The organism is Marinactinospora rubrisoli (assembly GCF_042664915.1).
GTDB lineage: Bacteria > Actinomycetota > Actinomycetes > Streptosporangiales > Streptosporangiaceae > Marinitenerispora > Marinitenerispora rubrisoli.
This window is the reverse complement of record NZ_JBHTBH010000007.1, coordinates 1-395,573: the sequence shown is the minus strand read 5'-3', so window position 1 is coordinate 395,573 and position 395,573 is coordinate 1. Positions and strand designations below refer to the sequence as shown.

Here is a 395,573-nt window from a genome sequence, read left to right as displayed (position 1 = left end):
AAACTTTGGCACAAAGAAAACAAACACGCGCTGTTGAGTTCTCAAGAAACAACCGCTTCACTCGTATACAAGCCACCGGAACAACCCGGAACCAGCTCTTCTATCGAGGCGGCGAATCCGCTTTGTTTTTCAGGTCTTTCCCGTCCGTCACTCTACCAGAGCTTCCGGACTAGGGCCAACCCTTCTACCTTACTCCCGAGATGCCCCCTGTCAAGATCAGAGGCGCTCTCTGGAGTGGTTCCACTCTACCGCCTGTCCGTCGGTGCTCTGACCGACGCGCCGGGGTGGAGTGCACCGGACGTCCGCGACGATGTCGCGTGCGTTTCCCGGTTTCTTTCAGCCTACCCGCTCCGCGCACTGCTCCGGACCGCGTGGCCGAAAAGCGTCACCGATCGCGTTGACCTGGCCTTCCGGCCCTCCGGTCCGCGCTCCTCGGCGACGTCGAAGACTCTAGCGGAGGTTCACGGTCTTGACGAACCGGAGCGGCCGCACATCCCGCGCGACACCGGCTTCCGAACGCGCCGCGCCGAGAACCGCCGCCACCCGTGAGCGGCTCCCGTGGCCGGTGTCCCTGCCGTTGGCCACGGGAGCCGCGAGCTCGCCCGTTACAGCTTCTCGATCGGTGCGAACTTCACCAGGAAGTCCTTCTCGCCGATGTCCGCGCCGAAGTCGATCCGTGCCTTGGTCCGGTCGCCGGCGCCGTCCACGAGCAGGACCGTGCCCATCCCGAACGAGTCATGGGTGACCTTGTCACCCGGGCTCAGCGTCGGAACATCCCGCGGCCTGCCCCTGGACGGGACCGACGGCATCCGCGGACGGCTGGACACGGCCGCGATGGTCGACTCTGCGCGCCGCCAGTCGATGAGTTCCTTGGGGACCTCGTCCAGGAAGCGGGATGCCGGGTTGTACGCCGGCGTCCCCCAAGCGCTGCGCACGGCCGAGCGGGTGAGGAACAGCCGCTCCTGGGCGCGGGTGATGCCCACATAGGCGAGCCGCCGCTCCTCCTCCAGGGCGGTGCGGTCGCCCAGCGTCCGGGCGTGCGGGAACACGCCGTCCTCCAGACCGGTGAGGAAGACCACGGGGAACTCCAGCCCCTTGGCCGAGTGCAGGGTCATCAGGGTGACGACCCCGCCGTGTTCGTCGGCGTCCGGGATCTGGTCGGCGTCGGCGACCAGCGAGATCTGTTCCAGGAAGTCGACCAGGGTCGGCTCGCCGGCCTCCTCCTCCGGCCCGGCCTCCTCCTGATCCTCGGCAAGCGGGGCGGTGAAGGTGTTCTCGAACTCCCGGGCGACCTGGACGAACTCCTCCAGGTTCTCCATCCGGCTCTCGTCCTGCAGGTCCTTGGAGTTGGCCAGCTCGGAGAGGTAGCCGGTGCGCTGGAGCACCGCCTCGACGATCTCGGCGGGGGTGCTGTCGGGGACCAGCCCGGCCAGCTCGTCCAGCAGCGCGACGAACTCACGGATCGCCTTCAGCGACCGCGTCGCGATCCCCGGCGCGTCCTCGGCCCGGCGCAACGCCTGGGCGAACGAGATGCGCTCACGGGCGGCGAAGAGCTCGATCATGGCCTCGGCCCGGTCGCCGATGCCGCGCTTGGGAACGTTGAGGATGCGGCGCAGACTCACCGTGTCCTCCGGGTTGGCCAGCACCCGGAGGTAGGCGAGGATGTCGCGGATCTCCCGGCGCTCATAGAAGCGCACGCCGCCGACGATCTTGTACGGCAGCCCGGTCCGGATGAACACGTCCTCGAAGACGCGGGACTGCGCGTTCGTCCGGTAGAAGACGGCGACCTCGCCCGGAGCGCAGACGCCGTCGTCGGTGAGCTGGTCGATCTCGCCCACGACGAACGCCGCTTCGTCGTGCTCGTTGTCGGCGACGTAGCCGACGATCGCCGGGCCGTCGCCCTGCTCCGACCACAGGTTCTTCGGCCGGCGCTCGGCGTTGCGGGCGATGACGGCGTTCGCCGCGGTGAGGATGTTCTGACTGGACCGGTAGTTCTGCTCCAGCAGGATCGTCCGCGCGTCGGGATAGTCGCGCTCGAACTCCAGGATGTTGCGGATCGTCGCGCCGCGGAACGCGTAGATCGACTGGTCGGCGTCGCCGACCACGCACAGTTCGGCCGGCGGGACCACCGCGTCGGGGCCGCCCTCGCCGACCAGTGCGCGAACCAGCTCGTACTGGGCGTGGTTGGTGTCCTGGTACTCGTCGACGAGAACGTGCCGGAATCGCCGCCGGTAGTGCTCGGCCACCTCGGGGAAGGCGTGCAGCAGGTTGACCGTGACCATGATGAGGTCGTCGAAGTCCATGGCGCCGGCCTCGTGCAGCCGTCGCTGGTACAGCGTGTAGGCCTCGGCGAGCTTGCGCTCCTGGTCGCTCTGCGCCTGACCGGCGAAAGTGTCGTAGTCGACCAGCTCGTTCTTGAGGTTGGACACCTGCGCGGAGAACGACTTGGGCGGGTAGCGCTTGGGGTCCAGGTCCAGTTCCCGGCAGACGAGCTGCATGAGGCGCTGGGAGTCGGCCGAGTCGTAGATGGTGAAGCTGCTCGGGTAGCCCAGCCGGTTCCCCTCCCGGCGCAGGATCCGCACGCACGCCGAGTGGAAGGTCATCACCCACATGGCGTTGGCGACCCGGGCGCCGGTGATGTTCTCGATGCGCTCCTTCATCTCGGCCGCGGCCTTGTTCGTGAAGGTGATCGCGAGCACCTCACCCGGGCGAACGCCCCGTTCCGCCAACAGGTAGGCGATGCGGTGGGTGAGCACGCGGGTCTTGCCGGACCCCGCGCCGGCGACGATCAGCAGCGGGCCGCCGGAGTGCGTCACCGCGCTCCGCTGGGGTTCGTTCAGGCCGTCGAGTAGCGACTGTTGGGAGGACACCTCATCAAGACTACGGCGATCCGCCCCTGGTCGTGGTGTCCCCCGTTCACTCGCCACGGGAGCCCCGTCCCCCCGTTCACTCGCCACGGGAGCCCCGTCCCCCCGTTCACTCGCCACGGGAGCCCCGTCCCCCCGTTCACTCGCCACGGGAGGCTCCTCCAGCACCACTCGGCTGATCGCCGAAAGGTGCCCTCTAAGCTCGGGGTGGCCTACAGGCCGGAACACGACGCGGAGAGAACGAATTAGAACGGGGTGGACCGTGCAGGTCTTCGTTGACTGCGACCCGGGCATCGACGACGCGCTGGCGCTCGCCTACCTGGCCGCGCAGCCCGAGGTGCGGCTGGTGGGGGTGGGGACGGTGTACGGCAACAACGCGGTCGACGTCACCACCAACAACGCGCTGCGGCTGCTGGAGCTGTACGGCCTGCAGGACGTTCCGGTGGCGGCCGGCGCCGGCCGGCCGCTGGTGCAGCCGCCGCACCTCGCCAAGGGCGTGCACGGCGGCAACGGCCTGGGCGACGTCAGCACCCCGGAGCCGCAGGGCGTCCCCGTCGCCGAGTCGGCCGCCGAGCTGCTGGTGCGCTCGGCGCGTTCGGCCCCCGGCGAGCTGGACGTGCTGGCGCTGGGTCCGCTGACGAACCTGGCGGTGGCGCTGAGCCTGGAGCCGGAGCTGCCGCGGCTGGTGCGCCGCCTGGTGGTCATGGGTGGCGCGGTCCAGGCGCCGGGCAACGTCACGCCATGGGCGGAGGCCAACATCAACAACGACCCGGAGGCCGCCGAGACGGTACTCGGCGCCGGGTTCGACCTGACCCTGGTGGCGCTGGACGTGACCATGCGGACGCTGGCCGACGCCGTGTGGCTGGACGAGCTGGCCGCGGTCCCCGGCGAGCGGGCCGCCGTCTCCGCGCGGTTCCTCGACTTCTACGCCGGGTGGTACGGCCGCGTCCTCGGTGAGCGTGCCTGCGCGATGCACGACCCGCTCGCGGCGGCCATCCTCGTCGACCCGGCGCTGGTCACCTCGTCGGTGGACGTTCCGGTGCGGGTGGAGCTGCGGGGCCAGTACACCCGTGGCCTCACGGTGGCCGACCTGCGGGGGTGGCCGGCGGACGAGACCGACGGCCGGCCGGCGGTCACGCTGGCGACCGAGGTGAACTCCGCGGAGTTCCTCAAGCGCATGCTGAACGCGCTCCGGTAGGAACCCGCCGACGGCGGCGACCCGGTACCGCCCGTGTGGCGGCCGCGGCGCGGCGGATCAGACGAGTTTGCGGGCGGTGGCCCAGCGGCTCAGCTCGTGGCGGTTGGACAACTGGAGCTTGCGCAGCACGGACGACACGTGGGTCTCGACCGTCTTCACCGAGATGAACAGCTCCTTGGCGACCTCCTTGTAGGCGTAGCCGCGGGCGATCAGCCGCAGGACCTCGCGTTCGCGCTGGGTGAGCCGGTCGAGTTCGGGGTCCATGGGCGGCGCGTCCGTGGCGGCGAAGGCGTCGAGCACGAACCCGGCCAGCCGCGGCGAGAACACGGCGTCGCCGTCGGCGACCCGCACGATGGCGCTGGCGAGTTCCTTACCGGAGATCGTCTTGGTGACGTAGCCGCGCGCGCCACCGCGCACCACACCGATGACGTCCTCGGCGGCGTCGGACACCGAAAGGGCGAGGAACCGGATCTCGGGGTGCCGGGCGAGGACTCGGCGCAGCACCTCCACCCCGCCGCCGCCGGGCAGGTGCACGTCGAGCAGCACCAGGTCGGGCCGCTGCTCACTGATGACGCGGACCGCGCTGTCGACATCGCCGGCCTCGCCCACGACGTCGACGGCGTCGCCGAGCTCCCCGCGCACGCCGCTGCGGAACAGCCGATGATCGTCGACGATGACGACACGCGGGACGGCGCCGCCGCTGGCAAAACTGTTCTCTTCTCCCACGTTCTTCCCTGTTCACTCGCCACGGGAGTTTCCCCGTTCACTTGTGACGGGAGATTCCCGTTCACTCGCCACGGCAGCCCCATCCCCCGTTCACTCGCCACGGGAGGCTCCTGTGGACTCTACCGACCGGCGGGCGGCTTCGGGTGTCCGGTGTCGGCCCCGCCGGTCAGCCGGCCGGGTCGGGGACGCGCGGCATGCGCAGCTGGACCTCGGTGCCCTCACCCGGGGCGGTGCGGATGCGGGCGGTGCCGCCGTGCCGTTCCATCCGCCCGATGATCGAGCCGCGCACGCCCATGCGGTCCTCCGGCATCTGGTCGAGGTCGAATCCGGCGCCGCGGTCGCGGATGAAGATGAGGACCTCGTCCGGCTCGACCTCGCCGAACACCGAGACCTGGTCGACGCCGGCGTACTTGGAGGCGTTGACCATGGCCTCGCGGGCGGCGCGCAGCGCGGCGCGGATGCCGTCGTCGATGGGGCAGTCGCCCACGCACACGACCTCGATGGGGACGCCGTGCGCCTCCTCGACCTCGGCGGCGACCCGTTCGAGGGCGGGGGTGACGGTGGTCTCGGCGTCGGCGGGCCGCTGGTACAGCCAGCTACGGAGAGCGCGTTCCTGGACGCGTGCGAGGCGCTGCACCTCGCGCGGGTCGTCGGCGCGGCGCTGGATCAGGGTGAGCGTGTGCAGTACCGAGTCGTGGATGTGCGCGGCGAGTTCGGCCCGCTCCTGGTTGCGGATGCGTTCGCGCCGCTCCCGGTCGCGTTCACGGACCAGCCCGATGATCCAGGGCGCCGCGATGACCCCGATGCCGGTGAGGATGGCGAACGCGAAGGTGAGCCCGGCGCGGGCCTCGTGCAGTTGTTGCTGGAACGCGAGGAAGCCGATGGCGCCGATGACGACCAGCAGGACGCCGGCGCCGGTGCGGAGCAGGCTCTTGCGTTCGCGGACGACGCTGGCGCTGACCCACTGGCTGCGTTCGGCCGGGTTGGCCTGCTGCCACAGGATGGCGGCGCCGATGGTCGCGAAGACGAGGAACCACAGCAGGGGGTCGAAGACGCCGCCGAAGAGGAGGAAGAGCACGCCGAACCCGGCGGCGAGCGCGACGTAGGCGACGAGCTGGCTGATGTCGCGTCCCCGGCGGCGGATGCGGGTTCCGCTGTCGGGGGCGGGCCGGTCCTCGGTCTCGGGTTCGACCGGGACGAGGAAGACCATCATGAGGTAGACGGCGATCCCGATGCCGCCGATGCCCAGGGCGAGCAGCGCCAGCCGGGTGACCACGGGGTCGATGCCCAGGTGGCGGGCCAGGCCGGAGCCGACTCCGGCGACCAGCCGGTCGTGGCGGCCGCGGTAGAGCCGCGGTGGCCCGCTGTTCTGGCTCGCCGTCTCCGTCAACGCCTCTCCTCGTATTCGTCCGCTGCTGTCCAGGATGCCTGCTATCGGAGGTGCCGGCATCAGGGGTACCGCCGGGCAGGTCCCGCGCTCGCGGGCCGGATGGATCAGGGTGGGCTCAGGGTCGTCCCGGATGGGAAGCGCGGCGGGTGGCGGCGACGATGGATGACATGCAGCAGGACGACAACCCGGGTGGCGGGGCGCGGCAGGGAACACCGCGGCCCGCTGCCGGGAGTGCGTCGGACCGGGGCGTGGAGCGGGAGTTGCGCCGGGACGACGCGGACGGCGTGCTCACGGGGGTGTGCGCCGGCCTCGGCACCTACACGGGCACCGACCCGATCCTCTGGCGAGTGGGGTTCACGACGACGGCCCTGGCCGGGGGTACCGGCCTGTGGCTGTACATCGCGGCCTGGATCATGATGCGAGACGCCGGGGGCGGTCCGGCGATGATCGAGCAATTGCTGAACCGCCGGCTGGTGGCGAAGGCGGTGCTGGCCGTGCTGGGCGTCGGCCTGGCGGCGGCCACCGCGCTCAGCCTGGTCGGCGGGTTCAGCTGGGGGACGCTGGTACTGGCGACCCCGCTGATCCTCGGCCTGCTGGCCGCGCACAACCGCGGGGTGGACCTGCGATCGGCGCTGCGCGACCTGCCGGCATGGCTGCGCTCCAGGGAGCCGGCGCCCACCGCCCCCGCGCCGCCGCCCTCGCCCACGTACTACAACCCGGCGCAGCCGTGGGCTACCGCGCCGAGCGGGCCGATCGACCTCGCCGTCGTGGCGCGCGCGCCCGGCACCGGCGCGGATCGGGAGGCCGACGGGCGCGGCACCGATGAGGGGGACGGTGAGGAGCCGGGGCCCGGTGGCCCGCCGGCGCCGGGATCGGATGCCGGCGGGCGGAACCGGAACTCCCGGAAACGGTCCGGCCGTCGCCGGGGCTTCCCGCTGCTGGTGGTGGTGCTGTGGGCAGCGGCGGCGGGCCTGGTGACGCTGCTCGCGCTGGAGGGCGGAGACGCCTGGGCGGCGCTGCTGGCCCCGCGGAGTGGAGCGGTGTACCTGGGCGGGACGTTGCTGCTCATCGGGGCCCTGCTGGTCGTAGGCGCCTGGGCCGGCCGAGTCGGCGGGCTGATCGCCGTCGGCACGCTGGTGGTGCTCGCGCTGGTGGTGATCGTGTCGGTGGACGTTTCGGCGCTGCGTCTCGGGGCGGCATCGTGGCGGCCGACTTCGGCGGCGGAGGCCGCGCGGCCGTACCACCTGCCGGTGGGCTCGGCGGAGCTTGACCTCACGGAGCTGCCGCTGCGGCAGGGCGACGAAGTGTCGGTACGTGCGAACGTGGGCCTCGGAGAGCTGCGGGTGCTGGCTCCGGCGACCGCGCGGGTGAGCGTGAACGGATGGGCGGGCGTGGGCGAGGTCGAGGTCGGCACGGTGCGTCGCTCCGGCGTCCGGGTGGCGGTGCACGAGATCCTGGAGGCGGTGCCGCCGGAGGGCGGCCGGGCGGGTGGCGTCACGGCGTCTCCGCGACCGGGGCCGGCCGGGGATCCGCCCGTGCTGGTGCTCACGCTGACGTCCCACGGCGGTGAAGTGGAGGTGCGGCATGTCTCGGCGTAGGACCGACTGGGGGTCGCTGATCGCGGGGCTGCTGTTCATCCTGCTCGGCGTCGGCTTCGTAGTCCAGGGGACGACGGGGTGGCGCTTCGACGCGATGTGGGTGCTGCCGGTTCTGGCCGTCGGTCTGGGGCTCGTCGGCGTGGCGCGCGCGCTGACGCGGGCCCGCGACCGGCGGCAGCCGTAGGAGGGTCCGGGCGCGGGCCCGAAGGAGCGATCCGGGGCCGGATTTCCGGACGGGCGCCGGCCACGGAACCGCGCGCCTATTCGATCTTTCTAGTAGGAATTGTGGTTAACTTGTTCCCATGCACGTCACCGCTGTGATCGCGACGGCATGGCATCGAGGAGAGGTCTTCGACGAGAACTGTCGGCACGCCCGCCCGGCCCCGTCGTCAGCACTCACCACCGACCGAAGATCGAGATGACATGACCATCACCGAATCACCCGCGCGCTCCTACGGGCCGACGCCGCTCACCCTGGACGAGCTGGTCGAGCTGACCAGGGAGACGGCGCGGGAGGTGCGCGCCGGACTGCACGAGATCCACTTCGACGCCGAGCACCGCTGGTCGGTGCGGCTGCGCAGTGACACCTACGCCGACGTCTGGCTGATCACCTGGACGCGGGACCAGTCGACCACGCTGCACGACCACGCCGGGTCCCTCGGCGCGCTCACCGTCGTCGACGGTGCGCTGACCGAACGGGTGTGGCGGGTCACCCCCGAGGGCGCCGGGCTGCGGGACCGCAGGCTGGAAGCCGGACGCGGGGTGGCCTTCCCGGTGGGATACGTGCACGACGTCGTCAACACCTCCGCCACCCCGGCGGTGAGCGTGCACGCCTACTCGCCGCCGCTGACCGCCATGTCGTACTACCGGGTGGACGAGGCGGGCGCGCTGCGGCGGACGCACAGCGTGCTGACGCACGACCCCGAGCCGGATGTGCCGACGCTCACGGAGGTGCCCACGGGACCGCGGCGTACGGACGCACCGGGCGAGGCGGTGGACCGGTGAGCGCCATCGAGGACCTGCTGGAGCGGCGGCGCCGCGGCCTGGACCGGCTCACCCCCGCCGAGGCGCACGCCGCCGTCGCGCGCGGGGCGCTGCTGGTGGACACCCGGCCGGAGAGCTACCGCGTCGCCGAGGGCGCCATCCCGGGCGCGGTGGTGATCGAGCGCAACGTGCTGGAGTGGCGGCTCGATCCGACCAGCCCGGACCGTATCCCCGAGGCGGACGCCCCCGACCGGCAGATCATCGTGTTCTGCAACGAGGGGTACGCCTCCAGCCTCGCGGCGGCCGGCCTCCGGGAGCTGGGGCTGACGCGGGCCACCGACCTGGTGGGCGGCTTCCGGGCGTGGGCGGCGGCCGGGCTGCCGGTCGAGCCGGGTGCCGGGGACGGTGCCCGACCGGCCGGCTGACGCTCCACACTTCCGCGGTGCCGCCGTACCCGAGCCGACCGGCCGACCGGCCGTCCGGCCCCGTACGCCGGGTGCGTCCGGGCCGGTCCCCGCCCGAAGGTTCGCACCGCCCCCGAGTTCGCGCTCCTCGCTCGCCGTGCTATACGTCACAGGCGATATTCGGCGTGCGCCCCCGAGCCCGATGCTCGGCGCGTGCGGTACGCCCTCCCCGCGCCCTGACGTCCGCCGCCGGACGCAGCGGCACGGGCCGCGAGCGGAACGGATGTGACATGACAGCGGAATCCGGCAGCCTGGACCGGTCCGGCGATTTACCGCCCGAGCTGCGACCACTGCGGGACGGCGACCCCGCCAGGATCGGTCCCTATCGGGTGGTGGGCCGGCTCGGCGAGGGCGGCATGGGCACGGTGTTCGGCGCGCTGGACGCCGGCGACCGGTGCATCGCGGTCAAGGTGATCCACCGCCGTTTCGCCGCCGACCCCCGCTTCCGGGCCCGGTTCGCCGAGGAGGCGGAGCTGATGCGGCGCGTCGGCGGGCTGTGCACCGCGGCCGTGCACGCCTGCGACACCGAGGCCGAGCAGCCGTGGCTGGCCACCGACTTCGTGCCGGGCCCGACCCTGCGCCGGCACGTCCAGGAGAACGGGCCGCTGACGGGCGCCATGCTGCTGGCGTTCGCCGCCGGTACCGCCGAGGCGCTGCAGGCCGTGCACGCGGCGGGCGTGGTCCACTGTGACCTCAAGCCGGCCAACGTGATCCTCAGCCCGGACGGCCCCAAGGTGCTCGACTTCGGCATCGCGCACCCCGCCTCGGCCGTCCCGCAGGACGAGGTCTTCGGGTCCCCGGGCTGGATCAGCCCGGAGCGGCTGGCCGGTGCGCCGGGCAGGCCGTCCGCCGACATGTTCGCGTGGGGCGGGATGGTGGCGTTCGCCGCGACCGGGCGCGCCCCGTTCGGTTCCGGAACCGGTGCGGAACCGCTGCGGCGCACCCGGGAGGAGACTCCCGACCTCGACGGCGTGCCCGCCGGACTGCTCCCGCTCGTCACCCGCGCACTGGCCAAGGACCCCGCCGAGCGGCCGACCGCCGAGGCCGCCTTCCACGCGGTCCTGGAGTTGGCCGAACCGGAGACGGCGGCCGGGGCCGACGCGGCCACGGATCCGCGGACGGACCCTGGGCAACGGCTCCGAGACCTGCTCGCGCACCGGTGGACCGGAATCGACGTCAGCTGGCACCGGCCGGCGCGATGGGTCGCCGCCGCCGCGGCCGTCGGCGCGGTCGCCGCGCAGTCGGGAGCCGGAGCGCTCGGCGGAGCGGCGGCCACCGGGGCCACGACCGCGGCCGGGTCCGCGGGGATCGGCACGACCGGAGCCGCGGCGGCCGGAGGCGGGCTGGCCGGCGGCGGTCTCGCGAAGGGGCTCGCCATCGCGGCCGCCGCCGTGGTGACGGCCGGGGCCGTGGCCACCGGCGGTTACTTCGCCGCGGGAGCGCTGGCCGCCCGGGACGGCAACGGCACGGAGCCGTCCCCCGGCCCGACGTCCCCCCAGGAGACGGTGGCGCACGCGGTGGACCTGGCGCTCGCCGCCGACGGCTTCGAGATCACCGAGGTCGCCCGGCTCACCGCCGAAGCCGCCACCGCGCAGGCGCCGCCCGGAATCGCGGCGGCGGACTACATCGCGTTGACCGAAGTGACCTGGCGGTACCGCTACGACGCGACCGCGGCCGAGCCGACGTTCGAAACCCTCGTGACCGGCGACGAGTTCGGCGACCACTACGTCCGCGTCGGCGACGACGTGATGTACCGCGACGAGTTCCTGCAGAGCGCGTGGCAGCGCAACCCCGGGCAGGTCGGCGGCGTGCCCGTCGACCCGGACGACCACACCCCCGAGGCGGCGCTCGCCGGCCTGCGGGCGATCGCGGAGTCCGGCGACGTGACCGCACACGGCGCGGCGCGGCAGGACGGAGTGGCCGCCACCCGCTACTCCGGTACCTTCGCGCTCACCGAGGTGGTGGACCCGGGCAGTGGCGAAGAGGGCGAGACGCAGGCTCCCTTCGAGCTGTGGCTCACCGAGGAGGGCTTCCCGCTGCGGCTGGAGTACACGGGATCGGACACCGAGCACGTGGTGGACTACCTGGGGTTCGGCCCGATCGAGATCGACGCCCCCGGCCTCGGCGCGGCCCCGGCCGGCGATTGCGGCACGGCGACGACCCCGGACGGCCGGGTCGTCGAGGTCGACTCCCAGGCCCGGGAGCTGCCGTGCGACGAGGCGGTCGGCATCGTGAACGCCTACTTCAACGGCGACGCGGTGTCCCCACCGGGTGGCGGCGGCAGCGGCGGTTTCGCGACGGTGAACGGCGAGTGGACCTGCGGCTGGGCGAGCGTGGGCGCGATCGAGACGATGGCGCCGGGCGAGCGGATCGGCGGCTGCACGTTCGACGCCGACCCGTCCCGGGGCGGCATCGCGTTCCTCAAGACCGGCTGAGGCGTGGCCGCCGGACCGGCCCGCGGCCGACGAGGGCCGGGACGCGCGGCACGCCACCGGGAGTCCCCGCCCCGGGGCAGCGACGCGGCCGGGTTTCGGTGTCCGTTTTGACGGTCGTGCCGGTTTCGCCGTCTCCCCGCCGCTTCCGGGGCCTCAGCCGCGAATCCGTCCGCAGTCGAGCGCACCCGCCGTTCCGGACCGGGCACGGGGAAGCCGCAACGACGTGGGGCCGCCCTTGGGCGGCCCCACACGCGTCACTCCCACTCGATGGTGCCCGGCGGCTTGCTCGTGACGTCCAGGACGACACGGTTGATCTCCCGCACCTCGTTGGTGATGCGGTTGGAGATCGTGGCGAGCACGTCGTAGGGCACCCGTGACCAGTCGGCGGTCATGGCGTCCTCGCTGGTCACCGGGCGCAGCACCACCGGGTGGCCGTAGGTGCGCCCGTCGCCCTGGACGCCCACGGAGCGGACGTCGGCGAGCAGCACGACCGGGCACTGCCAGATGTCGCGGTCCAGCCCGGCGCGGGACAGTTCCTCGCGGGCGATGGCGTCGGCCTCGCGGAGCACGTCGAGGTGGTCCCGGGTGACCTCGCCGATGACACGGATGCCGAGGCCGGGGCCGGGGAACGGCTGCCGCCACACGATCTCCGCGGGCAGGCCGAGCTCCTCGCCCACCCGGCGGACCTCGTCCTTGAACAGCTCGCGCAGCGGTTCCACCAGGGTGAACTGGAGGTCGTCGGGGAGACCGCCGACGTTGTGGTGCGACTTGATGTTGGCCGTGCCGGTGCCGCCGCCGGACTCCACGACGTCGGGGTAGAGCGTGCCCTGGACCAGGAACTCCACCTCCTCGCCGGCCGCGCCCGCCTCCTCGACGACCTCGCGGGCCGCCTGCTCGAAGACGCGGATGAACTCGCGGCCGATGATCTTGCGCTTCTCCTCGGGGTCGCGCACCCCCGACAGCGCGGACAGGAACCGGTCCTGGGCGTCGACGACCTTGAGGGAGACCCCGGTGGCGGCCACGAAGTCCTTCTCGACCTGCTCGGCCTCGCCCTTGCGGAGCAGCCCGTGGTCGACGAACACGCAGGTGAGCTGGTCGCCGACGGCGCGCTGGACGAGGGCGCCGGCGACGGCGGAGTCGACCCCGCCGCTCAGCCCGCAGATGACGCGCTTGGCGCCGACCTGGGCGCGCACGCGCTCCACCTGCTCGTCGACGATGTTGACCATGGTCCAGGTGGGCCGGCACCCGGCGCCCTCGTAGAGGAACTTCCGGAGCACCGCCTGGCCGTGCTCGCTGTGCAGGACCTCGGGGTGGAACTGCACGCCGAACAGCCCGCGCTCGGTGTGCTCCATGGCGGCCACGGGCGCGCCGTCGCTGCTTCCGGTGACGCGGAACCCGGCGGGGGCGTCGGTCACGGAGTCGCCGTGCGACATCCACACGCTCTGCTCGGCGGGCAGTCCGGCGAAGAGCAGTCCTTCGGTCTCGGCCCGGAACACGGTGCGGCCGAACTCCGACAGCCCGGTCCTGGCGACCGTTCCGCCGAGGGCCTGGGCCATGGCCTGGAAGCCGTAGCAGATGCCGAACGTGGGGACGCCAGTCTCGAAGAGCCCTACGGGGGTCTGCGGGGCGTCGGGGGCGTAGACGGAGGACGGCCCGCCGGACAGGATGATGGCCTTGGGGTTCTTGGCGAGCATCTCCTCCACCGGCATCGTGGAGGGGACGATCTCGCTGTACACGTGGCATTCCCGCACCCGCCGCGCGATCAGCTGCGCGTACTGCGCGCCGAAGTCCACGACGAGGACGGTGTCGAACGTGCTGTCGGCAGCACCGGCAACGGACACGTAACGGCCTTCCCGCAGGTAGAGATGGATCGGTTCCAGTCTAGGACCCGCGGGCGGGCGCCGTGGCAGCCCCCGGAGATGGCGGCGCGGGCGGCGCTGCTGTCCTCGGCCGCCGGGATCAGCGGATGCGCAGCCGCTTCAGCAGCCGGGATCCGGCCGTCATCAGCCGGGCGACGGCCGCGCCGTCCATGCCGGGCGGGCCGGTGATGGGGACGACGTGCTGGCTGGCGATGGCCTGCGGTTCGGTGAAGCGGAGCAGGCCCTCGGCGCCGTGCCGGCGGCCCAGCCCGGACCGTTTCATGCCGCCGCTGGGGGCTCCGTAGCTGGCGAACGCGGCACCGTAGCCGTCGTTGACGCCGACGCTGCCGGCCTGGACGCGTTCGGCGATCCGGCGGCCCCGCGCGACGTCGCGGGTCCACACGCTGGCGTTGAGCCCGTAGTCGGTGTCGTTGGCCCGCCGGACGGCCTCGTTCTCGTCGGCGAACGGGTAGAGGGCGACGACGGGGCCGAACGTCTCCTCGGTGCAGGCGGCCATCTCCTCGGTGACGCCGGTGAGCACGGTGGGCTCGTAGAAGAGCGGGCCGATGTCGGGGCGCGGCCGGCCGCCGGTGAGCACCTCGGCGCCCTTGGCGCGCGCCTCGTCGACGTGCTCGGTGACCCGGTCGAGCTGGCGCTGGAGGGTGAGAGAGCCCATGTCGGCGCCGAAGTCGAATCCGGCGCCGAGCCGCATCCCGCGCGCGGCGGCGGTGAAACGTTCGGCGAACGCGTCGAAGAGCGACCGGTGCACGTACACGCGCTCCATGGAGACGCAGAGCTGGCCGGCGTTGCTGAAGCAGGCGTGCAGGGCGCCGGCGACGGAGCGGTCGAGGTCGGCGTCCTCGCAGACGATCATCGGGTTCTTGCCGCCGAGTTCGGCCGAGCAGCCGATCAGCCGCGCGGCGGCGCGCTGGGCGACCCGGGCGCCGGCGGCGGAGGAGCCGGTGAAGGCGACGTGGTCGGCCTCGTCCACGAGCACGTCGCCGATTTCGGCGGGTTCACCCAGCACCGGGAGCCACAGGCCCTCGGGAAGTCCGGCCTCGACGAGCAGGTCGATGGCCCACAGCGCGCTCAGCGCGGTCTGGGTGTCGGGTTTGGCGACCACGGCGTTGCCGGCGAGCAGGGCCGGAACGGCGTCGGCTACCGGGAGGCTGAGCGGGTAGTTCCAGGGTGTGATGACACTGACGACGCCCTTGGCCTGCCGGTGCACGTAGGTGCGGGTGGCGGCGGGGATGGCGCCCGCGGTGCGCCGCCGGCGCAGCAGGCCCGGAGCGTGCCGGGCGTGGTGCAGCGTGCAGGCGGCGGCGTCGTAGACCTCCTCGAAGGCGTGCCGGCGGGCCTTGCCGGTCTCCCACTGCAGGATGTCGAGGATCTCCCGCTGGCGGTCGAGGACGAGGTCGTGGAAGCGCAGGAACGGCTCGACGCGGTCGCGCGCGGACATGGCGGCCCAGGACCGCTGGGCCACGCGCGCGCGGGCGAACGCGGCCGCAGCGTCCTCGGCGGAGCAGACGGGCAGCTCGGCCAGTGGTTTGCCGGTGAAGGGGGCGGCGGTCGTGGCGGTGACGCCGGAGGCGCTGACGACGTGCCGCGTCAGCCGCGCGATGAGCGCGGGGTCGAGCGTCGCGGAGTCGGCGGTTCTGGTCGTCGCGTGGCCCATGTCGAAAGCTTAGTTCGTGGCCCTGCCCGTGACTACCCAACGGTAACCGTTGCGATACACCGCTTTTCGGTCTCCGAGGCGCCCTGCCCCGGGACCTGCGCGGAGTTCCGGTGGGGTCCCACGGTGACGGCCGACAGCGGCCGGATGGAACTTCGCACTGGACGGATCGGGCCGGGAGGGGTTGAATTTCATTAGGTGTTGAATTAATCGCCGGTACGCACGTTGGGAGTCCGCAATGACCGCGAACACCGAATCCACGACCTGCGCCATCGCCGGAGGCGGCCCCGCCGGCGTCTTCCTGGGCCTGCTCCTGGCCCGCGCCGGAGTCGAGACGGTGGTACTGGAGAAGCACGCCGACTTCCTGCGCGACTTCCGCGGGGACACGGTGCACCCCTCCACGCTGCAGGTACTGGACGAGCTCGGCCTCATCGAAGGCTTCCTGCGGATGCCGCACCGCAAGGTCGACCGTCTGGCGTTCACCACCACCGACGGCAGGTCCGCGTCGTTCACCCTGGACGGTGTCCATCCGCGCTACCCCTACATCGCGATGGTCCCGCAATGGGACCTGCTCAACCTGCTCACCGAACACGCGCGTCGCCGCCCGAACTTCCGGCTCCTCATGGAGTCGAAGGTCACCGGTCTCATCCGCGAGGTCGGGGCCGTGCGCGGTCTGCGTTACCGCGACGCCGACGGGGAGCACGAACTGCGCGCCGATCTGACCGTCGCGGCCGACGGCCGGCACTCCCTGCTCCGCGAGGCGGCGGGACTCACGCCGATCGAGTTCGGTGCGCCGATGGACGTCCTGTGGCTGCGCGTCTCGCGGGACTCCGAGGGGCCCGAGGGCCTGCAGGGACGGCTCGGCCAGGGCAAGATGGCCGTGGCCATCGACAGGGGCGACAACTGGCAGGTCGCCTACCTGGTGCCCAAAGGCGGGTACGAGCAGGTACGGGAGAGGGGGATCGCCGACGTACGCGCCGACCTGCGGGAACTGCTCCCCTACCTGGGCGACCGCATCGAGGAGTTCGACGGCTGGGACCGCGGCGCCGTGCTCCAGGTCGCCGTGAACCGGCTGACGCGCTGGTACCGTCCCGGCCTGCTGTTCATCGGCGACGCCGCGCACGCCATGAGCCCGGTGGGCGGGGTCGGCATCAACCTCGCCGTTCAGGACGCCGTCGCGGCCGCCAACATCCTCACCGACGACCTGCTGCGGGCGCAGGAGAGCGGCCGGCACCGGCCGCTCCCGGAGGTGCTGCTCGCCAGGGTGCAACGGCGTCGCTGGACGCCGACCGTGGCCACACAGACCATCCAGCGTCTACTGCAGACCCAGATCATCGGCCGCTCGCTGAACTCCCGGACGCCACGGCTGCACCTGCTGCGCGCCGTGGCGGAGTCCCCGTTCCTGCGGCGGATTCCGCCGAAGATGCTGGCGGTGGGGCTGCTCCCCGAGCACGTGCGCACGGAGCCGGCCCGGCAGGAGCCCACCTCCGCCTGAGGGCCGGGGCCGCCGGATCAGTCCCGGAACCCGCGCGGGTTGGCCGACTGCCAGCGCCAGGCGTCCGCGCTCGCCTCTTCCACGGTCCGCGCGGCCCGCCAGCCCAGCTCGCGGTTGGCCAGCGCGGGGTCCGCGTAGCAGACCGCGACGTCACCGGGACGGCGGCCGACCACCCGGTGCGGAATCGTCCGGCCGGACGCCCGCTCGAAGGCGGCGATCGCCTCCAGCACGGACACGCCCCGGCCGCTCCCCAGGTTGTAGGCGCGGCAGCCCGGTGCGTCGCCGAGGTGCTCGATGGCGGCGACATGGCCGCGCGCGAGGTCGACCACGTGCAGGTAGTCCCGCACGCCGGTGCCGTCCGGGGTGTCGTAGTCGTCGCCGAACACCAGCAGCTCGTCCCGGCGGCCCGCCGCCACCTGGGCGAGGTATGGGAAGAGATTGTTCGGCACACCGTCGGGATCCTCGCCGATCAGCCCGCTCTCGTGGGCGCCGACCGGGTTGAAGTACCGCAGCATCACCACGTGCCAGTCCGGGGAGGCGGTGGCGAGGTCGGCCAGGATCCGCTCGGCGAAGAGCTTGGTGGCACCGTAGGGGTTGGTCACCCGAAGCGGCGCGGACTCCGGCACCGGGACGGTGGCGGGATCGCCGTAGACGGTGGCCGACGAGCTGAACACCATCCGGCGCACCTGGTGGGCGTCCATCACCTCGCACAGCGTCAGCAGCGCGTCGAGGTTCGTGCGGTAGTAGCGCAGCGGCTCCCGGACGGACTCGCCCACAGCCTTCAGGCCGGCGCAGTGCACCACCGCGTCGATCGGGTGCTCGGCGAAGACCTTGTCGACCAGCGTCGCGTCCCCGCAGTCGCCGACGTGGACGGGCACGCTCCGCCCGGTGATGCGCTCGACCCGCCGGATCGCCTCGACCGCGCCGTTGTACAGGGCGTCGAGGACGACGACGTCATGGCCGTGCTGGAGCAGTTCCACGGCGACGTGGCTGCCGATGTAGCCGGCGCCTCCGGTGAGCAGTACGTTCATGGTCCACCCTGGGGATCGGCTCGGCCGCACGGTGGTGCCGCCGCCCCAAGGATAGGCGGGAGCCGACGCGGGACGCCGGTGCCCGCCGCCGAAGCGGGGCGCAGGCGAGTGCGCAGACAGGAGATCGGGCGGAGTCGGGGGTGGGGCCGAGCGGACGGCGCATCGCGCCTCGGCCGTCGGCGCACGCCGTTCTCACCCGGCCGGAGTCGAGCCGAGCAACGGTGCCGTGCTGCCGGAGAGGAGCCCGGCGCGGCGGGCCACGTCCAGGGCGGCGTCCTGCCGCTTGGGATCGGCGGCGGCCTCCGGGTCGACGGCGGTCAGCAGGGCGGTCACGTCGGCGGGCTGAAGGCTGCGGGTCCGGGCTCCGGTGAGGAAGCGGGTGACGGTGCGGTCGGCGTCCGGAGAACCGGAGCCCTCCGCCAGGAGCAGTTCGACCACCCGCTCGTCGCCGGCGAGGAAGTCGAAGGACATGGCGAGACCGTCATCGACCACATCATCGGGGTAGCCGACCCGGTGCCAGGCGCCGCCGGTGTACCAGTAGACGTAACCGAGAACGCGGTCGCGCAGGTCGGCACGCAACTGCGGCCAGCTCAGCCGGTCCGGCAGTCCGGACAGCAGATCCACGGGGTCGTCCCGTAGGTGCGTGTGGCTGCCGTCGGAGTCCTGACCGCTGAAGACGGCCTCACCGTCGGGCGCCAGCGTGATGCGCCACCACCAGGAGAATCCGCCGCCCTCGAAGTACAGGCCCTCCTCATCGAGGATGTGCTCGTTGTAGGGGGCGGCGACGGCCACCGTCGCCGCGCGGGCCCACAGTACGTGCGGGGGCTCCAGGTCCTCGGGAACGCCAGGGCGGTGCATCCGGTCACCTCCAGGTGAGAGGGCAGCCGGCGCCAAGTCGGCCGGATCGTGGGTGGCCGGGCCCGGCCACCCACGATCTGCGACGCGCCGCGCCCCCGGCCGGTTCCGCCGCCGCAGCCGGTACGGTCCCCGCAAGGCTCCGGCGCCGCCCGGACAGCGTCTGCGGCGCGTTCGGGCCCGGAGTCTCGCCGCTGACCCGCTGCCCGCGCCTGCACGGGGCGGTCACTGGCCGGCGTCACAGCCGGGGATCCACCGGCTCCGACTCCAGCGCGAGCACGCCGAAGACCGGCTGGTGCACCCGCCACAACGGCTCACCGTGGGCGTGGCGGGCCAGCGACTCCAGGCCGAGCCGGTGTTCGCGCAGCGCGAGGCCGCTCTTGCGGCCCAGCCTGCGGTCGCGCAGCCGGTGGAGGCGGTCGGGCTCCAGGTAGTCGGGGCCGTAGATGATCCGCAGGTACTCCGGACCGCGCACCTTCAGACCCGGCTGGGCCAGGCCGCGCCGGCCACGGGTCAGCGCGCCGGACAGCGGCTTGACGACCATCCCCTCGCCGCCGCCGTCCACCAGCTCCCGCCACCAGGCGCCGGCCGCCTCCACAGCGGCCGGGTCCGTGACGTCCACGACCCGGTATCGCGTGGTGAGGACGCGCGGCGTGTGGCCGGCGAGCCGCTCGGCGACGCTCATGTGCCACAGGTGGTCGCGGTCGGCGAAGGACCGGCCCTCGCCCGCCAGCACCGCGAACGGGGCGTAACGCAGCCCGGCGGTGCCCTCCGTCGGCCAGGTGTAGCGGCGGTAGACCGCGCTGAACGCTTCGATGTCGGCGGCGCGCCGCGCCACCTTGCCGGCGAGTTCGGCGACGTCGAGCCCGCGCGCGGCCACGGCGCCGAGCACGTCGGCGACGGCGGGCAGCGCGGCCCGGCCGGCGGCGCCGACGGCGGCGTACTGCTCGCGGATGAGCCCGGCGGCCTTGGCCGACCACGGGAGCAGTTCGCCGTCGAGGGCCAGCCAGTCGGTGTCCAGCTCCGCCCACAGCCCGGCGGCCCCGATGGCGTCGCGCATCTCGGCGAGCAGGGCCGCCTCCGTCTCCGCGTCCGCGAAGAACGGCCGGCCGGTCCGAGTGTGGATCACCCCCGGCGCACCCGGCACGAAACGGCGCTCGGCGGCGGCTCCGTCGCGGCAGATCACCATCACCGCGCGCGACCCCATGTGCTTCTCCTCGCAGATGACGCGTTCGACGCCGTCGGCCAGGTAGTGGGCGAACGCCTCCGCGGGCCGCTCCAGCAGGCCGGGGTCGGCGGAGGTGGGCGCGGGCGCCATGGTCGGCGGCAGGTGCAGCAGCCACCGGGGGTCGACCGCGAACCGGGTCATGACCTCCAGCGCGGCCAGTGCGTTGGGCCGCTGCACGCTCACCGGGCCGTGCGCGGTCTCGACCCGTACGTCCGGGCCGGAGTCGTCGCCCAGGACGTCCCGGATGTCGAGCATCCCGGACTCGCGCTCCGGGTGCGCGGCCGGTGCGGCGCCGCCGGACGCGGGGAACGGCCGGGCGGGCCGGTACCAGACGCGCTGCGCGGGGACCTGCGCCAGCTCGCGCTCCGGGTAGCGGAGCGCGGTGAGCCGGCCGCCGAAGACGCAGCCGGTGTCGATGCAGATGGTGTTGTTGACCCACTCGGGCTCCGGCGTGGGCACGTGCCCGTACACGACGGTGGCCGAGCCCCGGTAGTCGCGGGCCCACGGGTGCCGGACCGGCAGCCCGTATTCGTCGGTCTCGCCGGTGGTCTCGCCGTACAGCGCGAAGGAGCGCACGCGACCCGAGGACCGGCCGTGGTACTCCTCCTTCAGCCCGGCGTGCGCGACCACCAGTCGGCCGCCGTCGAGGACGTAGTGGCTGACCAGGCCGTCGCAGAACTCCAGCACGGCGGCCCGGAACTGCGCGGTCTCGGCGTCGAGCTGCGCCAGCGACTCGGCGAGGCCGTGGGCGACGGTGACCTTGCGGCCGCGCAGCGCGCGCACCAGCTTGTTCTCGTGGTTGCCCGAGACGCACAGGGCGCTGCCGGCCGCGACCATGCCCATGGCGAGCCGGAGCACGCCGGGGGTGTCGGGGCCGCGGTCGACCAGGTCGCCGACGAAGACGGCGGTGCGGCCGTGCGGGTGGCGGGCGCCGATCGCGCGGCCGGCCGGGTCGCGCTCGATCCGGTAGCCGAGCCGGGCGAGCAGGTCCTCCAGCTCCGCCCGGCACCCGTGCACGTCGCCGATGACGTCGAACGGGCCGGTGAGGTGGCGGCGGTCGTTCCAGGCCTTCTCCAGCTCGATGGTGGCCGCGTCGATCTCCTCCGCGCCGTGCAGCACGTGGACCTTGCGGAACCCCTCCTTGTCGAGCCTGCCGAGGCCGCGCCGCAGGTCGCGGCGCTGCCGGGAGATGACGTGGTCGCCGAAGTCGCGGTCGGCGCGCGCCCGGTTGCGGTCCCGGGCGAGGCTCTCGGGCACGTCGAGGACGACGGCGGTGGCGAGCATGTCGTGTTCTTTGGCGAGCCGCAGCAGTGGCGCGCGGGTCTGCTGGCGCACGTTGGTGGCGTCGACCACGGTGAGCAGGCCGCGCCGCAGCCGGGTGCCGACGATGTGGTGCAGCAACTCGAAGGCGTCGGCGCTGGCGCTCTGGTCGTTCTCGTCGTCGCTGACCAGTCCGCGGCAGAAGTCGGAGCCGATCACCTGGGTCGGCCGGAAGTGCCGGGCGGCGAAGGTCGACTTGCCCGAGCCGGAGACTCCGACGAGCACCACCAGCCCGGTCTCGGGGATGTTCAGGACCCGCCCGGCGGGCGCCGGCGGGCGCGGCTCGTCCGCCCGGAATGGCGAGTGGTCGTCTGGGGCGGTCATCTGGTGAACACTCCCATCTGGGTCGGCGGTCCGAGTTGGGGGTCGACGTCGCCGACGGGAAGGTGCCGGACCCGGTAGCCGTACCGTTCGGCGACGGAGCCGGTCCAGGCGGCGAACTCCGCGCGGGTCCACTCGAAGCGGTGGTCGGCGTGCCGGAGCCGTCCGGGAGCCTCCGGCGGTGCGTCGGCGGAAGCCGCGAGGCCCGCGTAGCGGACGTTGTACTCGATATTGGGCGTGGTGACCACCACGGTGCGCGGCGCGGCGTGCCCGAACACGGCCTGTTCCAGCGCGGGCAGCCGGGACGGGTCGACGTGCTCGACCACCTCCATGAGCACGGCGGCGTCGTGGCCGGTGAAGCGGCGGTCGCGGTACAGCGCCGAGCCCACGAACAGGTCGAGCCGCCGTGCCCGCTGCTCCGGCATGCGGTCGGTCCGCAACCGGCGCCGCGCCCAGTCGACGGCGGCGGTGCTCACGTCGACTCCGGTGACGCGCTCGAACCGGGCGTCGTCCAGCAGCCGGGCGACCAGCTTGCCGGACCCGCACCCGATGTCGATGACGCGGCACGCCCGCTCGGCCCGCAGCACGGCGAGCACGGCGCCGGCCCGCTGCTCGGCGAGCGAGGCCCCGGCCTCGCGGTCGTCGGGCTCCTCGACCACCGGGTCGGCATCGCCGCCGGTCTCGGCGGTGTCCACCGTGTCGTCGACCTCGGCGAGCCGAGCGATGGCCTCCCGGACCAGCCGCTGCCGCCGCGCCAGGTAGCGGCGGGCGATGCCGCCCCGTTCGGGGTGGTCGGCGAGCCAGCCCTCGCCCGCCCGCAGCAGTTTGTCGACCTCGTCGCCGCTCACCCAGTAGTGCTTGGCGCCGTCGAGTACGGGGAGCAGCACGTAGAGGTGGCTGAGCGCGTCGGCGAGCCGGGCCGTCCCCGTGAGGGTCAGGTTCACGTAGTGGGAGTCTCCCCATCCGGGCAACCCGGGGTCGAGGGGGACCGCCGTGGCCTCGACCTGCCAGCCGAGCGGTTCGAACATCCGGCGCGCCTCGTCGGGGCCGCCCCGGCAGGCGACGGCCGGCAGCCGCAGGGTGAGCGGGATCGCGGTGCCCGCCAGCTCCGGGCGCGCCGCGCACCGGCCTTTGAGCGCGCTGCGGAAGACGTCACCCAGCGCGACGGCGAACAGCGACGACGCGGCGTACGGCCGGTCGTTGACGTACTGCGCGAGCGCGAAGTCCGGGCCGCGCGCGGACCCTCGGGACCGCAGGAGGGCCTGCGGATCCACGTCGAGCACCAGCGCGGCGGTGCACCGCTCCTCTCCCGCCTCGGGGTAGCAGACGTGCGCGGTCCCGTAGGACTGCGGGAACGACTGCACCCGGTCGGGATGCTTGTGCAGCAGGAACCCGAGGTCGGTGGCGGCTCGATGGGTGGTGGAGATCGTCAGCAGCACAGCGCCAGTGTGCGGCAGCGAGGGGCGGAAGATCGAGGGGTTTTCCGCTCACCGGCGTCTGGGCGAGGTCCCGATACCCCGTAAATCCCCATAATCTCCATGAAACAGAATCAGGGAACATATAACTCCAAAAGGCCACAACTCTGACAATTGTGGCCTAAATCATATTTCACGCGCAGTCACTCCCTGGGAAATTCATGAGCGCTTTCGAACAGTGACTATGAGAATTCGCTGGGAATGGCGCATCGCGAGAGTCACGATCTTTGGCCGATTCCGGACAGGCCGCGCCGCGTGGCGGGTTCGCACCGGGTGCGCTCTCCCGCGTTGTGTCCTACCTTCGTCTCTCGGCGATCACGCGGCGTGCACACGGAGGGAGATCTTGTGGTGCCAGGAACCCGCCCGGCCACGTCGGAGGGCGCGCCCGCACCGACCCGCACGATCCGGATAACCGCTGGTGACAGGCGAACACCCGGCTCCCCGCCGCCGACACCGGCCGCGCCGGCAGGGCGCTGAGCGGCCGGGACCACCGCCGGAAACGCCCTCGTCCGGGCACCGAACGTCACGGTCCGTCCGCGGACGACCCGCTTCGAGGACCGGCCACGTCGCCTTCCACCCACCAGGGCGCGCCCCCGGCCCTGGCCCCACTCCGTGTCCCGGCCGGGGCTCGTCCCCCACCCGGCCGGGCCGCGGGGCCTGCGGGGGCCGGACCGCCGTCCGGTCCCCGCGTCGTCAGGACGCCGGCACCCGCTGAGCCTGCGGGACGATGTCCGGCGCGCCGTGCTGGACGGCGTCGGCCTCGTGGTCGTTCTCCTGCTCCTGGGCGGCGCGTTCGGCCTCGATGCGCTTGCGGTAGTACTCCACCTCGCGCTTGACCTGCTCCTCCGTCCAGCCGAGCGGCTCGGCCATCAGGGCGGCGGCCTCCTCGGCGACGGCGATGCCGCGGTCCCAGGTCTCGATGGAGATGCGGGTGCGCCGGGACAGCACGTCGTCGAGGTGGCGGGCGCTCTCGTAGCGCGCCGCGTAGACCACTTCGGCGCGCAGATAGTCGTCGGCGCCGGTGAGCGGGTCGCGCAGGTCGGGACGCTCGGCCATCAGGGCCAGCACCTCGTGGATCAGCGAGCCGTAACGGCGCAGCAGATGCGCCACCCGGGACACGTGCAGGCCCGACTGGCGGGCGATGGTGCGGCGCTGGTTCCACAGCGCCGCGTAACCGTCGGCGCCGACCAGCGGGACGCGGTCGGTGACCGACTCCGGGACGCCCCCACCCAGGCCGTGGGCGACCGCGTCCACCGCGTCCTTGGCCATGACGCGGTAGGTGGTGTACTTGCCCCCGGCGATGAGCACCAGCCCCGGCACCGGGTGCGCCACGGTGTGTTCGCGCGACAGCTTGGAGGTGTCGTCGGACTCCCCGGACAGCAGCGGCCGCAGTCCCGCGTACACGCCCTCGACGTCGTCCCGGGTGAGCGGCACCCGGAGCACCTGGTTGACGTGGTCGAGGATGTAGTCGATGTCGGTGCGGCTGGCCGCCGGGTGCGCCTTGTCCAGGTCCCAGTCGGTATCGGTGGTGCCGATGATCCAGTGCCGGCCCCACGGAATGACGAACAGCACGCTCTTCTCGGTGCGCAGGATCAGCCCGGACGACGCCTGGATCCGGTCGCGGGGCACCACGAGGTGGATGCCCTTGGACGCGCGCACGTGGATCTGGCCGCGGCCGCCCACCATCTCCTGGATGTCGTCGGTCCACACGCCGGTGGCGTTGACCACCTGCTTGGCGCGCACCGCGATCTCCTCGCCGGTCTCCAGGTCCACCACCTGGGCACCGGTGACGTGCTCGCCCTCGCGGAGGAACCCGACCGCCTGGGCCCGCGATGCGATCCGGGCGCCGTAGGTCGCGGCGGTGCGCAGGACGGTCACCACATAGCGGGCGTCGTCCACCTGGGCGTCCCAGTACTGGACCGCGCCGACCAGGGCATCGCGGCGCAGCGCCGGGAACAGCCGCATGGCGCCACCGCGGGTGACGTGCCGGTGGTGCGGCAGTCCCCGGGCCGAACCCATGGACAGCGCGAGCGTGTCGTACAGCGTGACGCCGGCGCCCACGTACCCCCGCTCCCACACGTGGTTGCGCAGCGGGTACAGGAACGGCACCGGCCGCACGAGGTGCGGGGCGATCCGCTGCAGCAGCAGTCCGCGCTCGGTCAGCGCCTCGCGCACGAGTTCGAAGTCGAGCTGCTCCAGGTAGCGCAGCCCGCCGTGGATCAGCTTGCTCGACCTGCTGGAGGTGCCGGAGGCGAAGTCGCGCGCCTCGACCAGGCCGACGCTCAGCCCCCGGGAGACCGCGTCCAACGCGACTCCGGCGCCGACGATCCCACCTCCGATGACGAGGAGGTCGAGTTCGTTGCCGGCCATGTGCGCGAGCGCCGCGGCGCGCTCCTCTGGACCCAGCCGCGCTGCTGTCATGTCCTGCCCCTCCAAGACGGGTACCTGTCAGGCGATTACCCACGATCTACCCGGGCCATCAGGCTATAACGCCGTTTCGCGCCGTTCGGGAACCCCCACGCCGGTGTGCTCAGCCGGCGGCCGCCGCGTAGCCGTTGGCCGCGGCCAGCACGTCGGCGGCGTAGGCGTCCGACCGGTTGTAGGACAGGACGGCCGCCTGCCAGTCGGCGGCGTCGGTCAGCACGCGGCCGTCCGCGCACAGGTAGCGGCCCGCGGTCAGCGCGGCGTCGTCGATGTCGTGCGGGTCGGCGCGGCCGTCACCGTCGCCGTCGGCGCCCCACCGCGCCCAGGTGGCGGGGATGAACTGCATGGGCCCGACCGCGCGGTCCCACTCGGGGTCGCCGTCCAGCCGGCCCTCGTCGGTGTCGGGGATGGCCGCGGTGCCGTTCGTGCCATCGAGCGGGATGCCGATGACGTCGACCGTGGTGCGCCCGTCCGCGCCGATCTCGCCTCCGGCGTAGCCGCCGTGCCACGACTCGATGTGCCCGATGGCGGCCAGGGTCGGCCAGGAGACCTGGCAGTCGGGCTCCTCCTCCACCAACCGCAACTGCGCCGCGGCGTACCCCTGCAGCGCCCGGGACGGAATCCCCGCGGCCTCCGCGACGCGGTCCAGCCACTCGGGGCTGATCCGGGCGGCAGGGTCGCCGGGACCGGGGAAGGGGCGGTCGTCGGGGCCTTCGCCGGTGGAGCGCGCGCCGTCCTCGGTGCCGGTGGGCTCGGCGTGGGCGCCGGGCCCACCGGGGAGGGTGTCGACCTGCCCACCGGCCTCCCGGGAGCCGGGCGGCGGGGCGGTGGGCGCGGCGGAGCGGGTGACGCCGGAGACCGCGCCGAGGATGCCGGCGGTGACCCCGAGCGACGTGAGCACCGCGGCCGCCGCCACGAGAGCGGACCGCCGCACGGACGGCGCCGCGCGGTCGGGTGGCTCCTCCAGCCGGGGCGGTGAGCCGGGGTCGGGGGTGCGAGAGGGGGTGGTCACGGATGCCTCGCTCGATGCCGGGACGGGCGAAATGCGGTCGGTCATCGAGAAACTACTCGACCCCGTCTCGGTGCGGCCAGCGGGAAGTCACCCTGTGGACGGAGGGTGGCCGTCTCCACCATCGTCTCCGGCGCCGGACGGTCCCGTCCCGGCCGCGGCAGGGACGGCCTACGGGCCGGGCGGCACGGTGGCGGCCGGAGGCGGGGCGGCCTCGCCGCGGCGGGGACGCCGGCCGCTCAGCGCCATCAGGGCGACCCCGCCGGCCAGCACCGCCACCGTGAGCCACCCCAGGCCGCCGGCGTCGTCGCCGTAGGAGAGGCGGAAGAGCGCACCGAGCCCGACGTGCAGCAGCGCCCACAGGGCGCTGCCGAGGGCCGCCCAGGGCAGGAAACGCCGGTACGGCATGCCGACCGTCCCCGCGAGAATCGGGACCAGGGCGTGCACCACGGCGACGAACCGTGATCCGACGATCGCCAGCCCACCGCGCGGCCGTGCCAGGATCTCCTCGGCGTGCGCCCACCGGTCCTCGCCGATCCACCGCCCCATACGGCTGTGGCGGAACCGGTCGCCGAACCGGCGGCCGACGAGGTACCCGCCGCTCTCGCCGAGCAGCGCCCCCACCAGCGTCCCCGACGTGACCAGTGCGAACTCGCCGGCGCTCGTCACGCCAGTTCCGGCCGCGAGCACCACCGGGTCACCGGGGGCGACCAAGCCGACGAGCGCGGTCGTCTCCAGCGCCATGAACACGAGGACCGCCCCGGCCACCAGCAACGGCGGGAGGTCGGAGAGGGCGGTCAACAGTGCGTCCAGCGAGAAGGGCATACGCACGATTCTCCCGTGCGCGCGCCGCGCCCGCCGCGCCGCCTGGGTCCGACGGCCGCCCCCGGGCCGCCCGGTTCGGGGACCGCCGCTTCCCCGCGCCGGCCGGCGCGGACCGCCGCTGCTTCCGGACTCGCGGGCGCGCATCCGCTCCGGACCCGTGCGCGCCGGGCCGTCCCCGCTGTGCGCCGCCACGCCGACGCATTCCATGACCGCTTCGGATCGCGCGGCCGCACACCGCCCGGCGGTGACGACAACGGCCAGTGACTTCTGACCTGTAAAGGCGGGCGTAGGCGCATTCCTCGGCCAGGATCCGGTTGAACCGCTCGGCCTTGCCGTTGGTCTGGGGCCGGTACGGCCGGGTGCGCGGATGCCGTGGTCATGGGGGCGTCGCAGTGCCCGGTGGCCGCCGCCGGAGGGGATGTTTCGGCTCTTCTTGATGTCCACGTGCACCGGTTCGCCGGGCCGTTCGCGCTCGTAACGGCGCACGGTGCGGACGGTGGCGTGGTCCAGGCTGAGTTCGGCGGTGTGGTGGGTAACGTCGGGGCCTTCCGGCTGGTGGGACGTCAGACATCCACACCGGCACCGGAGGCCCTCTTGCGTTGTTCAGTCGGGGTGGGTGTGACCGACCTCAGTGATCAGTACACCTAGTGCGGGTTGACGACGACCTCGACCCGCTGGAACTCCTTGAGGTCGGTGTAGCCGGAGGTGGCCATGGTGCGCCGCAGCGCGCCCATGAGGTTCATCGAACCGTCGCTGGTGGAGGCCGGGCCGTGCAGGATGGTCTCCAGGGTGCCGATGGTGCCGACGTTCAGCCGCTGCCCGCGCGGCAGCTCGTGGTGGTGCGCCTCGCTCCCCCAGTGGTAACCGCGGCCGGGCGCCTCCGCGGCGCGGGCCAGCGGCGAGCCGACCATGACGGCGTCGGCGCCGCACGCCAGCGCCTTGGCGATGTCGCCGCTGTGCGTCATGCCGCCGTCGGCGATGACGTGCACGTACCGGCCGCCGGACTCGTCGAGGTAGTCGCGCCGGGCGGCGGCCACGTCGCCGACGGCGCTCGCCATGGGGACGGCGACCCCCAGCACGCTGCGGGTGGTGTGGCCCGAGCCGCCGCCGAAGCCGACCAGCACGCCGGCGGCTCCGGTGCGCATGAGGTGCAGCGCCGCGGTGTAGGTGGCGCACCCGCCGACGACGACGGGGACGTCGAGCTCGTAGATGAACTGCTTGAGGTTGAGCGGCTCGGCGCGGCCGGAGACGTGCTCGGCGGAGACCGTGGTGCCGCGGATGACGAAGATGTCCACTCCGGCGTCGATGACGGCCTTGTGGTACTGGGCGGTGCGCTGCGGCGACAGCCGCGCGGCGGTGATGACGCCCGCCTCGCGGATCTCCTCGATGCGCCGCCCGATCAGGTCCTCCTGGATGGGCGCGGCGTAGATCTCCTGCAGCCGTCTGGTGGCCGCGGCGTCATCGAGTTCGGGGATCTCGGCCAGCAGCGGCTCGGGGTCCTCGTACCGGGTCCACAACCCTTCGAGGTCCAGCACGCCCAGGCCGCCGAGACGGCCGACGGCCACGGCGGTCTTCGGCGAGACGACGCTGTCCATAGGGCTGACCACCAGCGGGGTCTCGAACCGGTAGGCATCGATCTGCCAGGCGATGGAGACCTCTTCGGGGTCGCGCGTACGCCGGGCGGGCACGATTCCGATCTCGTCGAGCTCGTAGGCGCGACGCCCGCTCTTGCCCAGCCCGATCTCAACCTGCGCCACCGCTTCGATCCCCTCTCATGCCTTCCGCCGGCGGAGACCCGCCGGCGGCCCTGCCGCGGTGAGTTTACCCGCCGGCACCGCCGCGGTCCCGGATCCACCCCCGTGCCTGTGGACGGCGGCTGACCAGAGCCGATCGGCACGGCCACCGGCCGCCGGCGCACCGCGGGCGCGGCCGGCGGCGGACTCCCCGGCGCGCTAGCGGCGGCCGTGGTAGTTCGGCGCCTCGACCGTCATCTGGATGTCGTGGGGGTGGCTCTCTTTCAGCCCGGCCGACGTGATCTGCATGAGCTGTCCGCGATCGCGGAGGTCGGACACCGCGCGCACGCCCGCGTACCACATGGACTGCCGGAGTCCGCCGACCAGCTGGTGCGCCACCGCCGAGAGCGGACCGCGGTACGGAACCTGGCCCTCGATCCCCTCGGGGATGAGCTTCTCCTCGGTGGCGACGTCGGCCTGGGAGTAGCGGTCCTTGGAGAAGGAGCGCCCGCGCATCGCGCCGAGCGACCCCATGCCCCGGTAAGACTTGAACTGCTTGCCGTTGATGAAGATCAGCTCGCCCGGGCTCTCCTCCACACCCGCCAGCAGGCTGCCGAGCATCACCGTGCTGGCTCCGGCCACGATGGCCTTGGCGATGTCGCCGGAGTACTGCAGCCCGCCGTCGGCGATGACCGGGATGCCCGCCGGAACGGCCGCCTTGGCCGCCTCCAGCACCGCGGTGACCTGCGGTGCGCCGACCCCGGCGACGACGCGGGTGGTGCAGATGGAGCCCGGCCCGACCCCGACCTTGACGGCGTCGGCGCCGGCGTCGACCAGTGCCTGCGCTCCGGCGCGCGTGGCGATGTTGCCGGCGACGATGTCGGCGCGGGTGTTGGCCTTGAGCTTGGCGACCATCTCCAGCACCCCGGACGAGTGCCCGTGCGCGGTGTCCACGACGAGGAAGTCCGCGCCCGACTCGACCAGCGCGTGCGCCCGGCGCTCCGCCTCCGGGCCGACGCCGACCGCGGCCCCCACGACCAGGCGGCCGTCGGCGTCCTTGGTGGCGTTCGGGTACTGCTCGCTCTTGGTGAAGTCCTTGACGGTGATGAGGCCGCGCAGCCGCCCGCCGGAGTCGACCAGCGGGAGCTTCTCGACCTTGTTGTCCCGCAGGAGCCGGAACGCCTCCTCGCGGGACACGCCCACCGGCGCGGTGATCAGCGGCATCGGGGTCATGACCTCGTGCACCTTGCGGGTGCGGTCGTCCTCGAAGCGCATGTCGCGGTTGGTGACGATGCCGACCAGCCGGCCCTCGTCGTCGGTGACCGGCGCGCCGGAGATGCGGTAGTGCGCGCTGAGCGCCTCGACGTCGGCGAGCGTGTCGTCGGGGCGGCAGGTCACCGGCGAGGTGATCATGCCGGCCTCCGAGCGCTTCACCAGGTCGACCTGGGCGGCCTGGTCCTCGACGGAGAGGTTGCGGTGCAGCACGCCGACCCCGCCCTCGCGGGCCATGGCCACGGCCATGCGCGCCTCGGTGACGGTGTCCATGGCGGCGGAGACCAGCGGGATGCGCAGCCGGATGTTGCGCGACAGCCGGGTGCTGGTGTCGGCCTCACCCGGCTGCAGGTCCGAGTACGCCGGGACCAGCAGGACGTCGTCGTAGGTGAGTCCGGGCGGCAACACCTTCGCGTCGGCCCCCGTCAGATGCTGCGTCATGACACCCTTCCCAGCACTTCTCGCGTGTCGTCTCATCCTAGGACCTCGCAGGGTCCGGACGTCGCACAACGCCCGAATCGGGTGCCTTGTTCCCCGCTGGATCGGCGGCGGGAGACTCCGGACGCCCCGCCGCCGATCCGTCGCTCACGGGCGGTCGGTGGACGCCGCCGGGCCCGTCGTGGGCGCGCCGGCGGGAGTCGCGCGCGGGGGATCGCCGACGGGAGCGGAGGCCGTACCGGACCGCACCGGCAGCACGGTGCCGGTGGTGCCGTCGATCGTGATGAGATCACCGTCACTGATCCGGCGGGTGGCGTCGCGCAGGCAGATCACCGCGGGGATGCCGTACTCGCGGGCCACCGTGGGGCCGTGCGCGATGGGCGACCCCGTCTCGGTGACCAGTCCGGCGGCCGTCATGAACAGCGGCGTCCACCCGGGGTCGGTGGTGGGTGCCACCAGGATCTCCCCCGGCTCCAGGTGCGCGCCGACCGGGTCGCGCACCACCCGGGCGCGGCCGGTGGCCCGGCCCGGCGCCGCCGGCCTGCCGGCCATGGCCCCGGCCACGGGCGGCGGCGCCGGCAGCAGCGCTTCGACGTCAGTGCCGTCGGAGAGCAGCAGCCCCGGCACCTCCGGGCGCCGCAGCTCCCGCCGGTGGAAGGCCCGGCGCTCGGCCACCAGGGCGCGGTGGTCGGCTCCCTCGGCCACCGCCGAGCGCACGTCCTCGATCCGGAGGAACATGACGTCCTCGGCGCTGCCGAGGAGGCCCCGGTCCGCCAGTTCCCGGCCGATCAGCAGCAACTGACGGCGCATTTCATGGAACGGGACGAGCCAGGCGAACTTGGCGAGTTCCCGCAGTCCGGTGAGCTCTCGTGACCGGCGCATCAGGAACACCGCCAGCAGGCCGCGGACCGGCCGCCGGCGGCGCACCCGGCGCGCCAGTTCGTCGATCATCGCCTCCGCCCTCTCCGCGGCACGGGCGAACCGCCGGTCCGGAGCCTGGTCGGGGTCGGTCACCCGCAGGTAGTTGACGATCGTCCCGAACAGCGGGGTGGGGTCGTCCGCCCATCGCGGCACGCCGATGTCGACCTCCCCCGCGGCGCGGTGCCCGTAGACGGCCAGGAATCCGGCCATCCCGATGTCCGGCAGGGTCCCGGCGCGGTGGCGTTCGGCGAGTTCCGCGGGCGTGGCCGCGAGGAACACGTCACGGTGTTCGGCCGCCCGGACCGCCATGCGCCATAGCGCCAGATCCATTTCGGTGGTGACGTTGTGCGGCATACCGCCGAGCACCGTGTCGGTCTCCTCGCGGGTGGCCACGCCCTTGAGCAGGGCCGCGGGCAACCCGGTCAGCATGACGCCGGCGATCATGGGCCACAGCATCTCCGTGAGCCCCGTGAACAGCGCGTCGTTCACGTTCCCCTGCTCGACGAAGCGCAGGCGCTCGGCCGCGGGCGCTCCGGCGGGCGGCGGTGCCGCGGCCTCCTCCCGGATGCGGCGGAGGCCACGGAACGCCCGCTCACGTGCCGCGGCGGGCCGCGCCAGGGCGTGCACGACTCCCGCCACCGCCGAGGGCCCCCAGCGCAGGGCCAGGCGGACCGTGGGCCCGAGGCTGAACGGCAGTCCGGGCCGGGGGGCGAAACGCGGGTCCGCCAGGACGTGCTCCAGCGCGGCCTTGACACGGGGGCCATAGACCTCCATCGCCGCGGGGAGCCGCGGCCGCACCCGTGCGCTGCGCACGAAGTCGGTCAAATCAACGTAGAGGCGCCCGCCCACGCCGAGCATGAGCGCGGACGCTCCGCCGCCGGACGAGCGGCTGCTGATGAACGATCCCATCCACTGGTCCCACACCTGGTCCAGCATGGACAGGCCCATGGGGGTGGCCGCGCGCAGCAGGCCCTGCATGTGGCCGACTTCCAGGTAGACGCGTGGACCGGGCAGGCCGCGGTCGTCCGGCAGGGGGAACAGCGTGGTGATGGCACGCGACTGCAGCAGCCACAGCACGCCGTCGGCGTCGTAGGCCCACTCGACGTCCTGCGGGACGCCGGCCCGCCGTTGCAGGCGCTCGCCCACGGCGCGCAGCTCCGCGATCTGCGCGGGGGTGAGGCAGCCGTCCTCCGGGCCGTTCGCGCCGTCGGGCCCCATCGTGTAGTGGTCGGGCTCGGTGCTGCCGTCGACCACCGCGGTGCCCAGACCGCGGACGGCGTCGGCGACCATGGTGGACCGGCTGCCGCTGAGCGGGTCGGCGGTGAAGAGCACGCCGGCGGTGCTCGCCTCGACCATGCGCTGCACCACGACCGCCATGTGCGCGTCGGCCCGGTCGATCTCGTTGGCCTCCCGGTAGGCGGTGGCGCGATCGGAGTCCAGCGACTCCCAGCAGCGGCGCACTGCGGCGACCAGCGCGTCGATCCCCTCGACGCCGAGCACCGTGTCCTGCTGCCCGGCGAAGCTGGCGTCGGGCAGGTCCTCGGCGGTGGCGCTGGAGCGCACGGCCACCCGTCCACCGCCCAGGCGCTCGTAGGCGGCCGCCAGTTCCGCTTCGGGAACGACCCCCGAGCGGTGCGCCTCGGTGGTCAGGCAGAAACCCGGTGGAACGCGCTCACCGGCGGCGACCATCGCGCCGAGTCCGGCGGCCTTGCCGCCGACCAGGCCGATCATCCCGGCGTCGATGTCACCCAGGCCGACCACGTTCATCGCGCTCACTCCTCATCCGATGCGCGGCCGCGGCGAGCAGCTCCATGGCCGCCACCACGGTCTCCATCTCGTCGTGGGTCAGCTGGGCCCACAGTGTGGTCTGCGCTTCGACCCGGACCTCGGCGATGCGGCGGACCACCGCGCCACCGGCCTCGGCCAGGCGGACCCGCCGGACCCGGCGGTCGGCGCCGTCCTCGTAGCGTTCGAGGAGCCCGCGCCGCACCATGCGGTCGACCAGGCGGCTGGTCCGCGAGTCGGAACGGCCGATGAGCGTGGCCAGCTCTTTCAAGGTGGGATCGCCCCGGATCGCGCCGCGGCCGTGGTCGAGCACCTGGAGCACCGCCACCTCGGTGAGCGAGAAGTCTCCGCCCTCCTGCATACGCAGCAGGCTGGGCAGCGTGTCGCGCTGCATCGAGCGGACGACCGCCAGCAGGCGCTCGCGCAGAATTTCCTGCGGGTCAGCATTGGTTGCCATTGCGCATGTAAATTTACGCGCGTCCGGCCCGGGAGTCCAGAGCGCGACGCTCTCGCGGCCGACGGCTATCGCGCGCGGCGCCAGCCGGTGCCGCGGGGCAGCGAGCAGTGGTGCCGCTGGCGGATCCGGGACGGGCAGCGTGGTCCGCGCGGGCGCGGGAAGGTGGGGGCGTGCCGGCGGCCGTCAGAAGAGGCGGTTCGCCACGGCCACTTCCCGAAGCCGAGCCAGAGCTCGGTGCTGGGCAACCCGTACCGCTCCGGGCGACATTCCCAGTACATGTCCCGTCTCATCAGCAGAAAGACCCGCAATCACGCGCATGACCAGCAGCCGCCGCTGCTGCTCGGGGAGTTCACTCAGCAGCGCCCGCGCCCGCTCGGCCTCCACGGTGCGCACCGCGGCCTCCTCGGGACCGGGACCGTCGTCGGGGCGATCCGGCACCGTTTCGGTCGGGACGTCGGCGCGGGTGCTGCCGCGCAGCGCGTCCGCGACCTTGTGGGCGGCGATCCCGAAGACGAACGAGGCGAACGGCCGCCCCATGTCCCGGTAGCGCGGCAGCGCCGCGAGCAGCGCGATGCAGACCTCCTGCGCGACGTCGTCGGAGTAGTGGACGTAGCCGGAGACGCGGGCCAGTCGGGCTCGACAGTAGCGGACCACCATCGGACGGACCTCCCGAATGAGCGAGTCCACCGCCCCGTGGTCCCCTTGGACCGCCAGCGAGGTCAGGTGGTTCAGCTCCGTGTCGTCCGCTCTGCGCTGGATACTCGGTCGGTGCGCGAGCATGCCCCCCGCGACGCGTAGATCCGTCACGTATCGAATGATGCCCGCACGCACGGACTTACACGTCACGAATGTTGGCAACAGAATGATCACATTTAGGGTGATTGTGCCCAAAATGCACGCGTGTCCCGGGCCTCCGCCCGGGACACGCGTGGTAATGCGGCGGTTCTCACACCCGTGGTCGCGCCCTAGTGGCCGTGACCGTGGCCGTGACCGGCCTCCGGCTCCTCCTCCTCGGGCTTGTCCACGACGAGCGCCTCGGTGGTGAGCAGCAGACCGGCGATGGAGGCGGCGTTGAGCACCGCGGAGCGGGTGACCTTGACGGGGTCGATGATCCCCTGGGCCACCAGGTCGCCGTACTCGCCCTTGGCCGCGTTGTAGCCCTGGCCCTTCTCCAGCTCGGCGATCTTGGCGGTCACCACGTAGCCCTCGGCGCCCGCGTTGACCGCGATCCACCGGGCCGGCTCGACCAGCGCGCGGCGCACGATGCCCACACCGGTGGCCTCGTCGCCCGAGAGGCCGAGGTCGTCCAGCTCCGCCGCGGCGTGCACCAGCGAGGCGCCGCCACCGGCGATGATGCCCTCCTCGACGGCCGCGCGGGTCGCGGAGATGGCGTCCTCAAGGCGGTGCTTCTTCTCCTTGAGCTCCACCTCGGTGGCCGCGCCGACGCGCAGCACGCTGACGCCGCCGGCCAGCTTGGCCAGCCGCTCCTGCAGCTTCTCGCGGTCCCAGTCGGAGTCGCTCGCCTCGATCTCCTTGCGGATCTGGCGGATGCGGTCGTCGACCTCGGACTGGGCCCCGGCGCCGTCCACGATCGTGGTGGCGTCCTTGGTCACCGTGATGCGGCGAGCGCTGCCCAGCGCGTCGAGCTCGGCGTTCTCCAGGGTGAGGCCGACCTCCTCGGCGATGACCTGACCGCCGGTGAGGATCGCGATGTCCTGCAGCATGGCCTTGCGGCGCTCGCCGAAGCCGGGCGCCTTGACCGCGGCGACGTTGAGGGCGCCGCGCATCTTGTTGAGGACCAGCGCACCGAGGGCGTCGCCCTCGATGTCCTCGGCGATGATCAGCAGCGGCTTCTTGGTCTGGACGACCTTCTCCAGCAGCGGGAGGAGCTCGTTCAGGTTGGAGATCTTGCCCTGGTTGATCAGGATGATCGCGTCTTCGAGCACCGCCTCCTGGCGGTCGCCGTCGGTCACGAAGTACGGCGAGGTGTAGCCCTTGTCGAACTGCAGGCCCTCGGTGAAGTCGAGGGACAGGCCGAAGGTCGGGGCCTCCTCGACGGTGATGACACCGTCCTTGCCGACCTTGTCGAACGCCTCGGCGATCAGGTCGCCGATCTGCTGGTCCTGCGCGGAGTTGGTGGCCACGTAGGCGATGTCGCCGCGCTCCTCCACCTCGCGCGCGCCGGCGAGCAGGATCTCCGAGACCCGCTGCGCGGCCGCGTCGATGCCCTTCTTCAGGGAGGTGGGGGACGCACCGGCGGCCACGCTGCGCAGGCCCTCGCGCACCAGCGCCTGGGCGAGCACGGTGGCGGTCGTGGTGCCGTCACCGGCGGCGTCGTTGGTCTTGGTGGCGACCTCCTTGACGAGCTGGGCGCCCAGGTTCTCGTACGGGTCGTCCAGCTCGACCTCACGGGCGACGGTCACACCGTCGTTGGTGATGGTCGGCGCACCGAACTTCTTGTCGATGACGACGTTGCGGCCGCGCGGGCCGAGCGTGACCTTGACGGCGTCGGCGAGGCGGTCGACGCCGCGCTCCAGCGAGCGCCGCGCGTCGTCCTTGAATTCCAGGATCTTCGGCATCGGTTGGGTCCTCAGTCCTTGCAAGTACGTCCGAAATCGAACCGCCCCGTCCGGCGATCGGCCGGCCGGGGCGGGCTGTCAGCTCACTGACGTCGGGGAGTCCCGAGACGTTACTTCTCGACGACCGCGAGCAGGTCGCGGGCGGAGAGGACGAGGTAGTCCTCGTTGTTGTACTTGACCTCGGTGCCGCCGTACTTGCTGTAGAGAACGACGTCGCCGACCTTGACGTCGAGCGGGATGCGGTTCTCGCCCTCGTCGTCCCAGCGGCCCGGGCCCACCGCGAGGACCTCGCCCTCCTGCGGCTTCTCCTTGGCGGTGTCCGGGATGACCAGGCCGGAGGCGGTGGTCTGCTCGGCTTCGAGCGGCTTGACGACGACGCGGTCCTCAAGCGGCTTGAGCACGGTCTTGCTAGCGGTGGCGGTCGACACGGTTGTGACCTCCCCCTTCATGATTCGATGTTTCGAAACGGCATGCTGGCAAAGGGGCGACCACGGCGGCCTGTCGTCGCGGGTGCCCAGACCGGCCTCGTCGCGATTAGCACTCTACCGCTGAGAGTGCCAATATGGGAACATAGCCGGGCCCACCCAGCCCGTCAAACAACAGGTCACGGGGGAACAGCAGGGTGACAAGCGGGCAAATCTCGGCTGCCGCGGCCTTTCAAGCGCTGCTCACTCCGGCCGGCCAGTGGCTGCTCGCCCAGGCCGACGCCGCCGAGATCGAGGCCGACCCGCTGGCCGCCGCGACCCGGTTGCGGCGCGCGGCCGAAACCGACGGTGCCTTCCCCGCCGGCCCCGGCGGGGAAACGGCCGGAACCGCCGAGCTGGTCAACGCCGCGATGACCCAGGCACGGCTGCGCGGGCGCGCCCGGGAGAAGTTCGGTGCGGCGGCGGATCGGATGTACTTCACCCCCGCGGGCCTGGAGCAGGCCACCCGCGGCGTGGTCGCGCGCTACCGCGCCCACCGGTTCGCCCTCGGCGTAACCGTGCCGGAGGGGTCGATGGTCGGCGACCTGTGCTGTGGGATCGGCGCCGACCTCACGGCGCTGGCGCGCGCCGGGGTCCCGGTGGAGGGAGTCGACCTCGACCCGGTCACCGCCGCGGTCGCCGCCGCGAACGTCGAGGCGCTGGGGCTGGGCGATCTGGCCCGCGTGCGCGAGGGCGACGTCACGCACACCCCGCCCGGGCGGTACGCGGCCGTCCTGTGTGATCCCGCACGGCGCGGGCGGCGTGGCCGCATCTTCGACCCCGACTCCTACGCGCCGCCGTGGCGGACCGTTCTCGACCTCGCTCGCGGCGCGCCGGCCGCCTGCGTCAAGGCGGCCCCGGGACTGCCGCACGAACTGGTGCCGCCGGACGCCACCGCCGAGTGGATCTCGGTCGACGGCGAGGTGAAGGAGGCGGCGCTGTGGTTCGGCCCGCTGCGCGGCGCGCCGCGGCAGGCCACGCTGCTGCGCGACACCCGCCCTGGGCCCGGCGCGTCCGGGGACGGCCCGGCCGCACCGGCCGTCCTCGTGGCCGATCCCGGCCTCGGCGACCCGCCGGTGGCCGCACCCCGGCGTTATCTCTACGAGCCGGACGGCGCCGTGGTGCGCGCCCACCTGGTGGCCGAGGCGGCGGCGCGGGTGGACGGTGCGCTGCTGGATCCGCACATCGCCTACATCACCGCCGACCGGCTGGTGCCGACCCCGTTCTGCCGGGCCTACGAGGTGCTGGAGGTGCTGCCGTTCTCCCTGAAGCGACTGCGGGCGGTGCTGCGGGAGCGACGGGTCGGGATCGTAACGATTAAGAAACGCGGATCGGCGGTGGACGTCGAGCGGCTGCGGCGCGATCTGCGTCCGTCGGGCCCCAACTCGGTCGTCGTGGTGCTCACCCGGGTGGGCGATCGCCCGATCTGCCTGCTGTGTGCCGAGGTCAGCGCCACATGATCGACAAACCGGACAAAACACACCTACTCCCGACATGGTGACGAACTCCGGAAAAAGCGCCAGCTCTCCCATAGTCGGGTGAAGCAGAAAACTCTGTCCTTTACGCCACCGCCCAGGCAGCGGAGTTCCGTGTCGTTAGACTGATCTCCGCTGAATCCTTCTCCCTTCTCGTGGATTCCTCTGGCGGCGTATCACGTCCGACCGACGGGACATCGGCCGAAAAGGCAGTCTCGTCATCACCTGCACCCCCTACAACCAGTAGGCAGGGCACTGCCGTCGGTGACTCTGTGGGCGCCTCGTGTGCCCTGTACGCCCCTTTCCGCGGACCGCACGGCCTGCCAGACTCCGACGAGAACACCGCCCATCCGAGGTCGAAGCGGATGGGAGGCGCCACATCAAAAGGAGCACCTCGGTGGAACAGAGCAACCAGAACTTCCTCAACGGGGGAGGTCAGACCGGGATCTCCGACCGTATGCGGGAACTCCTCTCGCGAGCCGCGCAGGACCAGATCTCGGAGCAGAAATCGCAGGGCGCGGTCACCGAGGAGATGCGCCAGCGACTGGAGGGCATGGAATGGCTGCTCCGTGAGTTCCGAGAGCGCGAGTTCACCACGCTGGCCGAGGCGGTCGCCGCCGTCCAGTCCCGGGTCGACGAGCTGACCAGCCGGCCCCCGGAGTGGGCCGAGACCCTCGCCGAGCACATCGAGCAGGTCGGAGAGCGGGTCAAGCCGGTCGGTGAACTCCCCGCCCTGCGCGCCGACGTCACCGGCATCGCGGGGGAACTCGACACCGCGCTGAGCCGCCTGCAGGGGCTGACCGAGACGGCGGTGCGGACCGCCGGCCAGGTCGACGCCCTCAGCGAGCGCGTGACGCAGCTCGCCGCGGCGGTGGAGGCCCGGTTCACCCTGATCGACGGTTCACTGGAGACGCTGACCTCCCGGTCGGCGGAACTGTCCGAGGCGGTCGCCGGTGTCCGGGACCGCGTGGACGAGCGGCACGAGGCGGCGCTGGGCCGGGCGGACGAGCGGCACACGGAGGTCACCGCCGCCATCGCCCAGGGACGCGAGGCGCTGGAGCGGGTGGTCGAGGAGGGCCGGGAGGCCCTGACCCGGACGTTCACCGAGCACCACGAGGCCCTTGGTGCGACGCTGCGCGAACAGCACGAGGCCGTGATCAGCCGCGGCGAGGAGCAGCAGACCGCCATCACCGGCCGGCTGGACGAGGGCGTCCGGACGCTCGCGAGCAAGGCCGACGAGCAGCACGACGCCGTCACCGCCAAGCTCACCGAGAACACCACGACCCTCACCGAGCGGCTCCGCGAAGGCGTCGACACCCTCGCCACCAAGAGCGACGACCACCACGACGCCGTCACCACCAAGCTGGCGGAAGGCGTCGCGACCCTCAGCGGCAAGGCCGACCAGCAGCACGACGCCGTCACCAGCAAGCTCGAAGAGACCGCCCAGGCCCTCGCGAGCAAGGCCGACGAGCAGCACGAGGCCGTCACCGCCAAGCTCACCGAGAACACCACGACCCTCACCGAGCGATTCCGCGAAGGCGTCGACACCCTCGCCACCAAGAGCGACGACCACCACGACGCCGTCACCAGCAAGCTCGAAGAGACCGCCCAGGCGCTCACCAGCAAGGCCGACGAGCAGCACGACGCCGTCACCAGCAAGCTGGCGGAGGGCGTCGCGACCCTCAGCGGCAAGAGCGACGAGCACCGCGCCGCGCTCGCCACGGCGCTGTCCGAGAGCGTCGAGCTGCTCAGCACGCAGGCCGAGGAGAACCACGCGGAGGCCACCGCCGCCGTTGCGGACGCCAACAGCGCGGTCCTCAAGCTCGCGAGCGAGACCGAGGAGCGGCTGGGCGAACTGCGCGGCCAGCTGCGCCAGCAGCGCACCGACCTCCACGAGCAGCTGGAGCGGCAGGCCGCGGAACTGCGCGAGCGTGACGAGCAGCAGCACGAGCAGCTGCGCGGTGCCCTCACCGAGACCGCCGAGGGACTGCGGGCCAAGGTCGAGGGGCATCACGCGGAGGCCACCGCCGCCGTGACCGAACTGCGCGGCACGGTGACCGAGACCAACGCCGCCCTCGCCGCGCTAGCGGAGCGGAGCGAGGCCAGCAGTGCCGAGCTGCGCGGCGCGCTGGACGAGAGCGTCCAGTCGCTGACCGCCCGCGCCGCCGAGCAGCACGAGGCGCTCGCGGGCCAGTTCGCCGAGCACCGCGAGTCCGTGGAGAGCCGCTTGCAGCAGCAGGACCGCGAGCTGACCGCACGGATCGACGGGCACCTGAACTCGATCACCGGCAAGGTGGAGAGCCAGCACACGTCGCTCACCGGCCGGTTCGAGCACGGCCTCGGGCGGCTGGCCGACCGCTTCGACACCTTCGAGGGTCACTTCGAGGGCAGCTTCGAGGGCGTCGAAGGCAAGATCGACGGGCTGGACGGCCGCATCGACGGCGTCAACGGCCGCCTGGACGGCATCGAGGGCCGGGTCACCGGCGTCGAGGGCAAGTTCGAGGGCGTGCACGGCCAGTTCGACGGCGTCGATGGCCGGCTGGAGGCGATCGACGATCGTCTGGAGGCGGTCAACCAGCGTCTCGGGCAGTTGCCCGCCGCCCTGGAGGTCAGCGAGGTGCACCGTCGGCTGTCCGAGCTGGTGGACCGGCCGGTCGTGGACCACACCGACCGGTTCGAGGAGATCAGCCGCAAACTCGGTGACTCCCTCGACCCGCTGCTCAGCGAGGTCCGTGCCCGGCCGGACCGGCACGAGTTCGAGGAGACCATCAGCGAGGCCGTGGAGACGTCGCACGACGACGTCACCAAGCGGCTGGCCACGCTGGAGGAGACGATGCTCGCGCTGGCCGAGGCGCTGCTGCGCCCGGGCCGCGACGGTAAGAAGAAGCGCCGGGTGATCGAGGACGACGAGGACGACGAGTGAGCCCTCGGGTCCCGTGACGCCAGCGGGGGCCGGCCCGGTGGGGCCGGCCCCCGTTCTCGTGCGCGCGTCCCGGCCGACGGGGTCTCCGGCCGCTCCGCCACCGAGTGGCGACCGCGGCCCGCTACGCGGCGCCGCCTTCGGCGGCGCCGTCGGCCGGCACGGTCCGCTCGGCACGGCCGGTGAGCCTCTCGTACCGCTGCCGCGCCGCCTGCGGGCTGCCCAGGCCCAGTCCGAACGCGATCTCCTGCCACGTCATGCCGCGGCCGCGCGCCATCTGCAGCAGGCCGCTCTCCAGGGCGTCGACGTCGGCCCGGACCCGAGGCAGCAGGCTGAGCGCCGCGGTGAGGTCGGCGGTGTCCACCGCGGGCTCGGCCGCTCCGGAGCGCCGCGACCCGGCCGCGAGGTCGGCCACCCGGCGGACCGCGTCCAGCGGCTCCAGGGGGATCCGGCGGTCCTCGCCGCCGTGGCGTTCGGTGATGCGGAACAGTGCCGCGTACTCGCGACGACGGCGGGCGTCGTCGGGGTCGGGCGGGGCGAAAGCGGAGTCAGGGGTGTCCGGGGAACCGTTCATGTCTCCACTCTCCTCCTTCAACGATCAATTTTCAACCTAATATTTTGAACGAAACGTTCACATTGGTTCGTCGCCGTCAGCCCACCCGGGACGCCAGCAGGTCCTCCGTCGCCGCCGCGAGCCGCGCCGCCGCCGCGGAGGAGAAGAGTTCGTTCCGCACGTCGATGCGGCCGTCCATGCCGAAAGCGCTGAGCGGTTCGGCGGGCGGGTGGTCCAGGAGCCGGAGGATCGGCGGGGCCACCACCGCGGCGGGTTTCGCCTGGGCCCGCTGCCGTTCGACGAACCGCCGGGTCGGCGGGTCGTAGTCGCCCGCGAAACCGGTGGCCGTCGTTCCGGGCTGGAACAGCACGTACCGCACCGGCCCCGCGCCGTGGCGCTCGGCGAAGGTGACGCCGAGCAGGTCGTTGAACCGTCCCGTGACGAACATCGCGCGGACGCCGTCGTACTCGCGCGCGCTCTGCAGGTCGTCCCAGTCGATCGGGGTGTCGCCGCCGGGCCCGGCGACGTTGACGATCACCGGACCGTCCGCCCGCTCCAGCGAGCCGAGCAGCCCGTAGCCGAGGACGAGCCGGCTCAGGTAGAAGAGCGCGAAGTTGTGCTCGAACCCTTCCGAGGTCACCCGGCGGCGCGTCTGGAAGAACCGGGCGCACAGGAGGAGTCCGTCGACCGCCGCGTGCGCCCCGGCGACCTCGCGCGCCACCCGCCGGGTCTCCGACACCAGGCTGAGATCCGCCGACAGGAAGGACGCGCTCCCCCTGGCATCGCCCGCCTCGCGGACCAGCCGGTCCCCCTTCACCGGATCGGTCCCGACCAGCACCACGTGGTCGCCCCGCCGGAACAGCGCGCGGGCCACCGCCGCCCCGATGCCGTCGGTCCCGCCGGTGATCACGTATGTCTTCGGCATGTTCGTCTCCCGCGGGCTCCGGAACGCCGGTCGGCACACCATGTCAACTCGGTCATTCTTATTGAACGCGTCGGTTCAACATAGTCGTCCGGAAGGTATAGCCGCAACGCCACGTATTCTCCCGCGCGGTGACGCTACCGGCGGGTCCCGGCCGCGTCGCGGTACGTGCCTGGCGTGATGCCGTAGTACCGGGTGAACCACCGGGTCAGGTGGCTCTGGTCGGCGAATCCCGCCCGTGCCGCGGCGTCGGTGATGCCGGTCCCGGAGCCGATCATCCGGCGCGCCGCGCGGAGGCGCAGCAGCCGCTGGTAGTCGCTGGGCGCCATACCGTGCACCGCGCGGAACGCCCGGTAGACGGTGAACCTGCTGCACCCGGCACCGGCGGCGAGGTCCGCGGCTGCGACGTCCTCACTACCGGCCTCGGCGAGCAGCTCGCGGACCCGGCGCGCGACGCGCTCGTTCTCCCGGCCACGGGCCGGTGGCGGGGCGCCCGGCGCACGGGTGGCGCCTCGGCGGACCATCGCGAGCACCGCGGCGGCCAGTGACTCGTCCCGGCGCAGTGTTCCGGCCCCGCCGAGCAGGTCCGCGTGCAGCCAGCGCAAGGCCCGGGCCAGCACGGGGTCGTGCACCACCGGCTCGGCGAACAGCGGCGGGGACTCCCGCCCGCCCCTGAGGTCGGCGAGCACATCGGCGACCACCTCGGGGCCGATGTGCACGATCCGGTAGGTGAATCCGATCACGTCGGCGGCGTGCCCGTCGTGCGGGTCGTCCGGGTTGAAGGCCATCACCATGCCGGCGGTACTGGTGCGCAGGGCGCCACGGCAGCGGAACGCCTGGGCACCGCGCTCGGTGACGCCGAACGAGTAGCCGTCGTGGCTGTGCCGGTGGTACACGTGCCGCTCGAAGTGCGCGTGCATGGCCTCCAGTGGCCGGTCCGGCGACCGCCAGTAGCGGGCCCAGTCCTCCGTCATGTTCCCCATTGTCACAGCACCAGCGTTCAAGACCGTGTGGGCGCCCCTCGGCCACGATGCCGGCATGCGTTTCGACACCAAGATGGCGATCGCCGTCCGGGAGGACCTGGCGATGTGGCAGAAGCTCAACGTGACCGCGTTCTTGGCGGGCGGGGCCGGTTTCGGCGTCGACTCCCTCGTCGGCAAGCCGTACGAGGACGGTTCCGGGAACCGCTACCTGCCCATGATCGGCCAGCCGGTGGTGGTGCACTCCGCCGATGCCGAGGGGCTGGCCCGGGCCCGGGACCGCGCCGTGGCGCGCGGACTGCAGGTGGGCGTCTACACCGAGGAGTTGTTCGCCACCGACAACGACGAGGACAACCGCGCGGCCGTCCGCGCGGTGCCCGCCGAGGAGCTGCACCTGGTGGGCGTCGCGGTGTACGGTCCACGGAACGCGGTCGCGGCGGCGCTGAAGCGGCTGCCGCTGCACGGGTGAGCGCGGGCGGCAGGGTTCGTCCCCGTGGCGCTGGTGCTCCGGGAACGGGGCGTCGGCCGCACGGCGGTGGGGAGCGGGGCGGTCGCGGCGTGGGCCGAGCGGGTCCGCGCGGCCGCGCGGTCGATGCCGCACGGCTGACGGCGTCGCGCCTCCCGGCACGGCCGCGCTTCCGGCGGATCCGGCCGGCGTGCCGCCGCCGGCCGGCCCGGGGGTCAGCCCGCCAGCACCTGGCCGACCGGCAGCGCCGTGTCGGTGGCGAGGTCCAGCGTCGAGGGGGGCAGTCCGGCGGCGACGACCTCGGCGCCCAGGGCGGCGATCATCGCGCCGTTGTCCGTGCACAGCCGCGGCCGGGGGACCCGCAGCTTGATCCCGGCCGCGGCGCAGCGCTCCTCTGCGAGAGCGCGCAGCCGGGAGTTCGCGGCGACGCCGCCGCTGATGACGAGGTGCTCGACCCCGTGCGCCCGGCAGGCGTCCACCGCCTTCCGGGTGAGCACGTCCACCACGGCCTCCTGGAAAGCCGCCGCGATGTTCGGAACCGGCAGCTCCGCGCCGGTGCGCTCGCGTTCCTCGACCCACCGCGCCACCGCGGTCTTCAGGCCCGAGAAGGAGAAGTCGAAGGTACCGTCCCCCCACTTGCCGCGCGGGAACCAGATCCCGGACGGGTCGCCTTCGCGTGCCGCGCGGTCGATGGGCGGGCCGCCGGGATAGGGCAGGTCGAGCAGCCGGGCCACCTTGTCGTACGCCTCGCCGGCCGCATCGTCGACGGTGTCGCCGAGCAGTTCGACGTCGGTGGCGAGGTCGCGGACCAGCAGCAGCGACGTGTGCCCGCCCGACACCAGCAGCGCCACGGCGGGCTTGGGCAGCGGACCGTGTTCGAGCTGGTCCACGGCGACGTGCCCCACCAGGTGGTTGACGCCGTACAGCGGCTTGTCCAGTGCCAACGCGTACGCCTTGGCCGCCGACACTCCCACCAGCAGCGCGCCGGCGAGGCCCGGTCCGGCCGTCACCGCGATGGCGTCGACGTCGGCCAGTGCGACTCCGGCGCCGTCCAGCGCCCGGTGCAGGGTGGGCGTCATGGCCTCAAGGTGGGCGCGGCTGGCGACCTCCGGCACCACGCCGCCGTACCGCGCGTGCTCCTCGACGCTGGAGGCGACCTGGTCGGACAGCAGCTCGCAGCCCCGGACCAGGCCGACGCCGGTCTCGTCGCAGGACGACTCGATGCCCAGGATCAGCGGCAGATCGGTGGTGCTCATGATGTTCTCTCCTCGTCGGCCGGGGGAGCGGGCGCAGCCTCCGTGGCGGTGAACGGAGATTCGGCCTCCGTGGCGGTGAACGGAGATTCGGCCTCCGTGGCGGTGAACGGAGAACCCTCCTCCGTGGCGGGGGCCGTACGGCGCATGACGATGGCGTCGGCTCCCGCGTAGTAGCCGCGGCGGACGCCCAGCTCCACGAAGCCGAACCGTTTGTACAGGTCCTGGGCGCGCGGGTTGTCCGAGCGCACTTCCAGGAAGACGTCGCGCACGCCGCGGCGTGCGGCCTCCGCGAGCAGGTGGGTCAGTAGCGCGGTGCCGATGCCGCGCCCCCACGACGCCCGGGCCACCGCGATGGTCTGCACGTCCCCCTCGGGTGGCACGGCCCGCAGTCCGGCGTACCCGGCGATCCGGGGGCCGGGTCCGCCGTCCTCCTCGGCGACCAGGTAGTGCCGGTCGGGCGAGGTCAGTTCCTCCTGGAACATCTTCCGGCTCCACGCGTCACCGGGGAACAGCGCGAGTTCGAGTTCGATGACGGCGTCGAGGTCGGCGGCCGTCATGGGCCGCAGCCGGAATCGGGGTGTCACGGGTGTCACGCCGGCTCCCTCACGCTCGTGCGACGGGACCGCGCGCGGGCGAGACGCGTTTGGGCGCGCCCGGGACCTGGGCGTCGGGGCGGCGCAGGTAGAGCGGCCGGGGCTCGGGCAGCTCGGCACCGGCGAGCAGCCGCCGGACGGCGAACTCCCCGAGGGCCGCCGCTGAGGGGTACAGCGGCTCGGCGGCCTCCGGAGACCGGCCGAACACGTCGGCGTACAGCCGGGCGCCGTGGCCGATCACCGGAAGGCCGCCGGTGGGCACGTCGGCGGGCCGGTCCACGGCGATCTCGCCGATGCGGGTCGCGGAGTCGGCGTAGCGCGCCCAGAACACCTCCTTGCGCCGCGCGTCGGTGGCGGCGATGAAGGGGGTGTCGCGTCCAGAGGCGTGCGCGATGGCGTCGAGGGTGGCGACCCCGTGACAGGCGATGCCGAGCGCCTCGGCGAGCGCGTGCGCGGTGGCCAGGCCGACGCGCAGGCCGGTGTAGGGCCCGGGGCCGATGCCGACCGCGATGTGGGTGAGGTCGGCCGGGGTCGCGTCGGCGCGGGCGAGGACGTCGCGGATGCCGGGGGTGAGCAGTTCACCGTGCCGGCGGGCGTCCACCGTGGAGGTGCGGGCGCGGACCCGGACGGCGGCACCGTCGGGCTCGCAGACGGCGGCGGTGACCGCCGGGGTCGCGGTGTCGAAAGCCAGGAGAAGCACGGTCAACCAGCCTATTCCTCGACGGGGAGTCGGTCGGCCCACCGGCGGCCGACTCCGGTCACGCGCACGGTGCGGGTGTCGTCCGGACGCCGGTCGATGGCGATCTCCAGGCGGTCCTCGGAGAGGCCCTCGACCACGCCCTCGCCCCACTCCACGGCGGTGACGGAGTCTTCGAGCGCCGCCTCAAGGTCGAGGTCCTCGATCTCCTCCGGGCCGCCGAGCCGGTAGGCGTCGGCGTGCACGAGCGCGGGGCCGCCCACGAGCGAAGGGTGCACACGGGCGATGATGAAGGTGGGCGAGGTGATGGGGCCGCGCACTCCCAGGCCCTCGCCGAGGCCCTGGGCGAACGTGGTCTTGCCCGCGCCGAGCGGTCCGGACAGGATCAGCAGGTCACCGGCGCGCAGACCGGCGGCGATCCGGCGGGCGAGCGCGCGCATGTCGGCGTCGGTCGCGGCCGTGACGGCGACGGTGTTCGCGACGGTGGTCTCGGTGGAATCGGTCATGGGCTCGCAGCGTCGATGGTCGGCGGGGTGCCGCCTCCGGCCGACGGGGCCGGCGGCGTCTCCCGGACGCCCGCACGGGCGAGCAGGGTCCGCAGCGCCTCGTTGACGACTGCCGGCCGCTCCATCATCACCATGTGTCCGGCGTCCGGGACGCGGACGAAGTCGGCGTCGGGGAGCGCCGCGGCGATGTGCTCGCTGTGCTCGATGGGCGTCATGCGGTCTCGGTCACCGCACACCACCAGGGTAGGCACATCCCGGAGCACCGCGTACGCCTCCTGCTTGTCGTGGTCGCTGAGCGCGGGCCAGAACTCGGTGAGCACGTCGGTGGGGGTGCGCCGGATCATCTCGTCCAGGTGGTCCACGAGCGCCGGGGAGACCTCTCCGGCGCCGAAGCCGAGCATGCGGGAGGTCAGGAAGGAGAGCTCGGCGCCGACCCGCCGTCCCTGGTCGACGATGGCGGGCTGCCAGGCGAGCGTGCGCATCACCGGCTCGGCCGCGGCGTCGACCGCGCGGCCGAGGAAGGCCGGCAGCCCCAGCGTCACCTGATTCAGCCGTCCGGATGTGGCGATGAGGGCCACGGCGCGCACCCGGCCACGGAAAAGTTCGGGGTGCTGCTGGGCCAGGGCCAGGATCGACATGCCGCCCATGGAGTGGCCGAACAGCACGATCGGGCCGCCGGGCGGCACGGTCGCCTCGATGATCCGGTGGAGGTCGGCACCGAGCTGGTCGATGGTGCTGTCAGCGGGCCGGCCGCGCCGGGAGCGGCCGTGCGACCGCTGGTCGTAGAAGACCCGGCGGCCGATCCCGGTGAGGTCGCGCCGCTGGTAGTGCCAGCAGTCCTGGTCGAGGGCGTAACCGTGGCAGAACACGATGGTCACCGGCGCGTCCTCGGGGCCGTCCACCTCGACGTGCAGCGGGACGCCGTCGTCGGTCACGACGGTGCACGGCGTGCCGCGCAGGGTGCCGAACCCCTCGCCGATTTCGGGGTCCTGCCGACCGCGCATGCGCGCGACGAGCAGCTTCTCGGCGGCGACCACCGCCGCGGCGCCGCCCGCGACGAGTCCGGCACCGCCGAGCACCACGCCCGCGACCGTGCGGCCGAAGCGTCTCACCCGCTTCGCCGCGGAGCGGGCCACTCCCCGTCTCCTTCCGGACGTCCCACGTAGTGGCGCGGGACGCGCTGTCCCACGCGGCAGACGATCTCGTAGGCGATGGTGTCCAGCACATCGGCCCAGTCCTGCGCGGTCGGCTCGCCGCCGTCGCCGGCGCCGAACAGCACGGCGGGCTCGCCGGCGCGCGCCTCGTCGTCGCCGATGTCGACGACGAACTGGTCCATGCAGACCGTCCCGGCGATGCGCCGTCGCCGGCCGGCGACGAGCACCGGGCCGATGTTGGTGGCGGCCCGTGGCACGCCGTCGGCGTAGCCGAGCGGCACCAGAGCCAGCGTGGTGGGGCGGTCGGTGACGTAGCGGTGGCCGTAGGAGACGCCGGTGCCGCGCGGCACCCGTTTGACGGCGACGAGCGGCGCGCTGAGGGTCATGGCCGGCCGCAGCCCGGTCCCGGCGAGGTCGGGGATGGGGCTCAGTCCGTAACCGGCGATGCCGGGGCGGACGAGGTCGAAGTGCGTCTCGGGGAGGGTGAGCGTGGCCGCCGAGTTCGCCATGTGCCGCACCTCGGGCCGCAGCCCGGCCTTCTCCGCGAGCGCGAGCGCGTCGTGGAAGGCGGTCAGCTGGGCGGCGATCGACGGATGGCCCGGCTCGTCGGCACGGGCGAAGTGGGAGAACACCCCGGTGACCCGGAGCAGTCCGGCGGCCTCGGCGCGGGCGGCGCCCTCGACCACCTCCGGCCAGTCCTCCGGGGTGACCCCGCCCCTGGCGAGGCCGGTGTCGGCCTTGAGGTGCACGCGCGCGGGGCGGCCGGCCGCCCGGGCGGCCTCGGCGATCTCGTCGAGCCCCCACCGGGTGCTGACTCCGAGGTCGATGTCGGCGGTGATCGCCTCGCGGATCGGGGCGCCCGGCGGGAGGATCCAGGCGAGGGTGCGGGTCCGGATGCCGGCGCGGCGGAGCTGCAGCGCCTCCTCGACGAGCGCCGTGCCGAGCCAGGCGGCGCCGGCCGCCACCATGGCGCGGGCGACCGGCACCATTCCGTGCCCGTATGCGTCGGCCTTGACAACGCCCATGACGTCGGCATTGCGGGCGCGGTCCCGGAGCACCTCGATGTTGGTGCGGATCGCGTCCAGATCGACCCGGGCTTCTGCGAATGGCGGCATGATCTCCAGTTTGACATGCGCCGGGCGAGGTTCGCTTGGGTGCGGCCGCGCCGCGGGCCGTCGGCCGGGGCTCACCGGCCGTTGCGGAGCAGCCGGTCGGCGCTCCGGGGCACCGCCAGTCCGACGAGGGCGGCCACGGCGTAGGGGAGCTGGCCGGGCGCCAGCGCGCCGAGGAGCCCGCTGACGTTGCCGCCGGGGTCGCGCAGGAAGTTCTGCGCGCTGGGGTGCGACCGCGGGACGCCCCACCCGGTGAGCAGCAGTCCGAGCAGCGACGCCAGCGCGGCCCAGACCCACGGCCGGACGTCGGCGGGAAGGTCGGCCAGCCACGCGGCGGCGGCGCGCAGCGACATCAGCGCGTAGCCGGCCACCGGCTCGGCTCCGGCGGCGAGCCCCGGCGGGGCGGCGGCCAGGGCGGTGGTGACGGCCACGGCGAGTCCGGCGGCCGTCGCCGCGGCCTTGGGCCCGACCCCCAGGTCGGTGGCGATGCGGACCTCCGCGGCGCTCAGGTCCTCCCGGGAGCCGCCGCGGCGCCACGGCCGGCCGGCGGCGCGGACGGCGCCCATCGCGTACTCACGCCGTCGGCGCAGGAACCGCCAGGTGCGGCAGAGCGCCGCCGGTCCGCGGCTCGCGGCGACCACCATGATCGCGAACTCGTGCGCGGCGGCGGACAGCGCCTCGGCGAGAGTGACCGGGAAACGCGCCCACGCGAGCCCGAGCTTGCGGAAGACCGGGGCGATGTCGCCGGGGATCCGCACCCGGATGCGCACCGCACGGCCGCGGGCCCGGCGCTGCAGGTCGGCCAGTGGGGCGAGGCCGGGCAGCCGCGGCGTGACATCGGCGGCGAGCCGGGCGAGCCGGTAGTCCATGATCACGGCGCAGAGCAGCAGGAGCAGCAGCAGCCACCGGGTCGCGTGGCCCTGACCGTAGAGCCGGAACATCAGCGAGGTGACCGTGGTGGGTTCCAGCCCGGCCAGCAGCGCGTTGAAGCTGAGGTGCTCCAGCGCCGCGGCGCCCAGGGCGAGCGGCGGCAGGAGCCACAGCCAGGCGCCGTAGCGCCGCCGGCCGACGGCCGCCAGGCCCAGTGCCGCGCCGACCAGGCCGGTCGTCACCCCGTGCCCGGAGAAGCGCACCCCGGTCTCCGGCAGGACGGTCCCGCCGGGCAGGAGCTGGAACAGCGCGAAGCCGGTCCCCGCCAGGTCTCCCGGCCAGGCGAGCGCGGTGGCGCGTACGGCCGTCTCGGCGAGGTGGAAGCCCGCACCGGCCGCGGCGGCCAGCAGCAGGTAGTCCACGGCGGCCATACGGGCGAACCTGCGGCGCGCCACGAGCCAGAAGAGCGCCACCGGCGCCAGCTTGCCGGCCTCCTCCACCGGAACGGCGACGTAGGCGTAGGCGTACGGGTCCTCGGGGGGCAGGCCGAGTACCCCGGCGACCGCCCGTTCGGCCAGCGCGATCGGCCAGACGAACAGCGCGCCCAGGGCGAGCATGCGCACCAGCGCCGCGAAGCCGACCGTGCGCGACCGGGCGAGCCAGGCGAGCTGGGCGAGCAGCCAGAGCATGCCCAGCACGGCGGCGGTCACGGCGGACAGGGCGGGCACGAACACGGTCGCGACGAGCAGGACGCCGACCATGGCCCAGCCGAGCACGGCGCGCAGCGAGCGGAGCACGTTCACCAGCCGGGGCGCGTCGGCGCGGATGGTGTCGATCTGGGTGGCGACGCGCTCGGCGAGGTCCGGGCCGGGACCACGGGAGCCCCGGGCGTGCCGGGCGCCCTGTTCGAGGCAGCCGTAACGGTGCGCGGCGCGCAGCAGGTCGCCGTCGCGCTCGCTGCGCGCCTCCTCGGCGAAGGCGGCCCGGGCCGCCGCGATGTCCGGGCCGGCGAGGGCGCGCACGAAGTCGTCGGGGCCGGCCGCGACCGTCAGTGTGCTCGCGGTGACCAGGACGGCGGCCGAGGTGTCCTCGACCACGACGAGGAAGTCGGTGGGGTCGTTCCCCCAGCCGCGGATCAGGTCGACGAGCGCGGCGCGGTCCGCGGGGACGAGGGTCACCGGTTCGTAGGCGTACTCGGCGCGGGTCCGGCAGACCAGCAGCCGGTCGACGCCCACCGCGTGCCCGGCGCGGATGATCGCGTCGATGAGCGCCTTGTCCCGGGACGCGGTGAACGGTGCGGTGATCTTGCCGTCCGCCCGGATCCATCCCTCGTCGAACTCGGTCGCGTTGGCGCAGACCCGCAAGACGAGGTCGCGGGTGAGCATGGCCTGTTCGTCCATAGCCCTCGGCTTCCCGTGGCAGGTTCCGGCAGAGCTGTGGCGCTCCGGTGTGGGCGGTCGAGGCGGGTCGCCCCGGGAAGCGCCTACGCTATCGGCGATCCCCCGCCGGAGCACCCGTTCCCGGCATCCCGGGCGGAGCCGGGGACGCCCCGGATTACCGTAACGGGTCGCCCGATCCACCGGGAGGTGTTCCCCCGGTCGCCGTGGGCGAGGCGGCGGTAGGGTCGGTCGGGGCCGATGCCGGAAGGTGAGGTGGCGGATGTACCCGGACGTGCGCGTGGCGGCGGGAGTCGACGTTCCCCGGATCGACACCGCCACCCGGTGGGTCGTCGGCGCGGTCATCCTGGACGAGCGCGGCCGTGCCTTCGCGCAGCGCCGGTCGCCCTCGCGCCGGCTGTTCCCGGGGTGCTGGGACATCGTCGGCGGCCATGTGGAGCCGGGCGAGACCGTTCTCGGCGCGCTCGCCCGTGAGATCCGTGAGGAGACCGGGTGGCGGCTCGCCGAGGTCCTCGCCGATCTGGGCCGGCTGGTCTGGACGCCGGACGACGGGATCGAGCGGCATGAGGTCGACTATCTGGTGCGGGTGTCCGGGGATCTCGCCTCCCCTGCTCTGGAACCGGAAAAGCACACCGAGTTCGCGTGGGTGACCGAGGCCGACCTCGCCATGCTGACCGTGCCGGACGATCCGGGCGCGTCCTTCGTGGCCGACACTGTGGGGCGCGGCCTGCGCCGCGCGCGGAGGCTCGCCGGCTGAACCGGCGCCGCGGGCCGTCGCCCGCCGCCGGGCGGCCCGGGTGCCGGGCGGCGCCCGAGCCGGATCGGAAGATCAGCAGGGAGATCATCCACGGTTTTGCGGCGCCGTAGGCGGGGGGTTGCGCGCGTTCCGCCCTCGGTACCTCCAGACATTCCTTTACCCGGCCGCCGAGTGCGCGTCTAGGGTCCCCGTCGGCCGTCCGGCGGCGGTGCGCACATCGGGATGCCGCACGCCGTCGGGGAAACCGAGTGCGGTGTCCCAAACCTCCGACTACCAAACAGGGCATTTCGTGTCGTTCTACCTGGTCAACGGTCGTTTAAGGACGAACCCTCATCTTTAGCGATCGAACGACTGCGCACTGTTTCTATTTGAGGTGCCCGGAGCGAGCATGGGTGTGGCTCAAGGGAAGCGCACCGACCAGCGGAAACGGCGGGACGCGGCCCGGCGAACGAGCCGGATCTGGCAGAGCGCCAGGTCTCTTTTCCGGAGGGGAAACACGTCACATGTACCAGACTCTGCGCCGTCTCGCTGTCGCCGGTGTCATCGCTCCGGCCCTGATCCTGGGGGCCCCGGCCATGGCCATGGCCGACGAGTCCCGCTTCGACGCCGCCAAGACGTTCGCCGGCCCGCGGGGCGCCGGTACCTGCCACGTCAAGTCGAAGGCCAAGACCGGGCACGAGCGCGAGCACGGCAAGCACGGCCACCACGGGCACCACGGCGACCGCCACGGCCACGACGGTGACAGCTCCACGTTCGACGAGCGCTTCACCTTCACCGGCTTCAAGGGCGCCAAGTCCGGCCACATCCACAGCCACGCCGACACCCACAACCGGCACCACAAGAAGTGATGCCGGGGCTGTGACCCCGGCGACTGGGAGCAGTACGCGAGGCCGTGCAGGTCTCGGGCCGGGGAAGGGGCTCCGAGACCGGCCGGCTCAGCCGGCCGGACCGTCGCCGACCACCACCCAGTCGCCACCCGTCAGGTGCCGCCACCGGACCCCGTCCGGTGGCGGCACCGTCATGTCCGGCGGCCGGCCCCACGTTCGCGCACCGAGCGCACCGCGGCCGGCAGGGCGCCCGGAAGGTCCGACGCCGAGATCGGCGCGCCCCGCCCGGCGAGACGGGCGGCGCGGCCGTGCAGGTAGGCGCCGCACGCCGCGGCCGAACGCGGAGCCAGCCCGCCGGCCAGAAGCGCGCCGATGAGACCCGAGAGCACGTCCCCCGTCCCCGCCGTCGCCAGCAGCGGCGTCCCCGTCGGGTTGACGACGGCCGGCCCGTCGGGGTCGGCGACCACCGTGGTCGACCCCTTGAGCAGGACGGTGCAGCCGTACTCGCCGGCCGCCCGGCGGGCGTACTCCAGGCGGCGGGCCGCGATGTCGGCGGGCTCGCTGCCCGGGAGCAGCCGGGACAGTTCGGCCGCGTGCGGGGTGAGGACGGTGGGCCCCTTCCGGTTCCGCACCAGGTCCGGCCGACGGGAGACCAGGGTGAGCGCGTCGGCGTCGACCAGCACCGGCCGTTCGCTCTCCAGCACCGCCGCCAGCTCCGCCTCGGCCGGCGCGTCCAGCCCGCGCCCGGGACCGATCACCCACGCCGCCACCCGGCCGGGCAGCCCCGCGACCGGGTCGGCAGGGTCCTGCACGGCGGTGACGACCTCCGGCCAGCGGCGGACCACGTCGGCGGCGACGCCCTCCTGGCCCACGTAGCGGACCATGCCCGCCCCGCCGCGCACGGCGCCGCCGACCGCCAGAACCGCGGCCCCGCGGTAGCGGTCGCTGCCCGCCGCCACCGCCAGCAGCCCGCGCCGGTACTTGTCCGACTCGGCGCCCGGGCGCGGCAGCAGCGCGGCGATGTCGGCGTCCTGCGGCGCCTCGGCCAGGGGGCCGGGCAGCCACGGTGCCAGCCCGATGTCGACGAACTCCACCACCCCGGCGTGCTCGGCCCCGGGGTCGACGAGCAGGCCGGGCTTGTGGGTGCCGAAGGTCACCGTGACGTCGGCGCGCACCGCCGGTCCGGTCACCGCACCGGTGTCGGCGTCGATGCCGCTCGGCAGGTCCACCGCGACCACCGGAGCCGCGATCCGGGCGGCCTGGCGGGCGAGCGTGGCGTGCGGTTCGCGCAGCCCGCCGCGACCGCCGATGCCCACGAGCCCGTCCACCACCACGTCGGCGGCGGCCAGCTCCTCCTCGGCTCCGCCGGGGTCCACCGCCCGGCCACCGGCCGCGCGCAGCGCCGCGAGCCCGGCGGCGTGCACCCGCGAGCCGGCGAGGACCGCGCGCACGCCGGCGCCCCGTCGAGCGAGCCGGGCCCCGGCGTACAGGGCGTCGCCGCCGTTGTCTCCGCTGCCGACGAGCAGCACCACGCGGGAGCCGGACACCCGGGGAAGCACGCGGGCGACCACCGACGCCAGCCCGGCAGCGGCCCGCGCCATGAGGGCCCCTTCCGGGAGCCGCGCCATGAGCGTTCCCTCGGCCCTGCGTACCGTCTCCACGTCGTGTGCCTGGCGCACGGCGGCTCCCCTCGCAGCTCGTTCCCGGGCGGCGGCCCGTCCCGGTTCCCTCGGCCACCGGGACATCCCGGCCCGCGCGGTGCGGGCGCGGTCCGCCGCCTCTCGCAGCATGCCGCACCTCCCGCCGTGCGGCCACCGGGCCGCGCCCGGGACGGCCACGAGGTCCCGGAAAACCGCGCGAACGGCGCGGCTCGGTGGGCGCGCGGGGTCGCGCCGTCCGCACGGACCGGGGTCCGGCCTGTTCAGCGGCATGCCGCACCGCCGTCCGCGGACCCGGGCGGCGGTCGCGTACGGTCGGAGACGGAGTATCGCCCCGCGTCCGCGCTCGGGGCACGCGTTCGATCCTGATTTACTTTCTCCAGCCCAAAAAGTCAGGTTTTTCAGGCACCGAAGAGCAGCACGGGACTCGCCCCATGACCTATACCGACGACCGCATCGCGGCCGAGGCCGGACTCACCGACCGGGTAGCCCTCCTGCAGAACGCCATGCACAAGCTCGGCGCGGACGTCATCCGGCTGCAGACACAACTCACCGACCTCGCCTCGGCGCCCGCGCAGCGGGCCGAGGAGGAGCCCCCGGCCGCGGCGCCGTTCATCTTCAACCTGTCCCGTGACGCCTACCGGGGCGAGCTCGCCGCCCTGGTCGCCTGGGTGGACGATTTCCTGGTGCCCGTCTACGCCGGCCCGGAGGGCTGGTGCCCGGTGTGGTGGGAGCACCACGAGGCGGTCGGCCGCCTGCACGCGCTGCGCCTGGCCTATGAGGAGCTCACCGACACCTCCGTCTCCGGCGGCTCCGGACCGGGCCGGTGGCACCGCGACCACCTCGACCCCACTCTGGACCGGCTGCGCGGCGCGGGCGGCCCGTTCGCGGCCTGCCTGTCCCCGGCCGGGCACCGGCCGGAGCGCCCCCGGTCCAGGTTCGCCTAGCGGCGGCCTCCCGCACCGCCCGGCGCTCAGGGCCGGATCAGGTGCGGGACGAAGGAGGAGGTGTCGTCGGTGATCAGCCCGGACGTCTCGCGAATGCCCAGCCCGGCGGCCTCGTCCCCCACGACCCAGGTGCCGAGGGTCGGATGCTGCCCGTCGAAGTCCGGCAGCGGGTGGAACTCCTGGAAGACGTACCCCTCGGCGCCATAGCCGCCCGGTGTCCGGGCGAGTTCCCCGTCGGGCGTCACGATCCGCATGCTCGCCCCTTCACGGCCGAGCAGCGGCTTGGCGACGTAGGAGGTGAGCGAGCCGGGATCGCCGAGCCGGGCCGGCAGCAGGTTGGGGTGGTTCGGGTACAGCTCCCACAGGACCGCCAGGAGCGCCTTGTTCGACAGCACCATCTTCCAGACCGGCTCGATCCACGGAAGCGTCTGGAGGTGCTGCAGGATGAGCGGCCCGAACCGGTCGTGCACCAGCCACTCCCACGGGTACAGCTTGAAGACGGCGCTGATGGCGTACTCGCGCAGGTCCACGAACTCCCGGGCGACGTGGTCCCAGCCGACGTCCTCCAGCGCGATGCCCACCACGGGCAGCCCGGCCTGCTCCGCCGTCTCCTGCAGGTAGGCGGTGGTCAGCGCCTCCTCTCCGGTCACGTCCTCGTTGGTCCAGGCGAAGTGCACCGTGCCGTCGCCGGGCAGCCGCGAGCGCAGCTCGGCCCAGCGGTCCACCAGCCGCTCGTGCAGCGAGTTCCACTGGTCGCCGCCGGGGAACCGGTCCTGCAGCCAGTGCCACTGGACGATGGCGGACTCGACGAGGCAGGTGGGGGTGTCGGCGTTGTACTCCAGGAGTTTCGGCGGGCCGGCGCCGTCGTAGCAGAGATCGAACCGGCCGTAGACGTGGGGGTCGCGGCGCCGCCAGGACGCCCGGATCCACGGAGCCACCCACTCCGGGATGCCGAAGTCGGCGAACCGGTCCTCCGCGACGACGTGCTCCACCGCCGCCAGGCACATCTCGTGCAGTTCCTCGACCACCTGCTCCAGCCGCAGCACCTCGGCGAGCTCGAACTCGTAGTGCACCGACTCGTCCCAGTACGGGCGGTCAAGGTGCTCCGGATGCACGGTCCGGTGGAAACCGAGGCCCTGCGCCTCGACGATCTCCGCCCAGCCGGGGCGGACCGGGTTGCCACTGCGGCGGATCACGCGGTCAGCCCCCGATTCCGCCGCTGCCGTCGCGGCCGCCCGCGCCGCCGCGCTGGATGGTGACGCCCCGCTGGGTCTGGATGGTGACGTCGCGCGGGCGGGTCAGGCTACCGCCGCTGACGTAGCCGCTGCGCGGGGTGCCGCCGTAGTAATAGTGGTAGCCACCGTAGTACCCACCGCCGGAGCCACCGGAGTCCGAGTCGCGGTGGTCGCAGCGGTCCTCGTCCACGACCTGGTAGGCCCCGCTGGAGTTCCGTTCGTCCCGGTCCACGCAGTAGGCGGTGACGGACCGGTCGTCCTGGCCGCTGCACCCGGCCACCGCCAGGGAGAGCGCGCCCACCGCTCCGATCACCACCACCGAGGAACTCCGCCGTCGCGATGCGTCGGCTGCTGCCATCCCGGCCTCCCCCCGCTTCGTCCGCTCCCGCGACCGGCGGGCCGGGCGGTTCGAAAGACGCCCGTCCGGACGGCCGGCCGACGGTGTTGTGCGCCGTTGGACGCACCCCGGAACCGCCGCGTTCCCGACATGACGCCATGAAGTGCCGGACGGCCGGAGGCTGCCGCGGCGGGCCGCCCGGCGCGCGGGGTCCGGGGTCAGGTCTTGCGCAGCCGTACGCGCTGCACGCGGTGGTCGGCCCCCTTGTACAGCACCAGGGTGGCCCGGCCCCGGGTCGGGGCGATGTTCTCCACCAGGTTGACCTCGTTGATGGTCCGCCAGGTGTTCAGCGCGAACTCACGGGCCTCGGCGTCCTCGACCGTGGTGGCGATGGCGTGGAAGTAGGACCGCGGGTCCTCGAAGCGGGTCCGGCGCAACTCCAGGAACCGGTCCAGGTACCAGGAGCGGATGTGCTCGACCTTGGCGTCCACGTAGATGGAGAAGTCGAAGAAGTCCGCGACCGCGAGGTGCCCGGGTGAAGGCGGCTGGAGCACGTTGATGCCCTCGACGATGAGGATGTCCGGCCGGTGGACGGTCTGCACCGCGCCCGGCACGATGTCGTAGGCGAGGTGGGAGTAGACCGGCAGCTCGGACTGCGGGGCGCCGGCCTTCATGTCCGAGACGAAGCGCACCAGCGCCCGCCGGTTGTAGCTCTCGGGGAAGCCCTTGCGGTTCATGATGCCGCGCTCCTGCAGCACCGCGTTGGGGTACAGGAAGTTGTCGGTGCTCACCAGTTCCACGTTCGGGTGGTCCGGCCACTGGGCGAGCAGCGCCCGCAGCAGGCGGGCGGCCGTGGACTTTCCGACGGCGACGCTGCCGGCCACGCCTATGAGGAACGGCATGGGACGGTCGTCCTCACCGAGGAAACTGCGCACCGCGGCGTGCCGCTGCCGGGTGGCCTCGACGTAGAGGTTGAGCAGCCGGGAGAGCGGCAGGTAGATGTCGCGCACCTCATCCAGCGACGTGGGGTCGGCCGTCCCGCGGAGCGCGTCCAGCTCCGGCTCGGTCAGGGACAGCGGGGTCGCCGCGCGCAACGCCGCCCAGGCCGGACGGTCCAGTTCGACGTACGGCGTCGAGAATCCGTTCTTCGTCGCATGAGACACGGTTGCCCACCCTAGACGGTGCGCACCGGCGGTCCCCCCACCGGCCTGCGCGATCCGGCGGCCGAGACCTCCGCGCCGGATGTGACCAGAACTTTTTTCGGTCCCCGCTCGGCCGCCGCGCGACCGGGGCAGCGGCGACCCGAGGCCGGGCGTGACGTGCGGGAGCAGGCCGCACCTTCCCCTGTGGTCTATACCGCCACCTGCGAAAATCCCGAATGGACTAGTCCCGGAGAGGGCCGGAGGACCCCTCGTGATTGGTTACTCTGGCGCTCATGTGCGGAATCGTTGGCTACGTCGGGCCAAAACCGGCGCTTGAGGTCGTCGTGGACGGTCTCGCCAGGCTGGAGTACCGGGGGTACGACTCCGCGGGGGTCGCCGTCCTCGCCGACGGCAGGCTGGAGACCGAGAAGCGGGCCGGCAAGCTCGCCAACCTGCGGGCGGCGCTGGAGCGGACTCCGCGCTCGGCCGACGGGATCGGGATCGGGCACACCCGCTGGGCCACGCACGGTGGACCCACCGACGTCAACGCCCACCCCCACGTCGACAACGACGCGCGGGTGGCCGTGATCCACAACGGCATCATCGAGAACTTCGCCTCGCTGCGCCTCGAACTGGAGGAGAGCGGCTGCAAGTTCAGCTCCGAGACCGACACCGAGGTGGCCGCGCACCTGCTCAGCCAGGAACTCAAGGCCCGCGGCGACAACGACCTCGCCGCCGCCATGCGCGCGGTCTGCCGGCGGCTTGAGGGCGCGTTCACGCTGGTCGCGCTGAGCGTGGACGACCCCGACCTGGTGGTCGCGGCACGCCGCAACTCCCCGCTGGTGGTCGGCCGGGGCGAGGGCGAGAACTTCCTGGCCAGCGACGTGGCCGCCTTCATCGCGCACACCCGCGACGCCGTCGAGCTCGGGCAGGACCAGGTGGTCGAGCTGCGCCGCGACTCGGTGACCGTCACCGACTACGACGGCAACCCGGCGCCGGTGCGCGAGTACCACGTCGACTGGGACGCCTCCGCCGCGGAGAAGGGCGGCTACGACTACTTCATGCTCAAGGAGATCGTCGAGCAGCCGCGCGCGCTGGCCGACACCCTCCTGGGCCGGGTGGGCGTGGACGGGACCCTCACGCTGGACGAGATGCGGCTCACCCCCGCCGACCTGCGGGACATCGAGAAGATCGTCATCATCGCGTGCGGCACCTCCTACCACGCGGGCCTGATCGCCAAGTACGCGATCGAGCACTGGTGCCGGATCCCGTGCGAGGTCGAAGTGGCCAGCGAGTTCCGCTACCGCGACCCGATCCTGGACCGGCAGACCCTGGTCATCGCCATCTCGCAGTCCGGCGAGAGCATGGACACCCTGATGGCCGTGCGCTACGCGCGTGAGCAGCGCGCCCGGGTGCTGGCCATCTGCAACGTGAACGGCTCCACGATCCCGCGCGAGTCGGACGGGGTGCTGTACACGCACGCCGGGCCCGAGGTCGGCGTCGCCGCGACCAAGACCTTCCTCACCCAGCTGGTGGCCTGCTACCTGATCGGCCTCTACCTGGCGCAGGTGCGCAACCTGAAGTTCGGCGACGAGATCAACGCCATCATCGAGCAGCTGGCCAACATGCCGGACCAGGTGGAACGCGTGCTCGCCACCGTTGAGCCGGTCCGCGCGCTGGCCCGCTCGCTGGCCGACTGCGACACCGTGCTCTTCCTCGGGCGGCACGTCGGCTACCCCGTGGCCATGGAGGGCGCGCTCAAGCTCAAGGAGCTGGCCTACATGCACGCCGAGGCGTTCGCCGCCGGCGAGCTCAAGCACGGCCCGATCGCGCTCATCGAGAAGGGCCTGCCCGTGGTCGTCGTGGTGCCGTCCCGCGAGGGGCGCGGGGTGCTGCACGACAAGATCGTGTCCAACATCCAGGAGATCCGCGCCCGTGGCGCCCGCACCATCGTGATCGCCGAGGAGGGCGATGAGGCGGTGCGGCCGTTCGCCGACCAGCTCATCGAGATTCCGGCGGTGCCCACCCTGCTGCAGCCGGTCGTAGCCACGGTGCCGCTGCAGGTGTTCGCCTGCGAGCTGGCCCTCGCGAAGGGCAATGACGTGGACCAGCCGCGCAACCTGGCCAAGAGCGTCACCGTGGAGTGACGGCGACGGGCGGTCCCGGCCGGGCCGCGCGATGGGGGCGGTTCCGCGAGGGGCCGCCCCCATCGTCGTTGCCGGGCCACGCGGCCGGCGGTGTACCCGTAGCCGGCAGTCCGACCACGTATCGTGTCCATATCGCTACTCATCGCACCCGGCGAGGGGGCAGGTCATGGACCGGACGCGGCTCCGGCGCGGCGGCGGGATCGCCGCCGGTGCGCTGCTGCTCAGCACCACGCTCGCCGCCTCCACGGCGGCGACGCCCGCGGCCGGGATCGGCGACCGCTACTTTCCCGACTACGGGAATCCGGGCTACGACGTCGCGCACTACGACCTGCGGCTGGACTACGAACCCGCGACCGACCTGCTGGCCGGTACCGCCACCATCGACGCCACCGCGACGCAGGACCTCCCCCACTTCTCGCTGGACTTCCTGCTCGACGTGGAGTCGGTGCGGGTCAACGGCGAACCGGCCACCCACCGCTCGAACGACCACAAGCTCACCGTCGTCCCGGCGCGCCCGGTGGCCGCGGGCCGGCGGCTCACCGCCGTGGTGCGGTACGCCGACACCCCATCGCAGATCACCCGGCACGGCACCACGGCCTGGTGGCGCACCCGCGAGGGCGCGGTCGTCGTGGGCGAGCCCGAGTCCGCGTGGTGGTGGTTCCCCAGCAACGATCACCCGCGCGACAAGGCCACCTTCGACGTACGCGTGACCGTCCCCGAAGGTCTCCAGGTGGTGAGCAACGGCGTTCTCACCGACACCACGGTCCACAACGGCCGGGTCCGCTACACCTGGCGGGAAACCGCCCCGCAGGCCACCTACCTCGCCACGATGGCCATCGGCCGGTACCAGGTGCGGACCGCCCGCATGTCGGACGGCCTGCCGGTCGTCACCGCCTACGACACGGACCTCGGCGACGACCTCGCCGCGGCCCGGGCCAGCCTGGAGCGCACCGGCGAGATCGTGGAGTGGGAGAGCGAGCTCTTCGGCCGCTACCCGTTCACCTCCACCGGCGGCATCGCCACGGCCGCCGGCATTCGCTTCGCCCTGGAGACCCAGACCCGGCCGGTCTACTCGCCCCGGTTCTTCCGCCGCGGCCCCAACACCTACATCGTGGCGCACGAGATCGCCCACCAGTGGTTCGGTAACAGCGTCTCGGTCGCCGACTGGTCCGACATCTGGCTGAACGAGGGCTTCGCCACCTACACCGAGTGGATGTGGTCCGAGGACGAGGGCGAAGGCACCGTCCGGGAGCTGGCCGACTGGGTCTACCACCTGCATCCCGCCGACGACGAGTTCTGGCAGGTCCCCCCGGGCGACCTGGGCGCCGGCCGCCTGTTCGCACCGGCGGTCTACCAGCGCGGCGCGCTCGCCGTGCACGCGCTGCGGGCCGAGGTCGGCGACGCCGCGTTCTTCGAGATCCTGCGCACCTGGCTGGCCGAACACCGGTACGGCAACGCGAGCATCGCCGAGTTCATCGCGCACGCCGAGGCCGTCTCCGGGGCCGAGCTCAAGCCGCTCTTCGATGCCTGGCTGTTCACGAAGGGCCGCCCGGAGGCGGCCGTCGCCGAGGAGGCGGGCATCAACCCCCGTACCGTGCCGGAGGAACCCGCCTCCTGGCGAAAGATCCAGCCGCGCCGCCACTCCACCGGCGGACCTTGAGGGCGGCGCGACCGGCGCGGCCACCTCGGGCCGCCGGTGCGGCCCGGCGGCCGGACACCGCTGTGGCGCGGCCACCGGCCGCCCACGGACGATCACCTTCCGCCGCGGGTCACCCCAGCGCCGAGCGGACCACCCCGGCCAGCCGGTCCGCCACCTCCTGCGCGTGCGGTTGCGCCGCCGCCTCCACCATCACACGGATCATGGGTTCGGTCCCGCTCGGGCGGATGAGCACCCGCCCCTGGTCGCCCAGTTCCGTCTCCGCCTCGGCCACGGCCGCGGCGATCTCCGGGGACGTCGCGGCGCGGCTCTTGTCGACCCCACGGACGTTGACCAGGACCTGGGGGAGGCGGGTCATCACCTTGGCGAGTTCGGCCAGCGACAATCCCCGGCGGCTCATCGCGCCCAGCAGGTGCAGGCCGGTCAGCAGGCCGTCGCCGGTGCTCGCGTGGTCGAGCAGCACCACGTGGCCGGACTGCTCGCCGCCGAGGGAGTGCCCACCGGCGCGCATCGCCTCCAGGACGTAGCGGTCGCCCACCGGGGTCTCCACCACGTTGACGCCGGCCGTGCGCATCGCCAGCTTCAGGCCCAGGTTCGACATCACCGTGACGACGAGGGTGTCCCCGGCCAGCCGCCCGGCCTCCTGGAGCTCCAGGGCGAGGATGGCGAGGATCTGGTCGCCGTCCACCACGCTGCCGTCCGCGGCGACCGCCAGGCAGCGGTCGGCGTCCCCGTCATGGGCTATGCCGGCGTCGGCGCCGTGCTCCAGCACGGCGGCGCGCAGCGTGTCGAGGTGGGTCGAGCCGCAGCCCTCGTTGATGTTGAGGCCGTTGGGCTGGTCGCCGATGGTGATCACCTCGGCCCCGGCGCGCCGCAGCGCCTCGGGGCCCACCTGGTGGGAGGCTCCGTTGGCGCAGTCGAGCACGACCTTCAGGCCCTCCAGGCCGTGCGGCAGGCTCGCCACGACGTGCCGGATGTAGCGCTCCGCGCCGTCGGCGGCGTCGGTGACCCGGCCGACGTCGGCGCCGACCGCGGAGGTCACCGGCTGGCCGAGCCGCGCCTCGATCGCGTCCTCGACCGCGTCCGGGAGCTTGTGGCCACCGCGGGCGAAGAACTTGATGCCGTTGTCCGGGGCCGGGTTGTGGCTCGCGGAGAGCATGACCCCGAAGTCGGCTCCCAGCTCGTCGGTGAGGTGGGCCACGGCCGGGGTGGGCAGTACCCCGAGCCGGACGACGTCCACGCCCGCACTCGCCAGCCCGGCGACGACGGCCGCCTCCAGGAACTCCCCGGACGCCCGGGGATCACGGCCGACGACGGCGAGCGGCCGCGGCCCCTCCCGTTCCCCGTCGGTCAGCACCTGCGCGGCGGCGGTGGCCAGATCCAGCGCCAGCGACGCTGTCAGGTCGCGCCCGGCGACCCCCCGGACTCCGTCAGTACCAAACAGCCGAGCCACCAACGAATCGCCCCTTAACTCAACGAACCGGACTGTCAACCGGCATGTAATGGAGAACGACGAACACCGGCGGGCGGACGTCGGCCGCGCCCACCGGCGCCGGAAAACGGCTACGGCCCGCTCGGACCGCCCGTTCGCGATGACGGGCGGCCGACGGGCCGTAGCTGCGAGCCGATGAACATCGGCGGGGAGGACCAGGCGGTCCGGTTACCGCTTGGAGTACTGCGGAGCCTTGCGGGCCTTCTTGAGACCGGCCTTCTTCCGCTCGACCTTGCGGTCGTCACGGGTGAGGTGGCCGGCCTTCTTCAGGACCGGGCGGTTGTTCTCGCGGTCCTGGTCGGCGAGCGCGCGGGCGAGACCGTGCCGCAGGGCACCGGCCTGACCGCTGGTGCCGCCACCGGTGAGGCGGGCGACGACGTCGTAGGCGTCCTCAAGTCCCAGGGCGGCCAGCGGCTCCTTGATCAGCTGCTGGTGGACCTTGTCCGGGAAGTAGACCTCAAGCGGCTTGCCGTTGATCTTCCACTCGCCGGACCCCGGCGCGATGCGGACGCGCGCGATGGCCCGCTTGCGACGCCCGGTGCCCGCGGCGGGACCCGCCGCGACGGGCGCCACCCCGTAGCCGGGGGCGTCCGGAGTCTCGCTGGTGTACTCAGCGGGGAACTCCTCGGGGTTGTCCTCGTAGGACACGTCCTGGTTGGCGACGTCTTCGGTACCGGTGGGCTCGACCACGGTTCTCCTCGTACTTCCTTCAGTCTCGCGAACGCCTAGGCCGGCTGCTCGATCTTCGTGATTTCGAACGGCACCGGCTTCTGGGCCTGGTGCGGGTGCTCCGCGCCGGCGTACACCTTCAGCTTCTTGGCCATCTGGCGGCCCAGGGAGTTCTTCGGCAGCATGCCCTTCACGGCCTTCTCGATGGCGCGCTCGGGGTGCTTGGCGAGGAGCTCGCTGTAGGCGACGGAACGCAGACCGCCGGGGTAACCGGAGTGCCGGTAGGCCCGCTTCTGCTCCAGCTTGTTGCCGGTCAGCGCCACCTTCTCGGCGTTCACGACGATCACGAAGTCGCCGGTGTCGATGTGCGGAGCGTAGTACGGCTTGTGCTTGCCTCGGAGCAGCGTGGCGACGTGGCTGGCCAGCCGCCCGAGCACGACATCGCTGGCGTCGATGACGTGCCACTGACGCTGGACATCGCTGGGCTTAGGGCTGTATGTGCGCACGATCGTAAGCCTTCGTCTCAGTCGGCGGGCGCCATCCCCGCGGACGGAGATGGAGATACTCGTAATTGCTGGTCCGGACCGCCCGCTGCGGCGGACCAGCCCGGTGGTCGGATGCGTGGACGATGAAGCGTGATCGGCACCCAACAAGAAGGTGTGGGAACCCACGGCAACTCAACGCACAACGACGGAACATCGTACCGATCAGATGCGCCACAGGTCAAAACGGCCCATGATCATATTGCATGTGGCCCATGGGCCGACATGTGGTCGCACCGCGATCCGTGATGACTCCACACTCATTATGCCTTGTCGGATGAGTGCTTCGGCCACGCCGGGAACGCCCGTCGCCGCGCGGCGCGCGGACCGCCCGGAGGCCGCGTCCGTGGTGGTGGGCGGCGTCATGGCGGCGGGAGGACGGGACGCCTATCATCGCGAAGGAGCACGCGCGCCGGACCGCCCGAGGCCGGCTCCGTGCGAGCATAGCGGGTCCACGGTGGCTCACGTCCGCCCCGGCGCGGACGGCTCGCCCGGAGAACGGCTATCCTCAGCCCACACGGCCGGTTCCACCGGCCCCGCCCCGCCTGATCCCGAGAAGCCGGTCAGCCGCCGTTCTCCCGTCCCCCGCCGCCGCAGCCGGCGGCCTCAGCGTCGCAAGGTCGATCACGGGGAAGCCGGGCAGCGCCCCGATCGATCGCCTCATCCGCCTCCCCGGTCGCCCGGGCGGCCCGCCGCAACCGGCCGGGTCCGCGCCCGGCCCGCACGACCGGCCGGCCGCCGCGGTCCGTCCGCTCGCGCCGGAGGCGGGAGCATCAGCCGCCGCCCATGGACAGTCTCCGGAGTTCTCCCATCGCACCGCATCCGAATGAGCCGCAGGACGGCCGTCCCGGTCACCCCGGACGACCGCCGTCCCCGCCCGTGACCGCCGACCAGGCCGGCCGGCAGCAGAGCGCCCCCTGGGACGACCTGTTCTCCGCCGACCCGCCCCCGGCCGCCCAGCCGCCGGACGACCCCCGAACCGCGCCGCCCGGCGGCCCGGCGCCGCAGCCGCCGCCCGGCTGGCCCGCGCACCTGCCTCCGCCCGGCCACCAGGGCCCTTGGGGCGCGCCGGGACGCCAGGGACCGCAGACCGGCGGCCAGCGCCCGCCCACCGGCCCGCAGGCGCCGTACGCCACTCCCTACGGCCAGCAGCCCCCCGCCGCTCCGTCATGGGGCGACCCGGCCGGCCAGCCCCCGCACGCGGCCCCGCCGCGCCCGCTCCCGGACGGTGGCCCGGCGGCGCTGCCGCCCGCCGGACCCGGGTCCGGGCCGCAGCGGCCGTACGGGTGGCCGGGCCCGCCGGTGGACGCGCCGAGCGGCGGCCAGCGTCCGCCCACGGGGCCGCAGCCGCCCTACCCCGGCGGCCAGCAGCCCCCGTGGCCCGGCCAGTCGCCGACAGGGGGCCAGCATCCGCTGCAGGGACGGGTCATCCCGCCCGGCGCCTCGGGCCCACAGGTCCCGCCCGGCGGTCCCCGCCATCCCGAGCCCGGCCCACCGAACCCGTACCCCGGCGCGGGACCGGACGACGGCGCCACCCAGTTCATCCCGCCGGTGACCGACGACGGCGCCACCCAGACCATCCCCCCGGTGCGCGACGAACCTCCGCCCAGCCGGCCGGCCGACGACGTGTTCGGCGGCCGGCCGATGTTCCGCGACGAGGCTCCCCCACGCGACACCGGTTCCACCACCGCCCAGTTCGACATGTCCGGCTTCACCGCCGATCCGGGCGGTGACGCCCGCGGCGGCCGGCCACGCGGCGGCGGTTCGGGCACCGGCCGCCGGGGCGGGCCGTCGCCGAAGATCCTCATCGGCGCCGGGTTCGGCGCCCTGGTGCTGCTCGGCGGCATCGGCGCCTTCGTCCTCGCCACCCAGGGTTCCTCCGGCCCCGGCGAGTACGAGGTCAGCCAGGTCGCCGACGAGAGCGTCGACCCCGACCCGCTCCAGGTGGACGACGTGTTCGGCGCCGAGAGCATCGAGGTGGACGGGCAGACCTTCACCCGGGTGCAGACCGACGACACCGAACGGTGCGAGACCGTGACGCACGGCGACTACGGCCAGGTGCTCGTCGACAACGAGTGCCGCCAGGTCGTGCGGGCGTCCTACGTCAACGAGGACCGCACCCGCGCGGTGACGGTCGGGGTGGCGGCGATGGCCGACCAGGACGGGGCCCAGGCCGCGCAGGAGGGCCAGGACCTCGCCTCGTCCCAGTGGTTCGCCGGTCTGGCCGGCCAGAACGGCAGCGGTGCGGAGCGCATGGACGTCGCCGGCGGCCACGGCTCCGGCGCCACGTGGGGCCGGTACGTCGTGTTCGCGCTGGCCGCGAACGCGGACGGCCGCACCCCCGGGGGCGACGCCGCCGACCTCGCCGAGCTGAGCGGCCAGTTCGTCAACCTCCCGCTCGTCCCGCTGGGCGACCGCGCCGCCTAGATCGTCGCTGGGAAATGCCCTGGTCAGTGGTCGTACGCGATCAATGACCGCTCGACCGGGGCGCCCACCGGCCAGTCGCGCCGGACCGCCGCGTTCAGCGCGCGGACGCGCCGGCCGGTACGACCCCACCGCCCCTCGGTGATACGCGCGGCGTGGCGCTCCGGGAGGCGCCGCAGCGGACGGGGGCGCCGTCCATCAGCCTGAGCTTCGAGGTGCTCGGAATCGCACCGGAGCAGGACCTGGGTCACGGTTACGCACACCGGTTCGGCGTCAGTGAGCAGGCAGGGGCGCCCCGGCGGGCTCATTGCGCGAAGGGGGCACATGGTCGTCCAGTCGGACGTCGAGTGCGCTCAGAAGGGCGTCGACCGCAGTCTTCACACACCGATCCTCGACCCCCTTCGTCATGGGCGCGGCAGCTTCAGAGATCCCCCATCAACGATCCAACGGACCAGGTCCGCAGGACGCGGCGCCGGGTGCCGCCCGGCACCCGGCGCCTCCCCGGGACGGATGCCCGGCGTGGCGGCGGAACCGTCCGTTCGGGGAACGGTCCGCCGCTGCCTGTTCCGGCCGACGCCGACGGGAACCGGCGACGCTCGCGTCCGGACCGCACGGCGGCACGTCCGGGAGTCCACGCGGACGTCCCGTCCGACCGTCTGCGGGGTACGCGGCGCATCGCCCCGGATCACGGTGTGCGAGAGCCGGTGTCGCGGAGCGGCACGCCGCACCCGGACCCGTAGCTCGGCCGTCCCGAGACTCACCGACATACTCGAAGGCCGCTCGGCGGCGCGCCTCGGATATCGAGCTCCCCACCACCGGCGAACACGACCACACCGACGGCCTGCGGGAATGGTGCACCTGTCCCGAGCGATTCACTCCAACGCGCGGCCACGTGACCCGGCCGTGTCACTCCCCCGGCAGGGTCCGGACCCGCCGGGTGGCGCGCGCCCGCTCCGCCAGTTCGGCCTCGGGCGGGTAGCGGACCTCCTCCAGGCTCAGGCCGTGCGGCGGCACCACGTGCACCGCGGAGTCGCGGACGCCCGCGGCCAGCACCCGGCGCGGCCACTCGATCTCCCGGCGGCCGTCGCCCACCGCCAGCAGCGCGCCGATCAGCGCCCGCACCATGTTGTGGCAGAAGGCGTCGGCCTGCACGGTCGCGGCGTACAGGTGTTCCTCCTCACGGACCCAGTGCAGCCGGAGCAGCTCGCGGATGGTGGTCGCGCCCTCCCTGCGGCGGCAGAACGCGGCGAAGTCGTGCTCGCCCACCAGCCGGGCGGCGGCCGCGTTCATCCGGTCGAGGTCCAGCGGGCGCTTGTGCCAGAGCACGTCCCGCCGACGCAGTGGCGGCACTCCGGCCGGGGCGTCGCTGACCCGGTAGACGTAGCGGCGGAACAGCGGGGAGAACCGTGCGTCGAACCCCTCGGGTGCCGGGCGGACCGCGCCGACCCGCACGTCGGACGGCAGCACGCCGGCCAGCCGCCGGAGCAGCCGGTCCCCCTCGGCGGCCCACACGTCCGCGGGCACGCTGACCTCCGCCACCTGGCCGCGGGCGTGCACCCCGGCGTCGGTGCGCCCCGCGCAGGTGATGGCGGGCTCCTCTGGCAACCGCAGCACGCGCCCGACGGCCTCCTGCAGCGTGCCCTGCACCGTGCGCCGGCCCGGCTGGGCGGCCCAGCCGGAGAAGTCGGTGCCGTCGTAGGCGATGTCCAGCCGCAACTTGACCGGCCGCACGGCGCCGTCGCGGTCCTCCGTCATCCTGCTCCTTCTCCCCAGCAGTGCGAGAGCCCGCCACCGAGCGGTGGCGGGCTCTCACGGTCGGGTGACCGAGGACGCGTCGCGTCCTCAGCGGGTCACTCCTTGCCGTCCTCGGCCTTCTCCTCGGACTTGTCCTCGGCCGCCGCCTCCGGAGCGGTCTCCGCCGCCGGAGCGGTGGTCTCGGCGGTCTCCTCGGCGGGCTGCGCGCCCGTCTCCGGAGCGGCCGCCGGGGCCTCCTGCGTGGACTGGGCCGTGCCGGCCGTGGCCGGCAGCGCCTCCACCAGTTCGATCACGGCCATGGGGGCGTTGTCGCCCTTGCGCGGCCCGATCTTGGTGATGCGCGTGTAGCCGCCGTTGCGGTTCTCGTACCGCGGGCCGATCTCGGTGAACAGCTCGTGGACCACGCTCTTGTCGTGGATCTTCGTCAGCACCTGCCGACGCGCGTGCAGGTCACCGCGCTTGCCCAGGGTGATGAGCTTCTCCGCGTACGGACGCAGGCGCTTGGCCTTGGCCTCCGTGGTCTTGATACGACCGTGCTGGAACAGCGAGGTCGCCAGGTTCGCCAGCATGAGCCGCTCATGAGCCGGGCCGGAACCCAGGCGCGGCCCCTTCGTTGGCGTGGGCATGGTGTCGTTCTCCTAGTGGTGCGATCCTCGACCAGCACTCGGTCGTGGACCATGGGCGACGTCTTCTAGTACTGCTCGGTCTCGACGTAGGACTGGTCGTCCTCCTCGGACCCGTAGGAGTCGGCCGCGCTGGTGGGGTCGAATCCGGGCGGGGAGTCCTTCAGCGACAGGCCCATGTCGATGAGCTTCTGCTTGACCTCCTCGATGGACTTCGCACCGAAGTTCCGGATGTCGAGAAGGTCCTGCTCGGAGCGGGCCACGAGCTCACCCACGCTGTGGATGCCCTCGCGCTTCAGGCAGTTGTAGGAGCGAACCGTGAGGTTCAGGTCCTCGATCGGCAGCGCCAGGTCCGCCGCCAGGGCGGCGTCCGTCGGCGACGGGCCCATGTCGATGCCCTCGGCGTCGACGTTCAGCTCGCGCGCCAGGCCGAACAGTTCGACCAGCGTCTTTCCGGCGCTCGCGACGGCGTCGCGCGCCCGGATGGACGGCTTGGTCTCGACGTCCAGCACGAGACGGTCGAAGTCGGTCCGCTGCTCGACACGGGTCGCCTCCACCTTGTAGGTGACCCGCAGCACCGGCGAGTAGATGGAGTCGATCGGAATCCGGCCGATCTCCTGGCCGGGCTGCTTGTTCTGCGTCGCCGAGACGTAGCCGCGGCCGCGCTCGACCGTCAGCTCCATCTCCAGCTTGCCCTTGCCGTTCAGGGTCGCGATGTGCAGGTCGGGGTTGTGCACCTCGACCCCCGCCGGCGGCGCGATGTCGGCCGCCGTGACGACCCCGGGGCCCTGCTTGCGCAGGTACATCAGAACCGGCTCGTCGTGCTCGGAACTGACCACCAGGCCCTTGAGGTTCAGGATGACCTCGGTGACGTCCTCCTTGACGCCGGGCACGGTGGTGAACTCGTGCTCGACGCCCTCGATGCGGATGCTGGTGACAGCGGCACCGGGGATGGACGACAGCAGGGTCCGGCGCAGAGAGTTGCCGATGGTGTAGCCGAAGCCCGGCTCCAGGGGTTCGATGACGAACTTGGAGCGGAACTCGGAGACCGACTCCTCGGTCAGGGTGGGACGCTGAGCGATCAGCATGGTCCGTCTTCCTTTCCCACGACCGCCCGCTATATGACGGTCACTGGTCAGCCCCGCGGTTGCGGAGCCTGGTGCCCGGCCCCGGGACCCTCAGGCCCCGGGCCGACACGGCGTGTTGTACGGAACCGGGTCAGACCCGGCGCCGCTTCGGCGGACGGCAGCCGTTGTGCGGAACCGGCGTGACGTCCTGGATGGAGCCCACTTCCAGGCCGGTGGCCTGCAGCGAACGGATGGCGGTCTCGCGGCCGGACCCGGGGCCCTTGACGAAAACGTCCACCTTGCGCACCCCGTGCTCCTGGGCGCGGCGCGCGGCGGCCTCGGCGGCCATCTGCGCGGCGAACGGGGTGGACTTGCGCGACCCCTTGAAACCGACCTGTCCCGAGCTGGCCCACGAGATCACCGCACCGCTCGGGTCGGTGATGCTCACGATCGTGTTGTTGAACGTGCTCTTGATGTGAGCGTGCCCGTGGACGATGTTCTTCTTTTCCTTGCGACGCACCTTGCGCGCGGCGCCCTGCTGACGGCCCTTAGGCGGCATTCTGCATAACTCCCAAGATCATCGATCCGTTGACGGTCCGGACGAATTGCGCTCGTCCGGGCCCGGGGCGGACTACTTCTTCCCGGCCTTCTTCTTGCCGGCCACGGTCTTCTTCTTGCCCTTGCGCGTGCGCGCGTTGGTCTGCGTGCGCTGACCGTGGACCGGGAGGCCGCGGCGGTGCCGGATGCCCTGGTAGCAGCCGATCTCGATCTTGCGGCGAATGTCGGCCTGGACCTCGCGGCGCAGGTCGCCCTCGACCTTGTAGTTGGCGCTGATCCACTCGCGCAGCTTGACCAGCTCTTCCTCGGTCAGCTGGTGGACGCGCGTGTCGGGGTTGACCCCGGTGTTCTGGAGGGTCTCGGCGGCGCGGGCGCGACCGATCCCGAAAACGTAGGTGAGAGCGATCTCCACCCGCTTGTCGCGGGGAAGGTCGACGCCTTCGAGGCGTGCCATCTGGGCGAACTCCTTCAGTGCTGTAGCGGAGGTCTGTCCCGTTCGCCGTCCTCTCGTCGCCCAATCGACGAGGCCCCGGCCTCCGACCAGGGGTTCTTCCCGGGCGCCGTGCGGCGCGCGCGGGAACCGGAACGGGTCTTGCGGTTCTGCTGTGCCTACGGACCGGCGGTCCGCGAGGCGGATGGTGCGTTCAGGAAGCGGGGCTCGCTCAGCCCTGCCGCTGCTTGTGGCGCGGGTCCGCGCAAATGACCATGATCCGGCCGTTGCGGCGGATCACCCGGCACTTCGCGCAGATCTTCTTGACGCTCGGCTTGACCTTCATGGTGGCTCCGGACTCGATGCACCTCGCGCGCCGCCTGCGCTCAGGCCGGGCGGCGACGGTGCGGCTACTTGTAGCGGTAAACGATGCGCCCGCGCGTGAGGTCGTAGGGGCTCAGCTCCACGACGACCCGGTCGTCGGGGAGGATACGGATGTAGTGCATCCGCATCTTGCCGCTGATGTGGGCAAGCACCTTGTGCCCGTTGTCGAGCTCCACTCGGAACATAGCGTTGGGTAGGGACTCGATAACGGAGCCCTCGATCTCGATGGCGCCGTCTTTCTTGGCCATGTCCTCCACGCTTCGTTCATCGACTTTGTTGACGTATGTAACCCGACGGGACTCCTGCCGGGTGACCGGCACGCGTTCACGCGGGGCCGTCTCGGTTCGGAGTCGGCTCCGCTTCGAAAGAACGCTGGAAGATCAGGTCAACTGCAATAGCATACGCCAACGCGACGGATGTTGATGAACCAAGCAGAGTGACCCAACACTGACCCAACAGCCCGCGTGTGGGCACGACAAGTCTACCCGCTCCTGACAGCGCCGACGTCGCCGGCCGCCGCCGCTAGCCGTCGCCGTCCTCCGGCTCGACCGACCTGCGCACCGCCGCGATCCCCAGGGTGACGAACAGCATGACGACGCCCCACGGCGCGGCCACCCAGATCCACCACGGGTAGCCGTCGTGGGCGCCCGTGGCCACGGTGATGAGCCAGATGGTGAAGCACAGCGTGTTGACCCCGCCCCAGATGAGCCAGGGGATCAGCACCGTGGGCTCGCGCAGCACGCCACGACGCCGCGGGGGGCGTGCCGAGGTGCGCCGCGGCGCGGGCCGCAGGTCGGCGAGGTCGCGCTCGGGCAGGTCCGCGGTGATCAGGTCCAGCTCCGCCTCGGTACGGGCGCGATACACCCGCGTCAGGCGCTCGGTGAAGTCCTCGTTCTCCAGCCGCCCCTGGGCGAAGTGCTCCTGAAGCCGCCGTGCGACGCGGTCGCGGTCGGCGTCGGAGGCCCTGGTCTCCGGGGAGATCTCGGACACGGTCATCCACCCATTCCTGCTTCGGACCGCCCCGCCCGCTCCCACGCGCGAGGCCCGTCACCGCCATCGTAGTGGCGACGGGCCTCGGGCTCCGGGGTGCTGCTCCTCCCACCCCGGCCGGTGCGTCAGAAACCAGGGTCCGGCAGCCCTAGGGCGGCGATCCGCTCGCGGTTCTCCTCCCGGGCCGTCAGCACCACCGGGCCGTCCTCGGTGACCGCGACGGAGTGCTCGAAGTGCGCGGACCGCTTGCCGTCACGGGTGACCACGGTCCACCCGTCCTCCAGTTGCAGCACCTGCCGGGTGCCCCGGTTGACCATCGGCTCGATGGCCAGGCACATGCCCGCCACCAGGGCGAGCCCGCGGCCGGGCCGGCCGTGGTTGAGGACGTGCGGCTCCATGTGCATCTCGGTGCCGATCCCGTGGCCGCCGTACTCCTGCACGTTGCCATAGCGCCCACGCCGGGAGATGGCGGAGTCGATGGCGTGGCCGATGTCGCCGAGCCGGGCGCCGACGCGCATGGCCGCGACGCCGGCCCACATGGCGTCCTCGCAGACCCGCATGACCTCGGCATCGGCCGGATCCGCCTCGCCGACCGCGACCGTGATGGCGGAGTCGCCGTGCCAGCCGTCGAGGATGGCCCCGCAGTCGATGGAGATGATGTCGCCCTCGCGCAGCACCTTGTCCGCCCGGGGGATGCCGTGCACGACCTCCTCGTTGACCGAGGCGCAGATGGAGCCCGGGAAGCCGTGGTAGCCCTTGAAGGACGGCACGGCGCCCGCCGCGCGGATGCCGCGCTCGGCGATGGTGTCGAGGTCCAGCGTGCTGATCCCCGGCCGCACCGCCGCGCGCAGCGTGTCGAGCGTGTCCGCGACCACCCGGCCGGCCGCCCGCATCTTCGCGATCTCGGCCGGGCTCTTCAGCTGGATCTCCGGCTGTGCCTTGCGGAACATCACGCCCGGGCTCTCAGCGCGGCCAGGGCGCGACCGGTGACCTCGTCCACCGTTCCGGTGGCCTCGATCCCCACCAGCACCCCGGCGTTGGCGTAGAAGGTCACCAGGGGCTCGGTCTGCTCCCGGTAGACGTCCAGCCGGTGCCGGATGGTCTCCTCGCGGTCGTCATCGCGCTGGAAGAGCTCGCCTCCGCACACGTCGCACACGCCCGCCCGCTTCGGCGGGTCGTAGGCCATGTGCTGAACGTGCCCGCACGCACGGCAGGTGCGCCGCCCGGAGAGCCGCTTGACGACCTCCTCCTCGTCGACCTTCAGCTCAAGGACGACGTCGAGGCCGCGGCCGGCGTCGTCGAGCGTCTTGTTCAGCCACTCTGCCTGGGCGACGTTGCGGGGGAAGCCGTCGAGCAGGAAGCCCTCCCGGGCGTCCGGCTCGGCGAGCCTGTCCCGCACCATCGCGTTGGTCACCTCGTCAGGGACCAGGTCCCCTCGGTCCATGTAGGACTTGGCGAGGTTACCCAGCTCTGTGCCGCCGCTGACGTTGGCACGGAAGATGTCTCCGGTCGACACCTTCGGAATAGACAATTCGGACGCCAAGATTTGGGCCTGGGTGCCCTTTCCGGCTCCCGGGGGTCCCACCAATACGGCACGCACTATCGCAGAAAACCTTCGTAGTTCCTCTGCTGGAGGTGACTCTCGATCTGCTTCACCGTGTCCAGCCCGACACCGACCATGATCAGGATGCTGGTGCCACCGAACGGGAAGTTCGCGCTGGCCCCGGACGCCCCGAGCGCCAGCATCGGCAACAGCGCGATCACACCCAGGTAGAGCGCACCGGGAGTCGTCAGCCGGGTCAGGACGTAGTCCAGGTACTCGGCGGTCGGACGCCCGGGGCGGATGCCCGGGATGAACCCACCGTACTTCTTCATGTTGTCGGCCACTTCAGCGGGGTTGAAGGTAATCGCGACGTAGAAGAACGCGAAGCCGACGATCAGCGCGAAGAAGGTGGCCATGTAGACCGGGTGGGTGCCGGTCGGGCCGAAGTAGGTCGAGAGGAAGTCCACGACCGGACTGTCACTGTCCTGGCCGATCAGCCCGATGGCGAGCTGCGGCAGGTACAGCAGCGAGGACGCGAAGATGACCGGGATGACACCGGCCTGGTTGACCTTCAGCGGGATGTAGGTGGAGCTGCCGCCGTACATCCGCCGGCCGACCATCCGCTTGGCGTACTGCACCGGAATCCGGCGCTGCGCCTGCTCCATGAAGACCACACCGGCGATCAGCACCAGTCCGGCGACACAGATGATGGCGAAGATCCACGGGCTCTGCTCGCTCCAGATCCGCGCCATCGACGACGGGAACACCGCGATCACCGTGGTGAAGATCAGCAGCGACATGCCGTTGCCCACGCCGCGCTCGGTGATGAGCTCGCCGAACCACATGATGACGCAGGTGCCCGCGGTCATCACGAACACGATCGTGATCAGCGTGAGCAGGTCCTGGTTCGGCATGTAGCTGGAGGGCAGGCACGCGCCCTGGAAGAGCTGGCCGGTTCGGGCCATCGCGATGATGCTGGTCGACTGCAGCAGCGCCAGCGCCACGGTCAGGTACCGCGTGTACTGCGTGATCTTGGCCTGCCCGGCCTGGCCCTCCTTCTTGAGGGCCTCCAGCCGCGGGATCACCACCGTGAGCAGGTTCAGGATGATGCTCGCGGTGATGTAGGGCATGATGCCCAGCGCGAAGATGGCCAGCTGCAGCAGCGCGCCGCCACTGAACAGGTTGACCAGGGAGTACAGCCCGGTGGTGTCCTCGGTCTGCGCCCCCTGGAGACACTGCCGGATCGCGTCCGGGTTGATGCCCGGGGCGGGGATCACCGACCCCAGCCGGTAGATGGTCAGGATGAAAAGGGTGAACAGCAGCTTGTTACGCAGGTCAGGCGTGCGGAACGCACGGACGAACGCACCTAGCACGTCTCCTCCTGCGAGGCTTCGGCGGCGGCGGAGCCGGTTCGAGACATCGCGGCCGATCCTGAGTGGTCGTTGGACATCAGCTCGGAGCCGGCGCCCCGAGCCCGGGAGTTCTCTTCGTAAGCAGATGGCACTTTAACAGCCGTTCGACAGGTGACGCGTGACGGCGACCTCACTACGCGTGCGACAAGGCCGATCGCCAGGTAACCCGCCGCTCTCCCTAAAAGATAACGGGGCGCCGGCCGGTTTCCCCAACCTTATGGGAGTACCCGGCAGACGCCCCGTGGACTCAACTATACGAGTCTCCGCTACAGCTCGGTGGTAGAACCACCGGCAGCGGCGATCTTCTCCTTCGCCGACGTGGAGAACGCGTGCGCGCTCACCCGCACGGCGACCGAGATCTCGCCGGTGCCGAGCACCTTCACCGGCTGGTTCTTGCGAACCGCGCCCTTGGCGACCAGGCTGTCGACGGTGACCTCGCCGCCCTCGGGGTACAGCTCGCCCAGGCGGTCCAGGTTGACGACCTGGTAGGTCGTCTTGAACCGGGCGTTGCTGAAGCCCTTGAGCTTGGGGACCCGGCGGATGAGCGGCATCTGGCCGCCCTCGAAGCCGGCCGGCACGGTGGAACGAGCCTTCGTGCCCTTGGTGCCACGACCTGCGGTCTTGCCCTTGGACGCCTCGCCGCGACCCTTGCGGATCTTGGCCTTGTTGGCGCCCGGAGCGGGCCGCAGGTGGTGGATCTTGAGCAGCTCGTCGGGAGAATAGTCGTTCATTCGGCGACCTCCTCGACGGTGACGAGGTGCGCGACCACGTTGATCTGGCCGCGAACCTCGGGACGGTCCTCACGCACGACCGACCGGCCGATTCGCCCGAGTCCGAGCGACCGGAGGCTGTCGCGCTGGTTCTGCTTGCCGCCGATCTTGGAGCGGACCTGCGTGATCTTCAGCTTCGCCATGACCTAGGCCCCCGCCTTCGCTTCCGCACGGGCCCGCAGCATGGCGGCCGGAGCGACGTCCTCGATGGGCAGGCCGCGGCGCGCCGCGATCTCCTCGGGACGGTTCAGGCCCTTCAGCGCGGTCACCGTCGCGTGCACGATGTTGATCGGGTTGGACGAACCGAGCGACTTGCTCAGCACGTCGTGGATGCCGGCGCACTCCAGCACGGCGCGCACCGGGCCACCCGCGATGACACCGGTACCGGGAGCGGCCGGGCGCAGCAGCACCACACCGGCCGCGTCCTCGCCCTGCACCTGGTGCGTGATCGTGCCCTGGATGCGCGGGACGCGGAAGAAGTTCTTCTTCGCCTCCTCCACACCCTTGGCGATCGCGGCGGGGACCTCCTTGGCCTTGCCGTAGCCCACACCGACCATGCCGTTGCCGTCGCCGACGACGACCAGGGCGGTGAAGCTGAAGCGCCGGCCGCCCTTGACGACCTTGGCGACCCGGTTGATGGTCACCACACGCTCGATGTAGGAGACACCCTTGTCTGCGGCGCCGCCGCGGCGATCGTCACGGCGGTCACGCCGCTCGCCACCGGCGCCGCGCCGCGGAGCTGCAGCCATCAGTGGTTCCTCTTCTCGTAGACGTTAATGCCCTTGGCCGGAGTCATTTCTAGAACTCCAGCCCGCCGGCACGCGCGCCGTCGGCCAGCGCGGCGATACGGCCGTGGTACTTGTGGCCGCCACGGTCGAACACGACCGCGGAGACGCCGGCGTCCTTCGCCCGCTTGGCGAGCAGCTCGCCCACCTTGCGGGACTTCTCGGTCTTCGTCCCCTCGAAGGCACGCAGGTCCTTCTCCAGCGTGGACGCCGACACCAGCGTGATGCCCTTGGTGTCGTCCACGACCTGGACGAACATGTGCTTGGAGGAGCGCGTCACGACCATGCGCGGACGCTCGGGGGTGCCCGAAACCTTCTTGCGGATCCGCAGGTGCCGCCGCGCACGGGAAGCCGCGCGCGAGGCCGTGCCCTTGCGGACCAGCGTCGTGCTCTTCGCCATGCTTACCTACCAGCCTTTCCGGCCTTGCGGCGGATCTGCTCGCCCTTGTACCGCACGCCCTTCGCCTTGTACGGGTCGGGCCTGCGCAGCTTGCGGATGTTGGCGGCGACCTCGCCGACCTTCTGCTTGTCGATGCCCTCGACGTGCAGCAGGGTCGGCTTCTCCACGCGGAACGTGATGCCATCGGGCGGCTCGACCACGACGGGGTGGCTGTAGCCGAGCGAGAACTCCAGGTTCGAGCCCTTGGCCTGCACCCGGTAGCCGACGCCGTGGATCTCCAGCGTCTTGCTGAAGCCCTTGGAGACGCCCTCGATGTTGTTGGCGATCAGCGCGCGGACCAGCCCGTGCAGCGCGCGGTTGTCCGGCTTGTCGTCGGGACGCCCCACCTTGATCTGGCCGTCCTCCAGGACGACGGTGATCGGCTCGACGACGGTGTGCGTCAGTTCGCCCTTCGGCCCCTTGACTTTGACGTCTTGCCCGTCAATCGTGACTTCGACGCCCTTCGGGACCGAGATCGGCAGTCGACCGATACGCGACATGCTGAAATCTCTCCCTCTACCAGACGTAGGCGAGGACTTCGCCGCCCACGCCACGCTTCTTGGCCTGCTTGTCGGTCATCAGGCCGCCGGACGTCGAAATGATGGCCACGCCGAGGCCACCCAGGACCCGCGGAAGGTTGTCCTTCTTCGCGTAGACCCGCAGGCCGGGCTTGGAGACGCGGCGGACGCCGGCGATCGAACGCTCCCGGGTGGGCCCGTACTTCAGCTGCACCACGAGGTTCTTGCCGACGGGCGCGTCCTCGGTGTTCCAGCCCTGGACGTAGCCCTCCTGCTGGAGGATCTCGGCGATGTGCGCCTTGATCTTGGAATACGGCATCGTCACGGTGTCGTGGTACGCCGAATTCGCGTTGCGCAGACGCGTCAGCATGTCTGCGATCGGGTCGGTCATCGTCATGGCCGATTGGCCCTTCCTCGCCGCGGTTTCCGCTGAGGTCAGGTCGGTCCCTCACCGCCTGCTCCCCTGCTCCCGCAGGGGATCCTCACGGACCTACGGCGTGGTCATGGGCACCGTGGCGGACCCGCCTCTTCGGGTCGGTCCGAGCACCGTGCCTGGTCGGTTATCTGTGCAATCGTGCGGCGGATCGCCAGTCACACTGGCTCCGGGGGCCGCCGCGGGCGCCGCCGGACCGGTACACACCGGGGCCGGCCCTCGCGGGCCGGCCGACCGGTCACTACCAGCTGGACTTGGTGATGCCCGGGAGCTCACCCCGGTGCGCCATCTCGCGGAAGCAGATGCGGCAGAGGCCGAACTTCCGGTAGACGGCGCGCGGGCGGCCGCACCGCGAGCATCGAGTATACGCGCGAACCTCGAACTTCGGCTTCCTGTTCGCCTTGGCGATCAGTGCCTTCTTAGCCATGTGTGGTTACCCCTCGGGCTTCCTGGTCGTCGTCCCCGGCCGCTTCGGCCGCCCTGGACGAACTACGCTTCCTTGAAGGGGAAACCCAGCCGCCTGAGCAGGCTCCGCCCCTCGTCGTCGGTGGTCGCCGTGGTGACGACCGTGATGTCCATGCCGCGCTGGCGGTCGACCTTGTCCGGGTCCACCTCGTGGAACATCACCTGCTCGGTGAGACCGAAGGTGTAGTTGCCGCGGCCGTCGAACTGCTTCGGGGAGAGCCCGCGGAAGTCCCGGATGCGCGGCAGCGCCAGGGAGAGCAGCCGGTCGAGGAACTCCCACATCCGGTCGCCGCGCAGCGTGACGCTCGCGCCGATCGGCTGGCCCTCACGCAGCTTGAACTGCGCGATCGACTTCTTCGCCCGGTTGATCTTCGGCTTCTGGCCGGTGATGGCCGAGAGGTCGGAGATCGCGCCCTGGATCAGCTTCGCGTCCCGGGCCGCCTCGCCGACACCCATGTTGACCACGATCTTGGTCAGCCCGGGCACCTGCATGATGTTGCCGTATCCGAACTCCTCGCGGAGCCCCTGCACGATCTCGGAGCGGTACTTCTCCTTGAGGCGCGGCAGCGCGGGAGCGGCGGTGTCACTGGTGACCGTCATCAGATGTCCTTACCGGTACGGCGGGAGATCCGAACCTTGGTGCCGTCTTCGGTGAAGCGGTACCCGACACGGGTGGGCTTGCCGTCCTCGACGATCGCCACGTTGCTCACGTGGATCGGCGCCTCCTGGGTGACGACCTCACCCTGCTGGCCACCCGCCTGGTTGGCCTTCTTGTGCTTCTTGATGAGGTTGACGCCCTCGACGACGACACGCTGCTCCTTGGGAATGGCCCGCAGGACCTTCCCGGTGGCACCCTTGTCCTTGCCGGCGATGACGATGACCTCGTCGTCCTTCTTGATCTTCATCGCCTACAGCACCTCCGGCGCTAGCGAGATGATGCGCATGAACTTCTTGTCCCGCAGCTCGCGGCCGACCGGGCCGAAGATACGGGTGCCTCGCGGGTCCCCACCGTCCTTGATGAGCACCGCGGCGTTCTCATCGAAGCGGATGTAGGAGCCGTCGGGCCGGCGGCGCTCCTTGGTGGTGCGCACGACAACGGCCTTGACGACATCGCCCTTCTTCACGCCGGCGCCGGGAAGGGCGTCCTTCACCGTCGCCACGATGATGTCGCCGATGCCCGCGTATCGCCGACCCGAACCGCCGAGGACACGGATGGTCAGGATCTCCTTCGCCCCCGTGTTGTCGGCGACCTTGAGTCGCGACTCCTGCTGAATCACGTCTGCTCCTGATATTTCGCGCGGGAATGCGTCCCGCGCTGCTAGGTGGTCTCACCCCAGCGGCGGCCGATCTCCACCAACCGGCCGCCGATGCAGGGGTCTACTTAGCCTTCTCCAGGATCTCCACGACGCGCCAGCGCTTGGTCGCCGACAGCGGACGGGTCTCCATCAGGCGGACCCGGTCGCCGACACCGGCGGTGTTCGCCTCGTCGTGGGCCTTGTACTTCGTGGTGCGGCGGATGACCTTGCCGTACAGCGCGTGCTTGACGCGGTCCTCCACCTCGACAACGACGGTCTTGTCCATCTTGTCGCTGACAACGTAGCCCTCACGGACCTTGCGGTAGTTCCGCTGGGTCACGGCCTTGTCCTCGCTCATTCGGCTGCTTCCTTCGTCTTGTCAGCCGACGCGCCGGCCAGCGGCATGATGCCCAGCTCGTGCTCCCGCAGGACGGTGTAGATCCGGGCGATCTCCCGCTTGACGGTACGCAGCCGAGCGTGGTTGTCCAGCTGCCCGGTGGCGGCCTGGAAGCGGAGGTTGAACAGCTCCTCCTTCGCCTCCTTGAGCTTGCCGACCAGGTCCTCGACGGACTGGTCCCGCAGCTCCTGGGCGGTCAGGGACTTCGCCATCACGCCTCCACTTCGCGCTTCACGAACTTGCACTTCATCGGGAGCTTGTGCATCGCCCGGCGCATGGCCTCCTTGGCCACCGCCTCCGGCACACCCGACAGCTCGAACATCACGCGCCCGGGCTTGACCGGGGCGACCCACCACTCGGGGGAACCCTTACCGGAACCCATGCGGGTCTCGGCGGGCTTCTTGGTGAGCGGCCGGTCCGGGAAGATGTTGATCCACACCTTGCCGCCACGGCGGATGTGCCGGGTCATCGCGATACGCGCCGACTCGATCTGCCGGTTGGTGACGTAGGCCGATTCCAGGGCCTGGATGCCGTACTCACCGAAGTTGACCGTCGTGCCGCCCTTGGCCCGGCCCGAGAGGCTCGGGTGGTGCTGCTTGCGGTACTTGACCTTGCGGGGAATCAGCATCGGTCAGCTCCCCTCGTTCCCGGACTTCGCGCCCGCCTCGGCGCCCTGAGGCGTCTCGGCCGGCTTGCTGTCGGCCTGCTGTCCCTGGCCGCCGCCCTGCTGGCCGCCGCGACGGCGACGCTGCGGACGCTCGCGGCGCTGGCCGCCGCCCGGAGCGCGCTGCGCGGCCTGGGCGGCCTCGCGCTCGGCGCGGGTGGCCGGCGCGTCGCCCTTGTAGATCCAGACCTTCACACCGATGCGGCCGAACGTCGTGCGGGCCTCGAAGAAGCCGTAGTCGATGTCGGCGCGCAGCGTGTGCAGCGGCACCCGGCCCTCGCGGTAGAACTCCGAGCGGGACATCTCGGCGCCGCCGAGACGGCCACCGCACTGCACCCGGATGCCCTTGGCGCCGCTCTTCATGGCGCTCTGCATCGCCTTGCGCATCGCCCGCCGGAACGCGACCCGGCTGGAGAGCTGCTCGGCGACGCCCTGTGCCACGAGCTGGGCGTCGATCTCGGGGTTCTTCACCTCAAGGATGTTCAGCTGGACCTGCTTGCCGGTCAGCTTCTCAAGGTCGCCGCGGATGCGGTCGGCCTCGGAACCACGCCGGCCGATGACGATGCCCGGCCGGGCGGTGTGGATGTCGACGCGGACCCGGTCGCGGGTGCGCTCGATCTCGACCTTGGAGATCCCGGCACGCTCCATACCGCGGTTCAGCATCCGGCGGATGGCCACGTCTTCCTTGACGTAGTCCTTGTAGAGCTTGTCGGCGTACCAGCGGCTCTTGAAGTCGGTGGTCACGCCCAGCCGGAACCCGTGCGGGTTGACCTTCTGCCCCACTATCGGGTCCTTTCCTTCGTCTTGGTGGACGAGGCGCCCGCGGTCTCCCGCGGCTCGACGACCACGGTGATGTGACTCGTCCGCTTCGTGACCCGGAAGGCGCGGCCGAAGCCCCGCGGCCGAATCCGCTTCAGCGTCGGGCCCTCGTCCACCCAGGCGCGGCTGACCACGAGCGTCTCGCGGTCCAGTTTGTCGTTGTGCTCGGCATTGGCGATGGCGCTCGCGAGCACCTTGCCCACCGGCTCACTCGCCGCCTGGGGCGCGAACCGCAGCACCGCCTGTGCCTCGTCAGCGGGCAACCCGCGAATAAGGTCCACCACCCGGCGGGCCTTTCGGGGCGTAACACGGACGAACCGTGCCTGTGCCCTCGTTCCCATCGCTCTTCCCTCGCTCACGGAACTCACCCCCACGCACCGTGGGGAACATTGCTCTTACTCTGCGTGCAACCGCTAACGGCGGCTACGGCGGTCTTCCTTGACGTGGCTGCGGAAAGTGCGCGTGGGAGCGAACTCGCCGAGCTTGTGACCGACCATCGACTCCGTCACGAACACGGGGATGTGGGTCTTCCCGTTGTGGACGGCGATCGTGTGCCCGATCATCGCGGGGATGATCATGGAACGGCGGGACCACGTCTTGATGACGTTCTTGGTGCCCTTCTCGTTCTGCGTCTCCACCTTCTTGAGCAGGTGGTCGTCGATGAAGGGGCCCTTCTTAAGGCTACGTGGCATCAGACGTGCTCCTTACCGCTTCTTCTTGCTACGCCGACGCACGATGAGCCGGTCACTGGCCTTGTTCGGCTTACGGGTACGACCCTCGGGCTTGCCCCACGGGCTGACCGGGTGGCGACCACCCGAGCTCTTGCCCTCACCACCGCCGAGCGGGTGGTCGACCGGGTTCATGGCGACACCGCGGACGGTCGGGCGCTTGCCCTTCCACCGCATACGGCCGGCCTTGCCCCAGTTGATGTTTGACTGCTCGGCGTTGCCGACCTGTCCGACCGTCGCCCGGCAGGTCACCTCGACCTGCCGCATCTCGCCGGAGGGCATCCGCAGCGTGGCGTACGCGCCCTCCTTGGCGAGCAGCTGGATCTGCGAACCCGCGGAGCGGCCCAGCTTGGCGCCACCGCCCGGCTTCAGCTCGACCGCGTGCACGAACGTACCCGTGGGGATGTTCCGCAGCGGGAGGCAGTTGCCCGGCTTGATGTCGGCCTGGGGGCCGTTCTCGACGCGGTCGCCCTGCTTGAGGCCGGCCGGCGCCAGGATGTAACGCTTCTCGCCGTCCACATAGTGGAGCAGCGCGATGCGCGCGGTGCGGTTCGGGTCGTACTCGATGTGCGCGACCTTGGCCGGGATGCCGTCCTTGTCGTGGCGGCGGAAGTCGATGACCCGGTAGGCCCGCTTGTGCCCGCCACCCTGGTGGCGGGCGGTGATGCGGCCGTGGCCGTTACGTCCGCCCTTGGAGTGCAGCGGACGCACCAGGGACTTCTCCGGCTTCGAGCGCGTGATCTCGACGAAGTCGCTCACGCTGGAGCCGCGACGACCCGGTGTCGTCGGCTTGTACTTGCGAATGCCCATCTTCTTCGCGCATTCCTTTACGTGGTGCTGGAGATGAAGCGGTCAGGCTGGCGGATCAGACGCCGAAGATGTCGATCCGGTCGCCGTCCCGCAGGCTCACGATCGCGCGCTTGGTGTCGGGGCGCTTGCCGTACCCGAACCTCGTGCGCTTGCGCTTGCCCTGACGGTTGATCGTGTTCACGCTGGTGACCTTCACGTCGAAGATCTTCTCCACCGCGATCTTGATCTGCGTCTTGTTCGCGTCCGGCCGGACGATGAACGTGTACTTGTTCTGGTCCATCAGGCCGTAGCTCTTCTCAGAGATCACCGGCTCGATGATGATGTCCCGAGGGTCGGGGATCCTCACTGGTCCTCCTCCTGAGACGTCGCGGCCCCGGCGCCACTGGCCTGTGCCACGAACGCTTCGTAGCCGCGCTCGGTGAACACGATGTCGTCGGCGACCAGGACGTCGTAGGTGTTGACCTGGCCGGCGTCGAGGATGTGCACCTCGGGCAGGTTCCGCAGCGCCAGGCGGTTGTGCTCGTCCTCACGGCCGAGCACCACGAGCACCTTGTCGGAGTCGGTGACCTGACGCAGCGCCTGCAGCGCGGTCTGGGTGCGCTTGGTGGTGACGTCCGCCGCGACGAAGTCGCTGATGACGTGCACGCGGTCGTGCCGGGCCCGGTCGCTGAGGGCGCCGCGCAGTGCGGCGGCCTTCATCTTCTTGGGCGTGCGCTGGGAGTAGTCGCGCGGCTTGGGGCCGTGCACCACGCCACCGCCGGTGAACTGCGGAGCGCGGATGGAGCCCTGCCGGGCGCGGCCGGTGCCCTTCTGGCGGTACGGCTTCTTGCCGCCGCCGCGGACCTCGCCGCGGGTCTTGGTCGAGTGCGTGCCCTGCCGGCCCGCGGCCTCCTGCGCGACGACGACCTGGTGGATCAGCGGGATGTTGACCTGCTGATCGAAGATCTCGCCGGGGAGCTCAACGCTCCGGCCGGCCGCGCCGTCGGGGTTCCTGACCTCGATCGTCGCCATGGCTTACTTCTCCCCCTTCGCGGCGGTGCGGACGAGCACCAGCCCGCCGTTGGGGCCGGGGACCGCACCCTTGACCAGGATGAGACCCTTCTCGGCGTCAACCGCGTGCACGGTGAGGTTCTGGACGGTCGTGCGCACGTTGCCCATGCGGCCGGCCATCCGGAGGCCCTTGAAGACCCGGCCGGGGGTGGCGCAGCCGCCGATGGAACCCGGCGAGCGGTGCTTGCGCTGGGTGCCGTGCGTGGCGCTCAGGCCGCGGAAACCGTGCCGCTTCATGACACCCGCGTAGCCCTTGCCCTTGCTCTTGCCCGTGACGTCCACGAGCTGGCCGGCCTCGAACGTGTCGGCGGTCAGCTCCTGGCCGAGCGTGTACTCGGTGGCGTCGAGGGTGCGGACCTCGACGTAGTGGCGGCGCGGGGTCAGGTCGTGCTTGCGCAGGTAGTCGCCGAGCGGCTTGTTGACCTTGCGCGGGTTGATCTTCCCGTAGCCGAGCTGGATGGCGGAGTAGCCATCGGTCTCCGGGGTGCGGACGCGCGTCACGACACACGGACCGGCCTTCAGGACGGTCACCGGCACGATCCTGCCGGCGTCGTCGAAGACCTGGGTCATGCCGAGCTTCTCGCCCAGGACTCCCTTGATCTGCTTGGTGGCCATCTCTGTGCGTCCCTTAAAGCTTGATCTCGATGTCAACGCCGGCCGGGAGGTCGAGCCGCATGAGCGAGTCGACGGTCTTCGGCGTCGGGTCGATGATGTCGATCAGCCGCTTGTGCGTGCGCATCTCGAAGTGCTCGCGCGAGTCCTTGTACTTGTGCGGCGAACGGATGACGCAGTACACGTTCTTTTCCGTCGGCAACGGCACCGGGCCAGCGACCTGCGCGCCGGTCCTCGTCACAGTCTCGACGATCTTGCGCGCCGAGCTGTCGATGACCTCGTGGTCATAGGCCTTCAGCCGAATGCGGATCTTCTGTCCCGCCATGGTGGCCTTTTCGTCCTTCGCTTCAGTGTCCGTAGAGGCGCGGTGCCGTGATCCGGCCCGGTGCCCTCCGGGGCTGCCCTTGTGTTCGTGGCTCTATTCACCTGAGAAACCGCTGCAGGGCTGTCCCCTGAGTGAGGTGGCATCACCGCTACAGAGCCCGATGACGTCGTTCATGGTGGTGGCGGCCGAGCCGACCAGTGGCTCGACCGCCACCACCGGGGCGGGCCGGCGTTCTGACGCCCGCCGGCACCGCCCCGTGCGGTCGTCCTACTTGATGACCTTGGTCACCCGGCCGGCGCCCACGGTCCGGCCACCCTCGCGGATGGCGAACTTCAGGCCCTCCTCCATGGCGACCGGCTGGATCAGCTCCACCTTCATCTCGGTGTTGTCACCGGGCATGACCATCTCGGTGCCCTCGGGCAGCGTGACGACGCCGGTGACGTCCGTGGTGCGGAAGTAGAACTGCGGCCGGTAGTTGTTGAAGAACGGCGTGTGGCGGCCACCCTCGTCCTTGGACAGGATGACGACCTGAGCCTCGAACTCGGTGTGCGGGGTGGTCGTGCCCGGCTTGATGACGACCTGGCCGCGCTCGACGTCCTCGCGCTTGGTGCCGCGCAGCAGCAGACCGACGTTGTCACCGGCCTGGCCCTGGTCGAGCAGCTTGCGGAACATCTCGACACCGGTGACCGTGGTGGTCTGCTTCTCCGCCTTGATACCGACGATGTCGACGGTCTCGTTGACGTTGATGACACCGCGCTCGATGCGGCCGGTGACCACGGTGCCGCGGCCGGTGATCGAGAAGACGTCCTCGATCGGCATCAGGAACGGCTTCTCGACGTCGCGGACCGGCTCCGGGATGTTCTCGTCCACGGCGCTCATGAGCTCCAGGATCGACTGGCCCCACTCGGCGTCGCCCTCCAGCGCCTTGAGCGCGGAGACCTTGACGACCGGGACGTCGTCGCCCGGGAACTCGTACTCGTTGAGGAGCTCACGCACCTCGAGCTCGACGAGCTCGAAGATCTCCTCGTCGTCCACCATGTCGGCCTTGTTCAGGGCGACGACGATGTAGGGCACGCCGACCTGACGGGCCAGGAGCACGTGCTCCTTGGTCTGCGGCATCGGGCCGTCCGTGGCGGCGACCACCAGGATCGCGCCGTCCATCTGGGCGGCACCGGTGATCATGTTCTTCACGTAGTCCGCGTGACCCGGGCAGTCGACGTGGGCGTAGTGGCGCGCCTCGGTCTGGTACTCGACGTGCGCGATCGAGATGGTGATACCGCGCTCGCGCTCCTCCGGCGCCTTGTCGATGTCCTCGAACGGCGTGAAGGGGTTGAGCTCGGGGTACTGGTCGTGCAGGACCTTGGTGATCGCCGCGGTGAGCGTGGTCTTGCCGTGGTCGATGTGACCGATGGTCCCGATGTTTACGTGCGGCTTGGTCCGCTCGAACTTGGCCTTCGCCACTGGATTTCTCCTACTGGATCTAACGCCGTGTGACGTACGAGGTTGCTAGCTGTCTGGTTACGTGGCGCGGTTACTCGCCGCGGGCCTTCGCCACGATCTCGGTGGCGACGTTGGACGGGACCTCCGCGTAGGAGTCGAACACCATGGTGTAGTTCGCCCTCCCCTGCGTGCGGCTGCGAAGGTCGCCCACGTAGCCGAACATCTCCGACAGCGGCACGAGTGCCTTGACGACGCGCGCACCCGCACGCTCGTCCATCGACTGGATCTGTCCGCGTCGGCTGTTCAGGTCGCCGATCACGTCGCCCATGTAGTCCTCGGGCGTGGTGACCTCGACCGCCATGACCGGCTCCAGAAGAACCGGCTTGGCTTGCCGCGCCGCTTCCTTGAAGGCCATGGAACCGGCGATCTTGAAGGCGAGTTCGGAGGAGTCGACGTCGTGGTACGCGCCGTCCTGCAGCGTCACCTTGACACCCACGAGCGGGTACCCCGCCAGGATGCCGAACTCCGCGGCCTCCTGGCAGCCGGCGTCCACCGACGGGATGTACTCCCGCGGAACGCGGCCGCCCGTGATGTTGTTGACGAACTCGTACCCGGCGCCGTCGGTGTCGCCGTCGGCCTCCAGCGGTTCGAGGTCGATGATGACGCGGCCGAACTGGCCGGAGCCACCCGTCTGCTTCTTGTGGGTGTACTCGACCTTCTCGACCTTCCGGCGGATGGTCTCGCGGTAGGAGACCTGCGGCTTGCCGATGTTCGCCTCGACCTTGAACTCGTCCCGCATGCGGTTGACGAAGACCTCGAGGTGCAGCTCGCCCATACCGGCGATGACCGTCTGGCCGGTCTCCTCGTCGGTGTTCACCTGGAAGGTGGGGTCCTCCTCGACGAGCCGCTGGATCGCGATGCCGAGCTTCTCCTGGTCGCTCTTGGTCTTCGGCTCGATGGCGACCCGGATGACCGGCGCCGGGAAGGTCATGGACTCCAGCACGATCGGCGAGGCCGCGTCGCAGAGCGTCTCACCGGTGGTGGTGTCCTTGAGCCCCATGACGGCCACGATGTCACCGGCGCCCACCCGCGCGATCTCGGTGCGCTTGTTGGCGTGCATCCGGTAGATCTTGCCGATGCGCTCCTTGCGGCCCTTCACGCTGTTCAGGACCTGCGAGCCGGCCTCCAGCACACCGGAGTAGATGCGCAGGTAGGTGAGCTTGCCCAGGTGCGGGTCGCTCATGATCTTGAAGGCCAGGGCCGCGAGCGGCTCCTCCTCGCTCGGCTTGCGGGAGAGCGACGCCTCCTCGGTCTCGTCCTTCGGGTCGTGACCGGTGATCTCGTCGATGTCCAGCGGCGAGGGCAGGTAGGCGACGACCGCGTCGAGCAGCGGCTGCACGCCCTTGTTCTTGAACGCGGTTCCGCAGAGGACCGGGACGGCGGTGCCGGCGATGGTGGCGCGCCGGATGGCGGGCACCAGCTGCTCGATCGTGGGCTCCTGACCCTCCAGGTACAGCTCCATGATCTCGTCGTCGGCCTCGGCCAGGGTCTCGACGAGCTTGTCGTGAGCCTCGCGCGCGGCGTCGGCGTGGGAGTCCGGGATCTCGATGGTGTCGTACATCTCGCCCTTGGCGGCCTCGTCCGACCAGACGTAGGCCTTCATGCGGACGAGGTCGATGACGCCCTTGAAGCCGGCCTCCGCGCCGATGGGCAGCTGGATCGCCAGCGGGTTGGCCCCGAGGCGGTCCGAGATCATGTCGACGCAGCGCTGGAACTCGGCGCCGATCTTGTCCATCTTGTTGACGAAGCAGATCCGCGGCACGTTGTACTTGTCCGCCTGCCGCCACACCTGCTCGGACTGGGGCTCCACGCCCTCCTTGGCGTCGAACACGGCCACCGCACCGTCGAGGACACGCAGGTTCCGCTCCACCTCGACCGTGAAGTCGACGTGGCCGGGCGTGTCGATGAGGTTGATGGTGTGGTCGTCCCAGTGAGTGGTGGTCGCGGCCGACGTGATCGTGATGCCGCGCTCCTGCTCCTCCTTCATCCAGTCCATGGTGGCTGCGCCCTCATGGACCTCACCGATCTTGTAGGTCACACCGGTGTAGAAGAGGATCCGCTCGGTCGTGGTGGTCTTGCCCGCGTCGATGTGCGCCATGATCCCGATGTTGCGGACCTTGGCAAGGTCAAGAGCAGTGGTAGCCATGTGGCTCGTCTTCTCTCGGTCTCTCGTCTCGATAGGCCGCGGGGATTACCAGCGGTAGTGGGCGAAAGCCTTGTTGGACTCCGCCATCTTGTGGGTGTCCTCGCGACGCTTGACGCTGGCGCCCAGGCCGTTGCTGGCGTCCACCAGCTCGTTCAGCAGGCGCTCGGTCATGGTCTTCTCCCGGCGCTGACGGGCGTACTGCACCAGCCAGCGCAGAGCGAGCGTCGTGCTGCGGGACGAACGGACCTCGACCGGCACCTGGTAGGTGGCGCCACCGACGCGGCGGCTGCGCACCTCAAGAGCGGGCTTCACGTTGTCCAGCGCACGCTTCAGGACCACGAGCGGGTCCTGACCGGTCTTCTCACGGGCTCCTTCGAGGGCGTCGTACACGATGCCCTGCGCGATGGAGCGCTTGCCGTCGAGCAGCACCTTGTTGATCAGTGCGGTGACCAGCGGCGAGCCGTAGACCGGGTCGGTGATCAGCTGGCGCTTTGGCGCCGGGCCCTTGCGCGGCATGCTTACTTCTCCTTCTTAGCGCCGTAACGGCTACGCGCCTGCTTGCGGTTACGGACGCCCTGGGTGTCCAGAGAACCGCGGATGACCTTGTACCGGACACCCGGCAGGTCCTTCACACGGCCACCGCGCACGAGCACGATGGAGTGCTCCTGCAGATTGTGTCCGACACCGGGGATGTAGGCCGTGACCTCGATCCCGCTGCTGAGGCGGACACGGGCGACCTTGCGCAGCGCGGAGTTCGGCTTCTTCGGCGTAGTGGTGTAGACACGCGTGCACACACCACGACGCTGCGGACTCCCCTTCAGCGCCGGGGTCTTGTTCTTCGAGACCTTGTCCTGTCGGCCCTTACGGACCAGCTGCTGGATGGTGGGCACCGCGTCTCCGTCTTTCTCGTGACCTACGCCGGTTCTGTTAGCCGATTGCGCTATTGACCTGCTGGATTTCCGACCTCCCCCGACCCCCGCATCCGGGCGTGTCGCGCACTCTCCCGTGCATGACGACGTGGTTGCACCCGGCCTCGCGGCCGACTGTCGTGGGAGGAGGTGTCACGCGCCGCTCTCGGAACGCCACCTCAAGGCGACCAGGAGTGCCCCGGAGGGCCAGGAGGCACAGTCTCCAAAGCGCACACGTGTGACCCGCTGACTCACGGGCACGAAGTTGAAGAGTACCGAACAGCGTCTACCTGGTCAAAACAGCGGTGTCCGCGCTCGGTACCCGTGGCTTCGCAGCCTCATGCTGCCGTAGGTCACCCTCTAGTGTACGGGCAGTCAGGAGTGCCGCGTGCGGTGATGTGGTTCCGTTGTCGCGCGCCCGTGCCGCGGACGGCCGCTTCCGCCGCCGCGATGGCGCGTCGCCCCTCCGCCTACCCCGCGCGAGCCTCCGCACACCTGCCGATCGCGGCAGGGGCTGACCGGCCCGCCCCCGCCGAAGCCGGAGCGGGCCGTGCATCCAGCCGGGAGTCCTCAGAACAGCAGGGACGTCCCGACCACGATGATCTCCAGTCCCGAGAGCCCGATGCCGATCCAGGCGGTGATGACGCCGCCCCGCACCAGGTGTTCCCCCTCCAGTTCCCCGTGCGAGGACCGGATCGCCCGCCGCACGCCGGGGGCGATCACCAGCGCGGCGATCGCGGTGGCCAGGCCGATCACCGGGATCAGGCCGAGGATGCCCAGCCAGAGCGTGGCCCCGGCCCGGGGCGCGGTCTCCGGCCAGTCTTCGAGGTTGTCGTACCCTGGGTACTCCTCGCCCGCGGGCCGGTCGTCGAAGCCGGGGAACTCCTCGGCCACCCGGTCCCGGCCGCCACGGGACCGCCGGCCGCGCGCCCCGGCCCCGGAGTCGCCGGGTGCGTCGTCCCCGTAGCGGTCGTCCCGGTGGTCCTCGTCGTCGCGGTAGTCGTCGTCCCGGTACCGGTCCTCCCGGTACTCGGCGTCCCGGTAGCCGTCATCGCGGTAGCCGTCCGGCGCCCCGTACTCGTCCGGGCGGCCGGGGTGGCCGTCGTACCCGCCGCGGTCCGAACCGTGGTCCCGGTAGGCCGGGTCGTCGCCCGGTCCGTCGTCGTACGGCCGGTCGTAGGGGCGGTCGCCGTACCCGTGCTCGCGGGGGCCGAGTTCGTCATGGCCGAACCCGCCCTCGTCGTCGCGGGAGTACCCGCGCTCGTACGCCGCCGGGCGTGCGTCGAAGCGGTCGTCGAGCACCGGCATCGCCTGGGTGCCCTCGCCCGGGTCGGGGCGGGACGGTTCGGCGCGCCGGTCCTCGGCGCTCGCCGGTGGGGAGCCGAGGCCGGCCTGCAGGTCCTTCGGGCGGAGCGCCTGTGTGGTGTGCGTGGGATTGCCGTCGCGGCGCCGGTCCTGTGCCTCGGCGCCGATCCGCCGCACCTCTTCGGGCAGCCGCGGGTCGTCGCGGCTGAACGCCCAGGTGTTGCCGCTACCGGTTCCGAGACCGCCGCTCAGCGGGTCGACCGCGGGCTCGGGCTGCGGACGCGGGTCGGCCGGCTGCTGCCACGCCGTGGAGTCGTAGGGATCGGCGAGCGGATCGTCGGCACGCGCCGCCGGGCGGTCCGGCCCGGCGTCCGTGGGCGCCGGGTCCCGCCAGTCGAGCGGGCCGAGCTCGTCGGACGGCGCGGCCCCGGACGGCGACCGCCGGCCACCGGTGCGCGGTTCCGCGCCGAGCGGGTCGGCGTCGGGGCGCCGGTGCGCGGCGGGCTCGGCTTCGGGGGTGTCGCCGCGTGGCGGCCAGGCGGTGTCGGCGGACAGCGGATCCGGCGCCGTGGCGCCGCCCGTCTCACGCCGCGGCTCCCACTGCCCCGAACCCACCGGACCGGGGAACGGATCGGTCAGCGGATCCCGCAACGGATCCGCCAGTGGGTCACGCTCCGCCCGCTCCACCGACGGCTCCACGCCCGGGTACCTGCCCGAGCCCAGCGGATCCGCGCCCGGAACGTCCACATCCGAACGATCGGCCGTGCCCGGTGTCCGGTACGGCGTGCCGAGCGGATCGGCGTCGCCGTAGCGCGGTACGGCACCACGGGACGGGGCGTCCAGCGGGTCGGCGTCCGCCGGAGCCGTGCCCCGGTCCTCGGAACGCGGCGGCCAGGCGGTGTCGGCCGACAGCGGATCCGGCGCCGTCGCGCCGCCCGTCTCACGCCGCGGCTCCCACTGCCCCGAACCCGGCGAACCCACCGGACCGGGGAACGGATCGGTCAACGGATCCCGCAACGGATCCCGCTCTGCCCGCTCCGACGGCTCCACGCCCGAGTACCTGCCCGAGCCCAGCGGATCCGCGCCCGGGACACCCACATCCGCACGATCGGCCGTGCCGCCGTCCCAGCCGGGGTAGCCGGTACCGGACGCGCCCAACGAGGACGCCGCGGGCTGTTCGCCGGTGGGGACCCGGTAGACGCCGGGCCCACCGGACGGCGAGCCGCCCAGTGGGTCGCCGGACCGCTCGCCGCCCGGGGCGGTGCTCCAGTCGGTGCCCGGACGCCCGTCGCCGGCGGCTCCGGGAGCGGGCCGGTCCAGCGCGGGGTCGGGCGGCAGCGGCTCACCGAAGCCGGACCCGCCGGACGGGCGGCCGGCGTCGTTGCGGTACCCGCCCCAGTCGTCCGTCTCGTCGGCCGGCCGGCCGGCGTCGGTGCGGGGGGAGGCCGCCCCGGCCCGCGGGTAGCCGTCGGCCAGCGGATCGCCGCCGGTGTCGCTCTCGCCGTGCGGGTATCCACCGGACCCGGGGTAGCCGCCGGCCCGCAGCGGCTCGCCGCCGTAGGGCCGCTCGGGCCACCCGGACGCCGTCTCCTCGGGCTCGCGGGCCGGCCGGTAGCCGTCGCCGAGCGGATCGTCGTGGCCGCCCGGCCGGTCTCGCCGGGCCGCCGGGGAGCCGGGGTAGCCGGTATCGCCCCCGGGGGCCGGAGTGCCCAGCCCGCCCAGGGCGGACGGGTACGGCTCGGCCATGCCGGGCCGCCGGGCGGCGTCGCCGTAGCCGAGTCCCGGATATCCGCCGGTGGCCGGCGCGGCCGCCTCTCCGTGCCGCCGCAGGTAGGGGTTGGAGCTGTCGGCCAAGGGTGCGGGACCGTCGGGCCGGTCGCCGCCGGGCGCGGCACCGGGGCCGTCCTGAGACCGCCGCTCGTCGCCGTTGGGCTCCTCATGCCGCGCCTGGGCCCGGTACCGGTCGCCGCTCGGCGTGAACCACGAGCCCGGAGCGTGTTCCGGCTGCTCGGATCCGTCCTCCGGCGACCCGTACGGTACTCCCCCGTTTTCGGTCACTGTGTTCGATCTCCCGACCGCGCGTGAGCGCTCTTCCGACTCTCCGCCCGAGTATGGCGGGCGGCAACGACGAACGGCGGTAGTACCACTCCTCCGGAGTGGACCACCGCCGTCGCCAGTTCAACCAATCGATCTCACCGGTTGGTTATCAGGTCACCTGTTATAGGGACCGAAGTCGTACTCCTCCAGCGGGACGGCCTCGCCGGATCCCTGCCCGAAGGTGTACTCGCTGGGCTCCTCGTAGGCCGACACGGAGTACATCGACGCCTTGGCCTCCTCGGTCGGCTCGACCCGGACGTTGCGGTACTGCGGCATGCCGGTACCCGCCGGGATGAGCTTACCGATGATGACGTTCTCCTTGAGCCCGAGCAGCGGGTCGCTCTTGCCGTGGATGGCGTTCTCGGTGAGGACCCGGGTGGTCTCCTGGAACGAGGCGGCGGACAGCCACGACTCCGTCGCCAGCGACGCCTTGGTGATGCCGAGCAGCACCGGCCGGCCGGACGCCGGCTGGCCGCCCTCGGCCACGACCTGACGGTTGATCGCCTCGAACTTCGGACGCTCCACCATCTCGCCCGGCAGCAGCTCGGTGTCGCCGGACTCCAGGATGTTCACCCGCTTGAGCATCTGCCGCACGATGATCTCGATGTGCTTGTCGTGGATCGAGACACCCTGCGACTTGTAGACCTCCTGCACCTCCGACACCAGGTGCTGCTGGACCGCGCGCGGCCCCTGGATGCGCAGCACCTCGTGCGGGTTGATGGCGCCCTGGATCAGCTGCTGGCCGACCGTGACGTGGTCGCCCTCGCCCACCAGCAGGCGGGCCCGCATCGGAACCGGGTAGGCGATCTCGTCCGAGCCGTCGTCCGGAATCAGGACGATCTTACGGCTCTTCTCGGTCTCCTCGATCCGGATCCGGCCCTCGACCTCGCTGATCGGTGCCACACCCTTGGGGATGCGGGCCTCGAACAGCTCCTGGACACGCGGCAGACCGTGCGTGATGTCCTGACCGGCGGAACCACCCATGTGGAAGGTCCGCATGGTCAGCTGAGTGCCGGGCTCACCGATGGACTGTGCCGCGATGATGCCGATGGCCTCGCCCACGTCGACCGGCTTGCCGGTGGCCAGCGACCGGCCGTAGCAGGTGCTGCACACGCCGATCTTGGCCTCACAGGTCAGCGAGCTGCGCACCCGCACCCGCGTGACGCCGGCGGCGATCAGCTTGTCGATGACCCCCTCGGTGGTGTCGGTCAGCGCCGGGGCGATGACCTTACCGTCCACCACGACGTCCTCGGCCAGGGTGCGGCCGAACCCGGTGTTCTCGACGTTGTGCTTGCGCACGACGACGCCGGCGGCGTTCTGCTCACCGATCTCGTGCCAGAGCGAGCGGTCGGTGCCGCAGTCGACCTCGCGGACGATGACGTCCTGCGCCACGTCCACCAGGCGCCGCGTGAGGTAGCCGGAGTCGGCCGTCCGCAGCGCGGTGTCGGCCAGACCCTTGCGCTGGCCGTGCGTGGAGATGAAGTACTCCAGCACCGACAGGCCCTCGCGGTAGGAGGACTTGATCGGCCGCGGGATGGTCTCGCCCTTGGTGTTGGAGACCAGTCCGCGGATACCGGCGATCTGGCGCACCTGCATGGGGTTGCCACGGGCGCCGGAGTTGACCATCATCCACACCGGGTTGTCGGCCGGGAAGTTCTCCTCCATCTCCTTGGCGACCTCGTTGGTGGCCTTGGTCCAGATCTCCGTGAGCTCCTGACGGCGCTCGTCGTCGGTGATCAGACCGCGGTCGTACTCGCGCTGGATCTTGTCGGCCTGCCGCTCGTAGCCGTCCAGGATGGCCTGCTTGCGCGGCGGGGCGACGACGTCGCCGATGCCGATGGTCAGGCCGGACCGGGTGGCCCAGTGGTAGCCGGCGTCCTTCAGCGCGTCCAGCGTGGTGGCCACCTGGACCTTCGGGTAGTTCTCCGCCAGCTCGTTCACCAGGGCGGACACCTGCTTCTTGCCCACCTGGTAGTTGACGAACGGGTAGTCCTCCGGGGTGGTCTCGTTGAAGAGGTACCGCCCCAGCGTGGTCTCCAGCGTGTAGGGCTCGCCCGGCTGGTAGTCCTCCGGCGCCACCCAGTCGCGCGGCGGCGGAACCTCGCCCTCCAGACGCAGCCTGATGCGCGCCTGCAGGTCGAGGTCGCCCAGGTCGTAGGCCATGATGGCCTCACCCGGCGTGCGGAACGCCCGGCCCTCGCCCTTCGCGCCCTCCTTGAGGGTGGTCAGGTAGTAGAGCCCGATGATCATGTCCTGGGTGGGCATGGTCACCGGCTTGCCGTCGGACGGCTTCAGGATGTTGTTCGTGGCGAGCATCAGGATGCGCGCCTCGGCCTGGGCCTCCGCCGACAGCGGCAGGTGCACCGCCATCTGGTCGCCGTCGAAGTCCGCGTTGAACGCGGTGCAGACCAGCGGGTGGATCTGGATCGCCTTGCCCTCGACCAGCTGCGGCTCGAACGCCTGGATGCCCAGCCGGTGCAGGGTGGGCGCCCGGTTCAGCAGCACGGGGTGCTCGGTGATGACCTCTTCGAGCACGTCCCACACCACGGGGCGGGAGCGCTCGACCATCCGCTTGGCGCTCTTGATGTTCTGCGCGTGGTTCAGGTCCACCAGGCGCTTCATCACGAACGGCTTGAACAGCTCCAGGGCCATCTGCTTGGGCAGACCGCACTGGTGCAGCTTCAGCTGCGGACCGACGACGATCACCGAACGGCCGGAGTAGTCGACGCGCTTGCCGAGCAGGTTCTGCCGGAACCGGCCCTGCTTGCCCTTGAGCATGTCGGACAGCGACTTCAGCGGCCGGTTGCCCGGACCGGTGACGGGACGGCCGCGGCGGCCGTTGTCGAACAGCGCGTCGACGGCCTCCTGCAGCATCCGCTTCTCGTTGTTGACGATGATCTCGGGCGCGCCGAGGTCGAGCAGCCGCTTGAGGCGGTTGTTCCGGTTGATGACCCGGCGGTACAGGTCGTTCAGGTCGGAGGTGGCGAACCGGCCACCGTCGAGCTGAACCATGGGCCGCAGGTCCGGCGGGATCACCGGGATGCAGTCCAGGACCATGCCGTTCGGGCTGTTGCGGGTGTTCAGGAACGCCGAGACAACCTTGAGCCGCTTGAGGGCGCGGGCCTTCTTCTGGCCCTTGCCGGTGCGGATGGTCTCGCGCAGCCGCTCGGCCTCGGCGTCGAGGTCGAAGTTGGCGAGGCGTTCCTGGATCGCCTGGGCGCCCATGCCGCCGCGGAAGTACTTGCCGAAGCGGTCCCGCATGTCGCGGTAGAGCAGCTCGTCGCCTTCGAGGTCCTGGACCTTGAGGTTCTTGAAGCGGTTCCAGACCTCTTCCAGCCGGTCGATCTCGCGCTGGGCGCGGTCGCGGATCTGCCGCATCTCGCGCTCGGCGCTCTCACGCACCTTGCGGCGCGCGTCGCCCTTGGCGCCCTGCTCCTCCAGCTCGGCGAGGTCGGCCTCCAGCTTGCGGTGCCGCTCCTCGACGGCGGAGTCGCGCCGCTGCTCAAGGTGCTGCCGCTGCACGGAGATCTGCGCCTCCAGCGACTGCAGGTCGCGCTCGCGGGCCTCGGTGTCCACCCACGTGACCATGTAGGCCGCGAAGTAGATGATCTTTTCGAGGTCCTTGGGCGCGAGGTCGAGCAGGTAGCCCAGACGGCTGGGCACGCCCTTGAAGTACCAGATGTGGGTCACGGGCGCGGCGAGCTCGATGTGGCCCATGCGCTCACGCCGGACCTTGGCACGGGTGACCTCCACGCCGCACCGCTCGCAGATGATGCCCTTGAAGCGGACCCGCTTGTACTTGCCGCAGTAGCACTCCCAGTCGCGGGTCGGACCGAAGATCTTCTCGCAGAAGAGTCCGTCCTTCTCCGGCTTGAGGGTGCGGTAGTTGATGGTTTCCGGCTTCTTGACCTCGCCGTGCGACCACTGACGGATGTCCTCGGCCGTCGCAAGGCCAATTCGCAGCTCGTCGAAGAAGTTGACGTCGAGCACTTAATTCGTCCCCTGCTCTTGGATCGCGGAATTAGACCTCTTCGACGCTGCTCGGCTCGCGCCGACCCAGGTCGATTCCCAGTTCTTCCGCTGCGCGGAAAACGTCCTCATCGCTGTCCCGCATCTCGATGGACATACCGTCGCTGGACAGCACTTCCACGTTCAGACAGAGCGACTGCATCTCCTTGATGAGCACCTTGAAGGATTCGGGGATCCCCGGCTCGGGGATGTTCTCGCCCTTGACGATGGCCTCGTAGACCTTGACGCGGCCCACGACGTCGTCGGACTTGATGGTGAGCAGCTCCTGGAGGGCGTAGGCGGCGCCGTACGCCTCCAGCGCCCACACCTCCATCTCGCCGAACCGCTGGCCGCCGAACTGCGCCTTACCGCCCAGCGGCTGCTGGGTGATCATCGAGTACGGGCCGGTGGAACGCGCGTGGATCTTGTCGTCCACCAGGTGGTGCAGCTTCAGGAAGTAGGTGTAGCCGACCGCGATCGGCTCCTTGAACGGCTCACCGGTGCGGCCGTCGAACAGCCGCGCCTTGCCGTGCTCGTTCACCAGACGGTCGCCGTCGGCGTTGGGCAGGCTGGACGCGAGCAGGCCACCGATCTCGTTCTCCTGCAGACCGTCGAAGACCGGCGTGGCGACCTTGGTTCCGGGGCTGATGTCGTCGGCCCCGATGGCCCGCATCGCCTGCTTCCAGCCCTCGTCGTCGCCCTCGATCTTCCAGCCGCTCTTGGCCAGCCACCCCAGGTGGATCTCCAGGATCTGGCCGACGTTCATGCGGCCGGGCACGCCCAGCGGGTTCAGCACGATGTCGACCGGCGTGCCGTCCTCCAGGAACGGCATGTCCTCCTGCGGGAGGATCTTGGAGATCACGCCCTTGTTGCCGTGCCGGCCGGCGAGCTTGTCGCCGTCGGTGATCTTGCGCTTCTGGGCCACGTAGACCCGGACCAGCTCGTTGACGCCGGGCGGGAGTTCGTCGCCCTCCTCGCGGCTGAACACGCGCACGCCGATGACCTTGCCGGACTCGCCGTGCGGCACCTTCAGCGAGGTGTCGCGGACCTCACGCGCCTTCTCACCGAAGATGGCGCGCAGCAGCCGCTCCTCCGGGGTCAGCTCGGTCTCGCCCTTCGGGGTGACCTTGCCGACGAGGATGTCGCCGTCGACGACCTCCGCGCCGATCCGGATGATGCCGCGGTCGTCCAGGTCGGCGAGGACCTCCTCGCTGACGTTGGGGATCTCGCGGGTGATCTCCTCCGGGCCGAGCTTGGTGTCGCGCGCGTCGACCTCGTGCTCCTCGATGTGGATCGAGGACAGCACGTCGTCCTGCACGATGCGCTGGGAGAGGACGATGGCGTCCTCGTAGTTGTGGCCTTCCCAGGACATGTAGGCGACGAGCAGGTTCCGGCCGAGCGACATCTCACCGTTGTCGGTCGACGGGCCGTCGGCGAGCACCTGCTGCTCCTCGACCCGCTGCCCCTCTTCGACGATGGGGCGCTGGTTGAAGCAGGTTCCCTGGTTGGTCCGCTTGAACTTGGCGACCCGGTAGGTCTTGCGGGTGCCGTCGTCGGCCATGACGGTGATGTAGTCGGCGGTGACGTCCTCGACGACACCGGCCTTCTCGGCCAGGATGACGTCGCCGGCATCGGTGGCCGCGCGGTACTCCATGCCGGTGCCGACCAGCGGCGCCTCGGAGCGCAGCAGCGGCACCGCCTGGCGCTGCATGTTGGACCCCATGAGCGCGCGGTTGGCGTCGTCGTGCTCAAGGAACGGGATCAGGGCCGTCGCGACCGACACCATCTGGCGCGGCGAGACGTCCATGTAGTCGACTTCGCTCTTGTGGACGGCCTCGAACTCCTCGCCCTTGCGGCGGACGAGCACGCGGTCCTCGGCGAAGGTGCCGTCGGCGTTGACCGGCGTGTTCGCCTGGGCGATGACGTACCGGTCCTCCTCATCGGCGGTGAGGTAGGAGATCTCGTCGGTCAGCCGGCCGTCGACGACCTTGCGGTACGGGGTCTCGACGAAGCCGAACGAGTTGACCCGGCCGTAGGCGGCCAGCGAGCCGATCAGGCCGATGTTCGGGCCTTCCGGAGTCTCGATCGGGCACATGCGGCCGTAGTGCGACGGGTGCACGTCGCGCACCTCGAAGCCCGCGCGCTCACGGGACAGACCGCCCGGGCCCAGCGCCGAGAGACGGCGCTTGTGGGTGAGGCCCGCCAGCGGGTTGTTCTGGTCCATGAACTGCGAGAGCTGGCTGGTGCCGAAGAACTCCTTGATGGAGGCGACGACCGGCCGGATGTTGATCAGCGTCTGCGGCGTGATGGCCTCGACGTCCTGCGTGGTCATCCGCTCGCGGACGACGCGCTCCATCCGGGCCAGGCCCAGGCGGACCTGGTTCTGGATCAGCTCGCCGACGGTGCGCAGGCGGCGGTTGCCGAAGTGGTCGATGTCGTCGACCTCGATCGGGAAGTTGCCGTGCTCACGCACGAGCTCCTCCTCGCCGGCGTGCAGCCGCACGAGGTAGTCGATCGTGGCGACGATGTCCTCTTCGGTGAGCGTGCCCTGGGTGTACTCGGCCTGCAGCCCCAGCTTCTTGTTGAGCTTGTAGCGGCCGACCTTGGCGAGGTCGTAGCGCTTGGGGTTGAAGTACAGGTTCTCCAGGAGCGTCTGCGCGGACTCCTTCGTGGGCGGCTCGCCCGGGCGCAGCTTCCGGTAGATGTCCAGCAGCGCGTCGTCGGTCCCGGCGGTGGGGTCCTTCTCCAGCGTGTTGCGGATGGACTCGTACTGGCCGAAGCGCTCCAGGATCTGGTCCGTGGTCCAGCCCAGCGCCTTCAGCAGCACGGTGACGCCCTGCTTGCGCTTGCGGTCGATGCGCACGCCGACGAAGTCGCGCTTGTCGACCTCGAACTCCAGCCAGGCGCCGCGCGACGGGATGACCTTGCACCCGTACAGGTCCTTGTCGGAGGTCTTGTCGACCTGGCGGTCGAAGTACACACCGGGCGAGCGGACCAGCTGCGACACGACGACACGCTCGGTGCCGTTGATGATGAAGGTGCCCTTGGCGGTCATGAGCGGGAAGTCGCCCATGAACACCGTCTGGCTCTTGATCTCACCGGTGTCGTTGTTGATGAACTCCGCCGTGACGAACATCGGGGCGGAGTAGGTCATGTCCTTGTCCTTGCACTCCTCTTCGGAGTACTTGGGCGGCTCGAACCGGTGGTCGCGGAACGAGAGCGACATCGTGCCCGAGAAGTCCTCGATCGGACTGATCTCCTCGAAGATCTCCTCAAGGCCGGACTGCTCCGGGACATCCTTGCGTCCGGCGTTACGAGCCGCCTCGACTCGGGTACGCCACTTCTCGTTACCGAGCAGCCAGTCGAACGACTCGGTCTGCAGGGCGAGAAGGTTCGGGACCTCAAGGGGTTCCTGGATACGGGCGAAGGAAACGCGGTTCGGACCAAGGGCGTTAGCGGAGGCGTTGCGCGAGGCTGCCAACAGGGGTCCTTCCGAAGGCTTGTGGCGGTTGATGCGCGCGCACGCCGGACGACCCGAATGTCGAGGGACCGCCGGACAGGGGCGGCTCCCATCTAGAGAACGTACACACCAGCCCAATCCCGTAAGAATTGGACACTACGTACGGACTCCGGCACAGGATTCGTCAATGGGCAGCGCAAAAGGGCAGTGTAGCCGAATACTACACCGCTGTCCAACAACATCCCCCGGAGTCAGTCACGACACCACGCAGCATCGCCGCAACCGGCGGATCCGTCAACCCCAGATCCGACAGAACAGGCCATTCCGCCTCCGTGAGAGGTCCCACAAGCCCCGGAAGGTGTGAGCGAGCATACATCCGGGAAGAACAAAAGGTTCCAGCCGCTCCCTGTCCGCGGCCGTCGTCATCGCACCATGGCGGTGCGGATACCGGTCCGCGATGAGCCGCGGACGGGTTCGAGGGGCGGCTCCCCGCCCGCCGGGCGATGCCTCCGGCAGGGGTGCCACCGAGATTATTCCAGCCCGCGGCGCCGTGCGCCGCCGATACGGCCGGAGTGGCGCGCCGCGCTCCGCGAAGCGCCGCGAACGGCGAACGGGCGGCCGTCCCGTGGGGACGGCCGCCCGCGGCGGTAGCCGGGTGTTCCGGACTACTTGAGGGTGACGGTGGCGCCGGCGCCCTCCAGGGCGGCCTTGGCCTTCTCCGCGGTCTCCTTGTTGACGCCCTCCAGCAGCGGCTTCGGGGCGTTGTCGACCAGGTCCTTGGCCTCCTTCAGGCCCAGGCTGGTGAGGCTGCGGACCTCCTTGATGACCTGGATCTTCTTGTCGCCGGCGGCCTCAAGGACGACGTCGAACTCGTCCTTCTCCTCCTCGGCGGCACCCTCACCGGCACCGGCGCCCGGGGCGGCGGCGACCACGGCGGCCGGGGCGGCGGCGGTGACGTCGAACTTCTCCTCGAAGAGCTTCACGAACTCCGCGAGCTCCAGGAGGGTCATCTCCTCGAAGGAGGCGAGCAGTTCCTCGTTGCTGAGCTTCGCCATGATTGCGGTCTCTCTTTCTCTTCCGGCCCGGGCGCCGGACGGCGCCGTGCCGAGCCTGTACCTCCGGTGCGCGGCGCGCCGGAGGCGGGATGGTCGGGGTGGTCAGGCTTCCGCGCGCTTGTCGTGCAGCGCCTGGGCCAGCCGTACGGTCTTGGACGGGAGCGCCTGGAACAGGGCGGCGGCCTGCCCCTGCTTGGCCTTGAGCGCTCCGGCCAGCTTCGCGAGGAGGACCTCGCGGGACTCAAGATCGGCCAGCCTGGTGATCTCGTCGGGGGTCATCGCCTTGCCGTCGATGACACCGCCCTTGATCACCAGCGGCGGGTTCGCCTTGGAGAAGTCACGCAGACCCTTGGCGGCCTCGACGACGTCGCCCTTGACGAAGGCGATGGCGGAGGGACCCTGGAACAGGTCGAGGACCTGCTTGTCCAGGCCGGCCTCGGAGGCCGCGATCTTGGTGAGCGTGTTCTTCACGACGCGGAACCGCGCGTTCTGGCCGAGGCTGCGGCGCAGTTCGGTGACCTGCGCGACAGTGAGCCCACGGTACTCGGTCAGCACGGCGCCCGACGAACTCTGGAATTCCTCCGTGAGTTCGGCGACGGCGGCTGCCTTGTCCGGCTTCGCCATGGGACTCCTTCCAACAGTGAACACCGGCCAAGGAACCATCGGAACGAGCGGCAGCGGGCATGAAAAAAGCCCCGGCGCGGGCGCACGGGGCGATGGCCGGCGGGCATCCCGCCACGGCTCCGCGGAGACGAGGTCTCCGGGGCGGCGGGCCTGTCCGGCCACTGCTCACATCACGCCTGCGCTGGCCGCCCATTCGCATGGGACCTTGGGTCACCCGTCGGGTGACGACCGGCGGTCTTCGGCTCCCCTCATACTAGGCGACGTTTCCGGGTGGGTGGAACGGAGCGGCGGGTCCGGCTCCGTGACCTGCGCCGCGTCGCCTGTGCGGCTCACCGTGACGCGAAAAAGCCGGGCGCCCCGGCTCCGCACACGGGGTGCGGGGCCGGAGCGCCCGGTCGGGGTTCGCCGCCGGCACGCGGGCCGGCCCGCCGTCAGACGGAGGCGGCGAGGTTGCGCGTGACGTTCGGGTCGACCGGGATGCCGGGGCCCATGGTGGTGGTCAGCGTGGCCTTCTTGATGTAGCGCCCCTTGGCCGCCGACGGCTTGAGCCGCAGCACCTCGTCGAGCGCGGCGCCGTAGTTCTCGACCAGCTTCTGCTCGTCGAAGGACACCTTGCCGATGATGAAGTGCAGGTTGCCGTGCCGGTCCACCCGGAACTCGATCTTGCCGCCCTTGATGTCGGTGACGGCCTTGGCGACGTCCGGGGTGACGGTGCCGGTCTTGGGGTTCGGCATCAGGCCGCGCGGGCCGAGCACCCGGCCCAGCCGGCCGACCTTGCCCATCAGGTCGGGGGTGGCGACCACGGCGTCGAAGTCGAGGAAGCCCTTCTGGATCTCCTCGACCAGGTCGTCGTCACCGACGAAGTCGGCGCCCGCGGCGCGGGCCTGCTCGGCACGCTCACCGGTGGCGAAGACCAGGACCCGAGCGGTCTTGCCGGTGCCGTGCGGCAGGTTGACGGTGCCGCGCACCATCTGGTCGGCCTTGCGGGGGTCGACCCCCAGGCGCAGGGCGACCTCGACGGTGGCGTCGAACTTGACGCTGGTGGTCTCCTTCGCGAGCTTGACAGCCTCGGCCGGCGGGTAGAGCCGGCTGCGGTCGACCAGCTCGCTGGCCTTGCGGTAATTCTTGCTGCGCTTCACGGAACACTCCTGTCAAGGGGCTGTGGTGTGCGGGCCAGCGCGTGGCCCTGCCACGGTGGACGGACCGGAACGGGTGTCAGCCCGTCACCTGGATGCCCATGGAACGGGCGGTGCCGGCGACGATCTTCTCGGCGGCGTCGAGGTCGGTGGTGTTGAGGTCGGGCAGCTTGGTCTGCGCGATCTCCCGCACCTGCTCGCGGCTGATGGAACCGGCGGTGCTGCGGTTCGGGTCGGAGCTGCCCTTGTCAAGGCCGGCGGCCTTGAGGATCAGCTTCGGCGCCGGCGGCGTCTTGGTGACGAAGGTGAACGTCCGGTCCTCGTAGATGGTGATCTCCACGGGGATGACGCTGCCGCGCTGGGCTTCCGTCGCAGCGTTGTACTGCTTGCAGAAGTCCATGATGTTGACGCCGTGCGGACCGAGGGCGGTACCGACCGGCGGCGCCGGCGTGGCCTGTCCGGCCGGGAGCTGCACCTTGACGAGTGCCGCGATCTTCTTCTTCGGAGGCATTTCGGGTCCTTTGCCGGATCTGCTGCGTGATGAGGTCCCTGCCGGTCCCACGCGTGGTGGGACCGCGGCCGTCCGCGGCCCGGGCCGCCGGGAAGGCGGCACGGAGCACCGTCGACCCGCGACGGGCGGGGGTGGACGCGCGTCCGCCGGGACCCTGGCGGGCGCGAACGAGCCCCGCCGAGGCGGGGCACGGTGGGTCCGCCGAAGGCGGACCCACCAAGTGTAGGCGATCGGCTAGATCTTGGAGACCTGGTTGAACGCCAGCTCCACGGGCGTCTCACGCCCGAAGATCGACACCAGCACCTTGAGCTTCTGGGTGTCGGGGTTGATCTCGCTCACCGTGGCGGGCAGCGTCGCGAACGGCCCCTCCATCACGGTGACGGACTCGCCCACCTCGTAGGCGACGTCGGAGCGGGTCTCGGTCTCCTTCTTCTTGGCCTGCTCGGCCTCCTCCTCCGGCTCCGGCGCGAGGAGGTCGGCGACCTCCTGCAGGCTGAGCGGGGCGGGGCGGTTGGACAGGCCGACGAAACCGGTGACACCCGGGGTGTTGCGGACCGCGGCCCAGGACTCGTCGACGAGGTCCATGCGGACCAGGACGTAGCCCGGGAGGACCTTCTCGGTCACCTGCTGGCGCTTGCCGCTCTTGACCTCGGTGACCTCCTGCGTGGGCACCTCGACCTGGAAGATGTAGTCCTCCATGTTGAGCGACTGGGTGCGGCTCTCGATGTTGGCCTTCACCCGGTTCTCGTAGCCCGCGTAGGTGTGCACGACGTACCAGTCGCCCGGGAGCAGCAGGAGCTGCTCCTTGAACTCCTCGACGGGGTCGATCCGGGGCGCCTCCTCCTCGGCGACGGCCTCGTCGGTGGCCGCGGCCTCGCCCGCGTCAGCAGCATCCGTCTGCTCGGTCCGCGGACCGGTCTCGTCCGCCGACGACTGATCCCGCTCCTCGGTGCGAAGATCGTCAGAGGTCAGTGGGGACTCGGACACGGCTGCTCTTTCTCTCGTCGGGTACGCGCTCCCAGCCGTGGTGGCGGCCGAGAGAGTCGACAACTGTCGACACATGTCGACAACGTCAGCTTACGGTCTCGGCCGGTGGGATGGGACCAACAGCCCGCCAAGGCGCGGCACGACCGGCGGCGCGGCGGGGTTCGGGGTGCGGCCCGGGGCCGCCCGGATCAGGCCGGAGCGCCGAGGGTCCCGAAGAGCCAGGTGACGCCCTCACCGAAGAGGTAGTCGAGCCCGGACACGTAACCGACCATGATCAGGACGAACACGATGACCACGATCGTGTAGGTGATGAGTTCACGGCGGGTGGGCCAGCGGACCTTGCGCAGCTCGCCGACGACCTGCTTGGTGAAGGTCACCGGACCGGTGCGACGCTTGCGGTCCTTCTCCGGCTTGGCGTCGGCGTCAGTCTGTGTCACCTTGCGGTCCTTCGGAGTCGTCGGTTCACCTGGCACCTCCGGGCGGCCGGCCGGTCCGCCCGGCGCTCGTTACCACTGCGCTCTCAGGTCGCTCTTACTTGCAGGGCAGGAGGGACTCGAACCCCCAACCGCCGGTTTTGGAGACCGGTGCTCTACCAATTGAGCCACTGCCCTTCGGGGAACCCGCGTCCCCAACGATAGCCGCTGCGGCGAGCGGACGCGCGTTGATTTCACGGTGCGCGCCGAGCAGCCATCGGTCGCCTGAGTCTATGCCCATTCCGCACACAGGACCAACCCGGCACGTCACGGTGCGCGGCTGCGCGGCGCCCGGCCCCTCCCGCCCCGCACCCGTACGCGGCGCCCGGCGCCTTCGCGTGCGAGCATGGCCTCATGACTGACCGACCTCGTATCTCCGCACGTATCGGCGGCATCTCCGAGTCAGCGACCCTGGCGGTGGACGCGAAGGCCAAGGCCATGAAGGCCGCCGGCCGTCCCGTCATCGGGTTCGGGGCCGGGGAGCCCGACTTCCCCACTCCCGACTACATCGTCGAGGCCGCCGTCCAGGCGTGCCGCGAACCCCGCTTCCACCGCTACACCCCGGCCGGCGGCCTGCCCGAGCTCAAGGAGGCCCTGGCCGCCAAGACGCTGCGCGACTCCGGGTACCAGGTGGAGCCGAGCCAGATCCTGGTGACCAACGGCGGCAAGCAGGCCATCTACGAGGCGTTCGCCACGCTGCTCGACCCGGGCGACGAGGTCATCGTCATCGCGCCGTACTGGACGACCTACCCGGAGTCGATCCGGCTCGCCGGGGGCGTCCCCGTCTACGTCGTCACCGACGAGACCAGCGGCTACCTGGCCTCGGTCGAGCAGCTGGAGGCCGCGCGCACCGAGCGGACCAAGGTGCTGCTGTTCGTTTCGCCGTCCAACCCCACCGGCGCGGTGTACTCCCCGGACCAGGTCCGCGCGATCGGCCAGTGGGCGGCCGGGCACGGCCTGTGGGTCCTCACCGACGAGATCTATGAGCACCTGGTGTACGGCGACGCCGAGTTCAGCTCGCTGCCGGTGCAGGTGCCGGAACTGGCCGACCGCACGCTGGTCGTGAACGGCGTCGCCAAGACCTACGCCATGACGGGCTGGCGGGTGGGGTGGGTCATCGGCCCCAAGGACGTGGTGAAGGCCGCGAGCAACCTGCAGTCGCACGCCACCTCCAACGTCGCCAACGTCTCGCAGGTGGCCGCCCTGGCCGCCGTCTCGGGCGACCTGGCGGCCGTGGCCGAGATGCGCACGGCGTTCGACCGGCGCCGGCGGACCATCGTCCGGCTGCTCAATGAGATCCCGGGCGTGTTCTGCCCCGAGCCGCAGGGCGCCTTCTACGCCTACCCGTCGGTCAAGGAGGTGCTGGGCAAGGACATCCGCGGCCGCCGCCCGCAGACCTCCGCCGAACTCGCCGAGCTGATCCTGGAGCAGGCCGAGGTGGCCGTGGTCCCGGGCGAGGCGTTCGGCACGCCGGGCTACCTGCGGCTGTCCTACGCGCTGGGCGACGGCGACCTGGCCGAAGGGGTCGGCCGCATCGCCAAGCTGCTGGGCGAGGCCGCCTGAGACGGCGCTCCGCGCTCCGGCGCAACGCGGCCGCTCCGGTCCCGGCGGGGACCGGAGCGGCCGCGTTTTTCCGGGTACCGGACGACGGCTCGACCGCTTTGCGGCACCCTTGTGTCATGGAACGCCCGATCACTCGACTCCCCAAGGCCCACCTGCACCTGCACTTCACCGGCTCCATGCGGCACAGCACCCTCGTGGAGCTGGCCGAGCTGCGCGGGGTGCACCTTCCGCAGGCGCTCGTCGAGGAGTGGCCGCCCAAGCTGCGAGCCACCGACGAGCGAGGGTGGTTCCGGTTCCAGCGGCTGTACGACATCGCCCGATCGGTCCTGCAGCGGCCGGAGGACGTGTACCGGCTGCTCGCCGAGGCGGCCGAGGACGAGCGCGCCGCCGGGTCCGGGTGGCTGGAGATCCAGGTGGACCCGAGCGGCTACGCCGCACGGTTCGACGGCCTCACCGCCACCATGGAGCTCATCCTGGACGCGGCGCGCGCCGCCGAGCGCGAGACCGGAGTGGGGATCGGGCTGGTGGTGGCGGCCAACCGCACCAAGCACCCGCTGGACGCCAAGGCGCTGGCCCGGCTGGCGCGGCAGTACGCCGGGCACGGGGTGGTCGGCTTCGGGCTCAACAACGACGAGCGCCGCGGCCGGGCCCGGGAGTTCGAGGGCGCGTTCCGGATCGCCCGGCGCGCCGGGCTGCTGTCGGTGCCGCACGGCGGGGAGCTCCAGGGTGCCCGCAGCGTGCGGGAGTGCCTGGACGAGCTGGAGGCCGACCGGATCGGGCACGGCGTTCGCGCCATCGAGGACCCCTACCTCGTGGAACGGATCGCCACCCAGGAGGTCACCCTGGAGGTCTGCCCCAGTTCGAACGTCGGGCTGGGCGTGGTCGAGGAACTGGCGCACGTCCCGTTGCGGCGGCTGTTCGACTCCGGCGCGCCCATCGCGCTCGGCACGGACGACCCGTTGCTGTTCGGTCCGCGGCTGGCCGAGCAGTACGAAACCGCCCGGCGCACGTTCGGCTTCTCCGACGCCGAGCTGGCCGAGCTGGCCCGGATGTCGATCCGCGGCTCCGGCGCGCCCGAGAGCCGCCGTAAGGAACTGCTGGCCGGCGTCGACGCCTGGCTGAGCGCCGGGCCGCCCGCGCCCTGACCGGACGCGGACGGCCCGGCGGGGCCGGTCAGAACCACAGCCGGCGGACGCCCTCGAACACCATCACCGCGCCGGCGACGAAGAACAGCACGGCCGCGGCGATCTGGATGGCGCGCTCCGGCAGCTTCTTGCCGAGCATCGCCCCGACGGCGATGGCGATCGCGTCGGCGGCCACCATTCCGGCCGTGGAGCCGATCCACACCGGCAGCCACGGGTACTGGGTGCCCACGGTGATGGTGGCGAGCATGGTCTTGTCGCCCAGCTCTGCTAGGAAGAACACCGCGCACACGGTGAGGAAGCCCGACCTGATGCGCCGGGAGGCCGCGCGCTCCTCGTCCTTGTCGGTCATCTCGTCCCCGCGCAGCGTCCAGGCGCCGAAGCCGAGGAAGGCGATGCCGGCGATGAGGGTGACCCAGTCGGTGGGGATGGCGAGTCCGAGCACCTCGGCGATGAGGACGCTGAGGCCGTGCACCGCGATGGTGGCGGCGGTGATGCCCAGGAGGACGGTCCGGGCGCGGTAGCGCGTCGCCAGCGACATGGCGACGAGTTGCGTTTTGTCGCCCATTTCGGCGGCGAAAATGGCGGCGCCGCTGACGCCCAGTGCGGTGAGAAAGCCCACGGAGATCTCTGCCCTTCAGTCGTGGACCGGGCAGAAACGGCGGCGAGTACACCACTTCGGCCCGGAACTGGCTACCGGGCCGAAGGTCTCGTCCGCCTGAACACAGGACAGGCTCGCGCGGCCGGGCCCACCAGGGAGGACGGCGGGCCAGTCTGTCGACCACGTGATTGGGGACTACTCCCCTTCGACGAATTCCACGTTAGCAGAGAATTGGATGTTCGCAATTTCGTGGAACGCCGATGAATTGTCGGCCGCATTCCGAATAAAAGAGTTCGGCGCGCCGAAATGAATTGCTGTCACCCGTCAAGTGTGACGCCGACCATCACGGGTTCGTTCACCAGGGTGACGCCGAACGCCTCCGCCACCCCGGCGCGCACCTCCCGGGCCAGCGCGAGCAGGTCGGCGGTGCTGGCCCCGCCCCGGTTGGTGAGGGCGAGGGGGTGCTTGCCGGAGATGCGCGCCGGACCGGTGCCGTGGCCCTTGGCGAAACCGGCACGGTCGATCAGCCAGGCGGCGGAGGTCTTCACCCGGCCATCGGGCTCGGGGTAGGCCGGGGGCTCCACATCGGGGCCCAACCGCTCGGCGACCCGCTTGCGCAGTTCCGTGAAGGCGTCCTGATCCAGGAGCGGGTTGGTGAAGAACGACCCGGCGCTGCGGGTGTCCGGGTCATCGGGGTCCAGCACCATGCCCTTGCCGCGCCGCAGCCGCAGGACCGCCTCGCGGGCGTCCGCGAGCGGCACCCGCTCCCCCGGCCGCACGCCGAGCGTGCGCGCGAGTTCGGCGTAGCGGATCGGACGGCTGAGCGGGGAGCGGGTCAGCTCGAAGACCACCTCGCACACGACGTACCGGTCGGTGCCCTTGAAGACGCTGTCCCGATAGGAGAACGCGCAGTCGGCATTGCTCAGGGTGCGCGACACGCCCGCCGCGCGGTCGTGGACCAGGACCTCGGTCACGGTCTCGCTGACGTCCTGGCCGTAGGCGCCCACGTTCTGAATCGGCGTGGAGCCCACCCGGCCGGGGATCCCGGACAGGCACTCGACCCCGCTCAGCCCCTCGGCGACGCACCGGGCGACGAGCGTGTCCCAGTCCACCCCCGCGCTCGCGCGCACGCGCACGGTGCCGTCCGCGCCCGCCCGCAGGTCGATCCCCTGGGACGCGACGTGCACCACCGTGCCGGGGAACCCGGCGTCGGAGATCACCAGGTTGCTGCCGCCGCCGAGAACGAGCAGCGCGTCACCGGCGGCGTCGGCCGCGGTCACGGCCGCGACCAGTTCCGTGGTGTCACGGGCCGTGACGAACGCGGCGGCCGGGCCGCCGAGGCCGAGCGTGGTGTAGCGGGCCAGGGGCACGTTGCGGGCGGGGACAGCGGACACGGGCACCTCTGCGTCGGGACGGGCGCGCCGGCGGCGGGCCGGCGGGGGTCGGTCGCGGCGGCCGGGCCGCTCCGGGCGAAAGGGGCCCGGAGGGGGCCGAACCGCCGGCTAGGCGAGCCGGACGACGGCGCTGGAGCGGGCCAGCACCTTGACTCCGCCGCTGCGGGCGGTGAGCTTCACGACGACCTGGTTGCCATCGCGTTTCTCGCTGACCACGCCGCTCACGGCGATCTCGGCGCCGGTGTCGTCGTCGGGGACGACGACGGGCGCGGTGAACCGGACGGTGTACTCGACGACGGCGGCGGGATCGCCGGCCCAGTCGGTGACCAGCCGGCCGGCTTCGGCCATCGTCAGCATGCCGTGCGCGATGACGTTCGGCAGGCCGACGGACTTCGCCACGCGCTCGTTCCAGTGGATGGGGTTGAAGTCCCCGGAGGCGCCGGCGTAACGAACGAGGTCGGCGCGGCGCACCGGGAAGGTCCGCTCCGGGAGTTCGGTGCCGACCTCGACGTCGGCGTATCGGACGGGGGCGGTGGTGGCGGGCATACGGGGTCTCTTCTCCCTTGTGACGATCCGGCTCGGGCTACGACGCGGCCTGTTCGACGCCGCCGCGCACCACCAGCATCATGACGGCGGTGACGACGTGCTCTCCCTCGACCGTGCTGATCTCGCTCTCCAGCGTGAGCATCTCGTTGCCCGCCAGCGCCTTGATGCCGGCGATCCGGGTGCTGGTGTGGACCACGTCACCGGCGCGCAGCGGCCGGCTGTACCGGAACGACTGGTCGCCGTGCACGACCATCGAGTAGTCCAGGCCGAGCTCGGGGTCGTCGGCGGCGTCGGCCATGCCCGCCATGTTCATGATGACCGGGAACGTCGGAGGGGCGACGACGTCGGTGTGCCCGACGGCCTTGGCGGCCGCGACGTCGCGGTACACCGGGTTGGGGTCCCCGATGGCGTCGGCGAACTCCCGGATCTTTCCGCGGGTCACCTCGTACGGTTCCGGTGACGGGTACACCCGTCCCAGGTAGTCGCGGTTGATCGGCATGGGATCCCTCTCAGACAGGTTCTCGGCGTCCGCACCGCGCGGAGCACCCTTCGCTTTGATCCTGCCAGCAGCGGGTCGCGCGCGCCGGGCTTCCACACAGTAGTAGCCCAGCGAGCGCGTGCGCTCACTGGGCTACCAGGTCAGAACGGCCCATCCACCGCCGGGCGGACGGCCTAGCGGGTCTCGCGGTGCTCCGAGTGCTGCCGGCAGTTGGGGCAGTACTTCTTGAGCGAGAGCCGGTCGGGGTTGTTCCGCCGGTTCTTGCGCGTGATGTAGTTACGGTGCTTGCACTCCTGGCAGGCCAGGGTGATCTTCGGCCTCACGTCAGTGGCAGCCACGTTGGAGTGCCTTTCTCGCTGAACAACACTACGAACACTGAAAAAGACCCGCAGTGACCCCTGAGCTGGTCAGGGGTCGCGCAGGTGGTAGCGGAGGCCGGACTTGAACCGACGACACAGCGATTATGAGCCGCTTGCTCTACCGACTGAGCTACTCCGCCTAGAGCCGGGCTTCCGGCGCTCTTCCGAGCCTACCGGAACCCGATCAGACCGGCGAACATGATTTCCACCGGTCACCCACAGATGTGGACCGGACCTCATCAAGTGGTGGAGCCCCTTTACGGAATCGAACCGTAGACCTTCTCCTTACCATGGAGACGCTCTGCCGACTGAGCTAAAGGGGCGCGCTCCTGGGGTTTCTCCCCTTGTGGGGTTCCGCCCTTCGCGTCGATGACGACTATACAGGGGTTGCCGGGTGCTCTGCCAACTCGGAACACGTCGCGGGGGGGCATCGGGCTTCTGGTCGCGCTCACCACCTCGCTCCCCTCCACCGCCAACGCGAAAGGCGCTACGCACAAGGGCGTTGACGCCTCCGGACGCTCGGCGGCTCGCGCTCCGTGCTCCCGGTCGCACTCACCACCTCACTACCCTCCACCGCCAACGGGGTGGGCCTCCGGAGTCAGTCCACCCACACGTTGGACATCGAGTCCCGGTGGATCATGCGGATCGTGGCCGGCAGCCCGAGGCGGTGCAGCGAGTCGGGCAGCCGGGTGTCGTGGGTGAACACGATGAGCTGGCGGTGCCGGCCGACCTCCGCCAGCACCGCGGCGAGACCCTCCACCGTCTCGGTGTCCATGGCCTGTACCGGGTCGTCGAGCACCAGGAAGCCGAACGGGTTGCCCGGGACCATCGTGCGCGGCAGGCAGATGGACAGCGCGAGCGCCTGGAACTCCCCCTGGCTCAGCAGGCCCGGGGCGTGTCCGGCGCTGTCGGTGCCGTCGACGCTGACGTCCACGGCCACCCGGCGCTGCGCGCCCCGCCCGACCAGGCGCAGCGCCTCCAGGTCGATGTGCCGCTCCTGACGGAGCCGCTGCCAGACCTGTTCGGCGTGCGACGCGAGCGGGCGCAGCCGCTCGGCGCGGATCTCGCGGGCGGCGGTCGTGAACCACTGGAGCGCCTGCTCGGCCGGACGCAGCGTCTCCCGGGCGCGCAACGCCGCCCGGGCATCGTCCACCCAGGCGGTGAGCTGCTCCGCGAGTTCCGCCCAGCCGTCGGTGGGGTCGGCCAGCCGCTCGGTCGCCGCCTTGCGGGCCGCGACCGCGCAGGACCGCAGCCGCCGCCCCATGGTCTCGATGTGCTCGGCCAGCTTTCCGAGGTCGGTGAGTTCGGCGCCGGCGGCCCACTGCGCCCAGACCTGCCCCAGCTCACTGCCGGGGGGCAGCCATGACGGCGGCGGAGCCATCAGGAACCTCGCCTGGTCGCGGGCCCGCTCCGCGCGCTCGTAGGCCGCGGCCGCGCTCGCCGCCACCGGCTCCAGCGCGGCGATCTCGGTGCGGGCGCGGGTCACCCAGTCGGCGTCGAGGGCGCCCGCCGAGCCGCAGGCCGGGCAGTCCGTGTCGCCCGGGTGGCGCTGATGGTGTTCCAGGGCCTGGCGGAGCAGCTGGACGACGCCGCGCGCCCGGTCCCCCTTGGTGCCGGCCGCCATCGCCAGTTCCATGGCGGCACCGCGCAGCTCGCTGACGACATCGCCCATCAGCGCGCGCTCGGGGACGGAGAGGCGGCGCAGCCGGCGCAGCACCACCTGCTGGGCGGGGTCGCTGGGACCGTCGTCGGCGGCGACGGCGGCCACCCGGTCCAGGTCGATCGAGGCGGCGGTCAGCAGTTCGAGGGCGCGGGCGGCCCGCGGGTCGGCGCTGCCCCGGAGCTGTTCCACCAGGTAGCCGAGGTCGCGTGCCGGGCGGTTCTGCTGCTTGTCCAGCCGGTCGCAGACCTTGGCCAGCCGGCGTTCGCTCTCGGCGAGCTCGGTCAGGCCGAGCAGCGTGGTCAGCGTGTCGTACAGTTCGGCCGCGCGGCCGGTGACGGTGCGCCCGAGCTCGTCGTAGGAGAGGAACGGCCGGAAGCGGAGGAGTTCGTCGCCCCAGCCCAGCTCGCCCAGGGGACCGGTCTCGCCGGTGGGGAAGACGACCTCGCCGTGTGCGGACCGGACGCTGGCGCCGGCCCAGGTGCGGGTCACCCGGGTGCGCTGAGTGTCGCCGGCCATCTGGAGCTCGACGGTGATCTCGGTGCGATCGTCGAAGTGCAGGTTGCGCCAGCCGTCCCGCCAGGCGGTGGGCATGCCGTCCCAGCGCAGGTTCCGGCCGGTGAGCGCCGCCTCGATCGCCTCGGCGAAGCTCGACTTGCCGGAGCCGTTGCGGCCGACGATCACGGTCAGCCCCGGGCCGGGCGGGAACTCCAGCACCGCGGCCCGGCCGATGCCGCGGAAGCCCTGCACCTCGATCCGGCCCAGGTAGCTACGGCGCGATCGGCGCACGGGCCGGCCCGGCTCGGCCGGCTCGGGGAGGTCGGGGGTCTCCCCCCGGAGACAGGCGGCCACGGCGTCGTCGCCGTGCAGGGCGGCGACGACCCACCGGCGGGCGGTGGGGTCCAGGGGTGCGGCCGACAGCCGGGCGGTGAGGGACCGTCCCGTCTCTTCGGGCGCGGCCTCGTCGTTCCGTCGTCGTGGAGCCTCATTGGCGGACGTCGTCGGGGCTGTCGTCACTGTCGTCACCACACCCGCTCCATTCTGCACTTCGCTCCTGCAGACTAGGACAGGACGGGTGAAACCAGTAGAGCGTTTCTCGCATCCGCGCGCGGACGGGCCAAGTGTGGCCGGAGTCATAGCGGGCGCGCGGGGGCGGCGCGGCCCGCCCCGTGGCGGCTATACCCCCACCATGCGACGCCGGTTGCCGTCCCAGCTGAAGTGCAGGGTGGCGATTCCCGGGGTGGCGGGGTCGCGCAGGCACTCGTAGATGTGCAGGCTGGGCACGGACGGGAAACAGCCCCAGACGCGCTCCGAGGTCAGCACGAAGTCCAGGTCGAGTTCGACCAGCAGGCCGAGCAGCCGGCCGTGCGTGGGTTCATCGACCTTGGCGAAGGCGTCGTCGAGCAGGATCAGCCGCGGCGCATGCGGCGCGCCCGTGGCAAGGGCGTCGAACTGGGCGGCCGCGGTGGCGAACAGCACCAGGTAGGCGATCACCCGCTGCTCGCCCTGGCTGAGCGCGGTGCGGTGGCCGAGCCGCCGCTCACGCTCCGGCCGCGCGGCGTCGGTGACATAGACGGTGAAGGCGAACCAGGAGCGGTAGTCCAGCGCCATGCGCAACTGCGCGCCGTTGGTGGCGGTCGGGTCGAGCCTGCGGATGGCCTCAATGCAGCGGCGCAGCGCGTCGCGCAGCCGGGTCGTCTCCACCCGGGTCCGCTCCTCGGCGGGGCGCTCCAGCAGCGGGACCACGGCGCTGACGTCCTCATCGGCGTCCGGGGCGAGCCGCCAGTCCAGCCGCACCCCGAGCCCCTGGGAGGTGGTGACGTCGCGCAGCACCGCGTTCATGGTGGCGATGAGCGAGCGCGCCTCGGTGATCTGCCGCGACAGGTGGGCGGCCAGCTCGCCGAGGAGGTGCCGCTCGAACGCCTCCTCCTCGCGGAGCCGGACGGTCTCCTCCGCCTCGGCGATGGCCTCTCCCAGGCGCTCGGCGTAACCGGTGACGTCGTAGGTGCCGGTGTCATCGTGGACGGTGAGCCGCTTCACCCCGGCCGGTTCGGTCAGCTCGGTGCGCGCCCCGACGACGTCGCCGGAGGCCAGGACCCGGTGCAGGTCCTCCCGGTGCCGGAGGATGCCGTTGTCGTCCACGTCGGTGGCCGGGTCGGGGCCGAGACGGTCGGCGAGCGCGGCCACCAGCGCCGTCAGCGCCGGGATGCGCTCGTCGGCCTCCGCCGGCCGTACTTCGCCGTACGCGGTGAGGGCACCATCGGGTGCCGCGAGATCGCCGAGTCCGGCGGCGGCCAGGAGCGTCGGGTCGAGCGCGCCGTCGGCGTCCTGGAGCATCGACACCAGCGCGTCGCCGGCCGCGAGCGCCCGGCGGGCCTGCCCGGCGCGTTCGCGGCGGGCGGTCTCCAGCCGGGTCTCGGCGGCCACCCGGTCGTCGCGGGCACGCTGGGCGGTGCGCTCCAGCTCCGGCAGCTGGTCCGCGGCGCCGCGCATCCGGGTGCGCACCTCCTGCACGGCGGCCTCGATCTGCGCGGGGTCGGCGGTGCGCGCGCGGTCGGTCAGCTCGGTCTGCCGGCGCACGGTGATCATGTCGCCGATCGCGGTCGCCCGCACGTCCTCGGCCACGACACGGTCGGCGCGCGTCCGCTGCCACTCCTCGACGTGCGCCCGGTAGTCCTCCAGCCCGTACGCGAGCTGTTCCAGCTCGCGGTGAGCGGCCCAGATCCGCACCCGCAGCCGGCCGAGTGCGGCGCGGGCGGCGGCGAGCTCGTCGCGGTCGGACGGCAGCGCGTGCTCACGCGCGAGGGCGGCGAGTTCGCCGCGCGACTCCAGGGCGGTGCGCCGGGCGGCCTCGGCGGTCTCACCGGCCGTGGCGAGGTCGCGGGTGGCGGCGGCCAGCCAGGCGCGGGCGTCGTCCAGGGCCGCCCATGCCGCGATGAGCCGGCCGCCGGACGGCAGTGCACGCGCGGTGGCGATGAGTTCGTCGTGCTGACGCTCGACGTCGCCGCGGCGCTCCTGCGCCTCGGCCAGCAGTGCCTCGGCGATCGCGATGCGCCGGTCGAGCTCGGCCAGGTGCCGCGCCCGGGCGCCCTCGCGGGCGGCCGAGCCGATGTACTCGGGGACCGCCTTGCGGTGCGCCCCCGCGGCGGCGCCCAGCCGCCAGCGGCCGGCCACGGACACGGCGCTGGCCGCGGGGCCGACATCGCCGGACGGGTACAGCGGGCCGAGCTCGTCGGCCGGCTCGGTGCCGTCGGGCTCCAGCCGGATCGAGCGGAGCACCGCGGCCACGGCGGTGGGTGCGACTCCGGATCCGGGCACGTCGACGGGGACCAGGACGTCGGCCAGGGTGCGGCCGGCGAGCGGGCCGGTCGTGCCGAGCAGCAGGTCGCGGGTGGCCGGATCGACGAGCGTGCCGTCGGCGATGATCCATCCCGAGAGCAGGCCGGCCGCCTCCAGGGCGGCCTCCAGTCCGGCACGCTCGGCGTGGCCGAGGTCGGGGGCGAAGTCCACGGCGAGGTACAGCGGCGTGCCGGCCGCCTCGCGGGCGGCGGTGGCCCACGCCGGGCGCGGCGGCGGGAGGTGCTCGCCGACCGCCGAGCGCCGCTCGGACAGGTCGTCGAGTTCGGTGGCGAGTTCGCGCTCCTCCTCCACGGCCGTGTCGCGCCGGGCGCGCAGCTCGGCGAGCGGCGGGTCGATGATCTCGTTGGCGCGTTCCGCCACCTCGCCTGGTACGTCGGCGTCCAGGACCCGGAGCGCGTCGTCCAGCGGCATCTCGACGCGCTCCTCCAGCGCGGTCAGCGCCGCCTCCAGGTCGCTGTCCGGAGCCGCCGCGCGGACCGCGCCGATCCAGCCGCGCACCTCTGCGGCGTACTCGGCGCTCGCGGCGCGCACGGCCGCGATGCCGGCGGCCTCACGCTCCCGGGCGCGCTCCACCGCGGCGTCGGCCCACTCGGCCTCGTCGGCGAGCGCCTCGGCGCGGCGCTCGGCCGCCGCGAGGCCGGTGGCGCGTTCGAACAGCTCGGCCGCGGCCGTCTCACGCTCGGCGGCGTGCTCGGCGACGCGGGACAGCCGGTCGTGCAGTTCGGCCAGCCGGCCGCGCAGGGCGGCCAGATCGATGCCGTGCACCGGGTCGCGCTCGACGGCCTGTTCCAGCCCCTCCAGGTTGACCTGCGTGGTGCTCTCGCGGGGCGCGAGCACGACACGGGCCGCCTGCGGCACCTCGCCCAGCGTCGCGGGGTCCACGCCCGCCTCCCGGGCGGTGTCGGTGAGCGGCGCGTGCGCCTGGCGCAGGCCGGCCAGCCGCCGGTCGATGGCGGTCACGTCGGCGGCGAGCCGGTCTTCGGCGTGCCGTTCCGCGGTGAGCGCGTGCCCGGCGGCCGCCCAGGTGGCCTCGGCGGCCCGGATGTAGGCGGTGACGGCGGCGTAGCGGGCCTGCCGCTCCCCCTCGCCCGGTGGCGGTGCGCCGGGGGTTCCGGCGGACAGGGTGGCGGCGTCGGCGGCGGCGGTGTCCCGGGACCGCCGGGTCTGGTCGCGTTCCTCCTGGACCGCGCCCTCGGCCGAGGTCAGCTCGTCCAGTTCCTCGGCGAGCCGGGTCACCTCGGCGTCGCGCTCGGCGTACTCGTCCAGTTGCCGCCGGACGGCCTGCGTCCGGCCGCGCAGCCGGCCGTGCAGGTAGCGCCGGTAGTCGACCAGGAAGGCGTCGACCCGGTCCCGGGCCGAACGCAGGCCGGCGAGCCGGGCGCGGGCGTCGTCGAGGTCGGAGATGTTGCGCGCCACCTCGTCGAGCACCGTCTCGTCCATCGGCGGGAGCGCCTCGGACAGCACCTCGACGAGTTCGCCCGCCTCCAGGCGCTCGCCCACCGTGGGGCGGCGCAGGCGGTAGAGCAGGTGGATCAGGTTGCGGTACCGCATGGGGTCGTCGAGCCCGAACAGCTCCCGCATGACCCGCGCGCGGTAGGAGGTGGCGGTGTCGTAGCAGTTCTCCGGCCCGACCTCGGTCCGGAGCCGGTCGATCGCGAGCGGCCGCTCCCCCGTGACCAGGGCGAGGTCGTCTCCGATCCTGCGGTCGGTGACGAAGAACACCGCACGCGCGTCGCCGGTGCCCGGTGCGGCGGTGATGGCGGCACCGAGCGTCCGCCACCGGGGCTCGCCGGCGTCGTCCCGGCCGGCGAACTCCACCCACAGGTACCCCAGCGTGCTGGCGGTCCCGGCCGCCTCCTCGTCGCCGTCCGCGGCCGTCCGGCTGTCCAGGAGCAGCCAGCGCAGGCTGGTCCGGCTGGTGCCGGTGGTGTCGAGCCGCCGCGCGTCGCCGTCGAGCAGGAACGGCAGCAGCATCTCCAGCGCCTTGGACTTGCCGGCACCGTTGCGTCCGCGCAGCAGGAGCCGCCCGTCGGCGAACCGGAAGACGTGGTCGTCGTACTGCCAGACGTTGTGGATTCCGGCCCGGTTCAGCCGGTAGCGACCGGGGAGGACCGTCTCCTCATCCGCCACCGTGGCGGAGTGTCCGGCGTCACTCATCGACCACCCTCCGCTCCGTACCGCGCCGCGCCGCGCGGTCTGGGTCCGCTGCCGACGGTCGTGTCATTCTCCCGGATCCGCGGGGTGAACGCGTCCCGGCGGCCCGCGGCCGGGGATGCCCGCCGGACGCACCGGTCCCGCGGACCTGCGCCGACCCCGAATTCCGCCGCCGGGCGGCAGCGGAATGCGGGCGTCCGCCCGGGTGGCCGGGGACCGCCGCCGCGCTGGTGGTCCGGCGGCGGCACATCGCGCGCCGCCCGGTGCACGGAAGCGCCCGTGCCGTGCCGCCCATGAGAAACGCCGCCTCCGAACCCCGGCGTGCCGGAGTCGACCCCGGACAGGCTCCGGCGACGGGCGCGGCCGGGGAGACGACTGCGCGGCCTCCGCTGCCGCTGCCGGCACCCGGTGGACGCTCCGCGCCCGCCGGTCCACGGCACGGGCCCGGGACCGCTGCCGGCCCGACGCCGCGGTGCACCCGGTCCCGGACGGGTTCGCGACCGGAGCCCCCTCGCGTCCGGCGCGGTTCCGCAACGCGTCGGGCGGATGGCCGCGGGCCGCTGCGGTGATCGCGGCCGAGGCAAGGCCGCCGCTCCGGTGGCCCTGCCTCCGTCTCGTGCCACCCCGCGCGTCCACCTTCCGCGGCCACCGGTCCGCTGCGCGCGAGGGTCGGAGCGGTACGGCCCGGCCGGGCCGCCCGGACGCCACCGGACGCCGGACCGGCGGCGCGGAGGGGTCCGGCGGGCGAGGGCGGCGCCGTCGGCGCGACCGCGCGTTGCCGGGCGGCGCTCGCGCGTCCGGCGCGCGGTTCCGGCGGCGCTGAGCCCGCTGCCGCGGCGACGCCCCGCGACAGGGGACGGCCCCCGGGCTCGGCCGGGGCGCGGGTCACTGCGCGACCTCCGCGGCGGGCTCCGGGCGGACGGCGGGTGGCGGGGCGGTTTCCGCCCCGGACACGAGGTCCCCTTCGTCCGCCGCTCCCGTCCCGTACCGTCCCGCGGCGGCCAGCAGCCGCCACCCGGCTCCGGGCGGCCGCCCGGTCTCGTGCGCCATCAGCCGGGCGTCGGTGAGCACGCGGAGGACCCGGCCGGTGAAGTCGGCCGGGTCGGGGACGTGGCTCACGGCGGCGCGCGTCCAGGCGCGGACGACGGCCGTCTCGGAGGCGGTCAGCCGGCCGAGTTCGGACCGGAGCAGGTCGTCGGGGACCGGGACGGACGGCGCGGGGCCGGCCGGACGGAGGCGGCCGACCAGGCGGCCGACGAGCAGCAGCGCGGCCTGGCCGACGGGGTCGGAGCTGGGGAAGGCCGCCGGGCGGTCGGTGCCGCGAGCGTCGGAGCCGCCGTCGTCGGGCATGATCAGCGCGACGCCCTCGGCGCGGATCTCGGCGTCGCAGCCGAGCAGGGCGGACAGTTCGGCCACGGCCCGCCACTGGTGGTGCGCGAACCGGTCGCGGTGGCCCGCGGCCAGGTCCTCCCGGTACAGGACCGCGGTCTCGGCCAGCCTGCGGCGGATCATGAGCTCGACGCCGCGCGCGTCCCCGGGTGCGCTCTCCGCCGCGGCGAGGAACCCGCCGGGGCCCTCCGCGGTGTGCGGCGGGTGCGCGAGGACCAGCCGGGCCACCTCGGGCCGCACGTCGAGGACGGCGTCGGTGCCGTCGGTGCCGTACCCGGCCAGCGTTCCCTCGTGCTCCTCGACCACGCCCCACTCGGCCAGCACGCGCAGCGCGGCGGCGAAGGCCCGGCGCTCACCGGCGCGGTCGGCCGGATCCAGGCGCAGTCCGGCCTCGACGGCGGCGGAGCGGACCTCCGCCGCGAGCCGGGCGACCGTGAGCCGCGGCGGAGCGTCCAGCAGGGCGGCGACGGCGAGCGCCAGATAGCTGTAGGTGCGGGGCGTGAAGTAGGCACCGCTGCCCCGGACCAGCGGGCGGCGCACCGCGTCGACCAGCCCCGTCTTGACGAGGCGGGCGTGGTCGGCCGCCACGGTGAGCCGGTAGTCCAGCACCCGGCGGAAACGCTGCACCAGCCACTCGGTGTGCGCGCGGATCAGGGCGAAGTCCTCGGGGTGCGTGCGCGCGGTGACGAGGGGCTCGGCGAGCAGCCGCCGGGCGGCGGTCTGCCGCTCCACGGTGAGGGCCACGTCCTCCCTGGACGCCATCGGTGCGGTCACCTCCCTGCGGGCCGGTCGGGGAGCCGGGTACTCGCGGCGAGCCCGGCCGCGTCACGGCACCCCGCGCCGCACGGCCGGCCGGTTCGCGCGGCCGGACTCCCATCGTGCCGTGCCGGGGCGGGGGCATCGGTATCCATGCGGCGAGGGTGACCCGTCTCTCATCCGTGCCGCGCCAGCCGGTGCGCGACCCGGTGCCGGGCCGGCCGCCCGCTCACGGGCGGCGGCGCCGTCGGGTCGCCGGGCTCCTCACCCGCGTAGCCGGTGGCGCGCAGCCGGAGGCGCTCCAGGACGAGGTCGCCCCCGGCCTCCCGCAAGGTGAGCACGGCGTCGGGATCGTGCCGGACGTGCAGGCGCACGTCGAGTTCGAGGTCGCCCGCGGAGACGGGGGCGGACGTGGCGTCGCCGGAGCCGAGGGCGGCCGTGAGGAGTTCCATGAGCACGTCCTTGGCCGCGGAGGACAGCCGCACCGGTGTGCCGTCGGCGGGTGCCTCGGCGAGCGCCCGGCGCACCTCCTGGGCGGCCGAGCGCCGCCAGTGGGCGGCGGCCTCCGCGGCGTCGCGCAGCCGGGCCTGCTGCTCGGAATGGTCCTCGACCCGCGCGGCCGGCCCACGTGCCGCCATGCGGTCCGGGACGGCCACGGCGGGTGCGTCCCACCAACTGGTGGTCGCGGCGACCGACTCGTCGTGGCCGCCGCCCAGATGCCGGGCGGGATGAAGGGCGAACGCGGCGGTGCACAGGGCGTGCGCCATCTCACTGTCGGCGGCTTCGAACCAGGTCGCGAGGCGCAGCAGCCCGGCCCGGTCGCGCCGCGAGTTCCGGCCGGCCGGCCCGCCGCCGTCCGGAGTCGCGGGACCGGTCGTCGTCGCCTGGTTCGCTGAGTCACCCACAACTCAGCAGACTAAAGACCCCACGCCACCGCCGCGCCCCGAACCCGGTCTCCGCGGGCTCACGGCACCGCGTTGACCTCCGGTTCCACCACGTTGTTTTTCGTCGGAGTTCCCGTGCCCGTCTCCGGGCGGCGGGTCAGGACGTGGCCGCCGACGGCTCGGCCTCGTCCGCAGGCAGCATCAGCCGGCCGCCGTCGACCTGTTCCAGCAGTTCCAGCTGGTGATCGGGCATCCCGGGGGCGTCGGTCACCTCGTACCTGGTGAAGAACACGGTGCCGTGGACCGTGCGGGGCTCGCTGAGGACGACGGTGACCTGGTACGGGTTCTCCTGGCAGTCGGGGAGGCACCAGGTGCCCCGCACCTCCCCGCTGGCGGTCGCGGCATCGGCGCTCCACGACGCCCATTCGAGGCCGGTGAAGGTGGTGAACTCCGAAGCGGTGAGCCCTTCCGGCTCACGGTCCTCGCGTCCCCGCTCGCCGCGGTAGAGGTTGTACACGAACGGCTCGCTCCCGCCCGCGGTGGGCGGGGTCGGCCGCCCGTGCGGTCCGGAGTCGGGCGGTGCCGATGCGGACGGTGCCTCCGGCGAGGCGGAGGCGTGGTGTCCGGACCCGGGGGAACGGGGTTCGACCGACTGCCCTCCGCAGCCCGTGATCAGGGCCAGGCAGAATGCCGCCACAGCGGCAGCGCGTGCTGTGCTCATGGGTTCCTTTCCGGATGACCGATCACCCAAGTGGCAATTGGCGTCTCCTCGCGAACCACACTAAGCGCGCGTACCACGCGCTATCCGGAACGACGCGCTGAACGTTTTACCGTCTCTCCCGCGATAAACCACCATTTTCGGCAAGAATCCGGTTTTCGAGACGTGCTCCGCGGTCCCGAAACCGGAACTCCGGGGTAAGCGAATACGCCGCCGGAGGCCAGGACGCAGCAAGATCCCCCGGCGGCCACGCACTGCGTGGACACGCCGGGGGATCCGGGTCATCGGCCGAAGGGACGCGGTCGCGATGTGGAACCGCCGGTCAGGTGGTTCCCCCGCGTCCCGGTCGGCAGGCGACCGTTGCCCTAGCCGCGGGCGCCGTCCTTCGTCGGGATGGCGTCCCAGGCGGCGTCAGAACTGAGATTCCCGCTGATCGGACCGTTGGAGCAGTCGCCCGCTGTCTGCGGCGACAGCACCACGACGTTCGCTCCGAGTACGGCCACGTTGGCGTCGCACACCGTGATCGGCAGGATCTGCAGGTTCTGGTTGAACTTCTGGCGTGCCTCCTCGACTCCGGCCTGGGCCGGGGCGGCCATGAGGACCGCCCCGAGCACCGCACCGGCGAGCAGACCCGCGATTGCCGGTTGACGAGGCATGAACGTCGGTCCTGTTACAGGCTGACGTTGGTGCCCTTGCCGCCGCTGGCGCAGTCGCCGGAGGTCTGCGGCGACAGGACCGGCACGTTGACACCGATCAGCGCGGCGATGTTGTTGTTGCAGACGCCGATCGGGATGGCCTGCAGGTTCTGGTTGTACTGCTGCTCGGAGGCGTTGATGTCGGCCTGCGCCGGCGCGGCGGCGAGGACGGAACCGAGCGCGATGCCGGCGACGGCGCCGGCGATTCCCAGCTTGCGCAGCATGGCAAGTCCTTTCTGGAAAATCTGAAGAAGTGGAAGTTCTGGATCGGCGAAGGACGCGGGACGGACCCGGCCTACTTGCCGACGTTCGTCTGGGTCGGCCCGTTGCTGCAGTCGCCCGAGGTCTGCGGCGACAGGATCGGCACGTTGGCGCCGAGAACCGCGATGTTGGCGTTGCAGATCGTGATCGGCAGGATCTGCAGGTTCTGGTTGAACTGCTGATCCGAGACGTTCTTCGCCTGGGCCGGAGCGGCCATCAGAACGGTGCTCAGGGCGGCCGCGGCCACCAGTCCGACGGCGCTCAGTTTGCGCAGCATGTGCGTGGTACCCCCGTCTACAGGTCGACGTTGGTACCGGTGGCACCGGTGGCGCAGTCGCCGGAGGTCTGCGGCGACAGGATCGGCACGTTGACACCGATCAGCGCGCCGATGTTGTTGTTGGCCACGCAGACCGGGATGACCTGCAGGTCCTGGTTGTACTGCTGCTCGGAGGCGTTGATGTCCCAGCCGTGCGCCTGAGCCGGCGTGGCGGACAGCAGCGCGCCCATCGCGGCGCCAGCGACGAGACCGAAAGCGGTCAGCTTCTTGAGCATCTTTTCCCCATCAAATTCGGCGAGGATTGAATAAGACGCCGAGCGGCGCCCGACGTTGCGGTGGACTGCCGCAATCATTGACCGCTCCCCCGGTTTTTGTCAACGCCGAAATCAGAGAATTCAATATGTCCGCTTCGCCCAGCTCGCCCCATTTCAGGGGAGACATAATGAATGGCGGCAAATAAGTTTGCCGAACTTTCCCAGCCGTTTACCGTGTCGCACATGACAACGGCGAGTACGGTAAAGTCCGGGACGCGAAAAGCGGCGGGAAATCGCGGGCGGCGCGGCTCCGGCAGGCCGCATAGCGCCACCGACCGCCGAGAATCCACCCAGAAACGACGGCACGCCGCTCGGCGCGTCCAGCACCCCTCCACACCCCTGTGGACAACCCGTGCATACCGACAGACGACCCGATTACGGGCATGCCCTAATTCGGGGCCGCGGGCAACCTCCCACGCTCCGCACGCCGACAATGACCTGGGATTACGGCGCCCCCACGGTCGGCCGGGGCCGGACCGTAACGCGGAACGGTCAGCGGCGGGAGACGAGACGGCCGGTCCGCAACGTGCGGTGGAAGGCTTTCCGGACAGAGGGCCAGGGGACCGGGGGATATGAGAAGACCCCCGACCACCCAGCGCTGTCGCTGGCCGACGGGGGTTTCATCCGGGTGGCAGGTGCAGGGTTCGAACCTGCGTAGGCTGAGCCGGCGGTTTTACAGACCGCTCCCTTTGGCCACTCGGGCAACCTGCCTGGGACGCGGCGACCTGGTGGTCGCTGCGGGAACCACGATAGCGGAGATGGCTGGCGGACGGGAAATCGGTTACGGGGCACCGGCTCGCCGCGCCCCGGGCGTGCGGAGCCATAGGGGCGGTGGCCGCGCGGCTAAGCTCTGTCACTGCCGTAGCCGGACGGCGCCCCAGCGGCGGCCGGCGGGCTGACAGAGCAACCGGCCGTCCCTGCGGGGGCGGCCCTGGAACGTCTCGGGGGTGCCAGCGTTCGTGGCAGCGGAATCCAGTTTCGACGTCGTCTCCAAGCTCGACCGTCAGGAGGTCGACAACGCGGTGAACCAGACGGCCAGGGAGCTCTCCCAGCGCTTCGACTTCAAGGGCACCGGCGCCTCGATCGCCTGGGCCGGTGAACGCAGCGTGGAGATCAGGGCCAACGCCGAGAAACGCGCCCTGGCGGTCCTGGACGTCTTCAAGGAGAAGCTGGTGAAGCGCGGCGTCTCCCTGAAGGTGCTGGACACCACCGGGGAGCCCAAGCCCTCCGGCAAGGAGTACCGCCTGCCGATCGACCTCAAGGAAGGCATCTCCACCGAGGACGGCAAGAAGATCTCCAAGATCGTCCGCGACGAGGGCCCCAAGGGAGTCCGCGCGCAGATCCAGGGCGACGAGCTCCGGGTGAGCTCCAAGAAGAAGGACGACCTCCAGGCCGTCATCGCCCTGCTCAAGGAGAAGGAGTTCGACATCGCGCTGCAGTTCGTCAACTTCCGCTGACGTCTGAGGGCCGGGGCCGGAGTCGGTGACTCCGGCCCCGGCCGCTGTCTGGTCCCGGGGTCGCTGGCGCCGCCGCCCGCCCGGCCCGGTCAGCCGAGGTCGAGGCCGTCGGCCATCGCGCGCAGCCGCCGGATGCGCTCGGTCGTGGGCGGGTGCGCGGAGAACAGCCGGCCCATGCCCCGGTTGGGGAACGGGTGCGCGATCATCATGTGGCCGGCGGCCAGCAGTCCGCGCTCGGCCGGCAGCGGGTGGGTACGGCCGCCGATCTCCACCTTGCGCAGCGCACTGGCCAGGCCGAGCGGATCCCCGGTGAGCCGGGCCGCGGCGAGGTCGGCGCGGTACTCACGCGACCGGCTCACCGCGAGGTGGATCACCAGGGCCGCGGCCGGGCCGAGCACGAGGAGGAGCAGCCCGCCGAGCAGGCTGGGAACGTCCTCGTCCTCGGAGTCGCCGAGCGGGAGCAGCAGCGCCAGGGCCGTCAGCGAGACGACGAAGGTCGCCAGCGTGGCGGCCACCGAGCACACGAGCGTGTCGCGCTCGCGGATGTGCGCGAGTTCGTGCGCGACGACGGCCCGCAGCTCCCGCTCGTTGAGCAGCCGGAGCAGTCCGGTGGTGCAGCAGATGGCGGCGCGACGTGGGCTCCGGCCGGTGGCGAACGCGTTGGGCGCCGCCGTGGGCGAGAGGTAGATGCGCGGCATGGGCTGCCGCGCCTCGGTGGCGAGCTCCCGGACGATGCGGTACAGCTCCGGCCGCTCGATCTCGCTGATGGGGCGGGCGTGCATGGCGCGCAGCGCCATGGTGTCGCCGAAGAAGTAGAGCAGGCCGTTCACCGCGATGGCCGCGACCAGGCCGAGCTGCAGGCCGCCCGGGCCGCCGCCCAGCCAGCCGCCCAGGATCACCGCGCCGGAGATGCCGGTGAGGAGGGCGGTCACGCGGATCGTGTTGCGGTGCACGACGTCTCACAGCCTCCCTCGACAGTTGCCCCCTTCGGGCGGTCCATCGAGTCAAACGTCCGAATCGGTGCCCGGCGTTCCCGGGTCCGGGCAGCGGAGTCCGGTTCGCGGTGGTCAGCCCGAGCGGAACCGGCTTCGGCGCCGGGTGCGGGGCCGGCCCCCACCTGCCCGCATATGCGCCCGGCCCCCCGCAAATCCCCCGGTGATCAGCGGTCCGGGCCCTTCGAAATCGCGTGACATCGGCCACCCCACCTGAGCGGTACCGCCGGTGACGACCTATAGTCGACAGAGTGACCGCTATCACCCTCCGCAGCGCTCCCGGCGTCCGGCTGGCCGGCCGCCCGCACGTGGACCTCCTGCGGGTCGCCAGCGCGCTGTGTCGCGGCTGATCCGCGCCGCTCCGGTCCCATCGTCCGCCGGCGCCCCCGGTGTCGCGGCGCCGGGAGGTGCCGGAACCCGCGCCCACCGGCGGCCGGCCGGTCGCGTTCCCTTCCGCTCCGCAGCCGCTCGGGCCGGCCGGGACCCGGACGCCTCCGCCCTCCCATGCCACGCGCGCCCGGCGCCCGTCCGCCCACCCGGGCTCCCTCTCCAGGCGAGACCACTGCGACCCCGGGCCGCCGCACGGTGCCCGGCGGCTCTTCGAGGAGGTTGGCGATCCCCGTGACCAAACAGGTCCAACGACTCGATCGCGTCATCATCAGGTTCGCCGGCGACTCCGGCGACGGCATGCAGCTGACCGGCGACAGGTTCACCCAGGAGACCGCGTCCTTCGGCAACGACCTGTCCACGCTGCCGAACTTCCCCGCCGAGATCCGGGCACCCGCCGGCACGCTGCCGGGCGTGTCCAGCTTCCAGCTCCACTTCGCCGACCACGACATCATGACCCCGGGCGACGCCCCGGACGTCCTCGTGGCCATGAATCCGGCGGCGCTGCGGGCCAACGTCGAGGATCTGCCGCAGGGCGCGACGATCATCGTCAACACCGACGAGTTCACCCGGCGCAACCTGGCCAAGGTCGGCTACCACGCGAACCCACTGGAGGACGGGTCGCTGGCCGCCTACAAGGTCAGCGCCGTGCCGCTCACGTCGATGACGGTGCGGGCGCTCGCCGACTTGGACGTCTCCAAGAAGGACGCCGAGCGCGCGAAGAACATGTTCGCCCTCGGCCTGCTGTCCTGGATGTACAACCGGCCGACCGAGGGCACGCTCGGGTTCCTCAAGGCCAAGTTCGCGCACCGGCCCGAGATCATGGCGGCCAACCGGGCCGCGTTCCAGGCGGGATGGAACTTCGGCGAGACCACGGAGGACTTCGCGGTCTCCTATGAGGTCCGGCCGGCCGCGCTGCCGCCCGGTACCTACCGGAACATCACCGGCAACCTGGCGATCGCGTACGGCCTGATCACCGCGTCCGAGCTGACGGGCCTGCCGCTGTTCCTCGGCAGCTACCCGATCACGCCGGCCTCCGACATCCTGCACGAGCTGTCCCGGCACAAGCGGTTCGGCGTGCGCACGTTCCAGGCCGAGGACGAGATCGCCGGCGTCGGCGCCGCCCTGGGCGCCGCGTTCGGCGGCGCGCTCGGTGTGACCACGACCTCGGGGCCGGGCATGGTGCTCAAGGCGGAGACCATCGGCCTCGCGGTCATGACCGAGCTGCCGCTGATCGTGATCGACGTGCAGCGCGGCGGCCCGTCCACCGGGTTGCCCACCAAGACCGAGCAGGCCGACCTGCTCATGGCGCTGTACGGCCGCAACGGCGAGTCGCCGGTGCCGGTGCTCGCGCCGAGGTCCCCCGCCGACTGCTTCGACATCGCCGTCGAGGCCGCGCGGATCGCCACCACCTACCGCACCCCGGTGATCGTGCTCTCGGACGGCTACCTGGCCAACGGGTCGGAGCCGTGGCGCATCCCCGACGTGGCCGCGCTGCCCGATCTCACGGTGCGGCACGCCACCGAGCCCAACGGCCCTGACGGCTCCTTCCTGCCGTACCTGCGCGATGCCGAGACCCTGGCCCGGCCCTGGGCGGTACCGGGCACCCCCGGCCTGGAACACCGCATCGGGGGCATCGAGAAGAGCGACGGCACCGGGAACATCTCCTACAGTCCGGCCAACCACGACCTGATGGTGCGGTCCCGCCAGGCCAAGGTGGACGGGATCGCGCGCGACATCCCGCCGCTGGAGGTCGACGATCCCGACGGCGCCGCCGACGTGCTCGTCCTCGGCTGGGGCGGCACGTACGGCTCGATCGGCGCCGCGGTGCGCCGGGTCCGCCGGGCCGGCGGCCGGGTCGCCCAGGCGCACCTGCGGCACCTGGCCCCGTTCCCGGAGAACCTGGGCGAGGTGCTGCACCGCTACGACCGGGTGCTGGTGCCCGAGATCAACCTCGGCCAGCTCGCGCTGCTGCTGCGGGGCAGGTTCCTGGTCGACGTCATCGGCTACACCAAGGTCCGCGGCCTGCCGTTCAAGGCCGAAGAACTGGCGGGCGTACTCCAGGAGGTCATCGACCGTGTCGACTGAGAACGGATCCGGCCCCGGCTTCCGCGGTCTGCGGCTGGTACCGCGCGCCGAGACCGCGTTCACCATGAAGGACGCCAAATCGGACCAGGAGGTCCGGTGGTGCCCCGGCTGCGGCGACTACGCGATCCTGGCGGCCTTCCAGGGCTTCCTCCCGGAGCTGGGGGTACCGCGCGAGAACATCGTGATCATCTCCGGTATCGGGTGCTCCTCCCGGTTCCCCTACTACCTGAACACCTACGGCATGCACTCGATCCACGGCCGCGCGCCGGCGATCGCCACCGGGCTGGCGGCCAGCCGTCCGGACCTGTCGGTGTGGGTCATCACCGGCGACGGCGACGGCCTGTCGATCGGCGGCAACCACCTGATGCACGCGCTGCGCCGCAACGTCAACATCAACGTGCTGCTGTTCAACAACCGCATCTACGGGCTGACCAAGGGCCAGTACTCGCCCACATCGGAGCGCGGCAAGATCACCAAGTCGTCCCCGGTGGGCACGGTGGACGCGCCGTTCAACCCCGTCTCGCTGGCCCTGGGCGCCGAGGCGAGCTTCGTGGCCCGCACGGTCGACTCCGACCGCAAGCACCTCACGAGTGTGCTGCGCGCCGCGGCCGACCACCCGGGGGCGGCGTTCGTGGAGATCTACCAGAACTGCCCGATCTTCAACGACGACGCCTTCGCGCCGCTGAAGGACCCCGGCCAGCGCGACCGGCGGCTGCTCCGCCTGGAGCACGGCGAGCCGCTGCGGGTGGGCCCGGACCGCGGTGTGGTGCTGGGCGAGTACGGCGAGCTCGTGGTGGCCGACGTCGCCGAGGTCGGCGAGGAGCGGCTGCTCCGCCACGACGCGCACCGGCCGGATCCGGGATACGCGTTCGCGCTCTCCCGCCTGGACCAGCCGGCGTTCGAGCACGTGCCGATCGGGGTGTTCCGCGACGTCGAGCGGCCCAGCTACGACGAGCTGATGAACGAGCAGCTGGCCGAGGCCACGTCCGGCCAGGGACGTGGCGACCTGGCGGCGCTGCTCGCGGGTGGTGACACCTGGACCGTGGACTGACGACTCACGTGTGGCGGCCGTCCGCGCAGTGGAACGCGGCCGGCCGCCACCGCCACGTCCGGCAGCGGACGACCGCGTCCGGCGCGGTCGTCCACAGCCTCCGAACTTCTCTGGAACCCGGTGCGGCCCCGGCCTAGGTTGGGGTATGCGACAGGTCACAGCACGGGGTGACCCAGCTCGACCGGGAGGCACGCGGATGGGTGGCGGAGCGCACACGGCGACGACGGCGAGCACGGTGGACGGGGTGCTCCGCCGCACCGCCGCCCGGGTGCCCGACCGGGTGGCACTGCGGTTCGGGGACCGGGAGTGGAGTTACGGCGAGCTCGACCTCGCGGTCAGCCGCACGGCGGCGTGGCTGCTGGGGCTCGGGCTGGAGCACGGCGACCGCGTCGCCGCCTACGGCTACAACTCCGACGCCTACCTGCTCGCCTTCCTCGGCTGTGCCCGTGCCGGGCTGGTGCACGTGCCGGTCAACTACCGGCTGACCGGCGACGAGCTGGCCCACCCCCTGGCGCACTCCGGCAGCGCGGTGGTGCTCACCGATCCGCGGCTGGCGGGCCGGGTCGAGGACATCCGGTCACGGATCCCCGCACGCGAGGTGCTGGGGCTGCGCGGCGCCGAGGAGTCGGTGCTGGAGATCGCGCGCGACCCGCGCGCGCCGGATCAGGTGGGCACGGCGGTGGCCGACACCGACCTCGTCCAGCTCTTGTACACGTCGGGCACCACCGCCCTGCCCAAGGGGGCGATGATGAGCCATCGGGCGCTGGTGCACGAGTACGTCAGTTGCGTGCAGGCGCTCGACATCACCGCGGAGGACCGCCCGCTGCACGCGCTGCCGCTGTACCACGCGGCGCAGCTGCACGTGTTCCTGATGCCGGCGCTGGCGGTGGGCGCCGAGAACGCACTCGTGGAGGTCCCGGAGCCCGGCGAGCTGCTGCACCGTATCCAGGCCGACGGCATCACCTCGTTCTTCGCGGCACCGACGGTCTGGCTGAGCATGGCCGACCATCCGGACTTCGCCACCCGTGACCTGTCGGGGCTGCGCAAGGCGTACTACGGTGCCGCGATCATGCCGGTGCCGGTGCTGGAGCGGATCGCGCGCCGCTATCCGCGCCTGGCGTTCTACAACTGCTTCGGGCAGAGCGAGATCGGTCCGCTGGCCACCGTGCTGCGCCCGGAGGAGCACGTGCCCGGCCGCATGGACGCGTGCGGCCGGCCGGTGCTGTTCGTGGAGGCGCGGCTGGTCGACCGCGACGGCGCCGACGTCCCGCCGGGCGAGGCCGGCGAGATCGTGTACCGGTCGCCGCAACTGTGCGACGGCTACTGGGACGATCCCGAGGGGACCGCGGCGGCGTTCCGCGATGGCTGGTTCCACTCCGGCGATCTCGCCCGCCGCGATGCCGAGGGCTACCTCACCGTCGTCGACCGGTTGAAGGACGTCATCAACACCGGCGGGGTGCTGGTCGCCTCCCGTGAAGTCGAGGACGTCCTCCACCTGCACCCGGCGGTGGCCGAGGCGGCGGTCGTGGCCATGCCCGACCCGGTCTGGGGCGAGGCGGTGACGGCGGTGGTGGCGCTGAGAAGACCGGCCACCGAGGCGGAACTGATCGGGTTCGCCCGCGAGCGGCTGGCCGGGTTCAAGGTGCCCAAGCGGGTGCACGTCACCGGGGAACTGCCGCGCAATGCGAGCGGCAAGCTGCTGAAGCGGGTGCTGCGCGAGGAGCTCACCGCGTTCCGGTAGCCCGGGCGTTCCATGGGGCCACGGGGGGAGGCAGCGATATGCCGGAGATCAGGGATTGGTCGCAGATGAGGGCGCGCTCCGTCCGGCTGCTGGAGGAACGCACCGGGAAGTCCCTGGAGTGGTGGAACCGGCGAGTCGCCGAGCAGGGCCGCACCGACGAGGCGCGGCTGCGCGAATGGCTCACGGGCCAGGGCGTCACGGGATACCCTCAGGCACTCCTCGTGATGGAGCGGTTCGGCTATCCGGACTTCTTCTCGGTGTCCGGAGCGGAGCTGATCGACGCGCAGTACCGTGACCGCCCGCACCTGAGACCGATCCTCGACGCGCTGCTCGATCTGCTGCCGTCGGTGGGCGACGCCGCCGTCCAGGCGCGCAAGACCCTCGTCGCGCTGATGACACCGCGGCGCAAGTTCGCTGTGGTGAAGCCCACGACCCGGTCCCGGGTGGATCTCGGGTTGCGGCTGGCGCGGCCGGTGCTGGGTGGCCGGCTCCTCGATCCCAAGGTGCTCCGCGACGATGCGCTCACCGCCCGGGTCGCCCTCACCTCCGCGGCCGAGGTGGATCACGAGGTCGCGGAGTCGCTGCGGCGCGCCTTCGCCGACAATCTCTGACGGCGGCCACCACGACCGCGCCCTGTGCCCCCGGCTCCGCCGGGGTGCTGAGCCTTGCGCTCTTCACACTCCCCCGTTCCCCGAAACGCCGGAATCCCGCCGTTTCCCGGACATCGGAGCGTCGACCGCCGGTAACCTTCTGCATTTGTGACGACCTTTTCCCCCTCTCGTGACACGTCCGTAAGACCGCCCTCCCGTCGGCGCGAGCCCGAGCCGCCCGAGAACGGGCCGCTCCCGGCGAACCGGGCCGGCCTGGCGGCGGTGGCGGGGATCGCGGCGATGCCCTTCCTCGCGCTGTGCGTGCTGGTGAGCGCCCAATGGTCGCCCCTGATCGCGTTCGACACCGCCGTGGCGGCGACCCTCTACGAGCGGGTGCATCCGGACCCCGCGCTGGCGCACGGCCTGGAGATCTGGACCGAGCTGTTCGGCACCTGGTCGATGCGGATCGTCTCGCTGCTGACCGCCGGCTGGCTGCTGCTGCGACGGCAGTTCAGTACCGCGGTGTGGGCGGGGGCCGCCGTCTTCCTCGCCAACCTGTTCGGCCTCGTCGTCAAGCTCTCGGTGGACCGCGCCCGGCCGGAGTTCGCCGACCCCATCGTCGAGGGCGTGGGCCCGTCGTTCCCGTCCGGCCACGCGCTCATGGCGGCCACCGGCATGGGCATCCTGCTCTTCGCCGCGCTGCCGCTGCTGCGCGGCGCCTGGCGGCACGTGGCGTGGACCGCGGCACTCGGCATCGCGCTGAGCACGGCACTGAGCCGTCCCCTCCTCGGCGTGCACTACGTGACCGACATCGTGGCCGGGCTCTGCCTGGGTGTCTGCACCCTGGCCGCCACCATGCTGCTGTGGACCTACCTGCCGCGGGTCGCGCGCCGCTGGGACCGCCCGGCGTACCGGCGCTGACCGCGTTACCGCGTAGCCTGGCGCCATGCGCATCGTCATCGCCGGAGGACACGGAAAGATCGCACTGCGGCTGGAGCGGCTGCTGGCCGCCCGCGGGGACACTCCCGTCGCCCTCATCCGCAACCCCGACCACGCCGAGGACGTCCGGGCGGCCGGCGCGGAACCGGCCGTCATCGATCTGGAGTCCGCCACGGTCACCCAGCTCACGGAGAAGGTGATGGGCGCCGACGCGGTGGTGTTCGCGGCCGGTGCCGGTCCGGGCAGCGGTGCGCACCGCAAGGACACCGTGGACCGGGCGGCCGCGAAGCTGCTGGCCGATGCCGCGTCCCTGGCCGGTGTCCGCCGCTACCTCATGGTCTCGGCCATCGGCGTGGACCAGGGACCGCCCCCGGACGCCGAACCCGTGTGGGCGGCCTACGTGCGGGCCAAGAAGGCCGCCGACGACGACCTTCGGGACCGCTCTCTGGAGCTGGACTGGACGATCCTGCGGCCGGGGCGGCTCACCGACGACCCGGGCACGGGCACCGTCCGGCTGGCCCCGGAGGTGCCGCGCGGCGCGGTGAGCCGGGACGACGTGGCGGCCGTCCTCGTCGCCCTGCTCGACACCCCCGCCAGCATCGGCCGGGTGCTGGAACTGGTGGGCGGTGACACCCCCGTCCACGAGGCCGTCGCCGTGGCCTCTTCCGGGTGACAAGAGCCGCCCGGTGGCCCGAACAGGGTCATAGGGGGCATCATGGGGGACGATGGCCCGGCGTGACGCGTCCGCGCACCTCTTCCATGGACGGAACCGCTCTCCGGGCACGACAGCTCCGCAAGAGCAGATGGGTAGACAGATGAGCGTCACGCAGGTCGTGAGGGACAGCACCGTCGTCGAGCACGCCAAGGTCGCCGCACAGCAGAAGCGCAAGATGTTCGTCGTGCAGCTGCGCGTCAACACCTACGACGACGCTTCGAGCAGCGTCCGGCCGGGCCTGACCCGCATCCTCGAAGGCATCGAGGAGGCGGGGTGGCGCCTGGAGCAGACCTCGTACAGCCAGGGCAGCAATGGGGAACCGGCGCAGCTCTTCGTCTTCCGCCCGGACCCGCAGGCGGTCCAGGAGGCGGAGCAGCCGGCCGCCGAGGAGCCGCAGCAGCCCCAGCCCGATCAGTCGGGCCAGCAGCAGGCGTTCCAGCAGTACCCCACCGGCGCGCAGCAGCCCCAGGACCCCTACGCCGGCTACCAGTACGGTCAGCAGTACCCGCAGCAACAGCAGCAGTACCCGGGCTACGGACAGCAGCAACAGCAGGGGTACCCGCAGCAACAGCAGCAGTACCCCGGCTACGGGCAGCAGTACCCCGGCTATGGCCAGCAGCAGTGGTGACGTCCCTCTGAGACGCCTCTAACGGCCTCCGCGGATTCCCGCGGAGGCCGTTCGCATGTCCGGGGCCGCTCGGCCGGGTGCCGGCGCGGATGGCGCGTCCGCGGGTGTGGTCCCGGCTTTCGGACCACCGAAACACGCGCGACCTCTCGGTCGAAACCACACACGGGAGGCACGCAACTACGCTACGTTACTGGCGCGGTCGCCTGAGCGACCCGACGCCCACCTGCCTCCGTGACTTCGAAAGGACGCGAATGAAGCGCATCGCAGCGCTCACCGCCCTGATCGCCATGTCGGCGTTCACCTCCGGCGCCCTCGCCGGCCCGGCGCACGCCGACAACAACGCCAAGGTGCAGGACATCACGATCCCGATCTGCATCGACCTCCTGGCGATCACCGGACTCGACGAGGACGGCTGCACCGTCCTGCACTACAACACCGAAACCGGGCTCGGCAACTTCTAGCCGTCGGCGGCGAGGGGCCGGCCTTGGGCCCCGAACGAACCTTCCGGACGAGGCTTTCATCCAGGTTGTCCCAGAACGAGCTTGGGGCCGCTGAAAATCAAGCCGAGATCTTCGCCGAAATTACTACTCGAACGCACTCAACTACGCTACGTTACAAGGGCAGGTCACTCCCTGCCCCGTAGTTTTCACCAGGTACTTGAAAGGTACTGAGATGAAGCGTTTTGCCACGGTCACCGGTCTGATCGCCATGTCCGCGCTCACCTTCGGCGCCCTCGCCGGCCCCGCGCAGGCCGACAACAACGCGCAGGTCCAGAAGATCTCGATCCCGATCTGCGCCAACATCCTCGCGCTGGTCGGCTCGGAGGACCAGAGCTGCAACGTCCCGGACGTCGAGATCAAGAAGGGGATCGGCACCTTCTAGTGGTCGACCAGGCCGGCACGTCTGCCATCTGACAGGTCCCGTGGGTTCGCGATGCCCCGGGACCTGCGGCTTTTCCGGCCGGTCGCGGCATCGGACGCCCGCGCGCCGTCCGATGTGACATAACGAACGTTCCGCGGTACGTGACTGGGCGACTCCGGTGCGCGGCTGCAATCCTGCTATTACCCCTTCTGTCCGATTCTGGGTCATAAGCAGAGATTGCAGGTTTTCATGCCGTTAGTCCGAACCATCGGATCCATCGTCACCACCGCCCTCCTCATCCCACTGACTCCGGCGCCCGCGCACGCCGCCGAGACCGAGCACCGGCCATCGGCCGACGACCCCGCTCCGGTGACACCGCCCGACCCCAGGGACAAGAGCATCGCGTTCTACGTGGGACGGAACCTCACCGAGGACGGCTCCGTGCTGCTCGGCGGCTTCGGGCATGAGCCGTCCAGCCATTGGCTGGAGTCCGTACCTCGGCGGCAGCACCCGGAGGGCGCCACCATCGAGGTCGGAGCCACCGACGAGGCCGACATCCCGGGCGAACTCACCGAGATCCCGCAGGTGCCCGAGACCAACGCCTACATCACCATGAACTACTCGGAATTCGCCGGTTTCCCCGCGCCGCTGACCAATGGCGGGCTGAACGAGCACCAGCTCGCCGCGCGGGACGTCTGGTCGGATTCCCGGCCGGAGCTCGTGGAGATGACTCCGACCCCGCAGACCGGCCCGCAGTACAGCGACCTTTCCCGCATCGCGCTGGAGCGTGCCGGCACGGCGCGCGAGGCCGTGGAGATCGTCGGCGGGCTCATCGACGAGTACGGCTACACCACCTACGGTGGCAACTCCCACCTGTTCGCCGACGCCGAGGAGGGCTGGGTCCTCGTCGAGTTCGCCGGCGGCGAGGGCCTGTGGGCGGCCGAACGGCTCGGGCCGGACGACGTCCGGGTCTCCTACCCCGGCTACATCGGCGACTTCCCCACCGATTTCGAGGACAGCCCCGACCACATGGGATCGCCCAACCTGGTCGACTTCGCCGTGGAGCAGGGATGGTGGGACCCCGACGGCGACGAGCCGTTCAACCTGCAAGAGGTCTACGGCACCCCCTTCCCGGGCCCGCCCGGCGACGACGAGGACGCGCCGTACCGGCACCCGCCGACGCTGGAGGACGAACTCCGCGAGATGGCCGGGGCCGCTCCGCTGACCGTCGAGGACATGATGCGGCTGGTCCGCGACCCGCGCTGGTCCGACGACCGGTCCGGATACGGCCAGGTCGCTCCGCTGCGCCCCGACCTGCCGCACCCCGATCTGGCCACGCTGTGGGTGGCGCCCACGGCGGCGGTGACCGCGCCGTACGTGCCGTGGCACATCGGCGCCACGGAGGTTCCGCCGGAGTACAGCCAGCACCGGTACCTCACGTCCGGCGCCGCGGCGAACTACGTCGACCCCGACTACGCCCCGCTGGAGGCGACCCGCTACGCCGCCCGCACCTTCAAGCGGCTGCTGTACTACACCTGTGACCGCCCGGAGGAGTTCCTCGACGAGGTCACCGGGGTCCTGGAGGGGTTCGAGGCGCAGATGCTGGCGGACATCGACGACGTGGAGGCGGAAGCCCTGGCCGCCTACCAGGCGGGCGATGACGAGGAGGGCCGTCGGCTGCTCACCGAGTGGAGCGGACGCCAGGCCATGGACGCCCTCGACCTGGGCGACTACCTCGTCGACGACATCGAACGGCGCACCAAGGAGGAGTGGGGCATCCGGCTGCCGGACCGTGAGCCGCCCGAAGGGGTGACGGCCCGCGCCGAGAGCCTGGACATGGCGCTGCCAGAGGACGCCGTCACGGCGCGGGACCGCGTCAACTGCGACATGGGCGGCGGCTGGGCCGACGGCAGCGCGGCCGACCGCCAGGGCGAGCGCGGCGACCCGGCCGCGGTCCCGGACTTTCGCGGCGCCGGTACGCCGAGCGAGCCCGGCTGGCTGTGGGGACTCGCCGGCGGGATCGTCGGGCTGGTCGCGGGCCTCGCCGCCATGGCCGTGATCCGGCGCCGGCCGGGCGGCCCTTCCCCCACCGCGAAGTAGGCGTCCGGCCGGTGCGGTGCCCGTGCGGGCACGGGCACCGCACCGGCCGCCGATCGGCTCCCCGCCCCTGGCCGCCGACGACACATTCCGGTGGCGCCTGTCGCGCCGGAGAGCCGGATTGGCTAGCCTGCCCCTCCATGACCGCGCAACGCCGCAAGATCATCACCGTCGTCGGCCTGGTCCTGGCCGGCGTCATCGTGCTGCTCGACTCCGACCTGGCCCAGCGGGGCAGATTCGACCCCGCGGAGATCATCGGGATGCTGGTCTCCGTGATGTGCTTCGCGCTGCTGATCAGCGTCGCGTGCCGCGGCCTGGACGTCCGCCGGGGCGCGGCGGCGCTGTTCGTCTTCGGCTGGGGCTCGCTCGCCCTGGCGACGTTCGCGGGTCACCTCGGCGGCGCGGTCGCGCAGATCGAGTTCGCGCTCTACCCGGAATTCGGCCCCACCGCCGAAGACACCGCCGATGAGAACCAGGTGACGGCCACGGCCGTGCGCACCTGCCCCGACCCCGCCTTCCTGGACGATGAGGGGTGCGCCGCACCGGAGCAGCCCGGTTACCTGTCCGTCCTGCCCACCGGCACCGGTGCCGTGGCGCTCACCCTCGGCTGGCTGCCCGCGCTCGGCATGGCCGGCGCCTACGCCCGGACCCGTCCGGAGGACGACACGCACCGCACGAACCCGCCGGACTAGCCCCGCGGCCGAGGTCAGTCGGTGTCGGCCGGCGGCGCGGCATCGGCGGACTCAGGGGCCCCGGCGGCCACGACGTCCTCGACCGGCGTCGCGAACCTCACGCGCAGCCTCCGCCGCACCGGCGCCGGTTCCGGCCGCGAGAACTCCTCCGATGCCGCCGCCTCGCGACCGCCTCCCTGAGAAGGTTCCATGGTTCTACCCTAGAGCGACGGGTCGGCGACCCGGTGAACCGCCGCGGCATGAGTGGAGCGCCTTGTGAGCGAGGTCCGGGCCAACCAGCGGGCCGAGCATGAGGTGAGCCACATGACGACCGCCCTGTGCTTCGGAGCCGTTCCCGACGGCATGTGGCTGAGCCTGGACGGCACCACCCGGCTGGACCCGGCGACCGGCCTCCGGCTCGTCGGCGGCGCCGGGTTCGAGCTGGAGGCCGAACTCCAGGTCTACGCGATCGCCGCGATGGCCGGCTTCGTCGGCGAGATCGACCTGCTGGGCAGACGCGGGCTGAGCGAGCGACACTATCCGCGACTCTTCTCCCTCGTCCGCGAGGTCCACCCACGGCACGACCACGTCGCCCTCGATGTACTCCAGCGATCGTTCCCGGACGACGTCATCGACCGCGAACAGGCGGCCGCCGACGCGGCCCGCATGCTCCGCACCGAGCGCCTCCGCGCCGCCAATGCGGCCCTGCGCGGACGGCTGCTGCGCCACGGCGACCTCGACCCGGACCAGATCCAACGGGCGGTCGCCCCCTTCGAACTGCACACCTTCCTGGCGGACGAGGGAATCCGCGTCTGGCTCCCTCCGGCGGCCGGCGACGCTCAAAGAGACACCGAGCTGTTCACGAAGGTCGAGGAGATCCGCGCCGACTTCGACGCCCCTCGCCGCCCTGACGTCCTCGACCGCCTGGACGACCTGCGCGCAGACTTCGGCCTCACCTCGCCCGGCCGCGGCCCCGGGGCCCTGGACACCCCACGTGGCCTGCCCACTCGATCGAGGGCCGGGCGGCGCCATCCCCGGCCCCCGGCTCCCGGGCGGCACACCGACCCGCGGGAGGTCCCGCGCCGGTCGGGACCGGGGGTCTGAGCGAGCGGGCGGGTAGCGGTCCTCACACGCCGGGCCTGCCGATGACCTCGCCGCCTGTTCCGTCGAAGGGCTCCATGAGACGGCGCGCCCCGTCGGGATCACTCCACGCCACAGCGGTACTCCGCCAGGCATCCATCGCCCGCACGAACGGTCCGAACTCACGTGTTTCGACCCCCGCGAGCAGATGGTCGAGCAGTTCACCGATGGCTTGTGAGCGTTCCTCAACGGGGAGCCCGACGAGCCAGTGCAACTCCTCGCTCAGCGCCTCTCCTGCGCAAGGGTTTCCGAGCCGACACCGAGATCTCGCCCCTGTACCGGCTCGCTCGAAGTCCGCCACCCGGAACGGGACCATCTCGTCACGTCCCGCCCGGATATCGTCCTTCACACGGTCGATCTCACCGCCATCGATCAGGTCCTCGTACTGCTCCACCCATTCGGCAGGGACGAGCACGTATCCCGCGAGATCACGCCCCGCGAACGGAATCGATTCCCCAGGGCCCACGGGTTCAGAAGTCATCGTTCTCCTCGCCCTCCGGCCTTCGCCGGTCCGCCCGACTGCGGAGTTCTTCAGGTTACGCACCGACGGAGCCGACGCGCAGCAGTTCACACGGACCGTGGGATCAGGGCGACGGAACGAATTCGCTCACGATTCGGTCTTGGCGACGCCGACCGGGCAACTGACGCCCGTGCCGCCCACACCGCAGTAGCCGTTCGGGTTCTTCGCCTCGGACAGGTACTGCTGGTGGTAGTCCTCGGCGAAGTAGAACGGTCCCGCCGGAGCGATCTCCGTGGTGATCGGGCCGTAGCCGGCGCGGGTCAGGGACGGCTGGAATGCGTCACGGGTGGTCTCGGCCGCCGCGCGCTGGGCGTCGGATCGGTAGAAGATCGCCGACCGGTACTGGGTGCCGACGTCGTTGCCCTGGCGCATGCCCTGGGTGGGGTCGTGGCCCTCCCAGAAGACCTTGAGCAGGTCGGCGTAGCCGATCCGTGCCGGGTCGAAGACGACCCGGACCGTCTCGGTGTGGCCGGTGTGGCCGGTGCAGACCTCTTCGTAGCTGGGGTTGGGGGTGTAGCCCCCGGCGTAGCCGACCGCGGTGGTGATGATCCCGCGCTCGGCGCCCAGCCGCCAGAAGGTGCGTTCGACGCCCCAGAAGCAGCCCATGGCGAACTCGGCGATCTCGCTTCCGGCGGGGTAGGGCGGGGCGAGCGGTGTGCCCAGCACCTCGTGGCGGGGCGGGACCGGCACGGGGGTGTCGCGGCCGGGCAGCGCCTCGGCCCGGTCGACCATCGACGTCTTCGTGTACCCGAACATGCCCCCAGGCTATCCCGGACGCTCCGCCCGCCCACGGGCGGCGGGTCCACCCCGCGTCGCGCGCGTTCGGGATCATTCCGGTTCCCGGTGGCCGGTCGGCGGGCGTCTGGGCCGTGGCGTCTCTATGGTCGGTTGTCACATCGGAGCGCCGACGGCGGCGCTCCATCGACCCCTGGAGCCGCGCGGTGCCTCAACGTCCTCCCCCACTCGGGGTCCTGCTGCGCGGACTCCTGGCCGTCGCGCTGCTCCTCCCGGCCGTCATGGGCGCCGACCCGGCGTCCGCCGCGGTCGCGGACGATCTGGGCGGTCAGCCGCTGACCGAGCGGAACGTGCGCGCGTTCCTCGACCGGCGGGTGCCCGAGCTGCTGGCCGCGCAGCGGGTGCCGGGGGCCGCGGTCGTCGTGGTGAGCGGCGGCCGGCAGCTCGTGGCGGAGGGCTACGGCGTCGCCGACGTCGACTCCGCGGTCCCCGTGGACCCGGCCGGCACCGCGTTCCCGCTGGACTCGGTGACGAAGTCGCTGACCGCCACCGCCGTCATGCAGCAGGTCGAGCAGGGCCGCCTGGACCTCGACGCCGACGTCAACGACTACCTCACCGGCTTCCGGATCGCGGACACCTATCCGGGGGAGCCGGTCACGCTGCGGCGGCTCCTCACCCATACCGCCGGGTTCGAGGAGACGCTCACCGGCATGCTCGGCCAAAGCCCGGAGGACCGCCGCAGTCCCGGCGCGTACCTGGCGGAGCACCAGCCGGAGCGTGTCTATCCGCCCGGCCGGGTGGCCGCATATTCCAACTACGGCTACATACTGGCCGGCCACCTGGTCGAGATCGCCTCCGGGCAGCCGTTCGAGGAGTACGTGACCGAGCACGTGCTGCGCCCCCTCGGCATGCGCGACACCGTGGTGGGCCAGCCGGATGAGGCGGCGCGGCGGCTCGACCTGGCCCGGACCTACACACCCGACGGCGACGGGCAGCGGCCGGTCGGCCGCGTCGTCGACAACTCGGTCCCCGCGGGCGGCGGTTACGCCACGGTGACCGACGTCGGGCGGTATCTGCTCGCCCAGCTCGGCGACGGCCGCCTGGGAGACGCCGTCGTGCTGAGCCCGGAGAGCGCCGGGGCCATGCGCAGCGCCCGGTTCCAGGCGCACCCGGCGCTGCCCGGCACCGGGTTCGGCTTCCAGGAGAGCCCTTCCTCCGCGGACGCACCGCGGACCGGCCACGGCGGCGACGGCCCGGGGTCGCACGGCAGGTTCCAGCTCTTCCCGGACGGGGACGCGGGCATCTACGTGGTGGCCAACGGCGACGGCAGGCCGAGCCGCGACGGGCTGCTCCGCGACATCGTCGTCAAGGAATTCGCCGAGCGGTTCTTCCCCGAGGGGCGCAGTGACCCGTCCGCCCTGCCCACCGGGCGCTCGGACCTGGCCGGGGTCGCCGGCAGCTACGTCACTGCGCGGATGAGCCGCTCCGAGTTCATTCGGGCCCTGCTGATGATGGATCACGTCGACGTCGACGTGACCGCCGACGGGTCGCTGACGGTCGACGGCACGGCCTGGGTCCCGCACGGGCCGGATCTGTTCCGGCACGAGCGGCGTCTGCTCGCTCTCATCCGGGGCGACGACGGCCGGGTCATCGGCCTGGCCTACAGCGCGGATCCGGCCACCGCCTACCTCAGGGCGCCGTGGTACGCCGCGCCGGGCGTCCTGGCCGGCGCCGCCGCGGCGGGCCTGCTGCTCCTGCTGTCGACGTTGGTGTGGCCGGCCGCCGCCCTGGCGCGCCGCCTCCGCCGACGGCCGGCCGCGCCGCTCCGGCGTGTGCCGCTGCTGGCCCGGATCCTGGCCGGTCTCACCGCGGCGCTCGCCTGGCTGCTCCTGGTCCTGCTGTGGCACATCCGCACGGACATCAGTGGTTCGCTTCCGGCGCTGGCGGCGGAGTTCCCGTTGCCGTTGCTGCCGCTCACCGCCGCCGCGCCGCTGACCGCGGGCGTGCTGGTGTGCGCGGTCCGGGCGTGGCGGCAGCGGTGGTGGCGACCGGCCGGGCGGGTGCACTACACGGCCGTGGCCGTGGGGGCGGTCCTGGTGCTGGCAGCGGGGTACGCGGCGGGTCTCGGCTGGCCGAACCTGCCGGGCTGGTTCCCGCCGCTGCCGGCCTGAGCACGTGGCGGAACATCCGGGAAGCGGCGGCCGCCGCCCGGGTCTCCGGATGCCGGCGGGCCGGCCACTAAACGCATAAGTTAAGAAAAGCTACACATTATAGCGGCGAAATGTGTCGTATGCTAAACATCGTGTCTGAATCCAACCGAGGTGTACTCTTCGGTGCCAGCGCGTACCTGATGTGGGGTCTTTTCCCCCTCTACTGGCCGCTCCTCGCCCCCTCCGGGGCGGTCGAGATTCTCGCGCACCGCATGATGTGGTCCCTCCTCACCGTCCTCGGCATCCTCGCGCTGCGCCGGCACTGGCGCTGGTTCGCCGCCGTCCTGCGCAACCCCCGGCAGATGCTGCTGCTGACCGGCGCCGCGCTGATGATCACCGCCAACTGGGGGGTGTTCATCTACACCGTGAACAGCGGGCACACCCTCCAGGCCGCCCTCGGCTACTTCATCAATCCGCTGGTGAGCGTGGTGCTCGGCGTCGTCGTCTTCTCAGAGCGGCTGCGGCGCGCCCAGTGGGCCGCCGTGGGCCTCGGCACGGTGGCCGTGGCCGTGCTCACGTTCGACTACGGCGCGCCGCCGTGGATGGCGCTCGCCATGGCGCTGACGTTCGCGGGCTACGGCGTGCTGAAGAAGTTCGTCCGGCTCGACGGGGTGGAGAGCCTCACCGTCGAGACCATCGTGATGTTCCTGCCCGCGCTCGGCTACACGCTCGTGCTCTACGCCACGGGCGACGGGACGTTCGGTCAGGTCTCCGCCGGGCACACGGCGCTGCTGGTCGGTTCCGGCCTCGTCACCGCCATCCCGCTGCTGTGCTTCGGAGCGGCGGCGTTCCGGGTCCCGCTGAGCATGCTGGGCCTGCTGCAGTTCATCGCGCCGGTGCTGCAGTTCCTCATCGGATGGCTGGTGTACGGCGAGGACATGCCGGCCAGCCGCTGGATCGGCTTCGCGTTCGTGTGGGCCGCCCTCACGGTGTTCGCGGTCGACCTGGCGGCCAGTGCCCGGCGGTCCGCGCGCGGAACCCCGCCGGATCCGGCCGGGGCCGCCGCGCAGGCGGTCGCGGCGCCCGGCCGCGGTTGATCGCGGCGCGCGGCCCACGGCCGCCTCGGGGCTATTCTTCCGGGTGGCCGTAGCCGCGTCCGCCCGATTCGCCCCGCTGGTAGGCCCGCGGCCCGGGCTTGCGGTAGGCGCTGCCGTGCGGGGTGACGTCGCGCATCTCCGCGCGGGGCCGCGGCGGCTGCGGGGACTCGGTGGGCGTCGCCCCGGCCGGACGTCCCTCGGGCACCCCTTCGTCGAAGGTCTCGCGAATGGCCTCGTGCGCCAGCGACGACCGCTCCGGGCCCGGTTCCGTCGGCGGCGGTTCGGTCGCGGCGGGCTCCTCGGCGGCCGGGACATCGGTGATGTCGTCCGACTCCGGCATCCCCGGGGGCTCGCTGAGCGGCCCGGCCGGCGCGCCCCAGCTCTCGCGTGTGGCGGACACCTGGCCCGGGCTCTCCGGCTCCAGTCCGTAGTGCTGGTAGACGCGGTCCTCCTGCTCCACCGAGATGTGCTGGTCGATGTCGAAGCTCGGCGCGCGCCGGATGGTGTCCTTGTCGTACGGGACCTGGAGGTCGCTCCGCACGGTCCGCGCGCCCTGCAGCGGCACGAAGTTCTCCCGGGTGCCGAGGAAGCCGGACCGCACCGTGACCCACTTCGGGGCGTCCGTCTGGTCGTCGAAGTAGACCTGGCCGATCTTTCCGACGCTGTTGCCCTGCCGATCGAGCAGTCGGTGGCCGATGAGCCGCTGCGCTCCGAACTGCGCTGCCACGGCGATCACTCCCCCCAAGCCGGTTCCTCGCCGGGCCCGGACGGCGCGGGGCCGGGCCGCACCTGGCCTCCCGCCCGGTTCCAAGTCCGGCCTACCCGGTGTGGGGGGAGCGGAATGCGGGCCTTACCGGTCGTGTACCGAATCCGGGGGGCGTGTTGACCCGGCCTGGAGCCGGGGGAGGAACGCTCAGCCGGAGCGGCGCTCGACGTAGTCGCACAGCGCCGCGAAAGCGTCCCGCGGCGCGCTGGCGGGCAGGGTGGCGAGTTCGGCGCGCGCCCGATCCGCCCACGCCCGCAGGTCGCCGCGCGCGGCCTCCATGGCCGGGTGGGCGCGCAGCAGCCGCAGCGCCTCGTCGGCCTCCGCCTCGTCCAGCGGGCGCCCGAGCAGCGCGCGCAGCCGGGCGTGCTCCGGCTCGGTGCCGCGCAGGGCGTACAGCATCGGCAGGGTGAGCACCCCCTCGCGCAGGTCGGTGCCCGGCGTCTTGCCGGACTCGGCCGTCTCGCTGGCCACGTCGAGGATGTCGTCGGAGAGCTGGAAGGCCATGCCGAGCGCGTCGCCGACCCGGGTGATGGTGTCGACGACCGTCTCGTCGGCACCGCCGAACATGGCGCCGAACCGGGCGGAGGTGGCGATCAGCGAGGCGGTCTTGTCGGCGATCACCTGCAGGTAGTGCTCCAGCGGGTCGGCGCCGGCGGTCGGCCCGGCCGTCTCCAGGACCTGCCCCTGGACCAGCCGCGCGAAGGTGCGGGCCTGCAGCCGGACGGCGTCGGCACCGAGGTCGGCGAGCATCTCCGAGGCGCGCGCCACCACGTAGTCGCCGGTCAGGATCGCGATGGAGTTGCCCCACCGGGTGTTGGCGCTGGGCTCGCCCCGCCGCAGCTCGGCCTCGTCCATGACGTCGTCGTGATACAGGGTGGCGACGTGCGTGAGCTCGACGACCGCCGCTGCCGGGATGATCCCGGCGTTGGCGGGGTCACCGAACCGCGCCGCCAGCAGGACGAGCGTGGCCCGGAACCGCTTCCCCCCGGCGGACAGCAGGTGGCCGGCGGCGTCCGCGAGCAGCGGATTGCTCGCGTCGACGGTGTCCCGCAGCACCTTCTCGACACGGTCCAGTCCGGCCTGGACCTCCCGGGCGAGGGCCTTGTCGATACTCGGCAGAGCGAGGAAACCGCTCGGGACAGCACCGCTCACCAGAAAGCTCCACACGTCAGCAGGGCGCGCGATATCCCCTCACCGGGCATATCGCGCGCTCTCGGGATGAACAAATCCGACTAGCCAAGTTAGCGGACCCGAATTGATCAGCCAAAGCCACTCTCCGGGTCCGCGTGCCTCACCGGATCGCGAACAGTTCGGCCGGCGCCGCGGGGGCACCGCCCGGAGCCTCGGCCGTCTCCGCCGCCCCGGCCCCCGGGGACAGGTGGGCGAGCACCGGCCCGGGGAAGATCCCGAGCACCAGGGTCGCGACGACCCCGAGCCCGATCACGCCGCCGGTGAACCGTCCCGGCCGCAGCACCCGCGGCTGCGTCGAGGCCGGCTCGGCGAAGAACATCAGCACGATGATCCGGACGTAGAAGAACGCCGTCACGGCGCTGCTCAGCACGCCCACCACCACGAGCGGGGTGGCACCGGCCGAGACCGCCGCCTCGAACACCGCGAACTTGCCGATGAACCCGCTCGTCAGCGGGATGCCGGCGAAGGCGAGCAGGAACAGCCCGAGCGAACCCGCGAGCAGCGGCGACGTACGGCCCAGCCCGGCCCACGTCGCGAGGTCGCCGGACTCGGCGCCGCCCTCGTGCACCCGCACCAGGGTGACGACCGCGAACGCGCCCACCGTGGTGAATCCGTAGGCCGCGAGGTAGAACATGGCACCCGCCAGCCCCTCGGGGCTGGCCGCCACGACCGCGGTCAGCACGAACCCGGCGTGCACCACGGAGGAGTAAGCCAGCAGCCGCTTGATGTCGCGCTGGGTGACGGCGACGACGGCGGCCAGCACCATGGTCAGCACCGCGACCACCCACATCATCGGCCGCCACTGCTCCACCGATCCGCCGAAGGCCACGTAGAAGACCCGCAGCAGCGCGCCGAACGCCGCGACCAGGGTGCCCGACGCCATGAGCGCGGTGATCGGGGTGGGCGCCCCCTGGTACACGTCCGGCTTCCAGTTGTGGAACGGGACCGCGCCGACCTTGAACAGCAGGCCGACGCCGACCAGGGCGATCCCGAGCAGCAGCAGCGGGCCGCCGCCAGGCAGCGCCCCGGCACCGCCGGCGTCGACCGTCTCGCGGATGACGGCGAAGTTCACCGAACCGGCGTAGCCGTACACCATCGCGATGCCGAACAGGAAGAACGCCGAGGAGAACGCGCCGAGCAGGAAGTACTTGACCGCCGCCTCCTGCGAGAACAGCCGCCGTCGGCGGGCCAGCCCGCACAGCAGGTACAGCGGCAGGCTCATGACCTCCAGGGCGATGAACATCGTGAGGAAGTCGTTGGACGCCGGGAACAGCAGCATGCCCAGCACCGCGAACAGCACCAGCGGGTAGACCTCGGTGTGCTGGGAACCGGCGATCACGTGCGCCCGCTCCTCTTCGCTGCCGGGCACCGTGGCGGCCTGCGCGGCGAAGGAGCTCTCCCCCCGGTGCTCGGCCACCAGCAGCAGGCTGGCGATGGCCATGACGAGGATGGTGCCCTGGAAGAACAGCGTCGGCCGGTCCACCGCCAGGCTGGCCGAGGCGACCGTCAGGCCGGCGCCGTCGGCGGGCAGCAGTCCCACCCGCAGCACGGTGAGCACGAAGGCCACCACCAGGGCGACCGCCGCCAGCCCGAACTGGACCGCCCGGCGTCGCTGCCGCGGCACGAACGCCTCGACGAGGACGCCGAGGACGCCGGCCGCGAAGACGACCAGCAGCGGCGCGAGCAGCGCGTAGTCGATGTGCGGCGGCTGCGTGGTGATGACCGGCGCGGCGAGCGCGGCGTGGGGCAGCGGGCTCACTCGCTCGCTCCTTCCTGGCTGTTGGCGGCCTGGTCGACGTGCCCGAGCGCCGGGGCGGGGTCGGAGACCCCGACCTGCCGCATGGTGTGCTCGACCGCCGGGTTGATGACGTCCAGCATGGGCTTGGGGTAGACCCCGAAGGCGACGATGACCGCGATCAGCGGCCCGACCGCCCACAGCTCGCGTCCCGACAGGTCCCGCAACCGGGACAGCGCGGACGGCAGCGGGCCCGTCATGGTGCGCTGGTACATCCACAGGATGTAGAGCGCGGCCAGGACCACGCCGACGCTGGCGATGATCGCCGGCACCGGGGAGAAGGCGAACGTGCCGACGAATACCAGGAACTCGCTCACGAACGGCGACAGGCCGGGCAGCGCGAGGCTGGACAGCCCCGCCACCAGGAAGACGCCGGCCAGCAGGGGCGCCTGCTTCTGCACACCCTGGTAGTCGGCGATCGCGCCGGTCCCGTGCCGGGCGATCAGGAACCCGGCCACCAGGAACAGCGCGCCGGTGGAGAACCCGTGGTTGATCATGTACAGCGCCGCGCCGGACTGCCCCTGGGAGGTCATGGCGAAGATGCCCAGCGTGATGAAGCCGAAGTGCGAGATCGACGTGTAGCCGATGAGCCGCATCATGTCGGTCTGCCCGATCGCCAGCACCGCGCCGTAGACGATGCTGACCAGGCTGAGCACCACGACCGGCCAGACGAACCACCGGGCGGCCTCGGGGAACAGCTCCAGGCAGTAGCGCAGCATCCCGTAGGTGCCGACCTTGTCCAGCACGCCGACCAGCAGCACCGCGGTTCCGGGCCGCGAGGAACCGGCGGCGCCGGGCAGCCAGGTGTGCACCGGCCACATCGGCGCCTTGATGGCGAAGGCCACGAAGAAGCCGAGGAACAGCCAGCGGGCGGCCGACGGGTCGAGTCCGGCCAGCCCGCCCCCGGTGCCGACGAGGTCGGACCACAGGAAGGTGCCGCCCAGCGCGTAGACGCCGATGACGGCGACGAGCATGAGCAGACCGCCGAACAGGCTGTACAGCAGGAACTTCACGGCGGCCCGCCGCCGCTCGGCGCCCCGGCCGTACCGGCCGATCATGAAGTAGACCGGAATCAGCATCGCCTCGAACAGGACGTAGAACAGGAAGACGTCCATGGCGGCGAAGACGCCGATCATCATGGCTTCGAGCAGCAGGATCAGCGCGAAGTAGCCGTTGCCGGAACCGGACGCGGCCTGCGCGCCGCTCCCGCCGTTCTCGTCCCGCTCCCGCCACGCGGCCAGCACGACGAGCGGCACCAGCAGCGCCGAGAGGACGATCAGCAGCAGCGCGATACCGTCCACGCCGACGGCGTAGTACACCCCGAACTGCGGGATCCACGGCACGGTCTCCTCGAACTGGAACCGTGGGCCCGAGGGGTCGAAGTTCAGCGCCATCACGAGGACGAGCGCCAGCGTGACCAGCGTGACGCCGAGCGTCAGCCGCCGGCCCAGCTCGGCCCGCTCGCGGGGCAGCAGCGCGACGGCCAGCGCGCCCAGTGCCGGCAGCGCGATGGCGAGTGTCAGCCAGGGGATGGACATTCAGGACCTCACGTGCTGGAAGGGGACTGGCCGGCCGCTCGGGCCGCTGGACCTGCGGTCGGGACCGCCGTGCCGTTGCCTAGACAAGGTTCACCCCCAGCAGGGCGACGACCACCGCCGCGCCGAACAGCATCGTCAGGGCGTAGCTGCGCGCGAAGCCGGTCTGCATGCGGCGCAGCCCCTCCGAACCGTCGCGGACGGTGCGTGCCACGCCGTCGACCGCGCCGTCGACCACCGCCTCGTCGAAGCGCACCGCCGCGGCCGTGACCGCCTGTCCGGGCCGCATGAACAGTCCTTCGTTGATGGCGTTGCCGTACAGCTCGTTGCGGGCGGCCACCGTGACGAAGCCGCCGCGCGGCGCGGTCTGCGGGACCGGGGCCCGGCCGTAACGCAGCCAGGCGAACGCGACACCGGCCACCATGAGGCCGAACGCGGCCAGGCTGCTCCAGCTCGTCAGCATCGTGGCGAGGCTGAACTCGTGGTGCTCGGCCGCGCCCACGACCGGCGCCAGGAACGTCGCGAAGCGGTAGCCGAACACCAGCAGCCCGCCGAGCGCCACCGAGCCGATCGCGAGGACCACCATCGGCACCGTCATGCTGCGCGGCGACTCGTGCGGGTGCGCGCCGGCCGCCCAGCGCCGCTCGCCGAAGAAGGTCATGAACATCACGCGCGACATGTAGAACGCGGTGAGACCGGCGCCCAGGAGGGCGGCCCAGCCCAGGATCTGCCCGGTGACCCCGCCCGAGGCGAACGCGGCCTCGATGATGCCCTCCTTGGTCCACCACCCCGACAGGAAGGGGAACCCGATGATGGCGAGGTAGCCGATCCCGAAGGTGGCGTAGGTGACCGGCATCGCCGTGCGCAGCCCGCCGTAGCGGCGCATGTCCACCTCGTCGTTCATGCCGTGCATGACCGAGCCGGCGCCGAGGAACAGCCCGGCCTTGAAGAAGCCGTGCGTGACGAGGTGGGCGATGGCCGCGGCGTAGCCGAGGGGGCCCAGCCCGGCGGCCAGCGTCATGTAGCCGATCTGGCTCATCGTCGAACCGGCCAGCGCCTTCTTGATGTCGTCCTTGGCGCAGCCGATGATCGCGCCGGCGAGCAGCGTGGCGGCTCCCACGATCGTCACCACGAGCTGCGCGACCGGCGCCGCCTCGAAGATCGGCCCGGACCGCACGATCAGGTAGACGCCCGCGGTGACCATGGTGGCCGCGTGGATCAGCGCCGAGACGGGCGTCGGGCCCTCCATGGCGTCCAGGAGCCACGCCTGCAGCGGCAGCTGGGCGGACTTCCCGCAGGCGCCGAGCAGGAGCAGCAGGCCGATGGCCGTGGTCACGACGGGCCCCGCCTCGCCGGCCGAGGCGAAGACCGGGGTGAAGGCGAACGTCCCGAAGGTGCCGAACATCAGCATGATGGCGATGAGCAGCCCCATGTCGCCGACCCGGTTGATGAGGAACGCCTTCTTGGCCGCCACCGCCGCCGACGGCTTGTGCTGCCAGAACCCGATGAGCAGGTAGGACGCCAGGCCGACGCCCTCCCAGCCGAGGAAGAGCAGCACGAAGTTGTCGGCGAGCACCAGCACCAGCATGGCGGCCAGGAACAGGTTCAGGTAGGCGAAGAACCGCCGCCGGTTCGGGTCCTCGGCCATGTAGCCGACCGAGTAGATGTGGATCAGCGATCCGACGCCCGTGATGAGCAGCGCGAACGTGATCGACAGTGGGTCGATCAGCAGGCTGACGTCGATCGTGAGCGAGCCCGTCGTCAGCCACTCGAAGACGTGCACCGACCTGCTGCGCTCCGCGGCGGGCAGCCCGAGCAACTGGATCAGCGAGAGCACGGCCCACGCGAAGCCCGCCAGTGACGCCGTGACGGCGAGCCAGTGCCCCCAGGAGTCGGTGCGCCGCCCGCCGAGCAGCAGGATCGCGGCGCCGGCGAGCGGGAACGCGATCATGAGCCAGGCGGTGGAGTGGACCACCCCGTCGGCCGCCGCGGTGACCGCGTGCGGCTCCGCGGCTAGGTATGACAGCACGTCCGGCCCGCCTCTCTAGTGCCTGAGCAGGTTGGCGTCATCGACCGACGCCGACCTGCGTGTCCGGAAGACCTGCATGATGATCGCCAGGCCGACGACGACCTCGGCCGCCGCCACGACCATCACGAAGAACGCGATGACCTGGCCCTCGATGTTGCCGTGCATGCGCGCGAAGCTGACGAACGCCAGGTTGCAGGCGTTGAGCATCAGCTCCACGCACATGAAGACGATGATCGCGTTGCGCCGCACCAGGACGCCGACCGCGCCGATCGTGAAGATGATCGCCGCCAGCGCGATGTAGTTCATCGGGTCCACGAGCGCCCCGCTCCCTGTCCGCCTGCCGGGTCGCCGTCACGGTCGGCGCCGTTCGGCGCCGGCACGCCCGGCTCCCCGTCCTCCTCGTCCTCACCCGCACGCACGGCGCGGCCCTCCTTCGAGGTGGCCGAGTCCGAGGCGCCCCCGGGCTCCGGCATGATGCCCAGCCGCACGTCGTCCGGCACCTGCGACTGGTACCGCGGGTCGCGCGCCGCGAGCACCGGGTTCAGGGACAGCTCCGAGACCGAGCCGTCGGGCAGCAGCGCGGGCATGTCGATCGCGTTGTGCCGGGCGTAGGTGCCGGGGCCGGGCAGCGGAGGCATGTGGTCGCTGTGGACGCGCTCGCGTGCCAGGTCCTTCTGGGTGCGCCGGCGCTTCAGGCGCTCGGCGTGCGCCAGCACCAGCCCGCCCAGGACCGCGGTGACCAGCAGCGCACCGGTGGCCTCGAAGGCGATCACGTAGCGGTAGATGATCTCGCCGGCGATCCACGGCACGTTGCCGCCCGCCGCCGCGGTGCCCGCCGCGAGTCCGGCGGGCTCGCCGACCGCGATCCGGGTCAGGCCGAGGCCGAGCGCGCCCAGGAAGCACACCCCGATGACGGCGGTGAGCGCCCGCTGCCCGCGGATGGTCTCCACCAGGGAGTCCGCCGAGCTGACGCCCACGAGCATCAGCACGAACAGGAAGAGCATCAGCACGGCGCCGGTGTAGACGACGATCTGCACGACCATCAGGAAGGGCGCCTGGTTGATGCCGTAGAAGGCGGCCAGCCCGATCATCACCACGGCCATCATCAGCGCGGAGTAGACGGGCTTGCGGCTGCACACGACGCCCATTGCGGCGAGCACGACGATGGTGCCGAGGATCCAGAAGGCCGCGCTCTCGGCGCCCGAGATGGGCGCGGCGAGCGTGGTGACCTGTGCCGCCGCGGTCATCGGACGGCCTCGCCGGTCCGGCCGGCCTCGGCGGGCTCGCCGTTCCCACCGGGTGCGGGATCGCCGGAGCGCCCGAGCCGGTAGTAGTCCTCCTCGGTCTCGCCGAGCCGCATCGGGTGCGGCGGCGGCTCCATCCCCTCGCGCAACGGGGCGAGCAGCTGTTCCTTGGTCCAGATCAGGCTCTCGCGGCTGTCGTCGGCGAGCTCGTACTCGTTGGTCATCGTGAGCGCCCGGGTGGGGCACGCCTCGACGCACAGGCCGCACAGGATGCAGCGCAGGTAGTTGATCTGGTAGACGCGGCCGTACCGTTCACCGGGCGAGAACCGGGCGTCCTCGGTGTTGTCGCCGCCCTCCACGTAGATGGCGTCGGCCGGGCACGCCCAGGCGCACAGCTCGCAGCCGATGCACTTCTCCAGGCCGTCCGGCCAGCGGTTGAGCTGGTGCCGCCCGTGGAAGCGCGGCATCGTGGGCGCCTTCACTTCGGGGTACTCGACGGTGTCGACCTTCTTGAACATGGTGTGGAAGGTGACACCGAACCCCTTCACGGGGTTGAGCCAGTCAAGCACCGGTAACCTCCTCACGCTTGTCGGTCGGGGCGGCCGCGGCCGGCCGCGAGGAGCGGAGCTCCTCGGCCGGGACGCTGCTGCCGTAGTGGGGGGCGTCCAGCGGCGGTACGGGGAACCCGCCGTGCATGGGGTCGTCGCGCAGCGCCCGCATCCGTTCGGCCTGCTCGGCGTCCTCGGCGGCGCGCCGCCGTTCCGCGGCCCGGCTCCAGGCGATCAGGGCCGCCAGGGTCACCACGAAGAAGCCGAGGATGACGGCGCCCAGCGCCACGGGCGGGGCGCCCTCGTTGCGCATCACCCGGATGACGGCGACGGCGGTGATCCACACCAGCTGCACCGGGATGAGGAGCTTCCAGCCGAGCTGCATCAGCTGGTCGTAGCGGACCCGGGGCAGCGAGCCGCGCAGCCAGATGAACACGAACATGACCGCGAGGAACTTCAGCAGCCACCACAGCACCGGCCACCAGCCCTCGTTCGCGCCGGGCCAGAAGGTGGTGATGGGCGGCGGCGCGAGGTAGCCGCCGAGGAACAGCGTCACCGACAGCGCCGCGACCGTCACCATGTTCACGTACTCGGCGAGGAAGAACAGCAGGAACTTCATCGACGAGTACTCGGTCATGAAGCCGCCGACCAGCTCGCCCTCGCCCTCGGCGAGGTCGAACGGCAGCCGGTTGGTCTCGCCCACCATGGTGATCAGGTAGATCACGAACGAGGGGAAGAGCACGACCGCGAACCAGACCGGCCGCTGGGCGTCGACGATCTCCGACGTGCTGAGCGTCCCGGCGTAGATGAACACCGCCACGAAAGACAGGCCCATGGCGATCTCGTAACTGATGACCTGCGCCGAGGCCCGCAGCCCGCCGAGCAGCGGGTAGGGCGACTGCGAGGCCCAGCCGGCGAGCACGATCCCGTAGACGCCGATGGAGGCGGTGGCGAGAACCAGCAGGACCGCGATGGGCAGGTCGGTGAGCTGCAGCGGCGTCTGCACGCCGAACATCGACACCTCGGGCCCGACCGGGATCACGGAGAAGGCCATGAACGCCGGGATCGCGGAGATCATCGGTGCCGCGATGTAGACCAGCCGGTCCACCTTGCGGGGGATCAAATCCTCCTTGAGGGAGAGCTTCACCCCGTCGGCGAGCGACTGCAGCAGGCCCCACGGCCCGAAGCGGTTCGGGCCGTGCCGCTGCTGCATCCGGCCCATGACCTTGCGGTCCGCCATGATCATCAGGATCACGCAGACCATGAGGAAGACGAAGATCACCAGTGCCTTGATCAGGGTGATCCACCACGGGTCGGTGCCGAACGCGGCGAATCCGGGGTCGGCCGCCGCGAGCGCGCCGCCGGCCCGTGGTCCCACCGTCTCGGGAATCATCGCTCGCTCCCCGTGTTCGTCGCCGGCGCCGCCGCGCCGGACCCGCCCTGTCCGTCCGTGCCGTCGTCGACGGCCAGCGTCACCACGTCCCCGGCGCCGGCGCCCAGGTCGGCCCGCACCGAGCAGTCGCGGGCGTCGGTCGGCAGCCAGACGACCCGGTCCGGCATGTCCGTGACCACGGCGGGCGCGCTGACCGAGCCGTACGGCCCGGTGACCCGCACCCGTCCGCCGTCGGCCAGCCCGATCTCGGCCGCGGTGGCGGCCGAGAGCTGGGCGACGGTGGGCCGCGCGGTGCCGGCCAGGTACGGCTCACCGTCCTGCATCCGGCCGCGGCCGAGCAGCCGGCTCCAGGTGGCGAGCACCGCCTGGCCGCGCTCCGGCGCGGCGGCGGGGGCGGAGCGGACCAGCGGGTCGGGCACTCGCTCGCCGGTCCAGGTCCCGAGCCGAGCCAGTTCGCGGCGGGCCGCCGCGGCGTCGGGCAGCCCCAGGTGCACGTCCATCGCGTCGGCGATCGCACCGAGCACCCGGAGGTCGGACAGCGTTCCGGGGATCTTCAGCGCGTCGTCGAAGGGCCGCTCCCGGCCCTCCCAGTCGAGGAAGGTGCCGGACTTCTCGGCCACGGCCGCGACCGGGAGCACCACGTCGGCGCGGTCGGTGACGTTGCCGGCGCGCAGTTCGAGGCTGACCACGAAGGGCACCCGCGCCAGCGCGGCGCGCGCGGCCCGCGGGTCGGGGAGATCGTCGAGGTCCACCCCGGCGATCAGCAGGGCGTCGAGCTCACCGGCCGCCGCCGCGGCGAGGATGCCGGCGGTGTCGCGTCCCTCGGCGGCCGGCAGTTCCCCGGCGGCCCAGAGCCGGGCGACTTCGGCGCGAGCGGTGGCGTCGGCGACGGGGCGGCCGCCGGGCAGCAGGTTCGGCAGCGCCCCGGCCTCCACGGCGCCGCGTTCGCCGGCCCGGCGCGGGATCCAGGCGAGCTGGGCGCCGGTGCGGTCGGCGAGCCGGGCGACCGCCGAGAGCGCCCCGGGCACCTCGCCGAGCCGCTCGCCGGCGAGGATGACCGCCCCTGGTTCGCGCAGCGCCTCCAGGGCGTCGGCGGCGATCTCGCGGAGGCCGTCGAGGGCGCGCGCCTCGTCGCCCGGAGCGGTGCGGACGAGGGTGCCACGTACCTTGGCGAGGCCGCGGCTTACGAACGGGGCGAGCGAGAACACCCGCAGCCGCTTCTTCCGCACGGCCTTGCGCAGCCGGAGGAAGACGACCGGGGACTCCTCTTCCGGCTCGAACCCGGCCAGCAGCACCGCCGGTGCCTGTTCCAGATCCTCGTACCGAACGGCCAGGCCGGTTCCGGCGACCCGGGCGGCCAGGAAGTCGGCCTCCTCGGCGGAGTGCGGGCGGGCCCGCATGTCGATGTCGTTGGTGTGCAGGGCGGCCCGCGCGAACTTGGCGTATGCGTAGGCGTCCTCGACGGTCAGCCGACCGCCGGTCAGGACCCCGACCCGGCCGCGGGCCCGGGCCAGCCCGGCGGCGGCCGTGGCCAGCGCCTCCGGCCATGAGGCGACCTCCAGGGCGCGGCTCTCCTCGTCGCGGACCAGGGGCCGCCGCAGCCGGTCGGGCTGGGTGGCGTAGGTGAAGGCCCAGCGGCCCTTGTCGCAGTTCCACTCCTCGTTGACCTGCGGGTCGTCGCCGGCGAGCCGGCGGGTGACCTTGCCGCGCCGGTGATCGGTGCGCTGGGCGCAGCCGGAGGCGCAGTGTTCGCACACCCCGGCGGTGGAGACCAGGTCGAAGGGGCGGGACCGGAACCGGTAGGCGGCGCCGGTGAGCGCGCCGACCGGGCAGATCTGCACCGTGTTGCCGGAGAAGTAGGACTGGAACGGCTGCCCTTCGGCGATCCCGACCTGCTCCTTCGCGCCGCGCTCCAGCAGCTCGATGAACGGGTCGCCGGCGATCTGCGCGGAGAACCGGGTGCAGCGGGCGCACTGGATGCAGCGCTCCCGGTCGAGCAGCACCTGGGTGGACAGCGCGATCGGCTTGGGGAAGGTGCGCTTGGTCTCGGTGAACCTGGTCTCCCCCTGCCCGGTGGACATGGCCTGGTTCTGCAGCGGGCACTCGCCGCCCTTGTCGCAGACCGGGCAGTCCAGCGGGTGGTTGATGAGCAGGAACTCCATGATCCCGCGCTGCGCCTTCTCCGCCACCGGGGAGGTGAGCTGGGTGCGCACCACCATGCCCTCCATGACGGTGGTGGTGCAGGACGCCTGCGGCTTGGGCATGCCCCGCCCGTTGCCCATGTCGGGGATCTCGACCAGGCACTGCCGGCAGGCGCCGACCGGATCGAGCAGCGGGTGGTCGCAGAACCGCGGGATCTGGATGCCGAGCAGTTCGGCGGCCCGGATGATCAGCGTCCCCTTGGGGACCCGCACCTGGAAGCCGTCGATGGTGACGGTGACCAGATCCTCGGGCGGCACGGCGGGGGTGCCGCCGGAGGTGGTGTTCGTGGTGACGGTCACGGGGTCCGCCCCTCCTTCCGCTCGGTCGTCGCCCACGCCGTGGACCGGCTGTGGTCGAACGGGCAGCCGCCCTGTTCGAGGTGGTCGATGTACTCCTGCCGGAAGTACTTGATGGACGACATCACGGGGCTGGCCGCGCCGTCGCCGAGGGCGCAGAACGAGCGGCCGAGCAGGTTGTCGCAGATGTCCAGCAGCTTGTCCAGGTCGGCCTCGGTGCCGCGGCCGGCCTCCAGCCGGTCCAGGACCTGCACCATCCAGTAGTTGCCCTCGCGGCACGGGGTGCACTTGCCGCAGGACTCGTGCGCGTAGAACTCGATCCACCGGCCGACCGCCCGCACCACGCAGGTGGTCTCGTCGAAGATCTGGAGGGCGCGGGTGCCGAGCATCGACCCGGCCGCGCTCACCGACTCGAAGTCCAGCGGGGTGTCCAGGTGCTCCGCCGTGAAGATCGGCGTGGAGGAACCGCCGGGCGTCCAGAACTTCAGCCGGTGCCCGGCGCGGACGCCACCGGCCATGTCGAGCAGTTCGCGCAGCGTGATCCCGAGCGGGGCCTCGTACTGGCCGGGCCGGGTGACGTGCCCGGACAGCGAGAAGAACCCGAACCCGGCCGACTTCTCGGTGCCCATCGCGGTGAACCAGTCGGCGCCGTTGGCCACGATGCTGGGCACGCTGGCGATCGACTCGACGTTGTTCACCACGGTCGGGGAGGCGTACAGGCCGGCGACCGCGGGGAACGGCGGCTTCAGCCGCGGCTGGCCGCGGTAGCCCTCCAGCGAGTCCAGCAGCGCGGTCTCCTCACCGCAGATGTAGGCGCCCGCTCCGGCGTGCACGACCACGTCCAGGTCGAACCCGCTGCCCAGGATGTCGGTGCCGAGCAGGCCGGCCTCGTACGCCTCGGCGACGGCGTCGCGCAGCCGCCGGATCACGTGCAGCACCTCACCGCGCACGTAGACGAAGGCGAGGTTGCTGCGGATGGCGTAGCTCGCGATGGCGATGCCCTCGACGAGCACGTGCGGGTTGGCCAGCAGCAGCGGGATGTCCTTGCAGGTGCCCGGCTCGGACTCGTCGGCGTTGACGACGAGGTACCGCGGGTTGGGGTTGTCCTTCGGCAGGAAGCCCCACTTCATCCCGGTGGGGAACCCGGCGCCGCCGCGGCCGCGCAGCCCGGAGGACTTGACCAGCTCGACCAGCTCCTCCGGGTCGCGGCCGAGCGCGGTGCGCAGCGCCTGGTAGCCGCCGCCGGCCCGGTAGGCGTCCAGCGTGAACGAGTCGGGCCGGTCCCAGCCGCGGGAGAGCACCGGGGTCAGCCCGGTGGTGGCGTTCGCGGGGCTCATCGGGCCTCCCCCTCGGCGTCGCCGCCGGCGGCGCGGACCGCGGCCGGATCCGGCGCGCTCCACCCGCGTTCGCGGGCCAGCCGGAGTCCGGCCAGCGAGGGCTCACCGGCCTGGACGCCCTCACCGCCGTGCCCGTCGGGGAACCCGGCGAGAACGCGGGACGCCTGCTTCCAGGTGCAGAGCGTGGCGGGTCCGCGGGTCGGCCGCACGTCCCGGCCCAGGCGCAGGTCATCGACCAGGCGTTTGGCGGACTCGGGTGTCTGGTTGTCGAAGAACTCCCAGTTCACCATGACGACCGGCGCGTAGTCGCACGCCGCGTTGCACTCGATGTGCTCCAGCGAGACCCGGCCGTCCTCAGTGGTCTCGTCGTTGCCCACGCCGAGGTGCTCCTTCAGAGCGGCGAAGATCTCGTCACCGCCCATGACGGCGCACAGCGTGTTGGTGCACACGCCGACGTGGTACTCGCCGGTGGGCCGCCGCTTGTACATCGTGTAGAAGGTGACCACGGCCGTGACCTCGGCGGCGGTGATGCCGAGTTGCTCGGCGCAGAACCCGATGCCGGCGGTGCTCACGAAGCCCTCCTCCGCCTGCACCAGGTGCAGAAGCGGCAGCAGGGCCGAGCGCGGCCGTGGGTAGCGCGCGATGATCTCCTTGGCGTCGACCTCCAGCCGGGCGCGCACCTCGTCGGAGAAGCCGCCGGCGGACGCGCTCGCCTGGCCGTCAGTGCTGCTCATGGCTGCCGCTCCTGCCTGTTCGCTGCTGCTGTCGCGGGCCGTCCCGGTCACCGGTCCACCCCGCCCATGACCGGGTCGATGCTGGCCACGGCGGCGACGACGTCGGCCACCGTCCCGCCCTCGCACATGGCCGCCACCGCCTGCAGGTGCGTGAACGACGGGTCCCGGAAGTGCACGCGGTACGGCCTCGGGCCGCCGTCGCTCACGGCGAGGCAGCCCAGTTCGCCCTTGGCGCTCTCGATCGCCGCGTACGCCTGGCCCGGCGGCACCCGGAATCCCTCGGTCACCAGCTTGAAGTGGTGGATGAGCGCCTCCATGGAGGTGCCCATGATGTGGGCGATGTGGTCCGGGGAGTTGCCCAGCCCGTCGGGTCCGATGGCGAGCTGGGCCGGCCAGCCGATCTTGGCGTCGTCGACCATCACCGGGCCGGGCGCGAGCCGGTCCAGGCACTGCTCGACGATCCGCAGGCTCTGCTCCATCTCGGCGATGCGGACCCGGTAACGCGCGTACACGTCGCAGCCGTCGGAGACGGGGATGTCGAACTCGTAGTTCTCGTAGCCGCAGTACGGCTTGGCCTTGCGCAGGTCCCAGGCGAGCCCGGCCGCGCGCAGCATGGGGCCGGTCACCCCCAGCGCCATGCACCCGGCGAGATCGAGGTGGGCGACGTCGCGGGTCCGGCGCAGGTAGATGGGGTTGGCGTCCAGCAGCTTGCGCATGACGGTGAGGCGCTTGGGCATCTCCGCGAGGAACTCCCGGATCTTGCCCACCGCCCCGGCCGGCAGGTCCTGCGCCACGCCGCCCGGCCGGACGTAGGCGTGGTTCATCCGCAGGCCGGTGATCATCTCGAACAGGTCGAGGACGAGCTCCCGTTCCCGGAAGCCGTTCGTCATGATCGTGGTGGCGCCGAGCTCCATGCCGAACGTCGCCATGGCGACGAGGTGGGAGGAGATCCGGTTCAGCTCCATCATCAGCACCCGGATGACGTTGGCGCGCTCCGGAATGCGGTCGGTGATGTCGAGCAGCCGCTCCACCGCGAGGCAGTACGCCGTCTCGTTGAAGATCGGCATGAGGTAGTCCATGCGGGTGACGAACGTGGTGCCCTGCGTCCACGTGCGGTATTCGAGGTTCTTCTCGATACCGGTGTGCAGGTAGCCGATGCCCACGCGGGCCTCGGTCACCGTCTCGCCGTCCAGGGTCAGGATCAACCGCAGGACGCCGTGCGTGGACGGGTGCTGCGGACCCATGTTCACGACGAGGCGCTCGGCACCGCCGCGCTGGGCGGCGGCGACGGCTTCGTCCCAGTCTCCGCCGGAAACATCGACATAGACGTCGCCTGAGGTGGTGCTCACGGTCGCGCTCCCCTCCCCTCTCGAACGTCGCTGGTCACGCGTACGACCTCCGCTCGTCCGGCGGCGGGATCTTCGCGCCGCGGTACTCCACCGGAACCCCGCCCAGCGGGTAGTCCTTGCGCTGCGGGTGTCCCTGCCAGTCGTCCGGCATCTGGATCCGGGTGAGGGCCGGGTGGCCGTCGAAGACGATGCCGAAGAAGTCCCACGCCTCGCGCTCGTGCCAGTTGTTCGTGGGGTACACGTCCACGATCGAGGGGATGTGCGGGTCGGCGTCGGGGCAGCTCACCTCCAGCCGGAGTTCCCGGTTGTGGGTGATCGACCGCATCTCGTAGACGGCGTGCAGTTCCCGGCCGGTGTCGCCGGGGTAGTGCACACCGGCGACGCCGAGGCACAGCTCGTACCGGAGCGCCGGGTCGTCTCGCAGTCGGCGCGCGACGGCGCCCAGGTGCTCACGGCGAATGTGCAGGGTCAGTTCGCCGTGGTGCACCACGACGCGCTCGACCGCGTCGCCGAATGCGAGACCGTCCTCCTTGAGCGCGTGCTCCAGACCGTCGGCGACCTCGTCGAACGCCGCGGTCCGCGGGTCGTCAGAGTCGCTGAAGGGCCGCTCGCCGCCCAGCGGCACCGACCGGCGGACCAGCAGGCCGCCGTACCCCGAGGTGTCGCCACTGGTCTTGGCGCCGAACATCCCGCGGCGGGCCACGGGGGAACTGAGACGTTCCTCACCCGCTCGAACGGGCAGTTCTTCCTTCTCGTCCAGGTTAGGCTTACCTTGGCGGTTGTCGACGGGGCTCATGGGGTCGCCCCCTCGCTCTGCTGGATCAGCGGGAGAGTGCGCAGGCCGCGCCGCTCGTTCTCCTCGATCTCACGCACCCGGTGCGCTCCGAGCTTGGTGTTCTGGACCTTGTCGTGCAGCTTGAGCACGGCATCGAGCAGCATCTCGGGACGCGGCGGGCACCCCGGGAGGTAGATGTCCACAGGAACGATGTGATCGACGCCCTGGACGATGGCGTAGTTGTTGAACATGCCACCGCTGGAGGCGCAGACGCCCATGGCGATCACCCACTTCGGCTCCGACATCTGGTCGTAGATCTGCCGCAGGACGGGCGCCATCTTCTGGCTGACCCGGCCCGCGACGATCATCAGATCGGCCTGGCGCGGAGTGGCCGAGAACCGCTCCATGCCGAAGCGGGCGATGTCGTAGCGCGGTCCGCCGGCCGACATCATCTCGATGGCGCAGCAGGCCAGCCCGAACGTCGCCGGCCACATGGACGTCTTGCGGACCAGACCGACGACCTGCTCCACCGTGGTGAGCAGAAATCCGCTCGGCAGCTTCTCCTCAAGTCCCATGGGGCGTACCCCCTTTCCGGTTGTCCGTGTCCGGTCTCGAAGTCCATGGGCGCGTCCGTGCCGCGCCGTCCGTCACTCCCATTCGAGCCCCCCGCGACGCCACTCGTAGGCGTAGGCGATGGAGACGTTGACGAGGAACAGCACCATCGCGACCAGGCCGAAGACGCCGAGCGCGTCGAGGTGCACCGCCCACGGCACCAGGAAGATCACCTCGATGTCGAAGACGATGAAGAGCATCGCCGTCAGGTAGTACTTGACGGTGAAGCGGCCGCCGCCGACGGGCTGTGGGGTCGGTTCGATGCCGCACTCATAGGACTGCAGCTTGGCGCGGTTATACCGCTTGGGCCCGATCAGCGACCCGACCACCATCGACACGACGACGAACGCCGCGCCGATGCCGCCGAGCACGAATATGGGTGCGTACAGCTCCATCGCTAGCCGTTCCCCTCCTCATCACGGGCGGGCGCGCGCGGCGACGGGGTCGAGTCGCCGTCGGTCACGCCCATGAGCACGGCGATGCCACCCCTTGTGATCGCTTTCACGAGCGGGGTCGGCCGTCTGCGCGGACTCGGTGTGGCTGACATGGTCGGTGTTCCTTGGGGTCTGCGGGGTCTGTGCGGGGTCGTGGGGTCCCGGAACGCGCCTAGGCCGCCGGCGCCATCCTGGACAGACCGTTGATCACCCGGTCCATCGCGTCTCCTCGGCTCGGTTCGGTGAGGTTCGCCAGGAGCTTCAGCGTGAAGCGCATCAGCAGCGGCTGCGGGAGGCCGTACTTGGTGGCGTACTTCATGAAATGCGGATTGCCGATCATCTTCACGAAGTACCTGCCGAGCGTGTAGTACCCGCCGTAGGTGTCGCGCAGGATGCGGGGGTAGGCGAGCAGGGCACGCTCGCGGGCCTGCGCGGTCGGCCGGGCCACCGCCTGGGCGATGACGTCGGCCGCCACCTGGCCGGCCTCCATCGCATAGGCGATGCCCTCGCCGTTGAACGGGTTGACCATGCCCCCGGAGTCGCCGACCAGCAGCAGGCCGCGCGCATAGTGCGGCGTCCGGTTGAAGCCCATGGGCAGCGCGGCCCCACGGATCTGCCCGCGCTGGTTCTCCTCGGTGAAGCCCCACTCCTCGGGCATGCTGCCGGTCCAGCGGCGCAGCAGCCGCCGGTAGTCGACGTCCTGGAACGCCGCGGTGGAGTTGAGGATGCCCAGCCCGACGTTGCTGGTGCCATCGCCCACGCCGAAGACCCAGCCGTATCCGGGCAGCAGCACCTCGCGTCCGGTGCTGGAATCCCACAGCTCCAGCCAGGACTCCAGGTAGTCGTCCTCGTGCCGTGGGCTGGTGAAGTAGGTGCGGACCGCGACGCCCATCGGGCGGTCGTCCCGCTTGCGGATGCCCATGGCCACCGAGAGCCGCGAGGAATTGCCGTCGGCCGCGACGACGAGCGGAGCGCGGAAGCTCACGTGCTCGCCGTCGGAGTTCTTGGCGCGGACGCCGACGATGCGGTTACTGCGCTCGTCGATGATCGGGCCGGTGACGTTGGTGCGCTCCAGCAGCCGGGCTCCGGATTTCACCGCGTGCTCGGCCAGGATCTGGTCGAAGTCCATGCGGGTGCGCACGAGCCCGAAGTCGGGGTACTCCGACAGCTCAGGCCACGGCAGTTCCAGGCGCACCCCGCCGCCGATGATGCGCAGGCCGCGGTTGCGCAGCCAGCGTCCGCCCTGGCCTCCCGGCGACGCCGCCGCGTCGTCCAGGGAGATCCCCATCGCGATGAGCTGACGCACGGCGCGTGGCGTGAGGCCATCACCGCACACCTTCTCGCGCGGGAACGCGGTCTTCTCCAGCAGCAGCACGTCGACGCCCGCCTGGGCGAGGTGGTGGGCCACCGTCGAGCCGGCCGGGCCCGCACCGACGACGATGACGTCGGCCTCGTGCTGGGGGCGTTCTCTGTCGACAGACGTTGCGGTCGGCGCTGTCTCGCTCACGAGTGGTCCTGACTGGCTCGGCGCGGCCGCGCACGGAGTGTGCGCTGTGGTGGCTGTGTCGGGTCTGGGTCCGGTGTCGGCAAACGGCTCGTACGCTTGTGAAGTGCTTCACAAGCCCCTGTGATCCGCAGTGTAGACCTTTCCGCTGCTGCGGGCGACCCCCCACCGCCGCCCGCGGCGAACGCGGCCGTCCGCAACGCCGCGGTGCAACGCCCGTTACGCAGGGGATTCCCGGGACCACCGCCCCGAATGTCCGATTACCACATCGGACAACCTTTCTGGGGGCTCCCCGTCCTGTCCGGGGGCGTCCCGACCGGAAAAGCGCACGTCGCGCCGTTTGCCGGATCCCCCGGCCGCCGTCGAGCCGCGCGGTCCGCGGCACGGCGGCGGCCGGATGTGGTCAGGAGGCCCGGACCCCGCGGTGCAGCGCCACCACGCCGAGCGTGAGATTGCGCCAGGCGACCCGCGACCATCCGGCGTCCTGCAGCATCCGGGCCAGCGTCGCCTGGTCCGGCCAGGCCTCGATGGACTCGGAAAGGTACTCGTAGGCGGCGGACCGGCCGGTGATGCGCCGCGCGATCAGCGGCAGCGCGCCCATGAGGTAGTGGCCGTACAGCCGGTCCAGCGCGGCGACCGGGATGTGGCTGAACTCGCACACCACGAGCCGGCCGCCGGTCTTGGTCACCCGCCGCAGCTCGCGCAGCGCCTGCGCGGTGTCGGCCACGTTGCGCAGCCCGAAGGAGATGGTGACGGCGTCGAACGTCTCGTCGGCGAAGGGCAGCCGCAACGCGTCGCCGGCGACCAGCGTGACGCCCCGGCGGGAAGCTCCACCGCGGCGCTGCGCCCCGACCCGCAGCATCCCCAGGGAGAAGTCACAGGCGATGACCCGCGCACCGCGCGCAGTGAAGGACTCCGAGGAGGTCCCCGTGCCGGCCGCGAGGTCGAGCACCAGCTCTCCGCTGTACGCGTCGACCGCGTTCACCGCCGCCCGCCGCCACAGCCGGTCCTGGCCGAGGGAGAGCACGTCGTTGGCGAGGTCGTAGCGCGCCGCGATGTCGTCGAACATCGCCGCGACGTCACCGGGGTTCTTGTCGAGTTCCGCACGGGTCATGGCGTCCAGCGTAGGGGCTGCCCGGCGGCCGGCGTGCGACGACCCGGCCCTGGTGGGCGCGGACTCTCCAACGCGCCCGGCGCGCAAGATCGTCACGGAACGCGATCATCATTACGATGAGTGACGATCGTTCAGGGGGTCGCGGCCGGGCGCGTCCGGCCGTCCCCGAATCCGTTCTCTGGAGGCCGCACGTGCCCCGCTCCCGCCGCGTCCCAGCCGCCCTCCTGGCGGCCCTCCTGCTGCCCACCGTGCTCTCCGCACCGCCCGCGCGGGCCGCGGACCGGCACCCCTCGGTGGTGAGCGGCCGGCCGGCGCCCTGGACCCCGCACGTACTGGACGGCACGGTGCGCGCCATCGCCGAGGTCGGCGGGACCGTGGTGGTCGGCGGCGACTTCTCCCGGGTGACCGCCGCCGACGGGGGCGCCACCCTGCGGCGCGACAACCTCTTCGCCTTCGAGCGCGGTACCGGGCGGATCAGTTCCGCGTTCGCGCCCGGCCTGGACGGCGAGGTGCTGTCGCTGGCGCCCGGCCCGGACGGCACCGTCTACGTGGGTGGCCGGTTCCGCGCGGTCGACGGCGAGCGGCAGTCCGGCATCACCCGGCTGTCGGTCGCGGACGGCGCGCGGATCCCGGAGTTCACCGCCACCCTGGACGGCGGCTGGGCCGGCCGGGTGGTCGAGCACGCCGGCCGGTTGTACGTGGGCGGCCGGTTCTCCTCCGTCAACGGCGTGCGCCGCACCGCGGTGGCCCGCCTCGACGCCGGCACGGGGGCCGTCGACCCGGATTTCGACATCACCCTCTCCCACGCCAGGTCCGGCCCGGTGCGCCTGCAGGACCTGGCGCTCAGCCCGGACGGCCGCCGGCTGGTCGTGAACGGCACGTTCACCGTCGCCGATGGGCGGCGGCGCTACCAGATCGCCGTGATCGACACCTCGGACCGGGTGGCACGGCTCTCCCCGTGGTCCACCGAGGCCTTCACCGCCGCGTGCGACCACCCCGACATGCACACCTACCTGCGTCAGATGGACTTCGCACCGGACGGTTCGTACTTCGTGGTGGTGACCACCGGCGGGCCCGATCCCGCACGGGGACTGTGCAAGACCGCCACCCGCTGGGAGGCGACCGATCGCCCGGACGCCCGGCCCACGTGGGCCAACCACACCGGGGGCGACTCGCTGTACTCGGTGGCGGTGACCGGCGCGGCGGTCTACGTGGGCGGGCACCAGCGCTGGCTGAACAACGAGCACGCGCACAAGGAGCAAGGGCCCGGCGCGGTCGAGCGCCGCGGTATCGGGGCGCTCGACCCGGTCACCGGCCGGGCGCTGCCCTGGAACCCCGGGCGCGTCCGCGGGATCGGGGTGGAGGCGCTGACGGCCACCGCGGACGGCCTCTACGTCGGCAGCGACACCGAGGACCTCGCCGGCGAGTACCGCGGGCGGCTCGGCATGTTCCCGCTCGCGCCCTGACGGGCCGGCCGCTCTCTCAGAACCGGTCGGTCCGCTCGGACCGGCCCGCCGCCGGCTCCTGCGGCGCGGCACCCTCGGCCGTGCGCGGGGACGCCCCGGACGGCTCGGCCGCCTCCTGGAGGTGGTCCTCCTTACCGGATGCCTCGTCGATCCGCGCGCCCATGTCGCGAATTCGCGCCAGCCCCGCCACGACGGTCTGCGACATCGCGTCGCGCTGTTTCGAGAGCAGCACGTAACTGATCATGCCGCTGACCAGCAACGCCAGGGCGATGGCGAGAAAACCGCGCGCGCCGAGCAGGTACAGCACGCCGAAGGCGACCGCGAACAACAGAAGGCGGGACGCGGTGTAGGCGATGACGCTGCGCATGAAACTGCCTCACAACGGACGACTCGGCGAACTACATTGGACCCCTGGGAGGCGCCGGCGCCCGCGCCGGAGGCTCCCGCGGCCGGCGGCGACGCCATACTCCCCTCACCCCAGGGTACGGGGCGGATCCGGACCCGCCGCACCGGCCCGGCGCTCCCCCGCGCGGCGGGCTGACGACCGGCGGCGCGATCGCCGGACAAGGCGTTATCCGGGCGACCGATTTGCTGATTACGTTCCGATCACATGTGACACGGTCGCCGACCCTCCGGCCTATTTTTACGAAAACTAGGGAGGAAACGGACTAACTCGTGCACACTAGGGGACCAAACGCCCGCTCCTTTTCCATGGCGGGCCCGAAGGGGGATTGTGAAGGTGGAACGAGGAAGCGAACGCTTGCTGACCCCAGGAGAGGTTGCTTCCCTCTTCAGGGTCGATCCCAAGACCGTGACCCGATGGGCCGCCTCGGGGCGGATCAGCAGTATCCGTACCCCCGGCGGACACCGCCGGTTCCGTGAGTCCGAAGTCCGCGCACTACTGCACGGAGAGACCAGCGAACCCACGCGGTGACCGGTTGCGGACAGGCGGCGTGGCGACCCGCCCGACGCGTGTCGGCCGACGTCGATCGCCACGTCGGCCGCAACGGATAGGCTGGCCACATGGTGTGGCTCGGTGCGCTTATCACGCTGGTCTCTATCGTGCTCTGGGTGTACGCGTTCTTCGACGCGCTCACCAGTCCCGCCGAGGAAGTCCGCAACCTGCCCAAAATCCTGTGGCTGATCATCATCGTGGTCTTCATGCTGGTCGGCCCATTGCTCTGGCTGTTTCTCGGCCGCCCGCGTGCCCCGTCCGTGGAAATGTCCGCCGACCCGGCCATGGCGGCCGCGGCCGACGAGACGGAGGCTGACGGCCCGCACCCCTCGGAGACCCAGCGCCCCCTCGGCCCCGACGACGACCCGGAGTTCCTGCGGCGGCTCGACAAGCGCATCAACCCCGAGGAGTAGCGGGCGCCACCGGGAGAACGGCCATGCCGCCGGCGCCCTCCCCCGCCGGCGGGCACGGCGCTACGTCACGGAGACACCCCACGGCGGCTCTCACCGCCCGCCGGCCCACGCGGGCCGGTAGGAACGCGAACGGCCCCTTCCCCGGAAGCGGAGAAGGGGCCGTCGCCGTTCGGACGCGGGCCGTCAGGCGTAGGAGTGCAGCCCGCTGAACAGATAGTTCACCGCAAAGAAGTTGAACATCAGGCAGGCGAAGCCCACGATGCCGATCCACGCGGCCTTGCGGCCACGCCACCCGGCCGTGGCCCGGGCGTGCAGGTAGGCGGCGTACACCACCCAGGTGATGAACGACCACACCTCCTTGGGGTCCCAGCCCCAGAAACGCCCCCACGCCTCGTCGGCCCACACGGCACCGGCGATGATGGCGAAGGTCCACAACGGGAACGACAGCACGATGAAACGGTGCGAGACCCGGTCCAGCAGCTCGGAACTGGGCAGCTTCGCGGCCACCCCGGTGACCGTCTCGCCGCGCGCCCGCCGGTCCTCGGTGTGCTTGGCCACCAGGTAGGTGATGGCGGCCGAACCGGAGACCAGGAAGCCGCCGGTGGCGATGATGGCGGCGGAGACGTGGATCGCGATCCAGTACGAGTGCAGCGCCGGGATGACCGGCCCCGCCTCGGTGTACAGCCACTTGGCCGCGATCCCGAGCAGCAGGATCACCGGCACGAGGACGAACGTGCCGAGGAAGCGGGCCCGGTAGCGGAACGCTGCGTACAGGAACGCGGCCACCGTGCACAGGCAGATGGCGACCACGAACTCGAACATGTTGCCCCAGGGCCACCGGTCCGCGGCGAGCCCACGGGTGACGATCTGCCCCGCGTTCATGAGGAAGCCGAGCACCGTGACACCGATCGCGACGGTGCCGAGAACGTGCCGGGACGCGCTGGTCTCCGGCTGCTCGGTCCGTACGTTCACCGTGATGTCGTCGTCGCCGGCCCCCGCTCCCGCCGCGCCGACCCCGGCCGGCGCCAGGCGGTTCGACCGCAGGGTCTGCCGCCGTCCGTAGGCCGCTTCGATCGCGAAGAAGAACAGCGCGACCGCGTAGGTCACGATCATGGCGATGATCAGCACGTCGCTGATCGAGGCCATCCCCTGGTCGACGGCCGCCTCCGCGGCCAGCGCGTTCACCACCGCTTACCCCTTTTCGGTGCCGGTGTCGGAAGCGGGCCGCGCCCGCAGCTTGTCCCTGAGTCGAAGGCTGAGTTCGTGGAACTCCACGGTCGAGCCCGCCCCCTCGGTCTTGTCCAGGCCGCCGATCTCGACCACGGTACGCCCGTCCTCGCCCGGCCGGGCACGGACCCAGACACGGCGCGGGCGCACGAACAGCGTGCACAGCAGGCCGAGCACCGCCGTGGCCGCCGACACCAGCGCGGGCAGCCGGCCGGGGTCGCTGTTCACCTGCATGCTGATGTAGTCGCGGTAGCCGGTGAAGGTGATCGTGCCCGCGCCGTCGGGCAGCTCCCAGGAGTCGCCCGGCCGCATCTCCTCGGACGCGCCCAGCTCCGTCATCTGGTTCGTGTAGAGCTGGTACACGGACTGCGGGTCGCCGCTGTCCAGCCCGAGGTCACCGGCGTAGGCCCGCAGCGTGACCACCGGGTCGCGGGGCGCCGGGAAGTCGGAGGTGAGCGCGCCGTCGGCGGTGCGGGCCGCCGAGGGCACGAAGACCCCGATGAAGCCCAGCTGCTCGGGCGCCGCGTCGGGGGCCTTGATCACGCCGTCGGAGGTGAACGTGGCCTCCTCGCGGGCCAGGAACGGCACGGCCTGGTCGAAGACCACGTTGCCGTCCCCGTCGGTGACCTCGAACTCGGGTGCGTAGCCGTGCCCGAGCAGGTACACCTGCGCGCCGTCCACCGAGAGCGGGTGATTGACCTCGAGCGTGTGCCGCTGCTCCGGCGCGTCCGGACCGGCACGGTAGGTCAGCTCGGCGGAGAAGGAGGCGGCCTGTCCGCTCAGCGAGCCGCCCTCGATGAAGGTGGCCTCGAAGTCGTCCACCGTGAACGAGAACGGCTGCAGATCGGAGGCGTCCACGGAGGTGCCCGGCGTGAACGCGTCGTAGGACGGCAGCGTGTTGGCGAAGCCGTCGCCCTCGATCACCAGCATGTTCCCGCGGTAGCCGAGGAACGAGCCGACACCGAGTGAGATCAGCAGGGCCAGCAGTGCCAGGTGGAACAGCAGGTTGCCGGACTCGCGCAGGTACCCCTTCTCGGCGGCGACGGAGTCCTCCGCGGTGTCGGTGCGGTAGCCGCGGAGCAGGGTGCGCGCCTCGGCCAGCACGGTCTCGGGCGCGGCGGCGGTGCGGAAGGTCGCCGAGTAGGGCAGCCGGGTGAGATTGCGCGGGGTGCGGGGCGGCCGGGCCCGCATGGCGCGGTAGTGGGCCGCCGCGCGGGGCAGCACGCAGCCGGTCAGCGAGACGAAGAGCAGCAGGTAGATGGCCGCGTACCACGGCGAGGAGTAGACGTCGAACAGGTAGAACCGGTCCAGCCACGGCGCGAGGTCCGGGTGCTCCAGGAAGTAGTTCTGCACCTGCTCGGTGCTGACCGAGTGCTGCGGGAGCACCGACCCGGGGATCGCGCCCACCGCCAGCAGGAACAGCAGGATCAGCGCGGTGCGCATCGACGTCAGGATGCGCCACGCCCAGCGCGCCCAGCCGAGCGGCGAGAGCGCCGGCGGAGCGCTCGTCGGCGGGGTCCCCGGGCTCGTGCCGCCGGAGGCGTCGGGAGCGGTCTGCTTGGGTGCGTTCACTGCTAAATCACCGTCTGGAAGTTGGCGGTCCAGCCCTGCATGACGGCCGTGAGGTCGGTCCAGACGCCGGTCACCAGGAGCAGGCCGATCAGCACGAGCATGGCGCCGCCGACCATGGTGACGGCCCGGTAGTGCCGCTTCACCCAGCCGAAAGCGCCCAGCGCCCGGCGGTAGGCCAGCGCCGCGGCGACGAACGGCAGGCCGAGCCCGGCGCAGTACGCCAGCGAGAGGAGCGCGCCCCGGCCGGCGCTGCCCTCGGTGAACGCCAGCGTCTGCACGGCCCCCAGCGTCGGGCCGATGCACGGCGTCCAGCCGAGACCGAACAGCACGCCCAGCATGGGCGCCCCGGCCAGCCCGGCGACCGGCGTGCGGTGCAGCCGGAACTCCCGGGTGAACCCGGGGATGACGCCCATGAAGGCCAGCCCGAGCACGATGGTGAGCACACCGAGCACCCGGCTGATGACATCGGCGTAGTCGAGGAAGAGCCCGCCGACCCCGCCGACGAACACGCCCACGGAGACGAAGACCAGGCTGAACCCGGCGACGAAGAGCAGGCTGCCGGCCAGCATCGACCAGCGGCGGGTGGCCAGGACGTCGTCCACGGTGGCCGTCCGGGCGGCCGATCCCTCCGGGGCGGCCTGCGCGGCCCGGCGGTGCGCGGCGATGTCGGCGCCGGACATCCCGGTGACGTAGGAGAGGTAACCGGGCACCAGGGGCAGCACGCAGGGCGACAGGAAGGACACCAGGCCGGCCAGGAGCGCGAGCGGCACGGCGAGCAGCAGCGAGCCCGCGGCGATGGTCTCGGCGATCACGACGAACCAGCGTCCTCGCCGGCGCCTTCGGCGAGGACCGGATCGACCAGTTCCGTCAGCCCGTTGTAGTTGGTGGCGCCGATGACGCGGGCCGCGATGCGCCCCTCCCGGTCGATCACCAGGGTGCTCGGGATGGACTGCGGCGGCACGGTGTCGCGGAACGCCTGCGACACCTGGCCAGGCTGGTCGTACAGGCTGGGGTAGCCGACCTCATTGTTCCGCTCGAACGCCTGGGCGGCGGTCAGATTGTCCTTGATGTTGACGCCGAGGAATTCCAGGCCGGCGTCCCGGTTCTCCTGGTACACCTGTTCCAGCACCGGGGTCTCGGCGCGGCACGGCGCGCACCAGCTCGCCCAGAAGTTGAGGACGAGGACGTCGCCGCGGTAGTCGTCGATGCTGACCGGCGTGCCGTCGAGCGTTTCGCCGCTGACCTCGGGCGCCTCCTGCCGCTCGTCGGGCGCGAAGGCGGTGGCCGACCCGTCGCCTTCGACGTAGCGGTTGTCGGAGCTTCCGGTCTGGGCGTCCACGCCGCCCGCGCAGCCGGCGAGCGCGGCGGTCGCCACGAGGGCGGCCGCGGCGCGCAGCAGCAGCGTGCGCGGTCGGGCGCCGGGCGTGGAACTGGGCATCGTGGCCAACCTCGGGACGGCGGTGTGCGGGGCGGACCGTCAGGCACCCAGCCGGACTGGGAACAACCCGGGAACACGGTCATCGACGACACAGTGTAGTAGACGACCCGCGCCACGCCGCAGGCCCCCGCCCTTGCGCATCCCGTTGGCCACCCGCCGTTCCAAGGGGGCCGGCCCGGGCGGCCACGGGCCGAGGCGGCGGGAGCTCCGCCGTCACCGCGTCAGGGGGCGGCGACGCCGTTCCGGCCGGCCGTGCCCCGGCGTTCGGGCCCGCACGACTCGCCGGCACCCGTAGGGCGATGGACGGCTGCACTCGCACCGCCCCGCGGGTGACGCTCCGCTGTGTCTCAGCCGGCCTCCACGAACGCCTCGCGGAGGTAGTCGTGAACGGCGCGTTCCGGCACCCGGTAGGAACGCCCCACGCGGATCGCGGGGAGAACTCCCGAGTGGACCATTCGGTAGACGGTCATCTTGGAGACCCGCATGATCGTCGCGACCTCGGCCACCGTCAGAAACCTGACCTCGTCCAGAGGAGCCTTGCTGCCGCTCATCTTCCGCCGCCCTCATTTCCGGACGTGAACGTTCTCGTCCCTGCCCTGTCGGCCATCGCGCTGGACCCCGCGCGGCCGGGCGCGCCCGGCCGGCACTCCGCCACCGCGCTGGTGTGTCACTCGGTAACTGCTGACACGTCCGGTTTCAGCGTAAATCCGGGTGCAGAGCATTGAAAGGCCGTTTTTGCTGTCTCTGCAGCTACATGAGGGACGCGGGTCGTGTGAGGTTTAGGGGGTGGGTATATACGGACGCGCTCTCAGGTGAGCCCGGCCCGCCACAGCACGTAGTCGACCAGCGGCTGATAGTCGTCGGCGGTGTATCCGTCGTCGAGAGGCACGCTGGCGTGCAGCTTCCCCTCGTGCTCCGCCACGAAGAGCGCCGGGTCGTTGCTGTCGGCGAACCCCAGGGTTGGAATTCCGGCTTCGCCGGCGGCGCCCGCGAAGCCATGATCAGCGATGACCAGCTGCGGCCACGGCTCGCCGGCCGCCCGCAGCTCCGTGAGCACCGCCTGCATCGCGAAGGGGTGGTGGCTGTGCCGCGGGCTCTCGCCGTCCGTCACCAGACCGACGCCGTCCCGCCAGACGAGTTCACGCCGGTGCGGCGGGAACTCGCCGTCCACCTCGTAGGTGTGTCCCCCGGCCGCCGTCACCACGACGCAGCCCCGATCCGCCAGCGCGGCCGCCCAGCGCGCGTAGCTCTCCAGCAGGTTCCGGGGGTGACCGGTCGCGAACATCACCCGCTCCCGCCGGGCCGCGGCCTGCGCCATCCGGTCCGCCACCGCCTCCAGCGCGTCCACCGTGCGATCCGGGTCGATGGTGTCGATGCCCCACTCGTAGCCGGGGTCGGCCACCACTCCGCAGCGCTTGGACATCAGCCCGAGGACGTCATCGAACGTCCAGTCCTGTGCGGGGTCGAGCCCGAGCAGGTAGTAGGGGTCGCCTTCGGCGAGACGCCGGTAGTGCTTGAGGTTGTTCTGACGGGGTGTGTTGACCTGACCGGCGATTCCGGTGTGTACCAGGTGCTCAACGAGTTCCGCGCGGGAGGGCGGCGTCACCGGTGGTTCCCCCTTCTGGGCCGACAAACCGGACGTTCCATGGCATCACACACCGGTGATGTCTGGCCATACCCGGTTCCACGGCGACCGGACCGGGGGCCGCCCGGCCCGAGGTCAGGGGGTCAGAGATTCGGATCGATCCCGTGGCACGGGAACACCGCCTTGCGGGTGGCCTGGATGGCACGGTCGACCGGGTCGTCGGGGTCGAACCCGTCCTCGAAGGGCACGTACTCGGGCCGGCGCCCGTCGGTCATGCTCAGCGGGGGGAGGTCCCCCGTGCGCTCACGGACGAACTCCCGCCACGCCTCCGGAGTCTGCAGCTCCGGATCGAGCGGCGCGCCCGCCACCTCGGCCATCAGGTGGCTCCAGGCGCGCGGTACCACCTGGACGAGCTCGTAGCCGCCCCCGCCGAGCACCACCCAGCGCCCGGCCGCGGTCTCCTTGGCCAGCTGGTGCAGCGCCTGGTAGGTGCGTCGCTGGCCGTCCAGGCTCAGCACGAGGTTGGCGAGCGGGTCGAGCGCGTGGGTGTCGCAGCCGTGCTGGGTGACCAGCACCTCCGGCTGGAACTCACGCAGCAGCGGCGGCACCACCGCGTGGAAGGCGCGCAGCCACATCGGATCGTTGGTGCCCGCGGGCAGCGCCACGTTCACCGCGTAGCCCTCGGCGTGCGGCCCGCCGATCTCGTCGGCGCGGCCGGTGCCGGGGAAGAGCGTCAGCGGCGACTCGTGCAGGCTGATGGTGAGCACCCGCGGGTCGTCGTAGAACATCGTCTGCACGCCGTCGCCGTGGTGCACATCGACGTCGACGTAGGCGACGCGCTTCGCGCCCTGTTCCAGCAGCCACGCGATCGCCAGGGCGGCATCGTTGTACACGCAGAACCCCCAGGCGTGCCCCGGCATGGCGTGGTGCAGCCCGCCGGAGATGTTGACCGCGTGCTCGCTCTCCCCGTTCCACACGGCCCGCGCCGCCGCCACCGACGCCCCCGAGACCAGCGCGGCGGCGTCGTGCATCCGGGGGAACACCGGGTTGTCGGAGGTGCCCAGCGAGTAGGGGTCGTCGGGTTCCAGGGTCGTCCCGGCCCGCTTGACCGCCTCGATGTAGCCGGCGTCGTGGACCAGCTTCAGCAGTTCGTCATCGGCCGGCTCGACCGGGATGAAGGAGACGTTCGGCGCGTCGAACACACCGAGCTCCCGGGAGAGCGCCATGGTGAGCTCCACCCGGACCGGAGCCATGGGATGCTGCGGCCCGAAGTTGTAGGAGGTCAGCTTCTCGTCCCATGCCACTCGAAGCGAGCAGCCCATGCGCCCTCCCGGCTGACGATGACGTGGTCTCCCGCACACAGTAGCCAACGCGCGGTGCCGACACGGCCCGGACGGTGACTTTACCTCTGCAAACGGGTGTATCCCGTCATCCGCCCGAATCCCGACACCGGCGGCGGGGTCCGCCCCGCCGGGCCGAGTACGGCGGGGAGCCGCCCGGCCGGCGCGCACGTCCGCGGACCGGCGGCCCGGCAGGGGTCACCCCTCGGCGAGCTGCCGGCTGCGGTCGTGCGCGGCTTCGACCGCGTCGGTGAAGGCGGCGCGCACCCCGTGACGGTCGAGTTCGCGCAGGGCGGCGGCCGTGGTGCCGCCCGGGGAGGTGACCGCCTCGCGCAGCACCGCGGGGTGCTCGCCCTCCCGCAGCATCGCGGCCGCGCCGGTGGCGGTCTGCACGGCGAGGCGGTGCGCGGTGTCGCGGGGCAGGCCGAGCAGGACACCGGCCTCCACCAGCGACTCCACCACGTAGTAGAAGTACGCCGGGCCGCTGCCGGACAGGGCCGTGACGGCGTCCAGGTGGCGCTCGGGGACCCGCACCACTTCACCGACCGAGCGGAGCAGCTCCTCGGCGCGGTCCAGGTGCTCCGCGGCGGCGTGCCGGCCCCCGGCGACGGCGGTCATACCGGCTCCGACCAGCGCGGGGGCGTTGGGCATGGCCCGGACCACGGCGACGTCACCGGGCAGGTACTTCTCGATGACGGCGGTGGTCACCCCGGCGGCGACCGAGATCACCAGGCGGTCGGCGGCCAGCACCGGGGCCAGGTCGTCGAGCAGCGCCAGCATGTCCTGCGGCTTGATCGCCAGCAGCACGGTGTCGGCCCGGGTGACGGCCTCGGCCGCGTCCACGACCTCGACGCCGTGGCGTCGGCGCAGCTCCTCCGCGTGCCCGGCGCGGGGTTCGGTGACCAGCACCTCGTCCGGGGCGTGCCCGCGGCCGAGCAGTCCCGCCAGCAGCGCCTCGCCCATCCTGCCGGCCCCGATGATCGCGATCATGTCGTCCTTCTCCCGCTCTGCACGCCGTCCACGCTGTTCACAACGGTAGCGGGCCGCCGGACCCCGCACACCGGCGATGGGCGCGGCGCTGTGCGGCCCCCGCTTCAGCCCGCGATCCGGCGCGGCGGCCCGAGGCCCGCACGGCCGATGAGAACGCGGACCCGCACGCGTGCGCCCCGCGCGCGGAGCCGGTACAGGTGGACCGGCCGCACACCGTGCGGCAGCTCGTACTCCAAGCCGCCGGAGGAGCGTTCGTGCAGCACGGCGAGCGTGCCGGCGATCTCGATCAGCCGCGGATCCCGGGTGGCGACCACGAGGGACGCCGGCCCGGGCATCAGCGTCCGCAGGGTCCGCACGAAGGCGAGGTCGGCGGCGTGCCGGCCGGGCACCGGCGGGCGGGGGCGGTCGGCGCCGCGCAGCCGGACGCGGGCGCCCGGCGCCGCCAGGGCGCGCAGGTCGGCCGCGGACGGGCCCGGGTACGGCGGCAAGGTGCCGCCGAGTGCGGGGTGGACGGCACGCACCTCGGCCACCAGACGCGGCGCCGCGGACGCGGGGTTCCCGGGGCCGTCCTCGGCGTCGAGGGTGACCCGCGTCCCCGTCTCGCGGGCGGCCGCGCAGATCCGGGCCAGGTTGTCGGCGGCCAGTGCCCGGCCCTCCGGTCCGAGGCCGAGGCCGAGCGCCCCCGGCCGCAGCAGGACGTCGGCCCGTCCCGCCAGCCCGGCGTCCGCCACCCGGTCCAGCAACCGCAGGCAGTCGCGGGTGTGCTCTTCCGCCTGCTCCGGGTGGCCGGCCGGCGCGGCGATGTACTGCAGTGAACCACCGAACCCCCGCTCGGCGAGCGTGCCGGCCACGCGCACCGCGACGTCGGCCTCGACACCGGCGCCTGACAGCGCCGGAACGCCCCGGGCGTGCGCCCTCAGGGCCCGGACCGCTCCGATCGCGGCCGACGGAGCGCGCAGCGTCACCATGGCGTCCCTCATCCGACCGCGTCCGCCGCGCCGCGCACGCGCCCTCCGCCGGCCGAGGCCAGCACGGCGCGCAGCGCGGGCGCGTACTCGGCCACGATCTCGTCGTGCGCGGCCGAGGCGACCGGCTCGACCGCGATCACGTAGCGCAGCACCAGGAGCCCGATGAGCTGGGACGCGAGCAGTCCGGCCCGCATCGGCGTGACGCCGCCCGACTCCACGGCCCGGTGGGTCACGGCGTCGGTGATGAAGCCGCGCACCATCGTGGCGGCGCGCTCTTGGGTGACGGCGGTCCGGATCAGCGCCAGCATCGCGGCCCGGCTCTCGGGCCGGTCCCACGCCTCCAGCAGCGCCCGGATCGCGTTCTCGGCGCGGGCGCCGTCGTCGGTGGTGTCCGCCATGACCGACCGGAGCAGTTCGCCGGGGTCGTAGGGCAGCCGCATGGCGGCGACGAAGATCTGCTGCTTCGCGCCGAAGTAGTGGTGCACCAGCGCGGGATCGACTCCGGCCTGACGGGCGATGCCCCGGATGGTCGCTCCGTCGTACCCCTTCTCGCCGAACTGTTCCCGGGCCGCCGCCAGGATCGCCTCCCGGGTTCCCGACGCGCCCGGCCGCCGCCCTCGTGCCACCTGCGCTCCGCTCAGTCGTCCTCGACGGTGCCGTCCGTCCCCACCGCGAAGACGCGGGCCGGCTCGTCGCCCGGCCGGCGGCGCATGGCGATGCGCTCGCGGCGGTCCACGCGGGACGTCCCGCCGTGCCCGTCCCCACCGACGCCGACGAAGTGCAGCCGGGTGAAGGCGAGCGCCTCGGCGAGGTCGAGTTCGCGGGCCTGGCGGTCGGCCGCCTTGCGGGTGTTGACCTCCAGCACGATCTGACGGTCGTAGCCGCTGCCGGCCAGGTGCTCCAGCACCTCGGCACAGGGCTGGCCGCCGCGGCCCGGGATCAGGTGCTCGTCGAAGTTCTGACCGCCGACACCGTCGGCCAGGTGCACGTGGGAGAGCCGGTCGCCCAGCCGCTTGGCCATGTCCATGGCGTCGGAGCGGGACATCGCGGTGTGGGACAGATCGAGGGTGACGTCGGGGTAGTCGCGGTCGAGGGGGTTCCAGCTCGGCGAGTACGGGACCACCGTCCTGCCGCGCACGTGCACCGGGTACATGTTCTCGACGGCGAACACGACATCGGTCTCGTCGTGCATGCGCTCGATGCCGATCTCGAAGTCCCGGGCGTAGTCGCGCTGCCAGCGGAACGCCGGGTGCACCACGATCGTCTTGGCGCCCAGTGCCTCGGCCATCGCCTTGGAGCGGACCAGCTTCTCCCACGGGTCCCGGCCCCACACCCGCTGGGTGAAGATCAGGCACGGCGAGTGCACCGCCAGGATGGGGATCTGGTGGTAGTCCGACAGCCGGCGCAGCATGTCGACGTCCTGGCTGACGGGATCGGTCGAGACCAGGACCTCGACGCCGTCGTAGCCGAGCTTCGCGGCGATCTCGAAGGCCGCGGGGGTCTTCTCCGGGTACACCGACGCCGTCGAGAGTACGACGGGCGCGTCCGGAACCTGGATTGCGCTCACTCCATCAACCCTATGCGTTATGGGTGCGAATTGGCTCGCACGGTGCTGACATCGCTAATCTCGCCGAGGTGAACACGGCACTGTCGGGGGCGATTCCCAGCCCGAACATCTGGCGGAACCCGCAGGTTTATGAGTTGGAGAACGCCGCCGTGGATCCGGACGGTGTCATCGAGTCCGCCATGCGCGGCATCCGCGCCTGGGACGGCGCACACGTGCTCGACATCGGGTGCGGGACCGGTTTCCATCTGCCCGGGTTCGCCGCCCGGGCCGCCCGCGTCACGGGGGTCGAGCCGCACCGCGGGCTCGCCGCCGCGGCCCGCGCGCGGACGCGCGAACTCGGCAACGTCACCGTCCACCAGGGCGTCGCCCAGCGGCTTCCGGTGCCGGACGCCTCGGTCGAGGTGGCCCACGCCCGCTGGGCCTACTTCTTCGGGCCCGGCTGCGAACCGGGGCTCGCCGAGCTGCGGCGGGTGCTGCGCCGCGGCGGGGTCGCGTTCGTCATCGACAACGACGCGACGCGCAGCACCTTCGGCGGCTGGTTCCGCCGTTTCCTCCCACAGTACGACCCGGACGCGGTCGAGCGGTTCTGGGCGGCGCACGGTTTCCGCCGGGAGCCGCTGACCATGCGCTGGCTGTTCCGGAGCCGCGCCGATTTCGAGGCGGTGCTGCGGATCGAGTTCCCGGCGGCGCTCGCCGCGGAGATCGGCGCGGGGCATGCCGGTCTGGAGGTGGACTACGCCGTCAACCTCTGGTGGCGCGAGTACTGAGCGCACGGCCGGCCGTCGGGCGGCTCATCGGAGTCCGCGGCGGCCTCGGCCGGCCGGTGTCGCGGGGTTCGGCGACGGCGCGTCGGCGGTCAGGGCGCCGACTGCGGGCGCGCCGCCGACCGTCCGGGTCGGCAGCGCATGGTCGGGGCTGGGCATCGTGGGTTCCTCGTCTCACTGGTGCGGGCGCCGCGGACCGGCGCCCGCGGGTCCGCGACCCGGAACCCTCGATGCGTCCCGGGTCGCCAGTGAGACCCGTGCGGCGAACGTTCGGTTCCCGGAGAACCGGGCGCCGCGCGTTCGAAGGTGCGGCCGGGCCGCCTCAGATGTCCTGCCGCTGGGCGGTGCCACCCCCGAGCGCCGCGACGACGCGCTCGCCGACGGCCGCCATTCCGGCGGCGTTGGGGTGCACCGGCGCGGCGGGCTGGGACGGGAAGATGCCCTCGACCCACTTGGCGCCGCTGCCCGCGCACATGTCGTGTCCCCGCTCGAAGACGTCGACGAAGACGGCGCCGGCGTCGGCCGCCTCCTTGGCCAGCATCGCGTTGAGCTGGGTCTGCGCGCGGTCGATGTAGCCCACGTCCTGCCGCGCGACCGGGACGGTGGGCCAGCACCCGGTGCTCTCCGGCAGGACCTGGAGGTAGCCGACGACCACCACGGTGGCGTTCGGGCTGCGTTCCCGGATGCCGGCGAGGACCCCGTCGACCTTGGCGGCGGTCTCGTCCAGCCGGTCCGCGAGTTCGTCACGGCCGTCGGCGGTGTAGTGGCGGCGGCACGGATCGCCCACGGGGTTGGTGACGCTGAGGGTGGCGCACTTGACGAGGATCTCGCCGTAGCCGAAGTCGTTGCCGCCGATGCCCACGGTCACCAGCGTGGTGTCGGGGGTGAGCGCGTCGAACTGCGGGTCGTTGCGGGTGCCGAGCGCCAGCGACTGGGGGGTGGTCATGTGCTCGGTGGTGGCGCCCGAGCAGCTCACGTCGACGAACTCCCCGGCCCCGATGGCCTCGGCCACGAGGTTGGGGTAGTTCTGGCGGGAGCGCAGGCAGAACACCGGGTTGCCGTACTGGCCGGGGATCAGCGGTCCGGCGGTGAAGGAGTCGCCGAGCGCCACGTAGCGGTCGGCGAGCCCGGGCTCGGCCGCGTGGGCCGGTGCGGCGGTGAGGGCCAGCGCACCGGCGAGCCCGAGAGCGGCGGCGACGGTGGCACGGACGGTCGAGAGAGACGGCACGCGTTCCTCCTGGGGGAGTGCGGGACGAACCGGTGAGACGAAGGTCACCCTTGCGGGTCGGTCACGGCAATGCGGGCGGCCGATAGCGGCCAAACCATCGAAACCCAGCCCCGACACTTGACGCGTCGGTAACCATACGCAGTGTAATCGCCATCATGCGGTCCTGTCCCGGGTGTCCACGGCTTTCTCGGCGTCCTTCCTGTTCCGCGCGCCGGGTCCCCGGCACCGACGCGGCGCCGCGCCCGCCATGACTGCGGACCGTACCCGCCGGTCCCCTCCTCCGCCGCGCCGCCCCGCGAGGTCCGTTCGCGCCACCGGCCCGGCCGACGCGCCCTGTGCACGACGCTCCGCCTGTCCCCGGCGACCGCTAGCGTGCAGGCATGGCGAAGGCTGCGAAGACCACGTTCCGCTGCGCCGAGTGCGGCTGGACCACCCTGAAATGGGTCGGCCGCTGCGGCGAGTGCCAGGCATGGGGCACGGTCGAGGAGGTCGGTGCGGCGGCGCCGGGCGGCATCGCCCCCGCCAAGGTCAGCTCACCGGCCCGCCCCATCGCCGAGATCGACGTCGAGACCGCCCACGCGGTCCCCTCCGGCCTCGACGAGCTCGACCGCGTGCTGGGCGGCGGGCTGGTCCCCGGCGGTGTACTGCTGCTGGCGGGCGAGCCCGGGGTGGGCAAGTCGACCCTGCTGCTGGAGGTCGCCGCCCTATGCGCCGACTCCGCCCCGGTCCTCTACGTCACCGGTGAGGAGTCCGCGGGGCAGGTCCGGCTGCGCGCCGAACGCCTGGGCGCACTGGCGCCGAAGCTGTACCTGGCCGCCGAGACCTCCATCGCGTCGCTGATCAGCCACGTCGACGACGTCGCGCCCCGGCTGCTGATCGTCGACTCCGTGCAGACCATGAGCGCGCCCGACGTCCCCGGCGTCCCCGGCGGCGTCACGCAGGTCCGCGAGGTCGCCGGCGCCCTCATCCGGCTGGCCAAGGAACGGGGCATCGCCACCGTGCTGGTCGGCCACGTCACCAAGGACGGCTCCATCGCCGGCCCGCGCATGCTGGAGCACCTGGTCGACGTCGTGCTGCAGTTCGAGGGCGACCGCCATTCCCGGCTGCGCATGCTGCGCTCGGTGAAGAACCGGTACGGCCCCACCGACGAGATCGGCTGCTTCGAGCTCACCGACTCCGGCATCATCGGGCTGCCCGACCCCAGCGGGCTGTTCCTCACCCGCCGGAATGAACCGGTGCCCGGCACCTGCGTCACCGTCACCGTCGAGGGCCGCCGCCCGCTGATCGCGGAGGTGCAGGCCCTCGTCGCGCCCACGGCGCTGCCGCAGCCCCGGCGCGCCACGTCCGGCCTCGACCACGCGCGGGTCGCCATGCTCATGGCGGTGCTGGAGCGCCGCGCCCAGCTCAAGATCGGCGCCTCGGACGTCTACGCCTCCACGGTCGGCGGCGTCCGGCTGCAGGAGCCCTCGGTGGACCTCGCGCTCGCCCTGGCGCTGGCCAGCTCACACGCCGACCTCGCGCTGCCGCGCGGCCTGGTGGCCCTCGGCGAGGTCGGCCTGGCGGGCGACGTCCGCGCGGTGAGCGGCGTGCAACGGCGGCTGATCGAGGCCCAGCGGCTCGGCTTCACCACAGCCCTCGTCCCCGAGTACAGCGAGGAGCCGGTCGAGGGCATCGAGGCCGTGGGAGTGGCCGACCTGGGCGAGGCGCTCCGGATCGCGCTGCCGGCCAGACGCCGCCAGCGCGGCACCCGGGACGACTGACCGCCCTCGCGGCCCCGGCCGCCCGCTCGGACCGGTGTCGCGTGACCCGGCCCCGGCCTGCCGGGCGGAGCCGGGTCACCCGGTCAGTTCAGCCGGAACACCTGCGGTTCGGCGCCCTCGTCGTAGTCGCTGTGCAGGGTGGCGACGTACGTGCCCGGCCGCGCGTCCACGTCGGCCTCCCGGCAGTCGGTCCACGAGCGCGTGCGGTCCCACTCCACCGTCCGCGTCACGGGGACACCGCGGCGAAGCTGCTCGTTGTCGGCCTCCCGGCCCTCCACGCAGTCGGCGGTGGAGAAGATCCGGTCGTCGCCCGAGGTGATCCGCAGCTCCATGTTCTTCCGCCCGACGTCCACCGTGCAGGTCTGCGCGCCGGTGTTGACCGCCGTGATGGTGAACCTGGGCTCCTCACCGGCGGCGTAGTCGGTCTCGTCCGCCTCGACGGTGACCACGACGTCCTGCGGGCGGCAGGGGTCGCCCGGCTCCTCCGGCGCGGCCACGGTCTGCGCCTCCGATCCGGTGTCGCCCCCGCCACCGTCGCCGCCGGAACCGCTCCCCGGGCCCGCCTCCGGGCCCGGGCCCGCCCCGGCGTCGCCCGAGCCGTCCTGCGCTCCGGGGCCGTCGGCGCCCGGGCTCGGCTCCGCGCCGTCCTCGCCGTCCCCCGCCGGTGGAGTGGCTGGGATACTGGGACTCGACGATGCGTCGGGCGCCGCGCTGGCCTCGGAGCCGGGATTGTCGACGCTGGCCGCCCGCTCGCCGTCGTCCGAGGACGATCCGCTGCAGGCGTAGGCGATCAGCGCCACCACCACGAGTACCCCGGCCAGCACGAAGACACGCCGCTTCCAGTAGGTTTCGGGACTCACGGGTCCTGGGCGTCCGGTGCTTGCAGCCATGCGCCGTAGTATCGCGGCTTTCCTGGAACGCACCTACTCAACCCGCCGACCGACACCGATTGGCAATGAACGAAAACCCTTACAGCACAGCGGTTCTGGCCTGGTACGAGGCGAACGCCCGCGACCTGCCGTGGCGCCGGCCGGACGCCGGTCCCTGGAGCGTCCTGGTGAGCGAGATCATGCTCCAGCAGACGCCGGTCGTCCGGGTGCTGCCCGCCTGGGAGGCGTGGCTGCGGCGGTGGCCGACCCCCGCCGACCTCGCCGCGGAGCCGTCCGGCGAGGCGGTCCGCATGTGGAACCGGCTCGGTTACCCGCGCCGCGCCCTCAACCTGCACGCGTGCGCCCGCGCCATCGTCAGCCGACACGGCGGCCGGGTGCCCGACTCCCACGCGGACCTGCTGGCCCTGCCCGGGGTCGGCCCGTACACGGCGGCGGCCGTGGCGAGCTTCGCGTTCGGCCAGCGGCACGCGATCCTGGACACCAACGTCCGCCGGGTGCTCGCCCGCGCGGTCACCGGAATCGAGTACCCGCCCAAGGCGCAGACGAAGGCCGAGGTCCGTCTCGCCGAGTCCCTGCTGCCGGCGGCACCGCCGGTGGCCGCCCGCTGGGGCGTCGCCGTCATGGAGCTCGGGGCCCTGGTGTGCACCGCTCGCTCCCCGCGCTGCGTGGACTGCCCCATCATCGACCGGTGCGCCTGGCACCAGGCCGGCCGCCCGGCCCACGACGGCCCGCCCCGGCGCGGCCAGACCTACGCCGGCACCGACCGCCAGGTGCGCGGGCGGCTGCTCGCGGTGCTGCGGGACTCCCCCGGCCCGGTGCCCAAGTCGGCGCTGGACGCGGTGTGGGACGAGCCGGTGCAGCGGGAACGCGCCCTGGACGCGCTGGTCGCCGACGGGCTGGTGGACCCGCTGGAGGACGGCCGGTACGCCCTTCCGGGGTGATCGGGCCGCTGCGGTGCGCCGCTGCGGAACTGGCACGACTCGCCCGCGGCCCGCTCCCCTACGTGGAACGCTGAGCCGCGCCGGCCCGGCTGAGGGAGGCGGGGACCCCGCCCATCGGCCCTACGGCTCCAGCAGCACCGCCGGATCGAACTCCACGGCGAAGAGCCCGAGGTCGAGCCGGCACGTCTGCCCCTCGGCCGCCTTCTCCACCAGGGCGTAGCAGGAGCCGGTGAGCGCGTGCAGGAACACCTCGACCCGCCCGGGATCGTCTCCCGGCTCGACTCGCAGGTAGTACGCGATCCCGGCCTCGGCGTACAGGTTCGGCTTGAGCACCCGGTCCTGCGGCCGGCTGCCCGGGGAGACCACTTCCGCCGCCAGCAGGACCTGGCCGGCCTCGCTCACTCCCTTGTGGCCGTCCTGGTCCCGGAAGACCACGACGTCGGGGACGAAGATGCGGTCGCGGGCGAGCCGGACGTCGGACTCGGTCAGCGCCTCGCCGCCGTGCGCACGCGCCTGAGAACGCAGCAGCTCCCGGAGGTTGGCGGTGACGCGCTGGTGCAGCCGGACCGGCCTAGGACTCATGAGCAGCGCCCCGTCCAGCAGCTCGAACCTCGGCCCGTCCGTGGGCAACTCGCGGAACTCCGCCTCGGTCCACGGGCCTTCGTGTCCAAGGAACATGTCGCCTTCGGTACCGCTGGAGATCATCACCGCCACCTCGGTTCCCCTCCTCGTCACGGCCCCAGTGTGACACAGGGTGATTCGAACGCATGACCGAACCGTAACGGAGCGTGTCGCCGCCGCGCGGCGATTCGGCGGAACCGGTCGGCCCCGGCACGCGAAAGGGGGCGGCCGTTCGGCCGCCCCCTCGTCAGTTCTGGCTGACTACTCGCTCTTGCTCGCCGTGGTCTGCTCCACCTGCGGGCTGTCCGGGACCGACTCCGGCTTGGGGACCCCACGGAAGGTGAACTTCGCGTCGGTGCCCTCGCCTTCGACGTCGACGATGACGATCTGGCCGGCCTTGAGGTCGCCGTACAGGATCTTCTCCGACAGCTGGTCCTCGATCTCGCGCTGGATCGTCCGGCGCAGCGGGCGGGCGCCCAGGACCGGGTCGTAGCCCCGCTCGGCCAGCACCTGCTTGGCGGCCGGGCGCAGCTCCAGGCCCATGTCGCGGTCCTTGAGCCGCTCGTCCAGGCGGTCGACCATCAGATCCACGATGCTGATGATCTGCTCCTGGGTCAGCTGGTGGAAGACGATGATGTCGTCCACCCGGTTGAGGAACTCGGGCCGGAAGTGCTGCTTGAGCTCCTCGCCGACCTTCGCCTTCATCCGGTCGTAGTTCGTCTTGACGTCGTCCTCCTTGGCGAAGCCCATGGCCACGCCGCGGGAGATGTCCCGCGTGCCGAGGTTCGTCGTCATGATGATGACGGTGTTCTTGAAGTCGACGTTGCGGCCCTGCGCGTCGGTGAGCCGCCCCTCCTCCAGAACCTGCAGCAGCGAGTTGAAGATGTCGTTGTGCGCCTTCTCGATCTCGTCGAAGAGCACCACGGAGAACGGCTTGCGCCGCACCTTCTCGGTGAGCTGGCCGCCCTCCTCGTACCCGACGTAGCCGGGCGGGGAGCCGAACAGCCGGGAGACGGTGTGCTTCTCCATGAACTCGCTCATGTCGAGCTGGATCAGCGCCTCCTCGTCACCGAACAGGAACTCGGCCAGCGTCTTGGACAGCTCCGTCTTGCCGACACCGGACGGGCCGGCGAAGATGAACGACCCGCCGGGACGCTTGGGGTCCTTCAGGCCGGCGCGGGTGCGCCGGATCGCCTGGGAGAGCGCCTTGATGGCGTCCTCCTGGCCGATGACCCGCTTGTGCAGCTCGTCCTCCATGCGGAGCAGCCGGGAGCTCTCCTCCTCGGTGAGCTTGAAGACCGGGATGCCGGTGGCCGTGGCGAGGACCTCGGCGATGAGCTCCTCGTTGACCTCGGCGACGACGTCCATGTCGCCGGCCTTCCACTCCTTCTCGCGCTGGGCCTTCTTCGCGAGCAGCTGCTTCTCGTCGTCCCGCAGCGACGCGGCCTTCTCGAAGTCCTGCGCGTCGATCGCGGACTCCTTGTCGCGGCGCACCTGGGCGATCTTCTCGTCGTACTCGCGCAGGTCCGGCGGCGCGGTCATGCGGCGGATCCGCATCCGGGAACCGGCCTCGTCGATGAGGTCGATGGCCTTGTCCGGCAGGAACCGGTCGCTGATGTAGCGGTCGGCCAGCTGGGCGGCCGCGACCAGCGCGCTGTCGGTGATGGACACGCGGTGGTGCGCCTCGTAGCGGTCCCGCAGCCCCTTGAGGATCTCGATGGTGTGCGAGATCGTCGGCTCGTCGACCTGGATCGGCTGGAACCGGCGCTCCAGCGCCGCGTCCTTCTCCAGGTACTTGCGGTACTCGTCCAGCGTGGTGGCGCCGATGGTCTGCAGCTCGCCGCGGGCCAGCATCGGCTTGAGGATGGAGGCCGCGTCGATCGCGCCCTCGGCGGCGCCCGCACCGACGAGCGTGTGCAGCTCGTCGATGAACAGGATGATGTCGCCGCGGGTGCGGATCTCCTTGAGGACCTTCTTCAGCCGCTCCTCGAAGTCACCGCGGTAGCGGCTGCCAGCGACCAGCGCGCCCAGATCGAGGGTGTAGAGCTGCTTGTCCTTCAGCGTCTCGGGGATCTCCCCCTTGACGATCTTCTGCGCCAGCCCCTCGACCACGGCGGTCTTACCGACGCCGGGCTCACCGATCAGCACGGGGTTGTTCTTGGTCCGGCGCGACAGCACCTGCATGACGCGCTCGATCTCCTTGTCACGGCCGATGACCGGATCGAGCTTGCTCTCCCGGGCCGCCTGCGTGAGGTTGCGGCCGAACTGGTCGAGCACCAGGGACGTGGACGGCGTCGACTCCGAAGAGGCGCCGGTGGCCTGCGGCTCCTTGCCCTGGTAGCCGTGCAGCAGCTGAATGACCTGCTGGCGCACGCGGTTGAGGTCGGCGCCCAGCTTCACGAGCACCTGGGCGGCCACGCCCTCACCCTCGCGGATGAGACCGAGCAGGATGTGCTCCGTACCGATGTAGTTGTGGCCCAGTTGCAGCGCCTCGCGCAGCGACAGCTCAAGGACCTTCTTCGCGCGCGGGGTGAAGGGGATGTGGCCGGAGGGCGCCTGCTGGCCCTGGCCGATGATCTCCTCCACCTGCTGCCGGACCGCTTCGAGGCTGATGCCCAGGCTCTCCAGGGCCTTCGCAGCGACGCCCTCGCCCTCGTGGATGAGGCCGAGCAGGATGTGCTCCGTACCGATGTAGTTGTGGTTGAGCATCCTGGCCTCTTCCTGGGCCAGGACCACCACGCGCCGTGCGCGGTCGGTAAACCTCTCGAACATGTCTCGTCGCTCCTCACAGAGCGGTCAGGCAGGGACGGAAGTTCCGACCCTCACTCTTCCGCATCTCGGCCCCTGGGGAAAGCCTCTCCCCAGAGGCGCTTTCCGCACCCGTCCACCAAGCCGTCCGCCGTTCGGCCGACCCGACAAACACATCCCACACAGCCGGTGTTCCCACAAGCTGTGCAAGAGACTTTCCCCGACGATAGGGCGTTCACCCTCATCCAACTACCAATCGGGCCTTCGGTGTTCCAAGTACGCCGCAAGCGAACGGCCCGTGTCCCTCCGTGAAGAGGGAACACGGGCCGTTGCCGCCTGCTCGTGATGCGATGTGCTCTAAGCGAACACGCCTGCCCGGCCACCGGGTGCCCGGTGGCCGCGTCGTCCCTGCCCGGAGCCGCAGCCGCGACCGGGTCCTCGCGGACCGCGGAGGAGGCCGGCAGGGCCGGCCGCAGCGCGTCGGCAACGCACGTCCGGCAGCGCGTCAGCGCTGCGCGGCCTCGTACTCGGCGACGATGGAAGCCGGGATGCGGCCCCGCTCGTTCACCTGCTTGCCAGCCGCCTTGGCCCACGCGCGGATCTCCGCGCTGCGCTCGCGGCTCGGCGCGTTGCGCTGCTGGCGGCGGCCGCCGCCGCGCCCGGCCTTGGCCGGAGCCTTGCGGGCGGCGTCGACATACGGCGCGAGCGCGTCACGAAGCTTGGAGGCGTTCTTCTCACTGAGGTCGATCTCGTAGGTGGCGCCGTCGACCGCGAACGAGACCGTCTCCTCCGCCTCGCCACCGTCGAGGTCATCGACGAGAAGCACCTGAACCTTTTGTGCCATGGATACAGACCTTTCGCAGAGCGGTGCGCTAGCACCTAAATATAAAGCTATACCGCGGAGAACGGGAGAGACAATTCTCGGCGCGGCAAAAATCGTCTCTGCTATCCGCACTCCGGGACCGTCGAAAAGACGTGGCCATACGGGACCCGCCGGCCCGCGTGGCGCGGGCCGGCGGCCGATAAGCCGAGGAGGGCATGCCCCATTCCCTATCGCGGCCGGTTAGCGGCCGTCCGAGCCTGCCCCGTCGCCGGACACTTCGGTGGAAGCACCCGGCGTGGTCTTTGCCCCGCCATCCGCCGTAACGTCGTCGGCTCGGGCCGTCGTCGCCGAATCGGCGACGGTGGCACTGCTACTCGACGCGGTGTCAGCCTCGCTGACCAGCCGCCCGTCCGACGTTCTCGGAGCCATCTCCTTGCGGAGCAGCTTGTAGATGAACGTGCAGAAGGCCGTCGCGACAACAGCTGGGGGGATCAGCGCCGACAAAACGTCCCACATCGAACGCAAACCCCTTCCTTGTTGTGACTTTATCCAGTAATTACCCCGGTCAGGGCCCAGATCAGCTTACGCTCACGCTCCGTAGGGTCCGGTGTCGGCCCCGTATAACGCGTCACCGCCATCATAGACACCACGGGATCGTGTTCTCGCCCGCCACCCGGACGGGCTTTAGCGTCATCGCGCTATCACCTGCTCCATAAGGGATCCACGCGTCTCACCGCTGGGCGGGCCGACCTTAAACAGGGCGCCACGCCGACGAAAACGACACCCACGGACCCCGTGGGGGCGCAATCGCGACGGCGCCGCACGTCACGGTGGTACGAGAATATCGAACTGGATCGGGGCCTCCGGCGCTACGTCCGGCGTGAACAAAGATCCGTCGACTTCTTGGTCGGCGCGCACAGATTACCGGCCCCTATACCGGATCAGCGCACCTTGCGGGCATTAGCGGCTTAGCAGCCTCCGAGTTGTGGGATCGTGGCATCGTAACGGAGAAGAGTCAAGCACCCCCGCGTATCCGCGGCGCAAGTGCCGACAAGCCCGTCACTGTGGGCATTGGGGAGGGTCCCTGTCGTGCTGTTCCACGCCGATCTGCATATTCACTCCAAGTACTCACGGGCTTGCAGCCGGGATTGCGACCTTGAGCACCTGGCCTGGTGGGCGGCCCGGAAGGGCATTGCGGTCGTGGGAACCGGTGATTTCACTCACCCCGCGTGGCGGGAGGACCTGCGCACCCTTCTGGTCCCCGCCGAACCCGGCCTGTTCCGGCTGCGGCCGGATATCGAGGACCGGGTCTCGCGGACGCTCCCCCCGATCTGTCGGAAACTTCCACGCTTCATGCTCTCCGTGGAGATCTCCACCATCTACAAGCGGGCGGAGCGCACCCGAAAGGTGCATCATTTGCTGTACGCTCCGACGATGGCCGCGGCCGAGGCCATCACGGCGGATTTGGCGAAGATCGGCAATCTCGCCTCGGACGGGCGTCCCATCCTCGGGCTGGATTCCCGCGACCTGCTGGAGATCACGCTCAACAGCGACCCGGGTTCCTACCTGGTCCCCGCCCACGTGTGGACGCCCTGGTTCTCCGCGCTGGGGTCGAAATCCGGCTTCGACGCCATCGCCGACTGCTACGCCGACCTCGCCGACCACATCTTCGCCGTGGAGACCGGTCTGTCCAGCGATCCGGCGATGAACTGGATGGTCTCCTCCCTGGATTCCTACACACTCGTCAGCAATTCGGACGCGCACTCCCCGCCCATGCTGGCCCGCGAGGCGACCCGGTTCGACACGGAGCTGGACTACTACGCGATCCGCCGCGCGCTGGAAACCGGCGACGGCTTCCGCGGGTCGGTGGAGTTCTTCCCGGAGGAAGGCAAATACCACCTCGACGGGCACCGCAAGTGCGACGTCCGGTTCGACCCGGACACCACTCGCGAGCACAAGGGCCGCTGTCCGGTCTGCGGCAAGCCGTTGACCGTCGGGGTTTTCCACCGCGTGCACGAACTCGCCGACCGTGCCGAAGGCTACCGCGTTCCGGGCGCGGCCGATTTCACCAATCTGGTGCCGCTGCCGGAAATCGTGGGCGAGATCTTCGCGGTGGGCCCCAAGAGCAAGCGCGTACAGGGCGAGGTCGCCCGATTGGTCGCGGCTCTGGGATCGGAACTCGACATCCTCGCGACGACGCCGGTGGACGAAGTGACGCGGGTCGGCGGTGAACGGCTCGGCGAGGCCATCTCCCGGCTGCGGCGCGGCGCGGTCATCCGCGAAGCCGGTTACGACGGCGAATACGGAGTCATCAAACTCTTCGAGCCGGGCGAACTGTCGTCGGCCGGCGGCGGGCCGACCCTGTTCGACGACCACGAGATCGCCCCGACGGCGAAGCCCGTCCGCCGGACGCGCCGCGGCACCGGCGCCACCCCGGCGACCAGGCGGGACCGGCCGGCCGGTCCCGGCGGTCCCGCCGACGCCGGTGCCGCCGCCGACCTCGGCCTCCTCGATCCGGCCGCCGGCTCCTCCGCCGATCCGGGCACCGCCCGACCCTCGTCGGCCACGGCCGACGGCACGAGCGCCGACCCGACGCTGTTCCCGCAGACCCCGGACGGCGACGTGCGCCGTCCCCAGGGCCTGCTCGACGGTCTCGACCCCGACCAGCGGGCGGCGGCCGAGCGCGCCGGCGGCCCGCTCCTCATCGTGGCCGGTCCGGGCACCGGCAAGACCCGCACCGTGACGCACCGGATCGCCCACCTGGTCGCCGAACGCGGTGTCGCCCCCGAGAGCTGCCTCGCCATCACCTTCACCCGCCGGGCCGCCGAGGAACTGTCGGAGCGGCTGACCGCGCTGCTGGGCGAGCGCGCCGGCCGGATGACCGTCACCACCTTCCACGGCCTCGGCGCGCGGATCCTCCGCGAGCAGCACGGCAGGGCCGGGCTCACCGAGCGCTTCCAGATCGCCGACGAGACCCGCCGCGCCGAGATCGCGGTCGAGGTGGCCGGCTCCGACGCCGAGGCGCGCCGGCTGCTGGCGCGGCGCGACTCGGCCGCCACGGCGGCCGACGGCCCGGACGACCCCGCGCTGCGCGACTTCGAGAAGCGGCTGCGCGATCACGACCTCGTCGACTTCGGCGACCTGCTGACCTTGCCGGTGCGGCTGCTCGGCGCCGACCCGGACCTCGCGCGTCACTACCGCGAGCGGTGGCGGTGGATCAGCGTGGACGAGTACCAGGACGTCGACGAGACGCAGTACGCCCTGCTGCGGCTGCTCACCGCCGCGGACGGAAACATCACCGCGATCGGCGACCCGGACCAGGCCATCTACGGCTTCCGTGGCGCCGACGTCGGCTTCTTCCTCCGTTTCGCCGAGGACTTTCCCTCCGCCGAGACCGTGCGGCTGACCCGCAACTACCGGTCGAACGCGACGATCGTCCAGGCCGCCGTGCAGGCCATCGCGCCGAGTTCGCTGGTGCCCGGCCGGGCGCTGCGCGCGGTGGGCGACTTCACCGACCCGCCGCGGATCGGCGTGCACGTGGCGGCCGACGAACGCGCCGAGGCGTCATTCGTGGCCCGCGCCATCGACCGGCTGCTCGGCGGCACGTCCTGGCACTCGCTGGACAGCGGCCGGGTCGCCGAAGACGGCCACGGCGGCCTCTCCTTCGGCGACATCTGCGTGCTGTACCGGACGGACGCGCAGAGCTCGGCGGTCATCAGCGCGTTCAACACCGCCGGGGTGCCGTTCCAGAAGCGTTCGCACGACCGGCTGCTGAAGCGCCCGGGTGTGCGGCTGGTGGCCGACGAGCTGCCGCACCACCCCGAAGGACCGCTCACCGAGCGGGTACGCGCGGCCGTCGCGCTCCTGACCGAGCGGCACGCCGGCGACCCCGAGCTGGTCACGGACCTGCGCTCCGCCGGAGAGCTGGTGCTGCCGCTGGCCGCCCGCTGCGGGGACGACCTGCCCGATTTCCTCTCGGCGCTGGCACTGGGCGCCGAGGTGGACGCCCTGGACCCGCGCGCTGACCGGGTCGCGCTGCTCACCCTGCACGCGGCGAAGGGCCTGGAGTACCCGGTCGTGTTCCTGCTCGGCTGTGAGGACGGGATGCTGCCGTTCCGGTTCCCGGGCACGGCCGGCGACCGGGACCGCAGCGACGAGGACGAGGAGCGCCGCCTCTTCTTCGTCGGCATCACGCGAGCGCAGGAGCGCCTTTACCTGTCCCGCGCCCGCAGGCGCACCCGGCACGGCACGGCGGAGGAGACGCGGCCGTCGCCGTTCCTGGACGCGATCGACGCGGGCCTGACGATGCCGGTGGACGAGGAGTCGGCCGCGCGTCGGCGTCCGAAGGACCGCCAACTGCGGCTGCTGTAAGCCGACGCGCGTCTCCCGAGGGACCGCCGACTGCGGCTGCCGTGTCCGACAGGGAGTGCCCCTCGGGCGCTAGTCGAGATGCAGCAACATGCGGGTGTTGCCCAGCGTGTTGGGCTTCACCCGCTCCAGGCCGAGGAACTCGGCCACGCCCTCGTCGTAGGACCGGAGCAGTTCCTCGTAGACGCGCTGCGAGACCGGGGTCCCCTGGATCGGCTGGAAACCGAGTCGGCCGAAGAACGCGGTTTCGAAGGTGAGGCAGAAAACCCGTCGCACGCCCAGATCGCGTGCGGTGGCGAGCAGCTTGCCGACCAGCCGGTGACCGACTCCGCGGCCCTGCACGACCGGATCGACCGCGACCGTGCGCACCTCCGCCAGGTCCTCCCAGAGGACGTGGAGGGCGCCGCAGCCGACGACGGTGGGCCGGCCCCCGTCGTCGGCCTCGGCGACCCAGAACTCCTGGATGTCCTCGTAGAGGTTCACCGTGCTCTTGGAGAGCACACGCCGCTCGCCGCTGAACGTGTCGATGAGCCGGCGGATGTGGGAGACGTCGTGCGTCCGCGCCCGGCGGACGGTGACCTGCGTGTCGGACATGGCCGGACCAGCCTATCCGGCCGGAAAACGCCGCGGGCGTGCCGGTCGCCCCCTGTTCCCTCCCGGAGGGGTCGGACCGGTACGCCCTGTCGATCGGCTACCGCCGGAACGCCGCGGAGCGGCTGCCGGATCAGATCAGCTGCCGCCGGGCGGCCCACACCACCGCTTCGATCGGGGTGTTGACCCCGAGGCGGTCGCAGATGGAGCGCAACCGACGCCGCAGCGTGCGGGCACTGAGTTCGAGCCGCCGGGCGGCGACGTCGGTGGTGACGCCGGTGGCGATCTCCGCCAGCAGCTGGATCTCGTCCTCGGTCAGGTCAGGTCCGATGACCGGGACACTCTCCCGGGTCGACGCGGGTACCGCTACCAGCGCCTCCCGCACCGGCGAGACCGTGGGCTCCTTGACCGCGTGACGTACGAGTGTGGCCTGTTCCACTCCGTCCTCCCTCATCCGTGGTGAGCGCGGAACATCAACTCGTCGCCGCCGGGACCTCGGGAGAGTGGAGGAGGGGACCTCGTGACGAACGCGCGGGGGCGGAGGGCCGAACCCCGGGCCGAAGGCTCGCGTTCCCCTGGCTCGGAAACGTGAATCCAGGCTCGACAGGGATTCGGCACCCCAGTGACAGCGACCTGGGACGGACAGATCGCACGGGGGCGCACTCGGCAAAGGATGGGCGAAACCGACGGAGCCGTTCTCAGCCATCCTCACTCACCGTCATATAGATCCACTGCGGCAAACATGCGGAATTCTCCGCTCGCTTCGAAACGCTAAGCGGACGGGCACGCAGCGTCAAGGTCTATTCATTGACAGAAAGTAGTCGAACGATCGTTCTCTGTTACGAACTGCAGGTGACAGCGCCCTTCACAACCCCACTGACCTGCGTAAATAATCTACATGGCGGCGGCTGGGAGACAGGCCGGGACGATTCAAAGAGTATTCTCAAACTGGCGTTCCGGACAGTGCCATTGGCCAGGAGATTCGACATTGGCCGCGGTCGGCCAGCACTGAAACGTGGCCTCAGCCACAATTTGGATGATCTTGGGCCGTCCCCTCCCAGCTCGGAGAGGACGGCCCGGCACGCATTAGCTCGGCTTGACGAGCGGGAACAGAATGGTTTCCCGGATGTTCTTTCCGGTGAACGCCATCAGAAGCCGGTCAATGCCCATTCCCACCCCACCGGACGGCGGCATGGCGTATTCGAGCGCCCGAAGGAAATCTTCGTCCAGCTGCATGGCCTCGGGGTCGCCGCCCGCGGCCAGCAGCGACTGCTCGGTCAGCCGACGGCGCTGTTCCACCGGGTCGACCAGCTCGGAGTAGCCGGTGCCCAGCTCCATGCCGAAGCCGATGAGGTCCCACTTCTCGGTGAGCAGCGGGTCCTCGCGGTGCTGCCGGGTCAGCGGGCTGGTCTCCAGCGGGAAGTCGCGCACGAACGTCGGCTGGATGAGGGTGTGCTCGACCAGCTCCTCGAAGAGGTGCTCGACCAGCTTGCCCTGCCCCCACGCCGGGTTCCACTCCACCTCGCGGGAGTCGGCCAGCTTGCGGACGTCCTCGATCGGGGTGCGCGGGGTGATCTCCTCGCCGAGCGCGGCGGACACCGCGCCGAAGAGGGTCACCTGCGGCCACTCGCCGCCGAGGTCGTACTCCACGCCGTCCCGCCGGACCACCGTGTCGCCGAAGACGCTTCGGGTCGCCTCCTGGATCAGCTCCCGGGTGACGTCGGCCATGACGTTGTAGTCGGCGTAGGCCTGGTAGAACTCCAGCATCGTGAACTCGGGGTTGTGCGTGGAGTCGGCGCCCTCGTTGCGGAAGTTCCGGTTGATCTCGAAGACCCGCTCGATCCCGCCGACCACCAGGCGCTTGAGGTACAGCTCCGGCGCGATGCGCAGGTAGAGGTCCAGGTCGTAGGCGTTGATGTGAGTCGTGAACGGCCGCGCCGTGGCGCCGCCGTGCACCTGCTGCAGCATCGGGGTCTCGACCTCGACGAAACCGCGCTCCTGCAGGACGCCGCGCAACGCGCGCACGGCGTCGGCGCGCCGGCGCACCATCTCGCGCGCCTCGGGGTTGACGATCAGGTCCACGTAGCGCTGCCGGACCCGCGCCTCGGGGTCGGTGAGCCCCTTGTGCTTCTCCGGCAGCGGGCGCAGGCACTTGGCGGTCAGCCGCCAGGAGTCCACCATGATGGACAACTCGCCGCGGCGGGAGGTGATGACCTCGCCCTCGACCCCGACCTGGTCGCCCAGGTCGATGTCGCTCTTCCAGGCCGCCAGCGACTCCGCCCCCAGCTTGTCCAGCGACAGCATCACCTGCAGGTCGCCGGAGACGTCGCGGATGGTGGCGAAGCACAGCTTGCCGCCGGTGCGGTACAGCATGACCCGGCCGGTGATCCCGACGCGCTCCCCGGTGCTCTCGTCCGGCCCGAGGTCGCCGTGTTTCGCGCGCACCGCCGAGATGAGGGTGGTCCGGGGGAAGCTGACGGGGTAGGGATCCACCCCGCTCGCCCGGAGCCGCTCCAGTTTCTCGTAGCGGACCCGCATCTGCTCCGGCAGGTCGTCGTAGGAATCGTCCAGCACGTCACTCACGCGCCCGATCCTATCTGCGGTACCCGGCGGACGCGCATTCCATTCCCGAGGACCGGTCACACCATGACAACGACCGAGGCGCCGGAGCATCGGCCCCCTCGCGGAGGCTCACGTGACGTTGCGCTCGAAGACCATGCGCAGGCCGATGAGCGTCAGGGACGGTTCGTGCACGTCGACGGTCTCGCACTCGTCGATCACCGTGGGGGCCAGGCCACCGGTGGCCACCACGGTGACCTCGTCGACGTTCTCGGTGAGTTCCTGCGCCATCCGGTCCACGATGCCGTCGACCTGGCCGGCGAAGCCGTAGACGATGCCCGAGCGCAGCGCCTCCGTCGTGTTCTTGGCGATGACCGAGCGGGGGCGGAAGATCTCGACCATGTGCAGCTGCGCTCCGCGGCGGGACAGTGCCTCGACCGAGATGTCGATGCCCGGCGCGATCGCGCCGCCGACGTACTCTCCACGGCGGCTCACGGCGTCGAAGGTGGTCGCGGTGCCGAAGTCGACGACGACGCACGGCCCGCCGTACAGCTGCACGGCGGCCAGCGCGTTGACGATGCGGTCGCTGCCGACCTCCTTGGGGTTGTCCATCCGGATCGGCACCCCGGTCTTCACGCCCGGCTCCACGATGACCGCCGGAACGTCACCGAAGTGGCGGCGGAACATCACCCGCATCTCGTGCTGAACGTGCGGCACCGTGCAGCACATGGCGATGCCGTCGATGTCGCGGTGCCCCACCAGGCCGCTGCCGCTGAGCAGGCCCTGCAGCACCACCGCCCACTCGTCGGCGGTCCGGCGGGCCTCCGTGGCGACCCGCCACTGCTCACGCAGGCCCTCCCCCTGGAAGATGCCGAACACAGTGTGGGAGTTGCCGACGTCGAGCGCGAGCAGCATCTGGTGCCTTATCCATGGTCGGGGCGGTCGGTCAGGTCGAGTCCCGCAGGTCGAGCGCGATGTCCAGGGCGGGGCTGGAGTGGGTCAAAGCGCCAACGGCAAGATAGTCCACACCGGTGGCCGCCACGTCGGCCGCGACGGAAAGAGTCAGTCCGCCGCTGGATTCCAGCCGGGCCCGGCCGGCGACCAGCCGCACGGCCTCGCGAAGTTCGGCCACGTCGAAGTTGTCGAGCAGCAGTTCCTCCGCACCCGCCTTCAGGGCCGGCTCGATCTGGTCGATCCGGTCGACCTCCACTTCGAGGGGGAGGCCGGGGTGGGCGCGGCGCACCAGGTGCACCGCCTCGGCGACCCCGCCGGCGGCGACCACGTGGTTGTCCTTGATCAGCGCCGCGTCGCTGAGCCCGGCCCGGTGGTTCACGCCGCCGCCGCAGCGGACCGCGTACTTCTCCAGCACCCGCAGGCCCGGGTGGGTCTTGCGGCTGTCCCGGATGCGGGCGCCGGTGCCGGCGACCGCGTCCACCCACTGCCGGGTGTGCGTCGCGATCCCGGAGAGGTGGGTGAGCAGGTTCAGTGCGGTGCGTTCGGCGGTGAGCAGGTCGCGGGTGCGCCCGGTCAGCGTCATGAGCACGTCGCCGGGCCGCACGCGGTCGCCGTCGCGCACCCGGCGCTCGGTCGCCACCACGCCCTCGGAGACCTCCCAGAACACCAGCTCGGCGAGCGGGAGGCCGGCGACCACGCCGGGCCGGCGGGCCACGATGTCGGCGGTGCTGGTGTGCGTCGCGGGGATGGTCGCCGTGGTGGTGACGTCCTCCGGAGTGGCGCCGAACAGGTCCTCCGCCAGGGCCCGGCGCACGAGTTCGACGTGCTGGGCGGGCTCGCCACCGACGTCGCGGAGTTCCGCGGCGAGTTCGGGGGTGGGTGAGCGGTCGATGTCGGTGGGCACGGTGGTCACCTCGTCGGTCAGCCGGATCCGGATCGGGCGGCGGAAGCCCGGGTCGGGCTCGGGGAGATCGGCGCGGCGGTGCGCGCCGCGGCTCTCCCGCCGGGCCTCGGCCGCGGCCACGAGCGCCCGCGCGACGGTCAGCAGGTTGGTCGCCTCCCACGCCTCGACCCCGGGAGTCCCGGAGTCGGACACGGCGAGTTCGGCGAGGCGGTCGCGGGCCGCGGCCAGGCCGGGGGCGTCGCGGACCACCCCGACGTGCCGCGACATGGTGGCCCGCAACTCGCCCACGATGGCCGGGTCCGCCAGGCCCGCGAGGTGTTCGCCCTCCGGCGGGCCGGCCGCCCCGGACAGGGCGGGGACCGGAGTTCCCTCGGCGAGGCGGTCGGCGATCCGGTGGCCGTAGACGACCGCCTCCAGCAGCGAGTTGGACGCGAGCCGGTTGGCGCCGTGCACGCCGGTGCACGCGACCTCGCCCACCGCGAACAGGCCGGGAAGGGTGGTCTGGCCGTCCGGTCCGGTGCAGACGCCGCCGGAGGCGTAATGGGCCGCCGGGGCGACCGGGATCAGGTCGGTGACCGGGTCGATGCCGTGCGCGCGGCAGCTCGCGAGGATGGTGGGGAAACGGGTCCGCCACTTCTCGGCGCCGAAGTGGCGGGCGTCGAGGTGGACGTGGTCGGTGCCGTTGCGCGCCATGGCCCGGGCGATCGCGCTGGCCACCACGTCGCGCGGCGCGAGGTCGGCCAGCTCGTGCTCGCCGAGCATGAACCGTTCTCCGGCGGCGTCCACAAGGAACGCGCCCTCACCGCGCACGGCCTCGGAGATCAGCGGCTGCTGGCCGCGCGCCCCGGAGCCGAGCCACAGCACGGTGGGGTGGAACTGCACGAACTCCAGGTCCTGTACCTCGGCGCCGGCCCGCAACGCGAGCGCCAGGCCGTCGCCGGTGGAGACCGCGGGGTTGGTGGTGGCGGCGAACACCTGGCCGAGCCCGCCGGTGGCCAGCACCACGGCACGGGCGTGCACGGCTCCCACGCCATCGCGCTGTCCCTCGCCCATCACGTGCAGCGTGACCCCGTGAACGGCGGTCCGGCCGTTCTCGACGGTCAGCAGCGCGTCGAGGGTCAGCGCGTGCTCGATGATCTCGACGCGAGGTTCGGCCCGGACCGCGGCGATCAGCGCGCGTTCGATCTCGGCCCCGGTGGCGTCGCCGCCGGCGTGTGCGATGCGGGAGGCACGGTGGCCGCCCTCCCGGGTGAGCGACAGCTCGCCCTCGGGCGTGCGATCGAAGGCGGCGCCCACCTCGACCAGCCAGCGCAGCGCGCCGGGGCCGTCGGTGACGAGCCGGCGGACCGCGTGCGGCGCGCACAGGCCGGCTCCGGCCAGCACGGTGTCGACCATGTGCGCGACGGGGGTGTCGGTGGGGTCGATCGCGGCGGCGATGCCGCCCTGGGCCCATCGGGTGGAGCCGTTGGACAGCTCGTCCTTGGTGACGAGCACGACGCGCCCGCTGGGGCAGGCCGCAAGGTAGCGGAGTGCGGTGCTGAGGCCGGCGATGCCGGAGCCGACGATGACGACGTCGGTCTCGACCGTCCAGCCGGGCTCGGGGGCGGTCAGCCGCCGGGGTAATGCGGGTACACCCGCGCTGCTGTCGCTCACCGAGTTCTCCTTGCTCCCCCGTTGTAGCGCTTCATGGCTCTCGGGGTGTTCTCCTGCTGTTTCCCAGCTTTACAGGCTGATCGGGACGTTATCAATCAGGCGGGTCTCGCCCACCCATGCGGCCACCACGAGCACGGCGTCGCCCCGGTAGTCGCCGGAGACCTCGGTGAACGTCGTCGGCTCGACCAGGGACAGATAGTCGACGGCCACCGGCGGGGTGGCGGTCGCGGCCTCGTCCAGCACCTCGCGGGCGGCGCTGAGGATGCCGATCGCGCCGGTCACCGCCGCGTCGGCGCCGGCCAGCAGCGCGCGGGACAGCGCGAGCGCGCTGCGGCGCTCGGCGGGGCTGAGGTAGACGTTGCGGCTGGACGTGGCCAGGCCGTCGGGGTCGCGCACGGTGGCCGCGCCGACGATCTCGACCCGCAGGCACAGGTCGCGCACCATACGGCGCACCACGGCGAGCTGCTGGGCGTCCTTCTGCCCGAACACCGCGACGTCCGGCCGGACCAGGTGGAACAGCTTGCTGACGACCGTGAGCACCCCTTCGAAGAAGCCCGGCCGGAACTCCCCTTCCAGTACCTGGCCCATGGCGCCCGGGTGCACCGTGACGATCTGCGGGCCGGGGTACATCACGTCCACGCCCGGAGCGAACACCACATCGACACCGGCGTCGGCGCAGACCGCCAGGTCGGCCTCGAAGGGACGCGGGTAGCGGTCGAAGTCCTCGGTCGGCCCGAACTGCAGCGGGTTGACGAAGACGCTGACCACGACGGCGTCGGCGTGCTCACGTGCGGTCGCGATCAGCCGTCGGTGCCCGCTGTGCAGCGCCCCCATCGTCGGTACGAGGGCGGTCCGGCGGCCCCCCAGTGCGGCCCGCGCCCGGTCCAGCTCCTCGACGGTGCGCGCGACGACGGGTCCCGGCCGGCCGGTGGGCGGGGCCGGAGCGGGGTCGGATGCGGTCGGTTCGGTCATACCTGCCTCCGGTGCCTTGATGACGCTCGTGGGGGGTCACGCCTGGAGGACGTCCAGCAGCCGTTCCGCGTCGTGCGGCTTCAGCAGCCCGGCCGCGAGCGCGCGGTCGGCGGTGAGCCGGGCCAGCGCCACGTAGCTGGGCACACTCTCGGGCGAGTGGGTCCGGAGTTCGGCGATGTGCTCGGCCACGGTACCCGCGTCACCGCGCAGCACCGGGCCGCTCAGCCCTTCGATGCCCAGCCGCAGGGCGTTGTCCAGCGCGGCGCCGAGCAGCGGGCCGAGCAGCCGGGCCGGGTCGTCCACCCCGGCCGCGCCGAGCAGGGACGCGCTCTCGGCGACCAGGGTCACGAGGTGGTTGGCCCCGCCGGACAGCGCCGCGTGGTAGAGCGCGCGGCGGTCCTCCTCGATCCAGACCGGCTCGGCGCCCATTTCCACCACGAGGGCCTCGGCGATGGGCCGCAGCCGTTCGGGGGCGGACACCCCGAAGGAGCAGCTGGCCAGCCGGCTGGCGTCCTCGGGACGGCCGGTGAACGCCATGACGGGGTGCAGTGCGAGCGGTAGCGCCCCGGCGGAGGTGGCCGGGTCGAGCACGCGGTAGCCGTGCCGGCCGCTGGCGTGCGCCAGCAGCTTGCCGCGCACGGGCGCGCCGGTCTCGACCAGCCCGCGCACCAGCGGCTCCAGCGCGTCGTCGGGAACGGTGAGCAGCACCAGATCCGCGGCGGCCACCACGTCGGCGGGCTCCCGGAGCCGCGCGTTGGGCAGCCGCTCGGCGACCCGTGCGCGGGACGCCTCGGAGACCGCCGCGGCGGCGACCACGGAGTGCCCGGCCCGCTCCAGGGCGGCCCCCAGCACCGAGCCGACCCGGCCCGGCCCGATGACACCCACCGAGAGCCGCGCCGGGCGCTGTCGCGTCGCTTCCGCCAGTTCCATGTTCCTCGTTCCAGTCCACGCCGGGTACCGGACGTCGTGCGCCCCAGCCTACTCGGCGGCCCGTCGGCGCCACTCCGGTGTGCCCTCGATCCTGCCTCCGCCCGGCGCACGCCGCATCGGGGCGGGAGGCCCGCAACACGAGGCCGGCGCCGCCCCTTCAGGGGCGGCGCCGGCGCTTCGGCTCAGTCAGGCGTGGAGCCGTTCACTACCACAGCCAGACGTGGTTGTCGTCGACCTCGGCGGCGACCGCGTTGGAGTCCTCGCAGTTGGCGCCGGCCTGGCCGAGGACGGCGATGGCGTTGCCGCACACGTTGATCGGGACGTCGAGGTCGACACCGATCTGGTTGCCGCCCAGGATGCTGCCGTTGCCGGAGGTGTTCCAGTCGTCGGCGAAGGCCGGCGAACCCGCGAAGAGCACGCCGGAAGCGGCGGCGACGATGGCGCTGGCGGCGAAGGTCTTCTTCAGCACTGCGTTTCCCCTCTCGGACGGCCGGACAGCGATTGCCGTCACGCCGTCCCGTTGACGTACTGTGGCGCTGCGAACACGCGCCGTGTTCGATACCCATTCAGCCACACATCAACGGCTCTTGGGGGCGATTTTACGAAAGAGTTTGACTCTACGCAGTCGCCCGGGCGCGTAACGTCACCCAGCATGTCGGATTTGCCGGGGCGAACGTCCTCCCCCACACGCCGCATAGCGTGGCACATGTCACACGACTCGCACTGTGCGCGAGTCGCCAGGTCCGGGACGACACGCGCGTTACCTCCGCCGCTGCGGACGGAACGGTGGATAGTGGGGAGCATTGCGCCGCTGTGGGGAGAACAGGCGGGCCCGGCCGGACGTCCGAGCCGGTACACGATGCCGGAAAGGGCGACGTCGGCGACGCGCGGCCCGCGCCCCAGGAACGTCCGGTGGCCGTCGCCAGAGGGCTCGGTGGTGCGCGTTCGCGTCAGCGGTCCTGCGGGGCGCTCCTCGTGGCCCACCGCTCCGGCCCGGCCGTGGAGGAACGGCTGTCGTGCCCGCGCTGCGCGAGACCGTCCACCACCCGCCGCGCCTCGGCGAGGTCCCGGCCGGCCGCCCGCGCCCGCACCGGGCCCGGCGGTGTGTCCACCTCGACCGCGGCCACGCCCCGCCGCCGCGCGAGCGGCCCGGCGGTCAGCCGCACGGTCTGCGTACGCGCGTGCGGCACGATGTCGATGACGGTGCAGAACAGGCCGCTCCGGGTCACGACGACGCTGTCGTCCACCCCGAGAGCGTCATTGCGGGACAGCCCCCGCCGGGCCGGATGCAGCGCCACACGGGTGGCGTCCGTCCCGGGGAAGAGCTCGTCGACCAGCGAGAAGGCGAGCCGCCGGGGGACCACCGGCAGCAGGGTGGAGGAGTCCATCTGGCGCTCGCCGACGTACCCGGCCACGTTCGCCTCGACCCGGACGACACCGAGCGAGCGCCACAGCAGCGGCTCGACGATCCGTACCGCCTGCACCCGCCCGGGGGGCACCGTCTGCATGCGGGCCTGGAAGACGCCGTAGCGCAGCCGGAGCCCGTCCGGCGACAGGGAGGCGTAGAAGTCGGTGTAGCGCAACAGCGGTCCGAGGAAGCTGCGCATCAGCCCCAGGAGCAGCGGGACCATCCCGCCGAGCACGCCCGGTTCGACGAACGCGAAGCCGGCCACGGTCAGCAGCAGGAAGAGCACGAACGCCGCCAGCACCGGGATCCGGAACGCGAGCGCGCCCAGCAACAACCCGAACCGCAGCCGGTAGAACGGCCACTCGGGCGCCTCGGGGGTCCGCCCCGACAGCCCCGCCGCGTGCGCCAGCAGACTGGCCCGCAGCCGGTCGGCGGTGCGCCGGCCGAGGTAACGCAGCCGGATCTCGCCCTGGTCGCCCCCGGCAAGTTCCACACGCAGCTCAGCGAGGCCGAGCACCTGCATGAGCAGCGGGCGCACGACGTCGACCGCCTGCAAGCGGCTCAGCGGGATCTCCCGGGAGAGGCGGCGCACCAGGCCGGTGTGCACGACGAGGTGGTCGCCGTTCAGGCCGAACGTGGTGTTCCACCACGACAGCAGCGAGTACGCCCCCGCCGCGAACCCCACCGACAGCGTGAGGAACAGAACCCACAGCACGCCGAAGTTCAGCAGCACCACGCCCGGCATCGCCAGGAAGACCAGCGCCACGACCGCCGCGCGCAGCGGAACCGTCAGCCAGTGCGGCCGGTGCAGCCCAGTGGTGACGTCCGGCTCGGGCCGGGCGGGCCGGGCCGCCCGCGGGGCCTGCTGCCACACGGGCGCATACCGCCCGGGGGGCGACGGCGGCAGGAACCGCACGGTGCTGCCGGGCTGGGTGAAGTGCGGGCCGTGCGGCGGATGGCCGAATCCTCCCGGGCCCGGAGGTCCCGGAACGGGACCACGCCGCACCGGGTACGGGGGCCGTCCGTGTGCCGGGGACGGCATGCCCGGAACGGGCGCGGACGGTCCCTGCGGCGGACCGCCGGACCCCGTCGGCCCGTGCGGCGGCGGGCCGGATTGCGGACCGGCAGGGCCGTGCGACACACCACCACCGACACCGGTTACCTCATGCGGCGGCACACCACCGCCCGAACCCACAGGTCCGGTCGCCAGCCGACCGTGACCGGTCGCGGGTCCGTACTGCGGCACACCGGAGTCCGAACCGACCGACCCATGCGACTCACCACCACCGCCGACACCGGTGGCCTCATGCGGCGGCACACCACCACCCGAACCCACAGGCCCCGTCGCCAGCCGACCGTGACCGGTGCCGGCCGGTCCGTGCGGCGGCTCTCCGGCATCCGCAGCACCGTACGGCGTTCCCGCGGATTCCGGATCGGCAGGTCCATGTGGCGGCGGACCGTGCTCCGCGCTGGTGGCCTCCTGCGGTGGCCGGCCGGCGGCGTACCCCGGAGGGGTGACCGCTGACGATGGCGGACCACCGGGAACCGCGCCATGGCCGGGTCCGGGCTCGCCCGAAGCCGGATCGGCGGGGCGGCCGGTGCCATTCGGCGGCGCGTCCGGCGAAGGGGTGTACACCGGCATCGCCGGACGGCGCGGAGTTCTGCGGCCGGAACCCGGAGCGGGGTGCGCGCCGCCAGTGGGCGCGGCCCGGAACGGCGGGGCCGGTGGCCGGGCCCACGGCCCCGCGGAATGAGCGGGGTCGGCCGGAGCGGCGTCGGACCGGACCGCGTCACGTCGGGCGTCCGTCGGCCGCCCCACGGTCATCTCCGGTCCACCATGCGGCGCCGGTGTCGGTGGCGGATCGGCGTACGGAACGGCCGTGGCCGGGGGCCCCGCGTCGGCCGGGGCGAATCGCGGCCGCGCACCACCGGACCGCGCCGGTCCGGCCGGGCGCCGTGCCCGGCCGCCGTCGCCGGATTCCTCGTCGGCATCGACGTACGGCCACAGCGGCGTCACCGGCCAGGGCGTGTCGGCCCGGGCTCGGCGGGCACGCTCACTTCCGGCCCGTGGGGCGGCGTGCTCGGCGCGGCCGTCAGAGGCCGACGAAGACGCGTCCGGTCCGCGCGGATCACCCGCCTCGTCCGCGGCGTGGGACACCGGCGTCTCCCACGTCCAGGCGGCCACCCGCCCTTGGTGCCCGGCAAGCCCGGCGGGGGCGGGGGCCGCGCCGTCATCGGCGCCGTCCGCCCGCCCTCGCCACGGAATCCCCGCCTCCGGCGGCGCGAACACCGGGCGCCGCCCCACGGACCGGTCGTGGCTCGCATCGCCACGCCCGGGACCCGGCCGCGGATGCGCGCCGTCCCGGTCGTCGCCGTCGTCAGTCCTGGACACACCTGTAGGTCTAACCGGATGCCGCTCGTCGATACCTCGCGGCACCTCCTCTGCGCGTCCGGCCGCGTCGCCCGCGGGCTCTTGCGAGCCGGGGCGCGAACCGGACGTCGCCGTGATCGTCGGCCTGCGCGCGGCACCGCCCTGAACCGACGGCGTACCCTCCCCGGTTTCCAGGTGCCGTCCGGCCTCGGCGGCGCCGTCCACTCCACCGGTGGACTGCACCGGGTCCGTCGTGCGCTCCCGGTTCAGGTGGTGGCCAGCGGTCCCATCGGCCGCGACGTGGTCAGGGTCCGGCGACTCCCCCGGCCCACCATCCGCCGCCCAACCGGACTCGCCGGGCCCGGTTCCCGCCGGTGGCGTCCCGTCCGCGGCGGGCGTCGTGCGCCCTGCTCCGGGCGTTCGGCCCGCATGACGATCCGATCCCACGGGACCACGGGCGGACGGGCCGTCGGCCTCCTCACGGTCCTCCGCCACCGGCGCCGACCCGGCGGAGTCCGTGTGGCGGCCCTGCGCAGAGTCCGATGCCCCGTCGGCGCGATCCGCCGCGGACGCGTCGCCGCCCGAACCCGTCACCGTCAACGTCCGCGACGCCGGGCCCGCGCCGTCCTTCGGCGACGAGATGCTCTCACCCGCCCCGTCCCGCCCGGCGCCCGCCGCCGACGCCGGGCGTCCGGACTCGCCACCGAGCCCCAACGACGACCGGACCTCTGCTGCGGCCATCTCCCGCTCAGGCGACGCAGGGGCCGCCGCACCCTCCCGCCTTCCGGTGTTCGGCGCGGCGGCTTCGGTACCTCCGGCACCGTCTCCGGAGGCTCCTGACGAGCGGGCGGGATCCGCGGGCTCTCGGGACGCATTACCCGGCTCAGCCCGCACGGCGTCCTCGGGATGCTCCGGCTCGGGCGTATCGGAGTGCGCTCCCGCACCGGCCACCGAGGCCGGCAGGACGGCACCGTCGACGGCCTCGTCCCGGTCGGTCTCGATCGGATCTGCGGGCCCACCGGCGTCCGCAGCCTGCCATGGGGTGCGGTCCGTCTTCGGCGGCGCCTTCTCCCGGCCCCCCGGCTCGCCGCGGCCGTCGCCATCCGACGGCCGCGAGCCGTCCCCGGTGGCCACAGCACCGTCAGCGGCGGCACGGTCCGGCGGTCCCCCGGCCGAGCGTCCGGATTCAGCGACATCGTCCGACGCGCCCTCGCGGGCGTCCTCGGCTATCCCATCCCGCCCCACCGACGAGGCGGCCTCAGACTGCCCGGCCTCCGGACCGGACTCCCCAGCGTCGGCCATGGCCACACGACCCGGCTCGGTGACGCCGTCGGACCCGTGCACGCGGTCCCCGTCGGCCGTGGCGGCACTGGCCGCCAGTGAAGTCGTCGCAGGCTCGCCATCCTCCGGACCGAACCCGTCGGCGGTGCCCCTGGCGACACGAATCGGCTCGGACGGCGGCGTTCTCCCTGGTGAAGCGCCCGCGCCGCCGGAGTCGTCGCTCTGCGGCGCCTCGGCGGGGGCGTGCTCTTTCTTCTCCGCGTGAGCGTCCCCGGTCGTGGCCATGCTCCCGGGGCCGTCCGCGGATCCGGCGCCTGCCGCGGATCTCAGGTCGGCGAAGGACCATCCGGCGATCGGCTGCGGGGCGACGTCCTCCACCCGGTAGGGATCGGTCGGCGCGGTGATCTGGCGGAGCACCGGTAGCCGGTCCGGCCCGGGGCGGGCGGGAGCGTCGAAGATCCAGTCGTTCTCGTCCGCGCCGGGCCGGTCGGCGCTCGCTGCGGGCGGTGTCGCGTTCCCGGGCCGGGAACGTGCGGACGCGCCATCACCGGAGTCCGTCACCGGCCCTTCCGTGGCCGGTCGCTCGTCGCGGCGCGGCCCGGCGTCGCCGGTGTGGTCCGCATCGGGCTCCGTGGCCGGTTCATCGCCGGACGAGTCCGCGGACGGTCCGGTGCGGTCCCCGACGTTCGCGGCGGACGGCTCGGAGCCGGTGGACGGGGTGCGGCGGCGCCAGCCGAACCAGCCGCCGCTGCGGGACGCCGAGCGCTGGCCGGGTGCGGTGTCCTCCGCGGTCCGGCGGTCGGGGTCCCACGGTGTTCCAGGGGTTACCGGGTTCTCGTTCGGTTCGCTCACGCGTCACAGTCCCGTGGAGAACGTCTCGCTGCGCGCCGCGAGGCGGTCGCGCAGCCGGGTGGCCTCGTCCAGGGACAGGCCGGGGATCCGCGCGTCGGCGGTGGTGGCCGCCGTGCGCAGCCGCACCGTGGCGATTCCCAGCGCCTGTTCCAGCAGGTTCGCGGTGACGTCCACCACCTGCATGCGCCCGTAGGGCACGACGACCAGCTGCCGAATGACGACGCCGCAGGTCAGATAGAAGTCGGTACGGCCCTCGGCGTACCCCCAGGAGGCGCGCGCCCGTGGTGCGGTCAGCCAGCCGGCGACGCCGATCGCCAGCAGTGGGACGACGACGGCGACCGCCCACGCGGCGCCCAGCGCGAAGCCCGCGACCGCACCGGCGATGACGGTCGCCGGGAGCAGCACTCCGGCGAGCGCGAGCCGGTTGTACAGGGTCAGGGCCGGCGACACCCGGCTCCATGAGGAGCCGGCCGGCGCCGCGAAGGCCGCCTCCACCGCGGAGGCGGTCTGCGCCGCCCGGACCGCTGTGGTCCGGGCGTCGTCGCTGGTCTCGGTCCCGGGTTCCTCGGGCGACTCATTCGAGGTGGCAAACTCCACGATTCCAGTCAATCATCCCGAAGGCCATCTGGAGCGCATGCCGACACGTCGTCCCCGCATGCCGCCGCGTCCGCGCCCGTCCGCGTGGTCACTCCGGCGCATGCGGGTCACGGTCCCGATCGCCGGTGGGGACCCGGCAGGCGTACTCCAGGAACAGCGCCGCGCCGAGCAGCAGCAGCCCGGCGAGCCCGGTCCCCGCCGCGGTGGCGGCGTCGGCGCGTGGTGCCGCCATCTCCAGCCGGTCGGCGAGCGCCAGCGCCATGCCGCCGAACAGGCCGACCACGAGCGACCCGAAGACCGCGCTCGCCTTGGCCAGCGCGACCAGCCGGGCGACGCTGAGCGGCTCGACGGGTGTAGTGCCCGGTGCCCGGCGGATCCGCCGGCGGATGTGCACCGCGGTGACGATCTCGCCGATTCCGAGCAGGGACAAGGTGGGGATCGCCGTCCATGGCAGTACCGGAAGGCTGCTGTAGAACTGGCGGACGACGAGGAAGCCGACCATTCCGCTGACCACGACCAGGCCCAGGGGCAGCCGCCAGCCGGTCGGCCGCATCCTGCCCTGGGGGCCGTTCTGGTGTTCCTGGTGCATCTAGTCGGGAACCTGCAGCACGAGGTCGTCGCGACGGTGCACTTCCTGGTGACGCACCGCCGTCAGAAGGTCGCGCACCGAGCCGCGCCCGGGGATCCGCGCCTCCGGATCGACGTCCGCCCACGGGCGCAGCACGAACGCGCGCTCGTGCGCGTGGGGGTGCGGCAGGGTGAGGTCGGGGTCGTCGCTCACCTCGTCACCGTAGACGATGATGTCAACGTCGAGCGTCCGCGGCCCCCACCGGACGTCGCGGACCCGTTCGAACGCCTCCTCGACGCTCTGCGCACGCTCCAGCAGCGTCTGCGGGCCGAGGAGGGTGTCGGCCACCACGATGGCGTTGAGGTAGGGCCCCTGCTCCGGACCGCCCACCGGGGCGGTCTCGTACACCGGCGATGCGGCCACGAACCGCAGTCCCCTGGCGTCGAAGAGGGAGTCGAGCGCCCCCTGGAGGTTGTCCATCCGCTGACCGAGATTGCTGCCGAGTGAGAGGACGACCCTGCGAGCGTCATCCCAGCTGTTCATGTCGTCTCCGTAGGATCGTCACGGTCACGTCGTCGAACGGGTGCGGGATGGGGGCGTGCGGCTTGTGCACGGTCACCTCCACCTCCGCCACCCGCGGCTCGGCGAGGCAGACCGCCGCCAGGCGGTCGGCCAGCGTCTCGACGAGGTTCACCGGCTCGCCCTGGACCACGTGGACCAGGCGGTCGGCGAGCTCTCCGTAGTGCACGGTCTGCGTGAGGTCGTCGTCCCGGGCGGCCGCGCGGGTGTCCACGGCCAGAACGACGTCGATCACGAAATCCTGCCCATCGCGACGTTCATGGTCAAATACCCCGTGATACCCCCGGGCACGCAATCCGCGCAGTGCGATCCGGTCCGGCACCGCGGTGGCCCCGCCCTCGACGGATCCGGCCGCCGGCCTCAGCGGGTCCTCGGGCACCTCAGTCCTCGCTCCCGTCCTCATCCAGCATCACCGGCGACGCGTGGTGCGACCACAGCCGCCAGCCCTCCTCCGTGCGGATGAACAGGTTGGTGGTGACCACCTGCCCGCCGGCCACGAACCCCGGGCTGTCGTCCTCGGCCGTCAGCACGTTCTCCTCGCAGGTGACCATGGCGACGTCCCCGCTCACCCCGATGTGGGTGTCGGTCAGCACGTACTGGATGTAGGGCACATTGGCCATGACCAGCGACCACGCGCGCAGGATCTCGGCCCGCCCGCGCAGCAGCGGCCAGCCGGGGTTGACGCAGACGAGGTCGGGCGCCTGGTCCTCCTCGGCCCAGACCCGGCGCATCTGGTCGATGTCGCCGTTCTCGATGGCCTGGTAGAACTCCGCGTTGGCCTCGGCCACGCGCTCCATGATCTCCTGTCGCGACCTCACTGGCGACTCCGGCCGATCGGGTCGGCGCGCCCCTCGTCCAGCGCGGCACCGGCGCTGCCCCACGCGGCGGCGACGCGTACCGCGTCGGCGTTCGGCCGGACGTCGTGCACCCGTACGCACCACGCGCCGTGCGCCGCCGCCAGCGCGGTCAGCGCCACCGTGGCGTCGTCGCAGCCGGTGAAGTCGCGGGGCGCACCCTCGGCGTCGCTCAGCAGCCGGCCGAGGAAGCGTTTCCGGGAGCCGCCGACGAGAATCGGGCGGCCCAGCTCGTGGAACCGGTCGAGGTGGGCGAGCAGCGCCCAGTTGTGACCGAGGTCCGGGCGCTTGGCGAAGCCGAGTCCGGGATCGAGCACGATCCGGTTGGGATCCGCCCCCTCCTCGGCCATGGCCGCCATGCGTACCCGCAGCTCGTCGTGGACCTCTTGGACGACATCGGTGTATTCCGCACGTCGTTGCATGTCATGACTATGCCCACGCCAGTGCATCAACACATACGCGACACCGCTCTTTGCCACCAGCCGGGCCATGGCGGGATCGGCGAGGCCGCCGCTGACGTCGTTGACCAGCCGGGCGCCGGCCTCGACCGCGTAGTCGGCCACCTCCGCCCGCATGGTGTCGACGCTGACCACCACGCCCTGGCGGGCCAGCTCGCGCACCACGGGCCCCACCCGGCGCAGTTCCTCGTCCAGGGAGACGCGCTGCGCGCCGGGCCGGGTGGACTCGCCACCGACATCGACGATGTCCGCGCCTTCCTCGGCCATGCGCAGCCCGTGCTCGATCGCGCGCCCGGGGTCGAACCAGCGGCCACCGTCGGAGAACGAGTCCGGGGTGACGTTGACGACCCCCATCACCAGGCACCGCCCGAGATCGGGCAGTCCGGGAAGCTTCACCATCGACGTCATATTCGCCACCCTATGATTTCCGGTCCGCCACGAGCACCCCGTCCCCCAGCGTGCCCGCCGTCGCGGCGGGCCGCAACGCGCCGGCGCCCGGCCTCCGCTCGCGGAGACCGGGCGCCGGAAGGCGGTGCCGCGGTGGACCCTGTGCCGTCACCGGCCCAGGATCAGGCTCATCGCCTCGGCCCGGGTGCGATCACGGTTGCGGAAGTCGCCGCGCACCGCGGACGTCACCGTCTTGGCTCCGGGCTTGCGCACCCCGCGCATCGTCATGCACAGGTGCTCGGCCTCGATCACCACGATGACGCCGCGCGGATCCAGCAGGTCGTTGACCGCGTCGGCGATCTGCGTGGTCAGCCGCTCCTGCACCTGCGGCCGGCGGGCGAACATGTCGACCAGCCGGGCCAGCTTGGACAGGCCGGTGATCCGCCCGTCGGCGTTGGGGATGTAGCCGACGTGCGCGACCCCGTAGAAGGGCACGAGATGGTGCTCGCACATCGAGTACATCTCGATGTCCTTGACCAGGACGATCTCGTCGTGCCCGGCGTCGAACACCGTGGTCAGCACGTCCTCCGGCCGCTGGTAGAGGCCGGCGAACTGCTCCGCGTAGGCACGGGCCACCCGTGCCGGGGTGTCCCGCAGGCCGTCGCGGTCGGGATCCTCCCCGATGGCGAGGAGGATCTCCCGGACCGCCTTCTCGATCCGCAGCAGATCGACGGTTCCGGCGGCGGGTTCCGCCTCCGGAAACTCGCCGGTCACCTCGGTGGGCTCAGTCACCCTCTGTCCTCGGGTCCGGGGCTCTCCCCGGAGGACTCGGAGTCCCCGGCGGAGCCCGTGGTGTCACCCTCGGTCCGGCTCTCCGAGTCGGGCCGCCAGGCAGAGCGCCCATTGTTGCCGGTCAGCTCCTCGACGTCCTGCGGTCCGAGCAGCGCCAGCTCCTTGGGCGTCTGGACCGGCGGCTTGGTCGACGGCTGCCGTTTGCCGTACCCCTTGTACGAGCCGCGCGACGGGCGCTTCTCGATGGGCGCGAAGATCTCCAGGACCTCCTCCTTGGTGAGGGTCTCCTTGTCCAGCAGCCCCAGCACCAGGTTGTCGAGAACCTCGCGGTACTCGACCAGGACCTCCCATGCCTCATCGTGCGCGGACTCGATGAGGCGGCGGACCTCCTCGTCGATGATGGAGGCGATCTCCTCGGAGTAGTCGCGGCTGTGCGACATCTCGCGCCCGAGGAACGGCTCGGTGTTGCCGTCGCCGAACTTGCGCGCGCCCAGCCGCTCGCTCATGCCGTACTCGGTGATCATGTTGCGGGCCAGCGAGGTGGCCTTCTCGATGTCGTTGGCGGCGCCCGTGGTGGGCTCGTGGAACACGAGCTCCTCGGCGGCGCGTCCGCCCAGCATCATGGCCAGCTGGTCCATCATCTCCGAGCGCGTGGAGAGGAACTTGTCCTCCATGGGCAGGGTCATGGTGTACCCCAGCGCCCGGCCACGCGGCAGGATGGTCACCTTGTGCACGGGGTCGGCGTTCGGCAGCGCGTGCGCCACCAGAGCGTGCCCGCCCTCGTGGTAGGCGATCATCTTCTTCTCGGCGTCGGACATGACCCGGGTCTTGCGCTCGGGGCCGGCCATGACGCGGTCGATGGCCTCCTCCAGCGTGGTCATGTCGATCTGGTTGTGGCCGGCGCGGGCGGTGAGCAGCGCGGCCTCGTTGATGACGTTGGCGAGGTCGGCCCCGGTGAAGCCGGGAGTACGCCGGGCGATGACGTCCATGTCGACCTCGGGGTCGATGGGCTTGCCCTTGGCGTGCACCCGCAGGATGCCCTTACGGCCCTCCAGGTCGGGGCGGTCGACCACGATCTGGCGGTCGAAGCGGCCCGGACGCAGCAGCGCGGGGTCGAGGATGTCCGGCCGGTTGGTCGCGGCGATGAGGATCACGCCGCCCTTGACGTCGAAGCCGTCCATCTCCACGAGCATCTGGTTCAGCGTCTGCTCGCGCTCGTCGTGCCCGCCGCCGAGGCCCGCACCGCGATGCCGGCCGACGGCGTCGATCTCGTCGATGAAGATGATGGCCGGCGCGTTGGCCTTGGCCTGCTCGAAGAGGTCGCGCACCCGGGAGGCGCCGACACCCACGAACATCTCGACGAAGTCGGAGCCGGAGATGGAGTAGAAGGGCACGCCGGCCTCGCCGGCGACCGCGCGGGCCAGCAGCGTCTTACCGGTGCCGGGCGGGCCGTAGAGCAGCACGCCCTTGGGGATCTTCGCCCCCATCGACTGGAACTTGGCCGGGTTCTGCAGGAACTCCTTGATCTCCTGCAGCTCCTCGATGGCCTCGTCGGCACCCGCGACATCGGCGAAGGTGCTCTTCGGGGTGTCCTTGGTGATGAGCTTGGCCTTGGACTTGCCGAAGTTCATCACCCGCGAGCCGCCGCCCTGCATCTGGTTCATGATGAACAGGAAGATGCCGATGATGATCACCAGCGGCAGGAAGCTGAACAGCAGCGACACGAACACGCTGTCTTGGGGGACCTCGACGTCGTAGGCTTCGAGGTGGCCGTCCTGCTGCTGCTCCTGCAGCTGCTGGGCGAGCTCGTACCCCTGACCGTCGACCCAGTAGGCTTCGTAGCTGTCACCCTGGGTCGTGGTCAGCTCGATGCGCTGTTCTTTGTCGATGATCCGGGCATCGCGCACCTGGTCCTGCTGGATCAGGGCGAAGACACGCGAGGTGTCGATCTTCTGATGACCGTCACCGGAGCCCCAACCCGTGAATTGGGTAACAACAATGATCATGAGGGCGATGGCCAGAAGCCAGAGCCATGGCCCACGGTACAAACGCTTCAGATTCATCTATACGGAACCCCGCTGGGTCCGTCCCTCCTGACCAGGCGGCCTGCCCCGAGAACCACAGAGGGGCCGAACCCGGGAAGGCGGGCGGGGCGGCGCGCGGACGGCGCGCCGGCGATCGCCCGGCCAGCCGGAGGGCCTCCTATGGCCGCCGGAAGCGGGACCTATCGGACATGTGCTCCCTACAATGATGCCGGGATAACCGACGGTACACCCCAGCCGTGGCCGACCGCATTCACCCGATGGGCCACCCGCTCACGGTGCGTCCGTCATGACAGCAACGCTTGCGGATGGCCCCATTGTTCCCGTTCACGCGGACTCCGGTCCGGCGGGGCGGCGAATCGGCCCCGCATTTCCCGCCGGGGACGGGGTCCGGCGGCTCAGCTCTGGTACATGTGCGGCGCCAGCGTTCCGATGAACGGCAGGTTGCGGTACTTCTCGGCGTAGTCCAGACCGTAACCGACGATGAACTCGTTCGGCAGGTCGAAGCCCACGTACCTGACGTCCAGGTCGATGTCGAGTGCCAGGGGCTTGCGCACCAGGGTGCAGATCTCCACGGACTCCGGGCCGCGCGAGCGCAGGTTGCCGACCAGCCACGAGAGGGTCAGTCCGGAGTCGATGACGTCCTCGACGATCAGCACGTTGCGGCCGCTGATGTCGGCGTCCAGATCCTTGAGGATGCGCACCACACCGGATGACGTGGTGCCGGCGCCATAGGAGGACACCGCCATCCAGTCCATCTCACAGGGGTGGTGCAGCTCGCGCGCCAGGTCCGCCATCACCATGACCGCGCCCTTGAGGACGCCGACGAGCAGCAGGTCCTTACCGGCGTAGTCGGCGTCGATCTCGGCGGCCAGCTCCCGGGTGCGGGCCCTGATCTGCTCCTCGGTGACCAGGACCTGCTCCAGGGCGTCGGCCATGTCTTTCGCGTCCACGCTTACGTGTCCTCGCTGCTCAGCTAACGGTTGCCGGAACGTCCCCCAGGATAAGGGGATGAATCCGCACCAGGAGGGCGGCCCCGAAGCCGGGAGGCCCGGCCACCCGCCCGGCTCGGGGGCTGAGCGGGGCCAGCCCGAGCGGCTGCGGAGCGGGAAGGGCTGTCCGAGCGGCTGCGGAGCGGGACGGCCAGCCCGAGCGGCTGCGGAGCGGGACAGACCCTCCGAGCGGCTGCGGGCGGGGAGCTCACTGGCCGAGGACGATCCGCGCCCCGACCCGGCGGCCGCGCCGGCCGCCGGGCAGGTCGACGTGCGCCTGACCGCGCCAGTCGGTCACCAGGCGGTCGAGTTCGGCCACGTGGCCGGCGGTCAGTGCCCCGGCCGGGCAGCCGACGGCGAGCGCGGTCCGGCGCAGCACCCGGGTGCGCACGGCGCGCGGCAGGCCGGCGAGCACCACGGCGTCCAGCTCCCCCGGTCCGCGGCCGGCCTCGGCGGCGGCGCGATTCGCCCAGCCGTCCAGCGCGTCCGCGTCGTCGCGGAGCAGGGCTGCGGTCCGGGCGAGCGCCGCCGCGATGCCGGGACCCAGGGCGTCCTCCAGGGCGGGCAGCGCCGCGTTCCGGACGCGGGAGCGCGCGTAGGCGGGGTCGGTGTTGTGCGGGTCCTGCCAGGGACGCAACCCCATGTCCGCCGCCGCCGCGTGCACGGTCGCCCGGTCCAGGTCGAGCAGCGGGCGCAGGTAGCGCCCGCTGCCGGGGGCCATGCCCGCCAGCGAGCGGGCGCCCGAGCCGCGGGCCAGCCGGAGCAGTACGGTCTCGGCCTGGTCGTCGCGGGTATGCCCGAGCAGCACCGCGGCGGCACCGCGTTCGCCGGCCACCCGATCCAGCGCGGCATAGCGGGCGGCACGGGCGGCGCCTTCCGGCCCGCCGGCCGTGCCCACCGCCACCGCGACGGAGTCGACCGGGTCCAGGCCGAGCCCGCACAGCACCCGGACGACCTCCGCCGCCTGGTCGGCCGAGCCGGGTTGCAGTCCATGGTCGACGGTCACCCCGCCGGCACGCAGGCCGAGGCGCGGCGCGACGAAGGCGGTGGCCGCGGCCAACGCGAGCGAGTCCGCCCCGCCGCTGCACGCGACGAGCACGAGGTCGCCGGCGGCGACGCCCGCGAGCGCGCGGCGCACCGCCACCCGCACGGCGGCGACGGACGGCGCCGGACCGCTCATACGCTCCCCCTGGATGGCCATGGTCCGCTCGGCCGCGCGGTGGCTCCCCGGCGGCGCCTCTGAGGCCAACCTACGCCGTCGCGGCGCCCGGATGCGCGCCCGGCGCCGGAACGGCACCGGCCCGTTCCGTCCGCCGCCCGCTTCGGGAAGGATGGCGGCATGACAACGATGGCGATCGTCGCGTTCGTCCGGGCGCGGCTGGACGAGGACGCGGACGTCGCACGGGCCGCTTCCCACCCGGTCAGCGACGTGCATCGGCCGGCGGCCTTCCCGGAGATGGAGCCGAAGCTGCCCGGGGAGCGCTGGCAGTGGGTCGCGCCGTCCGGGTCCCCGCTTCCGCTGGAGGACCCCGGGATCTGGCGGCTGGGCACGACCGGCCTTCCTCCCGGCACGGCCCCGCAACGGGAGCGCACCCGGTACCGGGGACGCGAACGATCGGTCCGCGCCGGCGTCCCGGAGGACGGTCCACTCCATCTGCGCAGCCGCGAGGAGTACCCGCCGCGGCGCCCGGACCTGGACTGGTCCCCGCACTGGATCCTGGCCACCGGACCGGTGACGTTCGGCGCGGCCACGCACATCGCCCGGCACGCGCCCGGCCGCACACTCGCGGAGGTCGAGAGCGGCCACCGGCTGCTGGACCACGCGCTGGAGCTGCTCCGGGAGAGCGAGGACGCCGCGCTGCGGGCCGACCCCGTGATGTCGGCGATCGGCGAAAAGGGGGCTCAGTGGGCGGACCACGTGGTGCGGTGCCTGGCCGCCCCCTACGCCGACCACCCGGACTACCGCCCGGAGTGGCGGCCCTGACGCCCGCCTGAGGCACCGCGGCCCCGCGGCCCGCGGGTCACTCGGCGGGCGGCGCCTGCGGCGGCACGTCGTCAGCGTCGGCGGGCGGAAGTTCGGGGGCGCGCACGACCCGGTCGATCCACTCCTGCGGGTTGCGGATCTCCTGCATGGTGGGGAGGGTCTCGCGTGACTCCCACACACGGTTGAAGTCGGCCATGCCCACCTCGCCGACCACGGTGCGGACGAACGCCGCGCCCTCCTCGTACTGCTTCATCTTCAGGTCGAGGCCGAGCAACTGGCGGATGATCTTGTCGAGCCGGTTGCCGCCCTCGCGGCGGCGCTGGAACTTGCGGCGGATCTCCGCGACCGATGGCACGACCTCGGGGCCGACCGCGTCCATCACGTAGTCGCCGTGCCCTTCGGCGAGCGTCATGACCGCGGTGATGCGGTCGAGGATCTCGCTCTGCACCGGGCTCTGGATGGCGTCGATCAGGTTGGCCTCGCCGCCGCGGACCGCCTCGGCGACGGCTTCTCCGGCCGCGCGCAGCCGGTCGAGGAACGCCGCGGCGTCGACGTCGGAGGCGAGCAGGAACTCCCGCATCTGCTCCTGCACGTAGTCGCGCAGCCAGGTGGTGGAGGTGAACTGGGTGCGGTGCGTCTCCTCGTGCAGGCAGACCCACATGCGGAAGTCGCGGGTGTCGACGTTCAGCTCGCGCTCGGCGTGCACGATGTTGGGCGCCACCAGGGTCAGCCGGCCGGTGGGCGCGCGGCCGTCGGGGTCGGGCGGCAGGAACAGCTCGTACTGCCCGAGGACCCGGCCGGCGAGGTAGGCGAGCACCGCCCCGAGCTGGACGCCGGTGATGCGCGACCCCACGGCGGTGGTGATGGACCCGGCGGTGCTGCCCAGCCGGCCCGAGCTCATGCGGTCCAGCAGCGGCTCCAGGACCACGCGGAATCCGTCGACGTTGGCCTTGATCCACCCGGGACGGTCGACGATGACCGCGGGGCCGGCCGGCTCCAGGCTGTGCATCCCGGTGAACTCGCGGACATGGCCCTGCGCGGTGACGGACAGCTCCCGGAGCTGCGCCACCGCCTCCCGGGCCTCGGCCAGGTCCACCTGCGGACCGGGCCGCACGAGGCGGGCACCGGTATTGACGGCTACGTCCCAGTCGATCAGGCTCACGAATTCACCGTACCCGCTGGCCGGCGTCCACACCGGATCCCGCTTGGATTTCGGGGTTTCCCCAGGGTTACCCGGAGGGGGCGGCGTGCGGATCAGGGGCAGTCGCACTCCACCAGTGCGCTGGCGAAGCCGTCCAGGATGCGTCCCTCGGCGGCCGGGTCATTGGCCATGAACGCGAAGAGCAGCAGCCGGCCCTCGGCGTCGTAGGCGGTGCCGGCGAGCGTGCTCACCCCGTTGAGGGTGCCGGTCTTGGCACGGATGAGACCCGCACCCGCGGCGGAAGGCCCGCTCGCCGCGTAGCGGTCCGAGAGCGTGCCGGTGAAGCGTGCCGTGGGCAGGCCGCTCACCGCGTAGTGCAGGTCGGGGTGGGCGTCGTCGGAGGCGATCCGCAGCAGGTCCACCAGCGCCTTCGGGGTGATCCGGTTGTTGACCGAGAGCCCGCTGCCATCGTCGACCTGCACGTCGGTCACCCCCAGCCCGGAGATGACCCGCTCGACGGCCACCGAGCCGCCCTGGAAGGACATTTCCTCACCTTCGGCCTTGGCGACCTGACGGGCCAGCGCCTCGGCGATGTTGTTGTCGCTCTCCAGCATCATTCTCTCGACCAGTGCCGAGACCGGTGCGGACTCCACGCTGGCCACCGGCGTCGCGTCGGCCGCCGCGGTGGCGGGAGCGGGCGCGCCCTGCACGGTGATCCCGGCGGCGTCGAGCTGCCGCGCGAACGCCTCGGCCGCCACCCGCGGCGGGTCGCCGACCCGCTCGGTGTAGCGCTCCTCGCGATACACGCGTCCGCCGTCCATCATCAGCGCGTGCACGGGGGCGACGCTTCCCTCGGACACGTAGCCGGGCTTCCAGCCCGGCCCCATCTCGGAGCCGGTGTAAGCGGAGTCGTCGTAGCCGAGGCGCACGGACCGCACACCGGCGGCGAGCAGCTCGCCGGCGGTGGAGTCGGCCAGCTCCTCCAGGGTGGCCAGCCGGGGGTACTCGCCGGGGCGCACGACCTCGGTGAGGGTCGGGTCGCCACCGCCGACCAGGATGATCTGGTCGGGCGCGGCGCCTTGGACGACGTCGGTCGTGATGCGCGCGTCGGGGCCGAGCGCCTGCAGGGCGGCCACCGCCGTGACTCCCTTGGTGGTGGACGCCGGGACGGCCGCCTGGCCTTCGCCCTGGGCGAACAGCGTCGCGCCGGTCTCCGCGTCGACCACGTAGGCCGAGAGCCCCTCGCTGATCCCTGACGCTGACATGCGATCATCGAGCGTGTCCGCGAGCCGATGCGGATCGACCGGCTCCGCGGTCGACGCCGCCGGGGCCGGCGCCTCCTCGGCGAGAGCGACCGGATGGGCCACGGTCTCCGGAGGGCGGGACGCGATCACATCCCAGGCGACCACACCTGCCACGAGCACGAAAATGTTGAGCGAGGCCAAGGTGAGGAGAGCCCAGACTCGATCGTGCCGCACCCCCGGTACCTGCCTTCCTCTGGCATCGCGAAAACCTGAAACCGTCGTAGCGACACTAGTCGTAAGGGAAGCCGAGAATCAGCATGGAATTCGACGTAACGATCGAGATCCCCAAGGGCGAGCGCAACAAGTACGAGATGGACCACGAAACCGGCCGGATCCGTCTGGACCGGATGCTGTTCACCTCGACGAGCTATCCCGCCGACTACGGGTTCATCGAAGGCACGCTCGGCGACGACGGCGACCCGCTGGACGCGTTGGTCCTGCTCAAGCACTCTACGTTCCCGGGCTGCCTGATCCGGTGCCGCGCGATCGGCATGTTCCGGATGCGCGACGAGGCCGGGGGCGACGACAAGGTGCTGTGCGTTCCGTCGACCGACCCGCGCATGGAGCACCTGCGTGACATTCACCACGTGAACGAGTTCGAGCGCCTGGAGATCCAGCACTTCTTCACGGTCTACAAGGACCTGGAGCCCGGCAAGTCCGTCGAGGGCGCGACCTGGGTCGGCCGGCACGACGCCGAGCAGGAGATCAAGGCGTCCATCGAGCGCGCCCAGAAGCACGGAGGGCACGGCGACACGACGCACATCAAGATCGACTAGCCGACGATGCGGACCGGTGTGGAGAACACGCCCGCGCCGGTCCCGCACGGAGTGCGAGTCGCTGAGCGTCCGGAGCCGTCGATGCCCCCACCGGAGGCCATCCCGCATCGGCGGCGCAGGAAAGCGAAACGACGAACACGACCAGCAAACACCGGTGCAGCCGACGAGTGAGCGGAGCTGGCGCCGCCCAAGCCGAAGGCCCACCGCGGGGCCGGCACAGCGAACGAGAAGGCGAACACGACCAGCCGACACCAAGTGCGAGTCGCTGAGCGTCCGGAGCCGTCGATGCCCCCACCGAAGGCCATCCCGCATCGACGGCGCAGGAAAGCGAAACGACGAACACGACCAGCAAACACCGGTGCAGCCGACGAGTGAGCGGAGCTGGCGCCGCCCAAGCCGAAGGCCCACCGCGGGGCCGGCACAGCGAACGAGAAGGCGAACACGACCAGCCGACCCCCAGCAGCGACCCGACGAGCGGGACTGGTGACATCCGTCATCTCATCCGCCCGCGAATGTCACGCGCGGGCCGGTGATCCGGCACATGGAGCGGGTGACATCGCCGTCTGCCGCCGGGATCCGGCCGTCGCCATGCTGGCGGCATGACCTCCCCGCACCTTCCTGGTTCCCCCTCGTTCACCCGGCCCGCCGCACCGGAGGCCGCCCGGCGGCACCGCCCGCCGCGCGCGCCCGTACGGGTGTGGGGCGGCGCGCTGGCCGTCGGCGCGGTCGTGGGTGTGACGGCATCGCTCCTGCTGCCCATGGGCGGTTCCGGTCCCGTCGAAGTCGAGGGCGACCCCGCGCTCGCCGACGCGGTCACCGAGGCCCTGGGCGGCCGGGAAGCACAGGTCCAGGGGCTCTCGGTGACCCTCGTCGACGGCGGCACCACGTCGGCCGTGACGGCGGGCACCACCGACGGCACGGCCCCCGTCACCGCCGACACCTCGTTCGAGACCGGGTCGGTGTTCAAGGTGATCACCGCCATGACCCTGGCCGACCTCGCCGAGAACGGCGAGGTGGAACTGGACCGCACGCTCGGCGAGGTCTTCACCGACGTGGACTTCGCCACTCCGGACGTCGCCGACATCACCCTGGAGGAGCTGGCCACCCACCATTCGGGACTGGCGCGGATGCCCATGGAGGGCATGTGGGCGGCCGGGGTCTCGGGCGGCCTCACCCTGAACGACGCCTACGCCTGGCAACCGCCCGTCGCGGATTCACTCGCCGTGGCCGTGCCGGTCACCCCCGGCGAGTGGGCGTACTCCAACTTCGGCTTCGCGGTGCTCGGCGAGGCGCTGGCCCGCGAGACCGGGACCCCGTACCCCGAACTCGTGCGGGACCGGGTGCTGGACCCGCTCGGGATGTCGGACACGGTCATCATCGGCGCCGACCTCGACGGGCCGCCGCCCGGAGCCGCACTGCCGCACTGGGAGGCGGGGGCCCGCGTCGAGCCGTGGCACACCACCTCTTACGCACCGGCCGGTATCGGCACGTGGACCACGGCGGCCGACCTCACCCGCCTGGCGCGCGCGGTGATGGACGGCAGCGCGCCCGGCATGTCGGCGGTGCGGCCGACCCACGACGGCCCGGTCCCCGAGACCCGGCTGGGCCTGGCCTGGATGACCACGGAGTTCGGCGACGGCGTCGAGCTGCTGCAGCACAGTGGGGGCACCTACGGCTCCAGCGCGTTCGTGGCCGTCCAGGACGACCGGGCGGTGGTGGCGGTGTCGAACAGTTTCCAGGTGGACGCCTCGCTGATCGGCGCGCGGGTCATGGGTGCCCCGGACGTCCCGACGGTGGCCGACGGCTCGACCACCATGACGCCCGCGATGACGCTGGCGCTCACGCTTCCGCTCGTGCTGCTGCCTCCGCTGCTCGCGGTGACGCTGATGCTGCGCCGCCGCACGCTGGTCGGGCAGCGCCCGCTCGACCGCCTGCGGATCGTCTCGATGCCACTGGGCGCGCTCGCCGTGCTGCTCGTGGTGCTGCGCACCGGCGGCTGGGTGTACACGCCGATCGCCGTGTGGGGGCTGGCTCTGGGGCTGGTGGTCGCCGCGCTCGTGGTGGGGGTCTGGTACTGGCCGCGGGTCCCGGCCGTGCGCGCCCGGGTGCGCTGGATCAGGATCCCGTTCTTCGCGCTCTCCGTCGTGTGCTCCACCGGGCTGGCCGCGCTGATGCTCTGGGCGTTCTCGGTCGCCTACCTCTGAGCGGTGCCAGCCCCGTGAACGGGCGCGCTGCCCGCCGAGCGGCCGGCCTCGCCGGTCGCCGTCAGCCGTTGCGGCTGGGCAGCGTTCCCACCGTCCAGCCGCTCACGGCGCCGGGTGCCACCTCCAGGAACTCCACGACGACGAGGAGCAGCAGGAGCAGCGCGCAGACGGCCACCAGGAGGCCCGGCAGCACGTACGAGCTGGGCCGGTCCCGGGGGCGGGGCTGGGGATCCGGGAAGCCGTGCCGGTCGAACCGGTCGGCCCGCTCGGCCACGTGCGCCCGGTACCCGGCGAACCCGGGAGAGCTGACACAGCTGAGCACCCGCAGCCGCAGCGACGCCGGCGGCAGGTGCGGTTCCGGACCGTCGGCGCTGCCGGCCGCCTCGCCCACCGGCCGCGCGTCCGGCCCGTCGAGCGCCTCGACGGTCTCCCGGTGCCGCTCGCACTCTGCGCTCGCGATGGCGAACAGCCAGTCCCGCAACCGGGTCGGGTCGGTGAGCTGGTCCACATGTGAGCGCGCCACGATGAGCGTGTCCCGCACCGCGGCCTGCGCGGCGTCGGAGTCGCGGAGCGTGCGCCAGCAGCGCTGGTACAGCTCCGCGCCGTAGGCGTCGTAGAGCTGCGCACAGGAGCTGGCGGCCGGCACGCGGCTGGAGCGGAGTGCTCTGACGAGATCCCGGTCCGTCATGATCACAAAATCTACGGTTCCTCCGGGCCGGGAGTCAGCGCTTTACCCCAAAAATCCCCGCTGGCGCCTGGACGCCGCCCGCCGGATCGCCCGTGCCTGCGGGGCTGTAAGCGCCTTCCAACTCCTGGCGGACGCACACCGGCGTGTCGCGATGCGGTCTGCTGGAACCCCGGTTCCCGGCGATCCGGAACCCGGGCTTCCTGGTCGGCCGGTCCGGATGCGGGAGGAGCACCCGGCTCGCGCGATCCACGGCCGATGGCGCCGCGGCGGGCGCGGGATACCCCGCTTTTGAAGCGGGGGCGGATTGAGAGCGGCTGCAACGTGCGACCGTGGTCCGTCTCCGGAAGCCCGGCGCTCGACCCGAGGGCCACGGCGCCAACCGTCCCGGGTCAGGGAGCGCAGGTGGGCGCGGATTCCCCGACGAGCTGTCCGGTCCGGCCGTGTGGCGCCACGCGGATGCGTTCCTTGACCGTCTCCAGCTGCGGGGCGTCCCCGCGCTGCCCGGCCGTGACCACCACGGCCAGGGGCTTTTGCCCCTGCTCGCACGCCGGGTGGATCTTGGTGGTGAACCCGCCGCGGGAGCGGCCCGATGCCTGGTCGTCGGGCTCGGCCGTTTCGTGATCTCGCCCGGCCCCTTTTGCACCGCACCGGTGGCGTGCTGGTGGGCGCGCACGATGGTGGAGTCGACGGGGACCGCCCGGCAGTCCAGGGCCGCCGCGTCCGCGCGGGACTGCGGCCTGTCGAGGCTGTGGGCCCAGGCGCCGGTTGGGGTCCAGCGGCGGGACAGGTCATTGCCCGTGGCCCAGGGGCCGTAGCGTTCGGGGATGTCGCGCCAGGGCGCGCCGGTGCGGACCCTCCAGCAGACGCCGTTGACGAGGGTCCGTTCGGAGTGATCGGGTCGTCCGGTGGTGGGGGCGGGGAGCAGGGGTTCGAGCGGCGCCCATTGGGCGTCGGCGAAGTCACCGCGCCCGGGGGCCGGGGGGTCGGCACGGAGCCTCCGGCGCACAGGGTCTTCTTGGTCGTTGCCTCCTGTCCGGACGCTTCACTTATGCCCGGAGGCGACACGCGCATGGTTACCGTTCTGACGCCGATTGCCGCATTTTCAAACTGTTTCCGAACACCCGCCTTGCGAAGGGCTCTGGGCGCGCCTTGCCAGCGCATCCGCGCCCTCAACACCGCGATCCAGCCGCCAGGCCCGGTCAGTCCGTCACCACGCCCGGTCCGGTCCACCGGCGACCGCGCGGCGCCCGGGCGCCGCGATCGAAGAGGACCGAGCATTGGGCCCAGGCCAGGCGAACCGCCGGGCGGCGCGGCCGATTGCCGGCGAACACGCGCTGCACGGCGCTGCGGCGTCGGTGTCCACCTTCCGGCTCGGTCCTTGGCGAGCCGGTGCACGGTCACGGACGCCGCCCGGGCGCTCCGCCGGGACGGCTGCACGGCCGGGCACCGTGTTGCGGCGAACCGGCGCGCCCCTCGGCGGCCGTTCGCCTTCACCGGAGCGGCCGCACACCCGCTCAGGCAGGTCGCCGCCGGGTCCGGCGGGCTCTCACGGGCGGACGGTTCCTCCGTCCGCCACGGTGGCGATCTCCGCCGCCCGCCGCGGATCGACGACGGACGGACGGGTGGCGATGTAGCCCACCGCACTGGCCACTCCGGCGATCACCGCACCGCCGGAGCGCATGACCGGCTCGGGCAGCCGGCCGGCCACCATCAGGACCGGGACCACCGGGTGGTCCGCCGCGCCGCCGCGGCGCAGCGTCTCCGCGATGCGCGCGGCCCGGCGGACCAGGCGGTCGACCACCCGGACCGCAGGGACCCCGCCGATCCGCCACTCGTCGTCGATGAGGGTGAGCGGGTCGCGCCAGAACCGGGTCTCCAGCAGGTACACGCCGCCCGGTCCGACGGCCACGTGCCGGGTCGCCCCGTCCGTGAGCAGGTGGTAGCCGTGCCGCCGCAGGACGCGCAGCCACCGGCCGACGCGGTGCGGCTGCGCGGAACGGCCGCGCGGCCGGGCGTGCAGGAGGAGGTAGCCGAGCGCCACGAGGACGGTGACCAGGACGCCGGCCCGCCAGTCCAGGAAGCCGGCCGCCATCACGCCCGCGGCCACGGCGATGACCGCGCGCACCGCGACCCGTGTCGTTCGGGCGGCGACGGAGTCCGGCAGCACACCAGCGCGCCCGGCCGAACCGGGGCGGGCGGACCCGCCATCCCCCACGTGGTCACCTCCCGCACCCGTGCCGGCGGCGGTGGCGCCGCCGTCCACCACCCCGTCGTCCGGGGGCCCGCCACGCAGTTCCGCCCGGGCCGACGGCTCCGTCCCGATACCGGCGGTGCCGCCACGGATCTCGGTACGCGCGCCGCCCGCCGGTCCCCATGCCATCACCGAAGCCCCTGGTACCGCAATGTCTTTCGACGGGAATTCGGGCCGTGGCGGCCACGGGTTCCGGCCGTCGCGAACCGACACGCTGGGCGTTCTCGGCGCGATGGCGGGCGGGGCCGGCCGACGTGACCGAACCGACACGCCGACCCGAGCCCCCGGCTTGACATCGGGTTACCGGGTTGGTGTTCTAACGGGCATGCACCCGCGCATCCGCCTGGTCCAGCTCATGGCTCGCATGGCCCCCGTGGCCGCCCGCCGTGCGGCCGGCGCGCTGTGTTCGCCCGCTTCGTGTTGTCGCTGACCGAAGCCCTCGCCCCGCCGGCGCGTCCGGCGCCGGGCCCGTACGCCGCGGTGTGCTCCGTCCCCGCCCCGGGTGTCCACCACCCTTGGCCGCGACGGCTCTGGCTCGTTCCGTACGTCTGACGAACGACACCGGGTGACCGGCCGCTGTCACACCGCGGTGCCCGATCCGGATCACGCCTGTCGCTTTGGGCATCCGTCCGTCGCGCGCGCTTCCGGCCCGCAGTCTCCCGTTCCGCGTCCGCACCGCCCCGTCTCGCCGGGGCGGTGCCCGCCATCCCGAAGGATCACCACCGGTGTCTTCAGACGTCTCCACGCCCACGCTCGCGCACACCCGTGCCCACCGCCCCACCGCCGCCCCGCCGCCCGCGGCGGCGTCCGCGCTCGATGAGATCGGCGACATCGTGCTGGCGGGACAGCGTTCCGGCTACGCCCACCTGACCGCCCGCGCACGCCCGACCGTCGGCCAGTTGCTGACGACGGCGCGCGGCGCCGCGCGGGCGCTCGCCCGGCCGAGCCTGTGGCCTCGTCGACGCGGTCACTGGCAGCCGGCGCCCCGGACCGTCCGGCGGGGGGCCGCCGGACGGGTGCGGGTGACGGTGGTGGCGCTGGAGCCCGAGGAGTTCGTGCCGCTCGCCACGGCAGCGGGTGGGCGCGGGGCCGGCCTCGGCGCGGACCTGCTCTATCTGGCACACGGCCAGGCGCACATGGTGGCCGCCGCCCCGAACGGCGCGCTGCTCGCCGTGCAGCGGCTCACCGCCGGCCGCGCCCGGGTGCTCGGCGGGGGCGGCGGCCACCAGCTGGTCAACACCGGGGCCGGGACGGCCGTCGTGGTGCGGGTGACCGGCTGACCGAACGAGCGGCGCCGACGTGGAGCCCACCGGGAGCGCGTCAGCCGCTCCCGGACGTCGACGCCCCGTCCCTGTCCTCGGCGCGGCCCGCCCGCAGCGCGGTGGCGCGCAGTGCGTCGTCCACGAGCTCGATGGACCGCAGTGTGGCCGCCATCCGGCGGCCCTCGGCCAGGTAGGCGTTCATCACCTGTTCGATGGCGTGCGGCGGGAGGAAGTCCCGCAGGTCGACCCGGGCGGTGCGGTACCCCTCGCGGGCGCCTTCAAGACACGCGGCGACGTGCTGGCGGGCGAGCCGGGACAGCGCCACCGGGTGCCGGCGGAGTACGCCGTGCAGCCGGTAGTCGGCGGGGACGTTGTCGAACAGCCACACGATGGCCGTCTGCTCGAAGGTCTCCGCCTCGGGCGGATGCACGCTCGCCGGCCAATCCTGGGATAACCGCTGGTCGGACATGGTGCCAGCATATCGAGAACTAGAACAGACGTTCGAGAGCCCAGGGTCACTCTTTCCGCAATCATGAGACGGCATGGGGCCGCGGCGAACGGCGAGGGGGAGGCCGCCCGTCCCCCTGACCGGGCGCGGGCACCGCCGCGGCCCGCCGGCCGGGGATCAGCGATGGTCCGGCGCCGCCCCGTCGCGGTCCCCCGAGTCCTCCCGCTCCCGCAGAGCGACCCGGACCGCGTTCTCCGCGGCGTCCACCGCGGCCCGCGCGGTGATCACGCTCGTGTGCGCCCGTTCCAGTTCGTCAAGGGCGATGCAGTCGAACGCCACGCGGGCGTCGTGAATGGCGGCCTCCAGTTGGCGTGTCGCTTCGTCCAGGCTCATGCTCTCCGCTCCCTCTCCGCTTCAACCGGCCGCAGGATCCGCGGTCCCCGGCCGGCCACTACCCGGCGCGCGCTGGCTCGCGCGCTAGGGGTGTGTACCCGTGCCGGGGGGCCGCCATGTCCGTCACGGAGCTTCGTCCCCCGTGAACAGGCGAGAGTCACGCTCTGTGAGCAGCGGCGACGGCCACCACGGCTCCCGGCCGGCCCCTCGGCACCCGCGCCGGGCGTCCGCCGGGGCGGGTCCGGTCCCCCGAAGCGGCTGGACGCCGGCCCGATCAGCGGCCCCCGTTCTCGGCGCGGCTCCACCGGTACTGTCACACGACGCACTTACGATTTGGCCGTTCACCGCCACCCAGGCGGCCGGTTCGACCGCCACCCGGGGTGTACCGGTCGTCAAGGAGACAGGGGTTGTCCATGCGAAACCGTTATCCCGGGTCATGCCGTACCTGCGGGGCCGAGGTGGCGGCCGAGGCGGGCGTCGTCATCAAAGAGGACGGACGCTGGCGGACCTGCTGCTCCGAGCACGAGCCCCGGCCCGTGCCCCCACCGCGCGGCGACCATTTCGGATGGCACACGGTCGGCCTCGCGGGCTACGACTGCGAGACCTCCTCCAATGACCCCCGGGAGGCGTTCCTGGTCTCCGCCGCCCTGGTGGACTCCGCCGGTACCGCGCGCACCTGGCTGGTGGACCCGGGCGACCGCGAGATCCCCGAGGACGCGGTCGCGATCCACGGCATCACCACGGAACGCGCCCGCGCCGAGGGAGTTCCGGCCCAGAAGGCCCTGGAGGAGATCGCCGGGGCGCTCGTCGAACACCTCGTCGCCGGTCGCGGGCTGGTGATCTTCAACGCCCCGTTCGACCTCGGCGTCCTCGACAACGAACTGCGCCGCCGCGAAATGAAGCCGCTCGCCGACCGCCTGGGGTCGGCCCCGCGCCCGATCATCGACCCGTTGGTGATCGACCGCGGCATCGACCCGTACCGCCGTGGGCCGCGCAACCTGGGCGCGATGTGCGAGTACTACGGAGTGGATCTCACCGACGCGCACACCGCGATCGCCGACGCCGCGGCCTGCCTCGCGCTGTCGCAGGAGATCGCCGCCCGGCACCCCGACCTGGCCGCCCTGTCCCTGCCCGCCCTGCACGACCGGCAGATCGAGTGGGCCGCGGGGTACGCGCGCAGCCGCCAGGAATGGCTGGATCGCCGTCGTCCGGGGCACGGCCGGGTGATCGATGGCACGTGGCCGGCGGCCATCCCGGTCTGAGCTTTCTCCGCCCCGGGGCCGGTGCAGCGCCCGGCCCCTCTTGCGCATGTGGCAAGCCGCACAGCGCCCGGGGCCGGCCGGAGTTCGGCACCGCCAGGGAGCCTTCCTCGCTCCGCAGCCGCTCGGACGGTTCTTCCCGCTCCGCAGCCGCTCGGACGGTTCTTCCCGCTCCGCAGCCGCTCGGGCTGGACCCGCTTCCGGCTCCGCGCTCGCCGGCCGTGTCGAGTCCGCCTTGAGCGGCCCTCCATCGCGCCACAGTGTCGAAGCAGGTAGCGTGGAGTGACCGTTTTGTCCGTATGCCAATGACACGGAACACGTTTCCGCGCCGCCATCTACCTCGCTCACCTGCGATTTTACGGTTTTTTGTTCGAGTCGCCCTTGACGGGGTAGGCAGCGGCGCGTGTGCTCTGAGCGCCGCACCCAGACCTGTGCCCCGCTCACCGCACCGGCACCGCCCGGCAGTGTTCCCCGTAACCGCGACGGTTCGCTGTCCCCCCGTTACCCGAGCGGGGCACCTGCGTCGCCGCAACGGCGCGGTGCACCGCACCCTGCTCGACGGATCGCGGTGTGCGTTCGTGCGCGACGGTGAGTGCGCCACGCAACGGACGCCGCCCTCCGTTTCGGCGGGGACCGGAACGCGGCGGGCGGGCCATGACAGCACCTTGCCTGGAAGGAGGCGGCGCCCACCCAGCGCCGAACATCGTGGCGATAGACGACAAGAAGGTCCGCGCGGTAGATGAGCCGGCGGACGACCAGAACAACGGCTCGGGACAATCCGAGCCCTACACGACCGAAGACCTCCTCTGGGAACCTCCCGAGATATCCACGTCAACGACCACCCCGAAGACCGACTGGATCGTCTTCGGGGTCGCCGCCGCGCTGACCCTCGCCTTCGTCGGCTGGGGTGTCCTCTCGACGGAGTCCCTCGCCGCCACCTCCGAACGGCTGCTCGGCGGCCTCATGCACTTCGGCGGCTGGGGCTTCGTGCTCGCGGCGTCCGCGTTCGTGATCGTCGCCCTCTGGCTGGCCTTCAGCAAGTACGGCAACATCACCCTCGGCCGCGACGACGAGCCGCCGCAGTACAACACGCTCTCCTGGATCTCCATGCTGTTCGCCACCGGCATGGGCATCGGGCTGATGTTCTACGGGGTCAGTGAGCCGCTGGCGCACTTCGTGGAGGCGCCGCCCGGAACCGGTGGCGGCACCCAGGCGGAGGCGGCCAGCACCGCCATGGCCACCACGATGTTCCACTGGTCCCTGCACCCGTGGGCGATCTACGCGGTGGTCGGCCTGGCGATCGCCTACGGCACGTACCGCCGCGGGCGCAGGCAGCTCATCAGCGCCGCGTTCATCCCGCTGATCGGTGAGCGTCACGCCAACGGGCCCGTCGGCAAGGTGATCGACGTACTCGCCATCTTCGCGACGCTGTTCGGTTCGGCCTGCTCCCTCGGGCTGGGCGCGCTGCAGATCGCCGGTGGCTTCCAGCAGCTCGGCTGGGTCGCGACGGTGAGCATCAGCCTGCTGATCGGGATCATCGCGGCCCTGGCCGTGTGCTTCGTGCTCTCGGCCGTGTCCGGCATCGAGCGCGGCATCCAGTGGCTGTCCAACGCCAACATGGCGATGGCCGCCCTGCTGCTGGTGTTCCTGCTCGTCACCGGCCCGACCGTCTACATCCTCAACATGGTCCCGACGACGCTCGGCGGCTACCTGCAGGACTTCTTCGGCATGGCGGCGCGCACCGAGGCGTCCGGCGGTGCCGGCACCGCCGAATGGCTCTCGTCGTGGACGGTCTTCTACTGGGCCTGGTGGATCTCCTGGACGCCGTTCGTCGGCCTGTTCATCGGCAAGATCAGCCGTGGCCGCACCATCCGGCAGTTCGTGGCGGGCGTCATCCTGGTGCCGTCCGCGGTCAGCCTGGTCTGGTTCGCGATCCTCGGGGGGACCGCGATCGACCTGCAGACCTCGGGCATCGACCTGGCCGGCGAGGCCAGCCCCGAGGCGCAGCTGTTCAGCCTGCTGCAGAACTTCCCGTGGGCGACCGTGGTGAGCGTGCTGGTGGCGCTGCTGGTGGCGGTGTTCTTCATCACCGGGGCGGACTCCGCCTCCATCGTCATGGGAACGCTGTCGCAGCGCGGCGCGAACGACCCGCACAAGTCCATGACCGTGCTGTGGGGTGTGCTCATCGCGGCGGTCGCGGCGATCATGCTCGTGGTCGGCGGGACGGACGGCAACGCCCTCGACGGCCTGCAGAACCTCACGATCCTGGTGGCCGCGCCGTGGACGATCGTGATGATCCTGCTCTGCGTCGCGCTGGTCCGGGACCTGCGCCGCGACCCGCTCATCGTCCGCTCGCACAAGGCGAACGAGGTGGTGACGGCCGCGGTGGTGGCCGGCGCCCAGGACTACGACGGCGACTTCCAGATCGAGATCTCGCCCGCCGAGGACGGCAACGGAAACGGCGGCCGGAACGGCGCCGCCACCGCCACCGTCTCCGTCAAGACCGAGCGGCCGGCCGACTAGCCGGCACGCCGCACCCGGCATGTTCCGGCCGGGCGGCCCCGCCGTCGGCGTTCACCCGCCGCGGCGGCCGCCCGGCCGGCCGCGTTCCACGCGCCGCCGAACGTGCTAGTGACGCAGCCCGATGGTGGCGCTCGCCCGGCGCTGGTCGGTGGGCAGCCACGGGCGCGGCACCAGGTCGGCCAGGAAGCCGTAGTCCCTGGCCAGCTGCGGCGCGCCCCCTCCCCCGCCGTTGCTCACGGCGTTCCCTGCGAGTGGCCCCCACCAGGCGGCGATGTCCGCCCAGCCGGGGGCGGACAGCGAGCCGCCCGTGTGCTGCACGGACAGCGCCGCGCACAGGTTGGCGAACCGCAGCCGCTGCTCCAGCGGCCAGCCGGCCAGCGTGCCCACGATGAAGGACGCCCCGAAGACGTCGCCCGCGCCCGTGGTGTCCACCGCGTCCAGGACCAGCCCCTCGACTTCGGCGGACTCCCCCGTGGTCTGGTCCACGGCCAGCGCGCCCCGCGGCCCGTCCGTGACGACGGCCACCGGCACGTGGTCCGCGAGGGCGGCCAGTGCCGAGGCGGGGCTGCCGGTCCGCGTGTAGGACATGGCCTCGATGGCGTTCGGCACGAACGCGTGGCAGTGCTGGAGCTGGTCAAGGACCGAGCCGGACCAGGTCTGGCTGTCGTCCCAGCCCACGTCGGCGAAGATGCGCGCCCCGTTGGCCGCCTGGCGCAGCGCCCACTCCGGGACGCCGGAGTCGGCGCTCAGGCTGACGAACGCGGCGCGGGCCGGCGGCAGCTCGTGGGCCATCAGATCCAGCGGGATCGGCGAGGGGTGCTCGTGCGTCACCATGCTTCGGTCGCCGCGGTAGGCGAGCGACACCGTGAAGGGCGAGTGCCAGTTCGGGATGCGCCGCGACGCCGACAGGTCCACCGATTCCTGACCGGACAGCGTCTCCCAGCAGAAGTCTCCGTACACGTCCTCGCCGAACGCGGCGGCGACCGCCGTGCGCAGTCCGAGCCGCGCCGCGGCGACCGCGAGGTTGGCCACCCCGCCCGGGCAGGAGCCCATCCCCTCGGCGCCGACCTCCGTGCCGCTGGCGGGCGGCGCAGCCAGGCCCGTCAGCACGATGTCGAAGAACACCGTGCCGCTGAGCGCGAGGTCGATGGCCGGGCTGTCGGGTTCGCGCGCGTCCGCCAGCACGTCGTGCGGCTCGCCGACCAGCGGAGTGGATTCCAGCTTGGTGTACTCGGACTCCGGGCGCTGCGCGCCGCCCGCCGCCCGCCCCTGCGTCGCCATGGCGGCTCCCTTCCCCGTTCACTCGCCATCGGAGTCCTGCACACCGTCACCCGCCGTGGGCGCCCCACCTGTCCGTTCACCGGCCGCGGACGGCTCCCCGCCGATTCGGGTCGATCAAGAGTGAAGGGTAGTCAAAACGGGGGCTTCCCCGCGGTGTCTCCGGCACTACTGTTGGTCGCGGTGGACGATCGATCACCGGATCCGCGGAAAGGGGCACGACGTGCGGCTGACCATTCTCGGCGGCGGGGGCTTCCGCGTACCGCTGGTGCACCGCGCGCTCCTGGCCGACGCCGTACGCGGCGACGCGCCCATCTCCGAGGTGGTGCTGTACGACCGTGACGCGGCCCGGCTGCGGGCGATCGGCGCGGTGCTCGGCCGGCAGCGCGACGCGCACCGCGCCGCGCACGGTGAGCCGAAGCTGACCGTGCGCGCGGAGGCCGACCTCGCCGCCGCGCTGGACGGCACCGACATCGTGTTCTCCGCGATCCGTGTCGGCGGGATGGCCGGCCGCGTCCTGGACGAACGCGTCGCGCTGTCCGCCGGCGTGCTCGGCCAGGAGACCGTGGGCGCGGGCGGCATCAGCTACGGGCTGCGCACGGTCCCGGTCGCCGACCGGATCGCGCGCACGGTGGCCGAGCGGGCGCCGGGCGCGTGGGTGGTCAACTTCACCAACCCGGCCGGCCTGGTGACCGAGGCGATGTCGGCGGTGCTCGGCGACCGGGTGATCGGGATCTGCGACTCCCCCGTGGGCCTGGGCCGCCGGGCGGCGCGCGCGCTCGGGCTGGACCCGCGCGAAGTGAGCTTCGACTACGCGGGGCTCAACCACCTGGGATGGCTGCGCGGTCTGCACGCCGGTGGGCGGGACCGGTTGCCCGACCTGCTCGCGGACGAGGCGGCGCTCACGTCCTTCGAGGAGGGGCGGCTGTTCGGCGCCGCCTGGCTGCGTGCGCTCGGTGCGCTGCCGAACGAGTACCTGCACTACTACTACATGGCGCGGGAGGCCCGGGAGGCGGTCGCCGAGACGGTGGCCGGCGGCGGCCCGACCCGCGGCGAGCAGATCACCGCCCAGCAGCGGGAGTTCTACCGCGACGCGGCCGGCCGCCCCGCCGATGCCTTCGCCCTGTGGGACCGCACCCGGCTGGAGCGCGAGGAGACCTACATGGCCGACAACCGCCGCGCGGCCGGAGGGGTGGAGCGCGCCGAGGAGGATCTCGACGGGGGCGGCTACGAGAAGGTGGCGCTCGCGGTGATGCGCGCCATCACCCGCGACGAGCCCGCCCGGCTCATCGTCAACGTCCGCAATCGGGGAGCGATCTCCGGGCTGGACGACGACGCGGTCGTGGAGGTCCCCAGCCTGGTCGACGCGAGCGGCGCCCGCCCACTGGCCGCCGGGGCCCTGACCGCGCACCAGTCGGCGCTGGTCCACGCGGTGAAGTCCGCCGAGCGCGAGGTGCTGGCGGCGGTACGCACCGGCTCCCGCACGCCGGCGCTGCGCGCGTTCGCGTTCCACCCGCTGGTCGACTCGGTCACGACGGCGCGCACGCTGCTGGACGGCTACCTGGCGGCCTTCCCGGAACTACGCGAGGTGTTGCCCCGGCCGTGAGAGCGCCCGGGCGGGTCAGCCGCGGCGTCGCCCGCCACCGCCGCCCGGCCGGTGCCGCGGGCCACCGGCCCGCTTCGCCGCCGAACCGCCACCGCGCTTCGGGCGCGGCGCCCGACCGCCGGTGGTCCTCGGCCGCTGCGGACGGCTGGTCTCCCAGCCTCCCGGTCCGCGGCGCATGGACGGGTAGCCGCCCGGCGGAGGCTGGATCGAGGAGCGCGACCCCGCGCGCGAGACCAGCACGAGGACCACGATCACGATGACCGCGACGATGGCGGCCACCACCAGCGCGAAGATCAGCAGCATCGAACCCATGGAGCGACCCTAACCGGCGCTCCCCCAAGGGTTCCAGAGTGTCCCGGTGGGCAACGGTGACCGGATTACCGCCATGGTGGTCGGGCCCCGCGCTCGCGAGCACCTCGCCGACGCACCTGGGCGGCTGACGCCGCACAAGATGCTGCCCCCGCCGGGTGCCGGTGCCCGCCCCGGCGCGGCGTCAGCCGAGACGCCCGTCGCGGATGTCGGCGACCACCCGCTCGGCAATGTGCGGGTCCAGCCCGCTCTGCACCCGCACCGTCTCGACCGCCTGGGCGTAGCGCCCCGTGGCCAGCAGCTCCCGGACCCGCTGTCCGACGACCGGCGACACGACCGGCTGGTGCGGCGTCCCGTGCGGAGCCGTGGCCGGTGGGTGGTATCCCGCCGGCTGACGCGGCGGCCGGGCCTGGGGCCGCGGCTTCTTGCGCGACACCAGCACGGCGATCAGGGCCACGGCGCCGCCGACAACGACCACGAGCAGCAGGAGGACGAGGAGCAGCATCATTACCATGGCGCGAGACACTAGCGCCTGATCCTCGGAGCCTCCAAGCCGTCCTGCCCCGGCGGGTGGACCACTGTCCGTGGCCGCGGCGTCGGCGTTCGTCGCGGGTGCCGCGGGTGCCCGTGGCAGGGCTGGCGCGCGGCTCCGCAGCGGACGGCCGACCGTGCCGGACGGCCTCGCCGTCTGCCGCGAAACCGCGCGTCGCCGCGCATTTCCGCCGCAGACGCCATCCGTGAAGGCCGTCACCTCGCGGCGATGTCAGAACGGGCGTGGGACGCGCCCGCTGCCTGGCCGGCATTCCCCGCAAGCGGTGAGCCGGCGACCGGCGGGGCTGGCACCACGGCGGTCGCCGAAGGAGCCGGCCGTACGTGATCCGCGCCTCGCGCTCGCGAGGCGCGGCACCAGCGGGCCATGTCCGCCGCGGCTCACCCGGACGCCGCACCGGCATGTCACCCGATTCCGCGACCGGCGAACGCGTTTCCCCTGACAGCGAAGGATTTCCGCCCCCGGTGAACTTCGCTTGCCGCCCCCGAAACCCGGGCCACATTCTGTCGGCATGCATCCACCATCCGCAGCGGACACCGCCGACTCCCCGAATTCCGCTCTCCCTGACTCCGTCCTCCAGCGGCTGCTGGAGAAGCGCATCGTCTTCCTCGGCCAGGAAGTGGACGACGCCGTCGCGAACCGACTGTGCGCCGAGATCCTGCTGCTCTCCGCGGAGGACCGCACCCGCGACATCACTCTGTACATCAACTCCCCCGGCGGGTCGGTCACCGCTGGGCTGGCCGTCTACGACGCCATGCGTTTCGTGCCCAACGACGTGGCCACCGTGGCCATGGGCATGGCCGGCTCCATGGGCCAGGTCCTGCTGTGCGCCGGAACCGCGGGCAAGCGCTACGCGCTGCCGCACTCGCGGGTCATCATGCACCAGCCGCACGGCGGCGTCGGCGGCACCTCCACCGACATCCGGATCCAGGCGGAGCAGATGCGCTACCTCAAGCGCGTCCTGGCCGAACGGACCGCGTTCCACACCGGCCAGCCGGTCGAGCGGATCGAGGCCGACGGCGACCGTGACCGCTGGTTCAACGCGCCGGAGGCCAAGGAGTACGGCTTCGTCGACCACGTGGTGCGCGACGCCGCCGACCTTCCCGTCACCGTGTCGGCCGGCTGACCGTGTCGGGACGGGCGGCTCCGGACCGCAGGACCGCCCGTCCCGCACGACTCCCCCCGGCGAGCAGTCGACGGCACGCCGGATCCGAACGGCCACCGGCCGCGTCCAAGCCGCACCCGGCTCGCAGCACCACGCCACCGGATCGTCCATGCCGCTGGCACGATGCGGATCGCGCTCCTTTCGCACCGCCAAGCCCAACGTGGAATGGGCGGCCCGGCTGCCGAGGGAGGTCCTTTTCGAACGGCCGGCCACTATGACCGGTTCGACCCGCGCCCGCCGGTTCGGCGCGGGATCGCCGAGGGCCGGCTGTCGCCGAAATCCGGCCGGAGAAGGGAGGATCGCCCCATGAACAGGGCGTCCAGCAGCCTGCTGTGTCGCACATCGTCCTTCAGCTACACGCTGGTGACACGCCATGAGCGCCACACGCTGGAGTTCCGCTGCGACCAGTTCTGGGGCCGCGTCCGCATCCGGGTGGATGGCCGCACGGTGACCGAGGCGCGGTCGCCGCACCTCTCGTTCGCGCTGACGAGGGAGTTCGGCTTCGACATCGGCACCGCTGACCGGCACCGTGTGACCATCGAGATGATCCGCCGGCGGGTGCTGGCCGGACTCCGGCCGCTCCGCTACCGGATCAGCGTCGACGGGCGGTTCGTCACGGAACTGGAGCGGTGACCCCGCACCTGTGCGGGGCACGGTCCGCACCGCCCGTCCGGTGGGGGCGCGGCTGCACCTCTGCCGTCGGGTGAGCACGCGGCCGGCTTCCACCCCGGACAGCGGAGAAGCCCAGGCCGGTTGGAAACTGACCTGGGCTTTCAGTTGAGCCGCCTGTCGGAATCGAACCGACGACCTATTCATTACGAGTGAATCGCTCTGCCGACTGAGCTAAGGCGGCCTGCGCCCCGCGCCGCGAGGCGGTCACCAGTTTAGCGTGTCCCGGGAGCCCTCCGTACCCGGGACTTCGGCGGCGTGTTCGGGCGGCGCGGGCTCACTCGGCCTGGCAGACCGTCCCGTCCTGCGGCGGCTCCTCGCGCAGCAGGTAGCCGTCGACCGCGGCGTCGACGCACGCGTTACCCATCCGGTAGCCGGTGTGGCCGTCCCCCTCCCGGGTCAGCAGGACGCCCGACTGCAGCTGGCGGGCCAGGCTCTCCGCCCACTCGTACGGCGTCGCCGGGTCGCGGGTGGTGCCGACGACCAGGACCGGGGGCGCCCCCGCTCCGTCGATCTCCGGCGTCCGGTTGACCGCGTCCTCGGGCCAGAACGCGCACGGCAGCGAACCCCACGCCAGCGACGGGCCGAAGATCGGCGATTTCTCCGCGGCCTCCTCCGCGGCCGCCTGGTAGTCGCCGATCTCGCGCGGGCTCTGGTGGTCGGCGCAGTTCACCGAGATGAGGGCCGCCGTCATGTTCTCGTAGTGCTTGCCCTCCCGCCCGTAGAGCCGGTCACCCAGCTTGAGCAGCCCGGTGCCGTCGCCCTCATCGAACGCGGCGGTCAGCGCCGCGCGCACTTCGGGCCAGAACGACTTGCTGTACAGGGCGGCGAGCAGGCCCATCTCGACCCGGGAGCGGGTGACCTCACGCCCGTCGCCCAGCGTGTTGCGCAACGGCTGCTCGTCGGCGCGGTCGAGTAGCTCGACGAGACGGTCCATCCCGTCCTCGACCGTGCTGCCCGGCCCTTCGGACAGCGCGCAGTCGGAGCGGCCGACGCAGTCGGCGACGAACGCCCGCAGCGCGGTCTCGAACCCTCCGGCCTGCTGCACGCTCGTCTCCAGCCCGTTCAGCGAGGGATCCATCGCGCCGTCCAGCACCGCGACCCGGACCCGCTCGGGAAAGTGCTGGACGTACATGGCGCCGATGAAGGTGCCGTACGACTTGCCGAGGTAGCTGAGCTTGTCGTCGCCCAGCACGGCCCGCAGCACGTCCATGTCGCGGGCCACGAACTCCGTTCCGATGTACGGCAGCAGCCGACCCGAACGCCGTTCGCACGCCTCCGTGAAGTCCTCGTAGTTCTCGGCGAGGTCGTCCACCTGCTCCGGGGTGAGCTCGGCCGGGTCGGCGCCCGTCTCCTGCCCGGCCCCGCCCCCGAGGTACTGGTCCAGTCCGGCGCGGTCGAGGCAGCGCAGCGGGGAGCTCTCACCGACTCCACGGGGGTCGAATCCAACGATGTCGAACCGCTCCCGAACCTGGTCGGAGATGACACGGCCCGCCGCGCGCACGTAGTCGAGCCCGGAACCGCCCGGCCCGCCGGGGTTGATCACCAGTGACCCGATGCGGTCGTCACCGGCGGCCGGCAGCCGCATCACGGAGATGTCCAGCCGTTCGCCCTCAGGGTCGTCGTAGTCGAGCGGCACCTCCACGGTGGCGCACTCGAACACGCGCTCGCAGTCGCTCCACGACACCTCCTGCCGGTAGAAGTCGGCGAGCGCCCTCGGGTACTGGTCGCTGTCGCCGGACCGGCCGCAGCCGGCCACCAGCATGGTCATCACGGTGGCGCAGGCCATCCACCCGGTTCGGTTCACTCGGTCCCGCTCTCGGCCTCGGTGCCAGAAACGTCGTCGGTGTCGGTGCGGCCGCCGTCCGGAGCGCGGGCGTGCTCGTAGGCCCGCCGGGGGCCGCAGACCGACGCGCGGTCGCACGCGAAACGCCTGCCACCGTCGTTGAGCCGCACCACGACCTGCCCTGCGGGGACGTTGTGCCCGACCACGACCCCGTCCCCCTCGGGCGTGCTCACCCGGTCGCCCCGGGGCGGGGCGCTCGCCCGGAACTCCTGGTACAGCGGATGCTCGTACTTCAGGCAGCACATGAGCCTGCCACACGCACCGGCGATACGCAGCGGATTCAGCGGGAGTCCCTGTTCTTTCGCCATGCGGACGGACACCGGTTCGAAGTCGCTGAGGAAGGTGGCGCAGCACAGGTCCCGCCCGCACGGCCCGATTCCGCCCTGCAGGCGGGCCTCGTCCCGCGCCCCGACCTGGCGGAGCTCCACCCGGGCGTCCAGGGCGCGGGCAAGGTCGCGCACGAGGTCCCGGAAGTCCACGCGGTGCGGCGCGGAGAAGTAGACGACGAACCGGTTCGCGGGCGAGACGTAGTCGATCGCGACCACCTTCATGGGCAGGCCGTGCGCCCGGACCTGCCGCTTCACCTCGGCCCGCGCCTCGGCGCGGCGCCGTCGGTTCCGCTCGTCACGGGCGATGTCGGCGCGGGTGGCGATGCCCGCGCAGACCGGCAGTCCGTCGACGTCCTCGCTCACCCACTGCGGCGCCCACACGCACTCGGCGACCTCGGGGCCGTCGTCGGTGGGGACCAGAACCTTGTCACCGACGTTCGGGGTGAGGTCGCCCGGGTCCAGGTAGTAGAGCCGCCCGTACCGTTCGAAGCTGACCGCCATCATCATGCCCACGGGGGCAACCCTAGATCGCGACCGCCGCCGGGTTAAGCCGCCGTTCCGAGGGGGATCGCAATCGCCCGAAACCGGCGGACGGCGGACGGCTCAGTTCCGGCGTCCGACGCAGAAGATCCGGCGGAACGGGAACAGCGTGCCGTGCGGGCCGGGCGGGTAGGCCTCGCGCAGCAGGGCGGCGTACTCGGCCTCGAAGGCGGCGAGATCACCGGCGTCGAGGAGGCCGGCGATCGGGCGCAGCGCCGTGGCGCGGACCCAGTTCAGCACCGGGTCCGGCCCCTGTAGCAGATGCAGGTAGGTGGTCTCCCAGACGTCGGCGGTGCAGCCCGCGTCCAGCAACAGGCGCGCGTAACCGGCGGGGTCGTCCACGGTCGCGGTCCCGCGCAGCGCGTCGCCCAGCCAGCCCGGGCGGCTGCGAAGCGGGAGTCGTCGCGACCATCGCGGCGATTCGGCGAGCTCCCGCAGCAGTGCGTGCGACGGTGCCGCGAAGTTGCCGGGCACCTGCCAGGCCAGCCATGCGCCAGGGGCGAGTTCGGCGGCCCACGCGCGCAGCAGGTCCCGGTGTTCGGGGACCCACTGCAGCGCGGCGTTGCTCACCACGACGTCGGTCCCCGAGGCCCGCCACTCGCGCAGGTCACCGAGCCGGACCCGGAACCGGGCGTTCCCATCAGGCGGGGCGACGGCCCGTGCGACCATCTCCGGCGAGGAGTCGATGCCCTCCACTCGGGCGCCCGGCCAGCGCCGGGTGAGCGACTCGGTGAGCACGCCGGTCCCGCAGCCGAGGTCGGCCACGGTCCGCGGCTCCTCGGCGTGGACGCGCGCGACGAGGTCGAGGAACGGCCGGGCGCGGTGCGAGTCGTAGCGGGCGTACAGCTCGGGGTCCCACGTCATGTTCGCCTCCGGCCGGCGGTCTGGATAACTCGGCGTAAAGATAACCGGTGGGGGCGGGCGGGGATCACCCCACGAGCAGCGCGGCCGTCATGGCCTCCATGGCGATCTGCGGATGCACGTTCGCGGCGATGCGCTCCCGGCACCGCATGATGGCGTCGAGGCGGCGCAGCGTGGCCTCCGGGGTGCTGGCCCCGGCCACCCGCCGGACGTCGCCGTCGTGGCTCTCGGTGCTGCGCTCCACCGCAGCGCCGAGCTGGACGGCGAGCACGTCGCGGTAGAAGGCCGCCAGATCCATGAGGGCGCTGTCGTAGGTGTCGCGCTTGATGCGGGTGGCCCGGCGCTTCTGCCGCTCCTCCAGGTCCTTCAGGGCGCCCGCGGCACCGCGAACGGCCTTGGCCACGCCCTTGCCCGTGGCCCCCTCGCCGAACGCCGCGCGCATGTCCGCCTTCTCCTGCTCGTCCAGCGCGGCGGTGGTGGTCTTCGCCTCGGCCTCGGCCAGCTCGTACAGCCGGGCCGCGGCCGAGACGCACGCGCCCAGACCGTCGAGCCGGGCCGGGATGGACAGCACCTCGCTGCGCCGCTCGCGCGCCTCGGCGTCGGTGGCGAGCCGCCGGGCGCGCTCGACGTCGCCCGCGGCGGCCCGGGCGGCGGTCCCGGCCAGCTCCGGATCGATGCCGTCCCGGCGGACCAAGGCGTCGACGACCGCCGACGTGCCCGGCGTGCGCAGCAGCACCAGGCGGCAGCGAGACCGGATGGTGACCAGCAGGTCCTCGGCGGTGGGCGTGCACAGCAGCCAGACCGTGCGCGGTGACGGCTCCTCGACCGCCTTGAGCAGCGCGTTGGAGGCCGCCTCGGTGGCCCGGTCGGCGTCCTCGAACAGCACGACACGGAACCGGCCGCCGGTGGGACTGGACGCCGCCCGCAGCACGAGGTCGCGGGTGCGCTCCACCCCGAAACTCAGGCCGGTGGGCCGCACGTACAGCACGTCGGCGTGCGTCCCGGCGAGCACCTGGTGGCAGGACTCGCAGTGCCCGCAGCCGCCATCGGGGCACTGCAGCGCGGCGGCGAACGCGCGCGCCGCCTCCGACCGGCCCGAGCCCGGCGGACCGGTGAACAGCCACGCGTGCGTCATCCCGGCGCCGCTTCCGCCCGCGAGCTGTTCGCCGGCCGCCCGCGCGGCCGAGCGCAACTGCTCGATCACCGTGTCCTGGCCCACCAGGTCGTCGAAGACGCTCATCGTCCCTCAGCATAGGAGGCGGGGCGGACGGCTCCGGAGCCGTGCACAGGCCGTGCACAGGGCGTCATCCGGGCGAATCCCGCGATTGCCCCGATCACCGGATCTCCGCATGGCAGACTCCTGCCATGCGCGACGACGGGCTGGTCGGCCGGTGGAGTTCGGCGTCCCTGGAGCTGGGTGCGATGGAGGCGGGCACGATCGGTTTCCGGCCCGACGGCACCGGCTGGTACGAGCTGGCGAACGTGCACAGCAGCAGCGTCGACCGTTTCGGCTGGTCGACCCCCGGGCCGGGTCGGCTGCGACTGCGCGTGCTGCGGAGCCTGGAACTCGACTGGTCGGGCGCGCCCGCCCCGGCACCGCGGACCCGGCCGGACCCCGCGGGCCCGCACGGCCCACTCGGCCCGCGTCCCCAGCTGAGCAGCGACGAGCGGCTCGACAGCGCCTGGGAGTCCAGCTACCGGGTGGGCACCGGCCTCGACGTGGCCGGCGCGGCAGTGACCGTGCTGGTGTTCGACCGGCCGTTCGGGTTCGACGCCCGGTTCGCCCTGGTGAGCCGGGACGTCACACCGGGCGACGACCCCACGGAGCGCCTGGCGCCACGCGGGTGATCGCCCCGGGGACGCGGTGCGCCCGGCGACCGTCCCCGGGAAACACGGCGCGGGTGACCGCAGGGAGCGGCGAACGCCCCCGGGACCACCCGCGTCGAGACCAGGGCCCAGGCGGGCGCTGGCCCGCTCGCCCTCACTCCCCTTACACCGCCAATGCGGAAGGCGCTACGCGCGAGAGCGTCGACGGCTCCGGACGCTCAGCGGCTCGCGCCCTGTGCCCCTGGTCGCGCTCACCGTCTCGCTTCCCTCCACCGCCAACGAGGTGGGCCTTCGGCCGTGCCGTCGACGGCTCCGGACGCTCGACGGCTCGCGCCCTGTGCCCCTGGTCGCACTCACCACCTCACTCCCCTCCACCGCCAACGAGGTGGGCCTTCGGCCGTGCCGTCGACGGCTCCGGACGCTCGACGGCTCGCGCCCTGTGCCCCTGGTCGCACTCACCACCTCACTCCCCTCCACCGCCAACGCAAAAGGCGCTACGCGCAAGGGCGTCGACGGCTCCGGACGCTCAGCGGCTCGCGCCCTATGCCCCTGGTCGCGCTCACCGTCTCGCTTCCCTCCACCGCCAACGAGGTGGGCCTTCGGCCGTGCCGTCGGCGACTCCGGACGCTCGACGGCTCGCGCTCCACGCCCCTCTCAGTCCTTGATGACCGGCATGATCCCGGTCATCTCCTCGGCGTCGCCCGGCACGGGGTCGGGCAGGATCGGCCGTATCCGGCGCTGGATCGCCCGAGTGACCTCTTCGGGGGGCAGCTGCGCGTCGAGCACCAGGTACCGTTCCGGGGCGCGCTCGGCCAGATCCCGGAAGCCCTGACGGACCCGCGCGTGGAACTCCAGCGGCTCGGATTCCAGGCGGTCGGCCGGGCGGCCCAGCCGGTTGATGCCCTCGTCCGGCGGCAGGTCGAGTAGCACGGTGAGGTCAGGGACGAGCTCACCGGTGGCCCAGGTGTTGATGGGCTCGATGTCGGCCTGGTCGAGCTCGCGGCCGGCGCCCTGGTAGGCGAGCGTGGAGTCGACGTAGCGGTCGCTGATGACGATCGCGCCGCGCAGCAGCGCCGGCCGGATCACCGAGCTGACGTGCTCGGCCCGGTCGGCCGCGTACAGCAGCGCCTCCGCCCGCGAGGACATGCCGGTGTGCTCTCGGTCCAGCAGCAGCGCGCGCAGCCGCATGCCGAGCTTGGTGGCCCCCGGCTCGCGCGTGGTCACCACGTCGAAGCCCTCTTCGCGGAGCCAGATGGCGAGCTGGCGGACCTGGGTGGACTTGCCGGCGCCCTCGCCGCCCTCCAGGACGATGAAGGTCCCGGGCAGCCGCTCGGCCTCCTGGACGTCGGCGGGCGGAGCGCCGCGCACCACCGCGGCCAGCTCGGCGAACAGCGAGCCCTCGGTGCCGTGGTTCATCTGCCGGTAGGAGATCGCGGCCACCAGCACCGCGAGCAGCGCGGCCAGCGCCAGCACGACCCCCGCCCCGGTGATGTCGTAGCTCAGCTCCCCGGCGCGCAGCGTGCGCTCCGGAACCAGACCGGCCACCAGCGGCGCCACCGCCACCGAGCCCATGAGCACCACGCGGGCGGAGGCGTGCAGGAACGCGAAGGTGCGGCCCCGGATGTCGTCCGCCACCTCGTTGCCGAGCATGGTCAGCCCGATCACCCACGCGATACCGGCCCCGGCGCCCACCACCGCGGTCAGCAGCGCCGCCAGCACCATGTTGGGGATGAGCCCGACCAAGAACAGCGCCACGCCCGACAGGGCGATCCCCAGACCGAACAGCCGACGCCGCTCGACGGTGCGCAGGATCCGCGGGCCGGCGAACATACCGATCGCCATGCCGGTGAACACCGCACCGAACATCACGCCGAACCCGGCGTTGCCGCCCCCGAGGTCGGCGACGTACACCCGGCCGACGCCGACGACCGCACCGCCCGCGGCGAACGCGCCGAGCATGCCGAGCAGCAGCCCCCGCACGAGCGGGGTGGTCCCGGCGAACCGCAGCCCCTCCCAGATGGTGCGCAGCACGGACGGCTCGGCCGGCACCTCGATGTTCTTCTTCGGGATGGGCAACCGCCAGATCACCGCGGCGGCGACGAAGAACGTGATGCCGTTGATGTAGAGCGCGACGTCGGCCTCGGGCGAGCCGAGCGACGGGAACAGCCCGCCCAGCACGGAGCTGAACGCGGCGAGCACGGCGAAGAGCAGGGCGGCCACCGGCGCCGAGCCGTAGGTCGTGAGCAGACTGAGCTGGTTGGCCTGTTCCAGCTTCTTCTTCGGCACCAGGTTGGGGACCGTCGCGTCCTTGGCCGGGGCCCAGAACAGCGCGACGCACTCCGCGAGGAAGTTGGCGACGAGCAGCCAGTCGAGTCGGCCGACGATCGGGATCGAGATGTACAGGACACCGCGCGCGATGTCACCGACGACCATGGTGAGCCGACGGTCGAAGCGGTCCGCCAGCACGCCGGCGAACGGGCTGAGCAGCACCGACGGAAGCAGCTTGAGCAGCACCACGCCGCTGACGGCAAAGTACTGCACGAGCGTGGACTGATCCTCGGTGAGGATGGCGGCCAGCGACATCAGCGCGAGCAGGCTGAGCCAGTCACCGAGACTGGACAGCGAGAGCGAGACCCACAGTCGGCGGAAGGGTTTGATCGCCAGAACGTTGCGCGCCTCGCTCGGCGCCCCAAGGGGTCCGGGTGGTCCAGGAGGTCCAGATCTGCTCATGGCGAAAAGAGTAGCGACGCTTGGGGCCCTAACCACGCTTTCGGGCGGGCGTTATCGATGACGGAGCGCACACGACACTGGTCGCCTGCGTGCTCACCAGCGTAATCCCAAACGTGATCCGCCTCACAGATTTCCGGGAATTCGGCGGCATCGTCCGCCCCGTACGCCCCACGACGACACGGAGCGGCCGTTCGGCTGTGCGGCCGTAGTAACAGGACAGGGGGCCACCGGCGCCCCGGTCTCCCGCTGTCCTGTTCCACGCCTCGGGTCACGCCTGCCGCCTTCGCTTCCCTCCAGCGATGACGCAGAAGGTGCTACGCGCGAGGGCGTTGGCGGGTGGCCCGGTGGGCGAGGATTCGCTCGGCGAGGAAGGTGCTGCGCGGGAGGGCGTCAACGGCTTCAGACGCCCGACGCTCGACGCCTTCGGTCGCCCTCACCGTCTCACCCCCTCCACTGCCGACGCGAAGGGGCCTACGCGCGAGGGCGTTGACGCCTCCGGACGCTCACCGGCTCGCCGCTCCGCCATTGTGCGGCCCCCTCCGGAAGGAAAGCCTCCTACCCCTCGCTCTTCTTCGACTTGGTCGCCGCCTTCTTGCGGGTCGTCGTGCTCTTCGTCGTCGTGGCCTTCTTCGTCGCCGGCTTCTTCGCCGGCGCCTTGGCGCGGCGCTCGGCGAGCAGTTCGGCGGCGCGTTCGACGGTGAGCGACTCGACCTCGTCGCCCTTGCGCAGCGACGCGTTGGTCTCGCCGTCCGTCACGTACGGGCCGAACCGGCCGTCCTTGATGACCATCGGCTTGCCGCTCGCGGGGTCCTCGCCCAGCTCGCGCAGCGCCGTGCTCGCGGCCCGGCGGCCGCGCTGCTTCGGCTTCGCGAAGAGTTCCCTGGCCTCCTCGATGGTGACCGTGAAGATCTGCTCCTCGGTCTCCAGCGACCGGCTGTCGGCCCCCTTGCGCAGGTACGGGCCGAATCGGCCGTTCTGCGCCGTGACCTCTTCGCCGTCCAGCTCCCCGACCACGCGCGGCAGCGACAGCAGCCGTAGCGCGTCCTCCAGGGTGACCGTGTCCAGGCTCATGGACTTCAGCAGCGACCCGGTCCGCGGCTTCGGCGCCGCCTTCGCCTTGCCTCTGCCCCGGCTCTTGCCCTCGGCCGCGCCGCCGTCGGGCTCCTCCCCCGGGTCCGGCAGCACCTCGGTGACGTACGGTCCGAACCGCCCGGTCTTGGCGACGATCCGGTGCCCCGTCTCCGGGTCGGTGCCCAGGTCGCGGTCGCCGCTGGGCTGCGCGAACAGTTCCTCGGCCTTCTCCGCCGTGAGCTCGTCGGGCGCCAGATCCTCGGGCACGTTCACCCGCTGGCCGTCCCGCTCCATGTACGGGCCGTACCGGCCGACCCGCAACGTGATGTCGCTGTTGGGCAGCCGGAAGGAGCTGATCTCTCTCGGGTCGATGTCGGCGAGGTGGTCGGCGACCAGCTCGCGCAGCCCGGTCTCGTCGGCGTCACCGAAGTAGAACCGGCGCAGCCACGGCACCCGCTCGGCGTCGCCGCGCGCGATGTCGTCGAGCATGTCCTCCATGCGGGCGGTGAAGTCGTAGTCGACGAGGTTCCCGAAGTGCCGCTCCAGCAGCTGCACCACAGCGAAGGCCAGGAAGGACGGCACCAGCGCCGAGCCCTTCTTGAACACGTACCCGCGGTCCAGGATGGTGCCGATGATGGAGGCGTAGGTCGAGGGCCGCCCGATCTCGCGGTCCTCCAGCTCCTTGACGAGGGTGGCCTCGGTGTACCGGGCCGGCGGGCGGGTGGTGTGCCCCTCGGGGTCCAGGCTCTCGGCCTTGAGCCCGTCGCCTTCCGCCACCGGCGGCAGCCGGCGCTCACGGTCGTCGAGTTCGGCCTCCGGGTCGTCGGCGCCCTCCACGTACGCCTTGAGGAAGCCGTGGAAGGTGATGATCTTGCCGCTGGCGGTGAACTCGACCTGCTCACCGGCGGTGGACGTGCCGGCCACCCGCACGGTCACCGACTCGCCGACGGCGTCCTTCATCTGCGAGGCGACCGTGCGCTTCCAGATCAGCTCGTAGAGCCGGAACTCCGCGCCGCTCAGGCCGGTCTCGGCCGGGGTGCGGAACGCGTCGCCGGCGGGCCGGATCGCCTCGTGCGCCTCCTGGGCGTTCTTCACCTTGCTCGCGTACACCCGCGGCCGGTCCGGCACGTAGGCGCTGCCGTAGAGCCGGGCGGCCTGGTTGCGGGCGGCGGCGATGGCGCTCTCCGACAGCGTCGTGCTGTCGGTGCGCATGTAGGTGATGAAGCCGTTCTCGTACAGCCGCTGCGCCACCTGCATGGTCTGCTTGGCGGAGAAGCCGAGCTTGCGCGACGCCTCCTGCTGCAGCGTGGTGGTCCGGAACGGGGCGTACGGGGATCGCCGGTACGGCTTTCGCTCGACCGAACGCACGGCGAAGTCGGTGCCGCCGAGCCGTTCGGCCAGCCCGCGTGCCGCCGCCTCGTCCAGGTGCAATACGCCCTGGCCGGACCGCAGCCGCCCCTCGGAGGTGAAGTCACGGCCCTGGGCGACCCGGGCGCCGTCCACCGCGACCAGGGTGGCGGCGAAGCTCGCGGGGTCGTCGCCGGAGCCGGTGTCGAGGGTGTCGAAGACCGCGCGCAGGTCCCAGTACTCCGCGGCGGTGAAGGCGATGCGCTCGCGCTCCCGTTCCACCACCAGGCGGGTGGCCACCGACTGCACCCGGCCCGCCGACAGCTTCGGCATGACCTTCTTCCACAGCACCGGCGACACCTCGTAGCCGTACAGCCGGTCGAGGATGCGCCGGGTCTCCTGGGCGTCGACCAGCCGCAGGTTGAGGTCGCGGGTGTTCTCGGCGGCCCGCTGGATGGCGTCCTTGGTGATCTCGTTGAACACCATGCGCCGGACCGGGATCTGCGGGTTCAGTTCCTCCCGCAGATGCCAGGCGATGGCCTCGCCCTCGCGGTCCTCATCCGTGGCGAGGTAGAGCTCGTCCGCCTCGGACAGCAGGTCCTTCAGCTTCCGGACGTGCGACTTCTTGTCGGAGTTGACGACGTAGAGCGGCTCGAAGTCGCGGTCGACGTTCACGCCGAGCCGGGCCCACGGCTCCCCCTTGTAGCGCGCCGGGATCTCGGCGGCCTTGGTGGGCAGGTCCCGGATGTGGCCGATGCTGGACTCCACGACGTACCCGCGGCCGAGGTAGCCGGCGATCGTCTTCGCCTTGGCGGGCGACTCGACGATGACGAGGCGGTTGCCTCCGTTGCGTCCGGTGTCCTGCGAGCCGTTCTTACCGGCGCTGCCCTTCTTGGGTGGCACGCTCTTCCCCTACGTCTAGCCTTGCGTCGTCGTCTTCACGGTCCTGCTGCGGATCGCGGAGCTGTTGGTTCCCCAGCCACTGACGGTAACCGACGCCTCCGCGGTTCGCTGCCCGAGTCGGTGCTGTCGGCGCCGTGTCCGTCCGGCGGCCGTGGACCCGAGGCGGCTCTTCTTGCGCGACCGCGGCGATCACCCCTCGCGAGTGACGCTATGGCACAACACCCATCGGCAGTCGCAGAATAAGCGCAATGCTTGAGTATGAGTACCAGGAACTCCGTTTCCCGCGCGGCGCATCGCGAAACGCCGCGCGGCAGGCGCTGACCGACCACGCCGAGTACGGCCGCTGGGAACTCGCCCGGGTACGTCTGTACCCGGACGGCAGCCGCCGGGTCACCCTACGCCGCAAGATCATCCGCCAGATCCGCATCGCGTGAGTTCGCTCACACAGCGGGAGCCGGGACCGCGTCGCCCGGAACGTCCTCCCGCCGCGGGTGTCCGGTTCCGGCCGCAGGGTGCGGCGCGGGCCGGGGTACGCGACGGCCCGTCCGGTGGACCGGCGCCACCATGACAAGCGGCGAGTCCCTCCGGAAAATTCCGGAGGGACTCGCCTCGCTCGCGCCGCGGCCGGCACGTCGGCCCCTTCCCGTCGGTCCACCGCTAGACACGGGAAGGGACGTTCGTGGCGGCCACCACGGTCCGTCCGGGGCCGTCCACCTCCGCCGGTCCACCGCTGGAGACGGAGCGTCGGCCCCTCAGGTCCGTTATCGCGCGATCACCGCGCCGCCGGTCGGCCCGGGACGGGTCCGGCCCGCTTCGCACGGCACGGGATGTCTCAACGGGCCGGGCTACCCGACCAGTCCCAGCGTCGTCCCGTTCAGTCCGAGGAGGTCGGCCAGGTCACCGGCGAACTTCGGAAGGCCGGACATCTCGGCGGGAGCGGGGGTCTTCCCCGGGGTGCCGCCGGTTCCCGTGGTCCCCTGGCTCCCTGGTTCGGCCGTGGCCGGCTCGGGCAGCGGCGAGACCATGGGGTCGACGGCGGCCTGCCGCAGCGGCGCGCCGGGGGCGCCCTCCACGACGGCGGCGGTGGTGTCCTGGGCGGCCGCTCCGGCCACCCCGCCCACCGCGGCGATCGCGTTACCGGTGGCGTTGACCGGAACGTCCAGCTCGACGCCGATCTGGTTGCCGCCGAGGATCGAACCGTTGCCCGAGGTGACGACATCCTCGTCATCCTCGGCGACCACGGCGTCGGCGTCCTCGACGGCCGCACCGGAGACGCCCAGGATCGCCGAGATCGCGTTACCGGACAGGTTGACCGGCACGTCGCCCTCGACGCCCACCTGGTTGCCACCGATGACCGAGCCGTTGCCGGAGGTGACGATGTCGGAGTCGTCCTCGGCCGCCCAGCTCTGCCGCACGCGCTCGCCGTCCACCGGCGCCGACTGCTTGAGCAGCGGCCCGGCCTGGATGGTGTCGGTGCTCACCTGCAACGGGCGGGTGACCTCCGCCGCCGTACCGATCAGGTCCTCGGTGGCGCCGGGGCCCATCTGGTGCACGGTGACCGGTTCGGTCAGCGGGGTGAGCCGGGGGAGCTCGACGTCGCGCACGATCCGCTCCGCGCGGTCCAGCGTCGACTCCACGGCCCGCACCGGGTCGGCCTCCCGCACCGAGAGCTGGTGGCGGCGCTCCTCCTCCACAGCGCCCATCTGGTGCACGGTGATCGGTGACGTCAGCGGGGCGACCTGCGGGAGTTCGGTGTCGCGCACGATCCGCTCCGCGCGGTCCAGCGTCGACTCCACCACCGGCACCGGGGTGTCCCCGCGCACCGACGCCTGGTGCTGCCGCTCCCCCTCGGCACCGCCCTTCTGGTGCACGGTGATCGGTGAGGTCAGCGGGAAGACCTCGGGAATGTCGACCGCCCGCACGAGGCGCTCGGCGCGGTCGACCGTGGCGTCCACCGCTGCCTGGGGGCGCAGCTCCTCGCCGGCGAGCTGGTGCCGGCGTTCCGGCTCCTCGCCGTTGCGGTAGTGGTCCTTGGGGTGCTTGGGGTGCTTGTGGTGGTCGACGTCATCGACCTCCACCACGGCGGCGGTGGTGTCCTCGGCCGCCGCACCGGCCACCCCGCCCACCGCGGCGATCGCGTTACCGGTGGCGTTGACCGGAACGTCCAGGTCGACGCCGATCTGGTTGCCGCCGATGATCGAGCCGTTGCCGGAGGTCGTGATCTCGTCTTCGTCCTCGGCGACCACGGCGTTGGTGTCCTCGGCCGCCGCACCGGAGACGCCCAGGATCGCCGAGATCGCGTTGCCGGACAGGTTGACCGGCACGTCGCCCTCGACGCCCACTTGGTTGCCACCGAGGATCGAGCCGTTGCCGGAGGTCGTGATGTCGTCGGCGTAGGAGACGCCGACGCCCAAGGCGACGAAGCCGGCCGTGAGGATGGCCGTCTCCGCCGAGGTGCGGACCCACTTTCGCATGTGGGACGTCCTTTCGAACAGGTTGCGGATGAGATGGAATCGTCCGTGGCCGGGCCGCTCTCGCTCCTGGCGGGAGCGCGCGGCCGTGCCGGGTCATCCGCCGGGCCGCGCCTGGCTGGCGTGGCCGTGCCGGATGAGGGGGCGCGCGATGCTTCCACGCGGTCGCGTGCGGTGGTGGCACGCGGTTGCGCACGCCCGGTCAGCTCCGCCCTGGCGGGGCGGGGCTGGCGTGGCTTCCGCGACGGGACGGCCGCGGAGGCCACGTCAGCCCCCGGTCCGTGGACCGGGGAGCCGAGGCGGTCAGGCCCGGATGCCCCGGCGCAGGCCGGGGACGAGCACGCCGAGTCCGGCGGCCAGCGCGGCGGCCGACGAGATCAGCAGGGCGCCGAGGTCGTAGCCGGTCACCGGGAGTCGCTCTCCGGCGCCCGCTGCCGCGGAATGCGCGGGCCGCAGGTCGGCGACCGGGGCGGCGGGACCGTGGGCGTCGCCGGACTCGTGGCCGGGCCGCGCGGGGCCGGCCGGGGCGCCGCCCGGTCCGCTCTGGCCGCTCTGGTGGTCGCTGGAGGCGTCGCCGGGCGCTCCGGCGCCCGTGCCGCCTCCGGGTCCGTTCGCGCCGGGCGCACCGCCGGCGTCAGCCCCACCCGTGCCAGCGCCGCCCGCACTGCCGCCACCGCCCGGCTTGCCGCCATAGCCACCATCCGTGCCGCTGCCGTCACTGGTGCCACCGCCCTTTCCGGTGTCCGCGCCGGTGTCCACGCCGCCTCCCGGGGCGGGTTCGGGGCCATGGCCCGGACCATGGCTCGGCCCGTCGCTGCCGTATCCGCCCCCGACGTGGCCGGGCACGTACTCGACGGCGACCGCGTCGCTGTCCGTGCAGTTCGCCCCGGCGGTGCCCACGATGGCGATGGCGTTGCCACAGGCGTTCACCGGGATGTCGAGGTCGAGACCCACCTGGTTGCCGCCGAGGATGGAGCCGTTGCCGCTGGTCGTCGTGTCGGCGTGCGCGGCCGGGGCGGCGGCGAGAAGGCCGGCCGCGACCAGGGCGGCGAACGTGGTCGGTGCTGTCGTGATGCGCATGAGCGTCCTCTGGGACTCGAATGGCGAACAGAAGTGGTTCGCGATGCGGATCGGAACGCGTACCGATCCGGGTCGCGAGGAGATGCGCACGGAGTGGCGCGAGCCATGTGTCCCGCTTCGGGCGTCCCTGCCGGGCGTCCAGGGCGGCTCGGGTCGGCGCCTCGTCCCCGCGGAGTGCTCCCGTTGTCACCCGCCCGTCAGTGGACGGTGCGGATCGGGACCCACGGCGGACCGATGGTCCTGTGGACCGGTAGGCGCGGTCGGCTGCCGGAGTGGACGCGTGGCGTCACGGACGCGCGGGCGGGCCCGGCCGGGCGGGCGCCGTGCGCGGGACGCCTAGTCGGGGGAGAAAGAGGGGTCGTCGGCGGAGTCGCGGACGACCGTGTGCGCGTCGCCCGGGACGGCGAGGCGCTGAGAGCTCGGGCTGAGCATGTCGGCCCGGTGGGCGAGGAACCCTGCGGCGGGAGTGTGCACCGAGGAGCCGGAGACGGCCCCGGCGGACTCCGAACCGTGGTGCGGCCACGACGGGTCGACCGGCTCCCGGTCGCCGGCGTCCTGGCCGGGCTGGCCGGCGGCACGCGCGCCGTCGACCTGGGCGAGGCCGGCGGCGACCAGACCGCCGTCGACGCTTCCGGCCCTCGCGTCGGCCGCCGTGGCCGCCGACGGTTCGGCGGGGTCAGGGCCCTTGCGGTCGGACGGGTCGTCGGGGTCGGCCGCGCCGGCGACGCCACCGCCGGTGCTCGTGGCGCCGGTCGGTGCCAGTGCGCCGGGGATTCCGGCGAGCTGTTCGGGAACGAGCGCGGTCAGCGGCCCCGGGCGCGGTGCGTCATCGATGACGCCGTGCAGCCCGTGGGCGATTCCGGTCGCCGGCCCGGTCAGGCCACTGGAGACCCGGCCGAGGCGCGCCCCGTCCGAGACCAGGGTGCGATCGGCGTACGCGCCGGCCGCCTGACCGGCCCGCACGGTCCCGGAGACGATCTCCCCGGCTCCGTGCGCGGTGCCGTCGAGCAGGTTCCGCGCGGCGGTGCCGGACGTGGAGAGGTCAAGCGGCCGGGCCGACGGCTTCCGGGGCGCCGCCTCCTCTGCGGACGCGCCGCTGCCCGCCGCGGGCGCGGCGGCACCATCCGCGGCGGGACGGAGGTCGGCGAGGTCGGAGACGACCCCGTGGTGCAGGCCCTCGACGACGGCCGTGGCCTCGCCGGGGAGCTGGTCGGCGATGGCCGAACCGGCCCCGCCCAGCAGCCACCCGGCGGCGGCGATGCCGCCCAGCGCGAGGGCGCGGCGCAACGAGGGGACCATGGCGCGGCAAACCGAGCGGAGGACGAGTCCCCTCCGCCGACGGTTCGTGAGCGCCATGGACACCTCTCGGATGCGCGTGCGTGGTCTGGGTCCGGTGCTCGTGCCGACACCGGAGCATCGTCACGGAACGCAATGTTCACCGAACACAGAGTCACGATAGCAGTACGCCACGCCATCCGGGCTGGTCTTTCACTGAGAACACGCGGAGAATTCCGCGCCGTTCACGCTGGTCCCCGCGCACCTATCACCGCAAAGCCGGGCGTTCCACGACCGACGGCGGCCGACGGATGCGCGGCCCCGGGCGCGGCCCGGCCGCCACGTCCGGGGAGTGCGCGTCAGGACATGTCGATGAACCGGTCCAGCACCCGGACGCCGAACCGCAGGCCGTCCACCGGAACGCGCTCGTCGACCCCGTGGAACATGCCGGAGAAGTTGAGCTCCGGCGGCAGCTTCAGTGGCGCGAACCCGTAGTTGCGGATGCCGAGCCGCTGGAAGCTCTTGGCGTCCGTGCCGCCCGACAGGCAGTACGGAACGGTGAGCGCCCCGGGGTCCTCGGCCCGCAGCGCGGCGGACATCGCGTTCACCAGGCCGCCCTCGAACTCGGTCTCCACCGCGGGCAGGTGGTGCTCGAACTCCCGGGTCACGTTGGGGCCGAGCAGCCGGTCGATCTCGGCGAAGAACTCCTCCTCCATGCCCGGCAGGAACCGGCCGTCGACATGGGCCGTGGCGGAACCGGGGATGACGTTGGTCTTGTAACCGGCGGACAGCATCGTGGGGTTGACCGAGTTACGGAGGGTCGCCCCGATCATGCTGGCGATCGGGCCGAGCCGCGCGACGGTGGACTCGACGTCGTCCTCGTCGAACTCGATCCCGAACGCCTCGCACACCTCCTCCAGGAAGACGCGGACCGTCTTGGTCAGCCGGATGGGGAACTCGTGCCGCCCCAGCCGGGCCACCGCCTCGGCGAGCTCGGTGACCGCGTTGTCGTCGTTCACCATCGACCCGTGCCCCGCCGTGCCCCGGGCGGTGAGCCGCATCCAGGCGATGCCCTTCTCCGCGGTCTCCACCAGGTACATCCGCCGATCCTGCCCCACGGTGAGGCTGAAGCCGCCGACCTCGCTGATGGCGTCACTGCAGTCGGCGAACAGCTCCGGATGCCGGTCCACCAGCCATTGCGCCCCCCAAGCGCCCCCGGCCTCCTCGTCGGCCAGGAACGCCAGCACGATGTCCCGCGGCGGCGTCCGCCCCTCGCGCAGCCGCTGGCGCACCACGGCGAGGACCATGGCGTCCATGTCCTTCATGTCCACCGCTCCGCGCCCCCAGACGCAGCCGTCCGCGATCTCCCCCGCGAACGGGTGGTGCGTCCAGTCCGCGGCATCGGCCGGCACCACGTCGAGATGCCCGTGGATCAGCAACGGCGGCCGCCCGGGATCGGCCCCCGGAATCCGCGCCACGAGGCTGCTCCGCCCCGGGTGCGACTCGTAGATGGTGGAGGCGACCCCGACCTCGTCCAGCTTCTCCGCCACGTACTCCGCCGCCACCCGCTCACCGGGCCCGGAGTGGTCCCCGTAGTTGGAGGTGTCGATGGCGATGAGCTCCCGGCACAGGTCGACGACCTCCGCCTCCCCAACCCCCATCTCGCGCGCGTCACCCATGACCGTCCCACTCCCTTCCGACCACGACATCCCCTCCATGATCCCGCCCGGCATCACGAACCGCGCCCCCGCCCCGGAAAACGATGTACGGCGCACCCGGGAGGTTTGCTATCGTTGACCCTGTCCGGCGCCCCAGGTGCCCGACATACCCGGTCCGGGTGGCGGAATAGGTAGACGCGCTAGCTTGAGGTGCTAGTGCCCGTTAAGGGCATGGGGGTTCAAGTCCCCCCTCGGACACGTACCTTCCCCCATGGGATTGGTCGAGATCTTGGTGCGGGTCGAGCCTCAGCTCGGCCCGCACAGTGCTTTCCACAGGCTGATACCGATGCTGAGGTGCGGACGGCCGGTCGAGGGCGGTGCGCGCCCGGAAGCGTGGTTGGTCGGAGGGGCCGTGGGGACGTCGCAACGGCGGGGCAGGCCCCGTTCATCCCTGGCCACGTCGCTGGCCATGCGGGTCATCGGCCTGGTGCGGCGACGCGGCCTCGGCGAGGGCGCGCACATCACCGAGCAGTGGGTGGCCGACGAGCTGGGCGTGTCCCGGTCGCCCGCGCGCCGGGCGCTGCTCTTCTTGGCCGAACTCGACATCGTCGAACGCGTCCCCAACCGCGGGTTCTTCCTGACGCGGCCGGCCGCCGAACTGGGCGAGGTAGGGCTGGACTCGGCTCCCGAGGAAGAGGAGACGGCCTACTTCCAGCTCATCGACGACCAGCTGGGCGAGCGGTTCGGTGCCGAGTTCACGGCCGCCGAGATCAGCCGCCGCTACGGGCTGTCGGCCCGGCAGGCGGAGCGGCTGCTCATCCGGATGGAGGGCGAAGACCTCGTCCGCCGCCGGCCGGGACGCGGGTGGGAGTTCCAGGGCGTGCTGTCCACCCCCGAGAGCCACGACCAGAGCTACCGGTTCCGGATGATCGTGGAGCCGGCGGCCGTGCTGGAACCGGGGTTCGCCGTGGACCCGGAGACGTTCGCGGAGCACCGGGCCCGCCAGGAGGCCCTGCTGCGCGGACGGATCCTCACCTCGCCGCGCACGGAGCTGTTCCGCACCGGCGCGGAGTTCCACGAGATGATCGTGGCCTGCTCGGCCAACGCCTTCCTGGTGGACGCGGTCCGGCGGCAGAACCGGCTGCGCCGGCTGATCGAGTACCGCCACCAGTTCGACCGCTCCCGCCTCGTCGCTCAGGCGAGGGAGCACCTCCTCCTGCTCGACCTCCTCGAACGCGGCGAGCTCCGCGCGGCGGCCGACCTGCTGCACGCCCACCTCGACCGGGTGCGCTGGCTCAAGACCGGGATCGGACCGGAACCGCCGCCGCCGGGCGTGCCCGGCTAGCGTGGCCGTGCACCCCACCATTCCGTGTGACACGGGCGCCCGTTCCACGGCGGCCACGCGCCCGGGGGAACGCCCGGTGGCGCGTCAGCCGTCGGCGTTCGTCCGCTCGGGTAGGAAGCGGCGAGCCACGTAGGGCATCGTCCCGCCGTGACGCAGGTAGGCGACCTCGTGGCGGGAGTCGAGCCGCAGCCGCAGCGGGAACTCCGCCGCCGTCCCGTCGGCGCGCCGGACCCGCAGCACGGCGGTGTTGGCGCCCGGACGCAGGTCGTCCAGCCCCTCGATCGACAGCGTCTCGTCACCGCGCAGCGCGAGGTCTCCGGCGCGACGGCCAGCGGGGAACTCCAGCGGGTAGACGCCCATGCCGACCAGGTTGGCGCGGTGGATGCGCTCGAAGCTCTCAGCGATGACGGCGCGGACGCCGAGCAGCGCCTGGGCCTTGGCCGCCCAGTCGCGGCTGGAGCCCGCCCCGTAGTTGCGGCCGGCGACCACGACGAGGTCCAGACCGGCGTCGCGGTAGGTGCGGGCCGCCTCGTACACCGGCGCCACCCGGGCGCCGTCGGCCGTGTAGGCGTGCCCGCCCCGGCCCCGGGACCCGGGAGGCAGCAGGAGGTTCGCCACGGCCGGGTTGGTGAAGGCGCCGCGCAGCATCACCTCGTGGTTGCTGCGCCGGGTCGAGTACTGGTTGAGGTGGCGCGGCGGGGTCCCCGCGTCCTGGAGGTGACGGCCGGCCGGGCTGTCGCGGGGGATGGCCCCCGCGGGGGAGATGTGGTCCGTGGTGATGTTGTCGCCCAGCACGAGGAGAACCCGGGCGCGGTCGATCCGGCGGTGCCGCGGCGGGCGGGGTTCGACTCCGGTGAGGTAGGGCGGCCGCCGGATGTAGGTGGACCGCGGATCCCAGGTGAAGCGGACGCCGCGCTGGGAGGCGAGTTCGGTCCAGTGCCGCGTCCCCTCGCGGATGGCGGCGTTGTTCTCCCGGAACATGCCGGAGGTGACCGCGGCGGCCACCTGGGCGGCGACCTCGCCGTCACCGGGCCAGAGGTCCTTGAGGTGGACGGGTTCGCCGCGGGTGTCCCGCCCGAGCGGTTCGGTGGCGAAGTCGTGCAGGACCGAGCCCGCCAGCGCGTAGGCCACCACCAGCGGTGGCGAGGCGAGGTAGGCCAGCGAGATGGCGGGGTTGACCCTGCCGGGGAAGTTGCGGTTCCCGGACAGCACCGCGACGGCGTCGGCGCCCGCTGCGGCGAGCTCCTCCATGCGGGGGTGCAGCGGTCCCGAGTTGCCGATGCAGGTCATGCAGCCGAAGCCGACCGTGTGGAAACCGATCTCCTCCAGGGGGCCGAGCAGCCCGGCGGCCTCCAGGTAACGGGTGACCACCCGCGAGCCGGGCGAGAGCGAGGCCTTGACCCACGGACGGGCCGTCAGCCCGAGTTCGCGCGCCTTGCGGGCGAGCATCCCGGCCTGCACCATCAGGGCCGGGTTGGCGGTGTTGGTGCAGCTGGTGATGGCGGCGATGGCGACCGCGCCGTCGGGTACCGCCGCGCCGAAGGCCGGGTCGGCCGCAGGCGGGCGCGCGGGCCGTCCGGCCGCGGCGGTGAATGAGCCGGGGACGCCCGACAGCGGCAGCCGCTGGTCGGGCCGGTGCGGACCGGCCACGCAGGGCTCCACGGACGCGAGGTCGAGGTCGACGGTCCGGCCGTAGCGCGGGGCCGGTCCGCGCGGAGTGCGCTTGAGTCCCTGAGCGCTCAGGTAGGCGTCGACCACCGCCCGGTGCCCGGCGCTCCGGCCGGTCAGCCGCAGGTAGCCGGCGACCTCGTCGTCGTAGGGGAAGAACGCGCAGGTGGCGCCGTACTCGGGGGCCATGTTCGCCACCGCGGCGCGCTCCGCCCAGGACAAGTGCCCGACTCCCTCCCCGAAGAACTCGACGAACGCGTCCACCACCCCCCGCTCACGGAGAAGCTCCGTGAGCGTGAGCGCGAGGTCGGTCGCGGTGACCCCCTCCCGCAGCCGGCCGGAGACGTGCACGCCCACGACCTCGGGGAAGGCGAGCAGCAGCGGCTCGCCGAGCAGTGCGGCCTGAGCCTGCAGGCCCCCCACCCCCCAGCCGAGGACGCCGATGGCGTTGACCATCGGTGTGTGGCTGTCGGTGGCCACGAGCGCGTCGGGGTGCAGCATCGGCGTGCCGTCCCCGGGCGCCTCCCACACCACGCGGGCCAGTGTCTCCATGTTGACCTGGTGGATGATCCCCTTGCCCGGGGGGACGACGCGGAAGCCGCGTAGGCTGCGCTCCGCCCAGCGGATGAACTCGTAGCGCTCCCGGTTGCGCTCGAAGTCGATGTCGAGGTTGCGCTTCAGGGCCGTAGGCGTGCCGTACTCCTCGGCGATCACCGAGTGGTCCACGGTGAGGTCGGCGTCGATCACCGGGTTGACGGCGGCGGGATCACCGCCGAGTTCGGCCACCGTGTCGCGCAGGGCGGCGAAGTCGGCGAGCGTCGGCAGGCAGGTGGTGTCGTGCAGCATGATCCGGTTGGGATGGAACGGCACCTCACACTCTCCGGCGCCGGTGCGCGTTGCACGGTCGAGGACCGCCGGTAGCGCCTCGGGTGCCCGGCGGGCGACGTTCTCCAGCAGGATCCGGACCGAGTAGGGGATGGCCCGCAACTCGTCCTCCGCCAGCAGGCGCCGCAACGGCACGTAACGGTACTCGCGCCCGGCGACGGCCAGGACGGAGGTCTCCACGCGCGCCTCTTCGGATCCGGTCATCGTCTCCCCACTGTTCTCGGTCATGCCCGCGCCGCCACGCTGCGGCGAACGTCCCAGATCGCATTTAGGTACAAACAGTCGTCGCGCGGACGGTGCCGCCCGCGATGCCTTCGCCGACCCGCATGCCGGTCGGGAAACTCTCGTGGCCGGTCGCTTCCAGGACCGACCTGGGATCTGCGGTCATGGCCGCCCCGAAGGGGCGGCATCGGTTCCGCTGTCGATATTGAACTTATCAGCATTTTCGTACAATATGGCTCGCGTCACAGGGTGCCGCGTCGTGCGGCACACCGTGCACCCGCCCGTCCCGGGCCTGCGCCGCGGACGGGCGCGCGTGCTCGCACGACATCCAGGAGAGCCATGAAAAGAGCCGCACTGAGCCGCCGCGAGGCGCTCGCCGGGGTGATCGGCGCGGTCGCCCTCGGCGGAGGCGTGCTGGAGATGCGCAGCAGCCGGCAGCCCGGTGAGCGGACGGGGTCGCGCATCGAGATGGTCGTCCCGGCGGCCGCTGGCGGCGGCTTCGACAGCGTCGCCCGCCAGGCCCAGCACGCGCTGGGCGAGAACGGCCTCACCCGGACGGTCGAGGTCGTCAACCTGCCCGGCGGCGGAGGGACCGTCGGCCTGTCCTACGTCGCCCAGCAGGCCGGGCGCCCCGACCTGCTCATGGTCATGGGGACGTCCATCCTCGGCGGGGTCCGGATCACGGGATCGCCGGCCACGCTCGCCGACACCACGCCCCTGGCGAAGCTGGCCGAGGACTACGTGGTCGTGGCCGTCCGCGCGGACTCGTCCATCACGTCGCTCGGCCGGCTCGCGGACCGCTGGCGGTCGCGTCCCCGCGAGGTCGTCGTGGCCGGCGGCGCCGTGGGCACCTCCGACCATCTGCTCGCCGCCATGGCGCTCCAGCGGCTCGGAGCCGATCCCGCCGACCTCAACTACATCGTCTACTCCGGTGATGGGGAGGTCCTGGCGGCGCTGCTGTCGAACACCGCGGACGTCGCCGTGTCGAGTTTCAACGGCTTCGCGGCGCAGATCGAGGCGGGCGAGGTCCGCGCGCTGGCCGTCTCCTCGCCGAACCGGCTCCCCGGGGTCGACATCCCGACCGTGCGCGAGGCCGGCCTCGACCTCGACCTCGCCAACTGGCGCGGTCTCGCGGCCGCGCCCGGGATCACCGAGCGGCAGCGCGCCGACCTGGAAGACCTGGTGCGCGCCCTCGTCGAGACGCCGGAGTGGCGGCGGAGTCTCGCACGGTTCGGCTGGCAGGACACCTTCCTGGCCGGCGCGGACTTCGAGACGTTCCTCGCGGCCGAGGACGAGCGGCTCACCGCGATCATCGAGGGATTGGGGCTGGCATGACGACGACGGAACCGAAGCCCACCGACTCCCCGCGGGCACGCCGGAAGGCGGCTGCCGCGGCGGCGCGCACCGGGCGGCCACCCGGCGGCCTGGCCGTGCCCGCGCTGGCCGGCGCGACCGGGGCGTGCGTCCTCCTGGGCGGCGCGTTCATGGACGTGCCCGCGGCATCGGGCTTCCTCGGCCCGCGCTTCTTCCCCCTGGCCGTCGGCGCGCTGCTGACGGTGGTGGCACTCGCCGCCACCGCGCAGGCGCTCTGGGCTGCGCGCACCCGGCGCGTCTCCTCCCCGGCACCGGAGCCCCCCTCCACTGCGGCCCTCGCTGAGGAGGCCGCCGATCCCACCGGCGCCACTTCCCCCGAGCGCGGCGACCGGCGCACACTCGCGACGATGGCCGCGACCCTGGTCGCGCACCTCCTCCTACTCCAGCCCCTGGGCTGGCTCGTCTCCGGAACGCTGCTGTTCTGGGGCATCAGCTACGCGGTGGACCGCCGGCGCCCCCTGCTGGACCTGTGCGTCGCCGCCACCCTGGCCGGGCTGGTCCAGCTCCTCTTCTCCGGCCTCCTCGACGTGACGCTCCCCGCTGGAATCCTCGGAAGGGTCCTGTGACCATGGACGCGTTCTCCCTGCTGCTCGCGGGATTCGCCGACGCCCTCACGCCCGCGAACCTGATGTGGTGCCTGATCGGCGTCGTGCTGGGCACGGCGGTGGGCGTGCTCCCCGGGCTCGGCTCGTCGATGGCGGTGGCCCTGCTGCTGCCGCTGACCTTCCTGCTGGAGCCCACCGCGGCCTTCATCATGTTCGCGGGCATCTACTACGGCGGGCAGTTCGGCGGCGCCACGACCTCGATCCTGCTCAACACCCCCGGGCAGAGCACCTCGATCGTCACCGCCTTCGAGGGTCACGCCATGGCGCTGCGCGGGCGCGCCTCCCAGGCGCTGGCCGCTTCCGTGCTCGGTTCGTTCGTCGGCGGGATCATCGCCACCACGGTCGTCGCCTTCTTCGCGCAGCGCATGGTGGCCTTCGCGCTCGGCTTCGGTCCCGCCGAGTACTTCGCGCTGGCGATGCTGGCCTTCGTGTCGACCGCCGCCGTCGTCACCTCCTCGCCGCTGCGCGGCATCGCCGCACTGGGGATCGGGATGGCGCTCAGCGTCGTCGGCATCGACGACCAGAGCGGTGCGGTGCGGCTGACCTTCGGGATGCCGCAGCTGCTCGACGGCGTCAGCATCGTGGTGGTCACCGTCGGCCTGCTGGCGGTCGGCGAGGTGCTCTACACCGGGTTCCGCCCGAGCCGCGGGGCGCCCGGCAGCGTCCTCGTGAGCGGGACCCCGTGGCTGAGCCGATCCGACCTGCGCCGGTCGTGGCTGCCCTGGCTGCGCGGAACCGCGGTGGGGCTGCCCTTCGGCATCATCCCGGCCGGCGGCGCGGAGATCCCCACCTTCCTGTCCTACGGAACCGAGAAGGCCCTGGCCCGCCGGCGCGGGGACAGCGAGTTCGGCCGCGGCGCGATCGAGGGCGTCGCCGGCCCGGAGGCGGCGAACAACGCCACGACCGCCACCGCGATGATCCCGCTCCTCGGACTCGGCCTGCCCACCTCCGCCACCGCCGCGGTCATGCTGGCCGCATTCCAGCAGTACGGGATGCAGCCCGGGCCGCTGCTGTTCGAGAGCGAGGCGGACCTGGTGTGGGCGCTCCTCGCCAGCATGTTCCTCGGCACCTTCTTCCTGCTGCTGATCAACCTGCCCTTCGCGCCCCTGTGGGCCCGCCTGCTGCGGCTGCCCCGCCGGCACCTCTACGCCGGGCTCATGGTCTTCGCCACGGTCGGGATCTACTCGGCCAAGGGCTCGGTCTTCGACATCGTCCTGCTGTACGTGGTCGGAGCGCTCGGCATGCTCATGCGCCGCTACGACGTCCCGGTCGCCCCGGTCCTGATCGGTGTCATCCTCGGGCCGCTCGCCGAAGGCGAACTGCGTCGCGCGATGGCCGCGAGCCAGGGGGACCTCGCGATCCTCGTCGACAGCGGTATCGCCGTCGGCATCTACGCCGTGCTCCTCGTGGTGGCCGCGGTGCTCGCCGGCAAGCGGATCCGGGACCGCCGCGCGCGCACCGCGGCCGAACGGGAGGGGCCCGCCGCCGTCCGCTGAGCGGCCGCGAGACGGACGGACCCGCAGGGGGATCGGCAGAGGCCGCGTTCCGGGGACGCCGTGGCCCGCTCGGCGTGGGGGGGCACCGTCACTCCCCCGAACGCCGGTCCCTGCCACCCGGCCGTCATCGGCGGTTTCATCGATCGTGCACGAGCGGCAACTCGGAACACGAAGGAGCACGTGGTGAAGCACGTCCGACTCAGGGATCTGGACGTCTCCCGCATCGGGCTGGGCACGATGGGGATGTCGTTCGCCTACACCGGTGCGGGGGCGGACGACAAGGAATCGATCCGCACCATCCACCGCGCCCTCGACCTCGGTGTCACGTTCCTCGACACCGCCGAGGTCTACGGGCCCTACACCAATGAGGAGCTGGTCGGCCGGGCGTTGAAGGGCCGCCGGGACGAGGTGGTGCTGGCCACGAAATTCGGATTCATCTCCCACACCGGCCGCTCCGGCCTCGACTCCAGCCCGGCCGGCATCCGGAAAGCGGTGGAGGGCTCGCTCCGGCGCCTGGACACCGACCACATCGACCTCTACTACCAGCACCGCGTCGACCGCGACACCCCGATCGAGGACACCATCGGCGCGCTCGCCGACCTGGTGAGCGAGGGCAAGATCCGGCACATCGGGCTGTCCGAAGCCGGAGTGGCCACGATCCGCCGCGCCCACGCGGTGCACCCGATCACCGCGCTGCAGTCGGAGTACTCGCTGTGGACCCGTGACCCCGAAGACGGCATCCTTGACACCCTGCGCGAGCTGGGCATCGGGTTCGTGCCCTACTCCCCGCTCGGGCACGGCTTCCTCACCGGGCGGCTCCGGTCGATCGACGATCTCGACGATGACGACTGGCGCAAGACCAGCCCCAGGTTCATGGGCGAGAACTTCCGGCGCAACCAGCGCATCGCCGACGAGGTGGCGGCCGTCGCCGCCGAGGCCGGTGCCACCCCGGCCCAGGTCGCTCTCGCCTGGCTGCTGGCCAAGGGGGACGACATCGCCCCGATCCCCGGGACCAAGCGCGTGTCCCGGGTCGAGGAGAACATCGCCGCCGACGGCATCGAACTCACCCCGGAGCAGATCGCGAAGCTCGACGACCTGCCGCCGCCCGCGGGCGACCACCACAACGAGGCCCAGATGCGGATGATCGACCGGTGACCGCCTGGACGAGCAGCGAACTCGGCGGCATCGGCGGATCGGGCCGACGAGAGATCGCGACGCCGCGGCACGGCGGCACGCTCCGCCCGAGAGCGGGAAAGCGCGCGGCAGGTACATCCCGGTGCCGTGGGACCGGGCCTTTCGCCCGCCGTGGAACGGCCGAGCCCGGCTCCCCTCCCGTGGCCGGGCGCGGTCTCAGCGCGGCTGGAGTCTGAGCGTCGTGGCCCGCGCTCCTTCGGCCAGCATCGGGGGCACGTAGCTGTCGAGGTAGCGGCGGTACTTGGTGCGGTACGCGTCGTCGATCGCCCCGTTGATGGCGAGATCGGTCTCCTCGACGAAGTTGACGTCCTTGTCCACCCCGCCCGCCTCGATGTGGCCCTGCCCGCTCGCGCGGGCGCTGCGGAACCAGGATCCCTCCGGCCCGCGGTAGGAGCGGACGTAGAGGTCATCGCCCTGCCGAACCACCCATATCGTCACCGGCCGGCGCGGCGTGCCGTCGCGGCGCTGTGGCGCGATGCGCAGCTCCTCCGCGGCGGCGATGCCGGCGAGCTCATCGTCGGTCCACTTCGTCATCGGTGCGTCTCCTCCCGTGCTGCCTCTGACCTCGGCTACCCGGTCCGGCCCCGCGCTCACACCGGCAGGGGGTAGCGGAAGGGCACGGGGCAGGACCGCGGACACAGGCGCGCGCGACGCGTACCGGCGCGTCCGTCGGTTGCCGGAGCACCATGTCGGGGACCTCGGTGGGCGGCCCGGCCTCGCCCGCAGGAGGCCGGTACCCACGGCCGGCGGCTCGGTTCACGCCCCCTTCGACGACAGCACGTCGCGCAACGCCGCCTCGATGATGTCCACCCCGGCATGCAGGTCGGCCGACTCGATCGTCAGCGGCGGCGCGATGCGGAAGATGCCGCCCATGCCGGGCAGCTGCACGATGTTGACGTGCAGGCCCCGTTCCAGGCACGCGGTGGTCACCGCCCGGCCGAGCCGGTCCGCGGGTGTTCTGGTCTCCTTGTCCGTGACCAGCTCGATCCCCTGGAGGAGACCGCGCCCACGCACGTCGCCGACGACCTCGAATCGGTCGCGCAGCTCCAGCAGGCGCTCGGTCAGCTCCTTCCCGAGCGACCTCGCCCGCTGCACCAGGCCGTCCCGCTCCAGGACGTCCAGTACGGCCAGGGCCGCCGAGGCCGCGAGCGGGTCGGAGACGTGGGTCGTGAAGAAGAGGAAGCCTCGGTCGTGGCAGGTCTGCTCGATCTCGGCCGACGTCAGTACCGCGGCGACGGGCAGACCGGCTCCGAGGGTCTTCGAGAGGGTGAGCAGGTCCGGGACGACACCGTCGCGCTCGAAGGCGTACATGGTTCCGGTGCGTCCCAGGCCGGTCTGCGCCTCGTCCAGGATCAGCAGCATCCCCCGCGCCGCGCAGTGCTCCTTCAGGCGGGCGAGGTAGCCCTCGGGGAGCTCGATGATCCCGCCGGAGGACAGGATCGGCTCCACGACGCACGCCGCGAGGCCGCCGGAGGACTGCCGGTCGACCAGCCGGAACCCGTAGTCGAGTTCGGCCTCCCAATCGTAGGAGCCGTCCGCGTGCCGGAACGGCGACCGGTAGGCGTCGGGGGTGGGGAGGGTGAGGTTGCCGGGCACCGGGGGCCCGTAGCCGCGCCGGCCCGCCGAGAAGGTGGCAGCCGCCGCGCCGGAGGTCATGCCGTGCCACGAGCGGTCGAAGGCGACGATCTCGTAGTTGCCGGTGTACAGCTTGGCCATCTTGATGGCGGCCTCGTTCGACTCCGCCCCGGTGCTGAGCAGCATCATCCGGCTCAGCGGGGCCGGCAGGGACTCGGCGAGCCGCCGCGCGAGTTCGACCACCGGCCGGCTCAGCATCCCGGAGTAGAGGTGGTCGAGGGTGCCCGCGGCTTCGGTGACCGCCCGGACGACGTCCGGATGCGCGTGCCCGAGCAGCGCGCTCATCTGCCCGGAGGTGAAGTCGAGGATCGCTTTCCCGTCGGCGTCGTAAACGTAGGAGCCGGCGGCACGCTCGATGATCCGCGGGGTGAAGTCGCCCCCGTATCTGATCAGATGGGCGGCGGCGTCCTGCCAGAACCTCTGGTCCATCTCAACTCCGTCTCGGTGCCGTGGCGTGGTTCCGGGCCGTCCTTCGTGGCTCACCGGCTCCCGGGCGCGGCGCCGTCGGGGATCCGCACGGCCGCGATCTGGGAGGCCTGGGCGACCAGCCGCCCCTTGTCGTCCCAGAGGTGCGCGGTCAGGTCGATGCTGCCCGAGCCCACCGTGTTGGCGCGCAGGCGCGTCTGCAGGGGCCCCGAGGCGGGGAGCCGCCGCAGATAGGCGCTGAACTGGATGGTCGGCGCCCAGCCCGAGATGCCCAGATCCAGGGTGGCCGAAGGGATCACGTCGAGGGCGACCAACACGCTGAGCGGGTCCCAGCTCAGGCCGCCGGCCCTGCGCTGCCAGCCCCGGACCAGCCCCTGGCCCGACGGCCGCCCCACCGTGAACCCGAGAAGCGCGGGGTCCAGGCGGTGCTCGATCTCCGCCAGGAAAGGGGCGCTGAGGCCCAGCTCCGGGACCTCCGGTGGGGCGAGGAAACAGTCCTCCTCGGCGGGGATCGGCTCCGGCGTTTCCGTGGACCACCACGTGTCCCGGTCGTCCAGCAGCCCCTGGGTGAGCAGGCACTCGGCCTTCACCCGCTCGTCCTGGAGCAGCCGGGCCCGTAGCTGGGTCGTTCCGCGTCCCTCCCGCAGCGTCTCGATCTCGGCGACGGCCTCGCCCGGTGCGGCGGGCTCCACGAAGGACGCGCTCACCGCGAGCGGGTGCGGGCGCCCGTTCGCGACCTCGGCCGCGGCGCGGCCGAGGACGGCGAGCAGGTAGCCGCCGTGGGGTTTGCCGCTGACGGTCCACTGCGCGTCCAGGGTGACGTCGAATGCCCGTGCCGCGCCGGCCGTGCCGCGCGGGCGCACCTCCGTCGCCGTCGTGAAATCTGCCATGGGGCTCCCTTCTCGAACGGTCGGGTCGAAGCTCCGCTCAGCGGAGGGCCTGCCCGGGCGGCGCGGGCTGCGACTCGCCCAGCAGGCCCGCGAGGTGCCGTGCCACCGCGTCGGCGGTGGGCAGCTCCAGCAGCAGCGTGGGCGACACCCGGAAGCCCAGCCATTCGGAGAGCTGCCCCTGCACCTCCGCGACGGCCAGCGAGTCCATCAGGTAGTCGTCGAGCGGCGCGTGCGGGTCGACGGACTCCCCCGTCTCCGCGGCGATCCGCTTCAGCAGCCACTCCAGGATCTCGACGGAGTCCGGAGCCGCGGCCGGCCGCGTCGCCTCGGCGGTGTCCACTTCGCCGGCCGGGACCGGACCGGTCCCGGCGCCGTCAGGGCCGGCGGAGAAGAAGCGGCCCACCAGGTCCCGGGAGTAGGCGACGGTCGTCTCGATCAGCTCGTAGCCGAGCAGGCCGCCCGCGTAGTAGGTCCGGTTGCGGCCCTGCAGGTTCTCGACGCGGTCGAGGACGCCCGCGGCCAGGTCGGCGCTGGAGAAGTGCGGCATGAACGGCCACCGCCGGACCAGCAGCACCTCCTCGACCCGCCCGCCCATGCGGGCGACGTCCTCGCCGAGCCGGGCGCCCACGTTCGTGTGGTCGAGGCCGTCGGCGCCGTAGAGATAGCAGGTGTAGACGTCGCTGTCGGCGTAGCGATGGTGGTAGGCGACGCAGTGCCCGGGCTCCGCGGCGGCGGCGGTGTGCTCGCTCGCGAGGTAGAAGCCCTCCCGGAACAGCCCCGAGATCCGGCACACCACGGTGTAGTAGTCCACGGTGCGGATCCGCGCGGCGATGTCGCGTTCCTCCGCCGTGGCGTCGAGCAGATGGGCCACCCGGTCCGGGGACGGGGTGACGACCAGCGCGTCGGCGTGCACGGTCCCACCGCTGGTGCGCACCGTCACGCCCTGCCCGGTGCGTTCGACCGACTCGATCCGGACGCCCGTCCGCACGTCCGGCAGGGCGTCCGCGACCCGCCGCCACAGCCGCGCGAAGCCGTCGCGGACGGTGAAGGTGCCGGCGTGCCCGGCCAGTTGCCGCCGGGTGGAGAACAGGCCCGTCATCTCGGCGTACTTGACGAAGTACAGCGCGGGCAGGTCGCCGCGCAGGTGGCCGTATCCCGACGCGGTGTAGCCGTCGCCCAGCGACGCGGCCATGTCGTCCAGTCCGTTGCCGCGCAGCCACTCCGCCACGGGGACGGCCAGTTCCCTGGCCGAGTGGGCCAGCCCCGGACGGTCGATGCGGGGGAAGCGCTCGGCTCGCAGGCGGGCGTAGCGCGCGAACGCCTCGGGCCGGAAGAACGCGGGGTCGGGGATGCGGGGCGTCGTGCCGCCGGTGTCGTGGACCCGCGATGGTGTGGCGTCCTCGGTGTCGACACCGAGTTCTGCGGCGAGCCGGACCAGCTCCGCGTACTGGGGGGTGCAGATGTGGGCGCCCAGGTCGTAGGCGCGGCCGTCCACGTGGATGGAGGCGGACTTGCCGCCCACCTCGGGCTCGCTCTCCAGGACCACGGTGCGGTGGTTCAGCCGGTCGAGCTCGTGCGCCACCGTGAGCCCGGCGGCGCCGGCCCCGATCACGCACACCGTGAGCCGCCGATCCGGGCCGCCCGGAACGGCCGCCGGACCCGGCGCCGGGGTTGCCGCGCCGGTCCGGGCGCCGTGCGCCATCCGGTAGACGAGGGCGCGCACGTGGTTGACCGAGGCGGGCTCGGTGGGCGAGCCGGCGAGCGCGATGCCGAGGCCCTCGGGCGCGCGGGCCGGGTCGAACAGCAGCCCTTCGGCGACCGCGTGATCGAGCGGGGCGTCGAAGCGCAGTTCGGCGATGGTGCGGTAGGGGTGTTCGTGGCCGGGCCACAGCGCCGAGGGGTCGAGCGCGGCGCGGTTCGCGTCGGCGTCCTCGCCCAGGGGGTGCAGTTGCACCTGGAGGAGGGCGGTTGCCGCGCCCGCGGCGACCTGCGCGCGCAGCGCGTCGCCGAGCAGGGTCGGCGGCCGGTCGTCGCCGGCCGCCCGCGCCGGGGTGCCGGGCGGTGCGACGGGGAAGCGGAGGCCGCCGGGGTCGTGCCGGCCGCAATCCGGCGCGTCCTCGGAGGGGACGATCCGGTAGCGGACCAGCCACGGCCGTCCGGTGCCGTCGGCGTAGAGGCGCGGCACCTGTGAGTGGTAGTGGTAGCGGAGGTAGTCGACGGGCTCGCGGACCTGCTCCCACACGGCGTCGCGCACGTGGGGGTGCTCGCGGGCCAGCTCCTCCTTGTCGGCGTCGGTGCCGAAGGTGAACCGGTGGAACATGGCGGCGTCACGCGCGAACAGGCGGCGCCCGGTGTTCAGGGTCAGGTTGAACGGGGAGCGGCCGGGGTCCGCGGGGTGCGCGGGATCCAGGAACAGCAGCGACACGCCCCGGGTCGCGGGCAGGACCTCATCGGCCCGCTCACCGCTGCTGTAGCGGGCGAACACCGGCACACTGCGGCCCGGGGTGAAGAACGGGTGCGGCGCGGGGCCGGGGTGCGCGACGAACGTGGCCGCGCCGCGCACCGCCGCGCCGTCGGCGTGGAAGAAGCGGCGGCGGGTGCGGTGCGACGCCTGCGCCATCACCTCGAAGCGTCTCAGCAGCGCCGCGAACTCGGAGTCGTAGGCGTCCAGGGCGGGGTCGTCGTGGCCGGCCGAGAAACGCAGGCCCGCGACCGCGAGGCGTCCGCTCACCGCTGCACCGCCACCGGGCCGGGGCCGGACGCGGTCTCCAGGTAGGCGGCCTGGCAGGCGCTGCGGCGGATCTTCCCGCTGGTGGTCTTCAGGACCAGGCCGCGACGGCCCACGACCACGTCGTCGCAGGTGATGCCGTGGGCGTCGGCCACCGCCCTGCGGACCGCACGCACGATCGCGGTCCGGTCCTCCTCCGTGGGCTCGTCGCCGGTCTCCACCAGGACCACCAGCCGTTCGCCCGCCGGGTCGGTCTCCTCGGCGGGCACCGAGAAGGCCGCGACGCCGCCGCTGCGGACCAGGGGGTGGCAGCCGCGGACGCTGTCCTCGATGTCCTGCGGGTAGTAGTTGTGGCCGCGGATGATGATCATGTCCTTGAGCCGCCCGGTGACGAACAGTTCGCCGTCGTGCAGGAAGCCGAGGTCGCCGGTGCGCAGGTAGTCGCGGGGGTCGCCGTCGGCGACCCGTGCCCCGAAGACCTCGCTCGTCTGCTCCGGCAGGCCCCAGTAGCCGCGGGCCTTGGTCACCGAGTCGACCCAGATCTCGCCGACCTCGCCCGGTTCGCACGGGCGCCGGGTCTCGGGGTCGACCACGCGCAGGCTCGCGCCGGGTTTGCTGATGGTGCCGCAGCCGTAGTAGACGGCGGCCGGCCGCGCCGGGTCGTCACCGATGGGCACGGCGCGGCCCAGCCGGATGGCGTCGGCGTCCACCCGCAGCGGGCCGCTGCCGCCCATCGTGAGGCTGAGGGTGTGCTCGGCCAGGCCGTAGGTGGGGTAGAAGGCTCCGGCGGGGAACCGGGCCGCGGCGAAGGCGTCCAGGAACCGTTCGACGGTGGCCGGGCGGATCAGTTCGCCGGAGGAGCCCACCACGCGCAGTGACGAGAGGTCCCACTCGGCGCGCTGGGCCGGGGTGGTCTTGCGCGCGACGAGGTCGAACGCGAAGTTGGGCGCCGCGGTGTGCGTCGCGCGCACCCGGGACGCGACGTCGAACCACACGGCGGGACGCCGCAGGAAGCTCAGCGGGGACAGCACGTGCGTGCGGGCCGAGTGCCCAACGAGGGTGTTGAGGAGGAAGCTGATGAGGCCGAGGTCGTGGAAGTGCGGGACCCAGGTCACCGCGACGGTGTCGTCGCCCAGCTTCAGGTCCCGGGCGATGGAGTCGAGCTCGTGGTGGATGTTGCGGTGGCTGACGATCACCCCCTTGGGGCTTCCGGTCGACCCGGAGGTGTACTGCAGGAACGCGGGGGCGTCCAGGTCGGTGGGCTCGTGCCAGTCCCGCAGGCCGGGTGCGGCGTCGGGCGCGGAACCGGGGCGGTCGGTCTCCTCCCACGGCACATCGGGCCAGGTGGGAGCGCCGGGCGCGGACGGCTTGGCGCGGGCGCCCGCCTCGGCCAACTCGCGGTAGGGGCTGTGGGTGAGCACCAGCCGGGCCCCTGAGCTCGCGGCGATGGCGGCGAACACTCCGATGTCGTGCCCCGGCCGGAACGGGTTCGGCGGCGCGACGGGGACCGGGACGAGCCCGGCGGCCTGGCAGCCCAGGAACGCGCTGACGAAGTCGAGCGAGGGCAGATAGAGCAGGATCACCCGGTCGCCGGGCGTGAGTCCGCGTCGCACGAGACCGGCCCGGATCCGCTCCGCGTCGCCGGCCAGGCGGCGCACCGTCATCGTCTCGACGTCGTTGCCGTCGTCGTCGGTGAAGACGAAGAGCTCGCGGCCGGGGACGCGTTCGTGCAGTTCCCGAAAACGGGTCGGCACGGATCGTTCCCTGATAGCGGCGTGCGGAGCGCCGGCGCTGATGTCGGCCAAGGATCTCCCTCTCAGCGATGTGCCGGATTCCCGAGACCGGGGTGGGCCGCGAGAGAAGCCCGAAATCGCGTGAGGCTCGCCGGCGCGCCCCGACCGTTCACCGGAGAATTTCCGGTCACCCTATCGGATCCCGGGAAAACGGCGATGAACCTTATCGAAGCGGTCACCGACCGCGCGACGGCCTTTCGGCCACCGCGGCAACCTGCGGTTCTTTCCGGGAATTGTCACGGCGATGGAAGCCGGCGGGGGCACCGGAATTCCCATCACATTCGCGATGACGTACACCACACCGCATTCCGGGCCACGGTGCGCCATGGCTTGACGGGCGGAAATACCACCGGGGCCACATCCCCGCGCGGATTGCGGGCCGGCACATCCGGGCGACCGGGGCCGTCCGGAACCCGGGCACCGTCGGAACCGGATCCACGGTGTCGCGGCACCGTGCAGATGGCCGCGAAAACGCGGACCGGCCCGGCCATGACGGCCGGGCCGGTCGCTCGGGCACCGATGCCCGGGAAGCGGATCAGGCGAGGTCGAACCGGTCGAGGTTCATCACCTTGGTCCACGCCGCGACGAAGTCGGTCACGAACTTCTCCTTCGCGTCGTCGGCCGCGTACACCTCCGCGATCGCGCGCAGCTCGGAGTTCGACCCGAAAAGGAGGTCGACACGGCTGCCCGTCCACAGCAGCTCGCCCGTGGCGTCGTTGCGGCACTCGAAGGACTCGGCGTCCTCGTCGACCGGCCGCCACGTGTTGCCCAGGTCGAGCAGGTTTACGAAGAAGTCGTTCGTGAGCGTGCCCGGCGTCCGGGTGAACACGCCCTGATCCGAAGCCTGGAAGTTCGCCCCCAGAACCCGCAGGCCGCCGACGAGGACCGTCATCTCCGGGGCGCTCAGGGTGAGCAGGTTGGCCCGGTCGATGAGCAGGTACTCCGCCGGGATGCGGTTGCCCTTGCCGAGGTAGTTGCGGAACCCGTCCGCGGAGGGCTCCAGGTGGGAGAAGGACTCGACGTCGGTCTTGTCCTGGGAGGCGTCGCCGCGCCCCGGGGTGAACGGCACCTCGATGTCGTGGCCGGCGGCCTTGGCCGCCTGCTCGACGCCCACGCACCCGGCGAGCACCACCACGTCGGCGAAGGAGACCTGCTTGCCGTCGCTCCGGGCGGCGTTGAAGGACCGCTGGACGCCTTCGAGGGTGTGGAGCACGGGCGTGAGCTTCTCGGGCTCGTTGACCTCCCAGGAGATCTGCGGCTCCAGACGGATGCGGCCGCCGTTGGCGCCACCGCGCTTGTCGCTGCCCCGGAACGTCGAGGCCGCCGCCCACGCCGTCGAGACCAGCTGCGCGACGGTCAGGCCCGAGTCACGGATCCGTGCCTTCAGGTCCGCGATCTCCTCCGCCCCGATCAGCTCGTGGTCCGGGGTGGGGATCGGGTCCTGCCAGAGCAGTTCCTCGGAGGGCACCTCGGGGCCGAGGTAGCGCACGGCCGGGCCCATGTCGCGGTGGGTCAGCTTGAACCACGCGCGGGCGAACGCGTCCGCGAACTCGTCGGGGTTCTCCAGGAACCGCCGCGAGATCTGCTCGTAGACCGGGTCGAACCGGAGCGCCAGGTCGGTGGTGAGCATGGTCGGGGCGTGCTTCTTCGACGGGTCGTGCGCGTCGGGAACGGTGCCCTCGCCGGCACCGTCCTTCGGCTTCCACTGGTGCGCGCCCGCCGGGCTCTTGGTCAGCTCCCACTCGTAGCCGAACAGGTTCTGGAAGAAGCCGTTGCTCCACTGCGTGGGCGTGCTGGTCCAGGTGACCTCCAGGCCGCTGGTGATGGCGTCGGCGCCCTTACCGGTGCCGTGGCTGTTCTGCCAGCCCAGCCCCTGGGCCTCCAGCGGGGCGGCCTCGGGCTCGGGGCCGAGGTGGCTGTCCGGGGCCGCACCGTGGGTCTTGCCGAAGGTGTGACCGCCGGCGATCAGCGCGACCGTCTCCTCGTCGTTCATCGCCATGCGGCCGAAGGTCTCGCGGATATCGCGGGCGGCGGCCAGGGGGTCCGGGTTGCCGTTGGGGCCCTCCGGGTTGACGTAGATGAGACCCATCTGGACCGCGGCCAGCGGCTTCTCCAGGTCCCGGTCACCCGAGTAACGCCGGTCGTCGAGCCAGCCGGTCTCGGGGCCCCAGTACACGTCCTCCTCGGGCTCCCAGACGTCCACGCGGCCACCGGCGAAGCCGAAGGTCTTGAAGCCCATCGACTCCAGCGCCACGTTGCCGGTGAGGATCATCAGGTCGGCCCACGAGATCTTGCGGCCGTACTTCTGCTTGACCGGCCACAGCAGCCGGCGCGCCTTGTCCAGGTTGCCGTTGTCCGGCCAGCTGTTGAGCGGCGCGAACCGCTGCTGGCCGGCCCCGGCGCCGCCGCGGCCGTCGCTGACCCGGTAGGTGCCGGCGCTGTGCCAGGCCATCCGGATCATCAGCGGGCCGTAGTGGCCGAAGTCCGCCGGCCACCAGTCCTGCGAGGTGGTGAGCACCTCGGCGATGTCCCGCTTCACGGCGTCGAGGTCGAGGGTCGCGAACTCCGCCGCGTAGTCGAAGTCCGGGCCCATGGGGTCGGCCACGGCGGGGTTCTTGGCCAGGATCTTGAGGTTGAGCCGGTTCGGCCACCAGCCGCGGTTGCCGCCGCCCTGCGTGGGGTGGGGGGCGCGGTCGTGCGCGACCGGGCAGCCTCCGGTGGCCTCCGCCGTCGCGGAGTCGGCGACTGCGTCGTGGCTGTCAGACATGGACATCCTTCCAGAGCAGGGAGGAACGGGTATTTCAGGAACTGCGTGCGTCAGAGCAGTCAGGGCACAGGCCCCAGTAGACGACCTCGGCCTCGTCGATCGTGAAGCCGTGGTCGTCCGACGCGGTCAGGCACGGTGCGTGGCCGACGACGCAGTCGACGTCGGCGATGGCGTCGCACGACCGGCACACGACGTGGTGGTGGTTGTCCGCCACCCGCGTCTCGTACCGGGCCACGGAACCCTGCGGCTGGATGCGGCGGATGAGCCCCGCTGTGGTCAGCGCCTTGAGCACGTCGTAGACGGCCTGGTGGGACACCGCACCGAGATTCGCGCGCACGACGCTGATGATCGACTCGGTGTCGGCGTGCGGATGATCGTGCACGGCGGCGAGCACCGCCAGCCGGGGGCTGGTCACCCGCAGCGCGACCTCGCGCAGCATGCGCTCGAAGTCCGAGGGCGTTGGCATACCGTGGAGTCTCACGGTTTTTCTTGAATAAGTCAAAAGAAGTGGCGGGGCGCGGACCAACGTTCGCCTTACGGACACCTCCCCGCCCTCACCGGGCCGCCGCCCGGCCGCCGCTTCCGGACCGGGCCGCCCGGCGGACGGCAGCGGGCCGCCACGGCCATGGCGCCCGGAGGGGGGCGCCTGTGGCCGTGACGGCCGGATCCGGTGCGGCCGGCCGCCGGAGACCACCGACGCCGCCACGGGGCGTCAGCCGCGGGGCAGCACCAGCCCCAGCACGGAGTCCAGCCGCGCCCAGTCACTCGTCACCACGCTCGCGTTGGCCGCCGCCAGTTGCCCGACCCGGTCGGCCGCCTCCTGCTCGCCCGGCGCGACGGCGTCGATCGCCGGCGCCACCGCGTGCGCCGCGGTCATGACCAGCAGGTAGTTGTTGGCCGCGTACCAGGAGGTGTCGATGCCGCCGCCCTCCACGTACGCCGTCGCCGCTCCGTCGAACACGACGAACCACGGCCGGATGCTCTCGTCCTCGTACCGCTCCCGGGGATCCCCGGCCTCGGCGTCGAGCACGGCGGGGAACGCCGTCGCCCGGTCGATCCCCCCATTCGCGGCCAGGTCGCGCAGGTGCCGCCCGTACTCTTCGTCGGTCCACAGGTCGTCGATCGGGTTGTCCCGCTCCACGGTGCCCGGTATGAGCTCGATGATGAACCGCCCCGCGAGGTCGTCCCGATCGGCCCAGTTCCCGGCGACGGCCGCGGCGTCGAGGGTGGGATGGTCCCCGAGCAGGTCGGCCGGACGGTAGACGGAATCGCCGAGCGTCTCATCGACCAGCGCGTCGAACTCGACGGGGCCGAGCCCTCCTCTGGCGTAGAAGCCGTCCTTCATCTCGATCTTCACCACGATCGGCCGATGCCCGGGGTTGGCGTCGTGCCAGGTGCGCATGTCGGTGAGACAGGCACGCAGATCCTTGTCGGTCCCCCCTTCGCGCAGCCCGGCCGGGTCGGTCGCGCCGACACAGTTATTGCTCTGCCCGAACAACTCGTGGTTGACCCGCCAGTTCCGGAAGAGGTCATCGGTCCAGACGTCGATCTCCACGAGCCCCGCACCGGAGTCCAGCGCGTCGGCGAAGTAGGGGTACATGGACTTTTCGTAGGCGTTGTGCAGCCCCACCGAGGTGGTGGCCGCCAACGACCCGGCATCGGCGTGGGCGGAGGAGGCCGGGGACACGACAGCCAGCAGCAGACCGAACACTGCGGCGCCGCCGAGCAGGGGGACGGTGGCGAGTGTACGGGGCACGGGGATCTCCTTGGGGGAATGGCGCGGACCACCCGCGTCATGGGGACGGGCGGAGCGCACGTAAGCGGGGGACGGGAGAAGGGAGCCCGGATGCTGAGGTAGGGGGAACGGATCGTGAAAGGAGGGCGTACGGGGAACAGCGATCGGCGTGCACGAAGGGCTACCGTTCGGCTGCTTATCGTGCCATTTCCAGGCGTCCCACGGAACCCGTGGCACCCAGTGTTTCTCGTCGGGAAACCCGCGCCACAGCTGAACTGCCTGGGGCCCACCCGCCCACGCGGAACGAACGATGAACTTTTCGCCCCCGTTCCCGACATCCGTCCCGGACGGGCGAGCCTGTCGGAAGGCTGACCGTTCTCACCGGCCTGGCCCATCGGAGCCGACGACATCTCCGCCGCGCGGCCGCCGGTTGCGGCCCTCAGCACGGTCGACTGCCCGCAATCACAGCTCCGTCTGATCCACGGCGAAGTCCTACAGCCTTCATCGGGCAAGCCGGCAAGTGTACCGGGTGCGTTTCCGCCGCTCCGCGCACGGGATCGACCAGACGGTCAAGATGTCACCCAGCCACACTGAAATCACCCCGCCGCCGCACCACAGTGTCCTGGTTCGAATTCACATTTCTTCGACGAGGTGAGAGAAATGAAATCGAATCCCGCGGTGATCTCCGCTGATTCTGACCTCGACAACCTTGTACGAGAGACCGTGCCGTTAAATCACGGAGGTCATGTGGCGCACACCAGCGCATGCGAGAACGCGCGGTCACCAAAATGCATTTGCGCCGGATGCGGCGGCAGCCAGCATGGCTGGCCTGGTCGTACCGCTCTTGCCCGGCAGGATTCTGACGAGGGGCGGGTCGCGTACCGCTCAGCGGTGGACCGGAGATGGTTCTCTGCGACCAATCGAACCAATCGAACAGAGAACGAGGCGAGGCGGACACGGCCTCGGCCGAAGGAGATGAAGGCCGCCGCGATGGGCACGGCGGTGGCCGACATCGTCGACTGGCTCGCCAGCGATCGCAACGCGATCGACGATGTGGACGCGATCGGCCGCGTCATCTCCACGCAGGTGATCTCCGAACTCGACGCGCATGTGGGAACGGAGCAGAGGGACGAGCTCCGGCGTGCGCTGCCCGGGCACTTCTGGTGCGAACTGCTGGCCCAGCTGTGCGGCGCCGCCGCGGTCGCCGACCGGACCGTCGAAGAGATCCCGACGTATGCGAAGTCCGCTGGCCCCGGTGCCGATGAACAACTCGGGTGGGCCGCGCTCAACCACTGCGTCGCGGGGTTCGCCCTGGACACGATTTGGGCGAGCGTGCTGCCATTGGTCGACAATCTGGCGATACTTCGACGTTCGCTGCGGGTTCTCGCCGTCCTCATCTGTCCGGATCCGGGGAATCACCGGGCAGTGGCTCAACTTTGCGTCTCTCCCGAGGCGCGGGCCATCATCTCGGACGTGGCCGGGAGCCGGATCCTGGAAAGCTTCGGCCCGGCTCTGGACCCCATCTCGGCGGGCTGAGCAGGCGTTGTGTGGACAACCCGACGCTGTGCCCCTCGATGAGCAGAAGCTGTTTCACGTTGCGCGGCTTCGCCACGCCGCGCGCTTCCCCTGATCGATCAACGCCAGCACTCAAGCCATGGACGGAGTCCCGCAAGGCTGGCGTCCAAGAGGTTGCAAGGCCCTGCCGACCGAATGCAAGCGGTGTGTCCAACTCCTCCGCCGACTATCAGCATCAAGCGGGCCGCGGCGGTGCGGCCCACGGCACGGAGGTGCGGATGTGGACTGGATCGAGGTACCTATCGGAATTGACGCCGACAGGTGGGTGACGCGGCGAGGCTGCCGCACGGTGCTCGTGCTCGTGCACACGGTGGCATGCGGGCAACGGCTGCTGGACGTGGTCGCGTTGCTGCGCCGGGACCTGAGGGTGCAGTTGGTGTTCGCTGCCGCGCCCTCCGCGTTCAGCGCCGGTGTGGCGGAGTTCCTGAGCAACCTGGGCGGAGCGGTGCTGCCGTGGGAACAAGCGACGCGTACGCGCTTCGACCTAATTGTCGCGGCGAGTACCGGAGGGATCGAGCACATGCACGCCCCTGTGGTACTGCTGCCGCATGGCGCGGGATTCACCAAGTTCGTGTCCGCCGCCCGCACGGGCTCCCGGGACGGGCGGCGCGAAACGTACTCGCTTGGTCGGCAGTGGCTGGTGCGCGATGGCCGCGTGCTGCCTGCCGCCTTGGTGCTGGCACATGAGGAGGAGCGGTCGCGGCTATCCAGAGTGTGCCCGGAAGCGCTGGAAGCCGTTGTGGTGGCAGGAGATCCGTGCGCCGACCGACTGGCGGCCAGTTGCCCGAAGCGAGGCGCCTACCGGCGGGCGCTGGGAGTCGACGACGGCGAGCGGCTGGTGGTCGCCGCTTCAACGTGGGGACCGGCCTCGCTCCTTGGGGCACGCCCGGACGTGCTTGCTCGGCTGGTGGCGGAGGCGCACGGCAGCCGGTGGAGGGTGGCTTTACTGGCCCACCCCAACGTGTGGTTCGGCCACGGGGTATGGCAGGTGCGGTCGTGGCTGGAGAAGGCCGTGGCCGCAGGGCTGTTGGTGGTGCCGGTGGAAGCGGAATGGCGCGGCGTGCTGATCGCCGCCGACGCGGTGGTCAGCGACCACGGCTCCACGTGCCTGTACGCCGCCGGCCTCGCTCGCCCCGTCTTCCTCACCGGTGACGGCAGGGCTGACGTCGACCCGGCGGCGCCCATGGCCGAACTGATGCGTCGCGCCGGCGCGCTACCGGCCGACGGCGCGATTCTGCCAACCGTGGAGCGGGTGTGCGCCACGTGGCGAGCCGACCAGCTCGCCGGTGTAGCCGCACGCATCACCGAGTTCGCCCGCCGGATGCGGCGCTGCCTGTACGAGCTGCTCGGCCTTCCCGAGCCTCCGGATCCGGCGCGCTTCGACGCTGTTGCCGCTCCCACTGTGCTGGACGCGGGTGTGACGGGGGAGGCAGCATGAATCCGCGAGGCTCGAAGATCGTCGTGGCAGGGGTGGCGAGCCTCGGGGTCTCGGTGCCGACGGGCGGTTTTCCGCTGACGGACGGGCCGACCCGATTCCCTGACTGGATGGAGGTCGGGGTCACCGGGGTGGGGGCCAACGTCGCCCAGGCTCTCCGGCGTCTGGGCGACGAGGTGGAGCTGTGCACCATCATCGGCGCCGACCTGGCGGGCGAGCTCGTACGTACCGAACTTCGTGCCCGTGGCCTGTTGGGGATGGGGGCGATCACGGGTCCCGGTTCGTCGCTCGCGGTCTCGCTGGTCGCGGAGGACGGACGGCGCGCAGGACACTCGCTGCTCCGACACGTCAACGCGGTTGACTATCCCGTCGAACTGTTCGGGCGGTTGAGCGCGGAAGCGGACCTGGCGGTACTGACGACCGCGTCCTTCGCACGGCCGTTGATCGAGCCCGCCACCGATCTCGACATGCCGATCGCTGTGGACGTGCATCTCATCTCCGACGTCCACGAGGAGGAGCGCCGTCCCTGGCTGGCGGCGGCGGACATCCTTTTCTGCTCGCACGAGCGGCTTCCGTGTTCAGCGGAGGAGTGGATCGCGCAGGTGTTCGCCGCCTACCCGGGCTGCTTGATCGCGGCGGTGGGGTGCGGAGCCGACGGCGCGGTCCTCGGCGTGCGGGACGGCAGCCTAGTACGTGCCCGCACCGCGCCGCCTCGTCCCCTCCAAAGCACGGTCGGGGCCGGGGACACCCTCTTCGCCTCCTTCCTGCACGGCTGGCTTGCCGGCGGTCACCCGGCCGATGCGCTCGGCCAAGCGGTGCTGCATGCCAGTTGGAAGATCGGCGCCGGGTTCCCGGGGGCCGGTCACCTCACTCAGGACGAGTTGCGCTCCCTAGCTGACCGCCATCCTCTCCAAGTCGAAGTCGGCCGGTGGTCGTGACGGCCACCCGGATCGTGCTGGCCCCCTGCGGGCTAGCACGACCCGACGGCTTGCCGGGCTCGCCGGAGACGCTCGACCCCCAAGCGGTCCCCCAACTGCTCCAGGATCTCCAGCGCACCGGCGTAGCAGTCGCGTGCCTCATCGGTGCGGCCATGGCGTGCGGCGATGTTCGCCATGCCCTCCAGAGCCGCGGCCTGTCCGGTTTTCGAGTTCCGGGCGCGCAACTCGGCCATGGCGTCCGCGATGCGGGAGGTTGCCGCCTGGGGGTCCGCGCTGGCCACGGCCTCCGCGAGAGCGACGAGCGCCAAGGCGCGGTTGTGGGGATCATCCGGCTCCTCAAGAAGCCGGAGCGCCCGCTCCAGGTGGAGGCGGGCCAGAGGGTATCGGGCGGCGCGGTTGTGTGCGCGTCCCAGACCGATCAGGGTGAGCGCGGTGTTGTGCGGCCTGTTCAGCCCCTCGTCGAGCCGCAACGCGGCCGTGAAATGGATGATGGCCGCGTCGACGCGGTCGTTGTCCAGCGCCAGCAACCCGCGATGCCGCTGGGTTTGCGCGAGGCGCCCCCGTTCTCCGCGCCGGGCCCAAATCCGCTCTGCCTGGTCGAGGGCGTCCTGTGCCTGCTCCTCCTGGCACAGCCGGCCGTGAACCTGCCCTATCCGGTCCAGGATCCGCGCCTGGGTGAACTCGTCGTCGATGCTGCGAGCGGCCCGCAACGCCGCGGAGGCGGCGTCCAGCCACACCCGGGCGTAACTGCGATGGATGTACAGCGGCCACAACCCTTCGGCGATGTCGATTGCCTCCCTCGGACTGCGATGGTCCACCGCGTACTCGGTCAGCTTCACCAGGTTGCCGCGTTCGCGTTCCAACCACCCGATGGCCGCTTCCTCGTTGCCGAAGACGCCTTCGAACTCGGGCGCCGGCCGGCGGTAGCGGGTGATGTAGGGACGCAGTTTGCGATCCGCCGCGAGCGCCTGCCGCCGGTAGGTCTGGAGAAGATGGTCCATCGCAGCGAGACGGGTGATTGTGTCCTCCTCTTCCTGTGCCTTCTCGTGAGCATGCCGGCGGATCAGGTCATGAAGCCGGAACACCCCAGGTGCGGTCTCCTCGATCAGGCTCGCGGCAATCAGTCGCCGGAGGGGACCCTCGGCTGAGCCGTCGCCAAGTGCCCGAAGCACCAACCGCGTGATGTCCGGACCAGGATGCCAGCTAAGCCGTCGGTACAGCCGCGCGGGCGCCTCGCCCAGCGCGGCGTAGGACAGGTCGAACGCCGCCCGCAGCGGTGGCGTCTCCTCTCCGTCCGGGCTCAGCGAGGCCAGCCCTCGGGTTCGCTCGGTCAGCTCGCGAACCGTGTCCGCCAGCGGGTCCGTCGTGCGCTCCGCGATCTGCACGGCGACGGCGTTGACCGCGATCGGCAGCCCGGCGCAGATCTCCGCGATCCGCCGAGTCGCGGCCGGTTCCTCAGCGGTACGCCCCGCACCGACCAGGCGCTGGAGCAGGTCGACCGTGTCCGTCTGGTCCAGCGGCGCCACCCGAACGAACTCCGCACCGTCGAGGGACAATCCGGCCAGCCGCACGCGGGAGGTCACCACCACGACATGACGTCCGACACCGGGCAGCATCGCGCGCACCTGGGCCGACGACGCGGCGTTGTCCAGCAGGATCACGAGTCGCCGATCGGCGGTTACGGACCGGAACCAGGCCGCACGCGTCGCCAGGTCCGGCGGGATGGTCGCGGGCTCCAGTCCCAGGGCTCGGAGGAAGATGTCCAACATCTCGCCGGGGTCCAGTGGGCCCTCCGCGGAGAAGCCGCGGAGATCGCCGTAAAGTTCACCGCCTTCGAGCCGTGCGGACTGTTCGCGGAGAAATCGGATGGCAAGTCCGGTCTTGCCGACACCGGCGAGCCCGCTCAGCACGATGAGCGCCGTCTGGCCGTCTCGCTCGGCGCGGTCGACCAACGCGGCCATACGGGTCAGTTCACGGCGGCGGTTCACGAAGTGCGGAGTGACCGGTGGTAGCTGTTTCAGCAGTCCAGGAGCCTGAGAAGTGTGCACGTGAATGCCGCCGTGCACGCTTCCGGCCTGTACGACATGCCCGACGACATTTCCCCGGAGGTTCGACGACCATCCCTCTCCGGCATGCCCACCCCCGGATGAGGGATGCATAGCCAGATGACCTCCCTCGCCGACCCTATTCCTAGAGCCTTATACCCGTTTCGAGGTAATGCTGCACGTGTCAGGAGGAAGAAAAGGAAAGTTCTCTCCAGAGCGCGTCCGACGCGACTCAGATGCCGACGGTACTCACCACGAAATCTACAGAAATGCGCGTCCCGCGCGCATAGGAGCAACCGGTTCCGCAGCTAAATCAAGAAAGGTGGAGATCTCCGTCGACACGCGCCCCGCCTTCCTCGCCCCTTCTCCTAGCCGACGATCGATGTCGGGACAGCGGCCGCGACGCTATGCAGCCACACCCAGCCGAGTACGGGCAGCCCAACAAGACACGCAAGAGCGGACTTCAGCAACGAGTTCCTTGCCAACGACGTTAGGACCGGCAAACGCGATCGCGCTCACATGGCAGAAGTGCGCCCAGAACGGCGACGACCCCCGGAGTAAGCACAGCATACCGGATGGGTTGCACCTACCTGACCTTTGCGGTCTAGCCCTCACGTTTCGACATTTTTCCCTTTTGGGGGATTGTGTCGAGCAATGCGCGGATAAGCGCCTTGTCAGGAAGATCGAGACGGGTGAGTACCTCTTCAGCCTGCTCAAGGTGCCGCCGGGCCCCGTCGAGATGGCCGTGGTGCAGCAGCACGCGGCCGAGCGCCATGAGAGCCTGCGCTCGCTCATGCTCCAGCCCGCTCTGGCTGGCGGTGTCGACCGCATGTCGGTGGCGCTCGAGGGCTACCGTGACGCGTCCCTGCCGGTGCGCCGTGTCGGCGAGCCCGAGCACGGCTTCCACGCTGGTTCGGGGGTCGCCGACGGAATCAGACAGGTCGCGACTCTGCTCAAAACAGGCTTGCGCCTGTTCGATGTCACCGCTGTTGAGATGGAGCCGTCCCAGGTTGCACAGCGTTGCGGCCTCGGCCCATCGATCGCTGACCTCACGACACCGAGCCAGGGCGTCGGCGTACAACGCCAGTGCGCGCCGGTTGTCCCCTCGATATGCCGTGAGGTCCGCCAAGTTGGCCAGCATGATGCCCTCTCTGCGGCGGTCCCCAAGCTCGTGGAACAGAATCAGGATTTCCTCACACAGCGCCGTGGCGTCCCGGTACTTCCCCAGTCTTTGGTACGTGCCCGCGAGGTTTCCCTTTGCGTCCGCGAGCCCGCGGACATCGTGCAGGGACTCGAAGATCACGATGGCTTCGGAGTAGTCGCTGATCGCCGGATGGCAATTCCCCTGCCCCACCAAGACATCGGCGCGCTGCTTGAGCGCCATCGCCACTCCCGGCCGGTGCCCCAGACTGCGGAATCGCGCGAGCGCCTCGTCGTGGACATCGCGAGCGAGATCGAACCGCCCGAAAATCCAGTGGACCCTTCCGGTAAGACTGAGCGCGTGTGCTACTCCCAGGTCGTTCTCCGCGGCGCTCCAGTAGTCGCGAGCGGCCTCAGCAGAGGCAAGCGCCTCAGCAGTCGCTCCCATTCGGACTTGGGCTCGCCCCAGTTCGTACAACGCGTAAGCCAACTCCGCGGGGCGGTCGGCCGCATGCCAGACACTTATGGCGCGGCGGTGGAGTTCCACGGCCACGTCCCATGGTCCGTCGCGGTCATAGTAGTCCGCGACGACGTTTGTGATCCTCGCCGCCTCGACCTCAAACCCGGAATCAAGGGCAAATCGAAGTACTGTCGGCAGAACGCCGGCATGGCGTTTGAACCACGCGGTGGCCTCCTGCTGCGACGGCACTTCGCCGGATGTCTGAGCACGATCCGCAGGGATTTCCAACCGGAGCCGATGCGGGGAAAGCACCCGATCGGCTGTGGCGCACGTGGCAAGGTAGTGCGTCAGCATCCTCTGGTGGACCTTGCGCTGTTGCTCGTGCGTGAGCTCGACGCGCGCACGGTGGTGTGCGAAGACACTGAGCAACGCGTGCTGGCGGAAGAGATCCCGCTCGTGTTCCTCGATCAGGTGGGCATCGCTGAGTTCGTCGAACACCGTGTCTGCCGCATCGAGCGGCTGACCGATTACGGCCGCCGCCGTCCGCCGATCCACCGGGGCCCCTGGATGCAGTCCGAGCTGGAGAAACGCGGTCCGCGCAGGAGCTGACAGTGTGCGCAGCGACAGCTCGAACACCGCCTCCAGGCTTCGCTGACCCGCCCGGAACACGTTCAGGCCGTCCTCGGCTTCACGCAGGCGGGCCAGAATGTCCTCCGCCGTCCACGACGGATGAGTCCGGAGCTTGGCGGCTACCAGCCGCAGGGCGAGAGGATGCGACGACGCCTTGGCGACGATCGCCGGTCCGGCATCCCCGATCTCGCCGCGGCTCCGCCGCGCGACGGCAGCAAAGAGATCCAGCGCCTTATCCGGCTCTGGTGGTGCGAGAGAGAGATGATGGGCGCCGTCCAGTTCGTGGAGCCTACGACGAGCGGTGACCAGGACCATGCAGTCGGGGCCGCCGGGGAGTAACGCCCCTACCTGGTCGGCGTTGAGCGCGTCATCCAGCACGATCAGAATCCGCTTTGTTGCTGTGTAGTGCCGTAGCAGCGCAATTCGCTGTCCCAGAGACGGGGGGATCCGCTCCGGTGGAACGTCAAGCAGGCTCAGCAGTTCGGCGACGGCGTCCGTTGTGTTCAGGGGCGGATATCGGCCGGCGTGCGCGCGTAGTCCCACATACAGGCATCCATCTGAATATTCTGCCTTGATGCGGTGCGCAACATGGATTGCCAGACTCGACTTCCCCACGCCCGGCATACCACTGATCACGCAAACCCCGGTCGCGGCACTCGCGGCGGCGGACCGGACAGCGGCCAGTACCTCCGCGACCTCCGCGTCACGACTGGTGAAGTCGGCCAGGTCCCGTTCGAGGTTGTCCCGTGCCGGCCCACGTTCGGAGTGAACCGCGGTGGGAGGCGTAGACGGCGGGGGTGACGGCGCATCGCCGCCCCGCAAGAGGTCGACGAACGTCGCCTGGAGCTCGGGCGCGGGATCGAGGCCGGCCTCGTCGGCCAGTCGGCGCCGCAGACGTTGGTAGGCCGCCAGCGCCTCGGTCGTACGACCGTCCCGTCCGAGCGCCTGCATCAGGAGGCTGGTCAACGCCTGGTTCAGCGGGTAGCGCTCCAGCGCGTCGCCCAGCACGGCGATCACCTCCGCCGGCGGGCGCAATCTCAACCCGATTCGAGCCCATTGCGCCACCGCGGACTGGTGCGCATTCTCCATCGTTTCGCGGACGCTCCCCGCCCATGAGCCAGGGACGCCCGCCAGGGGATCGCCTCGCCAGAGCGAAAGGGCTTCCGAGAGCAGCGCCAACGCGTCGGTGTCCGCACCGGTTTCCGTAAGTGCCGCAGCCGACGAGCAGAGCCGCCGAAACCGCCGCCAGTCGACCGCTTCGTCATCGATCCGCAGTTGGTATCCGCCCGATCGCTGTTGGACACACGACCGATCACCTCCAGCCTGCTCCAGCAGGCCGCGCAGACGGCTGGCGTAGCTGTAGAGGGTGCGGCGCTTATCCCTCGCACCGTCCCACAGGCGATCCGCGATCACGTCATGGGCCACTGCCTGGTTCCCCGAGAGCGCCAGGATCACCAGCAGCGTCAATTCCTGACTCGGGCGCAATTCCACGAATTGATCACGAATACGCAGTCGCACGTGGCCGAGAACGTCAAGCTCCACCGCTCCTCCCCAGCGCGCCGCCACAACTGAAGGTTCCGCACACAGTGAAGAGATAAACCACCAAGAAAACTCTCGAACAGATCTCCACACGCCTACCATTCACACTTGACACGACTACCTGCCCAAACGACAAGGAATGATCGATGACATCAGGGAGAGTGACCCGAACTGGCCGCCCATATTGGCGATCATTTATTGAATATGCACATGCAGACGCGCCATGCAAATGCGAAACATGGGCGAGGTGACATCCCAGAACCAGGAGTGAGCATCACCAAGCCGTACAACTCGCTTCACTGCGAGTGGCCGCCTCGCTGCATTGCCCGCGGTTCTGTCAGGTGGGGGACGCGGCGCGCGCGGATCCCCCCTGACAGAACCGCGGGGGCTAAGCTGCCTGTCACCAGCCCCGGCACCCCGTAGGCACCGAAGGATTCGTCAGCGACGATGCGCGCCACCACCGAACCTCCCAACTCGCGGACCCACCAGGGCGGGACATCCACAATCGCGTGCGAGGAAGTGCGCCCGGACGAGCGCAGGTGGTCGACCTTTCCCGATCGGCGGCGGGTGCTCGTCATCGCGCGGACGTTCACCTCGGCCGTGCGTGCCGGCGAGGCGCTGGACGTGCTGCGCGGCGACTTCCGGCTGGAGTTCGACTTCTGCTTCGATGACACCTCCGCCTTCCGCCACGGCGTCGCCGAACTGCTGGCCCGCTTGCGGACGCGGCAGGTGAGCTGGGTGGAGGCCGTGCGGACCACGTACCACCTCGTCATCACGGCCAGCGAGAACGTCGACCTCACCCCGTTCCGCGCCCCGGTCATCGTCCTGCCGCACGGAGTCGGGTTCCAGAAGTGGGTGCCCGACTCTCTCGGGACGGGGCGGCGGGTGTCCGGGATCGTGCGCGAGGCTTCGCGCGAATCCGGAGACATTCGGCTGGTCGTCTCCCACCCGGACCAGGTGGAGCAGCTCCGTTCGGTGTCGGCTCGGCTGGCGGCGCGGTCGGTGGTCATCGGGGATCTGGCGTTCGACCGGCTGCGGGCGGGGCTGCGCCTGCGCGAGCGTTACCGCGACGCACTGGGGCTCGCCGCCGGGCAGCGGCTGGTGGTGCTCACCTCGACATGGGGCGAACGGTCGGCCCTCGGCGCGCACGAGCGGCTGCCGGGACGGCTGCTCGCGGAGCTGCCCGTCGACGGGTACCGGGTGGCCGCGGTGCTGCACCCCAACATCTGGTTCCGGCACGGCCCCTGGCAGGTGCGGCACTGGCTGGCCGAGGCGCTGGACGCCGGGCTGCTGCTCATCCCACCGGAGGACGGCTGGGCCGCCGCCCTCGTCGCCGCCGACGTGGTGCTCGGCGACCACGGCTCGGTGACCCTGTACGCGGCGGGCCTGGACCGGCCCCTCCTGCTGGCGGCCTTCGGTGCCGAAGAGGTCGTTGCGGACACCGCGATCGCGCATCTCGGCACGCACGCCGCCGGCCTGAACGTGCACGCCGCGCTGCGCCCGCAGATCGAGCAGGCGATGGCCGAGCATGTTCCCGGCCGGTACACGAGCACCGCGGACCGGGCGTTCGCCCACGTCGGTGAATCCAACCGGCGTCTCGCGGATCTGTGTTACGACCTGCTCGGCCTGCCCGCCGCGGACAACGGCGCCGGCCGGCGCACACCCAATGCCCCGGTTCCCGACCGTCCCCGCTCGGCCCGGGCGTTCGAGGTGCGGTCGTGGTCGGACGCCGATGGCGGCGTGCACGTGGTGCGCTATCCCGCCGCCGTCCGCCCGGCCGACGAGGAGCCCGCCGGACTTCGCCACCTCTGCGCGGCGGAATCGGAACCCGACCAGCGGTTCGTGGAGAACGCTTCGGTCGTCTACCGCGACTCCGGAGCCGCCGAAGCCCGCTTTCCGGAACACGCACGGCGGCTGCTCGACCTGTATCCGGGGGCCCTGCTGTCCGCGACCCCGGCGGCGGGAGGGTGCGACTGCCTGCTGCGCGACGGCCGCACGGTGCGCCTGCGCTCCGCCGCTCCCCTGGCGCTGCCGGTGCTGACCGGCCTGGCGTACACCCTGCTGCGCGAGAGGCGGCTGGTCACCGGCGAGCACCTGTTGCACGTGGACGGGCTGGGCGACGGCCCGCACCCGGTGTCCGTGGAGTGCGCGACGCCGTGACGGCCGTGGCGCGCGCTCAGCCCAGACCGTTGAGGAGCGCCGCCACCTCCGCGGCACGCGGGCTTCGGAACCGGGCGAAGATCTCGTACGCCCGGTTCAGGTGCGTCCGGGCGTCCTCGACCGCGCGCAGCTCGGCGTAGATCGCGCCGAGGCTCTGGCGGTATTCGGCCTCGTAGTAGTCGTGATCGTCTCGTTCGAGATCGGCGATCGCCGCCCGATATGTCGCGATCGCCGCCATGGTGTGGCCGGCCGCCGCGAGAGCGTCGGCGAGGCTGCCGCGCGCACGGTTCGCCATCCGCGTGTCAGGGGGCGTCAACCTCTCGAACGCGGCGATCGCCGCGCGGATCTCGGTGACGGCCTGCTCCGCCTCGCCCATGGCCAGTCGGGTACGCCCGGCGAAGTAGCGGGCGAGCGCCGCACCCCGGGGAGCCCGCGGATCGTCCGACCGCAGGTTGAGCCGCAGGCTGTGCGCGTAGGCGTCCAGAGCGCGAGGCCGGTCGACGGTGTCGAGGTACCGGCCGTAGAACTCCCATACCGACGCGGCGAGCAGCGGATCCTGCTCCTCGCGCACCAGGTAGAGCGCCCGTTCCAGCTCCGTGCGGGCCTGGTCGGCGCGGCCGAGGTCGGTGAGGGGCCGCGACAGCAGGCTGCGCAGCCGCGCCTCCGTGGCGTGCGCCCCCTGCCGCCGGGCGGCGTCGGCGCCGCGGCTGCCGGTCTCCACCCAGTCGGCGAGGTAGCGGTGGTTGAGGTAGAGGGCGGTGGCGAGCTCGGCGATCCGGTAACCGTACTCGTCGAGTCCTTCGGCCTCGGTCGCCCGCAGGACGGCGAGGATGCCGTCGCGTTCGGCGCGCAGCCAGGCCAGCGCGCGGCCGCGAGCGGTGCCGCGGTCGCCGGGGAAGGGGGTGTCGTGCCCGGCGGCGAGCCCACGAGCGTCGACGGTGCTGAGCCGGGGCCCCATGATGGCCAGGTCGGCGTGGGCGAGCGTCGCGACGTAGCGGTCCAGGCCGGCGCGCAGCACGGTACCGCCCGCTGCGGCGCCGTCCCGCGCGGTGGCGCGGTCCAGGGCGTGCAGCCGGACCAGCCCGTGGACGAACCGGAACGTTCCCTCCGCCTCCTTCACGAGGAGATCGGCGGCGCAGAGCTCGGCAAGCGGCGCGGCCGTCTCGGACGGGGTACGGCCGACGGCGTCGGCGGCCAGGGCACGGTCGAAGACGCGGCCCGGCCAGCAGCCGAGCGCCCGGTACACGGCCGCCGCGTCCGCGGACAGTCCGGCGTAACCGACGTTGAAGATCGAGGTGAGGGCGAAGCCATCGGAGACGGACAGCGCCCGGAGCCGTCGCTGTTCATCGGCGACTTCGGCGGCGAGTGCCGCGATGCTGAGGTCCGGGTCGGCCTTCAGCCGTCCGGCGACGATGACGAGGGCCAGCGGAAGGCCCTCACACGCCGCCACGATCGCGGCCAGACCGTGCGCGTCCACACCGTCGAGACGCCGTCCGCACTGCTTGGCCAGCAGCTCCGCGGAGTCGGCGTCCTTGAGCGGATCCAGCCGCAGCCACTCGGCATGGTCGAGCGCGAGCTCCCCGAGCCGGGCCCGGCTCCCCACGGCCAGCACCGCGCTACCCGGCCCTTGCGGAACCAGCTGCGCCACCTGAGCCGCCTGAGTGGCGCCATCGACGACCACGAGCAGGCGGCGATCGTGGGTCACGGACCGGTACCGCGCGAGCCGCTCCGGGAGCCGGGCGGGCATCTCCTGCGACGGCACGCCAAGGGAGACCAGAAGCTGCCCCAGCGCCTCGTTGGCCCCGGCGAGCCCGTCGGGGTCGAGCAGCGTGTAGTCCACGTAGAGCTGGCCGTCCGCGAACAGACCGGCCATGACGCTGGCGAGCTTGTGGGCGAGCGTACTCTTGCCGACGCCGCGCGGCCCCTCGACCACGAAGATCGGGACCCCGTCCCTGCCCTCCGCCCCCGGATCGATCGCCGCGCGTCCCCGCCGCAGCGCGTCCTCCCGGTCATGCCACCCCGGCGGCGGCTTCGGCACTTCATGGGGGACATCGCCGGCGCGCTGGTGCACGTTCACGTTCACGTTCCCCGCGACCGACCCGGCCTGCACCGCCGTCCCAGCGTTCTCCGCACGATTGCGCACACCGGAGGGCTCGTCACCGGGATTCACGGGGTCACGCACTGCGTCCTCCTGGGCGGAGTTCGGGGGAACCGGGACGTCAAGTTCTCGTCAGGGGCTGCGTGCGGCAACCGGAGAGCGGCGGACCTGCCCCACCACTGACCGATCGGGGCACGCCCCAGGTTAGCGTGGCCCACCCCGCTGGAGCCGCCGACGCCCACCCCGGGAGGCCCGCGGAAAAGCCGGTTCACCGGTGCGTATGATCTTTGCTGCGTTTCGCCAGGCTGCCGCCTGGGCACCGCGCAACGGGTGCTGTCCCACAGCGGGCATACGTTCTCTTCGCGCCAATGCAGTACTGCGGTTGTATCCCGCTGACGATCAACCTTGCCACGGGCCTGGTGAACTGTTCGGAGCGCTGTGACGCGTCGGTCGGCTAGAACGGGCCGGCATGCGGAGCGGCAGAGTGCACGTCGACCGAGGGCCGCAGAACACCGACCGTAATGGTGCGAGGAATCCGAGGTGACCGCTTCTGGACAGTCGATGAGCAGGAGCCGCTCCGACATCGCTCCATCAGCGTGCCACCGGAGTCATACGGCGTCCTCGAATCGGCGTTTTCGCGGAACTCTTCCTGGTGGACAGCTTTTCCGCGCACGCGATTACGACACCAAATCCGCGGCCATAGGGCGCAGCACCGTTCCCCCGCCGGCATTGCCTCCTTGGAATCGTCGCACCGAACGACGTCCCCGACTGTCATGGCGCCGGATAGCATGCGGCGCACCAAGTGAGATCGCCACGCGCTATGAGCGACCCCGTCGCCAAGGAGGTTATTCGTGACCAGCTCCATCCCAGTGGCATGGCTGGTACGCGGCGGACGCGACGGGGAGCGTGAGAATGCCGCCATTGCCGAAGGACTCATGATCGCCGGGTGGGACGAGGTAGGCGACCTCAGCGCGTGCACGACGAGAGAGGCACTCCGCAGTGAGCTGCGACGGACGTACCCGGATTTCGGTAAGGCGCTGATCGCGAACTGGACCGGCCAACTCTGGCGATTCAGGTCCGTCATCGCGGTCGGTGACCTCATCGTCCTGCCGATGAAGACTCGCCATGCCATGGTCGCCATCGGCCGGGTAACAGGAGATTACGTCTTCCGCGCTGGAGCCCCGGTGGGCTTCCGTCATGTTCGGTCCGTCGAATGGCTGCGCACGGATGTCCCACGCGACGCCATCAAGCAGGACCTGCTGCACAGCATGGGATCGCTGCTGACGGTGTGCGGCTTGACCCGCTTCGACGCCGCCCGAAGGATCGCGCACCTCGCAGCGCATGGGACCGACCCGGGAAACGGCGACACGACGGCGACCGAGTACTCCGCCGCGAGCAGTGCCGAACTTCTCCAGGAAGCGGTGAACCGTGCCCCGGACAATCCGGTGCGGCTGACCATCCGGGCGTTCCTGGAGCACTGGGGCACGATCCGCCGGACGGCCCCCGCCGTTGAGCGCATCAACAAGGACCTGGAGGATGAAGGCCTCGCCACACGCCCGCCCTTTACCGAGGGCTGGATCGACAACATCATCGAACTCGTCCAGGTGGGTGCGGAGCCGACGGCCGGGCGACCCATGACCACGTCCCCGGTAATCGAGGACGTCGACGACGGGCTCGAACGTGAAGCGGTGACTCCGCGCCTCGGGGACCTCGAGAGCGCCAACCGCCCGGTGACCTCCGTGACGCCGCAGACTCCGATCAGCAAAGCGATGACAATCATGCTGGCCCGCAATTTCTCGCAGCTGGCTGTCATCGCGGAAGACGGCACCTACCACGGCGCCGTGAGTTGGGAGTCCATCGGCCGCGCGCGCATCGCCGACCCGTCCGCACAACTGGCACAGGCCACGGTCGCCGCACCGCTGGTGGAGTACGACGAACTTCTCCTCAACCAGATCGAACCCATCTACACCAAGGGATTCGTGTTCGTTCGGAGCCCAGACAAGAGCGGCGTGACCGGAATCGTGACGGCCGCAGACCTGACCCGGCGATTCGGTGACCTCGCCCGCCCCTTCGTGCTCATCGAGGAGATCGAACGCCGCCTGCGGCATCGGGTCAACGAGGTGATCCCACTCCCGGTGATCCAGTCGTACGCACGGCGGAAGAAGGAGCATGTGCGTTCCGCGGACAGCCTCACGCTCGGCAACTACCGCTTTCTGCTGGGTGATGCCGCGAACTGGGCGCTGATGTGCTGGAATCTCGACCACGACCTGTTTCTGGAACTACTGGGCGCCGTGATCAGCATCCGGAACGAGACCATGCACTTCAGCTCCGACCCCATGCCCCCAGAGGATCTGGAAAAGCTTGAGAGTTTCTTGACGCTGCTCCGGACCGTCGACCCCACGCACTGACGCGCCGAAACCGCGCCAGAGGAGCCCCGGGGCCGGCACCACCGCTCTGTCGCGGCGCGCGGAGGCCGCCGGTAACCGTCGCCTTTAACGGCCCGGCCAGGGCGGCGCGTTCCCGGCGTCCTCCCGCAATCGAACCCACCGAACGCACATGCGCAAAGGCTCCCACACGCGTCGGCGTGTGGGAGCCCGGGTTATGTGGGAGGAGTGATCAGACGCCGGTCGCCTTGCTCAGCGCGACGAGCGCTGCCGCGTTGGCGAAGTACTTGTTGTTCGCCAGGTCGGCGACCGTGACGATGTTGAACGCCTCCTTCAGCAGTTCGCCGTCGCGGTCTGAGACGCCCTTCAGCGCGCTCACCGGGGCCGCGAGGACCTCGGTGAGGTCCTTGTCCTGCCAGGCCTTGTCGAGCACGGTGCTCAGGTCGACCGCAATGGCCATGGTGTCGTCACCTTTCGTCAGCGGTTACGGAACGAATCCGCCGATCGTCCGGACAGAGTCACGGGCTCGGGCGGATCAACCGGTGGAACGGCAGGAGGGAAGGGGCGGTTCCCCGGAAATCGGCCGGTTTCAGTCACGTTGCGGAGGCGCACGTGACGGCGGTGCGGTCGTGATTCGGGCTGGCGGTAAGCGGTGATCCGGGCACGGGGTTTCCGGGCCGGGGACGTGGTGGTTCGAGGCTGGAGGCCATCGGACGCCGGGGGCGCGGCGGGTGCCCGAAGGCGGCCAGCGCCGTCGGACGCGTTTACGACACGGTGTTGCGATCTCCTCTTGGGGGTAGATAGGGCGTCGTAGCTCTGCTCTATGCCCTGGACGGCCCCACATCGGGTCCCGAACCCCAAGAGGTGAGCATGCGGGCCGACGAACTGATGCGCGCCACCATCAGGATCCTCACCGAGGGAGCCGAGCTGGAGTCCGGGAGCGCCGCTGGCCATGTGCGGAGGGCGCTTAACAAACTCATGGATCTCCAACAAGTCGTCCAGGAGGCCCGTTCCCTCCCTGAAGGCTTCGCAGAGTTCAAAGAACAGGTGGTCCGACTCCTCAATTCAGGGCGCAATCCGGCGGGTCTGAGCATATACACCTTCGACTGCTTCAACTATGCGATGAGAGGCCGTCTCGACGGATTCTCACGGGCTTGCCACCGACGGTCCGCGTTGCAATTACTGAACGACGAGTACACCCCTTGGAGCGAGCTACTCATTCCGGATGACCTCGATGAGATTATGGAAATCGACGAAACTCTTGAAGAGGTCTCCGACGATGCACCACCAGTACCAGAAGCAGCTATCCCCTCATGGGTCCCAGACACCCACTGGTGGTGGCGAGCCCCCAAGCGGCAGGACATGACTGCGGAAGAGCGCGCCGAGCGCATCGACTACGACAGCAACGACGGCTTATAAGGCCGACCGCACCCCTCTCCTGCCCTCTCTCGGTCACTCCTGAGACCGTCTCCCTCTTTCGAAATGATCACCGCACTTCATGACCACTATTGGCCATGACGGCGTAACGCATCAATGGCGAAGTCGCTCCGGGTATAGCAATCACACCAATTGCTACATCCGAATAGGCGAGCACGCGGCGGTGGCGCGGTGGATGATCCCGAACTGGGGAAGAAGCTTAAGAAGGCCGAGGGGCTGGAGAACAGCCTGCGCCAAGCCGGACTCCGCGACGACGAGATCCGCAAACTGCGCGGTGACCACGATCGAACCGGAGATCAGTGGCAGCGCGCAGCGAAAGCCCTTGAGCAATCGTTCCGAAAGTCGATCAAGAAGAGCCTGCACCCCGCCGCGACGCGGTTCGCTCTACACAACGCCGCTAACCCTCGGGAGTTCGCGTACCGATACGAATATTTCAAAGCGGTGTACGACGAACGGGTTCGACTACTGAAAGCAGCGAGTTTCCCAAAAACCACCCTTTTTCAGGCGGCCGCCAAGGACATCCTTGAGATGGACGTCCACGCGCGATTGGAAGCCGACGTTCGTGTGGTGCGTGAGCTTCGAAGTCAACCGTCGATATTGAACCCCTGGCTCCAGGAAGGTGACAAGGAACAGGAGATCCGCAATATAGCGGACGGCATCGATATGGGCCACGAGATCTCTGCCGCCTATCACGCACGAAAGCATTACGACGAGTTACCGGAGGAAGAACAGCGCGGCGATGTGATTCGCGAATACTTTGCAAGCGCGGAGCGTACGGTCCGGGAGGGCGTGCTGGCGAAACGCGAAGCGGTCGAAGGAGGGGAAAAGCTCCACCTTGCGCGCGCCGTCGTCGACGGGGATGAGAAGCGGTACCTGAGATCCATCGTTCTGGCGAAGGATGACGGGCGCGTCATCATGCTCACCTACGGAGAAACGGACAACCCTGAGACGATAGCAGCCGTGGACCAGGCTGAAGCCCAGCAACGTTCCCTGCGAAGTACAGCCCGCCTTCAGCAATCAGCGGAAGCCACCGACCCGCACCTTGCCGACGATTCCCCTCGACATGCTCCGGAGACGCCCTCCGCCCCCGCCCCCAACCCCGCCCGCGCGACCGGTGCGGACGCTCCGCCCAAGCATTCGGTCCCGAACTTCGCCCGTACGGCCGGAGCATCGCCCCCTAAAGGCGTGCCCGGCGACAAGCACGGCGGGCCGTCCGATGGAGGGAGTCACCGGGGTCGGGGCCCGACGGACGGGCCGAGCAACTCGCCGGGGCCGCGTCGTCCCTGACCTGCCAGCGGAACGGACGCTACCCACTGCCGTCCGGAGGCGACGGCCACGCGGCGACCTCCGCGAGCAGTTGCGCCCGGCGCTCATCTCCGAGGAACGCCGCTTCGAAGGAGTTGGCGGCGAGCCGGCGCAGGTCGTTCGTCGACAGCCCCAGCCCGTCGCGCACCGCGGCGAAGTTCTGGGCAACGTAGCCCCCGAAGTAGGCGGGGTCGTCGGAGTTCACGGTGACGACGAGCCCTTCGGCGAGCATCCGCGACAGGGGATGCGCGGCGATCTCCGGGACCACGGCGAGCCGGACGTTCGACAGTGGGCAGACCGTGAGTGGGATCCGCTCGGTGCGCAGCCGGGCCACCAGGGCGGGGTCCTCCAGCGCGCGGACGCCGTGGTCGATCCGCTGGACGCCGAGCACGTCGAGTGCCTCCCGCACGTACTCGGGCGGCCCTTCCTCACCGGCGTGCGCCACCGCCCGCAGCCCAAGGGCGTGCGCGCGGCGGAACACCTCCGCGAACTTCGACGGCGGGTGGCCGACCTCCGCCGAATCGAGTCCCACGCCCACAATGCGGTCGAGGAACGGTTCGGCCAGCCGGAGCGTCTCGGCGGCGGACTCGGCCGACTGGTCCCGCAGGAAGCACATGATGAGTTCCGCCGAGAACTCGTCCGTGCGTGCCGCTTCCAATGCGGCGGCGAGCCCCCGCACCACAGTCCCCATCTCGACGCCGCGGGCGAGGTGCGCCTGTGGGTCGAAGAAGATCTCCGCGTGCCGCACCCCCTGGTCCCGGCACCTCGCCAGGTACGCGGCGGCCAGGTCGTGGAAGTCCCGCTCAGTGCGCAGCACCGCCATGTTGGCGTAGTAGATGTCGAGGAACGATTGCAGGTCCCGGAACCGGTAGCGCGCCCGCAGCTCGGCCACCGTCGGGGCCGGCGGCGCGATGCCGTTGCGCTCGGCGAGGGCGAAGACCATTTCGGGCTCCAGCGTGCCCTCGATGTGGACGTGGAGTTCGGCCTTGGGAAGGCCGGCCACGTTCGGAGTGTGCGACATGGCCGCCAGCCTGCCAGCGATCCGACCAGCGGGTCCAGGCTGCAACAGCTCAGGGGCGGTGTGAACCGGACGAACCGGAGGAACTGCCGGCCCTGTGCACGTAACCCTGCGCCTGTCCCGCCACCACATCCTTGTCGATCTGCTTGTCGCCGGGTACGGAACCCGATTGCGAGGCGCTGGCGGCCCGAGCGAAGGTGGGGACGGAGGACTTGGCGGTGGACTGTCGGGTCGAGGCACTGGCCTGGTCAAGGATCGCCTGAGCGATGGTCCTGCGCTGAACAGCGGGTTGCACGACACCCTCCTGACGCAGGGTCATATGCTGCCGTTCGGCCTCGTCGACGGCCGCAAGCACCTTGGGGTCGAGCGGCTCTGTGCGATTGCTCGGATCCCGGAGGTAGGCCACCTGGGACTCGAATCGCCCAACCTCCTCCGGCGTGGGGGCCCTGGAGCGCTCCCTGAGAATCGCTTCCCGCGCACCAAGAGGGTTCTCCATGGCGCCGTCGGAACCTCGGTGGTTTTCATACAGAACTTCACCGTTGCGGTTGACCACGTACACGTGGTCCACTAGCCCCTTTTGTGCCGCCAGGGGAATCCCCGGGACTGCGTTCCGCTCTAGATGGGCGGCCACGTCCGGCACGTTCCGGTACGCGTCATCAAGGTGTTTGAGGTCGAGCCACCGGCCATGCCCCGCCTGGTCACGTTCGAGCTGGTACCGATAGGGGATACCGATGCGACTGTTCGACTCGTGCGTGGTAACAAATATTACGGTCGTCTCGTAGCCTTGTTTCCTGAATCCATCGACCCACGCTTCGGCCCACTCCGGTTTACCGAACGGATGACTCGCAATGACGTCGTACTTCTCGCCGCCGAATTCACCACGCAAATGACCAAGATACTGCGGGTGATAGTTCGGCAGTGCCTTGGAGACGACACTATGCCCATCAAGGCCGTGTGCACGCGCCAATGCATCGTAACGGGGATGAATCCCTGCATTGTCGTCACCGTCATATGACGCGGTCACATTCTGATCGAGAACCCTGACAAGGTTTTCTTGGGTTGATGTCTTCCCTGATGCCTGAGGTCCAGCCAGTGCGTAGAACTGCGGACGCTCACCAGCTGACCGTCTGGGCATACCGGGAGGAGTGAGATGGCGTATCCGCCGATCCCTGTTCCTCTGGACAATCCCCTTCTCCGCTTCAGAGAGCTCCGGGTTCACGAGTCGATCTCCGCGCGAAGCCTCCGGACGATGTGCGGATATTCATTGACGACGCGCCGAGCCTCGTCCTCCTCCAGCCAACCTCGCGCCCTCAATTCCTTGGAATAGCGCTCCCACTGCGCTTCGAGTTCCGCCTGTCGCCGCTGGTCCCCCTCTCGGTTCAGAAGGGCCTCATAGCAGCGCATCACCTGTTGGATATAGGCACGCGCCAGATGCTGTAGATCAAGAATTTCCCCAGAGGGGAGAGGGAACCCTGTTGTGGACGCTCCGGGCTGCTGCGCTTCTTCATTCGGACCTTCACTCATGCTGGCTCCCATTTTCGACCTCAAAGCGATACCGATCACCCACTCAGATTTCGACTATCGCAACCTCCTGCGGCGCCACATGGTTCACCACCCCCGGCTTCGTCATGCACCCCGCGAACGGCCCGTCCGGCGCCCGCAGCTGCTGCATGATCGGATCGAGGTGGTCCCGGTGCCATATGCTCGGCCCCGTTCCGCCGGCCTCCTCCAGGTCGGCCGTGAGCGCGGTGTAGGCCAGCCACAGCGAGTGCAGCCGCCCCAGCGCCTCCGGGTGCTCCCACCACGTGGCGCACCATGGGAAGCGGGAGCTCGGGACCCGCGCGGTCACGTACACCGGGACGATGAAGCCGTTGACCCAGGCGACCAGCCCCTGGAACGCCTCCGTGTACTCGGCGTCGTCCGTGATCGCGAAAAGGTATTTCGCCACGTCCTTCTCGGGGTTTTCGACGGTCGTCACGACTCCCGTTCCTGCCCGCTCGCTGTCGTTCTCATGTCTGCCGTCATTCCGGAACTGGAAAGAATCCCAGCAACCGGTCGCCGATATCCGATGATCCCGCGTCCGGCCCCTCGAACGTGAGTTCCGGGAACAGTTCCTCGGGCTCTCCCGACGCCTCGAAGGGGGCCTGGAAGAATCTGCCGTTGGCCGTGATCAGCACTCGCTCGTTCGCCGGGTCCGGCCAGTAGTCGTCCATCACCACCCCGAGGTCCGCCACCACCTCGGTCTCGTTCGACAGCTCGCCGTCCGGGGACAGGGAGAACCGGTGCAGGTTCGTCACCTCGTCCGTGCCGCCGGTCTCGTTGAGCGGGCCGACGTAGCCGCCGGTTCCGTCGCTCCGGAAGTTGATCGGGATGATCCGGTCGCCTGCGACGGCGTACCGCAGGCCGGATGGCCCCTCCTCCGTGGCGGTCGTGTCGACCACGTGCAGGTCGTTCTCGCCGCCGATCGCGTAGGCGGAGTCGATGCTGACCAACGCCGGCGTCCAGCCGGGTTCCGTGTAGCGGATGGGGACCGTGCCCCGCGGCACCTCGCCCACCTCCCGTGGGGCGGCCGAGCCCGCGTCGGCGATGCCGGTGGCGACGACCTGCTCCGGCCCGTCGCCGCCGTCGTCCGACCGCACCATCCACAACTCGCTCCCATCCGGGGAGAACGCCGGACGCTCGTACGTGTACGCGCCGTCGCCGAAGGAACCGCTCTCCTCCGGTTCCAGCAGCACCGTGTCACCGTAGGCGAAACCCGCGTCGTCCAGCGTGCCCAGGTGCACGCCGCCGGCTCCCTCGTAGGCGGCGTGCCGGAAGTCGGTGGTGACCGCGAAGTGCGCCGCCTGCATGGCGTCCACGTTGAGGTCGCCCCCGACCAGACCGGACAGGTCGATCTGGAGGCGCTGACCGCCGTCCTCCGGGTCGTGGAAGGTGAGGTACGGCTCGCCCCCGCCGACGTGGAACATCACGAACCCGGACAGGTCCTCGGCCGGGATCCGGGCCTCGGCGCTTCCCGACGGTGTGGCGTCGCCCGGAACGGCCTCGTCCGGATCGGCGCCCCCGCCGCAGGCCGTGGCCGTCAACGCGAGCGTGAGCGTGGCGGCGAGCGCCCGCCCCAGGTGGTCGGTGTGCATAGCGCCTCTTATCGGGGGGATGGTCAGGTGCCAGGGGCCGGGCGCGTCACATCGTGAGCCGCTTCGCCGCACGCGCCGCGATCGCCTCCTCCTCGGCGCCCTGGTCGGCGGAGATGGTCTTGGCGTTCTTCTCCAGGTACCAGGGCTTGAGCCGGAGCAGCGCCGGCCGGGTCGAGGTGGCGAAGAGCAGCGCCGTGCCCTTGCGGATCTCGCGGACGTCGGAAACGTCCAGGATGCGTTCCCGCTTCTGTGACCGGGTGACGCTGCCGCCCTCCCGCCCGTAGGAGGCCGACGACTCGTTCACGTACTGGTCGCCCACGAGGGAGGAGATCCGGTCGGCGAACGCCTGGTCGTCCAGTCCGGAGCCGAGGAGTTTGATGGTGGCCGCCGACCACAGCGAGTCCATGCCGCTCTTGCCCCACACCCGCACGCCCTGCTCGTAGGACTGCATCACCGTCACCGGCAGGATGCCGCGCGAGCCGAGGTGGGAGTAGAGGTCGGGGAGGTCCTGGATCTTGCAGACGTTGCACGCCTCGTCCAGGATCGCCTCCATCGGCGGGTCCAGCCGGCCGCCCGGGCTGGCCTCGGCCACCGCCACCGCGGCGCGCATGCACGCGTCGGTGGCCGCCGCGATCACGCCCGCCGCACCACCGCCGCCGTCCTTGGACAGCAGGTAGAAGGTGTCCGTGGAGCGGACGAAGGCGCCCGGCACGAACTCCTCCCGGTGCGGGTCCGGGGTGACCCACGCGAGCACCTCAGGGTCCAGGAGGCAGGAGACCGCCTGCCGCGCGTGCTCGTAGATGCCGTCCCGGGTCTCCGGCGCGCCGCGGACCGTGCCGTCGAGGTTCTCTGAGAGCGCGGTCAGGCGGTGGTTGCGCAGGATGATCAATGGGGTCTGGTTGCCGGGGTCCGCCAGCCAGTCCAGCACCTCGGCCAGGTTGCGGCCGTCGATGGCGGCGGCGTGCAGCACGATGCGGAGCAGGTTGCGGCCGGCCTTGGCCCAGAAGTCGTCGCCGGACTCGGCGTTGGCGTTGGCCGAGACGAGGTGCATGGCCAGGCGGTCGGCGCCTTCGATGGTGCGCGCCGTCGACAGCATGTCCCACCACATGTCGCGGTCGGCGTGTGCGATCGCCTGCGGATCGAACAGCCAGACCCGGCCGCGGCGCGCGCGCTCGCGGGCCGTGATCGCGTAGATGTCGGACTTGTTGGACGTGACCACGCACGGCCCGGGTGCCTGAAGCACGTTGGGCACCGCCAGTGCGGACGTCTTGCCCGAGCGGGGCCCCATGAAGACCACCGCGACGTCCTCCCACGAGGCCCGCAGCTCCGGGCCGGACGGGGACAGGTCGCCGAGCAGCAGCCCGGTGTCGGCCGGCAGTACCTTCTTCTGGCCCTTGAGCGACCGCCGCAGCCGCTTCGCCTTCTCGGCCGCCGCGGCCGGCGCGAGGTCACCGACCTCGGCCCGCCGGGCGAGCCCGCGCGCGCCGCCGGACCGGCCGGCGAGCAGCAGCACCAGAACCACGAGGATGACGAGGAACCCCACCGCGGCCACCATCCCGGTGACCACCGCCCCGCCGGACGCCCCGGCCCACACCTGCTCACCGCCGAGCGCGCGGAACAGCGTCTCGAAGCTGAACGGTGGCGGGTTCCAGCCCGCCCCCGAGACCCACGCGCCCACGGTGCCGCCCAGCCACAGCGCGGTGACCAGCAGCGCGCCCGCCCCGATGAGGCCGATCAGCCAGTACTGACTCGGGTCCAGTGGTGCTCGGCCGCCCTGCTGCTTGCCCATTCGATCCCGCCCTCCCCGCGGTCGGTTCCGCCTCGTGCCCCGGCCCGGGTCACGCGCGCGGTGTCGGTGTCTCGGTCACATCCGGCGCGGTGCCGTCCGACCGCTCCGGCTCGCGGTCGGTGCGGCCGACCCGCGACGCCTGGTGCCAGAGCTTGTTGGTGTCGTTGATGGCGGTCTCCACCGACGTCAGCAGCACGTTCACCGGGATTCCCGGCCGGCCGCCGACCTTGACCAGGAACTTGCCGCGCCCCGGGGGCTCCGCCTCCTTGTTGGTCGAGGGGTCCCACGCAGGCGGGTCCTGCCAGCCGATCAGCATCTCCTGCTCGGCGCGGGAGAACGGCACGGCCGTCTGCAGCATCGGCATCTCGGCGGAGGGCAGCCCGCCGCAGATCACCATGCCGGAGCGCTCCACGAACCCCTTGGCCTTCATCCGGTCCTCTTCGTTGGCCAGGGACATCAGGTCGCTCATGGTGTGCGAGATCATCGCCATGCCCACGCCCCGCTGCCGGTTCAGCCGGGTGAGCGCGTCGACCCGGTCGACCATGCCGCGCCCCGCCCGCAGCGCCCGCCACAGCTCGTCCAGGATGACGAAGTAGTGCCGCCGGGGTTCGAGCCCGGCGTCGGCGAGCGCGTTGGCGATGTTCACGGTGCCGAATCCGGCCGACCAGCAGGCGAGCAGCACGGCGGCCTGCAGGTCCATCTCGGAGTCGTCGATGCCCGAGACGTCGAAGACCACCGGCCGGTCCCGCACCATCGGCGTGGTCGTCGGGGCGGAGAAGATCTGCCCCAGCCGTCCGCCGCCGACCAGGCCGATCAGCGACGCCTCCAGGTTGTCGGTGACCTCCCGGTACCGCTCGATCGACCCGCGATCCAGCGCGACCTGGCGCACCTCGTCGGGGGCGTCCTGGATGACCTTGAGCAGGTCGGGGAGGACGGCGACGCCGTCGTGCCGCTCGTCGAGCACCTTCAGCGCGCGGTCGAGGATGGTCTCCTCCCGGTCGCTGGGCGGCGCGGAACGCATGATGGTGAGCAGTGCGGAGACCATGGTGAGCCGCCGCCCATGCGCGTCGGCGAGGATCTGGCTGCGCGCCGCCCCGGTGAGCCGGTCGGCGGCGGCCTTGGCCTCGCCGGGGTCGAGGATGTTGAGGTGCCCGCGTCCGCGCCCCAGGGTGATGACCTGCCCGCCGAGCGCCTCGATGAGGTCCACGTAGTCGGGCTTGAGGTCCCCGAGAACGAGCGGCTGCACCCCGTACCCGGCCAGCCCCGTGGCCATCCGCCGGATGATGGTGCTCTTGCCCAGGCCCGGCTTGCCGAGCACGAAGGCCGACGGGTTGGAGATCAGCTTGGCCCGCTGGAACCAGGAGATGGGGTCGCAGCACAGCGTCGCCCCGGACTGCAGGTTGCGGCCGATCGGCACCCCGACCATGGGGGTTCCGGTCCCGATGGCGAACGGCCACATCCCGCACACTTGGACCGACGTGCCGCGCCACTCGTCGGCCGCCTGCACGACGACGGCCTCGCCGGCGCCCCACCCACGCCACCCCCGCATGCCGGGGCGGCGGCGAGCGGGCTGCTGGGGCGGCGGCTTCTTCGCGGTCTTCTTCGCCTGCGCCGCCGCCTTCCTGCTCCGCCTGCTCACAGCTGCTCCTTCAGTTCGGCCGGGACCCTCAGGTGCTTGGGCAGCACCAGTCCGAGCGGCAGCGCTCCGGCGAACGCGGAGTCCTGGGAGCCCTGCACGACGCGCAGCCGCAGCCGGGCGGTGGCCGACAGGTTGTCGATGGCGGCCTTGGCCTCCGCCTTGAGGTCGAGGTCGGTGACGGTCGCGGTGACGAGCAGCCCGAAGTTGAGCAGTCCGGCCCCGGACGCCTCCTCGTTGGCGGTCGCTCGCGCGGCGCGCGTCGCCATCACGTCGCGCGCGGACGGCTTGTTGGTCGAGGTCTGCCGGAACTCCGCGGCGCGCAGGTCGGCCTCCACGATGCTGGCGGCGCGGGCGGCGTCGAGGGGGCGGTACAGCAGCGTGACGCGTTTGCGGGCGATGTCGCCGTGCGGCGCGAGCAGCCGGGACAGCACGTTCGCCTGCACGTTGCCGCGCGGCGCCGAGGTCATGGCCCAGGTGACCGACAGCGCCCCGTCGTGCCGGTAGCAGTCCCAGTACGCCTGGTGGGCGGTCGGGCCGACGTCCGGCCAGGTGAGGTCGGGCACCTCGCCGGCCGCGTGCGCCTCGTCGATGAGCACCGCCGAGGCGGGGTCGTAGGCGATGCGGATGGTCTCGCACAGCTCCTGCGCGGTGAGCGGGTGCGCGGCGCCGGCCCCGGTGGCGCTGAGTCCCTGGGTGAGGCCGGGCACCCGGGCGGCGAGCTCGGTGCCCATCTCGTCGGGGGTGCGCCGTTTGCCGCCGGAGCGGTGCGCGGCGGCGAAGGTCACCGCGACGTACGCCTTCACCGTCGAGGAGCCCATCGGGTACTTGCCGACGACCTCCTCCAGCATGGCGCGGGCGAACTCCGGCGCCTCGGGGTCGATGCTGCTCGCCACCTCGCGGCGCAGCCGGGTCCCGGTGTCGGGGGCCGTCTCGATGGTGACCGAGGCCGCCTCGATGCCGGGTTCGTCGCCGAGGTTGGCCAGCCAGTGGCCCCAGCCGGCCACCCAGCTGTCGATCTGCTCCTCGTCCACGAGCGCGGCGCCGTCCGGTTCGGTGCCGATGACCACCGTGTAGTGGCCGGTCGCGGGCACGTACAGCAGGGCGAACGGCCGGCCGTAGGAGTCGGTGTGCTCTGACAGCCGGGACGGCGCGGCGAGTCCGGGAAGCTGGAACGTGCCCCATGGGGTCCGTCCCAATGGCCCGGAACGGTACAGGTGTGCTCCCTTGGACCGGGTGTTCCACCAGGCGATGCGCACGGTCATCCTCGTCAGCAGGTTGCGGTCGTGTTTGTCCTTGACGAGCACGGCGAGCAGCAGGACGCCCATCACCGCGCCGGTGATGATGCCGCCGAGCATGCCGGCCGCCATCACGACGAAGACGGTGAAGATGAGCCCGCCGAGCAGCAGGGAGGTGCCGAGGGTGCCCAGGCCCATGAGACCCGCGGTCGCGGGACGCCGCCAGTTGCCGTAGGTGCGCGGGCCGTGGACTTCGGGGTCAGCGACTGCCACTGGGGCCCTCCCCGCCTTCGGTGCTGGACTCGGTGGCCTGCTGGACGGTCTGCGCCACCGTGTCGCCGACCTTCTTGGCGGTCTGGGCGGCGGCGATCACGGCCGTGGCCACACCGGCGGTGGCGGCACCGGCCGCCGCACCGGCGCCGGCGCTCGCGGCACCACCTCCGGCACCGCCGCCCGCGGTACCGGCCCCGGCGCTGCCGAACCCGCCGGTCGTGCCGGCCCCGGTCGGCGCCGAGGTGGCGGTTCCGGAGCCACCACCGCCGCCCCCGCCACCACCGCCACCGCCGCCGGTGGGCTTGGCACCGGTCGGCAGACTGGTGGCCGCGTCCATCGCTCCGCCGGCCATGGCGCCGCCGACTGCGGCCCCGGCCGCCATCCCGCCCACCATGGGGACGGTGAACCTGAGCAGGGCGGGCATGGCGATCAGCGCGATGAGCATGAGGGTGAGTCCGGTGAGGACCTTGATGATCCCGTTGGTGTCCCCGAAGGCGTCCGATCCGGCGAGCCGGAACGCCGCTGCGTAGATGATCGCCGCCGCGGGTTTGTACAGGATGAAGGCGACCAGCCAGCCCACGCACTTGCGGAACCAGGAGCGGCCCATCTCGGTGTTGGTGAACGACGCGGCCAGCGGAAGGACCCCGGTGAGGATCACCAGCATGCCGATGCGGACGATCATCAGCATGATCTGGATGAGGCTGAAGAACAAGGCGAAGATCGCCAGGATGATGACGATGAGCGGCCCGATGCCCGACAGCACGCCCGAGGCGCCGGTGAGCGCCAGGAGGATCGTCATGTTCTCGCCGAAGTCGGTGCCGGCGGTCGCGTTGTTCAGGATCCACACCGAGAACTGGTCCGAGGCTGCCACGGCGAGGTTGACGAAGGTCAGTCCCGCACCCGAGACGACGACCAGCGTGAAGAGGGACTTCAGCAGTTCCTTGCCGGGTTCGGCGCGCTGCTCCCACGCCATCTTCGCGCCGCCGATGATCACGGAGACGACCGCGGCGGCGCCCATGTACCACCACAGGCTGTTCTGCAGGTAGGCGACGGCGCCGTTTCCGCCCGGTCGGTCGATCACGCTGAGCAGACCCGTGACGATGCCCGAGGCCGCAGAGATCAGCACCGTCGCGAAAAGGACGATGCCGAGCTTGCGCAGATACCCGACGCCCTCGCCTCGGGTGCGGCCGATGGCCATCAACGCGCCGAGCGCGATGAGCGACAGCACGCAGATCCCGAGGGAGAGCCACGCTACGTACTGCAGGATCTCCAGGGCCGCCCCGCTGCCCTCCGGCGCCGCCGCGGAGCCCGCGGAACCGCTTCCGTCCTCGATCAGGTTGGGGGTCGGGATCTCCACCCAGAAGGTGGCCAGCGACGTGACGACGGTCTCCACCGCGCTGACCATGGCATCGACCAGCGATTGCAGGATGTTGCCGAGGATGTCTCCCGCGGCGTCGGTGACCGTCCCGACCGGGTCGGTGACGGTGCCCGCGATGTCACCCACCCATCCGATGAATCCGCCTAGGCGGACGATGGGTAATGCGGACACCTGCCACCTCCGATCACTTCCGTGAAGCGGCTCCCCGTGTCCACCCGATGTGGAATGCCGGGTGACCGCTTCCGGGACGTCACGCCCCCGACCACCGCACGAATCCCGTCAGATCAGGTACCTCGTAGGGAGGAACCGGGAGTTCCCCGTCTTCGCTGACAATCGCCTTCCAGTCGCCGTTCTCCCAGACGAGTTGGACCGGCAGGACCGCGACGGCTCCGACCGAGGTGTTGTAGGCGATCTGGACGGTCGTCTCTGCACCGGAGTAGGAGATGAAACGGAAGCCCGCGACCTGGATGCTCCCTTCCGGAGACGTTCCGGCATCGGCCACGTTCCTGGCCTCTGCCAAGGCCGCGTCTCTTCCCGGCCCTTCGGCCATGAGCTGCGCCGCGGCCTGTTCGTTGAGCCCCGGAACCGAGGTCAGCACCGCAAGGTTCGTCGCAGCGAGCAGCGCGCCGGTCGGCGTCCGCGCGTAGCAGTCCCGGAAACCGTCGTCCTCGACACGGCCCGGTCCCGCCCCCTCGACCGAGGGCACCGCGAAGGGACCGAGCAGTTCCCACTCCGTGTCGGGCGGCGCCTCGGTGAGAGTGCCCTCCATCTCGACGTCGTCCAGCCCGCACACGCTGGCCTCGCCCGCCGGCTCCTCCTCCCCCGCATCGCTGGCGGCCGGCTGCGACGACGCCCCGGGCGACGGCGTGGCGTCCGGATCGCCGTCGTCCTCACCCCACAGGATGCTGATGACCACGACCACCGCGAGGACCAGCACGACACCGATCACCGCCGCGGAGAGGATGAATCCGCGGGTCGCCAGGGGATTGCCGCCGATGTCCTCGTTATCCGATTCGGCCATGGCGCGGCCCTTTCATCGAGTCGGACTCATCAGGTCAGGTGACGAGGAAGCTCACCAGCGACGTTGCGGCGGAGATGATGATGACCCCCGCCAGGACCATGCCGATCTTGCCCATGTGCTCCCCGCCTTCTCCTCGGCGGGACTGGATGGCCATGGTCGCGCCGGCGACCATCAGGCCGAGCACGCAGATGCCGAGCGCCACCCACTTGGCCCAGCCGAGGATGGCGATGAAGCCCTCCGAGCCGGGGGGCGCCTGCCCGCTTCCGGGGTCGGGGACACCACCGGCGTACTGAACGACTAATTCGGATGCCGCCTCGAAAAACACGTCGCCGTCCCTAATGATCAATTAAGCAAGATCGATCAATCCTGTTTCACCGGGCCAGAAGAGCCGCCAGTTCGGTGACCATAACCTGTACGGCTTTCGGGCTGCTTTCAAGCGTCACCTGCTCCCCCAGTCGCCATGATTCGACCCACGGAATCTGCCAAACACGCGGGACACCTCCGGTGACGATCTTGGCCATATCTCTCAACGACCGGGGCAGCCGGCCTGGCGCGTCCGCCACCAACGCCATTCCGAGCACGTCCACGCCCGGAACGGCACCGGACGCCCATTCTGTTGCGGCCAGCTGCGCGGCGCGCAGTCCATGGGCATGGGTGCGCGCGACGAGAATGACCTTTGCCAGTCGGGGTGGCATCGTAACGCCGGACGCCATTTCCGGACTGACCGGTTCCGGCCAGGCGTGCTGTGCGGTCCTGCTGCGTTCGACCAGCGCGGACAGTGTCGTCTCCCCCGCGCCGCCGTGGACTCCCAGCCACCACAGACCGTCGAACTCCGCGACCGACCTGCGCGGAAGCAGGTCACCGCCCTGCGGAACGGGCACTCCCGACTGCGGCCGTTGTGGCCCCGTGACGCGGGGCGGTTCCTGAGCGGCCCCCACGTTTTCTTCTTCGGAAGTTACGGGTGTGGCCACTGTGATCCACGGATTGTGTTCCGTCATCCCAGCTCCCTGATCTCTTCATGCCGTATGTTATTTCGCACCGGTCGGATAGCTGTCGTGGAGTGCCCACAGGGAAACGCAGAAAATGATCTTCGTCAAGGGAATTCTTGCAGGTGCCGCCGTGGCAGCGAGCATCGCCCTGCTTTCCGGCTGCGCACCCGAGACCGAGCCCGAAGCAGACGAAACCGAATTGACCGGATCCGGCCACCATCATGTACCGGACGCGGAATTCCAAGATCCCGGAGAATATCCGACGTGGGGCACTGGTGACAGAAGCGACGCGATTCAGCAAGCTGAATCGGCGGTAACGGCGTTCGTCTCCGACAAGGACGACGAGGACACCTGGTGGGACGGGCTGCGCGGCCATCTCTCCGCCCAGGCGCAACTGGAGATCCAGGGCACCGACCCCGCGAACATCGCGGCGGACGAGGTCACCGGCGACGGCGAGCTGACCGACGATTCCAGCGCCTACCTCGCCTGGGTGGAGGTGCCCACCGACGCCGGGACCTACCAGGTACTGCTCAGCCGCACCGCGCAGGACGCGCCCTGGCTCGTGGAGCGGCTGACCCCGCCTGAGGACGAGCCCGGGGAGGACTGATGGCGGAGTCCTCGAACTCGTCGTCGGGCTGCCTGATCGGAATAGCGCTGGTCCCGCTGCTCATTCTCGGAGGCTGCCTGGCGCCCATCGTCCTGCTCGGGGTGGTCGCCTCGGGCGGCAACGCCGCCTCCTGCGGCGGCCCGAGCGGCCCCGGTGTCACCGTCGACATCGACGGCCTGCCCTCCGGCAGCGTCGCCGGGTACTCCGGTGAGCAGCTCCGCAACGCCGCCCTCGTCATGAACGCGGGCGAGGCGCTCGGCTTGGGGGTCCGTGACCAGACCATCGGGGTGATGACCGCGATGGGCGAGTCCAGCCTGCGGGTGATCGACTACGGCGATGACGCCGGCCCGGACTCCCGCGGCCTCTTCCAGCAGCGGGACAACGGCGCGTGGGGCTCATATGAAGACCGAATGGACCCGACCACGTCGGCGACCAACTTCTTCCGGGCGATGATGGACATCCCGAACCGGGACGAACTTGAGCCCACGATCGTCGCGCACCGGACCCAGCGCAATGCCGACCCCAACCACTACACGCGGTTCTGGGACGCGGCCGTGCAGGTCGTCCGGGCGCTGGCCGGGGTCGAGGTCCCCGACGTCCAGCCGGGCACCGGTCAGTCGTCCTGCACCGGCGTGCCGACCGAGACCGGCACGGTCAACCCGGAGGGCTGGGCGCTGCCGGCGCGCGGGCCCATCACCAGCATGCCCGGCGCGCGGAACGCGCCGACCGTCGGTGCGAGCACCAGTCACAAGGGGGTCGACATCGGGTCGCCGTGCGACTCCCCGATCTGGGCGGTGCAGGACGGGACGGTCATCGACGCGGGACCGGCCTCGGGCTTCGGCCACTGGGTCCGGATCGACCACGGTGAGGGCCTGACCAGCGTGTACGGCCACATGTACGCCAACGGCCTGCTGGTCAAGGTCGGCGACCGGGTCGAAGGCGGCGACCAGATAGCCCGGATCGGCAGCGACGGCGCCTCGACCGGGTGCCACCTGCATCTGGAGATACGCCGCGGCGCCCAGGTGCTCAACCCGGTCCATTTCCTGTCCCAGGTCGGAGTCGAGCTGGGCTGACTCGATGGGGGGAGTCGACGACCAATGACCACCGAACACGAGCAGGTACCGGCGTTTCCCAAGATCACCGCGGTCACGCACGCCGACGGCACCGGCGAGGTCTCCGTCAACGGCCGGATCCAGCGCGTCACGGCGGCCTCCACCGGGGAGGCCCGGACGGAGATCATCCGCCGCATCGCGGAGACCGCCCGGAAGCTCGGCCGCCCGGTGAAGGTCGCCACGAGCGGTGTGGACGGCGACTGGCCGCTCATCGTCTACCCGGACGGGCACGTCGAGCAGGACACGTCGGCGCCGCCGCCCAAGAAGAGCCCCAAGAAGGGCCGGCCCGCGCGCGGCGCGGACCGGCCGGACGGCGCCGCGGCCGTTCCGACTCCGCCGTCCGGCACCGTGCCGGAGTCCGCGGCGCGCCCGCCGCTCTCGCCTCCCGCGCCTCCGCCACCGCCGTTCGCCGAGCCCGCGGAGCCCGGACCGGTGCTGCCGCCGTGGCCGCCACGTGCGGACACGGGACCGCGGCTCGCCCCCGTCGTGCCGCTGCCGCAGCGCCCCGGCCCGTCCGGGGCCGAAGCCGACGACCCGGCCGCGCGGTCCGCGCGCCTCTGGGAGGAGGCGATCGCCGAGCACAACCGGCGGCGGGGCTTCCCGGCCGACGGCTCCGCCGGTGTCGGGCCGTCCGGGGACGTCGAGCTCCACGGTTCCCCGCACGGACTGTCCGACCAGCTCGCCCGCAGGCGCGAGGCCGATGACCGCGGAACCGGCGGCTGACCCACCACGACGAGCGGAACGGGGAGGTGCGCGCGTGACGAGACAACGGACGTCGCCACGACGGCCGCCCCGCCCGGTTTTCGATCCCGGCCTGCCGCCCCGGATCCGCCGCCGCCTGGAGCGGAACCGGGCCGGGCTGTTCCCCCGCTCCCGGGCGCCCCGACGGCGGGGCCGCGGGTCGCGGTGGTGGCGGTGGAGCGCCGCGGCGGCCGTACTGGCCGTCTTCTGGACGGCCGGCCATCTCGCCGGCCAGGCGCCGGAGTTCGCCGTCCTGGCCACCCGGGTGCTCAGCACGCTCGGGCTGTCCGCGCTGGTGCTGTGGGGGTTCCGCGCACGGGGGGCGGTGGGCGGGGTCCTCGCCCTGCTGCTGGCATGGGGGCCGTTCTTCCTGGTGTGGGCGGCCGATGACGATGTGGCGCTGCTCAGCGCCACCGCGTTCTTCTGGTCCGCCGGCCCGCTCGGAGCGCTCGCCCTGCTCGTCAGGGGCGCCCGGAGCCTCGGTGAGCGCCACTTCGGCCACTACCTGCTGCCAGAGGACTTCCAGGCCGAGGAGTCCGCGTTGCTCGCCCGGCTCCAGGCGGCGATCGACACGGTGCGCCGGGCCCGTGAAGTGCTCGGCGACGCGCTGGGCGCGGGCTACGACGAGGCGTGGATCCGCGGCCAGGAGTGGTCCATGGCGTCCGCGCTCGCCCGGTGCGGCGACCTGCAGCGCAGCGTCGAGGAGCGCCGACGCGCGGCGGTGTCGGAGCGGGTGCTCGCTTCCCTGCGGCCACAGCAGGAGGCGCTGGACGCGGTGCGGAGCGCCGTCGCCGCCCGGGTGGCGCGGTTCGAGGACTACGCGGCGCTGGCGTCCGCCGCCGTGACGGCCCACCACGAACTGCGCCAGTGCGAGGAGAACGAACGCCGCCACGACGACTACCTCCGCCTTCTCACCACCGCCGCGTCGGAGAGCGCGGCTGGAGCCGACGACGCCCAGCGGGTGCAGGGGGAGGCCGAGGCGCTGCGCGAGTCCCTGAGCGAACGGGTCAGAGAGGTGTCCGAGGCCGGACGGTGGCTGTCGGAGGCGGCGGCCATCTCGGTACCGGATCCGGACCGGCGGGCCTGACGCCGCCCCGCTCGGCGGGCACGAGGCCGCGCTGAGCCGCGGCGTGTCGCCGCTCCCCGGCCGGAATCACCGGGCGGCCGGGCGCTCACGGGTCACGGCGCACCGGAGTCCGGGCCCGGGCGCCCCCCGCTCCGGCGACGGGTCAGCGGGCCGGCCCTTCCGTGGCGGAGGCGGCGCCTCCGGCGTCCATCCGCCACAGCGCCTCCGCCATGCGGACGGCTGCGGCGACCGGGTCGACCACGGGGCGGTCGATGGTGGCCGCGACCTCGTGGGCGAGGCCCGTCATCGCCGCGCAGCCCAACACGATCACCTCGCCGGGCGCGCCGTCGGCGGCGGACGCGACGGCCTCGACCGCACGCGCCCGGACGGCCGCGCCGCCGACGAGGCCGGGGACACCCGGTCCGGCCGCGCGGACCGTACGGCAGCGGCCGTCCAGCCGCAGCTCGCGCAGCCGTTCCTCGACGATGGGCACGGCGGCCTGCGTGGAGGTGACGACCGCGTACTCCCGGCCGAGCAGCATCGCCGCGACGGGTCCGCACTCGGTGATGTCGAGCACCGGGACGCCCACCAGTTCACGGGCCGCCTCCTGCCCGGGTTCGCCGAACCCGGCGAGCACGATGGCGTCGGCGCCCCCGCCGAGCCGCTCGATCGTGTCGAGCACGCCGGCGGCGCTCAGCAGCACCTCTCGGCGGCCGGACAGCTCCACCGGTCCGGACCGAGGGCTGACAGCGGTGACCTCCGTTCCGGGGTCGGCGGTCCGGCCGGCCTGCGCCGCCAGCAGGTCGGTGCAGGCGGTGATGCGGTTGGGGTTCACGAGCAGGATGCGCATCGGCTTCTCCTTGGTGCGGAGGTGTCACCGCTCAGGGGGTACGTCCGGCTGTGCGCCGCCGAGCTCCGGCGGCACCGGGATGGCCGCCCTGGGCAGCGGCCCGGCGGCTTCCCGGGGGCTGCGCAGGTAGTACACGGTCCCGGCCAGGACCAGGCCGAACACCCAGGAGAACGGGGCGACGGCGGCGAACATCGGCACCAGGGCGAGCACTCCGGAGACCAGCGCGGCGGGCAGGAACGCCTGGAGCGCGACCGGGTTGACGCCGTGGCGGTAGTGGTAGGCACCACCGGGGTCGGTCCGGTACAGCGACGCGAGGTCGATCCGGCCGCGGCGCACCAGGTGGTAGTCGACCAGCAGGATCGCGACCAGCGGGGCGAGGAACGCGGCCAGTCCGCCCAGGAAGTAGTTGATGACGGCCGGGTTGGCGTACAGGTGCCAGGGCAGCACGACCACGGCGAGTACGGCGCTGATCACCCCGCCGCGCCGGAAGTTCAGGTACCTGGGCGCGACGTTGGCGAGGTCGTAGGCCGGGGAGACGAAGTTGGCGACCACGTTGATGCCCACGGTCGACACCACGAAGGTGACGGCGCCCACGACCGTGACCCAAGGGTTGTCGATCCGCGCGACGATCTCCACCGGTTCGGTGATCGTCTCGCCGAACACCGCGACGGTGCCTGCGGTGGTGAGCACGGAGACCAGCGCGAAAGCGGTGAAGTTCACCGGAAGGCCGAGCAGGTTGCCTCGCCGGTACGAGCGGTGCGAGTCGGTGAAGCGCGAGAAGTCGGCGTAGTTGAGGATGAGCGTCAGGAAGGTGGCGACCGTCAGGCCGACCGCCGCGAGGCCGTGCCGCCACTGCTCGCCGATGGTGAGGTCGGTGGCGCCGGAGGTGAGCGGGATGTCGAAGTCGGCCCGCACGATCAGCCAGCCGGCCAGGAACAGCATCACCGCCCAGACGACCGGGCCGGTCACCCAGTCCTGGACCCGGCGGATGGCCTCCATGCCCCGGGTGAGCAGGACGAGCTGCAGCGCCCACATGAACAGGAAGGCGGCCCAGCCGAGCGTGGACAGGCCGAGGAGGTCGTTCTCGGTGTAGGCGGCCGTGGCCGGGACCAGTTGCACGGTGAGCACGACCAGCGCCACGGACGCCAGCCATGTCTGGATGCCGTACCAGGCGATGGCGATGATCGCCCGGATCAGCGCGGGGATGTTGGCGCCGTAGACGCCGAAGCTGACTCGCGCCAGGACCGGGAAGGGGACGCCGGTGCGGTGTCCCGCGTGGCCCATGAGGTTCATGCCGAGGTGCACGATCGTGATGCCGACGAGCAGCGCGAGGAACACCTGCCAGGCGGCCAGACCGAGCACGAACAGCCCGGCCGCGAAGGTGTAGTTGCTGATGGCGTGGGTGTCGGCCATCCAGAGTGCGAAGACGCTGTAGGTGCCCCAAGTGCGCTCGCGGGCGGGGGTGAGGTCCTCGTTGGACAGGCGTGGGGACACCTCGGGCGCGGGGGTCGGCAGGGGTGGGACGGCGGAGCGAGGGGGGTCCGGAGCGGCCATGGGCGTCCTTCCTCGGGCTGCTCGTTCCTGCGTGCGGGAGAGGTCCCGGGAGTTGGGAGCGGGAGCGGACGACCGTGAAGCTATTACTGAACACCCGGCCGGTGGTTTCCGGGAAGTAACCATCTGGTGAGCCCACCATTTCCGCTGGTCACCACCGACGCACGACGGTCCGGCTCATATACTTGGCGCGCCATGGCGAACTCCCTGCCCCCGCTCCCCGCCGCGAACGGCGACTTCGACGCCGCGGACCTGGGGGCGCGCATCCGCGCGCTGCGCGTGGCGCGCGGGATCTCACTCCGCGCGCTCGCGGGCGCGCTCGGCATCAGCCCCAGCGCCATGTCCCAGATCGAACGCGGCCTGATGCGGCCGTCGGTGTCCCGCCTGTTCCAGATCACGGCCGAGCTGGGGGTACCCCTCGCCGACGCTTTCGGCGGCGCCGCGCCCGGCACCGCGCCCGCCCCGTCGGCCGGCGGCAGCGTGCCTCCCGGCGCGGGCGCGTCGCGCATCGACGGCGTCCTGGTGTCCCGAGGCACGAACGTCCCCGAGCTGCCGCTGGGGGATGGCGTCCGCTACCGCCGGCTGAGCCCGGCCCCCATCCCCGGCCTGGAGGTCTTCGAGTCGACCTACCCCCCGGGCGCGGGCTCGACCCGCGATGGCGAGTACCTCACCCACGCGGGCCTGGAGACCGGCAGCGTCATCACGGGCACCCTGACCATCGAGTTCCCCCACGAACGGCACACCCTCGGCCCGGGCGACTCCATCGCCTTCCCGTCGACCACCCCGCACCGCATCGCCAACCACGGAGAGGTGCCCGCCGTCGCCATCTGGACGAACCTGCACGACTAGCGAGCCCGCCGGCCACGCCGTCCGAGGTCCGCGCTCCGGCCTCCCGGTGTCTCGGGTGGCGCTCGCGCGCCGTTCGGAATTCGCCCACCGGCTGGGCCGTCATCGTCCCGCTCGCTCTTTCAGCGCTCGGTGCGCGCGTTCAGGCGGTTCGCCACACGCTTCCGGTCCGCGGGGCCGCCTTCGTGGCGTCCTTGGAGTCCCTTGTCCTGTCCCCCACGGCCGCCCTGGCCCGGCCGGGCGGGCTCGGTACCGTACCAGCGTCCAGCCGCGCGAACCGGCCCGTCGCCGGGGGTGCTGATGTGATGGGGGCTGAGGCCGTATGCCGCTGACGGTCAGCTCCCGGACATCCGCTGGGACGTGTACTGGCGGGAGCGCGGTCAGCGGTCTACGGAACCGTCCATGACGACGGAGACGCGGCCGGCCGGCGGCACTCGGCGTTCCGGTTCCGGCCGCCTGACCTGGCGGGACCACGCGACGGTGCCGCCCGCGCCGCACCTCCGCACCGCACGGCCACCGGCCGGGGTGCCTACCTGCCCCGGCCGGTGGCCTGTCACGCTCGGGGCGCTCAGGCCCGGGCCGTGTGGACGGTGATCGCGGTGAGGTAGAAGGCGTCCGGGCGGGTGAGGATGCCGGTGGCGGAGTCGCGGTCGAGCAGGCGGTCCAGCGTGGCCAGGTCCTCCTCGTCCAGCCGGTCGCCGCCGTTGTGCCGGGTGCGGGAGAGCTGGGTGTGCAGGTACTCGCGGGCCGGTGCCGGCAGGGGGGCGGGCAGGTCCACGAGGAAGGAGCGGGAGCCGGCCGGGACGAGGCCGGTGGCGGCGAGCATGGCGGGCCAGTCCTCGATGACCGGGGTGCTGTCGGGCAGTTCGGCGCGCATGGCGGTGAACCAGTCCTCGACGGCGGCGTCCAGCCGGGCCTGCAGGCCGGGACGGCCCAGGCCGATGTCGCGGGGCAGGAAGCGCGCCGGGAGGCCGCGTTCGGCCACCGCGAGCAGCCCGCCGGGCCGCAGTGACCGGGCGAGTTCGTTCAGCGCCGCCTGCTGGTCGCCGACATGGTGCACGGTCAGGCTGCTCCAGACGAGGTCCGCCACGCCCAGCTCGCCGAAGTCGCCCGGCAGGTCGGCGGGCAGGGTGTGCACGCGGCCGGCGAGCCCGAGCCGCCCGGCGCGGTCCCGGGTGCGTTCCAGCAGGGCCGGTGTGCCGTCGACGGCGACCGTCTCGGCCGTCTCGAACCGTTCGGCGAGCAGGCAGGTCGCCACGCCCGGTCCGCTGCCCACGTCGAGGATCCGCCGTACCGGCGTTCCCTCCATTAGGCCGGCCAGCCAGCCGGCCGCCTGTCGCAGGGCGGGAAGGTGGAGTTCGGCCCCGTTTTCGAGATGGTCCGCGAGCGCGGCCCAATCGGGGTGCTCTCCGTGGCCGTGCGCGTGCTCGTGGGCATGCGCGTGGCCGTGCGCGTGCTCGTGGGAATGTGCGGTCATGGTCGCGTGCTCCGTACGTGGTCGTTCCCGCGGTACGCCACCCCGCGAGGGGTGGACGTCCATTGCCACGCACCCTGCCGGGACGTCGCGGTACCGGCAACATTTGTTGCCGTTCCCGGGACGGACCGGGTGGAATGGCGGCATGGGAAACGGAACGGAGATCGCTGACGTCCTCGCCGGGGTGGGGCCGCGCCTGCGCCGGCTCCGCCTGCAACGGAGTGTCACGCTGACGGCGCTGGCCGAGACCACGGGCATCTCCAAGAGCACGCTCTCCCGCTTGGAGTCCGGCCAGCGCCGTCCCAGTCTGGAACTGCTGCTGCCCATCGCCCAGGCGCACCAGGTGCCGTTGGACGAACTGGTCGGTGCGCCCGAAGTCGGCAACCCGCGGGTCCGGCTCGCCCCGATCCGGCGGGCGGACACGACGGTCGTGCCGCTGACCCGGGCGCCCGGTCCGCTGCAGGCGTACAAGATGATCATCCCCACCAGCCGCCGGGAGCCGGAGCCGCGCACCCACGAAGGTTACGAGTGGTTCTACGTGCTCTCCGGGCGCCTGCGGCTGCTGCTCGCCGAGCACGACGTGGTCCTCGGGCCGGGGGAGGCCGCCGAGTTCGACACCCGGCTGCCGCACTGGTTCGGCTGCGCCGGTGACGAGCCGGTGGAGCTGCTCACCCTGTTCGGCCGGCAGGGCGAGCGCATGCACGTCCGCGCCCGGCCGCGGGCGCGGAAGGACCGCGGCGACTGACCGGCGGACGTCCCGGCGTCAACCGGGCACGATGTCGCCGAACCGCTCGCCCGCCGCGAGCCGGCCGGTCAAGTCCCGGACGGCGTCATGGCCGCCGTTCGCCTCGACCCACCTGTGCACCCGGCACGCGGCCGCCGCGTAGACCCCGGGGTCGGCGTCGGCCGCGGTCAGCCACTCTTGCAGGGTCTCGGGCAGCGGGCCCGTGGTCTCGGTCAGGCAGCGGTCGGCGGTGCCGGCGGGCCGCAGATAGCGCGGGTCCTCGGAGACCAGCACGGCGACCCCTTCGTCGAACCACTGCGGCACCTCCCCGGCGCGGCCCAGCCGGGCGGCGAGTTCGACGTGGGTCAGCTCGTGCGCCGCGATCTCCGGGGTGGTGCCGCGCGGCGACAGCAGCACGGCGCGGTTGAGGACCGCGATCCCGCGCGAGCCCCCGCCGCCGATCCGCTGGTAGCAGTCCTCGGTGGCGCAGACCAGCACCCGCGGCGAGGCGGCGAATCCGCCGAAGGCGTCGGCGACCCCGCTGCCGTCCCTCCGCGACGGCGGCCACCGCCCTGTTCCGCCGGTCGGCCGGCATCCCGGATTCGACGTACAGGCCCGGCCGCACCGTCTCCATCCCGAAGCACTGGGGGCAGGCGATGGCGGCGACCGACGGGTAGGCCACCACGAGGGCGGTGACCGCGGCGATCGCCAGTGCGCCGAGCACGGTGGCGACGCGCAGCGGCCACCGCCGTCCGGCCCGCGATCGATCGCGCATTCCGCTCCTCCTCGCCGCCCGGCCGTCCGGGGCCACCGTGCGGTGACCCCGGACGCCGACGCCGCCGAAGCGTACCGGAGCCCCGCACCGGCGGGCGCTCTCGGGCCCGCCCGGGGCCGCGGTCAGTCCGCCGCGTTCGCGCGGGTGATGTAGTCGATCATCTCCTGGCTGGGGCCACAGTGCTCATCGCGGATCCGCTCGCTGTTCTCGGCGTACATCGCGAACAGCGAGGCCCGCAGGCCCTCGTCGCCGCCGTGGAACGCCTCCACGAGCTCCATCCACCGGCGGGCGAGAGCGCGCACCCGCGGGTCGGCCGGGTCGGTGCCGGCGGTCATCTCCGCCTGCACCCGCGCGATGAGCTCCGGCCATTCCGCCTCCACGGCGGCGATGGCGTCCTCGCCGATCTTGCGCCGGCGGACCTCCAGCTGTGCGAGTTGCTCCTCGGAGAAGTAGTTGCTGATGACGTCCTGCATACGGACCACCTCCTCGATCAGGTCAAGGAGTTCGCTGGGACGGGTGGTGCCCGTGGACGCGGTCGAGGCCACCAGCGTGGCGAGCCGCAGGTGCAGCGACCGCAACCGGGCCAACTGCCATTCGACCCGGGCGAGGTGCTCGGCCAGTTGTTCGGCGATGTCGGTCTCTCCGGCCAGCAGGGGGCCGATCGCGTCCAGCGGGAGCCCGAGCTCGCGCAGCGCCACCACCTGGTAGATCCGCCGCACGTCCGCCTCGTCGTAGACGCGGTGGCCGGCGGCCGTCCGCGCCGCGGGGCGCAGCAGCCCGATCTGCTCATAGTGGTGCAGCGTCCGTACCGTCAGCCCGGTGCGCCGGGCCAGCTCCCCGACCTTCCACACCGGACCGCCGTGCTCGTGCATCGCCCGTCCTCTCTCCCTGACGCCGCCACGGTCGTGGCGACGGGTCCGACGCTAGGACCTGACGTTACGTCAGGTGCAAGCCCACGTCCGCCCTGGTCAACGGGGATGGCGACGTGTCAATGTCACAGCCGTGTGCCAGAGTGGGCGGAAACGACTCCCCATGGAGGCCACCATGGCGTTTCTGCTGGTCATCGGGACAAGAAAGGGGCTCTTCACCGCCCGCAGCCGCGATCGGCTCGCGTGGGAGGTGAGCGGCCCGCACCGCCTCGACCCTGAGGATTACGCCAACACCGCGGGCGTGTACGCCATCGGTGTCGACCCGCGCACCCGCCGGATCCTGGCCGGTGCGGAGAGCTCGCACTTCGGCCCCAGCGTGTGGTTCAGCGACGACCTCGGCGGCACCTGGCACGAGCCCGCGCAGGCGCCGATCGCCTTCCCCACCGACGTCGACGCGGCGTTCACCCGGGTCTGGCAGTTCGCGTTCGGTGACGAGCCCGGCAGCGTGTACGCCGGCGTCGAGCCCACCGCGCTCTTCCACTCCGCCGACGGTGGTGAGAGCTTCACGCTGGTCCGCTCGCTGTGGGACCACCCGCACCGCACGAACTGGTTCCCCGGCGCCGGCGGCGCCGCCGTCCACACGGTGCTGCCTGGCCGGGTGCGCGCCGGGGTCACCGACCCCAAGGCCATGACGGTGGCCATGTCCACCGGTGGCGTGTACCAGAGCGAGGACGGCGGGGCGAGCTGGACGCCCGCCAACCGCGGAATCCGGGCCGTCTTCCTGCCCGACGAGTACCCCGACTACGGCCAGTGCGTGCACAAGGTGGCCGTGGCCGCCGACGGCGTCTTCTTCCTGCAGAACCACCACGGTGTCTACCGCAGCGCCGACCCCGCGACCGGCTGGACGTCGATCGCCGACGGGCTGCCCGCCGACTTCGGGTTCGCCATGGTGGCGCACCCGCACCTGCCGGACACGGTGCTGAACTTCCCGGTGGTCAGCCAGACCTGCCATCTGCCGCCGGACAACCTGCTGCGGGTGTTCCGCACCGACGACGGTGGCGGCACGTGGCGGTCGGCGAGCCGGGGGCTGCCCGCCGACCCGTACTACAGCATCGTGTTGCGCGACGCGGCCTGCACCGACGGCGCGGACGTTCCCGGCTTCTATTTCGGCACCCGCGCGGGCGACGTGTTCGCCACCACCGACGACAGCGCCGAGTGGCGGCAGGTCGCGGCGCACCTGCCCGACGTGCTCTGCGTGCGCGCGATCGAGGTGTAGCGCCGTGCACACCGGAGAGGTCACGGTCATCCTGCCGGGCGCGCTGCGGGCGGAGAGCGACGGAGCGTCCCGGGTCACGCTCGCGGTCGACCCCGGCGGCGTGCCGCTGCGCCGCGTGCTGGACGGCCTGGCGGAGCGCTACCCGCGCCTGGACCGGCGGCTGCGCGACGAGCAGGGCCGGCTGCGCCGCTACGTCAACGTCTACGTGGACTCAGAGGACTGCCGCTCCGTGGCCGGGCTGGACACCCCGGTCGCCGCCGGCGCCGAGGTCCGGGTGCTGCCCTCGGTGGCCGGCGGCTGACCGGGCCGCGGGTCCCGGACGGGCAAAAGTTCGTCCCGACGGCACTTTCGGCCGGCCGGCGGGGCCGAACCCGCGACCGACGACGTGACCGGCGGCGCCGACGGCCGATGTGCGCCGTGGCGGCCCGGCCGTAGCGTCGATCCGTGGCCGGGGAGCCGACCCGGCGAAACGGACGGACGAGTCGGACGGGGGCCAACCGCGATGAGCGTCGGTGACGGGGAGGCGGGCGGCCGGGCGGGCGGGGCCAGCGTCGTCGGGCCGGGGATCGCGGACCGAGTCGTGGTGTGGGCGGGGTTCCCGCTGCTCGGGGCCGGGCTCGGCTGGCTCGCCGCCGCCCTGGCGCCGTGGGCGGCGTCGCTGCGGTGGGTGCCGTTCCAGGGACCACTGGAGCTCGTGGCGTCCATCCCGAACCCGCAGGCCACGATCGGTGGACTGGTGCTCGGGGTCGTCGCGGGGGTGGTCGTGGCGTTCCTCGCCGAGCAGGACCGGATGGTGGTGACCGTCGACGACGAACAGGTCACCATCGCGCACGGGGAGTCGGTACGGACCGTGCACCGCTCCGCGATCACGGCCGTGTTCCTGGACGGCGGGCAGCTGGTGGTGCTCGGCCGCGCGACCGAGGAGCTGGCCCGCGAGGGCGGGGACCACGACGGCCGGCGGCTGGCGCGTACCCTTCTGGCGCACGGATACCCGTGGCGGGCGGACGGGGACCCGCACCGGGACGCCTACCGGCGCTGGGTTCCGGACGATCCCGACCTGACGGCGGGTGCGCACGCCCTGTTCCGGGCCCGGGCGCTGGCGGTGGAGAAGAAGGACCGGCAGGACACCGAGCAGCTGCGCGGCGAACTCGGCCGGCTGGGCCTGGTGGTCCGGGAGGAGGGCGGGCGCCAGTTCTGGCGCCGCACGGCGTGACCGGCCGGCGCCGACGGCCCGGTCCGGCTCCGCCGTGCCGTTCCATGGCCGTACCGGCCGCCCTGCCCTTCGAAGCGCGCGTTCCGGCACGCACGCCTCGAAGGGGGACGCCCGGCGTGCCGGTCAGTCCCGCGCGGTGAACTCCAGCGTGGCGGTGTCGCCGGAATGCTCGGCGTAGCGCACCGTGTAGCCGCGCAGTTCCGCGCTCTCGCCGGGGCGTACGGTGGCGTCGTCGGAGTCGTGCCCGGCGCCTGTTCGCGAGGTCACCCGCACGTCCGCCGCCGCGTCGTCGCGCAGCACGACGCGGTATTCGATGGTCGTCCGGCCCACCTCCCACAGTTCGCCCGATCCGCCGGTGCCGGTGACGGTGACCGTGCAGTCACGGTTCTGGCAGGAGGTCTGCGCCGTACCCGCTCCGCTCGTCGAAGTGGTCTGGCAGGACGCCGAAGCCGCCAGCACCAGGGCCGCGTTGACACCCCAGACCGCGAGGCCGCGCAGGACCATGAGTTCGTGCTCCTTCCGGACACCGGCGGGGCCGCCGCCTCGGGCCGGTCGCCGCCGGCCACGGATGGGACGCCGTCGACGGCCGGCCGGCTCCCGGGCCGGGCGTCAAACTTTCATGCCCCGAACCGGACACGGATTTTCCCTCGCCTGGGAGATCCTGAACGGGTGGACCTGCGCCGATGGGAATGCGGCGCCGGCGGACCGCGGATCCGTGCGGGGGAGGATGTCGATGAACAACACGTACATGGGCGGCTGGGGTGTCTTCACCGCGACGATGCTGCTCATCGTCGCCGCCTGCAACATCGTGCAGGGGATCGCGGCCGTGGTGATGCCCACCGCGTTCATCACGGGGTCCGGCCGGGTGCTGTTCCTCGGTTTCACCGGGTGGGGGGCACTGCTCGCGGCGTGGGGCCTGGTCATGCTGGCGACGGCGGGAGCGCTGGTGAGCGGGCTGACGTGGACCCGGGTCCTGGCGTGCGTGCTCGCCGGGGTGAACGTGGTGTTCCAGCTCGGATTCGTGGTGGCGGCCCCCACCTGGTCGCTCGTGGTCATGGCCCTGGACGTCCTCGTGATCTACGGCGTGACCGTCGGCTGGCCGCGGGAGGAGCTGGCGGCCTCCTACCGGGCCGGTCGTGCCGACGCGGCCACCGGGCGCGAGGCGGGCCGCGTCCCGGTCGGGGAGGAACCGCCCCGGCAGGCCGGTGGCACGGCGGCCGCATGGCGGGCGCCGGAAGGCGGACGGCCACGCTCGTAGGTGCCTGCGGTGTCCCCGGCGACCGGGCGGACTCCGCCTTCGAACCCACCCTGACCTGCCCAAATCCCCTCCATGCTCGGTAAACTTAACCGAATCGGACGTTCGCGGCGACGTTCCGCGGGCGATCCGCACTCCGCCACTACGCGAGGATGATGTCGAGGTGAACGGCACGACGGGCACCGCCGACGACTCCGCCGGATCGGGCGGAACGGCGGGGACCACACCGGCGTCCGCGGCCCCCGATCCCGCCGGCGCCGCGTTCCGTCATGCGCCGCTCCCCATGTTCGTCGCCGACCGTGCCGGACGCCTCCTGCTGACCAACCGGGCGTTCACCACCACCACCGGCCACCGCCTCGACACGGTCCTCGACCGCCCGTGGCCGGAACTGCTCGCCGCCACCGACGCCCCGGAGGGGTGGGCGCTGCACCGCGAGGCCCTGGAGCAGCCGCCCCTCGCTCTGCCACAGACGCTCACCCTGGTGGGACCGGACGGCGACCCGCACCGGTTCGCCTTCGACCCCCGGCCGCTCCGCGGTCCCTGCTGCCCGGCCGAGGAGCCGACCGACGGGCTCGTGGTCCTCTGCCACCGGCTCTCCCCCGAACTGGACCTGCTGCGCACCGTGAACGAGTTGCACGCCCGCAGCGCCGACGCCGCGCTGTGGACGCTCGATCTCATCAACGGCGAGGTGACCGAGCTCTACGGGCCCTCGGAGATGGGGCAGCTGCTGGCGAACGAAGTGCACACCCTGGAGGAGTTCCTCGCACACGTGCACCGCGACGACATCACCCGCATCCGGGACGGGATCGAGGCGTGCTACGAGGGCCGCGACTTCGAACAGTACTTCCGGATGTTCGGCAACGACGGCACGGAGCGCTGGCTGCACGCCCGCGCCCGCTACGTCGAGGAGTCGCACCCCCAGCTGGTCGGGGTCGTCACCGACGTGACCGGCCACGCGGTACTCGCCCGCCAGGTGGCGGATCGCCGCCGGATCGAGACCGCGCAGAGCCGACGCGTCACCGAGCTCGCCGCGGAGATGGTGTCGGCGGCGACCGTGAACGAGGTCGCGGCGCTGCTCACCGAGCAGTTCATGACGATCTTCGGCGGGCACACGGCGAGCGTGCTGCTCATCGAGGAGGGCGTGTTCCGGCTGCGGCCGCCGCCCACCACCCCGGTCGGCGCGGCACCGCTCGTGGACGGCCGCTCGGCCGACGACGCCCGACTGCCGGTCGGCGCCGTCGCGCAGGACCGGCAGCCGCGGTTCTTCAGCGACAGGGCCGAGGTCCTGGAGCGCTTTCCGGCCGTGGAGGAGCTGGTCCGGTCCAGCATGAGCCAGTCGTGGGCGTTCGTGCCGATCCTGGGCGACCGGAGGCGAGTGCTCGGGGTGTGGACGGTGAGCTGGGCGCAGCCGCGCCGCGCCACGCCGGACGAGCGCGCGCTACTGCTCACCCTCGCGGGCATGGCCGGCCAGGCGCTCCAGCGCGCGAGCCGCCAGCAGAGCGATCTGGAACTGGCCGACGCCATCCAGCGGCGCATGCTGCCGCCGCAACTGCCGCGGATCCCGGAGCTGGACGTCGCCACGAGCTACCTGCCGGCGCGGGCCGACTGGCGGGTGTGCGGCGACTTCTACGACGTCACCCGGCTACCCGGCCGCCGGGTCGGCCTGCTCGTGGGCGACGTCCAGGGGCACGGGGTCGAGGCGGCGGCCGCCATGGGGCAGATCCGGGTGGCGTTCCGCGCGTACGCGGCGAGCGAGCGTCACCCCGGCCGGGTACTGGCGGCCACCAACCGGCTGCTGACCGAGACCGGCGAGCTCATCTTCGCGACCTGCGGGTGCGTCGTCCTCAGCCTTGAGACCGGGGAGATGCGGGCCGCTTGGGCCGGGCTGCCACCGGCCATCGTCGCCACCACCGACGAGTACGACGTCTGGGAGCCGGTGACCGGCCCGCCGGTGGGGGTGGACGGCGACGCCGGGTATCCGGAGACCGTGCGCCGCCTCGTCCCCGGGGAGACGCTGCTGATGTGCACCGATGGCCTGGTGGAGAGCGTCGACATGCCGATCGACGAGGGGCTGGAACGGGCCGGCCTGTGCCTGCGCAAGACCGCGGGCGACGCCGAGGTGGCGGTCGCGTCCCTGGCCGAGCAGGCACCGGCCGGGCGGGGGGACGACATCGCGATCCTGGTGGCCCGGCTGCGGGCGGCGTGAGTTCCCGGCGGTTCCGGAGCCGGTGTCCGGATCTCGCGATGCGGACGGCTCCGTGGCAGGATCAGGACGTGACATTCAACGCACAACGGACCGCCGTGCTCGCCCTGCACTGGCAGGTCAACGTGATCAAGCCGGAGGGTTTCTTCGGCGCCATGCTGAGCGAGCCCGTCGCCCGCAGCGGGGTGGTGGAGCGGGCGATCCGCTTCCACACCACCGCGCGCGCCGCCGGAACGCCGATCGTCTTCACCCGGTTCACGATCCCCGAGGACGAGGGCCGGCTGGTGCGCAACACCGGATTCATGACGGCCGTCGCGGAGGCCCAGGAGTCCTTCCGCCCGGACGCGCCCGGCAGCCGGCTGATCCCCGAGATGTCCGTGCTGGACGCGCGTGACCGCGTGGTGGACAACCAGAAGCTGTCCGGCCTGGCCGGCAGCGACCTGCCGGACTGGCTGGCCGAACGCGGCATCGACACGCTGCTGATCACGGGCGTGGCGACCAACCTGACGGTCGAGCAGACCGCGCGGCACGGCACCGAACTCGGTTTCACCGTGCACGTGGTGCGCGACTGCGTCGCCGCCGCCGCGGACGGGGTGCACGAGGCGTCCCTCGCCAACCTCGACCTCGTGACGGCGGGCTGCCGGACGGCCGACGACGTGCTGGCCGTGCTCACCTCTCCCGGCCCGGAGTAGGGCGCGGCCGACCGGACGGAGCTCGGCGCCCGCGGGCCTTGGGACGGGTTCGGAAACCCGTCCCACCAGGACGGTCGGTGCCGAGTCGGCGGCAGCGAGGCGCGCCGCCCCGCACCCGCACGAAGCCGCCGATACCGGGGCGGTGGCGACCGGGACGACCCCGCACACCGGAGATCTCGTGCCGTTCCTGCCGGCCGGTGAGGGGCGGTCCCCCGGTGCCCGACCGGCGGTTCATGCCGGTTCCGGCGTTGGGCGCGCGGACGCGTTGCCCCGCCCTGGCCCACAGGGCGGGCCGCGGTGCGTCGTGCCGGGGGACGTGCTCGTGGGAGTCGTATCGCGGAGGTGGGCAGGACCGGGGCGTCCTCTCGTGCGCGGAGGTCGTGCCGGGAAGGGCCGGGTTCGCGGTGTGGCCGGGGTGCGAGCAGGGCGCGGCCGTCCGGATGGACGTGGATCCCGGCGCGAAGCGCGTCCAGGCCGATCGTCACAGGCCGCTCCTCGGCGTCCTTCGCCGTGCCCACGGACGGTCCGGCGAACACCGATCAGCGATCTGGTGTCCTGAGTCGTTAATTCGTTGGTGATGCGATGCCCGCATGGCACATCCCGGCCCCGCGAAACCACCATTGACGATCAGTGACAACGATTTCGCACACGCGAGCAGGTCGCACGACGACGGACATCGGCGCGGGTCATGGCGCGGTGCGCGCGAATCATCCCGCGCTGCTCCGATGGCGGATCCGATGCGCGGGCCGCCCGGGAACCGGGTTCTGGCCGCAGCCGCTGCACACATGGCGCGACCGCTATATCGGCGGCGGCCTGGACGCCCTCATGGATCGACGACTGGAATGAGGATGAGGATCCCGAGCCGTTCGTATGGGTGAAGACCGCCGAAGAGATCTTCGGGACCATCACCGCCGATCTTCATCGAATCAACGACTCAGCACACTAGCCCCGGGCCGGCCCACCGCCGTCCACGAGCGCGAACTGGTCCAGCGCCTCCTGGAGCGCCTCCGACGTCACCCCGAACGGCCCGGCGAACGGGTTGTCCAGCAACGGCGGCAGCAGCACCGTCGCCGCCACGAACAGCAGATTCACCCCGGCCCAGAACGCCGTGGCGCGGGAGTCGCGCGCGCCGGCCGCGAACGGCAGTACCGCGACCGCCAGCCCGGCGACGGCCGTTGCCGCCATCAGCACCACCGGGATGCTGCGGCCGGCCGCGTTGTCGCGGTCGACCCGCAGCCGGACCAGTTCGCCGGCCTGCCGCACCGCCGCCGACCGGGACGCCGCCGTCGCGGTGTCCCGCGCGCTGACGGCGGCCACCCTGGCGTGCAGCCGGTTCAGGTCCGCGGTGGCGGTCTCGCTCAGGTCACCGGCCGTGCGCATGGCGGGCCAGTCGCGCTCCACCGCGGTGCTCAGGTACTCGCGCAGGCCCGCCCGTACCGCCGAGCGGTCCGGCTCCGGCAGCGCGCCCGCGGTCCAGTACAGCTCGGTGGCGACCGCGGCCTCGTCCGCGATGGTGCCCCGCGCCGTGCTGTTGTTCTCCCAGCCGATGACGGCGCCCAGCGCGGCGGCGACCAGGTAGATGCCGAGCAGGGGCGGCGCGACCGTCCCGCTGATGGTCCGGCCGCTCTCCGCTCCGGTGATCCGGTATCGCCACCCGGCGAGGCAGCCCACTCCGACGAGCACCGCCGCGGCCGCGATGGCCAGGCTCCAGAACTCGATCATGTCCCTCCGCTGTGCACGCTGTCGACGACGGCGGGGACCGCACCGCGCCCGCCTGACACAGCGGCCGGGCGTCGGGGGTGGGGAGGCGACCGGGGATTTCCGCACGCAGCGTGCGGACACGAGTGCCCAGTGTAGTCACCCCGGAAAGGCGCGCGCCGGGCAACCTGCGGATCCACCGGGCGGCCTTGGAACCGATGCGCCGCTCCCGTCGTCGTACCGGCCATCGGCGCCGTCCCCACGGACACGCGCTCCGTCTTGCCGTCAACCGAGAGCCAAGGTCATGGGTTACATTCTTCACCTGCACAGCGTCAGCGTCGCCGAGATCGAGGAGCGGGTCGCGAACAGCGACCAGGCGTACCTCGGCAACTGCCGGCAGTGGGCGCGCCGCAACTTCAGTTCCCCCGACGAGCCCCTGCAGGGCGAGAACCGGTCGATCGCCGGGGCGCTGGAGGACATCATCGAGGGCCGCCCGAAGGACTCCGACTCCGGTGCCGCCTACGGTTACGCGTTCAAGGCACTGGTGAACAACACCGGGGGTGACCCGTTCGACTTCGGCCCGTTCCCCCGGCCGAGCAGCTACTTCTCGGCGCTCAGCGCCGAGCTGGCCGAGCTCGGCGTACCCAAGGAGCTGCTCCTCGAGAGCTTCCTGTACACCGGGGCGCCCGCGTTCGACCTTCCGTACCCGAGTTGGGGCTTTCCGGCCATCGGCTACCTGCCGAACGCCGACGTCGCCCGGATGGGCGAGCACTACCTGGCCGCCGCCGACCGGCTCGGTGACCCGGAGGACGCCCGGCTGGTGCGGCAATTCGCCGACTTCGCGGACTTCAACGCGTCCTGCGACGAGTTCGAGCGCAAGCACGGCAACGGAAAGCTCCGCGACCTGGTGGCGGTGTGCCACTGAGCACCGGACGCGCGCGGCTACTCAGCCGGCCTGAGTATCCGGACCCTGCCGCCGGCGCGGGGCGGCCCCGTAGTTTCGGTGCCCACGGGGGCCCGCGGGGACGACGGAGGCGCGGATGACCGAAGGGAACGGTGCGCCGGCGGCCGGACGGCCGCACGGCCGGCGCTCCTCCGCCGTCCTCGCGGCCATCGGCGCGGCGGTGGGGCTGGCCGTGGGCCTGCTGGTCGTCGGCATGGGGCTCGGCTGGATCGCGCTGCTGCTGGAGGCGGCTTACTCCGCCCTCGGTCACCTCAGCGGGCGGGACACCGTCATCGGCGTGCTGGTCTCCGTGGTGCTGCTGGCGGTGATCGCGGTGGTCACGTCGCGGGCACTGCGCGCCCTCGGCGTCCGGCACCCACTCGGGGCCACGGCGGGCATCCTCGGGGCGTCGTTGATCGGGCTGCTCACCGGCCGTCTCAGTCAATCCGGGCGGTGACCGGTGAATCCTCGGCGACCTGCGCGAGCGCGGTGACCACGACCGGTTCCCGGGCACCGCGTGTTCCGCCGCTGCGCGCCGGCCCGCCCGGATTGAGTGAGACACCAGGTGAGGTCGGGTGAGAACCGCACGGGTTGAATGAGACCGGACACTGACGTTCGTCGTCGTGTTCCACGCCGTCAGCGCGTACCTCTCACCGGCGCTCGCCTCCCAACCGCGTGCTTCCGAAGCCGATGCCGTGGCTTCGGCCGGGCTGACGGCGGTCGCCGTCCTCACCGGGACCTGTTGGGCCGGAGCCTGCTACTGCGCCGGGTGGATCTGTGGCGGACCTGGCCGGTCGCCGGAGCGGCCGTCGTCGCTTCGGTCCTCTCGCTCGGGCTGGTGTGGGTGCCTTGGCCGTCCCTGTGGGCGCTCGCGCTGATCCCGCTCGCCACGGCCCGGGCGACGATGGCCGTCACGCTGGCCGTCGCGCGGACATGGCCCCGGCCCATCCTCGGCGGCTCTCCGGGCGATCGGCATCGCGACCGTGCCCGGACGCGGACCCCGGTGCGGGCCGGGACCGACGGAGCGCGACATTCGTCAGGTGCCGTCGGCGTCGTCCCGGGGGCGTGCCGCCGCGGCCGCCACGGCCACCGCGGTGGCGACGAGCGCGACGAGCACCATGACGTGCGCGGTTCGCGGACCGCCGGTTCTGTCGTCGGCGCGTTCATGAGCCATGGGCGGCATGTCCGCCCGCGACGGGGCCGGGCGCGCGACCGCGGCTGCGATCCCGGCCGGTTCCGGAGATGGCGAGGGCGTGCCGCTCGGCGACGCGACCGCGGAGGGGCTGGCCTGCGGCGACGGCGAGGGCTCTGGGCGGACCGGCTGCTGCGGCCGCGCCGATCGGGTGGGCGCGTGCGGAGGGCCGGGCGCGGGCATTCCCGGCCGGGGCGGCGGCTGCTCGGCGGGCGGGACCGGAACGGGATGGGGAGCGACCGGTTCCGGGGGCTCGACGTCCGGAGGTACGGGAACGGGCGGACGCTGCGGCGGCTCGTGCGACCCGCCAGGACCATCGCCGCCGTGGCCGGCTGCCGGGGAGAGCCGACCTGCGTGCGGGGCAACGCGGTCACCGGGCGCGGGCGCCGGAGGCGGCCCTCCGGGACGCTCCGCGGCCTTCCCGGTGCCCGTGCCGCTCGTCGTTCCGGACGCCTCCGGAGCGGGCGCGGCGCCAAGGCAGCCGAGCACGGTCGCGGCGGTGCAGAGCACCAGCCCCGCCGCGCGGCGCGCGGCGGAAGCGCCGGCCGGCCGCTGCGGGTCGGCATCGTCCGGCGGGCGCCGCCGCGTCCACGGCGCCCGAGGCGAGCCGGTACCGCCCTGCCGTCCGTCGAACTGCCGCATTCCGCCCTCCCCGTCCGGTCGCCGGTGCTCCGCCGCACCGGTGCCGAGACCGCACGCCGGACCGACGACTCCATAATGCACCGGGACGGCTACTCAACGTGGCGATACGACGACATCCACCGCGCCTGCCGACTGCCAAGTCCCTGACGTCGCGGCGAATCCGATCCGGACTGATCCGGACGCCAGGTGGCCGGCCGCAGAGTCCCCATCGGTCCGGGCACCGGAACGGCGTCCACCCCCCAAGGTCCGCCGAACCGGTCCACTGCCGAGCGTTCCGGAGAGGTCCATCCGGAGTGCGACCGCCCATCATCGGCGGGCACCGCGTCGGCGTCCCCGCTCGGACCGCACAGTGCTGCCGTCCGGATGAGGAGCGTGCGACGCCGAGGACCGGCGATTCCTCCGGCCCGCCCCTGGCCGGCCGCCCGGGCGGCCGACTCGATGGCCGTCGCGACGGATCCGATGCCCGATGCGCCGATGCTCGGGTTCGCTGCCTTCGCCATCAGCGTGCACCTCGGTCCGGCGCTCGCCCCAGCGCCGCGCGGGACCCGGCGGGGGAGCGGCGGTCGCTCTGTGGCCGGCCGCGGTCACCACGCCCGTGGGGGTCTGGTGGGCCGGGCGGCCGACGGTCGCGCAGGGACGTTCTTGCCATGCGGACGCTCCGTTGGCGGCCGTCGGCGTACGGTTCGGGTCGCGGGCCCCGAGCAGGGCGCGGATCTCGGGCCGGCGACGCCGGTCACTCGTCGCTGGACGCAGCGACGGACGCTCGGCCGGCACCGCCGGTCCCGGACCTGATGGGGCACCGTACGCGCCGGCCGCGTGTCGTCGGACCGGATGTTCCTGGCCCGGCCCGCAACGCCGATACGGACAGCCGGTCGGCACCGCCCCCAGGGCCGAGCGGCCACCGATCGCCGGTCGCCCCGGTTCAGAGGGGAGGCGGCGCGTCGTCCAGCGGCGTGGTCCGCCCAGGTGACGGCGGCCTGCGGACGGCGCGGCGGCCTTCATGCCCTCCGCAGGCGGCGGATTACCGGCTGCCCCTCACCAGGCGATCGCGGGCGGCAGCCGGTCCACGGACGCCTCCGGCCACTCGGCCGGGCCGCCCAGCGGGACCAGCTGCACCATTTGGTCGCGGAACCAGGGCGACGCCTCCTCCGCGTTGCGCAACCGCACGCAGTCCGTCCAGTCCCACCACTCCGCCTCGGCCACCTCCTCCGGGTCCGGCGCGACCGAGCCGGTGGCCGCCGCGCGCACCACGGGGCACAGTTCGTACTCGACGACCCCGTTGGACATGGTGGCCCGGTAACCGAACTCCGGCAGGATCAGCGTCATCTCGCCGACGTGCAAACCCAGTTCCTGGCCCACCCGCCGCCGCACGGCCGCCCGCAGCGACTCGCCCGGAGCGGGGTGCCCGCAGCAGCTGTTGGTCAGCACGGACGGCCATGTCGGCTTGTGGTGTGCCCGCCGGGTCATGAGCACACGGCCGGCGTCGTCCACCAGGTAGCAGGAGAACGCCAGGTGCAGCGGCGTCTCCCGGTGGTGGCTCGCGCGCTTGGGCGCGACGCCGATCGCCTCCCCCTCCGGGCTGAGCAGCACGATCCGCTCGTCCTCGCTTTCGGCCGGGCTGTCTCCGGCCACCGCCGCACGCGCGGTTGATCCGATCCACGTCACTCTCGTCATGCCTCCCCTTCTGGTGTCTGCCGGCCCGCTCGCCGGGTCGGCGCCGCGTGGCGGCTGCCGCCGCGGCCCGTCGGCCGATGGGGGATCACGCCGCCCGCCGGCCGGTGTAGAAGTGGCGGACCGCGTCGCACACGCGTTCCACGTCGTCGTCGGCGAGGTCCGGGTAGAGCGGCAGCGCGAGAGCGGTGGCGCTGGCCGCCTCCGCGTTGGGGAACTCGCCGCGCCGGTGGCCGAGCCCGGCGAACCGCGGGTCCAGGTGCAGCGGGACCGGGCAGAAGACCTCGCTGCCGACGCCGGCCGCCGTGAGGCTGCGGATGAGCGCGTCGCGGTCCTCGACCTCGACGAGGTAGGCGTGGTGCACGGGAGAGCCGTGGCCGTCGCGCGGCACGGGGCCGGGCAGCCGCCGGATACCGGGGACCCCGCTCAGCCGCTCGGTGTAGCCGGCGGCGAGTTCGGCGCGTCGCGCGATGTCGGCCTCCAGCCGGGCGAGCTTGGCGAGCAGGACCGCCGCCTGCAGGTCGTCCATCCTGCTGTCGACCCGGATCGGAACGCCGAGGTCGGACAGGCCCGGAACGTGGTCCAGCGTCCGTCCCGCGCGCCCCTGGAGACGGAGGTCGGCGACCGTCTCGGCGACGCGCGGGTCCTCGGTGAGGACGGCGCCGGCGTCGCCGATCGCCCCGAGGGTGTTCGTAGGGAAGAAGGACAGCGCCCCGCCCAGGCCGAGCAGCCCGGCGTGCACGCCGTTCCACCGCATGCCGATCGCGCGGGCGCCGTCCTCCACCATTCGGAGGCCGTGCCGGCGGGCGACCGCGGCGATGCCGGCCATGTCGGCCATCTGGCAGCCGAGGTGGGCGGGCATGAGGAGCCGGGTGCGCGGGGTGACGGCGGCGTCGGCCGACTCCGGATCGAGCCCGTGGCCGGCCGGTTCGATGTCGGCGAACCGTGGGCGGCCGCGGGCCAGCCGTACGGCGGAGGCGGTCGCCGCGGGACCGAACGCCGGGACGATGACCTCCTCGCCCGGCCGCAGTCCGCCCGCGCGCAGCAGCAGGACCAGGGCGTCGGTCCCGGAGTTCACCCCGACGACGTGCCGCGCGCCCGTCCAGGCGCGCAGGGCCTCCTCCAGTTCGGCGACCTTGCTCCCGCGGGCGTACCTGCCACCGTTGATGACGTCGCGGCAGTGGGCGCGCACGGTCGGCCACACCTCGGCGAAGGTCGCCTCCTGGCTGAAGAAGGGCACCGGCCCCGGCTCTGCGGCGGGGGAGCGCGGCGCGGACGCGCGGCACGTTTCCGGCACGGCGGCACTCCTTGGTTCCGATCGAGTTCGCGGGCGGACACGTGGGCGACCGACGGGCGCGACGACGCAGCGTCTTCGCACCCCGTCGGCGGACGGCCGGCTGTTTTCCCGGACCGCGACGACGGTAGACCATTTCCGCGCCGCCCCGAAGGACAATCCAGAACTACTGACCTTTTGCAAATCAATGTCCGAAGAATGCATATCGCCGGTAATCGCGGCATCCACGCAGTTCGGACGGCTGCGGCCGGAGTTGCGATTCCGAGGCGAGAACACCGCCGGCTCATCTCATCCGGCGTTCACCGGCCGGTGCACCCCGCAAATCCGTTCGCCGATCCCAGCGGATCGCGTTCCGCCGGAACCTGCGTCCGCCCCGGCGCCGCCGTGGCTCAGCGGACCGCCACGATCTCACCTCCGGACGGCGCCCGGGACGCCACTGACCCCGTACCCACTGACCCCGTACCCGGGGACCGCCCGCCGCCGTCCGGCCGGGTCCGCGGCGCGGCGGCGCACCTGCCGATCCGGCCGGTGCCGCCCCGGGCGGCCCCCGGGGCGATGACCGGGATCGGCTCCGCTTCGGCGGGGCCGACCGGGCTCCTGGCGGCCTGCGCCGGAAGCGTTCCGGGCGCGGTCGCCGCCGCCGCGGCCGTGCGGGCGCTGTCCGGGAGATCCCGCGCCCACCCCGGCTCGCCGTGCCGGGCCAGGAAGTCCCGCATGCGTCGCTGCCGCGCGTACCTGCCGCCGTGCTCTCCGTTCTCCCGGGACCCGCGACGGCCGTGCGGCGGCGCCGGAGCGCGCCCGGCGCGCGCGCCATAGGGGCGGCCGGGACGCGGCCGGTTCAGCCGGCCGGATGGCCCAGCGCCTCGCGGACCCGGCGCAGCACGTCCTGCCCGTCCGTCCGGGCGGGATAGACGGCCACCAGCACGGCGTCCGACCCGTCCGCACCGGCCGGGAACGGCTGCCCGGCGTCCGCCTCGGCACCGCGCCGGGCGTCCGGCTGCACCGTGGGCGCCTGGCCGGGATCGCGGACGACCGGGCCGAGCGTGCGGGTGACGAACGCCAGCGCCTCGTCGAGGCGGTTCCACGGTACGCGGCCTCCGGGGTCGCGCAGCCAGGAGCGCAGCACGTGGTTGTGGGCGGCGATCACCGCCGCGGCCAGCGCCTCGGCGGCGAGTGCGCGCGGTCCGTCGGTGTCCTCGGCCGCCAGGTACCCGGTGAAGGCGGCCTGGTAGCGGGCGGTCATGGCGATCTCACGGTCACGGAGCCGGGGGACGGCGCGCACGAGGCGGTACCGGGGGACGGTGATGTCCGGATCGGCCACGTAGTCCTGGAACACCATGCGGGCCGCGGCGCAGACGGTCGTCACCGGGTCGTCGTGCGTTGACGCGGCCAGGTGCCGGGTCACCTTCGCGAAGACCTCGTCGTTCCCGGCGAAGAGCACATCCTCCTTGGACCCGAAGTGCCGGAAGAGGGTGCGCCGGCTGACCCCGGCCGCCGCCGCGATGTCGTCCATCGTGGTGGCCTCGTAGCCGTGCTCGGTGAACAGCCGCAGCGCGGCGGCGACGGCCCGGCGGCGTGCCGCCTCCGCGCCGCGCCCGTTGCCGGCCGGCCTGACCGGCCAGGCTGACTCCCCCATGGTGCCGCTCCCCTCCCCCACCGCGTTCTCCGTGCTGAACCTACTGGTCCCGCCGCACCGCGTGCGCCGGCACGCTCCAGTGTGGCACTCGATGCCGTTTTTCGACACGGAGTGCCATACTGGTGCCTGTCGGATCCGCGACCCACAGCGCCGGGAGACCCCATGAGCGACTTCGACCTGTTCCGGACCACCGAGGAGCACGAGGCCCTGCGCGAGGCCGTCCGCGCCGTCGCCGACGACAAGATCGCGCCACACGCCGCCGAGGTCGACGCCACCGCCGCCTTCCCGCAGGCCGCCTACGACGCGCTGCGCGCCGGGGACTTCCACGCGCCGCACATCCCCGAGGAGTACGAGGGGGCGGGCGCCGACGCGCTCGCCACCTGCATCGTCATCGAGGAGGTCGCCCGCGCCTGCGCCTCGTCATCGCTCATCCCGGCCGTGAACAAGCTGGGCACGATGCCGCTGCTCCTGGCCGGCTCCGAGGAGGTCCGGCGGCGCTACCTGCCGCCGGTGGCGCGCGGCGAGGCGATGTTCTCCTACGGGCTGTCCGAGCGCGAGGCCGGGTCGGACACCGCGGGCATGCGCACCCGCGCGGTGCCCGACGGCGACGACTGGATCCTGTCCGGGCAGAAGTCGTGGATCACCAACGCCGGTATCAGCTCCTACTACACCGTCATGGCGGTCACCGACCCCGACGGGCCGCGCGGCCGCAACGTCAGCGCCTTCGTGGTGCACGCCGACGACCCGGGCTTCACCGTCGGCGAGCCGGAGCGCAAGCTCGGCATCAAGGGCTCGCCCACCCGCGAGCTCTTCTTCGACCAGGTGCGCATCCCCGGCGACCGGCTGGTCGGCACGGTCGGCGAGGGCCTGAAGATCGCGCTGCGCACGCTCGACCACACCCGCGTCACCATCGGCGCCCAAGCGGTCGGCATCGCCCAGGGCGCCCTCGACCACGCGGTCGCCTACGTCAAGGAGCGCAAGCAGTTCGGCAAGGCCATCGCCGAGTTCCAGGGCGTGCAGTTCATGCTGGCCGACATGGCGATGAAGCTGGAGACCGCCCGGCAGATGGTCTACACCGCGGCCGCCAAATCCGAGCGCGGCGACGCCGACCTGTCCTTCTTCGGCGCGGCCGCCAAATGCTACGCCTCCGACGCCGCCATGGAGATCACCACCGACGCCGTCCAGCTGCTCGGCGGCGCCGGCTACGTCAAGGACTTCCCGCTGGAGCGCATGATGCGCGACGCCAAGATCACCCAGATCTATGAGGGCACCAACCAGATCCAGCGCCTGGTGATGGCCCGCCAGCTGCTGAAGTAGCGGGCCGGTCCACGGCTCCGGCCCCGGGGCCGCTCCCCCGGGGCCGGAGCCGTGGTCATGCCGCGGGCTCGAAGGAGGCGGTGATGTCGTCGAGCAGTGCCCGGTTCTCCGCCCAGTCCTCCTCCGTGGAGACGAGGAAGAGCGCGTAGCCCTTCTCCTCGGTGTGGAAGGCGCGGTTGACGGCGTGCCGCCGGCCGCCGGAGCCGTCGAACGTGAACTCCCAGTCGGCCGCGCTGATGTAGCGCTCCACGTACGGCTCGTCCAGGTCGGTGATCGACACGCGTTCGTACCCGCGGAAGTTGCTGGAGATGGGGCCCTCCTGGCGCTCCCAGTCCTCCCTCGCGTTCTCGCCCGGGCTGTCCGTCTGGTCGATCTGCAGGTAGCCGCCGTCGGGGTTCGTGAAGAAGACGCCGCCGTCGCGCCGCTCCATCTCCCAGTCCTCCGGCACGTCCACCACGAATCCGGTCTCGTCCTCGTGCCGCACCATGCCGGCGCGCGGGCCGTCCGGCTCCTCCTGTTCCGTGGACTCGCTGTTCGACGTCGCCTCGGCGTCCGCGGGCGACTGCGACATGTCGGCCGCCTCAGCCGCGGGCGCGGCCGACTCCGACGGTGTCGCGCCGCCGTCGGCCTCCGCCGTGGTGCCGGAGCGGTCGGCGATCCACAGGGTCAGCGCGATCACCGCCAGCAGGACCACCGCGGCCAGCGCGAGCAGCACGGTGGCCCGCCGGCCGCCCGAACCCGCCTGGGCCACCGCGTGCTCCGGTTCGGTGACCGGGGCCGGCTGATGGGGCGGTCCGTCCGCGGCGGCCGATGGGGTGGACACGCTCCCAAAGGGGGCCGTCGTGGTGCGCGTGTTCGCGGCGGCCGGCGCGGGCGAGGCGGACCTGGCCGTCGACGCGCCCATGCCGCCGCCCGCGGCGACCACCTCGTACAGCATGCCGTGCGCCTCTTCCAGCGACGCCCGGCTCTCCGGCTCCTTGTCGAGAATCGCCCGGAGCACGGGCAGCAGCGGGCCGGCCGAGCGCGGCGGCGGGACCTCCTCGGTGACGATGGCGGTGAGCGTCGCCATGGGTGTCGAGCGCAGGAACGGCGGAGCGCCCTCGACGGCCGCGTAGAGCGTCACGCCGAAGGCCCACATGTCGGTCACGGGCGAGGCCGGCCGGCCGCGGGCCTGCTCGGGCGCCAGGTAACTGGGCGAGCCGAGCAGGTTGCCGGTGCTGGTGAGGCTGCTGCTGCCCTCCAGCCGGGCGATGCCGAAGTCCGTCAGCACGGCGCGGTCACCGGGGGCGACGAGCACGTTACCCGGCTTGATGTCGCGGTGCACGATCCCGCGCTCGTGTGCGACGGCCAGGCCCGCGATCATCTGCAGGCCGATCTTGGCGACCCGCAGCGGCGGCTGCGGGCCGTCCCGCTTGATGATCTCGCTGAGCGAGTTCCCCCGCACCAGCTCCATGACGATCCACGGCCGGTCGTCGCTCTCCACCACGTCGAAGACGGTGATGATGGCCGGGTGGCTGAGCTGCGCCGCGCTGCGCGCCTCCCGCAGCATGCGGGTGCGCAGCACGTCGATCTCGCGCTGCGGCAGGTGCGGCGAGATGGTGAGTTCCTTGATGGCGACGGGGCGGTCCAGGAGTTCGTCCGTGCCCTGCCAGACACGCCCCATGCCGCCCTCGCCGATCAGCCGGGTCATCCGGTAGCGCCCGGCCAGGAGGTGATCGGGCGCAGACTGCTCAGTGCTCATTCGTGAGGATCCTCGGTAGGGAGGCGGACGCCCGCGAATCGCGGCGCCACTCTGGGGAGTGTAAAAGCCCCCAAGGCACCGCAAGAGCCACACCGCGGTCGCCCGGCGCCCGTCAGCGCCCGGGGATCCTCGCCGCACCGCCGTTGAACTGCGGCGACAGTACCGCACACCACGCCCGCGATGTCCGGAATGCCGGTTGCACCACGTCCGCAAGCCCACACCGGTCGCGACGCCCGGCCGCCCTCGTTCACTCCGGGAGCGTGCCTCCTATGTCGGCCAGCAGCCGCGGAGTGGTCGTGGCACCGTCCAGGGACTCCCGGATGATGTCGGCGTGGCCGGAGTGCTGGGCGGTCTCCCTGATCAGGTGCAGCAGGATCCGGCGGGCGGACCACACGGTGCCCGGCGGGAACCACGGCCGCACGGGAAGCGGGCGGCCGACGTCCAGCCCCGGCAGCCCGGCGACCGCGCGCTCCGTCTCGCGCGCGACCTCGGCGTACCGGTCGGCCAGGACCGCCAGGGTCTCGCCCTCCGCCGGGACGAAGTCGTCCGTGGCCCCACCATCGGCGGCCGAGTCCCAGCCCCGTCCGGTCAGCACCCCCGTCCAGCTCCGTTCCACCGCGGCGACGTGCTTGAGCAGCCCCGCGAGCGTGAGCCGGCTCGCGGTGGTGCGGCGGGTCGACTCGGCGTCGCCGATCCCGCGCACGGTGATGAGCAGGGCGCTGCGCTGCTCGGCGAGGGTGGAGAGCAGTTCCGCGCGCTCGTCGGTCGGGGTGATGGTGCCCGTGTCGGTCATGATGGCCGGCCTCTCTTTCGGATGCGACGCGGGCGACACTACGGCGTATCGCGGACCGTTCCGGTCCGCGAACGGCCGCGGGCCATGGCCGGACGCGACTCCCGTGCGCGCCGCGGCGGGCGGGAGTCGCGGTACCGCGACTCCCGCCCGCCTCCGGTCATCAGCGCGCCCGGGCCGGCTCCTGGTCCGCCGCACGGCGCGGACTCGCCGCCCTCGCCGGGGCGGCGGTGTCGGCCAGTGCGGTGAACCGGCGCAGCCGCAGGCTGTTGCTCACGACGAAGACGCTGGAGAAGGCCATCGCGGCCCCCGCGATCATCGGGTTGAGCAGACCGGCCGCCGCGAGCGGCAGGGCCGCCACGTTGTAGGCGAACGCCCAGAACAGGTTGCCCTTGATGGTGCCGAAGGTGCGGCGCGACAGCCGGATGGCGTCGGCGGCGGCGCGCAGGTCGCCGCGCACCAGCGTGAGGTCGCCGGCCTCGATGGCGACGTCGGTACCGGTGCCCATGGCGAGACCGAGATCGGCCTGCGCCAGGGCGGCGGCGTCGTTCACCCCGTCGCCGACCATCGCCACGGTCCGCCCCTCGCCCTGCAGACGGCGGACCACGTCCACCTTGTCCTGTGGCAGCACCTCCGAGATCACCTCATCAATGCCAACCTCGGCGGCCACCGACCGTGCCACGTCCCGGTTGTCGCCGGTGAGCAGCACCGGGGCCAGACCGAGGTCGCGGAACATCCGGACCGCCTCGGCGCTGGTCGGCTTGACCGCGTCGGCGACCACCAGCACGGCGCGCACCCGGCCGTCCCAGCCGGCGAGCACCGCCGTGCGGCCGTGCTCCTCCGCCGCCCGCTGTGCCGCGCGCAGGTCGGCGGGCAGCTCGTGGGACTCGGCCAGCAGCGCCGCCCGGCCGACGTGCAGTTCGCGCCCCTCCACGGTCCCGCGCACTCCGCGCCCGTCGAGGGCGCGGAAGTCCGCCACGGGCGGCAGGTCACCCGTCCGCCGCGCGGCGGCGTCGGCGATGGCCTGGGCGATGGGGTGCTCCGAGGCGTGCTCGACGGCGCCGACCAGCCGGAGCACCTCGTCCGGGTCCTCGCCGTCGCCGGTGACGACATCGTGCAGCGTCATCTGGCCGGTGGTGACGGTACCGGTCTTGTCCAGGACGATGGTGTCGATGCGCCGGGTGCTCTCCAGGACCTCCGGGCCCTTGATCAGGATGCCGAGCTGGGCGCCCCGGCCGGTGCCGACCAGCAGCGCGGTCGGCGTGGCCAGCCCGAGCGCGCACGGGCAGGCGATGATGAGCACGGCCACGGCCGCGGTGAACGCCGCCGCGACCGACCCGCCGGTCCCCAGCCAGAAGCCCAGGGTGACGGCGGCGAGGGCGATGACGATCGGGACGAAGACCCCGGACACCCGGTCGGCGAGCCGCTGGATCTCGGCCTTGCCGCTCTGCGCCTCCTCCACCAGCCGCGCCATCTGCGCGAGCTGCGTGTCGGAGCCCACCCGGGTGGCCCGCACCACCAGGCGCCCGCCGGCATTGACGGTGGCTCCGGCCACCGCGGCGCCGGGCCCCACCTCCACCGGGACGGACTCGCCGGTGAGCATGCTCATGTCGATCGCCGAGCTGCCCTCCTCGACGACCCCGTCGGTGGCGATCTTCTCCCCGGGGCGCACCACGAACCGGTCGCCGACCCGCAGCCGCTCGACCGGCACCTGCTCCTCACGCCCGTCACGGAGCAGCCGGACGTCCTTGGCGCCGAGTTCCAGCAGCGCGCGCAGCGCGGCGCCCGCGCGGCGCTTGGATCGCGCCTCGAAGTAACGGCCGGCCAGGATGAACATCGTCACCCCGGCGGCGACCTCAAGGTAGATGTTGGCCGAACCGTCGGTACGGGCGATGGTGAACGTGAACGGGTGGGTCATGCCGGGCTCGCCGGCCGTCCCGAAGAACAGGGCGTACAGCGACCACGCGAACGCCGCGAGGGTGCCCATCGAGATGAGCGTGTCCATCGTGGCGGCGCCGAGCCGCAGGTTCTTCCACGCCGCCACGTGGAACGGCAGCGCGCCCCACACGATGACCGGCGCCGCCAGCGCCAGGGACGCCCACTGCCAGTACGTGAACTGCAGCGCCGGGATCATCGCCATGAGGATCACCGGGACCGAGAGCACCGTGCTGACGGTCAGCCGGGTGCGCAGCTCCCGGGTGGGGTCGGGCTCGGGCCCGGCGCCGCCGCCCGGCTCCGGGGCCGGTTCGGGCTCGGGGACGCGTGCCGTGTAGCCCGCCTTCTCCACGACGCTGATCAGGTCCTCGGGCGCGACGTCGAGCGGGAACCGCACCCGGGCCTTCTCCGTGGCGTAGTTGACGGTGGCGGTGACGCCTTCGAGCCGGTTGAGGCGCTTCTCGATACGGGCCGCGCAAGAGGCGCAGGTCATCCCGCCGATGGCCAGTTCAACCTGGCCGTCCGGCGTGCCTGTCGCGTCGCGGGTGCCGTCCATGGTCTCTCACTCCTTCGCAGGATACGCGCTGGTCAGTGCCCGTGGCCGGTGCCGGAGTCCTCGGGCGCGGGCGCGCTCCGCTCGCCGGCGCTCGCCGGCACGGTGAACTCGGCGGTGTGGACGCCGCCGTCGTGCTTGAAGTCGAGGAAGAGCCGGTAGGTGCCGCCGGAGGGGACCTCCGCGGTGAAGCCGATCTCCGGTCCGGACGGGGTGACACCGTCCCCGGGCTCACCCTCAGGGTGAACGTGCAGGTAACCGAGGTCGCCGTCGCGCAGCGCCACGAGGTGGCCGTAGGCGGCGAGGTAGGGTTCCAGGTCGGTCACGGGCGCGCCGGAGTCCGTCTCGCGCACCGTGAAGGTCAGGTCGCTGGTCGTCCCGGCCACCAGGTCACCGGCGAGCTCGACGGTGTAGCCATCGACTTCGGCGGTGCGGTCCTGCTCCGGCAGCGGGCGGGGCCGGTACTCGCCCGGGACGGCGAGGTCCGCGCCGAGCGTGGTGCCGGAGCCGCCCTCGGGAACGAAGTCGGCGAACATCCGGTACGGCCCGGGCTCGGCCAGCTCCAGCGGAATGCGCCACGTGCCGTCGCCGGACATCTCGGGGTGCACGTGCTGGAAGCCGTCCAGGTCACGCCCCACCACGATCAGGTGCATGCGCTTCTCGTGCGCCACGGCGAAGTCGGTGACCGGCGCGCCGCCGGGGCCGAGGATGCGGAAGGCCAGGTCGGCGCGCTCACCGGCCTGCTCGGGAGTCTCGACCGGGTCGAGGGTGTAGCCGCCGGCCGAGATCTGCAGGCCGGCCGGCGCGTCCGCGTCGGCGGCGGGCGCGGCCGGGGTGTGCTCGGGGGCGGCGTGGTCGGGGGGCGTGGTCGCGGACGCGACGGGGCCGAGCAGCCGGCCGGCCCCGAACGCGCCGCCGAACGCCACCACGAGGCCGAGCCCATAGACGGCCAGCTTCGCGGGCACGTTCATCGTTACCCCTTCACCGTGTAACCGGCCTCTTCGACGGCGGCGCGGATGGCGGCGTCGTCGACGGTCGTGGAACTGGTGACGGTCAGGGCGCCGCTGGCCAGATCGACCTGGACGTCGGTCACCCCGGTGACCTGGCCGACCTCCTCGCTGACCGAGCTGACGCAGTGACCGCAGGTCATTCCCTCGACGGTGTATACGGCGGTGGCCATGGCCATCGATCTCCTCGCGCAGTGAACCGAGCCTGGGGGCTCGTGACCGGATCCGCGGACGGGCGCTTCTCCCGTCCACCACATGAAAGTACCATACCCCCCTAGGGTATCCAAGAGTGCTGATGACGCGCCGCCTTCGGGCCCGACGGGTCCAGGGTGTTCGGCCTTCCATGGGCGATGCCGTCGCCCGTTCACGCGCCAGGAGAGACTGTCCCTCCGTTCACGCGCCACGGGAGGCGGCCCTCCGTTCACGCGCCACGGGAGGCTGTCCCCCGTTCACGCGCCACGGGAGACCGTCCCCCGTTCACGCGCCACGGGAGGCTGTCAACCGCTCCTTCAGGTAGTCGGCCAGGACCACCGCGTTGTTCCGGTGCTCGTCGCGGGCCGAGTACAGCAGCGTCACCGGCCCCTCGGCGGCGGCCCGCTCCAGCGGTCGCAGATCGTCGGAGTGTTCGCCCAGCTCCGCGCGGTACCGCTCACAGAACTGCGGCCACCGCTCGGGATCGTGCCCGAACCACGTCCGCAGCTCCCGGCTGGGCGCCGCCCCCTTCAGCCAGTCGTCCACCCGCAGGTCCGCCTTGCGGACCCCGCGCGGCCACATCGCGTCGACCAGGAAGACCCGCCCGCGCGGCTCCGCCTCCTCTTTGAGGACGTCGTAGACGCGGCGGACGGTGATGTCCGTGCCATGTCCCATACCCGTCCCCTGCCCGCCGCGGGCGCGCCGATGCGCGGACGAATCAGACCCTCCCGTCCCCCACCGGAACGCCCGCCCGCAGTGCGGCGACCTCGGCCCGGAGCGCGCGCAGCTCCCGCAGCACCTCCTGCGACGGTGCCGCGGGCTCCTCCTGCCCCCGGTCGCCGGACTCGTGCTCCAGCGCCTCCACGGCCACGGCGATGAACAGGTTCAGGGCGATGAAGGTCGAGGCCAGGATGTAGCCGACGAAGAAGATCCACGCCATGGGCTGCTCGGCCATGACCGTCTTCGCGATCTCCCCCCAGCTGTCGCCGGTCATGATCTGGAACAGGGTGAAGAGCGAGGTCCAGATGTCCCCGAAGTGCTCGGGAGCGCTCACCCGGAACAGCTTGGTGGACATGACCGCCGAGACGTACAGGAGCAGGCCGACGAGCAGGGCGATCGAGGCCATGCCGGGCAGCGCCTTGAGCAGGCCGGCCACGACGTGCCGCAGCGTCGGGATGACCGAGAGCAGCCGCAGGACTCGCAGCACCCGGAGCGTGCGCAGCACCGAGAACGGGCCGGAGGCGGGCAGCAGGGCGATGGCCACGATGGCGAGGTCGAAGCAGCTCCACGGATCGCGGAAGAACGCCCGGCCGTGCGCGTAGATCCGCAGCCCGAGCTCCAGCACGAATATGCCGAGCACGCACAGGTCGATGCGGTGCAGCAGTTCGCCGTGGACGGCCATCAGGCGGGGCGAGGTCTCGACACCGAGCAGGACGGCGTTGACCAGGATGAGCGTGATGACGGACGTTTGAAACCACCGGGCGTCCACGATTGCCCGGGCATGGTCCCGCACGGTCAAGGAAGAACTCCACTCCACTCTGTCCTGGCTTCACCAACGTGCGGAAAGCCTACTTGCGGACATTGCGTGCACTGACCGGGTTTCGGTCCTGCGGGAATACCGCGACGACACGGCGGAAAATCCGGAGAAAACGGAAGCCGGAGCACAAGGGCGGTGCGCGGTCCGCGCCGCAACGGGCCCGCGGAAGGCCGCATCTCGCCCGATATGACGGCATTCACCCGCACATGCGGCCCATGTCGCCTGCTACACCAAATCAAAGCGAGCGTCATGATTGGGCAGGCTTTCAACAGGTACGCCGCTGGGAAGCCGCTCGGCGGCGGGTTCCCGAAGAGAATCGACCCCGTCCATCGATGGTCCAGTGCACCGTCGCTGGAAACTCGTCAATTGGGGTGTGATCGCATATGCGCAACACGAAGCGTTTCCTCGTCGGCACCACGCTCGCTCTCCCGCTGGTTCTCGGATTCGCCGGAGCCGCGTCCGCGGAGACCTCCATCCGCTTCAGCAACAACACGTCCAAGACGGCTTTCGTAGAGTTCAAGGGCGGGTTCGTCACGAACCACTCGACGGTCCTCGACTTCTTCACCGACAAGGAGAAGCACGTGCTACGGCCGCACCGCCACTCCTTCGAGAAAACCGAGAAGGGCGAGAAGGGCGAGAAGGCCGGCAAGCCGGAGAAGACCGTGCGGGAGATCGGGAGGTAGCGGCCACGCTCCCCGGGCGCCGGGCGGCGCCCGGCCGGCGCCCGGCCCCGGGCACGGCGCATGTCGCGGCGTCGCCTAGGCTGCGGCGACGTGACCATCGTCAAATCCATCGTGCTGTTCGCGCTCGCCGCCCTCGCCGAGATCGGGGGCGCCTGGCTGGTCTGGCAAGGAGTCCGCGAACAGCGCGGGCTGCTCTGGGTCGGCGGCGGCGTGATAGCGCTCGGCTTGTACGGGCTCGTCGCCACCTTCCAGCCTGATGCCAACTTCGGACGGATCCTGGCGGCCTACGGTGGAGTGTTCGTCGCCGGCTCACTGCTGTGGGGGATGCTCGTCGACGGCTTCCGGCCGGACCGCTTCGACGTCATCGGCGCAGCCATCTGCCTGGCCGGTGTGGCGGTCATCATGTACGCCCCGCGCGGCGGCTGACGGGGGCGACGGCGTCGCGCCCGGCCCCCGCCCGGTGAACACCCCGGGCGCCGCGGCCCGCCCCATGCCGGCGCACGGAACGGTACGCCACCGCGGCGCGTCCCATCCGACGGGCGGCACGGTGGCCGCCCGGCGAACGGCAGGCGATCCGGGGGAACGTGATGGACCAGAAGAGCGGCATGGCGATCGGACTGCCCCTGGGGATCGGCATCGGCGTGGCCTTCGGGCTGACGATGGACAACATCGCGCTCGGGATCGCGTTGGGCACCGGGATCGGCGTCGCCTTCGGCGTCGCGTTCGGCGCCACGGGCAAGAAGCGGAACGAGGGCGAGCCCCGCGGCGAGGAGTAGCACGACCGAGAGCGCCGCTGGCCGGCCACCTCGCCCGCCGTCCCCCGGCCATTCGGCCGATCGGCCGCACAGCGCAACCGGGCGCTGTCGCCGCCGCGCGGGCGAACCGGCCTCGGGGCGACCCGATGACCGGCAGGAACGCGACGTCGCCGCGGGGTCGACCCGCTGGCCTTCCGGTTTTCATGCGGTCCCGCCTTTCTCGGCGTGCCCGACCCTGACCTGCGGATTCACCCGCGGAGATCGACGTCCTCATTCTTCAGCACGCTCGTGCCCGACCCCGGGTTATCGCGAGCACCGGCCGGATTTCTTCGCGTCCCTATCATTTCCCAACGCGGCGCGCGACCAATGTGATTCACTCGCACCCAACGCCCATGTGAGATGCGGCACAACATTTCAACTTGAGAGAACCATAGCCGAACTGTTTTAATTTCGGCGCCGCATATCCGAATATCCGAGCGCCACGGGGCGCGGATCGGTGCGGCCACGACGCTCGACGCGGCGCCGAGGCAGCGCGTACGCATACTTCCAGGTCGGCGGAGACTCCATTCGACCATCGGCCGAGTACCTAGGGTGCCGTTACGCCTTTCCGACTCCCGCGAGCCGTCGATCACGGAAACTCTCCCCCATCAATACCTGGAGGCTCCATGAAGTCTTGGCGTTCCCGTATTACCGCCGGTCTCGTCATCGGTGCCGCGGCCCTCAGCATTCCGCTGACCGCCGGCTCCGCTTACGCTTCCGACTGGGTGCTGGCCGGAGGCGGCTACCGCTCGTATCAGGAGTGCTGGGATGACGGGCGCGACTACATCACGCACGACTACCACGACTACACCCAGTTCGACTGCCGTCCGAATGGCGACAGGTGGGACATCTGGGTGCGCTAGTCATGCTCGCCCGGCGGTGAGATGCCGCTCTTGAGTCTCGCTGCCCCGGTGTCACACCGGGGCGGCGGGCCGCACGCCGGGCGGACCGCGCGCGGCCTCGCGGGAGAGGTCCGTCAGTGTGCGTCGCGCAACCGGAGAAGGTACATCGCGGTCAGCGCCACGGCACGGTCTCCGTCATGCGACAGCTCCATGAGGGCCCCTGACGCCGTCGGCCCCGGGATGTCCGCCAGCGCCTGGGTCAGCCGGACACGTGCGGGCGCTCCAGTGGTGTCGTGGGCGAGACGGCCGACGAGCCTGGTGGCGATCTGATCCGCCGCGGTGGCGTCGCTCGCCAGCACGCTCAGCGCGTCGGCCGCGTCGGTGTCGTTCCGTCCCTCCGCGATCATGTCGACGAGCGTCGGGATCGCGTCGGCCACCCCGCGCGTTCCGAGCGCCAGAGCCGCATACCCGCGGACCGCCGCGTCGGGGTCCGGCAGGGCGTCCCGCAGCCGGTCGGTGGCCGCACCACCGGGCATCTCGGCGAGGGCCTGAACGGCGCGTTTCCGCACCTCGGCCGCTGCTGAGCCGAGCCCCTCCGCCAGGAGTGCCGTGCCGCCGTCGCCCGATCGCGCCAGCGCCCACCGGAGGGCACCGGCGACGTTCGGCTCCGTCTCGCGCAGCACCGCCTCGACCAGCGCCTCCACCGGCACCGGAACCTCCTCGGCCGAGGAAAGGGCCGCGCGCTGGCGTGCGTCGGCGCTCTTCGACCCCAGCGCCTGGAGGAAGGCGACGGCCTGGAGGACGTCCCTCCAGTCGGCGGGTTCCGCGGCATCGATCCGGCGGAGCCGCGTGAGCAGTTCCATCTCGGCCGCGATGCGCTGGCGCGTCTGGCGGATGAGATCGCCGACGAGCGCCGAGGGCGCGAAATCGGGATCGTCGAGCGCGCGCCCGATCTCACGCAGCGGCAGCCCCAGCGACCGCAGGCTCTCGATGTGGAAGATCCGCCGGATGTCCTCGCCGGAGTACTCCCGATAGCCGGAGCCGGTACGCCCCGATGGCCGCACCAGGCCGAGCGACTCGTAATGCCTCAGCATGCGGGCGCTGACGCCGGACCGTCGCGCCACCTCGCCGATCAACACGTTCTAGTGTCCCTCCTGGCCGGCCTCGCCGAGGACCACGACGCGCTTCGCCTCATCGATCGCGAACTCCATTCCCGCGTCCGGGTCGCGCAGCAGCCGTTCCGTGGCGATCGCGTGCGCGCGCACGCGCCGGTCGCGGGCCGCCGTCGCGGCGCGCAGAGTCGGCAGAGCGGCTTCGCCCAGTGCGACCAGTGCCCGGCTGAGACTCAGCTGCGTCTCCCGCTCACCGCGCCCGAGCTGCGTCGCCAGCACCGCGGCAAGATCGGGCTCTTCACCTTCCGGCACGAGCACCACCGCCGCCCGCCAGGCGCTCCGCGCCACCTCGTCGTCGGCGTCGGACAGCAGCGCCGGTGTGATCGCCGGCCACGCCCGCCGGTCCCCGATCTTGGACAGCGTGTGCAGCGCCTGGCTTCGCGCCTGCGCACGCTCCGAGCGGACGTCGCGGAGCAGCCTGGGGAGCGTCACGGACACCGGATGGCGGGTGAGCGCCCAGGTTAGCATGTCGCGGACGAAGAACTCCGGCTCGATCGCGCATCGCTCGACCAGCGTGTCGACGAAGCCCGGATCGGGCGCCGTGCCGGCCGCCATGGCCGCCCGCAGCCGCACGGACGAACGGGGGTCCGCCAGGCCCTGAAGCGTCCGTATCGCGTCCGTGTCCCGTCGCGTCGTGGTCATCGGGATCACCTCCTTGGCCAGCAGTAAAGGCGTTGTCACCGTGTCAAGGTCAAGGGCGCCGCACCGCGCGATCACCGGTGACCCGCCGGGTGCCGTGCCGCACTAGGCGCCGGCCTTCGCGTCCGGGGGAGGTAGGGGACACGCCCCCGGCGACCCGGCGACGCTCTCGGGCCCGCCCGCGTGCCCGGAACTCCGCCCGCCCATGGGCCGGGCACGGCGTGGCAGGCGGATCCCCGGACGCGTCCGGTGAGCGAAGAAGAGCGGGCCATGAGGCGGAGGCCGAAGCGCTCCGGCACCGGCCTGATGGCGCGACGGGACGGGGCCGGGTACCGGCCGCCCAGGGAAAACGACGACGCCCCGCGACCTGTATCCACAGGTAGCGGGGCGTTCCGCATGTTCACACTGGGTGGCCAGGGGCGGGGTCGAACCGCCGACCTTCCGCTTTTCAGGCGGACGCTCGTACCGACTGAGCTACCTGGCCCCGCGCACCATAGTACGGTGTGGCGAGCGGTCCTGACGGGATTTGAACCCGCGGCCTCCACCTTGACAGGGTGGCGAGCACTCCAAACTGCTCCACAGGACCTTGTTCAGTTGTGCGTTTCGCGATTCCCGATCTTACCCGGTGTTTCGCGTCCCGCGCTCCGTGTCCTTCATTCTGCCAGACCTTCAGCAGTACTTTGGACGGTGAGCCCGTACCCCCAACGGGATTCGAACCCGCGTTACCGCCTTGAAAGGGCGGCGTCCTAGGCCACTAGACGATGGGGGCCTCGACGACGAACGAGTCGTCTATTTCCCGCTTCGTCTGCCGTCGGGGACGGGATAAGCATAGGGGAGATCCGCACCGACTGCCAAAGCCGTTTCGACACGCCCTCCCCGGCGCGTTCCGTGGCGTGTCGGGCGCGCCGGTCACGGGCTCGGCGAGCCGGAGGCGGGTGGCGTGGTGGCCGTGGTTCCGGTGGGCGAGGCGGGCGGCGGGGACGCGGGGGTGAGTTCGCGGTCCGGGTTCTGCTCGATGTGCCGCTCGATCTGGGCGGAGGTCAGGCCGAGGCCGCCCAGGGTCACGTCGTCCCACGCCTGCAGGCGCCGGCTCTCGGGGTCGAAGTACAGTACCGACGCCGCGTACGGGGTGGGCCGGTCGGCGCCCGGGTCGAGTCCGCGCAGGCCCGCGCCGCCGGTGGATCCCTGGACGAACATCCGCGTTCCGGTGTCGGCGAGCCGCGTCCAGCGGCGGTGCCCGTGGCCCGAGAGCACCAGCGGGACCGTGCCGCTGAACGCCTCCCCCTGCAACGGGTCGTGCAGGATCGCCACGTCCACCGGCGGGTCGGCGTCGGCGACCGCCGCCGCCTGCCGGGCGCCGGTCGCGGCGACCGCCGTCTCGTCCGGGTTGTCCCGGGCGCGATCCGGGGTGAACCTGGGGTCGCCGGCGCCGTAGAGCCGCAGTCCGCCGACCTCGGCGATCTCGTCGTCGAGCACGACGGCGTTCGGCTGGTCCTGCACCGCGCGCTGGGTGCCCATGGAGTCGTGGTTGCCGCGGATCCACACGTACGGCACGTCCAGCCGGGCGATCTCGTCGGCGAAGGCGTCCTCCGCGGCGCTGCCCCGGTCGGTGAGGTCCCCCGAGTCGATGATGAGATCGACCTGGAACTGCTCGCTGAGCGAGCGGATGACGTTCCACGCGGCCGGGTTGAGATGGATGTCGGACACGTGCAGCACCCGGATGGTGGTGTCCTCCTCGTCGTACACGGGCAGCGTCGAGGTCGCCTCATAGAGCCGTGAGACATTGCCCACGAGCGTGGCCAGCTGCCCCCGGTACTCGGAGAAGCGGTTGACCACGTCCTCGGCGCTGCCGACGACCTGGGGGGCGCCGGCCAGCAGGCCGGTGTAGCGCGGTTCGGAGATGGCGTTGGGGTTGAAGGTGCCGACCGTCCCCGCGCCGGCCGCGGCGAACAGCACCAGCGCCGTCAGCGCGCTCAACCCGGCTCGGCGCCACGAGCGGAACAGCAGCAGCCCCATGATCCCGGCGCCCGCGACCGAGACCGCCGCCGCGCGCACGAACAGGTGGACGACCCCCTGCCGCACGTCGGCGACGATGCCGTCGGCCAGCCGGTTGATGGCCTCGGGGTTCTCGAACAGCTCCTGGGCGGCGGCCAGCCGGATCTCCGAGATGGTCGCCTCGAACCGCAGCGGCGCCAGGTGCGTGTCGAAGCCCAGCTTGCCGAGCGGCGCCACGTTCACGACGGTCTCCCCGCGCCATGACGGGCTCATGCTGAGGTTCACGTCGGCCGGACCCACCGGGGTCATCACCTGGCCGCCGAGGGCGAGCCCGAGCCAGCCGCCGAGCAGCGCCGCGGCGAGCACCGCCGCGGCCCGCCAGACGCGTCCGCGCCGGAGCCGGGCGAACCCGGCCGCGAGGGCGCGCGGTCGCGGCCGGCGGCGTGCGAACTCGTACAGGGAACGCAGCGTGGACCTCAACCGAGAGAACACGCCTCCATCATCCCCCGCGGTGGCGCTCCGGAAGCGGTCACCCGGATTCCGGCGCGTCAACGCCGGTCGGCCGGCCGGCCGACCCCGGGGGCCGGCGCGCGCCCGCCTGTCGCAGAATGTGAGGCGTGGTCGAACTCACGCGTGCCCAGTTCGAGGAACTCGTCGCCGACGCGCTGGACACCATTCCCCCGGAGCTGGCGCAACACATCGACAACGTGGTCGTCACCGTGCAGGACGAGTCGCCGGAGGGCCTGCTCGGGCTGTACGAGGGCATCCCGCTCACCGAGCGCGGCGACGGCTACGCGGGGGTGCTGCCCGACCAGATCTTCATTTACCAGCGCGAGATCTGCGCGATATGCGACACACCGGAACAGGTGGTGGCGGAAGTCCGGATCACCGTCATCCATGAACTCGCGCATCATTTCGGTATCGATGACGACCGGCTGACGGAACTCGGCTGGGCGTGACGTTCCGTGACCGGCGCCCCGCGGGTCACGTTCGTTGCGGATCGACCACCGGGGAGCGCGCCTGACGGGTCACTTCGCACGCCTCATACCGGGCGCACACCGCACCCGTTGACGATTCCGACATCGAACGCGTTGATCCAACCGCGCGGCGCCGCCCCGAACGGGGACGGTATGTTACCCAGCAGCGACCGAGAGTCACTCAGCGCCAATGATCAAGGAGTCGCCGGGTGGGCAATCCGCGTACGGACAACCCCGAATTCGACGCCTCCGAGCACGGCGCCGCGATCCGCCCGCCCGCAGGCCGCCCACCGGCGGTCCCCGAACGCCCCGCAGCCGCCACGGAGCCGCCGGACGGCGGCGACTGGCGGCGCAGCTACCGCGAGGTGGTGCGGGTCCGCGAGTTCCAGGCCATCTGGGCCGCGCACGCGCTGTCGATGAGCGCCGGATACCTGCTCACCATCGCGGTGTCCGCGCTGGTCTACAGCCGAACCGGCTCCGCGCTCGCCACCGGCCTGACCATGGCCCTGACCTTCCTGCCGCAGATCATCGGCGGGCCGCTGCTCTCGGGGCTGGCCGATCTCTTCCCGCGGCGCCGCGTCATCGTCGTCAGTGAGGTGGCCCGCGGGCTGCTGGTCGCGGCCATCGGCCTCCCAGGGCTGCCGGTCCCGGTGATCTGGGCGCTGCTGTTCTGCTCGATCCTGCCGATGGTGCCGTTCAGCGCGGCCCGGGCGGCTCTCATGACCGACATCGTGCAGGGTGAGCGCTATGTCGCCGGTTCGGCCATCATCAACCTCACCTCGCAGGTGGGCACCCTGGTCGGGCTCGTGGCCGGAGGCGCCCTGGTCGCCCTGCTCGACCCGCACGCCACGGTGCTGGTCGACGGGCTGGCGTTCCTGGTGTCGGCCGCGGTGATCGCCATCGGCGTGCGCGCCCGGCCGGCGCCCGTGGCGGAGCGCGGCGACGCTCCGCGGCCCAGCCTGTGGCGGATCACCCGCGAGGGCACCCGGCTGGTCTTCCGCGACCCGCGGCTGCGCTCGCTCGCCCTGTTCGGCTGGCTGGCCGGCTTCTACATGGTCCCCTACGGGCTGGCCAACCCACTGGCCTCGGACGTCGGAGGCGGCGCCGCCGCGGCCGGCCTCATCATGGCCGGCTCCTCGATGGGGGCGATCCTCGGCGGCCTGGTGCTCACCCGGCTGATCTCCCCCGGACCGCGCCTGCGGCTGGTGGGACCGCTGGCGGTGGCCGCGTCACTGCCCCTGCTGCTCTGGGTGCTGCACCCGCCGCTGTGGGCGATGGTGGCGCTGCTCGCCCTGTCGGGCATGTGCGCCTCGTACCAGTTCGTGGCCAACGCCGCGTTCGTGCTGTGCGTGCCGTCCGACGGCCGGGGGCTGGCGTTCGGCCTGGTCGCCGCGGGACTGCAGGCCGCCCAGGGCGCGGGCATCGTGCTCGCCAGCCTGGCGGCCGAGTTCGTCGACAAGTACGCGGTCGTCGCCGTCGCCGGGGCCCTCGGGGCGGTCGCGGCGGTGGTGCTGGCCGTGCCGTGGTCCCGGCTCGCCCCCGAGACGCTGAAGAGCATGGAGGGCGGTTCAGCCGCGGGGTGACCCCTCCCGGTGGTCGGCGCGCGCCCCGGCCGTGGAGTCGGTCCGGCACGCGGCCTCCCGATGCGGCCGGTGTGCGTCGCAGCCCGGCGACGGCTCGCCGGGCCCCGCCCCAAGGGCGCCGGCGGACCGCCGTGCGTACCCCGGCCAGGCGCGCAGTGTCCAGCTCACAGGTTCGACTTCTTTCCCTGGAAATTGCGGATGATGTGCTCCAGGACCGAGCCGCCCGCTCCCTCCTCCGGCATCACGAGCCACGCGATGACGTAGAGGAGCACGCCGCTGCCGCCGAGCAGGGTGAAGACGGCGAAGGCCAGCCGCACCAGGTTGGGGTCGACGCCGACGAACTCGCCGATCCCGCCGCAGACGCCGGTGAGGATGCGCTTGTCGGTGCTCCGTCGCAGGGATTTCCGGTTCCCACCGAGTTTTTCGTTCATGGCATCCACCCTGCCCGATCCGCGGCTCTCCTCCCATCCGGAACGCCCCTGGCGCTCCCCTGACTCGACCCTGACCCCCCGGGCGCGACACCGGGGCGGCCGGGCGGGAGGCCCTGCCGGGCACCGGGATCGGGCCGCCGTGGTCCGGGAGTACGCTCGCACACCGGGGACATCCCCTTGGCCTGCCACCGGCCGGTGGCGCCACCCGCCCGTCGCTCGCCTCGGAGGTCGCCGTGTCCGACGCTGCACCGTTCCCGCCCCACCGCCTGGTCAACGCCGAAGCGGCGCGCGCCCGGCACGGGGAGGACGCGGTGCGGCTGGTGGCGGACGGCCTGCGGGCCGGCGACCCCGTGGCGGATTCGGTGATCGCCGAACTCGACGCGCTCGGCGCACCGGCGCGAGAGGCCCTGCGCCTGGGCTTGCGCAACGGCCTCGGCACCCTCGACTCCGCGCCCCCGGCCGTCGCCGCGCTGCTGCGGGAGGCCGAGACGCCGTCGCCCTGGGCGGACGCGGAGCTGATCGCGCGGGGCGACACCGTCGGCATGTCCGTGTCGCCGTTCTGGAACACCATGGCGTTCGCGCTCGGCTCCCTGGTGCACACCTACAGCGCGCCCGGCCTGGCCCGGGTGCTGGTCGGCACCGGCCGTCTCACCGCCGCCGCCGGCCGCCGCCTCGCCGAGACCGGCCTGTGGAAGGTGAACGCCGGCGTCCCCGGCGGCTTGACGCGTGGCGCCCCCGGCTACCTCGACACCCTCCAGGTACGGCTGCTGCACGCCCGGGTCCGCGCCGGCACGCTCCGCCGTGGCTGGGACATCGACACCTGGGGCGTCCCCGTCAACCAGGTCGACACCGCGCGGACCTGGCTCGACTTCACGCTCGTCCCCTTCCGGGCGCTCGCCAGAGTCGGCATCACCCTCACCGAGACCGAGGAGGCCGACCTCTACCGTTACTGGCACCACATCGCCCACCTGCTCGGCCTGGCCCCCGAGTTCCACCGGCACGTCCACGACCACGCCACGGCGGCGGCGCTGCTCGACCTGATCGACTCCACCAACGCCGCCCCGGATGACAACTCCCGCGCGCTGGTCACCGCCCTCATCGACGTCACCGCCGGTCCGGTCGGCGCCCGCCTCTCCCTCCCCGAACCGGCGACCCGCACCATGCTCGCCGCCCTCACCCGTCTGATGCAGGGCGACGAGGTGGCCGACGCCCTGCACATCGAGCGGGTCGACATCGCGCCGTTCCTCCCGCTGATCGCCATGGGCAACACCACCACCCGCCGCTGGCAGCGCTTCACCCCCGAGTCCTGGCACACCGCGCTGACCGAGAACACCAAGATCCGCGAGGCCGAGTACAGCGGGGTCACCGGCGCGGAGTACCGCAGCCACCTCGCCGCTCCCGAGCACTAGCCGGCTGGCTCGCCGCCGGCTCCTCCGGGTCGTCTCGCACGGCCATGATCCGGCGACCCGCCGTGCGGAGCGGCACGGCGGCCATGGGCGGCGTGCCTGCGGTACCAGGCCGGGCGACCGCCGGCCGGCGCCCGGCGGCGCGGCTCATCCGCCGCGGGCCTCCCCCTGGCGCGCCGCCGTGAGAACGGCGTCGATCTCCGACTCGTCGAGCACGAGCCGGAACCGGTTGGCGAGGGTGTCGAAGACGTTGACGAACGAACGCCGGCACTCCTGAAGCAGCTCGTCGGCCGTGCCCGGGTCGACCCCGAGCCGGCGGGCGAGCAGCGCCGCCACCTCGCGCCGGGCGTGCGGGTTGGCCAGCACCGCGGCGGGGGCGCTGTCGCGACGCAGCGGAGCCCAGCGGGGGACGTCGGTCGTCGCCCGCACCGTCACCTGATGCGGCAGATCCCGCGACGAAGTGCCGACGAGCAGACGCACCGGTCCATCGTCCAGCACCCGCCGGCCGCGGGTCACGTCCCAGTGGGCGAGGTCGTCGGCGTCGACCGGCACGGTGACGGTTCGCTCCTGCCCGGCGGCCAGCTCGACGCGAGCGAACCCGACGAGTTCTCGCGGACCGGACCGGAAGCGCGGCCGCTCGGGGGCGGCGTAGACCTGCACGACCTCGGCACCGTCACGCGGGCCGGTGTTGCGCACCCGCACCGACACCGTCAGCCGTTCTCCAGCGGCGACGGTGCCGGAGTCGACGGTGACGTCGGACAGCGCGAACGTCGTGTAGGACAGGCCGAATCCGAACGGGAACAGCGGGTCGAGGTCGCGGGCGTCGTAGCCGCGGTAGCCGACCAGCGCGCCTTCGACGTAGACGTGGCGGCCGCCTTCGCCCGGGTAGCCGAGGAACGACGGGGTGTCGGCGAGGCGGCGCGGAAACGTCGTCGTGAGCTTGCCGGAGGGACTGTGCTCGCCGAACAGCAGCGACGCGACGGCCGAGCCCATCGCCTGGCCCGCGTAGAACGGGACGAGCACGGCGTCGACGTCGTCGATCCAGGGCATGGTCACCGCGTCGGGGACGGTGAGCACGACGACGGTGCGCGCCGCGGTGGCGGCGACGGCGGCGATCAGCTCGTCGTAGCCGGGTTCGAGGCCGAGGTCGGCGCGGTCGGCGTTCTCGCCATCGGCGTTCTGCGGAGTGTGCGCGAACACGATCGCGACGTCGCTGTCCTTCGCGGCGGCGACGGCGGCGGCGCGGGCGGCGCGGCGCTCGTCATCGGTGTGCGGGCCCGCCGGGACGCCGGGCAGGTGCGTCACGGTGCCGGGCGCGGACCGGCGTTCGATCTCGGTCAGCGGGACGTCGAGGCGGGTCGGGACCATCCGGGCGCTGCCGAACCCCTGCACGACCGGTTCGACCGCGCCGGTGCCGAGGACGAGCAGTTTCCCGGCGGCGGCCGGTTCCAGCGGGAGGACGCCGTTGTTGGCGAGGAGCACGGTGCCGGCGCGCGCGATGCGCGCGGCGAGGTCGTGGTGGGCGTCGGCGTCGAACGGTGCGGGCGCCGTCTCGTGGGCGGCGACCCGGTCGGCCAGCCGCAGGACCCGGGCGGTGGCCCGGTCGAGCGCCTCCGGCGGTACGGCCCCGGACGTGACGCCGGCCCGCAGGCGGGCGACGCGCTGCGCGCTCTCGGGCATGTCGAGGTCGTTGCCCGCCAGCAGCGACGCGGGGCGGTCGGTGATTCCGTGCCAGTCGGACACGACCAGCCCGTCGAAGCCCCACTCATCGCGCAGCACCCGGGTGAGCAGCCACGGGTGCTGGGCGGCCTGTACGCCGTTGAGCCGGTTGTAGGAGCTCATCACCACCCATGGCGCGGCCTCGCGCACCACGCGCTCGAAGGCGCGCAGGTAGATGTCGCGCAGCGCACGCTCCTCGATCACCGAGTCCATGGAGGTGCGTTCGATCTCGGAGTTGTTGGCGGCGAAGTGCTTGACGCACGCTCCGACCCCGCACTCCTGCAGTCCGTGCACGACGCCGGCGGCCATCACCCCGGTGAGCAGCGGGTCCTCCGAGTAGTACTCGGACGTGCGCCCGGCGAGCGGGGTGCGGCGGATGTTCATGCCGGGGCCGAGAAGCACGCCGACGCCGAACGAGCGGCACTCGGCGGCGAAGGCGCGGCCGAGTTCGCGGGCCGACCGCGGGTCCCAGGTCGCCCCGACCGTCGAGGCGGTCGGGAAGCAGGTCGCCGGTTCCGGGCCGCGAGTGTGGGCGGCGGCGGCACCGCGGCGGGTGACGAGGCTGATGAAGTCGGCGAAGTCGGCGTTGCCGCCCCCGTCCTCGGCGGCCTGCTCCGGTGAGAAGCGCAGCCCGTTCGGGCCGTCGGCCATCACCACCGAGCGGATCCCGAGCCGTGGCACCCCGTGGGTCCGCCACATCCCGTTGCCCGAGACGAGCGCGATCTTTTCGTCCGTGTCGAGCGCGGCGAGGCGCTCATCGTGCGGGGCGCCGGGCTCGCCGCCGGCGGGGAGGTCGGTCTGCACTGCGGGGTCTCCAGCCACGTTAGGTGGATCGGGTCGGGGTCGAGCGAGGCGAGGCGGCGGCGTCACCTGCTCGCCGCCGTGCCTCCGAACGCCGCCTGGTAGGCGGCGCGGCGCTCGCGCTGCCGTGCCGGGTCGGCGACGGGTGCGGCCATGAGCAACCGCCGGGTGTAGGGGTCGGCCGGGGAGCCGGTCACGTCGCGGACGTCGCCGAACTCCAGCAGGCGGCCGCGGAACAGCACCGCCACCCGGTGGGAGATCGCGCGGATGACGGCGAGGTCGTGCGAGGTGAACAGCAGCGCCACCCCGGTGTCGTTCTGGATCTCGATCAGCAGGTCCAGGATGCGGGCCTGGGTCGAGAGGTCCAGGGCGCTGACGATCTCGTCACAGACGATCAGCCGTGGCCGGCGGACCAGGGCGCGGGCGATCGCGATCCGCTGGCGCTGCCCGCCGCTGAACTCGCCCGGGTAGCGGTCCCCGGTGTCGGCGGGCAGCTGCACTCGGTCGAGCAGCACGCGCAGCTCGCGTTCGGCGTCGGCGCGGCGGATCCCCGCCGCGATGACCGGTTCCAGCACGATGTCGCGCACGGTCATCGCCGGGTTCAGCGAGCCTTGCGGGTCCTGGAACACCACCTGCAGCTCGCCGGCGAGGCGGCGCCGGGCCGCGCCGGTCAACCCGCTGATCACGCGCCCGCCGAGCCGGATCTCGCCCGCGGCGATCGGGGTGAGCCCGAGCACGGCGCGGCCGAGGGTGGACTTGCCGGAGCCGGATTCGCCCACGAGGCCGACGGTCTCGCCGGGGCGGACGGTGAGCGAGACGTCGTCCAGTACCCGGGTGATGCCGCGCCGCCCGCCGGAGCGGTTCGGGTAGTCGACGCAGACGCCGCGGACGTCGAGCAGGGGGTCGGCGTGGGTCATCGCGGGGCTCCTTCGGTGCTCCGCGCCGGAGCGGTCCAGGTGCGCGGTTCGGCGTCCTCCAGCGACGCGTCGAGCAGGGTACGGGTGTATTCATGGCGCGGCGTGCCGAACAGCGAGGCGGTGTCCCCCCGCTCGACGATGACACCGTCGCGCATGACCACGACCCGGTCACAGAGGTCGGCGACCACCCCGAAGTCGTGGGTGACCAGGAGCACGGACATGCCGCGTTCGCGCTGCAGGTCGCGCAGCAGCTCCAGGATGTCGGCCTGCACGGTGACGTCGAGGGCGGTGGTCGGCTCGTCGGCGACGATCAGGTCCGGGTCGGTGGAGATCGCACCGGCGATCAGCACGCGTTGGGCCATGCCTCCGGAGATCTGGTGCGGGTACAGGCCGAACACCCGCTCGGGGTCACGGATGCCGACGCGGCCGAGCAACTCCAGCGCGCGGGCCCGGGCCCGGGCGCGATCCATGCCCAGCAGCCGCCGCAGCGGCAGGGCCAGCTGGTGGCCGATGGTGCAGGACGGGTCGAGGTTGCTCATGGGTTCCTGCGGCACGTAGGCGATCCGCCGTCCGCGCAGCCCGGGCAGGGTGCCGGGGGTGACCGGCGCGCCGTCCATGGTGATCCGCCCGGCGGTCACGACGGCCTGCGCCGGCAGCAGCCCGAGCACCGCGAACACGCACTGGCTCTTGCCCGATCCGGACTCGCCGACCAGACCGAGCACCTCGCCACGGCGCACCGCGAACGACACGCCGTCCACGACGGTGCGCAGCCCGTCGCCGTGCGGGTAGGCGACGGTCAGTCCGGAGACGCCGAGCAGCGGATCGGACCCCGCGTCGCCGGAGTCCCCTGCCGCCGCATCGGCGGCGGAGCCGGTCACGGGAGCGGCGGCGGTGCCGCCCGCGGTGGCCGCGGCGCGGGCGCGGCGACGGGGCCGGGCGGGGGCGCCGGGTGCGAGAGCGTCGCGCACCGCGTTGCCGAGCAGCGCGAACGCACCGATGGTCACGGTGAGCAGCAGGCCCGGCCACACCACGCTCAGCGGCGTGCGGAAGATCGCGACGAACGCGTCTTGGACCATCGATCCCCAGGTCACCGAGTCGGCGCTGCCGAGGCCGAGGAACTCCAGGCTGGCCTGGATGCCGATCGCGGTGGCGGTGATGTCGGCGAGCATGACGATGATCGAGCCGCGGATCACCACGAGGATGTGGCGGAACACGATCCGCAGCGGCGACACGCCGGACACCCGCGCGGCTTCGACGTAGGCCTCGTTCTTCACCTCGATCGCCATCGCCCGGACCAGCCGGTAGAGGAACGGCGAGATCAGTACTCCGAACACGGTCATCGACAGCGTCACGTCGGGGCCGATCGCGGCGTAGAGCGCGATCAGCACGACGAGGCTGGGGATCGCGAGCAGCGCCTCGGAGACCCAGGTGAGCAGGCCGTCGGTCCACCGTCCGAAATAGGCGGCGAGCAGGCCGGTCCCGATGCCGACCACGGCGGCGACGGCGACGACCACTGCCGCCCCGGCCAGGGTGTCACGCCCGCCCCAGATCAGCCGGCTGAGCACGTCGCGCCCGGCGCCGTCGCCGCCGAGCAGGTACTCGCCGTTGGGGGCGGCGTTGACCTGGTCGAGCGCGGGCGCCAGCGGATCGTGTGGGGCGATCCAGGGGGCCAGCACGCTCATGGCGACGACACCGATCAGCAGCAGCGCGCTGCCGACGCCCAGGGGGTTTCGCAGGAATCGGCGCAGCGCGCCGGGACGCGCCGCCGGGACGGCCGCGCCGGTCTCGATGCTCATGACAGGCGCACCTTCGGGTTGAGCCAGGCCTGCACCAGGTCGAAGACCAGGTACACGCCGACGATGACGATGACGGTCACGACGACCACGCCCATCAGGACGGGTACGTCGCCGCCGATGGCGGCGGTGGTCGCCAGCGACCCGATGCCGGGCACCGCGAACACCTTCTCGATGACGACGGTGCCGCTGAACAGCGCCACCACCTTCATCGACATCAGCGACAGCCACGGCGAGGCGGCGTTGCGCAGGACGTGGCGGAACAGCACCTCGGTGCGGGACAGCCCGCGGGCCCGCAGTGTGCGCACGTAGGGTTTGCCCAGCTCGTCGGCGACGGCGCCGCGCACCATCGAGGTGACGCGCAGCTCCCCGAGCACGATCGCCAGGGTCGGCAGCACCAGGCCGAGCGCCCATGTCGCGGCGCCGTCGCCGATCGGCGCGTAACCGGTGGCGGGGAACAGCCGCACGTTGATCGCCAGGCCGATCACCAGCATCAGCGCGAGCCAGAACTTCGGCACGGCGCTCAGGGTCTCGGTGACGACCTGCAGCGTCCGGTCGAGCACGCCGCCCTCGCGGACCGCGGCCAGGGTGCCGAGCACGGCGCTGGCCGCGGCGAGCACCAGGATCGACAGGACCATCAGGGCCAGCGTCGCGGGCAGCCGGTTGGCGACGGCGGTGGCCACCGGTTCGGAGGTGAACCAGGACTGGCCGAGGTCGCCGGTGACGGCGTGCGCGACCCAGTCGGCGAACTGGGTGAGAACCGGCCGGTCCAGGCCGAGCTCGGCGGCGCGTTCGGCGATCTGCTCGTCGGTGGCCTGCTCGCCGACCAGGGAGCGGACGACGCTGTCACTGCTGCCGAAGACGGTGAAGAAGGTGGCGCAGGTGACGAGCGCGAGCAGCGCGACGCCGAAGGCGAGCCGCCGGCATAGGAAGCGGATCATGATCAGGGGTTCCCCTCGGTGCGGGGCCGGCAACGGGCGGGCGGGGCGGCCGGCAGGCGGGTCACGAGGCCGGCGCGTAGTAGCGCAGGGGTGGGCCGGCGCTGCCCGGCTCGACCTGCAGCGCGGTCGCCGGGTCGGTGGCGTAGACGAGGTCCACCTGGTACCAGGGGGCGAACCAGGCGTTCTCGACCAGCCAGGCGTTGGCCTCCCGGAATGCCGCCTCCTGGGCGGGACCGGTCGCGGTGCGGGCGGTCTGCATGAGCCGCTCGAACTCCGGATCGGTGCTGTCGAAGACGTTGAGCGCGTTGCCGTAGGCGAGGTTGAGCCCGTCCCAGGCCGACGTCGGGGCCTGCTGGCTGAGGATCAGCAGCGGGAACTCGCCGCTGGACTGGGCGTCGACGGCCATCTGGTCGGGCACCGACCGCCAGTCGACGCTGATGCCGATCGAGGCCAGCGCCTGCTCGACGAACGGCTGGTAGACGCGGTAGCGCGAGTAGTCCATCATCGGCACGCTGAACCCCTCGCCCCAGCCCGCCTCGGCCATCAGCCGGCGGGCCCGCTCGACGTCGTACCCGTAAGCGCTGTCGAGGTCGGGGTCGTAGGCGGGGCTGGTCGCCCCGACGATCTGGGTGCTGACCGCCCCCTGCCCGAGGTCGAGCGCGTCGAGCATGGCCTGCCGGTCGAAGACCAGGTTGATCGCCTGCCGGACGCGGATGTCGGCGAGCGCCGGAGCGACCTCACCGGCGCGGTCGACAATGGCCAGCCCGACCCAGTCGACCCGGTTCGGATGGATCTCAAGGCCGCTTTCGGCGGCGTAGTCCATCACCTGGATATTGAGCCGGCCGCCGTCGATCTGGCCCGAGGTCAGCGCGTTCAGCCGGGCGTTGACATCGGCCAGGACGCGGATCTCGACCTGCTCGTAGGGCCATGCGTCCGGGTTCCAGTACTCGGGGTTGCGGGTGAAGATGTAACGCTCCCCGCGCACGGTGCGGGCGGTGTCGAGCTCGTAGGGCCCGGATCCGACCGGGGACAGCGCGATCGCGGGATCGTCGAGGGCGGCGGGGGAGGCCATCGCGCCGAGCGAGCCGCCGAGGTTGGCCAGCAGCGTCGGGTCGGGCTCGTCCAGCCGGATGACGGCTCGGGCCGGGTCCGGCGCGTCGACCCCGGTGATGGCGGCGGCCAGGTAGTTGTCGCTGCCGGTTCCGGCGCGGAAGTGCTCGATGTTGGCGGCCACCGCGGCGGCGTCGAAGGGGGTCCCGTCGGTGAACCGCACCCCCTCGCGCAGCGTGAGCGTGAGCTCGGTGTGCGTGGCGTCCCAGGACCATTCGGTGGCGAGGTTGGGGGCGACGGAGCCGTCCGGGCGGCGCTCCAGCAGCGTGTCGTAGACCGGGGCCCACAACTGGGGATACTCGCCGTTGGAACGCAGCTCGGCCGGGTCGTAGGAGGGGATGTCGACGACCGTGCCGAGGGTCAGCTGGTCGCGTCCGTGCGAATCGGCGTCGTTCTGGACACCGCATCCGGCGAGCAGCAGCGTCACAGCGAGCAGGATCGCCGATCCCCCACGTCGTGTCGATCGAGTCACTGGACTCCTTCCGGGACGGCTCCTGGCCAGTTCAGACACGCGTCGGAGGGCCGTCATGTTCCCATCATCTAAAGCTCTCCCCAGGTATCTTTCAAACACGCTTTGCCGATTTGGGGCATCACTTAATCCGATGCAACGGGGCGCGATAACCCGCCGCGACCGGCCCGGCCGATCAGGTGACCGTGCGCCGTCCGGTCAACGCCTCCGGGGCGTGCGGCGCGGCGAGCCGATCCGGGCGTCGGGGAGGCGCGCAAGCGGCGCGGAGGTCAGGCCGGGCCGGCGCCGTGGGCGCGGTCCACGCCCGTCCAGGCCAGCGCCACCGCTCCGTCGAGCAGGGCGCGTTCGGCCTGCGCGCCGACGCAGTGCGCGGCGAACTCGCGCTGGTGGTTGGTGGCCGGCAGCGACCCGATCCCGATGTAGGGATGGATGGCCGGCACGACCTGCGACACATTGCCCATGTCCGTCGACGCCCTGTTCATCCGGCCCGCCAGCCCGTCGGGGGCGAACTCGCGCCCCAGTCGCAGGGCGTTGGCCCGGTACGCCGCGAGCGCGCGCTCGTCGGTGCGGAACTCGGCGTACGGCTTGCTCTCCGGCTGGATCTGCAGGGTGGCCCCGGTCGCCAGGGCGCCCGCCTCGAAGCAGCGCAGCACCTTCGGCTCGATTTCGGCCAGCTCGGCCAGGGTCTCCGCGCGCACGTACCACCGTCCCGAGGCGGTTTCCGGGATCGCGTTGGGCGCCGAGCCGGCGGAGGTCACGATCCCGTGCACCCGCGCGCTGGGCGGGAGCTGCTGGCGGAGCAGGCCGATGGCGACCTGGGCGACGGTGAACGCGTCGGCCGCGTTCACCCCGTCCTCGGGATAGGCCGCCGCGTGCGCGGACCTGCCGCTGTAGGAGATGCGGGAGTGGCTGACCGCGAACGGCCGCGCCTCCGCGACGTCGACCGGTGCCGGGTGGACCATCATCGCGAGGTCGACGTCGCGGAACGCGCCGCGGTCCAGCATCTCGATCTTGCCGCCGCCGCCCTCCTCGGCCGGTGTGCCGTACACCTCGACGGTCAGGCCGAGATCGTCGGCCACCTGGGCCAGGCCGAGCGCCGCGCCCACCGAGGACGCGGCGATCAGGTTGTGCCCGCAGGCGTGCCCGAGCCCGGGAAGCGCGTCGTACTCGGCGCACAACGCGATCCGCAGCGGCCCCGAGCCGTACCTGGCGAGGAACGCGGTCTCCAGCCCCAGGTAGGCCGCGGTCACGGTGAAGCCGCGGCGATCGAGCAGCCGCGGGACCGTCGCGGCGGCGTAGTGCTCCTCCCAGGCGGTCTCGGGCCGGGCGTGCAGGGCCGCCGACAGCCCGATCAGCTCCTCGGCCGCCCGGTCCACGGCGGCACGGACCGCGGCCTTCTCGCGGGTGACCGCACTCGGCATGGGAACCTCCTACAGGTCGCCGGGGACGCCGTACGACGGGGCGGTCGAGGGCCGCAGCCCGCGCCGGACGTAGTCGTCGCGCTGCGGCAGCCAGACGTCCAGTGCCTCGGCCAACCGGTCGATCGGTTCCGCGGCCCAGTCGACCCTCAGGTCGGTCACCGGCCACTCCACGTCGGCGACGACCGCGAGACCGGCGGAGTGCACCGGCCCCTCCTCGCCGCCCGCTTCGGCCGCCGCCCGCAGCGCGGCGAGCAACCGCTCTTCGAGCTCGCCCGTCGCGGACTCGAAGGCGTCGACCATGACGGCCGGGAGTTCGGCGCCGCTGAGCAGGTTGCCCGCGGACACCGAATGCGTACCGACGGCGGCACCGGAGGTACCAAGGGTGTGCGCACCGCTGAACCAGGCGGCCGGCCCGGACGGCCCGATCGCGGTCAGCTGACGGTACTGAAGATCGGTCGCGCTCTCGCCGACCTCCCGCAGGGCCCGCGGGGCATCGCCGTGGGCGGCCAGGCGGTCGAGGATGCGTCCGCCCAGGCGGGGGTCGGTCACGTTCTGCGAGGCCGCGGCGCCGGCACCCGGCCTCAGGTGGAGGCAGCGTGCGGCCACCGCGGGGCTGGAGGAACTGACGGCCATCCCGAAGCGTCCGTCCTGCCGGGCCGCGATGGAGAAGGTCATCGGCCGTCCTCCGGAATGACGGCGATGGCGTCGATCTCGCACAGCCACTCGGGGCGTGCCAGCGCGGAGACGACGACACCGGTGGAGACGGGGTGGACGCCCTTGGTCCAGCGGCCGACGGTCCGGTAGACGGTCTCGCGGTAGCGCGGGTCGACCAGGTAGATGGTCAGCTTGACCAGGTGTTCCATCCGGCTGCCCGCCTCCCGGAGCAGCGTGTCGATGTTCGCCATCGCCTGCTCGGCCTGGGCCCCGACGTCGCCGATCCCGACCGACTCACTGGTGTCGAGGTCCTGTCCGATCTGGCCCCGGACGTAGACCGTGTTGCCGGCGACGACGGCCTGGCACAGGTCGTTGTCGAGGTTCTGCTCGGGATAGGTGTCGCGGGTGTTGAACGGGCGGATGCGGATGTGGGTCGGCATCAGGCTGCTCCGGTCGGGTTGACGGTCGGTTCGGGGTGCCGGTCGAGCCGGGAGGCGGCGGCGCCGGGAGAGTGCGGGTCGAGCGCGTCGCCGGCATAGGCGAGGTAACCGCGCTGGATCGAGATGTGCTCGGCCACGTACGCGGCGTCGTGCCAGACCCCCCAGATGAAGCTCGACCCGCGCCGCGACAGCCACGGCAGGCCGAGGAAGTAGACCCCGGGCTCGGCGGACACGCCGCGGGAGTGCCGGGGCCGGCCGTTGTCGTCCAGGGCGTCGACCTGCAACCAGCCGTAGTCGGACCGGAAGCCGGTCGCCCAGATGATCGTGGTGATACCGGCTTCGGCGAGGTCGAGCTCGAAGATCGGGTCGGCCACGCAGTCCGGATCGGGTCCGAGCGCGCGGGCCTGCGGCTCCTCGGGCAGGTCGAGCCCGTTGCGCGCGATGTAGGCGTCGGCCTCATCGAGCAACGCCAGGTAGCCGGCGTCGCCGTTCGCGATGTTCTCGCGCAGGTCGTCCGCGAAGTGCATCCGCCCGCCGTCGAACGCGCGGGTCACGCCGACGAGGGTGATGCCGCCCGCCGCGAGGGCCCGGAAGTCGACGGTCCGGCCCCCCTGGGCCCCGCTGACCGCGATCGTGACGTGCTCCGCCCCGCGCGGCGGAGCCGCCGCGTCCCATTTGTTGAGCACTCCGAGCCACCAGCAGAAGTCACGGCCCCGGTACCGCCGAGGCGGCCGGTCGTGCGGGCCGACCGACAGGTAGACCTTCCGGCCGGAGCGTTGCAGCTCGTCCGCGATCTGGACGCCCGACGATCCCGCCCCGACCACGAGGACGGCGCCTTCGGGCAGCTGCCGCGGGTTGCGGTAGGAGCTCGAATGCAACTGGGTCACGTCGGCGTCTTCGGGGACGATAGGGGGGATGACCGGGGTCTGGAACGGTCCGGTCGCCGCCACCACGAACCGGGCGTCGATCGTGCCGTCCGAGGTCTCCACCCGGAAGCCGGGCCGTCCGATGTTCCGCCGCACCCGCTGGACCTCCACGCCACAGCGGATCGGCGCGGCGATCTTCTCCGCGTACGCGACGAAGTAGTCCGCGATCTGGTCCTTCGCGGCGAAACCGTCGGGATCGACGTCCTCGAACCGCAGACCCGGGAAGCGGTCGTGCCAGGCCGGACCGTTCGCCACGAGGGAGTCCCAGCGTCCGGTGCGCCAGCGCTCGGCGATGCGATCACGCTCCAGCACCAGGTGCGGGATGCCGCGCGCGCCCAGGTGCTCGCTCATGGCCACCCCGGCCTGTCCCGCGCCGACCACGAGAACCTCGGTCTCGCAATCCGCCATGTGATTCTCCGTTCCACTGGTCACGACTTTCGCGCCGCGGCGAGCCGCACCGGCGACGCGACCGCCGACCATCCGAGTCTCGGGGAATCCAATGCAACAGGCCAGAACATGTTTTTGAACCCGTGCATCGGATTCGCCGATGCAATCGGGCACGCTTCGGCCGGCCGGATCGCGCGGACCGGCCGGATCAGGAGTGCGGAGCGCGGGCGTTCCCACCCGGCCGGGCGGTCGCCGACCCGAGTCGTTCGACCACCGCTCGGGCGCTGTCGGTGACGGCACGGGCCCGGGCGGTGCACCGCACCGCCTCCATCCACGCCACCACCACCGACAGCGACGGCACGTCGTCCGCGATGGGGCGCGACTCGACACGCCCGCCACCGTAGGTGCCGTCCAGCACCGGCCGCTGATTCAGCAGCGAGAAGCCCAGCCCTCGGGCGACCATCCCACGGACAGCCTCGACGCTGTGCGACCGGTAGGCGACACGGGGCTGCGCACCGGCGGCGGCCAGCAACTCGCGGAAGTACTCGCGGCTGTGCGGCAGGTCGAGGAGCACCATGGACTCATCGGCCAGGTCGCGCAGCCGGACCCGCGACAGCTCCGCGAGCCGGTGCCCGGGCGGCAGGATGACGTACGGCGGCGCCTCAGCGATGACCTCGCGCGCCACCCCGGGCCCGAGCCCCAGGTCGTAGGTCACGGCCACCTCGACGGTGCCGCTGCGCAGCGCGGCGCTCACGGCGGCCGCTTCGAGTTCGAGCACCTCGACTTCGAGCCCCGGACGGTTCGCGCTCAGTTCCGCGAGCAGGTCGGGCATGACGAACGGGACGAGCGTGACCATGCACGCCAGCCGAATGTGCCCGCGCACGTCGTCACCACGTCCGCGCGCCGCGTCCAGGACTTCGCCGAGGTGCGCGAGCAGGCCGCGCACATCCCGCAGGAACTCCTCCCCCGCCGCGGTCAAGACGAGCCCCCGCGCGTGCCGGCGAATGAACAGCGGGGTGCCCACCTGCCGCTCCAGCTGCGCGACCGCCGCCGAGACCGCCGACTGGGCGACCCGTAGCTCGTCGGCCGCCTTCGTCATGCTCAGCACGGTCGCGGCCTCGACGAAGTAGCGAAGCTGCGTGAGGGTCACATCCGGTTGCCGTGTCACGGCAGCACCCCCTCAGCGGAACCGACACCCCCGAACACGCCCACCCGATCGGGGCGCCCCCGCACCGCGAGCGTGATGACGAGCCGTCGCCTCGATGCCATCACCAACCCCCGCCGGAACCCGAACCGGCCGGCGCACCTGCCCGAACGCCCGGCATGCGCGGCCGATCATCACCTCAGCCGTTGCCGAGCCGGACGACAACGGTACATCAGATTCACCGTCGGGCTTCGGCTCGGCCCCGGATACCGACTCCGGCCAGTGTCATGTGTTCCAAGACGTATTGGTCTCATTACATGGGCAATTACCCATCGATCAATGGCACGCATCCCTTTGACACGCGCCGGTTGGTCCCCGGTCGTGAGATAGGGAGGCAGATCACCGATGGCCGGCATCGAATATGCATCGAGGACACCGGAAATGGACGTGACCGCGATCAGGATCCACAGCCCGGGATTGACGATGAGCAGGAGGGACGCGATCCCGGATATCGCAAAAAGCGGACGAGGTCACTGCTGATCAGACGGTCGCGCGTTGCGACGGCATGATCCCGGCCGTGATCGCGGGTGCCATGGCGCCGGCCATCCGCGCCGCGACGGCGTAGGCCCCCCCCCCGCAGAGGGCGCCCGGTGCCCGGGCACCCTCCCGCCGTCTCCCGGCGCCGCGCCCCCCGTGGCCCCCGCGTCCCCGCTGGAGCCGTCATACCGCCGAGCCGCGCCGACGAGGCGAGCCACGCCCGGGGAACCACGGGGTCGGCTGCTCCGCTGTGCATCCGCTGTGGTAGTCCGGTAAGGTAACCGATGGTGGTGAATCCTGGCTTCGAGCCGAGACCACCACGGGCCATTAGCTCAACTGGCAGAGCAGCGGACTTTTAATCCGCGGGTTCAGGGTTCGATCCCCTGGTGGCCCACCTATTCTCGCAGGTCAGAGCATATGCGGCTTGAGTTGAAGGCTTCGGTCTTCATTGCCGGTCGCTCCAGGTTGCTCTTTCGTTCACCAATACTGATTGCATTGGTGCGGGAAAGCGCCGCAAAGCCTGAGGTTGTTCTCCACAGAGCATCCCGAGCCAGCCGGTCTCCATCATTCTTCAACTGATTGTCGAAGAAGAACTCCGGTCCGGACTTGGATGCGGCACAGAGACGGCTCTGTGATTTCAGGGCGCCATATTCGCCATGATCCGGACAGCGGCTGCCGTGGTCGCCCCTGTGGTTGTTCTCGCCAAAGGTCACCAGCTCGGCCAGCAGTCTCGGCGGTTGACGCGTTGCCTGGCCGAGGCGGGGGCCGCGCCCGCGCCGCCCCATGTTCGCTGGCCGGCCCCGGCGCGGTGGTTCAGCCAGCATCGCCCTCGGCTCGCCACAACTCCAGCAGACCGGCAGCAAGCACCCGCAACTTCTCCTGCCCCGCCCCGGCGAACTCGGCTACCGCCCGCTCCACCAACTCGACTGCTTGACCTCGCCGCCCTTGCTGCCAGCACACGAGCGCCAGACCGAGGAGAGCGTTGGTGTGGCCGGCGTCGATGGCGCGGCGGTAGACCTTCTCGGCTTCCTCGAAGCGCTCCTGGTCGGCGAGCAGGTTGCCGAGGTTGTTCAGCGCTCTGGTGTCGCCGACGTCGGCGGCGCGACGGTAGACCTTCTCGGCTTCCTCGAAGCGCTCCTGGTCGGCGAGCAGGTTGCCGAGGTTGTTCAGCGCTCTGGTGTGGCCGGCGTCGGCGGCGCGACGGTAGAACTCTTCGGCTTCCTCAAAGCGCTCCTGGTCGGCGAGCAGGAGGCCGAGGTTAAACAGCGCTTCGGTGTCGCCGACGTCGGCGGCGCGGCGGTAGAACTCTTCGGCTTCCTCAAAACGTCCCCGGTCCGCGAGCAGGTTGCCGAGGTTAACCAGGGCGTCGCTGTCGCCAGCGTCGATGGCGCGGCGGTAGAACTCTTCGGCTTCCTCAAAGCGCTCCTGGTCGGCGAGCAGGAGGCCGAGGTTGTTCAGCGTGTAGGTGTTGCCGGCGTCGATGGCGCGGCGGTGCCAATCCTCGGCCTCGATCAGGCGGCCGTCATGCTCAGCCCAGTAGCCCATAATTTGCATCGCACCGGGCTCCCCGGTGTGCGCGAGGGGTTCAACGACGGCCAGAGCGAGGTCGTGGTGGCCAGCGTCGTCGGCGTTGAGGGCGATGATTAGGCGTTCGACCACGCCGGCGGCGTGGTCGAACGCGGCCTCCCAAACCGGTAGCGGGACAGGGGCGGTGGTGGCTTCGACGAGGTAGTCGAAGGCACGCCAGCACCCCTCGCCTTCGGCGGGGACGAGCAGGCCGCTGGCTCCCAGGTCTCCCGGGCGGCAGGCCCACGCCAGCGCCTGGCCGAAGGGTTCGGGGCGCAGCACGGCGGCTTCGGCCATGTAGACCTCATGGATCTGTTCGAGCAGCGCGGGTGGGGGCGGTGAGCAGGCCGGTACGGGCCAGATCCACTGCGGCGGCGACCACGGCATGCCCACGCGGATGCCCGCCGCGCGCGGTGGAACGCCGGGCCTCACGCCACGCCTTCACCAGTTCGGGCCCGGCCGCGAGGTATTCGGCGATGCCGTGCAGCCCATGGCGGGCCGCTGCCTCGGACAGTCGTTCGTCCCCGGCCGCGGCGGCGCGCGCGACCTCCTCCAGGCTCCAGACCCGGTCCAGGTTCACCCGGGTGAAGCGCCGCAGCAGCGCGGCGGCGGTCTCCCGCTCACTCCGCGTCCCTGTCCGGGACCCGTCATCGCGGAGGGGGATGTCGCGGTAGGTGTCGGCGTACTCGGCGCGCAGCGTGGCCGCCACCACCACCCCACATCGAAGAAGTTCATTCAGCAGACGTTCGGTCAGCCCGTGCTCGCCCAAACCGAGGAAGCGGTTCAAATCGTCCAGCCACACCACCGCCCCCTCCGCAGGACGCGTGGCGGCCAGATGGGCGGCGAGGTCGCGCAGGTCATCTCCCGGGGTGGGGGCGTACAGGAGACGACCGGGCAGGGTCTGCTGGAGGGCGTGCAGCGTGGCGCGGGTCTTGCCCGCGGTGGAGTCGCCCTCCACCAGCACCGCCCCACCCCGCTCACCCGCACGCGCCAGGAACCGCTGCAACGTGGCGTCAATATCGCGGGGGACATAGGGCGGCAGATCGGTGCCATCCTCCGCGGAGCGTCGGGCCGGGTGCACCCCCAGCGCACGTGGGCTGGCCTCGGCCACCCGCACCGCACGCCCTGCCCACCCCGTCCCTCTCTGCCCAGCCTCGGGCGCCGGCTCCGCGAGTGCGTGGGTGATGTGGATGTGCCCGGCGTGGTAGGTGTCGCCGTGGCGGCCGGCCTCCTGAACCGGTGAGTGCACCGTTTGAGCCTGCACCGCCGCGCTGCCGCTGCTGGAGCCGATCCGGTTCGAGGTGGCCGCATCCTCCGGTCGGGCGGGTTCGGGGCGCGGCTGGGCGCGCGCCAGGATCACGGCGAGTACCAGCGAAGGGACCGCGGTGACGAAGGATCCGGCCCCGGCGATCCAGGAGAGCCGCTCCAGATCGGTCATGGAGAGGGCCACGGCCAGCCCGGCACACGCCAGGGTCGCCGATCCGCCCACCCACACCCACATCCACCGCATGTCCCTGATTCTGCCGAACCCGTCTACCGCGGCGATTTTCCGAACTGGCCAGGTCCGGCCAGGAAGGGCGGGCACACCCGTGAACACTCACCTACATCGTGGTGTGCCGCAAGCGGTGTCCTGGCCGCGGCATCTCGGCCGGGATGCCCCAGGTCGCTGTTCACCCACGTCGACGGCGTAGCCGAAGCCCTGACCGGAGAAAAGCCGGCTGGCCGCTTCGCGCGATCAATTACAAAAGCGAACCGTTCCGGCTTCTCTTGGTTTCCCTATTCCGCCAATGAAAGGTTTTTCCATGCCCATTAGGGTGACCGCGCGGGAGATGCCTGACATCCCCGCGAATGACGGCGCGGTCACGCGACCCGGGACCGACGGGGCGTCGAACCGGTTCCGGTTCTTTCTCGGCCCGAAGCCGGATGGGGGCCAGGCCGCGGCGGCGGCCTATAGGGCCACCGGTGGGTGCGCCTCTCGCGCTCCACCGGCATCGCCGACTTCGGACGGCTCCTGGCGAGGCTTCCCCACGAAGAAGCCCTCCGACGAGCCGAACGCGCCGCGTCATCGCCGCCCTCCGAGCCCGACGCCCTGCCCACGCCGGAGGAACGCCTCGCCCTCTTCGCCTCCGCCCGCTCGCCCCGCCTGCGCCGTACACCGGTCCCGCCGTCCTTCGCCACGCCATACGGCTACGACCGGCACGGGACCACGCACATAGAGTTCACCGACATGCACGGCTGGCCCGGCGAGATCACCACGCCCGGACACATTGGCGAGGAGCAGCAGGCGGCTGCGGTGCGCCGGGCGCTGGGGCGCAATCTGACCACGTGACTGTTGATGGAACAGACGCTCGTCCGCTCCGACAACCTCACGGCACCGCGCGCCGCTCGTCGGCGCATGAACCGCAGGCGCCCGATCTCGACCCCCGTCCGCTACATCGAACTGTGACGCGCCCGCATCGAAGAATCCGAACGAAGCGCGAGCACCTCAACGCGCACGTACCGGCACCGCTGGGTCGTACGAGGGGACTGGCGCAGCCAGTACTACCCCTGTCGCGGTGACTTCGGGGGATCGAACCCTGAACCCGCGGATTAAAACTCCGCTGCTCTGCCAGTTGAGCTAATGGCCCGTGGTGGCCCCGGCTCGAAGCCAGCATTAACCACCCTCGGTTACCTAACCGGGCTACCACAGCGGATGCCCAGCGGAGCAGCCGACCCCGTGGGCCCTCGGCGTGGCTCGCCTCGTCGACGCGGCTTGGCAGCGCCTTCGCGCGTGGCGGCGCCGACTCGGCCGTCGAGGCCACATGGTCTGGGCACCAGATGGCAGAAGAAGGATGCCCGGAAGCCGGGCGCCCCTCTTCCTTGCACTGGTCGGTCAGGCCCTGCAAAGCGCCGTGTTGGGACGTATGTTCCGAACGCCCCCGACACCTGCCGTCCCTGACCGGCATTCCACATGTGGTTCGCCGGGGTGCTCACCCTTGTCCTGCCGACGGGGCTCCTGTCTTGTGCGGGACTGGAGAGGGCACGCGCGAGTCGGCCCGGATGGCTTCGCTTACGGCGCGTACGGCGCGTGTGACGCTCGCCGCCGTGGCCGTGGCGGAGGGCTGCTCGGATTCGTAAACGAATGCGGTGGCGCCACGGCGGCTTCCGACGTAGTCGACGATGCCGTGCTCGATCTGCGTCCGCAGCGCCTGTTCATATCCGTGACGCTCGTATGTGCCGGAGTCGGCGCCGGCGATGGGTAGCACATGCGTCGTGAGCCGTTGCAGCTTCGGGCGCAGACCCGACTCGGCCGAGAACTCGAAGGCCCAGCCGTTGACGAACACGCGGTCGATCCACCCCTTCAGCAGCGCCGGCATGGACCACCAGTACACGGGGAAGACCAGGACGAGGTCGGTGGCGCGGTCGAGACGGCGGTGTTCGCGGGCGACATCGGGAGGGTGGTCGCCGCCTTCGTGGTAGGCCCGGAGGTCTCCCGGCGTGAACCTGGGGTCGAATCGCTCGCGGTGCAGGTCCGCCACCTCGACCGCCCGAGGGCGCAGGGCCGAGACGAGTCGTTCTGCCACGTGGTGAGTCAGCGAGTCGGCGTCCGCGTGTGCCGTGACCAGCAGGGTGAGTGCGTTGCTGTCGTCAGTGCTCATCTCAGTGCCTCCGTCCACGGGTGGACTCAAGGCCGTCTCCGTCGAAGTATCGAGTGAGGTTCGGACCGATCGAACCGGACCCGGCTCGGCCTGGAGGCGGCTCGTATCGGTGTGTCGCGCAGCCGGGGTCGAGCGGCGATTCCGCGACCGTCCTGCCGGTCGCACCGGGAACGAGGTGGGGCTTCTGCGTCATGACGACCACTGAACACGTACCGGCCACACGATTACATGGGCAAGAAGCGGCAATACCTTTGCGATCGTCTATCATGTGGGTGTGGACGTTACCAGTGACCTCCTCCGCGGGGTGCGGGCTCGCGGCTCCCTGTTCGGTAGTTCGACGCTGTCACCGCCCTGGTCACTGCACTTCGTGGACGGTGCGCCGCTGACCCTGTGCACCGCTCTCACCGGGGCGGGCTGGATCGTGCCGGAGGGGCATCCGCCCGAACGTCTCGGCCGCCACGACACAATCGTGGTGCGTGGTCCGACGACATTCACCTTCGTCGACGAGCCCGGCAGTACGGCAGAGCCCGTCGCCTGCGGGCAGCACTGCGCGACGCCCGAGCAGGGTGGCACGCGGCACCGTCTGGGCTGGCACGATCCCGGCGAAGGGGGCGGTGACGACCGTGGTGCGACGACTTTGGTGGTCGGCGCCTATCCGGTCCACGGCGAGATCAGCCGGTCGTTGCTGGAAGCGCTGCCCGTCGTGCTGCGCGTGGACGCCGGAGATACCGGTGACCCCGTGCTGGACCACCTCGCCTCCGAGGTCGCCCGCGACGAGCCGGGCCAGCAGGTCGTGCTCGACCGGCTCCTTGACTGGATGCTGGTCTGCACGCTGCGCACCTGGCTGGACCGGCCCGGCGGTCACCCCCCGGCCTGGTGGACCGCCCAGAAGGACCCGGTGGTCGGCCACGCGCTGCGCCTCTTGCACACCGAGCCCGCGGCGCCATGGACGGTGGGCGAGCTGGCCCGGCGTACGGGGGTGTCCCGCTCGACACTGGCGAAACGATTCGCCGATCTGCTCGGCGAGCCGCCGCTGGCCTATCTGACCCGCTGGCGCATGACGCTGGCGGCGGATCTCCTGGTCGAGCAGGAATCCTCGACCGTCGCTCATGTCGCCCGCGCCGTCGGCTACACCGATCCGTTCGCGTTCAGCGTGGCGTTCAAGAGACTCCGGGGCACCAGCCCGAGCGAGTTCCGCCGCATGGCCGAGGCCCGGCCGGCAGCGGATCAGACCGGCGGCGAGTTGCGGAGGGCGGCGTCCGCGACCCATTGAAGGTCTTCGTGAGTGGCGGCCTGATCGGGCCGAGCAGATGACCACCAAGGCTGCGACCGCACCTTCGAGGTCGACGTCGGGGACACGCTGCTCACCCGGTGGGCCGGCTTTGCGGGACCGGGAGTCTAGTCGGCCCGCCCGTGGGCCGCGTGTGCCCAGACGTCCAGCAGTCGGCCTGCGGAACCGCCGATCGGGCCGACGCTGTCGGCCAGTGTGGCCGCGTCCGGGAGACGCGCCGCCTCGATCGCCGGTACCGCGTCCGCGGCGTCGTCGATCGTGGACGAGCACACCGCGAGCAGGTGGTCGGGGACGGTCAGCGCGGGATCGACGCACCCCACCACCGGGGTGCCGACAGCGGTGACCATCGGGAACACCGTGCCCGGGATACCGATGGCCGCCTCGGCGCGCGCCGATGCCTCCAGCGTCGGCACCGAGCTGATCTCGTACTGGTCCCAGAGGCTACGGTCCTCTCGGGGGTGGAGGCCGACCAGGATCGATTTCCCCGACTCCTGCAGTCGCTTCGCGGACGCCAGTAGCAACTCCGTGCCGGGCGCCGCGCCACCGGTGCCGTCCGGGTGGGTCACGCTGGTGACGACCAGCACCGATCCCGGCTCAGGTGTCCGCACCGGCAGTGTGTCGGTCTGCGGTGAGCCGACGACGCGTACGGGGCGCCGGGTTCCGAGGTAGCCGGCGAACGCGCGGGCTTCCGCCCGAGACGACGACGTGATGGCGCGTAGCCGCCCTCGGAGCCGCCGGGCTCCGGGGGCCTCCCCGGGGCCGAGATAGGCGAGCGAACTGGCGACCGTCGGCGGCCGCCGGAAACGCGCCGCGCACTCCAGCGGCCAGTCGCCCGCGCCGGTCACCACGAGCAGGTCGGCGGGCGGCGCGTCGGCCGGTGCCGCGACCGGCACCGGGTCGTCCGGCGAGATCTGTGACACGTCGGGGACCAGTTGTGTCAGCCGAAAGCCGCGGCGCGCGGCCTCGGCCAGGAGCGGCCGAACGTGATAGGTCCCCCACGGTTCGTTCGTCGCGATCAGTACGCGGAGCGGGCGTGGCCGTGGCGATGCCCATGCCGAGCCGCCCAATCCGACCACCCCTACGGCACCGGCGACGCCCCCGAGCACGGCCCGGCGCGACCACGTGGCGGCGTGCGATCTGCTGTCCTTTTCCATGCGTGCACCGTAGGGGGCCGGCCCGGCCAGGCGGCTAACGGCCTGGGAACCGGCGGCGATCACCCGGATCACCGGCCACGGCTCGTCGGCGGCTCCGCACGGACCGCACCGCTCCGTGGGACCGGACGAGGTCACGCCCGCCGGGCACGTGGACCGGGTACCCGCTGCGGGTTTCACGCCAGGTCGGAGGGCGGGGCCACGGCCCGCAATCCGTCGATCGCGGCGTCGATGGCGGCCAGGGCCGCGGTCCGGTCGAGGCCCGCCCTCGACACGAGTGAGAGCCCTTGGACGACGTAGAGCAGGAGCTGGGCTTGGGCTTCGGGAGGGGCGTTGTCGGTGACTTCTCCGGTGGCCTGTGCGCGGCGGAGCGCGTCGGTGACGATGTCGGTGAAGCGACGGTAGGAGCGGGCGACGACTTCGGTGGCGTCGCTGTCGTGGGGCACGAGTTCGGCGGTGGTGTTGCCGACCAGGCAGCCGCGCGGTTCGCCCATGTCGGAGATGAACTCGTCCAGGCGTGCCGGGTGGGTCAGGATCTCCCGAAGTGCCGGCAGGAGTGGCGAGGTGTCGAGTGCGTCGATCAGGCGCCGCTCGTACACGTCCCAGTAGAGCCTGACGGCATCGAGGTAGAAGCGGCGTTTGTCACCGAACGTTCCATAGAGGCTGCCGCGTTCGACGGCCAGTGCGTCGACCAGGTCCTGGATCGATGTCGCCCCGTAGCCGCGGGACCAGAACAACTCAAGTGCGCGCGCCAGCGTCTGGTCCTTGTCGAACTGGCGAGGGCGTCCGGTTCGTGCCACCAGCCGAGCCTACGACTTCTTGACAGGGCGTTCAAGAAGTCGTACGTTCCATCGCGTGACTTTTGGAACGGCCGCACAAAAGTCGGCCGATCACTTGCCGGACACGAGGGGCTAAGCGATGGAGTTCGCGGGGAAGACGGCACTCATCACCGGATCGGGCGCGGTCGGCGGTCTCGGGCACGCGACGGCCAAGATTCTCGCCGCGAAGGGAGCCGACCTGATCATCACCGGCACCGATCCGGAGCGCGGTGCCCAGGTCGTGGCCGACCTTCGCACCGCCGGTGATGAGGCCACCGGGACGGCGCGCTTCGTCGCAGCCGATCTGGCCGACCCGGCGGCCGTGCAGGGGCTGGCCGAGGACGCCGGAGCGGTGGACATTCTGATCAACAACGCGAGCATCATGACGTTCGGCCCGACCACCGAGCAGGACATCGCGCGCTATGACGCCGCCTTTGCGGTCAATGTGCGCGCGCCGTTCCTGCTCACCGCACTCCTCGCGCCGAAAATGGCCGCCAAAGGCGGCGGCAGCATCGTCAACGTCAGCTCTACCGCGGCCGGCCTCGGCACGCCGGGAATGGCGGTCTACGGCGCTACCAAGGCAGCGGTCGAATCTTTGACGCGCACCTGGGCGGCGGAATTCGCCGAGTCGAACGTGCGGGTCAATACCGTCGCCCCGGGCCCGATGCGCACCTCGAAGGTGGTCGCGGCGATGGGGCCGGACATGGGCGGCATGGGCCTGGCCACCGCGCTCAAGCGCACCTCGGACCCGGCCGAAGTGGCGCACGTGGTCGCTTTTCTCGCCAGCGACCGCGCCAGTTATGTGACCGGGGCGATCGTGGCCGCCGACGGTGGCCGGACCGCGATCTGAGTCGAGATCGGCCACCGGCCGAATGGCGCCTCGTGCCGACGGGAACGGCCCGTCGGCTTTATCCGGCCACGCGCCTCGGCGCCGAGTAAGGAGAGTGGATTCATGGGCCGTCTTGCGGGAAAGCACGCATTGATCACAGGTGGGACCAGCGGCATCGGCCTCGAAACGGCCCGCGAGTTCCTCGCCGAAGGAGCGGCCGTCGCGATCACCGGCCGCTCACAGGAGCGGCTGGACGAGGCCGCTCGGCAACTGGAGGGTCCGCTGCTGCCCATCCTCAGCGACGCCGGCGACGTTCCCGGCCAAGCGGCGCTCGCATCGCGGCTGCGGGCCGAGTGGCCAAAACTCGACATCCTGATGAGCAACGCCGCCGATGTCACCCATCTTCCGATCGAGGAATGGGACGAAGCGGCATTCGACCGGATCGTCGCCACCAATCTCAAAGCGCCGTTCTTCCTCATCAAAGCCCTGTTGCCGCTCTTCTCACATCGAACCTCGATCATTCTCGTCGGATCGGTCTCCGCTTTCATCGGGCACGAGAACGCGGCGGTCTATGGCGCGGTGAAGGCGGGCCTGCTGTCCTATACCCGCGGGCTGACCTATGAGTTGAAGGATCGGGGTATCCGGATCAACGGCCTGAGCCCGGGGCCGACCGTCACCAATACCTTCGAGCACCTCGGTGCCGAGCGCCAAGCGGCCATCTACGACGAACTGCGCCGGACGGTGCCACTCCATCGCATAGGAACCGGCACCGAAATGGCGAAGGCGGCCGTCTACCTCGCCTCGGACGAGTCCGCCTACACCGCCGGTACCGTGCTGCGCGTTGATGGCGGCATCGGGCAGCTCGCGTACTGATCCGGCGGCGGCGGAGTGTGCCCGCTCGGCTCGCCACGTCTCCCCCGATTCGAGCCCGCTTCGAGCCGCTGCCTGACGCCCATCAGTGCTTCGCTTCGCCGCCGCGCGTTCGGGGCCGGGAATTCCCCGGTCCCGTCCGCACGCTTGCGGGCCGGGCGCGGCGAGGTCGCGACGGATAGGATCACCGGCGGGCTCTGACACGGACTCCGGGTTCGCTGCCCGGCCCCCGTTCTTTTCCCGACTCACACCGGAAGCGATGCCGTGACAGCACTCCCCAGCACCCGCCGCACCCGCGCGGCGGTCGACGCGGCGGTCGGGGCGGGGCGGGATCTCGGGCTGACCGTGACCGACGCCGTGGTGCTCCACGACCTGTTCTCGGTCGTCGTCCACCTCTCCCCCGCACCGGTCGTGGTCCGGGTTCCCACCGTTCTGCCGCACGGCACGGACCTCGATGTCCAGGCGCGCCGTCAGCGGGCGGAACTCGGCGTGACGCGGTGGCTCGCGGACCGGGGGGTTCCCGTGATCGCGCCCAGCCCGCTGGTGCCACGGGAACCCGTTCGGCGCGACGGGTTCTCGATGACGTTCTGGGAGTTCGTGGCGGAGGACCGCGGCAAGGAGCCCGACTACGCGGCGAACTGCGAGATCGTCCCCGACCTGCACGCCGCGATGCGCGGCTACCCCGGCCGGCTGTCGTTCCTGTCCGCGGCCGAACCGCGGTTCGTCACCGAGAGCTTCACGCTCCTGGCGGCACGCCCCGACCTCATCGGTGCGGCGGATCTGGACCGCGCGCGCCGTGAGTGGCGGGTCCTCGAGCCGCTCGTGCGCTCGCGCGCGGCGTTCGAGAGCGCGTTCCCCGGGATCGGCGTGCAGCCGATCCACGGCGACTCCCCGCCCGCGAACATCTTCCCCGGGGTGGACGGTGACCGCTACGCCGACTTCGAGCTGGTGACACTGGGTCCCGTCGAGTGGGATCTGGCCGCGCTCGGGCCGGATCTCGAAGCCGCCTACGATCGTGGCGCGCGGCGCAACGGCATGCGGGCGCTGAACGCGGACGTCATGAGCTTCGTGAACGCGGTGGGCATGCTGCGGGCCATCGCCGTCCTCACGCTCACCCCGCAGTTGCCCGACTTGGCGGAGTACCTGGAGCCGGCCATCGACCGGTGGCGGGCGACGCCGTTCGCCGGCGGCCTGACCGGCTGACGTACGGCGGGCGGCCGTGGCCCCTGGGCACTGACCGCGCGGGGGTGCCGCGAGGGCGGGAGGCGCGCGGTCCCGGCTTCGACGCGGCCGGGCCGGCTCAGCCGGCCGCGTCGGCGTAGCGGCGGGCGAGACGGGCGGCGGCCTGCCGGAGCTCGGCCGGGCCGACGACCTCCATGTCGGCGTCGAACCGGCCGAGGGCGGCGGCGAGCCCCGTCCATGACCACGAGCCGAGCACGAGCCGGCAGCGGTCCGGGCCGAGCTCCTCCACGACGCCGTCGCCGACGTAGGGGAGCACGTCGGCGGCGGGGAGCGCGAGGACGACCTCGCCCCGGCACGGCCAGGCGCCCTGCTCGCCCCCGCCGCGGAACCGGCCCGCCACGAACGCCGCCACGTCGCCTCCCGGCACGGCGCGCGGGGTGAACCGTGGGCCGGTGGGGGTGCGCGGGCTGATCCGGTCGGCGCGGAACGTGCGCCAGTCCGCACGGTCCAGGTCCCAGGCGAGGAGATACCAGCGGCCTGCCCGGGCGACGAGGTGATGGGGCTCCGCGCGGCGCGGTGGCGCGGCCTCGTCCCCGGTTCCGGCGGCAGGCCGGTAGTCGAACCGCAGGACCTCGCGGGCCCGGACCGCGGCGCCGAGCGTGCTGAGGACCGCGGCATCGGCCCGGGGAGGGGCGTCGCGCTCGAGGGCGGTCACCTGCAGCGCGTCGATCCGGTGCCGCAGCCGGGACGGCATGACCTGGCGCACGGTCGCCAGCGCCCGCTCCGCGGCCTCACCGATGTCGGCCCCGGAGGCCGCGGCGAGCTGCAACGCGACCGCCAGCGCGACGGCCTGGTCATCGTCGAAGAGCAGCGGCGGCAGGTTCGTGCCCGCGTCGAGCCGGTACCCGCCGTCCGGGCCCTTGATCGTCCGTACCGGATAGCCCAGCTCGCGCAGCCGGTCGACGTCCCGGCGCACGGTGCGCGGGCTCACGGCAAGGCGCTCGGCCAGGAGCGGCCCCGGCCAGTCACGCCGGGCCTGCAGCAGGGACAGCAGGGCGAGCAGCCGCCCGGAAGTGTGACGCATGGCATCCATCATGCCGATATAGCGGACCGTTCCTGTCCGCTTCTCCCGCGAGAGTGAGCACACGCACCGCAGGCCGGGCCGGCCCGGGGTCCGTGCGCCCCGGCCGCTCCGCTGCACCGTCCCCCGGACCGGCCCGCGGCGCACGCCGAACTCGAAGGGAACACGATCACCTTGCGAACACGCGCTCTCGGGCGGACCGGCATCCGGGTCAGCCCCTACCGCCTCGGCACGATGCGGACCGACCACATCGACTTCTACCAGGTCCACCACCCGGACCCGGCGACCGACATCGCGGAGACCCTGTCCGCCCTCACCGACCTGGTGCGCGGCGGCAAGGTGCGCGGCATCGGCTGCTCGGGCCTGCCGGCTTCGGAGATCGTGGCGGCCCACCGGGTGTCGGACCGGCGCCGGCTGGAGCGTTTCCGCACCGAGCAGCCGCCGTACTCGATCCTGAACCGCGGCATCGAGCGCGAGGTGCCGCCGGTCTGCCGGCGCTACGGGATGGGCACGCTGGTGTGGAGCCCTCTGGCCATGGGGCTGCTCACCGGCCGGCACCGCAAGGGGCGGCCGTCCGACGCGCACGCCGCGCGGATGCGCTGGGCGCCCCGGCACATGACCGACGAGCGCAAGCTCGACGTGGTCCATGCGCCGCCGGCCGTGGAGCGCACGGAGCTGCGCCGCCGCACGCTCGCCGACCGCGCCGCCGCGTGACCGCCATGGCCACCCGGCTCAGCGCCCGGGCCCTCAACCGTGCGACGCTGGCCCGGCAGTTCCTCCTCGACCGCGCGGACGTCGGGGTGCTCGACGCCGTGGCGCACCTGTGCGGCCTGCAGGCTCAGGAGCCGCAGGAGCCCTTCACGGGGCTCTGGTCGCGGCTGCGCGTGTTCACCCCGGCGATGCTGTCCGGCCTGCTCGTCGAGCGCGGGGTGGTACGGACGCACCTCATGCGGCGGACGGTCCACCTGGTGACCGCCGAGGACGCGCTGGCCTGGCGGTCCCGGCATGCGGCGATGCTGCGTCAGCGGATGCTGGGGGTGTACCGCCGTGACCTCGACGGGATCGACCTCGGCGAACTCGCGGCGGCGGGTGCGGCGGTGCTGGCCGACCGTGAGCCGCGCTCGATGGGCGAGATCGGGCGCGCGCTCGCCGCCCGCTGGCCGGAGGCGGGGGCGCGCCCGCTGGGCGAGACGGTGGTCGCCGCCCTGGTGCCGGTGGTCCAGATCCCGCCGCGCGGGGTGTGGCGCATGACCTCGGGGGCGCGTTACGTCCGGCTGTCGTCGTGGCTGGGCCGTCCGGCCGCCCCGCCCGCCACGGACGGCTCAGATCCGGTGGGCGAGGCGCTGGTCCGGCGCTACCTCGCCGCGTACGGTCCCGCCGCTTCGGCCGACCTGCGCGCCTGGTGCGGCCTGGCCGGGCTGCCGCGCGCGGTGGCCGCGGTGCGCGGCGAGCTGGTGGCGTTCCGGGACGAGCGCGGCCGTGAACTGCTCGACCTCCCGGACGCCGCCCGGCCCGACCCGGACACCCCGGCCCCGGTGCGGTTCCTTCCAGCGTTCGACAACGCCCTCCTCGGTTACCACGACCGCGGCCGGATCGTCGACGACGCCCACCGCGGCCTGTCCGTCGCGGGTGAGCGGGCCGTTCTCGTCGACGGCAGGGTCGCCGCGACGTGGACCGTCGACGCGGGGACGGTCGTCGTCACGCCGTTGCGCCGCCTGTCCCGCGCCGAGCGCGCCGAGGTCGCCGAGGAAGGAAGCGGCCTGGCGGCGTTCCTGTCCGAGGGCGCGCGGCACCGCGTCCGCGTGGCGGCGTCACCGGTGTAACGCAGGCCACTGCCGCGGCCATCGGAAGCGGCCGGTACCTGACCTCTTCTCCCGGAAGAGTGACCGCCCACCGGGTGACCGGCACCCGGATTCCCACCGCACGCTAGGAGCGTTCCGTGACCGTCAGCACCGTCGTCCACCTGAACTTCCGCGGCGAGGCCCGCGCCGCACTTGAGTTCTACCGGTCCGTCTCCGGCGGGGAACTGGTGGCCATGACCTACGGGGATATGGGCGCCGTCCAGAACCCGGCCGAGGCCGGCCGGGTCGTCTGGGGGCAGGTCCGCGCCGGGAACGGCTTCCACGTCATGGCCTACGACGTGCCGGCCGGCCGCCCCTGGAGCCGGGGCGACGATCCCTTCTTCGTCTCGCTGCGCGGTGACTCGAAGGAGGAGATCACCGAACTCTGGGAGAAGCTGTCCGACGGCGCCACGGTCGTCGCGCCGCTGGAAGCGTCGCAGTGGTCGCCGCTGTACGGGATGCTCACGGACCGTTTCGGGGTCACCTGGGTTCTCGACGTCGCGGCGGAGTACCCCGCGGCCTGACCGGACCGGGCGCGTGCCGCCGACCCGCCCGTGCGGCTCCCGGCGGCCTCGCGTCGCCGCGGGCCGTCCGTCGAAGGTGCACGGATCAGGGAGTGGTCGCGGAGGATTCCGGCCACTCCCCTCCACTGAAAATCTATAGCGCACCTGGGGGCTTGCGGCAAGACCCCGGTCATGCCGCAGAATCGTCGACCGTGATCAGAACCCATGGCATGGGAGACGACGTGAACCCCCAGGTCACCAGCGTCTTCCACCTTTCCGGCCCCCGCTCCGCCAAGGCCGACCCGAAGCTGATCGCCGCCGACGAGCGGCACTTCGCGGCCATCGCGGCGAGCCTCGAACGGACGATCGCCGACCTGTCCGAGCGTCTCGACGCCAGGCGCAAGGCGCCCCGCGGCAATGGCCGGGAGGTGCTGGACCGGGACCTGGAGATCCACCGGCTCACCGCGCGGCTGCGCGCGCTGCGCCGGTTCGGCCTCGACCTGTGCCTGGGCCGCATCGTCGGCGCGGACGGCTCCGAACCGGTGTACATCGGACGGCTCGGCCTGACCGACGGCACCGGTGACGCGGGGCGCCGCCTGCTGGTCGACTGGCGCTCTCCCGCGGCCGAGCCGTTCTTCGCCGCCACGCACGCCGATCCGATGGGCCTGGCGAGCCGCCGCAGGTATCGCTGGACCGATGGCCGGATCACCGACTACTGGGACGAGGTGTTCACCGCGGACGGATTCGACGGGCACGCCGCGCTCGACGACCAGTCCGCCTTCATCGCCGGCCTGGCCGCCCACCGATCGGCCCGGATGCGGGACGTGCTCGGCACCATCCAGGCCGACCAGGACGCGATCATCCGCGCGGGGTCCGCCGGCGCCCTGGTCGTCGACGGCGGCCCGGGGACGGGGAAGACCGTCGTCGCCCTGCACCGCACCGCCCATCTCCTCTACTCCGACCCGCGCCTCGGTCACCGTCGGGGCGGCGTGCTGTTCGTCGGGCCGCACCAGCCCTACCTGGCCTACGTCGCCGACGTCCTGCCGAGCCTGGGCGAGGAGGGCGTGCAGACCTGCACGCTGCGGGACCTCGTTCCCGAGGGGGCCACTGCGACGGCCGAGGCCGACCCGGAGGCCGCCCGCCTGAAGTCGGCCGCGAAACTGGTGACGGCGATCGAACCGGCCGTCCGGTTCTACGAACGGCCGCCCACCGAGGGGATGCCGGTCCAGACGCCCTGGGCCGACGTCTGGCTGAGCGCCGGCGACTGGGCCGAGGCGTTCGAGGCGGTGGAGCCGGGGACCCCGCACAACGAAGCACGGGAGCAGATCCTCGCGGAGCTGGCCGCGATCCTGGCCGACCGGCACGGCGGGCACGACGATGGGGATGTGTCGCCCGGCCTGCTCCGGACGTCGCTGCTGCGCAACGCGGACCTGATCAGGACCCTCAACCGCGCGTGGCCGCTGCTGGAGGCCACCGACCTGGTGGGAGACCTGTGGTCGGTGCCGGCCTACCTGCGCATGTGCGCGCCCTGGCTCACCGGCGAGGAGATCCGGAAGCTGCAGCGCGCGGACGCCCAGGCCTGGACGGTCTCCGACCTGCCGTTCCTGGACGCGGCCCGGCAGCGGCTCGGCGACCCCGAGGCGGCACGGCGCAACCGCCGCTACCACGCCTCCGTGGCCGCCGAACGCGCGCGCATGGCCACCGTCATCGAGGACCTGGTCGAGGCGGACGACGACGGCGAAGGCGTGGTGACGATGCTGCGCGGACGGGACCTGCAGGACGGCCTGGTGGACGAGGCGGCGCTGCCCGGCGCCGACCCGGACCCGCTGGCCGGCCCGTTCGCCCACATCGTCGTGGACGAGGCGCAGGAACTGACCGACGCGGAGTGGCGGATGCTGCTGCTGCGCTGCCCGTCCCGGAGCTTCACCATCGTCGGTGACCGCGCCCAGGCCCGGCACGGGTTCACGGAGTCGTGGCGGGAACGGCTCGAACGTGTCGGGTTCGACCGCATCACCCTGGCCTCCCTGAGCATCAACTACCGGACGCCGGAGGAGGTCATGGCCGAAGCCGAGCCGGTCATCCGGGCCGCGCTGCCGGATGCCAACGTGCCGCGCTCCATCCGCAGCGGCGGCGTCCCCGTCGTCAAGGGAGCCGTTTCGGACCTGGGCCCGGTGCTCGACGCCTGGCTCGCCGAGAACGCGGAGGGGACCGCCTGCGTCATCGGCGATCCCACGTTCCGGGCGACCTCCCGCGTCCGGTCCCTGACCCCGGAACTGGCGAAGGGGCTGGAGTTCGACCTGGTCGTCCTCGTGGACCCGGAGGCGTTCGGTGCGGGGATCGAAGGGGCGGTCGACCGCTACGTCGCGATGACACGGGCGACCCGGCGGCTGGTCGTTCTCACGGGTTCCTGACCCTGGACATCCGGGCCGGCCGGGACCGCACCGGTCACGGGCGATTCCCGATCGGGCGGACCCGTTCCCGGGGGCAGGGGTCGGCGCGGGACGGCGTTCCCGCGGCGGATTCCGATCCGCCGGTTCGGGGATTCCGGTGCGCCGGGCACCGGATTCGTGTACGACATGACCGAGGGTTACTGGAGGCCGACGGTTTGCGGGGTGACGGTGGCCGATCGTGCGGAGTCCATCGAATCGGCGGAACAGCTCGCCGTCGTCTGGCGTGCCATGGTGCTCGACCGCGATCCGGAGGCCGACGTGCGCGACCTTCCGGGTATCGCCGTTCGCTGGGCCGACTGCCGGTTCGCGTTCTGGAACTGCGTCACGCTGACCGACGTGGGCGGGGACGCGCGGCTCCTCGGGCGCCGGCTGCGCCAGGCGGCCGACATCATGCGCGCGAAGAGGCACCCGGGCTTCCTGTGGCTCTTCGACGGCCTGCTCGACGATGAGGCCCGGTCCGCGCTGGGGGCGGCGGCCGAGCGGGCCGGCCTCGCCTACGCCTTTCCCGGGACGGGCATGGCGGGGGACCTGCTCCCCCTCCCCGAACCGGTCCACCCCGACCTGTCCTTCGTGCGCGTGACCACCGACGAGCACCTGCGGGCGTACGCGGACATCAATTCGCGCGGCTACGGCTTCCCCCTGGCGGACGGCCGCGACGGACTGCTCGGCTCCACGCTCTGGAAGACCGAGGTGCACGCCTACCTGGGCATGCGCGGGGACGTTCCGGTGACGTGCGCCGGGACGTTCGCGGCGGACGGTCGGCTCTTCGTCGCGCTCGTCGCCACCGTCCCGGAGTGGCAGCGCAGAGGCTACGGCGAGGCGGTCACGCGTAAGGCGCTGTACGAGGGCGGGCGGGCCACCGGACTCACCCGTGCCACGCTGCACGCGACGGCCGCCGGGGCGCCGGTGTACCCGCGTATCGGCTTCGTGCCGAACTCCCCGATCCGTTTCTACGGCCTGCGGGGCTGATCCGGCTCCGCGCGGCGCGTTCCGGTACCGAGGGGTTCCTCAGGGCCACGCCGTGTTTCAGGCAGGCCACCTCGGGCATGCATGACTCATGCATGATGAAGCACGTACCGCGAACCTGCTGGGCGCGACGGCGCTGGCCGTGAGCGATCTGTTCCTGGCGTCCGTCACCAGCGCGGCGGCGGTCGGGCCCAGCGCCGCGGCCGCGCTGGTGATCCTGGACCGCTCCCCAGGGCTGAGCGTCACCGAACTCGGCCGCCGGGTCGGGCTGAGCCAGCCTGCGGCGGCCCGCATGGTCGACGGGCTGGAACACCACGGGCTGGTGCGGCGGGAGCGCACGTGGGGGCGCTGGGTCGCCGTCCGGCCCACCGAGGCCGGCACGCGGGCGGCCCGTGGTCTCCTCACCGCCCGCACCGACGCCCTCAGGGAGGTGGTGGACGGTCTGGAGGAGGACGAGCGGGCCGACCTCGACCGGCTGCTGACCAAGGTGCTGGGCGCCCTGCACCGGACACCGGGCGACGCCGATCGGCTGTGCCGGTTGTGTGATCGCGATGCCTGCGTGCACCTGGGGCGGGTCTGCCCCGTGGGCCAGGCCGAACGCGACTCCCGCGCCCGGCAGCCCGATGACGGGTGAACTACTGGCTCTGGCGGCGGCCGGGGGCTTCGGTCTCACCCACTTCGTCAGCGGCCTCCTGTCCCGGCGCGCCGACGGCATGGCCGTGGCGCTGGCCGCCCAGATCGGCGGAACGCTGCTGATCCTGGCCGTGGCCCCGGCCGTACCGGCGGCGGGGATGACGGCGCCGGCGCTGGCCTGGGGCGCTCTCTCCGGCGTGGGCACCGCGGTGGGGGTGGCCTGCCTGTACCGCTCGATGGGCGTGGGGAAGTTCAGCGTCGTGGTGCCGCTCAGTGACGTGGCGACGGTGGCGCTGCCGGTGGTGGTCGGAGTCGCCGTGCTGGGCGACCGGCCCACACCGTGGGCCTGGTGCGGCATCGGCGCGGCGCTGCCCGCCATGTGGCTGGTCTCCCGAACCGGGGACGCGTCCAGCGGAGGGGACTCCGCGTCGGGCACGCTGCTCGCGCTGGTCTCGGGTGTGGGATTCGCCGTGCAGTTCCTCGCCCTCGCCCAGGCGGGGACGGCGGCCGGACCGTGGCCCCTGGCGGCCGGCCGGATCACCTCGGTGGCGGTCATCGCGCTGCTGCCGCTCCCGCGTCGCGCCCTCGCGCGGATGCCGCCGCGGATCGCGGCGACGGCGATGGCGGCCGGGGCCGTGGGGACTTCGGCGCTGGCGTTGTTCGCGCTGGCCGAGCGGCAGCAACCGGTGACCCTGGCCGTGGTGCTGACGGCGTTGTACCCGGCGATTCCGGCCGTACTGGGGCTGACCGTGCTGCGCGAACGGCTGACCGGCGCCCAAGGCGCGGGACTCCTCCTGGCCACGTCCGCGGTGGTGCTCGTCACGGTGGGCTGAGCACCGGCCGCACCGGGTACCGCCCGCTCGCCGCGCACCCGCGCCGGCGCGCGCGCTGGGGGCGCGCGTTCCCGGACCGGCTGTCGTGGGCACCGTGCTCGCTTCCGCCACCGCGTTGACAACCGGAACATCGTTCCATATGTTCTTACCGGAACAACGTTCCGCTTCGCGCGGTGCCGCGCGGGACGCTTCTCACCGCCTCGACCGCCGCCACCACGTCACGGCCGGCGGCGGAGGCCCCTGAAGGGACACACGTCATGAGTCGAACGACCCACCCGGCCGACATCGTCGGCCCGCCCGTGCCCGTGCTCTCGGTCGGCCCGGTGGTGCTGCCGGCTCCCGGCCGGGCCGTGGACCTGGAGATGCGCGTCTCCGCACCCGTCACCGGGGCCGAACTCCCGATCATCCTGCTCTCGCACGGGCAGGGCCACTCCAACCACCTCTCCTCCTTGCACGGCTACGCCCCGCTCGCCGATTTCTGGGCGGCGCACGGGTTCGTCGTCATCCAGCCCACCCACCTCAGCTCCGCGACGCTGAGTCTGGACCCCGGCACCCCTGGGGCGCCCTTGTACTGGCGATCGCGCGCCGAGGACATGACGCGCATCCTCGACCGGCTCGATGTGATCGAGACCGCCGTCCCGCAGCTCCGCGGGCGCCTGGACCCGAGCCGGGTCGCCGTGGCGGGGCACTCGATGGGAGGCCACACCGCGAGCCTGCTGCTGGGTGCGCGGCTCACCGACCCCGACGACGGAACGGAAGTGGACCTCACCGAGCCCCGGATCAAGGCGGGCGTGCTGCTCGCCGCACCGGGCAGCGGCGGCGACGCCCTCACCGAGTTCGTGGTCGAGAACTACTCCTTCCTCCGCACCACGGATTTCTCGCGGATGTCGACGCCCGCGCTCGTGGTCGCCGGCGACAAGGACGAATCCGCCCACCTGACGGTTCGGGGCGCCGCCTGGCACACCGATCCCTACGTGCTGTCCCCGGGCCGCAAGACGCTGCTCACGCTGTTCGGCGCGGAGCACGGGCTCGGCGGGATCTCCGGATACGACGTCGCCGAGACCACGGACGAGAATCCCGAGCGGGTGTCCGCGGTCCAGCGGCTCACCTGGGCCTACCTGCACACCGAGCTCTACCCCGGGAGTTCCGCCTGGCAGACGGCGCGTGCCGCGCTGACGTCCGGCCCCGGCGCCTTCGGGCGGGTCGAGTCCAAGTGAGGTGACCGCCCGCTCCGCCCGGCACGAACATGCAGAGGGGGCCGGGACACGACTGAGTCGTGTCCCGGCCCCCTCCTCGAACGCGGGCGGGGCCGCTACCGGCCGGCGCCTTCCTTCGCGGGCGTCCGGACCGGCCCCCCGGGCAGGTCGAACAGCCACTTGGTCGGCAGGATCCGGTACAGGCCCAGGCAGATGGCCACGACCACCGCCGTCAGCACCAAGGGCTCGACGGCCGCCACCACCAGTTGCACGGTGGGGCCGGCGCTCGATATGAGGCCGACGAGGACCGCGTGCAGCAGCGCCAGCACGGGCATGTGCATCACGTAGATCGGCAGCGTCCGCCGGCCGAGGCTCACCAGGCCGTTGGCGAGCGCCTCCCAGCGGGTGATCAGGCTGGCCGCGGTCACTCCGAGGAACACGGCGACGAAGGAGATCGTCGGCATCAGCCCGAACCAGGTGTCGGCGCCGAGGTAGTAGGTCACCGCGAGGATTCCCACGTAGGGCACCGCCACGGCGAAGAAGCGCGGCCAGTTGGCCGCGGTGGCCACCCGGGCCAGGTACGACTTGCCGTAGGCGCCCGCGAGGAAGAACAGCAGGTTCTCGAAGAGGTCCTTGCGGTCACCGGGCGTGGGGATCAGTTCGGCGGACGCCGCGGCGGACACCACGAACGCCACCGCCAGCATGACCAGCGGGGGAACCGGGCGCAGCACCTTGGCCAGCACGAAGTAGAGGGCCAGCGCGTAGAGGTACCACAGGTTCGTCGGGGAGATCGTGAGCTGCGCCAGAAGCTCACCGAAACTCCCGGCGCGCGCGGTGTCGAAGTCCTCCGGGACGAACGAGAACACCGCGGTGTGGATCAGCAGCCACAGGGCGTACAGGTAAAAGAACTTGGCCACCTTGGAACGGCCCACGACGCGCCACGGGCGCGCCAGAGCCCCTGCCGCGAAGAATCCCGAGATCGCGAAGAACAGCGGCATCCGCAGCGGCAGCAGCACCTCGCCCGCGGCGCCCCACGCCCCGGCCAGCGGCACCGGGATGTTCCACTGGACCTGCAGGAAGTGCTTCATGATGACGTGCCACAGCACGACGAGCACGATGCAGGCGCCCTTGGCGACGTCCGCCCACACGAGGCGTTCCTTCGGCCCGGAGGGGCCGCGGACATCACTGGTGAGACCGTGCGCGCCCATCAGCCGCGGCCCCTCTGCCGAGCGCCGGCGCGGGTCCCGGGCCGGCCGGAACCGAACACGTCTCGCCGGGGCCGCGAACGCGCGTCGTGGTCTCCCGGCGCGTCCGTTCCGCGCCCCTCCTTTCCCGGGGAAGATGACGTCGAGGTGGGATCATTCGACCGGCGGTGGTGAACGGGCACGCCGAATTCACACGCCTTTCCTGGCGCCCTGACGGCAGAAGGGCGCCGGTGGGTGGCGGACATGGGGGGACGTTCTCCTTTGGAGGGGTTCTCCCGGAACGTGGGCCGGGCGACATACCGCGCGAGCTGCGGGCACGGGGCGAATGACCGCCCGACCGTGCGCGCAGGCGGCACCGAGGCATCGGCGGGATGCCGAAACCCTAGGGAGAACACCGCCCGTACCGTTATCGGCCGAAGGTCCCGATTCGTTGGCTACGGGTACCTTTTGTCATCGGCCCTCAGGACCGTCGCGCGCCACACCGAACCGGCGCGGGCATGGCGACGCCCGTTCCACCGTCGCGACAGCGGCCCCGAGAAGTTCAGGCCGACTCGCGCCGCACCACGCGCGGCCCGGAGGAGACCTCGGCCGGCCGCGCCTCCCCGCCGGCCAGCGCGGAGGCCACCACCTCGGCGAGGTGCCGCGCCGCGTTCGAGAGGTCGAAGGCGACCGTGGTCAGCGGCGGCGTGACGAGCGACGCCGCGCGGATGTCGTCGGCGCCGATGACGGCCAGGTCGTCCGGCGCCGTGAGGCCCAGTTCGCGCATTCCCGCGAGAACCGCCAGCGCGGTCTCGTCGTTGTAGGCGGCGACGGCCGTCACCGACCGATCCCGCCAGAGGGCGACCGCCCGCGCGGCGTCGGCCGGCCGCGGCGCGACCGACAGCACCGTGGGCGGTTCGGCGCCCACGGCGGCGCACGCCTCCTCGACGCCGAGGAGTTGCTCCGATGCCATGGCGCGCGGTACCCGCTGCCCCGCGAGGGCGTAGCCGAGCCGCCGGTGGCCGCGCTCGATCAGGTGCTCCGCCTGCAGCCGGCCGACGTCACGGTGCGCGGCGGCCGAGTCGCCGCCGACGGAGAGCACGACCGCCACGCCCGTCCGGCGCAGGGCCGCCGTGGTCTCCGGAGGCAGGTCCCCCATCGCGACCACGGCCGAGGCGTCCACGCTCGCGCAGACGTCGGCCAGCGGACGGCCCTGGACGTCCAGATGGAGCACCATCGTCAGGCCCCGCTCGGCCAGTGTGGTGGCGCACTCCTCGGCGAACCGGCTGATGTTGGCCGGGATCGGCAGCTGCGAGATGGAGAGGAGGACGACGTCGCTGCGTCCGGCGGCCAGCGACCGCGCGGAGGCGTGCGGACGGTAGTCGAGGCTGCGGGCCGCCTCCAGGACCCGGCGCCGGGTCTCCTCCGGGATGCTCTGGCCCGGCTTGTTGTTGAGGACGAAGCTGACGGTCGTGCGCGAGACCCCCGCGGCGCGCGCGACGTCCGCGCTGGTCGCCCGTCGTGCCGGCGATCTCATGCCCATCCGTCCATCCGGACTCGCTCGTACAGGTGTTCCGCAATGATACGGGCGCCGGCGCCGGAGGGGCCGCGCGTCGCGCGCGAACGTGCGGGACGCCGTTCGGGTTCCGCTTCGGGCGGTCCGGTCACGTGTGAGCTGTCACTCCTTGTCACCTCCCCGCGACGGTGATTACCGTACGCTAACGCGCGTTAGTAATCGAGCGTCAAGGAGAAGACACCCGCATGTCCGCCCCCCGCGATCCTGTCAGCACCCCGTTCGACCCGGAGGAACTGGGGTTCGATCCCGAGGAGTTGCGCGCCCGCTACCGGGCCGAGCGCGACCGCCGGATCCGCCCCGACGGCAACCGGCAGTACCGCAGCGTGGCCGGTGAGTTCGGCTCCTACGACGAGGACCCCTATGCGGACTCCTCGTTCACGCGGGAGCCGCTGCACGACCGGGTCGACGCGGTGATCATCGGCGGCGGGTTCGGCGGCCTGCTCGCCGGCGCCCGGCTGCGCCAGGCCGGTCTGGAGTCGATCCGCATCATCGAGAAGGGCGGGGACTTCGGCGGCACCTGGTACTGGAACCGCTACCCCGGCATCCACTGCGACATCGAGTCCTACGTCTACATGCCGTTGCTGGAGGAGGTCGGCTACGTCCCCCGGTGGAAGTACGCGCCGGGAGAGGAGATCCGGCAGCACGCCATGGCGATCGGGCGCCGGTTCGGTCTCTACCGGGACGCCTGCTTCCAGACCCGGGCGACCGAACTGCGCTGGGACGACACCGAACTGGACTGGATCGTCACCACCGACCGCGGGGACCGCTTCCGCGCCCGCTACGCGGTCGTCTCCAGCGGAACGCTCAGCCAGCCGAAACTCCCCGGCATCCCGGGGCTGGAGACCTTCCAGGGGCACGCCTTCCACACCAGCCGCTGGGACTACGCCTACACCGGCGGCGACGCCGACGGGAACCTGCACCGGCTCGCCGGCAAGCGCGTCGGCCTGATCGGCACCGGCGCGACCGCCATTCAGGTCGTGCCGCACCTCGGGGCCGACGCCGGGCACCTGTACGTGTTCCAGCGCACCCCCTCCTCGGTCGACGTGCGAGGCCAGCGGCCCACGGACCCGGAGTGGGCCGCGTCGCTGACGCCGGGCTGGCAGCGGCGCCGCATGGAGAACTTCCTGTCGATCGTCCACGGCGGCGGAGCGCAGGAGGACCTGGTGAACGACGCGTGGACGTCCACCGGCCGCCTGCAGGAGAAGCTCGTCCCCACCAACGGCTACGCCGACGTCCCCGACGCCGAGCTGCGGTACGAGATCGCCGACTTCCAGAAGATGAACGAGATCCGGGCCCGGGTCGAGGCGATCGTCGAGGACCCGGAGACGGCGGAGCTCCTCAAGCCCTGGTACCGCTACATGTGCAAGCGGCCCACGTTCAGCGACGGCTACCTGCAGACGTTCAACCGGCCCAACGTCACCCTGGTCGACACCGCGGACACCCACGGGGTGGAGCGGATCACCGAGAACGCCGTCGTGGTCGGCGGGGTGGAGTACCCGGTCGACTGCCTCATCTTCGCGACCGGGTTCGAGGTCGGTGTCTCGGGGGTCCTGGCCGGGCAGCTGCCGGTGTTCGGCCGCGGCGGCGGCGGCCTGCTGGAGTCCTGGAAGGACGGCCCCAGGACGTTGCACGGCTTCTACAGCCCCGGCTTCCCCAACCTCTTCCACCTCGGCCCGCTGCAGAACGCCAGCGCCGTGAACTTCGTGCACATCCTGGACGAGCAGGCCCGCCACATCGGGGAGGTGGTGGCCGAGGCCCGCCGGCGCCGGGCCCGCTACGTCGAGCCGAGCCCGGAAGCGGCGACGGCCTGGGCCACGGTCATCGAGGAGAAGGCCGCCGACCTGCACGCGTTCCAGGCCGAGTGCACGCCCGGCTACTACAACAACGAGGGCATGCCGCGCAAGCGCAGCGGATCCTTCGGCGACGGGCCGGTCGCGTTCCACGAACTGCTGCGGCGCTGGCGCGCGGAGGGCGGCATGGACGACGTACTGGCCGGGGCCGAGTGAGCGGGCGGACGGTGCCGGCCCGCGCGAACCGGTTCGACCACACCGGCCGGCGGCAGGCCGCACGCGGCGCCCGGGAGGCGCGGCGGCTCAATCCGCCGAACCCGCTCTGGGGGTCCAACGGCGTCGCCTTCGGGCCCGACGGGCGGCTGTACGTCGCCCAGTTCCTCGCCGGCCAGATCAGCGCGGTGGACCCGGCGACCGGGGACGTCGACGTGGTGGTGCCCCTGGACGGCCCGGTCCAGGCGCCGGACGACCTCGCCTTCGGGCCGGACGGTTCGATGTACATCACCGACCTCACCCCCGGCCGGGTGTGGCGGCGCGGCCCGGCGGGCGAGTTCACCCTGGTCTCGGACCGGCTGGTGGCGCCCAACGGCATCGCCTGCGTGGGCGACCGGCTCTTCGTCAACGAGATGCGGATGGACGGCCGTCTGCTGGAGCTGTTCCCGGACGGCGGCGACCCGGTGGTGCTCGCCGACGACCTGGCCTTCGGCAACGCCATGCAGCTCGGCCCCGACGGCCACCTGTACTACCCGCACATGCTGAGCGGCCAGGTCTGGCGGACGCCTCCCGACGGCGGCGCGCCGGAGCTGGTCGCCGAGGACGTGCACGAGCCGGTCGCGGTGCGCTTCGACCGGGGCGGCGTGCTGCACGTGCTGTCCCGGGGTGCGGAGGGCATCGTCACCCGCATCGACCTGCACGGCTCCGGTTCCCGGACGCTCGTCGTGAGCGGCATCGCGGGGCTGGACAACGCCGCGTTCGACGGCGAGAACCGGATGTTCGTCTCCAGCTTCGCCAGCGGCGGCGTCACCGAGATGCACCCCGACGGACGGACCCGGGAGATCGTGCCACAGGGGTTCTGCGGGCCGTACGGCGTCGCCATCGACGGACGCGGCACGGTGTACGCGGCCGACCACTACCGGCTGGCGAGCCCCGCGCCGCCCGGGCCCGACGCGGCCGGGCCGCAGTCCCGTGGCGTCGTCACGCACGAGCTGCTGCATTTCGTGCACGGCATCGCCGCAGACGGAGGGCTGCTGCACCTGACCTCGCAGTCCGGCGACGTCCGCACCCACGATCCCGAACGGCGGACGACGCGGGTGCGGGCGACCGGGCTGGACCGGCCCCTCGGGATCGCGGTGGCTCCGGACGGCTCGCTGCTGGTCGCGGAGACCGGCGCGGGGCGCGTCGTGCGCATCGACGACGCCGACGGGGTCACGGTCCTCGCCGATGGTCTCGGCCATCCCGTGGACGTGGCCGTCGACGCCGACGGGCGCTGTTACGTCAGCGACGACCGGTGCGGCGCGGTGCTGCGCATCGAGGACGGGCCGTCCGCGCCGGTCACCGTCGTGGCGGAGGGTTTGGGCGCGCCCCAGGGGCTGGCCGTGCGCGGCGACGAGCTGTTCACCGTGGACGTCGCGGGCCGGCGGCTGCACGCGATCTCCCTGACCACGGGCGAGCGGCGGGTCGACGCCGAGGACCTGGCCGTGGGGCTGCCGCCGGGCGTCTCCCGGTCCGAGCCCGAACCGGGCCCCGCCCCGGCCCGCGCGCCCCGCCGGTTCGCCGGGCTCGCGGTCGGCCCGGACGGCGCCCTGCTTCTCTCGGCCAACGGGGAGGGGAGCGTGCTTCGGGTCGGGTGACCACGTGCGGTGCCGGGCGCCCGGGAGCGCGCTCCGGACGTTCCGGCCCGCTCCCGGGCGCCGTCGGCCTGCGGTCGGCCGCGACTTTACCGACCGGATGGTAAAGTCGCGGCCGTGAGCACCGACACCAAACGCCGCATCCTCGACGGCGCGCTCGAACTCCTGCGCGTCGAGGGCGGCGGAACCATCACGCTGGACGCGACCGCCCGGCAGGTCGGGCTGACCAAGCCCGGGCTGATGTACCACTTCGCGACCAAGGAAGCCCTGATGCTCGCCGTGGTCGACCACGTCGCCGAACGGTGGGAGCGGTTCATGCTCGACCGGCTCGGGCGGCCGTTCGGCGAGAGCACCGTCTACCAGCGGATCCGCGTGTACGTCGAGGTGGCGCTCAGCGTCCAGTTCGACCGCGCGGACTTCGCGATCTACTCCGACGCCCTGTACCGCCAGGCGTTCACGGACGTCTGGGTCCGCCGCTTCGAGCCCTGGCTCGCCCTGCCGGACGATCTGCCCGCCCCGGCCCGCGGCCGCCTGACCGCCGCCCGCCTGCTGGCGGACGGCTTCTGGACCGCCGCGGCCAGCGGCGTGCTGCCGCCCCCGGAACGCGACCACGCCCAGCTCCTGGCGGTCGCCGGTGAACTGCTGAAGGAGGAACCCGCGGCATGACGAAGTGGCTGTTCCTGGCCGCGGCGATCCTCGCCGAGGTCACCGCGACCCTCTCCCTCCGTGCCGCGCTGGACCACCCGGCCTGGTACGCCGCCGTGGCGATCGGCTACCCCGCCGCCTTCGTGGCGCTCGCGTTCGTACTGCGCTCCGGCGTGGCGCTGGGCGCGGCGTACGGCATCTGGGGCGCCAGCGGGGTGGCGCTCACCGCGGTGTTCGCCACCGTGTTCTTCGGCGATCCGCTGACCGCCACCATGGGGCTGGGCATCGCCCTGGTCATCGGGGGCGTCCTCTGCGTCGAACTCGGCTCCCAGGCGGCGCACGCCGGGCAGAGGGACAACGAGGAGGTGGCCCCGTGAGCTGGCTCTTTCTGGCGGCGGCGATCTGCTGCGAAGTGGCCGCCACCCTCGCGCTGCGGATGGGGTCGCGGCCCGGGGGCCGGCCGGCGTGGTTCGCCGCCGTGGCGGCCGGCTACCTGGCCGCCTTCGGCCTGCTCACGCTGGCCCTGCGTGCGGGCATGGGGATCGGGGTCGCCTACGGCATCTGGGTCGCCTGCGGGGTCGCGCTCGCCGCGCTCGCGTCCCGGGTGCTGTTCCGTGAGCCCCTGACCAGGGTCATGGGCCTGGGGATCGCGCTCATCGCCGGCGGCGTCCTGCTCATCGAACTGGGCGGCGCGCACTGACGCCCTCATTGACGCCCCCACGTGCCGTCCGCACAGTGGGCGGCGACGGGGGCGTCACCGCCGCGCGGGAGTGACGGTGGCGCCGGACGTCAGGCCGACCGCCGCCGCAGTTCGCCGCCGGCCGGGCGGTCGCGCGGTACCAGGGCCGGGTTGACGTTGTCGCGCACGGTATCGCGGTCGACCACGACGCGGGCGATGTCGTCGCGGCTGGGGACCTCGTACATCACCGACAACAACACCTCCTCAATGATCGCCCGCAACCCCCGCGCACCCGTACCCCGAATGATCGCCTGCTCCGCGATCGCGTCCAACGCGTCCGAACTGAACT

Annotated in this window: 343 protein-coding genes, 11 tRNA genes and 4 pseudogenes; 106 read left to right on the top strand and 252 right to left on the bottom strand. The window is 72.0% G+C overall.

Annotation, left to right across the window (positions count from 1 at the left end):
- Positions 1 to 605: 605 nt before the first annotated feature.
- Positions 606 to 2,870 (bottom strand): DNA helicase PcrA, encoded by a 2,265-nt coding sequence (pcrA, locus tag ACFQRF_RS17060; RefSeq protein ID WP_379872081.1) that lies wholly within the window; start codon positions 2,868 to 2,870, stop codon positions 606 to 608.
- Between the two features lie 259 nt (positions 2,871 to 3,129).
- Between pcrA and ACFQRF_RS17055 the strand changes: the two genes are divergently transcribed.
- Entirely contained in the window at positions 3,130 to 4,065 is a 936-nt protein-coding gene (locus tag ACFQRF_RS17055) for a nucleoside hydrolase (protein ID WP_379872080.1), read from the top strand.
- Between the two features lie 57 nt (positions 4,066 to 4,122).
- On the opposite strand, the gene ACFQRF_RS17050 is transcribed toward ACFQRF_RS17055, so the two are convergent.
- Positions 4,123 to 4,791 carry a response regulator gene (locus ACFQRF_RS17050; RefSeq protein WP_379872079.1) on the bottom strand — a complete coding sequence of 223 codons (669 nt, stop codon included), beginning with the start codon at positions 4,789 to 4,791 and terminating at the stop codon, positions 4,123 to 4,125.
- A gap of 166 nt (positions 4,792 to 4,957) precedes the next feature.
- Complete coding sequence (locus ACFQRF_RS17045) at positions 4,958 to 6,181, bottom strand: ATP-binding protein (RefSeq protein ID WP_379872078.1); 1,224 nt, start codon at positions 6,179 to 6,181, stop codon at positions 4,958 to 4,960.
- 167 nt (positions 6,182 to 6,348) lie between these two features.
- Between ACFQRF_RS17045 and ACFQRF_RS17040 the strand changes: the two genes are divergently transcribed.
- From ACFQRF_RS17040 to ACFQRF_RS17020, 5 genes are all read left to right on the top strand, one after another.
- Positions 6,349 to 7,779 carry a PspC domain-containing protein gene (locus ACFQRF_RS17040; protein WP_379872077.1) on the top strand — a complete coding sequence of 477 codons (1,431 nt, stop codon included), beginning with the start codon at positions 6,349 to 6,351 and terminating at the stop codon, positions 7,777 to 7,779.
- Positions 7,766 to 7,963, top strand: a complete 198-nt coding sequence (locus ACFQRF_RS17035) for a hypothetical protein (RefSeq protein WP_379872076.1) — start codon at positions 7,766 to 7,768, stop codon at positions 7,961 to 7,963. Before ACFQRF_RS17040 ends, ACFQRF_RS17035 begins: the two co-directional genes overlap by 14 nt.
- 239 nt (positions 7,964 to 8,202) lie before the next feature.
- On the top strand, positions 8,203 to 8,784 hold the full coding sequence (locus ACFQRF_RS17030) for a cysteine dioxygenase (protein WP_379872075.1): 582 nt from the start codon (positions 8,203 to 8,205) through the stop codon (positions 8,782 to 8,784).
- On the top strand, positions 8,781 to 9,188 hold the full coding sequence (locus ACFQRF_RS17025) for a rhodanese-like domain-containing protein (RefSeq protein WP_379872074.1): 408 nt from the start codon (positions 8,781 to 8,783) through the stop codon (positions 9,186 to 9,188). Before ACFQRF_RS17030 ends, ACFQRF_RS17025 begins: the two co-directional genes overlap by 4 nt.
- Positions 9,189 to 9,457: 269 nt before the next feature.
- Positions 9,458 to 11,662 carry a serine/threonine-protein kinase gene (locus tag ACFQRF_RS17020; RefSeq protein ID WP_379872073.1) on the top strand — a complete coding sequence of 735 codons (2,205 nt, stop codon included), beginning with the start codon at positions 9,458 to 9,460 and terminating at the stop codon, positions 11,660 to 11,662.
- 254 nt (positions 11,663 to 11,916) lie between these two features.
- On the opposite strand, the gene guaA is transcribed toward ACFQRF_RS17020, so the two are convergent.
- Both guaA and ACFQRF_RS17010 read right to left on the bottom strand, forming a co-directional pair.
- Positions 11,917 to 13,503 carry a glutamine-hydrolyzing GMP synthase gene (gene guaA / locus ACFQRF_RS17015; RefSeq protein WP_379872072.1) on the bottom strand — a complete coding sequence of 529 codons (1,587 nt, stop codon included), beginning with the start codon at positions 13,501 to 13,503 and terminating at the stop codon, positions 11,917 to 11,919.
- Between the two features lie 118 nt (positions 13,504 to 13,621).
- On the bottom strand, positions 13,622 to 15,196 hold the full coding sequence (locus tag ACFQRF_RS17010) for a succinic semialdehyde dehydrogenase (protein ID WP_379872071.1): 1,575 nt from the start codon (positions 15,194 to 15,196) through the stop codon (positions 13,622 to 13,624).
- Positions 15,197 to 15,431: 235 nt separating this feature from the next.
- On the opposite strand from ACFQRF_RS17010, the gene ACFQRF_RS17005 reads away from it, so the two are divergent.
- Complete coding sequence (locus ACFQRF_RS17005; RefSeq protein WP_379872070.1) at positions 15,432 to 16,688, top strand: FAD-dependent oxidoreductase; 1,257 nt, start codon at positions 15,432 to 15,434, stop codon at positions 16,686 to 16,688.
- A gap of 17 nt (positions 16,689 to 16,705) precedes the next feature.
- On the opposite strand, the gene galE is transcribed toward ACFQRF_RS17005, so the two are convergent.
- The 15 genes and pseudogenes from galE to groES all read right to left on the bottom strand — a co-directional run bounded on the left by galE (position 16,706) and on the right by groES (position 36,810).
- The gene (gene galE / locus ACFQRF_RS17000; RefSeq protein ID WP_379872069.1) at positions 16,706 to 17,719 is read right to left on the bottom strand and encodes a UDP-glucose 4-epimerase GalE; all 1,014 of its coding nucleotides are present in this window, start codon (positions 17,717 to 17,719) and stop codon (positions 16,706 to 16,708) included.
- 192 nt (positions 17,720 to 17,911) lie between these two features.
- Positions 17,912 to 18,577, bottom strand: a complete 666-nt coding sequence (locus ACFQRF_RS16995; RefSeq protein WP_379872068.1) for a hypothetical protein — start codon at positions 18,575 to 18,577, stop codon at positions 17,912 to 17,914.
- A gap of 235 nt (positions 18,578 to 18,812) precedes the next feature.
- Entirely contained in the window at positions 18,813 to 21,446 is a 2,634-nt protein-coding gene (locus tag ACFQRF_RS16990; RefSeq protein WP_379872067.1) for a polynucleotide kinase-phosphatase, read from the bottom strand.
- Complete coding sequence (locus tag ACFQRF_RS16985; protein WP_379872066.1) at positions 21,443 to 22,882, bottom strand: 3' terminal RNA ribose 2'-O-methyltransferase Hen1; 1,440 nt, start codon at positions 22,880 to 22,882, stop codon at positions 21,443 to 21,445. The genes ACFQRF_RS16990 and ACFQRF_RS16985 overlap by 4 nt, the downstream gene beginning before the upstream one ends.
- 729 nt (positions 22,883 to 23,611) lie before the next feature.
- Complete coding sequence (locus ACFQRF_RS16980) at positions 23,612 to 25,339, bottom strand: glycerol-3-phosphate dehydrogenase/oxidase (RefSeq protein WP_379872065.1); 1,728 nt, start codon at positions 25,337 to 25,339, stop codon at positions 23,612 to 23,614.
- A gap of 109 nt (positions 25,340 to 25,448) precedes the next feature.
- The gene (locus ACFQRF_RS16975) at positions 25,449 to 26,354 is read right to left on the bottom strand and encodes a lytic transglycosylase domain-containing protein (protein ID WP_379872064.1); all 906 of its coding nucleotides are present in this window, start codon (positions 26,352 to 26,354) and stop codon (positions 25,449 to 25,451) included.
- Between the two features lie 168 nt (positions 26,355 to 26,522).
- Complete coding sequence (locus ACFQRF_RS16970; protein WP_379872063.1) at positions 26,523 to 27,176, bottom strand: DedA family protein; 654 nt, start codon at positions 27,174 to 27,176, stop codon at positions 26,523 to 26,525.
- A 265-nt stretch (positions 27,177 to 27,441) separates the two neighbouring features.
- Positions 27,442 to 27,546: pseudogene (locus ACFQRF_RS16965) on the bottom strand (integrase core domain-containing protein); the annotation flags it as partial.
- A 274-nt stretch (positions 27,547 to 27,820) separates the two neighbouring features.
- Entirely contained in the window at positions 27,821 to 28,933 is a 1,113-nt protein-coding gene (locus tag ACFQRF_RS16960; RefSeq protein ID WP_379872062.1) for a GuaB3 family IMP dehydrogenase-related protein, read from the bottom strand.
- Between the two features lie 195 nt (positions 28,934 to 29,128).
- Positions 29,129 to 30,622, bottom strand: a complete 1,494-nt coding sequence (gene guaB, locus ACFQRF_RS16955; RefSeq protein WP_379872061.1) for an IMP dehydrogenase — start codon at positions 30,620 to 30,622, stop codon at positions 29,129 to 29,131.
- Between the two features lie 144 nt (positions 30,623 to 30,766).
- Entirely contained in the window at positions 30,767 to 33,307 is a 2,541-nt protein-coding gene (locus ACFQRF_RS16950; protein ID WP_379872060.1) for a PEP/pyruvate-binding domain-containing protein, read from the bottom strand.
- The gene (locus ACFQRF_RS16945; protein WP_379872059.1) at positions 33,285 to 33,782 is read right to left on the bottom strand and encodes a MarR family winged helix-turn-helix transcriptional regulator; all 498 of its coding nucleotides are present in this window, start codon (positions 33,780 to 33,782) and stop codon (positions 33,285 to 33,287) included. Before ACFQRF_RS16945 ends, ACFQRF_RS16950 begins: the two co-directional genes overlap by 23 nt.
- Positions 33,783 to 33,965: 183 nt before the next feature.
- The gene (locus ACFQRF_RS16940; RefSeq protein ID WP_379872058.1) at positions 33,966 to 34,589 is read right to left on the bottom strand and encodes a sigma-70 family RNA polymerase sigma factor; all 624 of its coding nucleotides are present in this window, start codon (positions 34,587 to 34,589) and stop codon (positions 33,966 to 33,968) included.
- Between the two features lie 158 nt (positions 34,590 to 34,747).
- Positions 34,748 to 36,361 (bottom strand): chaperonin GroEL, encoded by a 1,614-nt coding sequence (groL, locus tag ACFQRF_RS16935; RefSeq protein ID WP_379872057.1) that lies wholly within the window; start codon positions 36,359 to 36,361, stop codon positions 34,748 to 34,750.
- Between the two features lie 110 nt (positions 36,362 to 36,471).
- The gene (gene groES, locus ACFQRF_RS16930) at positions 36,472 to 36,810 is read right to left on the bottom strand and encodes a co-chaperone GroES (RefSeq protein WP_379872056.1); all 339 of its coding nucleotides are present in this window, start codon (positions 36,808 to 36,810) and stop codon (positions 36,472 to 36,474) included.
- Positions 36,811 to 36,983: 173 nt separating this feature from the next.
- Here groES and ACFQRF_RS16925 point away from each other — a divergent pair, with 173 nt between their 5' ends.
- Entirely contained in the window at positions 36,984 to 38,285 is a 1,302-nt protein-coding gene (locus ACFQRF_RS16925) for a class I SAM-dependent methyltransferase (protein ID WP_379872055.1), read from the top strand.
- 412 nt (positions 38,286 to 38,697) lie between these two features.
- The gene (locus tag ACFQRF_RS16920) at positions 38,698 to 41,223 is read left to right on the top strand and encodes an apolipoprotein A-IV repeat region-like domain-containing protein (protein WP_379872054.1); all 2,526 of its coding nucleotides are present in this window, start codon (positions 38,698 to 38,700) and stop codon (positions 41,221 to 41,223) included.
- A 121-nt stretch (positions 41,224 to 41,344) separates the two neighbouring features.
- Here ACFQRF_RS16920 and ACFQRF_RS16915 read toward each other — a convergent pair whose 3' ends face one another.
- From ACFQRF_RS16915 to ACFQRF_RS16905, 3 genes are all read right to left on the bottom strand, one after another.
- Positions 41,345 to 41,794, bottom strand: coding sequence for a DNA-binding protein (locus tag ACFQRF_RS16915; RefSeq protein WP_379872053.1), 450 nt, complete (start codon positions 41,792 to 41,794; stop codon positions 41,345 to 41,347).
- Between the two features lie 76 nt (positions 41,795 to 41,870).
- On the bottom strand, positions 41,871 to 42,698 hold the full coding sequence (locus ACFQRF_RS16910; RefSeq protein WP_379872052.1) for an SDR family NAD(P)-dependent oxidoreductase: 828 nt from the start codon (positions 42,696 to 42,698) through the stop codon (positions 41,871 to 41,873).
- A 134-nt stretch (positions 42,699 to 42,832) separates the two neighbouring features.
- The gene (locus tag ACFQRF_RS16905) at positions 42,833 to 43,669 is read right to left on the bottom strand and encodes an AraC family transcriptional regulator (RefSeq protein ID WP_379872051.1); all 837 of its coding nucleotides are present in this window, start codon (positions 43,667 to 43,669) and stop codon (positions 42,833 to 42,835) included.
- 64 nt (positions 43,670 to 43,733) lie between these two features.
- Here ACFQRF_RS16905 and ACFQRF_RS16900 point away from each other — a divergent pair, with 64 nt between their 5' ends.
- Complete coding sequence (locus ACFQRF_RS16900; RefSeq protein ID WP_379872050.1) at positions 43,734 to 44,144, top strand: DUF2000 family protein; 411 nt, start codon at positions 43,734 to 43,736, stop codon at positions 44,142 to 44,144.
- A gap of 212 nt (positions 44,145 to 44,356) precedes the next feature.
- On the opposite strand, the gene tsaD is transcribed toward ACFQRF_RS16900, so the two are convergent.
- From tsaD to ACFQRF_RS16865, 7 genes and pseudogenes are all read right to left on the bottom strand, one after another.
- Entirely contained in the window at positions 44,357 to 45,397 is a 1,041-nt protein-coding gene (gene tsaD / locus ACFQRF_RS16895; RefSeq protein ID WP_379872049.1) for a tRNA (adenosine(37)-N6)-threonylcarbamoyltransferase complex transferase subunit TsaD, read from the bottom strand.
- Positions 45,398 to 45,510: 113 nt separating this feature from the next.
- Positions 45,511 to 45,990 (bottom strand): annotated as a pseudogene (rimI, locus tag ACFQRF_RS16890) (ribosomal protein S18-alanine N-acetyltransferase); the annotation flags it as partial.
- A gap of 10 nt (positions 45,991 to 46,000) precedes the next feature.
- A complete protein-coding gene (gene tsaB, locus ACFQRF_RS16885) occupies positions 46,001 to 46,690 on the bottom strand; it encodes a tRNA (adenosine(37)-N6)-threonylcarbamoyltransferase complex dimerization subunit type 1 TsaB (protein WP_379872098.1) in 690 nt (229 codons plus the stop codon).
- Positions 46,691 to 46,701: 11 nt separating this feature from the next.
- Positions 46,702 to 47,193: a tRNA (adenosine(37)-N6)-threonylcarbamoyltransferase complex ATPase subunit type 1 TsaE gene (gene tsaE, locus ACFQRF_RS16880; RefSeq protein WP_379872048.1), complete on the bottom strand. Its 492-nt coding sequence runs from the start codon at positions 47,191 to 47,193 to the stop codon at positions 46,702 to 46,704.
- Positions 47,190 to 48,329, bottom strand: coding sequence for an alpha/beta fold hydrolase (locus ACFQRF_RS16875; protein WP_379872047.1), 1,140 nt, complete (start codon positions 48,327 to 48,329; stop codon positions 47,190 to 47,192). The genes tsaE and ACFQRF_RS16875 overlap by 4 nt, the downstream gene beginning before the upstream one ends.
- Positions 48,302 to 49,462 carry an alanine racemase gene (gene alr / locus ACFQRF_RS16870; protein ID WP_379872046.1) on the bottom strand — a complete coding sequence of 387 codons (1,161 nt, stop codon included), beginning with the start codon at positions 49,460 to 49,462 and terminating at the stop codon, positions 48,302 to 48,304. Before alr ends, ACFQRF_RS16875 begins: the two co-directional genes overlap by 28 nt.
- A 71-nt stretch (positions 49,463 to 49,533) precedes the next feature.
- The gene (locus ACFQRF_RS16865) at positions 49,534 to 51,729 is read right to left on the bottom strand and encodes a PrsW family intramembrane metalloprotease (RefSeq protein WP_379872045.1); all 2,196 of its coding nucleotides are present in this window, start codon (positions 51,727 to 51,729) and stop codon (positions 49,534 to 49,536) included.
- A gap of 259 nt (positions 51,730 to 51,988) precedes the next feature.
- Here ACFQRF_RS16865 and ACFQRF_RS16860 point away from each other — a divergent pair, with 259 nt between their 5' ends.
- Complete coding sequence (locus tag ACFQRF_RS16860; protein ID WP_379872044.1) at positions 51,989 to 52,483, top strand: NUDIX domain-containing protein; 495 nt, start codon at positions 51,989 to 51,991, stop codon at positions 52,481 to 52,483.
- Between the two features lie 503 nt (positions 52,484 to 52,986).
- On the top strand, positions 52,987 to 53,331 hold the full coding sequence (locus ACFQRF_RS16855) for a hypothetical protein (RefSeq protein ID WP_379872043.1): 345 nt from the start codon (positions 52,987 to 52,989) through the stop codon (positions 53,329 to 53,331).
- Between the two features lie 170 nt (positions 53,332 to 53,501).
- On the opposite strand, the gene ACFQRF_RS16850 is transcribed toward ACFQRF_RS16855, so the two are convergent.
- Positions 53,502 to 54,989, bottom strand: a complete 1,488-nt coding sequence (locus ACFQRF_RS16850; protein WP_379872042.1) for an NAD(P)H-hydrate dehydratase — start codon at positions 54,987 to 54,989, stop codon at positions 53,502 to 53,504.
- 413 nt (positions 54,990 to 55,402) lie between these two features.
- On the opposite strand from ACFQRF_RS16850, the gene ACFQRF_RS16845 reads away from it, so the two are divergent.
- Positions 55,403 to 55,915, top strand: coding sequence for a DUF4913 domain-containing protein (locus ACFQRF_RS16845; protein ID WP_379872041.1), 513 nt, complete (start codon positions 55,403 to 55,405; stop codon positions 55,913 to 55,915).
- A gap of 26 nt (positions 55,916 to 55,941) precedes the next feature.
- On the opposite strand, the gene ACFQRF_RS16840 is transcribed toward ACFQRF_RS16845, so the two are convergent.
- The 3 genes from ACFQRF_RS16840 to coaA all read right to left on the bottom strand — a co-directional run bounded on the left by ACFQRF_RS16840 (position 55,942) and on the right by coaA (position 58,650).
- A complete protein-coding gene (locus ACFQRF_RS16840; protein ID WP_379872040.1) occupies positions 55,942 to 57,111 on the bottom strand; it encodes a glutathionylspermidine synthase family protein in 1,170 nt (389 codons plus the stop codon).
- Positions 57,112 to 57,115: 4 nt separating this feature from the next.
- Positions 57,116 to 57,508, bottom strand: a complete 393-nt coding sequence (locus ACFQRF_RS16835; RefSeq protein ID WP_379872039.1) for a hypothetical protein — start codon at positions 57,506 to 57,508, stop codon at positions 57,116 to 57,118.
- 197 nt (positions 57,509 to 57,705) lie between these two features.
- Positions 57,706 to 58,650: a type I pantothenate kinase gene (gene coaA / locus ACFQRF_RS16830; RefSeq protein WP_379872038.1), complete on the bottom strand. Its 945-nt coding sequence runs from the start codon at positions 58,648 to 58,650 to the stop codon at positions 57,706 to 57,708.
- A gap of 272 nt (positions 58,651 to 58,922) precedes the next feature.
- On the opposite strand from coaA, the gene glmS reads away from it, so the two are divergent.
- Both glmS and ACFQRF_RS16820 read left to right on the top strand, forming a co-directional pair.
- Positions 58,923 to 60,776, top strand: coding sequence for a glutamine--fructose-6-phosphate transaminase (isomerizing) (gene glmS, locus ACFQRF_RS16825; RefSeq protein ID WP_379872037.1), 1,854 nt, complete (start codon positions 58,923 to 58,925; stop codon positions 60,774 to 60,776).
- Between the two features lie 166 nt (positions 60,777 to 60,942).
- On the top strand, positions 60,943 to 62,436 hold the full coding sequence (locus ACFQRF_RS16820) for a M1 family metallopeptidase (protein WP_379872036.1): 1,494 nt from the start codon (positions 60,943 to 60,945) through the stop codon (positions 62,434 to 62,436).
- Positions 62,437 to 62,545: 109 nt separating this feature from the next.
- Here the strand turns inward: ACFQRF_RS16820 and glmM are convergent, their stop codons facing one another.
- The 3 genes from glmM to rplM form a co-directional block, all read right to left on the bottom strand.
- Positions 62,546 to 63,886, bottom strand: coding sequence for a phosphoglucosamine mutase (glmM, locus tag ACFQRF_RS16815; protein WP_379872035.1), 1,341 nt, complete (start codon positions 63,884 to 63,886; stop codon positions 62,546 to 62,548).
- A 207-nt stretch (positions 63,887 to 64,093) separates the two neighbouring features.
- Positions 64,094 to 64,615, bottom strand: a complete 522-nt coding sequence (rpsI, locus tag ACFQRF_RS16810) for a 30S ribosomal protein S9 (protein ID WP_379872034.1) — start codon at positions 64,613 to 64,615, stop codon at positions 64,094 to 64,096.
- 35 nt (positions 64,616 to 64,650) lie between these two features.
- The gene (rplM, locus tag ACFQRF_RS16805) at positions 64,651 to 65,100 is read right to left on the bottom strand and encodes a 50S ribosomal protein L13 (protein ID WP_379872033.1); all 450 of its coding nucleotides are present in this window, start codon (positions 65,098 to 65,100) and stop codon (positions 64,651 to 64,653) included.
- Between the two features lie 915 nt (positions 65,101 to 66,015).
- Between rplM and ACFQRF_RS16800 the strand changes: the two genes are divergently transcribed.
- Positions 66,016 to 67,563, top strand: coding sequence for a hypothetical protein (locus ACFQRF_RS16800; protein WP_379872032.1), 1,548 nt, complete (start codon positions 66,016 to 66,018; stop codon positions 67,561 to 67,563).
- Positions 67,564 to 67,586: 23 nt separating this feature from the next.
- Here ACFQRF_RS16800 and ACFQRF_RS27735 read toward each other — a convergent pair.
- The 47 genes and pseudogenes from ACFQRF_RS27735 to ACFQRF_RS16570 form a co-directional block, all read right to left on the bottom strand.
- Positions 67,587 to 67,724 (bottom strand): annotated as a pseudogene (locus ACFQRF_RS27735) (IS982 family transposase); the annotation flags it as partial.
- Positions 67,725 to 68,466: 742 nt separating this feature from the next.
- Entirely contained in the window at positions 68,467 to 69,315 is an 849-nt protein-coding gene (gene truA, locus ACFQRF_RS16795; RefSeq protein WP_379872031.1) for a tRNA pseudouridine(38-40) synthase TruA, read from the bottom strand.
- 95 nt (positions 69,316 to 69,410) lie between these two features.
- Positions 69,411 to 69,941, bottom strand: coding sequence for a 50S ribosomal protein L17 (gene rplQ, locus ACFQRF_RS16790; RefSeq protein WP_379872030.1), 531 nt, complete (start codon positions 69,939 to 69,941; stop codon positions 69,411 to 69,413).
- A 65-nt stretch (positions 69,942 to 70,006) separates the two neighbouring features.
- Entirely contained in the window at positions 70,007 to 71,026 is a 1,020-nt protein-coding gene (locus ACFQRF_RS16785) for a DNA-directed RNA polymerase subunit alpha (RefSeq protein WP_379872029.1), read from the bottom strand.
- 130 nt (positions 71,027 to 71,156) lie between these two features.
- Positions 71,157 to 71,564 (bottom strand): 30S ribosomal protein S11, encoded by a 408-nt coding sequence (gene rpsK, locus ACFQRF_RS16780; protein WP_379872028.1) that lies wholly within the window; start codon positions 71,562 to 71,564, stop codon positions 71,157 to 71,159.
- A gap of 72 nt (positions 71,565 to 71,636) precedes the next feature.
- Positions 71,637 to 72,017, bottom strand: a complete 381-nt coding sequence (gene rpsM / locus ACFQRF_RS16775; protein WP_379872027.1) for a 30S ribosomal protein S13 — start codon at positions 72,015 to 72,017, stop codon at positions 71,637 to 71,639.
- A gap of 208 nt (positions 72,018 to 72,225) precedes the next feature.
- Positions 72,226 to 72,339 carry a 50S ribosomal protein L36 gene (rpmJ, locus tag ACFQRF_RS16770; protein ID WP_114396133.1) on the bottom strand — a complete coding sequence of 38 codons (114 nt, stop codon included), beginning with the start codon at positions 72,337 to 72,339 and terminating at the stop codon, positions 72,226 to 72,228.
- Between the two features lie 64 nt (positions 72,340 to 72,403).
- Positions 72,404 to 72,625 carry a translation initiation factor IF-1 gene (gene infA / locus ACFQRF_RS16765; RefSeq protein ID WP_017593374.1) on the bottom strand — a complete coding sequence of 74 codons (222 nt, stop codon included), beginning with the start codon at positions 72,623 to 72,625 and terminating at the stop codon, positions 72,404 to 72,406.
- A 274-nt stretch (positions 72,626 to 72,899) separates the two neighbouring features.
- Entirely contained in the window at positions 72,900 to 73,367 is a 468-nt protein-coding gene (locus tag ACFQRF_RS16760; RefSeq protein WP_379872097.1) for a DUF1707 SHOCT-like domain-containing protein, read from the bottom strand.
- A 125-nt stretch (positions 73,368 to 73,492) separates the two neighbouring features.
- Entirely contained in the window at positions 73,493 to 74,317 is an 825-nt protein-coding gene (gene map, locus ACFQRF_RS16755; RefSeq protein ID WP_379872096.1) for a type I methionyl aminopeptidase, read from the bottom strand.
- Positions 74,317 to 74,967, bottom strand: coding sequence for an adenylate kinase (locus tag ACFQRF_RS16750; RefSeq protein ID WP_379872026.1), 651 nt, complete (start codon positions 74,965 to 74,967; stop codon positions 74,317 to 74,319). The genes map and ACFQRF_RS16750 overlap by 1 nt, the downstream gene beginning before the upstream one ends.
- Positions 74,967 to 76,283 carry a preprotein translocase subunit SecY gene (secY, locus tag ACFQRF_RS16745; RefSeq protein WP_379872025.1) on the bottom strand — a complete coding sequence of 439 codons (1,317 nt, stop codon included), beginning with the start codon at positions 76,281 to 76,283 and terminating at the stop codon, positions 74,967 to 74,969. The genes ACFQRF_RS16750 and secY overlap by 1 nt, the downstream gene beginning before the upstream one ends.
- A gap of 305 nt (positions 76,284 to 76,588) precedes the next feature.
- Complete coding sequence (gene rplO, locus ACFQRF_RS16740; protein WP_379872024.1) at positions 76,589 to 77,053, bottom strand: 50S ribosomal protein L15; 465 nt, start codon at positions 77,051 to 77,053, stop codon at positions 76,589 to 76,591.
- The gene (gene rpmD / locus ACFQRF_RS16735) at positions 77,050 to 77,235 is read right to left on the bottom strand and encodes a 50S ribosomal protein L30 (protein ID WP_379872023.1); all 186 of its coding nucleotides are present in this window, start codon (positions 77,233 to 77,235) and stop codon (positions 77,050 to 77,052) included. Before rpmD ends, rplO begins: the two co-directional genes overlap by 4 nt.
- A 3-nt stretch (positions 77,236 to 77,238) precedes the next feature.
- Positions 77,239 to 77,841: a 30S ribosomal protein S5 gene (gene rpsE / locus ACFQRF_RS16730; protein ID WP_114396139.1), complete on the bottom strand. Its 603-nt coding sequence runs from the start codon at positions 77,839 to 77,841 to the stop codon at positions 77,239 to 77,241.
- A gap of 49 nt (positions 77,842 to 77,890) precedes the next feature.
- Entirely contained in the window at positions 77,891 to 78,277 is a 387-nt protein-coding gene (gene rplR, locus ACFQRF_RS16725; protein WP_379872022.1) for a 50S ribosomal protein L18, read from the bottom strand.
- 2 nt (positions 78,278 to 78,279) lie between these two features.
- Positions 78,280 to 78,816: a 50S ribosomal protein L6 gene (rplF, locus tag ACFQRF_RS16720; RefSeq protein ID WP_379872021.1), complete on the bottom strand. Its 537-nt coding sequence runs from the start codon at positions 78,814 to 78,816 to the stop codon at positions 78,280 to 78,282.
- 16 nt (positions 78,817 to 78,832) lie between these two features.
- Positions 78,833 to 79,231, bottom strand: a complete 399-nt coding sequence (rpsH, locus tag ACFQRF_RS16715) for a 30S ribosomal protein S8 (RefSeq protein WP_379872020.1) — start codon at positions 79,229 to 79,231, stop codon at positions 78,833 to 78,835.
- A 277-nt stretch (positions 79,232 to 79,508) separates the two neighbouring features.
- Positions 79,509 to 79,694: a type Z 30S ribosomal protein S14 gene (locus tag ACFQRF_RS16710; RefSeq protein WP_379872019.1), complete on the bottom strand. Its 186-nt coding sequence runs from the start codon at positions 79,692 to 79,694 to the stop codon at positions 79,509 to 79,511.
- A gap of 62 nt (positions 79,695 to 79,756) precedes the next feature.
- Positions 79,757 to 80,332, bottom strand: a complete 576-nt coding sequence (gene rplE / locus ACFQRF_RS16705) for a 50S ribosomal protein L5 (protein WP_379872018.1) — start codon at positions 80,330 to 80,332, stop codon at positions 79,757 to 79,759.
- Positions 80,332 to 80,637 carry a 50S ribosomal protein L24 gene (gene rplX, locus ACFQRF_RS16700; protein WP_379872017.1) on the bottom strand — a complete coding sequence of 102 codons (306 nt, stop codon included), beginning with the start codon at positions 80,635 to 80,637 and terminating at the stop codon, positions 80,332 to 80,334. The genes rplE and rplX overlap by 1 nt, the downstream gene beginning before the upstream one ends.
- Before the next feature lie 3 nt (positions 80,638 to 80,640).
- Positions 80,641 to 81,009: a 50S ribosomal protein L14 gene (gene rplN, locus ACFQRF_RS16695; RefSeq protein WP_078763265.1), complete on the bottom strand. Its 369-nt coding sequence runs from the start codon at positions 81,007 to 81,009 to the stop codon at positions 80,641 to 80,643.
- A 100-nt stretch (positions 81,010 to 81,109) separates the two neighbouring features.
- Positions 81,110 to 81,385 carry a 30S ribosomal protein S17 gene (gene rpsQ / locus ACFQRF_RS16690; protein WP_379872016.1) on the bottom strand — a complete coding sequence of 92 codons (276 nt, stop codon included), beginning with the start codon at positions 81,383 to 81,385 and terminating at the stop codon, positions 81,110 to 81,112.
- Positions 81,382 to 81,636 (bottom strand): 50S ribosomal protein L29, encoded by a 255-nt coding sequence (gene rpmC, locus ACFQRF_RS16685; protein WP_379872015.1) that lies wholly within the window; start codon positions 81,634 to 81,636, stop codon positions 81,382 to 81,384. Before rpmC ends, rpsQ begins: the two co-directional genes overlap by 4 nt.
- Positions 81,636 to 82,052 (bottom strand): 50S ribosomal protein L16, encoded by a 417-nt coding sequence (gene rplP, locus ACFQRF_RS16680; protein WP_379872014.1) that lies wholly within the window; start codon positions 82,050 to 82,052, stop codon positions 81,636 to 81,638. Before rplP ends, rpmC begins: the two co-directional genes overlap by 1 nt.
- Before the next feature lie 3 nt (positions 82,053 to 82,055).
- Entirely contained in the window at positions 82,056 to 82,871 is an 816-nt protein-coding gene (gene rpsC, locus ACFQRF_RS16675) for a 30S ribosomal protein S3 (RefSeq protein ID WP_379872013.1), read from the bottom strand.
- Positions 82,871 to 83,248, bottom strand: a complete 378-nt coding sequence (rplV, locus tag ACFQRF_RS16670; RefSeq protein ID WP_379872012.1) for a 50S ribosomal protein L22 — start codon at positions 83,246 to 83,248, stop codon at positions 82,871 to 82,873. The genes rpsC and rplV overlap by 1 nt, the downstream gene beginning before the upstream one ends.
- 72 nt (positions 83,249 to 83,320) lie before the next feature.
- Complete coding sequence (gene rpsS / locus ACFQRF_RS16665; protein ID WP_379872011.1) at positions 83,321 to 83,599, bottom strand: 30S ribosomal protein S19; 279 nt, start codon at positions 83,597 to 83,599, stop codon at positions 83,321 to 83,323.
- A 12-nt stretch (positions 83,600 to 83,611) separates the two neighbouring features.
- Positions 83,612 to 84,445: a 50S ribosomal protein L2 gene (gene rplB, locus ACFQRF_RS16660; protein WP_379872010.1), complete on the bottom strand. Its 834-nt coding sequence runs from the start codon at positions 84,443 to 84,445 to the stop codon at positions 83,612 to 83,614.
- A 55-nt stretch (positions 84,446 to 84,500) separates the two neighbouring features.
- Positions 84,501 to 84,791: a 50S ribosomal protein L23 gene (gene rplW, locus ACFQRF_RS16655; RefSeq protein WP_379872009.1), complete on the bottom strand. Its 291-nt coding sequence runs from the start codon at positions 84,789 to 84,791 to the stop codon at positions 84,501 to 84,503.
- Complete coding sequence (gene rplD / locus ACFQRF_RS16650) at positions 84,788 to 85,456, bottom strand: 50S ribosomal protein L4 (protein WP_379872008.1); 669 nt, start codon at positions 85,454 to 85,456, stop codon at positions 84,788 to 84,790. The genes rplW and rplD overlap by 4 nt, the downstream gene beginning before the upstream one ends.
- A gap of 3 nt (positions 85,457 to 85,459) precedes the next feature.
- Positions 85,460 to 86,110 (bottom strand): 50S ribosomal protein L3, encoded by a 651-nt coding sequence (rplC, locus tag ACFQRF_RS16645; RefSeq protein WP_379872007.1) that lies wholly within the window; start codon positions 86,108 to 86,110, stop codon positions 85,460 to 85,462.
- A gap of 13 nt (positions 86,111 to 86,123) precedes the next feature.
- Positions 86,124 to 86,432, bottom strand: coding sequence for a 30S ribosomal protein S10 (gene rpsJ / locus ACFQRF_RS16640; protein ID WP_013156110.1), 309 nt, complete (start codon positions 86,430 to 86,432; stop codon positions 86,124 to 86,126).
- A 267-nt stretch (positions 86,433 to 86,699) separates the two neighbouring features.
- On the bottom strand, positions 86,700 to 87,893 hold the full coding sequence (gene tuf / locus ACFQRF_RS16635; RefSeq protein ID WP_379872006.1) for an elongation factor Tu: 1,194 nt from the start codon (positions 87,891 to 87,893) through the stop codon (positions 86,700 to 86,702).
- A gap of 70 nt (positions 87,894 to 87,963) precedes the next feature.
- Positions 87,964 to 90,078, bottom strand: a complete 2,115-nt coding sequence (gene fusA / locus ACFQRF_RS16630) for an elongation factor G (RefSeq protein WP_379872005.1) — start codon at positions 90,076 to 90,078, stop codon at positions 87,964 to 87,966.
- A 45-nt stretch (positions 90,079 to 90,123) separates the two neighbouring features.
- Positions 90,124 to 90,594 carry a 30S ribosomal protein S7 gene (rpsG, locus tag ACFQRF_RS16625; protein ID WP_114396158.1) on the bottom strand — a complete coding sequence of 157 codons (471 nt, stop codon included), beginning with the start codon at positions 90,592 to 90,594 and terminating at the stop codon, positions 90,124 to 90,126.
- A gap of 2 nt (positions 90,595 to 90,596) precedes the next feature.
- Positions 90,597 to 90,968, bottom strand: coding sequence for a 30S ribosomal protein S12 (rpsL, locus tag ACFQRF_RS16620; RefSeq protein WP_114396159.1), 372 nt, complete (start codon positions 90,966 to 90,968; stop codon positions 90,597 to 90,599).
- A gap of 588 nt (positions 90,969 to 91,556) precedes the next feature.
- On the bottom strand, positions 91,557 to 94,349 hold the full coding sequence (locus tag ACFQRF_RS16615) for a DUF4190 domain-containing protein (protein ID WP_379872004.1): 2,793 nt from the start codon (positions 94,347 to 94,349) through the stop codon (positions 91,557 to 91,559).
- Between the two features lie 153 nt (positions 94,350 to 94,502).
- Positions 94,503 to 98,378: a DNA-directed RNA polymerase subunit beta' gene (locus ACFQRF_RS16610; protein ID WP_379872003.1), complete on the bottom strand. Its 3,876-nt coding sequence runs from the start codon at positions 98,376 to 98,378 to the stop codon at positions 94,503 to 94,505.
- A 31-nt stretch (positions 98,379 to 98,409) separates the two neighbouring features.
- Positions 98,410 to 101,877 carry a DNA-directed RNA polymerase subunit beta gene (rpoB, locus tag ACFQRF_RS16605; protein ID WP_379872002.1) on the bottom strand — a complete coding sequence of 1,156 codons (3,468 nt, stop codon included), beginning with the start codon at positions 101,875 to 101,877 and terminating at the stop codon, positions 98,410 to 98,412.
- Positions 101,878 to 102,521: 644 nt separating this feature from the next.
- Complete coding sequence (rplL, locus tag ACFQRF_RS16600; RefSeq protein WP_379872001.1) at positions 102,522 to 102,911, bottom strand: 50S ribosomal protein L7/L12; 390 nt, start codon at positions 102,909 to 102,911, stop codon at positions 102,522 to 102,524.
- A 102-nt stretch (positions 102,912 to 103,013) separates the two neighbouring features.
- The gene (rplJ, locus tag ACFQRF_RS16595) at positions 103,014 to 103,535 is read right to left on the bottom strand and encodes a 50S ribosomal protein L10 (RefSeq protein ID WP_379872000.1); all 522 of its coding nucleotides are present in this window, start codon (positions 103,533 to 103,535) and stop codon (positions 103,014 to 103,016) included.
- 431 nt (positions 103,536 to 103,966) lie between these two features.
- The gene (gene rplA, locus ACFQRF_RS16590; RefSeq protein WP_379871999.1) at positions 103,967 to 104,674 is read right to left on the bottom strand and encodes a 50S ribosomal protein L1; all 708 of its coding nucleotides are present in this window, start codon (positions 104,672 to 104,674) and stop codon (positions 103,967 to 103,969) included.
- A 76-nt stretch (positions 104,675 to 104,750) separates the two neighbouring features.
- Positions 104,751 to 105,182: a 50S ribosomal protein L11 gene (gene rplK / locus ACFQRF_RS16585; RefSeq protein WP_379871998.1), complete on the bottom strand. Its 432-nt coding sequence runs from the start codon at positions 105,180 to 105,182 to the stop codon at positions 104,751 to 104,753.
- Between the two features lie 234 nt (positions 105,183 to 105,416).
- Positions 105,417 to 106,169: a transcription termination/antitermination protein NusG gene (gene nusG / locus ACFQRF_RS16580; RefSeq protein ID WP_379871997.1), complete on the bottom strand. Its 753-nt coding sequence runs from the start codon at positions 106,167 to 106,169 to the stop codon at positions 105,417 to 105,419.
- A 188-nt stretch (positions 106,170 to 106,357) separates the two neighbouring features.
- Positions 106,358 to 106,606 (bottom strand): preprotein translocase subunit SecE, encoded by a 249-nt coding sequence (gene secE / locus ACFQRF_RS16575; RefSeq protein WP_379871996.1) that lies wholly within the window; start codon positions 106,604 to 106,606, stop codon positions 106,358 to 106,360.
- A 101-nt stretch (positions 106,607 to 106,707) separates the two neighbouring features.
- A tRNA-Trp gene (locus ACFQRF_RS16570) sits at positions 106,708 to 106,780 on the bottom strand.
- Between the two features lie 216 nt (positions 106,781 to 106,996).
- Here ACFQRF_RS16570 and ACFQRF_RS16565 point away from each other — a divergent pair.
- Positions 106,997 to 108,205, top strand: a complete 1,209-nt coding sequence (locus ACFQRF_RS16565) for a pyridoxal phosphate-dependent aminotransferase (RefSeq protein ID WP_379871995.1) — start codon at positions 106,997 to 106,999, stop codon at positions 108,203 to 108,205.
- Positions 108,206 to 108,321: 116 nt separating this feature from the next.
- Entirely contained in the window at positions 108,322 to 109,350 is a 1,029-nt protein-coding gene (locus tag ACFQRF_RS16560; protein ID WP_379871994.1) for an adenosine deaminase, read from the top strand.
- A 28-nt stretch (positions 109,351 to 109,378) separates the two neighbouring features.
- On the opposite strand, the gene ACFQRF_RS16555 is transcribed toward ACFQRF_RS16560, so the two are convergent.
- The 17 genes from ACFQRF_RS16555 to ACFQRF_RS16475 form a co-directional block, all read right to left on the bottom strand.
- On the bottom strand, positions 109,379 to 109,969 hold the full coding sequence (locus ACFQRF_RS16555) for a TMEM165/GDT1 family protein (RefSeq protein ID WP_379871993.1): 591 nt from the start codon (positions 109,967 to 109,969) through the stop codon (positions 109,379 to 109,381).
- Between the two features lie 296 nt (positions 109,970 to 110,265).
- Positions 110,266 to 111,342 carry a UDP-N-acetylmuramate dehydrogenase gene (locus tag ACFQRF_RS16550; protein ID WP_379871992.1) on the bottom strand — a complete coding sequence of 359 codons (1,077 nt, stop codon included), beginning with the start codon at positions 111,340 to 111,342 and terminating at the stop codon, positions 110,266 to 110,268.
- 108 nt (positions 111,343 to 111,450) lie between these two features.
- A complete protein-coding gene (locus ACFQRF_RS16545; protein ID WP_379871991.1) occupies positions 111,451 to 111,888 on the bottom strand; it encodes a MaoC family dehydratase in 438 nt (145 codons plus the stop codon).
- A gap of 37 nt (positions 111,889 to 111,925) precedes the next feature.
- A complete protein-coding gene (locus ACFQRF_RS16540) occupies positions 111,926 to 112,387 on the bottom strand; it encodes a MaoC family dehydratase N-terminal domain-containing protein (protein WP_379871990.1) in 462 nt (153 codons plus the stop codon).
- A gap of 173 nt (positions 112,388 to 112,560) precedes the next feature.
- Complete coding sequence (gene rpmG, locus ACFQRF_RS16535; RefSeq protein WP_114396174.1) at positions 112,561 to 112,725, bottom strand: 50S ribosomal protein L33; 165 nt, start codon at positions 112,723 to 112,725, stop codon at positions 112,561 to 112,563.
- A gap of 85 nt (positions 112,726 to 112,810) precedes the next feature.
- Positions 112,811 to 112,886: transfer RNA gene (locus ACFQRF_RS16530), tRNA-Met, on the bottom strand.
- Positions 112,887 to 112,993: 107 nt separating this feature from the next.
- Positions 112,994 to 113,069, bottom strand: a tRNA-Thr gene (locus ACFQRF_RS16525).
- 275 nt (positions 113,070 to 113,344) lie between these two features.
- Entirely contained in the window at positions 113,345 to 115,432 is a 2,088-nt protein-coding gene (locus ACFQRF_RS16520) for an AAA family ATPase (protein ID WP_379871989.1), read from the bottom strand.
- Between the two features lie 150 nt (positions 115,433 to 115,582).
- The gene (locus ACFQRF_RS16515) at positions 115,583 to 119,923 is read right to left on the bottom strand and encodes a TIGR02680 family protein (RefSeq protein ID WP_379871988.1); all 4,341 of its coding nucleotides are present in this window, start codon (positions 119,921 to 119,923) and stop codon (positions 115,583 to 115,585) included.
- Between the two features lie 882 nt (positions 119,924 to 120,805).
- Positions 120,806 to 122,071 (bottom strand): TIGR02678 family protein, encoded by a 1,266-nt coding sequence (locus ACFQRF_RS16510; protein WP_379871987.1) that lies wholly within the window; start codon positions 122,069 to 122,071, stop codon positions 120,806 to 120,808.
- 170 nt (positions 122,072 to 122,241) lie between these two features.
- A complete protein-coding gene (locus ACFQRF_RS16505; RefSeq protein WP_379871986.1) occupies positions 122,242 to 122,970 on the bottom strand; it encodes a DUF2397 family protein in 729 nt (242 codons plus the stop codon).
- A 136-nt stretch (positions 122,971 to 123,106) separates the two neighbouring features.
- Positions 123,107 to 123,670 carry a hypothetical protein gene (locus tag ACFQRF_RS16500; RefSeq protein WP_379871985.1) on the bottom strand — a complete coding sequence of 188 codons (564 nt, stop codon included), beginning with the start codon at positions 123,668 to 123,670 and terminating at the stop codon, positions 123,107 to 123,109.
- A 362-nt stretch (positions 123,671 to 124,032) separates the two neighbouring features.
- Positions 124,033 to 124,323, bottom strand: a complete 291-nt coding sequence (locus tag ACFQRF_RS16495) for a hypothetical protein (protein WP_379871984.1) — start codon at positions 124,321 to 124,323, stop codon at positions 124,033 to 124,035.
- Between the two features lie 14 nt (positions 124,324 to 124,337).
- Positions 124,338 to 124,586, bottom strand: a complete 249-nt coding sequence (locus tag ACFQRF_RS16490; protein WP_379871983.1) for a hypothetical protein — start codon at positions 124,584 to 124,586, stop codon at positions 124,338 to 124,340.
- A gap of 71 nt (positions 124,587 to 124,657) precedes the next feature.
- Entirely contained in the window at positions 124,658 to 124,900 is a 243-nt protein-coding gene (locus ACFQRF_RS16485) for a hypothetical protein (RefSeq protein WP_379871982.1), read from the bottom strand.
- A 17-nt stretch (positions 124,901 to 124,917) separates the two neighbouring features.
- Entirely contained in the window at positions 124,918 to 125,175 is a 258-nt protein-coding gene (locus tag ACFQRF_RS16480) for a hypothetical protein (RefSeq protein WP_379871981.1), read from the bottom strand.
- A 668-nt stretch (positions 125,176 to 125,843) separates the two neighbouring features.
- Positions 125,844 to 125,925 (bottom strand) — tRNA-Tyr (locus tag ACFQRF_RS16475).
- Between the two features lie 248 nt (positions 125,926 to 126,173).
- Between ACFQRF_RS16475 and ACFQRF_RS16470 the strand changes: the two genes are divergently transcribed.
- Positions 126,174 to 126,671, top strand: a complete 498-nt coding sequence (locus ACFQRF_RS16470; RefSeq protein WP_379871980.1) for a YajQ family cyclic di-GMP-binding protein — start codon at positions 126,174 to 126,176, stop codon at positions 126,669 to 126,671.
- Between the two features lie 89 nt (positions 126,672 to 126,760).
- Here ACFQRF_RS16470 and ACFQRF_RS16465 read toward each other — a convergent pair whose 3' ends face one another.
- Positions 126,761 to 127,624, bottom strand: a complete 864-nt coding sequence (locus ACFQRF_RS16465; protein ID WP_379871979.1) for a M48 family metalloprotease — start codon at positions 127,622 to 127,624, stop codon at positions 126,761 to 126,763.
- 290 nt (positions 127,625 to 127,914) lie between these two features.
- Between ACFQRF_RS16465 and ACFQRF_RS16460 the strand changes: the two genes are divergently transcribed.
- From ACFQRF_RS16460 to ACFQRF_RS16405, 12 genes are all read left to right on the top strand, one after another.
- The gene (locus ACFQRF_RS16460; RefSeq protein ID WP_379871978.1) at positions 127,915 to 128,013 is read left to right on the top strand and encodes a putative leader peptide; all 99 of its coding nucleotides are present in this window, start codon (positions 127,915 to 127,917) and stop codon (positions 128,011 to 128,013) included.
- A 271-nt stretch (positions 128,014 to 128,284) separates the two neighbouring features.
- Positions 128,285 to 130,138, top strand: coding sequence for a 2-oxoacid:acceptor oxidoreductase subunit alpha (locus tag ACFQRF_RS16455; RefSeq protein WP_379871977.1), 1,854 nt, complete (start codon positions 128,285 to 128,287; stop codon positions 130,136 to 130,138).
- Positions 130,139 to 130,202: 64 nt separating this feature from the next.
- Positions 130,203 to 131,189, top strand: coding sequence for a 2-oxoacid:ferredoxin oxidoreductase subunit beta (locus ACFQRF_RS16450; protein ID WP_379872095.1), 987 nt, complete (start codon positions 130,203 to 130,205; stop codon positions 131,187 to 131,189).
- A 196-nt stretch (positions 131,190 to 131,385) separates the two neighbouring features.
- Positions 131,386 to 132,930: a fatty acyl-CoA synthetase gene (locus tag ACFQRF_RS16445; RefSeq protein WP_379871976.1), complete on the top strand. Its 1,545-nt coding sequence runs from the start codon at positions 131,386 to 131,388 to the stop codon at positions 132,928 to 132,930.
- A 65-nt stretch (positions 132,931 to 132,995) separates the two neighbouring features.
- Complete coding sequence (locus ACFQRF_RS16440; protein ID WP_379871975.1) at positions 132,996 to 133,541, top strand: DUF5655 domain-containing protein; 546 nt, start codon at positions 132,996 to 132,998, stop codon at positions 133,539 to 133,541.
- A gap of 279 nt (positions 133,542 to 133,820) precedes the next feature.
- On the top strand, positions 133,821 to 134,441 hold the full coding sequence (locus tag ACFQRF_RS16435) for a phosphatase PAP2 family protein (RefSeq protein WP_379871974.1): 621 nt from the start codon (positions 133,821 to 133,823) through the stop codon (positions 134,439 to 134,441).
- 25 nt (positions 134,442 to 134,466) lie between these two features.
- A complete protein-coding gene (locus tag ACFQRF_RS16430; protein ID WP_379871973.1) occupies positions 134,467 to 135,132 on the top strand; it encodes an SDR family oxidoreductase in 666 nt (221 codons plus the stop codon).
- Between the two features lie 142 nt (positions 135,133 to 135,274).
- Positions 135,275 to 135,802, top strand: coding sequence for a hypothetical protein (locus ACFQRF_RS16425; protein WP_379871972.1), 528 nt, complete (start codon positions 135,275 to 135,277; stop codon positions 135,800 to 135,802).
- Positions 135,803 to 136,053: 251 nt separating this feature from the next.
- Entirely contained in the window at positions 136,054 to 136,263 is a 210-nt protein-coding gene (locus ACFQRF_RS16420; protein WP_379871971.1) for a hypothetical protein, read from the top strand.
- Between the two features lie 211 nt (positions 136,264 to 136,474).
- Positions 136,475 to 136,684, top strand: coding sequence for a hypothetical protein (locus ACFQRF_RS16415; RefSeq protein ID WP_379871970.1), 210 nt, complete (start codon positions 136,475 to 136,477; stop codon positions 136,682 to 136,684).
- A 228-nt stretch (positions 136,685 to 136,912) separates the two neighbouring features.
- Positions 136,913 to 138,763, top strand: a complete 1,851-nt coding sequence (locus ACFQRF_RS16410; protein WP_379871969.1) for a C69 family dipeptidase — start codon at positions 136,913 to 136,915, stop codon at positions 138,761 to 138,763.
- A gap of 137 nt (positions 138,764 to 138,900) precedes the next feature.
- Entirely contained in the window at positions 138,901 to 139,452 is a 552-nt protein-coding gene (locus ACFQRF_RS16405) for a hypothetical protein (RefSeq protein ID WP_379871968.1), read from the top strand.
- Positions 139,453 to 139,466: 14 nt separating this feature from the next.
- Here ACFQRF_RS16405 and ACFQRF_RS16400 read toward each other — a convergent pair whose 3' ends face one another.
- On the bottom strand, positions 139,467 to 139,643 hold the full coding sequence (locus ACFQRF_RS16400; RefSeq protein WP_379871967.1) for a hypothetical protein: 177 nt from the start codon (positions 139,641 to 139,643) through the stop codon (positions 139,467 to 139,469).
- 64 nt (positions 139,644 to 139,707) lie between these two features.
- Here ACFQRF_RS16400 and ACFQRF_RS16395 point away from each other — a divergent pair, with 64 nt between their 5' ends.
- Positions 139,708 to 140,535: a hypothetical protein gene (locus ACFQRF_RS16395; protein WP_379871966.1), complete on the top strand. Its 828-nt coding sequence runs from the start codon at positions 139,708 to 139,710 to the stop codon at positions 140,533 to 140,535.
- A 22-nt stretch (positions 140,536 to 140,557) separates the two neighbouring features.
- On the opposite strand, the gene ACFQRF_RS16390 is transcribed toward ACFQRF_RS16395, so the two are convergent.
- Together ACFQRF_RS16390 and msrA are read right to left on the bottom strand one after the other, a co-directional pair.
- Positions 140,558 to 141,052 (bottom strand): hypothetical protein, encoded by a 495-nt coding sequence (locus tag ACFQRF_RS16390; protein WP_379871965.1) that lies wholly within the window; start codon positions 141,050 to 141,052, stop codon positions 140,558 to 140,560.
- A 126-nt stretch (positions 141,053 to 141,178) separates the two neighbouring features.
- Positions 141,179 to 141,847 carry a peptide-methionine (S)-S-oxide reductase MsrA gene (gene msrA / locus ACFQRF_RS16385; protein WP_379871964.1) on the bottom strand — a complete coding sequence of 223 codons (669 nt, stop codon included), beginning with the start codon at positions 141,845 to 141,847 and terminating at the stop codon, positions 141,179 to 141,181.
- A 185-nt stretch (positions 141,848 to 142,032) separates the two neighbouring features.
- On the opposite strand from msrA, the gene ACFQRF_RS16380 reads away from it, so the two are divergent.
- Complete coding sequence (locus ACFQRF_RS16380; protein WP_379871963.1) at positions 142,033 to 143,997, top strand: serine hydrolase domain-containing protein; 1,965 nt, start codon at positions 142,033 to 142,035, stop codon at positions 143,995 to 143,997.
- Between the two features lie 131 nt (positions 143,998 to 144,128).
- Positions 144,129 to 145,073, top strand: coding sequence for an EamA family transporter RarD (gene rarD / locus ACFQRF_RS16375; protein ID WP_379871962.1), 945 nt, complete (start codon positions 144,129 to 144,131; stop codon positions 145,071 to 145,073).
- A 31-nt stretch (positions 145,074 to 145,104) separates the two neighbouring features.
- On the opposite strand, the gene ACFQRF_RS16370 is transcribed toward rarD, so the two are convergent.
- The 18 genes from ACFQRF_RS16370 to ACFQRF_RS16285 all read right to left on the bottom strand — a co-directional run bounded on the left by ACFQRF_RS16370 (position 145,105) and on the right by ACFQRF_RS16285 (position 165,931).
- Entirely contained in the window at positions 145,105 to 145,800 is a 696-nt protein-coding gene (locus ACFQRF_RS16370; RefSeq protein ID WP_379871961.1) for a PRC-barrel domain-containing protein, read from the bottom strand.
- A 186-nt stretch (positions 145,801 to 145,986) separates the two neighbouring features.
- Positions 145,987 to 146,991 carry a polyprenyl synthetase family protein gene (locus ACFQRF_RS16365; protein ID WP_379871960.1) on the bottom strand — a complete coding sequence of 335 codons (1,005 nt, stop codon included), beginning with the start codon at positions 146,989 to 146,991 and terminating at the stop codon, positions 145,987 to 145,989.
- Between the two features lie 139 nt (positions 146,992 to 147,130).
- Complete coding sequence (nuoN, locus tag ACFQRF_RS16360) at positions 147,131 to 148,789, bottom strand: NADH-quinone oxidoreductase subunit NuoN (RefSeq protein ID WP_379871959.1); 1,659 nt, start codon at positions 148,787 to 148,789, stop codon at positions 147,131 to 147,133.
- Positions 148,786 to 150,363 (bottom strand): NADH-quinone oxidoreductase subunit M, encoded by a 1,578-nt coding sequence (locus tag ACFQRF_RS16355; RefSeq protein ID WP_379871958.1) that lies wholly within the window; start codon positions 150,361 to 150,363, stop codon positions 148,786 to 148,788. The genes nuoN and ACFQRF_RS16355 overlap by 4 nt, the downstream gene beginning before the upstream one ends.
- Positions 150,364 to 150,442: 79 nt before the next feature.
- Positions 150,443 to 152,389 carry an NADH-quinone oxidoreductase subunit L gene (gene nuoL, locus ACFQRF_RS16350; protein WP_379871957.1) on the bottom strand — a complete coding sequence of 649 codons (1,947 nt, stop codon included), beginning with the start codon at positions 152,387 to 152,389 and terminating at the stop codon, positions 150,443 to 150,445.
- Between the two features lie 15 nt (positions 152,390 to 152,404).
- A complete protein-coding gene (gene nuoK / locus ACFQRF_RS16345; RefSeq protein ID WP_379871956.1) occupies positions 152,405 to 152,704 on the bottom strand; it encodes an NADH-quinone oxidoreductase subunit NuoK in 300 nt (99 codons plus the stop codon).
- Positions 152,692 to 153,636: an NADH-quinone oxidoreductase subunit J gene (locus tag ACFQRF_RS16340; RefSeq protein WP_379871955.1), complete on the bottom strand. Its 945-nt coding sequence runs from the start codon at positions 153,634 to 153,636 to the stop codon at positions 152,692 to 152,694. The genes nuoK and ACFQRF_RS16340 overlap by 13 nt, the downstream gene beginning before the upstream one ends.
- Positions 153,633 to 154,202 carry an NADH-quinone oxidoreductase subunit NuoI gene (gene nuoI / locus ACFQRF_RS16335; protein ID WP_379871954.1) on the bottom strand — a complete coding sequence of 190 codons (570 nt, stop codon included), beginning with the start codon at positions 154,200 to 154,202 and terminating at the stop codon, positions 153,633 to 153,635. The genes ACFQRF_RS16340 and nuoI overlap by 4 nt, the downstream gene beginning before the upstream one ends.
- Positions 154,195 to 155,574: an NADH-quinone oxidoreductase subunit NuoH gene (gene nuoH, locus ACFQRF_RS16330; RefSeq protein ID WP_379871953.1), complete on the bottom strand. Its 1,380-nt coding sequence runs from the start codon at positions 155,572 to 155,574 to the stop codon at positions 154,195 to 154,197. The genes nuoI and nuoH overlap by 8 nt, the downstream gene beginning before the upstream one ends.
- Positions 155,571 to 158,075: an NADH-quinone oxidoreductase subunit G gene (locus ACFQRF_RS16325; protein WP_379871952.1), complete on the bottom strand. Its 2,505-nt coding sequence runs from the start codon at positions 158,073 to 158,075 to the stop codon at positions 155,571 to 155,573. The genes nuoH and ACFQRF_RS16325 overlap by 4 nt, the downstream gene beginning before the upstream one ends.
- Complete coding sequence (gene nuoF, locus ACFQRF_RS16320) at positions 158,072 to 159,409, bottom strand: NADH-quinone oxidoreductase subunit NuoF (RefSeq protein ID WP_379871951.1); 1,338 nt, start codon at positions 159,407 to 159,409, stop codon at positions 158,072 to 158,074. The genes ACFQRF_RS16325 and nuoF overlap by 4 nt, the downstream gene beginning before the upstream one ends.
- Positions 159,406 to 160,143: an NADH-quinone oxidoreductase subunit NuoE gene (gene nuoE / locus ACFQRF_RS16315; protein WP_379871950.1), complete on the bottom strand. Its 738-nt coding sequence runs from the start codon at positions 160,141 to 160,143 to the stop codon at positions 159,406 to 159,408. Before nuoE ends, nuoF begins: the two co-directional genes overlap by 4 nt.
- Positions 160,144 to 160,190: 47 nt before the next feature.
- Positions 160,191 to 161,492: an NADH-quinone oxidoreductase subunit D gene (locus ACFQRF_RS16310; RefSeq protein WP_379871949.1), complete on the bottom strand. Its 1,302-nt coding sequence runs from the start codon at positions 161,490 to 161,492 to the stop codon at positions 160,191 to 160,193.
- A 34-nt stretch (positions 161,493 to 161,526) separates the two neighbouring features.
- Positions 161,527 to 162,288, bottom strand: coding sequence for an NADH-quinone oxidoreductase subunit C (locus tag ACFQRF_RS16305; RefSeq protein ID WP_379871948.1), 762 nt, complete (start codon positions 162,286 to 162,288; stop codon positions 161,527 to 161,529).
- Entirely contained in the window at positions 162,285 to 162,842 is a 558-nt protein-coding gene (locus ACFQRF_RS16300; protein WP_379871947.1) for a NuoB/complex I 20 kDa subunit family protein, read from the bottom strand. Before ACFQRF_RS16300 ends, ACFQRF_RS16305 begins: the two co-directional genes overlap by 4 nt.
- 72 nt (positions 162,843 to 162,914) lie before the next feature.
- Positions 162,915 to 163,274 carry an NADH-quinone oxidoreductase subunit A gene (locus ACFQRF_RS16295; protein WP_379871946.1) on the bottom strand — a complete coding sequence of 120 codons (360 nt, stop codon included), beginning with the start codon at positions 163,272 to 163,274 and terminating at the stop codon, positions 162,915 to 162,917.
- A 211-nt stretch (positions 163,275 to 163,485) separates the two neighbouring features.
- Positions 163,486 to 164,820 carry a geranylgeranyl reductase family protein gene (locus ACFQRF_RS16290; protein ID WP_379871945.1) on the bottom strand — a complete coding sequence of 445 codons (1,335 nt, stop codon included), beginning with the start codon at positions 164,818 to 164,820 and terminating at the stop codon, positions 163,486 to 163,488.
- A 400-nt stretch (positions 164,821 to 165,220) separates the two neighbouring features.
- Complete coding sequence (locus tag ACFQRF_RS16285) at positions 165,221 to 165,931, bottom strand: demethylmenaquinone methyltransferase (RefSeq protein ID WP_379871944.1); 711 nt, start codon at positions 165,929 to 165,931, stop codon at positions 165,221 to 165,223.
- 191 nt (positions 165,932 to 166,122) lie between these two features.
- On the opposite strand from ACFQRF_RS16285, the gene ACFQRF_RS16280 reads away from it, so the two are divergent.
- On the top strand, positions 166,123 to 167,397 hold the full coding sequence (locus ACFQRF_RS16280; RefSeq protein ID WP_379871943.1) for a delta-60 repeat domain-containing protein: 1,275 nt from the start codon (positions 166,123 to 166,125) through the stop codon (positions 167,395 to 167,397).
- Between the two features lie 16 nt (positions 167,398 to 167,413).
- On the opposite strand, the gene ACFQRF_RS16275 is transcribed toward ACFQRF_RS16280, so the two are convergent.
- A complete protein-coding gene (locus tag ACFQRF_RS16275) occupies positions 167,414 to 167,764 on the bottom strand; it encodes a DUF4229 domain-containing protein (RefSeq protein WP_379871942.1) in 351 nt (116 codons plus the stop codon).
- A 366-nt stretch (positions 167,765 to 168,130) separates the two neighbouring features.
- On the opposite strand from ACFQRF_RS16275, the gene ACFQRF_RS16270 reads away from it, so the two are divergent.
- Entirely contained in the window at positions 168,131 to 168,331 is a 201-nt protein-coding gene (locus tag ACFQRF_RS16270; RefSeq protein WP_181874428.1) for a BldC family transcriptional regulator, read from the top strand.
- A gap of 89 nt (positions 168,332 to 168,420) precedes the next feature.
- On the top strand, positions 168,421 to 168,765 hold the full coding sequence (locus ACFQRF_RS16265) for a PLD nuclease N-terminal domain-containing protein (protein ID WP_379871941.1): 345 nt from the start codon (positions 168,421 to 168,423) through the stop codon (positions 168,763 to 168,765).
- A gap of 183 nt (positions 168,766 to 168,948) precedes the next feature.
- Here ACFQRF_RS16265 and ccsB read toward each other — a convergent pair whose 3' ends face one another.
- The 11 genes from ccsB to ACFQRF_RS16210 form a co-directional block, all read right to left on the bottom strand.
- Positions 168,949 to 169,953 carry a c-type cytochrome biogenesis protein CcsB gene (ccsB, locus tag ACFQRF_RS16260; RefSeq protein ID WP_379871940.1) on the bottom strand — a complete coding sequence of 335 codons (1,005 nt, stop codon included), beginning with the start codon at positions 169,951 to 169,953 and terminating at the stop codon, positions 168,949 to 168,951.
- Between the two features lie 3 nt (positions 169,954 to 169,956).
- The gene (gene resB, locus ACFQRF_RS16255; protein WP_379871939.1) at positions 169,957 to 171,564 is read right to left on the bottom strand and encodes a cytochrome c biogenesis protein ResB; all 1,608 of its coding nucleotides are present in this window, start codon (positions 171,562 to 171,564) and stop codon (positions 169,957 to 169,959) included.
- 2 nt (positions 171,565 to 171,566) lie between these two features.
- On the bottom strand, positions 171,567 to 172,376 hold the full coding sequence (locus ACFQRF_RS16250; protein ID WP_379871938.1) for a cytochrome c biogenesis CcdA family protein: 810 nt from the start codon (positions 172,374 to 172,376) through the stop codon (positions 171,567 to 171,569).
- Positions 172,373 to 173,002, bottom strand: coding sequence for a TlpA family protein disulfide reductase (locus ACFQRF_RS16245; protein ID WP_379871937.1), 630 nt, complete (start codon positions 173,000 to 173,002; stop codon positions 172,373 to 172,375). Before ACFQRF_RS16245 ends, ACFQRF_RS16250 begins: the two co-directional genes overlap by 4 nt.
- Before the next feature lie 347 nt (positions 173,003 to 173,349).
- On the bottom strand, positions 173,350 to 173,553 hold the full coding sequence (locus ACFQRF_RS16240; protein ID WP_114400174.1) for a helix-turn-helix domain-containing protein: 204 nt from the start codon (positions 173,551 to 173,553) through the stop codon (positions 173,350 to 173,352).
- Positions 173,554 to 173,810: 257 nt separating this feature from the next.
- Positions 173,811 to 174,608: a phosphatase gene (locus tag ACFQRF_RS16235; protein WP_379871936.1), complete on the bottom strand. Its 798-nt coding sequence runs from the start codon at positions 174,606 to 174,608 to the stop codon at positions 173,811 to 173,813.
- A gap of 122 nt (positions 174,609 to 174,730) precedes the next feature.
- Positions 174,731 to 175,909 carry an acetoin utilization protein AcuC gene (locus ACFQRF_RS16230; RefSeq protein ID WP_379871935.1) on the bottom strand — a complete coding sequence of 393 codons (1,179 nt, stop codon included), beginning with the start codon at positions 175,907 to 175,909 and terminating at the stop codon, positions 174,731 to 174,733.
- Positions 175,910 to 176,125: 216 nt separating this feature from the next.
- The gene (gene proC / locus ACFQRF_RS16225) at positions 176,126 to 176,917 is read right to left on the bottom strand and encodes a pyrroline-5-carboxylate reductase (protein ID WP_379871934.1); all 792 of its coding nucleotides are present in this window, start codon (positions 176,915 to 176,917) and stop codon (positions 176,126 to 176,128) included.
- Positions 176,918 to 177,021: 104 nt separating this feature from the next.
- On the bottom strand, positions 177,022 to 177,885 hold the full coding sequence (locus ACFQRF_RS16220) for a proline dehydrogenase family protein (protein ID WP_379871933.1): 864 nt from the start codon (positions 177,883 to 177,885) through the stop codon (positions 177,022 to 177,024).
- A gap of 8 nt (positions 177,886 to 177,893) precedes the next feature.
- Positions 177,894 to 178,511, bottom strand: coding sequence for a TetR/AcrR family transcriptional regulator (locus ACFQRF_RS16215; RefSeq protein ID WP_379871932.1), 618 nt, complete (start codon positions 178,509 to 178,511; stop codon positions 177,894 to 177,896).
- Positions 178,512 to 178,522: 11 nt separating this feature from the next.
- The gene (locus tag ACFQRF_RS16210) at positions 178,523 to 179,452 is read right to left on the bottom strand and encodes a sugar phosphate isomerase/epimerase family protein (protein ID WP_379871931.1); all 930 of its coding nucleotides are present in this window, start codon (positions 179,450 to 179,452) and stop codon (positions 178,523 to 178,525) included.
- A 149-nt stretch (positions 179,453 to 179,601) separates the two neighbouring features.
- Between ACFQRF_RS16210 and ACFQRF_RS16205 the strand changes: the two genes are divergently transcribed.
- The gene (locus ACFQRF_RS16205; protein ID WP_379872094.1) at positions 179,602 to 180,219 is read left to right on the top strand and encodes a class I SAM-dependent methyltransferase; all 618 of its coding nucleotides are present in this window, start codon (positions 179,602 to 179,604) and stop codon (positions 180,217 to 180,219) included.
- A gap of 319 nt (positions 180,220 to 180,538) precedes the next feature.
- On the opposite strand, the gene ACFQRF_RS16200 is transcribed toward ACFQRF_RS16205, so the two are convergent.
- Entirely contained in the window at positions 180,539 to 181,444 is a 906-nt protein-coding gene (locus ACFQRF_RS16200; RefSeq protein WP_379871930.1) for an SGNH/GDSL hydrolase family protein, read from the bottom strand.
- A 380-nt stretch (positions 181,445 to 181,824) separates the two neighbouring features.
- On the opposite strand from ACFQRF_RS16200, the gene radA reads away from it, so the two are divergent.
- A complete protein-coding gene (radA, locus tag ACFQRF_RS16195; protein WP_379871929.1) occupies positions 181,825 to 183,204 on the top strand; it encodes a DNA repair protein RadA in 1,380 nt (459 codons plus the stop codon).
- 83 nt (positions 183,205 to 183,287) lie between these two features.
- Here the strand turns inward: radA and ACFQRF_RS16190 are convergent, their stop codons facing one another.
- Positions 183,288 to 184,064: a hypothetical protein gene (locus ACFQRF_RS16190; RefSeq protein WP_379871928.1), complete on the bottom strand. Its 777-nt coding sequence runs from the start codon at positions 184,062 to 184,064 to the stop codon at positions 183,288 to 183,290.
- 95 nt (positions 184,065 to 184,159) lie between these two features.
- On the opposite strand from ACFQRF_RS16190, the gene ACFQRF_RS16185 reads away from it, so the two are divergent.
- A complete protein-coding gene (locus ACFQRF_RS16185) occupies positions 184,160 to 185,035 on the top strand; it encodes an HhH-GPD family protein (protein ID WP_379871927.1) in 876 nt (291 codons plus the stop codon).
- Between the two features lie 120 nt (positions 185,036 to 185,155).
- Here ACFQRF_RS16185 and ACFQRF_RS16180 read toward each other — a convergent pair whose 3' ends face one another.
- The 4 genes from ACFQRF_RS16180 to ACFQRF_RS16165 all read right to left on the bottom strand — a co-directional run bounded on the left by ACFQRF_RS16180 (position 185,156) and on the right by ACFQRF_RS16165 (position 189,743).
- The gene (locus ACFQRF_RS16180; RefSeq protein WP_379871926.1) at positions 185,156 to 185,770 is read right to left on the bottom strand and encodes a Uma2 family endonuclease; all 615 of its coding nucleotides are present in this window, start codon (positions 185,768 to 185,770) and stop codon (positions 185,156 to 185,158) included.
- A gap of 147 nt (positions 185,771 to 185,917) precedes the next feature.
- Positions 185,918 to 188,428 (bottom strand): ATP-dependent Clp protease ATP-binding subunit, encoded by a 2,511-nt coding sequence (locus ACFQRF_RS16175; RefSeq protein ID WP_379871925.1) that lies wholly within the window; start codon positions 188,426 to 188,428, stop codon positions 185,918 to 185,920.
- Positions 188,429 to 188,909: 481 nt separating this feature from the next.
- Complete coding sequence (locus ACFQRF_RS16170) at positions 188,910 to 189,248, bottom strand: histone-like nucleoid-structuring protein Lsr2 (protein ID WP_379871924.1); 339 nt, start codon at positions 189,246 to 189,248, stop codon at positions 188,910 to 188,912.
- Between the two features lie 219 nt (positions 189,249 to 189,467).
- Entirely contained in the window at positions 189,468 to 189,743 is a 276-nt protein-coding gene (locus ACFQRF_RS16165) for a hypothetical protein (protein ID WP_379872093.1), read from the bottom strand.
- 573 nt (positions 189,744 to 190,316) lie between these two features.
- Here ACFQRF_RS16165 and ACFQRF_RS16160 point away from each other — a divergent pair.
- Positions 190,317 to 193,598, top strand: a complete 3,282-nt coding sequence (locus tag ACFQRF_RS16160; protein WP_379871923.1) for a UvrD-helicase domain-containing protein — start codon at positions 190,317 to 190,319, stop codon at positions 193,596 to 193,598.
- 69 nt (positions 193,599 to 193,667) lie between these two features.
- Here ACFQRF_RS16160 and ACFQRF_RS16155 read toward each other — a convergent pair whose 3' ends face one another.
- From ACFQRF_RS16155 to tilS, 19 genes are all read right to left on the bottom strand, one after another.
- Positions 193,668 to 194,189, bottom strand: a complete 522-nt coding sequence (locus ACFQRF_RS16155) for an amino-acid N-acetyltransferase (protein WP_379871922.1) — start codon at positions 194,187 to 194,189, stop codon at positions 193,668 to 193,670.
- A 130-nt stretch (positions 194,190 to 194,319) separates the two neighbouring features.
- A complete protein-coding gene (locus ACFQRF_RS16150; protein ID WP_379871921.1) occupies positions 194,320 to 194,625 on the bottom strand; it encodes a LuxR C-terminal-related transcriptional regulator in 306 nt (101 codons plus the stop codon).
- A gap of 647 nt (positions 194,626 to 195,272) precedes the next feature.
- Positions 195,273 to 196,769, bottom strand: coding sequence for a bifunctional lysylphosphatidylglycerol synthetase/lysine--tRNA ligase LysX (lysX, locus tag ACFQRF_RS16145; protein ID WP_379871920.1), 1,497 nt, complete (start codon positions 196,767 to 196,769; stop codon positions 195,273 to 195,275).
- Positions 196,770 to 196,877: 108 nt separating this feature from the next.
- A complete protein-coding gene (locus tag ACFQRF_RS16140; protein ID WP_379871919.1) occupies positions 196,878 to 197,660 on the bottom strand; it encodes a type III pantothenate kinase in 783 nt (260 codons plus the stop codon).
- 31 nt (positions 197,661 to 197,691) lie between these two features.
- Positions 197,692 to 200,256, bottom strand: a complete 2,565-nt coding sequence (locus ACFQRF_RS16135) for an L-aspartate oxidase (RefSeq protein WP_379871918.1) — start codon at positions 200,254 to 200,256, stop codon at positions 197,692 to 197,694.
- 69 nt (positions 200,257 to 200,325) lie between these two features.
- The gene (gene panC / locus ACFQRF_RS16130) at positions 200,326 to 201,228 is read right to left on the bottom strand and encodes a pantoate--beta-alanine ligase (protein WP_379871917.1); all 903 of its coding nucleotides are present in this window, start codon (positions 201,226 to 201,228) and stop codon (positions 200,326 to 200,328) included.
- 36 nt (positions 201,229 to 201,264) lie between these two features.
- Entirely contained in the window at positions 201,265 to 202,158 is an 894-nt protein-coding gene (locus ACFQRF_RS16125; protein WP_379871916.1) for a Rossmann-like and DUF2520 domain-containing protein, read from the bottom strand.
- Between the two features lie 205 nt (positions 202,159 to 202,363).
- Positions 202,364 to 202,627, bottom strand: coding sequence for a chaplin family protein (locus ACFQRF_RS16120; protein ID WP_379871915.1), 264 nt, complete (start codon positions 202,625 to 202,627; stop codon positions 202,364 to 202,366).
- A gap of 481 nt (positions 202,628 to 203,108) precedes the next feature.
- Positions 203,109 to 204,608, bottom strand: a complete 1,500-nt coding sequence (locus tag ACFQRF_RS16115) for a PH domain-containing protein (protein WP_379871914.1) — start codon at positions 204,606 to 204,608, stop codon at positions 203,109 to 203,111.
- Between the two features lie 3,465 nt (positions 204,609 to 208,073).
- Complete coding sequence (locus tag ACFQRF_RS16110; RefSeq protein ID WP_379871913.1) at positions 208,074 to 208,667, bottom strand: PH domain-containing protein; 594 nt, start codon at positions 208,665 to 208,667, stop codon at positions 208,074 to 208,076.
- Between the two features lie 88 nt (positions 208,668 to 208,755).
- A complete protein-coding gene (locus ACFQRF_RS16105; protein ID WP_379871912.1) occupies positions 208,756 to 209,256 on the bottom strand; it encodes a DUF3180 domain-containing protein in 501 nt (166 codons plus the stop codon).
- Positions 209,257 to 209,778, bottom strand: coding sequence for a 2-amino-4-hydroxy-6-hydroxymethyldihydropteridine diphosphokinase (gene folK, locus ACFQRF_RS16100; protein ID WP_379871911.1), 522 nt, complete (start codon positions 209,776 to 209,778; stop codon positions 209,257 to 209,259). It abuts the gene before it with no gap.
- Complete coding sequence (gene folB, locus ACFQRF_RS16095; protein ID WP_379872092.1) at positions 209,762 to 210,136, bottom strand: dihydroneopterin aldolase; 375 nt, start codon at positions 210,134 to 210,136, stop codon at positions 209,762 to 209,764. The genes folK and folB overlap by 17 nt, the downstream gene beginning before the upstream one ends.
- 58 nt (positions 210,137 to 210,194) lie before the next feature.
- Positions 210,195 to 210,632: a nuclear transport factor 2 family protein gene (locus ACFQRF_RS16090; protein WP_379871910.1), complete on the bottom strand. Its 438-nt coding sequence runs from the start codon at positions 210,630 to 210,632 to the stop codon at positions 210,195 to 210,197.
- A complete protein-coding gene (gene folP, locus ACFQRF_RS16085) occupies positions 210,629 to 211,534 on the bottom strand; it encodes a dihydropteroate synthase (protein WP_379871909.1) in 906 nt (301 codons plus the stop codon). The genes ACFQRF_RS16090 and folP overlap by 4 nt, the downstream gene beginning before the upstream one ends.
- A 147-nt stretch (positions 211,535 to 211,681) precedes the next feature.
- Positions 211,682 to 212,287 (bottom strand): GTP cyclohydrolase I FolE, encoded by a 606-nt coding sequence (gene folE, locus ACFQRF_RS16080; RefSeq protein ID WP_379872091.1) that lies wholly within the window; start codon positions 212,285 to 212,287, stop codon positions 211,682 to 211,684.
- 14 nt (positions 212,288 to 212,301) lie between these two features.
- The gene (gene ftsH, locus ACFQRF_RS16075; protein WP_379871908.1) at positions 212,302 to 214,368 is read right to left on the bottom strand and encodes an ATP-dependent zinc metalloprotease FtsH; all 2,067 of its coding nucleotides are present in this window, start codon (positions 214,366 to 214,368) and stop codon (positions 212,302 to 212,304) included.
- Between the two features lie 377 nt (positions 214,369 to 214,745).
- Positions 214,746 to 215,300 (bottom strand): hypoxanthine phosphoribosyltransferase, encoded by a 555-nt coding sequence (hpt, locus tag ACFQRF_RS16070; RefSeq protein WP_379871907.1) that lies wholly within the window; start codon positions 215,298 to 215,300, stop codon positions 214,746 to 214,748.
- Positions 215,301 to 215,547: 247 nt separating this feature from the next.
- Complete coding sequence (gene tilS / locus ACFQRF_RS16065; protein ID WP_379871906.1) at positions 215,548 to 216,519, bottom strand: tRNA lysidine(34) synthetase TilS; 972 nt, start codon at positions 216,517 to 216,519, stop codon at positions 215,548 to 215,550.
- A 159-nt stretch (positions 216,520 to 216,678) separates the two neighbouring features.
- Between tilS and ACFQRF_RS16060 the strand changes: the two genes are divergently transcribed.
- On the top strand, positions 216,679 to 217,323 hold the full coding sequence (locus tag ACFQRF_RS16060; protein ID WP_379871905.1) for a DUF6221 family protein: 645 nt from the start codon (positions 216,679 to 216,681) through the stop codon (positions 217,321 to 217,323).
- Between the two features lie 37 nt (positions 217,324 to 217,360).
- Here the strand turns inward: ACFQRF_RS16060 and ACFQRF_RS16055 are convergent, their stop codons facing one another.
- Positions 217,361 to 218,479 (bottom strand): zinc-dependent metalloprotease, encoded by a 1,119-nt coding sequence (locus tag ACFQRF_RS16055; RefSeq protein WP_379872090.1) that lies wholly within the window; start codon positions 218,477 to 218,479, stop codon positions 217,361 to 217,363.
- 98 nt (positions 218,480 to 218,577) lie between these two features.
- A complete protein-coding gene (dacB, locus tag ACFQRF_RS16050; RefSeq protein ID WP_379872089.1) occupies positions 218,578 to 219,858 on the bottom strand; it encodes a D-alanyl-D-alanine carboxypeptidase/D-alanyl-D-alanine endopeptidase in 1,281 nt (426 codons plus the stop codon).
- A gap of 167 nt (positions 219,859 to 220,025) precedes the next feature.
- Here dacB and ACFQRF_RS16045 point away from each other — a divergent pair, with 167 nt between their 5' ends.
- Positions 220,026 to 220,544 carry an inorganic diphosphatase gene (locus tag ACFQRF_RS16045; RefSeq protein ID WP_379871904.1) on the top strand — a complete coding sequence of 173 codons (519 nt, stop codon included), beginning with the start codon at positions 220,026 to 220,028 and terminating at the stop codon, positions 220,542 to 220,544.
- Positions 220,545 to 221,143: 599 nt separating this feature from the next.
- The gene (locus tag ACFQRF_RS16040) at positions 221,144 to 222,748 is read left to right on the top strand and encodes a serine hydrolase domain-containing protein (protein WP_379871903.1); all 1,605 of its coding nucleotides are present in this window, start codon (positions 221,144 to 221,146) and stop codon (positions 222,746 to 222,748) included.
- Positions 222,749 to 222,809: 61 nt separating this feature from the next.
- Here ACFQRF_RS16040 and ACFQRF_RS16035 read toward each other — a convergent pair whose 3' ends face one another.
- The 3 genes from ACFQRF_RS16035 to ACFQRF_RS16025 all read right to left on the bottom strand — a co-directional run bounded on the left by ACFQRF_RS16035 (position 222,810) and on the right by ACFQRF_RS16025 (position 225,816).
- On the bottom strand, positions 222,810 to 223,436 hold the full coding sequence (locus ACFQRF_RS16035; RefSeq protein ID WP_379871902.1) for an RNA polymerase sigma factor: 627 nt from the start codon (positions 223,434 to 223,436) through the stop codon (positions 222,810 to 222,812).
- Positions 223,437 to 223,470: 34 nt separating this feature from the next.
- A complete protein-coding gene (locus tag ACFQRF_RS16030; protein WP_379871901.1) occupies positions 223,471 to 224,442 on the bottom strand; it encodes a transposase in 972 nt (323 codons plus the stop codon).
- Positions 224,443 to 224,982: 540 nt separating this feature from the next.
- Positions 224,983 to 225,816 (bottom strand): hypothetical protein, encoded by an 834-nt coding sequence (locus tag ACFQRF_RS16025; RefSeq protein ID WP_379871900.1) that lies wholly within the window; start codon positions 225,814 to 225,816, stop codon positions 224,983 to 224,985.
- 596 nt (positions 225,817 to 226,412) lie between these two features.
- Between ACFQRF_RS16025 and ACFQRF_RS16020 the strand changes: the two genes are divergently transcribed.
- Complete coding sequence (locus ACFQRF_RS16020) at positions 226,413 to 226,967, top strand: hypothetical protein (RefSeq protein WP_379871899.1); 555 nt, start codon at positions 226,413 to 226,415, stop codon at positions 226,965 to 226,967.
- A gap of 40 nt (positions 226,968 to 227,007) precedes the next feature.
- Here ACFQRF_RS16020 and ACFQRF_RS16015 read toward each other — a convergent pair whose 3' ends face one another.
- Both ACFQRF_RS16015 and ACFQRF_RS16010 read right to left on the bottom strand, forming a co-directional pair.
- Positions 227,008 to 227,418, bottom strand: coding sequence for a hypothetical protein (locus ACFQRF_RS16015; protein WP_379871898.1), 411 nt, complete (start codon positions 227,416 to 227,418; stop codon positions 227,008 to 227,010).
- Positions 227,419 to 227,574: 156 nt separating this feature from the next.
- Complete coding sequence (locus tag ACFQRF_RS16010; RefSeq protein ID WP_379871897.1) at positions 227,575 to 227,790, bottom strand: hypothetical protein; 216 nt, start codon at positions 227,788 to 227,790, stop codon at positions 227,575 to 227,577.
- A gap of 413 nt (positions 227,791 to 228,203) precedes the next feature.
- Here ACFQRF_RS16010 and ACFQRF_RS16005 point away from each other — a divergent pair, with 413 nt between their 5' ends.
- Both ACFQRF_RS16005 and ACFQRF_RS16000 read left to right on the top strand, forming a co-directional pair.
- The gene (locus tag ACFQRF_RS16005) at positions 228,204 to 229,052 is read left to right on the top strand and encodes an exonuclease domain-containing protein (protein WP_379871896.1); all 849 of its coding nucleotides are present in this window, start codon (positions 228,204 to 228,206) and stop codon (positions 229,050 to 229,052) included.
- Positions 229,053 to 229,754: 702 nt separating this feature from the next.
- Positions 229,755 to 231,572, top strand: a complete 1,818-nt coding sequence (locus tag ACFQRF_RS16000; protein ID WP_379871895.1) for a BCCT family transporter — start codon at positions 229,755 to 229,757, stop codon at positions 231,570 to 231,572.
- A 105-nt stretch (positions 231,573 to 231,677) separates the two neighbouring features.
- Here ACFQRF_RS16000 and ACFQRF_RS15995 read toward each other — a convergent pair whose 3' ends face one another.
- Positions 231,678 to 232,853, bottom strand: a complete 1,176-nt coding sequence (locus tag ACFQRF_RS15995; protein ID WP_379871894.1) for a carbohydrate kinase family protein — start codon at positions 232,851 to 232,853, stop codon at positions 231,678 to 231,680.
- 220 nt (positions 232,854 to 233,073) lie between these two features.
- Here ACFQRF_RS15995 and ACFQRF_RS15990 point away from each other — a divergent pair, with 220 nt between their 5' ends.
- Positions 233,074 to 234,456 carry a 6-phospho-beta-glucosidase gene (locus ACFQRF_RS15990; RefSeq protein WP_379871893.1) on the top strand — a complete coding sequence of 461 codons (1,383 nt, stop codon included), beginning with the start codon at positions 233,074 to 233,076 and terminating at the stop codon, positions 234,454 to 234,456.
- 15 nt (positions 234,457 to 234,471) lie between these two features.
- Here the strand turns inward: ACFQRF_RS15990 and ACFQRF_RS15985 are convergent, their stop codons facing one another.
- Complete coding sequence (locus tag ACFQRF_RS15985) at positions 234,472 to 234,768, bottom strand: hypothetical protein (RefSeq protein WP_379871892.1); 297 nt, start codon at positions 234,766 to 234,768, stop codon at positions 234,472 to 234,474.
- Positions 234,769 to 234,949: 181 nt separating this feature from the next.
- A complete protein-coding gene (locus ACFQRF_RS15980; protein ID WP_379871891.1) occupies positions 234,950 to 235,279 on the bottom strand; it encodes a hypothetical protein in 330 nt (109 codons plus the stop codon).
- A 547-nt stretch (positions 235,280 to 235,826) separates the two neighbouring features.
- Here ACFQRF_RS15980 and ACFQRF_RS15975 point away from each other — a divergent pair.
- Together ACFQRF_RS15975 and ACFQRF_RS15970 are read left to right on the top strand one after the other, a co-directional pair.
- Positions 235,827 to 236,441, top strand: coding sequence for a ClpP family protease (locus tag ACFQRF_RS15975; protein ID WP_379871890.1), 615 nt, complete (start codon positions 235,827 to 235,829; stop codon positions 236,439 to 236,441).
- 345 nt (positions 236,442 to 236,786) lie between these two features.
- Positions 236,787 to 237,113 carry a hypothetical protein gene (locus ACFQRF_RS15970; RefSeq protein WP_379871889.1) on the top strand — a complete coding sequence of 109 codons (327 nt, stop codon included), beginning with the start codon at positions 236,787 to 236,789 and terminating at the stop codon, positions 237,111 to 237,113.
- 147 nt (positions 237,114 to 237,260) lie between these two features.
- On the opposite strand, the gene ACFQRF_RS15965 is transcribed toward ACFQRF_RS15970, so the two are convergent.
- From ACFQRF_RS15965 to ACFQRF_RS15945, 5 genes are all read right to left on the bottom strand, one after another.
- Positions 237,261 to 237,333, bottom strand: a tRNA-Thr gene (locus ACFQRF_RS15965).
- Positions 237,334 to 237,426: 93 nt separating this feature from the next.
- A complete protein-coding gene (locus ACFQRF_RS15960) occupies positions 237,427 to 238,938 on the bottom strand; it encodes an alpha/beta hydrolase (protein ID WP_379872088.1) in 1,512 nt (503 codons plus the stop codon).
- Positions 238,939 to 238,952: 14 nt separating this feature from the next.
- Positions 238,953 to 239,831, bottom strand: coding sequence for a PSP1 domain-containing protein (locus tag ACFQRF_RS15955; protein ID WP_379872087.1), 879 nt, complete (start codon positions 239,829 to 239,831; stop codon positions 238,953 to 238,955).
- A 96-nt stretch (positions 239,832 to 239,927) separates the two neighbouring features.
- The gene (locus tag ACFQRF_RS15950; protein WP_379871888.1) at positions 239,928 to 240,728 is read right to left on the bottom strand and encodes a trans-aconitate 2-methyltransferase; all 801 of its coding nucleotides are present in this window, start codon (positions 240,726 to 240,728) and stop codon (positions 239,928 to 239,930) included.
- A gap of 64 nt (positions 240,729 to 240,792) precedes the next feature.
- Positions 240,793 to 241,965 (bottom strand): DNA polymerase III subunit delta', encoded by a 1,173-nt coding sequence (locus ACFQRF_RS15945; protein ID WP_379871887.1) that lies wholly within the window; start codon positions 241,963 to 241,965, stop codon positions 240,793 to 240,795.
- A gap of 125 nt (positions 241,966 to 242,090) precedes the next feature.
- Here ACFQRF_RS15945 and ACFQRF_RS15940 point away from each other — a divergent pair, with 125 nt between their 5' ends.
- Complete coding sequence (locus ACFQRF_RS15940; RefSeq protein ID WP_379871886.1) at positions 242,091 to 242,573, top strand: hypothetical protein; 483 nt, start codon at positions 242,091 to 242,093, stop codon at positions 242,571 to 242,573.
- 633 nt (positions 242,574 to 243,206) lie between these two features.
- Here ACFQRF_RS15940 and tmk read toward each other — a convergent pair.
- Together tmk and topA are read right to left on the bottom strand one after the other, a co-directional pair.
- Complete coding sequence (tmk, locus tag ACFQRF_RS15935) at positions 243,207 to 245,282, bottom strand: dTMP kinase (RefSeq protein ID WP_379871885.1); 2,076 nt, start codon at positions 245,280 to 245,282, stop codon at positions 243,207 to 243,209.
- Positions 245,283 to 245,837: 555 nt separating this feature from the next.
- Positions 245,838 to 248,603: a type I DNA topoisomerase gene (gene topA, locus ACFQRF_RS15930; RefSeq protein WP_379871884.1), complete on the bottom strand. Its 2,766-nt coding sequence runs from the start codon at positions 248,601 to 248,603 to the stop codon at positions 245,838 to 245,840.
- A 248-nt stretch (positions 248,604 to 248,851) separates the two neighbouring features.
- Here topA and ACFQRF_RS15925 point away from each other — a divergent pair, with 248 nt between their 5' ends.
- A complete protein-coding gene (locus tag ACFQRF_RS15925; protein WP_379871883.1) occupies positions 248,852 to 249,037 on the top strand; it encodes a DUF5703 family protein in 186 nt (61 codons plus the stop codon).
- Positions 249,038 to 249,448: 411 nt separating this feature from the next.
- Here ACFQRF_RS15925 and ACFQRF_RS15920 read toward each other — a convergent pair whose 3' ends face one another.
- From ACFQRF_RS15920 to ACFQRF_RS15905, 4 genes are all read right to left on the bottom strand, one after another.
- Positions 249,449 to 251,077, bottom strand: a complete 1,629-nt coding sequence (locus ACFQRF_RS15920; RefSeq protein ID WP_379871882.1) for a chaplin family protein — start codon at positions 251,075 to 251,077, stop codon at positions 249,449 to 249,451.
- Positions 251,078 to 251,377: 300 nt separating this feature from the next.
- Complete coding sequence (locus ACFQRF_RS15915; RefSeq protein ID WP_379871881.1) at positions 251,378 to 252,154, bottom strand: chaplin family protein; 777 nt, start codon at positions 252,152 to 252,154, stop codon at positions 251,378 to 251,380.
- 336 nt (positions 252,155 to 252,490) lie between these two features.
- Positions 252,491 to 253,453: a hypothetical protein gene (locus ACFQRF_RS15910; RefSeq protein ID WP_379871880.1), complete on the bottom strand. Its 963-nt coding sequence runs from the start codon at positions 253,451 to 253,453 to the stop codon at positions 252,491 to 252,493.
- 335 nt (positions 253,454 to 253,788) lie between these two features.
- Positions 253,789 to 255,108 (bottom strand): M20/M25/M40 family metallo-hydrolase, encoded by a 1,320-nt coding sequence (locus ACFQRF_RS15905; protein ID WP_379871879.1) that lies wholly within the window; start codon positions 255,106 to 255,108, stop codon positions 253,789 to 253,791.
- A gap of 152 nt (positions 255,109 to 255,260) precedes the next feature.
- Between ACFQRF_RS15905 and ACFQRF_RS15900 the strand changes: the two genes are divergently transcribed.
- A tRNA-Leu gene (locus tag ACFQRF_RS15900) sits at positions 255,261 to 255,345 on the top strand.
- A gap of 154 nt (positions 255,346 to 255,499) precedes the next feature.
- A complete protein-coding gene (locus tag ACFQRF_RS15895) occupies positions 255,500 to 256,432 on the top strand; it encodes a GntR family transcriptional regulator (RefSeq protein ID WP_379871878.1) in 933 nt (310 codons plus the stop codon).
- Positions 256,433 to 256,516: 84 nt separating this feature from the next.
- Here ACFQRF_RS15895 and acnA read toward each other — a convergent pair whose 3' ends face one another.
- Positions 256,517 to 259,213, bottom strand: coding sequence for an aconitate hydratase AcnA (acnA, locus tag ACFQRF_RS15890; protein ID WP_379871877.1), 2,697 nt, complete (start codon positions 259,211 to 259,213; stop codon positions 256,517 to 256,519).
- Positions 259,214 to 259,546: 333 nt separating this feature from the next.
- Here acnA and ACFQRF_RS15885 point away from each other — a divergent pair, with 333 nt between their 5' ends.
- The 4 genes from ACFQRF_RS15885 to ACFQRF_RS15870 all read left to right on the top strand — a co-directional run bounded on the left by ACFQRF_RS15885 (position 259,547) and on the right by ACFQRF_RS15870 (position 263,837).
- The gene (locus ACFQRF_RS15885; protein ID WP_379871876.1) at positions 259,547 to 260,542 is read left to right on the top strand and encodes a tripartite tricarboxylate transporter substrate binding protein; all 996 of its coding nucleotides are present in this window, start codon (positions 259,547 to 259,549) and stop codon (positions 260,540 to 260,542) included.
- Positions 260,539 to 261,147, top strand: a complete 609-nt coding sequence (locus ACFQRF_RS15880) for a tripartite tricarboxylate transporter TctB family protein (protein WP_379871875.1) — start codon at positions 260,539 to 260,541, stop codon at positions 261,145 to 261,147. Before ACFQRF_RS15885 ends, ACFQRF_RS15880 begins: the two co-directional genes overlap by 4 nt.
- Before the next feature lie 2 nt (positions 261,148 to 261,149).
- Entirely contained in the window at positions 261,150 to 262,682 is a 1,533-nt protein-coding gene (locus ACFQRF_RS15875; protein WP_379871874.1) for a tripartite tricarboxylate transporter permease, read from the top strand.
- Positions 262,683 to 262,865: 183 nt separating this feature from the next.
- A complete protein-coding gene (locus ACFQRF_RS15870; RefSeq protein ID WP_379871873.1) occupies positions 262,866 to 263,837 on the top strand; it encodes an aldo/keto reductase in 972 nt (323 codons plus the stop codon).
- A 195-nt stretch (positions 263,838 to 264,032) separates the two neighbouring features.
- Here the strand turns inward: ACFQRF_RS15870 and ACFQRF_RS15865 are convergent, their stop codons facing one another.
- The 8 genes from ACFQRF_RS15865 to ACFQRF_RS15830 form a co-directional block, all read right to left on the bottom strand.
- Entirely contained in the window at positions 264,033 to 264,410 is a 378-nt protein-coding gene (locus ACFQRF_RS15865) for a DUF2255 family protein (protein ID WP_379871872.1), read from the bottom strand.
- Between the two features lie 222 nt (positions 264,411 to 264,632).
- A complete protein-coding gene (locus ACFQRF_RS15860) occupies positions 264,633 to 265,940 on the bottom strand; it encodes an aspartate aminotransferase family protein (protein WP_379871871.1) in 1,308 nt (435 codons plus the stop codon).
- A 50-nt stretch (positions 265,941 to 265,990) separates the two neighbouring features.
- Positions 265,991 to 266,827 (bottom strand): thioesterase family protein, encoded by an 837-nt coding sequence (locus ACFQRF_RS15855; protein WP_379871870.1) that lies wholly within the window; start codon positions 266,825 to 266,827, stop codon positions 265,991 to 265,993.
- 37 nt (positions 266,828 to 266,864) lie between these two features.
- Positions 266,865 to 268,529 (bottom strand): FAD-dependent oxidoreductase, encoded by a 1,665-nt coding sequence (locus ACFQRF_RS15850; protein WP_379872086.1) that lies wholly within the window; start codon positions 268,527 to 268,529, stop codon positions 266,865 to 266,867.
- A 1,025-nt stretch (positions 268,530 to 269,554) separates the two neighbouring features.
- Positions 269,555 to 271,309 carry a fatty acyl-AMP ligase gene (locus ACFQRF_RS15845; RefSeq protein WP_379871869.1) on the bottom strand — a complete coding sequence of 585 codons (1,755 nt, stop codon included), beginning with the start codon at positions 271,307 to 271,309 and terminating at the stop codon, positions 269,555 to 269,557.
- 574 nt (positions 271,310 to 271,883) lie between these two features.
- Positions 271,884 to 274,115: a catalase/peroxidase HPI gene (katG, locus tag ACFQRF_RS15840; protein WP_379871868.1), complete on the bottom strand. Its 2,232-nt coding sequence runs from the start codon at positions 274,113 to 274,115 to the stop codon at positions 271,884 to 271,886.
- A 34-nt stretch (positions 274,116 to 274,149) separates the two neighbouring features.
- Positions 274,150 to 274,581, bottom strand: coding sequence for a Fur family transcriptional regulator (locus ACFQRF_RS15835; protein ID WP_379871867.1), 432 nt, complete (start codon positions 274,579 to 274,581; stop codon positions 274,150 to 274,152).
- Between the two features lie 246 nt (positions 274,582 to 274,827).
- Positions 274,828 to 275,871 carry a phosphatidylinositol-specific phospholipase C domain-containing protein gene (locus tag ACFQRF_RS15830; RefSeq protein ID WP_379871866.1) on the bottom strand — a complete coding sequence of 348 codons (1,044 nt, stop codon included), beginning with the start codon at positions 275,869 to 275,871 and terminating at the stop codon, positions 274,828 to 274,830.
- Positions 275,872 to 276,825: 954 nt separating this feature from the next.
- Here ACFQRF_RS15830 and ACFQRF_RS15825 point away from each other — a divergent pair.
- From ACFQRF_RS15825 to ACFQRF_RS15815, 3 genes are all read left to right on the top strand, one after another.
- Entirely contained in the window at positions 276,826 to 277,386 is a 561-nt protein-coding gene (locus ACFQRF_RS15825; RefSeq protein WP_379871865.1) for a hypothetical protein, read from the top strand.
- Positions 277,387 to 277,645: 259 nt separating this feature from the next.
- A complete protein-coding gene (locus tag ACFQRF_RS15820; protein WP_379871864.1) occupies positions 277,646 to 278,863 on the top strand; it encodes a hypothetical protein in 1,218 nt (405 codons plus the stop codon).
- Positions 278,860 to 279,798, top strand: a complete 939-nt coding sequence (locus ACFQRF_RS15815; RefSeq protein WP_379871863.1) for a carbohydrate kinase family protein — start codon at positions 278,860 to 278,862, stop codon at positions 279,796 to 279,798. Before ACFQRF_RS15820 ends, ACFQRF_RS15815 begins: the two co-directional genes overlap by 4 nt.
- Before the next feature lie 32 nt (positions 279,799 to 279,830).
- Here ACFQRF_RS15815 and ACFQRF_RS15810 read toward each other — a convergent pair whose 3' ends face one another.
- Positions 279,831 to 281,759 carry a tetratricopeptide repeat protein gene (locus tag ACFQRF_RS15810; RefSeq protein WP_379871862.1) on the bottom strand — a complete coding sequence of 643 codons (1,929 nt, stop codon included), beginning with the start codon at positions 281,757 to 281,759 and terminating at the stop codon, positions 279,831 to 279,833.
- Between the two features lie 688 nt (positions 281,760 to 282,447).
- Positions 282,448 to 285,615, bottom strand: a complete 3,168-nt coding sequence (locus ACFQRF_RS15805) for an AfsR/SARP family transcriptional regulator (protein WP_379871861.1) — start codon at positions 285,613 to 285,615, stop codon at positions 282,448 to 282,450.
- 444 nt (positions 285,616 to 286,059) lie between these two features.
- On the opposite strand from ACFQRF_RS15805, the gene ACFQRF_RS15800 reads away from it, so the two are divergent.
- Complete coding sequence (locus ACFQRF_RS15800; RefSeq protein WP_379871860.1) at positions 286,060 to 287,772, top strand: hypothetical protein; 1,713 nt, start codon at positions 286,060 to 286,062, stop codon at positions 287,770 to 287,772.
- A 16-nt stretch (positions 287,773 to 287,788) separates the two neighbouring features.
- Here the strand turns inward: ACFQRF_RS15800 and ACFQRF_RS15795 are convergent, their stop codons facing one another.
- Positions 287,789 to 289,954 carry a hypothetical protein gene (locus ACFQRF_RS15795; protein ID WP_379871859.1) on the bottom strand — a complete coding sequence of 722 codons (2,166 nt, stop codon included), beginning with the start codon at positions 289,952 to 289,954 and terminating at the stop codon, positions 287,789 to 287,791.
- A 767-nt stretch (positions 289,955 to 290,721) separates the two neighbouring features.
- Between ACFQRF_RS15795 and ACFQRF_RS15790 the strand changes: the two genes are divergently transcribed.
- Entirely contained in the window at positions 290,722 to 292,278 is a 1,557-nt protein-coding gene (locus ACFQRF_RS15790) for a CBS domain-containing protein (RefSeq protein WP_379871858.1), read from the top strand.
- Positions 292,279 to 292,486: 208 nt separating this feature from the next.
- On the opposite strand, the gene ACFQRF_RS15785 is transcribed toward ACFQRF_RS15790, so the two are convergent.
- Positions 292,487 to 292,714, bottom strand: a complete 228-nt coding sequence (locus tag ACFQRF_RS15785) for a hypothetical protein (protein ID WP_379871857.1) — start codon at positions 292,712 to 292,714, stop codon at positions 292,487 to 292,489.
- A 410-nt stretch (positions 292,715 to 293,124) separates the two neighbouring features.
- On the opposite strand from ACFQRF_RS15785, the gene ACFQRF_RS15780 reads away from it, so the two are divergent.
- Together ACFQRF_RS15780 and ACFQRF_RS15775 are read left to right on the top strand one after the other, a co-directional pair.
- Positions 293,125 to 293,673, top strand: a complete 549-nt coding sequence (locus ACFQRF_RS15780; protein ID WP_379871856.1) for a hypothetical protein — start codon at positions 293,125 to 293,127, stop codon at positions 293,671 to 293,673.
- A 189-nt stretch (positions 293,674 to 293,862) separates the two neighbouring features.
- Positions 293,863 to 294,978, top strand: coding sequence for a hypothetical protein (locus ACFQRF_RS15775; protein ID WP_379871855.1), 1,116 nt, complete (start codon positions 293,863 to 293,865; stop codon positions 294,976 to 294,978).
- A gap of 19 nt (positions 294,979 to 294,997) precedes the next feature.
- Here the strand turns inward: ACFQRF_RS15775 and ACFQRF_RS15770 are convergent, their stop codons facing one another.
- From ACFQRF_RS15770 to ACFQRF_RS15715, 12 genes are all read right to left on the bottom strand, one after another.
- Positions 294,998 to 296,017, bottom strand: coding sequence for an adenosine deaminase (locus ACFQRF_RS15770; protein WP_379871854.1), 1,020 nt, complete (start codon positions 296,015 to 296,017; stop codon positions 294,998 to 295,000).
- Positions 296,018 to 296,066: 49 nt separating this feature from the next.
- A complete protein-coding gene (locus ACFQRF_RS15765) occupies positions 296,067 to 297,149 on the bottom strand; it encodes a zeta toxin family protein (protein ID WP_379872085.1) in 1,083 nt (360 codons plus the stop codon).
- An 80-nt stretch (positions 297,150 to 297,229) separates the two neighbouring features.
- The gene (locus ACFQRF_RS15760; RefSeq protein WP_379871853.1) at positions 297,230 to 297,538 is read right to left on the bottom strand and encodes a hypothetical protein; all 309 of its coding nucleotides are present in this window, start codon (positions 297,536 to 297,538) and stop codon (positions 297,230 to 297,232) included.
- A 43-nt stretch (positions 297,539 to 297,581) separates the two neighbouring features.
- Positions 297,582 to 297,992 (bottom strand): DUF4913 domain-containing protein, encoded by a 411-nt coding sequence (locus ACFQRF_RS15755; RefSeq protein ID WP_379871852.1) that lies wholly within the window; start codon positions 297,990 to 297,992, stop codon positions 297,582 to 297,584.
- Positions 297,993 to 298,035: 43 nt separating this feature from the next.
- Entirely contained in the window at positions 298,036 to 299,148 is a 1,113-nt protein-coding gene (locus ACFQRF_RS15750) for a hypothetical protein (RefSeq protein WP_379871851.1), read from the bottom strand.
- Positions 299,149 to 299,194: 46 nt separating this feature from the next.
- Positions 299,195 to 300,937: a type IV secretory system conjugative DNA transfer family protein gene (locus ACFQRF_RS15745; RefSeq protein ID WP_379871850.1), complete on the bottom strand. Its 1,743-nt coding sequence runs from the start codon at positions 300,935 to 300,937 to the stop codon at positions 299,195 to 299,197.
- Between the two features lie 49 nt (positions 300,938 to 300,986).
- Positions 300,987 to 302,576: an ATP/GTP-binding protein gene (locus ACFQRF_RS15740; protein ID WP_379871849.1), complete on the bottom strand. Its 1,590-nt coding sequence runs from the start codon at positions 302,574 to 302,576 to the stop codon at positions 300,987 to 300,989.
- Entirely contained in the window at positions 302,573 to 304,084 is a 1,512-nt protein-coding gene (locus ACFQRF_RS15735) for an SCO6880 family protein (protein WP_379871848.1), read from the bottom strand. Before ACFQRF_RS15735 ends, ACFQRF_RS15740 begins: the two co-directional genes overlap by 4 nt.
- Positions 304,071 to 305,633, bottom strand: a complete 1,563-nt coding sequence (locus tag ACFQRF_RS15730; protein WP_379871847.1) for a hypothetical protein — start codon at positions 305,631 to 305,633, stop codon at positions 304,071 to 304,073. Before ACFQRF_RS15730 ends, ACFQRF_RS15735 begins: the two co-directional genes overlap by 14 nt.
- Before the next feature lie 79 nt (positions 305,634 to 305,712).
- Positions 305,713 to 306,483 carry a DUF8175 domain-containg protein gene (locus ACFQRF_RS15725; protein ID WP_379871846.1) on the bottom strand — a complete coding sequence of 257 codons (771 nt, stop codon included), beginning with the start codon at positions 306,481 to 306,483 and terminating at the stop codon, positions 305,713 to 305,715.
- A 34-nt stretch (positions 306,484 to 306,517) separates the two neighbouring features.
- Positions 306,518 to 306,808, bottom strand: coding sequence for a hypothetical protein (locus ACFQRF_RS15720; protein WP_379871845.1), 291 nt, complete (start codon positions 306,806 to 306,808; stop codon positions 306,518 to 306,520).
- A 46-nt stretch (positions 306,809 to 306,854) separates the two neighbouring features.
- Complete coding sequence (locus ACFQRF_RS15715; RefSeq protein ID WP_379871844.1) at positions 306,855 to 307,481, bottom strand: DUF6668 family protein; 627 nt, start codon at positions 307,479 to 307,481, stop codon at positions 306,855 to 306,857.
- An 85-nt stretch (positions 307,482 to 307,566) separates the two neighbouring features.
- Between ACFQRF_RS15715 and ACFQRF_RS15710 the strand changes: the two genes are divergently transcribed.
- The 4 genes from ACFQRF_RS15710 to ACFQRF_RS15695 are packed head-to-tail and all read left to right on the top strand — an operon-like array spanning position 307,567 to position 311,019.
- Positions 307,567 to 308,079 carry a hypothetical protein gene (locus ACFQRF_RS15710; protein WP_379871843.1) on the top strand — a complete coding sequence of 171 codons (513 nt, stop codon included), beginning with the start codon at positions 307,567 to 307,569 and terminating at the stop codon, positions 308,077 to 308,079.
- Positions 308,079 to 309,152, top strand: a complete 1,074-nt coding sequence (locus ACFQRF_RS15705) for a M23 family metallopeptidase (protein ID WP_379871842.1) — start codon at positions 308,079 to 308,081, stop codon at positions 309,150 to 309,152. Before ACFQRF_RS15710 ends, ACFQRF_RS15705 begins: the two co-directional genes overlap by 1 nt.
- 24 nt (positions 309,153 to 309,176) lie before the next feature.
- A complete protein-coding gene (locus ACFQRF_RS15700; protein ID WP_379871841.1) occupies positions 309,177 to 309,914 on the top strand; it encodes a hypothetical protein in 738 nt (245 codons plus the stop codon).
- A gap of 34 nt (positions 309,915 to 309,948) precedes the next feature.
- Entirely contained in the window at positions 309,949 to 311,019 is a 1,071-nt protein-coding gene (locus tag ACFQRF_RS15695; RefSeq protein ID WP_379871840.1) for a hypothetical protein, read from the top strand.
- A 142-nt stretch (positions 311,020 to 311,161) separates the two neighbouring features.
- Here ACFQRF_RS15695 and ACFQRF_RS15690 read toward each other — a convergent pair whose 3' ends face one another.
- Together ACFQRF_RS15690 and ACFQRF_RS15685 are read right to left on the bottom strand one after the other, a co-directional pair.
- Positions 311,162 to 311,848 carry an aspartate/glutamate racemase family protein gene (locus ACFQRF_RS15690; protein ID WP_379871839.1) on the bottom strand — a complete coding sequence of 229 codons (687 nt, stop codon included), beginning with the start codon at positions 311,846 to 311,848 and terminating at the stop codon, positions 311,162 to 311,164.
- A 24-nt stretch (positions 311,849 to 311,872) separates the two neighbouring features.
- Entirely contained in the window at positions 311,873 to 313,402 is a 1,530-nt protein-coding gene (locus tag ACFQRF_RS15685; protein WP_379871838.1) for an NCS1 family nucleobase:cation symporter-1, read from the bottom strand.
- A 192-nt stretch (positions 313,403 to 313,594) separates the two neighbouring features.
- Between ACFQRF_RS15685 and ACFQRF_RS15680 the strand changes: the two genes are divergently transcribed.
- Complete coding sequence (locus ACFQRF_RS15680; RefSeq protein ID WP_379871837.1) at positions 313,595 to 314,248, top strand: helix-turn-helix domain-containing protein; 654 nt, start codon at positions 313,595 to 313,597, stop codon at positions 314,246 to 314,248.
- 565 nt (positions 314,249 to 314,813) lie between these two features.
- Here the strand turns inward: ACFQRF_RS15680 and ACFQRF_RS15675 are convergent.
- The gene (locus ACFQRF_RS15675) at positions 314,814 to 315,722 is read right to left on the bottom strand and encodes a class I SAM-dependent methyltransferase (RefSeq protein WP_379871836.1); all 909 of its coding nucleotides are present in this window, start codon (positions 315,720 to 315,722) and stop codon (positions 314,814 to 314,816) included.
- A 142-nt stretch (positions 315,723 to 315,864) separates the two neighbouring features.
- On the opposite strand from ACFQRF_RS15675, the gene ACFQRF_RS15670 reads away from it, so the two are divergent.
- Complete coding sequence (locus tag ACFQRF_RS15670; RefSeq protein WP_379871835.1) at positions 315,865 to 316,464, top strand: helix-turn-helix domain-containing protein; 600 nt, start codon at positions 315,865 to 315,867, stop codon at positions 316,462 to 316,464.
- A gap of 18 nt (positions 316,465 to 316,482) precedes the next feature.
- Here ACFQRF_RS15670 and ACFQRF_RS15665 read toward each other — a convergent pair whose 3' ends face one another.
- Together ACFQRF_RS15665 and ACFQRF_RS15660 are read right to left on the bottom strand one after the other, a co-directional pair.
- Positions 316,483 to 316,941 (bottom strand): hypothetical protein, encoded by a 459-nt coding sequence (locus tag ACFQRF_RS15665; protein ID WP_379871834.1) that lies wholly within the window; start codon positions 316,939 to 316,941, stop codon positions 316,483 to 316,485.
- A 399-nt stretch (positions 316,942 to 317,340) separates the two neighbouring features.
- Positions 317,341 to 318,090 carry a MerR family transcriptional regulator gene (locus ACFQRF_RS15660; protein ID WP_379871833.1) on the bottom strand — a complete coding sequence of 250 codons (750 nt, stop codon included), beginning with the start codon at positions 318,088 to 318,090 and terminating at the stop codon, positions 317,341 to 317,343.
- Positions 318,091 to 318,262: 172 nt separating this feature from the next.
- Between ACFQRF_RS15660 and ACFQRF_RS15655 the strand changes: the two genes are divergently transcribed.
- From ACFQRF_RS15655 to ACFQRF_RS15645, 3 genes are all read left to right on the top strand, one after another.
- Entirely contained in the window at positions 318,263 to 319,363 is a 1,101-nt protein-coding gene (locus ACFQRF_RS15655) for a WD40/YVTN/BNR-like repeat-containing protein (protein ID WP_379871832.1), read from the top strand.
- A gap of 4 nt (positions 319,364 to 319,367) precedes the next feature.
- Positions 319,368 to 319,664, top strand: coding sequence for a MoaD/ThiS family protein (locus ACFQRF_RS15650; RefSeq protein WP_379871831.1), 297 nt, complete (start codon positions 319,368 to 319,370; stop codon positions 319,662 to 319,664).
- A gap of 201 nt (positions 319,665 to 319,865) precedes the next feature.
- Positions 319,866 to 320,576, top strand: a complete 711-nt coding sequence (locus tag ACFQRF_RS15645) for a YqeB family protein (RefSeq protein WP_379871830.1) — start codon at positions 319,866 to 319,868, stop codon at positions 320,574 to 320,576.
- Positions 320,577 to 320,699: 123 nt separating this feature from the next.
- Here the strand turns inward: ACFQRF_RS15645 and ACFQRF_RS15640 are convergent, their stop codons facing one another.
- On the bottom strand, positions 320,700 to 321,080 hold the full coding sequence (locus tag ACFQRF_RS15640) for a hypothetical protein (RefSeq protein ID WP_379871829.1): 381 nt from the start codon (positions 321,078 to 321,080) through the stop codon (positions 320,700 to 320,702).
- Between the two features lie 229 nt (positions 321,081 to 321,309).
- Here ACFQRF_RS15640 and ACFQRF_RS15635 point away from each other — a divergent pair, with 229 nt between their 5' ends.
- The 3 genes from ACFQRF_RS15635 (at position 321,310) to ACFQRF_RS15625 (ending at position 324,726) form a co-directional block, all read left to right on the top strand.
- On the top strand, positions 321,310 to 321,834 hold the full coding sequence (locus ACFQRF_RS15635) for a DUF7144 family membrane protein (protein ID WP_379871828.1): 525 nt from the start codon (positions 321,310 to 321,312) through the stop codon (positions 321,832 to 321,834).
- Positions 321,835 to 321,994: 160 nt separating this feature from the next.
- Positions 321,995 to 324,037 carry a SpoIIE family protein phosphatase gene (locus tag ACFQRF_RS15630; RefSeq protein WP_379871827.1) on the top strand — a complete coding sequence of 681 codons (2,043 nt, stop codon included), beginning with the start codon at positions 321,995 to 321,997 and terminating at the stop codon, positions 324,035 to 324,037.
- Between the two features lie 68 nt (positions 324,038 to 324,105).
- On the top strand, positions 324,106 to 324,726 hold the full coding sequence (locus ACFQRF_RS15625; protein ID WP_379871826.1) for a cysteine hydrolase family protein: 621 nt from the start codon (positions 324,106 to 324,108) through the stop codon (positions 324,724 to 324,726).
- A gap of 942 nt (positions 324,727 to 325,668) precedes the next feature.
- Here ACFQRF_RS15625 and ACFQRF_RS15620 read toward each other — a convergent pair.
- Positions 325,669 to 326,448: a bestrophin-like domain gene (locus tag ACFQRF_RS15620; protein ID WP_379871825.1), complete on the bottom strand. Its 780-nt coding sequence runs from the start codon at positions 326,446 to 326,448 to the stop codon at positions 325,669 to 325,671.
- A gap of 280 nt (positions 326,449 to 326,728) precedes the next feature.
- Here ACFQRF_RS15620 and ACFQRF_RS15615 point away from each other — a divergent pair, with 280 nt between their 5' ends.
- Together ACFQRF_RS15615 and ACFQRF_RS15610 are read left to right on the top strand one after the other, a co-directional pair.
- On the top strand, positions 326,729 to 327,349 hold the full coding sequence (locus ACFQRF_RS15615) for a DUF7691 family protein (protein WP_379871824.1): 621 nt from the start codon (positions 326,729 to 326,731) through the stop codon (positions 327,347 to 327,349).
- 115 nt (positions 327,350 to 327,464) lie between these two features.
- Positions 327,465 to 327,824, top strand: coding sequence for a hypothetical protein (locus tag ACFQRF_RS15610; RefSeq protein WP_379871823.1), 360 nt, complete (start codon positions 327,465 to 327,467; stop codon positions 327,822 to 327,824).
- A 579-nt stretch (positions 327,825 to 328,403) separates the two neighbouring features.
- Here the strand turns inward: ACFQRF_RS15610 and ACFQRF_RS15605 are convergent.
- The 4 genes from ACFQRF_RS15605 to ACFQRF_RS15590 all read right to left on the bottom strand — a co-directional run bounded on the left by ACFQRF_RS15605 (position 328,404) and on the right by ACFQRF_RS15590 (position 333,802).
- Positions 328,404 to 328,541, bottom strand: a complete 138-nt coding sequence (locus tag ACFQRF_RS15605) for a hypothetical protein (protein ID WP_379871822.1) — start codon at positions 328,539 to 328,541, stop codon at positions 328,404 to 328,406.
- Between the two features lie 1,695 nt (positions 328,542 to 330,236).
- Positions 330,237 to 330,875, bottom strand: coding sequence for an isopentenyl-diphosphate Delta-isomerase (gene idi, locus ACFQRF_RS15600; protein WP_379871821.1), 639 nt, complete (start codon positions 330,873 to 330,875; stop codon positions 330,237 to 330,239).
- An 85-nt stretch (positions 330,876 to 330,960) separates the two neighbouring features.
- Positions 330,961 to 332,169 carry a DegT/DnrJ/EryC1/StrS family aminotransferase gene (locus ACFQRF_RS15595; RefSeq protein ID WP_379871820.1) on the bottom strand — a complete coding sequence of 403 codons (1,209 nt, stop codon included), beginning with the start codon at positions 332,167 to 332,169 and terminating at the stop codon, positions 330,961 to 330,963.
- An 835-nt stretch (positions 332,170 to 333,004) separates the two neighbouring features.
- Positions 333,005 to 333,802, bottom strand: coding sequence for a TetR/AcrR family transcriptional regulator (locus ACFQRF_RS15590; protein WP_379871819.1), 798 nt, complete (start codon positions 333,800 to 333,802; stop codon positions 333,005 to 333,007).
- Between the two features lie 162 nt (positions 333,803 to 333,964).
- Between ACFQRF_RS15590 and ACFQRF_RS15585 the strand changes: the two genes are divergently transcribed.
- A complete protein-coding gene (locus tag ACFQRF_RS15585; protein ID WP_379871818.1) occupies positions 333,965 to 335,119 on the top strand; it encodes an acyl-CoA dehydrogenase family protein in 1,155 nt (384 codons plus the stop codon).
- Between the two features lie 55 nt (positions 335,120 to 335,174).
- Here the strand turns inward: ACFQRF_RS15585 and ACFQRF_RS15580 are convergent, their stop codons facing one another.
- The 7 genes from ACFQRF_RS15580 to ACFQRF_RS15550 all read right to left on the bottom strand — a co-directional run bounded on the left by ACFQRF_RS15580 (position 335,175) and on the right by ACFQRF_RS15550 (position 342,856).
- Positions 335,175 to 336,860, bottom strand: a complete 1,686-nt coding sequence (locus ACFQRF_RS15580) for a serine/threonine-protein kinase (protein WP_379871817.1) — start codon at positions 336,858 to 336,860, stop codon at positions 335,175 to 335,177.
- Positions 336,861 to 337,107: 247 nt separating this feature from the next.
- Entirely contained in the window at positions 337,108 to 337,653 is a 546-nt protein-coding gene (locus ACFQRF_RS15575; RefSeq protein WP_379871816.1) for a DinB family protein, read from the bottom strand.
- Between the two features lie 160 nt (positions 337,654 to 337,813).
- Positions 337,814 to 340,141 carry a heavy metal translocating P-type ATPase gene (locus tag ACFQRF_RS15570; RefSeq protein WP_379871815.1) on the bottom strand — a complete coding sequence of 776 codons (2,328 nt, stop codon included), beginning with the start codon at positions 340,139 to 340,141 and terminating at the stop codon, positions 337,814 to 337,816.
- Positions 340,142 to 340,173: 32 nt separating this feature from the next.
- Positions 340,174 to 341,109: a hypothetical protein gene (locus tag ACFQRF_RS15565; protein WP_379871814.1), complete on the bottom strand. Its 936-nt coding sequence runs from the start codon at positions 341,107 to 341,109 to the stop codon at positions 340,174 to 340,176.
- Positions 341,110 to 341,111: 2 nt separating this feature from the next.
- Positions 341,112 to 341,318: a heavy-metal-associated domain-containing protein gene (locus ACFQRF_RS15560; RefSeq protein WP_379871813.1), complete on the bottom strand. Its 207-nt coding sequence runs from the start codon at positions 341,316 to 341,318 to the stop codon at positions 341,112 to 341,114.
- A gap of 304 nt (positions 341,319 to 341,622) precedes the next feature.
- The gene (locus ACFQRF_RS15555; protein ID WP_379871812.1) at positions 341,623 to 342,012 is read right to left on the bottom strand and encodes a DUF488 domain-containing protein; all 390 of its coding nucleotides are present in this window, start codon (positions 342,010 to 342,012) and stop codon (positions 341,623 to 341,625) included.
- 43 nt (positions 342,013 to 342,055) lie between these two features.
- Positions 342,056 to 342,856: an ion transporter gene (locus ACFQRF_RS15550; protein WP_379871811.1), complete on the bottom strand. Its 801-nt coding sequence runs from the start codon at positions 342,854 to 342,856 to the stop codon at positions 342,056 to 342,058.
- Between the two features lie 401 nt (positions 342,857 to 343,257).
- Between ACFQRF_RS15550 and ACFQRF_RS15545 the strand changes: the two genes are divergently transcribed.
- The 4 genes from ACFQRF_RS15545 (at position 343,258) to ACFQRF_RS15530 (ending at position 345,214) form a co-directional block, all read left to right on the top strand.
- Entirely contained in the window at positions 343,258 to 343,557 is a 300-nt protein-coding gene (locus tag ACFQRF_RS15545; protein ID WP_379871810.1) for a hypothetical protein, read from the top strand.
- Between the two features lie 90 nt (positions 343,558 to 343,647).
- The gene (locus tag ACFQRF_RS15540) at positions 343,648 to 343,983 is read left to right on the top strand and encodes a YnfA family protein (RefSeq protein ID WP_379871809.1); all 336 of its coding nucleotides are present in this window, start codon (positions 343,648 to 343,650) and stop codon (positions 343,981 to 343,983) included.
- Between the two features lie 161 nt (positions 343,984 to 344,144).
- A complete protein-coding gene (locus ACFQRF_RS15535; RefSeq protein ID WP_379871808.1) occupies positions 344,145 to 344,333 on the top strand; it encodes a glycine zipper domain-containing protein in 189 nt (62 codons plus the stop codon).
- 644 nt (positions 344,334 to 344,977) lie between these two features.
- Positions 344,978 to 345,214, top strand: coding sequence for a hypothetical protein (locus tag ACFQRF_RS15530; protein ID WP_379871807.1), 237 nt, complete (start codon positions 344,978 to 344,980; stop codon positions 345,212 to 345,214).
- Positions 345,215 to 345,327: 113 nt separating this feature from the next.
- Here the strand turns inward: ACFQRF_RS15530 and ACFQRF_RS15525 are convergent, their stop codons facing one another.
- The 6 genes from ACFQRF_RS15525 to ACFQRF_RS15500 all read right to left on the bottom strand — a co-directional run bounded on the left by ACFQRF_RS15525 (position 345,328) and on the right by ACFQRF_RS15500 (position 349,458).
- A complete protein-coding gene (locus tag ACFQRF_RS15525; RefSeq protein ID WP_379871806.1) occupies positions 345,328 to 346,332 on the bottom strand; it encodes a MerR family transcriptional regulator in 1,005 nt (334 codons plus the stop codon).
- A 3-nt stretch (positions 346,333 to 346,335) separates the two neighbouring features.
- Positions 346,336 to 347,007, bottom strand: a complete 672-nt coding sequence (locus ACFQRF_RS15520) for a HEAT repeat domain-containing protein (protein ID WP_379871805.1) — start codon at positions 347,005 to 347,007, stop codon at positions 346,336 to 346,338.
- Between the two features lie 407 nt (positions 347,008 to 347,414).
- Positions 347,415 to 347,488 (bottom strand) — tRNA-Phe (locus ACFQRF_RS15515).
- 27 nt (positions 347,489 to 347,515) lie between these two features.
- Positions 347,516 to 347,590 (bottom strand) — tRNA-Asp (locus ACFQRF_RS15510).
- Between the two features lie 110 nt (positions 347,591 to 347,700).
- A tRNA-Glu gene (locus ACFQRF_RS15505) sits at positions 347,701 to 347,773 on the bottom strand.
- Positions 347,774 to 347,913: 140 nt separating this feature from the next.
- Positions 347,914 to 349,458: a metallophosphoesterase gene (locus ACFQRF_RS15500; protein WP_379872084.1), complete on the bottom strand. Its 1,545-nt coding sequence runs from the start codon at positions 349,456 to 349,458 to the stop codon at positions 347,914 to 347,916.
- Positions 349,459 to 349,616: 158 nt separating this feature from the next.
- Here ACFQRF_RS15500 and ACFQRF_RS15495 point away from each other — a divergent pair, with 158 nt between their 5' ends.
- Positions 349,617 to 349,958, top strand: a complete 342-nt coding sequence (locus ACFQRF_RS15495) for a metallopeptidase family protein (RefSeq protein WP_379871804.1) — start codon at positions 349,617 to 349,619, stop codon at positions 349,956 to 349,958.
- 227 nt (positions 349,959 to 350,185) lie between these two features.
- Positions 350,186 to 351,559 carry an MFS transporter gene (locus ACFQRF_RS15490; RefSeq protein ID WP_379871803.1) on the top strand — a complete coding sequence of 458 codons (1,374 nt, stop codon included), beginning with the start codon at positions 350,186 to 350,188 and terminating at the stop codon, positions 351,557 to 351,559.
- A gap of 164 nt (positions 351,560 to 351,723) precedes the next feature.
- Here ACFQRF_RS15490 and ACFQRF_RS15485 read toward each other — a convergent pair whose 3' ends face one another.
- Positions 351,724 to 351,990 (bottom strand): PspC domain-containing protein, encoded by a 267-nt coding sequence (locus ACFQRF_RS15485; protein ID WP_379871802.1) that lies wholly within the window; start codon positions 351,988 to 351,990, stop codon positions 351,724 to 351,726.
- Between the two features lie 233 nt (positions 351,991 to 352,223).
- Here ACFQRF_RS15485 and ACFQRF_RS15480 point away from each other — a divergent pair, with 233 nt between their 5' ends.
- On the top strand, positions 352,224 to 353,399 hold the full coding sequence (locus ACFQRF_RS15480) for an oxygenase MpaB family protein (protein ID WP_379871801.1): 1,176 nt from the start codon (positions 352,224 to 352,226) through the stop codon (positions 353,397 to 353,399).
- A gap of 144 nt (positions 353,400 to 353,543) precedes the next feature.
- On the opposite strand, the gene ACFQRF_RS15475 is transcribed toward ACFQRF_RS15480, so the two are convergent.
- The 10 genes from ACFQRF_RS15475 to ACFQRF_RS15430 all read right to left on the bottom strand — a co-directional run bounded on the left by ACFQRF_RS15475 (position 353,544) and on the right by ACFQRF_RS15430 (position 366,142).
- Positions 353,544 to 355,919, bottom strand: coding sequence for a glycoside hydrolase family 3 C-terminal domain-containing protein (locus ACFQRF_RS15475; protein ID WP_379871800.1), 2,376 nt, complete (start codon positions 355,917 to 355,919; stop codon positions 353,544 to 353,546).
- 62 nt (positions 355,920 to 355,981) lie between these two features.
- On the bottom strand, positions 355,982 to 356,833 hold the full coding sequence (locus ACFQRF_RS15470; protein WP_379871799.1) for an ATP-binding cassette domain-containing protein: 852 nt from the start codon (positions 356,831 to 356,833) through the stop codon (positions 355,982 to 355,984).
- Entirely contained in the window at positions 356,830 to 358,629 is a 1,800-nt protein-coding gene (locus tag ACFQRF_RS15465) for an ATP-binding cassette domain-containing protein (RefSeq protein ID WP_379871798.1), read from the bottom strand. The genes ACFQRF_RS15470 and ACFQRF_RS15465 overlap by 4 nt, the downstream gene beginning before the upstream one ends.
- On the bottom strand, positions 358,626 to 359,567 hold the full coding sequence (locus tag ACFQRF_RS15460; protein ID WP_379871797.1) for an ABC transporter permease: 942 nt from the start codon (positions 359,565 to 359,567) through the stop codon (positions 358,626 to 358,628). Before ACFQRF_RS15460 ends, ACFQRF_RS15465 begins: the two co-directional genes overlap by 4 nt.
- Before the next feature lie 61 nt (positions 359,568 to 359,628).
- A complete protein-coding gene (locus tag ACFQRF_RS15455) occupies positions 359,629 to 361,149 on the bottom strand; it encodes an ABC transporter substrate-binding protein (protein ID WP_379871796.1) in 1,521 nt (506 codons plus the stop codon).
- Between the two features lie 266 nt (positions 361,150 to 361,415).
- Positions 361,416 to 362,567: a M20 family metallopeptidase gene (locus ACFQRF_RS15450; RefSeq protein WP_379871795.1), complete on the bottom strand. Its 1,152-nt coding sequence runs from the start codon at positions 362,565 to 362,567 to the stop codon at positions 361,416 to 361,418.
- Between the two features lie 9 nt (positions 362,568 to 362,576).
- Positions 362,577 to 363,242: a DUF1028 domain-containing protein gene (locus ACFQRF_RS15445; RefSeq protein WP_379871794.1), complete on the bottom strand. Its 666-nt coding sequence runs from the start codon at positions 363,240 to 363,242 to the stop codon at positions 362,577 to 362,579.
- The gene (locus tag ACFQRF_RS15440) at positions 363,239 to 363,661 is read right to left on the bottom strand and encodes a RidA family protein (protein WP_379871793.1); all 423 of its coding nucleotides are present in this window, start codon (positions 363,659 to 363,661) and stop codon (positions 363,239 to 363,241) included. Before ACFQRF_RS15440 ends, ACFQRF_RS15445 begins: the two co-directional genes overlap by 4 nt.
- The gene (locus ACFQRF_RS15435; protein ID WP_379871792.1) at positions 363,661 to 364,995 is read right to left on the bottom strand and encodes a flavin-containing monooxygenase; all 1,335 of its coding nucleotides are present in this window, start codon (positions 364,993 to 364,995) and stop codon (positions 363,661 to 363,663) included. The genes ACFQRF_RS15440 and ACFQRF_RS15435 overlap by 1 nt, the downstream gene beginning before the upstream one ends.
- Before the next feature lie 187 nt (positions 364,996 to 365,182).
- Positions 365,183 to 366,142, bottom strand: a complete 960-nt coding sequence (locus ACFQRF_RS15430; protein ID WP_379871791.1) for a LysR substrate-binding domain-containing protein — start codon at positions 366,140 to 366,142, stop codon at positions 365,183 to 365,185.
- 834 nt (positions 366,143 to 366,976) lie between these two features.
- Here ACFQRF_RS15430 and ACFQRF_RS15425 point away from each other — a divergent pair.
- Positions 366,977 to 367,049 (top strand) — tRNA-Lys (locus ACFQRF_RS15425).
- A gap of 1 nt (position 367,050) precedes the next feature.
- Here the strand turns inward: ACFQRF_RS15425 and ACFQRF_RS15420 are convergent.
- The 3 genes from ACFQRF_RS15420 to ACFQRF_RS15410 all read right to left on the bottom strand — a co-directional run bounded on the left by ACFQRF_RS15420 (position 367,051) and on the right by ACFQRF_RS15410 (position 369,731).
- On the bottom strand, positions 367,051 to 367,368 hold the full coding sequence (locus ACFQRF_RS15420; RefSeq protein WP_379871790.1) for a hypothetical protein: 318 nt from the start codon (positions 367,366 to 367,368) through the stop codon (positions 367,051 to 367,053).
- A 100-nt stretch (positions 367,369 to 367,468) separates the two neighbouring features.
- The gene (locus ACFQRF_RS15415; RefSeq protein WP_379871789.1) at positions 367,469 to 368,518 is read right to left on the bottom strand and encodes a tetratricopeptide repeat protein; all 1,050 of its coding nucleotides are present in this window, start codon (positions 368,516 to 368,518) and stop codon (positions 367,469 to 367,471) included.
- Positions 368,519 to 368,525: 7 nt separating this feature from the next.
- Entirely contained in the window at positions 368,526 to 369,731 is a 1,206-nt protein-coding gene (locus ACFQRF_RS15410; RefSeq protein WP_379871788.1) for a hypothetical protein, read from the bottom strand.
- Between the two features lie 456 nt (positions 369,732 to 370,187).
- Between ACFQRF_RS15410 and ACFQRF_RS15405 the strand changes: the two genes are divergently transcribed.
- Positions 370,188 to 370,550, top strand: a complete 363-nt coding sequence (locus ACFQRF_RS15405) for a hypothetical protein (protein ID WP_379871787.1) — start codon at positions 370,188 to 370,190, stop codon at positions 370,548 to 370,550.
- Between the two features lie 227 nt (positions 370,551 to 370,777).
- Here ACFQRF_RS15405 and ACFQRF_RS15400 read toward each other — a convergent pair.
- Positions 370,778 to 370,842: transfer RNA gene (locus ACFQRF_RS15400), tRNA-Lys, on the bottom strand.
- 348 nt (positions 370,843 to 371,190) lie between these two features.
- On the bottom strand, positions 371,191 to 371,859 hold the full coding sequence (locus ACFQRF_RS15395; protein ID WP_379871786.1) for an NAD(P)H-dependent oxidoreductase: 669 nt from the start codon (positions 371,857 to 371,859) through the stop codon (positions 371,191 to 371,193).
- Positions 371,860 to 372,133: 274 nt separating this feature from the next.
- Between ACFQRF_RS15395 and ACFQRF_RS15390 the strand changes: the two genes are divergently transcribed.
- Positions 372,134 to 373,132: a cupin domain-containing protein gene (locus ACFQRF_RS15390; protein WP_379871785.1), complete on the top strand. Its 999-nt coding sequence runs from the start codon at positions 372,134 to 372,136 to the stop codon at positions 373,130 to 373,132.
- A 125-nt stretch (positions 373,133 to 373,257) separates the two neighbouring features.
- Here the strand turns inward: ACFQRF_RS15390 and ACFQRF_RS15385 are convergent, their stop codons facing one another.
- Both ACFQRF_RS15385 and ACFQRF_RS15380 read right to left on the bottom strand, forming a co-directional pair.
- Positions 373,258 to 374,070, bottom strand: a complete 813-nt coding sequence (locus ACFQRF_RS15385; protein WP_379871784.1) for a hypothetical protein — start codon at positions 374,068 to 374,070, stop codon at positions 373,258 to 373,260.
- Between the two features lie 407 nt (positions 374,071 to 374,477).
- Positions 374,478 to 375,101 carry a TetR/AcrR family transcriptional regulator gene (locus ACFQRF_RS15380; protein WP_379871783.1) on the bottom strand — a complete coding sequence of 208 codons (624 nt, stop codon included), beginning with the start codon at positions 375,099 to 375,101 and terminating at the stop codon, positions 374,478 to 374,480.
- A gap of 118 nt (positions 375,102 to 375,219) precedes the next feature.
- On the opposite strand from ACFQRF_RS15380, the gene ACFQRF_RS15375 reads away from it, so the two are divergent.
- The 3 genes from ACFQRF_RS15375 to ACFQRF_RS15365 all read left to right on the top strand — a co-directional run bounded on the left by ACFQRF_RS15375 (position 375,220) and on the right by ACFQRF_RS15365 (position 378,021).
- Positions 375,220 to 375,969 (top strand): SDR family NAD(P)-dependent oxidoreductase, encoded by a 750-nt coding sequence (locus tag ACFQRF_RS15375; protein ID WP_379871782.1) that lies wholly within the window; start codon positions 375,220 to 375,222, stop codon positions 375,967 to 375,969.
- Between the two features lie 102 nt (positions 375,970 to 376,071).
- A complete protein-coding gene (locus ACFQRF_RS15370) occupies positions 376,072 to 376,821 on the top strand; it encodes an SDR family oxidoreductase (protein WP_379871781.1) in 750 nt (249 codons plus the stop codon).
- A gap of 261 nt (positions 376,822 to 377,082) precedes the next feature.
- Positions 377,083 to 378,021: a phosphotransferase gene (locus ACFQRF_RS15365; RefSeq protein ID WP_379871780.1), complete on the top strand. Its 939-nt coding sequence runs from the start codon at positions 377,083 to 377,085 to the stop codon at positions 378,019 to 378,021.
- A 97-nt stretch (positions 378,022 to 378,118) separates the two neighbouring features.
- Here the strand turns inward: ACFQRF_RS15365 and ACFQRF_RS15360 are convergent, their stop codons facing one another.
- Positions 378,119 to 379,084 (bottom strand): helix-turn-helix transcriptional regulator, encoded by a 966-nt coding sequence (locus tag ACFQRF_RS15360; protein WP_379871779.1) that lies wholly within the window; start codon positions 379,082 to 379,084, stop codon positions 378,119 to 378,121.
- Between the two features lie 171 nt (positions 379,085 to 379,255).
- Between ACFQRF_RS15360 and ACFQRF_RS15355 the strand changes: the two genes are divergently transcribed.
- The 8 genes from ACFQRF_RS15355 (at position 379,256) to ACFQRF_RS15320 (ending at position 387,524) form a co-directional block, all read left to right on the top strand.
- The gene (locus ACFQRF_RS15355) at positions 379,256 to 379,795 is read left to right on the top strand and encodes an aldo/keto reductase (RefSeq protein WP_379871778.1); all 540 of its coding nucleotides are present in this window, start codon (positions 379,256 to 379,258) and stop codon (positions 379,793 to 379,795) included.
- Between the two features lie 5 nt (positions 379,796 to 379,800).
- Positions 379,801 to 380,904, top strand: coding sequence for a winged helix DNA-binding domain-containing protein (locus tag ACFQRF_RS15350; protein ID WP_379872083.1), 1,104 nt, complete (start codon positions 379,801 to 379,803; stop codon positions 380,902 to 380,904).
- Between the two features lie 116 nt (positions 380,905 to 381,020).
- Positions 381,021 to 381,446: a VOC family protein gene (locus tag ACFQRF_RS15345; protein WP_379871777.1), complete on the top strand. Its 426-nt coding sequence runs from the start codon at positions 381,021 to 381,023 to the stop codon at positions 381,444 to 381,446.
- Positions 381,447 to 381,655: 209 nt separating this feature from the next.
- A complete protein-coding gene (gene helR / locus ACFQRF_RS15340; RefSeq protein ID WP_379872082.1) occupies positions 381,656 to 383,836 on the top strand; it encodes an RNA polymerase recycling motor ATPase HelR in 2,181 nt (726 codons plus the stop codon).
- Positions 383,837 to 384,037: 201 nt separating this feature from the next.
- Entirely contained in the window at positions 384,038 to 384,844 is an 807-nt protein-coding gene (locus tag ACFQRF_RS15335) for a GNAT family N-acetyltransferase (RefSeq protein WP_379871776.1), read from the top strand.
- A gap of 88 nt (positions 384,845 to 384,932) precedes the next feature.
- A complete protein-coding gene (locus ACFQRF_RS15330) occupies positions 384,933 to 385,475 on the top strand; it encodes a MarR family winged helix-turn-helix transcriptional regulator (RefSeq protein ID WP_379871775.1) in 543 nt (180 codons plus the stop codon).
- A complete protein-coding gene (locus ACFQRF_RS15325) occupies positions 385,465 to 386,307 on the top strand; it encodes an EamA family transporter (protein WP_379871774.1) in 843 nt (280 codons plus the stop codon). Before ACFQRF_RS15330 ends, ACFQRF_RS15325 begins: the two co-directional genes overlap by 11 nt.
- Positions 386,308 to 386,564: 257 nt before the next feature.
- Positions 386,565 to 387,524, top strand: a complete 960-nt coding sequence (locus tag ACFQRF_RS15320; RefSeq protein WP_379871773.1) for an alpha/beta hydrolase family protein — start codon at positions 386,565 to 386,567, stop codon at positions 387,522 to 387,524.
- 95 nt (positions 387,525 to 387,619) lie between these two features.
- Here ACFQRF_RS15320 and ACFQRF_RS15315 read toward each other — a convergent pair whose 3' ends face one another.
- Both ACFQRF_RS15315 and ACFQRF_RS15310 read right to left on the bottom strand, forming a co-directional pair.
- Entirely contained in the window at positions 387,620 to 388,711 is a 1,092-nt protein-coding gene (locus ACFQRF_RS15315; RefSeq protein ID WP_379871772.1) for an acyltransferase family protein, read from the bottom strand.
- 538 nt (positions 388,712 to 389,249) lie between these two features.
- Positions 389,250 to 390,224: a LacI family DNA-binding transcriptional regulator gene (locus tag ACFQRF_RS15310; RefSeq protein WP_379871771.1), complete on the bottom strand. Its 975-nt coding sequence runs from the start codon at positions 390,222 to 390,224 to the stop codon at positions 389,250 to 389,252.
- A gap of 224 nt (positions 390,225 to 390,448) precedes the next feature.
- Between ACFQRF_RS15310 and ACFQRF_RS15305 the strand changes: the two genes are divergently transcribed.
- The 5 genes from ACFQRF_RS15305 (at position 390,449) to ACFQRF_RS15285 (ending at position 395,245) form a co-directional block, all read left to right on the top strand.
- Positions 390,449 to 392,269 carry a flavin-containing monooxygenase gene (locus ACFQRF_RS15305; RefSeq protein ID WP_379871770.1) on the top strand — a complete coding sequence of 607 codons (1,821 nt, stop codon included), beginning with the start codon at positions 390,449 to 390,451 and terminating at the stop codon, positions 392,267 to 392,269.
- 11 nt (positions 392,270 to 392,280) lie between these two features.
- A complete protein-coding gene (locus ACFQRF_RS15300) occupies positions 392,281 to 393,903 on the top strand; it encodes a hypothetical protein (protein WP_379871769.1) in 1,623 nt (540 codons plus the stop codon).
- Between the two features lie 114 nt (positions 393,904 to 394,017).
- Positions 394,018 to 394,566 carry a TetR/AcrR family transcriptional regulator gene (locus tag ACFQRF_RS15295; protein WP_379871768.1) on the top strand — a complete coding sequence of 183 codons (549 nt, stop codon included), beginning with the start codon at positions 394,018 to 394,020 and terminating at the stop codon, positions 394,564 to 394,566.
- Positions 394,563 to 394,922 (top strand): DMT family transporter, encoded by a 360-nt coding sequence (locus tag ACFQRF_RS15290; protein WP_379871767.1) that lies wholly within the window; start codon positions 394,563 to 394,565, stop codon positions 394,920 to 394,922. Before ACFQRF_RS15295 ends, ACFQRF_RS15290 begins: the two co-directional genes overlap by 4 nt.
- On the top strand, positions 394,919 to 395,245 hold the full coding sequence (locus ACFQRF_RS15285; RefSeq protein WP_379871766.1) for a DMT family transporter: 327 nt from the start codon (positions 394,919 to 394,921) through the stop codon (positions 395,243 to 395,245). The genes ACFQRF_RS15290 and ACFQRF_RS15285 overlap by 4 nt, the downstream gene beginning before the upstream one ends.
- Positions 395,246 to 395,334: 89 nt before the next feature.
- Here ACFQRF_RS15285 and ACFQRF_RS15280 read toward each other — a convergent pair.
- Positions 395,335 to 395,573: pseudogene (locus ACFQRF_RS15280) on the bottom strand (ATP-dependent Clp protease ATP-binding subunit ClpX); the annotation flags it as partial.

Coding starts and splice junctions, on each gene's coding strand:
- ACFQRF_RS17040 (WP_379872077.1), top strand. CDS start 6,349: ATGCAGCAGGACGACAACCCGGGTGGCGGGGCGCGGCAGGGAACACCG.
- ACFQRF_RS17035 (WP_379872076.1), top strand. CDS start 7,766: ATGTCTCGGCGTAGGACCGACTGGGGGTCGCTGATCGCGGGGCTGCTG.
- ACFQRF_RS17030 (WP_379872075.1), top strand. CDS start 8,203: ATGACCATCACCGAATCACCCGCGCGCTCCTACGGGCCGACGCCGCTC.
- ACFQRF_RS17020 (WP_379872073.1), top strand. CDS start 9,458: ATGACAGCGGAATCCGGCAGCCTGGACCGGTCCGGCGATTTACCGCCC.
- ACFQRF_RS17010 (WP_379872071.1), bottom strand. CDS start 15,196: ATGGGCCACGCGACGACCAGAACCGCCGACTCCGCGACGCTCGACCCC.
- ACFQRF_RS17005 (WP_379872070.1), top strand. CDS start 15,432: ATGACCGCGAACACCGAATCCACGACCTGCGCCATCGCCGGAGGCGGC.
- galE (WP_379872069.1), bottom strand. CDS start 17,719: ATGAACGTACTGCTCACCGGAGGCGCCGGCTACATCGGCAGCCACGTC.
- ACFQRF_RS16995 (WP_379872068.1), bottom strand. CDS start 18,577: ATGCACCGCCCTGGCGTTCCCGAGGACCTGGAGCCCCCGCACGTACTG.
- ACFQRF_RS16990 (WP_379872067.1), bottom strand. CDS start 21,446: ATGACCGCCCCAGACGACCACTCGCCATTCCGGGCGGACGAGCCGCGC.
- ACFQRF_RS16980 (WP_379872065.1), bottom strand. CDS start 25,339: ATGACAGCAGCGCGGCTGGGTCCAGAGGAGCGCGCCGCGGCGCTCGCG.
- ACFQRF_RS16970 (WP_379872063.1), bottom strand. CDS start 27,176: ATGCCCTTCTCGCTGGACGCACTGTTGACCGCCCTCTCCGACCTCCCG.
- guaB (WP_379872061.1), bottom strand. CDS start 30,622: ATGACGCAGCATCTGACGGGGGCCGACGCGAAGGTGTTGCCGCCCGGA.
- ACFQRF_RS16950 (WP_379872060.1), bottom strand. CDS start 33,307: ATGAACGTGGTCGGCCTGGGTGACATCGACGCCGGGATGATCGGCCTG.
- ACFQRF_RS16945 (WP_379872059.1), bottom strand. CDS start 33,782: ATGGCAACCAATGCTGACCCGCAGGAAATTCTGCGCGAGCGCCTGCTG.
- groL (WP_379872057.1), bottom strand. CDS start 36,361: ATGCCGAAGATCCTGGAATTCAAGGACGACGCGCGGCGCTCGCTGGAG.
- groES (WP_379872056.1), bottom strand. CDS start 36,810: ATGAAGGGGGAGGTCACAACCGTGTCGACCGCCACCGCTAGCAAGACC.
- ACFQRF_RS16915 (WP_379872053.1), bottom strand. CDS start 41,794: ATGAACGGTTCCCCGGACACCCCTGACTCCGCTTTCGCCCCGCCCGAC.
- ACFQRF_RS16910 (WP_379872052.1), bottom strand. CDS start 42,698: ATGCCGAAGACATACGTGATCACCGGCGGGACCGACGGCATCGGGGCG.
- ACFQRF_RS16905 (WP_379872051.1), bottom strand. CDS start 43,669: ATGACGGAGGACTGGGCCCGCTACTGGCGGTCGCCGGACCGGCCACTG.
- ACFQRF_RS16900 (WP_379872050.1), top strand. CDS start 43,734: ATGCGTTTCGACACCAAGATGGCGATCGCCGTCCGGGAGGACCTGGCG.
- tsaD (WP_379872049.1), bottom strand. CDS start 45,397: ATGAGCACCACCGATCTGCCGCTGATCCTGGGCATCGAGTCGTCCTGC.
- tsaE (WP_379872048.1), bottom strand. CDS start 47,193: ATGACCGATTCCACCGAGACCACCGTCGCGAACACCGTCGCCGTCACG.
- alr (WP_379872046.1), bottom strand. CDS start 49,462: ATGCCGCCATTCGCAGAAGCCCGGGTCGATCTGGACGCGATCCGCACC.
- ACFQRF_RS16865 (WP_379872045.1), bottom strand. CDS start 51,729: ATGGACGAACAGGCCATGCTCACCCGCGACCTCGTCTTGCGGGTCTGC.
- ACFQRF_RS16860 (WP_379872044.1), top strand. CDS start 51,989: ATGTACCCGGACGTGCGCGTGGCGGCGGGAGTCGACGTTCCCCGGATC.
- ACFQRF_RS16855 (WP_379872043.1), top strand. CDS start 52,987: ATGTACCAGACTCTGCGCCGTCTCGCTGTCGCCGGTGTCATCGCTCCG.
- ACFQRF_RS16845 (WP_379872041.1), top strand. CDS start 55,403: ATGACCTATACCGACGACCGCATCGCGGCCGAGGCCGGACTCACCGAC.
- ACFQRF_RS16835 (WP_379872039.1), bottom strand. CDS start 57,508: ATGGCAGCAGCCGACGCATCGCGACGGCGGAGTTCCTCGGTGGTGGTG.
- glmS (WP_379872037.1), top strand. CDS start 58,923: ATGTGCGGAATCGTTGGCTACGTCGGGCCAAAACCGGCGCTTGAGGTC.
- ACFQRF_RS16820 (WP_379872036.1), top strand. CDS start 60,943: ATGGACCGGACGCGGCTCCGGCGCGGCGGCGGGATCGCCGCCGGTGCG.
- truA (WP_379872031.1), bottom strand. CDS start 69,315: ATGACGGAGGACCGCGACGGCGCCGTGCGGCCGGTCAAGTTGCGGCTG.
- rplQ (WP_379872030.1), bottom strand. CDS start 69,941: ATGCCCACGCCAACGAAGGGGCCGCGCCTGGGTTCCGGCCCGGCTCAT.
- ACFQRF_RS16785 (WP_379872029.1), bottom strand. CDS start 71,026: ATGCTGATCGCTCAGCGTCCCACCCTGACCGAGGAGTCGGTCTCCGAG.
- rpsK (WP_379872028.1), bottom strand. CDS start 71,564: ATGCCGCCTAAGGGCCGTCAGCAGGGCGCCGCGCGCAAGGTGCGTCGC.
- rpsM (WP_379872027.1), bottom strand. CDS start 72,017: ATGGCACGCCTCGAAGGCGTCGACCTTCCCCGCGACAAGCGGGTGGAG.
- rpmJ (WP_114396133.1), bottom strand. CDS start 72,339: ATGAAGGTCAAGCCGAGCGTCAAGAAGATCTGCGCGAAGTGCCGGGTG.
- infA (WP_017593374.1), bottom strand. CDS start 72,625: ATGGCCAAGAAAGACGGCGCCATCGAGATCGAGGGCTCCGTTATCGAG.
- map (WP_379872096.1), bottom strand. CDS start 74,317: ATGTTCCGCAAGGCACAGCCGGAGATCCAGCTGAAGAGCCCGGCCGAG.
- rplO (WP_379872024.1), bottom strand. CDS start 77,053: ATGAACGACTATTCTCCCGACGAGCTGCTCAAGATCCACCACCTGCGG.
- rpmD (WP_379872023.1), bottom strand. CDS start 77,235: ATGGCGAAGCTGAAGATCACGCAGGTCCGCTCCAAGATCGGCGGCAAG.
- rpsE (WP_114396139.1), bottom strand. CDS start 77,841: ATGGCTGCAGCTCCGCGGCGCGGCGCCGGTGGCGAGCGGCGTGACCGC.
- rplR (WP_379872022.1), bottom strand. CDS start 78,277: ATGGCGAAGAGCACGACGCTGGTCCGCAAGGGCACGGCCTCGCGCGCG.
- rplF (WP_379872021.1), bottom strand. CDS start 78,816: ATGTCGCGTATCGGTCGACTGCCGATCTCGGTCCCGAAGGGCGTCGAA.
- rpsH (WP_379872020.1), bottom strand. CDS start 79,231: ATGACGATGACCGACCCGATCGCAGACATGCTGACGCGTCTGCGCAAC.
- ACFQRF_RS16710 (WP_379872019.1), bottom strand. CDS start 79,694: ATGGCTAAGAAGGCACTGATCGCCAAGGCGAACAGGAAGCCGAAGTTC.
- rplE (WP_379872018.1), bottom strand. CDS start 80,332: ATGACGGTCACCAGTGACACCGCCGCTCCCGCGCTGCCGCGCCTCAAG.
- rplX (WP_379872017.1), bottom strand. CDS start 80,637: ATGAAGATCAAGAAGGACGACGAGGTCATCGTCATCGCCGGCAAGGAC.
- rpsQ (WP_379872016.1), bottom strand. CDS start 81,385: ATGAGCGAGGACAAGGCCGTGACCCAGCGGAACTACCGCAAGGTCCGT.
- rpmC (WP_379872015.1), bottom strand. CDS start 81,636: ATGGCGAAGTCCCTGACCGCCCAGGAGCTGCGGGACCAGTCCGTCGAG.
- rplP (WP_379872014.1), bottom strand. CDS start 82,052: ATGCTGATTCCCCGCAAGGTCAAGTACCGCAAGCAGCACCACCCGAGC.
- rplV (WP_379872012.1), bottom strand. CDS start 83,248: ATGGGAACGAGGGCACAGGCACGGTTCGTCCGTGTTACGCCCCGAAAG.
- rpsS (WP_379872011.1), bottom strand. CDS start 83,599: ATGCCACGTAGCCTTAAGAAGGGCCCCTTCATCGACGACCACCTGCTC.
- rplB (WP_379872010.1), bottom strand. CDS start 84,445: ATGGGCATTCGCAAGTACAAGCCGACGACACCGGGTCGTCGCGGCTCC.
- rplD (WP_379872008.1), bottom strand. CDS start 85,456: ATGGCGACGATCGAGGTCAGGAACCCCGACGGCGCGGCCGGCCGGAGC.
- rplC (WP_379872007.1), bottom strand. CDS start 86,110: ATGGCCACCAAGCAGATCAAGGGAGTCCTGGGCGAGAAGCTCGGCATG.
- rpsJ (WP_013156110.1), bottom strand. CDS start 86,432: ATGGCGGGACAGAAGATCCGCATTCGGCTGAAGGCCTATGACCACGAG.
- fusA (WP_379872005.1), bottom strand. CDS start 90,078: ATGGCTACCACTGCTCTTGACCTTGCCAAGGTCCGCAACATCGGGATC.
- rpsG (WP_114396158.1), bottom strand. CDS start 90,594: ATGCCGCGCAAGGGCCCGGCGCCAAAGCGCCAGCTGATCACCGACCCG.
- rplL (WP_379872001.1), bottom strand. CDS start 102,911: ATGGCGAAGCTCAGCAACGAGGAACTGCTCGCCTCCTTCGAGGAGATG.
- rplJ (WP_379872000.1), bottom strand. CDS start 103,535: ATGGCGAAGCCGGACAAGGCAGCCGCCGTCGCCGAACTCACGGAGGAA.
- rplK (WP_379871998.1), bottom strand. CDS start 105,182: ATGCCTCCGAAGAAGAAGATCGCGGCACTCGTCAAGGTGCAGCTCCCG.
- ACFQRF_RS16565 (WP_379871995.1), top strand. CDS start 106,997: ATGACTGACCGACCTCGTATCTCCGCACGTATCGGCGGCATCTCCGAG.
- ACFQRF_RS16560 (WP_379871994.1), top strand. CDS start 108,322: ATGGAACGCCCGATCACTCGACTCCCCAAGGCCCACCTGCACCTGCAC.
- ACFQRF_RS16545 (WP_379871991.1), bottom strand. CDS start 111,888: ATGCCCGCCACCACCGCCCCCGTCCGATACGCCGACGTCGAGGTCGGC.
- ACFQRF_RS16540 (WP_379871990.1), bottom strand. CDS start 112,387: ATGCCGATCAACCGCGACTACCTGGGACGGGTGTACCCGTCACCGGAA.
- ACFQRF_RS16515 (WP_379871988.1), bottom strand. CDS start 119,923: ATGAGTGACGCCGGACACTCCGCCACGGTGGCGGATGAGGAGACGGTC.
- ACFQRF_RS16510 (WP_379871987.1), bottom strand. CDS start 122,071: ATGGCGTCCAGGGAGGACGTGGCCCTCACCGTGGAGCGGCAGACCGCC.
- ACFQRF_RS16500 (WP_379871985.1), bottom strand. CDS start 123,670: ATGAGCACAGCACGCGCTGCCGCTGTGGCGGCATTCTGCCTGGCCCTG.
- ACFQRF_RS16495 (WP_379871984.1), bottom strand. CDS start 124,323: ATGCCTCGTCAACCGGCAATCGCGGGTCTGCTCGCCGGTGCGGTGCTC.
- ACFQRF_RS16490 (WP_379871983.1), bottom strand. CDS start 124,586: ATGCTGCGCAAGCTGGGAATCGCCGGCGCCGTCGCCGGCATCGCGCTC.
- ACFQRF_RS16485 (WP_379871982.1), bottom strand. CDS start 124,900: ATGCTGCGCAAACTGAGCGCCGTCGGACTGGTGGCCGCGGCCGCCCTG.
- ACFQRF_RS16480 (WP_379871981.1), bottom strand. CDS start 125,175: ATGCTCAAGAAGCTGACCGCTTTCGGTCTCGTCGCTGGCGCCGCGATG.
- ACFQRF_RS16450 (WP_379872095.1), top strand. CDS start 130,203: ATGAAGGACGCCAAATCGGACCAGGAGGTCCGGTGGTGCCCCGGCTGC.
- ACFQRF_RS16445 (WP_379871976.1), top strand. CDS start 131,386: ATGGGTGGCGGAGCGCACACGGCGACGACGGCGAGCACGGTGGACGGG.
- ACFQRF_RS16440 (WP_379871975.1), top strand. CDS start 132,996: ATGAGGGCGCGCTCCGTCCGGCTGCTGGAGGAACGCACCGGGAAGTCC.
- ACFQRF_RS16435 (WP_379871974.1), top strand. CDS start 133,821: ATGCCCTTCCTCGCGCTGTGCGTGCTGGTGAGCGCCCAATGGTCGCCC.
- ACFQRF_RS16430 (WP_379871973.1), top strand. CDS start 134,467: ATGCGCATCGTCATCGCCGGAGGACACGGAAAGATCGCACTGCGGCTG.
- ACFQRF_RS16425 (WP_379871972.1), top strand. CDS start 135,275: ATGAGCGTCACGCAGGTCGTGAGGGACAGCACCGTCGTCGAGCACGCC.
- ACFQRF_RS16420 (WP_379871971.1), top strand. CDS start 136,054: ATGAAGCGCATCGCAGCGCTCACCGCCCTGATCGCCATGTCGGCGTTC.
- ACFQRF_RS16415 (WP_379871970.1), top strand. CDS start 136,475: ATGAAGCGTTTTGCCACGGTCACCGGTCTGATCGCCATGTCCGCGCTC.
- ACFQRF_RS16410 (WP_379871969.1), top strand. CDS start 136,913: ATGCCGTTAGTCCGAACCATCGGATCCATCGTCACCACCGCCCTCCTC.
- ACFQRF_RS16405 (WP_379871968.1), top strand. CDS start 138,901: ATGACCGCGCAACGCCGCAAGATCATCACCGTCGTCGGCCTGGTCCTG.
- ACFQRF_RS16400 (WP_379871967.1), bottom strand. CDS start 139,643: ATGGAACCTTCTCAGGGAGGCGGTCGCGAGGCGGCGGCATCGGAGGAG.
- ACFQRF_RS16390 (WP_379871965.1), bottom strand. CDS start 141,052: ATGACTTCTGAACCCGTGGGCCCTGGGGAATCGATTCCGTTCGCGGGG.
- msrA (WP_379871964.1), bottom strand. CDS start 141,847: ATGTTCGGGTACACGAAGACGTCGATGGTCGACCGGGCCGAGGCGCTG.
- ACFQRF_RS16355 (WP_379871958.1), bottom strand. CDS start 150,363: ATGTCCATCCCCTGGCTGACACTCGCCATCGCGCTGCCGGCACTGGGC.
- ACFQRF_RS16340 (WP_379871955.1), bottom strand. CDS start 153,636: ATGACCGCGGCGGCACAGGTCACCACGCTCGCCGCGCCCATCTCGGGC.
- nuoH (WP_379871953.1), bottom strand. CDS start 155,574: ATGATTCCCGAGACGGTGGGACCACGGGCCGGCGGCGCGCTCGCGGCG.
- nuoF (WP_379871951.1), bottom strand. CDS start 159,409: ATGAGCCCCGCGAACGCCACCACCGGGCTGACCCCGGTGCTCTCCCGC.
- nuoE (WP_379871950.1), bottom strand. CDS start 160,143: ATGAGCAGCACTGACGGCCAGGCGAGCGCGTCCGCCGGCGGCTTCTCC.
- ACFQRF_RS16305 (WP_379871948.1), bottom strand. CDS start 162,288: ATGAGCCCCGTCGACAACCGCCAAGGTAAGCCTAACCTGGACGAGAAG.
- ACFQRF_RS16300 (WP_379871947.1), bottom strand. CDS start 162,842: ATGGGACTTGAGGAGAAGCTGCCGAGCGGATTTCTGCTCACCACGGTG.
- ACFQRF_RS16295 (WP_379871946.1), bottom strand. CDS start 163,274: ATGGAGCTGTACGCACCCATATTCGTGCTCGGCGGCATCGGCGCGGCG.
- ACFQRF_RS16285 (WP_379871944.1), bottom strand. CDS start 165,931: ATGACCCGTGCGGAACTCGACAAGAACCCCGGTGACGTCGCGGCGATG.
- ACFQRF_RS16275 (WP_379871942.1), bottom strand. CDS start 167,764: ATGCGCAGCGTCATCGCCTACACCGCGTCCCGCCTTCTGTTGTTCGCG.
- ACFQRF_RS16265 (WP_379871941.1), top strand. CDS start 168,421: ATGGTGTGGCTCGGTGCGCTTATCACGCTGGTCTCTATCGTGCTCTGG.
- ACFQRF_RS16245 (WP_379871937.1), bottom strand. CDS start 173,002: ATGCCCAGTTCCACGCCCGGCGCCCGACCGCGCACGCTGCTGCTGCGC.
- ACFQRF_RS16240 (WP_114400174.1), bottom strand. CDS start 173,553: ATGAGCGGCAGCAAGGCTCCTCTGGACGAGGTCAGGTTTCTGACGGTG.
- ACFQRF_RS16230 (WP_379871935.1), bottom strand. CDS start 175,909: ATGGGCTGCTCGCTTCGAGTGGCATGGGACGAGAAGCTGACCTCCTAC.
- proC (WP_379871934.1), bottom strand. CDS start 176,917: ATGATCGCGATCATCGGGGCCGGCAGGATGGGCGAGGCGCTGCTGGCG.
- ACFQRF_RS16220 (WP_379871933.1), bottom strand. CDS start 177,885: ATGGTGACGCTGCGCGCTCCGTCGGCCGCGATCGGAGCGGTCCGGGCC.
- radA (WP_379871929.1), top strand. CDS start 181,825: ATGGCGAAGGCTGCGAAGACCACGTTCCGCTGCGCCGAGTGCGGCTGG.
- ACFQRF_RS16185 (WP_379871927.1), top strand. CDS start 184,160: ATGAACGAAAACCCTTACAGCACAGCGGTTCTGGCCTGGTACGAGGCG.
- ACFQRF_RS16175 (WP_379871925.1), bottom strand. CDS start 188,428: ATGTTCGAGAGGTTTACCGACCGCGCACGGCGCGTGGTGGTCCTGGCC.
- ACFQRF_RS16170 (WP_379871924.1), bottom strand. CDS start 189,248: ATGGCACAAAAGGTTCAGGTGCTTCTCGTCGATGACCTCGACGGTGGC.
- ACFQRF_RS16165 (WP_379872093.1), bottom strand. CDS start 189,743: ATGTGGGACGTTTTGTCGGCGCTGATCCCCCCAGCTGTTGTCGCGACG.
- ACFQRF_RS16155 (WP_379871922.1), bottom strand. CDS start 194,189: ATGTCCGACACGCAGGTCACCGTCCGCCGGGCGCGGACGCACGACGTC.
- ACFQRF_RS16140 (WP_379871919.1), bottom strand. CDS start 197,660: ATGCTGCTCGCGCTCGACGTCGGCAACTCCCACACTGTGTTCGGCATC.
- panC (WP_379871917.1), bottom strand. CDS start 201,228: ATGACCGAACCGACCGCATCCGACCCCGCTCCGGCCCCGCCCACCGGC.
- ACFQRF_RS16125 (WP_379871916.1), bottom strand. CDS start 202,158: ATGGAACTGGCGGAAGCGACGCGACAGCGCCCGGCGCGGCTCTCGGTG.
- ACFQRF_RS16115 (WP_379871914.1), bottom strand. CDS start 204,608: ATGCCGTCCCCGGCACACGGACGGCCCCCGTACCCGGTGCGGCGTGGT.
- ACFQRF_RS16105 (WP_379871912.1), bottom strand. CDS start 209,256: ATGCACCAGGAACACCAGAACGGCCCCCAGGGCAGGATGCGGCCGACC.
- folK (WP_379871911.1), bottom strand. CDS start 209,778: ATGAACAGCTGGGATGACGCTCGCAGGGTCGTCCTCTCACTCGGCAGC.
- folP (WP_379871909.1), bottom strand. CDS start 211,534: ATGACGTCGATGGTGAAGCTTCCCGGACTGCCCGATCTCGGGCGGTGC.
- ftsH (WP_379871908.1), bottom strand. CDS start 214,368: ATGAATCTGAAGCGTTTGTACCGTGGGCCATGGCTCTGGCTTCTGGCC.
- tilS (WP_379871906.1), bottom strand. CDS start 216,519: ATGAGCGGTCCGGCGCCGTCCGTCGCCGCCGTGCGGGTGGCGGTGCGC.
- ACFQRF_RS16060 (WP_379871905.1), top strand. CDS start 216,679: ATGACAACGATGGCGATCGTCGCGTTCGTCCGGGCGCGGCTGGACGAG.
- ACFQRF_RS16045 (WP_379871904.1), top strand. CDS start 220,026: ATGGAATTCGACGTAACGATCGAGATCCCCAAGGGCGAGCGCAACAAG.
- ACFQRF_RS16040 (WP_379871903.1), top strand. CDS start 221,144: ATGACCTCCCCGCACCTTCCTGGTTCCCCCTCGTTCACCCGGCCCGCC.
- ACFQRF_RS16035 (WP_379871902.1), bottom strand. CDS start 223,436: ATGACGGACCGGGATCTCGTCAGAGCACTCCGCTCCAGCCGCGTGCCG.
- ACFQRF_RS16025 (WP_379871900.1), bottom strand. CDS start 225,816: ATGGCATGGGGACCGGCGGGCGGCGCGCGTACCGAGATCCGTGGCGGC.
- ACFQRF_RS16015 (WP_379871898.1), bottom strand. CDS start 227,418: ATGTCCGACCAGCGGTTATCCCAGGATTGGCCGGCGAGCGTGCATCCG.
- ACFQRF_RS16010 (WP_379871897.1), bottom strand. CDS start 227,790: ATGAGCCTGGACGAAGCGACACGCCAACTGGAGGCCGCCATTCACGAC.
- ACFQRF_RS16005 (WP_379871896.1), top strand. CDS start 228,204: ATGCGAAACCGTTATCCCGGGTCATGCCGTACCTGCGGGGCCGAGGTG.
- ACFQRF_RS15995 (WP_379871894.1), bottom strand. CDS start 232,853: ATGGCGACGCAGGGGCGGGCGGCGGGCGGCGCGCAGCGCCCGGAGTCC.
- ACFQRF_RS15985 (WP_379871892.1), bottom strand. CDS start 234,768: ATGGGTTCGATGCTGCTGATCTTCGCGCTGGTGGTGGCCGCCATCGTC.
- ACFQRF_RS15980 (WP_379871891.1), bottom strand. CDS start 235,279: ATGGTAATGATGCTGCTCCTCGTCCTCCTGCTGCTCGTGGTCGTTGTC.
- ACFQRF_RS15975 (WP_379871890.1), top strand. CDS start 235,827: ATGCATCCACCATCCGCAGCGGACACCGCCGACTCCCCGAATTCCGCT.
- ACFQRF_RS15970 (WP_379871889.1), top strand. CDS start 236,787: ATGAACAGGGCGTCCAGCAGCCTGCTGTGTCGCACATCGTCCTTCAGC.
- ACFQRF_RS15960 (WP_379872088.1), bottom strand. CDS start 238,938: ATGGCCTGCGCCACCGTGATGACCATGCTGGTGGCCGGCTGCGGCCGG.
- ACFQRF_RS15955 (WP_379872087.1), bottom strand. CDS start 239,831: ATGATGATGGCGGTCAGCTTCGAACGGTACGGGCGGCTCTACTACCTG.
- ACFQRF_RS15950 (WP_379871888.1), bottom strand. CDS start 240,728: ATGACGTGGGACCCCGAGCTGTACGCCCGCTACGACTCGCACCGCGCC.
- ACFQRF_RS15945 (WP_379871887.1), bottom strand. CDS start 241,965: ATGAGCGTCTTCGACGACCTGGTGGGCCAGGACACGGTGATCGAGCAG.
- ACFQRF_RS15940 (WP_379871886.1), top strand. CDS start 242,091: ATGCGCGACGACGGGCTGGTCGGCCGGTGGAGTTCGGCGTCCCTGGAG.
- tmk (WP_379871885.1), bottom strand. CDS start 245,282: ATGAGCAGATCTGGACCTCCTGGACCACCCGGACCCCTTGGGGCGCCG.
- ACFQRF_RS15925 (WP_379871883.1), top strand. CDS start 248,852: ATGCTTGAGTATGAGTACCAGGAACTCCGTTTCCCGCGCGGCGCATCG.
- ACFQRF_RS15920 (WP_379871882.1), bottom strand. CDS start 251,077: ATGCGAAAGTGGGTCCGCACCTCGGCGGAGACGGCCATCCTCACGGCC.
- ACFQRF_RS15915 (WP_379871881.1), bottom strand. CDS start 252,154: ATGCGCATCACGACAGCACCGACCACGTTCGCCGCCCTGGTCGCGGCC.
- ACFQRF_RS15910 (WP_379871880.1), bottom strand. CDS start 253,453: ATGGTCCCCTCGTTGCGCCGCGCCCTCGCGCTGGGCGGCATCGCCGCC.
- ACFQRF_RS15905 (WP_379871879.1), bottom strand. CDS start 255,108: ATGGGTGACGCGCGCGAGATGGGGGTTGGGGAGGCGGAGGTCGTCGAC.
- acnA (WP_379871877.1), bottom strand. CDS start 259,213: ATGACCGAGAACAGTGGGGAGACGATGACCGGATCCGAAGAGGCGCGC.
- ACFQRF_RS15885 (WP_379871876.1), top strand. CDS start 259,547: ATGAAAAGAGCCGCACTGAGCCGCCGCGAGGCGCTCGCCGGGGTGATC.
- ACFQRF_RS15880 (WP_379871875.1), top strand. CDS start 260,539: ATGACGACGACGGAACCGAAGCCCACCGACTCCCCGCGGGCACGCCGG.
- ACFQRF_RS15875 (WP_379871874.1), top strand. CDS start 261,150: ATGGACGCGTTCTCCCTGCTGCTCGCGGGATTCGCCGACGCCCTCACG.
- ACFQRF_RS15865 (WP_379871872.1), bottom strand. CDS start 264,410: ATGACGAAGTGGACCGACGATGAGCTCGCCGGCATCGCCGCCGCGGAG.
- ACFQRF_RS15860 (WP_379871871.1), bottom strand. CDS start 265,940: ATGGACCAGAGGTTCTGGCAGGACGCCGCCGCCCATCTGATCAGATAC.
- ACFQRF_RS15855 (WP_379871870.1), bottom strand. CDS start 266,827: ATGGCAGATTTCACGACGGCGACGGAGGTGCGCCCGCGCGGCACGGCC.
- ACFQRF_RS15850 (WP_379872086.1), bottom strand. CDS start 268,529: ATGGCGCACGGCGCCCGGACCGGCGCGGCAACCCCGGCGCCGGGTCCG.
- katG (WP_379871868.1), bottom strand. CDS start 274,115: ATGTCTGACAGCCACGACGCAGTCGCCGACTCCGCGACGGCGGAGGCC.
- ACFQRF_RS15835 (WP_379871867.1), bottom strand. CDS start 274,581: ATGCCAACGCCCTCGGACTTCGAGCGCATGCTGCGCGAGGTCGCGCTG.
- ACFQRF_RS15825 (WP_379871865.1), top strand. CDS start 276,826: ATGAAGGCCGCCGCGATGGGCACGGCGGTGGCCGACATCGTCGACTGG.
- ACFQRF_RS15815 (WP_379871863.1), top strand. CDS start 278,860: ATGAATCCGCGAGGCTCGAAGATCGTCGTGGCAGGGGTGGCGAGCCTC.
- ACFQRF_RS15810 (WP_379871862.1), bottom strand. CDS start 281,759: ATGGCCGCGTTGGTCGACCGCGCCGAGCGAGACGGCCAGACGGCGCTC.
- ACFQRF_RS15800 (WP_379871860.1), top strand. CDS start 286,060: ATGCGCGCCACCACCGAACCTCCCAACTCGCGGACCCACCAGGGCGGG.
- ACFQRF_RS15785 (WP_379871857.1), bottom strand. CDS start 292,714: ATGGCCATTGCGGTCGACCTGAGCACCGTGCTCGACAAGGCCTGGCAG.
- ACFQRF_RS15780 (WP_379871856.1), top strand. CDS start 293,125: ATGCGGGCCGACGAACTGATGCGCGCCACCATCAGGATCCTCACCGAG.
- ACFQRF_RS15770 (WP_379871854.1), bottom strand. CDS start 296,017: ATGTCGCACACTCCGAACGTGGCCGGCCTTCCCAAGGCCGAACTCCAC.
- ACFQRF_RS15765 (WP_379872085.1), bottom strand. CDS start 297,149: ATGCCCAGACGGTCAGCTGGTGAGCGTCCGCAGTTCTACGCACTGGCT.
- ACFQRF_RS15760 (WP_379871853.1), bottom strand. CDS start 297,538: ATGAGTGAAGGTCCGAATGAAGAAGCGCAGCAGCCCGGAGCGTCCACA.
- ACFQRF_RS15750 (WP_379871851.1), bottom strand. CDS start 299,148: ATGCACACCGACCACCTGGGGCGGGCGCTCGCCGCCACGCTCACGCTC.
- ACFQRF_RS15745 (WP_379871850.1), bottom strand. CDS start 300,937: ATGGGCAAGCAGCAGGGCGGCCGAGCACCACTGGACCCGAGTCAGTAC.
- ACFQRF_RS15725 (WP_379871846.1), bottom strand. CDS start 306,483: ATGGCCGAATCGGATAACGAGGACATCGGCGGCAATCCCCTGGCGACC.
- ACFQRF_RS15715 (WP_379871844.1), bottom strand. CDS start 307,481: ATGACGGAACACAATCCGTGGATCACAGTGGCCACACCCGTAACTTCC.
- ACFQRF_RS15710 (WP_379871843.1), top strand. CDS start 307,567: ATGATCTTCGTCAAGGGAATTCTTGCAGGTGCCGCCGTGGCAGCGAGC.
- ACFQRF_RS15705 (WP_379871842.1), top strand. CDS start 308,079: ATGGCGGAGTCCTCGAACTCGTCGTCGGGCTGCCTGATCGGAATAGCG.
- ACFQRF_RS15700 (WP_379871841.1), top strand. CDS start 309,177: ATGACCACCGAACACGAGCAGGTACCGGCGTTTCCCAAGATCACCGCG.
- ACFQRF_RS15690 (WP_379871839.1), bottom strand. CDS start 311,848: ATGCGCATCCTGCTCGTGAACCCCAACCGCATCACCGCCTGCACCGAC.
- ACFQRF_RS15685 (WP_379871838.1), bottom strand. CDS start 313,402: ATGGCCGCTCCGGACCCCCCTCGCTCCGCCGTCCCACCCCTGCCGACC.
- ACFQRF_RS15680 (WP_379871837.1), top strand. CDS start 313,595: ATGGCGAACTCCCTGCCCCCGCTCCCCGCCGCGAACGGCGACTTCGAC.
- ACFQRF_RS15675 (WP_379871836.1), bottom strand. CDS start 315,722: ATGACCGCACATTCCCACGAGCACGCGCACGGCCACGCGCATGCCCAC.
- ACFQRF_RS15670 (WP_379871835.1), top strand. CDS start 315,865: ATGGGAAACGGAACGGAGATCGCTGACGTCCTCGCCGGGGTGGGGCCG.
- ACFQRF_RS15660 (WP_379871833.1), bottom strand. CDS start 318,090: ATGCACGAGCACGGCGGTCCGGTGTGGAAGGTCGGGGAGCTGGCCCGG.
- ACFQRF_RS15655 (WP_379871832.1), top strand. CDS start 318,263: ATGGCGTTTCTGCTGGTCATCGGGACAAGAAAGGGGCTCTTCACCGCC.
- ACFQRF_RS15645 (WP_379871830.1), top strand. CDS start 319,866: ATGAGCGTCGGTGACGGGGAGGCGGGCGGCCGGGCGGGCGGGGCCAGC.
- ACFQRF_RS15640 (WP_379871829.1), bottom strand. CDS start 321,080: ATGGTCCTGCGCGGCCTCGCGGTCTGGGGTGTCAACGCGGCCCTGGTG.
- ACFQRF_RS15635 (WP_379871828.1), top strand. CDS start 321,310: ATGAACAACACGTACATGGGCGGCTGGGGTGTCTTCACCGCGACGATG.
- ACFQRF_RS15620 (WP_379871825.1), bottom strand. CDS start 326,448: ATGATCGAGTTCTGGAGCCTGGCCATCGCGGCCGCGGCGGTGCTCGTC.
- ACFQRF_RS15615 (WP_379871824.1), top strand. CDS start 326,729: ATGGGTTACATTCTTCACCTGCACAGCGTCAGCGTCGCCGAGATCGAG.
- ACFQRF_RS15610 (WP_379871823.1), top strand. CDS start 327,465: ATGACCGAAGGGAACGGTGCGCCGGCGGCCGGACGGCCGCACGGCCGG.
- ACFQRF_RS15605 (WP_379871822.1), bottom strand. CDS start 328,541: ATGGCTCATGAACGCGCCGACGACAGAACCGGCGGTCCGCGAACCGCG.
- idi (WP_379871821.1), bottom strand. CDS start 330,875: ATGACGAGAGTGACGTGGATCGGATCAACCGCGCGTGCGGCGGTGGCC.
- ACFQRF_RS15590 (WP_379871819.1), bottom strand. CDS start 333,802: ATGGGGGAGTCAGCCTGGCCGGTCAGGCCGGCCGGCAACGGGCGCGGC.
- ACFQRF_RS15585 (WP_379871818.1), top strand. CDS start 333,965: ATGAGCGACTTCGACCTGTTCCGGACCACCGAGGAGCACGAGGCCCTG.
- ACFQRF_RS15580 (WP_379871817.1), bottom strand. CDS start 336,860: ATGAGCACTGAGCAGTCTGCGCCCGATCACCTCCTGGCCGGGCGCTAC.
- ACFQRF_RS15575 (WP_379871816.1), bottom strand. CDS start 337,653: ATGACCGACACGGGCACCATCACCCCGACCGACGAGCGCGCGGAACTG.
- ACFQRF_RS15570 (WP_379871815.1), bottom strand. CDS start 340,141: ATGGACGGCACCCGCGACGCGACAGGCACGCCGGACGGCCAGGTTGAA.
- ACFQRF_RS15565 (WP_379871814.1), bottom strand. CDS start 341,109: ATGAACGTGCCCGCGAAGCTGGCCGTCTATGGGCTCGGCCTCGTGGTG.
- ACFQRF_RS15560 (WP_379871813.1), bottom strand. CDS start 341,318: ATGGCCACCGCCGTATACACCGTCGAGGGAATGACCTGCGGTCACTGC.
- ACFQRF_RS15555 (WP_379871812.1), bottom strand. CDS start 342,012: ATGGGACATGGCACGGACATCACCGTCCGCCGCGTCTACGACGTCCTC.
- ACFQRF_RS15545 (WP_379871810.1), top strand. CDS start 343,258: ATGCGCAACACGAAGCGTTTCCTCGTCGGCACCACGCTCGCTCTCCCG.
- ACFQRF_RS15535 (WP_379871808.1), top strand. CDS start 344,145: ATGGACCAGAAGAGCGGCATGGCGATCGGACTGCCCCTGGGGATCGGC.
- ACFQRF_RS15530 (WP_379871807.1), top strand. CDS start 344,978: ATGAAGTCTTGGCGTTCCCGTATTACCGCCGGTCTCGTCATCGGTGCC.
- ACFQRF_RS15520 (WP_379871805.1), bottom strand. CDS start 347,007: ATGACCACGACGCGACGGGACACGGACGCGATACGGACGCTTCAGGGC.
- ACFQRF_RS15485 (WP_379871802.1), bottom strand. CDS start 351,990: ATGAACGAAAAACTCGGTGGGAACCGGAAATCCCTGCGACGGAGCACC.
- ACFQRF_RS15470 (WP_379871799.1), bottom strand. CDS start 356,833: ATGACCCACGCCGACCCCCTGCTCGACGTCCGCGGCGTCTGCGTCGAC.
- ACFQRF_RS15465 (WP_379871798.1), bottom strand. CDS start 358,629: ATGAGCATCGAGACCGGCGCGGCCGTCCCGGCGGCGCGTCCCGGCGCG.
- ACFQRF_RS15460 (WP_379871797.1), bottom strand. CDS start 359,567: ATGATCCGCTTCCTATGCCGGCGGCTCGCCTTCGGCGTCGCGCTGCTC.
- ACFQRF_RS15450 (WP_379871795.1), bottom strand. CDS start 362,567: ATGCCGAGTGCGGTCACCCGCGAGAAGGCCGCGGTCCGTGCCGCCGTG.
- ACFQRF_RS15445 (WP_379871794.1), bottom strand. CDS start 363,242: ATGACCTTCTCCATCGCGGCCCGGCAGGACGGACGCTTCGGGATGGCC.
- ACFQRF_RS15440 (WP_379871793.1), bottom strand. CDS start 363,661: ATGCCGACCCACATCCGCATCCGCCCGTTCAACACCCGCGACACCTAT.
- ACFQRF_RS15435 (WP_379871792.1), bottom strand. CDS start 364,995: ATGGCGGATTGCGAGACCGAGGTTCTCGTGGTCGGCGCGGGACAGGCC.
- ACFQRF_RS15415 (WP_379871789.1), bottom strand. CDS start 368,518: ATGGCCGAAGCCGCCGTGCTGCGCCCCGAACCCTTCGGCCAGGCGCTG.
- ACFQRF_RS15410 (WP_379871788.1), bottom strand. CDS start 369,731: ATGCGGTGGATGTGGGTGTGGGTGGGCGGATCGGCGACCCTGGCGTGT.
- ACFQRF_RS15395 (WP_379871786.1), bottom strand. CDS start 371,859: ATGAGCACTGACGACAGCAACGCACTCACCCTGCTGGTCACGGCACAC.
- ACFQRF_RS15375 (WP_379871782.1), top strand. CDS start 375,220: ATGGAGTTCGCGGGGAAGACGGCACTCATCACCGGATCGGGCGCGGTC.
- ACFQRF_RS15370 (WP_379871781.1), top strand. CDS start 376,072: ATGGGCCGTCTTGCGGGAAAGCACGCATTGATCACAGGTGGGACCAGC.
- ACFQRF_RS15360 (WP_379871779.1), bottom strand. CDS start 379,084: ATGCGTCACACTTCCGGGCGGCTGCTCGCCCTGCTGTCCCTGCTGCAG.
- ACFQRF_RS15350 (WP_379872083.1), top strand. CDS start 379,801: ATGGCCACCCGGCTCAGCGCCCGGGCCCTCAACCGTGCGACGCTGGCC.
- helR (WP_379872082.1), top strand. CDS start 381,656: ATGGGAGACGACGTGAACCCCCAGGTCACCAGCGTCTTCCACCTTTCC.
- ACFQRF_RS15330 (WP_379871775.1), top strand. CDS start 384,933: ATGCATGATGAAGCACGTACCGCGAACCTGCTGGGCGCGACGGCGCTG.
- ACFQRF_RS15325 (WP_379871774.1), top strand. CDS start 385,465: ATGACGGGTGAACTACTGGCTCTGGCGGCGGCCGGGGGCTTCGGTCTC.
- ACFQRF_RS15320 (WP_379871773.1), top strand. CDS start 386,565: ATGAGTCGAACGACCCACCCGGCCGACATCGTCGGCCCGCCCGTGCCC.
- ACFQRF_RS15315 (WP_379871772.1), bottom strand. CDS start 388,711: ATGGGCGCGCACGGTCTCACCAGTGATGTCCGCGGCCCCTCCGGGCCG.
- ACFQRF_RS15310 (WP_379871771.1), bottom strand. CDS start 390,224: ATGAGATCGCCGGCACGACGGGCGACCAGCGCGGACGTCGCGCGCGCC.
- ACFQRF_RS15305 (WP_379871770.1), top strand. CDS start 390,449: ATGTCCGCCCCCCGCGATCCTGTCAGCACCCCGTTCGACCCGGAGGAA.
- ACFQRF_RS15290 (WP_379871767.1), top strand. CDS start 394,563: ATGACGAAGTGGCTGTTCCTGGCCGCGGCGATCCTCGCCGAGGTCACC.